General features: G+C 61.7%; 429 protein-coding genes, 14 tRNA genes and 6 pseudogenes (2 of these 449 cut by a window edge). 218 read left to right on the forward strand and 231 right to left on the reverse strand.

Annotated features, from left to right (window positions below):
• The 9 genes from ASD63_RS27130 to exoR form a co-directional block, all read left to right on the forward strand.
• Positions 1-634: the 3' end of a ComEC/Rec2 family competence protein gene (locus ASD63_RS27130; RefSeq protein WP_034796761.1), read on the forward strand. The gene continues 1,841 nt to the left of window position 1, outside the view; the window shows 634 of its 2,475 coding nt (coding positions 1,842-2,475); its start codon lies off the left edge, out of view; the stop codon is at positions 632-634.
• 183 nt (positions 635-817) lie between these two features.
• Entirely contained in the window at positions 818-1,900 is a 1,083-nt protein-coding gene (gene exbB, locus ASD63_RS27135; protein ID WP_034796759.1) for a tonB-system energizer ExbB, read from the forward strand.
• 3 nt (positions 1,901-1,903) lie between these two features.
• Positions 1,904-2,329 (forward strand): TonB system transport protein ExbD, encoded by a 426-nt coding sequence (gene exbD, locus ASD63_RS27140; RefSeq protein ID WP_034796684.1) that lies wholly within the window; start codon positions 1,904-1,906, stop codon positions 2,327-2,329.
• A 204-nt stretch (positions 2,330-2,533) separates the two neighbouring features.
• Positions 2,534-3,199 (forward strand): protein-L-isoaspartate O-methyltransferase, encoded by a 666-nt coding sequence (locus tag ASD63_RS27145; RefSeq protein ID WP_034796677.1) that lies wholly within the window; start codon positions 2,534-2,536, stop codon positions 3,197-3,199.
• Between the two features lie 288 nt (positions 3,200-3,487).
• Positions 3,488-4,855 carry a TolC family outer membrane protein gene (locus tag ASD63_RS27150; RefSeq protein ID WP_034796676.1) on the forward strand — a complete coding sequence of 456 codons (1,368 nt, stop codon included), beginning with the start codon at positions 3,488-3,490 and terminating at the stop codon, positions 4,853-4,855.
• A gap of 208 nt (positions 4,856-5,063) precedes the next feature.
• Positions 5,064-5,867 carry a PopZ family protein gene (locus ASD63_RS27155; protein WP_034796675.1) on the forward strand — a complete coding sequence of 268 codons (804 nt, stop codon included), beginning with the start codon at positions 5,064-5,066 and terminating at the stop codon, positions 5,865-5,867.
• A 121-nt stretch (positions 5,868-5,988) separates the two neighbouring features.
• Entirely contained in the window at positions 5,989-8,829 is a 2,841-nt protein-coding gene (locus tag ASD63_RS27160) for a valine--tRNA ligase (RefSeq protein ID WP_060530024.1), read from the forward strand.
• Between the two features lie 499 nt (positions 8,830-9,328).
• Positions 9,329-10,606, forward strand: coding sequence for an OmpP1/FadL family transporter (locus ASD63_RS27165; RefSeq protein ID WP_034796673.1), 1,278 nt, complete (start codon positions 9,329-9,331; stop codon positions 10,604-10,606).
• Positions 10,607-11,073: 467 nt separating this feature from the next.
• Positions 11,074-11,880 carry an exopolysaccharide production regulator ExoR gene (gene exoR, locus ASD63_RS27170; protein ID WP_034796672.1) on the forward strand — a complete coding sequence of 269 codons (807 nt, stop codon included), beginning with the start codon at positions 11,074-11,076 and terminating at the stop codon, positions 11,878-11,880.
• 70 nt (positions 11,881-11,950) lie between these two features.
• Here exoR and xth read toward each other — a convergent pair whose 3' ends face one another.
• Positions 11,951-12,742 carry an exodeoxyribonuclease III gene (xth, locus tag ASD63_RS27175; protein ID WP_034796671.1) on the reverse strand — a complete coding sequence of 264 codons (792 nt, stop codon included), beginning with the start codon at positions 12,740-12,742 and terminating at the stop codon, positions 11,951-11,953.
• A gap of 206 nt (positions 12,743-12,948) precedes the next feature.
• On the opposite strand from xth, the gene ASD63_RS27180 reads away from it, so the two are divergent.
• Positions 12,949-14,412 (forward strand): phosphatidylserine/phosphatidylglycerophosphate/cardiolipin synthase family protein, encoded by a 1,464-nt coding sequence (locus ASD63_RS27180; protein WP_034796670.1) that lies wholly within the window; start codon positions 12,949-12,951, stop codon positions 14,410-14,412.
• Between the two features lie 61 nt (positions 14,413-14,473).
• Here ASD63_RS27180 and erpA read toward each other — a convergent pair whose 3' ends face one another.
• Entirely contained in the window at positions 14,474-14,806 is a 333-nt protein-coding gene (erpA, locus tag ASD63_RS27185) for an iron-sulfur cluster insertion protein ErpA (protein WP_034796669.1), read from the reverse strand.
• 212 nt (positions 14,807-15,018) lie between these two features.
• Between erpA and ASD63_RS27190 the strand changes: the two genes are divergently transcribed.
• The 15 genes from ASD63_RS27190 (at position 15,019) to ASD63_RS27260 (ending at position 32,362) form a co-directional block, all read left to right on the forward strand.
• Entirely contained in the window at positions 15,019-16,236 is a 1,218-nt protein-coding gene (locus ASD63_RS27190; RefSeq protein ID WP_034796668.1) for a deoxyguanosinetriphosphate triphosphohydrolase, read from the forward strand.
• A gap of 96 nt (positions 16,237-16,332) precedes the next feature.
• Positions 16,333-18,093: an arginine--tRNA ligase gene (gene argS / locus ASD63_RS27195; RefSeq protein WP_034796661.1), complete on the forward strand. Its 1,761-nt coding sequence runs from the start codon at positions 16,333-16,335 to the stop codon at positions 18,091-18,093.
• 63 nt (positions 18,094-18,156) lie between these two features.
• Complete coding sequence (locus ASD63_RS27200) at positions 18,157-21,048, forward strand: SPOR domain-containing protein (RefSeq protein ID WP_034796649.1); 2,892 nt, start codon at positions 18,157-18,159, stop codon at positions 21,046-21,048.
• Positions 21,049-21,202: 154 nt separating this feature from the next.
• Positions 21,203-22,219 (forward strand): beta-N-acetylhexosaminidase, encoded by a 1,017-nt coding sequence (gene nagZ, locus ASD63_RS27205; RefSeq protein ID WP_034796757.1) that lies wholly within the window; start codon positions 21,203-21,205, stop codon positions 22,217-22,219.
• A gap of 53 nt (positions 22,220-22,272) precedes the next feature.
• Positions 22,273-23,139, forward strand: coding sequence for a ScpA family protein (locus ASD63_RS27210; protein WP_034796647.1), 867 nt, complete (start codon positions 22,273-22,275; stop codon positions 23,137-23,139).
• Positions 23,132-23,860, forward strand: a complete 729-nt coding sequence (scpB, locus tag ASD63_RS27215; protein WP_034796646.1) for an SMC-Scp complex subunit ScpB — start codon at positions 23,132-23,134, stop codon at positions 23,858-23,860. Before ASD63_RS27210 ends, scpB begins: the two co-directional genes overlap by 8 nt.
• Positions 23,861-23,942: 82 nt before the next feature.
• Entirely contained in the window at positions 23,943-25,055 is a 1,113-nt protein-coding gene (locus ASD63_RS27220) for an ABC transporter ATP-binding protein (RefSeq protein WP_034796644.1), read from the forward strand.
• Positions 25,056-25,146: 91 nt separating this feature from the next.
• Positions 25,147-25,353 (forward strand): twin-arginine translocase TatA/TatE family subunit, encoded by a 207-nt coding sequence (locus ASD63_RS27225; protein ID WP_034796642.1) that lies wholly within the window; start codon positions 25,147-25,149, stop codon positions 25,351-25,353.
• Positions 25,354-25,427: 74 nt separating this feature from the next.
• Complete coding sequence (tatB, locus tag ASD63_RS27230) at positions 25,428-26,144, forward strand: Sec-independent protein translocase protein TatB (RefSeq protein ID WP_034796640.1); 717 nt, start codon at positions 25,428-25,430, stop codon at positions 26,142-26,144.
• Positions 26,141-26,983, forward strand: a complete 843-nt coding sequence (gene tatC, locus ASD63_RS27235) for a twin-arginine translocase subunit TatC (protein ID WP_034796629.1) — start codon at positions 26,141-26,143, stop codon at positions 26,981-26,983. The genes tatB and tatC overlap by 4 nt, the downstream gene beginning before the upstream one ends.
• A gap of 46 nt (positions 26,984-27,029) precedes the next feature.
• Entirely contained in the window at positions 27,030-28,313 is a 1,284-nt protein-coding gene (gene serS / locus ASD63_RS27240; protein WP_034796627.1) for a serine--tRNA ligase, read from the forward strand.
• Between the two features lie 26 nt (positions 28,314-28,339).
• Positions 28,340-29,110 (forward strand): 5'/3'-nucleotidase SurE, encoded by a 771-nt coding sequence (gene surE, locus ASD63_RS27245; RefSeq protein WP_034796625.1) that lies wholly within the window; start codon positions 28,340-28,342, stop codon positions 29,108-29,110.
• Positions 29,107-29,760 carry a protein-L-isoaspartate(D-aspartate) O-methyltransferase gene (locus tag ASD63_RS27250; RefSeq protein ID WP_034796623.1) on the forward strand — a complete coding sequence of 218 codons (654 nt, stop codon included), beginning with the start codon at positions 29,107-29,109 and terminating at the stop codon, positions 29,758-29,760. Before surE ends, ASD63_RS27250 begins: the two co-directional genes overlap by 4 nt.
• A 216-nt stretch (positions 29,761-29,976) precedes the next feature.
• Entirely contained in the window at positions 29,977-30,621 is a 645-nt protein-coding gene (locus ASD63_RS27255; protein WP_034796617.1) for a hypothetical protein, read from the forward strand.
• A gap of 187 nt (positions 30,622-30,808) precedes the next feature.
• Positions 30,809-32,362, forward strand: coding sequence for a LysM peptidoglycan-binding domain-containing M23 family metallopeptidase (locus tag ASD63_RS27260; RefSeq protein ID WP_034796615.1), 1,554 nt, complete (start codon positions 30,809-30,811; stop codon positions 32,360-32,362).
• Between the two features lie 116 nt (positions 32,363-32,478).
• Here the strand turns inward: ASD63_RS27260 and ASD63_RS27265 are convergent, their stop codons facing one another.
• On the reverse strand, positions 32,479-33,348 hold the full coding sequence (locus tag ASD63_RS27265; protein WP_034796613.1) for an ATP-binding protein: 870 nt from the start codon (positions 33,346-33,348) through the stop codon (positions 32,479-32,481).
• 302 nt (positions 33,349-33,650) lie between these two features.
• On the opposite strand from ASD63_RS27265, the gene yajC reads away from it, so the two are divergent.
• The 5 genes from yajC (at position 33,651) to ASD63_RS27290 (ending at position 38,451) form a co-directional block, all read left to right on the forward strand.
• Entirely contained in the window at positions 33,651-33,986 is a 336-nt protein-coding gene (gene yajC / locus ASD63_RS27270) for a preprotein translocase subunit YajC (RefSeq protein ID WP_034796611.1), read from the forward strand.
• Positions 33,987-34,031: 45 nt separating this feature from the next.
• On the forward strand, positions 34,032-36,602 hold the full coding sequence (gene secDF / locus ASD63_RS27275) for a protein translocase subunit SecDF (RefSeq protein ID WP_034796609.1): 2,571 nt from the start codon (positions 34,032-34,034) through the stop codon (positions 36,600-36,602).
• A gap of 1 nt (position 36,603) precedes the next feature.
• A complete protein-coding gene (locus tag ASD63_RS27280) occupies positions 36,604-36,990 on the forward strand; it encodes an Mth938-like domain-containing protein (protein ID WP_034796607.1) in 387 nt (128 codons plus the stop codon).
• Between the two features lie 20 nt (positions 36,991-37,010).
• Positions 37,011-37,853 carry a phytoene/squalene synthase family protein gene (locus ASD63_RS27285; RefSeq protein ID WP_060530025.1) on the forward strand — a complete coding sequence of 281 codons (843 nt, stop codon included), beginning with the start codon at positions 37,011-37,013 and terminating at the stop codon, positions 37,851-37,853.
• A gap of 130 nt (positions 37,854-37,983) precedes the next feature.
• Complete coding sequence (locus ASD63_RS27290; RefSeq protein WP_034796603.1) at positions 37,984-38,451, forward strand: hypothetical protein; 468 nt, start codon at positions 37,984-37,986, stop codon at positions 38,449-38,451.
• Between the two features lie 86 nt (positions 38,452-38,537).
• Here the strand turns inward: ASD63_RS27290 and trmFO are convergent, their stop codons facing one another.
• From trmFO to ASD63_RS34565, 3 genes are all read right to left on the reverse strand, one after another.
• Entirely contained in the window at positions 38,538-39,956 is a 1,419-nt protein-coding gene (gene trmFO / locus ASD63_RS27295) for a methylenetetrahydrofolate--tRNA-(uracil(54)-C(5))-methyltransferase (FADH(2)-oxidizing) TrmFO (RefSeq protein ID WP_034796601.1), read from the reverse strand.
• A 100-nt stretch (positions 39,957-40,056) separates the two neighbouring features.
• A complete protein-coding gene (locus ASD63_RS36825; protein ID WP_064816989.1) occupies positions 40,057-40,200 on the reverse strand; it encodes a DUF1127 domain-containing protein in 144 nt (47 codons plus the stop codon).
• Between the two features lie 433 nt (positions 40,201-40,633).
• Positions 40,634-40,777, reverse strand: a complete 144-nt coding sequence (locus tag ASD63_RS34565; protein ID WP_064816990.1) for a DUF1127 domain-containing protein — start codon at positions 40,775-40,777, stop codon at positions 40,634-40,636.
• Between the two features lie 932 nt (positions 40,778-41,709).
• Here ASD63_RS34565 and ASD63_RS27300 point away from each other — a divergent pair.
• The 4 genes from ASD63_RS27300 (at position 41,710) to tig (ending at position 45,323) form a co-directional block, all read left to right on the forward strand.
• Positions 41,710-42,819: a DUF2157 domain-containing protein gene (locus ASD63_RS27300; protein WP_034796598.1), complete on the forward strand. Its 1,110-nt coding sequence runs from the start codon at positions 41,710-41,712 to the stop codon at positions 42,817-42,819.
• Positions 42,816-43,397, forward strand: a complete 582-nt coding sequence (locus ASD63_RS27305) for a GDYXXLXY domain-containing protein (protein ID WP_034796596.1) — start codon at positions 42,816-42,818, stop codon at positions 43,395-43,397. The genes ASD63_RS27300 and ASD63_RS27305 overlap by 4 nt, the downstream gene beginning before the upstream one ends.
• Before the next feature lie 183 nt (positions 43,398-43,580).
• A tRNA-Leu gene (locus ASD63_RS27310) sits at positions 43,581-43,665 on the forward strand.
• A gap of 179 nt (positions 43,666-43,844) precedes the next feature.
• Positions 43,845-45,323, forward strand: coding sequence for a trigger factor (gene tig, locus ASD63_RS27315; protein WP_034796594.1), 1,479 nt, complete (start codon positions 43,845-43,847; stop codon positions 45,321-45,323).
• Positions 45,324-45,475: 152 nt separating this feature from the next.
• On the opposite strand, the gene ASD63_RS27320 is transcribed toward tig, so the two are convergent.
• Positions 45,476-46,276 (reverse strand): endonuclease/exonuclease/phosphatase family protein, encoded by an 801-nt coding sequence (locus ASD63_RS27320; protein ID WP_060530026.1) that lies wholly within the window; start codon positions 46,274-46,276, stop codon positions 45,476-45,478.
• A gap of 190 nt (positions 46,277-46,466) precedes the next feature.
• Entirely contained in the window at positions 46,467-47,882 is a 1,416-nt protein-coding gene (gene sthA, locus ASD63_RS27325; protein WP_060530027.1) for a Si-specific NAD(P)(+) transhydrogenase, read from the reverse strand.
• Between the two features lie 257 nt (positions 47,883-48,139).
• Here sthA and ASD63_RS27330 point away from each other — a divergent pair, with 257 nt between their 5' ends.
• A complete protein-coding gene (locus ASD63_RS27330; RefSeq protein ID WP_226020709.1) occupies positions 48,140-49,129 on the forward strand; it encodes a magnesium and cobalt transport protein CorA in 990 nt (329 codons plus the stop codon).
• A 51-nt stretch (positions 49,130-49,180) separates the two neighbouring features.
• Entirely contained in the window at positions 49,181-50,359 is a 1,179-nt protein-coding gene (locus ASD63_RS27335) for a putative zinc-binding metallopeptidase (RefSeq protein ID WP_034796587.1), read from the forward strand.
• Positions 50,360-50,443: 84 nt separating this feature from the next.
• On the opposite strand, the gene radC is transcribed toward ASD63_RS27335, so the two are convergent.
• From radC to phaC, 4 genes are read right to left on the reverse strand one after another with little or no spacing between them, the layout of a single operon-like run.
• Positions 50,444-51,232: a DNA repair protein RadC gene (radC, locus tag ASD63_RS27340; protein ID WP_034796585.1), complete on the reverse strand. Its 789-nt coding sequence runs from the start codon at positions 51,230-51,232 to the stop codon at positions 50,444-50,446.
• Positions 51,229-52,068 (reverse strand): type I methionyl aminopeptidase, encoded by an 840-nt coding sequence (gene map, locus ASD63_RS27345; protein ID WP_034796583.1) that lies wholly within the window; start codon positions 52,066-52,068, stop codon positions 51,229-51,231. The genes radC and map overlap by 4 nt, the downstream gene beginning before the upstream one ends.
• 30 nt (positions 52,069-52,098) lie before the next feature.
• Entirely contained in the window at positions 52,099-52,818 is a 720-nt protein-coding gene (sfsA, locus tag ASD63_RS27350; protein WP_034796581.1) for a DNA/RNA nuclease SfsA, read from the reverse strand.
• A 19-nt stretch (positions 52,819-52,837) separates the two neighbouring features.
• Complete coding sequence (gene phaC, locus ASD63_RS27355; protein WP_034796579.1) at positions 52,838-54,676, reverse strand: poly(3-hydroxyalkanoate) polymerase subunit PhaC; 1,839 nt, start codon at positions 54,674-54,676, stop codon at positions 52,838-52,840.
• Positions 54,677-54,785: 109 nt separating this feature from the next.
• Here phaC and ASD63_RS27360 point away from each other — a divergent pair, with 109 nt between their 5' ends.
• The 4 genes from ASD63_RS27360 to recJ all read left to right on the forward strand — a co-directional run bounded on the left by ASD63_RS27360 (position 54,786) and on the right by recJ (position 59,885).
• Entirely contained in the window at positions 54,786-55,094 is a 309-nt protein-coding gene (locus ASD63_RS27360) for a hypothetical protein (protein ID WP_034796570.1), read from the forward strand.
• 126 nt (positions 55,095-55,220) lie between these two features.
• Positions 55,221-56,438 carry an LL-diaminopimelate aminotransferase gene (locus ASD63_RS27365; protein WP_034796568.1) on the forward strand — a complete coding sequence of 406 codons (1,218 nt, stop codon included), beginning with the start codon at positions 55,221-55,223 and terminating at the stop codon, positions 56,436-56,438.
• Between the two features lie 88 nt (positions 56,439-56,526).
• Positions 56,527-57,849, forward strand: a complete 1,323-nt coding sequence (locus ASD63_RS27370) for a homoserine dehydrogenase (RefSeq protein ID WP_034796566.1) — start codon at positions 56,527-56,529, stop codon at positions 57,847-57,849.
• A 233-nt stretch (positions 57,850-58,082) separates the two neighbouring features.
• Positions 58,083-59,885, forward strand: coding sequence for a single-stranded-DNA-specific exonuclease RecJ (gene recJ, locus ASD63_RS27375; protein ID WP_060530028.1), 1,803 nt, complete (start codon positions 58,083-58,085; stop codon positions 59,883-59,885).
• Between the two features lie 43 nt (positions 59,886-59,928).
• Here the strand turns inward: recJ and ASD63_RS27380 are convergent, their stop codons facing one another.
• From ASD63_RS27380 to ASD63_RS27425, 11 genes are all read right to left on the reverse strand, one after another.
• Complete coding sequence (locus tag ASD63_RS27380) at positions 59,929-60,255, reverse strand: hypothetical protein (RefSeq protein WP_034796549.1); 327 nt, start codon at positions 60,253-60,255, stop codon at positions 59,929-59,931.
• Positions 60,256-60,267: 12 nt separating this feature from the next.
• Entirely contained in the window at positions 60,268-60,708 is a 441-nt protein-coding gene (locus tag ASD63_RS35330) for a hypothetical protein (RefSeq protein WP_064816991.1), read from the reverse strand.
• A gap of 14 nt (positions 60,709-60,722) precedes the next feature.
• Positions 60,723-61,058: a hypothetical protein gene (locus ASD63_RS27385; protein ID WP_127889031.1), complete on the reverse strand. Its 336-nt coding sequence runs from the start codon at positions 61,056-61,058 to the stop codon at positions 60,723-60,725.
• A gap of 379 nt (positions 61,059-61,437) precedes the next feature.
• Positions 61,438-61,512 (reverse strand) — tRNA-Glu (locus tag ASD63_RS27390).
• Positions 61,513-61,650: 138 nt separating this feature from the next.
• Positions 61,651-61,725 (reverse strand) — tRNA-Glu (locus ASD63_RS27395).
• A gap of 49 nt (positions 61,726-61,774) precedes the next feature.
• Positions 61,775-61,849, reverse strand: a tRNA-Glu gene (locus ASD63_RS27400).
• Between the two features lie 199 nt (positions 61,850-62,048).
• Positions 62,049-62,123: transfer RNA gene (locus ASD63_RS27405), tRNA-Glu, on the reverse strand.
• A 274-nt stretch (positions 62,124-62,397) separates the two neighbouring features.
• A tRNA-Glu gene (locus ASD63_RS27410) sits at positions 62,398-62,472 on the reverse strand.
• Between the two features lie 25 nt (positions 62,473-62,497).
• A tRNA-Glu gene (locus ASD63_RS27415) sits at positions 62,498-62,572 on the reverse strand.
• 136 nt (positions 62,573-62,708) lie between these two features.
• Positions 62,709-64,052: a YcbK family protein gene (locus ASD63_RS27420; protein ID WP_034790899.1), complete on the reverse strand. Its 1,344-nt coding sequence runs from the start codon at positions 64,050-64,052 to the stop codon at positions 62,709-62,711.
• Positions 64,053-64,450: 398 nt separating this feature from the next.
• Complete coding sequence (locus ASD63_RS27425) at positions 64,451-64,891, reverse strand: VOC family protein (protein ID WP_034790901.1); 441 nt, start codon at positions 64,889-64,891, stop codon at positions 64,451-64,453.
• Positions 64,892-65,087: 196 nt separating this feature from the next.
• Here ASD63_RS27425 and ASD63_RS27430 point away from each other — a divergent pair, with 196 nt between their 5' ends.
• From ASD63_RS27430 to ASD63_RS27440, 3 genes are all read left to right on the forward strand, one after another.
• Positions 65,088-65,666, forward strand: coding sequence for a cold-shock protein (locus tag ASD63_RS27430; protein WP_034790903.1), 579 nt, complete (start codon positions 65,088-65,090; stop codon positions 65,664-65,666).
• The gene (locus tag ASD63_RS27435) at positions 65,666-66,151 is read left to right on the forward strand and encodes a DUF192 domain-containing protein (protein WP_034790906.1); all 486 of its coding nucleotides are present in this window, start codon (positions 65,666-65,668) and stop codon (positions 66,149-66,151) included. The genes ASD63_RS27430 and ASD63_RS27435 overlap by 1 nt, the downstream gene beginning before the upstream one ends.
• A gap of 163 nt (positions 66,152-66,314) precedes the next feature.
• Positions 66,315-66,968 (forward strand): outer membrane protein, encoded by a 654-nt coding sequence (locus tag ASD63_RS27440; protein WP_034790908.1) that lies wholly within the window; start codon positions 66,315-66,317, stop codon positions 66,966-66,968.
• A gap of 65 nt (positions 66,969-67,033) precedes the next feature.
• Here ASD63_RS27440 and ASD63_RS27445 read toward each other — a convergent pair whose 3' ends face one another.
• The 3 genes from ASD63_RS27445 to ASD63_RS27455 form a co-directional block, all read right to left on the reverse strand.
• Positions 67,034-67,546, reverse strand: coding sequence for a DUF1062 domain-containing protein (locus ASD63_RS27445; protein ID WP_234852466.1), 513 nt, complete (start codon positions 67,544-67,546; stop codon positions 67,034-67,036).
• 617 nt (positions 67,547-68,163) lie between these two features.
• On the reverse strand, positions 68,164-69,345 hold the full coding sequence (locus ASD63_RS27450) for a GGDEF domain-containing protein (protein WP_064816992.1): 1,182 nt from the start codon (positions 69,343-69,345) through the stop codon (positions 68,164-68,166).
• 235 nt (positions 69,346-69,580) lie between these two features.
• Positions 69,581-69,657: transfer RNA gene (locus ASD63_RS27455), tRNA-Pro, on the reverse strand.
• Positions 69,658-69,882: 225 nt separating this feature from the next.
• Here ASD63_RS27455 and ASD63_RS27460 point away from each other — a divergent pair.
• Entirely contained in the window at positions 69,883-70,188 is a 306-nt protein-coding gene (locus ASD63_RS27460; protein ID WP_034791376.1) for an ETC complex I subunit, read from the forward strand.
• A 37-nt stretch (positions 70,189-70,225) separates the two neighbouring features.
• A tRNA-Arg gene (locus ASD63_RS27465) sits at positions 70,226-70,302 on the forward strand.
• Between the two features lie 233 nt (positions 70,303-70,535).
• Here the strand turns inward: ASD63_RS27465 and ASD63_RS27470 are convergent.
• The 4 genes from ASD63_RS27470 to ASD63_RS35530 form a co-directional block, all read right to left on the reverse strand.
• Complete coding sequence (locus tag ASD63_RS27470) at positions 70,536-71,384, reverse strand: glycosyltransferase family 2 protein (RefSeq protein ID WP_034790936.1); 849 nt, start codon at positions 71,382-71,384, stop codon at positions 70,536-70,538.
• 75 nt (positions 71,385-71,459) lie between these two features.
• Positions 71,460-72,209 (reverse strand): FkbM family methyltransferase, encoded by a 750-nt coding sequence (locus tag ASD63_RS27475; RefSeq protein WP_034790938.1) that lies wholly within the window; start codon positions 72,207-72,209, stop codon positions 71,460-71,462.
• Between the two features lie 64 nt (positions 72,210-72,273).
• Complete coding sequence (locus tag ASD63_RS27480) at positions 72,274-72,978, reverse strand: hypothetical protein (protein ID WP_064816993.1); 705 nt, start codon at positions 72,976-72,978, stop codon at positions 72,274-72,276.
• A gap of 193 nt (positions 72,979-73,171) precedes the next feature.
• On the reverse strand, positions 73,172-73,438 hold the full coding sequence (locus tag ASD63_RS35530) for a hypothetical protein (RefSeq protein WP_162250998.1): 267 nt from the start codon (positions 73,436-73,438) through the stop codon (positions 73,172-73,174).
• Between ASD63_RS35530 and ASD63_RS27485 the strand changes: the two genes are divergently transcribed.
• Positions 73,368-74,348 carry a GlxA family transcriptional regulator gene (locus tag ASD63_RS27485; protein ID WP_034790940.1) on the forward strand — a complete coding sequence of 327 codons (981 nt, stop codon included), beginning with the start codon at positions 73,368-73,370 and terminating at the stop codon, positions 74,346-74,348. The two genes, ASD63_RS35530 and ASD63_RS27485, sit on opposite strands and share 71 nt — an antisense overlap.
• 217 nt (positions 74,349-74,565) lie before the next feature.
• Here the strand turns inward: ASD63_RS27485 and ASD63_RS27490 are convergent, their stop codons facing one another.
• From ASD63_RS27490 to ASD63_RS27500, 3 genes are all read right to left on the reverse strand, one after another.
• Positions 74,566-74,829: a hypothetical protein gene (locus tag ASD63_RS27490; RefSeq protein WP_060530029.1), complete on the reverse strand. Its 264-nt coding sequence runs from the start codon at positions 74,827-74,829 to the stop codon at positions 74,566-74,568.
• A gap of 155 nt (positions 74,830-74,984) precedes the next feature.
• Positions 74,985-75,239 (reverse strand): glycine zipper domain-containing protein, encoded by a 255-nt coding sequence (locus ASD63_RS27495; RefSeq protein ID WP_034790944.1) that lies wholly within the window; start codon positions 75,237-75,239, stop codon positions 74,985-74,987.
• Positions 75,240-75,462: 223 nt separating this feature from the next.
• Positions 75,463-75,538, reverse strand: a tRNA-Lys gene (locus ASD63_RS27500).
• Between the two features lie 191 nt (positions 75,539-75,729).
• On the opposite strand from ASD63_RS27500, the gene ASD63_RS27505 reads away from it, so the two are divergent.
• Together ASD63_RS27505 and ASD63_RS27510 are read left to right on the forward strand one after the other, a co-directional pair.
• Positions 75,730-76,476 carry a cytochrome c biogenesis CcdA family protein gene (locus ASD63_RS27505; RefSeq protein ID WP_034790946.1) on the forward strand — a complete coding sequence of 249 codons (747 nt, stop codon included), beginning with the start codon at positions 75,730-75,732 and terminating at the stop codon, positions 76,474-76,476.
• 116 nt (positions 76,477-76,592) lie between these two features.
• Positions 76,593-77,555, forward strand: coding sequence for an AEC family transporter (locus tag ASD63_RS27510; protein ID WP_060517046.1), 963 nt, complete (start codon positions 76,593-76,595; stop codon positions 77,553-77,555).
• On the opposite strand, the gene ASD63_RS27515 is transcribed toward ASD63_RS27510, so the two are convergent.
• Positions 77,523-78,734 (reverse strand): UbiH/UbiF family hydroxylase, encoded by a 1,212-nt coding sequence (locus tag ASD63_RS27515; protein ID WP_034790950.1) that lies wholly within the window; start codon positions 78,732-78,734, stop codon positions 77,523-77,525. The genes ASD63_RS27510 and ASD63_RS27515 overlap by 33 nt on opposite strands.
• Before the next feature lie 273 nt (positions 78,735-79,007).
• Here ASD63_RS27515 and pcsA point away from each other — a divergent pair, with 273 nt between their 5' ends.
• The 8 genes from pcsA (at position 79,008) to ASD63_RS27555 (ending at position 87,918) form a co-directional block, all read left to right on the forward strand.
• Positions 79,008-79,733 carry a phosphatidylcholine synthase gene (pcsA, locus tag ASD63_RS27520; protein ID WP_034790952.1) on the forward strand — a complete coding sequence of 242 codons (726 nt, stop codon included), beginning with the start codon at positions 79,008-79,010 and terminating at the stop codon, positions 79,731-79,733.
• Between the two features lie 9 nt (positions 79,734-79,742).
• Positions 79,743-80,714: a quinone oxidoreductase gene (locus tag ASD63_RS27525; RefSeq protein WP_034790985.1), complete on the forward strand. Its 972-nt coding sequence runs from the start codon at positions 79,743-79,745 to the stop codon at positions 80,712-80,714.
• Between the two features lie 48 nt (positions 80,715-80,762).
• Positions 80,763-82,337 (forward strand): ABC transporter ATP-binding protein, encoded by a 1,575-nt coding sequence (locus ASD63_RS27530; RefSeq protein ID WP_060530030.1) that lies wholly within the window; start codon positions 80,763-80,765, stop codon positions 82,335-82,337.
• The gene (locus ASD63_RS27535; protein WP_034790990.1) at positions 82,327-83,421 is read left to right on the forward strand and encodes an ABC transporter permease; all 1,095 of its coding nucleotides are present in this window, start codon (positions 82,327-82,329) and stop codon (positions 83,419-83,421) included. The genes ASD63_RS27530 and ASD63_RS27535 overlap by 11 nt, the downstream gene beginning before the upstream one ends.
• On the forward strand, positions 83,421-84,341 hold the full coding sequence (locus ASD63_RS27540; RefSeq protein ID WP_034790993.1) for an ABC transporter permease: 921 nt from the start codon (positions 83,421-83,423) through the stop codon (positions 84,339-84,341). The genes ASD63_RS27535 and ASD63_RS27540 overlap by 1 nt, the downstream gene beginning before the upstream one ends.
• 49 nt (positions 84,342-84,390) lie before the next feature.
• Positions 84,391-85,461: a BMP family ABC transporter substrate-binding protein gene (locus ASD63_RS27545; protein WP_034791380.1), complete on the forward strand. Its 1,071-nt coding sequence runs from the start codon at positions 84,391-84,393 to the stop codon at positions 85,459-85,461.
• A 218-nt stretch (positions 85,462-85,679) separates the two neighbouring features.
• Positions 85,680-86,459 (forward strand): FadR/GntR family transcriptional regulator, encoded by a 780-nt coding sequence (locus tag ASD63_RS27550; protein WP_051659212.1) that lies wholly within the window; start codon positions 85,680-85,682, stop codon positions 86,457-86,459.
• 166 nt (positions 86,460-86,625) lie between these two features.
• The gene (locus tag ASD63_RS27555; RefSeq protein WP_034790998.1) at positions 86,626-87,918 is read left to right on the forward strand and encodes a hemolysin family protein; all 1,293 of its coding nucleotides are present in this window, start codon (positions 86,626-86,628) and stop codon (positions 87,916-87,918) included.
• A 269-nt stretch (positions 87,919-88,187) separates the two neighbouring features.
• Here the strand turns inward: ASD63_RS27555 and glp are convergent, their stop codons facing one another.
• From glp to ASD63_RS27580, 5 genes are read right to left on the reverse strand one after another with little or no spacing between them, the layout of a single operon-like run.
• The gene (glp, locus tag ASD63_RS27560; protein ID WP_034790999.1) at positions 88,188-89,399 is read right to left on the reverse strand and encodes a gephyrin-like molybdotransferase Glp; all 1,212 of its coding nucleotides are present in this window, start codon (positions 89,397-89,399) and stop codon (positions 88,188-88,190) included.
• 4 nt (positions 89,400-89,403) lie between these two features.
• Positions 89,404-89,892: a cyclic pyranopterin monophosphate synthase MoaC gene (gene moaC / locus ASD63_RS27565; RefSeq protein WP_034791001.1), complete on the reverse strand. Its 489-nt coding sequence runs from the start codon at positions 89,890-89,892 to the stop codon at positions 89,404-89,406.
• Positions 89,892-90,707, reverse strand: a complete 816-nt coding sequence (trpC, locus tag ASD63_RS27570) for an indole-3-glycerol phosphate synthase TrpC (protein WP_034791003.1) — start codon at positions 90,705-90,707, stop codon at positions 89,892-89,894. The genes moaC and trpC overlap by 1 nt, the downstream gene beginning before the upstream one ends.
• A gap of 14 nt (positions 90,708-90,721) precedes the next feature.
• Positions 90,722-91,735, reverse strand: coding sequence for an anthranilate phosphoribosyltransferase (trpD, locus tag ASD63_RS27575; RefSeq protein WP_034791006.1), 1,014 nt, complete (start codon positions 91,733-91,735; stop codon positions 90,722-90,724).
• 17 nt (positions 91,736-91,752) lie between these two features.
• Positions 91,753-93,642, reverse strand: coding sequence for a SurA N-terminal domain-containing protein (locus ASD63_RS27580; protein ID WP_060530031.1), 1,890 nt, complete (start codon positions 93,640-93,642; stop codon positions 91,753-91,755).
• Between the two features lie 350 nt (positions 93,643-93,992).
• On the opposite strand from ASD63_RS27580, the gene ASD63_RS27585 reads away from it, so the two are divergent.
• Entirely contained in the window at positions 93,993-95,639 is a 1,647-nt protein-coding gene (locus tag ASD63_RS27585; protein ID WP_034791009.1) for a Na/Pi cotransporter family protein, read from the forward strand.
• An 11-nt stretch (positions 95,640-95,650) separates the two neighbouring features.
• Here ASD63_RS27585 and ASD63_RS27590 read toward each other — a convergent pair whose 3' ends face one another.
• Entirely contained in the window at positions 95,651-97,411 is a 1,761-nt protein-coding gene (locus ASD63_RS27590) for a hypothetical protein (protein WP_034791011.1), read from the reverse strand.
• 243 nt (positions 97,412-97,654) lie between these two features.
• Between ASD63_RS27590 and glmU the strand changes: the two genes are divergently transcribed.
• The 4 genes from glmU to ASD63_RS27610 all read left to right on the forward strand — a co-directional run bounded on the left by glmU (position 97,655) and on the right by ASD63_RS27610 (position 102,300).
• Positions 97,655-99,025 carry a bifunctional UDP-N-acetylglucosamine diphosphorylase/glucosamine-1-phosphate N-acetyltransferase GlmU gene (gene glmU / locus ASD63_RS27595; protein WP_034791013.1) on the forward strand — a complete coding sequence of 457 codons (1,371 nt, stop codon included), beginning with the start codon at positions 97,655-97,657 and terminating at the stop codon, positions 99,023-99,025.
• A 231-nt stretch (positions 99,026-99,256) separates the two neighbouring features.
• The gene (glmS, locus tag ASD63_RS27600; protein ID WP_034791015.1) at positions 99,257-101,083 is read left to right on the forward strand and encodes a glutamine--fructose-6-phosphate transaminase (isomerizing); all 1,827 of its coding nucleotides are present in this window, start codon (positions 99,257-99,259) and stop codon (positions 101,081-101,083) included.
• Positions 101,080-101,580: an N-acetyltransferase gene (locus tag ASD63_RS27605; RefSeq protein WP_090295570.1), complete on the forward strand. Its 501-nt coding sequence runs from the start codon at positions 101,080-101,082 to the stop codon at positions 101,578-101,580. The genes glmS and ASD63_RS27605 overlap by 4 nt, the downstream gene beginning before the upstream one ends.
• A gap of 18 nt (positions 101,581-101,598) precedes the next feature.
• Complete coding sequence (locus tag ASD63_RS27610; protein ID WP_034791018.1) at positions 101,599-102,300, forward strand: DUF502 domain-containing protein; 702 nt, start codon at positions 101,599-101,601, stop codon at positions 102,298-102,300.
• A 40-nt stretch (positions 102,301-102,340) separates the two neighbouring features.
• Here the strand turns inward: ASD63_RS27610 and recG are convergent, their stop codons facing one another.
• Positions 102,341-104,446, reverse strand: a complete 2,106-nt coding sequence (recG, locus tag ASD63_RS27615) for an ATP-dependent DNA helicase RecG (RefSeq protein WP_034791021.1) — start codon at positions 104,444-104,446, stop codon at positions 102,341-102,343.
• Between the two features lie 155 nt (positions 104,447-104,601).
• Here recG and ASD63_RS27620 point away from each other — a divergent pair, with 155 nt between their 5' ends.
• Entirely contained in the window at positions 104,602-104,907 is a 306-nt protein-coding gene (locus ASD63_RS27620) for a succinate dehydrogenase assembly factor 2 (protein WP_034791024.1), read from the forward strand.
• 7 nt (positions 104,908-104,914) lie between these two features.
• Entirely contained in the window at positions 104,915-108,418 is a 3,504-nt protein-coding gene (gene mfd, locus ASD63_RS27625; protein ID WP_034791384.1) for a transcription-repair coupling factor, read from the forward strand.
• Between the two features lie 77 nt (positions 108,419-108,495).
• Here mfd and ASD63_RS27630 read toward each other — a convergent pair whose 3' ends face one another.
• Both ASD63_RS27630 and ASD63_RS27635 read right to left on the reverse strand, forming a co-directional pair.
• Positions 108,496-109,158, reverse strand: coding sequence for a DsbA family protein (locus tag ASD63_RS27630; RefSeq protein WP_034791385.1), 663 nt, complete (start codon positions 109,156-109,158; stop codon positions 108,496-108,498).
• Between the two features lie 88 nt (positions 109,159-109,246).
• Entirely contained in the window at positions 109,247-111,061 is a 1,815-nt protein-coding gene (locus ASD63_RS27635; protein ID WP_082572999.1) for an extracellular solute-binding protein, read from the reverse strand.
• A gap of 272 nt (positions 111,062-111,333) precedes the next feature.
• Between ASD63_RS27635 and ASD63_RS27640 the strand changes: the two genes are divergently transcribed.
• Complete coding sequence (locus tag ASD63_RS27640; protein ID WP_034791027.1) at positions 111,334-111,963, forward strand: invasion associated locus B family protein; 630 nt, start codon at positions 111,334-111,336, stop codon at positions 111,961-111,963.
• Between the two features lie 79 nt (positions 111,964-112,042).
• Here ASD63_RS27640 and hspQ read toward each other — a convergent pair whose 3' ends face one another.
• The 3 genes from hspQ to ASD63_RS27655 form a co-directional block, all read right to left on the reverse strand.
• A complete protein-coding gene (gene hspQ / locus ASD63_RS27645; RefSeq protein ID WP_034791060.1) occupies positions 112,043-112,372 on the reverse strand; it encodes a heat shock protein HspQ in 330 nt (109 codons plus the stop codon).
• 283 nt (positions 112,373-112,655) lie between these two features.
• The gene (gene glnA, locus ASD63_RS27650; protein ID WP_034791062.1) at positions 112,656-114,065 is read right to left on the reverse strand and encodes a type I glutamate--ammonia ligase; all 1,410 of its coding nucleotides are present in this window, start codon (positions 114,063-114,065) and stop codon (positions 112,656-112,658) included.
• 65 nt (positions 114,066-114,130) lie between these two features.
• Positions 114,131-114,469, reverse strand: a complete 339-nt coding sequence (locus ASD63_RS27655; RefSeq protein ID WP_003528058.1) for a P-II family nitrogen regulator — start codon at positions 114,467-114,469, stop codon at positions 114,131-114,133.
• Positions 114,470-114,568: 99 nt separating this feature from the next.
• Here ASD63_RS27655 and ASD63_RS35335 point away from each other — a divergent pair, with 99 nt between their 5' ends.
• Both ASD63_RS35335 and ASD63_RS27660 read left to right on the forward strand, forming a co-directional pair.
• On the forward strand, positions 114,569-114,718 hold the full coding sequence (locus ASD63_RS35335; RefSeq protein WP_156552955.1) for a hypothetical protein: 150 nt from the start codon (positions 114,569-114,571) through the stop codon (positions 114,716-114,718).
• 94 nt (positions 114,719-114,812) lie between these two features.
• Positions 114,813-116,288, forward strand: coding sequence for an NAD(P)H-hydrate dehydratase (locus ASD63_RS27660; RefSeq protein WP_060530032.1), 1,476 nt, complete (start codon positions 114,813-114,815; stop codon positions 116,286-116,288).
• A gap of 68 nt (positions 116,289-116,356) precedes the next feature.
• On the opposite strand, the gene gpt is transcribed toward ASD63_RS27660, so the two are convergent.
• A complete protein-coding gene (gene gpt, locus ASD63_RS27665; RefSeq protein ID WP_034791068.1) occupies positions 116,357-116,854 on the reverse strand; it encodes a xanthine phosphoribosyltransferase in 498 nt (165 codons plus the stop codon).
• A 129-nt stretch (positions 116,855-116,983) separates the two neighbouring features.
• The gene (locus ASD63_RS27670) at positions 116,984-117,739 is read right to left on the reverse strand and encodes a competence/damage-inducible protein A (protein WP_034791070.1); all 756 of its coding nucleotides are present in this window, start codon (positions 117,737-117,739) and stop codon (positions 116,984-116,986) included.
• Positions 117,740-117,903: 164 nt separating this feature from the next.
• Between ASD63_RS27670 and wrbA the strand changes: the two genes are divergently transcribed.
• The 3 genes from wrbA to ASD63_RS27685 all read left to right on the forward strand — a co-directional run bounded on the left by wrbA (position 117,904) and on the right by ASD63_RS27685 (position 119,274).
• A complete protein-coding gene (wrbA, locus tag ASD63_RS27675; RefSeq protein ID WP_034791083.1) occupies positions 117,904-118,503 on the forward strand; it encodes an NAD(P)H:quinone oxidoreductase in 600 nt (199 codons plus the stop codon).
• A gap of 229 nt (positions 118,504-118,732) precedes the next feature.
• Positions 118,733-118,975, forward strand: a complete 243-nt coding sequence (locus tag ASD63_RS27680) for a DUF2188 domain-containing protein (protein WP_034791085.1) — start codon at positions 118,733-118,735, stop codon at positions 118,973-118,975.
• 80 nt (positions 118,976-119,055) lie between these two features.
• Positions 119,056-119,274, forward strand: coding sequence for a hypothetical protein (locus ASD63_RS27685; protein WP_034791089.1), 219 nt, complete (start codon positions 119,056-119,058; stop codon positions 119,272-119,274).
• A gap of 84 nt (positions 119,275-119,358) precedes the next feature.
• Here ASD63_RS27685 and ASD63_RS27690 read toward each other — a convergent pair.
• From ASD63_RS27690 to ASD63_RS27710, 5 genes are all read right to left on the reverse strand, one after another.
• Positions 119,359-119,443 (reverse strand) — tRNA-Leu (locus ASD63_RS27690).
• A gap of 96 nt (positions 119,444-119,539) precedes the next feature.
• A complete protein-coding gene (locus ASD63_RS27695) occupies positions 119,540-120,610 on the reverse strand; it encodes a tyrosine-type recombinase/integrase (protein WP_060530033.1) in 1,071 nt (356 codons plus the stop codon).
• Positions 120,579-120,839 (reverse strand): hypothetical protein, encoded by a 261-nt coding sequence (locus tag ASD63_RS27700; protein WP_060530034.1) that lies wholly within the window; start codon positions 120,837-120,839, stop codon positions 120,579-120,581. The genes ASD63_RS27695 and ASD63_RS27700 overlap by 32 nt, the downstream gene beginning before the upstream one ends.
• On the reverse strand, positions 120,836-121,222 hold the full coding sequence (locus ASD63_RS27705; RefSeq protein ID WP_060530035.1) for an HNH endonuclease: 387 nt from the start codon (positions 121,220-121,222) through the stop codon (positions 120,836-120,838). Before ASD63_RS27705 ends, ASD63_RS27700 begins: the two co-directional genes overlap by 4 nt.
• Entirely contained in the window at positions 121,215-121,778 is a 564-nt protein-coding gene (locus ASD63_RS27710; protein ID WP_060530036.1) for an HNH endonuclease, read from the reverse strand. The genes ASD63_RS27705 and ASD63_RS27710 overlap by 8 nt, the downstream gene beginning before the upstream one ends.
• Before the next feature lie 71 nt (positions 121,779-121,849).
• Between ASD63_RS27710 and ASD63_RS27715 the strand changes: the two genes are divergently transcribed.
• Positions 121,850-122,146, forward strand: coding sequence for a hypothetical protein (locus ASD63_RS27715; RefSeq protein ID WP_060530037.1), 297 nt, complete (start codon positions 121,850-121,852; stop codon positions 122,144-122,146).
• A gap of 20 nt (positions 122,147-122,166) precedes the next feature.
• On the opposite strand, the gene ASD63_RS27720 is transcribed toward ASD63_RS27715, so the two are convergent.
• From ASD63_RS27720 to ASD63_RS27765, 10 genes are all read right to left on the reverse strand, one after another.
• On the reverse strand, positions 122,167-122,529 hold the full coding sequence (locus ASD63_RS27720; RefSeq protein WP_060530038.1) for a hypothetical protein: 363 nt from the start codon (positions 122,527-122,529) through the stop codon (positions 122,167-122,169).
• Positions 122,526-122,966, reverse strand: a complete 441-nt coding sequence (locus tag ASD63_RS27725) for a hypothetical protein (protein WP_060530039.1) — start codon at positions 122,964-122,966, stop codon at positions 122,526-122,528. The genes ASD63_RS27720 and ASD63_RS27725 overlap by 4 nt, the downstream gene beginning before the upstream one ends.
• On the reverse strand, positions 122,963-123,376 hold the full coding sequence (locus ASD63_RS27730; RefSeq protein ID WP_060530040.1) for a recombination protein NinB: 414 nt from the start codon (positions 123,374-123,376) through the stop codon (positions 122,963-122,965). The genes ASD63_RS27725 and ASD63_RS27730 overlap by 4 nt, the downstream gene beginning before the upstream one ends.
• A 1-nt stretch (position 123,377) precedes the next feature.
• Positions 123,378-124,331 (reverse strand): hypothetical protein, encoded by a 954-nt coding sequence (locus ASD63_RS27735; RefSeq protein ID WP_060530041.1) that lies wholly within the window; start codon positions 124,329-124,331, stop codon positions 123,378-123,380.
• Entirely contained in the window at positions 124,328-124,576 is a 249-nt protein-coding gene (locus ASD63_RS27740) for a hypothetical protein (protein WP_060530042.1), read from the reverse strand. Before ASD63_RS27740 ends, ASD63_RS27735 begins: the two co-directional genes overlap by 4 nt.
• Entirely contained in the window at positions 124,576-125,553 is a 978-nt protein-coding gene (locus tag ASD63_RS27745) for a hypothetical protein (RefSeq protein WP_060530043.1), read from the reverse strand. Before ASD63_RS27745 ends, ASD63_RS27740 begins: the two co-directional genes overlap by 1 nt.
• Position 125,554: 1 nt before the next feature.
• Positions 125,555-125,791, reverse strand: a complete 237-nt coding sequence (locus ASD63_RS27750) for a hypothetical protein (RefSeq protein ID WP_060530044.1) — start codon at positions 125,789-125,791, stop codon at positions 125,555-125,557.
• Positions 125,791-126,027: a hypothetical protein gene (locus ASD63_RS27755; RefSeq protein ID WP_060530045.1), complete on the reverse strand. Its 237-nt coding sequence runs from the start codon at positions 126,025-126,027 to the stop codon at positions 125,791-125,793. The genes ASD63_RS27750 and ASD63_RS27755 overlap by 1 nt, the downstream gene beginning before the upstream one ends.
• A complete protein-coding gene (locus ASD63_RS27760) occupies positions 126,027-126,251 on the reverse strand; it encodes a hypothetical protein (protein ID WP_060530046.1) in 225 nt (74 codons plus the stop codon). The genes ASD63_RS27755 and ASD63_RS27760 overlap by 1 nt, the downstream gene beginning before the upstream one ends.
• Positions 126,252-126,672: 421 nt before the next feature.
• A complete protein-coding gene (locus ASD63_RS27765) occupies positions 126,673-127,365 on the reverse strand; it encodes an XRE family transcriptional regulator (protein ID WP_090427134.1) in 693 nt (230 codons plus the stop codon).
• Between the two features lie 83 nt (positions 127,366-127,448).
• Between ASD63_RS27765 and ASD63_RS27770 the strand changes: the two genes are divergently transcribed.
• The 7 genes from ASD63_RS27770 to ASD63_RS27800 all read left to right on the forward strand — a co-directional run bounded on the left by ASD63_RS27770 (position 127,449) and on the right by ASD63_RS27800 (position 132,074).
• Positions 127,449-127,667 carry a Cro/CI family transcriptional regulator gene (locus ASD63_RS27770; protein ID WP_060530048.1) on the forward strand — a complete coding sequence of 73 codons (219 nt, stop codon included), beginning with the start codon at positions 127,449-127,451 and terminating at the stop codon, positions 127,665-127,667.
• On the forward strand, positions 127,664-128,641 hold the full coding sequence (locus tag ASD63_RS27775; RefSeq protein WP_060530049.1) for a GapR family DNA-binding domain-containing protein: 978 nt from the start codon (positions 127,664-127,666) through the stop codon (positions 128,639-128,641). The genes ASD63_RS27770 and ASD63_RS27775 overlap by 4 nt, the downstream gene beginning before the upstream one ends.
• A complete protein-coding gene (locus ASD63_RS27780) occupies positions 128,638-128,964 on the forward strand; it encodes a hypothetical protein (protein WP_060530050.1) in 327 nt (108 codons plus the stop codon). Before ASD63_RS27775 ends, ASD63_RS27780 begins: the two co-directional genes overlap by 4 nt.
• Complete coding sequence (locus tag ASD63_RS27785) at positions 128,964-129,167, forward strand: hypothetical protein (protein ID WP_060530051.1); 204 nt, start codon at positions 128,964-128,966, stop codon at positions 129,165-129,167. Before ASD63_RS27780 ends, ASD63_RS27785 begins: the two co-directional genes overlap by 1 nt.
• A gap of 322 nt (positions 129,168-129,489) precedes the next feature.
• Positions 129,490-129,864 carry a hypothetical protein gene (locus tag ASD63_RS27790; protein ID WP_060530052.1) on the forward strand — a complete coding sequence of 125 codons (375 nt, stop codon included), beginning with the start codon at positions 129,490-129,492 and terminating at the stop codon, positions 129,862-129,864.
• Positions 129,865-129,903: 39 nt separating this feature from the next.
• Complete coding sequence (locus ASD63_RS27795; RefSeq protein ID WP_200953549.1) at positions 129,904-131,868, forward strand: DNA cytosine methyltransferase; 1,965 nt, start codon at positions 129,904-129,906, stop codon at positions 131,866-131,868.
• Positions 131,865-132,074: a hypothetical protein gene (locus tag ASD63_RS27800; RefSeq protein ID WP_060530054.1), complete on the forward strand. Its 210-nt coding sequence runs from the start codon at positions 131,865-131,867 to the stop codon at positions 132,072-132,074. Before ASD63_RS27795 ends, ASD63_RS27800 begins: the two co-directional genes overlap by 4 nt.
• 5 nt (positions 132,075-132,079) lie before the next feature.
• On the opposite strand, the gene ASD63_RS27805 is transcribed toward ASD63_RS27800, so the two are convergent.
• Entirely contained in the window at positions 132,080-132,325 is a 246-nt protein-coding gene (locus ASD63_RS27805; protein WP_060530055.1) for a DUF982 domain-containing protein, read from the reverse strand.
• 305 nt (positions 132,326-132,630) lie between these two features.
• Here ASD63_RS27805 and ASD63_RS27810 point away from each other — a divergent pair, with 305 nt between their 5' ends.
• Genes ASD63_RS27810 through ASD63_RS27835 form a run of 6 tightly spaced genes read left to right on the forward strand, consistent with a single transcriptional unit; the run spans position 132,631 to position 136,229 of the window.
• Positions 132,631-132,984, forward strand: a complete 354-nt coding sequence (locus tag ASD63_RS27810) for a RusA family crossover junction endodeoxyribonuclease (protein ID WP_060530056.1) — start codon at positions 132,631-132,633, stop codon at positions 132,982-132,984.
• Complete coding sequence (locus ASD63_RS27815) at positions 132,981-133,883, forward strand: hypothetical protein (protein ID WP_060530057.1); 903 nt, start codon at positions 132,981-132,983, stop codon at positions 133,881-133,883. The genes ASD63_RS27810 and ASD63_RS27815 overlap by 4 nt, the downstream gene beginning before the upstream one ends.
• Positions 133,880-134,683: a YdaU family protein gene (locus ASD63_RS27820; RefSeq protein WP_060530058.1), complete on the forward strand. Its 804-nt coding sequence runs from the start codon at positions 133,880-133,882 to the stop codon at positions 134,681-134,683. The genes ASD63_RS27815 and ASD63_RS27820 overlap by 4 nt, the downstream gene beginning before the upstream one ends.
• On the forward strand, positions 134,625-135,248 hold the full coding sequence (locus tag ASD63_RS27825) for a hypothetical protein (RefSeq protein ID WP_156624188.1): 624 nt from the start codon (positions 134,625-134,627) through the stop codon (positions 135,246-135,248). The genes ASD63_RS27820 and ASD63_RS27825 overlap by 59 nt, the downstream gene beginning before the upstream one ends.
• Positions 135,238-135,552, forward strand: a complete 315-nt coding sequence (locus ASD63_RS27830; RefSeq protein ID WP_060530060.1) for a helix-turn-helix domain-containing protein — start codon at positions 135,238-135,240, stop codon at positions 135,550-135,552. The genes ASD63_RS27825 and ASD63_RS27830 overlap by 11 nt, the downstream gene beginning before the upstream one ends.
• Complete coding sequence (locus ASD63_RS27835; protein ID WP_060530061.1) at positions 135,549-136,229, forward strand: transcription termination/antitermination NusG family protein; 681 nt, start codon at positions 135,549-135,551, stop codon at positions 136,227-136,229. The genes ASD63_RS27830 and ASD63_RS27835 overlap by 4 nt, the downstream gene beginning before the upstream one ends.
• Positions 136,230-137,035: 806 nt before the next feature.
• On the opposite strand, the gene ASD63_RS27840 is transcribed toward ASD63_RS27835, so the two are convergent.
• Together ASD63_RS27840 and ASD63_RS27845 are read right to left on the reverse strand one after the other, a co-directional pair.
• Positions 137,036-137,263: a hypothetical protein gene (locus ASD63_RS27840; protein WP_060530062.1), complete on the reverse strand. Its 228-nt coding sequence runs from the start codon at positions 137,261-137,263 to the stop codon at positions 137,036-137,038.
• A gap of 539 nt (positions 137,264-137,802) precedes the next feature.
• Complete coding sequence (locus tag ASD63_RS27845) at positions 137,803-138,087, reverse strand: hypothetical protein (RefSeq protein WP_060530063.1); 285 nt, start codon at positions 138,085-138,087, stop codon at positions 137,803-137,805.
• Positions 138,088-138,506: 419 nt separating this feature from the next.
• Here ASD63_RS27845 and ASD63_RS27855 point away from each other — a divergent pair, with 419 nt between their 5' ends.
• Positions 138,507-138,758: a hypothetical protein gene (locus ASD63_RS27855; protein WP_060530064.1), complete on the forward strand. Its 252-nt coding sequence runs from the start codon at positions 138,507-138,509 to the stop codon at positions 138,756-138,758.
• Positions 138,759-138,848: 90 nt separating this feature from the next.
• On the opposite strand, the gene ASD63_RS35340 is transcribed toward ASD63_RS27855, so the two are convergent.
• The gene (locus tag ASD63_RS35340; RefSeq protein WP_156624189.1) at positions 138,849-139,043 is read right to left on the reverse strand and encodes a hypothetical protein; all 195 of its coding nucleotides are present in this window, start codon (positions 139,041-139,043) and stop codon (positions 138,849-138,851) included.
• A gap of 67 nt (positions 139,044-139,110) precedes the next feature.
• Here ASD63_RS35340 and ASD63_RS27865 point away from each other — a divergent pair, with 67 nt between their 5' ends.
• Entirely contained in the window at positions 139,111-139,731 is a 621-nt protein-coding gene (locus tag ASD63_RS27865; protein WP_060530216.1) for a putative metallopeptidase, read from the forward strand.
• Between the two features lie 5 nt (positions 139,732-139,736).
• On the opposite strand, the gene ASD63_RS27870 is transcribed toward ASD63_RS27865, so the two are convergent.
• Positions 139,737-140,090: a hypothetical protein gene (locus tag ASD63_RS27870; RefSeq protein ID WP_060530066.1), complete on the reverse strand. Its 354-nt coding sequence runs from the start codon at positions 140,088-140,090 to the stop codon at positions 139,737-139,739.
• Positions 140,091-140,235: 145 nt separating this feature from the next.
• Between ASD63_RS27870 and ASD63_RS27875 the strand changes: the two genes are divergently transcribed.
• The 8 genes from ASD63_RS27875 to ASD63_RS27910 all read left to right on the forward strand — a co-directional run bounded on the left by ASD63_RS27875 (position 140,236) and on the right by ASD63_RS27910 (position 146,725).
• On the forward strand, positions 140,236-140,751 hold the full coding sequence (locus tag ASD63_RS27875; protein ID WP_060530067.1) for a DUF2280 domain-containing protein: 516 nt from the start codon (positions 140,236-140,238) through the stop codon (positions 140,749-140,751).
• Positions 140,696-142,162, forward strand: coding sequence for a phage terminase large subunit (gene terL, locus ASD63_RS27880; protein ID WP_244497282.1), 1,467 nt, complete (start codon positions 140,696-140,698; stop codon positions 142,160-142,162). Before ASD63_RS27875 ends, terL begins: the two co-directional genes overlap by 56 nt.
• Positions 142,162-143,514, forward strand: a complete 1,353-nt coding sequence (locus ASD63_RS36385; RefSeq protein ID WP_244497283.1) for a DUF4055 domain-containing protein — start codon at positions 142,162-142,164, stop codon at positions 143,512-143,514. The genes terL and ASD63_RS36385 overlap by 1 nt, the downstream gene beginning before the upstream one ends.
• 48 nt (positions 143,515-143,562) lie before the next feature.
• Complete coding sequence (locus ASD63_RS36390) at positions 143,563-144,279, forward strand: hypothetical protein (RefSeq protein ID WP_060530068.1); 717 nt, start codon at positions 143,563-143,565, stop codon at positions 144,277-144,279.
• A 121-nt stretch (positions 144,280-144,400) separates the two neighbouring features.
• Entirely contained in the window at positions 144,401-145,369 is a 969-nt protein-coding gene (locus ASD63_RS27895) for a major capsid protein (protein WP_060530069.1), read from the forward strand.
• A 59-nt stretch (positions 145,370-145,428) separates the two neighbouring features.
• Positions 145,429-145,854, forward strand: coding sequence for a hypothetical protein (locus tag ASD63_RS27900; RefSeq protein ID WP_060530070.1), 426 nt, complete (start codon positions 145,429-145,431; stop codon positions 145,852-145,854).
• Complete coding sequence (locus ASD63_RS27905) at positions 145,854-146,366, forward strand: DnaT-like ssDNA-binding protein (protein ID WP_060530071.1); 513 nt, start codon at positions 145,854-145,856, stop codon at positions 146,364-146,366. The genes ASD63_RS27900 and ASD63_RS27905 overlap by 1 nt, the downstream gene beginning before the upstream one ends.
• On the forward strand, positions 146,366-146,725 hold the full coding sequence (locus tag ASD63_RS27910; protein WP_060530072.1) for a hypothetical protein: 360 nt from the start codon (positions 146,366-146,368) through the stop codon (positions 146,723-146,725). Before ASD63_RS27905 ends, ASD63_RS27910 begins: the two co-directional genes overlap by 1 nt.
• Here ASD63_RS27910 and ASD63_RS27915 read toward each other — a convergent pair.
• Complete coding sequence (locus ASD63_RS27915) at positions 146,722-147,141, reverse strand: hypothetical protein (RefSeq protein ID WP_060530073.1); 420 nt, start codon at positions 147,139-147,141, stop codon at positions 146,722-146,724. The two genes, ASD63_RS27910 and ASD63_RS27915, sit on opposite strands and share 4 nt — an antisense overlap.
• Positions 147,142-147,222: 81 nt before the next feature.
• Here ASD63_RS27915 and ASD63_RS35795 point away from each other — a divergent pair, with 81 nt between their 5' ends.
• The 14 genes from ASD63_RS35795 (at position 147,223) to ASD63_RS27980 (ending at position 161,294) form a co-directional block, all read left to right on the forward strand.
• Complete coding sequence (locus ASD63_RS35795) at positions 147,223-147,387, forward strand: hypothetical protein (RefSeq protein ID WP_200953544.1); 165 nt, start codon at positions 147,223-147,225, stop codon at positions 147,385-147,387.
• On the forward strand, positions 147,384-147,665 hold the full coding sequence (locus ASD63_RS27920; protein WP_060530074.1) for a hypothetical protein: 282 nt from the start codon (positions 147,384-147,386) through the stop codon (positions 147,663-147,665). Before ASD63_RS35795 ends, ASD63_RS27920 begins: the two co-directional genes overlap by 4 nt.
• A gap of 57 nt (positions 147,666-147,722) precedes the next feature.
• The gene (locus ASD63_RS27925) at positions 147,723-148,721 is read left to right on the forward strand and encodes a phage minor head protein (protein WP_060530075.1); all 999 of its coding nucleotides are present in this window, start codon (positions 147,723-147,725) and stop codon (positions 148,719-148,721) included.
• Positions 148,721-149,203, forward strand: a complete 483-nt coding sequence (locus ASD63_RS27930) for a hypothetical protein (protein WP_060530076.1) — start codon at positions 148,721-148,723, stop codon at positions 149,201-149,203. Before ASD63_RS27925 ends, ASD63_RS27930 begins: the two co-directional genes overlap by 1 nt.
• Positions 149,204-149,374: 171 nt before the next feature.
• Positions 149,375-149,806 (forward strand): phage tail terminator-like protein, encoded by a 432-nt coding sequence (locus ASD63_RS27935; protein WP_060530077.1) that lies wholly within the window; start codon positions 149,375-149,377, stop codon positions 149,804-149,806.
• A 57-nt stretch (positions 149,807-149,863) separates the two neighbouring features.
• Positions 149,864-150,601: a hypothetical protein gene (locus tag ASD63_RS27940; RefSeq protein WP_060530078.1), complete on the forward strand. Its 738-nt coding sequence runs from the start codon at positions 149,864-149,866 to the stop codon at positions 150,599-150,601.
• Positions 150,601-151,017, forward strand: coding sequence for a hypothetical protein (locus ASD63_RS27945; protein WP_060530079.1), 417 nt, complete (start codon positions 150,601-150,603; stop codon positions 151,015-151,017). The genes ASD63_RS27940 and ASD63_RS27945 overlap by 1 nt, the downstream gene beginning before the upstream one ends.
• A gap of 53 nt (positions 151,018-151,070) precedes the next feature.
• Positions 151,071-151,367: a hypothetical protein gene (locus ASD63_RS27950; RefSeq protein WP_060530080.1), complete on the forward strand. Its 297-nt coding sequence runs from the start codon at positions 151,071-151,073 to the stop codon at positions 151,365-151,367.
• Between the two features lie 3 nt (positions 151,368-151,370).
• On the forward strand, positions 151,371-154,193 hold the full coding sequence (locus ASD63_RS27955; protein WP_060530081.1) for a phage tail length tape measure family protein: 2,823 nt from the start codon (positions 151,371-151,373) through the stop codon (positions 154,191-154,193).
• Between the two features lie 3 nt (positions 154,194-154,196).
• The gene (locus ASD63_RS27960; protein WP_060530082.1) at positions 154,197-154,931 is read left to right on the forward strand and encodes a hypothetical protein; all 735 of its coding nucleotides are present in this window, start codon (positions 154,197-154,199) and stop codon (positions 154,929-154,931) included.
• The gene (locus ASD63_RS27965) at positions 154,932-155,534 is read left to right on the forward strand and encodes a hypothetical protein (RefSeq protein WP_060530083.1); all 603 of its coding nucleotides are present in this window, start codon (positions 154,932-154,934) and stop codon (positions 155,532-155,534) included.
• A 5-nt stretch (positions 155,535-155,539) separates the two neighbouring features.
• A complete protein-coding gene (locus tag ASD63_RS27970) occupies positions 155,540-155,947 on the forward strand; it encodes a hypothetical protein (RefSeq protein WP_060530084.1) in 408 nt (135 codons plus the stop codon).
• A 23-nt stretch (positions 155,948-155,970) separates the two neighbouring features.
• Positions 155,971-158,562 carry a hypothetical protein gene (locus ASD63_RS27975; protein ID WP_060530218.1) on the forward strand — a complete coding sequence of 864 codons (2,592 nt, stop codon included), beginning with the start codon at positions 155,971-155,973 and terminating at the stop codon, positions 158,560-158,562.
• A gap of 62 nt (positions 158,563-158,624) precedes the next feature.
• On the forward strand, positions 158,625-161,294 hold the full coding sequence (locus tag ASD63_RS27980) for an SGNH/GDSL hydrolase family protein (RefSeq protein WP_060530085.1): 2,670 nt from the start codon (positions 158,625-158,627) through the stop codon (positions 161,292-161,294).
• Between the two features lie 41 nt (positions 161,295-161,335).
• Here ASD63_RS27980 and ASD63_RS27985 read toward each other — a convergent pair whose 3' ends face one another.
• From ASD63_RS27985 to ASD63_RS28000, 4 genes are all read right to left on the reverse strand, one after another.
• The gene (locus ASD63_RS27985; RefSeq protein WP_060530086.1) at positions 161,336-161,704 is read right to left on the reverse strand and encodes a hypothetical protein; all 369 of its coding nucleotides are present in this window, start codon (positions 161,702-161,704) and stop codon (positions 161,336-161,338) included.
• Entirely contained in the window at positions 161,701-163,377 is a 1,677-nt protein-coding gene (locus ASD63_RS27990; protein WP_082573005.1) for an alpha-2,3-sialyltransferase, read from the reverse strand. The genes ASD63_RS27985 and ASD63_RS27990 overlap by 4 nt, the downstream gene beginning before the upstream one ends.
• Positions 163,378-163,435: 58 nt before the next feature.
• The gene (locus ASD63_RS27995; RefSeq protein ID WP_082573006.1) at positions 163,436-165,391 is read right to left on the reverse strand and encodes a glycosyltransferase family 29 protein; all 1,956 of its coding nucleotides are present in this window, start codon (positions 165,389-165,391) and stop codon (positions 163,436-163,438) included.
• 94 nt (positions 165,392-165,485) lie between these two features.
• Positions 165,486-166,271: a hypothetical protein gene (locus ASD63_RS28000; protein WP_060530089.1), complete on the reverse strand. Its 786-nt coding sequence runs from the start codon at positions 166,269-166,271 to the stop codon at positions 165,486-165,488.
• 84 nt (positions 166,272-166,355) lie between these two features.
• Here ASD63_RS28000 and ASD63_RS28005 point away from each other — a divergent pair, with 84 nt between their 5' ends.
• Both ASD63_RS28005 and ASD63_RS28010 read left to right on the forward strand, forming a co-directional pair.
• Complete coding sequence (locus tag ASD63_RS28005; protein ID WP_090428278.1) at positions 166,356-166,754, forward strand: hypothetical protein; 399 nt, start codon at positions 166,356-166,358, stop codon at positions 166,752-166,754.
• 18 nt (positions 166,755-166,772) lie between these two features.
• Entirely contained in the window at positions 166,773-167,537 is a 765-nt protein-coding gene (locus ASD63_RS28010) for an ABC transporter permease (protein ID WP_060530091.1), read from the forward strand.
• A 389-nt stretch (positions 167,538-167,926) separates the two neighbouring features.
• Here the strand turns inward: ASD63_RS28010 and ASD63_RS28015 are convergent, their stop codons facing one another.
• The gene (locus tag ASD63_RS28015; RefSeq protein ID WP_060530092.1) at positions 167,927-168,262 is read right to left on the reverse strand and encodes a hypothetical protein; all 336 of its coding nucleotides are present in this window, start codon (positions 168,260-168,262) and stop codon (positions 167,927-167,929) included.
• A 124-nt stretch (positions 168,263-168,386) separates the two neighbouring features.
• Positions 168,387-168,851 carry a hypothetical protein gene (locus tag ASD63_RS28020; protein WP_060530093.1) on the reverse strand — a complete coding sequence of 155 codons (465 nt, stop codon included), beginning with the start codon at positions 168,849-168,851 and terminating at the stop codon, positions 168,387-168,389.
• A gap of 174 nt (positions 168,852-169,025) precedes the next feature.
• On the opposite strand from ASD63_RS28020, the gene ASD63_RS28025 reads away from it, so the two are divergent.
• The 5 genes from ASD63_RS28025 (at position 169,026) to ASD63_RS28040 (ending at position 171,564) form a co-directional block, all read left to right on the forward strand.
• The gene (locus ASD63_RS28025; protein WP_060530094.1) at positions 169,026-169,913 is read left to right on the forward strand and encodes a hypothetical protein; all 888 of its coding nucleotides are present in this window, start codon (positions 169,026-169,028) and stop codon (positions 169,911-169,913) included.
• 1 nt (position 169,914) lies between these two features.
• Positions 169,915-170,151, forward strand: a complete 237-nt coding sequence (locus ASD63_RS28030) for a hypothetical protein (protein ID WP_060530095.1) — start codon at positions 169,915-169,917, stop codon at positions 170,149-170,151.
• Positions 170,042-170,275, forward strand: a complete 234-nt coding sequence (locus tag ASD63_RS36395) for a hypothetical protein (RefSeq protein WP_244497288.1) — start codon at positions 170,042-170,044, stop codon at positions 170,273-170,275. The genes ASD63_RS28030 and ASD63_RS36395 overlap by 110 nt, the downstream gene beginning before the upstream one ends.
• A gap of 12 nt (positions 170,276-170,287) precedes the next feature.
• Positions 170,288-170,653, forward strand: a complete 366-nt coding sequence (locus ASD63_RS35350; RefSeq protein WP_244495246.1) for a DUF1515 family protein — start codon at positions 170,288-170,290, stop codon at positions 170,651-170,653.
• 617 nt (positions 170,654-171,270) lie between these two features.
• Positions 171,271-171,564, forward strand: a complete 294-nt coding sequence (locus tag ASD63_RS28040; RefSeq protein WP_060530097.1) for a hypothetical protein — start codon at positions 171,271-171,273, stop codon at positions 171,562-171,564.
• Position 171,565: 1 nt separating this feature from the next.
• Here the strand turns inward: ASD63_RS28040 and ASD63_RS28045 are convergent, their stop codons facing one another.
• On the reverse strand, positions 171,566-171,829 hold the full coding sequence (locus ASD63_RS28045; protein ID WP_060530098.1) for a hypothetical protein: 264 nt from the start codon (positions 171,827-171,829) through the stop codon (positions 171,566-171,568).
• A gap of 108 nt (positions 171,830-171,937) precedes the next feature.
• Between ASD63_RS28045 and ligD the strand changes: the two genes are divergently transcribed.
• Positions 171,938-172,864, forward strand: coding sequence for a non-homologous end-joining DNA ligase (gene ligD, locus ASD63_RS28050; protein WP_156624197.1), 927 nt, complete (start codon positions 171,938-171,940; stop codon positions 172,862-172,864).
• A gap of 365 nt (positions 172,865-173,229) precedes the next feature.
• A complete protein-coding gene (locus ASD63_RS28060; RefSeq protein WP_143106279.1) occupies positions 173,230-173,616 on the forward strand; it encodes a hypothetical protein in 387 nt (128 codons plus the stop codon).
• Positions 173,617-173,858: 242 nt separating this feature from the next.
• On the opposite strand, the gene ASD63_RS28065 is transcribed toward ASD63_RS28060, so the two are convergent.
• From ASD63_RS28065 to ASD63_RS28085, 5 genes are all read right to left on the reverse strand, one after another.
• Positions 173,859-174,509: a hypothetical protein gene (locus tag ASD63_RS28065; RefSeq protein WP_060530102.1), complete on the reverse strand. Its 651-nt coding sequence runs from the start codon at positions 174,507-174,509 to the stop codon at positions 173,859-173,861.
• Between the two features lie 326 nt (positions 174,510-174,835).
• Positions 174,836-175,048: a hypothetical protein gene (locus tag ASD63_RS28070; protein ID WP_127889037.1), complete on the reverse strand. Its 213-nt coding sequence runs from the start codon at positions 175,046-175,048 to the stop codon at positions 174,836-174,838.
• Between the two features lie 147 nt (positions 175,049-175,195).
• The gene (locus ASD63_RS28075) at positions 175,196-175,906 is read right to left on the reverse strand and encodes an HAD family hydrolase (RefSeq protein ID WP_034791095.1); all 711 of its coding nucleotides are present in this window, start codon (positions 175,904-175,906) and stop codon (positions 175,196-175,198) included.
• Between the two features lie 4 nt (positions 175,907-175,910).
• The gene (locus ASD63_RS28080) at positions 175,911-176,501 is read right to left on the reverse strand and encodes a hypothetical protein (RefSeq protein WP_034791097.1); all 591 of its coding nucleotides are present in this window, start codon (positions 176,499-176,501) and stop codon (positions 175,911-175,913) included.
• A gap of 81 nt (positions 176,502-176,582) precedes the next feature.
• Positions 176,583-178,037, reverse strand: coding sequence for a TrkH family potassium uptake protein (locus tag ASD63_RS28085; protein WP_034791099.1), 1,455 nt, complete (start codon positions 178,035-178,037; stop codon positions 176,583-176,585).
• Positions 178,038-178,192: 155 nt separating this feature from the next.
• On the opposite strand from ASD63_RS28085, the gene ilvA reads away from it, so the two are divergent.
• Both ilvA and ASD63_RS28095 read left to right on the forward strand, forming a co-directional pair.
• A complete protein-coding gene (ilvA, locus tag ASD63_RS28090; protein ID WP_034791101.1) occupies positions 178,193-179,440 on the forward strand; it encodes a threonine ammonia-lyase in 1,248 nt (415 codons plus the stop codon).
• 74 nt (positions 179,441-179,514) lie between these two features.
• Positions 179,515-179,835 carry an HlyU family transcriptional regulator gene (locus tag ASD63_RS28095; protein ID WP_034791108.1) on the forward strand — a complete coding sequence of 107 codons (321 nt, stop codon included), beginning with the start codon at positions 179,515-179,517 and terminating at the stop codon, positions 179,833-179,835.
• Positions 179,836-180,006: 171 nt separating this feature from the next.
• Here the strand turns inward: ASD63_RS28095 and ASD63_RS28100 are convergent, their stop codons facing one another.
• Positions 180,007-181,980, reverse strand: coding sequence for a bifunctional 2',3'-cyclic-nucleotide 2'-phosphodiesterase/3'-nucleotidase (locus tag ASD63_RS28100; protein ID WP_034791390.1), 1,974 nt, complete (start codon positions 181,978-181,980; stop codon positions 180,007-180,009).
• 42 nt (positions 181,981-182,022) lie between these two features.
• Here ASD63_RS28100 and ASD63_RS35355 point away from each other — a divergent pair, with 42 nt between their 5' ends.
• Both ASD63_RS35355 and ASD63_RS28105 read left to right on the forward strand, forming a co-directional pair.
• Positions 182,023-182,199, forward strand: coding sequence for a hypothetical protein (locus ASD63_RS35355; RefSeq protein WP_156552957.1), 177 nt, complete (start codon positions 182,023-182,025; stop codon positions 182,197-182,199).
• Between the two features lie 23 nt (positions 182,200-182,222).
• Positions 182,223-183,470 (forward strand): GGDEF domain-containing protein, encoded by a 1,248-nt coding sequence (locus ASD63_RS28105; RefSeq protein ID WP_060530103.1) that lies wholly within the window; start codon positions 182,223-182,225, stop codon positions 183,468-183,470.
• Between the two features lie 14 nt (positions 183,471-183,484).
• Here ASD63_RS28105 and ASD63_RS28110 read toward each other — a convergent pair whose 3' ends face one another.
• Positions 183,485-183,946, reverse strand: coding sequence for an Lrp/AsnC family transcriptional regulator (locus tag ASD63_RS28110; RefSeq protein ID WP_034791115.1), 462 nt, complete (start codon positions 183,944-183,946; stop codon positions 183,485-183,487).
• A 155-nt stretch (positions 183,947-184,101) separates the two neighbouring features.
• Between ASD63_RS28110 and ald the strand changes: the two genes are divergently transcribed.
• Positions 184,102-185,220 (forward strand): alanine dehydrogenase, encoded by a 1,119-nt coding sequence (gene ald, locus ASD63_RS28115; protein ID WP_034791117.1) that lies wholly within the window; start codon positions 184,102-184,104, stop codon positions 185,218-185,220.
• A gap of 53 nt (positions 185,221-185,273) precedes the next feature.
• Here ald and ASD63_RS28120 read toward each other — a convergent pair whose 3' ends face one another.
• The 5 genes from ASD63_RS28120 to ASD63_RS28140 all read right to left on the reverse strand — a co-directional run bounded on the left by ASD63_RS28120 (position 185,274) and on the right by ASD63_RS28140 (position 189,070).
• The gene (locus tag ASD63_RS28120; protein ID WP_034791118.1) at positions 185,274-185,741 is read right to left on the reverse strand and encodes a DUF1203 domain-containing protein; all 468 of its coding nucleotides are present in this window, start codon (positions 185,739-185,741) and stop codon (positions 185,274-185,276) included.
• A 92-nt stretch (positions 185,742-185,833) separates the two neighbouring features.
• On the reverse strand, positions 185,834-186,397 hold the full coding sequence (locus ASD63_RS36400; RefSeq protein WP_034791121.1) for a GNAT family N-acetyltransferase: 564 nt from the start codon (positions 186,395-186,397) through the stop codon (positions 185,834-185,836).
• 4 nt (positions 186,398-186,401) lie between these two features.
• On the reverse strand, positions 186,402-187,256 hold the full coding sequence (gene sseA, locus ASD63_RS36405) for a 3-mercaptopyruvate sulfurtransferase (protein WP_034791123.1): 855 nt from the start codon (positions 187,254-187,256) through the stop codon (positions 186,402-186,404).
• A 16-nt stretch (positions 187,257-187,272) separates the two neighbouring features.
• A complete protein-coding gene (locus ASD63_RS28135; protein WP_034791125.1) occupies positions 187,273-188,022 on the reverse strand; it encodes an alanyl-tRNA editing protein in 750 nt (249 codons plus the stop codon).
• A 7-nt stretch (positions 188,023-188,029) separates the two neighbouring features.
• Positions 188,030-189,070 carry a cysteine synthase A gene (locus ASD63_RS28140; protein ID WP_034791127.1) on the reverse strand — a complete coding sequence of 347 codons (1,041 nt, stop codon included), beginning with the start codon at positions 189,068-189,070 and terminating at the stop codon, positions 188,030-188,032.
• A gap of 304 nt (positions 189,071-189,374) precedes the next feature.
• Between ASD63_RS28140 and ASD63_RS28145 the strand changes: the two genes are divergently transcribed.
• On the forward strand, positions 189,375-190,217 hold the full coding sequence (locus ASD63_RS28145) for an SDR family NAD(P)-dependent oxidoreductase (protein WP_051659213.1): 843 nt from the start codon (positions 189,375-189,377) through the stop codon (positions 190,215-190,217).
• On the opposite strand, the gene ASD63_RS28150 is transcribed toward ASD63_RS28145, so the two are convergent.
• From ASD63_RS28150 to ASD63_RS28170, 5 genes are all read right to left on the reverse strand, one after another.
• The gene (locus tag ASD63_RS28150; RefSeq protein ID WP_034791131.1) at positions 190,205-190,531 is read right to left on the reverse strand and encodes an SMR family transporter; all 327 of its coding nucleotides are present in this window, start codon (positions 190,529-190,531) and stop codon (positions 190,205-190,207) included. The two genes, ASD63_RS28145 and ASD63_RS28150, sit on opposite strands and share 13 nt — an antisense overlap.
• A complete protein-coding gene (locus ASD63_RS28155) occupies positions 190,518-190,889 on the reverse strand; it encodes an SMR family transporter (protein ID WP_034791133.1) in 372 nt (123 codons plus the stop codon). Before ASD63_RS28155 ends, ASD63_RS28150 begins: the two co-directional genes overlap by 14 nt.
• Positions 190,890-190,967: 78 nt before the next feature.
• A complete protein-coding gene (locus ASD63_RS28160; protein ID WP_090428172.1) occupies positions 190,968-192,221 on the reverse strand; it encodes a cyclopropane-fatty-acyl-phospholipid synthase family protein in 1,254 nt (417 codons plus the stop codon).
• Positions 192,222-192,306: 85 nt separating this feature from the next.
• On the reverse strand, positions 192,307-193,770 hold the full coding sequence (locus ASD63_RS28165; RefSeq protein WP_034791171.1) for a deoxyribodipyrimidine photo-lyase: 1,464 nt from the start codon (positions 193,768-193,770) through the stop codon (positions 192,307-192,309).
• A 98-nt stretch (positions 193,771-193,868) separates the two neighbouring features.
• A tRNA-Asn gene (locus ASD63_RS28170) sits at positions 193,869-193,943 on the reverse strand.
• Positions 193,944-194,102: 159 nt separating this feature from the next.
• Between ASD63_RS28170 and ASD63_RS28175 the strand changes: the two genes are divergently transcribed.
• The 4 genes from ASD63_RS28175 to ASD63_RS28190 all read left to right on the forward strand — a co-directional run bounded on the left by ASD63_RS28175 (position 194,103) and on the right by ASD63_RS28190 (position 196,107).
• Positions 194,103-194,396: a hypothetical protein gene (locus tag ASD63_RS28175; RefSeq protein WP_034791391.1), complete on the forward strand. Its 294-nt coding sequence runs from the start codon at positions 194,103-194,105 to the stop codon at positions 194,394-194,396.
• A gap of 211 nt (positions 194,397-194,607) precedes the next feature.
• Entirely contained in the window at positions 194,608-195,342 is a 735-nt protein-coding gene (locus ASD63_RS28180; protein WP_034791192.1) for a thermonuclease family protein, read from the forward strand.
• Positions 195,343-195,494: 152 nt separating this feature from the next.
• A tRNA-Cys gene (locus ASD63_RS28185) sits at positions 195,495-195,568 on the forward strand.
• A 206-nt stretch (positions 195,569-195,774) separates the two neighbouring features.
• The gene (locus ASD63_RS28190; protein ID WP_089045904.1) at positions 195,775-196,107 is read left to right on the forward strand and encodes a hypothetical protein; all 333 of its coding nucleotides are present in this window, start codon (positions 195,775-195,777) and stop codon (positions 196,105-196,107) included.
• A gap of 88 nt (positions 196,108-196,195) precedes the next feature.
• Here ASD63_RS28190 and lexA read toward each other — a convergent pair whose 3' ends face one another.
• Both lexA and ASD63_RS28200 read right to left on the reverse strand, forming a co-directional pair.
• Complete coding sequence (gene lexA, locus ASD63_RS28195; protein WP_034791199.1) at positions 196,196-196,918, reverse strand: transcriptional repressor LexA; 723 nt, start codon at positions 196,916-196,918, stop codon at positions 196,196-196,198.
• Between the two features lie 236 nt (positions 196,919-197,154).
• Entirely contained in the window at positions 197,155-197,451 is a 297-nt protein-coding gene (locus ASD63_RS28200; RefSeq protein WP_034791202.1) for a hypothetical protein, read from the reverse strand.
• Between the two features lie 323 nt (positions 197,452-197,774).
• On the opposite strand from ASD63_RS28200, the gene ASD63_RS28205 reads away from it, so the two are divergent.
• Positions 197,775-198,407, forward strand: a complete 633-nt coding sequence (locus ASD63_RS28205) for a hypothetical protein (protein WP_127889042.1) — start codon at positions 197,775-197,777, stop codon at positions 198,405-198,407.
• 118 nt (positions 198,408-198,525) lie between these two features.
• Positions 198,526-199,128 (forward strand): hypothetical protein, encoded by a 603-nt coding sequence (locus ASD63_RS28210; RefSeq protein ID WP_127889043.1) that lies wholly within the window; start codon positions 198,526-198,528, stop codon positions 199,126-199,128.
• 153 nt (positions 199,129-199,281) lie between these two features.
• Here the strand turns inward: ASD63_RS28210 and ASD63_RS28215 are convergent.
• Positions 199,282-199,357, reverse strand: a tRNA-Ala gene (locus tag ASD63_RS28215).
• Between the two features lie 376 nt (positions 199,358-199,733).
• On the opposite strand from ASD63_RS28215, the gene adhP reads away from it, so the two are divergent.
• On the forward strand, positions 199,734-200,759 hold the full coding sequence (gene adhP / locus ASD63_RS28220) for an alcohol dehydrogenase AdhP (RefSeq protein WP_034791206.1): 1,026 nt from the start codon (positions 199,734-199,736) through the stop codon (positions 200,757-200,759).
• A 161-nt stretch (positions 200,760-200,920) separates the two neighbouring features.
• Complete coding sequence (gene eutB, locus ASD63_RS28225; RefSeq protein WP_034791208.1) at positions 200,921-203,269, forward strand: ethanolamine ammonia-lyase subunit EutB; 2,349 nt, start codon at positions 200,921-200,923, stop codon at positions 203,267-203,269.
• A 137-nt stretch (positions 203,270-203,406) separates the two neighbouring features.
• On the opposite strand, the gene ASD63_RS28230 is transcribed toward eutB, so the two are convergent.
• The 5 genes from ASD63_RS28230 to uvrA all read right to left on the reverse strand — a co-directional run bounded on the left by ASD63_RS28230 (position 203,407) and on the right by uvrA (position 212,818).
• Entirely contained in the window at positions 203,407-203,835 is a 429-nt protein-coding gene (locus ASD63_RS28230) for a GNAT family N-acetyltransferase (protein WP_034791210.1), read from the reverse strand.
• A 133-nt stretch (positions 203,836-203,968) separates the two neighbouring features.
• Positions 203,969-207,766, reverse strand: a complete 3,798-nt coding sequence (locus ASD63_RS28235; protein WP_034791212.1) for a vitamin B12-dependent ribonucleotide reductase — start codon at positions 207,764-207,766, stop codon at positions 203,969-203,971.
• Positions 207,767-208,553: 787 nt separating this feature from the next.
• Positions 208,554-209,357: a DUF72 domain-containing protein gene (locus tag ASD63_RS28240; protein WP_034791394.1), complete on the reverse strand. Its 804-nt coding sequence runs from the start codon at positions 209,355-209,357 to the stop codon at positions 208,554-208,556.
• A gap of 42 nt (positions 209,358-209,399) precedes the next feature.
• Positions 209,400-209,852, reverse strand: coding sequence for a GNAT family N-acetyltransferase (locus ASD63_RS28245; protein WP_051659220.1), 453 nt, complete (start codon positions 209,850-209,852; stop codon positions 209,400-209,402).
• Positions 209,853-209,896: 44 nt separating this feature from the next.
• On the reverse strand, positions 209,897-212,818 hold the full coding sequence (gene uvrA, locus ASD63_RS28250) for an excinuclease ABC subunit UvrA (protein ID WP_034791261.1): 2,922 nt from the start codon (positions 212,816-212,818) through the stop codon (positions 209,897-209,899).
• Positions 212,819-213,097: 279 nt separating this feature from the next.
• Between uvrA and ASD63_RS28255 the strand changes: the two genes are divergently transcribed.
• Positions 213,098-213,658 carry a single-stranded DNA-binding protein gene (locus ASD63_RS28255; protein ID WP_034791264.1) on the forward strand — a complete coding sequence of 187 codons (561 nt, stop codon included), beginning with the start codon at positions 213,098-213,100 and terminating at the stop codon, positions 213,656-213,658.
• Positions 213,659-213,770: 112 nt separating this feature from the next.
• Here ASD63_RS28255 and ASD63_RS28260 read toward each other — a convergent pair whose 3' ends face one another.
• Positions 213,771-214,400, reverse strand: a complete 630-nt coding sequence (locus tag ASD63_RS28260; RefSeq protein WP_034791266.1) for a MarC family protein — start codon at positions 214,398-214,400, stop codon at positions 213,771-213,773.
• A 421-nt stretch (positions 214,401-214,821) separates the two neighbouring features.
• Between ASD63_RS28260 and gyrA the strand changes: the two genes are divergently transcribed.
• Positions 214,822-217,602 (forward strand): DNA gyrase subunit A, encoded by a 2,781-nt coding sequence (gene gyrA / locus ASD63_RS28265; RefSeq protein ID WP_034791267.1) that lies wholly within the window; start codon positions 214,822-214,824, stop codon positions 217,600-217,602.
• Positions 217,603-217,703: 101 nt separating this feature from the next.
• Here the strand turns inward: gyrA and ASD63_RS28270 are convergent, their stop codons facing one another.
• Entirely contained in the window at positions 217,704-218,627 is a 924-nt protein-coding gene (locus ASD63_RS28270; protein ID WP_060517129.1) for a LysR family transcriptional regulator, read from the reverse strand.
• 92 nt (positions 218,628-218,719) lie between these two features.
• On the opposite strand from ASD63_RS28270, the gene ASD63_RS28275 reads away from it, so the two are divergent.
• Positions 218,720-219,727, forward strand: coding sequence for an NAD-dependent epimerase/dehydratase family protein (locus ASD63_RS28275; protein ID WP_060530104.1), 1,008 nt, complete (start codon positions 218,720-218,722; stop codon positions 219,725-219,727).
• Positions 219,728-219,772: 45 nt separating this feature from the next.
• On the opposite strand, the gene ASD63_RS28280 is transcribed toward ASD63_RS28275, so the two are convergent.
• Together ASD63_RS28280 and ASD63_RS28285 are read right to left on the reverse strand one after the other, a co-directional pair.
• On the reverse strand, positions 219,773-220,645 hold the full coding sequence (locus tag ASD63_RS28280; protein WP_082566343.1) for a lytic transglycosylase domain-containing protein: 873 nt from the start codon (positions 220,643-220,645) through the stop codon (positions 219,773-219,775).
• Between the two features lie 178 nt (positions 220,646-220,823).
• Positions 220,824-221,333 (reverse strand): GNAT family N-acetyltransferase, encoded by a 510-nt coding sequence (locus ASD63_RS28285; RefSeq protein WP_034791281.1) that lies wholly within the window; start codon positions 221,331-221,333, stop codon positions 220,824-220,826.
• A 37-nt stretch (positions 221,334-221,370) separates the two neighbouring features.
• Here ASD63_RS28285 and ASD63_RS28290 point away from each other — a divergent pair, with 37 nt between their 5' ends.
• Complete coding sequence (locus tag ASD63_RS28290) at positions 221,371-221,940, forward strand: XRE family transcriptional regulator (protein WP_034791283.1); 570 nt, start codon at positions 221,371-221,373, stop codon at positions 221,938-221,940.
• A 2-nt stretch (positions 221,941-221,942) separates the two neighbouring features.
• Here ASD63_RS28290 and ASD63_RS28295 read toward each other — a convergent pair whose 3' ends face one another.
• The 5 genes from ASD63_RS28295 to trxB all read right to left on the reverse strand — a co-directional run bounded on the left by ASD63_RS28295 (position 221,943) and on the right by trxB (position 226,868).
• Positions 221,943-222,746 carry an aminoglycoside phosphotransferase family protein gene (locus ASD63_RS28295; protein WP_034791415.1) on the reverse strand — a complete coding sequence of 268 codons (804 nt, stop codon included), beginning with the start codon at positions 222,744-222,746 and terminating at the stop codon, positions 221,943-221,945.
• 63 nt (positions 222,747-222,809) lie between these two features.
• The gene (locus tag ASD63_RS28300) at positions 222,810-223,931 is read right to left on the reverse strand and encodes an alkene reductase (RefSeq protein WP_034791286.1); all 1,122 of its coding nucleotides are present in this window, start codon (positions 223,929-223,931) and stop codon (positions 222,810-222,812) included.
• Positions 223,932-223,975: 44 nt separating this feature from the next.
• The gene (locus ASD63_RS28305; protein ID WP_034791288.1) at positions 223,976-224,266 is read right to left on the reverse strand and encodes a metalloregulator ArsR/SmtB family transcription factor; all 291 of its coding nucleotides are present in this window, start codon (positions 224,264-224,266) and stop codon (positions 223,976-223,978) included.
• 614 nt (positions 224,267-224,880) lie between these two features.
• Complete coding sequence (locus tag ASD63_RS28310; RefSeq protein WP_034791460.1) at positions 224,881-225,777, reverse strand: LysR family transcriptional regulator VtlR; 897 nt, start codon at positions 225,775-225,777, stop codon at positions 224,881-224,883.
• Between the two features lie 116 nt (positions 225,778-225,893).
• Positions 225,894-226,868, reverse strand: coding sequence for a thioredoxin-disulfide reductase (gene trxB / locus ASD63_RS28315; RefSeq protein ID WP_034791290.1), 975 nt, complete (start codon positions 226,866-226,868; stop codon positions 225,894-225,896).
• A 624-nt stretch (positions 226,869-227,492) separates the two neighbouring features.
• On the opposite strand from trxB, the gene ASD63_RS28320 reads away from it, so the two are divergent.
• From ASD63_RS28320 to ASD63_RS28330, 3 genes are read left to right on the forward strand one after another with little or no spacing between them, the layout of a single operon-like run.
• On the forward strand, positions 227,493-227,963 hold the full coding sequence (locus ASD63_RS28320; protein ID WP_034791292.1) for an Lrp/AsnC family transcriptional regulator: 471 nt from the start codon (positions 227,493-227,495) through the stop codon (positions 227,961-227,963).
• 9 nt (positions 227,964-227,972) lie between these two features.
• On the forward strand, positions 227,973-228,794 hold the full coding sequence (locus ASD63_RS28325; protein ID WP_034791294.1) for a glycosyltransferase family 2 protein: 822 nt from the start codon (positions 227,973-227,975) through the stop codon (positions 228,792-228,794).
• Positions 228,795-228,801: 7 nt separating this feature from the next.
• Positions 228,802-229,824 (forward strand): glycosyltransferase, encoded by a 1,023-nt coding sequence (locus ASD63_RS28330; RefSeq protein ID WP_034791296.1) that lies wholly within the window; start codon positions 228,802-228,804, stop codon positions 229,822-229,824.
• 38 nt (positions 229,825-229,862) lie between these two features.
• Here ASD63_RS28330 and ASD63_RS28335 read toward each other — a convergent pair whose 3' ends face one another.
• Together ASD63_RS28335 and greA are read right to left on the reverse strand one after the other, a co-directional pair.
• On the reverse strand, positions 229,863-230,921 hold the full coding sequence (locus tag ASD63_RS28335) for a glycosyltransferase family 4 protein (RefSeq protein ID WP_034791298.1): 1,059 nt from the start codon (positions 230,919-230,921) through the stop codon (positions 229,863-229,865).
• Between the two features lie 87 nt (positions 230,922-231,008).
• On the reverse strand, positions 231,009-231,485 hold the full coding sequence (greA, locus tag ASD63_RS28340; protein ID WP_034791305.1) for a transcription elongation factor GreA: 477 nt from the start codon (positions 231,483-231,485) through the stop codon (positions 231,009-231,011).
• Positions 231,486-231,778: 293 nt separating this feature from the next.
• On the opposite strand from greA, the gene ASD63_RS28345 reads away from it, so the two are divergent.
• Positions 231,779-233,272 carry an MFS transporter gene (locus ASD63_RS28345; RefSeq protein ID WP_051659216.1) on the forward strand — a complete coding sequence of 498 codons (1,494 nt, stop codon included), beginning with the start codon at positions 231,779-231,781 and terminating at the stop codon, positions 233,270-233,272.
• Positions 233,273-233,325: 53 nt separating this feature from the next.
• On the opposite strand, the gene ASD63_RS28350 is transcribed toward ASD63_RS28345, so the two are convergent.
• The 3 genes from ASD63_RS28350 to ASD63_RS28360 all read right to left on the reverse strand — a co-directional run bounded on the left by ASD63_RS28350 (position 233,326) and on the right by ASD63_RS28360 (position 238,534).
• A complete protein-coding gene (locus ASD63_RS28350; RefSeq protein WP_051659217.1) occupies positions 233,326-233,661 on the reverse strand; it encodes a hypothetical protein in 336 nt (111 codons plus the stop codon).
• Positions 233,662-233,795: 134 nt separating this feature from the next.
• Positions 233,796-237,287: a carbamoyl-phosphate synthase large subunit gene (gene carB, locus ASD63_RS28355; RefSeq protein ID WP_060530105.1), complete on the reverse strand. Its 3,492-nt coding sequence runs from the start codon at positions 237,285-237,287 to the stop codon at positions 233,796-233,798.
• A 218-nt stretch (positions 237,288-237,505) separates the two neighbouring features.
• The gene (locus ASD63_RS28360) at positions 237,506-238,534 is read right to left on the reverse strand and encodes a zinc-dependent alcohol dehydrogenase family protein (RefSeq protein WP_034791309.1); all 1,029 of its coding nucleotides are present in this window, start codon (positions 238,532-238,534) and stop codon (positions 237,506-237,508) included.
• Between the two features lie 263 nt (positions 238,535-238,797).
• Between ASD63_RS28360 and ASD63_RS28365 the strand changes: the two genes are divergently transcribed.
• Positions 238,798-239,736 carry a neutral zinc metallopeptidase gene (locus tag ASD63_RS28365; protein WP_034791344.1) on the forward strand — a complete coding sequence of 313 codons (939 nt, stop codon included), beginning with the start codon at positions 238,798-238,800 and terminating at the stop codon, positions 239,734-239,736.
• A 61-nt stretch (positions 239,737-239,797) separates the two neighbouring features.
• Here the strand turns inward: ASD63_RS28365 and ASD63_RS28370 are convergent, their stop codons facing one another.
• Positions 239,798-240,790, reverse strand: a complete 993-nt coding sequence (locus tag ASD63_RS28370; protein WP_034791351.1) for an aldo/keto reductase — start codon at positions 240,788-240,790, stop codon at positions 239,798-239,800.
• Between the two features lie 121 nt (positions 240,791-240,911).
• Here ASD63_RS28370 and ASD63_RS28375 point away from each other — a divergent pair, with 121 nt between their 5' ends.
• The 3 genes from ASD63_RS28375 (at position 240,912) to ASD63_RS28385 (ending at position 244,853) form a co-directional block, all read left to right on the forward strand.
• Positions 240,912-241,820 carry a LysR family transcriptional regulator gene (locus tag ASD63_RS28375; RefSeq protein WP_034791353.1) on the forward strand — a complete coding sequence of 303 codons (909 nt, stop codon included), beginning with the start codon at positions 240,912-240,914 and terminating at the stop codon, positions 241,818-241,820.
• A 166-nt stretch (positions 241,821-241,986) separates the two neighbouring features.
• Complete coding sequence (locus ASD63_RS28380; protein WP_082573008.1) at positions 241,987-243,300, forward strand: TCR/Tet family MFS transporter; 1,314 nt, start codon at positions 241,987-241,989, stop codon at positions 243,298-243,300.
• Positions 243,301-243,443: 143 nt separating this feature from the next.
• On the forward strand, positions 243,444-244,853 hold the full coding sequence (locus ASD63_RS28385) for an MATE family efflux transporter (protein WP_034791355.1): 1,410 nt from the start codon (positions 243,444-243,446) through the stop codon (positions 244,851-244,853).
• Between the two features lie 133 nt (positions 244,854-244,986).
• Here the strand turns inward: ASD63_RS28385 and ASD63_RS36680 are convergent, their stop codons facing one another.
• Positions 244,987-245,115 carry a hypothetical protein gene (locus ASD63_RS36680; RefSeq protein WP_255380878.1) on the reverse strand — a complete coding sequence of 43 codons (129 nt, stop codon included), beginning with the start codon at positions 245,113-245,115 and terminating at the stop codon, positions 244,987-244,989.
• 360 nt (positions 245,116-245,475) lie between these two features.
• On the opposite strand from ASD63_RS36680, the gene coaD reads away from it, so the two are divergent.
• The 5 genes from coaD (at position 245,476) to tgt (ending at position 249,397) form a co-directional block, all read left to right on the forward strand.
• Entirely contained in the window at positions 245,476-245,970 is a 495-nt protein-coding gene (coaD, locus tag ASD63_RS28390; RefSeq protein ID WP_034791358.1) for a pantetheine-phosphate adenylyltransferase, read from the forward strand.
• A gap of 35 nt (positions 245,971-246,005) precedes the next feature.
• Positions 246,006-246,578, forward strand: a complete 573-nt coding sequence (locus ASD63_RS28395; RefSeq protein ID WP_034791360.1) for a peptidylprolyl isomerase — start codon at positions 246,006-246,008, stop codon at positions 246,576-246,578.
• Between the two features lie 22 nt (positions 246,579-246,600).
• Entirely contained in the window at positions 246,601-247,110 is a 510-nt protein-coding gene (locus ASD63_RS28400) for a peptidylprolyl isomerase (RefSeq protein WP_034791362.1), read from the forward strand.
• A gap of 73 nt (positions 247,111-247,183) precedes the next feature.
• Positions 247,184-248,266, forward strand: coding sequence for a tRNA preQ1(34) S-adenosylmethionine ribosyltransferase-isomerase QueA (gene queA, locus ASD63_RS28405; RefSeq protein WP_034791364.1), 1,083 nt, complete (start codon positions 247,184-247,186; stop codon positions 248,264-248,266).
• Positions 248,267-249,397 (forward strand): tRNA guanosine(34) transglycosylase Tgt, encoded by a 1,131-nt coding sequence (tgt, locus tag ASD63_RS28410; RefSeq protein WP_034791366.1) that lies wholly within the window; start codon positions 248,267-248,269, stop codon positions 249,395-249,397.
• 22 nt (positions 249,398-249,419) lie between these two features.
• Here tgt and ASD63_RS28415 read toward each other — a convergent pair whose 3' ends face one another.
• The 5 genes from ASD63_RS28415 to ASD63_RS28435 all read right to left on the reverse strand — a co-directional run bounded on the left by ASD63_RS28415 (position 249,420) and on the right by ASD63_RS28435 (position 254,529).
• Entirely contained in the window at positions 249,420-249,842 is a 423-nt protein-coding gene (locus ASD63_RS28415; protein WP_034791369.1) for a DUF4864 domain-containing protein, read from the reverse strand.
• 209 nt (positions 249,843-250,051) lie between these two features.
• On the reverse strand, positions 250,052-250,849 hold the full coding sequence (locus ASD63_RS28420; protein ID WP_034791371.1) for an SRPBCC domain-containing protein: 798 nt from the start codon (positions 250,847-250,849) through the stop codon (positions 250,052-250,054).
• An 11-nt stretch (positions 250,850-250,860) separates the two neighbouring features.
• On the reverse strand, positions 250,861-251,481 hold the full coding sequence (locus tag ASD63_RS28425; RefSeq protein WP_034791373.1) for a helix-turn-helix domain-containing protein: 621 nt from the start codon (positions 251,479-251,481) through the stop codon (positions 250,861-250,863).
• A gap of 792 nt (positions 251,482-252,273) precedes the next feature.
• Positions 252,274-253,647 (reverse strand): ISNCY family transposase, encoded by a 1,374-nt coding sequence (locus ASD63_RS28430; protein WP_034805396.1) that lies wholly within the window; start codon positions 253,645-253,647, stop codon positions 252,274-252,276.
• Between the two features lie 309 nt (positions 253,648-253,956).
• On the reverse strand, positions 253,957-254,529 hold the full coding sequence (locus ASD63_RS28435) for an NADPH-dependent FMN reductase (protein ID WP_060530106.1): 573 nt from the start codon (positions 254,527-254,529) through the stop codon (positions 253,957-253,959).
• 230 nt (positions 254,530-254,759) lie between these two features.
• On the opposite strand from ASD63_RS28435, the gene ASD63_RS28440 reads away from it, so the two are divergent.
• Positions 254,760-255,269 carry a GNAT family N-acetyltransferase gene (locus tag ASD63_RS28440; RefSeq protein WP_060530107.1) on the forward strand — a complete coding sequence of 170 codons (510 nt, stop codon included), beginning with the start codon at positions 254,760-254,762 and terminating at the stop codon, positions 255,267-255,269.
• A gap of 32 nt (positions 255,270-255,301) precedes the next feature.
• Here the strand turns inward: ASD63_RS28440 and ASD63_RS28445 are convergent, their stop codons facing one another.
• The 6 genes from ASD63_RS28445 to ASD63_RS28465 all read right to left on the reverse strand — a co-directional run bounded on the left by ASD63_RS28445 (position 255,302) and on the right by ASD63_RS28465 (position 261,775).
• Complete coding sequence (locus ASD63_RS28445) at positions 255,302-256,498, reverse strand: MFS transporter (protein ID WP_034796380.1); 1,197 nt, start codon at positions 256,496-256,498, stop codon at positions 255,302-255,304.
• 158 nt (positions 256,499-256,656) lie between these two features.
• A complete protein-coding gene (locus tag ASD63_RS28450) occupies positions 256,657-257,226 on the reverse strand; it encodes a helix-turn-helix transcriptional regulator (protein WP_060517886.1) in 570 nt (189 codons plus the stop codon).
• A 535-nt stretch (positions 257,227-257,761) separates the two neighbouring features.
• A complete protein-coding gene (locus ASD63_RS35800) occupies positions 257,762-257,899 on the reverse strand; it encodes a hypothetical protein (RefSeq protein WP_167550732.1) in 138 nt (45 codons plus the stop codon).
• Between the two features lie 454 nt (positions 257,900-258,353).
• Positions 258,354-259,697: a hypothetical protein gene (locus ASD63_RS28455; RefSeq protein WP_051659348.1), complete on the reverse strand. Its 1,344-nt coding sequence runs from the start codon at positions 259,695-259,697 to the stop codon at positions 258,354-258,356.
• A 298-nt stretch (positions 259,698-259,995) separates the two neighbouring features.
• On the reverse strand, positions 259,996-261,315 hold the full coding sequence (locus ASD63_RS28460) for a hypothetical protein (RefSeq protein WP_156624190.1): 1,320 nt from the start codon (positions 261,313-261,315) through the stop codon (positions 259,996-259,998).
• Between the two features lie 37 nt (positions 261,316-261,352).
• The gene (locus ASD63_RS28465; protein WP_060530109.1) at positions 261,353-261,775 is read right to left on the reverse strand and encodes a hypothetical protein; all 423 of its coding nucleotides are present in this window, start codon (positions 261,773-261,775) and stop codon (positions 261,353-261,355) included.
• Positions 261,776-262,193: 418 nt separating this feature from the next.
• On the opposite strand from ASD63_RS28465, the gene ASD63_RS28470 reads away from it, so the two are divergent.
• From ASD63_RS28470 to ASD63_RS36410, 3 genes and pseudogenes are all read left to right on the forward strand, one after another.
• Entirely contained in the window at positions 262,194-264,092 is a 1,899-nt protein-coding gene (locus ASD63_RS28470) for a potassium transporter Kup (protein WP_034796384.1), read from the forward strand.
• 51 nt (positions 264,093-264,143) lie between these two features.
• Complete coding sequence (locus ASD63_RS28475; RefSeq protein ID WP_029742789.1) at positions 264,144-265,109, forward strand: magnesium and cobalt transport protein CorA; 966 nt, start codon at positions 264,144-264,146, stop codon at positions 265,107-265,109.
• Positions 265,110-265,354: 245 nt separating this feature from the next.
• Positions 265,355-265,435, forward strand: a pseudogene (locus ASD63_RS36410) (transcriptional regulator); the annotation flags it as partial.
• A 28-nt stretch (positions 265,436-265,463) separates the two neighbouring features.
• Here the strand turns inward: ASD63_RS36410 and ASD63_RS28480 are convergent.
• The 8 genes from ASD63_RS28480 to ASD63_RS28515 all read right to left on the reverse strand — a co-directional run bounded on the left by ASD63_RS28480 (position 265,464) and on the right by ASD63_RS28515 (position 275,326).
• Positions 265,464-266,084, reverse strand: a complete 621-nt coding sequence (locus ASD63_RS28480) for a pentapeptide repeat-containing protein (RefSeq protein WP_060530219.1) — start codon at positions 266,082-266,084, stop codon at positions 265,464-265,466.
• Between the two features lie 151 nt (positions 266,085-266,235).
• Positions 266,236-267,513: a pilus assembly protein TadG-related protein gene (locus ASD63_RS28485; protein ID WP_060530110.1), complete on the reverse strand. Its 1,278-nt coding sequence runs from the start codon at positions 267,511-267,513 to the stop codon at positions 266,236-266,238.
• A gap of 857 nt (positions 267,514-268,370) precedes the next feature.
• Complete coding sequence (locus ASD63_RS28490) at positions 268,371-269,003, reverse strand: dual specificity protein phosphatase (protein WP_029742786.1); 633 nt, start codon at positions 269,001-269,003, stop codon at positions 268,371-268,373.
• Between the two features lie 17 nt (positions 269,004-269,020).
• Complete coding sequence (locus ASD63_RS28495; RefSeq protein WP_060530111.1) at positions 269,021-269,914, reverse strand: inositol monophosphatase family protein; 894 nt, start codon at positions 269,912-269,914, stop codon at positions 269,021-269,023.
• A gap of 68 nt (positions 269,915-269,982) precedes the next feature.
• Positions 269,983-271,080: an ABC transporter substrate-binding protein gene (locus ASD63_RS28500; RefSeq protein WP_060530220.1), complete on the reverse strand. Its 1,098-nt coding sequence runs from the start codon at positions 271,078-271,080 to the stop codon at positions 269,983-269,985.
• A gap of 71 nt (positions 271,081-271,151) precedes the next feature.
• Positions 271,152-272,288 (reverse strand): ABC transporter substrate-binding protein, encoded by a 1,137-nt coding sequence (locus ASD63_RS28505; protein WP_034796395.1) that lies wholly within the window; start codon positions 272,286-272,288, stop codon positions 271,152-271,154.
• A 54-nt stretch (positions 272,289-272,342) separates the two neighbouring features.
• Positions 272,343-273,476 (reverse strand): ABC transporter ATP-binding protein, encoded by a 1,134-nt coding sequence (locus ASD63_RS28510; RefSeq protein WP_060530112.1) that lies wholly within the window; start codon positions 273,474-273,476, stop codon positions 272,343-272,345.
• A complete protein-coding gene (locus ASD63_RS28515; protein WP_060530113.1) occupies positions 273,476-275,326 on the reverse strand; it encodes an iron ABC transporter permease in 1,851 nt (616 codons plus the stop codon). Before ASD63_RS28515 ends, ASD63_RS28510 begins: the two co-directional genes overlap by 1 nt.
• Before the next feature lie 584 nt (positions 275,327-275,910).
• On the opposite strand from ASD63_RS28515, the gene ASD63_RS28520 reads away from it, so the two are divergent.
• Positions 275,911-276,900: a LacI family DNA-binding transcriptional regulator gene (locus ASD63_RS28520; RefSeq protein ID WP_060517897.1), complete on the forward strand. Its 990-nt coding sequence runs from the start codon at positions 275,911-275,913 to the stop codon at positions 276,898-276,900.
• A 10-nt stretch (positions 276,901-276,910) separates the two neighbouring features.
• Here the strand turns inward: ASD63_RS28520 and ASD63_RS28525 are convergent, their stop codons facing one another.
• Genes ASD63_RS28525 through ASD63_RS28545 form a run of 5 tightly spaced genes read right to left on the reverse strand, consistent with a single transcriptional unit; the run spans position 276,911 to position 282,080 of the window.
• Positions 276,911-278,557: a Na/Pi cotransporter family protein gene (locus ASD63_RS28525; RefSeq protein WP_060530114.1), complete on the reverse strand. Its 1,647-nt coding sequence runs from the start codon at positions 278,555-278,557 to the stop codon at positions 276,911-276,913.
• Positions 278,558-278,577: 20 nt separating this feature from the next.
• A complete protein-coding gene (locus ASD63_RS28530) occupies positions 278,578-278,868 on the reverse strand; it encodes a MurR/RpiR family transcriptional regulator (protein WP_060530115.1) in 291 nt (96 codons plus the stop codon).
• 2 nt (positions 278,869-278,870) lie between these two features.
• A complete protein-coding gene (locus ASD63_RS28535) occupies positions 278,871-280,571 on the reverse strand; it encodes a metallophosphoesterase (protein WP_060530116.1) in 1,701 nt (566 codons plus the stop codon).
• Complete coding sequence (locus ASD63_RS28540) at positions 280,564-281,184, reverse strand: dual specificity protein phosphatase (RefSeq protein WP_060530117.1); 621 nt, start codon at positions 281,182-281,184, stop codon at positions 280,564-280,566. Before ASD63_RS28540 ends, ASD63_RS28535 begins: the two co-directional genes overlap by 8 nt.
• 56 nt (positions 281,185-281,240) lie before the next feature.
• Positions 281,241-282,080 (reverse strand): inositol monophosphatase, encoded by an 840-nt coding sequence (locus ASD63_RS28545; RefSeq protein WP_034796402.1) that lies wholly within the window; start codon positions 282,078-282,080, stop codon positions 281,241-281,243.
• A gap of 202 nt (positions 282,081-282,282) precedes the next feature.
• Between ASD63_RS28545 and ASD63_RS28550 the strand changes: the two genes are divergently transcribed.
• The 3 genes from ASD63_RS28550 (at position 282,283) to ASD63_RS28560 (ending at position 286,421) form a co-directional block, all read left to right on the forward strand.
• Positions 282,283-283,596, forward strand: coding sequence for an MFS transporter (locus tag ASD63_RS28550; RefSeq protein ID WP_060530118.1), 1,314 nt, complete (start codon positions 282,283-282,285; stop codon positions 283,594-283,596).
• A gap of 641 nt (positions 283,597-284,237) precedes the next feature.
• Positions 284,238-285,821, forward strand: coding sequence for a Na+/H+ antiporter (locus tag ASD63_RS28555; protein ID WP_060530119.1), 1,584 nt, complete (start codon positions 284,238-284,240; stop codon positions 285,819-285,821).
• A 93-nt stretch (positions 285,822-285,914) separates the two neighbouring features.
• The gene (locus tag ASD63_RS28560) at positions 285,915-286,421 is read left to right on the forward strand and encodes an NUDIX hydrolase (protein WP_034796412.1); all 507 of its coding nucleotides are present in this window, start codon (positions 285,915-285,917) and stop codon (positions 286,419-286,421) included.
• A gap of 19 nt (positions 286,422-286,440) precedes the next feature.
• On the opposite strand, the gene ASD63_RS28565 is transcribed toward ASD63_RS28560, so the two are convergent.
• The 15 genes from ASD63_RS28565 to ASD63_RS28635 all read right to left on the reverse strand — a co-directional run bounded on the left by ASD63_RS28565 (position 286,441) and on the right by ASD63_RS28635 (position 300,159).
• Positions 286,441-286,689, reverse strand: a complete 249-nt coding sequence (locus ASD63_RS28565; protein ID WP_034796529.1) for a WGR domain-containing protein — start codon at positions 286,687-286,689, stop codon at positions 286,441-286,443.
• Positions 286,690-286,854: 165 nt separating this feature from the next.
• Positions 286,855-288,168, reverse strand: coding sequence for a TRAP transporter large permease (locus ASD63_RS28570; protein ID WP_060530120.1), 1,314 nt, complete (start codon positions 288,166-288,168; stop codon positions 286,855-286,857).
• A complete protein-coding gene (locus tag ASD63_RS28575; RefSeq protein WP_060518088.1) occupies positions 288,165-288,677 on the reverse strand; it encodes a TRAP transporter small permease in 513 nt (170 codons plus the stop codon). The genes ASD63_RS28570 and ASD63_RS28575 overlap by 4 nt, the downstream gene beginning before the upstream one ends.
• A 128-nt stretch (positions 288,678-288,805) precedes the next feature.
• On the reverse strand, positions 288,806-289,783 hold the full coding sequence (locus ASD63_RS28580) for a C4-dicarboxylate TRAP transporter substrate-binding protein (RefSeq protein WP_060530121.1): 978 nt from the start codon (positions 289,781-289,783) through the stop codon (positions 288,806-288,808).
• Positions 289,784-289,978: 195 nt separating this feature from the next.
• Positions 289,979-291,256, reverse strand: a complete 1,278-nt coding sequence (locus ASD63_RS28585) for an L-fuconate dehydratase (protein WP_060530122.1) — start codon at positions 291,254-291,256, stop codon at positions 289,979-289,981.
• A gap of 19 nt (positions 291,257-291,275) precedes the next feature.
• Positions 291,276-292,121, reverse strand: a complete 846-nt coding sequence (locus ASD63_RS28590; protein WP_034796416.1) for a fumarylacetoacetate hydrolase family protein — start codon at positions 292,119-292,121, stop codon at positions 291,276-291,278.
• A 25-nt stretch (positions 292,122-292,146) separates the two neighbouring features.
• The gene (locus ASD63_RS28595) at positions 292,147-292,881 is read right to left on the reverse strand and encodes an SDR family oxidoreductase (RefSeq protein WP_060530123.1); all 735 of its coding nucleotides are present in this window, start codon (positions 292,879-292,881) and stop codon (positions 292,147-292,149) included.
• A gap of 10 nt (positions 292,882-292,891) precedes the next feature.
• Positions 292,892-293,338: a MaoC/PaaZ C-terminal domain-containing protein gene (locus tag ASD63_RS28600; protein WP_034796420.1), complete on the reverse strand. Its 447-nt coding sequence runs from the start codon at positions 293,336-293,338 to the stop codon at positions 292,892-292,894.
• Between the two features lies 1 nt (position 293,339).
• Positions 293,340-294,419, reverse strand: a complete 1,080-nt coding sequence (locus ASD63_RS28605) for a Gfo/Idh/MocA family oxidoreductase (RefSeq protein WP_060530124.1) — start codon at positions 294,417-294,419, stop codon at positions 293,340-293,342.
• Positions 294,412-294,762, reverse strand: coding sequence for an L-rhamnose mutarotase (locus ASD63_RS28610; RefSeq protein ID WP_034796424.1), 351 nt, complete (start codon positions 294,760-294,762; stop codon positions 294,412-294,414). Before ASD63_RS28610 ends, ASD63_RS28605 begins: the two co-directional genes overlap by 8 nt.
• A gap of 15 nt (positions 294,763-294,777) precedes the next feature.
• On the reverse strand, positions 294,778-295,890 hold the full coding sequence (locus ASD63_RS28615) for a mandelate racemase/muconate lactonizing enzyme family protein (protein ID WP_060530125.1): 1,113 nt from the start codon (positions 295,888-295,890) through the stop codon (positions 294,778-294,780).
• A gap of 1 nt (position 295,891) precedes the next feature.
• The gene (gene ugpC, locus ASD63_RS28620) at positions 295,892-296,989 is read right to left on the reverse strand and encodes a sn-glycerol-3-phosphate ABC transporter ATP-binding protein UgpC (protein WP_060517928.1); all 1,098 of its coding nucleotides are present in this window, start codon (positions 296,987-296,989) and stop codon (positions 295,892-295,894) included.
• A 6-nt stretch (positions 296,990-296,995) separates the two neighbouring features.
• On the reverse strand, positions 296,996-297,862 hold the full coding sequence (locus ASD63_RS28625; protein WP_034796430.1) for a carbohydrate ABC transporter permease: 867 nt from the start codon (positions 297,860-297,862) through the stop codon (positions 296,996-296,998).
• A complete protein-coding gene (locus tag ASD63_RS28630; RefSeq protein WP_060530126.1) occupies positions 297,862-298,758 on the reverse strand; it encodes a sugar ABC transporter permease in 897 nt (298 codons plus the stop codon). The genes ASD63_RS28625 and ASD63_RS28630 overlap by 1 nt, the downstream gene beginning before the upstream one ends.
• An 81-nt stretch (positions 298,759-298,839) precedes the next feature.
• The gene (locus tag ASD63_RS28635) at positions 298,840-300,159 is read right to left on the reverse strand and encodes an extracellular solute-binding protein (RefSeq protein WP_034796434.1); all 1,320 of its coding nucleotides are present in this window, start codon (positions 300,157-300,159) and stop codon (positions 298,840-298,842) included.
• A 164-nt stretch (positions 300,160-300,323) separates the two neighbouring features.
• On the opposite strand from ASD63_RS28635, the gene ASD63_RS28640 reads away from it, so the two are divergent.
• The gene (locus tag ASD63_RS28640) at positions 300,324-301,112 is read left to right on the forward strand and encodes an IclR family transcriptional regulator (protein WP_034796531.1); all 789 of its coding nucleotides are present in this window, start codon (positions 300,324-300,326) and stop codon (positions 301,110-301,112) included.
• A 76-nt stretch (positions 301,113-301,188) separates the two neighbouring features.
• A complete protein-coding gene (locus tag ASD63_RS28645) occupies positions 301,189-302,025 on the forward strand; it encodes an amidohydrolase (RefSeq protein ID WP_060530127.1) in 837 nt (278 codons plus the stop codon).
• Positions 302,026-302,079: 54 nt separating this feature from the next.
• Here the strand turns inward: ASD63_RS28645 and ASD63_RS28650 are convergent, their stop codons facing one another.
• From ASD63_RS28650 to ASD63_RS28660, 3 genes are read right to left on the reverse strand one after another with little or no spacing between them, the layout of a single operon-like run.
• Complete coding sequence (locus ASD63_RS28650) at positions 302,080-303,216, reverse strand: extracellular solute-binding protein (RefSeq protein ID WP_090426782.1); 1,137 nt, start codon at positions 303,214-303,216, stop codon at positions 302,080-302,082.
• Complete coding sequence (locus ASD63_RS28655; protein WP_060530129.1) at positions 303,213-304,373, reverse strand: CaiB/BaiF CoA-transferase family protein; 1,161 nt, start codon at positions 304,371-304,373, stop codon at positions 303,213-303,215. The genes ASD63_RS28650 and ASD63_RS28655 overlap by 4 nt, the downstream gene beginning before the upstream one ends.
• A 7-nt stretch (positions 304,374-304,380) precedes the next feature.
• Positions 304,381-304,932 carry a MaoC family dehydratase gene (locus ASD63_RS28660; protein ID WP_060517935.1) on the reverse strand — a complete coding sequence of 184 codons (552 nt, stop codon included), beginning with the start codon at positions 304,930-304,932 and terminating at the stop codon, positions 304,381-304,383.
• 298 nt (positions 304,933-305,230) lie between these two features.
• Between ASD63_RS28660 and ASD63_RS28665 the strand changes: the two genes are divergently transcribed.
• The 3 genes from ASD63_RS28665 (at position 305,231) to ASD63_RS28675 (ending at position 308,618) form a co-directional block, all read left to right on the forward strand.
• The gene (locus tag ASD63_RS28665) at positions 305,231-306,211 is read left to right on the forward strand and encodes a sugar-binding transcriptional regulator (protein ID WP_034796445.1); all 981 of its coding nucleotides are present in this window, start codon (positions 305,231-305,233) and stop codon (positions 306,209-306,211) included.
• 57 nt (positions 306,212-306,268) lie between these two features.
• A complete protein-coding gene (locus ASD63_RS28670; RefSeq protein ID WP_060530130.1) occupies positions 306,269-308,323 on the forward strand; it encodes a bifunctional aldolase/short-chain dehydrogenase in 2,055 nt (684 codons plus the stop codon).
• A 70-nt stretch (positions 308,324-308,393) separates the two neighbouring features.
• Positions 308,394-308,618, forward strand: a complete 225-nt coding sequence (locus ASD63_RS28675; protein WP_034796449.1) for a hypothetical protein — start codon at positions 308,394-308,396, stop codon at positions 308,616-308,618.
• Between the two features lie 57 nt (positions 308,619-308,675).
• Here the strand turns inward: ASD63_RS28675 and ASD63_RS28680 are convergent, their stop codons facing one another.
• The 3 genes from ASD63_RS28680 to ASD63_RS28690 are packed head-to-tail and all read right to left on the reverse strand — an operon-like array spanning position 308,676 to position 312,334.
• Positions 308,676-309,719: a substrate-binding domain-containing protein gene (locus ASD63_RS28680; protein WP_060517939.1), complete on the reverse strand. Its 1,044-nt coding sequence runs from the start codon at positions 309,717-309,719 to the stop codon at positions 308,676-308,678.
• Between the two features lie 51 nt (positions 309,720-309,770).
• A complete protein-coding gene (locus tag ASD63_RS28685; protein WP_060530131.1) occupies positions 309,771-310,820 on the reverse strand; it encodes an ABC transporter permease in 1,050 nt (349 codons plus the stop codon).
• Positions 310,817-312,334, reverse strand: coding sequence for a sugar ABC transporter ATP-binding protein (locus tag ASD63_RS28690; protein WP_060530132.1), 1,518 nt, complete (start codon positions 312,332-312,334; stop codon positions 310,817-310,819). Before ASD63_RS28690 ends, ASD63_RS28685 begins: the two co-directional genes overlap by 4 nt.
• A gap of 147 nt (positions 312,335-312,481) precedes the next feature.
• On the opposite strand from ASD63_RS28690, the gene mtnK reads away from it, so the two are divergent.
• From mtnK to ASD63_RS28715, 5 genes are read left to right on the forward strand one after another with little or no spacing between them, the layout of a single operon-like run.
• The gene (gene mtnK, locus ASD63_RS28695; RefSeq protein ID WP_060530133.1) at positions 312,482-313,753 is read left to right on the forward strand and encodes an S-methyl-5-thioribose kinase; all 1,272 of its coding nucleotides are present in this window, start codon (positions 312,482-312,484) and stop codon (positions 313,751-313,753) included.
• A complete protein-coding gene (mtnA, locus tag ASD63_RS28700) occupies positions 313,750-314,844 on the forward strand; it encodes an S-methyl-5-thioribose-1-phosphate isomerase (RefSeq protein ID WP_034796457.1) in 1,095 nt (364 codons plus the stop codon). The genes mtnK and mtnA overlap by 4 nt, the downstream gene beginning before the upstream one ends.
• 4 nt (positions 314,845-314,848) lie before the next feature.
• Positions 314,849-315,784, forward strand: a complete 936-nt coding sequence (locus ASD63_RS28705; protein ID WP_060530134.1) for a hypothetical protein — start codon at positions 314,849-314,851, stop codon at positions 315,782-315,784.
• 2 nt (positions 315,785-315,786) lie between these two features.
• On the forward strand, positions 315,787-316,788 hold the full coding sequence (locus tag ASD63_RS28710; RefSeq protein WP_060530135.1) for a transketolase C-terminal domain-containing protein: 1,002 nt from the start codon (positions 315,787-315,789) through the stop codon (positions 316,786-316,788).
• Positions 316,788-317,906, forward strand: a complete 1,119-nt coding sequence (locus tag ASD63_RS28715; protein WP_060530136.1) for a RuBisCO large subunit C-terminal-like domain-containing protein — start codon at positions 316,788-316,790, stop codon at positions 317,904-317,906. The genes ASD63_RS28710 and ASD63_RS28715 overlap by 1 nt, the downstream gene beginning before the upstream one ends.
• Before the next feature lie 353 nt (positions 317,907-318,259).
• On the opposite strand, the gene ASD63_RS28720 is transcribed toward ASD63_RS28715, so the two are convergent.
• The 6 genes from ASD63_RS28720 to ASD63_RS28740 all read right to left on the reverse strand — a co-directional run bounded on the left by ASD63_RS28720 (position 318,260) and on the right by ASD63_RS28740 (position 324,284).
• On the reverse strand, positions 318,260-318,562 hold the full coding sequence (locus tag ASD63_RS28720) for an alkylphosphonate utilization protein (protein ID WP_034796466.1): 303 nt from the start codon (positions 318,560-318,562) through the stop codon (positions 318,260-318,262).
• 400 nt (positions 318,563-318,962) lie between these two features.
• Positions 318,963-320,870 carry a diguanylate cyclase gene (locus tag ASD63_RS28725; RefSeq protein ID WP_244497284.1) on the reverse strand — a complete coding sequence of 636 codons (1,908 nt, stop codon included), beginning with the start codon at positions 320,868-320,870 and terminating at the stop codon, positions 318,963-318,965.
• 102 nt (positions 320,871-320,972) lie between these two features.
• Complete coding sequence (locus tag ASD63_RS35805) at positions 320,973-321,149, reverse strand: hypothetical protein (protein ID WP_177235728.1); 177 nt, start codon at positions 321,147-321,149, stop codon at positions 320,973-320,975.
• Between the two features lie 778 nt (positions 321,150-321,927).
• Positions 321,928-322,734, reverse strand: a complete 807-nt coding sequence (locus ASD63_RS28730; protein ID WP_060530137.1) for an aspartate dehydrogenase — start codon at positions 322,732-322,734, stop codon at positions 321,928-321,930.
• A gap of 29 nt (positions 322,735-322,763) precedes the next feature.
• On the reverse strand, positions 322,764-323,306 hold the full coding sequence (locus ASD63_RS28735) for a 3-hydroxyanthranilate 3,4-dioxygenase (protein WP_060530138.1): 543 nt from the start codon (positions 323,304-323,306) through the stop codon (positions 322,764-322,766).
• A gap of 21 nt (positions 323,307-323,327) precedes the next feature.
• On the reverse strand, positions 323,328-324,284 hold the full coding sequence (locus ASD63_RS28740; protein WP_060530139.1) for a dihydrodipicolinate synthase family protein: 957 nt from the start codon (positions 324,282-324,284) through the stop codon (positions 323,328-323,330).
• A gap of 141 nt (positions 324,285-324,425) precedes the next feature.
• Here ASD63_RS28740 and ASD63_RS28745 point away from each other — a divergent pair, with 141 nt between their 5' ends.
• Positions 324,426-325,331, forward strand: a complete 906-nt coding sequence (locus tag ASD63_RS28745) for a LysR family transcriptional regulator (protein WP_060580828.1) — start codon at positions 324,426-324,428, stop codon at positions 325,329-325,331.
• 76 nt (positions 325,332-325,407) lie between these two features.
• Here the strand turns inward: ASD63_RS28745 and ASD63_RS28750 are convergent, their stop codons facing one another.
• The 5 genes from ASD63_RS28750 to ASD63_RS28770 all read right to left on the reverse strand — a co-directional run bounded on the left by ASD63_RS28750 (position 325,408) and on the right by ASD63_RS28770 (position 331,129).
• Positions 325,408-326,838, reverse strand: a complete 1,431-nt coding sequence (locus ASD63_RS28750; protein ID WP_034796477.1) for an NAD-dependent succinate-semialdehyde dehydrogenase — start codon at positions 326,836-326,838, stop codon at positions 325,408-325,410.
• 200 nt (positions 326,839-327,038) lie between these two features.
• Positions 327,039-328,280, reverse strand: a complete 1,242-nt coding sequence (kynU, locus tag ASD63_RS28755; protein WP_060517966.1) for a kynureninase — start codon at positions 328,278-328,280, stop codon at positions 327,039-327,041.
• 12 nt (positions 328,281-328,292) lie between these two features.
• Positions 328,293-329,216: an ABC transporter permease gene (locus ASD63_RS28760; RefSeq protein WP_034796480.1), complete on the reverse strand. Its 924-nt coding sequence runs from the start codon at positions 329,214-329,216 to the stop codon at positions 328,293-328,295.
• 7 nt (positions 329,217-329,223) lie between these two features.
• A complete protein-coding gene (locus ASD63_RS28765) occupies positions 329,224-330,003 on the reverse strand; it encodes an ABC transporter ATP-binding protein (protein WP_034796481.1) in 780 nt (259 codons plus the stop codon).
• Between the two features lie 139 nt (positions 330,004-330,142).
• Complete coding sequence (locus tag ASD63_RS28770; protein ID WP_060530140.1) at positions 330,143-331,129, reverse strand: ABC transporter substrate-binding protein; 987 nt, start codon at positions 331,127-331,129, stop codon at positions 330,143-330,145.
• A gap of 165 nt (positions 331,130-331,294) precedes the next feature.
• Between ASD63_RS28770 and ASD63_RS28775 the strand changes: the two genes are divergently transcribed.
• The 3 genes from ASD63_RS28775 to ASD63_RS28785 all read left to right on the forward strand — a co-directional run bounded on the left by ASD63_RS28775 (position 331,295) and on the right by ASD63_RS28785 (position 335,274).
• The gene (locus ASD63_RS28775) at positions 331,295-332,080 is read left to right on the forward strand and encodes a GntR family transcriptional regulator (protein WP_060530141.1); all 786 of its coding nucleotides are present in this window, start codon (positions 331,295-331,297) and stop codon (positions 332,078-332,080) included.
• A 235-nt stretch (positions 332,081-332,315) separates the two neighbouring features.
• The gene (locus tag ASD63_RS28780) at positions 332,316-334,052 is read left to right on the forward strand and encodes a hypothetical protein (RefSeq protein WP_060530222.1); all 1,737 of its coding nucleotides are present in this window, start codon (positions 332,316-332,318) and stop codon (positions 334,050-334,052) included.
• 148 nt (positions 334,053-334,200) lie between these two features.
• Positions 334,201-335,274 (forward strand): porin, encoded by a 1,074-nt coding sequence (locus ASD63_RS28785; RefSeq protein WP_060530142.1) that lies wholly within the window; start codon positions 334,201-334,203, stop codon positions 335,272-335,274.
• A gap of 332 nt (positions 335,275-335,606) precedes the next feature.
• Here ASD63_RS28785 and ASD63_RS28790 read toward each other — a convergent pair whose 3' ends face one another.
• From ASD63_RS28790 to ASD63_RS28810, 5 genes are all read right to left on the reverse strand, one after another.
• Positions 335,607-337,496 (reverse strand): sugar phosphate isomerase/epimerase and 4-hydroxyphenylpyruvate domain-containing protein, encoded by a 1,890-nt coding sequence (locus ASD63_RS28790; RefSeq protein WP_060530143.1) that lies wholly within the window; start codon positions 337,494-337,496, stop codon positions 335,607-335,609.
• 28 nt (positions 337,497-337,524) lie between these two features.
• Positions 337,525-338,385 carry a shikimate dehydrogenase gene (locus tag ASD63_RS28795; RefSeq protein ID WP_060530144.1) on the reverse strand — a complete coding sequence of 287 codons (861 nt, stop codon included), beginning with the start codon at positions 338,383-338,385 and terminating at the stop codon, positions 337,525-337,527.
• Between the two features lie 91 nt (positions 338,386-338,476).
• Positions 338,477-339,493 carry a TRAP transporter substrate-binding protein gene (locus tag ASD63_RS28800; RefSeq protein WP_060530145.1) on the reverse strand — a complete coding sequence of 339 codons (1,017 nt, stop codon included), beginning with the start codon at positions 339,491-339,493 and terminating at the stop codon, positions 338,477-338,479.
• 63 nt (positions 339,494-339,556) lie between these two features.
• Positions 339,557-340,837 carry a TRAP transporter large permease subunit gene (locus ASD63_RS28805; RefSeq protein WP_060517979.1) on the reverse strand — a complete coding sequence of 427 codons (1,281 nt, stop codon included), beginning with the start codon at positions 340,835-340,837 and terminating at the stop codon, positions 339,557-339,559.
• A 10-nt stretch (positions 340,838-340,847) separates the two neighbouring features.
• The gene (locus tag ASD63_RS28810; RefSeq protein ID WP_034796497.1) at positions 340,848-341,411 is read right to left on the reverse strand and encodes a TRAP transporter small permease; all 564 of its coding nucleotides are present in this window, start codon (positions 341,409-341,411) and stop codon (positions 340,848-340,850) included.
• A 278-nt stretch (positions 341,412-341,689) separates the two neighbouring features.
• On the opposite strand from ASD63_RS28810, the gene ASD63_RS28815 reads away from it, so the two are divergent.
• The 7 genes from ASD63_RS28815 (at position 341,690) to ASD63_RS28845 (ending at position 350,001) form a co-directional block, all read left to right on the forward strand.
• Positions 341,690-342,355 (forward strand): TetR/AcrR family transcriptional regulator, encoded by a 666-nt coding sequence (locus ASD63_RS28815; RefSeq protein WP_060530146.1) that lies wholly within the window; start codon positions 341,690-341,692, stop codon positions 342,353-342,355.
• Positions 342,356-342,548: 193 nt separating this feature from the next.
• Positions 342,549-344,420, forward strand: coding sequence for a sigma-54-dependent Fis family transcriptional regulator (locus ASD63_RS28820; protein WP_060530147.1), 1,872 nt, complete (start codon positions 342,549-342,551; stop codon positions 344,418-344,420).
• Between the two features lie 163 nt (positions 344,421-344,583).
• The gene (locus tag ASD63_RS28825) at positions 344,584-345,657 is read left to right on the forward strand and encodes a 2,3-butanediol dehydrogenase (protein ID WP_029742884.1); all 1,074 of its coding nucleotides are present in this window, start codon (positions 344,584-344,586) and stop codon (positions 345,655-345,657) included.
• Between the two features lie 67 nt (positions 345,658-345,724).
• The gene (locus ASD63_RS28830; RefSeq protein ID WP_034796504.1) at positions 345,725-347,524 is read left to right on the forward strand and encodes an NAD(P)/FAD-dependent oxidoreductase; all 1,800 of its coding nucleotides are present in this window, start codon (positions 345,725-345,727) and stop codon (positions 347,522-347,524) included.
• A 395-nt stretch (positions 347,525-347,919) separates the two neighbouring features.
• The gene (locus tag ASD63_RS28835) at positions 347,920-348,966 is read left to right on the forward strand and encodes a glutathione synthetase (protein ID WP_029742886.1); all 1,047 of its coding nucleotides are present in this window, start codon (positions 347,920-347,922) and stop codon (positions 348,964-348,966) included.
• Positions 348,967-349,095: 129 nt separating this feature from the next.
• Positions 349,096-349,344: a hypothetical protein gene (locus tag ASD63_RS28840; protein ID WP_034796515.1), complete on the forward strand. Its 249-nt coding sequence runs from the start codon at positions 349,096-349,098 to the stop codon at positions 349,342-349,344.
• 159 nt (positions 349,345-349,503) lie between these two features.
• Positions 349,504-350,001, forward strand: a complete 498-nt coding sequence (locus tag ASD63_RS28845) for a hypothetical protein (RefSeq protein WP_034796517.1) — start codon at positions 349,504-349,506, stop codon at positions 349,999-350,001.
• 82 nt (positions 350,002-350,083) lie between these two features.
• Here ASD63_RS28845 and ASD63_RS28850 read toward each other — a convergent pair whose 3' ends face one another.
• The 5 genes from ASD63_RS28850 to ASD63_RS28865 all read right to left on the reverse strand — a co-directional run bounded on the left by ASD63_RS28850 (position 350,084) and on the right by ASD63_RS28865 (position 356,748).
• Positions 350,084-351,376 carry a DUF763 domain-containing protein gene (locus ASD63_RS28850; RefSeq protein WP_060530148.1) on the reverse strand — a complete coding sequence of 431 codons (1,293 nt, stop codon included), beginning with the start codon at positions 351,374-351,376 and terminating at the stop codon, positions 350,084-350,086.
• A 282-nt stretch (positions 351,377-351,658) separates the two neighbouring features.
• Positions 351,659-352,549: a hypothetical protein gene (locus ASD63_RS34620; protein WP_200953546.1), complete on the reverse strand. Its 891-nt coding sequence runs from the start codon at positions 352,547-352,549 to the stop codon at positions 351,659-351,661.
• Between the two features lie 218 nt (positions 352,550-352,767).
• Complete coding sequence (locus tag ASD63_RS28855; RefSeq protein WP_162253366.1) at positions 352,768-353,559, reverse strand: phosphotransferase; 792 nt, start codon at positions 353,557-353,559, stop codon at positions 352,768-352,770.
• A 516-nt stretch (positions 353,560-354,075) separates the two neighbouring features.
• Positions 354,076-355,323: an MFS transporter gene (locus ASD63_RS28860; RefSeq protein ID WP_060530150.1), complete on the reverse strand. Its 1,248-nt coding sequence runs from the start codon at positions 355,321-355,323 to the stop codon at positions 354,076-354,078.
• A 15-nt stretch (positions 355,324-355,338) separates the two neighbouring features.
• The gene (locus tag ASD63_RS28865) at positions 355,339-356,748 is read right to left on the reverse strand and encodes an amidase (protein WP_060530151.1); all 1,410 of its coding nucleotides are present in this window, start codon (positions 356,746-356,748) and stop codon (positions 355,339-355,341) included.
• Positions 356,749-356,920: 172 nt separating this feature from the next.
• Between ASD63_RS28865 and gcvA the strand changes: the two genes are divergently transcribed.
• Positions 356,921-357,850: a transcriptional regulator GcvA gene (gcvA, locus tag ASD63_RS28870; protein WP_060530152.1), complete on the forward strand. Its 930-nt coding sequence runs from the start codon at positions 356,921-356,923 to the stop codon at positions 357,848-357,850.
• Between the two features lie 176 nt (positions 357,851-358,026).
• Here gcvA and ASD63_RS28875 read toward each other — a convergent pair whose 3' ends face one another.
• The 3 genes from ASD63_RS28875 to ASD63_RS35360 all read right to left on the reverse strand — a co-directional run bounded on the left by ASD63_RS28875 (position 358,027) and on the right by ASD63_RS35360 (position 360,790).
• Complete coding sequence (locus ASD63_RS28875) at positions 358,027-359,232, reverse strand: MFS transporter (protein ID WP_060530153.1); 1,206 nt, start codon at positions 359,230-359,232, stop codon at positions 358,027-358,029.
• A gap of 74 nt (positions 359,233-359,306) precedes the next feature.
• Positions 359,307-360,179, reverse strand: a complete 873-nt coding sequence (locus ASD63_RS28880; RefSeq protein ID WP_060530154.1) for a pyridoxamine 5'-phosphate oxidase family protein — start codon at positions 360,177-360,179, stop codon at positions 359,307-359,309.
• Positions 360,179-360,790: a TetR/AcrR family transcriptional regulator gene (locus tag ASD63_RS35360; protein ID WP_060530155.1), complete on the reverse strand. Its 612-nt coding sequence runs from the start codon at positions 360,788-360,790 to the stop codon at positions 360,179-360,181. The genes ASD63_RS28880 and ASD63_RS35360 overlap by 1 nt, the downstream gene beginning before the upstream one ends.
• Before the next feature lie 105 nt (positions 360,791-360,895).
• Between ASD63_RS35360 and ASD63_RS35365 the strand changes: the two genes are divergently transcribed.
• The gene (locus ASD63_RS35365) at positions 360,896-361,360 is read left to right on the forward strand and encodes a substrate-binding domain-containing protein (protein ID WP_034796317.1); all 465 of its coding nucleotides are present in this window, start codon (positions 360,896-360,898) and stop codon (positions 361,358-361,360) included.
• Positions 361,361-361,479: 119 nt separating this feature from the next.
• Here the strand turns inward: ASD63_RS35365 and ASD63_RS28895 are convergent, their stop codons facing one another.
• Complete coding sequence (locus tag ASD63_RS28895; RefSeq protein WP_060530156.1) at positions 361,480-362,376, reverse strand: LysR family transcriptional regulator; 897 nt, start codon at positions 362,374-362,376, stop codon at positions 361,480-361,482.
• Positions 362,377-362,537: 161 nt separating this feature from the next.
• Here ASD63_RS28895 and ASD63_RS28900 point away from each other — a divergent pair, with 161 nt between their 5' ends.
• The 7 genes from ASD63_RS28900 to ASD63_RS35370 all read left to right on the forward strand — a co-directional run bounded on the left by ASD63_RS28900 (position 362,538) and on the right by ASD63_RS35370 (position 368,832).
• Complete coding sequence (locus ASD63_RS28900) at positions 362,538-363,527, forward strand: aldo/keto reductase (protein WP_060530157.1); 990 nt, start codon at positions 362,538-362,540, stop codon at positions 363,525-363,527.
• A gap of 163 nt (positions 363,528-363,690) precedes the next feature.
• Positions 363,691-364,635 (forward strand): hypothetical protein, encoded by a 945-nt coding sequence (locus ASD63_RS28905; protein ID WP_156624193.1) that lies wholly within the window; start codon positions 363,691-363,693, stop codon positions 364,633-364,635.
• Positions 364,632-365,519, forward strand: a complete 888-nt coding sequence (locus ASD63_RS28910) for a ThiF family adenylyltransferase (protein WP_034796311.1) — start codon at positions 364,632-364,634, stop codon at positions 365,517-365,519. Before ASD63_RS28905 ends, ASD63_RS28910 begins: the two co-directional genes overlap by 4 nt.
• Positions 365,516-366,715, forward strand: coding sequence for a hypothetical protein (locus tag ASD63_RS28915; RefSeq protein WP_060530158.1), 1,200 nt, complete (start codon positions 365,516-365,518; stop codon positions 366,713-366,715). Before ASD63_RS28910 ends, ASD63_RS28915 begins: the two co-directional genes overlap by 4 nt.
• Positions 366,708-367,814 (forward strand): GNAT family N-acetyltransferase, encoded by a 1,107-nt coding sequence (locus ASD63_RS28920; RefSeq protein WP_060530159.1) that lies wholly within the window; start codon positions 366,708-366,710, stop codon positions 367,812-367,814. Before ASD63_RS28915 ends, ASD63_RS28920 begins: the two co-directional genes overlap by 8 nt.
• Complete coding sequence (locus ASD63_RS28925; protein ID WP_060530160.1) at positions 367,811-368,629, forward strand: hypothetical protein; 819 nt, start codon at positions 367,811-367,813, stop codon at positions 368,627-368,629. The genes ASD63_RS28920 and ASD63_RS28925 overlap by 4 nt, the downstream gene beginning before the upstream one ends.
• A gap of 32 nt (positions 368,630-368,661) precedes the next feature.
• The gene (locus ASD63_RS35370) at positions 368,662-368,832 is read left to right on the forward strand and encodes a hypothetical protein (RefSeq protein ID WP_156624194.1); all 171 of its coding nucleotides are present in this window, start codon (positions 368,662-368,664) and stop codon (positions 368,830-368,832) included.
• A 25-nt stretch (positions 368,833-368,857) separates the two neighbouring features.
• Here the strand turns inward: ASD63_RS35370 and ASD63_RS28930 are convergent, their stop codons facing one another.
• From ASD63_RS28930 to ASD63_RS28940, 3 genes are all read right to left on the reverse strand, one after another.
• Positions 368,858-372,256: an acyl-[ACP]--phospholipid O-acyltransferase gene (locus ASD63_RS28930; protein ID WP_060530161.1), complete on the reverse strand. Its 3,399-nt coding sequence runs from the start codon at positions 372,254-372,256 to the stop codon at positions 368,858-368,860.
• A 90-nt stretch (positions 372,257-372,346) separates the two neighbouring features.
• Complete coding sequence (locus ASD63_RS28935; RefSeq protein WP_034796305.1) at positions 372,347-372,625, reverse strand: YiaA/YiaB family inner membrane protein; 279 nt, start codon at positions 372,623-372,625, stop codon at positions 372,347-372,349.
• 28 nt (positions 372,626-372,653) lie between these two features.
• A complete protein-coding gene (locus ASD63_RS28940) occupies positions 372,654-373,340 on the reverse strand; it encodes a PspA/IM30 family protein (RefSeq protein WP_060530162.1) in 687 nt (228 codons plus the stop codon).
• A gap of 103 nt (positions 373,341-373,443) precedes the next feature.
• Here ASD63_RS28940 and ASD63_RS28945 point away from each other — a divergent pair, with 103 nt between their 5' ends.
• Positions 373,444-374,040, forward strand: a complete 597-nt coding sequence (locus tag ASD63_RS28945) for a TetR/AcrR family transcriptional regulator (protein WP_060530224.1) — start codon at positions 373,444-373,446, stop codon at positions 374,038-374,040.
• A 222-nt stretch (positions 374,041-374,262) separates the two neighbouring features.
• Here the strand turns inward: ASD63_RS28945 and ASD63_RS28950 are convergent, their stop codons facing one another.
• From ASD63_RS28950 to ASD63_RS28960, 3 genes are all read right to left on the reverse strand, one after another.
• Positions 374,263-374,688, reverse strand: a complete 426-nt coding sequence (locus ASD63_RS28950; protein WP_060530163.1) for a DUF4168 domain-containing protein — start codon at positions 374,686-374,688, stop codon at positions 374,263-374,265.
• 700 nt (positions 374,689-375,388) lie between these two features.
• Positions 375,389-375,841, reverse strand: coding sequence for a DUF2721 domain-containing protein (locus ASD63_RS28955; RefSeq protein WP_034796355.1), 453 nt, complete (start codon positions 375,839-375,841; stop codon positions 375,389-375,391).
• Between the two features lie 159 nt (positions 375,842-376,000).
• A complete protein-coding gene (locus ASD63_RS28960; RefSeq protein ID WP_060530164.1) occupies positions 376,001-376,834 on the reverse strand; it encodes an alpha/beta hydrolase in 834 nt (277 codons plus the stop codon).
• Between the two features lie 328 nt (positions 376,835-377,162).
• Here ASD63_RS28960 and ASD63_RS28965 point away from each other — a divergent pair, with 328 nt between their 5' ends.
• From ASD63_RS28965 to ASD63_RS28995, 7 genes are all read left to right on the forward strand, one after another.
• Complete coding sequence (locus ASD63_RS28965; RefSeq protein ID WP_034796293.1) at positions 377,163-378,782, forward strand: benzoate-CoA ligase family protein; 1,620 nt, start codon at positions 377,163-377,165, stop codon at positions 378,780-378,782.
• 4 nt (positions 378,783-378,786) lie between these two features.
• The gene (gene kynA / locus ASD63_RS28970; protein ID WP_060518000.1) at positions 378,787-379,623 is read left to right on the forward strand and encodes a tryptophan 2,3-dioxygenase; all 837 of its coding nucleotides are present in this window, start codon (positions 378,787-378,789) and stop codon (positions 379,621-379,623) included.
• A 42-nt stretch (positions 379,624-379,665) separates the two neighbouring features.
• Positions 379,666-380,805, forward strand: coding sequence for an ABC transporter substrate-binding protein (locus ASD63_RS28975; protein WP_060530165.1), 1,140 nt, complete (start codon positions 379,666-379,668; stop codon positions 380,803-380,805).
• A 95-nt stretch (positions 380,806-380,900) separates the two neighbouring features.
• A complete protein-coding gene (locus tag ASD63_RS28980) occupies positions 380,901-381,821 on the forward strand; it encodes a branched-chain amino acid ABC transporter permease (protein WP_060530166.1) in 921 nt (306 codons plus the stop codon).
• Positions 381,822-381,828: 7 nt separating this feature from the next.
• On the forward strand, positions 381,829-382,800 hold the full coding sequence (locus ASD63_RS28985; RefSeq protein WP_034796282.1) for a branched-chain amino acid ABC transporter permease: 972 nt from the start codon (positions 381,829-381,831) through the stop codon (positions 382,798-382,800).
• Positions 382,793-383,542 carry an ABC transporter ATP-binding protein gene (locus ASD63_RS28990; protein WP_034796279.1) on the forward strand — a complete coding sequence of 250 codons (750 nt, stop codon included), beginning with the start codon at positions 382,793-382,795 and terminating at the stop codon, positions 383,540-383,542. The genes ASD63_RS28985 and ASD63_RS28990 overlap by 8 nt, the downstream gene beginning before the upstream one ends.
• Positions 383,539-384,225 (forward strand): ABC transporter ATP-binding protein, encoded by a 687-nt coding sequence (locus tag ASD63_RS28995; RefSeq protein WP_060518009.1) that lies wholly within the window; start codon positions 383,539-383,541, stop codon positions 384,223-384,225. The genes ASD63_RS28990 and ASD63_RS28995 overlap by 4 nt, the downstream gene beginning before the upstream one ends.
• A gap of 8 nt (positions 384,226-384,233) precedes the next feature.
• Here ASD63_RS28995 and ASD63_RS29000 read toward each other — a convergent pair whose 3' ends face one another.
• The 5 genes from ASD63_RS29000 to ASD63_RS29020 form a co-directional block, all read right to left on the reverse strand.
• On the reverse strand, positions 384,234-385,202 hold the full coding sequence (locus tag ASD63_RS29000) for a pyridoxal-phosphate dependent enzyme (protein WP_060530167.1): 969 nt from the start codon (positions 385,200-385,202) through the stop codon (positions 384,234-384,236).
• A gap of 141 nt (positions 385,203-385,343) precedes the next feature.
• The gene (gene kynU, locus ASD63_RS29005) at positions 385,344-386,591 is read right to left on the reverse strand and encodes a kynureninase (protein ID WP_060530168.1); all 1,248 of its coding nucleotides are present in this window, start codon (positions 386,589-386,591) and stop codon (positions 385,344-385,346) included.
• A gap of 15 nt (positions 386,592-386,606) precedes the next feature.
• Positions 386,607-387,530, reverse strand: coding sequence for an ABC transporter permease (locus ASD63_RS29010; protein WP_034796270.1), 924 nt, complete (start codon positions 387,528-387,530; stop codon positions 386,607-386,609).
• A gap of 5 nt (positions 387,531-387,535) precedes the next feature.
• Positions 387,536-388,315, reverse strand: a complete 780-nt coding sequence (locus ASD63_RS29015; protein ID WP_060530169.1) for an ABC transporter ATP-binding protein — start codon at positions 388,313-388,315, stop codon at positions 387,536-387,538.
• A 66-nt stretch (positions 388,316-388,381) separates the two neighbouring features.
• Entirely contained in the window at positions 388,382-389,371 is a 990-nt protein-coding gene (locus ASD63_RS29020) for an ABC transporter substrate-binding protein (RefSeq protein ID WP_034796266.1), read from the reverse strand.
• Positions 389,372-389,532: 161 nt separating this feature from the next.
• On the opposite strand from ASD63_RS29020, the gene ASD63_RS29025 reads away from it, so the two are divergent.
• From ASD63_RS29025 to pcaF, 11 genes are all read left to right on the forward strand, one after another.
• Positions 389,533-390,306, forward strand: coding sequence for a GntR family transcriptional regulator (locus ASD63_RS29025; protein ID WP_060530170.1), 774 nt, complete (start codon positions 389,533-389,535; stop codon positions 390,304-390,306).
• A 100-nt stretch (positions 390,307-390,406) separates the two neighbouring features.
• Entirely contained in the window at positions 390,407-390,931 is a 525-nt protein-coding gene (locus ASD63_RS29030) for a MarR family transcriptional regulator (RefSeq protein WP_226020898.1), read from the forward strand.
• A 231-nt stretch (positions 390,932-391,162) separates the two neighbouring features.
• On the forward strand, positions 391,163-393,484 hold the full coding sequence (locus ASD63_RS29035; protein ID WP_060518017.1) for a bifunctional salicylyl-CoA 5-hydroxylase/oxidoreductase: 2,322 nt from the start codon (positions 391,163-391,165) through the stop codon (positions 393,482-393,484).
• Entirely contained in the window at positions 393,481-394,254 is a 774-nt protein-coding gene (locus tag ASD63_RS29040; RefSeq protein WP_060530171.1) for an SDR family NAD(P)-dependent oxidoreductase, read from the forward strand. Before ASD63_RS29035 ends, ASD63_RS29040 begins: the two co-directional genes overlap by 4 nt.
• A 2-nt stretch (positions 394,255-394,256) precedes the next feature.
• Positions 394,257-395,099 carry an enoyl-CoA hydratase family protein gene (locus ASD63_RS29045; protein WP_060530172.1) on the forward strand — a complete coding sequence of 281 codons (843 nt, stop codon included), beginning with the start codon at positions 394,257-394,259 and terminating at the stop codon, positions 395,097-395,099.
• A gap of 2 nt (positions 395,100-395,101) precedes the next feature.
• Positions 395,102-396,298 (forward strand): acyl-CoA dehydrogenase family protein, encoded by a 1,197-nt coding sequence (locus ASD63_RS29050; RefSeq protein ID WP_060530173.1) that lies wholly within the window; start codon positions 395,102-395,104, stop codon positions 396,296-396,298.
• 15 nt (positions 396,299-396,313) lie between these two features.
• Positions 396,314-397,501, forward strand: coding sequence for an acyl-CoA dehydrogenase (locus ASD63_RS29055; protein ID WP_060530174.1), 1,188 nt, complete (start codon positions 396,314-396,316; stop codon positions 397,499-397,501).
• Between the two features lie 11 nt (positions 397,502-397,512).
• The gene (locus tag ASD63_RS29060) at positions 397,513-397,941 is read left to right on the forward strand and encodes a thioesterase family protein (protein ID WP_060518023.1); all 429 of its coding nucleotides are present in this window, start codon (positions 397,513-397,515) and stop codon (positions 397,939-397,941) included.
• On the forward strand, positions 397,919-398,314 hold the full coding sequence (locus ASD63_RS29065) for a RidA family protein (protein WP_034796252.1): 396 nt from the start codon (positions 397,919-397,921) through the stop codon (positions 398,312-398,314). Before ASD63_RS29060 ends, ASD63_RS29065 begins: the two co-directional genes overlap by 23 nt.
• 11 nt (positions 398,315-398,325) lie before the next feature.
• Complete coding sequence (locus ASD63_RS29070) at positions 398,326-400,296, forward strand: 3-hydroxyacyl-CoA dehydrogenase NAD-binding domain-containing protein (protein ID WP_034796250.1); 1,971 nt, start codon at positions 398,326-398,328, stop codon at positions 400,294-400,296.
• A gap of 5 nt (positions 400,297-400,301) precedes the next feature.
• Entirely contained in the window at positions 400,302-401,504 is a 1,203-nt protein-coding gene (gene pcaF / locus ASD63_RS29075; protein ID WP_034796246.1) for a 3-oxoadipyl-CoA thiolase, read from the forward strand.
• 113 nt (positions 401,505-401,617) lie between these two features.
• Here the strand turns inward: pcaF and ASD63_RS29080 are convergent, their stop codons facing one another.
• The 6 genes from ASD63_RS29080 to ASD63_RS29105 form a co-directional block, all read right to left on the reverse strand.
• The gene (locus tag ASD63_RS29080) at positions 401,618-402,742 is read right to left on the reverse strand and encodes a substrate-binding domain-containing protein (protein ID WP_034796243.1); all 1,125 of its coding nucleotides are present in this window, start codon (positions 402,740-402,742) and stop codon (positions 401,618-401,620) included.
• Between the two features lie 91 nt (positions 402,743-402,833).
• Positions 402,834-403,835 carry an ABC transporter permease gene (locus tag ASD63_RS29085; protein WP_060530175.1) on the reverse strand — a complete coding sequence of 334 codons (1,002 nt, stop codon included), beginning with the start codon at positions 403,833-403,835 and terminating at the stop codon, positions 402,834-402,836.
• Positions 403,832-404,812: an ABC transporter permease gene (locus ASD63_RS29090; protein ID WP_082566303.1), complete on the reverse strand. Its 981-nt coding sequence runs from the start codon at positions 404,810-404,812 to the stop codon at positions 403,832-403,834. Before ASD63_RS29090 ends, ASD63_RS29085 begins: the two co-directional genes overlap by 4 nt.
• Positions 404,809-406,323 (reverse strand): sugar ABC transporter ATP-binding protein, encoded by a 1,515-nt coding sequence (locus ASD63_RS29095; RefSeq protein WP_060530176.1) that lies wholly within the window; start codon positions 406,321-406,323, stop codon positions 404,809-404,811. Before ASD63_RS29095 ends, ASD63_RS29090 begins: the two co-directional genes overlap by 4 nt.
• A complete protein-coding gene (locus ASD63_RS29100; protein WP_034796237.1) occupies positions 406,320-407,168 on the reverse strand; it encodes a sugar phosphate isomerase/epimerase family protein in 849 nt (282 codons plus the stop codon). The genes ASD63_RS29095 and ASD63_RS29100 overlap by 4 nt, the downstream gene beginning before the upstream one ends.
• 7 nt (positions 407,169-407,175) lie before the next feature.
• Complete coding sequence (locus ASD63_RS29105) at positions 407,176-408,042, reverse strand: sugar phosphate isomerase/epimerase (protein ID WP_060518038.1); 867 nt, start codon at positions 408,040-408,042, stop codon at positions 407,176-407,178.
• Positions 408,043-408,203: 161 nt separating this feature from the next.
• On the opposite strand from ASD63_RS29105, the gene ASD63_RS29110 reads away from it, so the two are divergent.
• From ASD63_RS29110 to ASD63_RS29120, 3 genes are all read left to right on the forward strand, one after another.
• On the forward strand, positions 408,204-409,238 hold the full coding sequence (locus ASD63_RS29110) for an AraC family transcriptional regulator (protein ID WP_060518040.1): 1,035 nt from the start codon (positions 408,204-408,206) through the stop codon (positions 409,236-409,238).
• 31 nt (positions 409,239-409,269) lie between these two features.
• Positions 409,270-409,893: a TetR/AcrR family transcriptional regulator gene (locus ASD63_RS29115; RefSeq protein WP_060530177.1), complete on the forward strand. Its 624-nt coding sequence runs from the start codon at positions 409,270-409,272 to the stop codon at positions 409,891-409,893.
• Between the two features lie 277 nt (positions 409,894-410,170).
• Positions 410,171-410,620 (forward strand): DUF2269 family protein, encoded by a 450-nt coding sequence (locus tag ASD63_RS29120; RefSeq protein ID WP_034796228.1) that lies wholly within the window; start codon positions 410,171-410,173, stop codon positions 410,618-410,620.
• A 92-nt stretch (positions 410,621-410,712) separates the two neighbouring features.
• Here the strand turns inward: ASD63_RS29120 and ASD63_RS29125 are convergent, their stop codons facing one another.
• The 6 genes from ASD63_RS29125 to ASD63_RS29150 all read right to left on the reverse strand — a co-directional run bounded on the left by ASD63_RS29125 (position 410,713) and on the right by ASD63_RS29150 (position 418,461).
• Positions 410,713-412,146, reverse strand: coding sequence for an NAD(P)(+) transhydrogenase (Re/Si-specific) subunit beta (locus ASD63_RS29125; RefSeq protein WP_034796222.1), 1,434 nt, complete (start codon positions 412,144-412,146; stop codon positions 410,713-410,715).
• 19 nt (positions 412,147-412,165) lie between these two features.
• The gene (locus ASD63_RS29130) at positions 412,166-413,752 is read right to left on the reverse strand and encodes a Re/Si-specific NAD(P)(+) transhydrogenase subunit alpha (protein WP_060530225.1); all 1,587 of its coding nucleotides are present in this window, start codon (positions 413,750-413,752) and stop codon (positions 412,166-412,168) included.
• 564 nt (positions 413,753-414,316) lie between these two features.
• Positions 414,317-415,069, reverse strand: coding sequence for an ABC transporter ATP-binding protein (locus tag ASD63_RS29135; protein WP_034796220.1), 753 nt, complete (start codon positions 415,067-415,069; stop codon positions 414,317-414,319).
• Complete coding sequence (locus ASD63_RS29140) at positions 415,063-416,130, reverse strand: iron ABC transporter permease (RefSeq protein ID WP_226020927.1); 1,068 nt, start codon at positions 416,128-416,130, stop codon at positions 415,063-415,065. The genes ASD63_RS29135 and ASD63_RS29140 overlap by 7 nt, the downstream gene beginning before the upstream one ends.
• Entirely contained in the window at positions 416,130-417,275 is a 1,146-nt protein-coding gene (locus ASD63_RS29145; RefSeq protein WP_060530178.1) for an ABC transporter substrate-binding protein, read from the reverse strand. The genes ASD63_RS29140 and ASD63_RS29145 overlap by 1 nt, the downstream gene beginning before the upstream one ends.
• A gap of 52 nt (positions 417,276-417,327) precedes the next feature.
• Complete coding sequence (locus tag ASD63_RS29150; RefSeq protein ID WP_060530179.1) at positions 417,328-418,461, reverse strand: ABC transporter substrate-binding protein; 1,134 nt, start codon at positions 418,459-418,461, stop codon at positions 417,328-417,330.
• Between the two features lie 104 nt (positions 418,462-418,565).
• Between ASD63_RS29150 and ASD63_RS29155 the strand changes: the two genes are divergently transcribed.
• Positions 418,566-419,369 (forward strand): class I SAM-dependent methyltransferase, encoded by an 804-nt coding sequence (locus tag ASD63_RS29155; protein WP_034796179.1) that lies wholly within the window; start codon positions 418,566-418,568, stop codon positions 419,367-419,369.
• 57 nt (positions 419,370-419,426) lie between these two features.
• Here the strand turns inward: ASD63_RS29155 and ASD63_RS29160 are convergent, their stop codons facing one another.
• Complete coding sequence (locus ASD63_RS29160; RefSeq protein ID WP_060530180.1) at positions 419,427-420,929, reverse strand: aspartate aminotransferase family protein; 1,503 nt, start codon at positions 420,927-420,929, stop codon at positions 419,427-419,429.
• Between the two features lie 11 nt (positions 420,930-420,940).
• Positions 420,941-422,029: a pyridoxal-phosphate dependent enzyme gene (locus ASD63_RS29165; protein WP_060518054.1), complete on the reverse strand. Its 1,089-nt coding sequence runs from the start codon at positions 422,027-422,029 to the stop codon at positions 420,941-420,943.
• A gap of 79 nt (positions 422,030-422,108) precedes the next feature.
• Here ASD63_RS29165 and ASD63_RS29170 point away from each other — a divergent pair, with 79 nt between their 5' ends.
• The gene (locus ASD63_RS29170) at positions 422,109-424,124 is read left to right on the forward strand and encodes a transcriptional regulator (protein WP_034796169.1); all 2,016 of its coding nucleotides are present in this window, start codon (positions 422,109-422,111) and stop codon (positions 424,122-424,124) included.
• 33 nt (positions 424,125-424,157) lie between these two features.
• Here the strand turns inward: ASD63_RS29170 and ASD63_RS29175 are convergent, their stop codons facing one another.
• The 6 genes from ASD63_RS29175 to ASD63_RS29200 form a co-directional block, all read right to left on the reverse strand.
• Positions 424,158-425,048 carry a dihydrodipicolinate synthase family protein gene (locus tag ASD63_RS29175; protein ID WP_060530181.1) on the reverse strand — a complete coding sequence of 297 codons (891 nt, stop codon included), beginning with the start codon at positions 425,046-425,048 and terminating at the stop codon, positions 424,158-424,160.
• Positions 425,049-425,076: 28 nt separating this feature from the next.
• Complete coding sequence (locus tag ASD63_RS29180) at positions 425,077-426,696, reverse strand: ABC transporter ATP-binding protein (RefSeq protein ID WP_060518061.1); 1,620 nt, start codon at positions 426,694-426,696, stop codon at positions 425,077-425,079.
• The gene (locus tag ASD63_RS29185) at positions 426,689-427,612 is read right to left on the reverse strand and encodes an ABC transporter permease (RefSeq protein ID WP_034796145.1); all 924 of its coding nucleotides are present in this window, start codon (positions 427,610-427,612) and stop codon (positions 426,689-426,691) included. The genes ASD63_RS29180 and ASD63_RS29185 overlap by 8 nt, the downstream gene beginning before the upstream one ends.
• Positions 427,613-427,622: 10 nt before the next feature.
• A complete protein-coding gene (locus tag ASD63_RS29190) occupies positions 427,623-428,537 on the reverse strand; it encodes an ABC transporter permease (protein WP_034796335.1) in 915 nt (304 codons plus the stop codon).
• An 87-nt stretch (positions 428,538-428,624) separates the two neighbouring features.
• Positions 428,625-430,124: an ABC transporter substrate-binding protein gene (locus ASD63_RS29195; protein ID WP_060518063.1), complete on the reverse strand. Its 1,500-nt coding sequence runs from the start codon at positions 430,122-430,124 to the stop codon at positions 428,625-428,627.
• A 26-nt stretch (positions 430,125-430,150) separates the two neighbouring features.
• Positions 430,151-431,020 (reverse strand): DMT family transporter, encoded by an 870-nt coding sequence (locus ASD63_RS29200; RefSeq protein ID WP_034796137.1) that lies wholly within the window; start codon positions 431,018-431,020, stop codon positions 430,151-430,153.
• 230 nt (positions 431,021-431,250) lie between these two features.
• Here ASD63_RS29200 and ASD63_RS29205 point away from each other — a divergent pair, with 230 nt between their 5' ends.
• The 3 genes from ASD63_RS29205 to ASD63_RS29215 are packed head-to-tail and all read left to right on the forward strand — an operon-like array spanning position 431,251 to position 434,523.
• Entirely contained in the window at positions 431,251-432,447 is a 1,197-nt protein-coding gene (locus tag ASD63_RS29205; RefSeq protein ID WP_060530182.1) for an exo-alpha-sialidase, read from the forward strand.
• Positions 432,444-433,400 carry a 4-hydroxythreonine-4-phosphate dehydrogenase PdxA gene (gene pdxA / locus ASD63_RS29210; RefSeq protein WP_034796131.1) on the forward strand — a complete coding sequence of 319 codons (957 nt, stop codon included), beginning with the start codon at positions 432,444-432,446 and terminating at the stop codon, positions 433,398-433,400. The genes ASD63_RS29205 and pdxA overlap by 4 nt, the downstream gene beginning before the upstream one ends.
• A gap of 4 nt (positions 433,401-433,404) precedes the next feature.
• Positions 433,405-434,523, forward strand: coding sequence for an iron-containing alcohol dehydrogenase (locus ASD63_RS29215; RefSeq protein WP_034796128.1), 1,119 nt, complete (start codon positions 433,405-433,407; stop codon positions 434,521-434,523).
• 58 nt (positions 434,524-434,581) lie between these two features.
• Here ASD63_RS29215 and ASD63_RS29220 read toward each other — a convergent pair whose 3' ends face one another.
• From ASD63_RS29220 to ASD63_RS29240, 5 genes are all read right to left on the reverse strand, one after another.
• The gene (locus ASD63_RS29220) at positions 434,582-435,283 is read right to left on the reverse strand and encodes a FadR/GntR family transcriptional regulator (RefSeq protein WP_034796126.1); all 702 of its coding nucleotides are present in this window, start codon (positions 435,281-435,283) and stop codon (positions 434,582-434,584) included.
• Positions 435,284-435,286: 3 nt separating this feature from the next.
• Entirely contained in the window at positions 435,287-436,315 is a 1,029-nt protein-coding gene (locus ASD63_RS29225) for a four-carbon acid sugar kinase family protein (protein ID WP_034796123.1), read from the reverse strand.
• Positions 436,316-436,647: 332 nt separating this feature from the next.
• Positions 436,648-438,774, reverse strand: coding sequence for an OmpA family protein (locus ASD63_RS29230; protein WP_060530183.1), 2,127 nt, complete (start codon positions 438,772-438,774; stop codon positions 436,648-436,650).
• Between the two features lie 772 nt (positions 438,775-439,546).
• Positions 439,547-440,464 (reverse strand): nucleotidyl transferase AbiEii/AbiGii toxin family protein, encoded by a 918-nt coding sequence (locus tag ASD63_RS29235; protein ID WP_060530184.1) that lies wholly within the window; start codon positions 440,462-440,464, stop codon positions 439,547-439,549.
• Entirely contained in the window at positions 440,454-441,308 is an 855-nt protein-coding gene (locus tag ASD63_RS29240) for a type IV toxin-antitoxin system AbiEi family antitoxin domain-containing protein (RefSeq protein ID WP_338130134.1), read from the reverse strand. Before ASD63_RS29240 ends, ASD63_RS29235 begins: the two co-directional genes overlap by 11 nt.
• A 455-nt stretch (positions 441,309-441,763) precedes the next feature.
• Here ASD63_RS29240 and fdxA point away from each other — a divergent pair, with 455 nt between their 5' ends.
• The gene (gene fdxA / locus ASD63_RS29245; RefSeq protein WP_034796100.1) at positions 441,764-442,102 is read left to right on the forward strand and encodes a ferredoxin; all 339 of its coding nucleotides are present in this window, start codon (positions 441,764-441,766) and stop codon (positions 442,100-442,102) included.
• Between the two features lie 56 nt (positions 442,103-442,158).
• Here the strand turns inward: fdxA and ASD63_RS29250 are convergent, their stop codons facing one another.
• From ASD63_RS29250 to ASD63_RS29285, 8 genes are all read right to left on the reverse strand, one after another.
• The gene (locus tag ASD63_RS29250) at positions 442,159-443,424 is read right to left on the reverse strand and encodes an amidohydrolase family protein (RefSeq protein ID WP_113080500.1); all 1,266 of its coding nucleotides are present in this window, start codon (positions 443,422-443,424) and stop codon (positions 442,159-442,161) included.
• Between the two features lie 128 nt (positions 443,425-443,552).
• Entirely contained in the window at positions 443,553-444,476 is a 924-nt protein-coding gene (locus tag ASD63_RS29255) for a LysR family transcriptional regulator (RefSeq protein ID WP_034796085.1), read from the reverse strand.
• Between the two features lie 43 nt (positions 444,477-444,519).
• Positions 444,520-445,293: an enoyl-CoA hydratase-related protein gene (locus tag ASD63_RS29260; RefSeq protein ID WP_060530185.1), complete on the reverse strand. Its 774-nt coding sequence runs from the start codon at positions 445,291-445,293 to the stop codon at positions 444,520-444,522.
• On the reverse strand, positions 445,290-446,447 hold the full coding sequence (locus ASD63_RS29265; protein WP_060518083.1) for a CoA transferase: 1,158 nt from the start codon (positions 446,445-446,447) through the stop codon (positions 445,290-445,292). The genes ASD63_RS29260 and ASD63_RS29265 overlap by 4 nt, the downstream gene beginning before the upstream one ends.
• A complete protein-coding gene (locus tag ASD63_RS29270) occupies positions 446,444-447,799 on the reverse strand; it encodes an FAD-dependent oxidoreductase (protein ID WP_034796075.1) in 1,356 nt (451 codons plus the stop codon). The genes ASD63_RS29265 and ASD63_RS29270 overlap by 4 nt, the downstream gene beginning before the upstream one ends.
• 113 nt (positions 447,800-447,912) lie before the next feature.
• Positions 447,913-448,749 carry an ABC transporter permease gene (locus ASD63_RS29275; RefSeq protein ID WP_034796058.1) on the reverse strand — a complete coding sequence of 279 codons (837 nt, stop codon included), beginning with the start codon at positions 448,747-448,749 and terminating at the stop codon, positions 447,913-447,915.
• A complete protein-coding gene (locus tag ASD63_RS29280) occupies positions 448,749-449,552 on the reverse strand; it encodes an ABC transporter ATP-binding protein (protein ID WP_034796056.1) in 804 nt (267 codons plus the stop codon). The genes ASD63_RS29275 and ASD63_RS29280 overlap by 1 nt, the downstream gene beginning before the upstream one ends.
• A gap of 4 nt (positions 449,553-449,556) precedes the next feature.
• On the reverse strand, positions 449,557-450,591 hold the full coding sequence (locus tag ASD63_RS29285) for an ABC transporter substrate-binding protein (RefSeq protein ID WP_060530186.1): 1,035 nt from the start codon (positions 450,589-450,591) through the stop codon (positions 449,557-449,559).
• A gap of 220 nt (positions 450,592-450,811) precedes the next feature.
• Between ASD63_RS29285 and ASD63_RS34630 the strand changes: the two are divergent.
• From ASD63_RS34630 to ASD63_RS29300, 5 pseudogenes are all read left to right on the forward strand, one after another.
• A pseudogene (locus tag ASD63_RS34630) lies at positions 450,812-451,342 on the forward strand (aldehyde dehydrogenase family protein); the annotation flags it as partial.
• 76 nt (positions 451,343-451,418) lie between these two features.
• Positions 451,419-451,994 (forward strand): annotated as a pseudogene (locus tag ASD63_RS29290) (aldehyde dehydrogenase family protein); the annotation flags it as partial.
• Between the two features lies 1 nt (position 451,995).
• Positions 451,996-452,688 (forward strand): annotated as a pseudogene (locus tag ASD63_RS29295) (aldehyde dehydrogenase family protein); the annotation flags it as partial.
• 1 nt (position 452,689) lies between these two features.
• Positions 452,690-453,035 (forward strand): annotated as a pseudogene (locus ASD63_RS34635) (aldehyde dehydrogenase family protein); the annotation flags it as partial.
• Between the two features lie 62 nt (positions 453,036-453,097).
• Positions 453,098-453,484: pseudogene (locus tag ASD63_RS29300) on the forward strand (aldehyde dehydrogenase family protein); its annotated part runs 129 nt beyond the window's last position; the annotation flags it as partial.

Genomic DNA, 453,484 nt, shown 5'->3' on the forward strand with positions numbered 1-453,484 from the left:
GCCCGACATCGTGATCGCCGAGGACGGACGCATTCTCGGTCTGGTCACGGATGATGCCATCGCAACGAACCGGCCGCGCCCGCCGGACTTCATATTTTCGCAATGGCAACGGGCGCTCGCCGTGGGGGAGCACGAGCGGCCGGTCATGCTCCCGCCTGCAGCCGATGATCTTTACCCGGCTATGGAACAGGCGGTCCGACGAGCGCCGCCGATCGATGGAGAGAAGGCTACGGCGATCCGTGCGGATTTTTCATCGGCCATCGAGGCAAGCCGGCCAGGTCGATTTGTCTGCCGCGACAAGCAATGGTGTGCGGCGCGCAGCGCCATCGGCTGGACGATCGTCACCCTCGAAAACCCGCGCCTCTTTCCCGCCCTGTGCGATCAGGCAGACCTGATCGTGGTCGCCGCGCGGGTCGATGTGGAAGCGTGCGCGCCGCGCCGAGCCCGCATCGTCGACGCACGGACGCTGCGCCGCACGGGCGCAATCGAAATTCGGGCGGAGCAGCAGGAAGGGCAGGGCTCACCCGTCATGCAAATCCGGCCGGCTTTCACGACGCTTGCCCGTCCCTGGGAGCGCCATCGCACCTATGATTGGCGCAGCGACACCTTCATCGAAGATCAGCCGACGCCCTGAAAACGCCTGTCCAGTTCCGGCTATGGGTGGTTGCGAAATTATTCTTGATTGATAAACTCCACAAATCCTTGTCATTCGGTTTTCCTTTGCTTAAAGAGCCCCGGAAGCGCGCAAGGGTAGCGGCGGATGACGGAAAACCCTTCGCCCTGACACGACGAAATGGACCAGTACGTGAGGAACGAGATGCCGAGACGAGCCCGATCGACGATCAATTTGTTGGCAGCCGCGATGCTGGTCCTGTCCTCCGCAGCTTCGCCAACGGCCGCCTTGGCCCAAGCGACGACGCAGGCACCCGCGGTTAATGGTACGCAAAGCGGCGCAACAGCGCCGTCCGAATCCGCGCCGACGGCAGAAAGTCAGGGCACGGCCGTAACCGTTCCGCCGGCGGAACCGGCGACACAGGCGCAGCCGACACTGCAAGCTCCTGCCGCTACGTCGGGCGAGGGGGCGCCGGTAGCCGTTGAAGGCGCCCCGGTGACGGCGGAAAGCACGCCTGGAACGGGCGAGGGTGCAGCAAGCCAAGTGTTGCCGCATGATCTTTCGCCGATTGGCATGTTCATGGCCGCCGACGTGGTGGTGAAGAGCGTGATGATTGGCCTTGCGCTGGCGTCCGTCGCCACCTGGGCGATCTTTGTGGTCAAGCTGCTGGAACTCTTTGGCGCCAAGGCGCGCCTGACGCGCGCAGTTCGCCTGCTGTCGGCTGCCAACGGCCTGGCAGACGTCAAGGGAGCCTTTGACGGCAAGTCGGGACCGGCGCCCGAAATGGTCGCCGCGGCGATCGACGAAATGGCCCGCTCGGAGGCGGTGATCGACCATGCGCCGACAGGCGGCCTGAAGGAGCGTGTTTCCTCGCTTCTGACCCGCATCGAGGTTCGCGCCGGTAAGCGCATGACAAGTGGCACCGGCATCCTGGCCTCGATCGGCTCCGTCGGCCCGTTCGTCGGCCTTTTCGGCACGGTCTGGGGGATCATGAATTCCTTCATCGGCATCAGCAAGGCACAGACGACCAATCTGGCGATCGTGGCGCCGGGCATCGCGGAGGCGCTTTTGGCGACCGCTATCGGCCTGGTGGCGGCGATCCCGGCCGTCGTCATCTACAACTATTTTGCCCGCTCGGTCGGTGGCTACAAGGTCATTCTCGCCGATGCTGCGGCGGCCGTGGAACGGCTCGTCAGCCGCGACCTCGACCATCGCCTGGCCCGCAAGGCGCAGCCGCGCCGCCAGGACTTCGGTCACACCGAGACGACCATCGCAAGGATCGGGTGACCTATGGCCGGAAAAATCAGCGACGGTGGCGGCGATCTCGATGAAAACGCCGAGATCAACGTCACCCCCTTCATCGACGTCATGCTGGTGCTGTTGATCATTTTCATGGTGGCGGCGCCGCTCGCCACCGTGGACATGAAGGTGGACCTGCCGCAATCGGCCGCAAAGCCGGCTCCGCGGGACGACAAGCCGGTCTTCGTGACTTTGAAGGCCGATCTGGCTCTGGCGATCGGCAACGATGAGACGGCGCGCGAGAGCTTTGCCGACGAGTTGAAGCGCCTGACCGAAGGCAATACAGAGACGCGCGTTCTGCTGCGCGCGGACAAAGCCGTCGACTACGGTGAGCTGATGACGGTGATGAACCTCATTCAGAACGCCGGCTACACCAAGATTGCCCTCGTTGGGCTGGAAGGCGCGCCGGGACGCTGATCCCGGCCGGCAATCGTGTTGCCTCCGCCATTCGCAGTGCAATTCCCTCCCGTTTTTCCGGCGCAGATTGCCGCTATCGCTTGAAACCGGCCGGGCGCCGATTTATGAGCTTACCTCAAAGGCTTTCCGACGGGAGCCAGAAGACGATCGTGCGTGCTTGCCCGAAAGCGGGCGCCGCGCCTATCCGGACACGAGGGCACTACCATGAATTTCGAAGCAGCGCGCACCAAGATGGTGGACAACCAGATCCGCACGACGGATGTCACGTCCCACTCGGTCCTGTCCGCGTTCCTGAGCGTGCCGCGCGAGGAGTTCGTGCCTGCCAAGATGAAAGAGCTTGCCTACATCGACACGGATATCTCGCTTGAGGTTACCAATGGCAACGCACCGCGTTTCCTGATGGAGCCGTCGCCGCTCGCCAAGCTTCTCCAGCTGGCCGAAATCGCCAAGTCCGATGTCGTCCTGGAGATCGGCTGCGGCACCGGCTACGCGTCCGCACTGCTGTCACAGGTTGCAGGTTCGGTCGTTGCGCTCGAAAGCGATGAAGGCCTCGCCGCCACCGCGACGGAAACGCTGTCTCGCCTCGGCTACGACAACATCGCCGTCGTGACCGGCGAACTCGAGAAGGGATATGCCGCCGAGGCACCCTATGACGTGATCTTCGTTCACGGCTCGGTCGAAGTCCTGCCGACCGCTTTGTTCGAGCAGCTGCGCGATGGCGGGCGGCTGGTCGTCGTTGAAGGATTTGGCAATGCTTCTCGCGCTAAACTCTATGTGCACGAGCACGGAAAGACGTCCGAGCGCCCCGATTTCAACACCGCGGTCAAGCCGCTTCCCGGCTTCCGTCGTGCACAGGAATTTGTTTTTTGAGGTCCCGCTTATTGAGGGATATCAACAATTAATTGCGTTGCTAAAATAACAATGTTGCCAATTCGCAACGCGGTACTTGTTTCTTTTTGAAATGGCTGCGCAGAGTATGGCTGCGCAGTTGTCGGAATGCTGATTCCGGGTTTCAAAGAGTGCAGTGGTAGTGATTTGCTCACCAGTGGGCGGTGTGAGCGCTTCATCGCCGTGTCTAGTTGGGGTCGCTTTTTGCACAAAGAGCGGCGCCGCGGAAATAGAGGGCAGGCTCTGCCGCCCCGATCGGAGAGAGAAGTAATGGTGTCGATTGTCCGCAAAGCGGCCCTCCTGGCCGCCGTTTCGACAAGCTTGCTGCTTGCACCGCACGCAGTACTGGCCGAAACGATCTTCGGCGCAATGGCCAAAGCCTACGCAAACAACCCTGACCTGAACGCCGCGCGGGCCGGCCTCAGGGCGACCGACGAGAGCGTGCCGATTGCCAAGTCCGGCTTTCGCCCCCAGGTGGCGGCATTCGCGTCCGGAACGCTTTCGACCATCGACAGAGAAAAGACCCTGAGCGAAGACCTCCACCAGGGACAGGTCGGCATCACCGTAAACCAGATGGTGTTTGACGGCTTTCAGACGCTGAACAATGTGCGCGCCGCTGAATCGAACGTCTTTGCGACCCGCGAATCGCTGCGCGCCAACGAGATATCGATTCTCCTTTCGGCCGCGACCATCTATTCCAACATCGCGCGCGACCAGCAGCTCGTATCGATCCGCAAGCAGAACATCGCCTTCCTTCAGGAGCAGGTTAACGCGGCGAAAGCCCGTCTCGATGTGGGCGAAGGCACCCGAACGGACGTGAGCCTCGCCGAAGCCTCGCTCGCCAACGCCCAGTCGCAGCTTATCGTCGCCGTCGCTCAGTTGAAGCAGAGCGAAGCGACCTATGTACAGATCGTCGGCGATGTGCCGCGCGGCATCAAGCAGGCTTCGCCGGCTTCGAAGGCCCTGCCGCGCACGCTCGATCAGGCCGTCGCGACAGGTCTGCGCGAAAGCCCGATCATTCTGTCGGCGCAGTACTCCGTTGATTCGGCCGGTTATCAGGTCAAGTCGGCGGAAGGCACGATGCTCCCCGGTGTGACGCTGCAGGGCCAGGTTGGCCGCACCACCGGCAATGCCAGCCAGTTCGATAGCAATGCATCGAGCATTACGGCTCGCCTCGAAGTTCCGATCTATCAGGGTGGCGCCGAGTACGGCCAGATCCGCCAGGCCAAGGAACGTCTCGGCCAGCAGCGCATCCTCGTCGATTCGGCGCGTGCGGCGGTACAGCAGACTATTGTCTCCGCCTATGCTCAGCTGGAAGCCGCGATTGCGCGCATCTCCGCCAACAAGGCGCAGATCTCCGCCGCCAAGCTGGCTCTCGATGGCGTGATCGAAGAGCGCAAGGTCGGCCAGCGTACAACACTCGACGTGCTTGATTCGCAGCAGGACGTGCTTCAGGCACAGGAACTTCTGGCCGTTGCCCAGCGCGACGCGGTCGTTGCGAGCTATTCGCTGCTTGCTGCCGCCGCGCGGCTGACCGTGAAGGATCAGGGCCTGCAGGTTGCCGAATACCGTGCCGAAGAGCACTACGAAGTGGTCAAGGACAAGTGGTTCGGTCTGCGAACCGTTGACGGTCGCTAAGGCGTCCGTTCGCATCATTGAGCACCTGCTAACGCCTCGGGTCTTCCCCGGGGCGTTTCTATTTTTTCCCCTGAAAACAAATCTGTGCAAGAATCCTAAGCGTTGATTCGTGGCGTATGTTTCGTTCGCGAACTCACTTAAGGTTTGTCGGAAATCGGCGCATGTCCAGTTTTGGGACACATGTCTGCCGCGTCAAACGAGGATGGAAATGGCACAGCTCAATGTCGCGCGTGAACCGTCGATGGATGAAATCCTGGCATCCATTCGCAAGATCATTGAGAGCAACGAACCCGGGCAAGCCGGATTTGCGCCGCAGGAGCAGTTCGAGGACGAGGGCAACGACGAGATCGAGCTGACCATCGACAGCGAGATCGAGACGATCGCCTTTGGCCGACGCGATGAGGCGCCCAAGGCCGCGTTTGTCGAACCGGTCGTGGACAGCCAGGCCGGGCTGTCGGAGCCGTCGCCGGTAGCGCAGCCGCCGCTTTCACTTGCCGATGTCGCAGCACGGGTTCGCGCCGCGTCCGAGCGTCATACGACGGGCTTTGCCGGACGTGAGGTGCCGCCTGCGCCGCAGGTCGTCGCCATTCAGGACAGTCCGGTCGTCACCTCGCGCATGGCGGCGGTTTCCGCGCCGAAAGCGCCGGTGATCGAGCCCGCTGCTGCTGTTGAGGCGCCGGCAGAGCCGGAAGTCGTAGCGCCGCCGCCAGTCGAACTCCCGGAAGTTCTAAGCGCGGTTCCGCCGGTGGCCGCCGTCGTTCCGCCGGAAGCGCCCGCGCCGGAGACGGCGCTTGCGGCGATCGTCTCGCCGGAGGTCGGCCGCAAGGTCGCTCAGTCGTTCGGCGATCTTGCCCACGCAGTGGATCAGGAATCGCGGCGTTCCTTTGATGAAATTGCCGAAGCGATGCTACGGCCGATGCTGCAGGAATGGCTCGATGACAATCTGCCGACGCTTGTCGAGCGGCTCGTCCGCGAGGAAATCGAACGCGTCGCGCGCGGCCCCCGCCGCTAAAAGCCGAATCCGAACACGAAAGAAGCCGCGCGATCGTCGCGGCTTTTTGCGTTCGTGTTGACTTGCACCGGCCGTTCCGGTTTACAAGACGCTGACATCAATCTCGTAAATTGGCTCCAAAATGCTTGATAAGACCTACGATTCCGCATCCGTCGACCCGCGTATCGCCAAGAAGTGGGACGAAGAAAACGCGTTTCGTGCAGGGGCGGGTGCCAAGCCCGGCGCCGACAGTTTCTGCATCGTGATCCCGCCGCCGAACGTGACGGGTTCGCTGCACATGGGCCACGCGCTCAACAACACGCTTCAGGACGTGCTCGTTCGTTTCGAACGCATGCGCGGGAAGGATGTGTTGTGGCAGCCGGGCATGGACCATGCAGGCATCGCCACCCAGATGGTCGTCGAGCGTAAGCTGATGGAGAGCCAGCAGCACCGCCGGCAGATGGGCCGCGAAGCCTTCATCGAAAAGGTCTGGGAATGGAAAGCCGAATCGGGCGGGCTCATCTTCAACCAATTGAAGCGTCTTGGCGCGTCCTGCGACTGGTCGCGCGAACGCTTCACCATGGACGAAGGGCTGTCCGAAGCCGTTCTCGAGGTCTTCGTTTCGCTCTACAAGGAAGGCCTGATCTACAAGGATAAGCGCCTGGTCAACTGGGACCCGAAGCTTCTGACCGCGATTTCGGATCTGGAGGTCGAGCAGCACGAGATCAACGGCAACCTCTGGCACCTGCGCTATCCGTTGGAGCCTGGCGTAACCTTCGATTACCCGGTCGCCTTCGATGAAGAGGGCAAGGCGACCGAGTGGGAAAAGCGCGATTACCTCGTCGTCGCCACGACGCGTCCTGAAACCATGCTCGGAGACAGCGGCATCGCGGTCAATCCGGAGGATGAGCGCTACAAGCCTTTGATCGGCAAGCACGTCATTCTGCCGATCGTCGGTCGCCGCATTCCTGTCGTTGCCGACGACTATGCGGATCCGACCGCCGGTACCGGTGCGGTGAAGATCACGCCTGCGCATGATTTCAACGACTTCGACGTCGGCAAGCGCGCCGGTCTGCGCGCGATCAACATCATGACGATCGAAGGCCGCATCACGATCAAGGACAACGAGGATTTCCTCGAAGGGCTCAGCGATCCGGCTGCCCTCCACGGTGCCTGGGACGAACTCGAAGGCAAGGACCGATTCGAAGCGCGCAAGATCATCGTTCGCATCTTCGAAGAGGCGGGCCTGCTCGACAAGATCGAGCCGCACAAGCACATGGTTCCCCATGGCGACCGTGGCGGCGTGCCGATCGAACCGCGTCTGACAGAGCAATGGTATGTTGACGCGAAGACGCTGGCCAAGTCCGCGATCGCCGCCGTCAAGGAAGGTCGGACCAACTTCGTTCCAAAGAACTGGGAGAAGACCTACTACGAGTGGATGGAAAACATTCAGCCCTGGTGCGTTTCGCGCCAGCTCTGGTGGGGGCACCAGATCCCGGCCTGGTACGGTCCGGACGGTCAGGTCTTCGTCGAAAAGACCGAGGAAGAGGCGCTGCACGCGGCGATCCAGCATTATCTGGCGCATGAAGGCCCGATGAAGGCCTATGTCGAGGATCTGCTCGAGAACTTCAAGCCGGGCGAAATCCTGACGCGTGACGAAGACGTTCTCGACACCTGGTTCTCCTCGGCGCTTTGGCCGTTCTCCACGCTCGGCTGGCCGAACGAGACGCCGGAACTGGAGAAGTACTATCAGACCGACGTGCTGGTCACCGGTTTCGACATCATCTTCTTCTGGGTCGCCCGGATGATGATGATGGGCCTGCACTTCATGAAGGATGCCGACGGCACTCCGGTCGAGCCTTTCCATACGGTCTATGTCCATGCGCTCGTTCGCGACAAGAACGGCCAGAAGATGTCGAAGTCGAAGGGCAACGTCATCGATCCGCTCGAACTGATCGACGAATACGGTGCTGACGCCTTGCGCTTCACGCTGGCGATCATGGCGGCCCAGGGGCGTGACGTGAAACTCGACCCGGCCCGCATCGCCGGCTACCGCAACTTCGGCACCAAGCTGTGGAACGCGACGCGTTTTGCCCAGATGAATGGCGTTACCAGCAGCGATGGTTTCATTCCCGAAACCTCATCGCTCACCGTCAACCGCTGGATCCTGACGGAGCTGTCGCGGACCATCCGCGACGTCACCGAGGCGCTCGATGCCTATCGCTTCAACGACGCGGCCGGCAGCCTCTACCGGTTCGTCTGGAACCAGTTCTGCGATTGGTACCTCGAACTGCTGAAACCGATCTTCAGTGGCGAGGACGAAGCGGCAAAACGCGAGTCGCAGGCCTGCGTCGCCTACGTTCTCGACGAGATCTACAAGCTGCTGCACCCGTTCATGCCGTTCATGACGGAAGAGCTCTGGGCGCAGACGGCAGGCGAGGGCCAGGAGCGTTCGACGTTGCTGTGCCACGCCGAATGGCCGGCGCCGTCCTATGCTGACGACACGGCGGCCGACGAGATCAACTGGCTGATCGATCTGGTTTCGGGCATTCGTTCGGTCCGTTCGGAGATGAACGTCCCGCCGGCGGCAACCGCGCCGCTGATCGTTGTCGGTGCCAACAACCTGACGCGCGAGCGCCTGCAGCAGCATGCGCAGGCCATCGGTCGTCTGGCGCGCGTCGAGCATATCGACCACGCCACTGTTGCGCCGCGCGGCAGCGCCCAGATCGTCGTTGGCGAGGCAACGGCCTGCCTGCCGCTCGGCAACCTGATCGACCTTTCCGCCGAGAAGGCCCGACTTGAGAAGGCGATCGCCAAGGTGGAAGCCGAGCGCGAGCGCATCCTCGGCAAGCTGGCCAATGAGAAGTTTGTCGCCAACGCAAAGCCGGAACTGGTCGAAGCGGAACGTGAACGCCTCGTAGAGCTCGATCTCCAGAAGGAATCGCTGAGCGTTGCGCTGACGCGCGTCGCCGAGGCCGGTTGAGGCCGTTAATCGACGGATTCAACGAGAGGGCGTTCAAGAGAATGCCTGACCGTCAGAAATCGAAATCCGCGGCAGAAATGCCGCGGATTTTTTATTTTAGAAATACAAGATAGACTTCAGCCTATCGAGATTTGGCATTGATTCGATCAGTTGAATCTGCTGCGCGGGTCATTAAGCGCGCGTGGCGTTTGAGCGGAACTTCAACGGAGTTTTTCGCTGTTCTACCGCAAAAAGCGATAATGTTGTTCAGGCGACACAGGTTTTCGATGGTTTGGAAATCCATTCTAATTCAGTGGATTTCATCCATGATTTTGAAAAAATGGTTCCGATCTGGCGCCATTGTGGCTAAATCATGAGAATCTTACGTAAATTCTGTGACCGATCGAGCCTGCTAACTGCTAGATCTCGCATTTGCGATTTCACGGGATCGTGAGAATACTTCGGCCCACACGACATGAGGTGGAATGTCGCAGTTTTGCAGTGCAGGGGGAGGAGCTGGATGGCTCACATGAATTTAAAGCGGGGTGTTCTGTCGGTAGCAGCGGGTTTGCTGTTTGCCTCCGCCGCGCACGCGGGCGGTCTTGAGCGCGGCGGTTACAACATCGATCTGCTGTTCGACCCGTCGGATTATGCGGGGGAAGCGTCGGCGACCTACGTCAATCCGCAGCGCGAATTGAAGAACGTCCGTGATACCGATACCGGGAACACCAACATCCTTACCGGGACTTTTGGTGGCGGCAATCTCAACAACAGACCGAATACTGCTGACGACACCGAGAGCTACTGGGTTCCGCGCGTCGGCGTTAAGGCAGCCTTTGGTGACAGCGTCGACTGTATGGCTGACTACTCCCAGCCCTGGGGTGCCCACACCAATCCGGGGCAGAACTGGGCCGGTGCCAACAGCAATATCGAAACCAAGGTAGAGAGCGACAACTACGCCGCGACCTGCTCCTACAAATGGGACATGGGGCCAGGCCAGTTCCGTGTGATCGGCGGCGTCTTCTATCAGGAAGTCAACGGCTTCAAGGAACGGCTGGTTCAGGATTATACAGGCACGCCGCTCGCTGGTGCCTTTACCGGCATTGGCAGGCTCGAGCTTGGAGGGCATGGCTGGGGCTGGCGCGCAGGTGCTGCCTACGAAATCCCCGAGTATGCCTTGCGAGCGAGCCTCGTGTACAACAGTGCTGTCGATCTGGATAACCTCTCGGGCTTCATCGACCTTCGCCAGTTGGGCTTCGTTGTACCGGGTGTGGGCCTTGTGACCGGTACGAAATACGACGTAAACGGTGCGGCTTCGATGCCGGACTCGCTGGAACTCAAGCTGCAGAGCGGCTTTGCACCCGGTTGGGCGGCATTTGGCTCGGTGAAGTGGACGGACTGGAGCCAGCTTCAGGTTCTGAAGTTCTGCCCCGCCACGGTCTCCCGTACTACGCCATGCACGAGCCTTGATCTTCTCTACCGTGACGGCTGGACGATCACCGGCGGTGTCGGCCACAAGTTCAATGATCAGTGGAGCGGCGCCGTCAGCCTGACCTGGGACCGCGGCACCAGCCACGGTTATGGAACGCAGACCGACACCTGGACGCTGGGAACCGGTGTTTCCTACACGCCGACCGAGAACCTTGAGTTCCGTCTTGCTGGTGCTGTCGGCATCATGACCGGCGGCAGTTCCGGTGCGGTGAAGTATGGTGACGACGTCATTGGTGACGACGTTTCCTACGATTTCGACGACGACTTTGTCGGTGCCATTTCGACATCGATCAAAGTGAAGTTCTGATCCTTCGTCATCTGATCCTGCAAGGCCCGGTTTTACCGGGCCTTTCTTATGTGTGGAGCCTCTTAACCACGCGTCCGCACTGTCCCGCAATGTGACGATTCAGCAACACTTTTAATGCTAGAGTTTGCTAGGATCAGACTCGTTCCGGCTATGTCCATTTCCCGCCACAAACAGGGAGCAGCGATATAGGGACAAGCCTGCAATGTGAGTGCGATACCTGCAGCGTTTGGGGTGAAATGAAACTTGGATCGATGACCGTCATGAGAAATGTGGCCTCCGGCACGCCAGTGCAAGTGGTCCATTAAAATGACTGCTTCGGGGACTATGTCGAAGTTTCATTGTGGAAAGGTTGCGCCGGCTTTGTCGGCGGAGTTGGTGCAGTTCCCGGCGGCGGGTCGTCCGGGCTTGTGTGTTTGCAGCGGTGATGGGTTCGGCGTGGCCGGCTGGAACGGAAGAATTAGACTGTGATGCTTGCGGGTGAACTAAAGTCACTAAAGGTTGCGATACTCGGCGTGTCGCTGGCGGTCTGTGGGACCTTCGCCATGCCGGCCTACGCTTTTGATCCCGGTGCGGGCGTCACCAAGGAATCAGGTCCGTTCGCGCTCTTCAAGTTCGGGTTTTCCGCCTACAAGAATGGCCGCAAGGACGAGGCCGTAGAAGCTTACAAATACGCGGCCGAGAAGGGCCACACCGGATCCCGCTGGGCCCTCGCCAACATGTACGCCTATGGCGACGGCGTCGCCGAGAACGACCTCGAAGCCTTCAAGATCTATAGCGAAATCGCCCAGGAGGGCGTGGAGCCGGGGTCGGAAGACACCGGTTACTTCGTCAACGCGTTGATCTCCCTTGCCGGCTACTATCGCCGCGGCATTCCCGACAGCCCGATCAAGTCCGACATGTCCCAGGCGCGCCAGCTTTATTTCCAGGCGGCATCGACCTTCGGCGTCGCCGAGGCGCAGTTCCAGCTCGCGCGCATGCTCTTGTCGGGCGAGGGCGGTAGCGTGAACGTTCAGCAGGCCAAGAAATGGCTCAATCGTGCGCGCAAGAGCGGTCACGCCGGCGCCATGGGCGTCTTTGGCAATGTGATTTTCCAGGAAGGCCAGACCGTTCGTGGTCTCGCGTTCATGACTGCGGCACTCGACCAGTGTTCGCCGAAGGATCGGCCCTGGATGCAGTCGATGCAGGAGCAGGCCTTCTCGCTTGCCAGCGAGGACGATCGACGCACGGCAATCGCACTGTCGCAGAACCTGCACATGCAGGGCGACGACGACTGATTGTCATCGTCGAGCGGTCCCCGAACCGCCGCCGGCCCAGGGACCATTCTCCACACTGGAAAAACGCGCCTTAAGCGGGCGCGAACGCAAACGTCCCGATGACGGGCACGTGGTCCGAAGGCTTCTCCCAGGCGCGGACATGCTTGTCGATGGATGTCGACACCAGCCGATCGGTCGCCTCCGGCGACAGCATCAAATGGTCGATGCGGATGCCGAAATTTTTCGGCCAGCAGCCGGCCTGATAATCCCAGAACGTATAGAGCGGCACAGTGTCCGACGTCGCGCGCACAGCGTCGGTGAAGCCGAGGTTGCGCAGCCGGCGAAATGCGGCGCGCGTTTCCGGCAGGAAGAGGGCATCGTTCTGCCAGACCTTGATATCCCAGCAGTCGTGTTCCTCGGGGATGACGTTGTAGTCGCCGGCAAGGATGAAGGGTTCTTCGAGCAACAGGCGCTGCTTCGCATAGGCCTCCAGCCGGCGCATCCAGGCGAGTTTGTAGGGATATTTCTCGCTGTCGACGGGGTTTCCGTTCGGAAGGTAGAGCGAGCAGACGCGGATCACGCCGCCTTCGACCGAGAAGACACCTTCGATGAAACGTGACTGTTCGTCCGTATCGTCACCAGGCAGGCCGCGATTGACCTCGTCCGGCCGCAGCTTGGAAAGCAGCGCGACGCCATTGAAGCCCTTCTGGCCGTGTGTTTCGACATGATAGCCAAGCGCCTCGATCTCGAGGCGCGGAAAGCCGTCGTCGACCGATTTGATCTCCTGCAGGCAGACGATATCCGGTCCGCTTTCCTTCAGCCAGGCCAGCAGGCTGTCGATTCGCGCCTTGACGCCATTGATGTTCCAGGTGGCAATCTTCATGGCTCGAAACGCCCTTCCATGTCGGTTAAGTCCTTGGCGGGGTCATTTCTAGCCGCTCCGGATTCTTTTGACAAATCCGTTACCTGCGGGTTTTCAACAGCGCGCGCGAGCAGCACCGACGCTTCCCATGAGGGGGCAGCGGTCGATACGGTATACGCTGCAGGCGTCGAATTGATTCCGCCCGTTGGCGGGCTATAGTCCCGCCCATGATCGATCTCGTGCAGAATTATTGGCCGCATATCCTGGCGCTTTTGTCCTTCGCGCTGGGCATTCCTGCCGCCATTCATGCCGCGATGACGAAGGACGACGTGCGCGCCGCGGCGGGCTGGGTCGGTGTCGTCCTGCTTTCGCCGATCGTCGGCGCGCTGATCTATGCCGTTGCCGGAATCAACCGTATCCGGCGCTCCTCGATCGGCTCGCAACGCGCTCTGTTGCGCGGGCAGGGGCCGGATCAGTTCGGCCGCTTCGACGTTTCGGATGCCGACATATCGGTGCAGTTCGGAGAACGATTTGCGGCGATGAAGATCCTCGGCGACCGCGTTTCACGCCATCGTATGTGCACGGGCAACCGTATTTCGGTGCTCGCCGGCGGCGATGCCGTCTATGCCGCGATGCTGGAAGCGATCGCCGGCGCCCGGCGCTCGATCCTGCTCGAAAGCTATATCTTCGATCGCGACGTCATCGGCCTGCGCTTTGCAGACGCCCTGATCGCGGCGGTGGCGCGGGGTGTCGAGGTGCGGGTGCTGATTGACGCCGTAGGCGCGCGCTACTCGGTGCCGAGCATTGTCGGTCATCTTGAGGCGGCGGGCGTTCCGACGGCGGTTTTCAACGGCAACATCATCATGGGGCTACGGCTGCCCTATGCCAACCTGCGCACGCACCGCAAGATCCTCGTGGTCGACGGTCAGGTTGCCTTTGCCGGCGGCATGAACATCCGGGTGGGCTTCACCAGCGAGATCGCCGGTCAGGCGCCGGCACAGGATACGCATTTCCGCATGGCCGGACCGGTGGTCGCCGATATCTTCCAGGTCTCGTCCGAAGATTGGCAATTCTCAAGTGGCGAGGTTCTGGCGGGCCCCGCATGGGCGATCGAAGAGGCACCGCTGCCGGCGGATGGGCCGTCGGTACTGATGCGCGCCGTGCCATCCGGACCTGACGCCACCAATGAGACCAATCACAAGATGCTCATGGGGGCGTTTTCGGTCGCGCAGAAGAATATCCGCGTGATGTCACCCTATTTCCTGCCGGACCGCGAACTGATCAGCGCGCTCGTCACCGCCGCGCGCCGCGGCGTCGAGGTGGATATCATCGTTCCCGCAGTCAACAATCTGCTGCTGGTCGACAGGGCGATGACTGCGCAGTTCGATCAGGTGCTGAAGGGCCATTGTCGTGTCTGGCGGGCGAAGGGCGCCTTCAACCACTCCAAGCTTTTGACCGTGGACGAGCGTTGGGCCTATGTCGGGTCTACCAATCTCGACCCACGCTCCCTGCGCCTCAACTTCGAATTCGACTTGGAGGTTCTCGACCGTGGTTTCGCCGAGGCGATCAATGGCACGATCTCCGACATTCTCGCCTCAGCCGAGCCCGTTACGCTCGAAAGGCTGCGCAAAAAGTCTTTCGCGGATCGATTGGCGAACCGCATTCTCTGGCTCGGATCGCCCTATCTCTGACGCAAACGGCTCCGTTCGTTGTTGAAACGGAGCCGGCTAAGAGAGACGTGGGGCGCTGGCGTCAGATGGAAAAACTCGTTCCGCATCCGCAGCTTGCAACCGCGTTCGGATTCTTGATCTGAAACGACTGGCCGAGCAGGTTGTCGACGAAGTCGATTTCCGAGCCGCCCATATAGACGAGCGACAGGCTGTCGATCAGGACCTTGGCTTCGTTCTTTTCCAGCACCAGGTCGTCGTCATTGCTGCTGTCGACCAGGTCGAACTTGTAGGAAAAGCCCGAGCAGCCGCCGCCCTCGACGGACACTCGCATGGCGTTGTTGTGGCTGTCTGAACGCAGGATCGTGGCGATCCGCTTCGCTGCAGCGTCCGAGAGGGTCACGGTTTCATGCGTCATATCTGCCTCCTGCCGGGGTCAAGAACCGGAGAGAATTGCCCTGTGTTAAAGCATGCGATCTGGTCGGTTTCGGGGCCTCTTTCAAGACCCGCGGCCAAGCCGTTGCTTCCGCTTGCGGAATCGGTCGATCTTGCATCACGCGTTTCCGTAGCTTTCACTATAGGTATGAAGGCTTGAATGTCCCGTCAATGGGACGACGAATTAGGTGGAAGATGACATTCGACAAAAATGCGCTCGGCTTCGGTTATGGTGAACATGCGCCGTTCGCGTCGAATCCCTGGATGACGCGCGGCAGGCTCTTTCCCGAAGCGACGAGCGCGACGCGCTCCGATTTTCAGCGCGACCGCGACCGCATCGTGCACACCACTGCGTTTCGCCGCCTGAAGCACAAGACGCAGGTCTTCATTGCCGCTGACGGCGATCACTACCGCACCCGTCTGACGCACACGATCGAGGTGGCGCAGATTGCCCGGGCTCTGGCGCGCGCGCTCAAGCTCGACGAAGATCTGGCCGAAGGCGTCGCTCTCGTGCATGATTTCGGCCACACGCCCTTTGGCCATACGGGCGAGGATGCCCTTCACGAGATGCTGAAGCCCTATGGCGGCTTCGATCACAATGCCCAGTCGCTGCGCATCGTCACCAAGCTCGAGCGGCGCTACGCCGAGTTCGACGGGTTGAACCTGACCTGGGAGAGCCTGGAAGGTCTGGTCAAGCACAACGGGCCGTTGCTGACCGCGGACGGTGAGGGCACGCGAGGGCCCGTGCCGCAGCCGATCCTCGACTATTGCGCGCTGCATGATCTGGAACTGGCGAGTTTTGCGAGCCTCGAAGCGCAGGTCGCGGCCATTGCTGATGATATCGCCTACAACACCCATGATATCGATGACGGTCTGCGGGCTGGCTATCTCACCTTCGAAATGCTCGAAGACGTGCCGTTTCTCGCGCGCCTGATGCGCGAGGTCCATGACCGCTATCCCGGTCTTGAAAGCAGCCGCTTCACGCATGAGATCATGCGGCGTCAGATTACCGCGATGGTCGAGGACGTCATCGGCGTCGCGCAGCAACGGATCGGCGAGATAAGGCCGCAAAGTGCTGCCGATGTGCGCCAGGCCGGCACCGTGATGGCAACCTTCTCTGAGGAGATGGGCGAGACGGACAAGCAGATCAAGCGCTTGCTGATGACCCGGATCTACCGGCACCCGGAAGTCATGCGCGTGCGCGAAAATGCAGCCTCGATCGTCTGCGATCTCTATCATGCCTTCATGGACGACCCGCAGCTGATGCGTGAGCACTATTGGATCGACCAGATTGCCGGCATGGCGGAGCCGGCGCGGGCGCGGCACGTCGGCGACTACCTCGCCGGCATGACCGACACTTTTGCGATCAGCGTGCACAAGCGCTTGTTTGACCATACGCCCGATTTGCGCTAGGGACCCCCCGCCCGGAGGCTTGCGGTTCGGCCGAACCGAGCCTCCTTTTTGAGTTTTGCGCCGGTCACTTGTGGCCGGGAAAAGCGGACGGATCAGATGAATCTCTTCACGGACTTCGAATCAAGAATTAAGGACATTCTCGAAACGCTTGAAAGCGTTCGAGAAAAGCGATCCGAGCTTGACTTCGGCCGTGTCAATGTCGAGCCGCCACGTGATCCGAGCCATGGTGATGTTGCGACCAATGCTGCGATGGTGCTGGCAAAGCCGCTCGGCATGAATCCTCGCGCGCTTGCCGAACTCATCGTCGAGAAGCTCAAGCAGGATCCGGAAGTCACCGACGTCTCCGTCGCCGGTCCGGGCTTCATCAACGTCCGCCTTTCTGTTTCCTACTGGCAGAAGCTGCTGTCGGGCATGGCGCGTGCGGGCGTCGACTACGGCCGTAGCGCTGTCGGTGGTGGCCGCAAGGTCAACGTCGAATACGTATCGGCCAACCCGACCGGCCCGATGCATGTCGGCCATTGCCGCGGAGCCGTTGTCGGCGACGCGCTGGCCAACCTTTTGGCCTTCTCCGGCTATGAGGTCACGAAGGAATACTACATCAACGATGCGGGGTCGCAGATCGACGTTCTCGCGCGGTCCGCATTCCTGCGTTATCGCCAGGCGCTGGGCGAAGAGATCGGCGAGATCCCGCCGGGCCTTTATCCGGGCGACTATCTCGTGCCGGTCGGCGAGGCGCTCGCCGACGAATTCGGCACGAGCCTCAGGCTGATGCCTGAAGACAAGTGGATGCCGCTCGTCAAGGACCGGACGATCGACGCGATGATGGCGATGATCCGCGAGGATCTCGCGGCGCTGAACGTCAATCACGACGTCTTCTTCTCCGAGCGCACGCTGCACGCGAACGGTGCTGCCGCCATCCGCACGGCGATCAACGACCTGACCTTCAAGGGCCACGTCTACAAGGGCACCCTGCCGCCGCCGAAGGGCCAGCTGCCGGAAGATTGGGAAGACCGCGAGCAGACGCTGTTCCGTTCGACCGAGGTCGGCGACGATATCGACCGGCCGCTGATCAAGTCGGACGGCAGCTATACCTACTTCGCCGCCGACGTTGCCTACTTCAAGGACAAGTTCGACCGCGGCTTCGACGAGATGATCTATGTGCTCGGTGCCGACCATGGCGGCTACGTCAAGCGCCTGGAAGCGCTGGCGCGCGCGGTCTCCGGCGGTTCGTCGAAGCTTACGGTTCTGTTGTGCCAGCTGGTCAAGCTCTTCCGCGACGGCGAGCCGGTGAAGATGTCGAAGCGCTCCGGCGACTTCGTCACGCTGCGCGATGTCGTCGATGAAGTCGGCCGCGATCCGGTGCGCTTCATGATGATCTACCGGAAGAACTCGGAACCGCTCGACTTCGACTTTGCTAAAGTAACAGAACAGTCGAAGGATAACCCGGTCTTCTATGTGCAGTATGCGCATGCGCGCTGCCGCTCGGTCTTCCGCCAGGCCGCGGACGCATTCCCGGATCTGAACCTCGAATCGGTCGATCTCGCCAGTGCCGTTCTGGGCCAGATCACGGATCCGACGGAGCTCCAGCTCGTCGCCAAGCTCGCAGAATATCCGCGAGTCATCGAGGCTGCGGCACTGGCTCAGGAGCCGCATCGCATCGCGTTTTACCTGTATGATCTTGCCGCCGCCTTCCACGCACATTGGAACAAAGGTAAAGAGAATCCGGAATTACGTTTTGTTAACGATAAAAATAGAGAATTAAGTACTGCCAGACTCGGGCTGGTGCATGCTGTCGCTTCGGTATTGAAATCCGGCCTGTCTATTACAGGCACCTCCGCACCGGAGGAAATGCGATAAGTATTGTCACCATTTTCCCACAATGCACTGGCACAGCGATACAGGCAATTGTGAGTGGAGAGCATGGCAGACAAACAATTCGCACGAAGCGGGCCGGCTGAATTCGATGTATTGGCAGACGATGATCCGTTGGCCGAACTCGCCCGGATCGTCGGTTACGATGCCCGGCCGGCCGTCCAGCAGTTGCAGGAACTGCAGCGACACCAGGAGGCGGTGCGTCAAGACCCCGCCTTCGATCTCGAAGACGAACTGCTTCGCGCGTTCGACAGCTACGACGCGCCGCGGTCCGCGCCGCAGCCGGCTCCAATCCAGCCGGCTCCGATCGAAGAGCCCCGGTTCGAGCCGGTAGCCGAACACGTCGTCGTTCACGAAGAGCCGGTGGCGGAGCCCGTCGCCGAGCTTGAAGAGCCGGTGTTCGTCCAGCCCGAACGCGTCGAAGCGGCGCCAGCCCCCGTCGCTGACGAGGACTATGCCGAGGTTCACGCCTTCTCCGTGGCGCCGCAGGTTGCCGAAGACGACAACGCCGAGGCCGTCGTCGACGAGCCGGCGTTCGATCTTGAGCGCGAACTCGAGTTGTCGCTTGGCGAAGCCGATCTGTTGTCGGACGACGTTGCCGAGGTTGCGGCGCACGTCGAACCGCAGGATATCGATCCGCGTGATCAGTTCGTCGATGCATGGCAGGCGCCGGCCGTCGAAGCCGCTCCGGTCTGGGCCGAGCCAGCTCCGGTTGCGGATGCATTTTCGGCCTATGAACAGCCGCGCTTCGATGTCGCGGCCGAAGAGCGTGAAATTGAGCCTTCCTATCAGGAAGACGTGGGCGCAGCTCAGGCAGTCGTCGAGCAGGATGCTGGCCGCGACGATCTTCTGGCGGACATAGAACGGTTCCCGGTTCCGCCGGTCTCAGCGATGGTTGCCGCTGCGGTCCAGTCGCATCCGGCTCTGCATGTGGAAACACAGCCCGTCGTGGCGCCGGTGGTCACGCCAGCGCTTGCCACTGCCGCTCCGATAAAGAAGAGCCCTTATCCCTTTACGCCCACCTTCAGCCGTGCGACGCCGGTTGCGTCCGCCTCGGGCGCCAGCCAGCAGCGTGCCTTTGCCGGCCCGTTGGTATCGTCTGTCGCAGCACCGGTGGCCGCTGTCGCAGCGCCGGTTGCTGCAGTGGCTGCTGCCCCCGTTCAGGTCGCGGAACCCTTGGTCGAGGTGGCCAAGCCAATTGCGCAGCCGGAGCACGAGCCGAGCTTCGACATCGAGAACTTCGAAATTGAGCTCTCCGACGAGGCGCTGAAGCTCGACTTCGCAGACGTCACCGTAGATGAGCCGGTCGTTGCTGCCGTCGTACCGCAAGCACCGGTGCAGCCGGTCGCGCAGGCGGCCGTTCCGCAGCGCGAGCCGGAGCGGTTCGTCGAGCCTTACGTCGCTCCCGCGCCGGTCGAGCGCCAGGAAGCACAGCCCGAGAGCACGCTGCCCTTCGATCCGTCGATGATTGCCGAAGCCGAGAACGGCGTCGCCCCGATCGCGGATATGGACGTGCCGCAGCTGCCGGTTATAGAGACCGAGAAGCCGGTCGCTTATCCGGCCGACTACGATCTCGACATCGACGCGGAAATGGCCCAGCTCTTCGGAACGCCGGCTCCGGTCAAGGAAAGCCGTCCGGCGGCCGTCGAAAAAGTGGAGCCGGCCCGTCCGGCACCGGCCGCTGCCGCTGCTCCGGCCTTCGGTCAGGGTTCGCTTGACGATTTCGACGAGTTTGAAAAGGCGATGGAAGAAGACTTCCGCCGCTCGATCGTCGAGCGTCCGGCGGTTGCCCGCGATGCCGAACGGCTTTCAGCGGCGCAGAGCCAGCAGGATGCCGGCGAATACCGCGAATATGGCACCGGCCGTCGCTCGCAGCGCACGATGTTGCTGGCAGCAAGCGTTGCCGGCGTCATCATCCTTGGTGGCGCTGCCGTCTACGCCTGGATGGGCGGTAGCGGCGCGGTCAGCTCGGCCGAAGGCCCGAAGATCATTCTGGCCGACAAGGCCCCGGTCAAGGTCGTGCCCGAGGAAAAGGGCGGCAAGACCGTGCCGAACCAGGACAAGGCGGTTTATGACCGCGTTGCCGGTGCTCAGGCTGGTGCCCCGCAGCAGGAAGCCCTGGTGTCTTCGACCGAGGAGCCGATGGATGTCGTCCAGAGGACGCTGACGCCGGAGACCCTGCCGCTCGAAGGCAGCAACGAGGCCGAAACTCTGCAGACGGCATTGCCCAACGAAGAGGACGGCGATCGCCTGCTGCCGGATGGTGCCAACGGCGAGACCGCTGCCCAGGAAGAAGACAAGACGCCGGCCGTCGCACCGAGGAAGGTGCGCACGATGATCGTCAAGCCGGATGGAACGCTGGTTGCTCGCGAAGAGCCGGTTGCAGCACCGGCGACCGATGTCGCTGGCACGACCCAGCCGCTGCCCGCAACGCCTTCGAATGAAGTTGCTGCTGCAGGCCAGGCTGCAGCCAACACCGACCAGGTTGCGCTTGCCGCAACGGGTAACGCCAACATCGAACAGGTTCCGGTGCGCAGCGTCACGACGACGGCTTCTGCCGGTGGCGACAAGGCGCCGACGCCGCAGACCCGTCCGGCCGCACAGCCTGCCGAAATCGCCCGTCCGGCGGAAGAGCAGGCCGCTCTCCCGGCTGAGACGCAGCCTGCGCAGCAGGTTGCCACGGCATCGGTTCCGGCCGGTGGCTACTTCATCCAGGTCGCATCTCTGCCGTCGGAAGCCGAGGCGCAGAAGTCCTACAACAGCCTTTCGAGCAAGTTCGGAAGCGTCATCGGCGGCCGCGGCGTCGACATCCGCAAGGCGGAGATCGCCGGCAAGGGTACCTACTACCGCGTCCGCATCCCGGCCGGTTCGAAGGACGAGGCCAATGCCCTTTGCTCCAAGTACAAGGGCGCCGGCGGAAGCTGCCTGGTTACCAAGTAAACGGGCATAATGATCGAATTGACGAAGGGCGCGGCCGAGAAGGCCGCGCCCTTCGCGTTTTCGGGCTTCCGATTGCCCCATGACCTTGTGCATGAGTGGGGGGGCGCTGTCTTTGTGGCTTCGCGCCGGGCAGCCCGCGCTCTATGCTTTTGGGATGAGCGAATCAAAAGCATTTATCTCCGGCTGCAAGGGCCTTTCCCTCACGAGCGACGAGCGCGATTTCTTTGCAGGAGAACGCCCCTGGGGCTTCATCCTCTTCGGTCGCAACATTGGCGAGGAGCAGCAGATCTCGGATCTGGTGGCAGCCCTTCGCGACAGCATCGGCAATCCCAATGCGCCCGTGCTCATCGACCAGGAAGGCGGACGCGTTCAGCGCATCCGCCCACCGCTCGTTCAGCAGTATCCGAATGGCGCGGCGATCGGCGAAATCTACCGCCGCGACGCGAAGCTCGGTCTGCGCGCCGCCTGGCTGATGGGACGCCTGCACGCCTTTGACCTGATGCGCTTCGGCATCACCGTCGATTGCCTGCCTGTGCTCGACGTGCCCGTGCCCGGCAGCCACGACGTCATTGGCAATCGCGCCTATGGGCACGATCCCGAGACCGTCACGGCTATCGGCCGTGCGATGGGCGAGGGGCTGAAGGCCGGCGGCATGCTGCCTGTAATGAAGCATATGCCGGGCCACGGACGCACCTTCGTCGACTCGCACCACAACCTGCCTGTCGTCAGCGCCACATTCGATGAGCTTGCCGCGAGCGACTTCCTGCCCTTCGTTGCGATGAAGGACGAGGTGATGGCGATGTCGGCGCACATGGTGTTCACCACGATCGACCCGGACAATCCGGCGACCACCTCTGCGAAGGTCGTGCGCGAGATCATTCGCGGCCATATCGGTTTCGACGGCCTGCTGATGTCGGATGACGTGTCAATGAACGCGCTTGCCGGCGACATGACGACCCGCGCGCGCAACATCATTGCTGCGGGACTTGATCTCGTCTTGCATTGTCATGGCATAATGGAGGAAATGAAGGCCGTCGCGGATGTCGTGCCGGTTCTGGCCGGCGAAAGCTTGCGCCGGGCGCGGGCCGCCGAAGCCGCGTTCCGGGCGCCTGACGGTGCGAGCGAAGTCGATCTGCGGGCGGAGTTCAATGCCCTGTTTGCAACCGTCTGAGGCAAACAGAGGCTGACGGCAAACAGGGACTGAAGGAAAGGATCGGGCTGCCAGTGAGCAATGCGGGCGAAAGACAAGGCAAGCCTGCGTCGAAGGCGCCGTTGGAGCCCTTGTGGCAGGATGAGACTGCCGAGCGCGGACTGCATGAGGAAGCGCTGGTGGTCGACATCGCCGGCTTCGAAGGTCCGCTCGACCTGCTGCTGCATCTCGCCCGAAGCCAACGCGTCGACCTTTCGCGCATTTCCGTCCTGGCGCTCGCCGAACAGTACATCGCCTTTATCGAACGCGCGCGCAGCATCCGCATCGAGCTTGCGGCCGATTACCTCGTCATGGCGGCGTGGCTCGCCTATCTGAAGTCGCGGCTGCTGATCCCGCAGCAGGCGAAGGATGACGGTCCTACCGGCGAGGAGATGGCCTCGGCGCTGGCCTTCCGGCTCAAGCGGCTGGAAGCGATGCGCGAGGCGGCGACGCGGCTCATCAACCGAAACCGGCTCGGCCGGGACGTTTTCGTCCGAGGCGCACCGGAGCATATCGTCACCGAGAGGAAATCCGGTTTCGACGCTTCGCTCTACGATCTGCTGAGCGCTTATGCGGGCCTGCGCCAACGACAGGCGATCACCCAGGTGACAATCGAGAAGCGCCACGTCTGGTCGCTGTCCGATGCGCGGCTGATCCTGGCCCGCATGATCGGTGGTCTCGACGACTGGACTGCGCTCGATCATTTTCTCGTGCGCTACATGACGACGCCGAAGGAGAGAGCGACGGCAATCGCCAGCTCCTTTGCCGCGTCGCTCGAAATGGTTCGTGAGGGCCGCCTGGAGATCCGCCAAGAGGAGGCCTTCGCGCCGATCTATCTCCGGCGCGGACCAAATCCGATCGATGCGGAGACTCTCGCCGAGATGGAGGCAGCCCGTGGCTGAAGCCCAGAAGTACCTGCCTGGCGTTCCCGACGAGGAGGACGAGATCGAAACGGCATCCCTCGACCCCCGGCTGGAGCAGGAAGCCGAGCGGATCGCCGAAGCCCTGGTGTTCGCTTCGGCGCAGCCGGTGTCCGAGGCCTATATCGATAGCCGGTTGCCGCGTGGCGCCGATGTCCGCACGATCATGCTGCGGCTTAAAGCCGTTTACGCGACGCGCGGCGTCAACCTCGTTCAGGTGGCCGACCATTGGGCCTTCCGCACGGCCGCCGATCTCTCTTTCGTCGTTCAGACCGACGAACAGGAGGTCCGCAAGCTTTCAAGGGCAGCCCTCGAGGTTCTGTCGATTATCGCCTACCATCAGCCGGTTACGCGCGCCGAGATCGAGGATATCCGCGGCGTGCAGACCTCGAAGGGTACGCTCGACGTGTTGATGGAGGCGGGCTGGGTCCGGTTCCGCGGGCGCCGGCGCACACCGGGGCGTCCGGTGACCTTCGGTACGACGCGCGACTTCCTCGATCACTTCGGGCTTGAGGAACTGCGCGACCTGCCGGGCATCGAGGAATTGAAGGGCGCCGGGCTGCTCTCCGGCCGCGTGCCTTCGAACCTCAACATCCCCGTTCCGACCGGCGACGACGAACTGGCCGAGAACGAGGATCCGATCACCCAGCTCGACCTGGAGGAACTGGGGCTCTTGACACCGAAGGGCGAAGAAGCCGATTAGAAAAACCTGATTATAGATATCGGCTTTCCATGGCGTCGGGGCCCGCTGACCCTGCGCCATTGGTGTCAAGGAATGCAAGAGCATGGTTTCAGATCCGCAGGACGCTCCCGTCATGACCACGCGACGGACAGCGGGCGTCTCCTTCGCGGCGAGCCTGACCTTCGAAGATATTCACCACAGCTATCACGCCAAGGAAACGATCAAGGGCGTCAGCCTCGCGGCAAAGGCCGGGGAGGTCCTTTGCCTGCTCGGGCCTTCGGGATCCGGCAAGACGACCCTGCTGCGTATCGCCGCGGGTATCGAGAGGCAGAGCGCTGGGCGTCTGATGCTCAATGGCCAGGAAATCTCCGGCCCCTCTGTCTTCCTGCCGCCGGAAAAGCGTGGCGTCGGGCTGATGTTTCAGGACTTTGCGCTTTTCCCGCACATGACGATCCGCGACAACGTCCGTTTCGGTCTGACGGCGATCCCCAAGAAGGAAGGTCTGATCCAGGCGGATGCGGCGCTCGAGCGTGTCGGCCTGTCGCACTATGCCGATCTGTATCCGCACGTGCTTTCCGGCGGCGAGCAGCAGCGCGTAGCGCTTGCCCGCGCGCTCGCGCCGCGCCCGGCGGTGCTGCTCATGGACGAACCATTTTCCGGCCTCGACTCGCGCCTGAAGGATTCGATCCGTGCCGATACGCTGGCGATCCTCAGGGAAACGCGGGCAACGGCTATCGTCGTCACGCATGACGCCGAAGAGGCGATGCGCATGGCGGATCGCATCGCGCTCCTGAAGGACGGGCGCCTCGTTCAGGTCGGAACGGCCGACGAACTCTACCGCGAGCCGAGGGACCTTTTTGCCGCCGGCTTCTTCTCGGAGATCAACGTCTTCGATGCGCAGGTTCGTGGCGGCCGCGTCGAAACGCCGGTCGGAAGCGTTGCAGCCGGCCCCCATCCGGAAGGCAAGCGCCTCTCGGTGGCCGTCAGGTTGTCTGGAGTGCGCGTCGGCGAAGAGGATGGCGACATTCCCGCCCGCATTCTCTCCCGTCGCTTCATCGGCGTGGTCGAGCTTCTGGAGCTCGCCGTGCCGCGTTGTGAGGAGGTGGTTCGGGCGCGCATCAGGGCGGACCGATTGCCGCATGGATTGCGTGATGTAATGCTTTCAGTTAACGAGCGGGATATATTACTGTTTGAAAAAAGCAGTTCGGCATCTTAGGTTCTGTCACAACGAGACGCGTGCTTGAGGCACGCCTGAAAATTGACATGTGATAGAGCCTAAATCGGGGAAGGCTCAGAGGAGTAAGAGCATGGGTTCGTTAAGCATTTGGCACTGGCTGATCGTTCTGGTCGTGGTGCTGCTCTTGTTCGGTCGCGGTAAGATCCCCGAACTGATGGGTGACGTTGCTAAGGGCATCAAGAGTTTCAAGAAGGGCATGTCCGACGATGAGGCGGCTGCTACCGACAAGACGCTCGACAGCAAGACCGTTGACCACAAGTCTGACGAAGTTCGCTAACAGTCTGGTGTCGGTGAAGCCTGTCCGGTGTCCATACCGGGCTGGCGGCATCAAGGGTTTGCAGGACATATCGCATGCTTGATATCGGCTGGACCGAGCTCGTCGTCATCGCAATCGTTCTGATCGTGGTTGTCGGGCCGAAAGACCTTCCGCCAATGTTGCGGGCTTTCGGCCGCATGACCTCGAAGATGCGCGGCATGGCATCGGAATTCCGTCAGCAGTTCGATGAAGCGCTGCGCGAAGCGGACCTTGACGAGGTTCGAAAGACCATCAGCGACGCGCAAAGTCTCAATCCGGCTAATGCGTTGCGCGATGCAATCAATCCGCTGCGCCAGATGGGCAACGATATCAAGGCGGACCTGCAGAAGGCGGCTACACCCGACCAGCCTGCGACACCGAACACCGTCGACACGGTTTCCGCCGTCGAACCGGCGGTTGCGCCGGCCGCGGTCGAAGCCAAGCCCGCAGATGCGGTTGCCGCTGCGGCAATCGGTTCGGCCAATCGCCAGATCGAGCGCGCAGAGGTCGCATCCGTACCGGCAGAAAAGCCGAAGCGTGCGACCAGGACGAAGGCCGATGCGACGCCGGCTGTAAAGAAGGCCGCGCCCAAGTCGACAACGGCAGCGCTCAAGACGGCAACAGCTGCATCCAAGTCGGCCACGGCAAAGTCTGCTGCCAAGGCGACCGCGAAGCCGGCCACTGAAAAGAAAAAAGTGACGCCGACGGTGGCGGAGCCTGCTGCCAAGACGTCAAAGCCGCGCACCAGCGCGCGCAAGAAAGGTGAAGCATGAGCGGCGATATCGAGGACCGGCCGCAGCCGCTGATCGAGCATCTGATCGAATTGCGCAGGCGCCTGATGTGGGCCATCGGCGCGTTCTTCGCTGCGTTCCTCGTCTGCTTCTACTTCGCCAAGGGCCTGTTCAACCTTCTGGTGCTGCCGTTCAAATGGGCCGTGAGCTGGGCGGGCCTCAACCATCGCAATGTCGAGCTCATCTACACGGCGCCGCAGGAGTTCTTCTTCACCCAGATTAAGGTGGCAATGTTCGGTGCGCTGGTCATCGCCTTTCCTGTAATCGCGGCACAGATCTACAAGTTCGTTGCACCGGGGCTCTATAAGAACGAGCGCGCGGCGTTTCTACCGTTCCTGGTCGCGTCACCGCTCCTGTTTCTGCTCGGCGGCGCGCTTGTCTATTTCTTCTTCACCCCGATGGTGATGTGGTTCTTCCTGGCCATGGAGCAGGGCGGTGGCGAAGGGCAGGTGGCCATTCAGCTCCTGCCGAAGGTCTCGGAGTATCTCAGCCTGATCATGTCGCTGGTCTTCGCCTTCGGCCTTGTCTTCCAGCTCCCGGTCATCACCACGCTTCTTGCCCGCGTCGGCTTCGTGAGCTCGCAGGGTCTTGCCGAGAAGCGCAAATACGCGATCGTAATCGCCTTCGTTGTCGCGGCCGTGCTCACGCCGCCGGACCCGATTTCCCAGATCGGCCTTGCGCTGCCAGCCATCCTTCTCTACGAAATTTCGATCTATACGGCGCGACTCGTCGAAAGGCAGCGGGCAGCGGACGCGCTCAAGAGCGAGGCTGCCGAGTCGCAGGAAGGATCTTCCGGAGAGGTCGGCCCCGCCAAGGGCTGAGCATTCGAGATTTCGCGCCGTGATCTGACCAACGCGTGGAACGAAAATGCTTGATATCAAATGGATCCGTGAGAATGCCGAGATGCTGGACGCCGCCCTGGCGAAGCGGGGCGCGGAGCCTTTGTCGGCATCTCTGATCGCGCTCGACGAACGCCGCCGTACGAACCTTCAGGCGCTGCAGGACATGCAGTCGCGCCGCAATGCGGCCTCGAAGGATATCGGCGCGGCCATGGCGCAGAAGAATGCCGAGCTCGCCGACAAGCTGAAGGCCGAGGTTGCCGACCTGAAGAACGCCATGCCGGCGCTCGAAGAGGACAGCCGCAGAATCGAGGCCGAGCTCAACGACGCCCTCTCGCGCATTCCGAACATCCCGCTGGACGATGTACCCGTCGGTGCCGACGAGACCGGCAACGTCGTCAAGAGCGTGGTTGGCAAGAAGCCCACCTGGAACCACCAGCCGCGCGAGCACTTTGAAATCGGCGAAGCGCTCGGGCTGATGGATTTCGAGGGTGCGGCCCGCATTTCCGGTTCGCGCTTCACGATCCTGAAGGGCCAATTGGCGCGGCTCGAGCGCGCGCTCGGCCAGTTCATGCTCGACCTGCACACCCAGGAACATGGTTACACCGAAGTGCAACCGCCGCTTCTGGTGCGCGACGATGCGATGTATGGCACCGGCCAGCTGCCGAAATTTGCCGAAGACCTCTTCCGCACCACGGATGGCCGTTGGCTGATTCCGACGGCGGAAGTGCCGCTGACCAACATCGTCCGGGAGCAGATCCTGGAAGGCGAAAAGCTGCCGCTGCGTTTCACCGCGCTGACGCCATCCTTCCGCTCGGAAGCAGGTTCGGCCGGTCGCGATACCCGCGGCATGCTGCGCCAGCACCAGTTCAACAAGGTGGAACTGGTCTCGATCACCGATGCCGAAACGTCCGTTGCCGAACACGAGCGCATGACCGCCTGCGCAGAGGAGGTGCTGAAGCGCCTCGGCCTGCACTACCGCGTCATGACCCTTTGCACCGGCGACATGGGCTTTGGCGCCCGCAAGACCTACGACCTCGAGGTCTGGCTGCCGGGTCAGGATACGTTCCGCGAGATTTCGTCCTGCTCGGTCTGCGGCGATTTCCAGGCGCGCCGCATGAACGCCCGCTACCGCACCAAAGAAGACAAGGGAACCCGCTTCGTTCACACGCTGAACGGTTCGGGCGTTGCCGTCGGCCGCGCGCTCATCGCCGTCATCGAGAACTATCTGAATGACGATGGTTCGATATCGGTGCCGGACGTGCTGGTCCCCTACATGGGCGGCCAGACGCGCATCGAAAAGGTAGCCTGAGCGAACGTCGAGGGGAGTGCGGCATCATGCGGATCCTGCTGACAAACGATGACGGCATTCACGCCGAGGGCCTGTCGGTACTTGAACGCGTCGCCCGGACGATTTCGGACGATGTGTGGGTCGTTGCGCCCGAAGCGGACCAGAGCGGCCTTGCCCATTCGCTGACCCTGTCGGAGCCATTGCGGCTGCGACAGATCGCGGAAAAGCGCTTCGCACTTCGCGGCACGCCGACCGATTGCGTCATCATGGCCGTCCGCAAGGTGCTCGATCGCAAGCCCGATCTCGTGCTGTCCGGCGTCAACATCGGCGCCAACATGGCCGACGACGTGACCTATTCCGGTACCGTCGCCGGCGCCATCGAAGGAACGTTGCAGGGCATCCGCTCGATCGCGCTGAGCCAGGCCTACAATCACGCCGTCGGAAAGACCGTTCCGTGGGATGTCGTCGAAACGCACGCGCCGGCCTTGGTCCGCAAGCTGATGAAGGTGGATCTGCCTGACGGCACGCTGCTCAACGTCAACTTCCCCAATTGCTCGGCGGACGCTATTGCCGGTACGGAGGTGACGTCGCAAGGCAAGCTCGACTTCGGCCTGTCGATCGACGAGCGAACCGATGGCCGCGGCTTTCCCTATTTCTGGCTGCGTTTCGGCGAACGCTTCGGCGATTTCCGCGCCGGAACCGACATTCACGCCCTGCGTGAAAACATGATCTCGGTCACGCCGCTCAAACTCGACCTTACCGACTACAGTGTCCAGGATCGCCTGGCGCGGGCGCTCAACGAGGGAGCCGTTGCTTGAGTGCGCGGGTGACCGAACAGGAAGGCTTTGCCAAGATGGTGCTGCGTCTGCGCGCCGAAGGCATCACCAACCATGATCTGTTGAAGGCGGTTGAGCAGACGCCGCGAAGCCATTTCGCGCCGCCGCAGTACCAGGCCGAAGCCCATTCGCAGCGGACGATCCCGCTCGATTGCGGTTCGTTCATGGAGGGATACGACTTTGCGGTCCGTCTGCTGCACAGTCTCAATCTGAAATCCGGCCAGCGTGTTCTCGAAGTCGGCACCGGCAGCGGCTTCACCGCCGCGGTCATGGGACGCGTTGCCGAGCGGGTGCTGACGATCGACCGCTATCAGACGCTCGTCGGCATGGCCCAGAAGAACCTCGAAAAAACAGGTGTTCGCAATGTCATCGTCCGGCATGCCGACGGCAGTGCCGGCGTGCCGGGTGAGGGCACCTTCGACCGGATCCTGATCACCGCCGCCTTCAACAGTCTGCCGCGCATGTTTTCGGATCACCTCGTTTCGGGCGGCACCCTGCTGGTTCCGATCATGATGAGCGAGACCCATTGCCGGGTCGTGCGCGTCAGCCGCACGGGCAGCCGCTTCGATCGCGAGGATCTGTTCGACGCGCCTTACCTTCCGATCGTGCAGCAGTTGGCGTCGTTTCTCTAAACGTTGAATTCTCGTCCGCGCGGGTTTGAATTCCCGTTCGCGCGGGTGAGCAGCGCCGGTCGCGCCTGCGTCGATTGTTAACGATCCCTTAACTTCCTCCAGCCTCGCGCAAGCTTCGGGCCATACGCCTGCCGTGCACGGACAGGGTTCCGCGTGCGAGTCGTCGCTTGCCTTGCGACGTCGGCGGACACCGGTCGCGAGGTACGGAGACGGCACATGCAGATCGCGAACAGGTTGACGGCGGCAGCATCCGGCGACGGGCTGAACAATCTTGCCGGGCGCAATGCCGGCCAGACGAATTCCGCGGGCAAGGATGAGCAGGCGGCGCAGGCGCTTGCCGCGACCTTCTTTGATCCGACGCCACGCATCTCGCTTTCGGCCGATGCCCTGCTTTATCTAGGCCAGACGAAGAAGGGATCCGACGGCCAGCCGGCGCTCACCCGCGAGGAATGGAACAACCGCCTGTCGCCGCAACTGGCCTCGCGCGAGTACCAGGCCTTCGGCAAGTTTCTCGATTCCGGCGATCACCAAGCCTATTACAAGAACTTCATCGACTACTACGACGGCCTTCGTCCGGAGGACCAGAACAGTTTGCGCTATTTCGGGACACGCGAGGCGGCGGTGGCCGGTCTGCGGTCGCTCGAATATGAAGAAGCAAGCGGTGCGGACGGAGACGCGGCGTTCCAGACTTTGGTGAGCGTCCTGCTCGACGAAGACAAGACGGCGCAGTCCGAAACCCTGGCGCAGCCGGCCGGTCGCCAGATTTTTGCCTGGGACCTGACGAGCATCAGCTACGAAGAGGACCAGACGGAGCGGCGATCCGTGTCCGAGATCGAGCGCCTCTATTCCGAACTGATCTAGCGCTAGGCTCCTCGTGCTCGGGCGGCAGCTGTGACGCTGCCTCTAGCATGCCCTTGACGGGCGACGGTCGACCTATGGTTAGCATTTGGTCAAATTAGTCCTTTGGTGGGGTCTGCCTTAACCACGCGGTAACTCTAATACGCTTTAATCAATCCACATCGAGTTGCGTTCGGAGTGGGTAAGCGTCATGCGTAAGTTTGTATCTCCCGGGGTTGGAAAGTCGACGATCCGCCTTTGCGTGGCGGTCCTGCTGGCAGGCGTCGCAACAGGCTGCAGTTCGGATGCAAGCCGGTTTGACGGCCTGTTCTCCCGGTCCGACAACATCACCACAAATTCCATCCCCCGAGACGCAACGCCGGTCCCGCGCGGCGATGTGTCCGTCGGTCAGATGGCGGCAGCGCCGGTTGATAACCGTGGTTCAGTCCTCGGTCAGCCCTATCCGGCGGCAGCTGGGCAGGGTGCCTACGATCCGGTAAACACGGCCTCCACGCCCGTATCCAACGCCCGCGTCGCCTCGACCCCGATCTCCGTTCAGCGCACCACTCTGGCTGACCCGAGCGCTGCTGGAAACCAGCGCGCTGAAGCCCAGCCGTTCCCGGCAGCACGCCAGCAGGCCGCACTCGCCACGCAGCAGACGCTTCCCGCAACGGTCAAGGAAACCGCAAGCAAGAGCGGCTGGACGACGCAGAACGCTCCGACGATCATGGTTCGCCCGGGTGACAATGTCGCCGTTCTCTCCAAGCGTTTTGGTGTCCCGGAAAAGGAAATCCTGAAGGCCAACGGTCTGCAGTCCGCGGCGCAGGTCGAGACCGGTCAGCGTCTCGTCATCCCGACCTTCGGCGTCGCAGGTAGCGCTGCCAAGGCGGCAGCCACGAACTCGATCGCCGATCTCGATGGCAACAGCCGCCAGCCGTCGCCGCTGCCGGTCAACCAGCGCGACGTTGCGATCCTGCCGGGTTCGGCCCAGTCCCGCGAAAAGGGTGAAGGCAAGTCTGACGTCGTTGCAGGCAAGCCGGCAACGAACGGCGAGGGCGCCGGCGGTGGATCCTACACCGTCAAGCCGGGCGACTCGCTCAACCGAATCGCCAAGACGACGGGCGTATCCGTTGCCGCCCTCAAGCAGGCAAACGGCCTGACGGCCGAATCGATCCGCGTCGGCCAGACGCTGCAGCTGCCGGGCGCAAATGGTGCCGCTCCGGATCAGCTCAAGACGGCCTCGGTTCCCAAGAAGGCCGAGCAGCCGCAGGTTGCCTCGCTCGACAAGAACAAGCCGGCTGAATACCAGGCGCCGGTTGCTAAGCAGAGCGTCAGCGAAGTCGCCAGCAAGACGACGGATATCGACGACGATTCTCCGAAGTCGACCGGCATCAGCAAGTACCGCTGGCCTGTGCGCGGCGCAGTCGTCGCCGGCTACGGCGCCAATGTCGACGGCAACCGCAACGACGGTATCAACATCTCGGTGCCCGAGGGCACGCCGATCAAGGCGGCTGAAAACGGTGTCGTTATTTATTCGGGCAGCAGCCTGAAGGAACTCGGCAACGCCGTCCTGGTGCGCCACGACGACGGCACGGTCACGGTTTATGGTAACGCTTCCGAACTCAAGGTTCAGCGCGGCCAGAAGGTTCAGCGCGGCCAGACGCTCGCTGCTTCGGGCATGACCGGCCGGGCAAGCCAGCCGCAGGTTCACTTCGAGGTGCGCAAGAACGCCACCGCGGTAAACCCGGCGACCTTCCTCGAATAGTCTCGATCGGTCGCAAAGCCGATCCGGATCCGGTGTTTGCACCGCTTGCCCTCTCGGGCAGGCGGTGCTTTCTATTTCAGGATGTCGGTAAGGCGTGCGGTTCGCGACGCGCCCGGTTACCCGTCGAGCCTGTGGCGCAGGCGGCCGGCGAGATCCTGGATGAACTGCCAGGCGACGCGGCCGGACCTTGCGCCACGGGTCGTTGCCCATTCCAGCGCTTCGGCGTGCAAGGTGTCGCGATCGAGCTTGAAGCCATAGTGCGCGGCATAGCCGTCGATCATCGCCAGATAGTCGTCCTGGCTGCACTTGTGGAAGCCGAGCCACAGGCCGAAACGGTCGGACAGCGAAACCTTCTCCTCGACCGCTTCCGACGGGTTGATCGCGGTCGACTGCTCGTTCTCCATCATATGCCGCGGCAGCAGGTGGCGCCGGTTCGAGGTGGCGTAAAGGAGCACGTTGGAAGGACGTCCCTCGACGCCGCCGTCGAGCACGGCCTTCAGCGACTTGTAGGACGTATCGTCGTGATCGAAGGACAGGTCATCGCAGAAGACGATAACCGGGACCGGTGCCGACTTCAGAATGTCCATCAGCGCCGGAAGTGTGGCAATATCTTCGCGATGCACCTCGACCAGCTTGACCGCAACACCGGTGTCGCGCGCAACCTGCGCATGAACCGATTTTACCAGCGAGGATTTGCCCATGCCGCGTGCGCCCCAGAGAAGCACGTTATTGGCCGTGTAGCCCTCGGCAAAACGCAGCGTGTTGTCGAGCAGGATGTCACGGACATGGTCGACCCCGGTGATCAGGGACAGTTCGATGCGGTTCGGCTTGGCGACCGGCTGCAGATGGTGTGTCGCCGGGGCCCAGACGAAGCACTCGGCAGCGGTCCAGTCGTTGGCTGCAGCGGCGGGTCCGGCCATGCGCTCGATCGCCGCGGAAAGCTTCTGCATTTCCCTGATGAGAACGTCGATCTTGGCTTCCGGCATATGTCTCTCTCCACTCGCTGAATCAGGTGTTTGGCCGTGCCGTCATGATTCGAGGCGGCGTGGCCCTGGTGTTTACCGTAACCGCGTCGCGGCCAGGTCCCACCAGAAACCCGGTAGCACGCAGGTTTACGCTGGAAAAGGTCACCGAGGCCCGCGCGAGGGGTTCTCCTCTTGTGTAAATTGTGTCAGAGGCACAGGAACGGGTACGGGTGCCCGCGGCTTTGCAGAGCGGCGGGGCGTCCCTATATTCCGGCCGATTTGGCGCGGAGGAACCGCCGATATTTGAACTCAAGGAGTGATCGATGTTCATTACCGAAGCTTTTGCGCAGACTGCCGGCGCCCCTTCCGCCGGCGGCGCGGACATTCTCATGTCCATCCTGCCGTTCCTGCTGATTTTCGTCGTTATGTATTTCCTGATCATCCGTCCGCAGCGCGCTCAGATGAAGCGCCGCGAGGAACTCCTGAAGAACATCCGTCGCGGTGACCAGGTCGTGACCGGTGGCGGCATCGTCGGCAAGGTCACCAAGGTCGTTGACGACAGCGAACTCGAAGTCGAAATCGCCGATGGCGTGAAGATCCGCGTCGTCCGCAGCGGCGTGTCGGAAGTTCGCGTCAAGGGCGAGCCTGTCAAGGAATAAGGCAGGAACAGCCACCACCAGCCGAGCAACTGGAGCGTTTGAGGCATGCGCAGATTACCGCCGTTGAAACGTATCCTCGTCTGGTTGGTGGCACTTGCCGGCATCGCCTTTGCGCTGCCGAACGTTCTAAGCCGGGAAGAGGCAGCCGAACTTCCGTCTTGGCTGCCCCATCGCCAGGTGGCGCTCGGGCTCGATCTCCAGGGTGGCTCCCATTTCATGCTGCGGGCGGCGCGCAGCGACATCGTCGCTGAACGGCTCGAGACGATCGCCAACGAGGTCGGCAAATCGCTGCGCGATGCCGACATCGCCTATATCGGCCTTTCCGGCGAAGGCCAGTCGATCGCCTTCCGCGTTCGCGACCGGTCGCAACTCTCTGCCGCTCGCGAGCGGCTGAGGCCGCTGACGGCGCCCGTCGATATCGGGGGGTTCGGCTCCGAGCCGATTTCCGAGGTCGTGTTCGACAGTGCAGAACCGGATGAACTGGTTCGCCTGCGCCTCACGGACGAAGGCATCGACTACCGGCTCTCGCTGGCCGTGGCGCAGTCCATCGACGTCGTGCGCCGCCGCGTCGCCGAAGTTGGCGCCATCGAGCCGCTGATCCAGCGCCGTGGCGATGACCGGCTGATCGTGCAGGTGCCTGGCCTCGGCGATCCGCAGCGGTTGAAGGATCTGCTCAGCCAAAGGGCCAACCTGGCCCTGCGGATGCTGGATACCTCCGTGCCCGTGCAACGCGCCGTGGAGGGCCAGCCTCCGTCCGGCACGGAAGTCCTATATTCCTTCGACGACCCGCCAGTGCCCTATCTCGTCGAAAAGGCACCGCTGCTTGCAGCGGCGAATTTTGTTGCAGCCCAGCCGGAACCTGATGCTTCCGGCGAAAGCGCGTCGGTCGCCATCAAGATCGATACCGCTTCGCAGCAGCGTGTTGCCGCCCTTGCGGCGCAGCAGCCGCCAAAGGATGCAGCGATCGTTCTCGATGGACAGGTCATCGCGACGCTCAAGCTGTCGGAGGCTGTCAACAGCGACACCTTGCGCATCTCCGCAGACCTGCCGACCGAAGGTGCGACCGACCTTGCCGCTCTCGTGCGCACAGGGCCGCTCGCGACGCCCCTGACCTTCGTCGAAGAGCGAACGGTCGGCCCCGGCGTCGGTGGCGACGCCATCGCAGACGGCCTGAAGGCGGGTCTGGTTGCGGCTGTCGCAGTCGCCGCATCGATGATCTTTTTCTACGGCGTCTTCGGCGTCTTTGCGGTCATTGCGCTCGCCCTGAACATTGTCCTGATTATCGCGGCGCTTTCCCTTTCGGGCGCGACGCTGACCCTTCCGGGCATTGCCGGCATCATTCTGACGATCGGCGTGGCCGTGGATTCGAACGTGCTGATCTACGAGCGCCTGCGTGAAGAGGTTCGCGGCGCCGAGCCGCTGCGGCGCACCATCAACAACGCCTTTTCGCGTGTCTTCAGCAGCATCTTCGATGCCAACCTGACGATGCTGATTGCGAGCGCCATCCTCTTTTATCTTGGCTCCGGATCGGTGCGCGGCTTTGCCGTTACGCTTGCGATCGGTAGCGTGACGACGCTCTTCACCGCTTACACGGTCACCCGCCTGATCGTGAAGCGCTGGCTGCGCCAATGGAAGTCGGAACGCTTGCCGAAGGGTATTCGGACCGGCCGCTTCAGCGACCTGGATATCCGCTTCATGCGGATCCGCAACCCGGTCTTCATCCTGATGGCGGCGCTGTCGCTCGCCTCCGTCCTGCTGCTTGCCGGCATCGGGCTCAATCTCGGCGTCGACTTCAAGGGCGGCTCGATCATCGAGCTGCATTCCAAAGGCGGACCGGTCGATGTCGCCGATCTTCGGGCGCGCCTCGACGAGCTGAATTTCGGCGAGGTCCAGGTGCAGCAGCTCGGCTCGGGCGAGGACGTTCTGGTGCGGGTACCGTCGCAGGAGGCGGGAGACAACGCCGAGCAGACGGCCGCCGGCGTCATCCGGTCGGAACTTTCGGACGAGTATGATTTCCGCCGCGTCGAGGTGGTCGGCCCCGTCGTATCCGGCGAACTCACACGCGCCGGCACTATCGGGCTTGCTGTTTCGTTCCTGGCTATCCTGCTCTATGTGTGGCTGCGCTTCGAGTGGCGCTTCGCCGTCGGCGCGATCATTGCCACGACGCACGACGTCCTGCTGACGATCGGTTTCCTCGTGCTGACCGGCATCGAGTTCAATCTCGGCAGCATTGCCGCGGTTCTGACGATCGTCGGCTACTCGCTGAACGACACGGTCGTCATCTACGATCGCATCCGCGAAAACCTTGCACGCTACAAGCGCATGCCGTTGTCGGTGCTGATCGATACGTCGATCAACCAGACACTGTCGCGCACCATCCTGACAGCGCTGACGACCGTTCTGGCACTGACAGCGCTTTATCTCTTCGGTGGCGGCCTTATCCGCGCCTTCAGTGTTACAATGCTGTTTGGCGTTATCGTCGGAACGATCTCGTCCATTTACATCGCCGGGCCGATCCTCATCCTCTTCAGAAAGCGCACCGACCACATTCCGGGGGACGAGAACGCCTCCGGCGCGGATACGGGTGCGGCGGGCGCGGCAAAGGGTGCTGTTTGAAATGCCAAAGGGAATTGAAATTCGCGAAGCCCATTTTCCGGGACGTGCGCCCATCGATGCCTACGGCAATGGTGGCTTTCGCTTCGCAGACATGTCGCATCGTGGCTCGATCCTGATGCTGCCCTCGGGCGTCTATGCATGGGACGTCGCGGAGGGCGATGCGCTGACGGTCGAGAAGTTCTACAAGGTCGTTGATGAGGCGAAGGACATTGAGGTGCTGCTGGTCGGCACCGGCAAGGACATTCGCCCGCTGCCGGCCGATGTGAAGACAGCTTTACGCGCCGCCAACATATCGTCGGATCCCATGAGCACCGGGGCCGCTGTCCGCACCTACAATGTGATGCTGGCCGAATCGCGCGCAGTCGCCGTCGCACTGATCGCGGTCTGATCGGGCTTGGGGAAGACGACGTGCACGACAATTCTGCCCAGATTCTGGCTGACCTGCGGGACACGGACCGCGACCGCTATCTCGCCTGCCTGCTTGCGCCTGCCGACAAGCAGCCCGCGCTTGCCGCACTCTATGCCTTCAGTGCGGAGATCGCCCGCATCCGCGATCTCGTGCACGAGCCGATCCCCGGTGAGATCCGCATGCAATGGTGGCGGGACCTCATCGGCAACGACGCGTCGACCGGAGAAGGGCATCCGCTCGCTGAAGCGCTCCTTGGCTGCATTCGCGCGCATCGGCTGCCGGTCTCCGTGTTCGAGAACATGATCGATGCCCGGATCTTCGATCTCTACGACGATCCGATGGAAGACCGTTCGGCGCTCGAGGGCTATGCCGGCGAGACCGCCTCGGCGCTGATCCAGCTCTCATCCCTGGTCCTTGATCCAGAGAATGCCGCGAAATCGGCCGAAGTCGCCGGTCACGGCGGTGTCGCGCAGACGGTCGCGGGCCTCCTCATGCTGTTGCCGCTGCATTTGCGCCGTGGCCAGGTCTACCTGCCGGCCGAACTGCTGCGCGCCACCGGTCTCGATCGCGAAACGCTGATCGCCGGCCAAGACAGCGCCGCGATCAGCCAGGCGATCCGGGCCTTCGCGGGCTTCGGGCGAGATCATCTCGCCAGGGCGCGTGCGCAGATGGCAGCGATCGCGCCGTCGAATTTCCCCGCCTTCATACCGCTTGCGCTTGTCGAGCCTATCCTCAACCGCGCGGAGGCTGCGGGCGCCGGGCTTCTGCAGAAGCCCATCCGCCCGGCCCAATGGCAACGGCAATGGTGGATGTGGCGTGCGGCACGGCGCCGCCGCTTCTGATACGTCAGAGGTTCGGTCTGCTCGGGGCTTTGGCGCGGACGCACACGCCGTGACGACAAATTGGCGCAAGCCTCGCAGCGTATAGAAGCGCTTTATCGGCGTCATGCCGAGCGAAGGGGAGCGCCCGCGGATGCTTTGGTTATTGCTCATCGCCGTCATCGTCTTGGTCGGCGCATTCTACATGTGGATGAACGCCCGCGCCGAGCGGGACTGGGACAATCCCGATGCCGGCTCTGCGATGGTGGAGTTCGGGCGTGCCTTTCCGGACGAGGCGATCCGGGCGCTGCACTCGACGGCGGACCGCACGGCGATCTTCCTGCGGCTGCATGACGGCAAGGCGGGCTTCATCCAGTCGCACGGCACCCACTATGTCTGCCACGTGATCCAGCCCGGAAAGGTTCGGGTCAATAGCTCCGAGACCGGCCGCGGCCTCATCGTGCATTTCCCCGATTTTGCTTATCTCGACAACGACTTCGAGTTTCAGAGCGCCGGCGAGGCGGCCGAGGTTTCGCTCTGGCTGCTCGGCAGCTTCAGTCCGAAATCGGAGTTCGAGCAGCCCGCCGCCGAGCCGCCGCATACGGCACAGGCGACCGAGTAGCTCTCACCGCGTTCTTCCATAAGAAAAGGCCCGCTTGCATCACTGCAGGCGGGCCTTTTGTCGTGGAACAAATGCGCGTCCGCCTGTCAGGCGGACTTGCCGAGCCAGGCGGCGCAATCAGCGAGCGCGCGCGACGCCGTCGCCTGCTTCTTGGCGACTGCCTTTTCCTTACCACGGAAGCGCTTGACGCCTTCCGGCTTGGTGATCGCGCCCGGATCGAGCGGCGGGAACAGGCCGAAATTGACGTTCATCGGCTGGAAAGAGCGCTTGCCCGGTTCATCGTCGGAAACGATGTGGCCGCCGGTGATGTGGTTGAGCAATGCGCCGAAGGCGGTGGTCGCCGGCGGGGTCGCCAAAGTCTCGCCCTTGCGTTCGGCAGCGGCGAAGCGGCCAGCGAGCAGGCCAATGCTGGCGCTTTCGACATAACCTTCGCAGCCGGTGATCTGTCCGGCAAAGCGCAGGCCCGGCCGCGACTTCAGCGTCAGCGTTCCGTCGAGCAGTGTCGGCGAGTTGATGTAGGTGTTGCGGTGCAGGCCGCCGAGACGGGCGAATTCGGCATTCTCGAGGCCGGGAATCATGCGGAAGACTTCGGCCTGAGCGCCATACTTCAGCTTCGTCTGGAAGCCGACCATGTTGTAGAGCGTGCCGAGCGCATTGTCCTGGCGCAGCTGTACGACGGCATAGGGCTTGACGGTGGGGTTATGGGCATTGGTGAGGCCCATCGGCTTCATAGGCCCGTGGCGCAGCGTCTCGCGGCCGCGTTCCGCCATCACCTCGATCGGCAGGCAGCCGTCGAAATAGGGCGTGCCTTCCCATTCCTTGAAGCCGGTCTTGTCGCCGGCGATCAACGCATCGACGAAGGCATTGTACTGCTCCTCGGTCATCGGGCAGTTGATATAGTCCTTACCGGTTCCGCCGGGGCCGACCTTGTCGTAGCGCGACTGAAACCAGCAGATGTCCATGTCGATCGTCTCGGTATAGACGATCGGCGCGATGGCGTCGAAGAAGGCGAGCGCATCGGCGCCCGTTTCCGCGCGGATCGCTTCGGCAAGACCGGGTGCGGTCAGCGGGCCGGTCGCGATGACGGCGAGATCCCAATCTTTCGGCGGCAGACCGGTGACTTCTTCGCGCACCACCGTGATCAGCGGATGAGCGGCGATCGCCGCGCTGACCGCGTCGGAGAAGCCGTCACGGTCGACCGCAAGCGCACCGCCCGCAGGCACCTGGTTGGCGTCGGCGGATTTCATGATCAGCGAGCCGGCAAGGCGCATTTCCGCATGCAGCACGCCAACCGCGTTGCTGGTCGCGTCATCCGAGCGGAAGGAATTGGAACAGACGAGTTCGGCAAGGCCGTCGGTCTTGTGCGCGTCAGTGCCGCGCACGCCGCGCATCTCATGCAGGATGACCGGTACGCCGGCTTCGGCGATCTGCCAGGCGGCTTCCGATCCGGCAAGGCCGCCGCCGATGACGTGGATGGGGGAGTGGGAAGAAGTGTCTTTGCTCATGGCCGGCTTCCTATCACGGCTCGGCCTTTCGTTCCAACGCCTATAAACGAAAACGGCGCCCTGAAGGCGCCGTCTTGGAAGTCCTGGTCGTTCGTTCCGATTAACGGAAGGAACGGGCCGCAATGTTGCGGATGTCGTAACGGGTGATGCCGATGTCATTGAGAGCGTGGTTCGACAGGTTGCCGAGCTCGCTGACGGTGCGGCGGTAGTTGATCCAGCTTTTTGCGATACGAATCGGGTTCATGGTCATTTCCTCAAAATCAGGTTGTCGCGACAGCCATCTGTCTGCGTCGTTGAGGTTCTTATACGCTTGTCTAATTAGAAGGTGGAGTGCAAAGAAAATGCAGCTGCTATGCATTTGTGCAGTGCATCGCCGCATAGATGGGCACCGCTTCAAAAGGCGGCATCGATTAATGATTGATTAAAATCTTAATTGCCCGTTGATAAGCGATTGTTTTCAAAGGGACTTACGAGCCGATGCTGAGCAAGGACGCAGCGTCTGTCGATGGACGCGGTTCGGCCGCATGGGCAGTCGCAGATGGCGAAGCATCCGGTGCCTCTCGCAAGTGCGAAGGCGTCACCTGGATCGTACTCGCTGCGACAAAAGAAAACGCCCCCCGGAATGAACCGGAGGGCGTCTTACTTGGAGGTCGGTTGCGCTTGACGCGCTGCCTGAATTACTTGATCGCCTGGCGAGCAACGTACGGGATGTCGCCACGGCCGATGCCGAGGTCAGACAGTTCGCGGTCGGTCATACGGCCGAGTTCGTTGCAGGTCTGACGATACTTGCGCCAATTGTTGAAAGAACGTGCGAGGTTCATGATCCTATCCTTTCTAGGGTCGTGTGCCAGCGCTCATCTCTCTTGCTGGCCGTCATCTGATGCTCTGAAATATAATCTTTTTGAGCAGAAGTTACAGAGACAATGCTGCATCGCACCCATGCAGGCCGTGCAAGCCTCTACGCGATGGCGTGTTCGCGGCTGGCGCCTAAAACGCGCGGCGCAATCGAGTTGTCGTGGCTGGAAAGCTGCCCGAAATGTGAGGGCCAAAAACAAACAACGCCCGCTGGGGGAGGAGATCCAGCGAGCGTCGCTTTGTTCCGATCGGCAACCGGGAGGAGGAGTGTCGCCGATCCAAATCGAGGGGCGCTGGGAGGAGGAGTGCGCCGCCCCGATCGATGAGTTGAAGATAGTACGCAGGCGGGTGGAAGGGTAGCGCTGTTCCAGAATGGCACCTATGCATCCAGTGCATGGCGCGGGGCGAGCGCAGCGAATTTATGCACGAATATTGTGCAGGTGCGCAGACGCAGGCTTCTTTGTGGAGAGGAGGCTGAAAAGAATAACGCCCGCTGGGGGAGGAGGTCCAGCGAGCGTCATTAGGGGTGATTGGCAACTGGGAGGAGGAGTGTTGCCAATCTGATCGGAAGAGCGCTGGGAGGAGGAGTGCGCTCGTCCGAATTCCGTCGGTTTTACCCGGGCCTTTCTCAGCAAACTGAGGCGGCTGGCCATTTCCGCTGGCGACCGTCTGGCTTCATGCCTTCGTTCGCCTTTGATGTTTTGAATATAGGACCTTTAAATCGATTTGTGCAGTGCAATATCTGCATGGAAGATATGCGCATTGCGCAAGCCGTTCGTTCGTCCTCATCGGTTTGGTGCGCAGTCGCGAGTGAGCGATTGTGTTTCCGCGCCGATACGTGATTAGTTGGGAGCTGAACCGGACCATTTCAAGCATCGGATTCTAGGCTGGGGGCAGGATGTACCGCGCGCGTCTCGAACGAGACTTCAAGCACTGGATGGATAAGGGGCTGCTGCAGGAGAATGCAGCACGCGCAATGCTGGCCGAATATGACGGTCGCGAGTCCACGTTCCGGGCAGGGCGCGTCCTGCTCATTCTCGCCGCACTCCTGTTGTCCGCCTCAATCCTGCTGCTTGTCGCCGCCAACTGGGAGGCGCTGCCACGCCTTGCGCGGGTGGCCGGCATCGTCGCTCTGGTCTGGGGCTTTCATTTCGCCGCTGCCTGGCTGACCCAGACCGGCCGCACGACGCTTGCCGCAGCGGCCCTCGTTCTGGGGGTGGCCGCCTTTGGGGGCGGCATCGCGCTGATCGGGCAGATGTATCACCTGTCGGGTGACGCGGCCGATGCCGCGTTGCTGTGGTTTGCCGGCGCCGTCCTCACTGCCCTGGCATTTCGCTCAGCAGCAATGACCGCAGTTGCGGGTGGGCTTGCCTGGTTCTATTTCGGAACGGTGCTGCAGGACAATGGGTTCGGCGCCACGCCGGACTGGCGCGTGTGGTCCGTTCCGGCGCTCGCGGTGATCGTCGTTCTGCTGGTGCGCTTCACGGCCGCCGACCGGGCCCGTCATCTCGCCTATCTGCTGGTCCTGTCGTGGCTGGCCTGGCTTTACCTCGACAACGCGTCGCTTGCCTTTGCAGGTGGCCTTGCGGCGTTCGGCCTCGTGGCCTTTCTGGCGGCGACGCTGCCAGGCTCTCCGCTTCGCGCCCTGGCGGTCGATGCCGGTTCGGCACCCGCTTTCTATTCCTTCGCGCTCGCCTTGCTCGGTTTTACCGCTCTTCAATTCGAAGCCGTCGGAGTGACAACGGAGGTCGCGACCGGGGCGGGCACGCTGCTGGTGGCCCTCCTTGGGATCGCGCTTGCCGGGGCGCAGAACGGCGCCGTGCGCTATCTCGGCTACGTCGCCTTTGCCGGTGAGCTTCTCTATCTCGCCTTCGAAACCCTCGGCTCCATGCTCGGCACCTCCGGTTTCTTCCTGATCTCCGGATTGGTGGTTGCCGGCATCGCCTGGCTCGTCATCCGCATCGAGGGGCACTTGGCGAATGCGCGCGGGACGGAGGCGCCACGATGACCACCGCAAAGACCCGTTGGTTGAACCCATTGCTGGCGGCCCTGCTGGTTGCGGGCGTACAGACGGCGGCACTTGGCTATATGATCGAGAGCAGGGCCTCGATCCTCAGAAGCGGCCGTGACGTGCTGTTGAAGACCGTGCCTGTCGATCCCCGCGATCTGCTTCGGGGCGACTACGTGATCTTGAGCTACGACATTTCAAGGCTCCAGCCGGAATTGTTCAAGGGCGATACACCGAAGCAGTCGGAAGAGGCTAAGGTCTACGTTCGGCTGGAAAGGCAGCTCGACGGCTTTTGGGCGGCGACCGAAGCGTCCTTCGCGCCGCTTAGCCCTGCCGGCGACAGCGTCGTCCTTCGCTCTCTGCCATTTACCTACTATCCCTCGTCTGCGCTCTCGTCCGTCAATGTAGAATACGGGATCGAGCGTTTCTATGTGCCGGAAGGCGAGGGGCGGACGCTGGAGGAGGCGCGCAACGCCGAGGCGCTCTCCGTCAATATCCGCGTGGACGCCAAGGGAAAGGCCCAGATCCGCGAGATCGCAGTCAATGGCAGCCCGGTCTACGAGGAGCCTCTCTATTGAGGCACGCCGTGCCAACCGGCTTGGTCGTGGAATTCCCGCATTTTCCCTTTGATCCCGCGAAAACGAGTGATATAGAGACGCCGCGCTCGGGAAAGCCCTGAACTTTCAGCATGCCCATTCTATCCGCGGTATTCCGCTGGTTGGTCTTGCGGGAATACGGTCAGGCGGTGCGATTGTCTGAACGCGGGTATGGTGAAATTGGTAGACACGCCAGATTTAGGTTCTGGTGCCGTAAGGCGTGGGAGTTCAAGTCTCTCTACCCGCACCAGATCAGCGATCGCGCCCAAAGTCCGGATTCTGCGAGGATGAGGGGGGCTGGAGTGCCATTTTGCTTGCAAAACGGTTGCAGAACTGCGTAAAGCCACTCCCGGCAAATGGATCGGCTCACGTGCTCGCCAGACCTTTCGAAGGGGAAGAGCACAGTCAACGTGAAATGAAGGTTTGAACATGCAGGTTATCGAAACGCTCGCTCAAGGGCTGAAGCGCGAACTCAAGGTCGTTATCCCGGCCAAGGACATGGAAGCTCGGATGAACGAGCGTCTGGCCGAAGTGAAGGACCGTGTGAAGATCAACGGCTTCCGTCCCGGCAAGGTGCCGGTTGCGCATCTGAAGAAGGTCTACGGCAAGTCGATCATGGCTGACCTGGTCAACGAGATCGTTCGCGACAAGCCGACCGAGATCCTGTCGGGCCGTGGCGAAAAGTCGGCCACCCAGCCGGAAATCGCGATGACCGAGGACGAGGCCGAAGCCGACAAGATCCTCAACGCTCAGGCCGACCTCGAGTTCACCGTTGCCTACGAAATCATCCCGGCGATCGAACTCAAGGACGTCAGCGGCATCAAGGTGACCCGCGAAGTCGTCGAGATCGCTGAAGACGAAGTCAACGAGCAGATCCTGAAGATCGCCGAAAGCGCCCGCAGCTACGAATCGAAGAAGGGCAAGGCCGCCAACGGCGACCGCGTCACCATCGATTACCTCGGCAAGGTCGACGGCGTCGCCTTCGACGGCGGCAAGGACGAGGACGCTGAGCTGGTTCTCGGTTCCAACCGTTTCATCCCGGGCTTCGAAGAGCAGCTCGTTGGCCTGAAGGCTGGCGACGAGAAGGTCATCACCGTGACTTTCCCGGCTGAATACCCGGCTGCAAACCTTGCTGGCAAGGAAGCCACCTTCGACATCACCGTCAAGGACGTGGCTGGCGCCCAGGACATCGAAATCAACGACGAACTGGCCACCAAGCTCGGCCTCGAATCGGCTGACAAGCTGAAGGAAATCGTCCGCGGCCAGATCGAAAGCCAGTACGGCAACCTGACCCGTCAGAAGGTCAAGCGTCAGATCCTCGACCAGCTCGACGAACTCTACCAGTTCGAAACGCCGGAGCGCCTCGTCGAGGCCGAATTCGAAAACATCTGGCGCCAGATCAACACCGACCTGCAGCAGGCCGGCAAGACCTTCGCTGACGAAGAAACCACCGAAGAAGAAGCCCGCGCTGAATACCGCAAGCTCGCTGAGCGTCGCGTTCGCCTCGGCCTCGTTCTCTCGGAAATCGGTGAAAAGGCCGGCGTTCAGGTCAGCGACGACGAACTGCAGCGTTCGCTGTTCGAACAGCTCCGCCAGTTCCCGGGCCAGGAGAAGCAGATCCTCGACTACTTCAAGAACACCCCCGGCGCTGCTGCTTCGCTGCGCGCTCCGCTGTTCGAAGAAAAGGTCGTCGACCACCTGCTCGGCGAAATCTCGGTAACCGACAAGACGGTTTCCAAGGAAGAGCTGACGGCTGACGACGAAGAGACTGAAGGCAAGGCTGCCAAGAAGGCTCCGGCCAAGAAGAAGGCCGCCGCCAAGGCTGAAGCCACGGAAGGCGAAGAAGCCGCTGCTCCGAAGAAGAAGGCTCCGGCCAAGAAGAAGGCCGCTGACGACAGCGCCGAGTAATCGGATCGAAGCCTTAGGAATCGAAAGGCCCTGCCGCTTGCGGCAGGGCCTTTTTCGTTGCGGGAGGCGAGCTCTTCGTCCAGCGCTGGCCGAGAGCATGCTGCTTGATTCAGCCAGAGCGGACTTCGTGGCTCAGTGAAACCCGCGGCGCGCTAAGCGTCGAGGAGGAGGGCGCGATGGTCGGAGACTTCGGGCTCTGCGACGACATCGAAGCGAGCGACGCTGACTGCACCGTTTGCCAGCATGTAATCGGCAAAGCGGCCGCTCTTTAGATAGTGCGACGTGCGCGTGTCCGTGTGGCCGCGGGAAACGACGAGGTCGACGAGCCCCAACTGGCCGAGCGTCTGAAACGTTTGGCTGTCGGGGAGCACATTGAAATCACCGCACACGACCAGCCGCTCGTCTCCGGGCCAGACCTGGTGGACGAGACCTACCAGCGCCTCCGCCTGCGCGCGGCGTGCTGGACTGTCGTTCTTGCCGCCGACCTCCCGCAGGCCGTGCATCTGCGCGATGGTGATGGGAGTGCCGGCGTCGTGATCGAACAGGCGAATGCAATGGGCGTTGCGCGCACGCGGATGCGGCCCCCAGCTGTCGGGCGAAAAACTGCCATGCACAAAACCGAGGGCCTGGCCGATGACGGAATAGCCCCGCCGAACGAATGTTGCCAGACCGAATTCCGATGCCACGGGCGTGTCTCCAGAAAAGAGCGTCCCTCGCGCGGTCGGGCAGAAGAATCCATCATGTCCCGGTAGTACTGCGGCGATCTCGTCGAAGAGGTTGGCGCGTTGCGGCAGTTCCACATCCGCATCGCGATAGCTCAGCCATTCGGCCTCGGTCGTCGGTGATCGTGCGACCTCCTGCAGGCACAGGACATCGGCGTCGACATCGGCGAGATATTTCATCAAGGGCGAATGGAGCTTGCCGCCCCAGGCATTGAGCGAAAGGATGCGCATGGTGTTCGGCTCTCTTGATCGGGAGAGGTGAAGCTAGCCGATTCGCCGGCGTCCTGCGCACTTCGGATGCGGTCTGCGGGATGGCAAACCCGGAGAGATCGGTTCGGCAACGCGGAACCAAAATCGTTGCCCTCCAGGCACGTGGCCGCCGCCGTCAGCGTTGACGGCGGTCAGCTCTGTCGCTGGATGCTTACGCTTTCGGCGCTTCCTGCTTGATCTCGCCCATACGGTTCCAGGCGTCGAGGCCGGCGATCTTGTAGGCCTCGGCCAGCGTCGGGTAGTTGAAGGTGTTTTCGACGAAGTACTCGACCGTGCCCTTGAGGTTCAGCACGGCCTGGCCGATATGCACTAGTTCTGTCGCGCCTTCGCCGATGATATGCACGCCGAGCAGGCGGCGGGTCTTCAGCGAGAAGATCATCTTCAACAGGCCGGAATCGAGCCCCATGATGTGGCCGCGCGAGGTCTCGCGGAAGCGGGCGATGCCGCATTCGTAGGGGATGCCGCGTTCCTTGACCTCTTCTTCCGAGAGACCGCAGGTGGAGATCTCAGGCACGGCGTAGATGCCGTAGGGGAAGTATTTCTGCGGCTCCATCGCGATCGCGCCGATGGCGACCCGGGCGGCGATGCGCCCCTGTTCCATCGAGGTTGAGGCGAGGCTCGGGAAGCCGACGACGTCGCCGGCGGCATAGATGTTGGGCACGGAGGTCTGGAACGTCTCGGGATTGACCTTGAGGCGCCCTCGGTTGTCGGCTTCGAGCCCGGCTGCGGGCAGGTTCAGCGTATAGGTGGCGCCCATGCGGCCCGCGGCAAAGAGCACCATGTCGGTTGTGATCTTGCGGCCGTTGTCGAGCGTCAGCAGCACCTTACCATCGTCGAGCCGCTCCACCGTGTCGGCCTTCTGCCCGAGGTGCAGTTTCATGTTGCGGTCGCGCAACTGGTAGATGAAGTCTTCGACGATTTCCTTGTCGATGAAATCGAGCATCGTCGTCTTCGGATCGATCACCGTCACCTGGGTGTCGAGCGCGCTGAAGATCGTCGCGTATTCGATGCCGACGACGCCGGCGCCGATCACCACCATGGAGCGCGGCAGGGTCTCGATATCGAGCAGTTCATCGCTGTCGAGCACAGTCTTGCCGTCGAACGGCATGTAATCCGGGCGGAAGGGCTTGGTACCGACGGCAAGCATGATGCTGGTGCCGGACACGAGCATGGTCTCGCCGTCGTCCTTGACGACTTCGAGCGTGGTCGGATTGACGAAGCTGGCTTTCCCGCGCATCTGCTGCACGCGGTTGCGCGCGAACTGATGTTCGAGAACCTCGACTTCATGATTGAGGGTGATGATCAGCCGCTGCCGGAGGTCATCGGCGCTGATCTCCTGCTTGACGCGATAGGAGCGCCCGTAAAAGCCGCGCTCGCGCCAGCCCGAAAGATTGAGCGCCGTTTCGCGCAGCGTCTTGGAGGGAATCGTACCGGTGTGAACCGAAACGCCGCCAACGCGTTTTCCCTGTTCGATGACGAGGACCTTCTTGCCGAGCTTGGCTGCCTGGATGGCGCCGCGGCGGCCGGCAGGTCCGCTTCCGACAACGATGAGATCGAACTGGTTCATAGGCGTTTCCGTTAGAAGGTGGAATCGTTGTGCGTTGCGAAAACTCTCGCTCGCAAGCCTCTATACCGTCAATGGCACGGTTTGATGAAGTGGTTTTCATAGCCGAAACAGTCGGATGAGAATATATAAGGGAGCGCGCGTATGCTTGGCTTCGTTACGACATGCGGAGCCCGTCGGTGTCGTATTTGCCTGGGAGGCTGACGATGGGATTGGAGCTGACGAACAGGGCTTTGCCACAGTCTGGCGCTGAGGGCGTCATGCCGCATTCGCAGCCGCAGCCGGGCGTCGTAGCGGCCGCGGTCTACGAGAACGGCGTGCGCGTCCGCGATATCCGCATCGAAGACGCAGGCAAGTGGCGCGATCGCCCGGGCACAGTGATCTGGATCGGCCTGCATGAGCCCGATGCCGAACTCTTGCGGCAGATCCAGCAGGAATTCGATCTGCATGACCTGGCGATCGAGGACGCCTGCAAGGCGCACCAGCGGCCGAAACTGGAGATCTATGGCGACTCGATCTTCGTCGTCGCCCGCACCGCGCATATGGTTGGCGACGAGATCGCCTTCGGCGAGACGCATCTGTTCGTTGGGCGCGGTTACGTCATCTCGGTCCGGCACGGCGCGTCGACCTCCTACATGGCCGTGCGCCAACGCTGCGAAGCATCTCCTGCAGCCTTGGCCCACGGCGAAAACTACATCCTCTATTCGATCCTCGATTTCATCGTCGACAACTACATGCCGGTGATCGAGGCGATCCACGAAGAGGTCGAGGAACTGGAAGACCGGCTGCTGCGCGAGCGGCTGGTCAAGGGCGACATCGAACGCCTCTATCTGCTGCGGCGCAATCTCTTGCGCCTGCGAAACGCGGTCGTGCCGCTGGTCGACGTCTGCCGACGGCATGAGCACATCGATCTACCGGGCATGGATGCAGCACTGCAGCCGCTCTTCCGCGACGTTACGGACCACGTGCGCCGCGTTCAGGAGGATATCGACGCTTTGCGTGAGGTTCTTGCCTTCACCTTCGAGGCGAGCCTGATGGTCGGTCAATCCGAGCAGACGGAAATCTCGCGCAAGCTCGCGTCCTGGGCCGCGATCCTCGCGGTGCCAACGGCGATCGCCGGCATTTACGGCATGAACTTCGACGACATGCCGGAACTGAAGTTCCGCTACGGCTACTTCGTCGTCCTGGCAGTGATCATCGGTCTTTGCGGCACGCTCTACCGGTTCTTCCGCCGCGCGAAATGGCTTTAGGCCGGAGCACTGACCGGCAGACCTTACCAATTCCCGAACTCGGAGGATGTGGTGGCAACCCTTCTGCAAACGCTCGGCGACCTGATCGGTACGAACTGGAAACACCGCGACGTACCCAAGCGGTACTCGCGCACCTTTGTGTGTCGCTGTGGCAGTCACGTGTTTTTCGGCAACATGTTTTGTAACAGCTGCCAGGCGCCACTCGGATATCTGCCAGGTGAAGATGCGCTGCTGCCGCTCGACCCCGGCCCACAGCCAGGTATCTGGGCCGCAGGCGAGGAACGGCCGTTGCTGAAGTATTGCGGCAACCGTGACACGCCGGCGCAGTGCAACTGGATGCTGATGGCCAGCGAGCCGGGGGAACTTTGCATCGCCTGCCGGCTGAACCGGACAATTCCGAATCTCGATCGCGAGGACAATGCCAGCTACTGGGGTCTGCTTGAGGTGGCGAAGCGACGGCTCGTGTCGCAGTTGCTGGCACTCGGCTTGCCCGTGAAGTCCAAGGTCGACGAGGACGAGAAACACGGTCTGATGTTCGATTTCCTGCGTTCGCCACCGAACGGGCCGCGCGTGCTGACCGGGCATGCCGACGGTTTGATTACGGTCAACATCGAGGAGGCGGATTCGGTCCAGCGTGAGAAGATGCGGCTCGAATTCTACGAGCCCTATCGGACGCTGCTGGGCCATCTTCGACATGAGGTCGGTCACTACTACTGGAACCGGCTCGTTTTCAACGGACCCTGGCTGGAGCCGTTTCGCACGCTGTTCGGCGATGAGCGGGCCGATTACGCGGCGGCATTGAAGGCGAACTATGACAATGGCGCACCCCCAGACTGGGCCGATCGGTACATCAGTTCCTATGCTTCCACACATCCCTGGGAAGACTGGGCCGAAACTTGGGCGCATTACCTGCATATGATCGATAGCCTGGGCACGGCACTCGGCTTTGGGCTCGATGCAGAGGATCTTGAAGCGATTGTCGAGCCATTCGAGCGCGACGCCTTGTATGCGCCCGACGACACCGGCGCCGACGGGTTTCTGTCGCTGTTGAACTCCTGGATCGAAATGACGATGGTGCTTAACGAGTTGGCGCGCAGCATGGGCCAGCCGGACTTCTACCCCTTCGTAATGTCGAAACCGTCAGTGGCGAAACTGCAGTTCGTGCATATGGTCGTCGAGGCTTCACGCTCGGCGGGGACGGAGTCTGTCGAAGCCGGCTTTTTGGGGTAAACGCCTTCGCCACTGTTTGCGGCAGGGCGGCGTCACCACCGGGCTGCTACCTCCGCCGCGCGAAACGGCTGGGTGCCAGCGCGCTCAGAACAGCCGCAGCCCTTTCAGGCTCACGTGGCCGTCCTTGCCGATGATGATGTGGTCGTGCACGGCGATCCCCAGCGGTTTCGCCGTTTCGACGATCAGCTTCGTCATGTCGATATCGGCGCGCGACGGGGTCGGATCGCCGGATGGATGGTTGTGGACCAGGATGATCGCGGTGGCCGAGAGTTCCAGCGCGCGCTTGACCACTTCACGCGGGTAGACCGGCGTGTGGTCGATCGTACCTTTCTGCTGCACCTCGTCGGCAATCAGCGTGTTGCGCTTGTCGAGGAACAGGATGCGGAACTGTTCCTTCGTCTCGTAGGCCATCGCCGCGTGGCAATAGTCGATGACGGCGCTCCAGGACGAGAGAAGCTGCTTCTGGCGAAGTTCGCTCTTCAGCGTGCGGTGACCAATTGTGGAGATCAGCTTGAGGTCGAGGGCGACGGCCTCGCCGATACCGCTCACCTCCTGCAACAGCGCGATCGGGGCGCCGAAGACACCGGCGAGCGTGCCGAAGCGCGCGAGCAGAGCCTTGGCGATCGGCTTGGTATCCTTGCGTGGGATCAGCCGAAACAGCAACATTTCCAGGATTTCGTAGTCGGCGAGTGCGGCATCGCCGCTTTCGCGGTAGCGCGCCCTGAGGCGATCGCGATGACCGTGATAGTGCGCCTCGAGTGCCGGCGCCTTCTTGGCGGCCGGCGAGTTATCTAACTGCAATTGCGGAAAAAACGTCCTCTCGTCCGCCGATGGCACAAAATCGCCGTCAGGGGAGATCGAGCGTTTCGTCATGCGGCGCCGAGCGTGCTGACGCCGGGCTTGAACAGCCCGGCGGGCGAAAGCGTGAAGATCTCGCAGCCATCGGCGGTGACGCCGACCGTGTGCTCGTATTGCGCCGACAGCGACCGGTCGCGGGTCACGGCGGTCCAGCCGTCCGAGAGCACCTTCACATGCGGGCGGCCGAGATTGATCATCGGCTCGATGGTGAAGATCATGCCCTCGCGCAGTTCCGGCCCTTCATTGGCGCGGCCGTAGTGCAGGATGTTCGGCGCGTCGTGGAAGAGCTTGCCGACGCCGTGGCCGCAGAAATCGCGCACGACGGAGCAGCGCTCCGCTTCGGCATAGACCTGGATCGCTTCACCGATGGCGCCGGTGCGGGCGCCGGGGCGCACGGCGGCTATGCCGCGCATCAGGCTCTCGTGGGTGACGTCGAGCAGTCGCTCGGCCGCGCGCTTGATCTCGCCGACCGGATACATCCGGCTCGAATCGCCATGCCAGCCATCGACGACGTAGGTGACGTCGATGTTGACGATATCGCCCTCGCGCAGCGGCTTGTCGTTCGGGATGCCGTGGCAGACGACGTGGTTGATCGAGGTGCAGGACGATTTCGTGTAGCCGCGATAGTTGAGCGTCGCCGGCAGCGCGCCATTGTCCATGCCGAACTCGAAGACGAACCGGTCGATCTCGTCGGTGGTGACGCCCGGCTGTACCCGCGAGACGAGCTCGTCCAGACAACGCGCAGTCACCTGGCAGGCCTTTCGCATGCCCTCGAAACCTTCCGGTCCATAGAGCCGGATTACGCCGGTGTTCTTGTAGGGCGCAGACCCTGCCTCGATGTAAGTCACCATTCCAAAGCTTTCAGTTGTTCCAGTCGGATTTCATAGAGCAGCGAGGGCCGCTTCGTCCACTGTCATCAATCCAGTTGGGCGGATTTGCGTTGGCGAAACCTGACATTTGACCGCATAGGCCTCAACCCCACGTGACATCGCGCGGTCGAATGCGCGCGCATAGGCGGGATCGAACTCGCGGCAGATCCTCAACCGGTCACAATCGTCGCGCTGCACGAGATAGATCATCACCGCGCGGTGACCGGCCTCAACCATATCACCGAGTTCGTCGAGATGTTTCGCCCCCCGCGTGGTCGGACTGTCAGGAAATTCGGAAAGACCGGGCGAGCGGCTGAAATGCACGTTCTTGACCTCGACATAGGCACGGCCGCGCTCGGGATCGCTGAGGAGAATGTCGATGCGCGAGTTGCGTCCGTATTTCTGCTCGCGTGCACTATGCTCATAGGTATGCAGGTCGGAAACGAGCCCCAGCCGGATGGCTTCTTCCGCAAGCCGGTTGGGCAGGCCGGTATTGATGCCGACCATCGTTCCGTCGGCTTCGACGATTTCCAGCATCTGGCGGTACTTCCGCGTCGGGCTGTCGTGTTCTGACATCCAGATGCGTGAACCGGGTGTCGTCAGCCCGCGCATCGATCCCGTGTTGGGGCAGGATCCGGTCATGGCCGTGCCATCAGGCAACAGGGCGTCGAAGAGAAAGCGCTTGTAGCGCTGCACAAGGGTTGCGGTCGTCAGCGGAGGATCGAAGATCAAGGCAGGTCCTGCGAATGATTCAGGCGCGGGCGCGTACGTAGGAGCCCGGCGCTTCCTCGAGCGAGTTCAGCGGACCGCCCGGCTTGCGGGGCGCAACGCGTCGCTTGTCGAGTTTCTCGATCCATTGGTGCCAATGCGGCCACCAGGATCCCGGTGTTTCCTTGGCGGCCTTGAACCAATCGTCGAAGTCACCCGTGGGGGCGCCTCCGGTCCAGAACTGATACTTGCCCTTGTCCGGCGGATTGACGACGCCAGCAATGTGGCCCGAACCCGAGAGAACATAGGTGACCTTGCCGCCGAACGAAGCGCTGCCGAGAAATACAGAGCGCGGCGGGGCGATGTGGTCTTCCTTGGTCGCGAGATTGTAGATCGGGATCTTCACGTCGCCGAGCGATACCTGCTTGCCGGCAAGAACCATCTCGCCCTTCGAAAGCTTGTTATCGAGGTAGCAGTTGCGCAGATAGAAGGAATGGTTGGCGGCCGGCATCCGCGTCGAATCGGAGTTCCAGTAGAGCAGGTCGAAGGGCAGGGGTTCCTGGCCCTTGAGGTAGTTGTTGACGAAGTAGGGCCAGATCAGCTCCGAGGCGCGCAGCATGTTGAAGGCGGTCGCCATCTTCGAGCCGTCGAGATAGCCGGTCACGCTCATGTTCTGTTCGATCTGGCTTATCTGGTCCTCGTCGACGAAGACCTTGAGGTCGCCAGCGTGAGTGAAATCGACCTGCGTCGTGAACAGTGTCGCCGAGCGGATGCGATCGTCGCCCTCGGCCGCATGCAATGCGAGCGTCGCGGCAAGCAGGGTGCCGCCGACGCAATAGCCGATGGCGTTGACTTCCCGCTCACCGGTGGCCTGCTCGACGATATCGAGCGCAAAGCCGATGCCTTCGCGGGCATAGGCTTCCCAGTCCTTGGTCGCGTGCCGTTCGTCCGGGTTCACCCAGGAGATGACGAAGACCGTGTGTCCCTGATCGACCGCCCATTTGATGAAGGATTTCTGCGGGTTGAGATCGAGCACGTAGAATTTGTTGATCCAGGGCGGGCAGATCAGCAACGGCCGCTTCAGCACGGTTTCCGTCGTCGCCTCATATTGCAGCACCTGGCAGACGTCGCTCTGGGCGATGACCTTGCCCGGCGTCATCGCGATATTCTCGCCGATCGCAAACTTGCTGGTGTCCGTCTGCCGGAGCTTGAGGTCGCCGCGACCGGCGGCGATGTCCTCGGCAAACATCTGCATGCCCTTGACCAGATTGGCGCCGCTTGAGGCAACCGTCTCGCGGTAGAGCTGCGGATTGGTGGTGACGAAGTTGGTCGGAGACAGCGCGCTGGAAACCTGGCGAACGTAGAAAGCAGCCTTGTGTTTCGTGTGGTCGTCGAGCCCCTCGGCGTCCTCGACCATGCGCTCGGCCCAGTCCGACGTTACGAAATAGGCCTGGCGAATGAAGTCGAAGAACGGGTTCTTCACCCAGTCCTCGTCGGTAAATCTCTTGTCGTTGCGCTGGAGGGCGGCCGGCTCCGCCGTCTCTTCGCCGGACATCCGGTGCAGCGTGCGCGACCAGATCTCGAAGAAGCTGCCCATCAGGTGAGTCTGCGCTTCGAGCGTGCGGCGCGGATCGGAAAGCCAGTACTCCGAGACCTTGGACAGCGTCTTAACCATGTCGGTGACGGGTTCGGCGAAGGTATCGGACTTCTGGCCCGATTCCCGCGGCGCCAGCCAGGCGGAAGCCGCTTTGCCAAGCTGTTCCATGGCGCGGGCGAGGTTGACTGCGAGGCTTTCCGGATCCTTGACGATATAAGGTTCGACGGATTTGGGATCGAAGCCTGCGTAGCCGTCCTTGCCTTCCGCATTCCTCTCTGCTGTCACCCGGCGTCCTCCACAGCATCTTGTTTGTTTTGTATTTTTACATTCTGCCCGAAAATGATTACAAGGGCTAGCGCATCGTCGCGCCATCAAAATAGAGGTCGTCTCCAGTATGCTTGCCGTCGGAAAACAGCGTTCCATCACCTGGGTTGCCGGGATCGTTCTGCTAGGCACGCTTGCAGGCTGCAACAGCCAGGGGACCAACTTCGAGAACTATCCGTCGGTTTACGGCCAGAAGCCGGCCGCAACGTCGCAGATGACCAACGATGAAGCTGCAAGCATGCAGGCGCGCCTGAGCTCTCTCGGCGCTGCACGCAAGTCCGGCGCGATCTCCGAAGCCGAGTATCAGCGTCGCCTGAAAGAAATGCGCGCGCTGGCCGAACAGCACGGCGCCGACGCGCTGAAAGAGATCCAGAATTAGCGCTTGCCTTTCCGGTGATTTGGACGCAAAGCGTTCAATGGCCGCATGGACGGCCGTTCACCACAGCGCACGGTTTCGCAAAGGCTTGAGCCGCTGGCGGGAGCGTGCGCCAAACGAGGTTTGGAGATGGAAGAGTTTCACAAAGTCCGGCGTTTGCCGCCCTATGTTTTCGAACAGGTCAACCGTTTGAAAGCAAGCGCGCGAGCGGCCGGTGCTGACATCATCGACCTCGGCATGGGCAATCCGGATCTACCCACACCACAGTCGATTGTCGACAAGCTCTGCGAGGCCGTTCAGGACCCGCGCACGCATCGTTATTCGTCGTCGAAGGGCATTCCCGGGCTGCGTCGTGCCCAGGCCGCCTATTACGCCCGCCGCTTCGGCGTCAAGCTCAACCCGGATACCCAGGTCGTCGCTACCCTTGGCTCCAAGGAAGGCTTCGCCAACATGGCGCAGGCGATCACCGCACCTGGCGACGTCATTCTGTGCCCGAACCCCACCTATCCGATCCACGCCTTCGGCTTCCTGATGGCCGGCGGCGTCATCCGCTCGATCTCGGTCGAGCCGGACGAAACCTTCTTCGGACCGCTGGAACGCGCCGTTCGCCATTCAATCCCCAAGCCACTGGCGCTGATCCTCAACTATCCGTCGAACCCGACGGCGCAGGTTGCGACGCTCGACTTCTATAAGGACGTGATCGCGTTTGCGAAAAAGCACGACATCATCGTGCTTTCGGACCTTGCCTATTCGGAGATCTACTTCAACGACGCGCCGCCGCCGTCGGTGCTGGAAGTTCCGGGCGCGATCGACTGCACGGTCGAGTTCACCTCGATGTCGAAGACCTTCTCAATGCCGGGCTGGCGCATGGGCTTTGCCGTCGGCAACGAGCGGCTGATCGCAGCCCTGACACGCGTGAAATCCTACCTCGACTATGGCGCCTTCACGCCGATCCAGGTGGCCGCCACCCAGGCGCTGAACGGCGACGGCAGCGACATCGCCGAAGTGCGCAATATCTACAAGCGCCGCCGCGACGTCATGGTCGACAGCTTCGGCAAGGCCGGCTTCGAAGTGCCGCCGCCGGCAGCGACGATGTTTGCCTGGGCAAAGATCCCGGAGAAGTTCCGTCATCTGGGCTCGCTCGAATTCTCCAAGCTCCTCGTCGAGAAGGCGGATGTCGCGGTCGCTCCGGGCATCGGCTTCGGCGAACAGGGCGACGACTATGTGCGCCTCGCTCTCGTCGAGAACGAGCACCGCATCCGCCAGGCGGCGCGCAACATCAAGAAATTCCTGTCGACCGCCGACGAGACGATGCACAACGTCATCTCGCTCAACGCTCATAGGTAAGAAGTCGGGAGGCGTGCTTGACGCGCGCCTCCTTCCACACTGGCCCCGCTGTTCTCGCGGCGCGCCCTCTACATGTTAGGAAATGGCTATGGCAGATGCCCTCAAAATCGGCATTGCGGGCTTGGGTACCGTCGGTGCCTCGCTCGTGCGAATCCTCCAGGATCGTCACGAGATGCTTGCGACAACGTGCGGACGGGCAATCGAGACCACGGCCGTAACGGCGCGCGACCGCAACAGGGACCGCGGCGTCGATCTTTCGAAGACCGCCTGGTTCGACGATGCCATTTCGCTTGCGCGTGACGCCGATATCGACGTTTTCGTCGAACTGATGGGCGGTGCCGGCGATCCCGCCTATTCGGCCGTCAAGGCGGCGCTGCAGCGCGGCATTCATGTGGTGACCGCCAACAAGGCGCTGCTGGCTGCCCATGGCATCGAACTTGCAAAGATCGCCGAGGAGAAGGGCGCGCTGCTCAACTACGAAGCGGCTGTTGCCGGCGGTATCCCCGTCATCAAGGCGCTGCGCGAATCCATGACCGGCAATACGATCTCGCGCGTCTATGGGATCATGAACGGCACCTGCAACTACATCCTGACGAAGATGGAGAAGGAACAGCTTTCCTTCGAAGCCTGCCTCAAGGAGGCGCAGCGCCTCGGCTATGCCGAAGCCGATCCGGCCTTCGACATTGAGGGCAACGACACGGCGCACAAGCTGTCGATCCTGACGAGCCTTGCATTCGGTACGGCGATCGCTGCCGACGACATCTACCTCGAAGGCATCACCAATATCTCGATCGACGACATTCATGCAGCCGCCGATCTCGGTTACCGCATCAAGCTCCTCGGTGTCGCCCAGCGCACCGAAAGCGGCATCGAGCAGCGCGTCCACCCGACGATGGTGCCTTACGATTCCGTCATCGCCCAGGTCGATGGCGTGACCAATGCCGTTGCGATCGAATCCGACATTCTCGGCGAGCTCCTGATGGTCGGCCCGGGTGCCGGCGGCAACGCGACGGCGTCGGCCGTGCTCGGCGATATCGCTGACATTGCCAAGAGCCGCCCGGGCGCCCAGCACGTTCCGGCCTTCGGCCGTCCGACCAATGCGCTGCTGCCCTATAAGCGCGCGCAGATCCAGAGCCACGAGGGCGGCTACTTCATCCGCCTGAAGGTCGTTGACCGCACCGGCGTCTTCGCCAGCATCGCGACCCGCATGGCCGACAACGGCATCTCGCTGGAATCGATCATGCAGCATTCGAAGCATCTGATGGACACGGGCGAGCCGCAGACGATCATCTTGGTCACGCACGCGACATCGGAGCACTCCGTTCGCGATGCGATCAAGGCGATCAAGGGCGAGGGCTACCTCGTCGGCGAGCCGCAGGTCATTCGCATCGAACGCCCGAAGGCAAACTGACGGCGAAGGACCTCGGGCCGTTCGGCATGACGGTGCGCAGTGCCGTTTGTCGCCAACAAATTAGAAGCCTCGCCGCGCAAGCAAGCCGGCGAGGCTTCTTTTTTGGGAATTGGGCGCCTGCGGCGGCCCAACCCCCTACGAAACGTGGATCTCTGTGTATGCCGTTCCAAAAACGGTCACGATTTCCAGGGTTATGCGCTAAGAGGAATGAAGCGCCAAGCGGATGGACGAGCATGGAAGAATTGGTGGATCCGGTACAGCGGGCCTTTCTGAATGTCGAGCAGTCGGTCAGCGGCCAGCGATGGGTGTCGCGCCTCGACCAGGCGGGCCAGAACCGCGCGCTCGCCATTAGCCAGGTTCACGGCTACTCCGATCTGCTCGGTCGCGTCCTTGCCGGCCGCGGCGTCGTACTCGACGATGCCGCAAGCTTCCTTGATCCGACGCTTCGCTCGCTTATGCCGGACCCGGACACGCTTACCGATTGCCGCAAGGCTGCAGAGCGTCTGGCGGCCGCCATCAAGCGCCGTGAAAAGACGGTGATCTTCGGTGACTATGACGTCGACGGTGCCGCGTCTTCGGCTTTGATGGCGCGTTTCCTGCGCCATTTCGGCGTCGACGCGGAAATCTACATTCCCGATCGGATCTTCGAGGGGTATGGCCCGAACCCGACGGCAATCGAGCAGCTGATCGACAAGGGCGCCGATCTCATCGTCACCGTCGACTGCGGCTCGACCAGCCATGAGGCGCTCGCCGTTGCCGATAAACGCGGCGTCGATGTCGTCGTCATCGACCACCATCAGGTCGGCTCGGCGCTGCCGCCCTGCCATGCGCTCGTCAATCCCAATCGGGAGGACGATCTTTCGGGGCAGGGGCATCTTTGTGCTGCCGGTGTCGTTTATCTGGTTCTCGTCAATACCTTGCGCGTTTTGCGCAACGCCGGCGACAGCCGCGTTTCTTCGTTCGACCTGCTGTCCCAGCTCGATCTGGTGGCTCTGGCGACGGTCTGTGACGTGGTGCCGCTCAAAGGGCTCAACCGCGCCTATGTCGTCAAGGGACTGATCGCGGCGCGTCACATGGGCAATGTCGGGCTTTCGGCACTGCTGCGGAAAGCTGCGATCGGCGGCCCGGTCACGCCCTATCACCTGGGCTTTCTCGTCGGCCCGAGAATCAATGCCGGCGGACGCATTGGCGATGCTGCGCTCGGCAGCCGCCTGCTGGCGATGGAGGATGCGGCCGAGGCAGAGAAGATCGCCGCGCAGCTCGATGAGCTCAATCGCGAGCGGCAGGCGATGGAAGCCATCATGCTGGCCGAGGCGGAGGCTGAGGTTCTGGCCGAATACGGCACGGGCGAGGGCGCTTCGGTGATCGTTACCGCGCGCGAAAACTGGCACCCGGGCATCGTCGGACTGCTCGCCGCCCGCATCAAGGAAAAATTCCGCCGACCGACTTTTGCCATCGCTTTCGATCCGAACGGCCGCGGCACCGGCTCCGGCCGCTCGATCAACGGCTTCGACATGGGCAAGATGGTTCGGGCCGCCGTCGATGGTGGCCTGCTGGTAAAGGGTGGCGGCCATGCCATGGCTGCCGGTCTCACCGTCGAGCGCGCGAAACTCGGCAAGCTCAGGCAGTTTTTCGAGGGACGCGCGGAAGCGGCGGTGCGCGAACTCGTCGCCATCCAGACGCTCAAGGTCGACGGCGCGCTTGCAGCCTCTGGCGCGACCCTGGAACTCATCGATCTCCTGGAGCAGGCCGGCCCCTACGGCTCGGCCCACCCGCAACCGGTCTTCGCCTTCCCGCAGCATCGCCTGCGCGATAGCAGGCAGGTCGGCGCCAACCACATCAAGGTGACGCTGGAGGGGCAGGACGGCAGCCGCCTTGACGGTATTGCTTTCCGGGCGACCGAGACACCGCTCGGCGACTTCCTGCTGTCGAGCCGCGGAACATCCATCCACGTCGCGGGATCGGTGTCCGCCGATCTGTGGCAGGGCCAGCGACGGGTACAGCTGCGCGTCACGGACGCGGCAAAGGCGCTGTAGCACCCGTCGCGAAGTGTGCTGACAGATATTTCGCTGGGCCGTGTTATGGCTGACCGTACCGCACACGCTTCAAAACATCTCGAGGATTCACAGCGAGGATGGTGTTGAACAACGTCGTTTCGACGACGGTGTCGCCATCGGCTTGCAGGCGAAAATGCACGCTCTTGTTGCCGCCACAGTTCGTTGCGTCGATCATCGCGATAACTCTTTCGACCTCGTCGGGCGTCTTTTCGTCCAGCCTGACAAGGGCAGGATAAAGGGGGGCGCAACTTGCACCGCCGTCGCGAACAAGTTCTCCTTGTCGATCAAATAGATAGCTGAGGGGTGCGAACTCTCCCTTGTGCGAGCCGCGATGGGCGCTGCCCCACATGGCACTTAGGTACTAAACCACAGCGCTCAAAGATCCGAGATCATTGAACGGTCGCAAGGCTTCAACATTGTAAACCACGGAGTAGAGGCGACTGCCGCTGAGTGGTGAATTCAGTGTGAGCGAGTAGGTACGACGGAAACCCTGCTGCTGGTCCAGTCGGGTAATGTGTATGCGCTGCAGATAGCGTGCTTTGGCATAAGCTGGGAGCTTCGGGTCTTTGCGATTGTTCAGGCTTCGCGTCGTTTCGGAGCGTTCCCAGTCTTTGAAATCCCGCGCGAGCAACGTTTCTAACTCTTCAATTGGCATCCCCAGCTTGAACACCGGACTCGGTACCAAGTCTGCAGGCGTCAGCGTCTGCTCGCCAGAAATCACGTTGGAACGAGCGGCCGCAGGCGATCCGGGATAGGACGAAATTGTGATTGCGGCGAGCCCCGCAGCAATGACGCGAAACAAAACTAGATTCCCGTTCAACTGATTCGAGGAACGCCCGACTTGCGATCGGAGCGTGTTTCCCCAGCGATCAAACGATCAAGAATCAGGTCGAAATCGTCGGCGCGTTGAAGTTGCTCCTGAAGAGCAGGAAGATATTTCGCACGGCTTCGGATGGCGTCGCCAGCAGATCGAAGGCTGAGCAGAATCTGTTTAGAGATTGCGTATTCGCTCTGCAGTCCTTCTGCCTTTTGCCAGATATGGTCTTCCAGAGCGTCAAATGCCGACGCATCGAAGGTATCGGACTTGAGAAGCCGGCCGACTGCTTGATCCGTCAGTCTCTCCAATACGACGTCAAACTGATTTTCCGACACCCGAGTGCGCCTCATTCTGTTGAGCTGTAAACTCAAAGCAGAACTGCAATATTTCGTCGAGTCCGGGTTTTGACATCTGTAGCCGCATCAGAAATCAGGCGGTGAAGGCTGCCGCGCGTGGTCGAGAACGCGAGTCGCCACCGATGCAACAGAACGGCCCCTGCGACCGCGCCGTTGCAGGAGTCCCTGCTTTGGAAAGCTACGCACATACCCCTGGTGTGCGGAAACCGGCCACGATCCTGTTGCCGCTCACGTCGCTGTCTCTTCCAAAGGATATCTGCGAAACACCAGTATGCGCTTGGGAATTACGTGAGACGTGCATCAGTGTGGGCACCCGCATTCGCCAGCAATAGCAATCGGGAATTTGCCGAACCGGCCTTGGCACGCCCAACGGGAATCGAACCCGTGTTGCCGCCGTGAGAGGGCGGCGTCCTGACCGCTAGACGATGGGCGCATCTCTATTCGATTGAGCGCAAGCGGTTGCTGCGCAACGCGCTATCCTAGTCCTGTTCGACGAAAACGACGAGAAGAATCGAAGGCGATCCGTCAGCCGATGGAACAAGGCTTTCGATGTAGGGGAGGTTCAACACAGTGGCACGCCCTAGGGGAGTCGAACCCCTCTTCCCAGAATGAAAATCTGGTGTCCTAACCGATAGACGAAGGGCGCACTCGCTGTGTGGGCGCCTTATAGCCAGCGACTCTGGNGGTCAACACAGTGGCACGCCCTAGGGGAGTCGAACCCCTCTTCCCAGAATGAAAATCTGGTGTCCTAACCGATAGACGAAGGGCGCACTCGCTGTGTGGGCGCCTTATAGCCAGCGACTCTGAATAGAGCAAGCGCCAATCTCAGGAATGTTGTGATTTTCCTGTTCAAAATACCAAGAAAGATTCATGGCGGCACGAGGCGGAAATTTAGGTGTCGAAACGCGCGGTAAATCGCTGTTCCAACAACAGAAAATCGATTTTCATTTGGGGAGAAGATCAACACAGTGGCACGCCCTAGGGGAGTCGAACCCCTCTTCCCAGAATGAAAATCTGGTGTCCTAACCGATAGACGAAGGGCGCACTCGCTGTGTGGGGAGTCGAACCCCTCTTCCCAGAATGAAAATCTGGTGTCCTAACCGATAGACGAAGGGCGCACTCGCTGTGTGGGCGCCTTATAGCCAGCGACTCTGGATACCGCAAGCGCCAATCTCAGTTTTTTTGTGCTTTCCCTGTTAAAATCGGTGAGAAAAATTCGGCGGTCAAAGAGCTGGAATCGGAGATGCGTACGGTGCAGCGGAGTTGCTGCTTCAGATGCTTAAAACGTCGATTTTTCGGGAGAAGGAGATCAACACAGTGGCACGCCCTAGGGGAGTCGAACCCCTCTTCCCAGAATGAAAATCTGGTGTCCTAACCGATAGACGAAGGGCGCACTCGCTGTGTGGGCNTCAACACAGTGGCACGCCCTAGGGGAGTCGAACCCCTCTTCCCAGAATGAAAATCTGGTGTCCTAACCGATAGACGAAGGGCGCACTCGCTGTGTGGGCGCCTTATAGCCAGAGGATTTCAGAACCGCAAGCGGCAATCTTCATATTTCTGTAAAAATTCCACAGGCCGGAAGCAAAGGAGGCTTCTCGTCGAATCCTCCATGGAAACAAATGCTTGCCTTCAGCCCTTGGCGCGCCGGCAGCGCCAGTTCCAGTCCCGCTGTGCGCCGATATCGATATGGACCGACTCCGTGTGGCAATAGGTGCCGACGCCGCCGCGGCCGGGGACGCTACGCAGGAATTCGGCGAGATCCCACTTGCTGACGCCCTGAACCTGAATGTCAGCCGCCTCGCAGCGTGTATGCAGCGATTGCTTGGCGCGGTTGACCTTGATCGGCCTGAGGCCCGAGGTCACCATGACCTGCTTGCCGTAATGCGTTTCCACCTTCTTCAGCATCTGCATGAGCTCGGGCTTGAAACAGCCGGCATCGACTTTCTCGGTCTGCAGAATGAGCCCGCTCGGCGCCAGTCGAGCGAGCCCCGAGAGCGAGGCGACCTGAACCGGTGCGCCGTCGTCGTCATCGCCGAGGTGCTCTTCGTGCTCGTAGTTGTAGAGCGAGTTCAGTTTGACGCCCGGAAGCGTGTAGGCGAGGGAGGCCGTTTGCGGCTGGCTCGCATTGCTGGTGGTAATCGTCTTCTTTTCCGCCGGCGGAGCCGAGCGAAGTGCCGCCTGCTGCGGCTTCTCCTTGCGCTTGCCGGCAAAAAGGGCCGCGAGCGTCCAGGTTTTGGACGTGTCCTTGTTATCGTCTGCTGGCGTGGCTTCTGGTGCTGCCTGCTGCGCGGCGGCGACCTCGGTCGCTGCTGGTGTGGCGTCGGCATTGGCCACCGCCTGTGGCGTCGAAGAGGTCTGGCCGCTGGCGGCAGCCTCGGCGCTCAGCGGCACCGGAACGGCAACAGGAAGGGTGGCGTCCTGCGCGGGAGAGGGAGCATAGGCGGCGACAGCGGCGTCCGTCACGACGTCGTTGGCCGTGTTGGCGGCCCCCTGTTGCGGCGCTATTACCGGCAGCGGCTGTCGCTGGGTGCCGCTGAAAAGACTGTTGTTGGTTGCGTTCATGCCGGGCTGGCCGGCGGGGAGCGGAACAGTTCCCGTCGTCTGCGGCTGGACGGTCGTCGTTGCCTGTGCGGCAGGTGCCTGGCCATAGATGCTTGAGGAGGCGGCGCGCAGGCCGGTGCCCTGCATCGTCAGCGATTGCGGCTGTCCGCCATCGTGGGGAACTGTGGCATTGCCGGCTGCCTGTTGCGCCTGCGGATTGCTGCCGAGCGCGACCACCTGTCCATCCTGGACTGTGGCCTCCGATTCGGCGGTTTGCACAGGGGCTGCCTGCCCCTCGGCCTTCAGCGCGGTCGCGGCATCGTTTTCCCCGACCGCCGACATGCAGCCGCTCAAGGCCAGCAGCGATACGGATAACGCTGCCGCCCGCGCTATGGTGACGAGCACCGCGCCCTTCGTGTCCGGATGTTGCAACGTCCTATCCCCGCTCTCCGTGCATGACCGACGAAGCCTCGCCTTGTCATGCATTAAGTCTCAGTTCCGAAACATCGCTCAGAACAAACAAACTCATGCTTCTCGCGGCGATCGGAATGAGCGTCACGGGAAAAGATCAGGCCAAGTACAAAAGGGGGTCGCCGCCACGAGACATCGCGGATAGGACCCGGCATCAACGTTTCGCGCGAAAAAGTACTCAACGATACGCGATTTGTAAACCGGCGCTAACCTTGAGCCCGCATGTTTCCAACATGCAAAGGCCCGGATAGACCGGGCCCTGGATCATTCATAGCTGCTGCTGATCGACGGCTCGGCCATGCCCGCCGGATTTCACCGACAGCACGGGGCCATCTTCGTTGGCGAGAATTGTGCGGAGCTTACCAGACGCCCGTATTGGCCATCGACGCCCAAGGTTCCTGCGGCGGCCGGTTTTCGCCTTTCTGCAGGATCTCGATCGAAATGCCGTCGGGAGAGCGCACGAACGCCATGTGGCCGTCGCGCGGCGGCCGGTTGATGGTCACGCCGTTCTCCATCAGGTGCTGGCAGAAACCGTAGATGTCGTCGACTTCGTAGGCGAGGTGCCCGAAGTTGCGCCCGCCCGTATAATCTTCCGTATCCCAGTTGTAGGTGAGCTCGAGGCAGGGAGAGAGTTCGCCGCGGGCGCGATCGATGTCGCCGGGAGCGGCCAGAAACACCAGCGTGAACCGGCCCTTTTCATTTTCGTAGCGGCGGATCTCCGTCAGGCCGAAAATCTTGCCGTAGAAGTTCAAGGCCTCGTCCAGATTCTTGACGCGAACCATCGTGTGCAGATAGCGCATTGCAATGTCCCTGTTTTGCAGAAGATGGCGTATACTGGTCCGTCAGCAAGCCAGAGGCAAGGCTGCGTCCCCATATTAGTTCTCGGCCAAAATATGCCGAGGGTCTTGCGTATCCGCGGCGGGACGATGTTATTCTGGTCAATAAGAATCAGTTAACCGTATCGGTAGTCGCGCGTAAACGAGGGGCTGGGAGAGAATGGCGGATAGGACATCTTCAAAAGACGTCATGCATGGTGACGACTTTGGCAGCGACGCTCTCGACCTCATCGAAATCACCGGCGTGATCAAGTGGTTCGACGTCGCCAAGGGCTTCGGCTTCATCGTTCCCGACAACGGCATGCAGGATGTGCTGGTGCACGTGACCTGCCTGCGCCGCGACGGCTACCAGACGGTTCTTGAGGGTGCGCGGGTCGTTGCTCTCATCCAGAAGCGGGACCGCGGTTACCAGGCGTTCCGTATCCTATCGATGGACCAATCCACGGCGGTGCATCCGTCGCAGCTGCCGCCGGTCCGAACCCACGTGCAGGTAACGCCGACCAGCGGCCTTGAGCGCGTTCTCGTCAAGTGGTTTAACCGCACCAAGGGCTTCGGCTTCCTGACCCGCGGCGAGGGAACCGAAGATATCTTCGTCCATATGGAAACGCTCAGGCGTTTCGGCCTGACGGAACTGCGGCCAGGCCAGGTGGTGCTCGTCCGGTTCGGCGATGGCGAAAAGGGCCTGATGGCCGCTGAGATACATCCGGATGGACCGTCGCCGACGAGCCGGGCGCACTGATGGTCGCGGCTCGAAACCTTGTCGGAAAAAGCGCCTTCCTGGCGCTTTTTTTGTTGCTTGCCCTGACGGTATCGTCTTTCGCCGACGTTCAGTTCACAACGGACAAGATGCGCCTGGTCACCGCGGACAAGGCTGTGCACGAACTGACGGTCGAACTGGCCCTCGATCCGGCCCAGCGTGAGCAGGGCCTGATGTTTCGTACCTCCATGGCGCCGGATCACGGCATGCTGTTCGATTTTGGCGAGACACGCCGCGTGATGATGTGGATGAAGAACACCCATTTGTCGCTCGATATGCTGTTCATCGACAACAAGGGCGTTGTGCGCACGATCCATGAAGGCGCCGTGCCTTTTTCGGAAGCGATCATTGATTCGAAAGAACCGGTGGCTTTCGTGCTTGAGCTCAATGCCGGCGCGGTCAAGCGGCTGAATATCCGGCCCGGAGACCGGCTGGAAGGTGCCCGCATGCCGTCTTCGAAGCCGTAGACGCCGGGGCCACTTCGCGGTCCGCCTTGTCCTTGCCCGATCATTTCCTAAATTATGTGTCTGAACCCCACGGGTTTCATGGTTGAGATCATGGAGCCTTTCGGGCAGACTGCGCGTTAACGAGTTGCTAATATTCTTCTGGCGACAACAGGAGGCAGCCGTGATGATCCGGAGTGTGCTTGTTGCAATGGTAGCGGCCTGCGCCGTTGCGCAAACAGCGATGGCAGCGGACTTGGCAGCCGATCTGAGCCAGCCGCCGGCACCGGTCGCGCAACCATCGCCGGGATTCGTCTGGACCGGCGGTTATGTCGGCCTCCAGGGCGGCGGCGGGTGGCTCAATGGCGATTTCAGTGCGCCTGGCGGCAGCGCTTCAGAAGACTTCAATGGCGGATTGCTCGGCGCCTTTGCCGGTTTCAACTTTCAGCAGGGCGACTGGGTTTACGGCATCGAGGGTGACGTCAACTACAATTGGAACGACAAGACGTTCGACGTCGGCGGAACCTCGACCGAAGTTGGTACCGACGTTTCCGGCGCAATACGCGGCCGGGTCGGCTACCTGCTGAATGACAAGGCGCTGCTCTATGGCGCCGGCGGCTGGGCGGTGACCCGCGGCTTCGTCGATGTGCCCGGCGCATCGAAGGAAAAGGAAACCTTCAACGGTTGGACGATCGGTGCCGGTGTCGACTATTCGTTCACCGACAGCGTCTTCGGCCGCGCCGAGTACCGCTACAACGACTACGGCGACAAGGACTTCGGCGGCGTCAATGTCGATCTCGACCAGCACCAGTTCACCGTTGGTGTCGGCGTAAAGTTCTGACCAGCAACCATTGGCATCGCGGAGCGCGCCGGCATGCTGCCGGACGCTCCGCGGTATCCTTTCAACTACGGGCCGCCGCGGGCACGCCGGGCAATCTCGGCCCGGTCATCTTCCGCCGTAAGATCGAGGACGATGCGGCTGCCGTCTCTGATCGGGCGTTGCAGGGCCTTCCGCGACTCGGGCAGAAGCGTGAGTCGCCCTTTGGTTTCGAGCTTGCTCAGTCTGGCGCGTGAAAGCGCGAGTTCCGCCGATAGCAGGCGGTCGACGCGCAGGCTGCTTGCCTGGCGCACGACAAGGACAATCTCAAGCCGTGCGCAACCCGCACTCCCACCCAATACGTGCCGTTCCACGTTAGAATCGGCCAAATCCTCGATCCGGTCCGTGCATTGGCGAAGACCTTCGATGTCGAACGCCGCCTGTCGGACCCAGACGGGATCGTTGCTTTGAAGCGCTGCGAGCACATCCGGGGCGACGCTGGCGACATTCCGCCGCTCGAAGATCGGACGGTTCCAGGTGTCTTCGCAGACGGCGCAGCGATAGATCAGCCAGGCGTCGAGCCGCCGCCCGTTGGCGTTCAACCGTGTCTTGCCGCTGCATACGAAGGGGCGGTGGCCGCCGCAGCGGTTGCAGGCAAGCCAGGGGCGGGGGGCGGATTGGGGTTCGATGGTCCACTGGACCGTCAATGTATGAGACATCTCGTCTGGTTCTTCCAATTGGAAGTCCATCGAGACGACGGTTTGAGTACCCGTTCCGGGGACGCGGTCTGGCAGCTGTTGGACGTGATGGTTCCGCCTGACGAAGTTACGTCGGGCTTGAGATCGGCAATGCCATTCCGGTCTCGAACCGCCACCTCAACGAACGCATGAGAATTCTATCCGACAGCTGGAGTGCTATCGGGCGTACGGGGTGAAACTAGCGAGACCGGATTTTACAAAGGCAAAGCGAAACTCCAGGAGAGCCAGCGCAATAGTGGCTGCCTGAACGTCCTACACGCTTGCGCGGATGGCGAAAAGTGCAACGCTGCCACAGGCTCGCGTCAAGGTGGCGTGCGATGGCGCGCTAGGCGAAATTTGGCCACAAGCGAATTCGGCGCATTGCGGTAAAATACGCCTTACACCTCCAATCTGAAGCGGATCGGAAATGCTTGGATCCGCTTCTCTTTTTTGAAGGTGGTCTGCGGCGAAGCATCGCCTGATTAGCCGGCGCGGTGAAGGCTCACCGCAAGCGGCTTCGAATCCGCAAGCTCCGCATCGGACGCGACACGGTTACGCCCGCCTCGTTTGGCCGCGTAGAGCGCCGCATCTGCCCTATTGAACAATTCCTCCCAGGAACGCTCCGTGCCGCTGGCGGTGGCAACCCCGATGCTGATGCTGACTGCTACGCTTTGCCCGTTGCTCACGACCCGCAGTTCTTCCACGGCGCGGCGTAGCCTTTCGGCGATTGCAAACGCCTGTGTCTCGCTTGTCCGCGGGAGATAGAGCCCGAATTCCTCGCCTCCGAGACGCGCGAAGCTGTCGCCCCTGCGCAGGTTCTTCCTGACCAGATCGGCGAAGGCGACGAGCACCTGATCACCCGTATGATGACCGTAGCGGTCGTTGATACGCTTGAAATGGTCCAGGTCCATGACGAGGAGGCAATCGCCCTGCCAGCTCGCCTGAGGCAGTTGCGCCAGAAACCAGCGCCGGTTGCCGACGCCGGTCAGCGCATCGGTATCGGCAGACCGGCGCAGCTCCGCTTCCGCCCGCTCCTTGACGAGCACGAGGGCGAAGAGTGCGATGGCGAAATGGCAGATGATCGAGAGAAAGAAGGGGTAGGTCGTGGTGATCGGCACGATGCCGGGCTTGAGGAGGCCAATGACCACCGCAAGGCAAAGGCCGGCCCCGACGGCCATGGCGGCCGCCAGCATGGCGCGTGCCGGCAGCGACTCGTTCGAGCGATCGGCGATGACGGCGACAGCCGAAGCCGCGAGGAAAAGAAAGGCGGCGGCGTTGAAGACGCTGGCCCTGACGACGTTGACGACATGGAAATCCGTGGCGAGACCGATGAGCGCGCCGGCAAGCGGCACAAGTAGCGCCAGCCAGTCCGCCAGACGGCGCCGGCCGCCGCTGAGGCGGCGCACGCCGATCCAGAACAGGGCATATCCGCCGATCCCGAGCGTGAAGCTGGAAAGCCTCCACAGAGTGGGCGGCAACAGCTTTTGCTCGCCATAGCCCGCGAGCGTCGAGGCGAGCGCCAGGAAGAGGAAGCCGCTCGCCAGGATACCAAGCCCTTCGTCCCGCGGCGATTGCCAGCGCGCATAGAGGAAGCAGAAGGCGCCGATCAGGAAAGACGACTTGTGAAGCAACAGAACGGTGGCAAGGTCGAGTTGGGCAGTCATTGGATCGCTCGGGCGGGCTTGGGGGCGCGCAGGGCACGAAAGCGCGCCGGTTCGCTCTATCCACAATGGATTTAGCGATTCCTAAATTCGTATGACAAATAGGCATTCTTGTCCCAACTCGGGACGATTCGATCGTTTGCCAACGCAATCGAGTGATCTACGGCGATGTTAGCCTGCAGATCTGCGATCACGAACAGATTGAAAAAAAGGAGAATGACGCTTCCGCCTCAATGAATGGTCGGAGTGGAGAGATTCGAACTCCCGACCCTCTGGTCCCAAACCAGATGCGCTACCAGACTGCGCTACACTCCGTGCCAACGGCGCCGGAGATACACGCTTCGCAGCAGGGCTGCAACAGCAAAATTTCCCAATGCCTCATCTTAGACTGGGACAAACCCACAAGTTCGCTCATCTCCTACTGAAAGCCAAATTTATCCGGCCAAAAGTCATTCCGTTTTAAATCATTCTGCGTTATGGGAAGACGGAATGCTGGCGCCCGTGAATGTTGCCAGCGAAAGTATGGAGCCGTTCGAAACCATGTCCGCAAAGATCTATCGTCCAGCAAAGACCGCCATGCAGTCTGGCAAGGCCAAGACGAATCTGTGGGTGCTGGAGTTCGATCAGGAAAAGCCGCGCACCATCGACCCGATCATGGGCTACACCAGCTCGGGCGACATGAAGCAGCAGCTGCGGCTGACCTTCGAAAACGCCGAGCAGGCGATCGCATACGCCGAGCGAAACGGCATCGAATACCGCGTCATCGCGCCGAAGGAAGCGACCCGCAAGAGCGTGTCCTATCCGGACAACTTCCGTTTCAACCGGATGCAGCCCTGGACCCACTAAGGTCCTTCAGCCGCATTCGACGGGCACAGCCCGGGACGGCCCCTTAGCTCAGTTGGATAGAGCACCTGCCTTCTAAGCAGGTTGTCGCAGGTTCGAATCCTGCAGGGGTCGCCAATAATTTCAAGAACTTAGCAGCTGTTTTGGGGGCTTGAAAGAAGCTCGATTACAGCTTCCCTTTGCCGACAGCAGAATTCGTCGGCCAGGTGATCTCTCCATCCGCGAAACGGCGCCGTCGCTGGCCCATTGTCTCCCGGTAGATCTGTTCGTCCGCCATGAGCGGCAGATCTCTAGTACGCCACCACTCGGCGGATAAGTCCGGCGATTCGCGCCGCACCACTCGAGGAAAGCTACGCTCGTTTCCGGAAGCAGGAAAGAAGCGCGGTAACAGGCTTGAACAAGAGCCTGTGGCCCTTGGTGAACATGCGGCCCGGACGATGGATCGTCAGTGCGTAGAGATACGAGCGCTTTCCTTGCAGGTAGGACCGGAATTTCTGCACCACTTGACGTCGTGCATCGTTCTGTCGAGCCCGCTTTGCGTCTGTGAGACTGAGATGTTGCGTGACCAGGCTTTCTTCGCAACCAACGATCAGTCCGCCTTCCAAGGCAAAGCGAATAGCCCATTCGCGATCGACGGCCCTGCGGAAATCCTCGTCGAAGGCGAACTTGCGCAAGGTCGACACGCGGGTGAGCATGGTGCAGGTGCCGACCCTTCCGTCGCCGGGGAGGGGATCGTCGCAGAGGAGATGGAGCGCGACCGCGTCGCCACCCACTGGCTGCGCGGTGCCCATGGCGCTGAGGCTCCTCGTCTTGCCGTCGGAGATCACGCGCCTCCTGCAATAGACCGAGATAGGAGCCGCATGCCGTTCTTCCGCCGCAAGCAGCTTTGCGATCTGGACCTTCAAACGCTCTGGTGCATTTTCGTCGTCCGAATCGAGGAACGCTAGGATTTCGCCGGTTGCTTCGCGTGCGAGCGTATTGCGCGCGCCAGCGTTGCCCTTGTTGTTACTATGGCTAACCAGTCTTACCCGCGAATCCTGCTGGCTGACGGTCTGCACGATGGCAGCGGAGCGATCGGTGGAGAGGTCGTCACAGACCAGGATCTCCAGGTCATCCCAGTCCAGTTGCCTGGCGGATAAGAGCGTCCGCTCGATCGTCTCTTCGGCGTTGTAGCAACATATCGCAAGTGTTACGCGCATCGATGCCTGTTCCTATTGCGATCTGTGCTGGTTCAGCGGCAGTCCCGTCATCGCCGGCATGTTTCCGGATGAAGGCTAACTCTGATTGTTTGTTTTGCCCGACGAACCGACCATGCGGACAGGAACGGCATTCGGTTCCAGATATGAACTGTCTGAGCGCACGAAGAGCACGTCGACAAGGCGATTGTGCGATCGGTGGGGGATGACATCGGCGACTTCGAAGCCTTGCTCTGCCATGTATGCGACAAGTTCCGAAAACCGATAGCTACCTTCAAACCGGCGACGAAGGCTTGCCTCTGTGAAGACGAACTGCGTCTCCCGAAGCGTTTTCTCGGCTCCCTTCAGAACATCAAGGTCAAAGCCTTCGGTGTCCACCTTCAATCCGAATGGGCCTTTGTAGCCCTTGTTTTCCAGAAGTTCGTCGAGGGGTGAAATCTGTATCTCGACCGTCTTTTCCGGCTGCCGCTTCCAGTCCCTGCGTTTCATCAGGCTTGAGGAGGGGCCTTCCAGGGAAAGGGTTGCTACGCCCTTGGCAGAGCCTGCGCCCGATTGAATGTAGTCAAAATTCAGGCCCTTTACGCTGTCTGCGGCCTTCTCCATCGTATCTGGCTGCGGATCGACCAGGACGAACTTTTTGTCCTTGAACAGTTCGTAGAACACCGGGCTGCCTTGATAAACGCCGACGTCGATGAATGTATTGATATCGAACCCGTAGCGCTTCAGGTATGCAGCAGAGTAACGCTCCTCGGAAACATGGAAACCTTGTCGCGTTAGCATCGAGGCGGCTGAGCGAAGCACCCGATTGAACAGCTTTCCCTTGGTCATAGTCCCCTCGGCAATTGCAATTTTCTCCAGACGAAACGCCTGGCCAAGTTGATGTCGTACTGGCTTAGATTTTGAGGCAGTTGTCCGGCATGTAGAACACGGACGTCCGCCATGGCCGGCCGTTCACCGGTCCGAAGCCGTCGAAGTCGAGGCGGCGATAGCCGTTGTTGATCAGCAGGTCGTATCCCTCCTGGTACCTCTCGCGTTCGCTGTTGTCCCAGATGATTGCGGACGGCCTCTGCTTCAGGTTCATCGTCGCCTTGGCACAATTCACGCGATCGCGGCCGTCTATGACAACAACGTCGAACGCGGTGTCCTGGTGGCGCGTCACCTCGGTGGAGTAGTCGCCCCCCTCTACCAATTCGCGATAGTTGTAAGTTACATTGGCCGGCGATTGCTTGGAGATCAGCTCGAACCAGTCGCGGTCATGTTCGACGCTGACCACCGACTTCGCCTTGCGGCTCCACCAAAGCGTGGAGTTGCCGCTGCCATACTCGAAAACGCGTAAGTCAGTCAGTTGCCGGGTGCCGAGAAAATGCAACATCGGGTAGGTGTACCAGGGGCATGGTTCTCCGTCGGCGGTCATCGGCTTGTGCTGTTTTGCACTCTCCAACCAGCCCATCTGCCTCGCGCTTTCGACGAACTTCGGGAAGAAGTCGCGCGGGATATCCGGAGTTTCCCAAAGAAGCAGGTCGAGTTTCTGCTCGATCTTTGGAATGCGGCCGATGAGCTTTGTCGCTTTTACGAAGTTCTTCATCGCGCCCAGCATCATAGTCTCCCTCAGTTGCGGACATGCTTAATGGCTTATATGTTTTGTTAGCGCAAGCGGTTGAAACGCGGATCCGGCGAGCGTCGAAGTTCGGCAGGCGCACAGCCTGAGCTGCAGGTGTAACGCCGTTTCCTCCCGAGCAACGCGTCCCTTCGTCGGCTTGCCGAAGCGCTAGACGCCGGGGCAGTGGCGCTTACGATTCCGCAAAATCACATAAAAAAACGGGCCGGCGGATGGTTTCCGACCGGCCCGTTCCGGCAAAAGGCGGAAAGGGGAACGTCTCTGCGCGGGGCTGCAGCGCCGCGCGTAGGGAGATCGATACGGTCTGATAATGCCCGAAAGGCAGCATTGGAATTGACATTTCCCGCTTGAAATTTGACATTTCCCGCATGCCTTCCGATGGACGTCTACAATCTGTGATCGAAGTTTCCGTCGTTATCCTGCCGGAGTCGTCGATCATGTCGCTTGCCTCCGTGCTGGACCCGATGCGCGCCGCAAACCGTATCTCGGGGCGCGAGGTGTTTCGTTGGCGGCTGCTCTCGGCCGATGGCAAGCCGGTGGTCCTGACCTGCGGCGTGCCGATTGCGGTCGAGGGCACGCTTCGCCCGCCGCTTGCCGGCGACGCGCTGCTGGTGATCGGCGGCTTCAACCTTGATCGTCACGCCGGCAAGAAATTCATCGGTGCATTGCAGGAGTGCTCGCGCCATTTCGATATCGTCGCCGGCATCGAATCGGGCTGCTGGTTGCTCGGCCGCAGCGGTCTGCTCAATGGCCGCAAGGCGACAGCGCATTGGGAGGAGCTTGAGGATTTCAGCCAGGCCTTTCCGGAGTTGACGGTGCTTGGCGACCGGTTCGTCATCGACGGCAAGTTCTGGACCTCGGGCGGCGCTTCGCCGACCTTCGACATGATGCTGCACTGGATCACCCAGCGGCTAGGGTCTGCACTGGCGCTCGATGTCGCCAGCATCTTCGTCTACGACCAGACGCATAGTGCAGCCGACGTGCAGCCCTATGTTTCGCTCGGGAGGATCGAGACGCGCGACCCGAAGCTCGCCGAGGCCATCCGCCTGATGGAACGCACGCTGGAGCGTCCCTTGACGATCGCCGCGTTGACGAAGCGGCTGTCGATCTCGCAGCGCAAGCTGGAGTTGCTGTTTGTGCGCGGACTATCGACGAGTCCCGGCGCCTATTACCTACGCCTGCGTCTTCAGTTCGCCCATCGGCTGGTGCGCGACTCCGCTAGCCCGATCCGCGAGATTGCCCTTCGATGCGGTTTCGACAGCCTGTCTGCATTTTCGCGCGCCTATAGCCGCGAGTATGGAATGAGCCCGCTGAAGATGCGACTGGCCCGCAGAGGAGCGGAAGCATAGGCAGCGCCGTCAGGCACGCGACTATTGGGAAGGCCGGGGTGAGGGGCCCGCGAATTGCTCACGGCATAGCCGATCCGGATTGTTCGCGTGTTTTGAGGCAACCGCGCAGACGGCACCCGCTGATGCGTCCCCATCATGCATGGAGTGCGACGTCGTTCCGCACGCCCGGCGTCGCCGGGCCGCATCCGGCCGGGCGCAGTCGCGGGGTCATTATGCCCTAATGAACCGTTTGTGGCGGCTCGTCGGTAAAGGCTTGGATGCCGTCGCGCTGGACCGTTGCGATAAACTCCTCGAAAGCTTCCCTGTCGGTCGGGAAGGGCTCCTCCCATGTCGTAGAGAAGCCCTCCTCGTCAATGACCTCGAGGGTCCAGTCGCGATTCGTGCCCGCCTCCCGGTAGATCCGCAATTCCACGACGACGCCATCCTCACTGAATTGGCCGGATAATTCCGAAAACTCGTAGTTCTGTTCTTCGTCAGTCATGTCTGAAGTGTAACACGCTTGCTTGAGGACGTCCTGCCATGTTCGGCCTCGACGATATTGCTCGCAGCTTCAGCCGGGCACACAGGCGCATTCGCCGGCCTCCACGAAGGTTTGGACCGGGGATGCGCCTGTCACCTTGGCCAATGGTCTTGCTGTTACCGGCAGCGGGCTTCGTAGCGGCGGCCATAGCGGTCGCGATAGATGCAATAGCCCTGGCGCTCCTGGGAGCGTCCGATCAGGTTGCCGATAACGCCACCGGCGACCGCGCCGATTGCCGCGCCGCCCCAGCTGTCGCTGACCGCGCCACCAATGATCGCACCGGTGCCGGCGCCGATCGCCGTGCCTTTCTCGGTCTGCGTGCAGGAAGCAAGCGTACCAATCATCAAAACCGCAATGACAAGCTTTCTCATGCCTTCACCCCTTTGCTCGATACCAAACTGGGCAGTTCACCGCCTTGCATCCTCAGCGTGAGCCTCAGCATCTACTCAACGCGTCGAATTGTCGATAGCACGGAATGCAACAGGCGAAGATACGGCGGGGTTCGCTCCAAAAAGTGTAGAGAATGGGCTCGCATGGCGATGCATTTTGATGTCCAAGGACACCAGCAAGCGATTGATTTCAATGGGGTTTGCGTGGTGAGCGCGCAGGGATTCGAACCCTGGACCTACTGATTAAAAGTCAGTTGCTCTACCGGCTGAGCTACGCGCTCCCTGGCCGCGGCGGTGAAGCCCGGCGGAAGTGGCCGGACATATGCACGCGTGTTTCCCCCCGGTCAACCGAAAAATTGCGGGTTTTGTGAAGAAACGGTGCATGGCGCAATGATCGCCAAAAGGTGATTGGTATCATCATGATCCTGCGGCTAAGGAATGGCCCAAATGCCGCGTGCCGGAGTTGTTGCCGTTGTCGATCGCCGATATTTCCATCTGGACCGCCGTCCTTGCCGGCGCCCTTTCGTTCCTTTCTCCCTGCGTTCTGCCGCTCGTACCGCCCTATCTCTGCTATATGGCGGGCGTCTCGGTCGATCAGTTCCGCAGCGGTGATGCGGCGACCATCGGCAGCACGAGACGCGCTGTCTTGCCGGCAGCCCTGTTGTTCACGCTCGGTTTTGCCACCGTCTTCGTGGCGCTCGGGGCGGGGGCCTCGTCGATCGGCATGCTGCTTCGGCAGCATATGGACCTGCTGTCGCGCGTCGGCGGCGTGATCATCATCATCATGGGCCTGCATTTCCTTGGCGTGTTCAAGATCGGGCTGCTCGCGCGGGAAGCGCGATTCCAGGGCGGCGGCAAGCCGGCGACGCTCTCGGGCGCCTACATCATGGGTCTTGCCTTTGCCTTCGGCTGGACGCCCTGCATCGGCCCGGTACTCGGCACGATCCTCGGCGTTGCTGCCGCACGTGACACCGTGTCCGACGGCGCAATGTTGCTGGCGATCTATTCGCTGGGCCTTGCCGTGCCGTTCTGGATCGCGGCTGCGTTTTCCGGCTCCTTCATGCGCTTCCTCTTCCGCTTCCGTCGCCATCTCGGTCTGGTCGAGAAGCTGATGGGCGGCCTTCTGGTGCTGGCGGGCCTGGCTTTTCTCTTCGGCTTCATCAGTTCCGTCGCCATCTGGTTCCAGACGACCTTCCCGATCCTGATGAAAATCGGCTAGGGCATACCCTCGTATTTTAGAATCACTTTTCGGCTTAACCGGCCTAATCGTCAGGCCGGTTCGTGCGCTAGGCGTGCGGGCGTCGGCGCGGGAAGGTGAAGGATGCGAGGGACAAGATGACGGAAATCGCGGGCCTGGTGCTGCCGTTCTTCGGCCTGATCTTCCTCGGTTATCTGACGGCGCGCTTCGTCCACCATCCGGGCGAGGCGATGGGGTGGCTGAACACCTTCATCATCTACCTCGCGCTGCCGGCGCTGTTCTTCAAGCTCGTCTCGCGCACGCCGATTGAACAGCTGGCGCGTGCCGACTTCATCCTGACCACCGTCGGTGCGACCTACATCGTCTTTTCGCTGATCTTCCTCATCGGGGTCTATGTCAGGCGCAACTCCATTGCCGAGGCGACGATCCAGGGTTTTGGCGCTGCTTATGGCAATATCGGCTACATGGGGCCTGGCCTTGCGCTCCTGGCGTTGGGCGATGCCGCTGCCGTACCGGTGGCGCTGATCTTCAGCTTCGAAAACGCCGCGCATTTCGCGGTCGCACCGGCGATGATGGCGATATCAGGCGGCCGGCAGGAAAAGCCGCTGGCGCTTGCAGCCAGCGTCGCGCGCAAGATCATTCTGCACCCGTTCATCCTGGCCACACTTGCCGGTGTGGTCGCCGCCTTTTTCGCCGTGCAGCCGCCAGTTCCGGTTCAGCGGCTGATCGATTATCTCGCCCAGTGTGCGGCGCCCTGCGCGCTCTTTGCCATGGGGGTGACGCTGGCGCTGCGCCCAATCAAGCGCATTCCCGTCGAGATCGGCTACATCGTCCCGGCGAAACTGCTCTTGCATCCGCTCGTCATGTTCACGGCAATGAGCCTGACGGGGAACTATGATCCGGTCTGGGTGCAGACGGCGGTACTGCTCGCAGCGCTTCCGACGGCGACGAACGTTTTCGTTATCGGCCATCAATATGGTGTGTGGCAGGAGCGAGCCTCGGCCACGATCCTCATCACTACGACACTGTCAGTCGCAACGGTGACCGGCCTGCTTTACCTGATCCGTTCAGGCGCTCTTCCGCCCGATCTTTTCCCTTAAGCCTTCCTTGAAGGCATTGAGCGCGCTGCCGGGGTGCACGCCTTCGCGCATCAGCAGGCTGCGGAGCGGCCCAACGGCGGAAAGTACGTGCAGCCCCAGTGCGCGCAGCGCCTGCACTGGCAGGAAGCCGGAGAGCAGCGAGCGGTTGAGCAGATCCACACTTGCCGTGCGGCTGATGATGTCCGGCCGGCGGCGGCTGTCGAAGCGGTCACCGATATCGCCGGCAAGCGGCTCGCCGCTGGATACGCCGATGATATCGACGAGCGTCATCACATCGCGGAGGCTAAGGTTGAGCCCCTGAGCGCCGATCGGCGGGAAGGCGTGCGCTGCTTCGCCGAGGAGCACGACGCGGCCCTTGCCGAAGCGCTGGGCGGTCATGCCCGAGAGCGGGAAGGATTGCGGCGTGCCCTCGACGGTTACCTTGCCGAGGATTGATTGCATCCGGTCTTCGACGGCGCGGGAGAGTGCCGCAAGATCCAGCGTCAGCGTTTGTGCGGCATCCTCGGGTTTGCGGACCCAGACCAGGCTGGAGCGGTTGCCCGGCAGGGGCACTTGCGTGAAGGGACCGCTTTCGGTGTGGAATTCGGTCGAGATGTTCTGGTGCGGCAGCTCGTGCGCAAAGTTCAAGACGACCGCCGTCTGCGGATAGGACCAGGTGCTGACGGAGATCTTCGCCGCTTCGCGCACCGGCGACCGACGACCATCGGCGCCGACGAGGAGATAGGCGCTGCATTGGCTGCCGTTTGCAAGCTCGATCGTTGCGACAGCGTCCGAAAGTTCAAAGCCGATCGCCGACGTGGTGATGCGTGTCAGCGTCGGGCTCTCTTCGGCGCGGTGGCAGAGAATATCGATGAAGGGCGCGTTGGGGATATTGTAGCCGAAGGCGTCGAGCCCGACTTCCGAGGCACGGAAGTTGACCGGTGGCGCCCGCAGCAACCGGTTGGTGCCGTCGAGGATACGCATGGTCGAAAGCGGAGCCGTCAGCGGCTCGACCTTTTCCCAAAGGTTGAGCGTCTTCAGATACTCGATCGATTGGTCCATCAGCGCGGTGGTGCGTCCGTCGGCAACCGCCGGCTCCGGTCCGATCAAGGCCACGCGGTAGCCCGCATCGGCAAGCGCGATGGCCGCAAGCGATCCGGCAAGGCCCGCACCGATAATGGCGATGTCGAAGTGGTCCATGATGCAAAAGCCCTTTCGCGCAAGCTGTGAGGCGTCTTGGCCCAGCCTCGATCATACCTCTAGTCGCCGGCGCATGCGAAATAAATGGGTAGAATCAGCGCAGAAGCAATTTGCAGGTGTCCACAGGACAATGGGGCGAGGGGAGGCTGTAATACTTGAATTTTAGTGGCGATGCGTTGCAAAGGGTGCATATTACGGGCAACGCGCCGCACAGCGGTCGAGGCGGGTCAAGGCCCGCACGGGGAAAACAGCAGGGGTGGGCGGCATCCGCAGATGAAGTTCTTTAACTATAGACGAGTTCCCTACGCCGAGATTCGCGCCTTTTCCGTGCATATCTTGACCGCCTCGGGGTCGTTTCTCGCCTTCCTGGGTGTCGTGGCTGCGGCCGAGCATCGCTTCGTCGACATGTTCTGGTGGCTGGGGCTGGCGCTGCTCGTCGACGGCATCGACGGGCCGATCGCGCGCAAGGTGCGCGTCAAGGAAGTGCTGCCCAACTGGTCGGGCGATACGCTCGACAACGTCATCGACTATGTGACCTATGTGCTGTTGCCTGCCTTTGCGCTCTACCAGAGCGGCATGATCGGCGAGCCCTGGTCCTTCGTGGCGGCCGGCGCGATCGTGGTTTCGAGCGCGATCTACTATGCCGATATGGGCATGAAGACGGACGAATACTTTTTCTCCGGTTTCCCCGTCGTCTGGAACATGGTCGTCTTCACATTGTTCGTCATTCAGGCGAGCGAGCTGACCGCGTCGATCGTCGTTTTCGTGTCGGTGGTCTTGACCTTCCTGCCGATCAACTTCCTTCATCCGGTTCGCGTCCAGCGCTTGCGACCGCTGAACCTCGGCATCTTCCTCTTGTGGTCGGCGCTCGGCATCTATGCGCTGCTCCTGCATTTTGCGACGCCGGCATGGGTCGTGACCGGCTTCGTCGTCACAGGCATCTATCTCTACGTGATTGGCTTCGTGCTGCAGATTTTCCCAAGTCTCGGCCGGAAATAGGAGCAGGCAATGGCACAGGCGATTGTGGTACGCGAACTCGGAGGACCGGAGGTCCTGAAGCTCGAAGGCGTGACACTCTCGCCGCCGGGGCCGGGTGAGGTACAGATCCGGCAGGTGGCCGTCGGCCTCAATTTCATCGACGTCTACTTCCGCACCGGCCTCTACAAGTCGGCTTTGCCCTTCGTGCCGGGCAAGGAAGGTGCCGGCATCGTCACTGCGGTTGGCGACGGAGTCAGCCTGTTTTCCGTCGGTGATCGCGTCGCCTATGCCTCGGCCGATGGTGCCTATGCGAGCGAGCGCAACGTCGATGCTGCGCAGTTGGTGAAGGTGCCCGACGGCATCAGCCTCGAGACTGCGGCTGCGATGATGCTGAAAGGCATGACGGCACAATACTTGCTCAACCAGACCTATCAGGTCGGTCCGGGCACGACGATTCTCTTCCATGCCGCAGCCGGCGGCGTCGGGCTGATTGCCGGCCAATGGGCGAAGGCGCTTGGCGCGACCGTTATTGGCACAGCGGGCTCGCAGGACAAGATGGATCTGGCGCTGGCGCATGGCTACGACCACGTGATCAACTACCGCAGCGACAATTTCGTCGCGCGGGTCAAGGAATTGACCGACGGCCGGGGCGTTGATGTCGTCTACGATTCCGTCGGGCGCGACACCTATCCGGCGTCGTTGGATTGCATCAAGCCGCGCGGCCTCTGGGTCAGCTTCGGCAATTCGTCCGGTCCAGTGGAGGCTTTTAGCATCGGCATCCTGGCGCAGAAGGGGTCGCTGTTTGCGACGCGTCCGACACTCTTTGGTTACGTTGCCACGCGGCCTGCGCTGGAAGCGTGTGCAAATTCCCTGTTTGATATTGTGCAAAGCAACAAAGTGCGTATCAATATAAATCAGACTTATCCGCTTGCCGATGCGGGGCGAGCGCATACGGATCTCGAGACAAGAAAAACAAGTGGAACAACACTGCTGATTCCGTGATCGAAGCCTTAAGGCGGACGCGGATCAACAGAGGGGAAAGAGGGCAGCGTGCCTGTTGAGGGAGTAGCGGCGAACGGTCATCTATTGGCTGTGAGCAACCTGACGAAATTGTTTGGCAGCTTCGCGGCCTGCAATGGGATCAATCTGCAGATTGAACCGGGCGAAATTCACGCCCTTCTCGGCGAAAACGGCGCCGGAAAATCGACCTTGGTGAAGATGCTGTTCGGCGTATTGGCGCCGACGGCCGGCGAGATCCTCTGGCAGGGCCAGAGCGTGCGCATCGCCAATCCCGCGGCTGCACGCAGGCTCGGCATCGGCATGGTTTTCCAGCATTTTTCGCTGTTCGAGGCGCTGACGGTCGCCGAGAACATCGCGCTTTCCATGGATGCGAACATCTCGCTGGCGAGGGTAGCGGAAGAGGCGTCGCGCCTGTCGCATGCGTACGGCCTTCCGCTCGACCCCAAGGCGCATGTGGCGGATCTCTCGGTCGGCGAGCGCCAGCGCATCGAGATCGTGCGCGCGCTCTTGCAGAACCCGCGCCTCATCATCCTCGACGAGCCGACCTCGGTGTTGATGCCGCAGGAAGCCGACCGCCTGTTCGAAACGCTCTACAAGTTGAAGGCGGAGGGGCGCTCGGTTCTCTATATCAGCCACCGACTGGAAGAGGTGCAGCGCATCTGCGACCGCGCCACGGTGTTGCGTCACGGCAAGGTAACGGGCGCCTGCGACCCGAAGGCGGAAACCCCGTCGTCGCTGGCGCGCATGATGGTTGGCGGTGACGTCGCGGCGGTGACGGCCGAAGGCACCAGCGCCAAGGGCCAGGTGCATCTGGAAGCGCGGCACTTGACCGTGCCGGCGCGCACGCCCTTTGCCGTTTCGCTGAAGAACATCTGTCTCAAGGTGCATGCCGGCGAGGTGCTGGCGATTGCCGGTGTTGCCGGCAACGGCCAGGGCGAACTGTTCGATGCGCTCTCGGGCGAGTACCCGGTTGCCGACGATAATGCGGTGCAGATCCGCCAGAAGCCGGTCGGCAACCGCAACATCAATGCGCGCCGCCTGATGGGCGCGGGCTTCGTTCCCGAGGAGCGCCACGGCCATGCCGCGGTATCGGCGTTGCCGCTTTCGGACAATCTCGTGCTTGCCCGCAGCCGCTCGGACGCCAAGGCGTTTCTCGGCGGCGGTTTCCTCAAGATCATCCGTCGCGATGCGGTGACGAGCGCCACGAAGCGCATCTCCGAGGCGATGGACGTGCGCAAGAGTGGTGAGGATCCGCCGGCCGGCTCGCTTTCCGGCGGCAACCTGCAGAAGTTCATCGTCGGGCGTGAGCTCGACCGTCAGCCGAGCGTGCTCGTCGTCAATCAGCCCACTTGGGGCGTCGATGCGGGTGCTGCGAGCCGCATCCGCCAGGCGCTCGTCGACCTCGCCAAGGCCGGCTCTGCCGTTCTCGTCATCAGCCAGGACCTCGACGAAATCTTCGAAGTGGCGACGGAGATCGCCGTCATCAGCGACGGAAAGCTATCCGATCCCTATCCGGCAAAAGAGCTTTCACGCGAAAAGATCGGCCTGCTGATGGGCGGCATGTACGGCAAGACGGAAGGCACGGAGGCCGCACATGCGCATTGAACTGGAAAAGCGCGCCAAGGTCTCGACGCTGTTTTCGATCCTGTCGCCGTTCATCGCCTTCCTGCTGACGATCGTCTTCGGCGGCATCATGTTTGCGCTTCTCGGCAAGAATCCGGTCATGGCGCTCTACAGCTTTTTCGTCGAGCCCTTGAGCGAGGTCTGGTCGCTGCACGAGCTGGCAATCAAGGCAGCGCCCCTGATCCTGATTGCCGTCGGGCTTTCGGTCTGTTTCCGCTCCAACAACTGGAACATCGGCGCCGAGGGCCAGTTTATCATGGGCGCGATCGCCGGCTCGATCCTGCCGGTGGTCTGTTATGACTGGCAGTCGCCGCTGGTGCTGCCGCTAATGATGCTGATGGGCATGCTCGGTGGTGCGCTGTTTGCCGCCATCCCCGCCTTCCTAAAGGCGCATATGAACACCAACGAGATCCTGACGAGCCTGATGCTGGTCTATGTCGCCCAGCTCTTCCTCGATTGGCTGGTGCGTGGACCCTGGCGCAATCCAGGCGGCATGAACTTTCCGGAGACGCGCACCTTCGCCGTCGATGCGATCCTGCCGGAAATGCTTGCCTCGGGACGCACCCACTGGGGCTTCGCCTTCGCCATCATAGCGGCGATCCTCGTCTGGTTCATGATGCGTTACACGCTGAAGGGCTTCGAGATTTCCGTGCTTGGCCAATCGGAGCGGGCAGGGCGCTTCGCCGGTTTCTCCTCGCGCAAGATGATCTGGTTTTCGATGCTGCTTTCGGGCGCTTTTGCCGGTCTGGCCGGCATCTCCGAAGTCAGTGGCGCGATCCAGCAGCTGCGCCCGGTCATCTCGCCCGGCTACGGCTTCACCGCCATCATCGTTGCGTTCCTCGGCCGCCTCAATCCGCTTGGCATCGTCGCCGCCGGCCTGGTGCTGGCGCTCACCTATCTCGGCGGTGAGGCGGCGCAGCTGTCGATCGGCGTTTCCGAGAAGGTGACGCGCGTCTTCCAGGGTCTCCTGCTCTTCTTCGTGCTCTCCTGTGACACGCTCATCCACTATCGCATCAAGCTGGTCTTCGACCGGTTGACCGCGACCAATAGCGAGGGGAGCCGCTGATGGGTATCGTCGAAGCGATCCTTCTGAGCGTCATCACTGCCGCAACGCCCCTGGTGTTGGCCGCGATCGGCGAACTGGTGACCGAACGGTCCGGCGTGCTGAACCTCGGCGTCGAGGGCATGATGATCATGGGGTCGGTCTCCGCCTTCGCGATTACCCAGATTACCGGTTCGCCCTATCTGGGCATGCTTGCCGGCATCGCCTGCGGCGCACTGTTCTCGCAGCTCTTTGCCTTCCTCACGCTGAGCCTGGTAGCAAACCAGGTGGCGACGGGCCTGGCTTTGACCCTGCTCGGCATCGGCGTCTCCGGCATGATGGGCGAGAGTTTCCTCGGCATGCAGGGCGTCAAGCTGCAGCCGATCGCGATACCGCTTCTCGCGGATATCCCCTATATCGGGCCGCTGCTCTTTCGGCAGGATATCATTTTCTATCTTTCGATCGCGATCGTCGCGGGCGTGCATTGGTTCCTGTTCAAGAGCCGTGCTGGCCTCAAGCTTCGCGCCGTCGGCGATAGCCACGCCTCCGCGCACGCGCTTGGCGTCAACGTCATTCGCACCCGCTATCTCGCCGTGATGTTCGGCGGCGCCTGTGCCGGGCTTGCCGGCGCGCAGCTGTCGCTCGTCTACACGCCGCAATGGGTGGAAAACATGTCGGCCGGTCGCGGCTGGATCGCACTGGCGCTGGTGGTCTTTTCGTCCTGGCGCCCCTGGCGGCTGGTGGCCGGTGGCTATCTCTTCGGTGCCGTATCGATCAGCCAGTTGCATGCGCAGGCCTTCGGCCTCGGCATTCCCTCGCAGCTCCTTTCGTCGCTCCCCTATGTCGCGACGATCGTCGTCCTCATTCTCATTTCGCATAACCGGCGCATGACCCTGATCAATACGCCGGCATCGCTCGGCAAACCGTTTGTGCCGGACCGATGATTGCAAGCATTTCATACTGACGTTTCTCAAACCGACAGAGGTCAAGAAAATGAAAAAACTACTGCTCGTTCTCGCAAGCTCCGCGGCAGCGATCGGCTTTGCCACCGGTGCAAGCGCCCAGGAGAAGGCCAAGGTCTGCTTCGTCTACGTCGGTGCCAAGACCGACGGCGGCTGGACCCAGGCGCACGACATCGGCCGCCAGGAGCTGGAAAAGGCGCTCGGCGACAAGATCGAGACGCAGTATCTCGAAAGCGTGCCGGAGGGCCCGGATGCCGAGCGCGCGATCGAGCGTCTCGCACGCTCGGGCTGCGGCCTGATCTTCACGACGTCCTTCGGCTTCATGGACGCGACGATCAAGATCGCGCAGAAGTTCCCGGACGTGAAGTTCGAGCATGCGACCGGCTACAAGACCGCGCCGAACGTCGCGACCTACAACAGCCGCTTCTATGAAGGCCGCTACATCCAGGGCGTGATCGCCGCCAAGATGTCGCAAAAGGGCGTCGCCGGCTACATCGCCTCCTTCCCGATCCCGGAAGTGGTGATGGGCATCAACTCCTTCATCATCGGCGCGCGCTCGGTCAACCCGGACTTCAAGATCAAGGTCGTTTGGGCAAACACCTGGTTCGACCCCGGCAAGGAAGCCGATGCTGCCAAGGCATTGGTCGACCAGGGCGTCGATATCCTGACGCAGCACACCGACACGACGGCACCGATGCAGGTTGCCGCCGAGCGTGGCATCAAGGCCTTCGGCCAGGCCTCCGACATGATCAAGGCCGGCCCGGAAACGCAGCTGACGGCGATCGTCGATACCTGGGGCGCCTACTACATCAAGCGCACGCAGGCCTTCCTCGATGGCAAGTGGGAAACGACGTCGAGCTGGGACGGCCTGAAGGACGGCATCTTGACGATGGCGCCCTACACCAACATGCCTGACGACGTGAAGAAGCTCGCTGAGGACGCCGAAGCCAAGATCAAGTCGGGCGAACTGAAGCCCTTCACCGGCCCGCTGAAAAAGCAGGACGGCAGCGAGTGGCTTGCTGCAGGGGCGACGTCTGACGACGGCACGCTGCTTGGCATGAACTTCTACGTCGAAGGTGTCGACGACCAGCTGCCGAAGTAAGCAGGAGCCTACGAAACAGAATGCAAACCCCGCCATTTCGGCGGGGTTTGTCGTTTGGAAAACGCGTAAGGGTTGTTTCATCGTTCGGCGGTGCGCGGTTTACGGTTTTGCGGCCACCCTGGGGCTTTTCGGAATCGACTGTTCAAACTACATTCATTTGCGCAGGTTTAGGGGGCCCCCCGTGCTCCGCACGAAGGCCTTGTGGCGCGTCGCGCCGTATGAAATCAGGCAGGGGAGTGCCTGGAGGAGATGGATTGAACAGGAGTTTGCTGGAAACCGTCGTGTCCGGCTCGCGCAAGCGCACGAGCCACGCACATGTTGTCGATCAACTAGGCAAGGCAATCATATCCGGCGAATTTCCGGTCGGCTCCATTCTTCCGGGTGATCCGGAACTTGCGGCACGCTTCAAGGTATCCCGAACTGTTCTGCGCGAAGCCATGAAGACGCTGGCCGCCAAGGGGCTGGTCGTGCCGCGTGCCCGCATCGGCACCCGCGTGACGCCGCGCAACGACTGGAACCTGTTCGACAACGACATCCTGACTTGGCACTTCGAATGCGGTGTCGACGAGGACTTCCTCTATCACCTCAGCGAAGTGCGCCTGGCCTTCGAGCCGCATGCGGCAGCACTTGCGGCGCGAAACGCGTCGGAGGCCGAAATCAGCCGCATGATGCGGCTCGCGGTTGCGATGGGCGAGGAGGGGCATAGCGCCGAGAGCCTCGCAAGCGCCGACCTGAAGTTCCACCTGGCTGTCGCCGAGGCCTCCGGCAACCCATTCATGCGCACGGTCGGCGGGCTGATCGAAGCGGCGCTGGTCGGTGTCTTCAAGCTGAGCTCTCCGGTCGCCGAAAAGGGCGGCATAGACGAGGTTGCCCGCAACCACATCCGTATCGTTGAGGAGATCGGCAGGCGCGACGAGGTCGGCGCACGTCTTGCCATGGAAAACGTGATCAAGATCGGGCGCGAGCGCGTTCGCAGCGCGCTGCAAAGTCGCAGTTGAGGCTGCCACCGGTCGAGATTGTTCAACAAAACAGCGCTCGGCCCTTCCAATGTTCAGAAGATTGCAGCGATTTCATTGCTTGTGCTTGCTCGGATCGCGCGCTGGCCTTATTTGGTGAGGGCTCGCTCCTTGTGGAGCGGCTTTCGTCAACGGTGATCTGGAGACCATGTCCGAGTTTTTTGTCATTTTCGTCCTGCTTTTGATCAATGCATTTTTTGCTCTCTCGGAAATGGCAATCGTCTCGGCAAGCAAGCCAATGCTTCGCCAGATGGCAAAACAGGGAAATGCCCGCGCCGAAGTGGCGCTGAGGCTCGCTGAAGATCCCGGCAAGTTTCTTTCCACCGTACAGGTCGGCATCACGCTCGTCGGCACCTTAGCCGGCGCATACGGTGGCGCGACAATCGCTGCGAAATTTGCACCGCTGCTCGATGAGGTCGCTTGGATCAATCCTTACGGCAACACGGTTGCCCTCGTACTCGTCGTTACCCTCATCACCTTCCTGTCCGTGGTTATCGGCGAGCTCATTCCGAAGCAGCTGGCGCTGAAAAATTCCGAGGCGCTGGCGATGTTCGTCGCGCGCCCGATGCACTTCTTGTCGCGGATCACCGCGCCGGTCGTCTATCTCTTCGAGACCGCGGCGTCGCTTGCCATGCGTCTCCTCGGCATCCGTCCTGACGATCCTGATCATGTGACGGAAGAGGAAGTCCACGCGATCATGGCCGAAGGCGTCGAAAGCGGCGCCATCGAAAAGTCCGAGCACGAGATGCTTCGGCGAATCATCCGCCTCGGCGACCGCAACGTGAAGTCGATCATGACCCACAGGACCGAGGTGAGCTTCATCGACGTCAATGACAGCCTGGAAACGGTCGGTCGTAAGATCGATCAGTTCGGCCATTCCCGCTATCCGGTGGTCGATGGCCCGAGCGGCGACGTTCTCGGCGCGGTTCTCGCCAAGGAAATCCTGAACGCGCCGACCTCCGGTCCGTTCGACGTGCGTAGATACATCAAGGAAATCCACACCTTGCCGGAGACGGCGTCGTGCCTAAAGGCACTGGAAGCCTTCAAGTCGTCAAGCATCAACATGGCGATGATCGTCGACGAATATGGAAGCACTGAGGGCATTATCACCATCGCCGACATTCTCGAGGCGATCGTCGGCGTGCTGCCGTCGAACTACGACGACATCGAGCATGCGTTGATCCGCCAGCGCGAAGACGGAAGCTACCTTGTCGACGGCCGCACGCCGATCGACGAAATCCACCTGACGATCGGCATCGAGGGAATCGACGCCGACGGCAACTTCGAGACCATCGCCGGCTTCCTGGTGCAGCAGTTGCGCAAGACGCCGGAGGAGGGCGATGTCGCGATTGCCCATGGCTACCGCTTCGAAGTGGTCGACATGGACGCACGCCGCATCGACAAGATCCTCGTCAGCCGCTCGGACGAGACGGGCAACTGATCCATGCGCGGCCAGGTGCGCACCCCGGCCTGATGCGGCAAGAGCGGTGACTGCGCATGCGGCCGCTTACATCGTCACAAAGTGCTTCGTCACAAAACTTGAGGGTCCGTGTCACGGCGCCGAATTGGTGGCGCTCTATGACGAGGCCACGTGATCATCGCTGAGGTCGCCCGACTACGGATTATCGAGAGGCCCCGCCATGAACGGGAAAAAGGTCGGGTTCTGCCCGGCCTGCTTTTGCGCTCGAAGGTGGCTCGCGCTTGGTTCGTTCAGCGAAGCCTGAGAATGTGGCAGGTTGTGCCCGCGGGGGCTTCGGCCGCGTGCGGCGGCCGCACGATCAGGCAATCCGACTGCGCGAAAACCTTCATCATCGACGAATCCTGCCGCGAGAAGGGATGGGCGACCAACGTGCCGTCGCTGTCCCGCGTAAGGCGCGCGCGCACATAGTCCTGCCTGACGTCGTTGCCCGGAAGCTGGCCTGCAAGCCGCGCGGTCGTTATGCGGTCGCGCGATGGTAAGCGGGCGAGCTTACGGGTCAGCGGCTCGAGGAAGAGCAGGGCGCAGACGAGGCTGGAGACCGGATTGCCCGGCAGGCCCAGCACCGTGGCCGTTCCGAGCTGGCCCACCATGAGCGGCTTTCCCGGCCGCATGGCGATGCGCCAGAAGTCGAGCGTCATGCCGCAGGCAATGAGCGTCGATTGCACCAGGTCATGGTCACCGACCGAAGCGCCGCCGAGCGTGACGATCACGTCGACATCGGCGCCCTGCGCCCGTCTGACCTCGGCACTGATGGCGTCCCGATCGTCGCGGACGATGCCGAGATCGATGACCTCGGCGCCGTTGTCGCGCGCGATCGCCGCGACGCCGAAGCTGTTGGAGGCGATGATCTGATCGTCGCCCGGCTTGTTGCCCGGAGCCACCAGCTCGTCGCCCGTGGCGAGGATTGCGATCCGCGGGCGCTTGAAGACCGGCAGGCTCGCATGGTTCATCCCCGCAGCGAGCGTCAAGCGTCCGGCGTCGAGCACGTCGCCCGCCGAAAGTGCCGCTTCGCCGGCGATAAAATCCTGGCCGGCTGTTCGAATATGCCGCCCCTTGCCGGGCACGAATTTGGTGCGGATCCGGTTGCCCGGCAACCGCTCGGTATCCTCCTGGATGATCACCGTATCGGCGCCCAATGGCACCGGCGCACCGGTGAAGATGCGCACGGCTTCGCCCGCTTTCATCTCGCCCTTGAAGCCATGGCCCGCAGCCGACTGGCCGATCACGGTCAGTTCGGCGCCGATGGTCTCAATGTCCCGGTGGCGCACAGCGTAGCCATCCATCGCCGAATTGTCGAAGGCCGGATGGGTGACGCGAGCCGGAATATCCTGAGACAGCACGCGGCCGGGCCCGTCATGGAGACCGACGAGCTCTGTCAATTGCGGTGGCGTGGCGCCATATAGGATCCGCTCGAGCGCGTCTTCGACGGACAGCAACGCCATGGCCTCAGTTCCCTTCGCGTCGATAGTCGCCGGATCGCCCGCCGGACTTGCTGACCAGCTGGATGCCACCGATTTCCATCTCGCGATCGGCCGCCTTCGCCATGTCGTAGATCGTAAGGCAGGCGACGCTCACGGCCGTCAGCGCCTCCATCTCGACGCCGGTGCGTCCCGTCAGCTTGGCAAGCGCCTCGACCCGGAGGCCGGGAAGCGCCGGGTCCGGCGTGATATCGACGGTTACCTTGGTCAGCATCAACGGGTGGCAGAGTGGAATGAGGTTGGCCGTCTGCTTGGCGGCCATGATGCCGGCAAGCCGCGCCGTACCGATGACATCGCCCTTCTTGGCGTCGCCTTCGAGAATGAGTGTCAGCGTTTCGGCCTTCATGCGCACATGGCCTTCGGCGACAGCGATGCGTATCGTCTCGGCCTTGTCGCCGACATCCACCATGTTCGCTTCGCCGCTGCCACCGATATGCGTGAGCGTCGGCTTGCTCATCACTCGGCCGCCAGCGTGGTCGTAGCGCCGGTCAGGAGCGTGCGCGTTGCCGATTCGACGTCGCTCTTGCGCATCAGGCTCTCGCCGACGAGGAAGGTGGTGATGCCGCTCTTTTCCAGCCGCTGGCAATCCGCATGCGTGAAGATGCCGCTTTCGCCGACGAGCAGACGGTCGGCAGGCACCATTCCCGCAAGCTGCTCGGAAACCGAGAGATCAACCTCGAAGGTCCTGAGGTTGCGGTTGTTGATGCCGACGAGCGGCGAGGTGAGCTTCAGTGCCCGTTCCATCTCTTCGGCGTCGTGCACCTCGATCAGCACGTCCATGCCAAGCTCGAGGGATGCGTCTTCGAGTCGGCGGGCGTCGTCGTCGCTGAGCGAAGCCATGATGAGAAGGATGCAGTCGGCGCCCCAGGCGCGCGCCTCGAACACCTGGTAGGTGTCGAACATGAAGTCCTTGCGCAGCGCCGGCAGGGCGCAGGCCGCACGCGCCGCTTCGAGAAAGGCAGGCGCACCCTGAAAGCTCGGGGCGTCCGTCAGCACCGACAGACAGGCCGCTCCACCGGCTTCATAGGCCTTGGCGAGCGCCGGCGGATCGAAATCCGGGCGGATCAGTCCCTTCGACGGGCTTGCCTTCTTGATTTCGGCGATCAGTCCGAACGTGCCGGCGGCCTTGCGTGCGGCGAGCGCCGCATGAAAGCCGCGCGGGGTGGCCAGATCAGCGATACGCGCCTTGAGTTCGTCGAGCGAAACGTTCGACTTGGCAGCGGCGATCTCGTCGCGCTTGTAGGCTTCGATCTTGCGCAGGATATCCGTCATGTGCTGATCCTTCCTCAGGCCGCGTTCGATACGCTGATCAGGCGCTGCAGCGCGGTCTTGGCGCTGCCGCTTGAAAGCGACTGGCGCCCAAGCGCCATGCCTTCGGTGAGGTCCTTTGCCCGTCCGGCTATCATCAGCGATGCGGCCGCATTGGCAAGGGAAATGTCCCGGTAGGGGTTCTCGGCACCATCGAGCACTGCCTGGAGCGCGACCGCATTGTACGCGCCGTCGCCGCCCTTGAGCGCATCGATCGTCACCGTCTGAAGGCCGAAATCGGCGGGCGTCAGGGTGAAGGTGGAAATCTTGCCGTCCTTGAGTGCTGCGACCTCGGTCGTGCCGGTCGTCGTGATCTCGTCGAGGCCATCGCCGTGAACGACCCAGACATTGTCCGAGCCGAGATCACGCAGCACTTCGGCCAGCGGCTGCACCCATTGCGGCGCGTAGACGCCGACGAGCTGGCGCTTGACGCCTGCGGGGTTGGAAAGCGGACCGAGCAGGTTGAAGATCGTGCGCGTTCCGAGCTCCACCCGCGTCGGGCCGACATGGCGCATGGCGGAATGGTGCTGCTGGGCGAACATGAAGCCGACACCGGCCTCGCGGATGCATTTCGATATGGCGTCCGGACCGATGTCGAGCTTGACGCCGAGGCAGGAGAGCGCGTCGGCCGTGCCTGACTTCGAGCTCAGCGCGCGGTTGCCGTGCTTGGCAACAGGCACGCCGGCGCCGGCGACGATCAGCGAGGCAAGAGTCGAGATGTTGTAGGTGCCGGCGCCGTCGCCACCGGTTCCAACGATATCGACCGCATCCGCTGGCGCATCGACCGGCAGCATGCGGGCACGCATCGCGCCCACCGCGCCGACGATTTCATCGACGGTTTCGCCGCGCACCCGCAATGCCATCAGGAAGCCGCCGATCTGCGACGGCGTTGCGGCACCCGACATGATGATTTCGAAGGCGGCACGTGCGTCTTCGCGGTTCAGCGCCTCGCGGGCGGCGACCTTGGCGACGAATGGCTTCAGATCACTCATCGATGGTTTCCTTGGGCCTATCGTTGCGCAATGGCGGTTTCAGCGAGCGTCTGGTTGATCGAAACGCCGTAGGCGGCCTGCAGCGTGGCGACCATCTGGTCCAGGATGTCCTCGCCGCTGACACGGGCGAGGGCCTCGATCTGGCGGCTGTCGTCCTGCAGCACGTCTGCCGGGCCGGCGGTGTCAACCGAGGTGACCTGCAGGAGGATCTGCCCTTCGCCGCCGATTCCGGGAGCGTTGGTGACGTGGCCGTTCGCGCCGGAGAAGGCGGCAGCGACGGCTGCCGGGCTAAGGGCAGCATCTGCGGTCGCGCGCGTCAGGCCGGCCTTGGTTTCGACGACGAGGCCAAGTTCTGTCGCGACGTCGGCAAGCTTTGCGCCCTGCTCGACGCGCTGCTTCAGTTCGCCGGCCTTCGTGGCAAGTGCTGCGCGCTGCTGCTCAGCCATCCAGTCGGCGCCGATTTCGTCGCGGGCTTCGTCCAGCGTGCGATCGCGCGCCGGGATGACTTCATCGAGGTCGAACCAGACATAGCCTTCACGGCCGACGTTCACCGGCAGGGTTTCAGCACCGACGTCGGCCTTGAAGACTTCCTGGAGAAGGGCTGCCTGTTCCGGCAGGCCGGCGACGTCATCGCCGTTCTTGTCCTTGCCGGTCGCGTCCACCGCATCGACGGTTACGAGCTTCAGCTTGAGCTGGTCGGCGACTTCCTTGATCGGCGCGCCGGAAGCGCGCTCGTCTTCGATCTTGTCGTGCAGGCGCATGACTTCTTCGCCCGCTGTGGAAAGGGCGATGTCCTTGCGCAGTTCTTCCTTCACTTCGTCGAGGCTGCGGACGGTTTCCGGGCGGATGTTCGTCACGCGCAGGATGACCGGCCCGAAGGCACCGTCGACAACCGGCGTCACGCCGTCGGCCTGAAGTGCGAATGCTGCTTCGCCGATCTTGGCGTCGGGAACGCGATCCCTCGTGAACTCGCCGAGAAGTACGTCGGCAGAAGACTTGCCTTCGGCCTTTACGAGATCGTCGAAGCTGGTGCCGGCAGCAAGCTTTGCCGACGCAGCGTCAGCCGCTTCACGCGACGTGAAGGAGAGCTGTTCGATTGTCCGCGCAGCAGCGCTGCGGAAGCTTTCCTTGCGGCGTTCGTATTCGGCGCGGATTTCGTCGTCGGTGACAACGGTCGGGTCTGCAACGTCAGTCGGCTCGAGCTTCACATAGGTGACCTTGCGATATTCCGGCGCACGGTAGTTTGCCTTGCGGCTGTCGTACCAGGGAGAAAGCACGTCGTCGCCCGGCACCTTGACCGGATCGATATTGGCGTTCGAGAGCAGCAGGTAATCGATCGTGCGCTTCTCGTGCCGGTAGGCGCCGATCGCGTCGGTGAGAACCTTCGGAGCGACATAGCCATCAGACAGCGCGTCGACGATCTGCGAGCGGATCGCCGTCTGGCTCTGGCTGTTGATGTAATCCTGTTCGCGCAGGCCCGCATTGCGCAGCACGCTCGAGAACGTCAGTCGGTCGAACTGGCCGTTGACGCTGTGGAATGCCGGATCGTCGGCGATCAGTTTTGCGAGCCGATCCTGCGACAGGCCGAGATTCATGTCGTTGGCGAGCTGGTCGAGAGCCGCGCCGGCGACGATCTGCGAGTAGACCCGCTGCTCGATGCCGAAGGCGCGCGCCTGCTGCGGCGTCAGCCGCGTGCCGAGCTGGCGGGAAGCCTGTGCCAGCATCGTCTCGTAGGCGAGCCGGAATTCCGGTGGCTTGACCTTGACGTCACCGACGACCACCACCGCATCCGACTGGTTCGTCATCGTCAACGATGAGCCGCCCCACACCATGAACGACAGAACGAGAACGATTAGCAGGCCTTTGACGACCCAGGTCTGGGCGGCGCTTCTCAGAAATTCGAGCATGGGGGCAGAAACCTCGTTGCAATGCGGTGGCCATCGGCCAAACGAATTCGTTCCTTAAAACAAACGAAACAGGAAATGAAGGGTTGTTTGCCGCAAATTGCGCCCATGCAACGGGATCGACCGCCCGGAGCAACCGTCTGGTTTTCAATGGCTGCCGCGACAGCTGCGCGAGCTGCCTGGATGAGGCGGGCGGCGTCCGTCGATCGGACCGGCGCGGGTGATCAACTCGATGTCGGATTCGTTAGCCGGCAACCGAAAATTATCTGTCACATTGGCTCGAACATGCCGCGGTTCTGTGGTTCTGTTGCAGGGGCGGAGCGATTCTTTGGAGCTTCCGCGGGAAAGATTCCATGCAGTCGACAATCGTGATGGTAAACCTGTTTGGAGCAGTGGCACTGCTTCTCTTCGGCCTGTCCCTCGTCAAGGACGGGGTGACCCGTGCCTTCGGGGCTCGGCTGCGCGCCGGCCTTGCCCAGGGAACCGACGGCTCTCTCCGCTCCTTCGTGACCGGACTTGTCGCGACGCTTGCGCTGCAAAGTTCCACGGCCACCGCATTGATGACCGCATCCTTCGTGGAAAAGGGGCTCATCCGCTCGCGCATGGCGCAGATCGTGCTGCTTGGCGCCAATCTCGGCACGGCGATGACGGCCTGGATCGTGGCGACCGGAATAGAATGGCTGTCGCCGCTCGTCATTCTCATCGGCGTGGTCTTGCACCGCGCAAGCCGGTCGAACGCGCGCCAGGGTCTGGGTGCTGCTTTCGTTGGCATCGGCCTCATGCTCCTGTCGTTACATCTTTTGGGCGCGGCGACGGAGCCGATGCGTGACAGTCCGGCCCTTGGGGCCTTCCTCTCGATGCTCGACAGCGCCTGGCCCGTAGCGCTTCTCATTGCCGCGGGACTTGCCTTTGCGTCGTCGTCCAGTCTGGCTGTGGTGATGCTGGTGCTGTCACTCTCGACGACGGGCATCCTCAGCGTCGGGTTGACGGTGGCACTCGTGCTTGGCGCCAATCTCGGTGGCGCCGTTCCGCCTGTCATGGCAACGCTCGGTTCCGCCCCGTCGGCGCGCCGCGTCACCATAGGCAACCTTGTCGTTCGCGCCATTGGCTGCCTGATCGCGCTTCCGCTGACAGGCATGAGCGTGGAGTTTCTGCAGAGCCTGCCGCTGCCGCGCCAGAACCTGCCGGTCGACATTCATCTGGCCTTCAACCTCGCGGTCGCCATTCTTGCCTGGCCCTTTGCCGGTTTGCTGTCGCAGCTGATGGCCCGGTTCATTCCGGATGGAGAGGCCGAGGAGACCGGCCCGCGTTATCTCGATGAGACGACGCTGAATACGCCGGTCATGGCGCTTTCGGGAGCCACCCGCGAGGTCTTGCGCGTCGGCGATCTGGTCGAGGCGATGCTGATGCGTGCCGCGAACGCCTTCAACAACAATGACCTCTCGGATATTCGCGATATCGGCAAGTTCGAAAAACAGGTCGATCAGCTGCAGCAGGAGGTCAAGATCTTCCTGTCGCGCTTGGGCCGCGATGGCCTGAGCGCCGAAGACGGCCGCCGCTCGATCGTCATCATCGACTACGCCATCAATCTCGAGCATATGGGCGACATCATCGAGAAGGGGCTGTGCGAGCAGATCACCAAGAAGGTCAGTAACGGCCTGAAGTTCTCGGAGGAGGGCTATCAGGAGCTCAAGAGCCTCTTCAACCTGACGATCGACAATCTGCGAGTCGCCCAGACCATCTTCGTCACCCGCAATGCCGATCTCGCCAAGCAGCTCATCGAGGTGAAGGTCAACGTGCGTCACATGGAGAAACGCTCGGCGGAGCGCCATATCGAGCGGCTGCGCGACGGGCTGGTCCAGAGCCTGCAGACGAGCTCCCTGCATCTCGACATGCTCCGGGATCTGAAGCGCGTCAACGCGCATATCGCTTCCGTCGCCTATCCCATCCTTGAGGAAAATGGGCTGTTGAGCGAGAGCCGCTTGCGGCCGGGCGCCTAGCGTCGCGTCGATCAGCCGCCGGTGTTGGCAGCGGGCTTCAGGCTGTTTCGGACAAAGGCGTCGTAGCAGCTTGTCAGCGTGATCCGGCTGTGAGCCGTTTCAAGGCTCGGCAGATAAAGCGACAGCAGCGTCTGGTTGACATTGGTCACCGGGCAGGTCGGCACCAGCGCGACGTCGACCGCATCGAGGGCGGCGCGAACATTTTCATCCGGCGGCGGAATGGCGCGGAAGGGATCTGCGCCGATCGCGACATGCAGCGGGGCGCTGCGGTCCATCAGCCACGGAAAGGGATTGGTGAAGTCGACGTTGAAGATCGTCCGGAAGCGTACGCCGCTCGAAGCCTCGTAGGCCGTCAACGCGTCGATCGCTTCGTCGACATTCATCAGCCATCCCGTCTGAAAATCGAAGTCGCTGTAGAGCAGGAACGACGGCAACTCGCCAGTTTTGGCGAAGGCGTCGAATGCGGGACGCTCGGTCGCGTAGAGGATGCGCAGACGCTCGGCGCGCAGTGCCAGGATGGGCCGTACATTGACGGCGCCCATGGTTTTGAGGTTGCGGCTTTCCAACGGCACGTTGTTGACAGCCCCGATCCATGCGCGGGTGCTTTTTTGCACGACGGCTGTGGCCGGCGGCAGGGCTGCCGCGAGGGCGAGAACAGCGACGGCAACTGCGACAGGCCGTGTTTTGGCGGCTGCGACCTCATCGATCGCGAGCTTGAAGAGCAGCGGCAGCAGGAAGATGAACGCCTGACTGCCGGTGTTCTGGCTCTCAAAGACGATACCGGCAAGAACGAAGGCTGCAAGCCAGAAAAACGGCTGGTCGAAACTTCGGCAGAGAGCCGCCATTGACGGGCCTTTTCCAAGCTGGCGCAGCGACTGGGCGAAGGGCGCAAGCTGCGTGCCGAGGAGCACCAGGCACAGCAATCCCGCCGGGATCAGCAGACCGGCATTGAGGGAGGCGGCCTGCAGCAGCCGCGGCAGCAAGCTGCCGTCATTGACGGAAAGCAGCGCCAGGATATCGGCAAGATAGGCAGAGACGCCGCCGCGGGCGAGTTCGACGCTCGCAAGGATGGCGATGACCACGAGCCCCGCCATGATAGCCGACCGGAACGGCAGGCGCCCCGCAGCAAAGGCCATGAGGCACATGAGCGTGCCGGCAACCGCGCCGGTGATCTTGACGAAGAACAGTGCCGCCATGGCGCCGGCGACCGTCGCGACGAGCAGCCGACGATCGCGTACGTGGACAAGTGCGGCTGCGAGTACATAGAGAAGCTGGCAGACCTGGCGGTTGTAGATGCCGAAACCGTCGGACCCGGGATAGGGGTAGAAGTCGCCGGTGTTGAACGGCAGCACCGAAAACACCAGGAACGGCAGCAGGATCGCATAGGCGACTGCCGTCGAACGCTTCTGGACATCGGTGACCACCAGCGCGATCAGCGGCCCACTGACGAGAAGCAGGCACCAGCTCGCCAGGAGCAGCGGCTGGCCGTTCGGAAAGATGCCCTGCAGGGCGGCGAAGAGATAGTAGCCGAGGGCGCCGACGGGGGTGAAGAAATCGACCGACGGGATCTGGCCGTCGCGGATACGATTGGCGGCATCGAGATAGAGATAGTGGTCCCAGAACATCGGACCGATCGGCTGCGGGATCGTGAAGCTGAGCAGAACCGCGAGCACACCGAGCACAAGGGCAAGCAACAGAAGCGGAGATCGCGCGAGAGGAATGACCGCGCCGGTAGACTTTGCCGGTGTGTCGATGTCAGTGCGGCTGTGCATTGCGGCTTGATCCCCCGAAGGAGCGATGCACCCGCACGGTTTTGCTGACACAGGCTCCGCGCCTTCTTATGCCATCATCCGGTTTTAAGCCGGTTAATGCGACGTGATTGTGAGAATTATGCTTCTCGCAATATGTTGCTGCTAGCACCGCGCCGAATCGAAAGGCGATTTTGTACTTGAGCCGATTCCGATCTAAGGAATTGTGCAGTGGGCGTGAGCCTGGAAGAGACCAAGGAGAGATATATGGAACGGACGTGCCTGGCCATCGTTTTGGCTGCGGGTGAAAGCACGCGGATGAAATCGTCCATGTCGAAGGTGCTGCATCCGGTGGCGGGCCGGCCGATGATCGCCCACGTCGTCGAGGCGCTCTCAAACGCTTCCATCTCGGATATCGCTCTCGTCGTCGGCCGCGACGCCGACGCGGTCTCGGCTGCCGCCGACATCGGCGGCGTGTCGGTTTCGTCCTATCTGCAGAAGGAACGGCTCGGCACCGGCCATGCGGTGCTTGCTGCCCGCGACGCCATCGCAAAGGGGTTCGACGACATTCTCGTCGTTTTCGGCGACACGCCGCTGATCCAGCCTGAACCACTTCGGGCCGCTCGCGAGGGACTTGCGGCCGGCAACGATGTGGTGGTGATCGGCTTCGAGGCGGCAGACCCGTCGGGCTACGGCCGCCTGATCGTAAAGGACGGCGCGCTGCTCGCCATTCGCGAGCACAAGGACGCAACGGAAGAAGAGCGCCGCATCACCTATTGCAACGGCGGCCTGATGGCGATCGACGGTCGCAAGGCACTCGATCTTCTCGGCCGCATCGGTAACGCCAACGTCAAGGGCGAGTATTACCTGACCGACCTCGTGGAGATCGTCCGCGAGATCGGTGGGCAGGCGATTGCCGTCGAGGCCCCCGAAGAAGAACTGACTGGCTGCAACACGCGCGCCGAGCTCGCCTTCATCGAGCGGCTTTGGCAGCAGCGCCGCCGCCACGAGCTGATGCTGTCGGGCGTATCGATGATCGCGCCGGAAACCGTGTTTCTCGCCTGGGATACCGCGCTGGAGCAGGATGTCCTGGTCGAGCCGAATGTCGTCTTCGGCCCGGGCGTGCGCGTCGAGAGCGGCGCGATCATTCATGCCTTCTCGCATGTCGAGGGTGCGACGGTGCGCGCCGGCGCGACGGTCGGTCCGTACGCACGCCTGCGCCCGGGTGCCGATCTCGGCGAAAACTCCAAGGTCGGCAATTTCTGCGAGGTCAAGAAGGCTGAGATCGGCGCCGGCGCCAAGGTCAATCACCTGACGTATATCGGCGATGCGTTCGTCGGCGCAGGCACCAACATCGGCGCCGGCACGATCACCTGCAATTACGATGGTGTGAACAAGCACGAGACGCGGATCGGCGAAAATGCCTTTATCGGCTCGAACTCGTCTCTGGTTGCGCCGGTGACGATCGGCAACGGCGCCCTGGTCGCCTCCGGCAGCGTCATCACCGAGGATGTGCCGGCCGACGCCGTCGCCTTTGGCCGCGCACGCCAGGAGATCAAGCCTGGCCGGGCACGGCTGCTGCGCGAGCGGTACGAGGCGGTGAAGGCAGCCAAGAAGGCGGCGAAGGCTGCCGGTTAGGCCCGTGGTGCCCGCGTGTCCGCGGGTTCGCCTCGGATTTGCTGCATGTCGCTTGATTCCGCTAGGATTCGCGGGAACATGCGGCGGCGTTAAACATTGAAATCGAAAGTGAAATCGGGGCGGATTGCCTCGACCTGCAAATGCTTTACCAAGACAGCGCGCCGGGCGGCATTTCCGCCCTCGTTGAACAGGGGCGCCGATCGCGGCGCGGGGACGAATTCGGAGACGACTATGTGCGGTATTGTAGGCATCGTTGGCAACCAGCCGGTATCGGAACGACTGGTCGATGCGCTGAAGCGCTTGGAATACCGCGGTTATGATTCCGCCGGTGTCGCCACCGTCATTGGCGGCAAGCTGGAGCGGCGGCGCGCCGAGGGCAAGCTCGTCAATCTGGAGATCAGGCTGCGCGAAGAGCCGCTCGCCGGCACGATCGGCATTGCCCACACGCGCTGGGCAACCCATGGCGCGCCGACCGAACGCAACGCCCACCCGCATTTCACCGACGGGGTCGCCGTCGTCCACAACGGCATCATTGAGAACTTCGCCGAGCTGAAGGACGAACTGATCGCCAGTGGCGCAAAGTTCGAGACCGACACCGACACCGAGGTTGTGGCCCATCTGCTCTCCAAGTTCCGTCGCGAAGGCCTCGGCCGGCGCGAAGCCATGCACGCGATGCTGAAGCGCGTCACCGGTGCCTATGCGCTGGCGGTGCTCTTCCAGGACGATCCTTCGACGATCATGGCGGCGCGTAACGGCCCGCCGCTTGCGATCGGTCACGGCCGCGGCGAAATGTTCCTCGGCTCCGACGCGATCGCGCTTGCGCCCTTCACCAACGAGATCACCTATCTGATCGATGGCGACTGGGCGGTGATCGGGGCGAACGGCGTGCATATCTTCGACCTCGACGGTAACGTCGTCGACCGGCCGAAGCAGCTGTCTACGGCCGCCGCCTACATGATCGACAAGGGCAACCACCGGCACTTCATGGAGAAGGAGATCTATGAGCAGCCGGAGGTGATCGCGCACGCGCTCAGCCACTACATCGATTTTGCCGGCAACCGCATCAAGGCGCTCTCAGGCACGATCGATTTCGCCAAGATTCCGAGCCTTGCGATTTCCGCCTGCGGCACCGCCTATCTCGCAGGCCTCGTCGGCAAGTACTGGTTTGAGCGTTACGCGCGCCTGCCGGTGGAAATCGACGTCGCGTCCGAGTTCCGCTACCGCGAGATCCCGCTGCCTTCCGAGGCGGCCGCGTTGTTCATCTCTCAATCCGGCGAAACCGCTGATACGCTGGCGTCGCTGCGCTATTGCAAGGAACTTGGCCTGAAGATCGGTGCCGTGGTCAACACGCGTGAATCGACCATCGCGCGTGAATCCGATGCGGTCTTTCCGATCCTTGCCGGCCCGGAAATCGGTGTCGCCTCGACCAAGGCCTTCACCTGCCAGCTCGCAGTGCTGGCGTCGCTCGCGATCGGTGCCGGTCGCGCCCGCGGCACGGTGAGTGCTGAGGAAGAGCAGGTCTTGGTTCGCTATCTCGCGGAAATGCCGCGCATCATGGGGCAGGTGCTGAACGCCGTTCAGCCGAAGATCGAGCTTCTTTCGCGCGAGCTGTCGAAGTGCCGCGACGTTCTCTACCTCGGCCGCGGCACCAGCTTCCCGCTGGCGATGGAGGGGGCGCTCAAGCTCAAGGAGATCTCCTATATCCATGCGGAAGGTTATGCCGCCGGCGAACTGAAGCATGGACCGATCGCGCTGATTGACGAGAACATGCCGGTTATCGTCATCGCGCCGCACGACCGCTTCTACGAGAAGACCGTTTCCAACATGCAGGAAGTCGCGGCCCGCGGCGGCCGGATCATTCTCATCACCGACGAGAAGGGCGCCGCCGCCTCGAAGCTCGAGACCATGGCGACGATCGTGTTGCCTGATGTCGATGAGGTCATCGCGCCGATGATCTTCTCGCTGCCGATCCAGCTCCTTGCCTATCACACGGCGGTGTTCATGGGCACCGACGTCGACCAGCCCCGCAACCTCGCCAAATCGGTGACCGTCGAATGATCTATGTCCGGCACGAGCGCCCCGGCGACGAAGCGGTGATACATGCCGTGACCGCGGCCGCCTTCGAAGGGCATCCGCACAGCGACCAGAGCGAACCCTTCATCATCGAGCGACTGCGTGAGTCCGGTGCGCTGAGTGTGTCGCTGGTCGCCGAGATGAACGAGGAAGTCGTCGGGCACATCGCCTTTTCGCCCGTCACTCTGACGCCGGAAGAGCCCGGCTGGTTCGGGCTTGGGCCGGTCTCGGTCAAGCCGGACGTTCAGGCCCAGGGCATCGGCCGGCAGCTGATCCTCGAGGGGCTCGAATGGCTGCGGGCGGAAGGGGCCGCCGGCTGCGTTGTCGTCGGTGATCCGGCCTTGTATCAAAAGTTCGGTTTCCGTAACGAATCGGCTCTTGTATTCCCCGGTTGTGCGCCGCAATATTTCATGGCGCTGGCTCTCTCCGGCGCGATGGCGGCCGGTACGGTCGCCTATCATCCGGCCTTCGGCGTCGAGTGAGGTTGAGACGGAAGAAGCATGACGGAACATTCGAAACGCGGCTATATCGGCACCCGGCTGCGCAACTACTTCCTGACGGGTTTGATCATCTGCGCACCGGTCGCGATCACCGTCTGGCTCGTGCGCACCTTCATCGACTGGGCCGACGGTTGGGTGAAGCCCTACCTGCCGAACTTCTATAATCCGGACACCTATTCGCCCGTGGCCATTCCCGGCTTCGGTCTGCTCGTCGCCATTTTCGTGATCACCTTCGTCGGTTTCATGACCGCAAACCTCGTCGGTCGGTCGATCGTGAATTTCGCCGAGTCGCTCCTCAATCGGACGCCTCTCGTCCGCACGATCTACAAGTCCACCAAGCAGATATTCCAGACGGTGCTGCAGGAACAGTCCTCCTCCTTCAAGAAGGCCGGGCTGATCGAGTATCCGAGCCCGGGCATCTGGTCGCTGGTGTTCATCGCAACGGATGTGAAAGGCGAGATCGCCTCGAAATTCAAGGAACGCGGCATGGACATGGTCGCGGTCTTCCTGCCGCCGACCCCGATCCCGACGGCGGGGTTCCTGCTGTTCATCCCGCGCGACAAGATCATCCCGCTTGACATGAGCGCGGAGGACGCGGCGAAGCTCCTGATCTCGGGGGGCCTCGTGACGCCCGACCAGAAGCCGCTCGCCAATGCACCTTTGAAAATCGGTCAGCAGAAGACTGAGATTCCCGTATCTTGATGCCGGGCCGCCGTGATCGTCGGTTTGGCAGGGTGGTCGGTCAGCCGGCGCGCAGGAAGCGGATCGCCTCATCGCGGCGGTAGAGATAGAGCAGCGTACGGAGCGCTTCGCCGCGCTCCGAAGTGAGGTCCGGATCGCGCTCGATCACGTAGGCGGCGTCCTTCCGCGCGATTTCGAGCAGATCGCCGTGGGCCTCCAGGCTGGCGATGCGAAAACCGGGCGTGCCTGACTGGCGCGTGCCGAGCAACTCGCCTTCGCCGCGCAGCTTCAGGTCTTCCTCGGCGATCAGGAAGCCGTCCTCGCTGTCGCGCAGGATCGAGAGCCGCGCGCGGCCGGTTTCGCCGAGCGGTCCCTTGTAGAGCAGGATGCACGTCGATGCCTCGTCGCCACGGCCGACGCGGCCGCGCAACTGGTGAAGCTGGGCAAGGCCGAAGCGTTCCGCATGCTCGATCACCATGATTGTTGCGTCGGGCACGTCGACGCCGACTTCCACGACTGTTGTCGCAACCAGCAGGCGGACCTCGCCGTTCTTGAAGGCGAGCATGACGGCGTCCTTCTCCGCCCCGTTCATACGGCCGTGTACCAGGCCGACATTGTTGCCGAAGCGCTTGGCGAGGCCTTCGTATCGTTCTTCGGCCGACATGACGTCGACGGCTTCGGACTCTTCCACGAGCGGGCAGATCCAATAGGCCTTCTTGCCTTCGCGAAGGGCAGCGTCGAGCCGATCGACGATGTCGCCAACGCGCTCCGTCGGGATCGTCACCGTCTGGATCGGCTTGCGTCCGGCGGGCTTTTCCGTGAGCTTCGAAACGTCCATGTCGCCGAAGGCGGCAAGCACCAGCGTGCGCGGGATCGGCGTTGCCGTCATGACCAGCATATGCGGCGAGATGCCCTTGGCGGTCAGGCGCAGGCGCTGGTGAACGCCGAAGCGATGCTGTTCGTCCACCACCGCCAGTGTCAGCTCCTTGTAGCTCACCGTGTCCTGGAAAAGCGCATGCGTGCCGATCACCATGCGCGTTTCTCCGGACGCGATGCGCTCGAGAATGGCGTCGCGCTCCTTGCCCTTGGTGCGGCCGGTCAAAACGTCGATGGCGATGCCCGCGGATGCGGCCATCCTTGCAAGCGTCGCATGGTGCTGGCGGGCGAGAATTTCGGTCGGCGCCATCAGCACCGCCTGACCGCCGGATTCGACGGCGGCGAGCATCGCCATCAGCGCCACCATCGTCTTGCCGGAGCCGACATCGCCTTGCAGCAGCCGGAGCATACGCTCGGTGCCGGCCATGTCCTTCAGGATGTCGGCGATCGCCGTCGACTGACTGGCTGTCAAGGAAAAGGGAAGGGCGTCGATGACCGGACGGGAAAGCACACCGGTCGCGTGAACCGGTACTCCCGCGACCTTGCGCAGGCGCTGGCGAACGAGAGCCAGGGACAATTGCCCGGCGAGAAACTCGTCATAGGCGAGGCGGCGGCGGGCAGGTGCCTGCGGATCAAGGTCGGTCGCGTCGCGGGGATCATGCAGCGCGCGGAAACTTTCGGCTGCGGTGCTGAAACCTTGTCGCGTCAGCAGCGCGTCGTCCATCCATTCGGGCATGTCCGGAACGCGGGCGACGGCGGCCTCGATCGACTTGCGCAATATCCTTGGTGAAAGTCCCGCTGTCAGCCCGTAGACCGGCTCGACCAGCGGCAGGTTTTCCGCCTCGCTTGCCCGGACCGCATAGTCAGGGTGAACCATGGAGGGGCGGCCGTTGAACCAGTCGACCTTGCCGCTGACGATGACTGTCTCATCGACCGGCAGCGATTTTTCCAACCAGTTGCCCTTGACGCGGAAGTAGGTGAGCGCCAGCTCCCCGGTCTCGTCATGCAGGAAGACGCGATAGGGCAGGTTGGGCTTTCCGCGCGGGGGCGGCTGGTGGCGATCGACCCGACCGGTGATGGTGACGATAACCCCTTGAGGCGCGTGGGCGATGCCAGGCTGTTGGCGCCGGTCGATCAACGAATGCGGCGCGTGAAAAACGAGATCGACCACGCGGCAGTCTTCGATCGTCTCGCGACCGAGCAAACGGGCATAGAGTTCGCCGATCTTCGGGCCGATGCCTGGAAGCGTGTCGAGCGGGGAGAAGAGCGGATCTAGCAGGGCGGGGCGCATGGCGATGAAATTGCGATGATAATTCGGGCTTTGGCAAGGCTGACAATCGGCTATTCAGAGTTTATAGAGCCGTTGACGACAAACCGTACCCCAAAGGCCTCGCGCGTTCGTCCGAGCGTGCAGGCGTCATCGCGGGCGGCAGGAAGGAATTTCCCATGACCGGCATCTCTCGCACCAGCGCCGATCTCGATCCGCGTCGACGGCGGATCCTGTTTCGCGCCTGGCATCGCGGCATTCGCGAGATGGATTTGATCCTCGGGCAATTTGCAGAGGCTGAGCTCTCGACGCTTTCTGAAGCACAACTCGATGAACTCGAGACGATCATGGGCGAGGAAGACAACGATCTCGTCAAGTGGATCATCGGCGAACAGCCGGTGCCGGCTTGCTATCAGACGCAGATGTTTCAGCGCATCGCTGCCTATCGTCCGGATTTCGACAAGCTTCCCGAAGGGATGAAATAGACCGATGATGCTGGCTGGCCTTGATCCGAAGAAGATTGTCGAAGCACAGCGAGAGATCACGATCGGGCCGGTGCCCTCCGGGGCCGAGGCGCTGATCCTTGCTGAGCTCGCCCGCGCCGGCCAGCCGGTCGCCTACATTCTATCGGACGGCCAGCGGATCGCCGATCTTGAGCAGGTCCTCTCATTCGTCGCGCCCGACATTCCGGTGCTGACGCTTCCCGGCTGGGACTGCCTTCCCTATGACCGCGTCTCGCCGAGCGCCGACACGTCGGCACGGCGGCTGGCGGCGCTGAGCGCCTTGATTGCGCACAAGAAGAAGCCGCATGCGGCGATCGTGCTGGTGACGGTCAACGCCGCCCTCCAGAAGATCTCGCCGCAGGACGTGATCCAGAGCCTGGCGTTTTCGGCCCGTCCGGGCAATCAGGTGCGTATGGACGACATCGCGATGCGGCTGGAGCGCAACGGCTTCGAGCGTGTCGCGACCGTGCGTGAGGTTGGCGAATACGCAGTGCGCGGCGGCATCCTCGATGTCTTCGTGCCGGGGAGCGGCGAGCCGCTGCGCCTTGATTTCTTCGGCGATACGCTCGAAACAATCCGCTCGTTCGATCCTGCAAGTCAGCGCACGACCGGTCAGGTCCGCTCCCTCGATCTCAATCCGATGAGCGAGGTGTCGCTGACGCCCGAAACGATTAGCCACTTCCGCAAGCACTACCTGTCGCTGTTCGGCGCGACGACCCGCGACGACGCGCTTTACCAGGCTGTCTCCGAAGGCCGGCGCTATGCCGGCATGGAGCATTGGCTGCCGCTGTTCTATGACGGGCTGGAGACAGTCTTCGACTATCTCGACGGCTTCCGTATCGTCACCGATCATCTGGCGCGCGAAGCTGCGGCTGAGCGCTCGAAGCTCATTCTCGACTATTACGACGCCCGTTTGGCCTCGGCGTCTCCGGGCAAGGCGCAGGCCACCCAGGGTACGCCCTACAAGCCGGTTCCGCCGGAGCTGCTCTATCTGAGCTCGCAGGGCTTCAACGCCGGCCTGAGTTCACGCGACGCCATTCGCCTGTCGCCCTTCAACGAGCACGAGGGCGAGGCCCGCCAGGTCATCTCGGTCGATGCGCGCCAGGGCATGCGTTGGGCGAAGTCGGCGGGTGAGGGCGAAGCCCAAGACGAACGCGTCAACGTCTTCGATCAGGCGGTCAAGTACATCGCCGAGCGGCGCTCGAAGGGCGCCAAGGTGGTGATTTCAGGCTGGAGCGAAGGATCGCTCGATCGCCTGCTCCAGGTTCTCGCCGAACACGGTCTCGGCAACGTCAAGCCCATCAAGGCACTCGCCGAGATCAAGTCGCTGAAGCCGGGCGAGGCGGCCTCGGCCGTGCTCAGCATCGAAGCCGGTTTCGAGACGGGCGATCTCGTCATCATCGGCGAACAGGATATTCTGGGCGACCGCATGGTCCGCCGCTCGAAGCGGCGCAAGCGCGGTGCCGACTTCATCGCCGAGGTGGCTGGTCTCGACGAGGGCAGCTATGTCGTGCACGCCGAACACGGCATCGGCCGTTTCGTCGGCCTGCGCACCATCGAGGCGGTCGGCGCCCCGCATGATTGCCTCGAGCTCGTCTATGCCGACGATGCCAAGCTTTTCCTGCCGGTCGAAAACATCGAGCTTCTGTCGCGCTACGGTTCAGAAGGCACCGATGCGATCCTCGACAAGCTCGGCGGCGTCGCCTGGCAGGCGCGCAAGGCCAAGCTCAAGAAGCGGCTGCTCGATATGGCGGGCGGCCTCATTCGCATCGCCGCCGAACGCCATACGCGCCGGGCGCCGGTGCTCGCCGCACAGGACGGCGTCTATGATGAGTTTGCCGCCCGCTTCCCCTATGACGAGACCGAAGACCAGCTGAACTCGATCGAGGCGGTGCGGGAAGATCTCGGCAGCGGCCGTCCGATGGACCGCCTCGTCTGCGGCGACGTCGGCTTCGGCAAGACGGAAGTGGCGCTTCGTGCCGCCTTCATCGCTGCCATGAACGGCGTACAGGTCGCGGTCGTCGTGCCGACGACGCTGCTTGCCCGCCAGCACTTCAAGACCTTTTCCGAACGGTTCCGTGGGCTGCCGATCCGCATCCAGCAGGCGTCGCGCCTCGTCGGTTCCAAGGAACTGGCGCTGACGAAGAAGGAAGTGGCCGATGGCAAGACCGATGTCGTCGTCGGTACGCATGCGCTGCTCGGCACGTCGGTCAACTTTGCCAATCTCGGCCTCTTGATCATCGACGAAGAGCAGCACTTCGGCGTCAAGCACAAGGAGCGGCTGAAGGAGCTGAAGTCCGACGTGCACGTGTTGACGCTTTCGGCGACGCCGATCCCGCGCACGCTGCAGCTTGCCCTGACCGGGGTGCGTGAACTGTCGCTGATCACGACGCCGCCGGTCGACCGCATGGCGGTGCGCACCTTCATCTCGCCCTTCGATGCGCTGGTGATCCGGGAAACGCTGATGCGCGAGCACTACCGCGGCGGCCAGAGCTTCTATGTCTGCCCGCGTCTGAGCGACTTGTCGGAGATCCATGATTTCCTGAAATCGGACGTTCCGGAGCTGAAGGTAGCCGTCGCCCACGGCCAGATGCCGGCAACCGAGCTCGAAGACATCATGAACGCCTTCTATGACGGCCGTTACGATGTACTGCTGTCGACGACGATCGTCGAATCCGGTCTCGACGTACCGACGGCCAACACGCTGATCGTGCACCGCGCCGACATGTTCGGTCTCGCCCAGCTCTACCAGCTTCGCGGCCGCGTCGGCCGCTCGAAGGTGCGCGCCTTTGCGCTGTTCACGCTGCCGGTCAACAAGACGCTGACGGGCATGGCCGAACGCCGGCTGAAGGTGCTGCAGTCGCTCGACACGCTCGGCGCCGGTTTCCAGCTCGCAAGTCACGACCTCGATATCCGCGGCGCTGGCAACCTGCTCGGCGAAGAGCAGTCGGGCCATATCAAGGAGGTTGGCTTCGAGCTTTACCAGCAGATGCTCGAGGAAGCGGTCGCCGAACTCAAGGGTGAGGAAGAAATCCACGACACCGGCTGGTCGCCGCAGATTTCGGTCGGAACGCCCGTCATGATCCCGGAACACTACGTTCCGGATCTGCATCTGAGGCTCGGCCTTTATCGTCGTCTCGGCGAACTGACGGACTTGAAGGAGATCGACGGCTTCGGCGCCGAGATGATCGACCGCTTCGGTCCGCTGCCGATCGAGGTCCAGCATCTCTTGAAGATCGTCTACATCAAGTCGCTCTGCCGCACGGCGAATGTCGAGAAGCTCGATGCCGGGCCGAAGGGCGTCGTCGTGCAGTTCCGCAACAAGGAATTCCCGAACCCTGCGGCACTGGTGGGTTACATCGCCAAGCAAGGCACGCTTTCGAAGATCCGGCCCGACCAGAGCATCTTCTTCCAGCGCGAACTGGCGACGCCGGAAAAGCGCCTGTCCGGTGCAGCAATGGTGATGACGCAGCTCGCCGGCCTGGCGAAGTAAGAAAAAACCGTACTGCCGCGTGGTGCGGCAGTACGGTCAAGGTCTGTCGAGCAAGTCTGTTTCAGGTCGTGCCGAGATCAGTTCGGCTTGCCGCTCGCCTTCATCTCGGCGATTTCGCGCAGCGCATTCGTCAATACATCGACCGATTGCGCGCCCATCACGGCATATTGTCCTTCGAGGATGAAGCAGGGAACGCCGGTTACGCCCATCTCGCGGGCCATGCCAACCTCTTCCTTGACCGCATCCTTGTCGGCATCGGAGCCAAGCAGAGCCGCAACGACGGGGCGATCGAGGCCTGCTTGCTCGGCGATATCGAGCAGGACCGCGTGATCACCGACATTGCGGCCTTCTTCGAAATTGGCCTTGAACAGCAAGCCGACGACGGCGGACTGCGCCTGCTCGCCGTTGGTCGCGGCCCAGCGGACAAGCCGATGAGCGTCAAGCGTGTTCGGGCTGATCTTCACCGCTTCGAAGTCGAAGGCGATGCCGTCGGCATTGCCGAGTTCGCGCAGCGTGTCGTGGGCGCGATCGACGGCCGCCTGGCCGCCGAGCTTCTCGGCAAGATGCCGCTTGTGATCGATCCCCTCGGGCGGCAGGTCGGGATTGAGCTGGTAGGGGCGCCAGTTGACCGTGACCAGCACGTCCGGAAGATTGGCAATCGCCTGGTCGAGCCGCGCCTTGCCGAGATAACACCAGGGACAAACAACGTCCGAGACAATATCGATGCTGACGGTTTGCATGGTGTGGGCGCCTTTCCTTGTTCGGTTGAAGGCGAGATAAGCCGGTTTCATCCGGCTTTCAATGCGTTACCAAAAGGGAACCAACCCTCTATTGTGCGTTTTGATCCCACCAGGTCGGAAGCTGGTAGCCGTAAAGCGGCATGGTATCGGGCCGGCCGATATGCTTGCGTCGCGCCACCCACTGTGCGTCGAGGTGATAGAGCGGCACCAGATAGGAATTGTTGACGAGCAACCGGTCATGCGCACGCACCGCCGCCGTGAAGTCTTCGCTCGTGCGGGCCTGCAGGATGTTATTGACCATCCGGTCGACGTCCTTGTCGGCGACGCCGGCGAAGTTGTCGCTACCCTGCCGGTCGCGCGCCTGTGAGGTCCAGCGCCCGGCCTGCTCAATGCCGGGTGACAGCGTCGAGGGGAAGGATTTGATGATCACGTCGTAGTCGAAAGACTGGCTGCGCTGCTGGTACTGCGAATCGTCGACGGTGCGCACGGACGCCTGGATGCCGAGAGGTGCGAGAAATCGCTGGTAGGCGAGGGCGATTTTTTCCTGGCCGGCATTCTGGCTCATGATCTCGAACGCGAGCGGTTTGCCCTGCGGGTCGACCATCTTGCCGTCCTTGATCTGATAGCCGGCCTCGCGCATCAGCGAGACAGCAACACGCAGCACGTTGCGATCGCGCCCGGACGCGTCGGTCACCGGCAGGCGATAGGTGCCGTCGAGGATCGCCGGGTTGATTCGATCGCGGGCGTCGCCGATCAGGCCGAGTTCGCGGTCGTCGGCCGGTGCGCCGAGAAAACTCAGCGCCGAGTTCTGCCAGTAGCTCTGCGTGCGCGTATAGGCGCTGTCGAAGAGGTTCTTGTTGACCCACTCGAAGTCGAAGACCAGCGCCAGGCCCTGGCGGAGCTTCAAGTTGTCGAACATTGGCCTGCGGGTATTGAAGACGATGCCGAGCATGCCGGACGGCGTCTTCGGCGTGAAGGTTTCCTTGACGACCTCGCCGGAACGAACCGCCGGGAAATCGTAGCCGCGCGCCCACTTGGTGGCGCTGCCTTCCGGATAGATGTCGATCTCGCCCTTCTTGAAGGCTTCGAACAGCGAGTTCTCCTGGAGGAAATACTCCACGGAGATCTCGTCGTAATTGTCCTGGCCGACCTTCGAGGGCAGGTCCTTGGCCCAATAGTCCGGGTTTCGCTTGTAGACGATGCGCTCGCCCGGTTTCACCTCTGCGACGCGGTAGGGGCCGGAGCCGAGCGGCGGCTTCAGCGTGGTCTGGTCGAAGGTCGCAAGGTCGATGGCATGTTTCGGCAGCACCGGCGACAGGCCGAGCAGGAGCGGCAGCTCGCGGTCGGCATCCTCGGTGAAGGTAAAGCGCACGCTGCGCTCCCCGACCTTTTCGAGCTTCGCCACCTTGGCCATGCGGTTGCTGAAGGGGACACGCCCCTTGTCACGCAGCAGCTCGAAGCTGAAGATCACGTCCTCGGCGGTAACAGGTTGCCCGTCGGCCCAGCGGGCCTTCGGGTTGAGATTGAACTGGATGAAGGTCCGGTCGTCATCCCACTCCACTGTTTCGGCGAGCAGGCCATACATGGTGAAGGCCTCGTCGCGCGAACGCTGCATCAGCGATTCGTAGACGAGGTTGCCGTATTCCGGATCCCACATGCCGCGCGCGGTGGTGCGCATGCTCTTCAGGATGAAGGGATTGAGGCTGTCGAAGCTGCCGACGACGCCATAGGAGATCTTTCCACCCTTTTTTACGTCCGGATTGACGTAGGGAAAGTTCTTGAAATCGGCAGGCAGCGCCGGCTCTCCGTGCATGGCAATCGCATGCACGGGAGCGGCTGCCGCAGCAGTGCCGAATGAAGTGGCGGTCAGGATCAGCGCCAGACCGGAAAGAATTGCACGCAAGGTCACCTCCCGTGAGGGGTATCAACAGGCCGATTCCCCGAACGTTACCAATGCCGACGGATGAATCCAACCGATCCGCGGTCCAAATTCCGCCTAGTATGAAGTCAAAAAATGACAGGAAACACTGGATAATCGAAGCGAGCCAATGTAACAGGTGTTTCCGGAAACGGGGTCATGCATTTGCCTTATTTGGCCAACAGGACAACGGCGGCTGACGATACTCACCTGCGGAACAACTGTTCCGTTACCGGATTTCAGGAGACGGAATCACAATGATCTTCAAGTCGAATATTGCAAAACGTTCGGGCATGGCAGCGCTGGCGCTCACTGTAGCTGCTGCGGGCGTTCCGAGCGTTGCGTCTGCACAGCAGGCTGGCGGCAAGCCGCCGCAGGGCTGGTTCAAGGTTTGCACCAAGCAGGAAGACAACGATGTCTGCATCGTTCAGAACCTGCTGACCGCCAACAACGGCCAGCTCGTGACCGCTGTCGGCCTCATCACCGTCTCCGGCAAGGTCAACCGCAAGATCATGCAGGTTTCCGTACCGTCCGCGCGCCTCATTCCGACCGGCGTTCAGATGCAGATCGACGGCGGCAAGCCGGTCAAGCTCGACTACGCCATCTGCATGCCCGACAAGTGCGTTGCAGAAGCGCCGCTTTCCGACCAGCTGATCGCCAGCCTGAAGAAGGGCAATGAGGTCGTCTTCACCTCGGTCAACTTCCAGCGCGCTCCGAACCCGATCAAGATGGCCCTGACGGGCTTCACCGGTGTGTTCGACGGCGAGCCGATCGAGCAGTCGCAGCTCGAAGAGCGTCAGCGCCTGCTGCAGGAAGAGATGCAGAAGAAGGCCGAGGACGCGCGCAAGAAGCTTGAAGAAGCCCAGAAGGCTGCCAAGCAGAACTAAGCGGTCCTCCGCAAACTCATAAAGAAACGCCCGGACCTCGCGGTCCGGGCGTTTTCATTTGTTCGAGAGCGCAGTTGCCTTAGTGCCGGAACGTCGCCTTGGGCCTGTAGTGGCCGACGCCATCCTTGTCGAACAGGGCATCGACTTGCGCGTGGCGCATCGGCCGGTCGCTGTCGTCGAATTCCAGGTTCTGCTCGGAGACGTAGGCGACATACTCGCTGTCGTCGTTCTCGGCGAACAGGTGATAGAAGGGCTGATCCTTGCTCGGGCGGATCTCCTGCGGAATGGCGTTCCACCACTCCTCGGTGTTGGCGTATTCCGGGTCGACGTCGAAAATGACGCCGCGGAACGGGAAAACCCGATGGCGAACCACCTGTCCGATCTCGAATTTGGCGTTTCTCTGTTTCATGACGCAACACATCCTTTCAGGAGATTATCTGGGTTGGCGAACCCAAAACATCAATAGGGAATTCCCTACACCCTCCATTGATCGATCTCGCCGCGCGTGTCCCGCGGACGCGCAAAAGTTGTTGGCAACATAATATCACACAATTCGACGGTTTCGTGCCGCTCCTTGTTCAGGGCGCTCGCAATCGTGCGCGCCAAAGAAAAGGCCGGCGGCTCCGTTTGAGGAGCCGCCGGCCCTTGAGCACGGCTTGAACCGGTTGCCGATGCCGCCGGTTCCAATGGTTTTAGACCGAGTAGTACATGTCGTACTCGACCGGATGCGGGGTCATTTCGAAGCGCATGACTTCCTGCATCTTAAGTTCGATGAAGGAATCGATCTGGTCGTCGTCGAAGACGCCGCCGGCCGTCAGGTACTTGCGGTCCTTGTCGAGGCTTTCCAGCGCTTCGCGCAGCGAGCCGCAAACGGTCGGGATCTTCTTCAGTTCCTTCGGCGGCAGGTCATAAAGGTCCTTGTCCATGGCCTTGCCGGGGTGCAGCTTGTTCTTGATGCCGTCGAGGCCGGCCATCAGCATGGCTGCGAAGGCGAGGTAGGGGTTGGCGGTCGGGTCCGGGAAGCGGACTTCGACGCGCTTGGCCTTCGGGTTGGTGCCGAACGGAATGCGGCACGAAGCCGAACGGTTGCGTGCCGAATAGGCGAGCAGAACCGGTGCTTCATAGCCCGGGACGAGACGCTTGTAGGAGTTCGTCGACGGGTTGGTGAAGGCGTTCAGCGACTTGGCATGCTTGATGATGCCGCCGATGAAGTAGAGGCAGGATTCCGACAGGCCGGCATATTCATCGCCGGCGAAGGTCGGCTTGCCGTCCTTCCAGATCGACAGGTGTACGTGCATGCCCGAGCCGTTGTCGCCGAAGATCGGCTTCGGCATGAAGGTTGCCGTCTTGCCATAGGCATTGGCGACCTGGTGCACGACGTACTTGTAGATCTGCATCTTGTCGGCGTTGCGCACCAGCGCGTCGAACTTGACGCCGAGCTCGTGCTGGGCGGCGGCCACTTCGTGGTGATGCTTTTCGACGGTGACGCCCATTTCGGACAGGACCGTCAGCATTTCAGAGCGCATGTCCTGGCAGCTGTCGATCGGCGGAACCGGGAAGTAGCCGCCCTTGACGCGCGGGCGGTGGCCGAGGTTGCCGGTCTCATAATCGGTGTCGTCGTTCGACGGCAGTTCCGAGGAGTCGAGCTTGAAGCCGGTGTTGTACGGGTCGGCCTTGTACTTGACGTCGTCGAAGACGAAGAATTCTGCTTCCGGGCCAACGAAGACGGTGTCGCCGATGCCGGATGCCTTGAGGTAGGCTTCAGCCTTCTTGGCCGTGCCGCGCGGGTCGCGGTTGTAGGATTCGCCCGAAACCGGATCGAGAATGTCGCAGATGATGACCATCGTCGACTGCGCGAAGAACGGGTCCATATGCGCTGTTTCCGGATCGGGCATCAGCACCATGTCGGACTCGTTGATGGCCTTCCAGCCGCCAATCGAGGAACCGTCGAACATGACGCCATCGGCGAACATGTCTTCGTCGACGCAGACCACATCCATCGTTACGTGCTGCAGCTTGCCCTTCGGATCGGTAAAGCGCAGGTCGACGAACTTGACGTCGTTGTCCTTGATTTGCTTCAGAATATCGCTTGCAGTCGTCATTTGCCGTTATTCCCTGTGTGAGATGACGAGGATTTGAAAAGAACCGGGCCGAACGGCCCGTGATGTCAGATGGCGTCGAGGCCGGTTTCGCCCGTGCGAATTCGGATGACTTCTTCCACATTGGAAACGAAAATCTTTCCGTCACCAATGCGGCCGGTTTGCGCGGCGTTGCGGATCGCCTCGATGACGGCCTCCGCGTTTTCATCCGCCAGCACGACTTCGACCTTTACCTTCGGCAGGAAGTCCACCACGTATTCGGCGCCGCGATACAGCTCCGTGTGACCCTTCTGCCGCCCGAAGCCCTTGGCTTCCGTGACGGTGATACCCTGCAGACCGACTTCCTGAAGGGCTTCCTTCACTTCGTCGAGCTTGAAGGGCTTAATGATCGCTTCGATCTTTTTCATGAGAAAATGTCTCTCCGCTTCTCCCTTGAAAGCAGGATCATGCCCGCTCGCCCTGAATATGCACGTTGCATGCCAGTTTTTCTGCGAAAATCTGTCAGAATGACAAAAAATCTGCTGTCGGCGCGCCGATTGCGGGATTTCCATACCTTCGGCGGGCGCGATCTGCCTATTTTTTATGATTTCCGATCGAAAGATGCCCGCTTCTTGCGGCGTCTCCGCGTCATTGCTGACGCAAAGCTTGTTATTTGAGCAACAATTATGTGCAAGTGCATGATTTTAAGGCAATCGTGGTGGCGGCGCTGAGGCCTTGCTTCACGCGCGTGGGCATGGATAAGTCTGGCGTATGCGCTCCGACCTTCAGCACCTGTTGATCACGCCCGCCGAAATGACGGCAATCGACCGGGCGGCAGCCCAATCCGGCATCGATAGTTTTACGCTGATGCGCAACGCCGGACTGGCGGTGACGGCGGCGGCCCTGCGACATTTTCCGGATGCCCGCCGCTTCGTCGTGCTCTGCGGTCCAGGCAACAATGGCGGTGACGGGTACATCGCAGCCCGCGGCCTTGCCGAAAGCGGGGCGGATGTCGCGGTGTTCGTCCTCGGCGATCCCGCCAGGCTTCAAGGAGATGCAGCGCGGGCCTGGTCCGACTGGAGTGGTCCTGCTGCGCCAATCTCTGCATTCGAACCACAGGCTGGCGATGTCGTCATCGATGCGCTCTTTGGGGCGGGCTTGTCACGCGACCTCCCTGACGACGTCGTTCACCTTATAGAACGGGTCAATGCCAGCGGCGTTCCGGTCGTTGCCATCGATCTGCCGAGCGGCATCGACGGCCGGACGGGCGAGATCCGGGGCGCCGCCTTTGCCACTCGCCACACTGTCACGTTCATGGCGCCCAAGCCCGGTCATTGGCTTCTGCCCGGGCGATCCCTCTGCGGCACACTCAAGGTGTTCGATATCGGCATTCCCGCGCGCATTGTGCGTGCCGGCGCAGGTTCGCTGCGCCTCAACGCGCCGTTCCTCTGGGCGGGCTGGGGAGGTGACCTGGCGGCCTCGACGCACAAGTTCAAGCGCGGGCATCTGGTCGTTTTCTCAGGCGACCGCCAGGCAACGGGCGCGGCGCGACTTTCGGCGGCAGCGGGCCTTGCGGCTGGCGCTGGCCTCGTTACCGTCGCCACCGGCAAGGCCGCGCTCGGCATCAATGCGTCTCATCTGACGGCGGTGATGGTGAAGGAGATCGACGGAAGCCGGGAGCTTACCAAATGGCTGCAGGACCAGCGCCTGGGCAGCTTCGTGCTTGGGCCGGGTTTTGGCATCGGCAAGAAGGCGAGGGACTTTGCGCTTGCGCTCTGCGATCGCTCTCTGGTGCTCGACGCCGATGGCATCACCTCGTTCCAGACGAACCCCGGCGAACTGTTCGCGGCGCTGGCGAAAGGTGGCGGGCAAATGGTGATGACGCCGCATGATGGCGAGTTCGCTCGCCTCTTTCCGGAGATCGCCGGTGACGACGGGCTTTCGAAGATCGAGAAGGCGCAGGCCGCGGCGCGGGCGAGCCATGCCGTGATCGTCTACAAGGGCGCCGACACCGTCGTTGCCGCGCCGGACGGGCGGGCCGTCGTCAACAACAATGCGCCGCCGTGGCTGGCAACCGCCGGATCGGGGGACGTACTTGCCGGCATCGTCGGCGCACATCTGGCGAAAGGAATGCCGGCCTTCGAAGCGGCGATCGCAGCGGTCTGGCGCCATGGCGCAGCCGGGGCCAAGGCAGGGCCAGGCTTGACCGCTGAAACGCTGATCGGCGCGATACCGCCGATCAGTTGATCGTGAGCGCACAGGCGACAAACCACCTCTTGAGAGGCGACGTTCGCGGTGTCCGCCCAGATGCGCTATCAGCCGCGCGTGCCCTTGGCGATCGGCTCCTGGTAGGTGAAGCCCAAGTCCCAGGGGAAATAGATCCAGGTGTCCTGGCTGACTTCGGTCACGAAGGTATCGACGAGCGGCCGGCCCTTCGGCTTGGCGTAGACGGCAGCGAAATGCGCCTTCGGCAGCATTGCCCGTACTTCGGCCGCGGTCTTGCCGGTGTCCGTCAGGTCGTCGACGATCAGCACGCCTTCACCGCCGTCCTTGGTGATTTCAGGCGTGATGCCCTTCAGCACTTTCATCTGCCCCTGCGTGTCGTAGTCATGGTAGGAGGCGACGCAGACGGTTTCGATCATCCGGATATTGAGTTCGCGCGAAATGATCGCAGCCGGAACCAGGCCGCCACGGGTGATGCAAACCATGGCACGCCATTCCTGGCCGTTGTCGGCCAGCCGCCAGGCAAGCGCCCGGGCATCGCGGTGGAACTGGTCCCAGGAAACGGGAAAGGCTTTATCGGGCAGCGACATGGGTGGGCTCCGGCTTGTCTGAACGAGGGTAAGGCGAAGCGTCCGGCAGATCGGGCAGGCGGGAACGCGTCATCCTGATTTGCCGACATGCAATAACGGCATTGAGGCCTTGAGTGCAAGGGCTTCGCGCTATCCCTTTGCCCGCGCGTCGGCGATTGCCTGGATCATCGCCTGGACATCAGCCTCCGCTGCAGCAAGCGCTTCCGGATCGCGGGCCCGCACGACGATATCCGTCGAGAAGGTCTTGCCGTCAAATTTCGGGTAGGAGCCGATGCTCGTCTCCGGATGGTTCTTCTGCACTTCGGTCAGCGGGCTGCCGATATCGCCCTCGCCGAAGGGCGAGCGTACGGTGCGGGAGAGGAGGGGCGAGCCGACGTTCAGGCCGGGCAGCAGCGCGTCGAGCATGGCCTGGAAGACCTGCGGCACGCCGGCCATGACATGCACGTTGCCGATGGCGAAGCCAGGCGCTGTCGATACCGGGTTGGGGATATGGCGTGCACCGAGTGGCATGCGCGCCATGCGCTTGCGCGCGTCGGTAAACTCCATGTTGCGGCGTTCGTACATGGCGCCGAGCAGCGCCATCGCCTCGGACTCGTAGATGCATTCGACGCCGAAGGCGCGAGACACGGCGTCGGCCGTGATGTCGTCATGCGTCGGGCCGATGCCGCCGGATGTGAAGACGTAATCGTAGCGGCTGCGCACCGCATTGATCGCCTCGACGATCGCCGCCTCGTCGTCGGCGACGATGCGCACTTCTTTCAGGTCGATGCCGACCATGGTCATCATGTCGGCGAGGTGACCGATGTTCTTGTCCTTGGTTCGCCCCGACAAAAGTTCGTCGCCGATGGCGACCATGGCGGCAGTGACGACTTTTATGCTGCTCATCGGGTGATCCTGTTTGTTTAGTCAGTCATTTAACAGTGAATTATTATTGTTCACATTGCGAGAACAGTCTGTTTCCCGGACGGCTCCTGGCATGCGGCTGCATTTTGATAAATCTTCCGCGCAGCAGTGATCAAGTGGGATCGCTTGTATCCAAAGGAGCAATTATGGCCAAGGTTCTCGTTCTCTACTATTCGGCATACGGACACGTCGAAACCATGGCTTACGCCGTGGCCGAAGGCGCCAAGTCTGCCGGCGCCGAAGTCGACGTCAAGCGCGTTCCGGAACTGGTGCCGGACGAGATCGCCAAGGCCTCTCATTTCAAACTCGACCAGGCCGCGCCGATCGCCCATGTCGAGGAGCTTGCCCAATACGACGCGATCATCTTCGGCGCCGGGACGCGCTTCGGCACCGTTGCTTCGCAGATGCGCAACTTCATCGATCAGACGGGCAGCCTGTGGGCGTCTGGCAAGCTGGTCGGCAAGGTCGGCTCGGTCTTCACGTCCTCGGCCACCCAGCATGGCGGTCAGGAATCCACGATCCTCGGCTTCATTCCGACGCTGATGCATCACGGCATGGTCGTCGCTGGTCTTCCCTATGCCTTCCAGGGCCAGATGGGCCTCGACGAAATCAAGGGCGGCTCGCCCTATGGCGCCTCGACGATCACCGATGCCGACGGCTCGCGCCAGCCGTCCGAGGTCGAACTCCAGGCGGCCCGCTTCCAGGGCGCACACGTCGCCAAGATCGCTGCGAAGCTTTCGGCCTGATCATTTCGACGCAATCGTTTCAAGAGCTTAGGCGGCGCCGCAAGGGGCCGCCTTTTTGTTTTGCGGCTAGCCTTTCCGGGTGATTCGCGAATGTGGCAATTCGTACCACACTTGTGCTAATATCCGCGGCGTTCGGCATTGAGTATGCCTTTGACGAGGAGGAATGCAGGGCCGTGCGGCAACGGCCCGCCGAAGACGGAAACGTCTTTCGGATTATCGGGAGGGAAGTATGGCGCGAATTACGTACACCATCGTTCCTCATGACGGCGGATGGGCCTATAAGGCCGCCGACGCCTTTTCGGAACCCTTTCCCAACCGCGAAACGGCGCTTGCCGCCGCCAAGGCCGCCGCCGCCGAACAGCAAGTCGGCGGCGACGACGAGGAGATCAGCTTCCAGGACGAAGAGGGCCACTGGCACTTCGAACACACGGATGGCGGCGATCGGCCTGAAGCGACCGTCGAAGACGGCTGAAACGGTCAAGGCGACCGGCTCATTGCGAACACATAGCGTTTAGTATTGCGTGCACACCATCTCTCCACGGAGGATATTCGATGCACTACAGCGTTCAGATCTTCACCTGGACCCCGCGGCAGGGTGTCCACCAGGTCGGATCGGCAATCGAGGTGGACGCCCCCAATTCCAAGGCGGCAGCGGTCTCGCTTCTCGGCCTCAGGCTGGAAAACCAGGGATGCGCAACGAAACTCGCCGTCCGCGTCTGGCACGACGACGCCTACCAGGCGGAATGCGATTGTTATTACTACAACAACTGAGCGGCCAGTCTCGCCGGCGCAACGTCTCGCTCTCCTGAGAGCGTCGGATGCGCCTATCCTGTTGATCCTTGAAAACCGATTGCCTGGTGCGGGCGGCGGGGATCGAACCCGCACAGCCAAGGCCGAGGGATTTTAAGTCCCTTGCGTCTACCAGTTTCGCCACGCCCGCATGCAGCCTAAATCAGATACTTAGGCCCTTTCGTCAAGGGAATGTTTTGCAGGTTTTCCTTCGCGTTTTGCAAAATACGTTCGCGAGGCGTTCCCGTCACTTCTTCGTTTTGCCCTTGAATGCCCTGATAACCTTGGCCTCATTCTCAACGTGGCGGGTGTAGTGAGCGCCCATGCGCTCCGATTTGTCGCCCAATGCGGCGGCAACGTCTCCAGTCTCAGCACCTGACCTCTTCAGATCGGCGGCATATGTCGTCCGAAGGCCGTGCAGGGTAGTTCCTTCCCCGATATGACCCTTCTCCTCAAGGTCACGCAGGTAGTGGCTGACAGCCGTCTGCATCTGCACCTCCGATTCCCACGGCGTTCCGTCCTGGCGCGTGCAAATCTCCAATGCCGTGCGGTCTAGCCCGTCGAGATGATCCTGAAGCTCGACAACAGCCGGAACCATCACCAGCTCTTTGTTCTTGTTCGCCACCTTCTGGAAGCATTTCCAGCCATAGACAGGATGCGCCCCATAATCCTTCCATCGTAGCTTGACGATGGTCTGCCCCCGGTAGCCGGCATAGCGCGCGATGATCATCGGGCTGAGGAGATATCGCGGCGCGTTGGCGGCGACATAATCCCATTCGTGCGCCTGCCATTCGCGGTTCGCGTTCGGGTCTGACTTGTGGCACTTGTCGATACCGAGGGCTGGGTTGCCCTGCATCTTCTTCCGCTTCACAGCCTGGGTGAACATCGAGGAGAGCGCCGAAATCATTTTGTCGGCGAAGCGCGGCCATTTCTCTTTCGCGCACCGGTCGCGCAGGTCGTAGAGATCGGCCTGATTGATGTCGGCGAGCGCGAAATCGAACTCTGGTCGCAGATAACGGAAGGCGGCGGTGTAGTCGTCTTTCGTCGCTTGGGCGAGGGTCTGATACTTCGGGCAGTCGTTTTCGAACCACTCGACGAGAGAACCAAGGGTGCCTTCGGGGTACACCCGCTTCATATTGCGCAGCCGCGGCGCATTGTAGGCCGCCATGAAGTCGGGCATTTCCATGCGCTTGTACAGATCGTCTTTGGTGCCGACGAAGCCGCCGAGGAGCTTTTCCTTCGTGTCGCGGACGTAGACGTACCATTTCCCCCGCGCCTGGACGATGTTAAGCCCTTCCAGCTTCACCGTGACCACCATAGATCCGCTCCCCGAATTTCCGTCTTGGCGCGGTATTCTGCTTGTTTGGATCAAGCATGGCTAGCCAGTCGTCGATGCTCGACCGCAAATAGCGCTCGCCTCGGGCCGATTGGGTGAATTGTAGCGGCTTGACCGGACAGACCTTCTTGAAGGTATCAGCGCAGAGGCCGCAGTAGGCTGCAGCTGTTTTCAGATCCATCGCTGCCGGCCAGTAGGGAAGAGCGCTCATCGAACGACTTCTCCCGTTCTGCGGTCAACGACCGTGCCGTCCATGCAGCGCTTGAAGCGCGGGTGGGACAGGCTGGATTTCGGCTTAGCGATGCGCAGGTGCTTCTTGCGGGTGCGGGCGATCTTGGATTTGACCTTCATCTCGACCGCTGTCTTCCGGCGGTGAGGCTCACGCTTGGCCGGGAATAGGTTGGTCTCGCGGTGCTCGCCGCCGAGGATCAGAGCGACACGATGGTCAAAGTCATATTCGTCTCGAAGGGTATCGATCTTCTGCCCTGTCAAATGGCAGGTGAAGTTTTCGCGCTCTAGGATGCGGAGCTTCACCCGGTCGGGGATCTTCTGATTGTCATGGCGAGCGATCCATTCCGGAACGGTTCTAGACATGGGAGAGCCTCACAGGAGATGACGGGTTGAACGTGTGGTGTACCGACTTCGCCGTCAGATAGGCGGCATAAGCCTCTGACGCATCGTCGAAACGGCCCAAGTGGATTTGCTGTCCATCAACGCGAATTTTCGCTCTCCACCGACTGGTCTGCTTGCAAAACGACACGCCTGGGAGGCCCGACGTGTTGTTTGACCGCACTGATTGGTTCTGCATATTCTCTCCGCGCGAGCATGGGCGAAGGTTCGCGAACCGGTTGTCCGACCTATTGCGGTTCGCGTGATCAAGATCGGCGTCCGGCCATCCGCCAGTCACATAGAGCCATGCCAGGCGGTGCGCCTTGTAGAGGACGCCATCGACGGCGATCAGGCGATATCCGTGCCCATCGATGCAGCCAGCTTCCTTACCAGCCCACTTTGTGTTCCAAGACGAAGGTAAGTCGTGGCGAGCCTTCCACGTGAAGACTCCCGACAGCCGGTCGTAGTGCAAGGCCTCCAGCAAACGAGCTTGAGTGAGCGGCGGAACCTGCTTGCCGATCCATTCGGGGAGGCTGAGCATCAGAATGCCTCCCCGTACGGAACTTTACCGACAGCATCCAGTTCGTCTTCTAGATGGAAAGGAGCCGAAACATGAAAGCCGCCAAGGTCAACGAGACCGAAACGAACAAGACGATGCCGGAGCCCATTGCAAGGCCACGCCCGCCGGAGATGGATCTTGAGCCGATTCCGTTGCCAGACCGATCTGGAGCGGATGCCAGCGAACGGCAAGCCGATCAGGGCCGGGTACCGCCGGTTCCGAGCCGCGATGAAGCCAACTTGGAACCGGATGAGGCCTTGCCGGAAGATGGCGAAGAGGACATCCTCGACGACGACCCGGGGCGAGAAAAGACCCGCTTCGACGAAGAGGTTCCCAAGAGCAGCCGATAGACGTTGCTGTCGGTTTGACATCAAGCATCCTCCCTGACGATTTTCTGGACGCGCTTGATCGTCTTCCCCTTGAGGCGAACCACGCGCAGGACGCGGGCCCTGTCGCAAGCGAACGATAGGCCATCGACGCGGGCGTCCGGATCGGGTTTCAGTTCACCGACGGGCTCGACCTCATAGAGCTTGCCACGGCCAGAAAAATGCATCGCGGCGTAGATCATGGCCCCGCCAGCGTCGGTGGAGACATAGACCTTGCTGGGGTCGCAGACGCCGGCCGCGCCGAACCGAGCCGTTGAGGGCGCGCGGGTCTTGGCTGGTGGCAACACGAACTGGCCGACCGAGAGGCCGCCGTAGCCGCCGTGGAAGTAGCGAACGGGTCCGGTCATGCTGCCACCGCCTTCTCGGTGAGGCGGACCGATGCGGTGCGAGCGAATTTCGCGAAAGTCAGATCGCAGAAGCAATCCGAGATATCCAGCCAAAGGCTGTACTTCGCCTTTGCCGCAGACACCGCGACCACTGCCTGCGTCTGCCCCTCATAGGTCACGTCATAGAGGCGGTGCTTGTCGCCGATCTGTTTGAGGTGCGCGGCGAGCGCCTTCCGACCGGCGTCGGTGACCGAGAAGTAGGCCATGCCTCGCACAAGCCCATCAAGCTGCCAGTTCTCGGACGCGCCGAAGGCTTTGGCCTCCTGACTGTCCACGCCGGTCGTAAAATGGTTGCGGTAGGTCTCGCCCATCGGGTCGACCGGGCGGCCGAGCGCATGGTCGATGTGATCGAAAGCCTTGTCTTCGAGATAGCGGTTGACGCTCGGGTTGCTGGTCATGCTGCTGCCTTCGATTTCGGTTCGGACCAAATGACGTGGTGACGGGCTCCGAAGGCGAAGATGATCTCGATGAGATCGGTCATCTCGTCCTTGGACAGGTCGGATGAAGACGTGCCGAGCGGGACAAAACCGGTCCCGTCGGTATTCGGCACGAGGCGAAGCTGGTCGTGTTTCTCGCGGCGCAGCGCGTCCAGCATGACCAGTTTCCAATCCTCGGGGGTGAGTTGCTGGCCGTGCCAGGCAAGTTGCAGCGACAGGTCGGTGAGCATCGCCCACATGCGATCGTTCTGCGGCGTCGTGCGCTTCGGTCCCTTGAACTCGACGCGCGTGTCGACTGGCGCACGCATGATCCAGTCGATTGCCTTGCGGCGGAACGTTTCGTTCGCCAGAACCAGAAGCGCGCGGCCCATCTCAGCCCCCGTTCAACGGTGCGAGTTGAGCGAGGCGACGATCGCGGATGGCGAAGGCCGTATCGATCATGTCGGCGTGGCCGTTCGTTTCGAGCACGGCCGGCGCGTCGAAGTCGTTCCAGATCTCCTCGACCTCAACGTCGTCCTTCGCGCCGGCAAGGCCGGTTTCGATCTGCTCGAGGAAGTCGCCAAGGTTGAATTCGAGTTCGGTCGACTCGGTGACCGGAGCGACTTCGACCGTCTCTGCAGCCTTGGCTGGCGGGGCAGGAGGGGCCGGGGGCTTCGGCGGCAAAGCCGGCTTCTCTGGCGTGATATCCCGCATCGTCTCGACTTCGTCGATCTCGCGAACTTCGAACTCGTCACGGATGCCGCCGAGGACATCGCCGAACAGTTCGCGCAGGCAGTAGCCAGCGGCGCGCCATGCCAGCATGCGCTGAGGGAAGCGATACCACGGGCTATCGTTCGGCTTCTGCTCGTTCTTCTTGTCCCACTTGTTCCACTTGGTGACGATGGCCTCGGTCTGCCAAAGGCCGGCACGCTCCGCGTCTACCTGTGAGAACTCCACTCGCTTGTCTTCGCTGGTGTCGAGACGCTTAGCCTCGCAGAAGCCAACCATCTTGCCATTCCGTTCCTCCCATCCGGTTCGGAGATAGGCGACCTTGCCGGACATACGGACGACGTTGATCAGGCCGTCGCCGTAAAGCGCCGGCTTGCCGTTGATGACGGTGAAGCTGCGAAGGCTGACCATGGGCTTCAGGCCGAGCTCGGCGCCCGACATGATGGCGACCGCGACGGCTGCCGCCGCATCATCGCCGGTGAGCTTGCCGACCAGCGCCGACGGCGCCAATCCGGAAGCGACGACAGCGCGCGCGACGCGCAACGTCTCCTCGAAGGTCTGGGGGACGATAGCCATGACCTGGCCGCCGGCGGTGAGGGCTGGGATATGGGCGTTCATGCGCCTTCTCCTTCAACAGCTTCCGGCTCGACGACGCGGACGATCTTCTTCTGCGCCAGCTCGGATTCCGGCTTGATCGCCATGACCTCGACGGTGGTTTCGCCGCGGGCCGTCTCGACGACGACCTTGTCGCCGACGTTGACCACTAGGCCCTCGGGGATGAAGTAGTCGTAGGTCTTCTCGTCCTTCTGCCACTTGAACTTCACGGCAGCGACGGCGAGCGAAATGGTGGTTGCGTCGGTCATTAGGCAGCCCTTTGCTCTTCGAAGCGCTCAACACCATCAAGCTCGACGCCGGCGCGGATCGCGCGGTTGGCGAGCGTCTCGACGAGCGCTTTCATTTCGGGATGGTTGCTCAAGGCTTTGATGGCCTTGTCGTAGTCGACGATGCGAGCCGAGACGAAGGTCCGGAGCGAGACGCGGGCGCCAGTGCGGCCGGCCTGCGCCTTCTGGGCCTGAGCCGCCTGTTCCTGCTGGTTGGCTTCTTGCTGCAGGCGTTCTGCCTCGGCCTGCGCGGCGGTGTCGCTGACGTCTGCCTGGGCGGCGAGTGCTTCAGCCTCGCGACGCTTGCGTTCGGCTTCGTCGCGCTCGCGCTGCTGGCGCTCGTATTCAAGGCGCTGCTGCTCCTGCAGGAACGGCGTGACGTGCGCCTTCAGCTTCTTGGCGAGCGTGTCCGGATCTTCCTTGAGAGAGCGCCACTTGTTGTCGACCGAGCGGCCAGCGTCGAGGTGCGGTTGCTTCTCGACCTTGTGCAGGCTCTCGGCCTTCGTTTTGATGGCGGTCAGCCGCTTCGACCAGATCGCCGCCTTGTCGGCTTGGTCCTGGGTCTTGATCGGCGTCTTCATGAACGCCTCGGCTTGCTCTTTTTCGGACAGAAATTCGAGCTTCAGTGCTTCGAACGGATCAGCCGGAAGATTGTGGCCGGCGGCGGGCGCCGGCGGCTCGTCATCCCAGCCGGCGCCCTCGATCGCCTTTTGATAGGCTTCGTAGCTGACCGGGTGCGTGCGGCAGAAGTTCCAAGCGTCGCCAGCGTCGACCATGCGCTCGCCGCGCATCGCCAGCCAGGAGCCGGCCTCGTCGAGCCAGATCGCCACCGGTTCCCACTGGCCGCCCTTGAAGCGCGTGCGGTAGTAGCCCTGTTCAGGCTGGCCCTCGTGCATCGGGCCGACGTTGCCCGCCAGCGCGTTCTGCCACCAAGTCCAAATGCTTGTTTCTGCGGTCATGTTAGACGGCCCTTTCAGCTACGATTTTGCGGTGGATCTCCTCGGTGTTCGCAAAGCCGATCGCCATGAAGGCGAGGAGGGCGGCGAGGAGGATGATGAAGGTGGCGGCGCCAAAGCTGGCGCGGTTGAACTCGGCAAGCTCGTCCAGGTCGATGCTGCGGGCTGGCTCGATGCGGCAGTGACCGCACTCGCAGTACCGCTCGGCGGGCGAGCACGCGTATTGGACAGGGCGGTTCATTACAGAGAAGCCCCGATCGTCGGCGCGAACTCGCGCGCAGCCAGGCGTCCGCGGTTCTCGTATTCACGCTGGTCGATGTAGAAGCCTTCGCCGAAGCCGGAGGCCCGCAGGATCGACAGAACATCGTCGACGGCGCGGTTGTAGACTTCGTCCTCGGACGTGTGCGAGGCGCCGCCAAGGGCTTCGACCTCGCGGTACAGTTCGTGCAGCTTCACGCGGCGGGGCTTGAAGGACATTACGCGGCCTCCTTCTCGATCGAGGGCGTTGCGGTGAAATCGGGATGATTGGCGACGCGCTGATAGGTCTCGACCGTGCAGCCGGGGTAAGCGGCCAACTCTTCGTAGGCCTCGTCTTCATCCCTGAACTCGACTGCATCGGCGTCGTCGTAAGAGAAGAAGCCGTCGATCGTCAGGAACCGGCCAACCTCGTCTTGGATGCTGTATCGGGTGACCATCGCCATTTGCTTCGTTCCTCATCCAGCGCCTTGCTGTAATGAGATATAAGCATAGCTAGAAAATGCATTCAAGCAAAACTTTAAAGCAAAACTAGAAAACGCCTCTCGACTCTTTCATGAAAAGAATCAATGTTTGAGAACGAATAGTGAACATAGGAGAAGGGAATGGGGCTGCCGACGCGCGAGCCACTCTTGGGAGAAGTGGCGTCCGTATCTGTTGAGTGTTCAGATTGTGGGAGGTCGCGCTGGTGGCAAGCCGGGCAGTTGATGCGCTTCCCTGGGGTCTTCCCAGGCACGCCATTGGCGAAGCTGTCAGCCCGGCTTACTTGCTCGGCGTGTCAGGAAGACGGGCTGCCGGGCAAGAGCATTTCCGTTCAGGCCTTATTTGTGAGCGAGAGCGCGCGCGTTCGGGCAGAGGCTCACGTCCTCAATAGCCGAGAAGTTCTGCCAGAGGTATCACGCGCCATAGCGCCTTTACGGCGTACCGGTTGAACGTCAGTTCCTTCGGTGGGTTGTACTGGCTGACGATGACTTCTGAGGCCGTCCGTCGAACGAAGTACTTGATGTAGGATTTACCGACGTCGCCCTCATTCTCAGGGAAAAGTTCGATCACGATGTGATCGCCAGGCACTGGTTCCCGGCCGCCGACGTAGATGAGCTCGCCGGGGAAGTAGCGCGGGATCATGCTGTCGCTGATCGTATGAAGCGCGAAAGCCTTGGCGACGCCTGTCAGGCCAGGCGGTCGGCGAACGAAACCTTGGCGTTCGCCATTGAACCTGAAATCGCCATCGTCGCCACCGGCAGTGGTGCCCAGGACCTCAATATCCATTGGGCCAGTAGGCGGCGGGGCAGGGTCGGTCACGCGCTCGGCGTCGGCGAGTGGCTCATCTGTTAGGCTGACCACTTCGCCATGGCTAAGGGCGCCCTGATCGACGCGAAGGAAATCGGAAAGCGCAATGAGATTCTCGGTCGATGGCAGGTTTTTGCCGCTCTCGTAATTCCCGATCGCCGCCACATGCACGCCGAGGTGCTCGGCAAGCTGTCGCATTACAAGCCCGCGCTGCTTTCGCGCCTGCTTGATTGCTGCTCCCACGATCTTGGCTTTTTCCTTCGTATCCATGGCCAGCATGTGAGTGATCAAGCCTCATATCGTCTATAAAAGTTTTGCTTGAAGAGATTTTCTAGTTGTGCTTATAATTCGGCATGAGCACAGAACCTCTCCCACTCACACTGGTTTTCAAGCAGGCAGGCAGCGCCAGCGAACTGGCGCGTCGGCTTAAGATCACGCCTTCCGCTGTGTTGCAGTGGGACAAGGTCCCCCCGACACGGGTTCTGGAAGTGGAAAGGATCACGGGAGTTTCGCGGCATTTGCTGCGGCCCGACATCTTCGGCGCGCGCCCTATCGAAGGGGTGACGGCATGAGCGCCGAAGGTCAGATCAAAGCGTTCATCGACCGCATTCTGCGCCTCAAGGAAGAGCAGGACGTCATCGGCGACGATATCCGCGACATCTACGCGGAAGCCAAAGGCATGGGCTTCGATAAGACGGCCATGGGCAACGTCGTCGCTCATCTGCGCAAAGTCGCGAAGAAGGGTTCCGAGACGGTCGCTGAGCAGGGCGCCATTTTCGACATCTATCTCGCAGCTTACGAGGGTCATGCGCCTGCGCCCGCCCGCGTACGAGAAAACATTGAGAAATTTGACCCGCTGACCGGCGAGTTCCTCGATGACAACGTCGACCCGAAGCTGGCACACACCATCGTCACCGGCTTGCAGACCGAGATCGGTCGCGCCGCGCTGACCACTGCCATCGACATCATGATCGCCCGCGAAGAGGCGGAAGAAGATCCCGTAGCGAACGTCGGGGAGGGGGCAACCGGCACGACAGCTGCTGCTTCCGGCGATCCGGCTAGTAGGGCCGATGATGAGAGTGAGCGTCAGCACTCCTCGACGGTCGGCTTTGCTGACGATTGCCGAACCGGAGGCAAGGAGCAGTCGGATGCGTCCGCTGCACCGGTAGGGGATGCCGCCGCTTATGCACATGGCATCCCCGCTCTTTCCGAGAAAGCCACCGTCGCCGCTCAAGGCGAAGCGACGGGATCCCACAGCGACCAGCGCGAGACCGACCGCGAGGCGGCGGCAACTGGCGTCGGCGCCAACGAAGGAGGCGAAAATGTAGAGAGCAGCGGATTGCCCGCAGGTCTCGAAGGAGGCCCCGTCAACCTTGAACCCACTGGCCCGGTGGCTGAATGGGCAACCTCTCTCACCGCCAAGCCACCATCCCCGTTGAGGCCGCATTGCCGGCAGCCGGAGGCATGCGGCGGCTACGGCCGGAACCACTGCCACACATGCGCGAAAGCAATGCGCGAACGCGAACCTGCGGAGGAATTGGCATGATCGGATCGAAGTCATCGTGGTGGTCCCGCGCTTCCAAGGACCAGAAGCTCGCCCAGATCGACGGCGGGATTGATTGCGGCATCAGCGCCAAGCACATCGCAATGAACGTCGGCACCAGCGTGAGTGCTGTGCACGAGTTCGGTCGGCGGCATGGCCGCAGGTTCATCGGGAAGCCGACGCCGTCTCATCTCCGGATCGCCGGTAGCATCGCAGGTCTCACCGCCGCTCGTCGGCGCGGCAAGCCTGACTGCGAGATCGTCACGGCCTTTTCCATCTTCGGCGACGAGGCCAACGAGCAACCGATGTTCGATGAGGTGGCGTGATGAGCACATTTCTTGTCCTCGCCGGATTTGGCGGTCTCGCAATCATTGGCGCCGCCATTTGGCGTGACGGATGCGACGACATCGCGCGGCTCATCTCTGAACGGCGCGATCTCAAAGCCGAAAATGAATTCCTGAAACTGACCGATGACGAGCTGGCGGAACTGATCATCTCCGATCTTCGCCGCGCAATCATCCTGAATTGATCGCGTTCTCCTCCTCCCTCGCGATCAACGAGAGCCCCAGTCTTCCTCCTCCCGGCTGGGGCTCTCAACCCGAATTCGGATCCTCTTGTTCGCCAGGCGCATGACCACGGCTTGAACAGCAGACCCCAATGGAATGGCCGGTGACGAGGCGGGTTCGTCACCGGCGGCAGAGCCAAGTTGCGGCGGGGCTCTGCGGAACTGAATGACCTGGGAGGGACCGGCTGCCGTTGGCGCGGCGCCGTCCTCTCCATCGGATGAAATGCCTGTGTGCATCACGTGGTCTCCATCAACAGGACCAGTGATCTCACAGGGAGTTTCGGAAATGCCCGAAAAAGCTTCGGAGAAAAAAGAAATGTCAGTTGCGGCTTTTTGTCAGGACGCGTTGCAGAACGAGATTGCACCGACATCGCTTGGAAGAGTCCAGGCCCGGATAGTGATCGCGGCTCGCGCGCTAGGCTGGTCATACACGCGCACCAAGGACGTTTGGTACGCCGATCCCAAGATTTCAATCAGAGGTCACGAGCTTCGTCGCGTCGAAGACGTGAGCGGGCTTGTCTACGAGGCACGCCAGGAGGTGCAGAGAAATGATGACGCTATCGACAAGGCCACCGCTCTCCTGGGCGGCGAGGATGCGCATCTCGTTCGCTCGATCGTTGCTGCGTTTCGCTCGGTCCTTGGCTTTCGCCATAGCGCCTGAGCTCCGCGAAGAAGTGACCACGAACGGCGAGGGCCAATGATGCAGAACAGCGTGCCTCTTATCGTTGACAGTTTCGCCGGCGGCGGTGGTGCCTCTACCGGCATCGAGATGGCTCTCGGCCGCTCGCCCGATATCGCGATCAACCACAACGCCGACGCGCTGGCGCTGCACGCTGCCAATCACCCGGAAACCCTGCACCTGTCCGAGAACATCTTCAAGGTGGACCCGCTCGACTACGTGGCAGGGAAGCATGTCGGCCTGGCGTGGTTTTCGCCGGACTGCAAGCACTTCTCGAAGGCCAAGGGCGGTAAGCCGGTTGAGCGCAACATCCGCGACCTGGCGTGGGTGATCGTGCTCTGGGCCGAGCGTGCGAAGCCCGACGTCATCATCATGGAGAACGTCGAAGAGTGGAAGGAGTGGGGCCCGCTCATCGAGACCGACCGCGGGCTGATGCCTTGCCCCGACAACCGCGGCAAGACCTTCCAGAAATGGTGCAAGGCCATGAAGCGGGCCGGTTACAAGCTGCAGCATCGCGAGCTTCGCGCCTGCGACTATGGCGCGCCGACCATCCGCAAGCGCCTTTTCGTCATCGCACGCCGGGACGGTCAACCGATTGTCTGGCCCGAACCGACGCACGGCGCGCCGACGGATCGCGATGTCATCGCCGGCAAGAAGCTGCCGTGGCGTACCGCTGCCGAGATCATTGACTGGTCGCTTCCGTGCCCGTCCATCTTCGACACCTCCGACGAGATCATGGCGAAGTTCGGCCTGCGCGCGATCCGCCCGCTCGCCGATGCCACCATGGCCCGCGTGGCCCGAGGCACGAAGCGCTACGTTCTGGACGCCGCGCGCCCCTTTCTCGTTCAGACCGGTTACGGCGAGCGCAAGGGGCAGGAGCCGCGTTGCATGGACGGCGACGCGCCGCTCGGCACGGTCGTCGCCGGCGGCGTGAAGCATGCCGTCGTTTCGCCCTCCCTGACCCGGTTCAATACCGGCGCGACAGGCAGCGCCATGAACGAACCTGTCTCGACGATCACCGCCAACAGCTACATAAAGAAGCCCGGCGGTGCTGCGCCGCTTGGAATGATCACTCCGCACCTGATGACTGGCCTGTCCATTGTTGCCCCTGTCCTGACCTATGCCCAGCAAGGCGGTGCTAACCGCTCAGTCGAAGATCCGCACCACACCATCACCGCCAGCAAGAAAGACCAGAACGCAGTCATCATCCCGACGCTGGTCGGCTGCGGCGGTCGCGCCGGTCAAAGCCGGCCGCGCGGCGGCGATGAGCCGCTGGCAACGGTGACTGCGAAAGCCGACGTGTGCACAGCGGCCGTGTTCGTAGCCCAGCACAACAACGACAGCCGCCGCATCGGTGGCGTGAACCCCGGCCGCGAGGCGTCGGAGCCAGTTTCGACCGTCACATCGACCGGAGCACAGCAGGGCGTCGTCTCGGCTTTCGTATCCCGTCAGTTCGGGACATCGACGGGCCATGCCGCAGAAGCTCCGCTCGGCACAATCACGGCCGACGGTGGCGGCAAGTCTCTCCTCGTCGCGCCTCACCTTCATGCCTACTATGGCTCCGACCAGGACACGCCCGAGAACGAGCCGTTCCACACCATCACGACCAAGCCGCGCTTCAGCCATGTTGAGGCCGCCATCAGCGCGCCGCCGTTCACGGAAGACCAGCACGCCAGAGCCCGAGAGGTTGCGGCATTCCTTCGCTCCTACGGTTTCTGGGATGAGCGCGAATTCGTCACGCTGACCATCGGAGAAGCCGAATTCGTCATCGTCGACATCGGCATGCGGATGCTCACGCCGCGCGAGCTTTACTCGGCGCAAGGCTTCCCGACCGACTACCGGATCGACGCTGACGCGAACGGCCGCCCGTTCCCGAAGAACGTCCAGGTCTCGTGCGTGGGCAACTCCGTTTCCCCGCCGGTGGCAGCCGCCATCGTCGCAGCGAACTGCCAGCACCTCGTCGAGTATCGCGAGGCGGCCGAATGACCGACCCCGCCGAAATGATCGCTTGGCTCGATCGCCGCATCGCTAGCGCCATGACCTGGCTCGACGATCACGGCCACGGCTCGAAGAAGCCTCGCCCCGAAAACGAGATCACCACCAAGGAATACGACATCGCCCGGTTCGAGGAGATCAAGGCCGCGTACCTGAAGGCGCTTGCGCGGAGAAATCAGGAAGGGGCGGCAGCGTGAGCACGTCAGTGCAACTTCGTTACCTTAGCCTCGGCAATGGCCTCCAGAAACGCGTCGCGAGCTGGTTCCCAAGCATAGGTGCCAAGCATCGCGTCTGTGCACTTGTTGAGGGCATCCGAGTAGGCGACGCCATAATCGACAGGCCAACTCTCGCTGAGCAGGGTGGCCGCCCGGCCGGGCGTCCAAACGATCTGCACTCCGTCGAGCTCCGGAAGTTGGATGATCACGCAATCGTTCCAATTCTCGATCATCGCCGGCCTCCTTTCGTTCCGCTCGTTCAGCTGGCGTTAGGCTCTCAGTTTCGGCGGCTTGTCATTCTCGTCTGGGTTCTGGTTGGGAACCTCATCCGGAAGGATGTCGGGCTCTCTGTCCGGTGGTTTGGGCACGTCTGGCGGAACATCCGGCGGCAGGTCCGGCGTGAAATCTGGGTCTGGGATGTCCGGTATCGGGGTCCTTGGCATGGAGGCCTCCTCTTTGGTGGTGCAACCGCGACCGAGCGGTGTTTGTTCCAGGAGTTCGGCCCGTTCGCTGCTCGCCGTGAGCGGGGAGGTCGCGCGTGATCAAGCTGCACCTCCCATACCCGCCCTCAGGCTGGGACCTATACGACGGCTGGGGCGCGAAGCGCCGGCTGTCGCCGACCTACAAGAAATGGCGGACTGACGCGGGCTACTTCATCAAGGCGCCTGCTGCACCGATCGACAAGCCGTTCGCGCTCTACGTCGCGTTGCGCCGGCAGAACATGCGCCAGGACCTCGATAACCGGTCCAAGGCAATCCTCGACTGCCTTCAGCACTACGGCGTCATCAAGAACGACAATCTCTGCGAGCGGCTGACTATGTGCTGGGACAGTGAGCTTCCGGCTGAGTGCGTCGTCATCGTCCAGGTATGCGAAGAGGGGATGGCGGCGTGAATTCAAGATCTACGCCTAAGCCCGGTTGGATCGGTGGTCTAGCCGAATGGACGGATGGCGATACCGCCTATTTGTCGATCGCGTTCACTTGGAAACTGAACGACGCATATCAGCGGGCCATCTACTATCGAGCGCTCGGCTACAAAGTGCGTGCCGGAGGCCCCGGCATCTTTACGCGCAAGCACTTCCTAGCTGACGTGGCGGAGATCGGCGGCGATATCCCGGACGCGGTGGTGCACCATAACCCGTTGGCGACGATTGCAAGCCGGGGCTGCCCAGTTGGCTGCTGGTTTTGCATCGTGCCGAAAATGGAGGGCAGAGAGTTCACGCTTCTGCCCGAATTCCCAGTGCGGCCTATCCTTTGTGACAACAACCTGTCAGGTCTCCCGGCTGACTATCAGGATTACATCGTCGATCGATACTTGGCCGAGTGTGTTCCTCTCATGGACGCGAACTCCGGTTTCGAGCCGCGCACCTTCGACCAGGATGTTTTCGTCAGGTGGTCCAAAATAAATCGCGGCCCATGGCGGTTTGCATATGACGACCAACAGGAGCGTCATTATGTCGAGCGTGTCATGTGCATGTTGCGCGAAGTATCAGCTCGAAAGAAGCGCGTGTACGTCCTGATTGGCAACGAGCCTGTCGAGTCCTGCATGGAGCGCATTCGGCAGGTGATAGACTGGGGCGGCGAACCGCACGTCCAGCCATACGTGAAGCTCAACGCTCTTGAGCGCACTCCATTTCCTCGCTTCGACTGGAACAAGCAGTTGCTTCGAGACGTCGCCCGATGGGCCAACTCCCCGCAGATATGGAGGAAGACGAGGTTTGAAGATTACCGGAGGTCGGTGAAGAGCCGGGCGCCAGAGCGCTATGACGAGCAGCAGGGGCTATTCCTATGAGCAAGATGCCATGGATCCGCTTCTTCCCGTCTGACTGGCTCGCCGGCACGCGCGGTATGAGCGCAGTTGAGACCGGTGTCTACATCACGTTGATCGCGACGATGTACGAGCGCGGAGAGCCGATCCCGGAAGATCATGCCCGCCTGGCGAGGCTCTGCGGAGCTTCGAATTCTGCCTTCGCAAAAGCGATCGAGACCCTCGTCGACGAAGGAAAGATCGTTCGCGTCGACGGCGGCCTTTGGAATGATCGCGTCGAAAAAGAGCAAGTCTACCTCTCGGAAAAGTCAGAGGTAGGATCGCGAGCCGCACGCGCGCGTTGGAGCAAAAAAGGGAATGAAAACAATGCATCCATTGATGCGGTTGCATTGCCAACGCAAAGCCAGGGCAATGCTAACCAGAAGCCAGAAGCCAGAGTAGTAAAAGAAGAACCTACCGGTTCTTCGAAAAAGCGCGGTTCACGGCTTCCTGTCGCCTGGACACCGGACATCGCCTTTGCCGTCTCGATCGGCCTTTCCCAAGCCCAAGCTATGACTGAGGCGGAGAAGTTCCGCGAGTGGTGGCCGGCGCAGCCGGGCCAGAAGGGCGTCAAGCTGGATTGGGACCTCACCTGGAAAACTTGGTGCCGGAAGGCCGCCGAGCGGTTGCCCCGTGCCCAGGCGCCGCCTCGGCCGATGAGCCCTCACATGCAGCGCCAACACGACATCCGCCAGAAACTTGAACGAGACCTCTACGGTGAACCAGATGACCAATATGCCGGCCAGACTGTCGACCTTGCAGAGCGAGATTTCCGCTCTCACTGAGAAGCTTTCGCCGTGCGGCGTTGACGAGGTTGGCAAGTGCATCGCCTCGCTGATGGACGCCGGCCTGATGATCCCCGCATCGATCCAGTCCGCAGATCCGATCGAGGAGTACCGGGTCGCACTCAAGGGCGTTCCGCTCCATGGCCTGCGCACCGTCTTCGTCCGCCTGAAGCGTGGCGAATACGACTTGCCGAACCGGTCCTTCCTGCCGATCCCGTCCGAAATGGCGGCGATGGCCAACCTCGAATGCCGAAGCCTTCGCGAAGAGCGCCTGCGCGCCTCGGAGATGATCAAGGCTGGCCGCGAAAATGCCGCGCTCGGCGGCCCTCGCATGTCGCGCTACGGGCTCAAGGACCTGCGGATCACCCAGGAGGAGAGGGCGCGCGAGCTCGCCGCTGAGGGCTTCGCCTTCGTCGCCGAATGCCAATCTCACGACGAGTTTGCCAACGGCTGCAAGAAGCGGCGGTGGCCCCTCGGCGCAACGCATCTTTGGGCGATCAATCAGGTGTGGGCACCCGGCGTCGTAAAGCAGTCCGCGCAGGGGAAGCAGGCCGATGCTGCGTAAACTCCGCCCCCGCCCAGACGCCAACGACCACGTGATCGCCTACCGCGTCCACCAGCTGCGCACGTTCGGTCATCTAACGCCCACCGACTACGTCCGGCTTCGGGCTCTCGAACTCCGGATCCCGTCAAAAGTCATGCTCGGCCCGTCTCAGCGCCGCGCCATCACCAGACACCGCCACCGGATCATGTGGGAGCTACGCCAGCAGAGGCGGATGTCGTTGCACGCCATCGCCCGGGTCTTCTCGCGGGACCACACGACCGTCGCCTACGCCTTGAACAAGATCGACATGGAGAACGCCCAATGAACGACGCCATCAACACGAAAACGGCCTGGTACGCGGTTCGGTCGGTTCCCGGCGCCCAGCGGATGGCGACCGTGCTTGAACCCGCAAACGATGAGACCGAAGCGGAGAAGCAGGAGCGCGAGCGCCGCAAGGGCGAAAGCATCCTGGAACGCAGCCTCCGCGCCGAAGGCATCGAGGTCTACATGCCGTCATTCTGGGACATCACCCAGCACCAGCGGACGAACAAGATGATCGAGCGCCGGTTCCCGCTCCTCGTCGGTTACGCCTTCGTCAACATCGAACAGGGCGATTTCGAGCGCGTCCGCAACGTCGACGGCGTTCTCTCGTTCGTTCGCCCGTCGTTCGATCGCGGCCCCATCGTCTTCCGCGACACCGATATCGGCAGCCTCATGTTCGCCGACTTCCAAGCTCGGCAGCAGTGGGAGCGCGAGCGTGAGCAGCGGCTCACCTTGTCGCACACCCACCGTCGGAACGCGCTCAACAAGCGCCTCGGTCTAATCTTCCCGAAAGGCCGCCGCAAGAAGGTTCCGGTGCGGATGCTTGCCGAGGCCGCCATCGACGAGCTCGCCCCCGCCAGTCGTCAACATGTTTTGTCGATTCTCAATGAATTGAAGGCGATGGATGAAGAAATGGACGCTTGCCGAGCGCGCTCAAGCCATTTATATTCGGCGGCGTGATTTGGGTGTACTGTCGGACCTTGCTTACTGCAACGGGAATACTCGACGGCCCAGCCGGGAGCCATCCGCCTCCTGCCCAAAGGAAAAATGCATCCAAAATTCAGGCCGCCTCCGGGCGGCTTTTCGATTCCTGATTGCCCGGTAGTGCTGCTGGAAAATGCAGATAGACCCCGACTGGGCAAGCGCGACCACCCGAGGACCGCAGTCTATGCGATAGGGTGGTCGCGTGACTTAAAGATCTATTGAGCAGGCGCTGTAGTCGAAGGTTGGGTCGTAGAAGGCTGTGTCGACGGGGTCGTTGTTGACGGCTCAGTAGTGGACGGAGCTGTCGTCGACGGGGCCGTTGTTGATGGCTGGCTAGTAGCCGGCTCAGTTGTCGATGGCGTGGTTGTGGTCGTCGACGGTTGAGATGTCGTTGGTTCGGTCGTCGTTGCTGGCGGCGTCGCAGTTTCCGTAGGCGCTTCCTTCTTTGGCATTAGAAGGACCACCAGGATGATGACCACCACGGCGAGAATTATTCCGAGGACGGTATTTCGGCTCATGCTTCACTCCTCTTGGATGCATCCGACTCGCGAATTGTATCACGGCAACCAAAATCGGAGATGAACGGGCAAGCCAGCCGCCCGTCTATGCGCAGGGCGATCGCCTTCATTTCGAGGCTAAGGCCTCAACGAGGTGGTGACCACAAAGTGATGTGGTGAGTAACGGCGACGCGGAGAAGGCCATATCAAGCTGCTACGCTGAGAAACGGAGTGGCCTATCCCCCGCCACGGCCCAACGACTAACCGGGAGGATAGCGCGGCAAATTAGGGCCGGCCGTATCCCGCTCCAGCAACCGGACCAGATGGGTTGTTCTTCTCGTTGCGGTCAAGAACGCCCGCCATGAAGCGCAGTAGCACCGAGCGGGATTGTTCTGCCAAAGGGCCGACGAGGGGCTTCATTCGGCTTGTGACATATCCGGCCTTGTGAAGCATTTGGTTGAGGATGCGATTGCTCGCCGGATTAAAGTCCGCATTGCAGATCATGGCAGACATCGTGTCATTCTTTCGTAAGAGCGGGTCCAGCCCGAATTTTAGGGTGGAGCGTCGAGCGTCGCGCCACATGCGTGCGGTCGGCAGCGGCAGTTAGATTGCGCTTTGAGGCCTCGCGACTGCTTTTCGGCTGACCAGGCTTACGCCTACCAAAGCCAGCCATCCGCAAGGACGTAGACGATCATCACTATGCTTGTAGCCACAGCGATTTGTGACGCTGTCGTAGCAATGAGATATCGATTTTGAAGAAGAGTGAAGGCGGAAGACATATTGTCCTCCTCTCGTTTGGGGCCAGGGTAGCAAGCCCTCAAACAGCAGCGCCCGTATCGTTGGCTACTGGAAGATCCACCATGCGCGCTTGTGGTGAACATAGCAAGGGATGAAATAAGTCATATGGAGCCCGCCCCGGTTTGTCGCCCGGCGGCGGGGTTTTCGTCGTCACTGACCGTAGTCTATGCGGAGGGGGCGCCTTCATCTTCGTCACTTACTCCGGCAGAGGCTCAAAACGCCCTGCGCGCGCAACGAGTGGCGGATGCGTCACATCAATGGTCGGCGAAGGCCTGAAGCGCCACACCGATGCCGGCGACGACCACGGTAACGCCGACGGCGATTGCCGATATCTTCGTCCAGTAGGCAGTTTTCACTGTTGCGTCTGCGGCCCGTATTTGAGATTCAGCCGCTGCTATTTGGCTTTCAGAAGCCAGTTTCTGCATAATGAAAAGGCGACGCTTTATCTGAATGTCCCGCCAGTAGGATGCTTGAGATCCTATCTGCTCATGCGGGTTTTCGAAGACTTCCTCGTCGGTCTTTTCGTCCCATGCTTCCATTCACGTCTCCTTTCTCTCGTTGGGTCGGCGAAGAAACGATGAAGGACCATGAGTCGCAAGCGCGATCAAGTTGCACCCGTAATTCACAAGTCGGAGTAGAGCAGTCAGGTAGCTCGCGTGGCTCATAACCACGAGGTCGCAGGTTCGAATCCTGTCTCCGCAACCAGTTCCCAAGAGGGCCCGTAACGAACACGCCGGGGAGCCCGGCCGCTGTCGCAGCGATGGCGAAATAGGTTCGGGGCCCGCCCACCAGAAGCCGTTCGCCGGTTAGGCTGCGTAGCCGGAAGGAAGACAAGCGGGAAGCCAACCGCACGTCGAGGCACCAGGAGCACCCAGCCCGCTGTAAGCTCTCGGGGCGCAAACGAGAGGCGGAGGTCTGCAAGCCTCCATAACCATCCCAACGACAAGGAGAAGACGCCATGAGCGTACAGGCAATGTTCTACGTGAAGGAAATCAATCATCGCGCCACCAACCAGCCAGGTGACGTGAACGTGGAGATCAAGCTCGCTGCTGCGTTCGGCGGCTATCTCAAGGGTTTGCCGGAGGGCAACGGCGATTGGTCGAAGTGGACGCCACAAGGCGAACTTTCGATGACCGTCACCAACCCGGCCGCCATCGAGCAGTTCGAGATCGGTGCCGTTTATCGGCTGACGTTCGACAAGGCAGAGTAGCCAGATCCAAGGGAGCCGGACCCCAGGCCCGGTTCCCCGATGTCTCAATTTGTGCCCTCAGGAGAGGGTAGAGGTTGGAACATGCCCACCTTACTCACGCCATAATAAACCTCGCGCCCGGAATACCGTCCTCAATTGCTCGAGTATTTCCTTCTCGGAACGGTGTTGGAAAAGATGAGACAGCACTGCAGCTATCGCCGGCAAATCTACCTCTCGCGGTTTAGCCTGTTCCGCGTAGCCAGCGTGAGCTTCGATTTGAGCAAGCAGCAGTTCGTCGTCGTTCATCTTAGTTCCCCTGTCGCCCGAGGGCTCAGGTTGGGCGATCAGTCGGTCTATAGCAAGTGGTGATTTGATGCGCCCGCAACCGCCTCCGGCAATGTTTGACGACATCACCTCGCCAGCCTTCGCACCGGCCGAAGACCTGCCAGACTGGGTAGACGCGATGTTCCTGGACCCGGCGTCGCCGGTCCACAATGTGGATCATCTCCACCTCAGCTTTGCCGACATAGGCTACCTCTGGACCGCAGTCGGCAACAGCAAGAAGGGCCGCCGTGTCATCGGCCAGTGCGAGACAGGATCTCCGCAGGGCACGATGGGCAAGTGGTCACGCGCTCGAGCAGAGATGCAGGTCAAGCAGTGGTTCGGCCACGTCCCGGATTTCATCATCACGCTGGACGCTGAATACTGCCGAGAGTGCGGAGATGCCGAGTTCATGGCGCTGGTCGAGCACGAGCTCTATCACGCCGCCCAGGACGTCGATGCTTTCGGCGCCCCTAAGTTCAGCAAGGCGACCGGCCGCCCGGTGTTCGTCATCCGCGGTCACGACGTCGAAGAGTTCGTCGGAGTGGTCAGACGCTATGGGGCGGACGCTGCCGGCGTCCGGGCGATGGTCGATGCAGCCAACCAGAAACCCGAGATCGCCAGAGTGCAGATCGCACACGCATGCGGCACCTGCCAGCTTAGGGTGGCGTAGCTGCGCTAGCTGCTGTCAGGTGGGGCAAAGAAACAGTTCATGTAGTCTTCCGTCGGATGCAGGCAGATATGATATCGCCCATCGCCCGATGGAAGTTCATCGCCGTAGGGGATGAAGAACAGATGCGGCTTTGTGGCCAGGTGGTGGTCACCCGCCTGCAAGAGGACGGAAAAGCCGCGCGCGCCGCGCATAACGTCGGGAGCCGGGATAGCTGCACAATCTCCACCCAAGTCGTGAGCCTTGCAGCACGCCGGGGGATAGCTCCAGCCGGTCATAGCCTGGTGAGCGTCGGTCCGAACGACGCCGACTGACATTGCTGCAAGAGTAAGCAGGCACACGGTTGATGGCGCGAATTTCATTGCACACCTCCTTGGAGGCAGCCCTTCGAAAAACGCCGAGAGGTTGCTTGCTGCTGATTGCAAGAACGAACTGTCTGTTGCCAGCATACTCCTCGCTGATTGGCGGGGAACCTGAATTATGAACTGACCGGAGCCTGACAGACTAATGGCCAAGGGAACTCTGAAGGACGAGGTCAAAACCTTCATCGTCCAAAGCCTCGCCTGCTTCGACACGCCTTCTGTCGTCGTCGAGGCAGTCAGGAAGGAATTCGGCGCCACCATCACGCGTCAGTCGGTCGAAGGCTATGACCCGACGAAGAAGGCCGGCAGCAAACTCGCAGAGAAGTGGCGGATGCTCTTCGAGGAGACCCGAAAGACCTTCCTTGAGGACACCGCCTCGATCGCGATCAGCCATCGCGCCGTTCGTCTCCGCGCTCTTCAGCGGATGGCAGACAAGGCAGAGACCCAGGGCAACATGGTGCTGGCGGCCGACCTATTGGAGCAGGCCGCAAAAGAGGTCGGCGACAGTTACACCAACCGCCAGAAGCACGATCACACCTCAAGCGATGGGAGCATGAGCCCGAAGCCGGCATCCTTCGATCTTGCCACAATGACGGACGAAGAGCTTGAAGCGTATCGAACTCTCGCTGCCGCCGCTGACCGAAATCGAAAGGGAGATTGAGCGGAGAGCCTGCGCGCGGTCACTCGCCGAATTCGCCAGACGGGCGTGGCATATCCTTGAGCCAGCAACCCCGCTGAAGTGGGGGTGGGCGCTGGACGCGATCTGCGCCCACCTGGAAGCAGTCAGCCGAGGGGAGGTCAAGCTCCTCCTCATGAACGTGCCTCCTGGCACTATGAAGTCGCTCTTGACCGGCGTCATTTGGCCGGCGTGGGAGTGGGGCCCACTTGGTCAGCCTGAAAAGCGCTTCCTCTCGACGGCGCATAAGCAGGATCTGGCGATCCGCGACAACCTGAAATGCCGTCGGCTCATCCAGTCGGAATGGTATCAGGATCGTTGGCCGATCGCCCTGACCACCGACCAGAACGCCAAGACGAAGTTCGAGAACGATCGGACAGGCTTTCGCGAGGCGATGGCCTTCCAGAGCATGACCGGCTCTCGCGGCGATCGAGTGATCCTCGACGATCCGCTCTCGGCTGATGATGCGAATAGTGATGCCGAATTGCTCGCGGCGGAGCGGACATTCCTTGAAGCGCTGCCAACGCGCGTCAACAACGACGAATCCGCGATCGTCGTCATCATGCAGCGGTTACATGAGCGGGATACCTCCGGTCTCATCGTCTCGAAGGGGCTGCCGTACATCCACCTCATGCTACCGATGAGGTTCGAGCCCGATCGGCGATGCGTCACACCATACTTCGCTGACCCGCGAACGAAGGCGGGGGAATTGCTGTTCCCCGAGCGTTTCCCGAAAGAGCAGGTTGATCTGCTCGAGCGGACACTCGGCAGTTACGCATCTGCCGGCCAGTTGCAGCAGCGCCCGGTCCCGCGTGGCGGCGGCCTGTTCAAGCGCTCGTGGTTCGGAACGGTAAAGGCGCTCCCGACCGGCTGTCGTTTCGTCCGCGGTTGGGACTTGGCGGCAACGGAAGATGAGGAAGCCGCAGCCACCGCCGGCTGCTTGATGGCGCTGGCGCCGGATGGGCGGTTCATCATCGCCAACATGGTGCGCGAGCAAGTCGGACCGATGGCGGTCGAGAAGCTTCTCCGCAATACCGCAGACCAAGACAGGGCAGAGCACGGCCAGGTGCGCGGCTCGATCCCTCAGGACCCAGGACAAGCGGGTAAGGCACAAGCACAGCACATGCTGCGTCACGTCCTCGTCGGGCATGACTACCACGCCAGCCCGGAGACGGGTGACAAGGAAACTCGTGCTCTTCCGCTCGCGGCACAAGCCGAGGCGGGGAATGTCTTCCTTTTGCAGGGAGCATGGAATGAGGCGTTTTTGACTGAGGCAGAGAGCTTCCCGACCGGGAAATGGAAAGACCAGATTGACGCGGCCTCTCGCGCGTTCACCGAACTGACGACGAAGCGTCAGCCGAGCAGCACCACAACGGCGGTCCAGGGGCTTTTCTGATGCAAGATGTGAAGACCACGCACCCGGACATAACGCCGGATCGGATCGCCGACTGGTGCCTTATGCGGGACACGATGCAGGGGCAGCGCACGGTTAAGCGTGCCGGAGTTCGCTACCTGCCCATGCCTTCCGGCTTTAAGTCCATGCCCGATGGTGGGGAAGAGGCGTACAACAAGGCCTACAAGCTGCGTGCGATCGTGCCGGAACTGCTGGCGCCCTCGGTCGCTGCGATGATCGGCATCATCCACGCCAAGGAAACACAGATCACAGTCCCTGACGGGCTGTCGTCGATCTGGGAGAATGCGGACGGCGAGGGGATGAGCCTTGAGGCCTTCCACCGTCGGATCACCCGATATCTGCTGTGGCTTGGTCGCTATGGCGTGCTGACGACAGCCCCTGTGGACGGTGGCGAACCATTCCTTGCCGGATACGCCGGCGACAGCATCATCAATTGGGACCGGGATTTCTTCGTCCTGGACGAGAGCGGCAAGAAGCGTTCCGGCTTCGAATGGAAGGACAATCCGAAGTTTCGCGTTCTTGAACTGGTCGACGGCCAGTATGTCTCGACGGTCTACGAGGGCGAGAGCTTGGACATGGTCACGATCAGCGAGCCGGTCGCCCTCGGCGGCCAGCGTCTCGATTTCGTTCCGTTCTATGTAGGCAATGCGCGTGATGTCGTTCCGGCTGTTGAAACGCCGCCGTTGATCGGGATCGCGAACGCTATCATCAACGCCTACCAGCTTTCCGCTGACTGGCGCTGGCAGCTTTTCATGTCCGGACAGGAGACCCTTGTCGCGATCAACGGTGAGGCACCGAAGACCGTCGGCGCCGGCGTCGTGCACCAGATGATGGGCAACGATACCGTCACCCCGGACCTGAAATACGTGTCGCCGACGTGCTCGGGCATCGAGGCGCATGAAGCCGCGATCGAGAAGCAGGTCGAAGCCGCCGTGATGGCCGGCGCTCGCATGTTCGAGCAGGAGAAGTCCACGCAGGAGAGCGGCGAGGCAAGGCGGCTCCGGTTTGCTAGCGAGACGGCCAACCTTCAGAGCATATCGCAGGTATCGGCGGCTCTTCTCGAGCGCGGTCTCAAGGCCGCGGCGCGAATGAAGGGGCTCGATGACAGCGACATCGTCGTCACCCCTCCCAAGGATCTGCTCGACAGCACCATGTCGGCGGCAGATTTCGCGCAGCTGTTCACTGTCTACACCCAGGGCGGCATGTCCTGGGAGACCTTCTACGAACGCGGCCAGGCGGGCGGGATCTTCTCGCCGGAGCGGGACGCGGACGAAGAATACGCCCTCATCGATCCCGAGGGCACCGAAGACGAGCGGCGCGCTGCCCTCGTCTAGTTCAGGCCGGAACCCGGCCACAATCACCACACACAGGAGATAAGGCCAATGGCCCTGAAACTCGTTCTGGACTCGCTCGACACTGTCGACGAGGCCCTGAAGACACTTTATGTCGAGCATTCCGATGGCAAGTTCCATCTCGATACCGACGCCGACAGCGTCCGCGGTCACCGCGACGTTCTTCCCCTCGCCAATGCCTATGAGCGCACGAAAACCGATCTTGCCACCGTCAAGGGCGAACTCGCCGACGCGAAGAAAAAGGCAGCGCCTGACGATTTCGACACGGAAACGTGGAAGAAGCTGAAGGACGGCAAGACTGACGACGCCGCGCATCAACGCCAGCTCGTTGAACTGCGCAAAACCCTTGAGGGCGAGCGCGACGACTGGAAGGGCAAGTACGAAGGCGAAGTCACCAAGGGCAAGAAGGCGAAGATCAACGCCGAGCTGACGGATGCGCTGTCCTCATCCGGGATCACCAATCCGTCCTTCGTCAAAGCCGCTCGCGCGCTCCTGGAGCCGCGTGTCGCCATGGACACCGACGAAGCATCGATGGACATCGGGCTCGGCCCCATGGGCATCGCCGAAGCGGTCAAGCGCTGGGCGGCCGGCGACGAGGGCAAATCCTTCGTGGCGCCTGCCAAGGGCGACAACGCGAAGGGCAACGATGGCGGCCACCAGCAGCAGACGACCAAGGGCGATTTCGGCGGCGATACCAAGGCACGCACCGCGGCAATCGCGGCGAAGTTCCCGGAGCTTGAGGCTTAACCTCTCCTGACCAATTCGCGCCATTCCGGCGCAAACCCGTGATCTCAACGAGGTGACGGGCATCTGGGCAATGCCCGCATCCACCTCCCAACCAAATCACGGAAACAGAAAGGATCAGGCCATGTCTCTCGCGCAGATGCAGGTCTTCAATAAGTACTTCATGCCCGCCACCATCGAGACGCTCGCGCAGATGGTCGAAAAGTTCAACGCGGCTTCCGGCGGCGCGATCCGCCTGACCACGGAAGGCTTCGAAGGCGACTTCCTTCAGGAATCGTTCTACGCCGCCATCCACTCGGCACAGCGCCGCGTCGATCGCTACGCTGCCCAGGCCAGCGCCTCGGCCACCGACCTGACGCAGCTCAAGCATTCGTCCGTCAAGGTGGCCGGCGGCTTTGGCCCGGTTCGCTACGAGCCGTCGCAGATGACCTGGCTCGACAAGCCGACGGCCGAGGGCATCGAGGTTGCGTCCCGCAACTTCGCCGAAGCGCTGCTTCGCGACCAGCTCAACACCGCTGTTTCGGCTCTTGTAGCCGCGATCAGCAACCAGGCCGGTGCCACCAATGACGTGTCGGCCACCCTCGGTGTCAGCTACGTCACCATGAACGACGGTCACGCAAAGTTCGGCGACCATTCCGGCAACCTCATCACGCAGGTGATGAACGGCACGGCCTATCACAAGCTGATCGGTCTCAACCTCGGCAACGCCCAGCAGCTTTTCCAGGCTGCCAACGTTCGCGTCGTCGACATCCTCGGCAAGATGGTCGTCGTTACCGACGCACCGGCTCTGTACGAGGCTGGCACGCCGAACAAGCTCAAGGTGCTCTCGCTGGTGGCCAACGCCGCCACTGTTTCGGACAGCCGCGACATCATCTCGAACATCGAGACGAAGAACGGCCAGACCCGCATCGAGACCACCCTGCAGGTCGACTATTCGTTCGGCCTCGGTCTCAAGGGCTACACCTGGGACGAAGGCAACGGCGGCAAGTCGCCGACCGACGCGGAACTCGCCACCGGCTCGAACTGGGACAAGGTCGCGACCGACATCAAGCACACCGCTGGTGTCATCACCATCGGCGACGCGACCAAGTAACCGAAGCGGGGCGGGCTACAGGCCCGCTTCGTCTCCATTCTCCGTTGAGGAACAGAGACATGACGAAACAACGTGAAATCGTTTATGAGCCACACCCCGTCTCGATCGAGCGCAAGCGCGAACTGCTCGCCTCCGGCTTCAAGATCATTGACGCCCGCTTCGATCCGGATCGGCAAGAGGCGGCGGCTGACAAGGCCGAGGGCATCAAGGACGGCGGCTCCAAGCCGGCTGACGGCGACGACCTTAGCACCGCCCGCGCCCGATACCTCGAAGTCGTCGGCAAGCGTCCGTTCAACGGCTGGGATCTCGAAACGCTGAACTCGAAGATCGCCGAAGCCATCTCGGAAGAAAAGGCTGCCAATGGCCTGGCCCGTCGCGAGATCGCTGCTGACCTCGAAGCGATGCAGGTCGAGTTCGAGCCGAACGACGGCATCGAACACCTCGCCGCACTGCGTGACCTGGCCCGCGAAGAGCGGAACAAGTGATGTTCTACGGCACCTTGGCCGGCGCGCTGGCTTATCATGAGGGCCGGGGCAACGCGGCGTGGTCTGCTGGCACGGTCACCGACCCGCAGCGCGAGGCCGCGCTTCTACGGGCATCGGAGGCCTTGGATGGCATCTACGGCCCGCGCTTCCCCGGCAAGAAGGCGAACCGCACGCAGGATCGCGCATGGCCTCGCGTTGGTGCGGTCGATCACTGCGCTGATGAACCGATCCCGGAAAATGAAACGCCGCCCCACGTCGAGGCGGCGGCCTATGCGCTCGGGCTCGCCGAACTGCTGTCCCCTGGCTCCTCGACGCCGACGCTCACGCTCGGCAAGTCGGTCAAGCGGCAGAAGATCGGGAACATCGAGCGCGAGTTCTTCAGCCCGGAAGAGGGCGTGCCGATCACACTTGAGAGCCTTCGCCCGGTGCTGACGGCGGTTGAGGATGCGCTTCGCTGCATTCTCACGCCCGATACCAGCAAGGGCGGCACCTTCACGCTGGATCGTTTCTGATGACGTTCTACACCGAAATGCAGGCCATGGCTCACGAGCTCATCGAGGAGTTCGGTCAGGCCGGCGCGGTGAAGCGCTTGACGCCGCCCGACCCGGTCCTCGGCGGCGAGCCCGTGACTTCGCCATACCCGGCAACGCTGGTCCCGATGGCCTACGAGGCCCGCTACATCGACGGCACCACGATCGAGACCGGCGACATGCAGATCTACATCTCGTCCGTCGGGCTGGCGATCGAGCCGACCGTCGGCGACGTCGTCACTGCCAACGGTACCGATTACGCCATCGTGAATGGCTACCCGAATAAATACGACGGCATCACCGCTGTCGTCTTCATCGTGCAGGGCAGGATAGCTAGTTAGATTCTGACAAGTGGCAACAGATCACCGAAGCCCCAAACGAAAGTTCCTGCAGAAGCGGCGGCGAGGTGATCGAGGGTGAAGCGACGTTGAATGCCGGCCCGCAAGCCTGCCAATAATTGGGGCGCCCGATCTTCCTTTCCGATCTCCTTGGCGAGCTCCATAGCAATCGGCTCCGCAGCGAGCTCAAACATCGTGATGTATCGAAACTGCACGAAGGCGTGCCAGAGCGTTAGCAGCGTGACTAGTGCGCCGTAACGGGGAAGGGCGGTGACACTGGTCGTCAACGATCCGTGGCAGTAGCCTACGAGAAACAGCACGCCGCAGCCCACGAAGAGTTTCCTGCGATGACGCTTTGTAACGTCCATTGCCAGGCGCTTGATCTGCGCAACGTTCCTGGGCGGCAACCCTAGTTCCATAAGCGTCTCTTCCTCGAGCTCTCGTCAATCGAATTTCGTTGTCGGGCTGCCAAACGTCAATCTCAACAACAGGATAGCAACATGAAAATCCGCTTCGTGAAGGCATACACCCATTTCGAGGTTGGCGACGTAATCGACGAGACCGAAGTCGGTTCGTCGTTCGCCAAGGGCCTGATCAATCTTGGCATCGCCGAAGAGATGCCCGAGGAGAAGCCGGCGAAGGCCGAAAAGGGAGCAAAGGAATGAACCGGCGCTCATTTCTCGGCTTTGCCGTTGGTGGTGCCGTGGCCGCTCCCGCGGCTATCCTCGTGGGCGAGCGATCCGAAGGCTTCCCGAAGCCTGCCGGCATGCCTGCGACCGACGTCGTTATCGGCCAAGCCCAGCAGGTCACCGTGACGGTCACCGGCGTAGACGGCGACGCGCATATCCGCCGGCTTGTTGAGAAGGAGGTCAATCGAGCAATGACCGAGTTCCAACGATCCAGCTTTGCATTGACCCGCCGCGATCAGTTGATGCGAGGCTGATCGGTGGCATCTATCCGCCAACAACTCGAAGCTCTCATCGACGGGCTTTCCCCGAACATGGAGAAGGCTTTCCGCGAGGCAATCGACGAAATCAAGTCCGAGATCGTGCTCAAGGAAGTCGTCGAGCGCTTGGAGCGTCAGGACATCGAGGGCGCCATCGCGGCGCTGCACATCGATCCGGCTGCCTTCCGGCCCCTGTCGGAGGCGATCCGCGAGGCTTTCAGTGCCGGTGGCCTTCTGGTCACCCAGAACATGCCGCGCCTCTCCGATCCGTCCGGCGCGCGCGTCGTCGTCCGTTGGGACGTCAGCAACCAGCGCGCCGAGCAGATCATTCGAGAACAGTCATCGAAGCTGATCACGCACATCACCGAAGATACGAAACAGATGGCCCGAGAGGCGATCCACGCGGGCTATGCCCAAGGGCAGGGGCCGCGCACGATTGCGCTGGATCTCGCCGGCCGCGTCAACCGGGTCACCCAGCGCCGAGAGGGCGGTTTGATTGGGCTGACGTCGCAGCTGGCCCGCACCGTCGAGAATGCCCGCGCTGCGCTGCTGTCGGGAGAGGTCGTGGGCATGAAGCACTACCTGACGCTGACGCGCCGGGATAAGCGGTTCGATCGGCAGGTCGCCAAGGCGATCCGAGAGGGCAAGCCACTTCCGGCCGACGTCGTCGCGAAGATCACCGGGCGGCTCGCTGACCGCTATGTCCAGTTCCGTGGCGAGACCATCGCGCGGACCGAAACGCAGTCATCGGTCCATGCCGCCAAGCATGAGGCCTATCAACAGGGGCTGGACCGGTCGGGCAGGGATGCCATGCTGGTCACCCGCCGCTGGCGCTCTGTCGGCGACCGCCACGTCCGCCACACGCACCAGGTCCTGAATGGAGAGGAAGTGACCGGCATGGATGTGCCGTTTCAGTCGCCGTCGGGCGCGCTGATGCGATTTCCGGGCGATACCAGCCTCGGCGCTGGCCCGGGTGAGATCATCGCTTGCCGCTGCCACGTCGAATACAACTTCGACTTCGCCGAGGAATACGCCCGCTCACGAGGTCGTTGATGGCCACCGAGAACCTTTCCTTTGCGGCTCAGGTCTCAGAATGGGTGAAGCAGGAGCAGGCGCGCGAGGCAGCCGTCTTACGCACCGCCGCGCAGATGGTCGCCAATGACGTCCGGATCACCACGGCGCAAGGCGGCCGGATGCCATTCGATACAGGCAACCTGAAGAACTCGCTGATGGCCTCGACCACGGCTATGCCGACGGTCGACCAGGGCGAGAAGCAGTATCCGGACAACACCGGATCGATCGAGCTCATGATTGCCGACCTATCGATCGGTGAGACGCTCTATCTCGGCTTTCAGGCCGCCTACGGCCCACGCATGGAACATGGCTTCGTCGGGGCTGACAGCCTCGGTCGCGTCTTCAATCAGCAGGGCTTCGGGTTCGTAGAAGCAGCCGCCCAGGACTGGCCGCAGACAGTCAAGCGGGCGGAGGAGCAGGTTCGCGGTCGTTTTGAAGCGGGTCGGAGCCCTCGGTCATGATGATCAGGGCCTTCTGAAGGATATCCAGATCTCGGATCGCAGCCGCGAGCACCTGACGCCCTGTCTCGGTGCGCACGGTTTTGTTGCTCATGAGCAGGATCGCTTCATGCAGCAATTCATGCACATCGATGTCTGACAGGACTTTGTCGGCCATACGGGAAGAGGTAACAGATGGCCGACACGGTGGAAATGAAAATCTATCAAGCGCTCGCGCAGCGTGCGCAGGCGTTTGTCCCGCCAGCCGGCGTCACGGTAGTCCTGCCGGGGCAGAGCTTCGCACCAACGGCGACCAGCAAGTTCGTCGTCTGCGAGATGCATTTCAATCGCTCGATCGAGACCGACCTATCCCTGGTCATGGACCCGATCCGGCAAGGCTTCTTCCGAACCAACGTCATGTGGCCGAAGAGCCTGGCAATCGTGAACGGCTACGACCTCGCCGGCCAGCTGCGCGAGCACTTCCGCCGCGGTACCAAGCTCTTCCGGACCGACACGCAGGTCCGCATCGACGAGGATCCGGAAATCGGCGTCCTCGTCACCGGTGACACCCACCACACCATCCCCATCACCACACGGTGGCGTTGCTACCCGCAAGTTCCGGCCTGATTGGCCCGCCGTCTCCCGCCCCTTCGGCAAGGGCCCCACTGAAAAGAGGAAACGACCATGGGTCAGCTCTATCCGGTCGCCGGCGCCAAAATCTATATGGGACCAGCCGTCACCACCGTGCCCGATGACGCAGACATCAACGAGGCGTTGTTTTCGTCCACCGTCTTCACCGAGATCAAAGGCTGGCAGACCATGGGCGCAATCGGCGACGCCGCCGCACTCATTACCGAATCGATCATCTCTTCCGGTCGCGACTGGAAGGGCAAGGGCACCCGCAACGCCGGCTCGATGCAGAACAACTTCGTTATCTTGCCGGAAGACCTCGGCCAGATCGCGCTGATCGCCGCCGAAAAGACCGACTACAACTACCCCTTCAAGCTTGCGTTCGATGATGCACCGCCAGCGAAGACCGCCACGGTCACGATGACCATCGCGGCGCCGGGCGTCATCTCTTGGAATGCTCACGGCCTCGCTGCCGGCGTCGGCGTCAAATTCACCACGACCGGTGCGCTACCGACGGGCCTCGTCGCTGGCACCACCTATTACGTGGTCAACCCGAGCGCCAACGACTTCCAGGTCGCGGCGACGAAGGGTGGTCCTGCCATCACCACGACCGGCACCCAGAACGGCGTCCACACCGCAACCTCTGTCCCGACCGGTACCTTCAAGTACTTCTATGCGATCGTCATGACTGCGCAAGAGAACGGCGGCGGCGCCAACACGGCACGCCTGCTTCAGGGCAATGTCGAGGTCAACAGCGCCGTTCTCACGGTCAATCCGGTTGGTGGTGCATAATGGCTGATGCTGAGTTCGTAGACCTTTCTGGCCTCGAAGCCCTCGTCCAATCTCAGGAAGCGGGCATCGAGATCATCGTCGTTAACGAGAAGGGCGAGCCGATCGGTTTGAAGATCGGCGTCGTCGGCCCGGACAGCGAGCGCATGCAGAAGGCCATGCGCGACGTAGCCGCAGAGTTCGCCAAGGCTGCGGCTGAGCGCGAGAACCTCGGCGAGGCGCCGGCCGACGAAGCGGATGCTCGCCTGATCGCCATCCTGGCGAAGGCAACAACGCATTGGAGCCCGGATCCGAAGATCGGCGGCAGGGTCGTTCCCTTCTCGGAAGAGAACGTCCGGAACCTCTACACCCGGTTCAAGATCATCCGTGACCAGGTGGAGGCGAAGGCCGCGCGCCGTAGCTCTTTTACAAAAGGCTGATCGACCGGCTCTGCCAACTCATCGTCGATCAGCATGAGGGCAAGAAGCTGGTAGTGCCTGCCGCCGGCCAGCAAGTCTGGTTCTGGTTTCAGGAACTCGACGCGCAGCGCACCGGCAACGGATATGGGCCCAACGCCCTCGGCTTTGTGGCAATCGCAGAATGGGCGAGGCTTCGCGGCCTCGTCCTCAAACAGTGGCAACTCGACGCGATCCTCGCTCTCGATATCAAGCGCCGCGAAGTCATGGCGCCTAAGGTTGAAGAGCAGGCTGAGCCCGAGAAGCCCAAAGTCTCCGAGCGACCCCTTACGGCGCGCCTCTTCGACGCGCTTTTCCCGAACAAGAGTAGATAGCCCGTGACCGAAGCGACCCTTGGTTTCAAGATCGACAGCACGCCGGCGGCGTCCGCCGCCGCTGATCTCGACAAGTTGACGGCCTCGGCCATCCGCACCGGGCAGGCTGTCGATAATCTTGAAGCGGAAGCTTCGGGTCTCGGAACCGTGCTGAAACGAGCAGGAGAAGATGCCCGCAGCGCGTTGCCTCCGGTCGAAAGCCTCGGCCGCTCCTTCGGCTCACAAGACGATCACGTCCGCGCGTTCCGGATGGAGGTCGAGCGCCTCACGCTCAAGTTCCGCCCACTCGCCCAGGCAACGCAGCAGTACGAGGCGACCGTCGGCGAGATCCAGCGGGCGCATAAACTCGGTGCCATCACCGCACAGGAGATGACGGCTGCTCTCGATCGGGAGCGCCAGGCATTCGAGCGGTTGAAGACGTCGGCCACCGCCGCTGGCTCTGCCGTCATGGCGGCCAACAGCAATCGAGGCGGCGCCCAGAGCTTCAATTCGGCCAATGCTGCCTTCCAGTTTCAGGACATCGCCGTCACCGCGGCCATGGGCATGAACCCGCTCATGATCGGCCTGCAGCAGGGCACGCAGCTTGCGTCGGTCGTCGGATCGATGGAGCGGCCGGTCTCCGGATTGGCTGCCGCATTCACGTCGCTCCTCAGCCCGGTATCGCTGATCACGATCGGTTTGACCGCAGGCACGGCTGCGCTGATCCAGTACTTCACGACCGCCGAGAGCGGGACCGAGAAGACGAGCAAGCTGTTCGAAGAACAGAACGACGTCATCCGACGTGCCGCCACCCTATGGGGTGATGCGGTACCGCAGCTTCGTGCCTACGTCGACGAGCTCGATCGCGCCGACAAGATCACGCAGGGGAAGGAAGCGTCTGAGATCCTCGCCGGCCGCGAGCTTGATGGTCTCGGCGAGAAGCTGCAAGGCATCGGGCGGCAGTTCTCGGAAGCGCGGCGTGAACTAACCAGCATCGGCGCCGATCCGGCCTTTATTCGGGATTTCTCGCAGGCCTTTGGCGATTTGCGCGAGCGGCTTGACGATGGCACCGCATCAGTTGCCGACTACAATCGTGCGCAGATGGTCCTCTCCGAGGCCATTGACCGCTACGGCGAGAAGTCGGTTTTGAAATTCCGCGACGCATTCGACCTCATTACGCAGTCGATCCGGAAGAGCATCGAGGCATCGCGCGAGGCGCGCCTCGCATGGATTGCAGGCATCGCGGGAGGGACCAACGTCCAGGACATTGTCGGCGGCTCTACCTTCACAGAAGGCGGCAAGACTTTCCGTTCTGCCGACTTCGTGCCGTTCAACGCTCCGACGCCAGGTCGTCGCCCGAACATCGAGCTTAGCGGCGACCCGGATCCGGATCGCATCCTCAATTCCGATGGCCGCCTGACGGATATCCCGGTACCGGGTCGCCGCCCCAACTTCTTCGAGCTCGAAGAGCAGAAAGAGAAGATCGACGACGTCACCAAGGCATACCGCCAGGCGCAGGACGCAAAGGCCGACTTCTGGCTCGACATGTCGTTTCAGGAGCGCCAGGGCGAGCGCAGTGCGATGGACCGACAGGTCGCGAGCACGCTCACCCGTTACGGCTTCGATGAGAACCTCAATTCGCCTGAGGCGAACGCCATCCGTGGTCAGCTGCGGCGAGAGCAGAACAAGGAATTCATCGGTGGCTTCATCACCGATCTACGAGACGGCCTGCTGTCCAGCGGCGGTGATATCGGCGAGGCCCTAGGCGATGCGATCAAGAACGCGCTGATCAACGCTTTGGCGAAGGCCAGCGATCAAGCGATCGAGCGCCTCACCAACTCGCTCGTAAACGCTATGTTCGGCGGCACGTCGCTTTCTTCGTCGTCTGGGTTGGCCACGTCCGGCGTCTCCGGTGCAACGACCACGCTCGGGTCGCTTCTCGGCTATAGCGGCGCTGCGAACGACAATCGCTCTGCGGGCGGCATCTCCGCCTATGCCAAGGCGATCCAGTCGATCGAGAGCAGCGGCAACTATGGCGCCCTCGGCCCGGTCACGCGCAACGGTGATCGTGCCTATGGCGCGTATCAGGTCATGGGCAACAACATCAGGCCCTGGTCGCAAGCTGCGCTCGGACGCACGATGTCCGCTTCGGAGTTCCTGACCGACAAAGGCGCGCAGGATGCGATCTTCAACCATCGCTTCGGCGGCTATGTCGACAAGTACGGTGCGTCCGGCGCTGCGCAGGCGTGGTTCGGTGGACCGGGCTCGGTGGGCAAGGGTGGGATGGGTGCTGATGTCCTCGGCACGACAGGAAACGCCTACGTCTCCAAGTTCAACGGCGCCCTTGAGAAGGCCAGCGGCAACCTCAGCCAGTTCGGCAACGGTTTGGGCCAGCTGGGCACCACGCTCGCCTCAGGCGCAGGCGGTGGCGGCGGCGGGCTGCTGTCGTCGCTGTCTGGCATCGGCCGCAGCATCTTCGCTTCGTCGGGGCAGTTCGCCAGCGCTTGGATGAGTGGCGGCATCGGCCTCTACGCCAACGGCACGAACAACGCGCCCGGCGGCCTCTCGATCGTCGGCGAGCGCGGGCCAGAACTGCTGAACCTGCCGCAAGGCTCGGGTGTCATGAGCAACCACAAGCTCATGCAGGCGCTGAACGACAATGGGCGGCAGTCAGGCCCGTCAGGGGCAGGGACGCTCAACGTCCACATCATCGGCGCCAACGGCGATGATCATGTCCGTTCGCTCGTACAGCAGGGCGTGAGCCAAGGTCTGTCGCAGTATGACGAGCAGCAGCGCCGCGTCGGCTTCGGCAACACACAGCGACGCTACACCTCGCAGAAAGGTTGATCGATGGCAGTCTACACCGGTCAGCCCACAGCGCCGATCATGTATCTCCGGCCAACGGCGGCCAGCTTCGATGTTCCGGGCGCCGGCCTGGATGGTGGCGTCAACGGTCTCGGGGGATCCATCAGCATCGATACCAGCGGCGGTGGCATGGTCACGTGCACCTATGACCGTTGCGTATTGCAGGCGGACGATCCGGAGCGGCACGAGGTCATTAATTGGCTTGGGGCCCGGCTGAACGGCTCGTTCCGCTTCATCAACGTTCCAATCATCAACGACGGGATCGGGCCATTTCCCATTATCGACGGCAAGCGCCGGCCGATCATTACCGGCATCCCGCATTCCGACGGGGCGTTGTTTTCGGATGGTTCCGGCTACAGCCAGGCTACCGTCTACGGGGAGATCACTGAGGCGGCCAGTCTTGGCGCGGGCATCATCAAAATGCGCATCTACGGCGCGGCGAGACCGCTGCGTTGGTCGGATTGGTTTTCGATCTACCACCCAACGAAAGGCTGGCGCGCTTATCGCTACTGGGACGTCATCAACAAGACCGAGGAGGAAAACCCGGTCTACACGCTTGGGATTGCGCCGCCCCTGCGAGAAGCGGTGACCGTAGGCACCCGGGTCGAGCTTGCTCGGCCGATGTGCGTCATGAAGTTCCCACGCGGGTTCACCTTGCCTTGGCAGTACGAAGGCAACTACCAAGCGCGGCCGACGCTGCAGTTTGTGGAGGCGTTCTGAATGGACTTCGTCCCCGCAAGTATCGTCGAAGAGATGCGGGGCAGTCATCAACTCGGCATCTTCCTCCGGATCGACACAGATCCAGGCCTGCATATCTGGTTCGGGATCAACGATATCCCGGCCAACTTCGACAGCATCGACCCGACCGGAACTGTCTACCTTGGGGGTGGCCGCCTGATCGGCGTCCCCACGCTCGAGGTGTTGGTCAACGGTACCGCCGATAGCGTCGAGTTCACGCTTTCTGGGATCGATCCAGGGACAGCGGCACGGACTATCGACAGCCTGCCGCCAGTGCGCGGCGCTGACGTCCACATGGGCCTTACGACGCTCGATCGGTACTTCCAGCCGATGAGCGCGATCATCCCGATCTGGCACGGTACCGCCTCGCATACGGGCGAAATCAGCCCGCCGGTCGAGGAAGGGCAGAGCCCGACCGTGACGCTGTCGCTGTCCGTCGTTTCCGGCGAGGCAACCCGATCGCGCGCTGCGCGGTCGCTCTGGTCGTCGGCCCATCAGAAGGCGATATCGCCCACCGATAAATTTTGCGACGAGACCGCGCGTCTCGCCCGCGGCGTCCAACCCACTTGGACCTTGGGATACTGACATCGATGGAAATTCACGAGTTTCTAGCCTGCCAGCACCGTTTCAGGTGGGGCGGGGTGGATGGCGACGACTGCACGACCTTCTGCGCGTCTTGGGTGGCGGCACGCCTTGGCATCGACCCGGCTGAGGAGCTTCGCGGCTCGTATCGGGACGCCGACAGCGCGCACGCGATCATCGAGCGGGAAGGCGGGCTTGTGGCGCTCTTCGGTGGGCGCCTCGAAGCGCTCGGCTTTGTACCCGTCAACGAGGCGCATGACGGAGACATTGGCGTCGTTGTCGCGCCGTCTGGCATCGACGGTTCTCTCGTCGAGGTCGGCGCTATAGCCTTCGGCCCTCTCTGGGCAACGCTCGCGCCGTCTGGCGTCACGGCGAAGAAGCTTGAAGCCGTTGCGATTTGGAGAATGCCGGCATGATCCTTCGCCACCGCTACGAAGACATGCCGTCGGCTGAGATCGTCCGGCGCGTCGAGCAGATCGCGCGGCACAGCTGCACTTCGCTCTACACGCCGCCGGTCTGCCATGATCCGATCTTCACGCCGCTTTTTACCTCGCTGTTCACCAGCATCGGCTTCAGCGCGGGCGCGGCGTCGTTCGCGGCCTCGGTCGCCACCGCAATCACGACGACGGCGCTGACGATCGGCCTTCAGATGTTGATGGCGCCCAAGCCTCCGAAGCCCGAGGCCCTTAAGGTGCCGCTTGCGCAGCCGATCCCCTATAGGATCTGGGCCGTCGGCCGTACCCGGCTCGCTGGGGCTTACATGCTCTGGGAGTCGAAGGGGCATCGTCTCTTCGCGGTGCAGGCCATCGCTGGGCATCGTATCAAGTCGTTCAATCGCTATTGGCTTCATGACGACGAGGTCACGATCAACGGAAGTGGCTTTGTCGCATCCCCAGGCGGCGGCCGTTATGCGAACAATAGCGTCAAGATCCAGTCCCGCCTGGGCTTGCCTACCGAAACGCCTTATGCCGATGCCGTCGCCGAGTTCTCGTCAGAGGGCTTGTGGACGAACGATCATCGCGGCGACGGCCAGGCCTCGGTTTGCCTGTTCGCGGGCGCGACCCGACAGAAGGACCAGAACAAGCGGTTTCCGTATGGTGTCCCGCAACTCTCTGTCGAGATTGACGGCGCGCTGTGTTGGGACTTCCGCGATCCGGCGCAAGATCCGGCTAACCCGGCCACTTGGCTGTGGACCCGCAACAGCGCACTCATCTGCGCCTGGCACCTCTGCTTCAACGAATTCGGTTTCGGCCTCGACTATCAAAAGGCACTACTCCCAGTCATCGACCTCTGGAAGGAAGAGGCTGACATCTGCGACGAGGACGTTCCTCTCGCTGGCGGCGGCACAGAGAAGCGCTACCAGTGCAATGGCACGGACACGACCGAGAACGGCCCGAAAGCCGGGTTGAATGCCATCCTAGCCACCTGCGACGGACACCTGGTTAGCCGGGGCGACGGTGCCCGTATTCTGACGGTCGGCAAGTTCCGTGAAAGCCGGTGCGCGACACTGACCGATGGCGACATCGTCGGTCACAATGTGCAGTACGGTCAGCTTTTCGAGGACGAGATCAATCGTCTCATCCCGAAGTTCACCTATCCGGCGACGGACTACTCGACGTCAGATACCGACTACTTCGAGGACACAGCGGCGCAGCTTACGGCGGGGCGAGTGCTGGCCGACGAAGCAGAGTACCAGTGGGTGCATCAGTGGCGCCAGGCTCGACGGCTCGGGAAGCGAGACTGGCTGCGCCTTCGAGAAAAGGCCAGAGGCTCGATCGACGTTCGCCTCTCGGGCATCAACTCAGTCTACGCGCGCTGGGTGCGATTGGAGACACCGAGGCGGCTGCCTTCGCTCAATGGCAAGCTAGTGGAAAACCGGAGGTCCATCCTCGCGCTGTCGAAGGCGGCCGGCTTCACGATGGATATCGTCGGTCACCCTGAAAACATCGATGCATGGACACCAGCTACAGACGAGGGCGCCCAGCCTCCTGTTCCATCGGCGCCGAACGCGGCGGGGATCCCGACGCCGGTTATCAACTTGGTCCAGGCGAAGCCGAAGAACGGAACGGTGTACATCCGCGTCGTCATCATCGACCCTGAAAATGCAAGCTTGACGCCGCACGTCCGCTATCGCGTGAAGGACATCGATGGTCTGGGTACACATGGTGCCTGGGTCGAGCAGGCATTCCCAGACGCTGACCCTTCCGTGGGCTACATCAACCTGAACACCAACGTCGTGCCTTCTGATCAACTGTTAGAAGTGCAGGTAGCATTTACGACCGCTCGCGGAGCTTACTCCGACTGGTCGATCACGGAGGAAGTCGTATCCACGGCTGATCCGACGCCGCCAGTCGCACTGTCGTCATTCACGCTCACGGGCTCCGCACCCAGACTTGGTAATGCGGCATTTTCGTTTGCGGTCGGGAACGACACTCACGTTAAGACGGTACAGCTCTATCGCGTACCTACCGGTAATATCTTCGACCCAGATACCGCTACCGCTGTCGGCGCGCCGATCGCGGTAACGTCGTCAAATTCCTACGCCTACACCGATGGCGATACGAGTCGGACCAACATGCTCGCCAATCCGGGCTTCGACACCGATACGGTATGGGGCAAGGGAACAGGGTGGACCATCTCTGGTGGGAAGGCTCACCACGCCGCCGGGACATCGGCCGGCGTATCACAGGCACTGAGTTTTACCGCGGGGATTGTCTACCGTAGTGCCTACACGATCAGCGCCCGCACCGGAGGATCTTTCCGTGCGCAGTTGCTGAGTTCACCGAATGTCCAGGGCACTATCCGATCTGCGAACGGAACGTGGCTGGACAAGCTGACGGCCATCGCCTCGAGCACAGCCTATAACCTTCTCGCCACATCTGATGGCGTGGGCGACCTCGACGACACTGTACTCTTCGCTGAAACCGTCTCGTGCGCCCCACAAGGCGTTTGGGACTACTACGCCGTCCCCGTCAATGGCTCCGGCATTAGGGGACCGTCGAGCGGTCCGGCCGTCGTCACCATCATCTAACATCGACCAGAAGCGCCGCGTCTTCGAGCTATCGAAGCGCGGTCTATGCGTGAGGAATCTGCATGGGTACCGAAATTATCGCCGCCTTCAACTCTGTCTATTCCGATGGTCCGGCAAGCAATCCGGATGAGCCATCCAAGTCTTTGATCAAGGGCGTGATCGGCCCGACGATCCAAAGCTCTATAGACGGTGCAAAGGCGCAGATTGAGGAGCTCGACAATCGAGTTGCGCAAGTCGAGAGCTCTCAAGGTGCGGATGCCATTGCTGCGGCCACCAAGACCGCTTTGGATTCGTTGGCGGCAACCCTTGGGCTAGGGGCGGGTGACCAGGGCAAGATCGGTCGCGTCTATCAAGACGCGACCGCTGCAAACAACGGAGACTACACATGGACGGGTTCCGCCTGGACGTACGTCGGCCTTGATCGTTTGGGGAAGGTTGAGGCTGCCGTTTCGGCTCCGATCAGCAGCTTCGACGGCGACCTTATTTATGATGAAAATGGTGTCCTGGGCATTGCTAAGACACTCTATGTTCCTCGTGCGCTCTATGCCCGCGTCGGGGCCGCCGTTCTGCAAGGCTCGTACGGGACAGCATCCGTTGCTATTCCGACGCATGTGGCGCTGACGGCGACGAACAACTCGCTCGCGACGGTCTATATCGACCTCGACGATACGACGAATCCGGTGAAGGTCTCGAATTTCAGCGATCTACCTACGACGGGGAAGCCGAACAAGATTATAATTGTCGCCGAGATCCGGACGGGACGGGTGAAGAGCCCTCATCAGGTTCTGAAGCTGGATGAGAACATCCGTGACCGCATCATGCTTCGCTTCCCGCTGGTCGTGGACGGCGACAAGCTTCTCGTACCGGCCTTCTATCACTATCGTAGAAGCTCGAACTTCACGCTGTACGCGCCGGCAGACGGTTCGCTCTATTGGGAGTTTGATCTCTCGACTGTACCCAACAGCGAGACGCGCTATTACTTCGATAGGCTTGCTGCTGAAGCTGGGAGCGTCCCGGTAAAGGCTGTAGCGGCGCTAGCATTCCCGACGTTCCCGGAAAATGAGATGATGGCGCTGATCGCCTCGTCTCTCAATCGGGTGGTTAAAACGGATCACCCGATTGCGGGGGCCGCGGCGGGCGGAGTCCTGCCGAACCTGTTCGAGCGCGGGAACGATCCTGACCGTGCATCCCTGTTCGCCGGCGATACCAGTGTGGCCAACATCACCAATCCGGATCTCATCGCTCTTGGGATCACCCGAGGTGTGACCGGCACGCAGGCATATTACGGCGCGAAGCTACCTGACGACGTTCCAGCCGATGGTTTCTTTTTCGCCCGCCTCTACATCGAGGCGAGCGTCGCGAACAATTTCCAGTCGCCCAGGTTGTTCTTCCTCGATGAGAACGGGACGGCGATTGTCACTTCGACGCTCATTCTGGAAAAGAAGATTTCCACTACGGCGGCAATCTATGGGCTTATGGGGCGCTACACCTTCTCGCAACGGCCGGTCTCGTTCAATGTTGGTACCGCTCAGGCCTCTGCTTTCGTGAAGGTCGCGGGTGCGCAGGTCTACCTTGGGAGGGAATTCTACGGCTGGATTCCCCGCGGCGAATATCCGCTCGCGCGCGATGGGGACATCCTTTATGGCCCGCGCCACTTCTCTGTGGCAGGACGTGAAATCCCCTTCTTCCTCGACGGGCTCATCGCCGAGCGAGAAGATCGTGAGCAGTTTCGGCTGGTCGTTTCCAAGGATGCTGCGAGCGCCGCAACTCTGCCGTATGTCGCGAGCGGCGAGGATATGGTGTCTCTGGACTACAGCAAGGCGACCGGCTCAGTCTCCCTGTCAGTGGAAGGGGAGCGCAGCAACCGGAGCCGACGCTACCAGCGTAGCGTCACCGTCCAGCGGGCCACAGCGCCGGTCGCCGGCACGGTGAACGTGCTCGCCCTGGGAGACAGCATCACCAACCGATCCTTCCTTGACAAGGTTAGCGCCAAGCTGGCGGCGATCGGCTTGACGCCGACCTTCTTGGGAACGATCAACAATTCTGGCCTCAATGGTGAGGGGCGAGAATCGTGGGAATGGTCGGATTACATCTATTCGGAAACCCAGTTTGCTCCGGTGGCGCCTGGTGCCGAGGCTGCTTACCTTGCGCGCTCGAATGACGGAAACACCCAGCTTGCTACCGACCGCTGGAACTTCAACCCCTTCATCAAGGCAGCGGCTGCGGGGGCGGGGGTGTATAACGGCTACACTTTCGATCTGGACTTGTATCTTGATCGATTTTCGCTGGCTGATCCTGACTTCGTGCTGATCAATCTCGGCACCAATGACATCCGTGAGGAGGAAGCCGAGACAGCCCTGCTGCAAATCCAGCAGGGTCTTGAGGTCGTCATCCCGAATATCCGCGCGACCCGTCCCTCCGCTCGCATCGGCATCGGCCTTCCGACTGTTCCGAGGGCCAACATATCCGACGCGAAATGGCGATTTGAGCAGGTTCCGGCGATCAAGTTGATTTTGTCGTACGTCGCCGGCCTCGTAGATGCCAACATCGACATCCTGCCTTATTGGGCCCACATGTCGACGAATGTCGGCTGGTCCACGACGGCGGTTTCGAGCGAGGCGGGACAGGCGTTGGCCAAGATATCCGATGAATTCCATCCGCAGGAGATCAATCGCCATTACATGGCGGAGGTAGCGGCACAGTGGATAGCGTGCAAAAAGGCGGGGCTCTAGCGCCCCGGCGAGCTAGTTCTTACGGCAAGGGTGGCAGCGCGCTAAGCGTCTCGATATTCTGGAGGGCAGTGAATATCGACTTCGCCTCCGAATAGCGGCGGGCGTTTCTCTCCCTCTTTCCGGAACTTGGCCTGCAGCTCATTCAAGGCTGCCTCCCGCCGCTCGATTTCCTCCTCTCGAGCGGCAACAGCCTTCTCCCATTGCTCGGCGGATTGCATCATTTGACGATACTCATCGCTTTCTGATGCTGGCTTCCGGCGGAACAGAAACCACTCGAAGAAGATAAATGCTCCGAGGGATGCAGCGATCACGACCGCGCCGCCTAGCTCGCGACCGGTGAGGACCATAGCGATACCTAGCAGCCCAGTGAACGCGGCCGCGTCGGTGGAGGTAATAAAGCGGCTAATCAAAGTATGCCAAACCTTTTCAACATACGGTCTATAGGCGTAGAGACCGCGTCAGGAAGTAGACGATCGCCCCATTTAACTACCAACCGTCGCGCTGGTCCATAGCCGTTGAGACGCTCTTGGAATTTGAGCGCCTTCTCTTCCTTCGTTGGCTTCCGCTTCGGCTTAGGCCATTTACTGGCGGTGATTGCCTTGACCATCCAGAATGCATGTTCCCAGTCGGGTTTCTCCAAAAATCCGACCCACATTTTTTCCAACGTAACAAACTGGGACTGCATATGCTGGAACTCCCACGGCTTATTGCCAGCGAAATGCAGTACTTTCACGTCATTGATGTTGATCAGGTTGGGATGATGGACCGGTAACCGTTTGAGCGTGTTGTACTCCGGAGGAATTATCTTAACTTCCGAGGCGAGGACAAAATTCAGGAAGCCCTGATCGCCGCCGTCGTCGCTTTCGCTGTTGGGAATCGCTGCGAAAACTCTGTCTCGCAACCCCTCGGAAGGCGTGAAGCTGAATAGGCCACTATTGAACTCGGGTTTAATCTCGATGCCCCAGTCCGGCGCGGCCAGAAATTCATTGCCTTCGAACAGAATGTCGATGTCCTGGAGAACAACGCAATCGGCATCTACAAAAGTAATCCGGTCGTACTCCAGGAGCTCAAACACTCGCAGTTTTGAGAAAGTGCCAGAAAATCTCTCTTGTCCGTGAGCGTGGGGATTGTTGATGGGATCAATCTGACGGGTCCGAACGTTCGGCAAGTGGCGAAGTGCTCTTGGGGTATAGGGGTCTGTATGCAAGACGAGAAGTGGTACGTCGGTCAGCCGCGCCAGAGACCGTGCAAGAGCCATCGCGCCAAGTACGTACTGCCCATCTGCGAGTGTAACATACGTATGCTTCGCCGCGTTGGGTTGGCTGCTGGGGTCCCCACTGCACAGTCTCCGCTCGGACCGGGTAAGAAGGGGGGCCAGAACCGACATCTGCGATAAGCCAATTAGGCTCACCTCATACTGGTGCAGAATAGTTCGCAAGAAGTGCAGATCGAGATCGATGCTATGCTTGTCTTCGTAGCCGCCAGTGTAGTCCTTCTCCTTCAGATGGGCCTTCACATCGTCAGGTACAGTCCACGCATATCGGCTGGCGGTGTTTTGATAGAGATCGATCCCCGCCACATGAATTTCTTTGAAGCCGAGTATTGCGGCGAAAGCTATCATCTGCATCCCTTGTGTAGGGAGCGGCCTGCCCATCATAAACCTGGCAAGCGTAGGATCGGAAGCTATAACGGCCCAATGGTCGAAATTCGGCTGGAACGAGACCGCGCTCTGGGTAACCGCGGTGTCGCGTGAATCGGACGGTTGGAAAGGCTGAAAGAATGCCTCGATGCTGTATTGATCTAGCCGTTGGATTTCTTGGATGCGATCACGCAGACCTGCATTGTCGACAGACCAGAAAAACCCATCGACACGCTCGCCAAATCGCTTCTCTTCTTCAAGAAAAAACCAGTTAGCCCGGAAGATGACGAAGTTGTCTCTTTCTTGCTGGGTAAGACGGACTTGTGAGCAGGAAGGGCCGTTGCCTACGACCAAACAGGGTCGCTTCAGCTTGTCGCCAAAATGACTTCTTATCCGTTGAAGCTCTTTATCAACGGAGAGGGAATTTTTTGGAAAAGCTGGCATACGATCCCTGCTTGGCAATGGTGGGCGATGATTTGTTGTCGGCCCCGATGGGAGGCTGTCACAGCCTGCTTACGAGCTTCTTTTGGATTAGGGAGTTCAGGTACGCCTTCTCTCGATCGAAATCGTGCTTCCCGTCGGACTTCGTAGTGACCCCAAAGTAGCGCGACAGGGTCGTTCTGTTGTCAGAATAAAAGTCGAAGCCGTGAACGTATACGTCTGCGGCTTTGCCATGTCGATCCCGGGCCCATTGGACAGCAATGATGCCTGTCGACGGCCACTGATCCTTAGCCAGGTCGAAATCCATTTCGATGCGCATTCCGTCGACGTAGATCGATGACTTCAGTACGTTTTCCTGCGGAGGGAGGACTTTGCATCCTCGATTCTCATCCATGAGGCGCTTTGAGATCTTGTCGTAGTCGTCGCGGAGATTGCTCCCGGAAACAAAAACCTTGGACGGGTCAAGGGCCCGTAGTTCTGCACTTTCCATGCAAGCTGGCGAGATAAGTGCATAGTCTGTTTTCGACCCGACGAACTTTTCGTAGCCACCAGTCCGGAAATTATTGACCCGAATAACCACGTCAAATTTGTCGATCTTATCCCCAATCTCTCTCTCGAGTAGAGTTGGGGCATTACCAACGACGAGGACCTTGATTGCTTTTTCCTGACCGGCCAGCCGCTTAACCCATGGGACAGACCTGCGGGCTGTCCGCCGCGCTTCGCGATAGTGCTCAATCTTGAGATCACCCGCTAAACGCTTTGCTATCTGCTTCGCTTGATCTAGTTCTTTCAGCACATGATCAAGGCGCAGCCCGCGAGCGTCGGTATTCACCCTCTGACGCTGAGCCACCCTCATCAGTTTCAAGATGTTTGTTTGGACGCCTTGCAGTTTGCTGATTTTTTCGTCGAGCGTTTCAGCGGACATTTCCTGATAGAGGTCGACCATCTCATGTGTGAAGTCAGGCAAGTTCTTCACGATCGAATGGGTTCGTCGGAAAGCGCGGTCTTTAAAGTTCTGCACGCTGTAGCCTTCAGCGATCGCCCTATACTTACTAGGATTCGGCTGAAAATCGGAAGCCAGGCTAGCCACGCGTCGGCACATATCGTCGGGATCGAGAGCGACGTATTCCCGTGGAAGCATTTCATTAAAGCCGGTGGTCGCGAATGCGAACGCGGGGTGGCCGCTTGCCAAAGCTTCGAAAACGACCAGCGGAGAGGGGTCGTCACGGCTGGACAGAATGAAAATGTCTACTTCTTTCAGGGCATCATGGAAATTCTTGCTATGCCCCATCCATTTGATTTCTTTTGGATAGGGTATGTCGTCGTTGTCTTCTCGGGTTTCCGAGGCTGCGTACCATCGGAATTCGAGAGGCCGGTCAACAAGAGTTGGAACCGTTTTCGCGATGTAGGAGAAGATATCTATCCCCTTACGATCGTCCGGGATGCCGGCTCCAGCGATCACGAGCGGAGCGCCGGCCGCCTTCGGGGCGGCTTCAACGTTCACCTTAAACTTGGTAAGATCGACGACCTCATAAACAATACGGAACGTATCAAGCGAGAACCCCAACATGGTGGCGACACTGTGCAGGCATTGCGAGGTCGGTACCCAATTCTCGACTATCAGGCACTGAAGAAGCTCCCGTGCCTTCTGAAAATTACCTGCTCTGCGTTGTGCAAGCTGGCGCAAGTTCCAAGCGGTCTCGTGCCAATAGATGGTGACAGGGATGCCATTTGTGACTGCGGTTGCTAGCGCGCTGAGGCTGTTCGGGAGCAGTAACGACTGAAATCCGTTGAACAGGAAGTGTGGGGTAGCCTGACCCTTCATCTCATCTTGAAGGGCAGTTTTGAATTTTTCGGGGTCTTGATCAAGGTGAACATATCCGCCGAGGTCTGCGATCCGGTCTTCACCGATGAATGCCTGATAGACGGATGTGCACGGGGAGGTATGCCGATCTCTCGGGTGATGTGACAAAAAGACAAAACTAGGTATTGTTACAGAGGAAATGACACTATTCATCGTAGCAACTCTTAGGTGTTGGTCTTGGGGGACTGTCCTAATAGTCCATGATCATTGTGCTGTGCAACAGATACGTTGGCCCTGGGACGATCACTCACTTCACTAACGCTAGGACCTGCTCGATCACCTTCTGGTTGCCGAAGATCGGTTCGTCACGAGAGGTTGGTATATAGCTTCTATCGCCGTGTTTGAAATTATTGAGAATTGCCGTTGCTGAAGTTCGGGATCTTTCTTCGTATTGACGCGTGATGTTCTCGAAGAGCGATGCATCGTCAACCTCACTGAGGGCCGTATCAATGAACAATTCCATCAGGTTCAAATCATGCAGGGCAAAGCCGGAGGGATGCCCAGAAAATTTTAGCGGCCACAACTGCGCCCCGGCCGCCTCACGAATCAGCGCTGCATGAGAGGCATCCTGCCGGTGATAAGGATCGAACAAAACGTGTGTTATCGAGGAGGATCGGTCGATCCGCAATCCATGCTTAGCGATCTCAGCTATGTCTTCGGCCCACCGAGTCTCAAAGGGGGTCTTGGTTCGATCGGAAGAAAACTGGGGTGAAATCGCGACGCAACGGGTAGCGCCAATAGCAGGCGCCAGCGCAATTGCGGCAAATCCCCCCATACTGGAGCCAAGGGTAACGATGCGTTCGAAGCGCAATGTCGCGTCGCCTATCAGCTTGGCGGCTGACAGGGCTCCCTCGCATTGGTACCAGTGATTTCGCTTGGCGACTACGTGGAAGGCTGCGAACTTCGACGTCTCATCCGTCCAAAGAGGCTTTGGCTCTACGCGTGTCCAGTTTGAAAAGGTGATCGCGGCTGCATTTCCGTTAGAATCTCTAAAATACACGTCAATATCGATGTCCGCGTATATGAGTTTCATTATGTTGCCACCCTCTTTAAAAAGGGATCCCTTCAACCTTGTTTTTACGCGCGACTCAAGTAGGGGGGAAAAGAAGAAGTGTTGATGAACATCGGTATCACAATTGAACGTATTCAAACTGCTGACCAGCCCGGGCGCGAATTGGACCTGGAAATAGCCTTGCTCATGGGTTGGAAAAAGGCAGACGGGAATGAGAACGCGACCGGATTAGAAATGATAGGCCCCACTGGAGAGGCGGGACCGCTCCCACCGTTTACGTCATCAATGACGACGGCGGTCGAGTTGGTCCATAAAGTTTCGCCAGGTGATGCATGGGGGGCGGTTTTCGAGGGCGGAATAGGTAGCGCCTCGATCGGTAACGGCCCTCCTAGCAGGGCGGTTACGCCAGCTATGGCCCTTTGTCTTGCCGCGCTTCGGCTGAAAGAGTTCCGTGATCGGAAGCGCAAAGCAGCACAAGCGAGCGCGGCTAATAAAAATGTATAGACTGCGAGAGGGCGAGCAATGCTCAGCAACCACATGCGCGTCACATGCGCATTGATGATCCGAGAAATTTCTACCCGATACGGCGGCAAGCCTGGCGGATATCTGTGGGCGCTTTTGGACCCCGTTGCACACATCGTTATCATGACGGTTATCTTCGGCGCGATCGCCAAAATACCCGCTCTGGGGTCAAGCTTTTCCCTGTTCTTTGCGACAGGCTACCTGCCGTTCATGTTTTTTCAGACAATGCAGACGTACGTCTCGGGTGCCATAAAGGCGAATAAGGGCCTGTTGAGCTACCCCGTGGTGTCGCCATTTGATGCCGTGACCGCAAGGTACTTAGTGCAAGCCTTTACCTCGTTCGCAATCGCCATTGCTGTCTTCGAAGTTATTGTACTCGAAGACGGGATAACCCTTGATATCAACTATGGGGCCCTTGTTGGGTCGTGCTTGCTTGCCTCATTTTTAGGGCTCGGGATCGGACTCATCAACATTTTCATGTATGCCCGCTATCCGATATACGAGCAATTATTTAGCCTGGTAATCAGGCCCATGTCCCTGATCTCAGGAATGTTCTTCCTGCCGGATAGCATGCCGCATCCCTACCAAGACTACATACTGTACAATCCGCTCTGCCACATCATTATATTGTTCCGAGAGTCGGTATATCGAGAATATAGGGGTACCGGGCTCGATATGAATTACCTTCTGTTGATCACGAGTGGGTGCATTTTGGTTGGATATTTGCTTTTCACCTTCGGATCCAGAACGATCAGGGAGAATTAAGAGCCACTTTCAGGCGCGCCACGGGTGCTTGGCTCGGGAAACTTTTTCCGTCCTGGGCCGTTCGATCACCGCGCTAAAATTTCCCTGACGACGTCGCTGTTTTCACCGCAGCGTTCGGGGGAAAATTTCCAAACACCGTTGCCTCTCCAGGGCAATAGCCGCGGCGACCATCTTAACAGGGTCGCGTTGCCCGCGCGGAAGGTGACGAGCCGAAAGGCTCCATGCTGCCCTAGCAATTTCGACGGTGATCATGAAACACCTCGGTTGATCGTTAACTGAGCGTTATGTGCTCTCGCTTTCCCGAAGCGTGCCACGTTAGGGAAAGCCCCAACCAGATTGTAGCGCCGCCGATGAAGATCAGTGGGCCCCGGCCAAGAATGCCGCGAGAGCTAGGAGCCGCGGCCTTTTTGTTTGCGAGCTATCAAAAGTAGCAAAGCGAATACTACCAGCGCGACTGGCCAGAAATCTGTGGCCTGATCCCAATTCCAGAGCCAGAAATTATAGGCTTCGAGGTGAGGTGGAGGCATGTGCACGCTAATTTCATAGTCGCGCTTCTCGCGGCCATGAAAGTGGCCGGCGCCGAAAGCGAGCGCGATGATGACCGCGTCGCGGCGTGAGTAGAAGAGCATGCCGGGAACGGCAACGACAGCGGCAATGCACAGCGCCTCAACGATATGGCCAAGCCAGTCAAAGTTCTCGTGAATGTAGTGCCAAGGGATTTCCATGCAACGCTGCTCCTACAGGGCTTTCGTTACAACCTGAGTAGCAGCGGATATCAAGAAGGCCGCCAGCGCGACGGCCGTTCCGATCCTCGCAATCTTCATGCGGCGCTTGCGTGCGCCCTTCCAGTCATAGCTCATCGTGAGACCTGCGCCGGCGTCGGCTGCGACCCAGGCGAAGTTCCACCATCATCCGCACCAGCCATCCCCTGACGTCCGACGTGTCAACGAATTCGGACATGTGATCGATCGCATATTCAAGTGTTCGTTCGGTGAGAGTTGTGGCTCCCTCCGGCGATCCCGTCAGACTCCGTGCCCATGACACCAACTCCGGCAGCAGATCCACGACCTGGGTGCTGCCGGCGTGATGCGAGGAGTGATCAAAGGCGTGCCGACAGGCATTTCTCAGGCCTAGTTCAAGCGCCCGCTCGTCGCGGGTTCCACTCATGTAAAGGCTGACGGCCCGACGAGCGAGACAATCTGCCTCGTCGCTGTGGCGACCGAGGTTGCGATCGTTGACGACCTTTTCGAAGGCCGCGGCGATGACAGTAAAACCTTCAGGAAGAATGTATCCGGATTGCGTTTGATCGAGCATAGCGCAACTCCTCCACTCAGGGCGAAAGCGCTTATGATCTCTCAGTCGCAGGAGCCCGTTTTAGTGTCCCGCGATGGGCGGAGTATGCGCTGCTAAGGCGCACTTGACGAATCTTTTTCCGCATCCTGCCGCATTTGGCCGATGCGCTTTTCCCAGAAGCAAAGGAAATATCCTATGAATAGAACGACGTTCCTCGCCTATGCGAGGCGCGCGCCTTTTGGCGGCCGCCTGATGCAATCCCAGATCGACGGCATGAATGCCATCCTCGACGAGTGGGATCGGCGCCAGTCGACCGGCAAGGTGATCGACAATCGGTGGCTCGCTTACATGCTGGCGACCGTCTTTCACGAGACCGGCGGCACCATGCAGCCGGTGACCGAGAACCTCAATTACTCGGCCGCGCGCCTGACCGAGGTCTGGCCGTCACGGTTTCCGACGATCGCCAGCGCCAAGCCCTTCGCCCGCAATCCGCGGAAGCTGGCCAACAAGGTCTATGGCGGCCGCATGGGCAACAGCGCTCCTGACGACGGCTGGCTCTATCGTGGCCGGGGCCTGCCGCAGATCACGGGCAAAGAGAACTATGACAAGTTCGGCCTCGCCAAGACGCCGGAGAAGGCGGCCGAGATGGGAACCGCCATCCGTATCCTGTTTGATGGCATGATCGGCGGCCTCTTCACCGGCATGAAGCTCGCCGACTATTTCAACCAGGTCGACAATCATCCGGTCGGCGCGCGCAAGATCGTCAACGGAACCGACAAGGCGAAGCTGATCGCTGGCTATTTTGGCAACTTCCTCGACGCGCTCGAGGCGTCGCGAATGCCGGCCGAACTGCCCGACGTAAAGCCCGAAGCGGCGAAGGCCGACGATATGCCGGCCGAGAGGAGTGGTACGGCGGTCACGACTGTTGGCGGGCTCTTCGGCGGCGCTGGCCTTTCGGCCGTGCTCGGCGTCAACAATCCCTATGCCTTCGGCATTGCCGCGCTGCTGATCGTTATCGGCTCGCTCGCGGCATTCATGTTCCTCACCGGCCGCTGGTCGGTGAACCGCGCCCCGGCACGCTGACATGTGGGCGCGTATCATCGCCGGCGGGCTCGCGCTCGCCGGTCTCATCTGGCTGGTTGCCGAGATCCGCGAGGACGGCGCCCGGTCGGTCATCACTAAGATTGAAAGGCAGAACGATGCGAGCGGTGATGCAGCGAGCAATGCTCGCAGTGATTTTGACCTATGCCTCGATCGGGGCGGCGTGTGGGACTACGGCGCCGGCAAGTGTCGACGGTCTGCGGCGCGTGATTGGCACTGATCTGATCGGCGCGCGAGGGGCGACGACCGAAGATCAGCGGAAAATTGACCGGACCGCCGTCGGCATCTGCGCCGCGGCGATCTGGACGAAGGCGGAATGCGAGCGACACGGGGAAGGGCGCTAGGGTATGGCACCAATGGAAATTGATGCGGCGGTTCACCGCCAGCTTGGGGAATTGGTGGCGGGCATGCGGGGCCTGCAGGAATCTATCCGGCGATTGGAGGAGGGGTCGGTGCGGGCAGAGGATAAGGCAGCGACGAGCCGGGCTGCCGTGCATCAACGCATGGATCAGCTCGTCGACCGCGTCGGCGACCTGGAGGCATCGGTATCAACCATCGATTCGAACGTTGCCGAGATGAAGCCTGTGACCGACGACGTGAAGCGGTGGAAGCTGATGGGCATCGGCGCGCTCGGCGTCACGGGGATAGCCGCGATGGCGCTGGGCGTGAGCTTCGCTGAGGCCATCAGGCGAATTGTGTTCGTGATTATCGGGAAGGGATAGCGGCGCTGGGCTGCTAGCTAGAGCGAGGGGTTCCGACACGATGAAAGTGCTCGCTGGATTTGGCGCCAGACAAAAGAATGGCCCCGATGGGGCGTCGGGGCCAAGGAGATGTGCGTCATCATCACTGAGAGGCTTTACGCGGGAAACTGACTTCCCTGTAAAGCCCGGCTATGATCCCGGGGAGGATCATTGCATTGGGGGTTCAGGGGTGCCACAAGTCAGAAAACGCGGGCCGTATTATTGAGTTCCGCCTCTGCAAAAAAAATGGCCCCAAAGTGCAACCAACGGGGCCAAGAGAGTTCACTGTCCAACGAGCCCTTGCAGGGGTGGATAGCTTGGGCTCGTTCTGTAAACCCGCCATCCAGGTGACTGGTTCCGCGCTGGCGAATCCTACAAATTGCGCGGCGTGCAGAAGCCTGCTTTTATACGGGCATGACCACGAAGCTTTCAGACTTGAACTTACCCCTTTTTGTTCTGCATGAACTCAATATCCGCGGATATGAGACTGCGGAGGAGTTGAGGAACATACCTTGCGCCGAACTGCTCACGATCCCCAATCTGGGCGGAATCGTTTGGCGACGGATTTGCAAAGCAGCCGGGCGTGAACGGTTTAATCCGTGACCGACCCCTATCAGCCGAAATACCAGTGGCGCCGCACCGAGCTGGACGCCAATGACCCGCCGACCGATTTCGATTGGCTGGGGTTTGATGGCATCGGCTACATAGGCCGCATCAGGAAAGAGACCGGCGGGCCGACGGCTGGCCGCTGGAACTGGGCCGGGTCCGTCCCTCGGACGTTCAAAGGGTCCCCGCCGACGCCGAACCAAGGCTATTGCGATACTGCGCGAGAGGCCACCGAGATGGTCGAGACCTATTGGGATTGGTGCCTGCGACGGATGCAGAGCGAATAGGTCAATTGAGCAGGGGTGCCTTCGGCTTTCGAAGGATCACGCCGACGGCATCTTCGAACATCGTATCTTTGGCGTCGACCGCGAGCCAATGGTTATGCGCGAGTTCGATTAGGGCGTCGCAGACTTCTCGCTCAGACCAGCCGGCGTCCTCAGCTTCCTCGACTACCGCGTGGAAGATTTCCTCAAGCGCTAATTGGCAATCCAAATCCCGATCGGGGTACAAGTCTTTCCTCTTCGGCGACGCAAAAATCGATGGCTTCGGCATTATTTTCCTCCGGTGCTCCAGCTTAGACGTTTTCGCTGTTTCATGCGTTAATTCGTCATGGCTAAAACGCTCAGAAAGAAATCTGTTCCCGCGGCACTTCCCGAACCGATGCCGCGCCGCGTCGATCCATGTGTCGCAACCCTGGTCGATAAGCCGCCGAAAGGCCCGGAGTGGGCCTTTGAGGTGAAGTGGGACGGGTACCGCCTCGCTGTCCATGTCGAGCCCGGCGAGGTGAGGGCAATCACGCGCGGCGGTTATGACTGGACGAAGAAGTTCGGTTCGATCGTCGCCGAAGCGCGCGAGCTCGGGAACGCCTCCATGATCCTCGATGGGGAGGCGGTCGTTCTCGACGACCAGGGCCGATCAGATTTCGGACTGCTGCAGCGCGCGGTCGGGAAAAGACCAAGCCTGCACGAGCCGAGCGAGATTATCTTCTTCGCCTTCGATCTCCTCTATCTAGATGGCCAAGACCTTCGAATGCATCCGCTGTCCGAGCGTCGGCGACTGCTCGAACCGATCGTCGCCGGCCGGACTGGCGCGATCCGCTTCTCGGAGGAGGTGCACGCCGACGGCGCCGAGTTCTTCCAGGTAGCGTGCGAGATGGGACTCGAAGGCATCGTCGCGAAGCGGCGGGACAAGCCCTATCGGTCGGGCCGCCGGCCGGAGTGGCTCAAGATCAAGTGCGCGCGGCGCGATACCTTTGCGATCGTCGGATACGAGCCGTCGACGGTGTCCGGCGCGATCGGCAGGCTGCTGCTGGCGGCGAGGAAGGGCGTCGATCTCGTCTATGTCGGAGGGTGCGGCACAGGGTGGAGCAATCAGGAATCGATGGCGCTACGGGAGCTACTCAATGCGATCCCTGCCGATCGGCCAGCCGTTGCGCTGAAGCGAAAGGGTGCTGTCTTCGTGCGGCCGATGCTGGTCGCCGACATCGAGTACCGAGCTTGGACACAAGACGGGAAGCTTCGGCACCCATCGTTCAAGGGCGTGCGCGAGATGGAAGGGGCAACTGAAGTGTATGAAATGAAGCTCTAGCGTAAGCGGTGTTTTTCTCGCACATTGACCAAGCGCGATAGGCCATTCCGAAGATTACCGCTGCGACATTGATGGGAAGAATGTGCCAATTGCGGTCATTGCGCGAAAGCGCAATTGCCCCTCGTCAGCTCAGCAGAAGTGAAAAAAAGACGCCTACAAAAACCAGGACTGACGCGATGTACGCAGATTTCCAATTTGGAAGATAGGGAAACCAAAACGGATAGACAAAGCGGTTCAGCAACAATGCGCCGGATGCCATAGAGGCGATAAAAAAGCATCCGATGATATCATGCAGGTCGACCATTTTCTCCATCTCGCTAGCGTAACGTGAAAATATCTATTGCTGCATAGCCATGGAGACTTCAATGGATATGACTACCCCCAGCGGGCGGCTTTTTGGTCTGTCCTTCTTGGTGTTGTGGGTCTTGCTGGCGATCCTGCTCTTCAGCGGCGTGCGTCAGGGGTTGAGTGCAGGGCCAAAGGACGATGATCGGTCCAGCGCGCCGGATCGTTCTCTTGGGCGCATAGCTCGGTATCTGTTGGAAGGCGACAGAGAGCGTCGAGCCATGGGGCTGGCTGCCGAGGCCGAAGCCAGGGCCTATTTCGCGCGCCGCATTGGTAAAATCCATCTGGCAGCGCTAGCTTTCTTCGCGGTGACGACATTGCTTCTGACGATCTGGAATCTGCATGAGGCCAAGATGCACCGGGCATCTCATGTCCAAGCCACACCGCCGTCGCGGCAGGTTAAATGAGCGATCTGGTGGTAGTTGCTACTAAATCCCAAGAAATGTCCCCAAGGCGCTGCGAATCGCTTCGATAGCGGTGGTGATCAGCGCCATTCTGATAACCGACTGTTTCAGCATAGATCTAACGTTTTCATTGTTTGCAGTCGCGCATGGACGCAAGGTGGTAAGCTGCGGCACCCTTCGTTCAAGGGCGTGCGAGAGATGGAAGGGACTTCTGAGATTTATGAGATCAAAAGCAGCGAACGAACCTAGCGATCCACACCGCTCGGCTGCCGAGCAAGCAGCGCCTCTGCGAACTGTTCAAACTCGTCGCTCTGACGATCACTTGCCTCCACGAGTGCATTTCTCCCCTTCGATATCCAGTAGCTCAGCCTTTGAGGCTCAAGGAAATATGCCAGTGCAATAATTCTCTCCCACCGCTTTACGCGTAAGGGTGAGTTGAGCTCGGACATCCGATCGTCTCGCTGCAGCATCACGTAAGCAGACTCGGGTGTGCTGTATTTTTCAAAGTATGGCAGGGCCACGCTGTGAAAAATCGCGGTAATTTTTGAGATGGCCTCGTCGACGTCTTTCTCTCCTGCCACACCCCAACGTAGTTGCGAGCCTTGGGTTAGGTTCCCAACTTCAACCCCCATCGTCCACGTGTCGAACTTGAGGTCATCGCGTAGCGGATGTGGTGGCATCAGCCCCCAAGCCAACTTCTCGACATCCAAATACCTGACGCCGAGGTCCGCGACGATATCAAAGTCATGCTGATGTCGGACGACGGAAAGATGGAATGAGAATTGGGTGTTCCCAACCTTCTTTCTGAAGGATCGCGTCGCAGAGTTGTATCTGAAACCCAACTCCGATGTGTTTCGTTTGATACCAAGAAGAAGTTCGTCGTGAAGTTTTTTCATTCGCCTCTGCTCCGCGAGCGAATGGAGCAAAACTCGGCAAGGTTGTCGAGGTCTAAAGATAATGGACGAACAAGATCATCAGTGCGGGAGAGGGGGAACTGATGCCTTTAAAGTGCCAGGAAATGTTTTGCAAATCTCATTTTGTTCCGTCGTTTTCGGTCACCTGACGGGGGTGTGTTTGCAGGGAATATGCAGTTAAATCAAATTCATGTAGGGATTTTAAGTCCCTTGCGTCTACCAGTTTCGCCACGCCCGCATACAGCCTAGATCAAACACTCAGGTCAAACAGTCAAGGGTGATCGGGGGTTTCGGGGTGGACAACGCGCTTAGGCGCGCTGTTCTCTCGTCTTCATGAAAGTGAAGACGGCCGCGGCAATCAGCGCCCCAAGGCCGTAGACGATAAGCGCGTCGACAAACGGCCAGCCCGAATTGAACGAGTAGATGGCGGGTGCGGGAAACAACAGAACCGCCAAACCCGCGAGGCGCGAGGAAAAGACGCTCAAAGCCGAAACCTTCCTCAGCAGCCATCCAATGAGCATGCCCACCACCACCATCGATATCGCTGAAAACAAGCGCCAACATTGGTTCCCCTCATCTAAGCCACCATGGGGACGATAAGCTGACTCGTGTACCATCGATACGGATCATCTTATAGTTGCAATCGACTTGGCGCTTGCGGACGACAGTCAAGCCTTCAGTGTCAAGCGCTCAAGGACCGTGCCCAACCCGCCGAGATCCGCAATCTCGCGAAAACGCGGATGGTCCTCCGGCTTATCGTGGTGTTCGAACGACCAGGTAAGCGCGTGCGGGACATAGACACCCCAGCTTCCGGCACCGAGTGCAGGCACAATATCCGACTTCAGCGAATTGCCGACCATCATGCTTTTCAGCGCTCCATCGCCGTGACGTTTGAAGATGCGCTCGTAGGTGGCGACGGTCTTGTCGCTGACGATCTCGACGGCGTTGAAATAGTCGCCAAGGCCGGAGGCGGCGAGCTTGCGCTCCTGGTCGAAGAGATCGCCCTTGGTGATCATGACAAGTCGAAAATGGCCGTGAAGCGCCTCGAGGGTTTCCTTGACATGCGGCAGCGGCTCGACCGGGTGCACGAGCATGTCGCGCCCAACGGCGAGGATTTCTGCGATGACCGAGGAGGGGACTTTGCCACCGGTAACGTCAACGGCGGTTTCGACCATGGAGAGCACGAAGCCCTTGATGCCGAAGCCGTAGAGCCCAAGGTTGCGCTTCTCTGCGGCAAGCAGCCGGTCGGAGAGATGTTCGGTGTCGGTGTGCGGCCTCAGAAGCTCGGCGAAGCGCGCTTCCGTCAGCCGGAAGAACTGCTCGTTCTGCCAGAGTGTATCGTCGGCATCGAAGCCGACGGTCGTTACAGTATGGGGCATAATATTACGGTCCGGCAATCTTGAAGGGTTGGTCGACGCTGGCACTTTTGCCGCTGTTGACGTCATTGAAGTGGAAGCGCAGCACATAGTCGCCGGCAGGCGCGCCGGAAACGTCGATGGTCAGCGTCGAATAGATTTCCTGGTTTCTGAGGTGGCCGGTGAAGGTGAAATCGCCGAACGCCTTCTGGCCGGCGAGCACGTCGCCCTTCGGATTGAGAATATCGAAATCAACGGTGAAGTGGCTTTCGAGTTGGCCTTTCGTTGCCGAATCCTTCCAGGTGAGGCCGATCGGCTCGATATAGGAGATCAGCGACTCTCCCTCCTTGAAGACTGCGCCCTCGCGCGGATCGTACATGGCGTAGCCAGTCGGCGCCTTGGTCACGAAAACCGCCTTGCCGATCGCCAGCGGCAACGTTTGCGAAAAGTCGCTCATCGCCTGGCGGAGCAGGTCATGGGCTTTCGCCGCGTCGCCGGAAGCCGCGAGCTTTTCGGCCTGCACCGCCGCGTCGGCAAGCGGGCCGGCATGGGCCGCGAGACCAGCCGAAAGCGTCACGGCGGCGGTCAGCATCGCCAGACGACGTATATGTTTCACCATGACGTTCCCCCATCGCCGGTTTCGACCGACTTTCGGCATCTGCTGCACCGAGTCAAGACGATAGGGCCGCCAGGCGAATGGTCAATGCTTCCAGAAGACCGGCGTCAGGATTACCAGCACGGTCAGCACTTCGAGACGACCGAGCAGCATCATCAGCGACAGCAGATAGAGTTCGGGATCGCCGAGCGTCGAGAAGTTGCCGGCCGGCCCGATGATCGGACCAAGGCCCGGGCCGACATTGGAAAGGCAGGTAATGACGGCCGAGGTGGCGGTGACCAGATCGTAGCCGAGCGCTCCCATGGCGAGACTGCCGAGCACCCAGAGCAGCATATAGGTGATGAAGAACAGGAAGATGGAGCGTTGCGTGTCCGCGTCGACGGTGTTGCCGCCATAGCGCACCGCATAGATCGCATTGGGATAGACGATCTTGTTCAGACCCGACCGGATCGCATTGAAGAGCACGATGAAGCGATAGGCCTTGATGCCACCGGCGGTCGAGCCGGAGCAACCGCCCATGAAGGTGGCGATGAAGGCTGCGATGACGACGAAGGGCCCCCAGAGGCTGTAGTCCTGGCTGGCATAGCCGCTGGTCGAGAGGATAGAGGTGATGTTGAAGAAGGAGTGTGCCAGCGCCAGATGGAATTCCACGCCATTGGCGAGCCGATGATAGACGGCAACGGCAATCGAGAAGGCCGAGAGATAGCCGAGGAACACGATGATCTGCGGGTCGCGCAGCGCATCCAGCCTGCCACGGGCGACGAGCACGATCAGGATCGAGAAGGGTAGGCTGCAAAGCGCCATGAAGAAGGTGGCGGTCCAGAGCAGCGGAATGCTGCCGAAATAGGCGAAGGATGCATCATGGGTGGAAAAGCCACCCGTCGCCACCGTCGACATCGCGTGGTTGATCGCATCGAAGCGGTTCATGCCCGTCAGGAAATAGCCGATCGTGCAGAGAAGCGTGATGACGACATAGATCGCGAGGAAAGCGCGGCTGAAGCTCGCGAGCCGGGCAAAGGGTTTGTCGCCGGTGTCGGAGGATTCCATCTTGAAGAACGACATGCCGCCGACCCTGAGATAGGGGATGATGAACAGGCCGAGCACGACGATGCCGATGCCGCCGAGCCAGCACAAAAGTGACCGCCAGAGGAGGAGCCCGGGCGGCGCATCGTCCAGACCGACGATCACTGTCGCACCGGTCGTCGTGATGGCCGAGACGGATTCGAACAGTGCCTGGGCAAAATCGAGCTTCATCGATGACAGCCAGAGCGGGATCGCGCCGACAACCGAGAACACGGCCCACAGCATATTGACGAGAACAAAGCCGAACTTCTTGGAGAAGGGCGGCGGGCCCATGCGCGTCGCCATGAAGGTCGCAAGCGAAAGGCCGCCGACCATGAACGCCGAAGCGGCAAAGATCTGCCAATCCGAATGGCCGTAATAGAGATCGACCATCGCCGGCACCAACATGGCGCAGGCAAGATATATGCCGAGGATCGCCGAAATGTGCACGGCATGCCGGATCAGGGTTGCGTTCAAGCGTTTATTTCCCGGAAGAACAATGTGGCCGTGCCGGTGGAACGGTCAGTGCGTCATTTTCAACGTCGGCCCGATTCGAGTCAAAGCCATGGCTTCGGGCGTTGCGATGTGCAATAGCGACGGCCAGCGACCAACTCAACGGAAGACCGCACGTGATGAAGCAGGATGTCGAAACCGCAACCGAAGCCTTGCGGGAGATCTTCCCGCCGACGCCGCTGCAGCTCAACGAACATTTGAGCGCACGCTACGGTGCGAATATTTACCTGAAGCGCGAGGATCTTTCGCCGGTTCGCTCCTATAAGATCAGGGGCGCCTTCAACTTCTTCCGCAAGGCGATCGGTGCCGGCGCCTCGGGTAAGACCTTCGTCTGCGCCTCGGCCGGCAACCATGCCCAGGGCTTCGCCTTCGTCTGCCGCCATTTCGGCGTTCCGGGTGTCGTGTTCATGCCGGTGACGACGCCGCAGCAGAAGATCGACAAGACCAGGATGTTCGGCGGCGAGTTCATCACCATCAAGCTGGTCGGCGATATCTTCGACCAGTGCTACAAGGCTGCCCGCGACCACGTGGAGGCGATCGGTGGCGTCATGGTGCCGCCTTTCGACCACGCCGACATCATCGAGGGACAGGCAAGCGTCGCGGCGGAAATTGCCTGGCAACTGCCGGAAGAGGTGGTTCCGGATCTCGTCGTGCTGCCGGTTGGCGGTGGCGGTCTTGCCGCCGGCGTCACCGGCTACCTCAAGGATAAGGTTGCAGCCGATCACTTCATCTTCTGCGAGCCGTCGGGTGCGCCGAGCCTGCGCGAAAGCCTGGAAACCGGCAGCGTCGTGACCCTCGATCAGGTCGACAACTTCGTCGACGGTGCCGCGGTTGGGCGCATCGGCGACCTCAATTTCGCGGCACTTCGGCGTTTCTCGCCTGACCAGGTCATGTTGCTGTCGGAGAACGCGATCTGCCAGACGATCATCGACATGCTGAATGTCGAAGGCGTCGTGCTTGAGCCGGCTGGCGCTCTTTCGATCTCGGCGCTGGAAGCGCTGGGACCGGAGACGCTTGCGGGCAAGACGGTGGTCGCGGTCGTTTCCGGCGGCAACTTTGATTTCGAGCGCCTGCCTGACGTCAAGGAGCGGGCGATGCGCCACGCCGGCCTCAAGAAGTACTTCATCCTGCGCATGGCGCAGCGGCCGGGCGCGCTCCGCGACTTCCTCAACCTGCTCGGCGACGAGGACGACATCTCGCGCTTCGAATATCTGAAGAAGTCAGCGCGCAACTTCGGTTCCATCCTGATCGGCATCGAGACAAAACATGCCGAGAATTTCCCGGTGCTGAAGGCTCGCTTCGACGCCGCGGGGCTGCGCTACCAGGACATTACCGAGAACGAGATCCTTTCCAACCTCATCATCTGACGGGAGTGGGCGTCGCGGTCAATTATCGGCACTTAGGCTTTGACAGTGTTGGCCGCGGCGTCTAAGTCTTGGGCATGGCATCGTTTTTCTCGAAATTGTTCGGCCGTTCCGGCAACTCCGAAGACCAGGCGCAGGCAGCACCGGGGAAATCCGAGGCCTATGCGGATTGCACCATCCGTGCGACGCCGATGCGCGAGGGCTCGCAGTTCCGTCTGGCGGGCAACATCGAGAAGGTCTCGGCCGAAGGCGGCGCCAAGGTTCGCAGCTTCATCCGTGCCGATCTCTTCGCGTCCGAGCAGGACGCGATCGACGCGGCGCTGCGCAAGGGGCGCCAGATCATCGACCAGACCGGCCCGTCGCTGTTTTCCGACGACGCCTCGTCGCGCCAGGTCTGAGCCGGCTTGTCTCTTCAAGATAATCTAATGTAAACATAAGCTTGCCTGTCGAAACTCATGTTTTTCGGTAGGAGTGCCGTTGGCTTGTGTCGGCGGTTCAGCCAGCTGGTCGACTGCGCGCCAAGTGCGTGGGCCGCCGCAAGCGACAGCCCACACTGATCGGTTGGGGGCTCAGAGCTTGATGCGGAAGCGCGCAAAACCCTCGGCGGCGTCGCCAGCGTCCTCGATCGTCACGCCCTTCACCTGTGCCAGGAACTGCCGTGCCTTCGGTCCACTGTCGAATGTCACGCTCGTCCCGGCGAGCGGAGCGAAGGTCCAGTTGGCGTCGGCCGACGGATTGATCGTGCCCTGGTCGATGATGTAGCGCACCACCACATCGCGGTTGGTGTCGGGAGCCACGAACACCACCTTGTCGGCGGTGATGTCGGGGAAGTTGCCGCCGCCGCCGGCCCGGTAGTTGTTGGTGGCGACGACGAATTTCTGCGCCGGATCAATCGCTTGTCCATTGAACTGCAGGTTCTTGATGCGGTTCGATGCGGCGTTGATCGTGTTGCCGTCCTTGTCGAACTTCGGCGGTACGGAAAGGTCGATCTGATAGGTGACCCCGTCGATGACGTCGAAATTGTAGGACGGGAAGCCGCCGTTGATCAGCGGCGCGTCGGAAGCCCCCGGCTTGACCTCGTTGAAGATGCCGGCCGACATTTCCAGCCAGTTGCGCACCTGTTCGCCTGTTATGACCACGGCCTGCACCGTGTTCGGATAAAGGTAGAGATCGGCGACGTTCTTGATCGCGATGTCGCCGGCCGGAACGTCGGTGTAGTAATCGGCGCCGCCGCGGCCGCCGGCCTTGAAGGGGGCCGCGGCTGAAAGCACCGGCAGGTCGCGGTGCTCGGTGTCCTTCAGCATGTCCTTGATGTACCAGGTCTGCGCCTGGCTGACGATCTGGACCGACGGGTCGTCGGCAACCAGGGCGAAGTAGGAATAGAGCGGCGCGCTGGTCTTGCCGACGGGCGTGCGCACATAGGCAAGCGTCGCCTCGTGGTCCTTTTGTGCGGCGGCCAGAACGTCTTGTCGATCGGCGACTTCAGCCACGACTTTCTTTTCAACGCGGCGATAGATTGGCCGCGCTTCGCTTGTCGAGCTGACGACGCGCCAAGCTCCACCCTCACGCTCGATCAAGAGGTCGATCAGGCCGAGATGCGAACCCCAGAAGCCGCCCATGACGCCGGGCTTGCCGGAGATCAGGCCCTTCTTGTTGTCGACGCCGCCAACGCCGTCGAACTTCGGCCCAGGAAAATCGAGATGGCTGTGACCGGTGACGATCGCATCGATACCTTCGATCGCGGCGAGCGGAACGGATGCGTTCTCGAGGTTCTCCGCATAGGCTTCCTGGCCAATGCCGGAGTGGGAGAGCGCCACGACGATGTCGGCGCCTTCCTCGCGCATCTGCGGCACCCAGGCTTCCGCCGCCTTGACGATGTCGCGGGCATCGGCCTTGCCCTCCAGGTGCTTGGCGTCCCAGGTCATGATCTGCGGCGGTACGAAGCCGATGAGACCGATGCGGATCTGATGCTCCTGGCCGGAACCGTCCTTCACCTTGCGGTCGAGGATGACATAGGGCTTCAGGAACAGCTCGTCCTCCCGCGCATTGGCGGCAAGCGCTCCCTTCGTCAGGTTGGCGCAGACGAGCGGGAAGTTCGCCCCGTTCAGCACCTTGAACATGAAGTCCAGGCCATAGTTGAATTCGTGGTTGCCGAGCGTGCCACAGTCATAGCCGAGCACGTTCATGGCCGCGACCACCGGGTGGAGATCGCCGTCCTTCATGCCACGCTGGTAGGCGATGTAGTCGCCCATCGGGTTACCCTGCAGGAAGTCGCCGTTATCCACGAGGATGGAGTTGGTCGCTTCGGCGCGGATGGCGTCGATGATGGAGGCGGTGCGCGCAAGGCCGACCGTGTCGTTCGGCTTGTCGCCGTAATAGTCGTAGGGGAAGACGTGGACGTGCAGGTCCGTCGTTTCCATGATCCTGAGATGCGCCTGGTTGGCGGCAGCGCGAACCGAGAATGGATGCAACATGACGAGTGCCGAGGACGCTGCGGCCCCCGCAAGAAGCGAGCGGCGCGTGAGGTTAAGCGGGGAAGTCATCGATGTCATGCGGTCCTCCATTGATCAAGAATGCGGGTCTTCATGGAAAAGGAATACAATTGGGGGTTTTGTTCGCTGGCGGGCGAACGACGGTGGGTTGGCGCTGAATATGCCGGAAAGCTGGCGTTTCCGAAAGCGGCAGATTTTCGCACTGAAAGGTCGAGCAACAGCGGACACCCGGTAAAGTTTTCTTCAAGTTTCCTGGTTAACGGTGCTTGAGGAAACGGAACCTTCTCAAGCACATGCCAAACGCCAACCTTATTCTCTTCGTCGGCGAGGCACTGGTCTACGTCACGGCGATGATCGGGCTTTTGCACCTTCGTGCCCGGTTGGGTCTCGGGGGCTTTGTCGCGGCCCTCGGCGTCATGCACTTCATCGAGACCTATCTTGCCGCGGTCTTTTATGTGCAACTGCCGTTCGGCGTGATTTCGCCCGGATCGGCCGTGCTGTTCTCCGGTAAGCTGATGATGATCCTCCTCCTCTATGTGAAGGAGGACGCAGCAACGGTGCGCCAGCCGATCTATGGTCTGCTCGCCGGCAATTTCCTGACGGTGGCGCTCAGCCTTCTGTTGCGGCAGCACGATACGGTGTCGATCGTCGCGGAGCGCTCCGCCGACCTCGCCTTCATCGACGAGATGGGGTGGCTGATGGTCTGGGGAACGACGATCCTCTACTTCGATGCGCTGATGATCATCCTGCTCTACGAGCGCCTCGGGCGGTGGTTGCGTCACTTCGTGACCGTCCGTTTCCTCATCTGCGGTTTCGTGGTGCTCACCTTCGATCAGGCCGCCTTCTATGCGGCGCTGCGTTGGTGGAACGGCGCGCCGGCCGAGGTCTTCTGGGGCGGCTGGATGGCGAAAATGCTGGCAGCACCCTTCTATGCCATTGCCGTCGGCCTTTATCTCAACCTCTCGCGCCACCCGTCGCTTGCCATGTCGGACCGGCCGCTTGGCGACATCTTCAACACGCTGACCTTCCGTGAGCGCTACGAGGACCTCTTGTCGCGCTCCGGGCAGGACACGCTGACGGGCTCGCTCGACCGCAGCCGGTTCGAGGCCGAGGCACCGGCAATGCTGCGCGCCGCGAGCGCCGAAAACGCAGCCGTGACGCTGATGATCATCGACGTCGACCACTTCAAGGGTGTGAACGATCGATTTGGCCACCTGGAAGGGGACCGTGTGTTGCAGCGTCTGGTGGAAACGGTGAAGTCGAAATTGCGCCCGGTCGACCGGCTGTTTCGCTATGGCGGCGAGGAATTCGTGATCCTGTGTCCGGCAATGATGCATGCCGATGCGCTGCGCCGCGCCGAGGAGATCCGGATTGCGATCTCAGATCAGATTGCGACGCCGGACGGTCGCTCGGTTACGGCGAGTATCGGGCCTTCTTCGACGCCTGCCGATGGGGTCTCTGTCGAGGATTTACTGGCGCAGGCCGATCTGAGGCTCTACGCCGCCAAGGGACGCGGCCGCAATTGCGTCGTCGGCCGATAGGTTTTCGGCCGCTTTCAGATGCCGACATTCGGCCGATCGATGATTTCGCGCAGCGAGAAGCTGGAATTGATCTTCACCACATGGGGCAAGGCCGAAAGCCAGTCACGGTGAATGCGTTCGTAGTCTTGCAGATCCTTGGCCGCGACCCGCAGGATGTAGTCATATTCTCCCGACATCAGGTAGCAGACAAGCACGTTCGGACAGAGCTTTACCGCTGCCTCGAATTCGGCGAGCGTCTTTGCGAACTGCCCCGAGAGCGAAATATGCACGATGACCATGATCTGGTAGTCGAGCGCCTTATGGGCGATCCGCGCATGATAGCCGGCGATCGTTCCCGATTTTTCCAGGATGTCGACGCGCCGAGAACAGGCGGACGGAGAGAGTCCGACCTTCGCTGCGAGGTCGGCATTCGAGATCCGGCCGTTCTGCTGAAGAATGCGCAGAATCGCATGATCGATGGCATCAAGTTCGCTCATTCGTGATTTCCCTCAATCCTGCGCCTATTGTCGCAACATTCTTCGAAATCAATGCGCGCTGGCTTTCGTCTTTGCAAGGACATTCGATTGTCGGCGTGTTTTGCTGATTGCCTCGTCAAAAGCGGCGCAAAGCCCAACAGGAGAGGAACGCAAGGATGCGTGTCGGTTGCCCGAAGGAAATCAAAAACCATGAATATCGTGTCGGCCTGACGCCCGGCTCGGTGCGTGAATATGTTGCCCATGGCCACGAGGTAATCGTGGAGACCAAGGCCGGGGCAGGGATCGGCGCGGACGACGATGCGTACCGTGCCGCTGGCGCGAAAATCGTCGCGACGGCGAAGGACGTGTTCGAAAAGTCGGACATGATCGTCAAGGTCAAGGAGCCGCAGCCCTCCGAATGGGCGCAACTGCGCGAAGGCCAAATTCTCTATACCTATCTGCATCTTGCGCCCGATCCGGAACAGACCAAGGGCCTGTTGAATTCCGGCGTCACGGCGATTGCCTATGAAACCGTCACCGACGATCGCGGCGGCCTTCCGCTGCTTGCGCCGATGTCGGAAGTTGCCGGGCGCTTGGCGATCCAGGCCGGTGCGACCTCGCTGCAAAAGGCCAATGGCGGCCGCGGCATCCTGCTCGGCGGCGTGCCGGGCGTGCTGCCGGCCAAGGTGACCGTCATCGGCGGCGGTGTCGTCGGCCTGCATGCCGCCCGCATGGCGGCGGGTCTTGGCGCTGACGTCAGCATCATCGATCGCTCGATCCCGCGTCTGCGCCAGCTCGACGATCTCTTTGCCGGCCGCGTGCACACGCGCTATTCGACCATTGACGCGCTGGAAGAGGAAGTGTTTTCAGCCGATCTTGTCATCGGCGCCGTGCTCATCCCGGGGGCAGCAGCACCAAAGCTTGTGACCCGCGAAATGCTGACCGGCATGAAGAAGGGGGCTGTCATCGTCGATGTCGCCATCGACCAGGGCGGCTGCTTCGAAACCTCGCATGCCACGACCCATTCCGATCCGACCTATGAAGTCGACGGCATCGTGCATTACTGCGTTGCGAACATGCCGGGTGCCGTGCCGGTGACCTCGGCGCATGCGCTCAACAACGCGACACTGCATTATGGTCTGCAACTCGCCGACAAGGGCCTGAAAGCGATTGCCGAAGACCGGCATCTGCGCGCCGGCCTCAACGTGCACCGCGGTCGCGTCACAAACGCACCCGTCGCTGAAGCACTCGGCTATGATGCCTATGCGCCGGAAGCGGTGCTGAACGTCGCCTGACGGAATTGATCCAGCGGCCCGGCAGCGATGCCGGGCCGGTTGCCACGAAGGCGTCAGGCGGTGACGATCCGGCACTGGTAGCAGCTGTACTTGGTCGAGCGCACATGGACGGCTGAAATGTCGGATCGTGCCAGCAGTTCATTCGCTCGAGTTTCAAGCTGTTCCCTGGTGATGACGTCACCGGTCCCATAGACGATCCGTTCGTCGGGGCCGTAGCCGCGCAGGAGATAGCTGTCACGCGAGCTCAGGATCGGCGGCAGGGTTTCGCCATCATGCGCCGGGCACGCCTCGGCGTGCATGAACACCGGGCCGGTTTCCGCATAAGGCTGCAATGAGGAAAACGGTCGAAGCGCGAAAACCAAATAGGGCGCGCCGGCTTCGACATAATCCAGGCAATGACGGCACGGTACGCCGTCGCCATCGGAGATCTGTCGCTCCGGCGCATTGCCATACGCGTCCAGCCCGCCCTCTCTCATCCGGCGGGCTTCCGCGTCAGACATCGGAATATAGCGCAGCGACATCGTGTATCTCCTTGATCGGCTTGAATTGTTCGATCAGGAGAGTGCACCGGCCGCAGCCATCGGGACACCCGGAACTTGCCGGATGGTGTTCGTCAGAGGTTTTTCACCAGGCTCAGAAGCTCGGCATCGGTCAAAGGCTCGACCGTGGCCTCGCGGGTCGCGACTGGCGAGAAGCCGAATTGCTGATAGAGCTGCAGCGCGCGGGGATGGTCGAGGTTGTTGGTGGTCACCTTCAGCTTGCTCGGATTCAGCGCCCAGGCGGCAAACAGCGTCTGCAGCAGGAACCATTTGCCGAGCCCGAGGCCGAGTGCGTGTTCCATCAGCCCGAAATGCACAAGTTCGACCACATCGTCGTCGCCCTGATGCAGTTCGAAGAATCCGGCCGGCGCGCCGTTGACGTAAAGAACCGTCACGCTCCTCCGCTTGTCGCCAAGCAGTGCTGCCAGATCCTCGTCGCTCATCCGCAGCCGTTCGGTCCAGTGCCAGCGACGTCCGACGCGCAGATAGAGAAACCGATAGTAGCCGAGCGGAATGTCGGAGACGCGCAGGATCGCCGTCTGGATATTGACCGGCATCGGCAGGCTCTGCTTCGGCGGAGCGGTCATTTCGAGTTCGGTGACGTGCGCCGTCAGTGAGGCGAGCTTCGGAGGGCGCATGGCGTCACTCGCGACCTGTGACGACGGCGGTGTCGGTGCGGCCACCCCATTCCGACCAGGATCCGTCATAGAGCGTGTTGTCGGTGTGGCCGAGCGACTGTAGCGCCAGGGTGATGATGGCGGCAGTTACGCCCGATCCGCAGGTCGTGACCACGGGCTTCGAAAGATCGACGCCGGCCGCTGCGAAGGTCTGGCGGAGGCTCTCAAGATCCTTGAGCTTCCCGTTTTCCGAAAAGACGCCTGAAGGAAGGCTGTGGGCGCCGGGCATGTGACCGGAACGAAGGCCGGCACGCGGCTCGGCTTCCTCGCCATAAAAACGCGGGGCGCCACGGGCATCGGCGATCTGGATCGCGCCGTCGGCGACGATCTGCTTCATTCCGGCCAAGGAGGTAACGGCGCTGGGCGTAAAGCTCGGCTTGAACGTGGCCGGCTTGGGCGAGGGCACATCCGTGCTGACGGGTCGGCCTTCCCGGTTCCAGCCGTCCATGCCGCCATCGAGCACATAGACATTCTTGGCACCCATGATGCGCAGTTCCCACCAGACGCGCGGCGCCGTCATGATGCCCGGGCCGTCATAGACGACGATCGTATCCGTCTCGCTGACGCCAAGCGTACCGACGGCTTCAGCAAAGGCTTCCGGCGAAGGCAGCGTATGCGGCAGGCCGCTCGTATGGTCGGCAATGGCATCCTGGTCGAAGAAGACAGCACCGGGAATGTGGCCGGCGTCGTATTCCACCTTCGGGTTGCGTTTCTGTGCCGGCAGGTACCACGACGCGTCGAGGATCCGGATCGAGGGATCGCCGAGGCGCTCCTGCAGCCAATCGGCGGAAACGACAAAGGCGCTCTTGTTGTTGGTCACGATCGCAACTCCTTACTCAAACTGATGCGCGGTCTTCGGCGGTGCCGAAGCGGATACGGAACCGGCGGTTCTCCTTACCCTTTTTCTCGATCTTGGCGATGTGGATGGCGCCGACTTCCTGCGTCTCCGACACATGCGTACCGCCGCAGGGCTGGCTGTCGACCGCCGAGTTCTCGCCGATGCAGACAAGGCTGACGCGCCCCAGGCCGATCGGCGGGCGAACATTCTTCGACTTGACGATGCCGGGGTTGGCGGCCAACTCGTCGTCGGTAATCCACTGAACGTAAACGGGGTGGTTTTCGTCGACGAGCTTCATCAGCGCTGTTGTGACCTCGTCCCGGTCGATCGTCTCGTTCATGTCGAAATCGACACGGCTCTCGTCCTCGCCGACCGACGCTCCGGTGATCGGGAAGGGGCAGACGACCGAAAGCAGATGGCAGGCCGTGTGCATGCGCATCAGCCGGTAGCGGCGCGGCCAGTCGATGTGCAGAACCAGCTTCTCGCCGATCTCGGGCGCCGGCTGGCCCTCGGCCGGCACATGGATGATGATATCCTTGGTCTCCCCATGGCGGGCGACCGCGATGTCGATGCGGCTGCCATCGGCGCGCTCCAGAAAACCCGTGTCGCCAGGCTGGCCGCCGGAGGTGGCATAGAAGCAGGTCTGATCAAGCTCGATCCCGCCATCTTCGAGGATTCCGGTGACGCTGGCCTCACATGTCGAGAGGTAGAAGTCGTCACGGAAGAGGGCAGTCACGGTCCTGGTCATCGCATTCCTATCCAACTGATTCGTATGGCACTGCAATGTTGGAAGCCGTCTTCAACCACGTCGGCACCGGCAGCCCCTTGGAGGCGAGGAAGTCCGGGTTGAAGAGCTTCGACTGATAGCGGTTACCATAGTCGCACAGGATCGTCACGATCGTATGTCCCGGCCCGAGGTCCTTGGCGAGCCGCACGGCCCCGGCGATGTTGATGCCCGTCGAGCCACCCACGCAAATGCCTTCCCGCTCGATCAGGTCGAAGACGTAAGGCACGGCTTCCGAATCGGGAATCTGGTACGAGAAGTCGGGAGTGAAGCCTTCCAGATTGGCGGTGATTCGGCCCTGGCCGATGCCCTCGGTGATCGAGCTTCCTTCGGATTTCAGTTCGCCATTGGCGTAGAAATTGTAGAGGGCCGCCCCTTGCGGGTCCGCCAGGCCGATCTTGACCGAGGGGTTTTTCGCTCTGAGGCCCTGGGCGACGCCGGCCAGCGTGCCGCCGGAGCCGACAGCGCAGATGAAGCCGTCGACCTTGCCGTCCGTGTCGCGCCAGATCTCGGGCGCCGTGGACTCCACATGGGCGTCACGGTTGGCGACGTTGTCGAACTGGTTGGCCCAGATCGCCCCGTTTGGCTCGGTCTTGGCCAGTTGCTCGGCGAGGCGGCCGGAGATCTTCACGTAGTTGTTGGGGTTCTTGTAGGGAACGGCCGGCACTTCGACCAGCTCGGCGCCGAGCAGCCGCAGGGCGTCCTTCTTTTCCTGGCTCTGGGTTTCCGGAATGACGATGACGGTGCGGTAGCCGAGCGCCTGGCCGACCAGCGCCAGGCCGATGCCGGTATTGCCGGCCGTGCCTTCGACGATGACACCGCCCGGCCGCAACTGGCCGGTGCGCTCCGCATGGCGAATGATCCAGAGCGCCGCGCGGTCCTTCACCGATTGTCCGGGGTTCAGAAACTCGGCCTTGCCGAGGATCGTGCAGCCTGTCGCGTCGGATACGGATTTCAGCCGGATCAGAGGCGTGTTTCCGATTGCTTCGAGCACGGACGGGAAAATGGCCATTTTCAGAACCTCGTGTTTGAGGACAGGCACCGCGGTAAGGCGGCACGTACCAGGTAAAAGCGAACGGCGGCCAGCGAATATCGACAACGTTCCGGGACCGCCGAAATGTTGGCGTGTTTTCGGCTCAGCCTGCACTTCAGGCAAGAAATAGCGTTTCGCCGTCGCTCTGTCCCGAACAAAAATCGTCTCCAGGGACTGCGAGAGCCGGCGGCAAGGAGCGCTGCCGCGAAGAAGGGCCGGGCAAGTCATTTTTCGCCCACAGAAGGAGATGCGTACGTGTTTCCCGGCGCGTGCCGAGGAGTGAGTGATGAGTATTCAATCTACGAAATCGGAACAGAAACTGGCTTGGGTGACGGGCGCAAGCTCGGGAACCGGGCGGGCACTGGCGCTCGCGCTGGTGCGGGAAGGCTATTCCGTCGTCGTGACGGCGAGAAACCACGACAGGCTCGTGGACCTGCAGCATGAAGCAGCAAGCGAAGGGCGGATCACCGTGCTCGACGGCGATGTCACTGACCCTGCCGACATGGAGCGGGTGATGGCGGCGATCGAATATGATCACGGGCACCTTTCGCTCGTGGTGCTGAACGCCGGGGTCGCGCTGCCGGTGCGCGGAGACGAGCTTCACCGCGAGGCCTTCGAGAAGAGCTTTGCCGTCAACCTCAACGGCGTCGTCAACTGTCTCTTGCCGGCGGTGGACCACATGAAGACGCAGGGGTACGGACACATCGCCATCGTCTCGTCGGTGGCCGGCTACGGCGGACTGCCGACCAGTGCCGCCTATGGCGCCACCAAGGCCGCGCTGATCAATATGGCGGAAAGCCTGAAGTTCGATCTCGACCGGCTCGGCGTCCGGCTGCAGATCATCAGCCCCGGCTTCGTCGATACGCCCGGGACCGCGCGCATTCGCTTTCTGCGACCGGCGCCGGTGAACAGTGAAGAGGCGGCAAGGCGCATCGTTGCCGGCCTGAAGTCGCGAAGGTTCGAAATTGCCTTCCCACGCCGGTTTGCCTACGCGGTGAAGCTCATGGACCTGCTGCCCTACAGCCTCTATTTCCGCCTGCTGAACTGGCTGACCCGCGGCAAGGCGGAGGCCATGGAAGGACAGAAGCGCGCCGGACCCGGCGGCCGCCCGCGTCAGGCGGTGTGAAGCACTAGCACCGCGCCGAAGATGAGCGCCAGTCCGACCCAGCCGATCGGCTTCAGCTTCTGACCGAACAGGAAGCGGCCGCAGATGGCCGTCCCGAAGATCCCGGTTGCGCCAAGCACCGCATAGGCGATGGCGAGCTCCATGCCCTTGATGGCTTCCGCTAGGAAGGCAAAGGCGGCGAGCACTAGCAGAATCGAAAGGATGCCCCAGCCGCGGCGGGCGAACCCTTCCGATTTCGTCGAGGCGAGGTTGGCCGCAATATCGAGGATGCCGGCCACGACCGCGAGGACGAAGTAGATGCTAGGCGCGCTCATCGGTGGCTCCTTCACGCGCTGCCTCGTCCTCGTCATGATACTCGCCGGCATTGACGAGCAGGATGCCGACGATCGCCATCGAAAGCCCGAGCATTTCGCGTCCGGTCAGCACATGGCCGAAGACGAAAACCGAAACCAGGGTGATGATGGCGACGCCCGAACCTTCCCAGATCGCATAGGCGACGCCGACCGATATCGTCTTCACCGCCTTTGCCAGGAAGACGTAGGAGAGTGCGATCGAGACATACATGACGATGTGGCCGAGATAGGAGCCGCTTTCGGAAGCGGCCTTCATCACCGTCAGGCCCACCACTTCGGTCGCGATGGCGAGCGCGAGGAAAAACCATGCAAGACGCATGCTGTACCTTTGAACAGAAACTTGGATCGACCGCCTCTTAAGCGCTACGGGTGACGCGGTAAAGACGCGCCGTGCGCTTCACTCGAAGACGATCTGCCGGACGTCGATGTTGCGGGCACGGAACCCGGCCTCGCAGTAGTAGAAGTAGAACTCCCACAACCGCTTGAAGCGCAGGTCGAAGCCGAGCGGCTCGATCCTGTTCCAGACCGCCCAGAACCGCTCCCGCCATTCGCCGAGTGTGCGGGCATAGTCGACGCCAAAGCCGAAGTCGTTGATCATCCGCAGGCCGACATTGCGGCCAAGCTCGACCAGATGCTCGCGCGTTGGCAGCATGCCGCCCGGGAAGACGTATTTCTGGATGAAATCCGGATTGGAACGATACTCCTCGTAGGATTCGGGCTTGATCGTGATGATCTGCAGTCCGGCCTTGCCCCCGGGTTTCAGGCACCGCTTCAGCTGCGAGAAATAGGTTGCCCAGAATTTTTCGCCGACGGCCTCGAACATCTCGATCGAGACGATGCGGTCATAGGTACCCTTTTCTTCACGATAGTCCTGGAACTTCAATTCGACCCGGTCGGCAAGGCCCGCACGCTGCATGCGTTCGCGTGCGAAGGCCAGTTGCTCGCGGCTGATCGTCAGCCCCGTGACCTTGCAGCCGATTTCCGTTGCCGCGAACTCGGCAAAGCCGCCCCAGCCGCAGCCGATCTCAAGCACATGATCGCCGGTGCGCAGGTTCGTCGCTTCCGCGAGCGCGCGGTATTTGGCTTTCTGCGCTGAGCGAAGATCATTGGCGCCCGTTGCATAAAGCGCAGACGAATAGGTCATGCTCGGATCCAGCCATTCGCTGTAGAAGGCGTTGCCGAGGTCGTAATGGGCCGAGATGTTGCGGCGCGCGCCGGAGTGGGTGTTGGCATTGCGCCAGTGCAGGAACTTGTCGAAAAGGCGAAGGAGCCCGCGCGCACGGTTCGGAAAATTCCTGCCGATTTCGGCGTTGACGAGGAACAGTTCGAGAAAGGCGCCGACATCGGGACTGTCCCAGTCGCCGTCGATGTAGCTTTCCGCAGCCCCGATGGTGCCGCCCGAGATAGCACGCTGCGGCAGGTTCCAGTTGTTGAGGTTGAGGATGGCGCTGGGGCCGGCCCTGGCGCCTTTGATCACCAGCCTGCGGCCGTCTGGCGTGGCGAGCATCAACGTTCCCACCTGAAGGTGCACCAGGGCGCCAAGCACCATGCGCGCCTTGAGCGGGAAATCCCGCACGGCCGTCGCCAGATTTTCGGAAGATAGCTCCACCGCACCGGCAAATGCAGCAAAATCGGCTTCCAGGTTACGCATACACCACCCCCTCAGCTGTTGCATCCGTAACGTGAGCCTAGCCGCAATCGGGCGAGACGCCAACTGAGGAATTCTACCGGAGGCTCTACGTCTCCTCGGAGAGTCCCGCTGCGCTTGTGATCTGCCGGAAGGCTGCCAGTGCCCGATCGCGGGCAAGGGCATGGTCGACGATCGGTTTCGGGTAGGTCGTGCCGAGTTCGATGCCGGCTTCGGCAAGGGTCGTGGCGGGCGCTGCAAAGGGGCGATGGACATAGCGCGGGTGGAGGCGCTCCAGCTCCGGCACGAAGCGCTTCACATAGAGACCGTCGGGATCGAATTTCTCCCCTTGCAGGACCGGGTTGAAGATGCGGAAGAACGGTGCGGCGTCCGCGCCCGATCCGGCGACCCATTGCCAGCTTGCGGCATTGTTGGCCGGATCCGCGTCGACCAGCGTGTCACGGAACCAGGCTTCTCCCTTGCGCCAGTCGACGAGCAGGTCCTTGATGAGAAAGGAGGCGACAATCATGCGAACGCGATTGTGCATGTAGCCGTGGCGCCATAGCTGGCGCATGCCGGCATCGACGATCGGGTATCCGGTGAGCCCTCTGGTCCATCGAGTAAAATCGTCCTCGTCGTTCAGCCAGTGGAAGCGGTCGAATCGACGGTCGAGGTTGCGGCGGCCAAGCTCCGGATAATGAAACAGCAGATGATAGGAGAATTCGCGCCAGGCGAGTTCCTTGCGGAAGGTGGCCGCCCCTTCGCCGCTATCGGCCTGGGGCCCAGCTGCCGCATGCCAGGCCTGCGCCGGCGAAATTTCGCCAAAGGCGAGATGAGGCGAGAGCAGGGATGTGCCATCCGCGTCGGGAATGTCGCGGCAGCGTTTGTAGGCGTCGAGCTTCTCATCGACGAATTCTTCGAGACGGGTGGCCGCACCGTCTTCGCCCGGCGTCCAGACCTCGCTGAATGTCGCCGCCCAGTCCGGTTTCGTCGGCAGCAGCGACCAGTCGTCAAGGCGTTCCGATCGCGGCCATGCTCCCGGGGCTGCGATATGGTGCGGCCGGTCGATCGGCGGTGCCAGCTCGTTTTTCAGTTCGAGCGCGCGCCAGAACGGCGTGAACACGCGGTAGGGGCCGCCCGTCGTCGTCAGCAGCCGCATGGGCTCATGCAGCAATTGTCCTGCAAAGCTCTCCGTGATGATTCCCCGCTCGGCCAGCGCCTTCTTGAGCGCGGTATCCGTGGCGATGCCGTTCGGGTCGTAGCGCCGGTTCCAGTAGATGCGCTCCGCACCGCTTGCGCGCGCAATCTCGACAATCACGTCAAGCGGCGCGCCTGATCGAAGAACGAGGCGAGAAGCGTGCCGCGCGAGACTTGCGCCCAAGGCCTCGAGCGAATGGTGCAGCCACCACGCCTGCGCCGCCCCGAGCGCACCGTTGCCGCTGTCGGCGGGTTCGCGAATATAGAGGGGAATGACGGCTGCCTCGCCGGCGGCAGCCGAGAGGGCGCGATTGTCGGCCAGGCGGAGATCCTTGCGGAACCAGACGATGATGGGCGGCGCCGCGGCCTTTGTCATGAAGAACCATCGGGAGGTTGGGGATTGATCACCTGGAGAACATAGGTGCAAAATGAAAAAGAGCCATTCGCATCGCTGCAAATGGCTCTTTTAGAAAGTGGCTCCCCGGGCCGGATTCGAACCGGCGACCTGTCGATTAACAGTCGAATGCTCTACCGCTGAGCTACCAGGGATCATCCGCGCCGCTGTTGTGCTGTGCGCTTCAGAAGTGAGGCTGCTAATACGCATGCTTTTCTGATTTGCCAAGCGCTTTTTTCAAAAAAAATGACAAGTTCCGTTGCGAGGCTGTGGAGAAGTCCCCAATTGTGGGAAAACACGCCGGATAGGGAATGATGAATAAAAACAGGAAGCAGACGCATTTCGGCATTGATCCGCAAACACGACAGATCGTGCTGGGAAAATGGCGTATCGCGTTGCCCGACTCGCCCCTGCTGCGCATCCTGCTGGGTTCGCTGCTGGTGTTTTGTGGTTTTCTCGGTTTCTTGCCCGTGCTGGGCTTCTGGATGATACCGTTGGGCCTGATCGTGCTTTCCCACGACATTCCCTCGGTTCGCCGCCGCCGTCGTCGTCTGGCCGTCTGGTGGGCGCGCTGGCGCGGGAAGGCCAACTCGTCGAACGGCTCCTGAGGCGGACGCCGATTTAACGATCTTGTTGTCGAGGGCAGGGCGGTCGGCAGTTTTGGCCGTCCCGTAGCAATTCCGAATCTCTCAACAAGGGCCGTGGCCGCGCAGGCGAATGACCGGTTCCTGGCGGTCTTCCCCTCTGTTGGGGTGCCCTCGAAAACTTTTCGGCAACCCATCAAACGCATAATGCGGTCTCGAATCAGGATGGGGACCGATGGCCAAAGCCACTACGAAACGTCGACGCCGCAGTTCGGGCCGAAGCACCAGCAAACAGGGCGGCATGGCGCCGTGGTATCTGGCCGCAGCGCTCACCCTTGGCGGCGTCATGGCCTACGACCATCGCGCCGAGTTGCGGCACTGGCCGGTGGTTTCCGATGTCATGGCCTTTGCATCGCGATCGGAAACGAAGCCGAAGCCTCAGCGCGCGGTTCCTGAAGCGCAGGAGCGCGTTGCCCAGCAGGCGGATAGGCACAAACCGAATCCGAAGCCCAACCCGGCGACGAAGGTTGCCCTGGCCGCCCCGGTGCCGTCGGTGAATGTCGGCGTCACGCCGCCAACCCCTCTCGTGCGGCCGAATGAAGAGGTGAAGACGGCATCCATCCGTACCGATCAGTTCTATTTTTGCGGCATTCGCAACGACAACTGCGTGATCGATGGCGCGACCTTCGTCTTCCATGGCGAGACGATCCGCGTCGCCGATGTCGATGCGCCGCGAATCCGCCAGGCAAGCTGCGACAAGGAGCGTTCGCGCGGCTTCTACGCCAAGCAGCGCCTGCGCGAATTGCTGAATGCAGGCGACTTCAGGCTGATCTCGGCGGGAGGGCGATCAGATGCCAAGGCCGGCGAGAAACTGCGCCTGGTCACCCGCGGTGACCAATCTCTTGGACGTGTACTCGTTTCCGAGGGGCTCGTGCGGCCGTGGGAAGGGCGCCCGACGCCCTGGTGCTGAGATCAGCTGGGAGACGATCGGCGGACATCGTCGATCGTTCTGTGGAAAGTATCCGTCCTGCAAATCGACGGCGCGTTTTTCAGAAAATGCCTCTTGCGGTTTTTCTGCAATCATTCTAAATCCGCGCCAACGCTTGGTTATCCGAGCTGTGAGGCCTCGTGGCGGAGTGGTGACGCAGAGGACTGCAAATCCTTGTACCCCGGTTCAATTCCGGGCGAGGCCTCCAATAATCTCACCTCGTTAAATTTGGTTTGGCGTTCTGCCTTAGGGCAGCGCGGTAAAATTCGCGACACGTCCGCGCAAGCCACGTCGCCTATGCCTCCGTCGGATCTTATCGCTTCGGTGAATTCGGTAGAGGGGGAACGATGACTCCGCTGAGATCAACCGTATCGGTAGCGTCCGTCAACATTAAGAACGGAGGCAATGGCATCAATGAAAAAGAGACTGATCCTGACGGCGTTGGCGTGTTTTGCGGCGACCGCTATGGAGGCGCGCGCGGACGACCTGGTTTTCCAGCTGAAGAACAACACCGGCGCGGTACTGACGAATTTCTATACGTCGCCGGTCGGCGTCAATGAATGGGAAGACGATGTTTTCGGTCGGCAGGTCCTGAACCCCGGCGAGAGCATGGAGATCACCATTGCCGACGGGCGGGACGTCTGCAAATACGACATGCGATTCGAATTCGAGGAAGGCTCGGCCCTCGATACGACCGAGGACACGCAGGATCTCTGCGAACTCGGCGAATACACGATCCACGAATAAGCGATCTGGATTTCAGGTCGCCTTAAACGGAAAGAGCCTCGCCACTTTCAGTGGCGAGGCTCTTTTGATTCGGCGTTCTGCCTGGAATTCAATGGTAGCGGCGGATCAGCCCGACGAGCTTGCCCTGGATCTTCACGCGATCCGGTCCGAAAATGCGCGTCTCGTAGGCGGGGTTGGCCGCTTCGAGCGCAATCGACGCGCCCTTGCGACGGAAGCGCTTCAGCGTCGCTTCCTCGTCGTCCACGAGCGCCACGATGATGTCGCCGGGATTGGCCGAGTTGCCGTTGCGGATGATCACCGTGTCGCCATCGAAGATGCCGGCCTCGATCATCGAATCGCCCTTTACTTCGAGGGCGTAATGCTCGCCGCTGCCGATCATGTCGAGCGGAACGGTAATGTCATGGGTGTTGTTCTGGATCGCCGAGATCGGCACGCCGGCAGCGATGCGCCCCATCACCGGGACGGAAACAGACGTGCTTTCGGCGACCGGCGCCGGCTTCGGCGTGGCAGGAGCGGCGGCCGGCGGCTTTCCGAGGCTGCCCTCGATCACGCTCGGCGAGAAGCCCCTGCGCGGCTGTTGCTGGCCGGCGGCGTAGGCTTCCGGAAGCTTGATGACTTCGAGCGCGCGCGCCCGGTTCGGCAACCGGCGAATGAACCCGCGTTCTTCGAGCGCCGTGATCAAACGGTGAATGCCGGACTTCGACGCAAGGTCGAGCGCATCCTTCATTTCATCGAAAGACGGCGGTACGCCCGACTCCTTCATGCGTTCGTGGATGAACAGAAGCAATTCCTGTTGCTTGCGGGTCAGCATGGCACGTCGCTCCAGAGGCGTGAAACAAATCAAGAACAGACACTATCTGTTCCATATGTGTTCCGCAAGTGCCTAAAATTCCGTGAATTCAGGCAATTGGCTGCTTCTGTGGGGGGCGATTGGTCACTTTTGCGGGAGCGGGGCGGTTTTCGGCGACGGTTGCGTCCCAAAACAGCGCCGGGCAGGTCAATCGCGCGCGTGATTCGAACGAATCGCGGCTCTCTTCGCGGAGAGACTTAAGTCGCTTGCGAGGCCGAGCAGGCGTCTTCGAACTCCTTCACCGTTTCGGCGCTGTTGTCTTCCGGAAGCACTGCGTCGGCCGCATCGGTCGCAACGGGCGTATCGCCGTCATAAACGAAGGACTGGATGTAGAAGGCGAGCGCGCCCTTCCAAACATTGCGTCCATCGATCTGATGGCACGGCACGGCCCGTTCGAAATCGGTCTGGAGTTCATCCACCGTCGCGGCACTGAGCTTGACGTCAGGCATATTGGGCGATGCGACTATCGAAGCGAGAAGCAGGGCGGCAAGCACGGTGATCGTCCACTTGATGAAGGGGTGGGACTACGGGTTGGTAAACGATGTGAACCGCGCTTTCGTTCCGAAGTCCAGCAAGCATGGCGATCACTCTGCCATGTTCAACAGCTCTTTGCCCGCAGGCTGTGGCTGATTTGCGCCAGCCGCTCGATCTCAACCTCGTCTCGGCCGTTCTTCATGGACCGGCGCGGAGAATGCATCGGAGCTGCCAGCTTTCGCATCGGGCCTGGGGCGCGCAAAAATCCCTGCGGGGAAGGGCCTTCACCGTCTCGACAGGCCTCTAAAAAAAGATAACTTTGCGTGGAAAGTGGGGTGGTTGCATGCATAGATTGTCGTTGGTGGTGCTCGGCCTGTTGCTCACGGCTGGAGCGGCGTCTGCCGAAGAAGGGCGTTCGAATATCTGGAAACGGATCAACGCCTGGACGGTGGGATCCGATCGCTCCCTGGGCGGCTCGTGTTACGCGGCGACGAGCTATGACGCCGGCGCTATCCTTCGTATCGGCTTTTATCCGCGGGGATCGACGAACCTGGCGTTTCTTTCGATCGGCAATGCCGAATGGAAGTCCATCGAGCCGCAGCGGGAATACGATGTTGCCTTGCAGCTCGACCGTGGTCGTCAGTGGCCGGCCGTTGCGTTCGGTGTTGATCTGACCGGCGCCAGGGCCCTTGTCGTCAACTTTTCCAACACCGACTTCTTTACCGAATTCGTTCGCAAGAACACCTTGGCGCTGGCCTTCGAGGGGCGCGTCGTCGCGAGCCTCAGCCTGCGTGATTCGATGAAGGCGGTAAGCGAGATGTTCAAGTGCCAGGAGGCGGTGAGCGCCTTGATCCCGAATGGCGGTCAGGGAGCGGCGAACGATCCCTTTGCGGGTGCCGGTGGCAATGCGCCGAACAACGATCCCTTTGCCGGCGGCGGCCAGACCAAGTCGTCGAAAGATCCTTTCGCCATGTGATGGGCGCGTCCGCTTGCCGCAGAGAGGTGAATATTCCTAAAATATTGCCTGGGATCGGCTAGGTACCCTCGACAGTGACGGGGGGACCTATCAAAATGCGGGCAAACGGGGGTTTTGCATGCGTAGATTGCTGGTCGGATTGGTAAGCTGTCTGATCGCCGCGGGATCGGCCGCGGCTGAGGAGTCCGAAATCATCAAGTGGAAGGATGTCGACGGCTGGACCGTTGCTTCCGACACCTCGATGGAGGGCTCCTGCTTCATCTCATCGGTATTCGACGGCGGGGTCACCTTGCGCCTTGGGTTCTATCCCAAGGGCTCCGAGTCGCCGCTCTATATGAGCTTCGCCAGCGACGACTGGAGGTCGCTCGAGGTCGGCAAAGAGTACGACCTGACCTTCCGCTTCGACAAGACCGATCCCTGGAGCGCTTCGGCGACCGCTGCCGGTGATGCGAGCGGAAAGTTTCTGTTCGTGAACGTCACCGACGCCGAGTTCCTGACGGGCTTCGTGCGCAAGCGGGCCTTGGCCATCGCGTTTGAAGATCGCGTCATCGCAAATCTCAGCCTGCGCGGCACCGGCCCGGCGGCCGACGAGCTGATGAAGTGCCAGCGGGCGGTCGACGAGATTATCGCCGACGAGGGCCGCAAGTCCAAGGAGAAGAAAGCCGACCCGTTCAATGCACCGAGCGAGAAGCGCTCGGCGCGGGATCCGTTCAGCCTCTGAAAGCAGGTGGCCACGGGATCGGGCAGCGTTTCGCGAAGGCCGGACGGTGGCTTAGCATGGCGGTGTCCCCAGAGAGACTCGAACTGGCGATCTGCTGATGACAAATCAGCCGCTGTTCCGATACCTCGGCAACCGGGCACCTTCTGATCGTTTTGGTGGAGCCGAAGGGAGTCGAACCCTCGACCTCCGCAGTGCGATTGCGGCGCTCTCCCAACTGAGCTACGGCCCCGTAGCATTCAGTCAACACGACCGGCGCCGATCCTGTCAATACGCGCGCCAGCGCGCCCGCTCGAACGCCGTTGCACGATATGCGTTGTTCGATCCGGCCGGGCGCCGAAGGCGGTCGGTCTCTGAACCGCTTCTGCACTCCACCCATTGTCGAACTCTGCCGGCGGGTTTACGCTGCAACCTGACGATGGCGCTACGTGAACCGCGTTGAAGTGTTGGCGGTATACGCCAAGCAGGAAATGACGTCCGGGCACTGGCTGTGAGCGCCATGATGCTCGAGCCAATTACACGATTTTCGTATGTGAGATAGGCCCCTGCCGGCCCACTGTTCCCAAAGAAACCTCTCCGTGGCCCGGCGATTGGAGGAGGATTGGCAAATGGCTCAGGCGATGAAGGCAGCCGTCGTTCGGCAATTCGGCGCGCCCCTGACGATCGAGGAAGTGGCAGTGCCCACGCCGCAGCCGGGACAGATCCTGGTGAAATACGAAGCAACGGGCGTTTGCCATACCGATCTCCATGCTGCAAATGGCGACTGGCCGGTGAAGCCCAGCCCACCGTTCATTCCCGGGCACGAGGGGGTCGGCTATGTCTCGGCGGTCGGCGCCGGTGTCAAAAGAGTGAAAGAGGGCGACAGGGTCGGCGTTCCCTGGCTTCACAGCGCCTGCGGCTACTGTCCGCATTGCCGCACCGGTTGGGAGACGCTGTGTGCGGCCCAGTCGAACACGGGATACTCGGTCAACGGGACGTTCGCCGAATATGGCCTGGCGGATCCTGATTTCGTCGGCAGCCTGCCCAATGGGCTGGAGTTCGGTCCTGCCGCGCCGGTTCTGTGTGCCGGGGTCACCGTTTACAAGGGGTTGAAGGAAACGGAAGTCCGTCCCGGTGAATGGGTTGCCATCTCCGGCATCGGGGGGCTTGGCCACATGGCCGTGCAGTACGCAAAGGCGATGGGCATGCATGTCGTCGCGGCGGACATCTTCGACGACAAGCTGGCACTTGCAAAGCAATTGGGCGCCGACCTGACAGTCAACGGCAAGGCCAAGGATGCGGTCGAGCAGGTGATCAAGGCCACCGGCGGCGTGCATGGAGCGCTTGTGACTGCAGTCTCGCCCGCTGCGATGGAACAGGCGTTCGGTTTCCTGCGTTCGCGCGGCACCATGGCGCTCGTCGGCCTGCCCCCAGGTATGATCTCGGTGCCGGTCTTTGAGACTGTTCTTAAGCGCATCACCGTGCGTGGATCGATCGTCGGCACCCGCCAGGACCTGGAAGAGTCGCTCCAGTTCGCCGCTGAAGGCAAAGTCGCGCCGCATTTTTCGTGGGATAGCCTCGAGAATATCAATGAGATCTTCCGCCGCATGGAAGCCGGGAAGATCGACGGTCGCATCGTGATGAGCCTGCAGTAATCGACTTTGACAGGCCCGGCTGGTCGAGGCTCGCCGGGTCCGTGTCGATGCCCAAGGGACACGTGTCGAGCATTTACTCTTATGCGCCTTCCTTAGATCGCCGGTCACCAGAGGGCCGTCGGGCGAGATGCCGATAGACCTTTTGCAGAAAGGAAATGGCAATGAGCAAAGGCATGTTCTCAGACCAGCATGCACTGTCCAGGCGCGATCTCCTGCTGGTGGCGGGAACTGCGGCGGCCACGCTTACAGCCTACAGTCATGCTGCCCGTGCCGCGCCAGGCCCAAGCAACCTCGTGATCGACGACGTGAAGCAGGATGAGGACATCTTTGCCTATATCAGCAGGATCAAGGGCGGCTTTGACGAGACGACCTATCGGCAAGTTCTGGGATGCGCGAATGCGTTCAAGGAAGGAGACCAGACGATCGCTGTGGCTGCGGAAAATGATACGTCCCGAACGAACGCCCGAGCCCTCCTGGCAAGAACGAAGATCGCAGACCTCGATCAGCACCCGCTGTTTGAGGACGATCTGCAACGACTGATTTGGCAGACCACCGACAGGGCTCAACAAGAAAAGCTGAAAGACTGGACGATGGGCCAGCTGAAGGAATTTCTTCTGACCAAATCGGAAGATGAGATCAAAGGCGTCATGCATGGCCTGACCAGCGATACCATCGGCTGCGTGCCGAAGCTGATGAGCAATGAAGAGTTGATCGCCGTCAGCCAGAAGATTTTCAATGTCATGCCCGGCACCAAGTTGGGGGCCAAGGGATACATGGGCGCACGTATCCAGCCGAATTCGCCGACCGACCACCCCGACGACATCATGTGGCAGGTCTTCGATGCGTTTTCCTATGCGACCGGCGACATCGTCATCGGCACCAACCCGGTGGACAGCACCGTCGACAGCGTCGTCACGGTGGAGCGGGCGCTCAAGGACATCGCGGATACGTTCAAGCTGGTCGACGTCATTCCGTGGTGCGTGCTCGCTCACATCGACGTCCAAGGTGAGGTAAGCGAAGACTTCCCCGGCACAGTTTCCACCGTGTTCCAGAGCCTTGCCGGTACGGATGATTGCAACAAGATCTTCGACATCACCAATGAGAAGATCCTGAAATATGCGCGCGCCAAGGCAGGGGAGCGGTACGGCCTTTACTTCGAAACCGGACAGGGCTCGGAATTCACCAACGGCGCGGCAAACGGCGTCGACATGATGGTGCTTGAGTCCCGGAAGTACGGGTTCAGCCGGGCTGTCGGCATGGAGCTTGCGAAAGTGCAGCCGAAAGGCGCATGGCTGCATGTCAACGACGTCGCCGGCTTCATTGGGCCGGAGGTCTTCAAGAGCCGAGAACAACTCGTTCGGTGCTGCCTCGAGGACATGGTCATGGGCAAGCTCCATGGGCTGACCATCGGTCTCGATATATGCACGACCCTGCACATGACCGTCAGCCTGGACGATCTGGATTGGTGCCAGGATCAGATCATGCCGGCCAATCCGGCCTATCTGATTGCTCTGCCGACCAAGAACGACCCGATGTTGAGCTATCTCACGACCGCATTCCAGGACCACGTACGCGTGAGGGATAAGTTCGGCTTCAAGGTCAACGATGCGATGTGGGATTTCTACAAACGCCTTGGAATTGTCGGCAAGGACAACAGCTACACGTCAAAATACGGCGATCCTCTTTGGGTCTATTATCAGTACCGCCTCGCCAAGGGGGACAAGCGCTCCAAGGACGCCGTTTACGCCGAGGGCAGGCGGATGATGACGGAGGTCGAGGCAAGAGGCGTCGACCTGGCCACGGGCCACGGTGAGAAGATATGGGATCTCAACCCGTCGCTCGCGACGAAAGTGAGGGGTCTTTATGACGACGCCAAACTCTCTCTTTGGGCCGAGCTTACGCCGGAGTTCATAGCGGCAGTGCCCAGCGTCGTTCCGGTTCGCACCCTGTCCAAGGACCGGAACGACTACATCGCGCATCCGACGACCGGTGAAACGCTGAGCCCGGACTCAATCAGGGCGATTGACGCGATCAGGACGTCCTGGAAAGGCGATATGCCCAAGGGCCAGATTGTCATCTCAGATGGTCTGAACGCCAAGGCCATCATGGATGACGGCCATCTTTCGCCCTACCTGGAGGAGATGCGCAGGCTGCTCGGCGATGCCGGCGTGTCGGTGAGCGACAAGAATATCCTGGTCACCAGCGGCAGAGTGCGGGCCGGCTACCGGATTGGCGAGATGCTGTTTGCCGACGCCGATCCCAACACGTTTCGCGGAATTCTCCACATCATCGGCGAGCGGCCCGGAACCATGCACCACGCCTACTCGGTCTACATCACGGTTGCGAAGGGCAAGCGTTGGGCTGAGAAGGATATCGATCACGATATGACGAAGCTGGTCAGCAACGTCGCCGATACCGCACTCGCACCCAGGGAGGCGGCGAAGGAAACCCTGACCATTATCCGGGAGATCATCGGCAAGGACGTAAACGGCAGCCGGCGATTCGGGTGACCACAAACGCGCTACAGGGCAACAAGGGCGTCCGTCCGGAATAAGCGTCGGGCCGTGTATACCGTTGGGGCAGCCGCATACTCTCGCTTTCGGGCCCCCAAAGCGCGGTTGCTTCTTCGGATCGTGGCTTTCCGGCGTCAGAATCGCTTCTTTAGAAAGTAGCGCGCAATCGCCCCATCACCACCTTCAAGCTCGCCGAAAACTTCGAAGCCGAGTTTTTCATAAAAGGGCCTGGCCTGGAATTCGAAGGTGTCGAGCCAAAGGCCGACATAGCCGCGCTGGCGCGCGATCTTCTCCGCTTCTTCGACAAGGCGCCGGCCAAGGCCCTGGCCGCGGTACTCATCCGGGACCGCGAGGTAACGGATAAAGCCCCAGCCATAGCCATCCGTCGCATAGAGCCCACCCGTCGCGACTTTCGTCTCCGGATCGCGAAGCACGATGGCAAAACCGGGCAGGTCGACCATGCCGCTATGGGCATCGTTATAGGCATCCAGCGGCGCAACGATGCCGCTGAGGTCATCCCGATTGGGGTCTTCGAGAAGGATGTCTATGATCGGGGTGAGCATGATGGGAACTTGGTCGAATGGTGGTTCGGTCTATAAATTCTCGTTTTGTTCTCTAGAGAAATCCAACCCGAGGAAAACCTCGGGTTGGCAATGATGGTGATCGTCGTCGTCATCAACGACGACGACGGGCCGCTTAGCTGCAGCCGCTCGTCGCGCCGCAGGTGTCGCACTTCTCGCAGGTACCGTTGCGCACCATCGTGAAGTTTTGGCATTCGGTGCACATGTTGCCGGTGTAGCCCTGCATGATCGAGCGGGCGCGGCGCTCAGCTTCCACCTTCTTGGCGTCCGACTTGGCCGATGCCGCTTCGGCGGCCGCCTTGTCGGAGAAGAGGGCGGTTACTTCCTGCTCGACTTCGTCGGCGATCTCTTCTGCCAGTTCAGCAGCGCGCTCTTCATAGTCGCGCTTGAAGGCGACGATTTCGGAGGTTGCGATCGCCGTCGTCGTCTCGATCTTGCGCACCGTGTTTCCGGCGATCGCCGTTACGGTTGCGCCAGAGGAGGCGCGGGCAGGGGCTGCCGTCGACGAGCCCTTCGGCTCGCTGGAGGCCCGGTCACCGGTGCCGCCGACGATCGTCGGCTTGTAGCCGCGGGTCCAGCCGGTCGAGATCAGGTTGGTCTTGCCTTCCTGAATGCCCTTGCCGAGCGCGGTGTTGCCGAAGTCTGACGTGTCGACATGGGCGAGGTCGTGACGGCCGAGATAGGAAACCGCCAGTTCGCGGAAGACGTAGTCGAGGATCGACGTCGCGTTCTTGATCGCGTCGTTGCCCTGGACCATGCCGGCCGGCTCGAACTTGGTGAAGGTGAAGGCCTCCACATATTCTTCGAGCGGCACGCCGTACTGCAGGCCGAGCGAGATGGCGATGGCAAAGTTGTTCATCATCGCACGGAAGGCGGCCCCTTCCTTGTGCATGTCGATGAAGATCTCGCCGAGGCGGCCGTCACCGAATTCGCCGGTGCGCAGATACACCTTGTGACCACCGACGACGGCCTTCTGGGTGTAGCCCTGGCGGCGGTTCGGCAGCTTTTCGCGGGCGCGGATCACCTTCTCGATGACGCGCTCGACGATCTTCTCGGTGATGGTGACGGCCTGGGCGGCGGCGGGCGCCTGGATCAGATCCTCCAGTGCATCCTCGTCCTTGTCGTCCTCGATCAGCGAGGCATTCAGCGGCTGCGACAGCTTGGAGCCGTCACGGTAGAGCGCGTTTGCCTTCAGCGCCAGCTTCCACGAAAGCATATAGGCGTTCTTGCAGTCCTCGACGGTCGCCTCGTTCGGCATGTTGATCGTCTTGGAGATCGCGCCCGAGATGAACGGCTGGGCGGCCGCCATCATGCGGATGTGGCTTTCGACCGAGAGATAACGCTTGCCGATCTTGCCGCAGGGGTTGGCGCAATCGAAGACGGGCAGGTGCTCGTTCTTCAGGAACGGTGCACCTTCGAGTGTCATCGCGCCGCAGACGTGAATGTTCGCCGCTTCGATGTCCTTCTTGGAGAAGCCCATGTGGTCGAGCAGGTTGAAGTCCATCGCAGCGAGCTGTTCGTCGGAGACCTTCAGCGTGCCCTTGAGGAAGTCGGCGCCGAGCGTCCACTGGTTGAAGACGAACTTGATGTCGAAAGCGGACTTCAGCGCGGCGTTGACGGCTTCCGCCTTCTCGTCGGTGAAGCCCTTGGCCTTCAGCGTCGACGGGTTGATCGCCGGAGCCTGGTTCAGGTTGCCGTGACCGACTGCGTAAGCTTCGATTTCGGCGATCTGGCTTTCGCTGTAGCCGAGAGAGCGCAGCGCTTCCGGAACGGCGCGGTTGATGATCTTGAAGTAGCCGCCGCCGGCGAGCTTCTTGAACTTGACCAGCGCGAAGTCAGGCTCGATGCCGGTCGTGTCGCAGTCCATGACGAGGCCGATCGTGCCGGTCGGCGCGATAACCGTTGCCTGGGCGTTGCGATAGCCGTGCTTTTCGCCGAGTTCCAGTGCCTTGTCCCAGGCGCTCATGGCGTGGATGACGAGGTCCTGGTCCGGATTGTCGGCATGGATGAGCGCGACCGGGTTGACCGAAAGCGCTTCGTAACCGGTCGTCTCGCCATAGGCGGCGCGGCGATGGTTGCGGATGACGCGCAGCATGTTGTCGCGGTTTGGCGCAAAGCCCGGGAACGGACCGAGCTTTTCGGCCATCTCGGCCGAGGTGGCATAGGAGACACCGGTCATGATCGCCGTCAGCGCACCGGCGATGGCGCGGCCTTCGGTCGAGTCATAGGGAATGCCCGAGGACATCAAGAGGCCGCCGATGTTGGCGTAGCCAAGGCCGAGCGTGCGGTATTCGTAGGAAAGCTCGGCAATCTCGCGGGACGGGAACTGCGCCATCATGACCGAGACTTCGAGAACGATCGTCCACAGGCGGACGGCGTGCTCGTAGTCTGCAATGTTGATGCGCTTGGTCGCCGCGTCCTTGAACATCATCAGGTTCAGGGAGGCGAGGTTGCAGGCGGTGTCGTCGAGGAACATGTACTCCGAGCACGGGTTCGATGCGCGGATCGGGCCGGCAGCGGGGCTCGTGTGCCAGTCGTTCATGGTCGTGTTGAAGTGCAGGCCCGGATCGGCCGACGCCCAGGCGGCGTAGGAAATCGATTCCCAGAGGTCGCGTGCCTTCAGCGTCTTCATGACGCGGCCGTCCTTGCGGGCGGTCAGGTGCCAGTCGCCATCGGCTTCGACGGCGCGCAGGAAGTCGTCCTTGATCGAGACCGAGTTGTTGGAGTTCTGGCCCGAAACCGTGAGGTAGGCTTCCGAATCCCAGTCGGTGTCGTAGGTCTTGAACTCAAGGTCCTTGTAGCCTTGCTTCGCGAACTGGATAACGCGCTGGACGTAGTTTTCCGGAACCAGCGCCTGCTTGGCCGCGCGGATCTCGCGCTTCAGCGCCGGGTTCTGCTTCGGGTCATAGCAGGCGTCGTCGGTGCCTTCGCAGTTGACGCAGGCCTTCATGATCGCCTTCAGATGCTTGGCGACGACCTTGGAACCGGTGACGAGGGCGGCAACCTTCTGCTCTTCCTTGACCTTCCAGTTGATGTATTCCTCGATATCCGGATGGTCGATGTCGACGACGACCATCTTGGCGGCGCGGCGGGTGGTGCCGCCCGACTTGATGGCACCGGCAGCACGGTCGCCGATCTTCAGGAACGACATCAGGCCGGAGGATTTGCCGCCGCCCGAGAGCTTTTCGCCTTCGCTGCGCAGATAAGAGAAGTTGGAGCCGGTGCCAGAACCGTACTTGAACAGGCGCGCTTCACGCACCCACAGATCCATGATGCCGCCTTCGTTGACGAGATCGTCACCGACCGACTGGATGAAGCAAGCATGCGGTTGCGGATGCTCATAGGCTGACTTGGACTTGGTCAGCTTGCCGGTAAAGGGGTCGACATAGAAGTGGCCCTGGCCGGGGCCGTCGATGCCATAGGCCCAGTGGAGGCCGGTGTTGAACCATTGCGGCGAGTTCGGCGCGACGCGCTGGGTGGCGAGCATGTAGGCAAGTTCGTCCTGGAAGGCCGAAGCGTCTTCCTCGGTGTCGAAGTAGCCGCCCTTCCAGCCCCAATAGGCCCAGGTGCCGGCCAGGCGATCGAAGACCTGACGGGCATCGGTTTCGGAACCGTACTGCTCATCCTTCGGCAGCGCCTTCAGCGCATCCGTGTCGGGAACCGCGCGCCAGAGGAAGGAGGGGACATCGTTCTCCTCGACGCGCTTCATCTTGGCGGGAACGCCGGCCTTGCGGAAATACTTCTGGGCGAGAATGTCGGCGGCAACCTGGCTGAACTGAGCCGGCACGTCGATATCGGCAAGGCGGAAAACGATCGAACCATCGGGGTTCTTGATTTCACTCGTAGCCTTGCGGAATTCGATCTCCGCATAAGCGGATTGCCCGGCTTTTGTGAAACGACGTTCGATCTTCATTGTCCCTGGTCCTTCGTGTTGCCTAGCGCCCGCCACAGGCGCAATTGTCCCCGCCCGGCCGCGAGGGGCATCCCGCAGCCAGTCTCAGCTTCCGTCCTTGGAGAGAAACCCATAACTGGGTGACCCTGTATCTTGTGAGATAGGCTGTCTGCAAATACTAAATATAGTATCAACAACTTCTTCATGCCAGCCAAATATTGCCCCGGTGGACCCGAAAAATCGCACAGAAATCCTCAGGGCGACCCCATGGTGAAATCCATGACTGCCGCCTTTCAGAACCGCCGATTTGGGGAGAGGAACCGGGACTTGAACAATCCGGTCCGCCGCCGTTGCAACGTGAAATCCATTAACCGTGAATCGTCCGGAGGCGTCAAGGGGTGGTTTGTGACGGAAGTTTGAGCCCTAGATGTTGTGTGGACCGGCTGTGGAAAACGGGGACATCGGTCAACGCCATGAAAATCAGGCACTTCCGGAGGTTGCCTGTGAGACTGACGCAACGGTCGGCACGCAATCGAAATTTTGACGGGTAAAAACCCGCATAAAAAGTGTCCCTTACGGCAGGCTCGGTTGCATCGGTGAAAGCGATATGGGGTGGGGCAGTGATTCGTTTTTTGGCGGTCCCGTAAGCACCGGCATTTGGTTCGCAGCCGACGTCGGCGCGGCCTCGGCACGCCTGAACATCAACGCCTTGCGACAGGCACGAGACTCCAAGCGTGGTGGGGCTCTCGGGCGCGGATGCGCCCTAGGCGGGCCAGACGCGTCTGCGCGCGGTCTGGCCCTGCTGATCTCAATCGACGCGCTTTTGCAGCTCGCGTGCGCCGTTCGGCGCATTCACCTTGCCCTCGGTGATGAAGTAGGCAAACACGTCACGCGGCTCCTTCTTGGCCGTGCGATCAGGCGCGCTTTTTTCAAGCCCACTCGGCTCGTCGCCCGCCGCAAACGCCTTGGCGCGTTCGGCCCAGAGGTCGAGCTTGTCGGCAGCATAGCAAGTCTTGATGTCGTCGCTGCCCTTTTGCAGGCGCAGATAGACAAAATCGGCAGTGACATCGGCGATCATCGGATAGTCCGCATGCTCGGCGAGCACCACGGCGACGCCGTATTTCTCCAACAGGGAGACAAAATCCGGAGACTGAAAGGTCGGGTTGCGGACCTCGACCACATGGCGCAGCGGCAAGCCGTCCTGCTTATCCGGCAGAAGCTTCAAAAAGCCTTCGAAATCGTCGGGCTCGAACTTCTTCGTCGGCGCGAACTGCCAGAGGATGGGGCCGAGATGAGGCCCAAGCTCGGTCAGTCCCTGCGTCAGGAATCGCTCCATGGATTCACCGGCTTCCGAGAGAACCTTGCGGTTGGTGACGAAGCGGCTCGCCTTCAGGGAGAAGATGAAATCGTCGGGCACTTCCGACGCCCACTTGGCGAAGGTCTCCGGCTTCTGCGACGAATAGTAGGTGCCGTTCACCTCGATTGCCCGCAACTGCTTGCCGGCATATTCGAGCTGCCGCTTCTTTGCCAGCGTGTCGGGATAGAAGGTGCCTTCCCAGGGCTCGAAGGTCCAGCCGCCGATACCAACGCGGATCTTTCCGGATTTTGCCATGCCATCCTCCTCAACAACGGCCATCGCTTGACCGCGTGCTTTTCAGTCTTTGATCGATTTCGTCATGTCCACGAGTGCCCACCCTGGACGATAGGGATTGGGTCGGCGACCCGTTTCTTGAAATCCATAGGCGCGATAGAGCGCGATGTTTCGCTCCATGCGTGACTTGGTGTAGAGCCGCACCTCCGGCAAGCCCCACTCGGCCGCTTTGGCATCCACGAAGCGCAGCAATTCGATGCCGAACCCCTGGCGCTGATAGGCCGGGGCAACCGCAAGGCTGAAGATCATAAGGTGATCGGCGTGCCGTTCGAAAACGGCAAGTGCCGAGACAACCTCATCTCGCTCCCGAAGCCAGACCTCGTCGCGAAGGATGCGAGGCGCGTAGTCCTCGGTGACCGGGAGCGGCGGCCCACCAAAGAGCGCCCGATAGGGCTCATAGGCCGCCTCCGTCACGCTTTGAACGGCGGCCAGATCTTCCAGACGAGCAGGCCGCATCATGCCGTGATCGCTCCTAAAGCGCGCCGACCAGATCGGCAGACTTACTCTGCTGCTTCGACCTTCTTCATCGGCCGGCGCTCCAGCAGCTCCTTCAGGAACTGGCCGGTATAGGACCGCTTTTCCTTGACCACGTCTTCCGGCGTGCCCTTGGCGATGACTTCGCCGCCGCCGTCGCCGCCTTCAGGGCCGAAGTCGATCACCCAGTCGGCAGTCTTGATGACTTCGAGATTGTGCTCGATGACGACGACCGAATTGCCCTGGTTGACGAGCTCATGCAGAACTTCAAGAAGCTTGGCGACATCGTGGAAATGCAAGCCGGTGGTCGGCTCGTCGAGAATGTAGAGCGTGCGACCGGTCGAGCGCTTCGACAGTTCCTTGGCGAGCTTGACGCGCTGGGCCTCACCGCCCGAGAGCGTGTTGGCCTGCTGGCCGACCTTGATATAGCCGAGGCCGACCTGGTTGAGCGTGACGAGCTTGTCGCGCACCGAGGGAACGGCGGCGAAAAAGTCGACGCCTTCCTCGACGGTCATGTCGAGCACGTCGGCGATCGACTTGCCCTTGAAATGCACGTCGAGCGTTTCGCGGTTGTAGCGCTTGCCGTGGCAGACGTCGCAGGTGACGTAGACATCCGGCAGGAAGTGCATCTCGATTTTGATGACGCCGTCGCCTTGGCAGGCCTCGCAGCGGCCGCCCTTGACGTTGAAGGAGAACCGGCCCGGCTGATATCCACGTGCCTTGGCTTCCGGCAGGCCGGCGAACCAGTCACGGATCGGCGTGAAGGCGCCGGTATAGGTTGCCGGGTTCGAGCGCGGGGTACGACCGATCGGCGACTGGTCGATGTCGATCACCTTGTCGATATGCTCGAAGCCATCGATGCGGTCGTGCTCGGCCGGGTTTTCGCGCGCGCCCATGATGCGGCGGGCGGCGGCCTTGTAGAGCGTCTCGATCAGGAAGGTCGACTTGCCGCCGCCGGAGACACCGGTAACGGCGGTGAAGACGCCGAGCGGGATCGAGGCGGTGACGTTCTTCAGGTTGTTGGCGCGGGCGCCGACGACGGTGATTTCCTTTTTCTTCTTCGGCTTGCGGCGTTCGGAGGGAACGGCAACCGAAAGCTCGCCGGACAGATACTTGCCGGTCAGCGATTTCGGATTGGCCATGATGTCCGACGGCGACCCTTGCGCGATGACTTCGCCGCCATGGATGCCGGCAGCCGGGCCGATATCGACGACATAGTCGGACGTCAGGATCGCGTCTTCGTCATGTTCGACGACGATCACCGTGTTGCCGATGTCGCGCAGATGCCGAAGCGTGTCCAGCAGGCGGGCGTTGTCGCGCTGGTGCAGGCCGATCGACGGCTCGTCGAGCACGTAGAGAACGCCGGTGAGGCCGGAGCCGATCTGCGAGGCCAGCCGAATGCGCTGGCTTTCACCGCCTGAGAGCGTTCCGGAATTGCGCGACAGGCTCAGATATTCGAGACCGACGTCGTTGAGGAAGCGCAGTCGGTCACGGATTTCCTTCAGGATGCGGACGGCGATTTCGTTCTGCTTGGCATTCAGATGCTCCGGCAGGACCTCGAACCAGTCGCGTGCAACGCGGATCGACATTTCGGTCACCTGACCGATATGCAGCTTGTCGATCTTGACCGCCAGCGCTTCCGGCTTCAGGCGGAAACCGGCGCAAGCCGGGCAGGGCGCAGCCGACATGTAGCGCTCGATCTCCTCGCGCGCCCAGGCGCTGTCGGTTTCCTTCCAGCGGCGCTCGAGGTTGGGCACGATGCCCTCGAAGTTCTTGGTGGTGTTGTAGGAGCGGGCACCGTCCTCGTAATGGAAGACGATCTTCTCTTCCGTTCCGTGCAGGATCGCGTTCTGCGCCGCAGTCGACAGCTCGTTCCAGCGGCTGCCGAGTTTGAAGCCGAAGACCTTGCCGAGCGCTTCCAGCGTCTGGTTGTAGTAGGGAGAGGAGGATTTCGCCCAGGGCGCAATTGCGCCGTCGCGCAGCGTCCGGTGCTCTTCCGGCACGATCAGCGCCGTGTCGATCTTCTGCTGGCTGCCGAGACCGTCGCAGGTCGGGCACGCGCCGAAGGGGTTGTTGAACGAGAACAGCCGCGGCTCGATCTCGGAAATGGTGAAGCCGGAAACCGGGCAGGCGAACTTTTCCGAAAACAGCACGCGCTCGTGGGTTTCGTTCAGCGACTTGTTGGCCGAGCCGCCGGCAGCGGTCTCCTCGGGTGGCAGCGGCTTGTCGGCGAATTCGGCGACTGCGAGGCCATCGGCGAGCGTCAGGCAGGTCTCAAGGCTGTCGGCAAGGCGCGAGGCGAGGTCGGGCCGCACGACCACGCGGTCGACCACGACGTCGATGTCATGCTTGTACTTCTTGTCGAGTGCGGGCACCTCGGCGATCTCGTAGAAGGTGCCGTCGACCTTGACGCGTTGAAAGCCCTTCTTCATCAGTTCGGCGAGTTCTTTCTTGTACTCGCCCTTGCGGCCGCGCACGAGCGGCGCAAGAATATAGAGGCGCGTGCCTTCACCGAATTCGAGCACCCGGTCGACCATCTGGCTCACCGTCTGGCTTTCGATCGGCAGACCCGTCGCCGGCGAATAGGGGACCCCGACGCGCGCAAAGAGCAGGCGCATATAGTCGTAGATTTCGGTGACGGTACCGACCGTCGAGCGCGGATTGCGCGACGTCGTCTTCTGCTCGATCGAGATCGCCGGAGACAGGCCGTCGATCTGGTCGACGTCCGGCTTCTGCATCATTTCGAGGAACTGGCGCGCATAGGCCGAAAGGCTTTCGACATAGCGGCGCTGGCCTTCGGCATAGATCGTATCGAAAGCAAGCGAGGACTTGCCCGAGCCGGAAAGGCCGGTCATCACGATCAGCTTGTTGCGCGGCAGATCGAGGTCGATGCCTTTCAGATTGTGCTCGCGCGCACCACGAATGGAGATGGTCTTGAGTTCACTCATCGGAAGCCAGCTTTTGCATGTCGGTTGAAAGCCCCCTATGTAATGACGCCAACGCCCATGTCGAGGCGCAATCGGCAAAACAGGCGGCCAATTCGAGTCGGTTGACAGGATCATAGCCAAATACTAGAACAAATAAAGAACAAATCGCCCATAAAACGACCAAAACTGTTGTGGATTATGTGCGAGGCGGGGCGTATCGGCGGCATCAGGCCGCTAAGATGCGCGCTCTTGAAATTCCAAGCCGGGTCCATGGCCCGGTGAAACCACGGGAAAAGCAACATGGCTGGAAGCGTCAACAAGGTGATCTTGATCGGAAATGTCGGGGCAGACCCGGAAATCCGGCGCACGCAGGACGGCCGGCCGATCGCCAACCTGCGCATTGCAACGTCGGAGACCTGGCGCGACCGCAACAGCGGTGAGCGCAAGGAAAAGACCGAATGGCACACGGTCGTGGTCTTCAACGAAGGCCTCTGCAAGGTTGTCGAGCAATATGTGAAGAAGGGCGCCAAGCTCTACATCGAGGGCGCGCTGCAGACCCGCAAGTGGCAGGACCAGAACGGCAACGACCGTTACTCGACCGAAGTCGTGCTGCAGGGCTTCAACTCGACGCTGACCATGCTTGACGGCCGCGGCGAAGGCGGCGGCTCCGGTGTCAGCCGTGGCGGCGGCGGTGGAGCGGGTGACTTCGGCGGCGGCGGCAACTATGGCGGCGGCGGTTACGACGATTACGACCAGCCGCGCCAGTCCTCTGGCGGCGGTCGCTCGGGCGGTGGCCAGGGCGGTCAAGGCGGCCAGGGCGGCGGCTTCTCGCGCGACATGGACGACGATATTCCGTTCTGATCGCAAGCGGATCCTATTTACAGAAAAAACGCCACGTCCTCGGGACGTGGCGTTTTTCGTTTCCGGTCTTCTTCGACTGCATCGGGCGAAGGATGCGCCCAGCCATCCGACCTCAGGTCGTCATCGCGGATTTGACGCCGTCGACGACGAACTGCACCGCGAGTGCTGCCAGGATTACGCCGAGCAGTCGGGTGAGGATGGCGCGGCCGGTGACGCCGAGAAAGCGATCGACGCGTTCAGCGATGACCAGCGCCAGAAACAGGCTGAGCATCGACAGCGCGATGACGATCAGGAGCTGAGTGCGCTCGACAGCGGTCGGGAACGAGCCGGCAAGCAGGATCGTTGCCGAAATCGCGCCTGGCCCGGCAATGAGCGGCAGGGCCAGCGGGAAGACCGCGATGTTGTGAATGTGGTCCTTGACTGTCGCATTCTCGCCGGTCTTTTCCTTGCGCTCCTGGCGCTTCTCGAAAATCATCTCGAAGGCGATCCAGAAGAGCAGCAGGCCGCCGGCGATACGGAAGGCGCCGATCGAGATGCCGAGCAGGCCGAGGATGCTGTTTCCGAAGAGCGCAAAGGCCGCCAGGATGAAGAAGGCGATCAGCGAGCCACGGGTGGCCACCTGAAAGCGCTCCTGCCGGCTGAGGCCGACCGTGAGGCTCAGGAAGATCGGCGCGAGGCCAGGCGGATCGAGCGTGACGAGAAGCGTCGTCAGCGCATTGACCAGGAGGTCGACATTGAACATCCGTTTCCCCTTCCGGATTTTGCCCCGGGTTTTCCCGGTGGCATGTCTACATTGTTAGGCAAGCGGCCGGGCATTGGGAAGGGGCAGACAAACAAAGTCTCAGCAATGACTTAATCAGCAATCGCTGCGAGCGTAGAGGCTGGAAATCCGCGGCGAGTCGGGCTTTGACGGACAGGGTCTTCCGATTTCCGGCGCGATGCCCTAGAAAAGCCTGCTCCGGCGGCAAAAGACTGTTCACAACTGCTGTGCGGCTCATCGATCCCGATCGGGATAACTGGGTGAATCGTACAGCGAATCAAGGCATTACAAGGACATCTTCACAGTCCGGGGGGCAAGTGGCGCCAAAGGCCGCAAATTGGCGCTTCCGATGGCAATCCGCTATAAATATCCGACTGATTCTGAACAAAGATCGTGATCACCATTGACTGAGCAAAGCACCCCCGGCGGCGGAAAAACTCCGCCAGGCATCGAGCCGATTTCCATCATCGAGGAAATGCAGCGGTCCTATCTCGATTACGCGATGAGCGTTATCGTCAGCCGCGCGCTTCCCGACGTGCGTGACGGTCTGAAACCCGTGCACCGCCGCATCCTCTACGGGATGAGCGAGCTCGGCATCGACTGGAACAAGAAATACGTCAAATGCGCCCGTGTGACCGGGGACGTGATGGGTAAGTACCACCCGCACGGCAACGCCGCGATCTACGACGCGCTGGCGCGCATGGCGCAGGACTGGTCGCTCCGCCTGCCGCTGATCGACGGCCAGGGCAACTTCGGTTCGGTCGACGGCGACCCGCCGGCGGCCGAGCGCTACACCGAATGCCGCCTGCAGAAGGCCGCGCATTCGCTGCTCGACGATCTCGACAAGGAAACGGTCGACTTCCGCGACAACTATGACGGCACCCTGCAGGAGCCGGCGGTCGTTCCCGCGAAGTTCCCGAACCTGCTCGTCAACGGCGCCGGCGGTATTGCCGTCGGCATGGCGACGAACATTCCGCCGCACAACCTGGTCGAAGTCATCAACGGCTGCATGGCGCTGATCGACAATCCGGCGATCGAACTGCCGGAACTGATGGAAATCATCCCCGGCCCGGATTTCCCGACTGGCGCGCTGATCCTTGGCCGCTCGGGCATCCGCTCGGCCTATGAGACCGGCCGCGGCTCCGTCATCATGCGCGGCCGCGCCCATATCGAGCCGATGCGCGGCGACCGCGAGCAGATCATCATCACCGAGATCCCGTTCCAGGTGAACAAGGCGACGATGATCGAGAAGATGGCCGAGCTGGTCCGCGAGAAGCGTATCGAAGGCATCTCGGACCTGCGTGACGAATCGGACCGCCAGGGCTACCGCGTCGTCATCGAACTGAAGCGCGATGCCAATGCCGATGTCATCCTGAACCAGCTTTACCGCTACACGCCGCTGCAGACCTCGTTTGGCTGCAACATGGTGGCACTGAACGGCGGCAAGCCCGAGCACATGACGCTGCTCGACATGCTGCGTGCCTTTGTCTCGTTCCGCGAGGAAGTTGTTAGCCGGCGTACGAAGTACCTGCTGCGCAAGGCGCGCGACCGTGCCCATGTGCTCGTCGGTCTTGCCATCGCGGTTGCCAACATCGACGAAATCATCAAGCTCATCCGCCATGCGCCCGACCCGCAGACGGCGCGCGAGCAGTTGATGGAGCGCCGCTGGCCGGCCCATGACGTCGAGAGCCTCATCCGCCTCATCGACGACCCGCGCCACCGCATCAACGAGGACGGCACCTACAACCTCTCGGAAGAGCAGGCCCGCGCCATCCTCGACCTGCGCCTGCAGCGCCTGACAGCGCTCGGCCGCGACGAAATCGGCGACGAACTCAACAAGATCGGCGAGGAAATCAAGGATTACCTCGACATCCTGTCGTCGCGCCTGCGTATCATGAGCATCGTCAAGGACGAACTCGTCGCCATCCGCGACGAGTTCGGCACCCCGCGCCGGTCCGAGATCATGGAAGGCGGCCCCGACATGGACGATGAGGATCTCATCGCCCGTGAAGACATGGTCGTGACCGTCTCGCATCTCGGCTATATCAAACGCGTGCCGCTGACGACCTACCGCGCGCAGCGCCGTGGTGGCAAGGGCCGTTCGGGCATGGCGACCCGGGACGAGGATTTCGTTACCCGGCTATTCGTTGCCAATACCCATACGCCGGTTCTGTTCTTCTCCTCGCGTGGCATCGTCTACAAGGAGAAGGTCTGGCGCCTGCCGATAGGCACGCCGCAATCGCGCGGCAAGGCGCTGATCAACATGCTGCCGCTGGAACCCGGCGAACGCATCACGACAATCATGCCGCTGCCCGAGGATGAGGCAACCTGGGAAAACCTCGACGTCATGTTCTCGACGACCCGCGGCACGGTTCGCCGCAACAAGCTGTCGGACTTCGTTCAGGTCAACCGCAACGGAAAGATCGCGATGAAGCTCGAGGAAGAGGGCGACGAGATCCTTTCCGTCGACACCTGTACGGAGCATGACGACGTCATGCTGACGACAGCGCTCGGCCAGTGCATCCGCTTCCCGGTCGACGACGTGCGCGTCTTTGCCGGCCGCAACTCGATCGGCGTTCGTGGCATCAATCTCGGCGACGGCGACCGCATCATCTCGATGGCGATCCTTGGCCATGTCGAGGCCGAACCGTGGGAGCGTGCCGCCTATCTCAAGCGCGCTGCAGCGGAACGTCGGGCGACGAACGGCGACGAGGAAGAAATCGCTCTGGTCGGCGAGGAAGTCGCTGACGGCGGAGAACTGTCGAACGAACGCTTCGAGGAACTGAAGGCACGCGAACAGTTCGTGCTGACGGTCTCGGAGAAGGGCTTCGGCAAGCGCTCGTCGTCCTACGATTTCCGGACTTCGGGCCGTGGCGGCAAGGGCATCCGTGCCACCGACACGTCGAAGACGACGGAAATTGGCGTGCTCGTCGCGGCCTTCCCGATCGAAGACAACGACCAGATCATGCTTGTATCCGACGGTGGCCAATTGATCCGCGTGCCGATCAATGGCGTCCGGCTTGCGAGCCGCGCGACCAAGGGCGTTACCATCTTCTCGACCGCCAAGGACGAGAAGGTCGTTTCGGTCGAGCGCATCAGCGAACCGGAAAGCGACGAAGAGGAAGGCGAAGAGGCGGCCGTCGAGAACGGCGCAGCGGAAACGCCAGCCGAATCCGAGGATTAAGCGCTAGACTTGAAGTGCCAAGGAAACTGAAAGCCCGCCATTTTGGCGGGCTTTTTCGTGCGTAGGACTAGTATTGAGCAGCAGCGGGAGGTGTCTGAAAGTCAGATTTCGGTATTCGCGTCTGCATGCGCAGTGCCACGAATATAGGCCCGCAGTCCCGCGGCAAGTGCGTCGAACGTGACGCGACAGCGGGGAGCCGTCTTCAGGTTCTCATGCATCACCAGCCAGGTATCGAGCTTCATCTCGAACAAGCCGGGCAGCACTGGGAGCAGGTCGGGGTCGCGTGCCGCAAGTCCGCTCTGGCAGATTCCGACGCCGAAGCCGGCGCGGATTGCGGCCAATTGGGCAAGATTGCTGTCGGCCCTCAGCGCAAAGCGTGTGGCCGGCAGTTCGGGCGAGCGGGCGATGATCGCCCGGATCGCCGCAGTCTCTCGGTCGTAACCGATCAGGCTGTGATTGCTAAGGTCTGCCAGTGTCTGCGGCATGCCGCGTCGCTCAATGTAGCGGCGATGGGCGTGAAAGCCTAAGGGAACCGCGCCGAGATGTCGGGCGATTAGCGCATCCTGTGCGGGCGCCACCATGCGCACCGCGATATCGGCCTCCTGGCGCAAGAGGTCCTCGACCGTGTCCGAGGCGGAAAGCTCGATCGTCAATGCAGGATAGGCGGCGTGCAGTTCTGAAAGGATCGGCGGCAGGACCTCGATGCCGATGACTTCGCTAGCGCTGATACGCACAGTGCCGCTGACCGTATCGCGCCGGCCCGACGCCGCGCGCAAGAGCGCAGCCGATGTCGCGGCGAGCGTCTCGGCATAGGGCTTGAGTGCCAGCGCGGCGTCGGTCGGCAACAGACCGTGCGGCGAGCGCACGAACAGCGGATAGCCGAGTGTCGCTTCCATGGCGTCCACGTGCCGGCCAACGGTCGGTTGCGTCAGGCCAAGCTCGCGGGCGGCGGCTGACAACGATCCCTCCTTAAGCACGGCGAGGAATGTTCGGTAGAAATCCCAGCTCAAATCCATCTTGCTCATGGATTTCAGTATAGCTACGCAAGATTTTTCGGCAATTCCGTTTAGCTCGTGAATGCGTGATCCTGCCTTCATCGAAACGGATGGAGTGTGACATGACCGAGATGCAGCAGAGAACAAGACGTGTGCTGGTGCTCGGCGCGACGGGCGGTATCGGCAGCGCCGTCGCCCGTGGGCTCCGCAGGCGCGGCTGGCAGGTGCGTGCCTTGAACCGAAACGCCGCGACGACGGCGCAGGCCGAGCCGGCGTTCGACTGGCGGCAAGGCGATGCCATGAACGCGGACGACGTTCGCACTGCTGCCGAAGGGGTGGATCTGATCGTGCACGCGGTCAATCCGTCGGGTTACCGCAATTGGGGCACCTTGGTGCTGCCGATGCTGGACAATACGATCGCCGCGGCCAAGTCCACCGGTGCACGCATCCTCTTACCGGGAACGATCTACAATTTCGGCCGCGACGCCTTTCCCGTCCTAACGGAGGACGCGCCGCAGAACCCGGATACCGACAAGGGTCTGATCCGCAGGGAGATGGAGCGCCGTCTGAACGACGCTTCGGAGGCAGGTGTCGGCGTCATCATCGTGAGGGCAGGCGACTTCTTCGGTCCCGGTGCGGCCAATAACTGGTTTTCGCAAGGGCTGGTAAAGCCGGGCAGAGCGTTGGGCGCGATTTCCTACCCGGGCCGCGAGGGGATCGGCCACCAATGGGCCTATCTGCCCGATGTCGCCGAAACCATGATCCGCCTCGTCGAGCGCGCCGAGGACCTGCCGCCTTTCGCCGTTTACCACATGCGCGGCTTCCTCGACCGCAATGGAACCGAGATGATCGCGGCGATCCGCCGGGTTGTCGGCAAGCCGGCGCTTCCCGTCCGGGCCTTCCCGTGGTGGCTGATCGACTTGGCTTCGCCCTTCGTTCCGCTCTTCAGGGAGTTGCGCAAGATGCGCTATCTCTGGCGCGAACCGTTGAGAATGCCGAACGAGCGGCTGCTTGCCGTGCTCGGCGAAGAGCCGCACACGCCGATCGACGAGGCGGTTGCAACGACGCTCGTCGGACTTGGTTGCCTGAACGCCCCGCGGGCGCTTCCGCAAGGGATTGCCGCAGGCTAGCGCGCGCGCATGTCAGGATCAATTTCGGGCAGGCCTCGATAGCAGTCAGTTCCGGAAGACGAGGCAAGCGCCGCCGCTCTTGCGGATGGTGGCGCAAAGCTTGTTCGCGTCCGCCTGGGTCTCGCGGCCGATGCGTGCGGCGTAGCGGATTCGCAGGCCGAAGCTGGCATTGCGCTCGCGCAGGAGAAGCGCCTTCTCGCTGCGGATCGGCTCCGGCAGGCGCTTGACGGCGCTGACGAACAGTCGCTGCGCCACTGATTTCTGGAAATGCGCGGCAAGCTGTACGCCCCAGGGCGCCCATTCGGCTTCGTCGATCACCTCGATGTCGCGGAGGTTGCGGGTGCTGGCGAGCGCCACACAGCCGTCGATGAAGCTCTTGTTCTTGTCGAGCGTCAGGTCGAGGATCTTCGGCGGATTGTCGCGCCAGTCCTCGACGCTGTAGGCGGTGATCGCGAGCACGTAGTTGCGCGTTTCCGCCGGCAGCCAATCGACCTCGAGAAAACGCTCCAGCCCGTTCTCGCCGGCATTGTAGGCGGCAGCCGCATAGCCGAGATTGCCGTAGCGCGACTTCAGTTCGTTCAGATACTCTGCCGACTTGCCGAGCGCCTCGACGACATCGAAGCTGTTGTTGAGCCCTCGCATCTTCGCCGTTCCCGGCATGAATTGCGCGATGCCTTCGGCACCCTTGGGGCTGACGGCATTGGGCCGGAACAGGCTTTCGCGCCAGATGAGCCGGGCGAAGAAGGCCGCGGGCAGGTCGTTGACCGTCGCATAGTGGTCGATCACGCCGCAGATATCGCGGGCGAAGTTTTCCTTGCTGATGCAGAGCGACTTGGCGGAGTCGGTGGCCGACGGGCCGGAATAGACGCACTTGGGCTGCGCGGCGAAGTCGTCGATACGAGCCTCTGCCTCGGTCATGTTTAATGCAGGAATGCTGGCAGCCAACGCCAGTGCCGCTCTCGCGACACGTGCCCAGGCGCCCGATCTGACCTTCCGCCGAAGACCCACGTCAAAATATTTCCAGAAACAGTCCTTGAAGGTTCATAGCATCTCCCGCCGCCTCGACAAACGGCCATTGTCGAGGCGCCGCCGCGGGTTAGCGCGGCGAGCCCGTCGGAAGCACCAGTTGCATGAATGTCAGATCAAGCCAGCGGCCGAACTTCGTGCCGACCTCACGCAGCCGGCCGGTATCCTCGAAACCCAGTTGGGCATGAAGGCGGATCGAGGCTGCGTTCTCCGATTCGATGCCGGCGATCATCACATGTTTGCCAAGCCGTTCGGCCTCGGCGATCAACGCGACCATGAGTTTCCGGCCGATGCCGCCACCGCGCCGATCCTTGTGAACATAGACGGAGTGCTCGACCGTATGGCGATAGCCATCGAAGGCGCGCCAATCGCCGAAGGACGCATAGCCGATGACATCGCCTTCCTCGCAGACCGCCACCAGCACAGGATAGCCCACGTCCGTGCGCGCCTTCAGCCAGGCCACGCGATTGGCGACATCGACCAGGGTCTCGTTCCAGATCGCCGTCGTGTTCGCCACGGCGTCGTTGTAGATCTCGCAGATGACTGGCATATCGTCTTGGATGGCCGCCCGGATCAGCATGCTTGCTCCTCGCATTCGTTCACTATATGACTACGATATGAATACTAAAGTAGACAGTCTGGATCAACGGCTCAGTGAACGAATTCGTCTGGAAAGAGAGGCGCGCGGCTGGTCACTGAGCGAGCTTTCGGAGCGATCAGGCGTCTCGCGCGCAATGATCCACAAGGTAGAGCGCGGCGATAGCAGCCCGACGGCGACGCTGCTGGCAAAGCTCGCCGGCGCTTTCGGGCTCACCATGTCCACTCTGATCGCTCGTGCGGAGATGAGCCAGGGCAGGCTGTCGCGGCGCCAGGATCAGGCGGTGTGGCGCGATCCGCAGACCGGATATCTTCGGCGCCATGTCTCGCCGATGTCGGACCTGCCGCTCGAGCTTGTCGAGGTTGAACTTCCGGCCGGCGCCGAGGTGCCGATCCCGGCATCCGCCTATGCGCTCCATCGCCGGTGGATATGGGTGACTGCGGGGCGCCTGACCTTCGTGGAAGGGCTGGAGACCCATACGCTCGGCATCGGGGATTGCCTGGAACTCGGCCCGCCGGAGGATTGCGTCTTCCGCAATGTCGGCGGAGAGACCTGTATCTACGCCGTCGTCCTGTTGCGGACGGGTTGAGCCTAGATGCCGAGCTCGGCGATGGCGATTCGCGCCATCGTAAGGTCATTCTCGACGCCGGAATCGTCATTGTCTTCCAGGAACCAGGCTGCGGAAAGCCCGGCATAGGCAAGCACCCAGTTGAGAATGCGCTGCGGGTGAAGCCCGGTCTCCTTCGCGACGATCGGCAGATGCCGCTGCAGCCGGCCCGGAGCGGTGACCAGGGGCAGTTCTGGATTGCAGAACAGGTTGGCGTAGTCGTAGCCGCGATCGCCGAGGACGCGTTTCGGATCGATCGCCAGCCAGCCGCGGTCGCCAAAATCGAGGATGTTGGCGTGGTGGACGTCGGCATGCAGCACGACCGGCGGTTCGGGATCTGCAAACAGGCTTTTCGCCGCCTCGAGCGCGCGGGCAAAGAGACCGCCTTGAGCGGGAGCAGCCGTCTCCAGGGAAGCGAACCATTTGTCGAGTGGCACGAGATCGCCGGGAACCGGTGTCGAGCGCGGCGCATGGAGCTCGGCGACGGTGCGGCAGATGATGCGCGTCACTTCCTCGTCGCTTCCGGTCATCGCCATGTGGAAGAGGTTGCGCTGGCTGTCCGTGCGCTCCATCAGCACCGCGTCGCCATCGGCTTCATAGACCTTTGCAGCGCCATGCCCGTTCCAGTAGAGCAGGGGCAGGCGACCATACTTCTCTTCCGGGTCCTCGGCGACCTTGAGCATCGCCTGCTGGCCGCGATAGCGGACGGGGTAAAGACGGCTGGAGGGGGTTACGATGACGTCGCCGTCAGGATGCAATGACCATTTTTCTGAATATAGCGAAAACATAAGCTCTTCATTCCCAAAGACAAATGCCCCGCCGAAGAGGCGGAGCATTGCCATGTGGGAGTGTCAGGCGACCTGTTCAAGGGCCGGATAGTCGGTATAGCCCTTGGCGCCACCACCGTAGAAGGTTGCCTGATCCGGCGTGTTGAGCGGCGCATCGCGCTTCAACCGTTCGACGAGATCCGGGTTGGCGATGAACGGCTTGCCGAAAGCGACGAGGTCGGCTTCGCCGTCCTTGACCGTCTTTACCGCGAGTGCCCTGTCATAGCCATTATTGGTCATCCAGGCAGCCTTGCCGCCGGCAGCGACATAGGTCGAACGCAGGGCGTCGTAGTCGAATGGCTGGTCGCCCTGCTGGTGGTCGCGCGGGCCGCCGGTCGCGCCTTCAATGATGTGGATATAGGCGAGGGGGTAGCGGGCGAGGTTCTTGACCACATGGCCGAACACCTCCTGCGGTTGCGGATCAAAGGCATCGTTGGCGGGAGTGACGGGCGAAAGGCGGATACCGACCCGGCCGGCGCCGATTTCATTCGTCACGGCATCCATGACCTCGAACAGGAAGCGGGCGCGGTTTTCGATCGAACCGCCGTAGGTATCCGTGCGGTGGTTCGAACCCGAACGCAGGAACTGGTCGATGAGATAGCCGTTGGCCGCATGGATCTCGATGCCATCGAAGCCGGCGTCGATCGCGGCGCGCGCAGCCTTGCGATAGTCCTCGACGATCGCTTCGATCTCGGCGGTCTCCAGTGCATGCGGCTCGGAGGTTTCGGCAAAGGAGCCAGTACCGTCCGAATTGACCAGATAGGTCTTCGACTTAGCGCGAACGGCCGACGGTGCAACAGGCTTGCCGCCACCCGGCTGCAGAGAATCATGCGAAATGCGGCCGACATGCCACATCTGGACGACGATCCGGCCGCCCTTGGCGTGCACTGCGTCCGTCACCTTGCGCCAGCCTTCAAGCGCTTCCGGCGTATAGAGGCCCGGAACGTCGGCATAGCCCTGGCCCTGCTGGGTGATCGCCGTTCCCTCCGAGATCAGCAGGCCTGCCGTCGCGCGCTGCTCGTAGTAGGTCACATTCAGGGTGTTCGGAACGGCGCCCGGGGATCGGTTGCGGGTCAGCGGCGCCATCACGATGCGGTTTTTCAGCGCGATGTCACCAATGGTGATGGGGTCGAAAAGCGAGGCCATGGGAGGTCCTTTCAGGGGGGGCTGCTTGGGAGAAGGTGGTTGATTCAGAGATCGCCGATGCTCTCGAGGAAGGCGGCGATCGTCTCTTCATCGCGGCGGTAGAAGATCCATTGGCCAACCTTGCGGGTTGTCACGAGGCCGGCGCGCTGAAGCACAGCGAGATGCGAGGAAACGGTCGACTGCGACAGGCCGCAGCGTTCGAACTGGCCGGCACATACGCCGAGATCGAGCGGATGCTCTTGGGTCGGAAAATGGCGCTGCGGCTCCTTCAGCCAGGCGAGGATGTTCACCCGCACGGGATGGGCAAGCGCCTTGAGGATTTCGTCTCGGTCCATGGTATATCGCCATATCGTGTTTTAACGATAGATGTATCGCTAAAACACGATATTCAAATCACAAGACCGTGAGCGTGCTGCAGGCAAAAAAAGAGGGCCTCAAGAAAACTTGGGCCCTTGTAGTTGTGAAGGTAATAAGAACCTCCAGAGGGGAACAGCTAATGCGGTGGCGGGGAGGAGAAGCCACCAAGAATGCATCAGCTGCATTTTAATATGGGAAGCGAAGTATCGGCTTTCAATAGCCGGCTGTGATTTTCGTCACGTTTCGCCTGTATCTAACAGTAGACAAAAAAAGAGGGCCACAAGATGACTTGGGCCCTTATAAGTTGTGAAGGTAATTAAACCTCCAGAGGGGAACAGCTGCTGCGGTGGCACTGGGAGGAGAAGCCACCAAAGATGCATCAGCTGAGTTTGGTATGCTGCTTTTTTGGGCGCGCAACAATCATTTTCTGTGCATGACAGCCATGTCATGCGCGCATCCCTGCCTATTTCTGCGGCGAACAATAAAAATGCGCCGCACAATATAGACGGCGCATCCGTAATATCGATGTAAAAACAGATGGTTGGCGGCCTCTTGGGGAAATGCTCGGAAAATGAGCATTCGTCGAAGCGTCTTAAAAGTTCCAGTTGCGGGCCTTGGCGACGATGTAGTCGCGGAAGACCTTGAGCTTCGCGGCGTTCTTCATCTCGTCCGGATAGCAGAAATAGGTATCGAAGGACGGGATGTCGGCGCTGATCGGCAGCTGGATGAGGCCAGGATCGCGGCCGACGATATAGTCGGGCAGCATGGCGACGCCGATGCCGAGCAGGCAGGCGCGCTTGATCGAGGTCTGGCTGTTGATCTGCAGGTGCGACACGCGTGGATTGTCGGAATCGCGGCCGGCGATCTCGAGCCAGTTCACGTCGAGCAGATAGTTCGGCGCCGGCTCGCCGAATGTGATGATGCGGTGGTTGTCGAGGTCCTCGACCGACTGCGGCTCGCCATACTTGTTGATGTAGGAGGGGGCGGCGTAAACGTGCATGTGCACGGTGAAGAGCTTGCGCTGGATGAGGTCCGACTGCTGCGGCTGACGCAGGCGGATGGCACAGTCCGCGTGGCGCATGTTCACGTCCAGCTCCTCATTGTCGAGGATGAGCTGAACCTGCACGTCCGGGTGCAGCGACATGAACTCCTGGATCTTGTCGGTGAGCCAGCCCTGGCCGAGCCCGACCGTGGTGGTGATGCGCAGCTTGCCGCTCGGCTTGTCCGTGGTTTCGCTCAGTTGGACCTTGACACTCTCGAGCTTCATCAGCACTTCATGCGCGGTGCGATAGAGGATCTCGCCCTGTTCGGTGAGGATCAGGCCGCGCGCATGGCGGTGGAACAGCTTGATGCCGACATCCTGCTCCAGCGAACTCACCTGCCGGCTGATTGCGGACTGCGAAAGATGAAGCTTGTCTGCCGCATGGGTGAACGACCCAGCCTCGGCCGCCGCGTGAAAAATGCGCAGTTTGTCCCAGTCCAGCGACATGTAGTCCCCCATAAGAAACCACTCCGGAAGACGGGGTCCTGTCTTCCGGGCGTGGCTGATGCATCTGTTCCCACACGGGCGAGGTGCCTCAGCGGCACCACCCCGATTCGCAGCTTCTATTCGGCTGCAATTGCGACGGGCATATGACCCGCCAGGTATTTCTCGGCCTCAAGCGCTGCCATGCAGCCCATGCCGGCCGCCGTAACCGCTTGACGGTAAATGTCGTCCGTCACGTCGCCTGCGGCAAAAACGCCGGGCACGTCGGTCGCCGTCGAATCGGCCGCGGTCCAAAGATAGCCGTTGGACTTCTGCCGAAGCTTGCCTTTGAAAAGTTCGACTGCCGGCGCGTGGCCGATCGCGACGAACACGCCGTCGGTGACCATGTCGGAGGTTTCGCCGGTCTTGGTGTTGCGCAGCTTCACGCCGTTGACGGAAGCGGGCATCGGCGGCTTGGCCGGCGCACCCAGGTATTCCGTGACCTCGTGATCCCAGATCACCTTGACGTTCGGCTTGGCGAACAGGCGCTCTTGCAGGATCTTCTCGGCGCGGAAGCTATCACGGCGGTGAACGACAGTGACCGTCTTGGCGAGATTCGAGAGATAGAGCGCTTCCTCAACGGCCGAGTTGCCGCCGCCGACGACGATCACGTCCTTGTTGCGATAGAAGAAGCCGTCACAGGTGGCGCAGGCCGAGACGCCGAAGCCCATGAAGGTCGGTTCGGTCTCGATGCCGAGCCACTTGGCCTTGGCGCCGGTTGCGATGATCAGCGCGTCCGCCGTCCAGTCGTTACCGCTGTCGGTCTTGATGCGGAACGGGCGCACCGACAGGTCGACATCGGTCACGAGATCGTTGACGATCTCGGCGCCGACATGGGTCGCCTGCTTCAGCATCTGTTCCATCATCCACGGGCCTTGGACCGGATCGGCATAGCCCGGGTAGTTTTCGACGTCAGTCGTGATCATCAACTGGCCGCCCTGTTCCATACCGGCGATCAGTACGGGCTCGAGCATGGCGCGCGCCGTATAGATGGCGGCGGTATAGCCAGCCGGGCCGGAGCCGATGATCAGCACTTTCACGTGACGGGCAGTCATAATCTTGTCCTTCGCTCATCGGAGAGGATTGCCTCCACATCCGATTCCATTGCGTCAATGGGAAATCGTCCCATACTTTAGGTATTCCCCACCATGACTTTCAAGAGTGCGCAGCCTGATACACACAAGTGCTTGAGCCTCAAGCCCGCTTTTGCCACCAGATGACGCGCTTAGGGCACAGGCGTCGGCCCGGCATCGATCCGCGCCGCACCCCGACAATGGAGCGCTCCTTGCGTCGCTCCTGAAGATGTCCACCTCTATTTGCGCATCTACCGGCATCGCCAACGCCATTTTCCCGCGAATAGTCGGCCGGGCTGCTTGTTGTCCAGCGGGTTTGACGATATTTCACGCGGATTCACTTTGCTGGAGAAGCATATGGGGTTGAATGCCGGCCGTGCATGGTTGCACTGCGAAAGCGCTGCGCTCGGCCACGCACCGACTCGAGACGACCTTGCCCTTGACGAGCGCGCCTTGCTGAAAATCTCGACCGAGATGATCGCGGCAGCGCCGGGATAGGCGGACATCAGTCGACGTCGCCCGCCATCGGGGCAACCTCACCATCGGCAGACACAAGTTTTCGACTTTGCCTCGCGCTCAAAGTCACCACGAAAAGGACGAACGTTCATGACGAAACAAGTCGAGCTCGACGCTATCGATCTCAAGATCCTTCGCGAGCTCCAGCGTGATGGCCGGATGACCAATGTCGATCTCGCGCAAAGGGTCGGCATCTCCGCGCCGCCCTGCCTCCGGCGCGTGCGCAAGCTCGAAGAGACCGGCGTCATCAAGGGCTATCACGCACTGCTGAACGCACCGGCGCTCGGCTTCGATCTCGTCGCTTTCTGCATGGTCGGCCTGAAGCGTCAGTCGGAGGCCGACCTCAAGGCGTTCTCGGCCGCTACTGCAGAATGGCAGATCGTCCGGCAGGCCTGGACGGTTTCCGGCGAAAGCGACTTCCTGCTGCATTGTGTCGCCGAAAACCTCACGACTTTCCAGGATTTCGTCATCGAAGTGCTGACGGCCAATGAACGGGTCGACACGGTGCGCACGATGCTGACCATTCGCCAGGTCAAGGATATCGGCCTCGTCCAGATCTAAGGCCCGCCCATGAACAAGCTTCCGCTGTCCGCCTTCATCATCTGCCAGAACGAAGAAGCCTATCTCGGCAATTGCATCGAGAGCCTCGAGCAATGCTCAGAAATCGTCATCGTCGATTCCGGCTCGACCGACGGAACGGCAGCACTCGTGCAGTCCTACATCGACAAGGGTTGGCCGATCCGTTTCCTGCATGAGCCGTGGCGGGGCTATGCCGGCCAGAAGCAGTTCGCGCTCGACCAATGTACGCAGCCCTGGTGCTTCAACATCGATTCCGACGAACGCCTGGACGAACCGCTGAAGGCACTGCTGCCCTCGCTGCTCGATGCGCCGCCGGAGACGGTCGGCTGGCGCGTCGCGCGCAGGCCCTACCTCATCGGCTACGGCTACACGCCGGAGCGGGCGCACGAGCGGCGAAACCTGCGTCTGATCCGCCAGGGCAGGGGACGATACGATCTCAATCAGAAAGTCCACGAGGGGATCGTGCCGGATGGCGCGGTCGGCGCCGCTGCCAAGGGCAGCCTGCTGCACTATCGGCCGCTGATCATCGACGAGCAGATCCTCAAGGAAAACAAGTATTCGACGCTGAAGGCCGATCAGCAGTTCGCCGCCGGTAAGTCGGCGCGCCCTTACAAAATGCTGTTCAGCCCGCCACTCTATTTCCTTAGGCTTTATTTCCGCAACGGCCTGTGGCGCTGCGGTTTTCCAGGCTTCATTGAGGCGATGACGGGAGCGGTGTACGCTTTCCTGACCGCCGCCAAGATCTATCAGAGGCACGCGCTCAAGCGGCATCCGAACCATGACGACATGGATCGGCGCGCCAGCAAGCGGTGAGGTTTTCATGAAAGTCATGCATTTTCACTTCGGCAAGGATGGCGGCGCTGAGCGTTTCTTCGTCCACCTGGTCAACGCGCTCGCCGAGCGTGGCGTCGAGCAGACCTCGGTCATCCGCCATGGTCGTATCTGGAAGAAGGACATCGAGGGTGCGACGCGCATCATCGAAAGCAACTTCCGTAACCTGTCGCTCGACCGGATCCTCCTGCCGATGAAGGTCAGCAGCATGGCACGCCGCGAAAAGCCGGATGCGCTGTTTGCCTGGATGCCGCGCGCCAGCCGCCTGATGCCCAACTACAAGGGCTGCATCAAGATCTCGCGTCTCGGCGACTATCCGCTGCGGCTCGACTATTTCCGCAACACCGATTGCCTCGTCTGCAACACGCCGGGCATTGCCGAGCATGTGCGCAAGATCGGCTGGAAGCGCGACGTCGAAGTCATCTCCAACTTCACCGGAACCGAGCCGGTCGCGCCCATCAGCCGCGCCACGCTCGACACGCCTGAGAACGTGCCTGTGGTCATGTCAATGGGGCGCTTCGTTCCGCGCAAGGGCTTCCACACGCTGATCCAGGCGATCGCCAAGGTGCCGGATGCCTATCTGTGGCTCGTCGGCGATGGCGAAGAACGTGCAAATCTGGAGAAACTGGCCGCCGACCTCGGCGTGGCAAAGCGCGTGCGTTTCGCCGGCTGGCAGAAGGACACGCGGCCTTTCCTTGCCGCTTCCGACATCTTCGTGATGGCATCGAGCCACGAGCCGCTCGGCAACGTAATCCTCGAATCCTGGGCGCAAGGGACACCGGTTGTTTCCAGCCGTTCAGAAGGGCCGCAATGGTTCATGCGCGATGGCGAAAACGGCTTGATGGTCGATATCGGTGACGCTGACGGCTTTGCCCAGGCAATCGACCGCATCGCGGGCGATACGTCGCTCGGTGAACGGCTTGCCGAACGTGGGCACGAGACCCTGATGAACCAGTTCTCGAAGCAGGCGATTACCGACGCCTATCTGAAGCTCTTCGCTTCGAAGCGCTGAGAGAGTCTAGTGCGAGGCTGCCACGCGGTGGCAGCCTGTCAGGGACGCATCAGGCGTTCATAGACCGCGTTGATCGCGCGGGCCTCGCCCTCGATCGCAAAGGATGCGCGGGTCAGCCCCAGACCGTTCGCGCCAGCCAAGGTCCGGCGATGATCATCGTCCATGAAGCCAGCCGTTGCCTCGACCATTGCCTGTAGATCGTTGGCGGCGATCACGGCGCCGGTTTCCTGCTCTCCGACGACGACCAGTTCCGAAAACGCGCCGACGTCGGTTGCGATAACGGGCACGCCTGTCGCCATCGCTTCGAGCGGCGTCAGCCCGAAACCTTCCCAGCGCTGCGGCGCGATGAAGAGATCGAGCCCACGATACCAGTCCGGAATGTTGGTGTGTTCGCCAACGAAACGGATGCGGTCGGTGAGCCCGGCCTTTGCGACCCGCTCTTTCAATTCGTTCTCGAAGGCGACGTGCGGGCCGGTGGCGCGACCGGCGACGATGGCACTCCAGCCGGGCCGGCACGGCAGAAGCCCAATCATGCTGTCGACGAAGAGATCCGTGCCCTTCTGCTTACGCACCCGCCCGAAGCAGCCGACATATTTTTGGTTGGGGTCGAGCCCGAGCGCAGCTTTGGCTGCCGCTGTGTCAACCGGCGGCTGGAAGCGCTTGGTATCGATGCCGTGCAGGATCACCGTGTTCGGCACCTGCAGATAGGCGGCGGTCTTGCCGCTGGTCGCGATTACCGCGTCCATGCGCGAAATCAGAAACTTGCTCCAGCCGGTGTGGCGGCGCTGCGACGCAGAGGTGAAGACGATCCTCAGCTTCATGCCGAGAAGGTCGCGCAGCACGATCGCCGGCAGCATTTCGACATTGCGGCGCGCATGCCAGACCCGGCAGGGCCGTCCGTCCGGTGCGCTCCACAGGCGCAGGAGATCGCGGAAGCGGATCGAGGGCAGGGTGTCAGGCAAACCCGGGCCAAGCACGGCGATCTTTTCGCCGAGCGCGCGCTGGATCGGAATCAACTGGATGATGGTGGACGTCACGCCCGAGAGGCGGCGCTTGAAATTGGGAGCGATGACCTCGACGTTCCGGATATCGGCCACGAAAGCGCACTCCTTGCGCGAGCAACGATCGTCTTTTGAAAAGGAGAAACGGGGCGAAGGCAGGCTTCGCCCCTTGGCTAGGGCAGATCAGCCCCAGTTGACGGCGAGAATTTCGTAGGCCTTGGAACCGCCAGGCGCGTTCACTTCGATGGAATCGCCGACTTCCTTGCCGATGAGCGCGCGCGCGATCGGCGACGAGATCGAAATGCGGCCAGCCTTCACGTCGGCTTCCTGGTCGCCAACGATCTGGTAGGTCTTTTCTTCTTCAGTGTCTTCGTCGACGAGTTTGACCTTGGCGCCGAACTTGATCTTGGAGCCGGACATCTTCGAGAGATCAATGACTTCCGCGCGGGCGATCAAGTCTTCGAGCTCGGTGATCCGGCCCTCGTTGTGGCTCTGCGCTTCCTTGGCCGCGTGGTACTCGGCATTTTCCGACAGGTCGCCATGTGCACGGGCTTCGGCAATCGCCTCGATGATTCGCGGTCGTTCTTCCTGCTGGCGCCAGCGCAGCTCCTCCTGCAGGTTGACGAATCCGCCCTGTGTCATCGGCACTTTTTCGACCATTTCAATGTCCTTCATCAAGCACGAGGCGCCGCCCTTAGGGCGGCGCCAACGCAAAAGAAAACGGTCTCCGGCGCGTAAACGCCGGAACCGTCCGAAACTTCGAACCTTGGTTATAGCAGAAACGGAAGCGCGAAAGCCAGATATTTCGCCATCATCCACCGAACCCTGAAAGGCCACTGCAACTTGTGGGGGAAGCGATGGGGTGGCAAGCTACGCAGAAAGCGCTTTACCTCAACCGCGGTTGAGGTCGTAACAAAGGTGTTCCTAAGAGATAGCAGCGAGGAACGTTGGGCATGGTTCTGGCGAGGGACGAAACCAAGGCAGGCGAAGGCAATACCGCACTTCAGGAGGACGGCCGCTGGAGCGAACTGTTGCGGCCGGACTATCTGGCGACGACGGCTGCCCTTTGCCTCGGGGTCGCGTTGTTCGCATTCAACGAGTTTTTCGTAGCGACCGCGCTGCCCACAGCCGTCGAAGAGATCGGCGGCGCTACGCTGTTGTCCTGGGCCGTCACGCTCTATCTCGTCTTTGCCATTCTCGGCGGCGCTGTTGCCGCCACGCTCAAGTCAAGGTTCGGCGCACGAGGGACGCTGATTACGGCCGCGCTCATCTTTGTCGTCGGCACCCTCATCGCGACCGCCGCCGGCAGCATGCCGCAGGTCCTCGCCGGTCGCGTGTTTCAGGGATTCGGCGAGGGGATCATTGCTGCGGTCTGCTACGCGCTGATTCCCGAACTCTTCCCGCCGCGCCTGGTCCCAAAGGTATTCGGAGCCGAGGCCATCGTCTGGGCAACGGCGGCCTTTGGCGGGCCACTCGTGTCCGGATTCCTGACGGAACACTGGTCATGGCGGGCGGCTTTCGCCGTCAACGTTCCCGCAACCGTCATCTTCGTTGCGCTCGTTCTGCTGATCGTACCGGCACGCAAGGTGCCATCGACCGACACGCCTCGTCCAATCCCGCTGCTGCGGCTGACCGTGGTCGGTTCCGGCATATTGCTGATATCGGTCTCAAATACGGCGAGCAGCGTCCCCTTGATGGCGGCGGCGCTGGCGACGGCGCTGACCATCCTCTGGGCGGCCGTCGCAACCGACCGTCGGTCGGAGCATCCGATCCTGCCCGCGGGCGCCTTTCAGCTCACAAAACCGCTCGGCACCGGACTTTGGGTCGTGCTGCTGATGCCCCTCGCTCAAGCGTCCGGCTCGGTGTACCTCATTTATGGCCTGCAACATGTCTGGAATTTCAGCCCCACGGCCGCCGGTTTTTCGGCGGCATTGATGGCGATCTCCTGGAGTGTGACCGCTATCGCCGTCGCAAGCCTGCACTCGCACGCTCTGCGCGTGAAGCTCATCCCTGCGGGACCTGCGCTTCTCAGCCTCGGGCTTGCCGGTCTGATGATCGCCTTCGCGATCGACGATTACCGGCTGGTCTTCCCGAGCCAGATCGCGGTCGGGGCCGGGTTCGGCATGTCGTGGGGCACGCTCAGCCAGCTGATGATGGACGTCTCCTTGCGAGGAGAGCGGGACAAGACCTCAGCGTTTCTGCCGACGTTGCAGTCGGCCGGTTATGCGATCGGCGCGGCGATCTGCGGGCTGACGGCCAATCTTCGCGGTTTCGACGAGAAGGCGAACGTTGCCACGATGCACGCCGCCTTGTTCACGGTTTTCGTCGTCGCGTTCCTGATCTCCACGGCTTCTCTGTATCTGGGCGTCAGAACCGTGCGGCTCGCAGCGAGCCACGCGCGTCGTGATCGGGGCAGAACTGCTGCCGAGGCCCTGGCGGCAGACTAACAGTGTGATCAAGCGCAGGATGGATGTTCCTGCGCTTTGCTCGTGGCGCTGCTTCAGGCTGCAGCGTAGAGAGAGGCGCCGACCTGGCGGCGGGCAAGCAGAGCCCGCTGTTCGGCGCCGCGGCCGATGGAGGGCACGATTGTTGCCAGCAGCCTGCGGTTGCTGGAACGGACCTGGACCTTCAGCGAACCATAATCGGCATCGCGGCCGATCTTGTCTGCGATCCGCTGGCCGTAATAGAGGGCCGATCCCTCGTCGAAATGGCTGATACCGTCTTCATCGACGAAGTGCTCGTCGCCCCACAGCAAATCAAAGAAATAGAGTTGCACGATCTTGCCCCATGTCGCGCCCACCGGCGAAGCCGCCGATCTCTCAGTGCGCAGGGTCATAGAAACATGTGCCGGGGGAATGCAGGCTGAACCGGTCGTTCATGCGGCGTTCAGCGGAGGGGCGGGCTGTTGAAGCGCATCACACCCTCGGGGATGGCGGCGGCGCGCGAGGGTTTCGCGCGCCGCGGTCTTTCTTAGGCCTTGAAGTAGCTCTGCAGCGGGCGCACTTCGAGGCTGCCTGCCTTCAGAGCCTTGATTGCGTGCGCAGCCGCTTCAGCACCGGACATGGTGGTGTAGTAGGGCACCTTTTGCATCAGCGTGGCGCGGCGCAGCGACTTGGAGTCCGAGATCGCCTTGTTGCCGTCCGTCGTGTTGATGACGAGCTGAACGTGACGGTTGCGGATCGCATCCTCGACGTGCGGACGACCTTCCTGAACCTTGTTGATCTTGGTGGCGGCAATGCCGTGTTCACCGAGGAATCGAGCCGTGCCGCTGGTCGCCATGACCTTGAAGCCGATGTCGACGAGGATGCGGATTGCCGGCAACACCCGGGTCTTGTCCTCGTCGCGCACCGAAACGAACACTGTTCCATCGCGCGGCAGGTCGACGCCGGCGCCGAGCTGCGACTTGGCAAAGGCCAGTGCATAGTCGGTGTCGAGACCGATGACTTCGCCGGTCGAGCGCATTTCCGGGCCAAGCAGCGTATCGACGCCGGGGAAACGTGCGAACGGGAAGACTGCTTCCTTGACCGCGATGTGCTTGAGGTTGCGCGGATCCGGCTTTTCGCCATAGGCGGCGATCGCGACATCGAGCGCTTCGCCGGTCATGACGCGGGCCGCGATCTTCGCGATCGGCGCACCGATCGTCTTGGCGACGAAGGGTACGGTGCGCGAAGCGCGCGGGTTGACTTCGAGCACGTAGATCGTGCCGTCCTTGATCGCGAACTGCACGTTCATCAGGCCGCCGACATTGAGCGCCTTGGCAAGGGCTGCCGTCTGGCGTTCGAGTTCGTCGACCATGTCCTTGTCGAGCGTGTGCACCGGCAGCGAGCAGGCGCTGTCGCCCGAGTGGATGCCGGCTTCCTCGATGTGCTCCATGATGCCCGAGACGAAGACATCCTTGCCGTCGCACAGGCAGTCGACGTCGACTTCCGTCGCGTTGGTCAGGTAGCTGTCGAACAGCAGCGGATTCTTGCCGAGCAGCGTGTTGATCTGGCCGGTCTTGTCGTTCGGATAGCGCTGCTTGATGTCCTCAGGAACGAGGCCCGGAACCGTGTCGAGCAGGTAGCTCTGCAGCATGCTTTCCGAATGGATGATCTGCATGGCGCGGCCGCCGAGAACGTAGGACGGGCGCACGACCAGCGGGAAGCCGATTTCGGCAGCGACGAGGCGGGCCTGCTCGACCGAGTAGGCAATGCCATTGTTAGGCTGGTTGAGGTCGAGCTTCATCAGAAGCTTCTGGAAGCGGTCGCGGTCTTCGGCAAGGTCGATCGCGTCGGGTGCCGTGCCGAGGATCGGGATGCCGTTCTTTTCCAGCGCTTCGGCGAGCTTCAGCGGCGTCTGGCCACCGAACTGGACGATGACGCCGACGAGTTCGCCCTTTTCCTGCTCGGCGCGCATGATCTCGATCACGTCCTCGGCCGTCAGCGGTTCGAAGTAGAGGCGGTCGGAGGTGTCGTAGTCGGTCGAGACCGTTTCCGGGTTGCAGTTGATCATGATCGCTTCGTAGCCGGCATCCTTCAGCGCGAAGGCGGCGTGGCAGCAGCAATAGTCGAACTCGATGCCCTGACCGATGCGGTTCGGACCGCCGCCGAGAATGACGACCTTCTTGCGGTCAGACACTTCAGCTTCCGAGCGGGCGGCACCGACGAAAGGCGTTTCGTAGGTCGAGTACATGTAGGCGGTCGGCGAGGCGAATTCGGCAGCGGAGGTGTCGATGCGCTTGTAGACCGGGCGGACATTAAGCGCATTGCGCAGTTCCGCCACTTCCTTCGGGCGCTTGCCGCCGAGCGTTGCGAGGCGGGCGTCGGAGAAGCCCATCGCCTTCAGCATGCGCAGGTTCTCGGCATCGGCAGGCAGGCCGTGCTCGCGGATGCGCGCTTCCATGTCGACGATCGCCTTGAACTGGGCGATGAACCACGGGTCGATCTTGCTCGCCTCGTGAACCTCGGCTTCGCTCATGCCAAAGCGCAGCGCCTGCGCAACCATGCGCAGTCGGTCCGGCGTCGGCGTGCCGATCGCCGCACGAATGGCGTTACGGCCATCGCCGTTCTCGTCCATGTCGGGGATTTCGATTTCGTCGAGGCCGGTAAGGCCGGTCTCGAGGCCGCGCAGCGCCTTCTGCAGCGATTCGGCAAAGGTACGGCCGATCGCCATGACTTCGCCGACCGACTTCATGGCGGTGGTCAGAACCGGCGATGCGCCCGGGAATTTTTCAAAGGCGAAGCGCGGGATCTTGGTGACGACGTAGTCGATCGACGGTTCGAACGAGGCCGGGGTCGCGCCGCCGGTGATGTCGTTGTCGAGTTCGTCGAGGGTGTAACCGATCGCAAGCTTCGCCGCGATCTTGGCGATCGGGAAGCCGGTCGCCTTGGAGGCGAGGGCCGACGAGCGCGACACGCGCGGGTTCATTTCGATGACGACGAGACGGCCGTCCTTCGGATTGACGGCGAACTGCACGTTCGAGCCGCCGGTCTCGACGCCGATCTCGCGCAGAACCGCGATCGAGGCGTTGCGCATGATCTGATATTCTTTATCGGTCAGCGTCAGCGCCGGCGCAACGGTGATCGAATCACCGGTGTGCACGCCCATGGGGTCGATGTTTTCGATCGAGCAGATGATGATGCAGTTGTCCGCCGTGTCGCGGACCACTTCCATCTCGTACTCCTTCCAGCCGAGCACCGATTCTTCGATCAGCACTTCGGTGGTCGGCGACGCATCGAGACCGCTGCCGACGATGTCGAAGAATTCCGTGCGGTTATAGGCAATGCCGCCGCCGGTACCGCCGAGCGTGAAGGACGGACGGATGATGGCGGGCAGGCCGACATCGTCAAGCGCCTGCGCGGCAATCGCCATCGCGTGGTTCATGTAGCGCTGCTTGCGGTCGCCTTCGCCAAGGTTCCACTGGTTCTCGAGGTCATCGAGCGCCTTGTCGAGCTCGGCGCCGGAAAGCCGGCTCTTCAGTTCGGCGCGCTCGGCCTCGTGCGTCTTGCGGTCATGGTCCTTGATGTCGGTGGCATTCGCCAGCCGCGACTTCGGCGTTTCGAGGCCGATCTTCGCCATGGCTTCGCGGAAGAGGGCGCGGTCTTCGGCCTTGTCGATGGCGTCCGGCTTGGCGCCGATCATCTCGACATTGTAGCGGTCGAGAACGCCCATGCGGCGCAGCGAGAGCGCCGTGTTGAGCGCAGTCTGGCCGCCCATGGTCGGCAGCAGCGCGTCCGGGCGCTCCTTGGCGATGATCTTGGCGACGACTTCCGGGGTGATCGGCTCGACATAGGTTGCGTCCGCCAGACCCGGATCGGTCATGATCGTCGCCGGGTTGGAGTTGACGAGGATGACGCGGTAGCCTTCCTCCTTCAGCGCCTTACAGGCCTGGGTGCCGGAATAGTCGAATTCGCAAGCCTGACCGATGACGATCGGCCCCGCGCCGATGATAAGAATGGACTTGATATCTTGGCGCTTCGGCATGGTCGATCATCCGTTTCTAGCTGCGCGAAAAACCGGCCGAGGTGGGAGGTCACCGGCCGGGCACGCATTGATGGGTCTTTTCAGGCTAGAAGCGGCTTATAGGCAAATGTTTCTGCAAGCGAAACCCCGAAAATTCCGGAATCGACAGGAACCAGCCATATTTGCGCACCTCCGGCCATGCAGAGCGCTTCGCGCACGGCGAAACAGCGCCGGAAATGTCAGGGGCGGCCGGGGATGACGAGAACCTTGACCTCTCCGGCCGCCGGCGGATGCGCAATGACGTTGGCTGCTTCGCCGAGCGTCACCCGCCGCGAAATCAGCTTGTCGATCTCGATGGCGCCTGAGGCGACGAGGTCTGCTGCACGGCGGTGGACGAAGGGGTTGATGAAGGATCCGAGCACCCGCAGTTCGCGAAAGAGAATGTCGAACGGTTCGATTTCCACGGTCTCGCCCTTCGGCATGACGCCGAGGATCACGACGGTGCCACCGGACCTGGCAAGGCGAGTCGACTGCATGACGGTTTCGGCAACGCCGGCGCATTCGATGACGACATCGACCCCGCCGGGAACGAGCCCGGTGTCACCGGCGATCTGTTCGATGATATCGGTAGAGGAAGGATCGACCGTCGCCGTTGCGCCGACCTCTTCGGCAAGGCGGCGCTTTGCCGCCTGTCGTGTGGAAAGAATGACCGTCGTTGCGCCGGCGAGGCGGACGAGCTGCACGACCAGTAGGCCGATCACACCGCCGCCAAGGACGACGACGGAGGAGCCGGCGCGAATGCCCGCCATATCCACGCCATGCAGGCAGCAGGCGAGCGGCTCGCAGAAGGCGCCATGAACGGGGGCGAGGCTCAGTGGTATGTCATGGGCCTGCTTGCGGGGCATAACCACGTACTCGGCAAAACCACCGTCACGATGGATGCCGATCGCCCGGAGATTGCGGCAGAGATTGATGCGCCCGGCGGTACATTGCGGACAGGTACCGCAAGCGATGTTGGGGTCGCCGGTGATTCTCGCGCCGATTGCGATATCGGAGACCCTGCTTCCCACCGCCTCGACGATGCCGCAGAATTCGTGGCCGAGCGTCACCGGCGGGGTCGAGGGGAATTCGCCGTGCAGCAGATGCCGGTCCGTGCCGCAGATGCCGCAGGCTTCGACCCGCACCAGCAGATCGTCCGGGCCGGGTAGGGGCTTTGGCACTTCTGCGACCCGCAGCTGACCGATACCTTTGAGCCGCAATGCCTTCATCGCCCTGCCTCCTCGCCCTGTCCGCATGGGCATAGGAGCCGCAAAGCAGGTTTGCGTCAAGGCGAGCGCGGCTGTTCAAGAGAGGGCGGCCGGTCGGGCCGGCGGCCCGGCTGCCGGCAGCGCCTTGGCGAAGTGGTCGCCTTGTCAAAAAGATTGGTGAGATCGCGAACTTACGGGGCGCGATTGCGTTTTACAACGACGTTAGGGCCGTCTTATAAAAGAGCAGACCGACAACGCCTTTCAGAGGCCGGGGAGGACAGATCATGGAATGGAAGGGCCGCCGCCAATCCGACAATATCGAAGACCAGCGCGGCGCGAGCCCCGGTGGCGGCAACCCGTTTGGGCGCGGGGGCGGTTTTCGCATGCCAGGCGGTGGCGGCGGCATGCGGCGCGCCGGAGGCGGTATGAGCTTCGGTACGATTATCTTCCTCGTCGTGCTCTATTTCATCCTCAAGGCCATGGGCATCGACATGCTGCAGGTGCTGGAAGGCGGCGGCGGCCAGGTGCAGATGCCGGGCTTCGAGCAGAGCGATGGTTCGCCGGCACCGCGCGGATCCGCCCAGGAAGAGGAAATGAAGCAGTTCATGGCGACGGTGCTCGCCGAGACTGAAGACACCTGGAACGGCATTTTCCAGGCAAACGGCCAGCAGTATGAAGAGCCGAAGATGGTGCTTTTCCGTGGCCAGGTGCGTTCCGCCTGCGGCTTTGCTTCGGCTGCCTCCGGGCCGTTCTATTGCCCGGGCGACCGCAAGGTCTATCTTGACATGAGCTTCTTCGACGAACTCGCGCAGAAGTTCGATGCGGCCGGCGATTTCGCCCAGGCCTATGTCGTCGCGCATGAGGTCGGCCATCATGTCCAGAACCTGATCGGCGTTCTGCCGAAGTTCAACCAGATGCGCCAGTCGATGAGCGAGACCGAAGCCAACCAGATGTCGGTGCGCGTCGAACTGCAGGCCGATTGCTTCGCCGGTGTCTGGGGCAAGTATACCCAGCAGAAGGGCCTGCTCGAACAGGGCGACCTTGAAGAGGCGCTGAACGCGGCCACCCAGATCGGCGATGATACGCTGCAGAAGCGCATGCAGGGCTATGTCGTTCCCGAGAGCTTCAATCACGGGACCTCCGAGCAGCGCATGCGCTGGTTCAAGCGCGGCTTCGACAGCGGCAAGATGACGGCCTGTGATACTTTCTCGGGCGCGGCCTGATTTCTTTGAACCAGAATCATTCGAAAGGGCCGGCTTGTCTGCCGGCCCTTTCGTTTGTGGCTTAGCGCTCGCTATCCATGTGGGCGAGCTGGGCTTCTGGATACCGCGCGCCGGCTGCCGCATTCTTCGGCACTGACTGTTCGATCACCGCCAGATCGTCTGCGCTGAGATGGACGTCGCGCGACGACAGGGCCTCTGCCAGTCGATCGCGCCGCCGCGCGCCGACGAGCGGTACGATGTCCTTGCCCTTGGCCGCAACCCAAGCGATCGCGATCTGTGCCACCGACACGCCCTTGCCTTCGGCGATTCGTCTCAAAGCCTCGACGAGGGCGAGGTTTCGATCGATGTTGCCTTCCTGAAACCGCGGGCTCATGGCGCGGAAATCGCCCTTGCCGGCCGCGCCTTTCTGCCAATGGCCGCTGATCAGCCCGCGTGAAAGGACGCCGTAGGCGGTGATGCCGATACCGAGTTCGCGGCAGGTCGGCAGGATCTCATCCTCGATGCCGCGCGAAATCAGCGAATACTCGATCTGCAGGTCGACGATCGGATGCACGGCCGCCGCACGCCGGATGGTTTCTGATCCGACTTCCGAGAGGCCGACATGCCTGACGTAACCCGCCTTCACCAGATCGGCAATTGCGCCAATGGTGTCCTCGATCGGCACATCCGGGTCGAGCCGGGCGGGACGATAGATGTCGATATGGTCGACGCCGAGCCTCTGCAGCGTGTAGGCGAGAAAATTGCGAACGGCCTTGGGCCGGCAATCGTAGCCCAACCAGTTGCCGGCGGCATCGCGCAGGGCGCCGAACTTCACGCTCAGCAGCGCCCTGTCGCGCCTTCCGCCCTTCAACGCTTCGCCGATCAGCATCTCGTTGTGACCCATGCCGTAGAAATCGCCGGTGTCGAGCAGCGTGATGCCGGCTTCCAGCGCTGCATGGATCGTGGCGATGCTTTCGGCCCGGTCCGCAGGGCCGTACATGCCGGACATGCCCATGCAACCGAGGCCGAGCGCCGAAACCGAGGGACCGGACTTTCCGAGTGAAACGTAATCCATCTTCGTTCTCCTTCGACAAGGCCGAAAACCAGCCGGCCGTTTGCTCGGTCTCCTGTTTACTTCGTCCGATGCCGTGCGATAATCCGATCTCAATCGAACGACTTGTACGAAATTCCGCACAATGGACGACTTGCCGCTTGCTGATCTCGATGCCTTCACCGCAGTGGCCGCGGCGCGGAGCTTCCGCGCGGCTGCGAAGAAGCGCGGCGTTTCCGCGTCGGCGCTGAGCGAGGCGCTCCGCCGCCTTGAAGCGAAGCTGCAGGTGCGCCTGCTCAACCGCACGACCCGCAGCGTCACCCTGACGGAGGCGGGCACGCGGCTGCTCGATCGGCTGACGCCGGCCCTCGGCGAGATCGCCGGTGCGCTCGATCAGGTCAACGAGATGCGCGACAGTCCGGCGGGAACGCTAAAACTGAACGTTCCGACCATCGTCGCGCGCGAAATTCTACCACCGATCATCGGCCGGTTCTTGCGCGAGCACCCGGCAATTTCCCTGGAGGTGACGGCGGAGGACGGTTTCGTCGATGTCCTCGCTGCCGGTTTCGATGCGGGCGTCCGCTACGAGGAACGCGTCGAGCGCGACATGATCGCGATCCCGATCGGGCCGAGCCGCCAGCGTTATGTCACAGCCGCGGCGCCGGATTATCTCGAAAGGCGCGGCGTGCCCGGCCATCCGCGCGACCTGCTTGAACACGCCTGCATTCGCCACCGCTTCGCCAGCGGCTTCTCGCTTCCCTGGGAGTTCGGCGAGGGCGAGGCGGCGCTGACGATCGCGCCGCCAGCCGTCGTCACCGCCAACACGATCGATCTCGAACTCGGGGCGGCCATCGACGGCCTTGGCGTGATCCGGACCTTCGAGGAATTCATCGCGCCCGCGGTCGCCGCAGGGCGTCTGGTGCTCATCCTTGAGGCGTGGACGACGAGCTTCTCCGGTCCGCTTCTCTATTATGCAAGCCGCAAGCATATGCCAGCGGCGTTGCGTGCCTTCGTGGACTTCCTGAAGCGCGAACAGCGGCGGGACCACCGCTGAGGCATGGGCTGTAAGCGGCCCGACCTATCAACCATTGCGATAGTCCCATCAGAAAATTTGGGACGTTCACGGATTGTTTCGTGCGAAATGATCCGTTACACCTAAATTGGTAGCGTTGTTCACGTTCTGTCTCTTTTCCCGGGGCAGGCCGCCGGGGAGGGATCGCATGCGCGACGAGAAATTTGTGCGACGCGGCCTGTTCCTCGTCTTCCTCATCCTGTTTCTCGATATCATTGGCATCGCAATCATCGTGCCGGTGCTGCCGGCCTATCTCGAGGAATTGACCGGCGCCAATGTCAGCGAGGCGGCGATCGATGGTGGATGGCTGCTGCTCGTCTATGCGGCGATGCAGTTTCTCTTTGCGCCGCTGATCGGCAATCTCAGCGATCGATTCGGCCGCCGACCGGTGCTGCTCGCATCCGTCTTCACTTTCGCGCTCGACAACCTGATCTGCGCGCTCGCCACCAGCTACTGGATGCTGTTCATCGGTCGTGTACTCGCCGGCGTCAGCGGCGCCAGCTTCGGCACGGCATCGGCCTACATCGCCGACATCAGTCATGACGGGAACCGAGCCAAGAATTTCGGGCTGATCGGCATTGCCTTTGGTACCGGCTTCGCGCTCGGGCCGGTGCTTGGCGGTCTGCTTGGCGAACTCGGCCCGCGGGTCCCGTTCTACGGCGCGGCAGCGCTGTCCTTCGTCAACTTTATCCTTGGCGTATTCCTGCTGCCCGAGACACTCGACAGCGCCAACCGCCGCCGGTTCGAGTGGAAACGCGCCAACCCGCTCGGCGCCCTCAAGCAGATGTGCAATTACCCCGGCATCGGCTGGGTGGGGCTGGTGTTCTTTCTCTTTTGGCTTGCCCATTCGGTCTATCCGGCCGTCTGGTCCTTCGTTTCCAGCTACCGCTACGGCTGGAGCGAGGGGCAGATCGGACTTTCGCTCGGGATCTTCGGTATCGGCGGTGCCTTCGTCATGGCCGTCATCCTGCCGCGTGTGGTGCCGCGGCTTGGGGAGTGGCGCACGGCCGTGCTCGGCCTGACCTTCACCACGCTCGGAGCCATCGGCTATGCCGGCGCCTGGCAGGGGTGGATGATCTATGCGGTGATCATCGCGACCGCGCTCGAAAGCCTCGCCGATCCGCCGCTGCGCAGTATCGCCGCGGCCCACGTGCCGTCGTCGGCACAAGGCGAGCTTCAGGGCGCGCTGACCAGCATCGGCAGCATCACCACGATCATCGGTCCGTTGATCTTCACCCAGGCCTTCGGTTATTTCACCAGCCCTGCCGCGCCCGTCGCCTTTGCCGGCGCGCCCTATGCACTCGCCAGTTCCTTCCTCGTCGGCGCGCTTATCGTGTTCTTCCTGAAGATACCGAGAAGCAGGGCGGTCGGACCGGAAGGCGCGGAGAATGCCGGGCCGGCCGACGCCGTAGCGCCGGACGAGCCAGAGGCGATGGAGCGGCCACGATTGCACGGAAATTGATCAATTTTCGTGATCTATCGATGAAACTTTGAGCAACCTCGCCCTTGCGTCTGGCTCTTTGCCCGACGGTATTCTATTTCCGGATTCCTCCCCCCCGATCTTCGGTTGCGGCCCGGAGCCGCATTGACTGCCAGGAATCTGCCATGCTGACCGCGAATGCGAGCCCGATACCGTTGACGACCGACAATTCCTGGCGGACGCACTATCGCGCGAGCTTCTATCTGGGCGTGCCGTTCATCGGTGCGCAGCTTGCGCAGCTCGCGATCAACACGACGGACGTCCTGATGGTCGGTAAGCTCGGCGCCACCGAGCTCGCGGCGATCATCCTCGCGACCCAGATGTATTTCACCGTCTATGTTTTCGGCAACGGATTTGCCAATGCGGTGGTGCCGATGGCAGCACAGGCCGTCGGCCGTGGCGACAAGGTTTCGGTGCGCCGCTCGGTGCGCATGGGCATGTGGGTGGTGATGCTCTACGGCCTGTTGACCGCGCCGATCCTCTGGATGGCCGAGCCGATCCTGCTATTTGCCGGCCAACAGCCCAAGGTCGCAGCCCTTGCAGGAGAATATGTCCGCATCGCGCAATGGGCGATCTTCCCCGGTCTCATCTTCATGGTGCTGAGGGCCTTCCTAAGTGGCCTGGAGAGGGCAGGGATCATTCTCTATGTCACGCTGGCGACGCTCGTGCTCAATGCCGCGCTCTGCTACGTGCTGATCTTCGGCCACTTCGGCTTCCCGAAACTCGGAATCTTCGGTGCGGCGGTCGCAGCGCTTGGCGTTGCCGTGCTCGGCGCGGCGTTGACGATCGGCTATATCAAGAGCAAGCCGGAGCTCAACCAGTACGAACTCTTCGTCCGCTTCTGGCGGCCCGACTGGGTCGCCTTCCGCGAAGTCGTTTTTCTCGGAATTCCGATTTCGCTGACGATCCTTGCCGAGGTCAGCCTGTTCACCGTCGCCTCGCTGCTGATGGGCACGATCGGCACGGTCGAGCTTGCGGCGCACGGCATCGCGCTGCAATTCGCCTCGATGGCCTTCATGATCCCGCTCGGGCTTGCGCAGGCCGCCACGGTGCGGGTCGGGCTTGCCTATGGCCGCGGTGACCTCCTGGGCGTTCGGCGCGCGGCGATCGCTTCGCTGGTGCTCGGCGCCGGCTTTGCCATTGTCGGCAGCGCCATCTTCGCATTCTTCCCCAGCCAACTGGCTGCCCTTTATCTCGACACAGCCCGTCCGGACGCTGCGGCGGTGCTTGCCTTCGCGGCTCCGCTCATTGTCATTGCCGGTGCGTTTCAGCTCGTCGATGGCATGCAGGCGATCGCCGCCGGCATGCTGCGCGGCCTGAAGGACACCAAGGTGCCGATGCTGCTGGCGATGGTTTCTTATTGGCCGATCGGCTTCGTCTGCGCCTGGCTCTTTGCCTTTCCCTTCAATTTCGGCGGGATCGGCGTGTGGTTCGGCTTCGTCCTCGGGCTTGCAGCCGCCGCGGTGCTGTTGAACTGGCGCTTCTTCCGGATGCTCGGCGAGATAACGGCGAAGGCTGCCGCCAAGGGCGCCTGACTTGGGGCGAAGAAGAGCAAAGAAAAAGCCGGACGGGCAGGGGATGCCGTCCGGCTTACAATGGCGGTCGCCTCAGGGGAAGGGAACGACGGCCGCTTACTACCACGCTTCGTTTTACGAAGCTTTGGAACTGCTAGACGTTAAAGCCGTCGAGCCGTTCCGAACCCTGGCGATCGCGCTGGAGGTCGCGTATCGTCCGGGCAAAGTCGATCAAGAATACGAGACTGATGACCGCTGCCGCGATCATGAATAGGGTGGCCATAGTGCCCTCCATCAACGGAAGATTTTCTGTGTCGCGTAGCGGTCGCGCCGGTCACGGGACTCGTTGCGCAGTCCATGTATCGTCGCAAAGATCATCGCGAAAAACATCGCCATCGAAAACAGAGCAAGTCCCATAGCCGTAATCCTTTCGCATCCTAAACGGCAGTACGTTCAAAAAAGTTCCGTTGTTACTGGCACTACACTTAACGTCTTTGCTGTGAAGCACCGTTGAACATGGCATTCATCTAGCATTCATTCTTTCTGTCCCGCTGTTTCCCAGGGAACAGGGTCAACCGCCGTACAACTCTTGCGATCTGTCGCCGTCCGTGACAAAAGGCTTCACCAAACGGAAACAGGTGCGATGACCACGGCATTTTATCCCGGCTCCTTCGATCCGATGACGAACGGGCATCTCGATGTGCTCGTGCAGGCGCTGAACGTGGCGGCGAAAGTCATTGTCGCGATCGGCATCCACCCCGGCAAAGCACCTCTCTTCTCCTTCGACGAACGCGCCGAGCTCATCCGCCGCTCGCTCCACGAATTTCTGCCGGACAGGGCAGGCGACATCGATGTCGTTTCCTTCGACAATCTGGTCGTCGACGCGGCGCGAGAGCGCGGCGCAAAGCTGCTTGTGCGCGGCCTTCGCGATGGCACCGACCTCGACTACGAGATGCAGATGGCCGGGATGAACCGGCAGATGGCGCCGGATATCCAGACCTTGTTCTTGCCGGCGGGCACGGCATCACGGCCCATTACGGCCACATTGGTCCGCCAGATCGCGGCCATGGGCGGCGACGTCAGTGCCTTCGTGCCCAAGTCCGTCTACGAAGCACTGCAGGCCAAACGCCGTACCTGACGGGCGGCCCCAAATTCACCACGCAGGGAGAAACCATGAAAATCCTCCACCTCGCATTTGCCGGCGCCATCGCGCTTGCCTCCTTCACGGGCACGGCGCTTGCGCAAGCGGCCGACAACTTCATCACCATCACGCTCAAGGATGGTCCGGTCGTCGTCGAACTCAGGCCTGACATCGCGCCGAAGCATGTCGAGCAGATCAAGGCGCTGGCCGCGGCCGGTGAATACGACAACGTCGCTTTCCATCGCGTGATCAAGGGCTTCATGGCGCAGACCGGCGACGTGCAGTATGGCGACATGGAAAACGGCTACCAGCCGCAGGCTGCCGGCACCGGCGGTTCGTCGCGTCCGGACGTCCCGGCAGAGTTCTCCGACGTCCCGTTTGAACGCGGCACGGTCGGCATGGCCCGCTCGCAGGACCCGAACAGCGCGAATTCGCAGTTCTTCATCATGTTCGCCCCGGGCGACTTCCTCAACGGCCAGTACACGGTCGTCGGCAAGGTCGTCTCCGGCATGGAGAATGTCGACAAGATCAAGCTCGGCGACGACGCCAACAACGGCTCCGTCACCGATCCCGACCGCATGATCAGCGTCAAGGTCGGCAAGTAAAATCAACAGAAGGAGAAAACCCATGGCCGAGATCAAGGATCCGGAAAACACGATCATCCTGGAGACCACCAAGGGCAAAGTCGTCATCGAGCTTCTGCCCGACGTCGCTCCGGGGCATGTCGCTCGCATCAAGGAACTGGCCCGCGAAGGCGCCTATGACGGCGTGGTATTCCACCGCGTGATCGAGGACTTCATGGCCCAGACCGGCGACGTGCAGTACGGCAAGACCGGCGGCGAGCACTTCAACCCGGCCCGCGCCGGCATGGGCGGGTCCTCAAAGCCGGACCTGAAGGCCGAATTCTCGAACGTCAGCCACGTTCGCGGCACGTGCTCGATGGCCCGTAGCCAGATGCCGAACTCGGCCAACTCGCAGTTCTTCATCTGCTTCACCGACGCGCCGTGGCTCAACAAGCAGTACTCTGTCTGGGGCCAGGTCATCGAAGGCATGGACAACATCGACAAGATCAAGCGCGGCGAGCCGGTGCGCGATCCCGATACGATCGTCACGATGCGGGTTGCCGCAGACGCCTGATTTGCGCTAATGCACGAACCCGCCCCGGTCGCCAACTGCGCCGGGGCGGGTTTGCTTTTGTCTGAAGATAACAATGCGCGTAGAGCTGTTCGACTTCGACCTCCCGGAAACTTCGATTGCGCTTCGGCCCGCAAGCCCGCGCGACAGCGCCCGTATGCTCGTGGTGCGCCCCGATGGCGCCGACGTTCTTGCGGACAGGGGCGTGCTCGACCTGCCGTCGTTCCTGAGGGAAGGCGACGCGCTTGTCTTCAACGACACCAAGGTGATCCCGGCGCAGCTCGAAGGCATCCGCCGCCGCGGCGAGGAGATCGCGACGCAAGTTTCGCTGACGCTGCATATGCGGGTCGCACCCGACCGCTGGAAGGCTTTCGCCCGCCCGGCACGACGCCTCAAGGTCGGCGACCGCATTGCCTTCGGCCACGGTGGCTCAAGCTGCTTTCTCGGAACGCTCGACGCGACCGTCGAGGAAAAGGGCGATGCCGGCGAAGTGACGCTGCGCTTCGATCTCTCGGGTCCCTCGCTTGACGAGGCGATCATGGCGGTCGGCCACATTCCCTTGCCGCCTTACATCGCCTCCAAGCGCGCCGAGGATGCGCAGGACCGCGCCGACTACCAGACCATGTATGCCCGAGAGGAGGGCGCCGTTGCGGCGCCGACCGCCGGTCTGCATTTCACCGACCGTCTTTTCGCCAAGCTCGACGAGGCCGGCATCGAGCGCCACTTCGTGACGTTGCATGTGGGTGCGGGCACGTTCCTGCCGGTCAAGGCTGATGATACCGACGACCACGTGATGCACCAGGAGATCGGCCACGTCGATGCCCGGACCGCCGAGAGGCTGAACGCCGTCAAGGCGAGGGGCGGGCGCATCGTCTGCGTCGGCACGACCTCGCTGCGGTTGATCGAAAGCGCCACCTCGGAAGACGGCACGGTCAAGTCCTGGTCCGGTCCGACGGGTATCTTCATCACGCCCGGCTACCGCTTCCGCGCGGTGGACATGCTGATGACCAATTTCCATCTGCCGAAATCAACGCTGTTCATGCTGGTTTCGGCCTTCAGCGGCCTGGACACGATGCGCGCGGCCTACGCGCATGCGATCGAAACCGGCTACCGCTTCTATTCCTATGGCGACGCCAGCCTGCTTTTCCGGAAAGACTAAATGACCGAGACCTTCCAGTTCAAGCTACACAAGACCGACGGCAAGGCCCGTCGCGGCGAAGTGTCCATGCCGCGCGGCACCATCCGCACACCGGCCTTCATGCCCGTCGGTACCGTCGGCACGGTCAAGGCGATGTATCTCGACCAGGTGAAGGATCTTGGCGCCGACATCATTCTCGGCAATACCTACCACCTGATGCTGCGCCCAGGCGCCGAACGCGTTGCGCGGCTCGGCGGTCTGCATGGCCTGATCCGCTGGCAGGGCCCGATCCTGACGGATTCGGGCGGCTTCCAGGTCATGTCGCTGGCGGGCCTTCGCAAGCTCGACGAGCAGGGCGTCACCTTCAAGAGCCACGTCGATGGCGCGCTCTTCCATATGTCGCCGGAGCGCTCGATCGAGATTCAAGGCTTGCTCGACAGCGACATCCAGATGCAGCTCGACGAATGCGTGGCGCTGCCGGCCGAGCCAAAGGAAATCGAGCGCGCGATGGAAATGTCGCTGCGTTGGGCCGAGCGCTGCAAGGTCGCCTTCGGCGACCAGCCGGGCAAGGCGATGTTCGGCATCGTGCAGGGCGGCGATATCCCGAAGCTGCGCGAACGCTCGGCTGAAGCACTGAAGGGCCTCGATCTCAAGGGCTATGCGGTGGGCGGTCTCGCCGTCGGCGAGCCGCAGGAGGTGATGCTGCGCATGCTCGACATTACCTGCCCGATCATGCCGGTGGACAAGCCCCGTTACCTGATGGGCGTCGGCACGCCAGACGACATCCTGCGGTCGGTCGCCGAGGGCATCGACATGTTCGACTGCGTGATGCCGACTCGCTCGGGACGCCACGGCCTCGCGTTCACGCGCCACGGCCGCATCAACCTGCGCAATGCCCGCCACGCCGAAGACATGCGTCCGCTCGACGAGCAATCCTCTTGCCCTGCGACGCGCGACTATTCGCGTGCCTATCTGCACCATCTGATCCGCTCGAACGAATCGCTCGGCGGCATGCTGCTCAGCTGGAACAATCTGGCCTACTATCAGGAACTGATGGCCGGAATTCGCCTGGCGATCGAAGAAGGTCGCTTCGCTGATTTCATGGCCGAAACGCAGGAAACCTGGCGGCGAGGGGACCTTCCCCCGGTCTGATGGCCGCCAGCGGACCGGTGTCTCAGATGGCCGGTCCCGACGCCGACTGCAAAATCATCACGCCGTTGATCTTGTAGCTGCCATCCGGCTGTTTCACGAGTTCGTAAACTGCGGTCCAGTCCTTGCCGTCTGGCGCCGAGATCAGAACTTCCTGCAGCACCTGGTCGCCAACCACCTTCGATCGACCAAAAGCAAAGTTGCCGGGCCGGTAGACGGGCTGGTAGCCGCGCTTCACCATCTCGAAGAAGCTTGCCTTGTCGGGAAACTTGCTGCGGATCGCGGGTGAAGCGAAGGAGTAGGCGGTCTCGGCATCATCCTGCAGAAAGGCAGTGATCTGTTCCCGTATGATCGTTCGCGCCGTATCGACGGGTTCCTCCGCACAAGCGGCAGTCGCGGCTGCCAGTTGTGCCACCATACCGAGGGCAATCGCAAAGCTCCTGAACATCGTCGATCTCCATAGCCGCAATGAAAGACCATAGGACAGTCGCGGCTTTTGGAAACAGGAGCTTTGGTGACAGCTTCAGATAATGGCTCAGATCTGTCTATGTAAATCGTGTTAATTCAATTTGTTGTCTGGTGATATGAAAGCCAGATCTCAGATATCATAAGTTGGTGATGTCCGCGTAATGGCGTGCTCAGACTGGCGGCGGCGATCTAGTTGAACGTTGTCGCCATCCATTCCTGCCATTTCGGCTCGCTGTCTTTCGCGCGCGCCTTGGCACCGTCTCCATAGTGATAGAGCGCGATGCTGGCATTGGTGCCTTCGCCGGTCGAGTAGCTTCCGAAGAGCGCGATGCCGGCGCCGGGTTCCTTCAGGCGCAGCAGCAGATAGCGTTGCTTGGTGTCCTGCTGTACCCGTTCGACGATGCCGGCAAGGCGTTCGGGCCGTGGTGGCGTGCTGCGCTCCTCGCCGACATTGGCGCCGAGAAGTCCCAGCGCTTCGGTCAGGCGTTCCCAGACTCTTGCCTGCGGTTCCCCGGTTGAAACCATGGCGAAGCTGCTGACCGCCTTCTCGCCGGCGAAATGTACGAGATAGATCTTCAGGATCTCGAAGAACGCCGGCCATCCGCCCTCGAAGCCTTCCAACTGGTCGTCCCAGTCGTCATTCGCTGTGAACAGCGAATGCACCATGCGCAGCACGCAGCGATCGCCGGAACGCGCCGTGACGGTGATTTCGGTTGCGACCGGCGGCGCGCCCTCGCTCCACTCGCGTTCCACATAGGCAAAGCGGGCAGGCGGCTCCCAATGCGTCACCTCGCCGGTCGAGCTGCCGTTCGGACCGAAGTCGAAGGCGATCTTGCCTCCGACCCGCTCATCGATTTCCGTCTTGGTGAACCAGGCATTGTTGCCGCTGCCGGTTGCGATCGCCTGCCAGACCTCTTCGGGCGAGCCGGGCAAGATCAGTTCCATTTCAACCCAGCGCTTTCCGCTGCCATCCTTCTTGATCGGCATGGGATATCCTTTCAGGAGTTGGTGTCGTCGGGTTCGCCCTTGGCTGCGCTCTCGTCGCTCGGCGCAGGGTAGGAGGCGATGATGAGCCGGTGCGGCCGGGCGTCCGGCGCGCCTTCGTCGTGGTAGCGCGCGGCGAGCGCGCTCACCGCCTGGGCGAGATCGGCGGTAAAGGCGGCGCGCTCCGCAGGCGAACGAAAGTTGATCACGGTGTCGATCGACAGCGTCGCCAGGCGCTTGTCCTGCGTACGGGCGCTGCGCAGCAGTCCGCCGACCTCACGGACCATGCGAGCCGCCAGTGCGACCAGATAGCTCGCAGACAGGCGATCGCTGCTCCGCCCGGGGTCGGCAGCAATCGGCCCCAGCGCCGCCGGCGAAACTACATAGGACGTGGCGGTTGCGACCATCAGGCGCTCGGTCAACCCGCCCCAGCGGCGTTGCTCTGCCGGTTCTATCAGTTTGTGCTCTTCGAGCGCACGCAGATGGTAGTTGACCTTCTGGCGCGTCAGCCCCACCCGCACAGCCAGCGCGGCAGCCGATGCGGGCGCGGCAAGTTCCGCCAGCAAACGGGCCTTGATCGGCTCCAGGGCAAGTGCGGCGGCGGCCGGCGCGTCTATGACATCGAGATCGAGCATGGTGCAATCATCGCCTTGACAGATTTTTTTGTCAAGGCGATGATTGCACCTAATGCGGGTAGGGGAATGCCGAGTGCCCGCTGGCATGCGCGACCTCAGCTTTGCGGAGCCTTCCAACCATTCAGGCTCGCCCAATGGAGCCAGCTATGCGGAAAGGCGCTGAGCCGGGTTAGGTTCCCGGTTGAGCTTCTCCACGCGACGCGACGCTAACGTTTGCCGACCGCTTGGCAGGTCGTCGTTTTTCTCTGAATGTCACCACCCAAGGTAGCGGGAGGCAATGTATCGATGGAAGCGCGCCGATGAATGCCGGAACGATCGATGATGAAAGACGAACCTGATCCATTGGCCTACATGGAAGAGCGTGCCGCGTTTGGGACGGCTTGAGCGCCAGGGGCGTGCTGCAAGTGACGAGCGCGCGCCTTGCGCAAACGTTGGAAAGAGGGTCGCATGTCATCCTTGAACCCGCCCGACCACATGCAATGTGGCAGCCAAGTTGAACTGTCCGCTTTGGCGCAAAGTTAAAATGTCAATTTGGGCGGCGCGTCGTCAGCCATTTAGACATGCGACACTCGACATCTCNTGTGGCAGCCAAGTTGAACTGTCCGCTTTGGCGCAAAGTTAAAATGTCAATTTGGGCGGCGCGTCGTCAGCCATTTAGACATGCGACACTCGACATCTCCGTTGGCGCTGAGGCAAGCCCCCGACCGAACCGGCTGGACCGGGTTGCAAGGGAAGGGAGGGGGCGGATGAGACGCACCCATCGGCTTTAGCTTGGACAGTTGAAGCAGCCGGTCATTCCGCCGCATCGAGGTCAGAGAGCGCCTGTCGCCGCCGGGCAATGACCGCAGGATCGTTCATGAAATCCTTCCGACGTCCCGGGCCGCGCGCGCGTCGAACGTAGCCGTTCTTCTCGCTGTTCGTCTTCACGGCGGGCTTCGTCTGCTGCTCCTGACGTTCCTTGATGTAGGTCAGGAGTTCACCGAGCCGCTTGTTCTCGGTGATCGCCGCATGCGTCACCCGCTGGTCCTTGTCGAACACCCGGTAGGGTAGGGAATGCCCCTTCCAACGCACATCCAGCCTGCCGTCGGCAAGCGCGTAGGTCTCGACATAGCGACCGACCAGCCCGCGCGTCACCTCGGTCTCTTCCAGCATGATCCGCTGGCGCTCGTACGAAAACGTCAACTGGGCACCGACATAACGCTGCTCACGTTTGCATAGCACGTCGCGCAGCCGATCCGGGGCAAGGTTCAGCGGCCGATGCAGATCATCAGATCGGGCAGGGGTAATGGCAAACTGGCGGTTATAGCGCTCCATGAACCGAGGCAGGAAAGCGTTGCCGTCGTCCATGCCGCAGACGCCCTCCAGACGCAGATCCTTAATCAACCGGTCCTGTAGCGTCCGGTTCATCCGCTCGACCCGGCCCTTGGCTTGACTCGAGTTTGCGCAAAGAATCTCGATGTTTAACTCGCAAAGTGCACGCCCGAACTGGGTCATGCCTTGGCCGCCCTTGGCATCCTTCTTCGCAACCCGGAACACCGAATGCTTGTCGGAATAGAAGGCGACGGGAGCACCATGCGCCTTCAGATAGAGTTCCAGCGCCTCGAAATAGCTGAACGCACTTTCCGAGCGCACAAACCGCAACTGCATCAGCTTGCCGGTCGCATCATCGATGAACACCAGCAATGAACATGGATCGCCGCGATCTTCGAACCAGCGATGCTCGGAACCGTCGATCTGAACCAACTCGCCGTAGGCCTCGCGCCGCAGCCGCGGCTGATGGAACGTCCGTCGCTGCTTGCGCGACAGCCACAAGCCGGCCTCCGACATCCATTGGCGCAAGGTCTCGCGCGACACCGTCAGACCATCACGCTCCGCAAGCTTCTCGGCCGCCAGCGTCGGACCAAAGTCGGCATAACGCTCGTGCACGATCGTCATGGCGTAATCGCGTACGCCGTCGCAGATCCGGTTGTTCGATGGCCGGCCGATCGCCTGGTGCCGGATCGACGCCGCACCGCCAGTGCTGATCCGCTCCAGCAACCGGCGAACCTGGCGGGTGCTCAGCTCAAGCACATGTGCCGCCGACACCAACGTCATGCGTCCGGCGATCACCTTCGACAAAACCTCAATCCGCTGCAGATCGCGCTCGCTCATCGCAATCAATCCCATCCGCAATCTCCCAGGTCATCAAAACCCGGGGAGAGTGACATTCCAACTTTGCAGGATCAGGACACTTTAACTTTGCGGCTACAGGTTCAGATCGCATAATCTGAATTATGGAACTGAATGTGATGTATCAAATATGCCATCTAACGCATTGATCAAAATTCACTTCCTCGCGATAGCTGGTTGAATCGATTTCGACCGCAGCCTCGATGTGGCCATGGCAGAACCCATCGTGAGGACGCCTGAGCCACTTCGAGCGTTGTTCGACGCCCTTGCATACGGCTTGAGGAGACGCGAGTGGCAGCCGCTTGTTCAAGCGTTGCGAGGCAGGACAGAGAGCACGCGCGCAATGAAGGCTGCAAACTCTTCCATGTAGCCACGGAGAAACTGCTCGGTCGTTTGCACCGTCACTTCTCCGTCGTCGGAAATCAGCCCCGGAGTGAATTGAATGTAGGCTTCTGGGGCGTTCATCTGCGGTGAATTGCAAAAGCTAAGAACACTGCGCAGTCCTTGTTGCGCTACCGCGGTTCCGATCGAGCCCGGCGATGTCCCGATGACAGCCGAAGGCTTGCGTGTGAAGGAGTTCTTTCCGTAGGGGCGACTCGCCCAGTCAATGGCGTTTTTTAGGCCACCCGGGATTGAACGGTTGTATTCCGGGGTTACAAAGAGAATGGCGTCGACCCCAGCCAACTCTTCTTTGAAAGCTCTCGCGACCGGCGGAAAATCGGCATCATAGTCATGGCTATAGAGCGGGAGCTCCCTGAACGATATTTCTGTCATTTCAAGCTGTGCAGGAGCCAACCTCACCAGTGCACGGGCGAGCTTGCGATTTATGGAGTCTTTGGCGAGACTACCAATCAAGTATCCGACCTTATGCGTTTGCATAATAATTCTCCCGATACCGTGACCTGTGGCGTGGACTGCAACGACAATGTAGCGCGTCGCGCCGTGACTGTCATGTTTCCAAGTCGCTGCAAACCCGATCTCAGAACTCTCTTAACCCGCCAGTATGCCGGCAGAACTGCAGCTTTCATCCGGGGCCGGTCGCCGCGGCGATCGGCATGGTATCCGGCGGATGCGGAAGGAAGAATGGCTACCTTTGAAAGAAGAACATCGTGCAAACTATAGCAACTGAACGACTGATATTGCGCCAATGGCGCGAGGACAATTTTGAGGCCTTCGCTCGATTCTGGGGGGACCCCGTCACCACCGCCTTCGTCGGGGGTCCGATTAATCGTGAGGATGCCTGGCGAAGGATGTTGTCGTTCATCGGTCATTGGCACTTGCGCGACTTTGGCTTTTTCGTTGTCGAGGATAGTAAAACAGGTGAAATGGCGGGCTACTGCGGAGCGCAGCTTCCTTTGGACAAGCTTGAACCTGAATTGGGATGGGGCATTTACCCCCAGTTCCAGGGGCAAGGCTATGCTACCGAGGCGATGCTTGCCGTTCTCGACTTCGCAGCCAGCAAACTTGGCTGGAGGACGGCAATAAGCCTGATCACTGATGACAATTTGGCTTCCCAAGCGGTCGCGAGAAAACTTGGAGGCGCGCTTGAGCGACACGTGGATATCAGTGGCATGCGCTACGGCGTATACCGGCACGTCTTTGGAGATTCGTCGATTTAGCCGTTCAAGGGATCCTCATCTGGTTCGGATACCTACAGCGTGGGTACGCCGGCAGCATCGCGCGTTGGCTCCGGCATTGCCGGAAGCAGGAGCAGGAGGGCCACCGACAGGAGGTGGATAGCACAGGCGACGAACGCGAGCGCCGCGAGCCCGGCTGCGATGATTGGCGCGGCGATGACGGTTCCAAGCGTGGTGATCATGAAGATGAAAAAGACGATCAGCGCCGATCCGCGCGCATTATTGGCACCCGAAGCAAGAATGCCGCGATAGAAGCCAATGGGGCCGCGAAGACCCAGGCCAATCGCCATGGGCGTAAACAATAGAGGCAACATCAGCGTGTTGGTACCGCCCATGAGACCGTAGGCGAACAGCGCAAGGGCACTCAAGGCAGCCATGACGGTGCCGGTCAGGATGACGTTTTCAGCGCCAAAACGTTCGGCAATCCGGGCGGTCAGATTGGCGACGATGATGAACCCGGAAATGTTGATGACCTGCATGATGATGAAGTCGTTCAGAGAGCCGCCCATCGACGCGACGATGACTGTCGGCGCGCCGAAGACGAAGGTGAGCAGTCCGCCGAGCGTCAGGGCCTGGCTGAGCGCGTATCGCATGAAGACGCGATCCGTGAGCAGTTGCCCATAACTACCGAGCGTGTCGGAGGGTTCTTCCTCACGGGGCAGCCCAAGCACGAGTATGAGGACCGCAGCGAGCATCGTCAAAACACCCAGCAGCTCGAATGACGATTGCCATCCGAAATGCGAAAGCAGCAGCACGCCGAAGATCGGCGCAAGCGCCGGCACCAGCGATTCCACGCTGCCGAGAAACCCGATGGCGCGCACCGCCGCCTTGTCGCTGAACAGCTGCCGGATCAACCCTGGGCCAAAGACCGGAGCCGCCGCAGACGCCACGCCTTGAACGAACCTCAGCGCGATAAGTGCCGTGATATTTGGCGAGAAGGCACAGGCGAGCGAGGCGGCTGCAAATCCGGCGAGCGAAGAGAAAAGCAGCGCCTTGCGCGAAAAGTGGTCCGCCAGGCGCCCATAAAGAAGCAGGCCGAGACCGCCGCCGCCGACATAGGCGGCAAGCACCAGCTGCGCGGTCGCCCGGTCAGTGCCGAAGATTTCAGGCAATTGCGGAACGGCCGGCAAGACGAGGTCGGTCCCTGCCAGCGATAGCGTTGCACAGATGATGAGAAGTGAAAACGTGATGGCGCGACGCGAATTTGTCATTGTCCGGAGTGCTCTTGGCGGATCTATCGTGACCGATGGGATGTGAGCGCAGACGCCCTGCCCGCCGAATTTTTTGGTAGGCGGTTTCGGGGCAACTGGCGGTCATGGCAGGCTAGCAGGGGCAGAACAGCTCGGACAACGAATGAAATATTCGCGTCTCAGATGGGATCGATACTGGTTACCAGGCGGCCGACGCGCCCGTCGGAAATGCCTATTCGTTCCCATCGGATGATGCTCGGGGGGATCGGCATATCGGGGTCGTCGCTGCCGCCGGTCGTGAACTGGACGGCTCCCGACCAGACCTCTTCAAACCAGCCAAGTTCTTGCAGTTGAAGCTCTCTCTCGATGATTTCCGCCGTCGCGTATCGCCATAGCGAGACGCCGAAAAAGGACGCGGCAGAGATCCGCCACTGGGCTTGCCTGGCCGGTGAGACGCTCAAAAGCGCATGGGTGTCGTCGCAAACAAGGTGAACCGGAAACGGCGCCGTTTCGATGAGCCGACGCAATGTCAAGTCTATCCCGACGCTCTCATGCCGCTCGAGCAGCGTCTCGACCCGGGCCCGGGCCTTTGCTGAAGGCTCATGCTGGCCGGCTTCCCATCGCGATAGCAGACCCTGCGACACGCCAAGATCCGCCGCCAACGTTTCCTGCTTGATCTGCCTGAGCCTGCGGAAGCGTCGAAGCCGGCATCCGAGCGGCAAAGCGCAAACCTTCAGATCAAGCTCCATACCTTCCTCGCGACAATAGCCCTCCCCCGTCGAATAGCAGGGACGCTTGGTCGGTTGTCAACAGACACCCGACGCCAGCGTCTAGCTCGATGTTGGGACGGTGGCATCTTCGACGCTCACTTTCGCCTGACGTCGAGGCCCAACGCATCGGCGATGATGATCGCGTCCTTGAGACGGACGCTTTCCGGAGCAATGGGCGATGACGTCATCCGGCTGTCGGGAATGAAAGCGGTTGGTCGGCACGTTGCTCCAGGGGAGATCACGGCGTTACGGGCCGCGCCATTGTCAAAGCGCAAGCCCTTGCAATCCGAACAATCGGACAGAGCTTGGACCTGAAGGGCAGAGAGTTGGCTTGGGAGAGCTTTCTCGACGAGGGTCCATAGCCAACATTCTCGTGGCGGCTTGGCGACGTTCGGCGCCACTACGGCCGAAGATCAGGCGATGGGCCCCTCATGCTTGTCAAAATCGCCTGAGCCGGCCCACCCCCTGCAGAGTTCGCTGTCGGCAGTGCAGTTACAGCGCCGCCGGAGCGGCTTCAGCGCGGTGCAACCGCGCCCGCATAAAAACCGCCGTCGCCACCATAGTAATCCTGTCTGACACTGGTCGCACCGCCGCCGGTCTGGGAGCATCCGGCAAGCGCGGAGAGTACGAGCAAGAATGTGGCAATACGCATTGAGTTTGATCCTTTCTTGGCTGTCACACACATAGTCACAGGCAAACGCCCAGACAACCCGGCGACGACACGACTTTCAACCAAACCCTGTATCCGAACGATCACGATACTGAAACAAAGGCGCACATCCTCTCTCTCGGCGCGCCCTACGCCGGCAAACTTCTTGAGCTACAAGATTTAAGAGAGAAACGATCGCAGCCGACACCACGATCGCCGAAGCGCTCGCGCAAATGGATTGGCTGGCACGCAAGACGCTGTTTGCCGAGGACGCCGAGGGCCACCCCAAGAGGTCGGCCGAGCGGGTGCAATCGTCACGCGTCGTCTGGTTCAACTAACGACCAGTACCGCCAAGACTGCTTGACGTCACGGTCATCGACCTCGCGTGCGCGTCTGATCAGACGCGCAATCGGAGGCGACTCAAGGAGACAGGCAGTAGCCGCCTGCGTCGTCGCGCTTAGGCCGCTTCGAGAGCGTTGCGGGCTGACCCTTTCGTCTCGATCAGCGTGCGCGCGACGATGTCGTGGTTGAGCCACAGGACAGGGCCCGATGGCGCCGAGCTCTCACCAAAGATGAGCTGCCCAACTGCTTCGACCACCAGCCGGCTCAAGAGGTCGGAGATCAGCGCCTTGCCGTCCCGGTGCATCGCCGTGATTTCGCTCGATGTACCGATCGTCAGGTCGGACTGTCCCGGATTATTCGGCATTGGCCAGGACGAAAAGTCGTAGAACGGCCGCATCACTTCGCTCGTCTGCATATCGGAAATCTTCCGCAAGACGTCATCGACAGTGAAGCCATCTGCCAACAAATCCTGGCAGGCCTGCCATTGCTGCGCGACCCATTCGCCACCGCCCTCTTTTTTCAGCGCGAGCAGAAGCGGAATGAGGGGCAGCTCGATGCCGGCGAACACGTCGGACGAATTGGTGCGGATCTCAGGGCAATTGTAGACCGTCGCCTTAATGCCCTTGTTCCAGGCTTCCTCAGCGATGCGCTCCAGGCGCATCTTGGCGTAGCCCTGCGTGTAATTGGTATAGGTCTGCCAGCGGTACTCGTTAGCAACGAGAATGCCCGTACCGTGGTAGCCAAACGCCGAATAACGAACCTGGCCACCGGAAGCTTCGATGCGCGCCCGGATGGCTGTGCTCAGATCGATCAGGTGTCGGAACGTGTTGGCCGAAACCTCGTCGAAATTCTGAAGAATGAGCTTGCCCAAATCGCTGTCGAGCAGCGTTTGCGACGACATGTGGCGCGCGCCACGTCCCTTGTAGACGCGATTGGCGATGACCATGAACACCTTGGCCTTCGGGATGCCACCGGCCATGGTGTGCGCGAAGAAGACATTCCTGCCATCAGCGATCATGCCATCGAGGATCCCCATGACTTCAGAAAGGGCATTCTTGAACCGTTCGACGCCGACGTTTCGGCATTTCTCGATGTGCGACCAGTCGAGCTTCTCGTCTTGCCACGTCTCGAGCGTCATCTTCGCGAGAAGGTCGGTCGGAGTGGGCTCGCCTTCAGGCGCGTCAAGATCGAAACCGGCCATGATCGGCACGTTGATGATCTTGCCTCCGAGCCGGGCTTCAGCCGCCGCAAGTTCCTCGTCGTTCAGTGGCCGCAGAACATTGGCTTCGTCTCGTCTGCCAACCGTGATCCCGACAATTTCCATGCCGGCCTTCTTGGCTTGGTCGACCAGATGGGTGGCATAGCCCCGATCGAACAGCTCACCAAACAGAACGAAAACATCGCCTGGACGGAAAATGTTCGTCCGCGGGAAGTGCGTCAGAGGGTTCGGTTTCTTCATACTGCCGGTTCTCTCAAAGCTGGTCGCGGAGCAACCAAACAAACAACGTGATGAACCACTGCACTGATTGGCGGCAAGTGGGAAGTGACAATAAGTATCGTTACAATTCAAACCGTGAGCGGAACGGAACGGCAGTGGCGTCCATTCCAGCCCCGCAGCGATCCGGAATGGTGAACTTTCCCCGTGACCGTTCACCGCTTCGACTCACCGCTTCGACGTGATTTCTGCCGGCCCCGGATCCTGTCGTGGCCCGGCTGAACGTGGCCTGCGAAACCAAACATATACTCCTGGGCGCACGCTACTTTTCAATCCGCAGGACGATGAGGTCAGACTGTTTGACTGATGATACGGGATGAAGGCCCGGCCCAGCGCTGCCTGTCATGATGGCATCGAACAACGGCATCTTCTCGCTTCCCACGAGCCCTAACGGCGCCCGACAAACGGCCAGGTAGTCGAACCCGGCTAAAAGAGCATTCCGCTCATTGTTGCTACTCGACATAAAGGCCCGAAGAACCCGTCCGATGGCTGGCGCGGCCCGGTGAAAGGGAACGCTCGACACCGTAAGGCTGTCCTGCGACCTACGGGCGATCTCAAGCCCCAGTGCCGGCGGCGTCATCACTTGTCCAGGTGGAAGGGTAGCAAGCAGCGAGAAATCCGCCCCCTTGCAATCATTCCAGAGCAGGTGGTCAAAAGCATCCGTAGTCTTACGCTCAAAAGGCACGACGAAGTAGAATGAGGTGGCCATCACAACAGCCATCCCGCCAAACGCAGCCAACCGCCTAACCGCCACCTGGCTGTCTTCGCGAGTTACCGACGCCGCAGCCGGCAGCAACAACGGAACGACGGCAGCAGAGAAGCGCAAATACCGGTTGGAGACCAACGCGGTCAGGAGGAGCGCTGCGGCGACAGCATAGATGATAGCGAATTGCGGATTTGCCGTTCGGGGGGCGTTCAACGCGCGCTGCAAGCTAACAGCCAGGACGCAGCTGAAAATACCCAGTAGAGCAAGTGAGCTGTAGTCCCCTGTTCGGAAAAACTCCAGGGCACTCTTTTCCTGGTCGATGCGATCAAACCAATATATCCGGGCCAGATCGTCGATGGCTGCATATGGGCCGGCCAAAAGCTGTGGATAGGCGAACAACAGCACAGCCGATAGCATCGAACCGGCGGTAGCCAAAAGTCCAAACTTGAACGCCGCGCTCGAAGCCTCGGGCACCAGCCATAAGGTCACGGTTGCGATCGCTCCAAAGCCAAGCAGTGCGAATGCAAATGGTGAGGAGAAAGCATCGTTCTCCACACGCCAGAACCCGGAAGGACCGATTACCAAAAAGGTCAGGATGGGTACCGCAACCAGGCATGTGATGGCGGTTGAGGCAAGCATCGTTCGGGTGCCGTCCAAACCCGCGGCCCACGCTAGTGCCAAGGCTCCCAACACCAGCGCGATAACAGGCAACGTCTCCAGGCCTACCAAGAGCGAGATCGTCGCTGAAATCGCGACGACCGCCCCGCCTATGCGATCGAACCTAGCAATCCCGTATATCAACGTGAGCAACAGCACCATCTGCAAGTTATGGTGGTCAATGCGGCCAGGACTAAATTCCCAGATCGCGAAGGCCATAAGGACGAGGACGGCGCATAGCATTCCGGGCGAAAGCTCACCTTTTCGTGGCGCTATCCGGCTCAAAACCCCAACAACCCCAATGGTGAAAAAGGACTGCCATTACGGCTGGCCAAACCTGGAAGGCCACCGCGAGCGCGTCTTCCGCTCCCAAGGCGGACTGAAGAGAGAAAGCTATGAGCATGTAGGGAAGGTCAACTATTCGCGACCAAGGGGAAATATACGGCTCGGGCATCAGGATCCGCGGTATTGCCGGCCTAAGCCACCCGCCATCCTCAAGGAATGCCTTGATTTGCAGACCCCGCAAACTGTCGTCGATGTCAGCGTTGTGAATACGCTCACCGGACAAATCGAACCCGATGAGTAGGCCGACGATAAAGATGCAGATCAGCCAATACCCCGTTGCCGACCAGCGTTCATCAACTCGCGCGACACTTGTCTCGCCGACAACTAAACTCATGGCAGATGAAACTCGTGTGAAGCGCCCAAACTCACACGAGATTGCCTACATCTACTCTCTTAATAAGTGTGTAATCTTAGGTTGCGTGCGAAACTCTGCCTCAAGGGCAACCTTGCTTAACTCGGTCTGCGATGGGGGGGCCCAGAGACTTCACAATCGACATTCACTGCTTCGGTCATCGTTCTGTATTCTCGAAGAGAAAAGCGCAATTGGTTCGCCTCAGCAATGCGGAACACTGATCTCAGCCGATGCGGGTGGGAACGCAAACCATTCCCTGATGTTTTCGCGAGTTAGGTTTGTCCAACGGCCGATTATTCACACTCGACATTCTCGAGAGGTTCCTGTGAGAATTGCCTGGACTTTCGCAATGCAGCATATATCTGCCATCGCTAATGCCGACGGTGTTTCAGGAGACCTTATGCCCAATGCTCACAGCGAAGCTGTCGGACCTCGATCGGGAACGCAGAGCTTTCTCGTTCTACTGCTTGGATGCATCGGCGTTGTCTATGGCGATATCGGAACAAGTCCGCTCTACGCTTTTCGGGAGGCCCTTCGTCCCTTCTTGAACGACGGGGCGCAGCCTGACGAAGTCATCGGTCTCATTTCCCTGATGGTTTGGACGTTGACGTGTATCGTGACGTTCAAATACGTGCTTTTCCTCCTACGCGCCGACAATGACGGTGAAGGTGGAACATTGTCGCTTCTCGCGCTCTTGATGAAGAAGACCGGCAGTTTCATGCCCGTGTTGTTTTTCGCGGGCCTAATCGGGGCGGCCCTGTTTATCGGGGATGCCATGATCACCCCTGCCCTCTCGGTCATGTCGGCGCTCGAAGGCATGAAACTCGTCACACCAGCCTTTTCGGACTACGTGCTTCCCCTTGCTGCGGTCATTATGGTTGCATTGTTTGCCGTGCAGTCCAAGGGTACGGAAGCGGTCGCAAGGTTTTTCGGGCCAATCACGGTTGTGTGGTTCCTCGCGATGGCGTGGGGCGGTCTCATCCACATCGGCGACGACTGGACCATCCTGCAGGCTCTGAACCCGATCAACGCCCTGTGGTTCATCACGCATGCAGGCTGGGCAGGTCTGATCGTGCTTGGCGCCGTCTTCCTGACGGTCACGGGAGCCGAGGCCCTTTATGCAGATCTCGGCCACTTCGGGAGGAAACCGATCAGCACGGCATGGTTTATCCTTGTATTCCCCGCATTGGCGCTGAACTACCTCGGCCAAGGCGCGCTCGTGCTGAGCCACCCAGACGCGGTCAACAACCCATTCTATCTTCTCTATCCAGACTGGGCGCTGCTGCCGATGGTCATTCTCGCGACCATGGCGACAATCATCGCTAGCCAAGCTGTCATCACGGGAGCGTTTTCCCTCGCTCGCCAGGCGGTCCATTTGGGCTTTCTTCCTCGACTGCTGATCAAATTTACGTCCGAGACCAACACCGGCCAGATCTATGTCCCTGCCGTAAATGCGCTGCTGTTCGTCGGGGTCATCGTGCTGATTTTCTCGTTCGGGGACTCAGAGTCTCTCGCGACCGCGTATGGAATCTCGGTCACAGGCGCGATGGTTGTGACAACAGTGATGGCGTTCCAGTTTCTCCGCTCCGTCTGGGGATACTCAACCGTTCTGGCTGCACTGCTTCTAGCGCCATTGCTCGTCATCGAGAGCGTCTTCTTGCTTGCCAATCTGTTCAAGATTCATGATGGCGGCTGGGTGCCGGTGGCATTGGCACTGACAATCATGGTGGTGATGTGGACTTGGACGCGGGGATCCGCAATGCTGCGCGAAAAGACCGCGCGCAACGATATCCCGCTGGAAACATTCATCCGCTCGATAGAGAAGTCCACCCATGCGCCCCAGACCGTTCGAGGGACGGCAATCTTTCTAACCAGCGTCGGCGATAAGACACCCGCCGTTCTCCTCCACAACATCAAACACAATCATGTCCTGCACGAACGCAATGTTATTTTGACGGTTCGCACATCCGAGCATCCGTATGTCGCGCAGGAAGACCGCGTCTCAATGACTGAACTGTCAGACAGGTTTACAAGGCTCGAGCTTTGCTTCGGCTTCATGGACGAACCGAACGTCTCGAAGGCGCTGTCACTGTGCAAGAAGGCAGGTTTCAAGTTCGAAATCATGCAGACCTCTTTCTACCTCGGGCGCAGGACCCTTATTGGTGACCCGAACTCAGGTCTGCCCGGCTGGCAAGACAAGCTCTACATTGCACTTGCAGGTCTCGGCATCGATCCATCGTCCTATTTCAAGCTGCCAGCCAATCGCGTGGTCGAGATTGGCGAGCAAGTCACGATCTAACCTTAGGTCAGATGCTTCACGCTGCGATATCAACTCCCGGAACTTCAAAAAATGCCAGTCGTCGCCTCCTACATGTATCGTTCGGGCAAGCGCGCCGAAGAAATCCCGCTTGCCGCCAAACCATTCGAAGCATCAGGTAGCGACTTCGCCTGGATCGGTTTGACTGAACCGACAAAGCAGGAAATGGCCGACCTTCAGGCCATGTTCGCTCTTCACCCACTTGCCGTCGAAGACGCCCTCAACGGCAATCAGGTGCCGAAGGTGGACATCTACGGCGACCAGTTGTTCGTGATCGTCAAGACGGCCCACCTTGAGGGTGACAAGATCACCTACGGCGAAACCTGCATTTTCGTGGGGAAGCACCACCTGATTTCTGTTCGCCACGGATCTGCCCGCTCCCACAAGGAACTGCGCCAACACCTGGAACAGTCGCCCCAGCTTCTTGAGCACGGACCGGACTATGTCCTGCACGGCATCATCGACTTCGTTGTCGACGGCTATTTGCCGGTGGTCGAAACGCTTGAGGACAAAGTTCTGGAGCTCGAGAAACACGTACTTGTGTCCTTCCTGCAGCCCGAGCAGATCAGGCGCATCTTCCGGATGCGCCGTCACGTCATTCGCTTCCAGCGGGTGCTCGGGCCGATGGGAGAGGTGGCGGGTAAGCTAACTCATCTCGAGCTGCCCTGCATCGACGACAATGCCAAGCCATTCTTCAAAGACGTTCTTGACCATGTCAGACGTGTGGAAGGCCTGGTAGGCGGCCTTCGCGAGATAATGACGTCCGTGTTCGAGGCCTCCAATCTCCTGGAGCAGCAACGACAGGGCACCATCACACGGCAGCTTGCAGCCTGGGCCGCAATTCTTGCCGTACCGACAGCCATTGCCGGAATCTACGGGATGAACTTCGAACACATGCCTGAACTGGCAACCCGTTACGGCTACTTTGCCGTCCTCGGTGTCATTGCGACGCTCTGCTCTATTCTCTACTGGCGGTTCAAAAGGTCCGGATGGCTGTAGCCAGCGGAAATATCTTTCCGTGGGTTTCGTTTGGTGTCGACACCGCGGCATTGCAGCATGCTATCGGGTAAAAGCTCTGTGTGATGGTATCTCCTGGTGCTCTCGGGCAATCCGGCCTTACCTCCGGCCCGCCTCCCCCATCTTCCGGCAAGTGACCTTCGGCCTTCCGGAAGTTCGCCAAACTCTAGCGGCGCAGGCCGAGCTTGACGCGGAAATCGGGACCGGTGCCCTCTAGGAGACTTGCAATGGCGACCAAGCGCAAGTTCAAGAGCGATGCCTTTGAGGCGATCCATAGCGCCGTCGAAGACATGTCCGCGGCAGGCACCCGTTGGGTCCTATACGTCGCCGGCAGCGTCACTTTCGCCTGACGTCGAGACCCAGAGCCTCGGCGATGATGATCGACTGGTCGATCGTGATGATCGCGTCCTTGAGGCGAAGGTTCTCCGGATCGAAGGCGGTGAGGTCGCTGCCCCTGAGGTCGCAGGTGGTAAAATCTGCCCCATGCAGCCAGGCACCGGAAAGATCGACGTCCCTGAGCGAGCCGCCTTTGCAGGAGGCGCCGGTCAGATCCGCTTCCCGCATTCGCGTTTCCTTGAAGGATGCGCGGCCGAGAGCCGCGCCTGGCAATCTGGTAAAGGACCAGTCGCCGCCCGTCACCTGCATCTGGTCGAACTCGCAAGCGTCGAACATGCTTCCGACGAACTTGCACTCCTTGAAGCGGCTATCGAAGAACTTACAGGAAACGAACGTGCAGTTGACGAAGGCGCTCGCCTGGTGTGACGATGCATTGAACCGGGCTCGCCGGAAGGTGCATTCGTGAAAGACCACGCCGACGGTCTGCGCCTCGGTCAGGTCGAGATCGACGAACAGCGTGTTGTCGTATCGCTCGCGCTCGATCTGGCGACCGTACCAGTCGGCGCTTGCAATCGTGCTGTCGGTCTTGGGCGGCGCTTCGCCGTATCGTCGTTCAGCCATATCCATCCATCTGCGGCCCCGCACCAAGCGCAATGCCTTTTGTTGCTTCGCCGCTCAGCATTTCCATCTTCGCGATGATTGGCAATGCCGAAAAGTCGAGCGCACGAGCGAAGCCACCGTGGCACGCAATTACGGCGGGCTGGTTTCGACGCTATTCCACCAGCCGCACGCCGCCTCCCCTGCCGAAGCCGTTAGGCACGAAATCTTTGCCCTCTTCCCCCGGCTTCTTGAAGAAGGCCGTTCCGGACACGTAGAGGTTCAAAACCCTGGTAATCAGTGCGGTAAACTTTGATTCCGAATTGAGGCTTCCGCTGACGTTCCAGTCGACCACCGCATAGGGCAAATAGATCGCCCCATTGTAGAAGCTTCCAGCAGACGTGTTGATGCGGAACTGGACGCTGCTGTCCTTCGCCTGCCGGCCCTGGAACATCAGGATGCCGGCATGCGCGCCGCTGGTGGGCGCCGATACCTGCAGGATTGCCGCACCGTTCAAAAACAGCGGCGATTGCGCGTCCTCGAAATAGAAAAGCACGTCCTTGCCTATGACCTTGGCCGATGTGTTCAAGGTCAACGCGCCGCGGCGGAACGCGTAAATTCCGGGCTTCAGCGTTAACTCGTCCGTGGCATTCACGGTCAGCCCGCCGCAATAGATCCCGGGCTCGAGCGACGACTTGCCCTGGCTGTTGATCGTCTTCAGGCTTTGGGAGGTACAGGCGTCGTTCGGCGACACCGGTTCGGGCATGCCGGCCATGGGGTCGGGCACGACAGGAGATCCGTCGACCGGCGGCGGCGAAATCAGGCGGCCGGAAAGCTTCGACTGGCCGGTGACGGCGATCAGCGGTGCTGCGAACTTCCCCTGGTTTTCGGCGTAGAACGCACGTTGCGAATGGGACGAGTTCACCTGGAAGCCGCATTCGCTGGTGACCGAGTTCGAATTGATGATCTTCAGCGCATCGGCCCTGCCCGGATCAAGGATCAGGATGCAGGCCGAGCTGCCGGCCCCTCGGGCGGCTTTCGCGATGACTGAGATCGGAACCGTCCGGAAGCCGAACATATGCATGATGGCTGTTTCGTAGTCCTCATTGACAACCACCGCTACCGTATCCCGCTCGACCGTGACCTGATGGTTCCAGCTGGGGGGCCCTTTCAGATCTTGCGTGTCGTTGCTGCCAAGATGGGCGCCGAGAAAACCCACGGCGATCTTCTGCTCCGAACCGACACCTGCTGCAGCTCCCGCCAGTGCCGCAGCATCGGCCGCGCTTTGCATAGCGGCCTTTCGGTTGACCGCGGCTGCGAAATCGATCGCAACGCCAAGAGCGGCAATGAGGGGGATCGCGACAAGCGCTGCCAAGAGGCCGAAGTTCCCGGACCGGCATTTCAGCAGGGCCGAGGCGCAATGCCTGATCAGTGGCAGGGTCAGTATGTTCATGGCAGTTTCTTTGCAACCAGATGGAGAGTAGTCGCCTCTTCGTGCAGGGAGCCTTGCCAATCCTTTAATTTCGGGCCCATTTAACGGTATGCACTCTTTCAGACGCTCTTCAGAGCTCTGACACAGGCGCGAAACGAGGTTATTTGAAGATATTTTGCGCTAAACGCGCGTCACTTCGGCACAACCGGCCAGCTGCCACGCTCGCCGGTTGGAAGCGATTTTGGCGTGCCCGAGAGGCGGATTCTGGGTCTTCTTCACTCAGAGGTTGCTGGACTGCTGAGGCAGTGCGGCGACTAACCCCTTTTGCTCATTGCCTAATCCTTGACTGCACCGTGCGCTGTGCGACGCTTTCGACTTCATGGTTGTACTGCGTAAGGGGCGGACGATGAAATTCACAAAGGCAAAGAGGAAACATCCCGGTAAGGCATTCAAAATAGGCGGGGCCGATAGAAGCGCATATGACGGCTTCGTCGGGACGGCGCGCGCAGCACCCGGCTTTTCCTATCGGGGACGATGGACCAGCGAAGGGTGCCCCGGCACCTTCGAAACATGGCTCGTAAACAAGGGCATATTGCCCAAACAATAGGGCCTTTCATTCTACTCAATCACGATCCTGCCGGCGTCAAGGGTGGCGCCGGCCGCGCGCGTCAAGGCGCTCCGCCTAATAAAGCGATTTCGATTCCGCTTGGGCGTTCGAACGCGTTGGCATGCGCGAAAGAACCGGCTTGTCGCGACCGGAGGGGCGGCCGAGAATGCGTCGACGGCTGGCTGACGTCGAGACGTCGGCATCCCTGGCGGTACTGAGAGCAGGTTTCCGTGGCCCATGCTGCAGACGGTCTCTGAACTGCGTTCTCGGGTCAGGCCTTCCCGCTCTCAATCGCACGTGCCCATCCCGCGGCTCGCTCGGCCGAGGCCGCCAGAACCGGTTTGGGCGCCTTGTACCACTCGTCCTTTGGGATCTCGCGCTTCTCGCGGACGAAGTCGATGGCGCGCTCCAATGTTTCGAATTGATCAGGCAGCGTCAAATGCAGGAACAGCGACACGACGACGACCGAGCGCGATCGGCCACCGCGGCAGTTGACGAGCACACCGCCACGTTCGCGCCTGGGATAGGACGGCTTTTCGGGTAGGACCTGCTCCAGGGCCGCTCGCAGGATGTAGTGCGCAGCCAGCATTTGCGTGTCCGGGTTCCCATCCCCGTCGATAAGCCCGATCTTGTAGTAGCGGATTTCGCCCGGTCCATGGATGCTGTTGCGGTGATCCGAGACGAGCTTCGGCTGGTCGACGAAATTGAAGTCCAGATTGACCGCGCAATTGACGACCGTCGTGATCCCGCTCTTGCGCAGGAGTTCGAGGTCGCTCGCACCTTCCTTGCCGGAAATGAAGATGTCGACGCCATAGGTCGGATGCTTCGGATACACGAGACTGAGCCTTGGCAATTCGCTGCTGGTCTTTTCCGTGGTTGAGGCATCGCTAAGATTGTCGAGCATGGTTTCCTCATGGGCTTTCATGGCGACGGCGCCTTCGCGCTGCGCCCGGCAGAGATTGCGGCGGCGACACGGTTCAGGGTTGGATAGTCGCCACCCCGGCCATAGGCGAGATACCCCGGGCAAAGGTAGTCGGCGGATCCTTCCGGCACTTTGCCAAGCGACAACGGCGCATAACGGCCGCCTGCGTTCTTCAGGATCAGCGTCGCTGCGGCCACATCCCAGGCGTTGACGCCAAAGCCCGCGGCCGCATCGACAAAACCCGCCGCCACATGGGCGATGCTCAAAGCTGCACTTCCAGGGCGACGCACGGTCGAGAAGGTTTCGACCAGATCACCGAGGCGGGCAAGTGCCTCGTTGCGGCCATCCAGGCGAAAGTCGCGCGAGACCGGGTAGCCGGTGATCAGCGTTGCCCGGCTTTCGTCACCGATGGCTTTGGAGGCAATGACCTTTCCATTGAGATAGGCACGCTCGACGTCGCTCGAAAACAGGAGATCGGCCACCGGGTCATAGACGACCCCGGCCACAACCGATCCGCCTTCAACCGCCGCAATCGATATGCACCAGAAGGCAAGTCCTCGTGCGAAGTTCGCGGTCCCGTCGATCGGATCGACATACCATTGGATGTCGCCCTCACCGACCTGCCCGCCCTCTTCGCCAAGCATCGCCGAATTCGGCTCGTGCGCGAAGATGTAGTCGCGGATGGATGCCTCGGCTTGCCTGTCGTAGACCGTCACGACGTCGTGGAGATCGCGCTTGTAGTCGACGACCATTTCCGAGCGAAACGCAGCGAGCAAGGGGCCGGCGGCCGAGCGGGCCGCACCTTCGGCGATCGTCATCAGTCGCCGCGAGTAGTCGCGCTTGGCGTCTCTATCGGATTGGCTACGGCTCGTGGCGAGATTGGCGTCGGTCATGCTCTCTTCCTGTTCATCCTGGAACGGCCGGCGCGACCTGTCCTCGTGAGGCCGCGCCGGCCGGGATTTTACTTGCTGTAGTTCATGCGCCAGAAATCCTGCCACTCCTCGCGCCGGTCGAAATCGTCAAGCCCAGTGGCCGCGTCATAGGGAAAGAGGCGGTCCGCTACCTCCATGATCCCCGAGGGTTCGTCTTGAGGCATCTTGATGTCGACATTGGTCGGCAGCTTACCGTCCTTCATCTGGGGCGCGATGCCCTCTTCCGTCAGCACGTAGTGGATGAAGAGCTTCGCGGCATTCGGGCTCGCGGATTTCGAGGCGATCAGGCCGAGCTTGGTGTAGGTCCAGCCGACCCAGGGGGTCAGCTCCGTGCAGAGCCCGAGTTTGTAGCCTTTGCCTTCGTTATCACGGAACTTGGCGGAGCTCAGGAGCCCGAAAAAGGGCTCCTTCTGGCCGGCGGCGCCGACGGCTTCGGCAACCGGATCGTCGCCGTCCGTTACCAGCGGGCCGTTTTGTGCCAGGGCCTTGATCCAGGCGGCCGCTGCACTTTTTTCAGCGGTTTCGAGATCCTTGCCGAAGTGGACCTTGTAGGCCTCCTTCACGGCGTTGTCGGCATGCTTTTCCAACTGGTTGAACCAGTCGGTATAGGTGCTCTTGGTCAGGGGATCGACCAGCGCGATCTTGCCTTTCCATTTTGCCTCGGTCAGCTCCCAGATATTGCCGACCGGGCATTTGTCATAGGCCTCGGTGTTATAGGCCCAGACATTGGCATTGGTCGAAATCGCCAGCGGGTTCTGGAAGGCCGCCGGTATCTTCTCCTTCATGTCGCCGGGCAGATAGCTTTCGACGAAGCCCTGCGGCAGAAGCTGGGCGAGCGCTGCCGGCGCGTCGGTGATCAGGGCGACATCGCCCTGGACGTTGCCGGCCTGGGCTTCGCGGATGATCATCTCCAGCTGGCTGTTGGCCGAGACTTTGACGCCGGTCGCCTTCACCCCGTATTTGGCGGTGAAGGCCTCGGCCATCTCGACGATCTTGCCGGTGCTGTCATAGACATTGATCGGCTTTTCTTTCTTCGCCGCCTCCACCAGCGCATTGAGATCAAACGCCTCCTCGGCGTTTGCCTCGACGGCCAATGCGGCCGCAAGGGCGGCAAATACCGCCCCCATGATCATAACCCTGTTCTTACCTTTGCTCATGGTTTCCCCTCCCAAGGAGACCGTTTCACATGTTCAGGCGATTACTTCTGGTAGCTGAGCCGCCACAGGTCCTGCCAGGTCTCGCGCGCGTCCCAGTCGTCGAGGCTCGTTGCCATCTGGTAGGGCATGACCTGATCAAGAACGGCGCCGATGCCCGACGGCTCGTCTGCGGGCAGCGAAACGTCCTTGTTGGTCGACATTTTTCCGTCTTCTGCCTGCGGCGCGATGCCTTCGGCGGTCATCACGTAGTGGATGAAGAGCTTTGAGGCGTTCGGGCTGTTGGTGCCCTTGGTGATCAGCCCGACGCCCGGATACATCCAGCCGAGCCAGGGTTTCAGGTCCTTGCAAAGGCCGAGCTTCATGCCCTTTTCGGCATTGTCGCGGAACTTTGCCGAGCTCATCAGCCCCATGAAGGGTTGCGACTGACCCGGCGCGCCGACGGCATCAGCAGCGGCCGCATCGGCGTCCGTCAGCAAGGGAGCGTTGGCAGCGAGCGCCTTGACCCAGGCGGCCGTCGCACTGCCGTCGTCGGTTTCGAGATCCTTCCCGTAAAGCTCTTTATAGGCGGCCGCCACTTTGTCGTCGCCGTGCTTGGCCATCTGGTTGAACCAGTCGACATAGGATGGCTTGCCGAGCGGATCCTGCATGGCGACCTTGCCTTTCCACTCAGGTCCCGTCAGCTGCCAGATGTTGCTGACCGGGCACTTGTCGAAGAGCTCGGTGTTGTAGGCCCAGACATTGGCGCTGGTAACGACGGTCAGCGGGTCCTGATACTCAGTGGGGATGTTGGCTGCGAGATCCGGCGGCAGCCAGCTTTCGGCAAAGCCCTGCGGGATGAGTTGCGCCATCGCGGCCGGTGCGTCGCTGATGATCGAGACATCGCCCTGGATGTTGTTGGCACGGGCCTCGCGAATGATCATCTCAAGCTGGGCCGTCGCCTTGACCTTGGAGCCCTCGGCGCCGACGCCATATTTCTCGGCAAAGGCCTTGGCCATTTCGACGATTTTGCCGGTGCTGTCATAAACCGTAATCGGCGGCTCCTTGCGCGCGGCCTCGATCAGCGCGTTCAGGTCGAACGGCTCTTGTGCCAGCGCCGGTCCGGCGAAGGCGACGATGGTCGTTGCCAGCAGCGCGCGCCTGATTGCACGGTGCGTCCTTTCAGTCCTTAGAAATTGCATCGTCTGTTCCTCCCTCAGATTATGTTTCGGTTTGTCGTTCGGCACTGAAGCGCCTTAGTTCAGCGTGGACTTGCGCAGCAGCGCGTCCGCTTCGGCGATCCGCTGGCCGTCCTTGTTAAAGACGTGCAGCGCCTCAGGCGGCGCAAAGAACGAAACCCTCGTTCCGGTCTCGACGCGCGGCAGGGCATTGGTCGTCAAGAACAGCGTGTCGCTGCCGTTCCTGAGCTCCAGGATCCAGCTGCCGCCGGTCGGCAGGACGCCTGTCACCGTCATTTCGCCGGAGAAGCTGCCGGCCGGCACATCGTCGGTTTTGACCGAATAGCCGATCGCTTCCGGTCGGATGCCGATCGAGCCAATGCCGCGCAGCGACGGGTGGCGCGTGCCAAGATAGGCCTCGGCTGCGCGCGACAGCTCAGAGGCGGCGGCCGATCCGAAGTTCAGGATGTTGATCGGCGGGCTACCGACGAATTCCGCGACGAAGCGATTGGCCGGGCGATCATAGATATCGTTGGGCGTGCCCATCTGCTGCAGCGTGCCCTCGTTCATGACGGCGATCGTCGTTGCCAGCGTCATTGCCTCCCACTGGTCGTGGGTGACGAAGACGATGGTCGTCTTGAACTCCTTGTGGATGCGTTTGAGCTCGGCGCGCATCTCGAGCCGGAGCCGGGCGTCGAGGTTCGACAGCGGTTCGTCGAGCAACAGAACGCCTGGATTGACCGCCAGCATGCGGGCGAGCGCCACGCGCTGCTGCTGGCCGCCCGAGAGCTGCGACGGGTAGCGGTCGCGGTACTTGGCGATGTCGAGCGCCTGCATCACTTTCTCGACGCGCATTTCACGCTCTTCCTTCGGCAGTTTGCGCAGCCTCAGACCGAAGTCGGTGTTGCGTTCGATTGTCAGGTGCGGCCAGAGCGCGTAACTCTGGAACACCAGCCCCATCTCACGCTTTTCCGGCGGGATGAACACGCCTGCCCTGACCGAGTCGACCACCCGCTCTCCGATGCGGATCTCGCCGTCCGAGAGGTTTTCGAGGCCGGCGATCATGCGCAGCGTCGTGGTCTTGCCGCAGCCAGAGGGTCCAAGAAGGCACATGAACTCGCCGTCGCGGATTTCGAGATCGAGGTTCGAGACGGCATTGGCGGAATTGACGCCGTAGTTCTTCTGGGCGCCGCTGAGATTGATGGTGGGCATCAGCTTCCGAGTCCTTCTGCGAGATTGGTCTTGGTCAGCTTCTGGGCTGCCAGGGTTCCGAGATAGGCGATCGCCGCGATGATCAGCACGACGGCATTGGCGGCTTGCGTGTAGTGGTAGTCGACGAGCCGGAGCGAATAGGTGGTCAGAACATCGGTGCTCGGCACGGCGAGGATGACGAAGAGGCTCAGGCCCTTGATGCCCGAGATGAAGGGCAGCAGCACGCCTGTTACCAGCGAGCCCTTCTGGATCGGAATGACGATCAACATCATCCGCCGGAACCAGCCGGCGCCGGAAATCTGGGCCGCCTCTTCCGGATCCTTGCCAAGCTGGGTCATGGCCGAGATACCGGCGCGCGAGGCGTAAGGCATCTGGTCGGCGATCAGCGCCAGGACCAGGATGGTGACGGTACCATAGAGGGCCGGCATCGGTCCGCGTGGCACGGCGAAGAGCGACAGATAGGCGGCGGCAAAGGCGATACCCGGCACCAGATAGGGCAAGAAGGTGACCTGCCGCAGATAGACCGACAGGACCTTCACCGGCGTGCGGATGACCACATAGCCAACAAGAAGTCCGAGAATGCCCGAGGTCAAGGACGCAAGGCCGACGATGACGAGCGTGTTTTTTGCAGCCGCCCATAGATCGGGGCTTAAGAGGACCCCGGTCTGCAGTGCCACCGTGTGGAGATCACGGCCGATCCAGTAGTCGAGCGTGAAATTGTCGAGCGTGAACTGCGCCGGCAGCTTCATGATGGTGGAGAGGAACAGGGTCAGAAGCGGCAGTCCGACGCTCAAGAGAAAGATAAGTGCGGCAAAACCGGTCGCCGGCAGGCGGTACTTGCCGAGCCGGCTCTGGCGGTTCATCGAACCCTTCGAGCCAACAGTAACGAAGCGCCGGGCTTCACGAACAAGACGCGCATCGATCATCAGGGTGACGATGCCGATCAGCATGATCGAGGCCGCGACGACACCGGCAACGCCGGTCTGGCGCGACGCGATGCTGCGAAAGAGCGAGGTGGAAAGCACTTCGAACTTGACCGGCAGGCCGAGCACATAGGGCACGCCAAACTCGCCGAGGCACTTGGCGAAGATCAGCACCATCGAGGACAGAAGTGCGGGACGCATCAGCGGCAGGATGATCTGCATCGCCACCTGGTAGCGCTTGGCTCCAAGGATACGGGCGGAATCTTCGAGCTGGGAATCGAAGCGACGAAGGGCAGAGCCAAACAGCAGGATGACGAAAGGCGTATAATGTAGCGTCAGGATCACGATGATCGGGAAGCGCCCATAGGCGACCCAGTCGGGCGGCGTCAGCCCCATGGCCTCGAACCAGCCCGGCTGGCCGCCGACGGTGCGGTTCTTGAAGAGCGTTGTCCAGGCAAGCGCAAAGGTCCAGGCCGGCAGCATGTAGGGCACGATCAGCGCTGTTGCGAACCAGCGCCGTCCGAACATGTCTGTCCGGCTGATCAACCAGGCGAGCACCGTACCGATCAACAAAGACAGGCTGATCGCTCCGAGCGCGACCGATAGCGTGTTGAAGAGCGGCCGCCAGAAAAGATCGACCGAGACCGGCGACAGGAAGGCTCGATCAAGGTAGTAGAGCGTAAGCTCACCAAAGTCCTTGCCGAGCCGCCGCTCGTGGCCGAATTGGACACGCACGGAATCGAGCACGATCGAGATGATCGGCACGACGATGAGATAGGTAAAGAGAAGTGCCGTCAGGACGCCGATCAGCGTCGTCGGCTCCCGCGACGCGACCTTCATCCGATAGCGCCAGCGCTGCCATGCCGTCGGCGCCATTGCGCTGCCGGGCAATGTTGCCGCTTTGGCTGTCTCACTCAATAAGGCCATGCTCTTCCCCTTGGAACTCAACATGCGCTGCCTGCCCCGGCGATCGATGCCGGCGGAACTTTCAAAGTGCCAACGGGGAATAGAAATCAGTCGCCAGGGCGTGGCGCTGACCTACGCAAGAAGCCGCTCAATGACGCAAAAGGCGCGGCTGTCGGTTACTCAATCCTCCCCGTTCGCAGGGCAGGCGCAAGCGCTTGCCAGATGTCGGCGCAAGCTCCTCAACCGCGCCGCCATCACCACGAACATAGACAGAACAAAAATTCCAATCCAGCTCTGTCTATGGAACGTATGATCCAATGGTGAGGCGCCATTGTCAACAAAAAAATGCACACGTGCGCAATGATATAAGCTATTGTTTTTGATGACTCTTTTGTGACACTGTTGTATTGTTTTTGGAACACGTGATCATTGAGATTGGGCGAATGACTTCAGCGGGAAGAAACAGCCGATATAGATGGAGCGATGGTGACCGTTCACCGGCATCATCGGCTGGTTCACCGAGCGGGTAGGCTCGAACTTTTTCGTTGGAATGGGCCTGCTTTTGTGGCCCTGATGAAAAGCATCTGATTCTGCAGGAGAAAGGCATGGCGAGGGGCTTTGTGACGGCCGAAGAGGTTGCAAAACGCGCGGGCGTCTCACGCTCGGCGGTCTCGCGAACCTTTACGCCCGGAGCCAGCGTATCCCAGGCTGTGCGGCGCAAGGTTCTCAAAGCCGCCCGGGAGCTCGGTTACCGGGTCAACCGGCTGGCGCAAGGACTGAACAACGACCGCTCCAATCTCATCGGGGTCGTCGGTGCCAATCTCAGCGCACCCTTCCATGCAAAACAGCTCGATCTCTTGAGCATCGGCCTGTTGCGTCGCGGTCTGCAATGCCTGTTGCTCAATGCCGCGGATGCGCGAAAGGATATCGCGCCGCTGATCGAGCTACTGTTCGAGTTCCGGGCGCAAGCGATCATCGTTCTTTCCGGAGAGCCGCCGGAATCGATCGTCGACCAGTGCATTGCCAACGGCGTGCGCCTGATCCTGATCAACCAGAAAATCGATCGCACCGATACCAGCATGGTGCTGAGCGACGATTCCCGCGGTGCGGACCTTGCAGCACTGCGCCTGATCGAGGCGCGCTGCAAGAAGGTTGCGGTGATCTCGAGTGGCAGCCAAACCCCTGCTCAGGTGCGCCGCACCACTGCGTTCAAAAAGAAAATGGCGACCGCCGGGGTCGAGGTGGTCGCCTGGTCGGGCGGTACCACGAGTTATGAAAGCGGTTACCAGGCTGGCTGCGAGGTGCTCGTCGACGAGGCGATCGACGGCGCGTTTTGCGTTACCGATCTCTTGGCTCTCGGCTTTCTCGACGCTGCCCGCACCGAAATGCACCGCCGCGTGCCGGCCGATCTTTCCGTCGTCGGCTTCGACGATATTCCGCAGGCAGGGTGGAAGAGCTACGAACTCACCACCGTTGCGCAGTCCTTCTCCGCTCTGACGGAGCATGTTCTCGAAGCGCTGGAAGCCGACGAGATGGAAACGCGACTTCAGGTCGTTCCCGTCACGATGGTCGAGCGCAAGACCGCCCGACGCTAGACCGGAATGCTCAAGTGGCCGCCGGCCGGATACGGCTGTCGATCAACAACCCGCTCTGATCAAGGATGGGGTGCGCGACAGTTGCGATGTGTGCATTGATGCGTTTGAGATCGCGCAGCATGTCGAGATGGAGCGAGCTGGTTTCGATGCTTTCGGCGCGACCATCGCGCAGGCGCTGCAGATGCCGCTCAGCCGACTGCCGCTCCAGCCTGCGGACATCTTCCTTGGCTTCTACCAGGCGCCGCGCCATCGCGTTGTCACGCGTGGCAAACACGGCCTGGGCCATGCGCAGATTGTCGATCGTGATGGCGAAGAGACGCGACAGTTCCTCGTGGCCATCGGAGGAGAAAGCCAGGCCGCGGGCGATCTTCTTTGCAAGTTCGGCAAGGAGCCCCTTCTCGATGATGTCGCCGATATGCTCGAGGTTGATGGCATAGTCGACGATATCCATGGCGTGGCGGCGCTGTTCCTCGGCGATTTCGGACTGGCCGACGCGCGAGACGTACACCTTGATCTCGTGTTGCACGCGATCCACGCGCCCTTCAAGCGTGCTGATCGCAGCAAGCCTGGAAGGGTCCGTCTGCTGCAGGGCATCGTTTGCTTCGACCAGCATGCGCTCGACCAGGTCGCCGACGCCGAGCACTTCCCGACTTGCGCCGGCAAGCGCTGCGACCGGCGTGCCGAGATCGTTCTGTTCAAGGAAAAGCGGGCCGTCCGTCGCCTTTGGCTCGTCCGGCAACAGGCGCATGGTCAGGCGGGATAGAGGCCGAGCGAGGGGAGCCGCCAGAAGCGCCAGTGCGAGATTGAAGGCGAGATGCACATCAACCGGCAGATTGCCGCGTGAGACAGGCGGCCAGTCGATATGCGGGGCGATGTACCCGGCGAGCGCCAGAGCGGCCAGGCAGCCGACGGCACGCACGATCAGGTTGCCAAGGGCAACCCGCCTGGCGCTCGCCGCAGCCTTGAATGTGGCTAGAACCGGAGGCACAGCACCGCCGAGATTGGCTCCCAGAACGAGGGCGATGAGCGGGCCGGTCGAAAGGCTGGCGGATGTTGCAAGAGACAGGATCAGCACAACGACTGCCAGGCTCGATGACGCGAGCGCTGCGAGTCCTGCCGAGATGACGAGCGCCACCGGCCAGGCATTGTCGAGCATCCCGAAGAAAGCCGAAAGGGCGGCAGAGGTCCGCAGCGGTTCGGTCGCACCGCCAATCAGATGCAGCGACAGCAACATCAGCCCGATGCCGACGAGCGCTGCGCCTGATCCCTTGCGCGTGCTCGAGCTGCCGCGCCCGACAACGAAACCGCAAAGCAGCAAGAGCGGTGAGAGCCAGCCGAGCCCCAAAGCCACGATCCAGGCCGTCATCGCCGTGCCGACGTTGGCGCCGAGCAGCACGATCTGCGCCATGCGCGGCACGATGAGATCACGCTCGACGAAGGACGCGACCATGAGAGCGGTGGCGGTGGAGCTCTGAAGGGCGATGGTTGCGACGAGGCCACTGAAAAACGAACGAAGACCGTCACGCGTCCCGGCCGCCAGTCCGGCTTTCAGACGGGCACCAAAAGCGCGTTGCATGCCGTCGCGCACCTGACCAAGGCCGAACAGGAGGAGCGCCACCGCGCCGAAGAGGTTGATGCTGACGATCGCAGTGCTCATGGCCCCCTCCCCAATGCTGCTTATTGCCGGCCGCGCAGCAACTCCGCTCGAAAGAGTTGCTGAAAGGATGCATAGGTCTCAAAGCCGAGGTCGCTGACGAGCCGTATGACTGTCGTCGTCGAGACACCGCTGCGCACGGCCACTTCCCGTGCGCTCGCAAAGGCGACGTCGTACGGATGGGCAAGCACGAACTTGGCCACTTCCAGGCGCCCACCCTTCAGATGACGTCGGCCCAGACGGCAAGATTCCCGCAACTCGATGAAAGTCGCCGGCGGCGCGGAGGAAGAGGCCGTGGAGAGCAACTGGTCCATGGTCAGGCAGCCTCTTCCGTGTCGGAGGTGCTCTCGATGCGGATGTGCAGGCTTCCCGCTTCGGCACGATCGAGGAAGGCGTCGAAGGCCCCGAAGAAGATCGCCAGGAAGCCTGATGTCGATCCGTCCCAGCCGGTCCCGGGCGGACGGCCGAAGTGTTTGGCGAGCAGGCGATAAAGCGCGCGGCGCCGCTCAGGTATCTTGTCAAGAGCAAGGACGCCGGCCTGGCGCAGGCAATACCAATCGGCGATCACCTCGATCATGTCGAGGCTGGCGGCGTCCTCAGAGATGGCGATCGCTCCTTGCCCGGAAGCGCTCGTCATGGCGCCGGCGTCGGGCATCAACTTGCAGACCGCAGCGATCGAAAGCCCGGATATTTCGTTGACGATATCTCCGGGCCATTCCTTCGGAAAATAGCGATGCTGGACCAGGGCACGCTTGTGTGCCTTCAGGAAGGAACCGTAATCCGCCGCGGCAAAGGCTGGGTCCGGATATTCGCCGGCTCGCGCCGCTTCGCGACGATAGGCGCGCAGCACGCGTGGATCGACGGCCATCGCGGACAGTTCGACGGTTTCGATGGACGACGCCGATTGAGACGGTTCGACGATCTTGAAGGCCGGCGGAAAGGCCACGAGCGACGGCACGGCGACATTGATCAGCGAGCGGCAGCCGCGCGCGCGGCGCGTAACGCCTTCGACATGCAGGTGCCCGCTAAAATGCAGCGTCATGCCGGCGGTCATCAGTGCATCTGCGACCGCCTGCTGTGGTGTCCTGCGGGCAATATTGGTCTCGCCGAAGAGAACGCTTTCGGCTCCCGTTGCGCCATCGAAGGGATCGAGCACCGGATAATGCGAGAATGCGAGCAGCGTTTTTCCGAGTTTCGTTGCGCGCGCGGACACGTCGGCAATCCAGTCGACGATGAACGGTTTCAGCCTGATAAGCGCGTTCCAGCCCGCGCCGGTGCTGTCGACGAAAGCGGCTTCATCGCCCTCCTCAAACAGGCCGTCGCGTGGTTCGAAGACGTTGGCATCGATCATCAGCAGCCAGAGACCCGGCTCGGGCTCGACCAGATAGGAGGCATCCATCAGCCGGTAACCATTCCGGCCGTCCGGAGACGAGACCGGGTAGAGCCGATCCTCGACGCGGTCAGACGCCCCGAACGGGGTTTCCCAATGAAGATAGTCCGGCCGTCGGAAGTACCCATGGGTAGCCACAGGGGCAAGGCCCGTCGGATATCCCTCGCAATACATGCGCGGCGTTGCGTGGCTGCCGGGGGCTGCCTTTCCTACGTCGCTCGTGACGAGGACCCTCACGTCGTTCCGATCAAGAAATTGTTTGGTGTGGTGTCGCCCCTTGGGCCCGAAGATGTCGTGGTTGCCCGGAAGCGCATAAAAGCGCGTGCCATGGGTGCTCTCGTGCCCATCAAGAATGGTGCGCAGGCGCGCCGTTGTCTGTCTTTGCCCGTCGTCCGTGTAGTCGCCCAAAAGGACGACGTGACGGATGCCGCGGCGCGCGATCTCCGCCAAGGCCTCGTCCAGCGCTTTGGCACTTTCGTTGAAGACGCGGGTGGATTCGCGCGTGTCGGTCCAGCTTCTGACGGCCAGTTTTTCGCCGTCGATCTCTATCCGCGGGAACTCGAAATCGCCTTCAAGATCATGGAAATGGGCGTCGGCGATGATGGCGATCCGAGGCAAATCAGACATCGGCCTTCACCTCCAGACGGGAGGCCTCGACGAGGTCGATCCAGGCCGAAGCGCGGCGCGCTGCCTCATAGAGCATGGGCTTCGGCGTCTCGAACCATTCATCCGGCCGCAGTTCGCGATGCTCGCGGATGTGGGCGACGGCCGCGTCGAGTGTGGGAAACAGATGCGGCTGCTGCTTGTGCAGGAACAGCGCCACCAGCGACACCGAGCGGCTGCGTCCGCCGCGGCAATTGACGAGGATGTTGCCGCCATCGGCGAAGGGGTAGGTTTCGCGCTTCGGCATCGTCTGGCGTAGCGCACCGTCGAGAATGTAGTAGGCACCGAGCATCATCGTGTCGGGGCTGCCATCACCGTCGATCATGCCGAGCTTGTAATATCGGACGGCCGCATAGCCGCTTGCACAAAGATCATCATTGATGCTGACTTCTTCTTCGCGCACGAGGTTGATGTCCAGGTTGATCGCGCAATTGACGACAATGGAGATCCCGTGACGTTTGAGCAGGTCCAGGTCACGCGCGCCGTCACTGCCGCCGATATAGAGATCGGCGCTGTGGGGCCCGAGTTCTCTGGCGATCAGACTGATAGCGGGCCGGGTGTAGACCGGTGCGTCCATTGGATTTCCCCTTGTGTATGCGAACGGGTGGCATGCGTGTTCAGGTTACCGCGGTTTCAGGCCAGCTGGAGCCTGGCGGCTTGCTCCCTTTTTTGGACCGGGATGCCTGAAGCCACACTTACGCCGCCGGCAATCGCCGGCGTCGATGCGAGCACCGGCCCGCCGTCGAGCAGGCTGCCTATTTCCATGAAGGGACACACGGCGCCGCCCGCCTCGGCAACGAGCAACAGTCCGGCAAGGCAATCCCACGAGTTCATGTGCAGCTCGACATAGGCGTCCGAGCGCCCATCGGCGACGTAAGCGAGCGCAAGTGCCCCCGAAGCGCCGCGCCGCACATTGGCGCCCTTCTCCAGCATCTGCCGCATCGTCTCCAGATAGGTCTCGTCCGGCACCCGCCGCGACCAGCCCATTTCGACCGACGCGGCATCGAAGGTAGCCGTCGACGAGACCGTGATGACCTTGCCGTTGAGCGTTGCACCTTCTCCCCGGCGGCAGAAATAAAGTTCGTCGTGGGCCGGATTGTAGATTGCGCCGATCTCTGCGTGTCCGTGTTCGACATAGGTTATGGAGATGCAGAAGTGCGGGATTCCGCGCGCGAAGTTTGCCGTGCCGTCGACGGGATCGACGACCCAGACGCGATCGGCAACGGTCCCGCCGCCCTCCTCGCCCAGGAACGCATCGGCCGGAAAATGGGTGGCAATTGCGTCGCGAATATGGGCCTCGGAGGCCGCATCGGTTTCCGTCAGAAAATCCTGCGGGCCCTTTAGGGAAAAGCCACGCTCGGCACTCGCCTTGAAGCCGTCGAGCACCAGAGCGCCGGCAGAGCGAATGACATCCCGACACAACAGGGCCCGCCCCGAAAGGTCGTTCGAATAGCGCGGCTTGTGATCGTTCATCGGCGAAACTCCATTGCACACGCGTGCATATTTGCACGCGTGTGCATGTCGCGCAAGTCGAAATTGCCGGTCCGTGCCAGGTGCCTGGAAGATTGGTCGATCCTCGCGGCCGCACTCAGCCGGACATCTGCGGCATTTCTGCAATATCCAAGCAGGCGCGGTCGACGTAGTGTCCACACGTCGAATCTCAAGGTAGGGTCGAATGACGACGATCACGATACAGGAAGCGCTCGACCGGGCGGGCACGGGCCCCTATCAGCGGCGCCTGATGGGCATATTTGGCCTGGTTTGGACGGCCGACGCCATGCAGGTGCTCGCCGTCGGGTTCACCGCCGCCTCCATTGCCGCAACATTCGGGCTGACGGTTCCCCAAGCGTTGCAGACGGGCACGTTGTTTTTCCTGGGTATGCTGATCGGCGCCGTCGGCTTCGGCAGGCTTGCCGATCGGATCGGCCGGCGCCGGGTCCTGCTGGTAACCGTTGCCTGCGACGCGGTCTTCGGCATTCTGTCGATCTTCGCTCCGAATTTCGTGGTCCTGCTTGTCCTGCGCTTCCTCACCGGCGCTGCGGTCGGCGGCACACTTCCCGTCGATTATGCGATGATGTCGGAATTCCTGCCGGCGCGCAGCCGCGGGCGATGGCTGGTCATGCTCGAAGGCTTCTGGGCCGTGGGCACGCTGATCGTGGCACTGGCGGCATGGCTCATCGCTCTTGCCGGCCTTACGGACGGATGGCGCTACATCTTTGCCGTCACGGCCATTCCGGCAGTCATTGGCGTCGGACTACGCTTCCTCGTGCCGGAATCGCCGCTTTACCTGTTGCGCGCGGGCAAGGCGGAGGCGGCCAAGGCGATCGTCGATCGAATGCTGGCAGCCAACGCTCGACCGCAACTCGAGCCGACCGTATCGATCGCCCTGCCTGTACCGACGGCCGATCTCAGTATCTTTTCGAAGGACTTGCGTCGCCGCAGCCTTCTGATCCTTTCGGTCTGGTTCCTCGTCTCGGTCTCCTACTATGGCGTCTTTACCTGGATGCCGCCGCGGCTTGCGGGAGAAGGCTTCGGCTTCGTGCGTGGCTATGGGTTCCTCGTTCTCATCGCTCTGGCGCAGATCCCGGGCTATGCGCTTGCCGCCTACGGCGTCGAGAAGTGGGGACGGCGCCCGACGCTGGTCGGTTTCTGCCTGCTCTCCGCCCTCAGTTGCCTGTTGTTCGTCGTGGCGGATGCGGCCTTGGTCGTTGCCGCTGCGCTCCTGATCATGAGCTTTGCACTGCTCGGCACATGGGGCGCACTCTATGCCTATACGCCGGAACTCTATCCGACCGCCTCGCGCGCGACCGGCATGGGGGCGGCCGGCGGCATGGCTCGGCTCGGTGGCCTGCTTGCGCCTTCGCTCATCGGATTGCTGGTGGCGAAGGGCTTCGGCCTGGCGATCGGCACCTTTGCAGGCTTGCTGCTTGTGGCGGCGATCGCCGCTGCGTTGATCGATGCGGAAACCCGCAAGGTATCGCTGACCTGATACGGTGCATTCTTTTCAGGGGCAGTAGCTCACAGTTTGGAAAACTGAACTGCGTTTCAACGCGTTAGCGCCTCCTTTCCCTGTGAACAACCTGTGGACCGGCTGCGGACAAGGCCGGAAGTCGGGTTGCCGGCTGTTCGATCGTAAAAGCGCTCGTAAAATGGCTGTGCGGTCAAGCTCACGACCGTTAGTGTAGCAACTATCTCATCGGGGCCGGCACGTGTGCCGGTCCCGATTGTATGCCGGGGCGGCTGTCCTTGGCGACGTCCCCCTCCTCCCGACGTACGCTCATTTTGGCACCGTTTGGCAGTTCCGGCCGACGACCGCGGCGCACGTCTTGCGTTTATGCATAGCTGCATTGCACAATAAATGTTTTCCAGCTGGTCAAAAATCAGGCATAAAGCACACAGCTGATGCACATGGCGGGTCTCCTCCCAGTCCGCCGCAGCAGCTGTTCCCCTCTGGAGGTTTTTGACCTTCACACCTTTATGGGCCGCGGTCTTCCGCTGGCCCTTTTTTCTTTTCTGCGACCCTTCACCTTCGGCAAGGCTCCACGCCACTGTTGCTGCACGCGCAATTGCGTTTCGAAAAAACGTGTTCTGTAATGGGCCGCGTCATTGAGCGATGGAGGCGGGAGACCGGTGGAGCCGATACATCTGTTCGAACTGGTGATCGGCATGTTTGTCGCGATCATCGCGCTGCACTACGTCGCGCATCGGCTCGGCCTGCCGCCGTCGGTGGCGCTTCTTAGCGGTGGCGCGATGCTCGCCTTCATGCCGGGGCTGCCGGCCATCGCGGTCGACCCGGAGCTGGTGCTCGTCATCTTCTTGCCGCCGCTGCTCCTCGATGGCGCCTGGACGATCGCGGTCGGCCGCCTGCGCCGTCACCTGATCGGCATCGCCTCGCTTGCGATCGGCGCAGTGTTTTTTACCGCGGCCGTCGTTGCCGTCGTGACGCACTTCATCTTCCCGTCCCTGCCTTGGGCCGCATGCGCCGCGCTCGGGGCGATCGTCTCGCCGCCCGACGCCGTCTCGGCACGGGCCGTGCTGCAGCGCGTACAGTTGCCGCGACGGCTGCAGATCCTGCTCGAAGGCGAAAGCCTGCTCAACGACGCAAGCGGACTGGTATTGTTCCGCTTCGCTATCGCCGCCGGCGTCACCGGGGCTTTCAGCGCCGGCGAGGCGGTCGGCAACTTCTTCCTGCTGGCGATCGGCGGTGCCCTTGTCGGCCTCGCCATCGGTACGGCGTGGGTGCTGCTTGCCCGCCGCCTCGGAGATGAGTACCTGATCATCGCCGCGACGGCCCTTTTGTCCTGGACGTCCTACCTCCTCGGCGAGTTCCTGCATGTTTCCGGCGTGATCGCGACAGTTACCACCGGCCTCGTCGCCAGTTGGCACCAGCACACCGTGCTCTCGGCCGCCACCCGTATGCGCGGCTCCGCCTTCTGGACCGTCATCGTCTTCCTGATGGAGGCCGCGGTTTTCATCCTGATCGGCCTGTCGCTTCGCGGCGTGGTCGAGCGCGGCGGCGGGTTCGAGACCGTTGCAGCGACCTTGGGATGGCCGATCCTCATGGTGCTCTTCGCGCTCACCGTCGCCCGCTTCTTCTGGGTGTTCGGTTCCGACTTCGCAATCTGGCTTGGCAACAGGCTGGGGCTCAAGCGCTACACGCCGGTCGGCGCGCGTGGTGCGACCGTGCTTTCCTGGGCCGGCGTTCGCGGCGTGGTAACCCTCGCGCTTGCGCTGAGCGTGCCCGAAGGCTTCCCTGGCCGGGACTTCATCCTGGTAACCTCCTTTGCCGTGATCCTTGGAACGGTGCTAATCCAGGGAACGACGCTCGGGCGGGTGATCGCCTGGGCGAGGCTCGTCGAGCCTTCGTCTGAAAAGGCGCCCCTCACCCTAAGCCAGGCCGAGGCGGCGATGGCCCAGGCGCAGCTCATCACCATTCAAAGCCGCGCCTATGACACGGCGGGCAATCTCATCCATCCGCAATTGCTGGACCGCTATCAGCGCCGAGCGGTTTCGATCGTCGACTATGCCGCGCGCACGGAGCATTACACGCCGATCCTCCACGCCCATTTCGACGTCGTGCTCGAAGCGGTCGCGACCGGGCGGCGCGAACTCATCCGGCTTCATCGCGCCGGCGAAATCGACGATGAAACGCTGCATGAACTGGAGCGCGATCTCGACCTTGAGGAATTGAGCGCAATATCTGCCAAGGCGTGAGCCTCTTGCCGGAACGTTTCTTTCCATTTTCTCCTTTGACATGAGGGGCGGATGTCCTAGATGTCCGCAAATTGGCGCCAAGTATCGAGGAGCTTGAGAGCGATCAAGAAGTCAAAGGCGCCGAAACCACCAAAACCGAAGACGCTGTTGCAGAAGCTGGCTGCCTCGCCCGAGAAACTGTTTTCGGGTTCGTTTCGCCAGCAATGTGCAGCACTTTGCTATCGTTACGTGCCTGACGGCGCGATCGAGATCCTTGTGGTGACGTCGCGCGACAGCGGCCGCTGGCTCATTCCAAAAGGCTGGCCGATGAAACAGAAGGAACCGCACGAGGCCGCGGCGATCGAAGCCTTGCAGGAGGCCGGTGTTCGCGGGAAAGTTCGCAAGAAGCCGATTGGCAGCTACACCTACTTAAAGATGCTCGATGACGGCGACGTGGTGCCCTGTATCGTTGACATCTTCCAGATCGAAGTCACCAAGCTGGCGGAAAAATACAAGGAGAAAGGCGAGCGTTTGGTCGCCTGGGTCAGCCCCGATGAAGCGGCGCGGCGCGTCCGCGAAATCGAGCTCAAATCGCTTCTGGTCGACTTCAAGCCGCGGTGAAGTCGCGCACCTTTCCGGATCACATCCTCGGACGATAGCCGCGCTGACGTTTGCTACGCGTTAGCTCGAGGAAGAGTTTGACCGCCTCCTCCTCCCGCGCGAAGTGGTGCACCATCATCTGGCCGTGACTTCCGATCCGTCCCCAGCGCCGCGTCAGGCACGCCTCGCCCAATAGGGACATGGAGATCTGCATGGAGTAGTAGCGCGCCATGTTTCTGGCCGCGTCCCTTCGCTCGACATAGATCTGGTAGGGCTGAACGATCGTCATGCGCGAAGATTCGGCGATCGGCGCGCATAGGTCCAACGAGAGTTTTGAATCGATCCGGGGTGATCGATTCATTTTCGTGATCTGTCGCAACGGTGGGTCGGAGCGACGTGCCAGGGCTTAGTCCGGCGCCCAAGTCAAAGGCCGCCGGAGCCGCTCTGGATCGCGCTACTGAACCGCCGCGGTTCCGTAGACGAGGTTCGGCAGCCACAGCGAGAGCTGCGGAAACATGCTGAGCATCACCACCAGCACCATCATCATTGCGAGATAAGGCAGGACCTCCCGCGCATAGGCCATCATCGGTACCTTCAACACCATCGACGAGATGTACATCAGGCCGCCGACCGGCGGCGTGATGCCGGCGATCGTCAGGTTGGTGATGAAGACGACGCCGAAATGCACCCGGTCGATACCGACGCCGTCGATGATCGGGATCAGCATCGGGGTGAGGATGATGAGCGCCGCCGAGCCTTCGATCGCCGTGCCGATGACGATGAGGAGAACGTTGATCAGGAGCAGCATGAGGAGCGGGTTGTCTGTCGCGCCACCTAGCCAGCCGGACATGGCCTGGGGCACCTGTTCCCAGGCGAGATAAAAGCCGAAGGAGGCGGCCGCGCAGATCATGATCATCACCACGGCGGAATCGCGCACCGCTTCTGCCAGGACCTCCGGGATTTGCCGGAAGGTGAACTCGCGGTATCCGAAGATGGCGACGAAGAGCACGTAGACGACGACAACCGCCCCGGCCTCGGTGGTGGTGAAGATGCCGTAGCGCGTGCCGGCGAAGATGACGACCGGGATCGACAGCGCCCAAAGGCCGTCGATCAGCGCCCGGCTCGCCTCCGCCCTGCTGGCGCGTTCCTTGCGGAGCGGCTTGTAGCCACGCTTGCGGGCGATGAAATAGGTGGTGACCATCAGACCTGCCGCAAGCACGAGGCCGGGAACGACGCCTGCAGCAAACAGTCGGCCGATCGAGGTTTCGGCGAGGAAGCCGTAGACGATGAGACCGATCGAAGGCGGGATCAGGCTGGTAATGATCGCCGCCGACGAGGTGATGACCGCGGCGAAGGCACGGCTATAGCCCCGTTCCGACATCTCGACGCCGAGCGTCTTTGCGAGCATCGCAGCGTCGGCGTTGGCAGACGCTGTCAGGCCGCCGAGAAGCGTGCCGAGCACCGTACACATCTGCGCCAGTGCGCCGGTCATGTGGCCGACCAGCACGTCGGCGAGCGTCAGCAGGCGCCGGGTGATGCCCGATGCATTCATGATGCAGCCGGCAAGCACGAAGAGCGGCAATGCCAGCAGTGACACGGACTGGCTGCCCTCGGCCATCTCCTGTGCGAAGTTGGCAAGCGGGATCATGTCCATGTTGATGAAGAAGAAGGCAAGCGCCCCGATCGCCATCGCCCAGGTGATCGGCGTCGACAGGAGGAAGAGGACGACGACCAGCAGCGAGGGGCCGGCAAGATGAAAAAGGGTCATATCAGCGATTCCACATTGCGGTGCAGGCGAACGGTCCATGGCCTTTCGACGATCAGGTGCTGGACGAACATGCCGGCCGAAGCCAGCGCCAGCGGCCCGTAGGAAAGGCTGCGAGACAGATCCATCGCGATCGTGTGAACGTGCCGCGAAGTCCAGGCCTGCCAGCCGAAGAGAACGGTCATGACGATGAAGAATAGCGCCAGCAGCAGGTAGTTGAACCAGGCGATCGCCTGCTGCCAGCCGTTGGGTAGCGCCGCGACGAGGACATCGATCGCCGCATGCGTGCCGAGACGAACACCGGCGACGGCGCCGAAGAACACGAGGTAGGCAAAAGCCATGATCGCCAGCTCGTAGGTCCAGGCAGCCGGCTGCGGGAAGATGTAGCGGCTGACGACACCCCAGAGGATCGAAAAGACGATGACGAGAAGGGCGGCAACGCCGACCGCTTCATCGGCGCGCCGCAGGCTGAAGAGAGGAGCGGTCTCTTCCGGCGAAGGTGAGGTTTCCATGATGGCCCCAATCATTTTGAAAGGCGGAACAGGGCCGGCGCTTGGGCCGGCCTGATGGTTTTCTGTCGCGGCATCCTGAACGCGCCCGACGCCAGCACGACGCGGCGCCGCGTCGTGCAATTGCCTGCTTACTGCGCCATCGCCCTTTGCACCTGGTCGTACACGCCAGGCGTGATGTTTGGCACTTTCTCGTAGGCAGCGCGCGAGGCTTCGATAAAGGCCGGGATGTCGATGTCGGTGACGATCTCGACGCCGGAAGCCGCAAGCTGCTTGGCGTAGGCGTCATCCGTTTCGAGCGTCATTTCGGTCAGCTCCTTGGCGATCGTCTGGCCTTCCTCGAGCAGGATTTTCTGCAGGTCTTCCGGCAGGCCGTTGAAGAATTGGCTCGATGCCACCCAGGCGGTGAACATGATCTGGTGGCCGGTTTTGGAGATGACCTTGCGGGTTTCGTTCAGCTTGGCGCCGGCGATCGAACCGAAGGGGCCTTCGGCCGCATCGACGACGCCGGTCTGAAGCGCGTTGTAGACGTCGCCCCAGGGCAGTTCGGTCGGCCGTGCGCCATAATTGCCGAAGGTCGCCATCATGATCGGCGACGAAGGCACGCGGATGGTGACGCCGGCGAGATCGGCCGGCGAGCGAACCGGCTTGTTGGCGATGATGTGGCGATAACCGAAGAGGCCGTTCGGCATGATGATTTTGATGCCCTGCGCCTCAAGCTTGCCCGAGAGCTCCTTGTAGAGGTCCGACGCGAAGAGACGGTCGGTCGCCGCCAGATCGGGGTAGACATAGGGGCCGGCCAGAATGGAGAGATCCGGGACGAACTGGCCGAGCTGGCCATAGTCGGTGGCGCTGAGCAGACTTGCGCCGCTCATGACCATCTCGTTGACCTTCTTCTGCGCGCCGAGCTGGTCGCCGGTCATGACCGTGATGGCGATGCGGCCACCCGAACGTTCGCCGACACGCTCGGCATAGGTCTTCATGGCTTTGACGATCGGCTCGTTCGGATTCACCTGCGAGGTCGAGAACCTCAGGCTGTATTCCTGCGCGTTGGCGACGGCGCAAAAGGACGGCGCAGCCACGGCTGCAGCCAGAACAAAGGTCTTCATCAATTTCCTCCTCTTCCCGGACTCCCCTCCGGGATTCACAATGAATGAATAGATCATTCATAAATGAACGCATGACGTCAAGGGCTGGGCGCCGAAATTGACCGAGGATCGGACGAAACAACAAAGCCGGAGCGGCTTTATATCGCTCCGGCTTTTGAATATTGAAGACGTTATTCTTATATAAAACCTTCTGCGTTAACCGCCGAACCTGTAGTCGGCGATCGACTGCGGCTTCATCTCGATCGAGAACCCGGGCCGCTGTGGCGGCATATAGGCGGCGTTCGCGATCACGCAGGGGTCGAGGAAGTGTTCGTGCAGATGGTCGACATATTCGATGACGCGACCATCCTTCGTTCCGGATACGGCAATATAATCGATCATCGACAGGTGTTGGACATATTCGCAAAGGCCGACGCCGCCGGCATGCGGCCAGACCGGCAGTCCGTATTTGGCGGCAACGAGCAGCACCGCCAGCACCTCGTTGAGGCCGCCCATGCGGCAACTGTCGATCTGGACGATATCGATCGCGCCTTCGGCGATGAACTGCTTGAACATGATGCGGTTCTGGCACATCTCCCCGGTCGCGACCTTCACCGGACCGATCGCCTCGCGGATCTTGCGATGGCCGGCAACATCGTCGGGGCTCGTCGGCTCTTCGATGAAGAACGGCTTGGCAAAGGCAAGCTGCTTGACCCAGTCGATCGCCTCGCCAACCTCCCAGACCTGGTTGGCGTCGATCATCAAGTAGCGGTCCGGGCCGATCACCTCGCGCGCGATTGTCAGTCGCCTGATGTCGTCGGCAAGGTCGCGGCCGACCTTCATCTTGATGTGGTTGAAACCTTCGTCGATCGCCTCCTGGGCGAGACGCCGGAGCTTATCGTCGTCATAACCGAGCCAGCCGGCCGATGTCGTGTAGCAGGCATAACCTTCATTCTCGAGCGTCGCGATGCGCTGAGCCTTGCCGGGTTCGGCCTTCTTGAGGATTGCGACCGCCTCGTCACGCGTCAGCACGTCCGTCATGTAGCGGTAGTCGACGATGTCGGCGATCTCTTCCGGCGACATGTCGGCGACCAGCCGCCAGACGGGCTTGCCCGCCTCTTTGGCAAGCAGGTCCCAGACGGCGTTGACGACGGCGCCGGTCGCCAGATGCATCGCACCTTTCTCCGGACCGATCCAGCGCAGCTGGCTGTCGCTGGTCAGGTGCCGCCAGAACCGGCCGGGATGGGCGAGAATGTCTGATGTCTCCTGGCCGACGATCAGATGCCGCATGGCCTTGATCGCCATGCAGCAAATGTCGTTGCCGCGGCCGATGGTGAAGGTGAGACCATGGCCCGCAAGTCCCTCCCGATCGGTGTCGAGGATGACATAGGCCGCGGAATAGTCCGGGTCCGGGTTCATCGCGTCGGAACCGTCGAGGCTCTGCGAGGTCGGAAAGCGCAGGTCGAAGACGCGCAGATCAGTGATGCGGGTCATGGTCACTCCAGTCTTATGATCAATCGTCCGCGCGCACGGACTGCTTCTGGCTGCCGAGGCCCTCGATGCCGAGTTCGACGACGTCGCCGGCCTTAAGGTAACGCGGCGGCTTCATGCCCATGCCGACGCCGGGCGGCGTGCCGGTCGAGATGATGTCGCCCGGCTGCAGCGACATGAACTGCGACAGGTAGGAGACGAGGTAGGCAACGCCATAGACCATGGTCTTCGACGAGCCGTTCTGCATGGTTTCGCCGTTGACCTTCAGCCACATCGGCAGGTTCTGCGGGTCCGCCACTTCGTCCTTGGTCACCAGCCACGGGCCTGTCGGACCAAAGGTGTCGCAGGACTTGCCCTTGGTCCACTGTCCCTGGCGCTCGATCTGGAAGGCGCGTTCGGAGACGTCATGCACGGTGCAGTAGCCGGCGACATAGTCGAGTGCTTCCGCCTCGGTGACGTACTTGGCCTTGCGGCCGATGACGACGCCGAGTTCCACTTCCCAGTCGGTCTTCTCCGAGCCGCGCGGAATGATCAGGTCGTCATTCGGGCCAACGATCGCCGACGTCGCCTTCATGAAGATGATCGGTTCGGAGGGAACCGTGGCGCCCGTCTCGGCGGCATGGTCGGAGTAGTTGAGGCCGATGCAGATGAACTTGCCGGTACCGGCCACGCAAGGGCCGAGCCGCTGGTTGCCGTCGACAGCCGGAAGGCCGGCGAGATCGAGTGCCTCGAGTTCGGCGAGTTTGTCCGGGTCGAGCGCCGCACCTGAGAAATCGGCGACGTGGCCGGAAAGATCACGCAAGGTGCCGTTCGCATCGAGGATGCCCGGCTTTTCCTGGCCCGGGAGGCCGTAACGAAGAAGTTTCATATCTCTGCTTCCTGCTTGTCTGTTGTCAGATGGTCCAGCCGCCATCGATGGCATAGGCCTGGCCGGTCGTATAGGTGGCGCCCGCGAGATGGACGGCAAGGTCGGCGATCTCTTCCGGGGTGCCGAGCCGTCCCATTGGCTGGCGGGCGATAAAGGTGGCACGCGCAGTTTCATAGTCTCCCTGGGCGCGCATGCGGTCCTGCAGCGACGGGCTTTCGACGGTGCCCGGGCAAATGGCGTTGCAGCGAATGCCCTCAGACACGTAATCGGCTGCGACGGCCTTTGTGAGACCGATGACGGCGGCCTTGGTGACGCCGTAGGCAAACCGGTTGGGTACGCCCTTGATGCTGGAAGCGACCGAAGCCATGTTGATGATCGCGCCGTCCTTGCGGACAAGCATGCCCGGAAGGACCGCACGAATGGTGCGGATCATCGCCTTGACGTTGAGGTCGAGCGCGAACTCCAGATCGCTATCCTTCATCTCCAGGATCGAACCGGCATGCACGAAACCGGCGCAGTTGAAGAGGACGTCGACGGCGCCGATCTCTGCCACGAGCGCTTCGACCGCTTGCGTGTCGAGAACGTCGAGCCGGTGCGTTTCGACGTCGGCTTCCTTTGCAAGTGCCGCAAGCGCATCGGTATTGATATCGGTCGCGTGCACCTTTGCGCCGGCCTTCACAAAGGCCAAAGCCGAAGCGCGGCCGATGCCTTGAGCCGCAGCCGTAATCAGGACGACCTTGCCTTTAAGATCCGCTGTCATTCTCGATCCCTCATGCTTTGCGTTCAACGACCAGGATATGGTCGGCGGCGAGAACGACCTCGCCACGCTGGTTGATGACTTCTAACCGTTCGACGATGCGTCCCGCCTTCGGCCGCTTCGGATCGTCCTCCTTGGCGGCGATCGTCACGCGGGTACGGATCGTATCGCCGATATGAACCGGGCGCACGAAGCGCAGACGATCATAGCCGTAGGAAAACGCAACCGGATTGATCAAAGATGCGGTCAGCCCGACCCCGATCGAAAAGATCATGGTGCCGTGGGCGATGCGCTGGCCGCCCGGCAGGGTCTTGGCGAACTCCGCATCCATGTGGTGCGGAAAGAAATCGCCAGTGTGGCCGGCATGAACGACGAAATCGGTCTCGGTAATCGTCCGGCCTGTCGTCAGGCGCTCATGGCCGAGCTCGTAGTCTTCGAAATGGATGATCTGTTCCGACATCTCAACGTCCCGGAAGTGGCGCGATCGCCGTGGCCGGCGCGGCACTCGATTGATAGGCGGCCTCGACCAGGGCCATTGTCTGCCAGGCGTCTTCCACCGAGCCGATCAGCTCCGGGTCTTCGCCGGAGGCGAAACGCTGCAGATTGGCCATTCGGTTGGCGAAGGCGTCGGGGAACCAGGCGCCTTCAAGCGGAACCGACACCCACTCGACAGCCCCGGTTGGCCGGATCCAGAGCTCGTCGGGCTCGCCCTTGGGATAGTCGAGGTTGACACCGAGTTTTACATAAGCAGCACCCGACGTGCCCGAAACGCGGAACTCGCAGGCCTGGAACTTGCGGCCGAAATCATGGTCGTGATTGACCGAAAGTACGCAGCGCACGCGGTCGCCATAGTCGAGGATCGCAGCCGTCCGTGTCTGGGCGACCTCATGGTTCGGATGGCCGATCGTCTTCGCATGGACGCCCAAGGGATTGCCAAGCAGGCCGCGCACGAGATCCAGATAGTGGATCGAGTGCATGGCGATCTCGATGCGCGGCAGGCCCTTCAAGAAGGGCCACAGACCCCAGGGCGTAGCAAGTGCAAGCCAGGCGTCGAAATCGACGACCTCGCCGAGGTATCCCTTGGCGATCGCGTCTTTCAGCGCCAGCATCATCGGCGCGAAGCGGAGCTGGAAATTGACCGCTGCCTTCAGTTTGCGCGTCCGGCAGGTCTCGAGAATGGCGGTTGCGGCTTCGAGGTCCGAGCCCATCGGCTTCTGGATGAGGGCAGCGGCGCCGATTGGAAGCTTCGCCAGGATGGCGGCATGGGCCGCCGGCGGGGTCGCCAGATCAAAGATTGCATCAGCGACCGCAAGCGCATCCTCTTCCCGTTCGAAGGCGGGAATGCACCAGGCGTCGGCAAGCTTCGCGGCCTTCTCCCGGTCTGGATCATAAAGGCCCGCGACTGGGAAGCCGGCCTGGCGATAGGCCCGCAGATGTGCGTCGCCGACGATGCTGCCGGCGCCGAAGATCACGATCGGCCGGGGCTTTGCCGGTTTCGGCCACCACTGCCTGAGCGCGCCCGGATCGAAATTTTCAGCCATTGTGGGAGACCTTGCCGTCGTGATGGAAGACCTCTTCCATCATCGCCCACCACTCACCTTCCTGGCGCGTCTCAAGCGGCTTCTGGCAGGGCATGCAGACCGACCACCATTCCTGGTTCTTCGGATGTGCGGCCATCTTGGCCATGTCCGCCTCAAAATCAGAGCCGACATACTCCCAGTAGCCGAAGAGCAGGTTTTCCGGCTCCTTGAGGAAGATCGAGTAGTTGGTGACGTTGCACTCGGAAATCAGCGCGAGGATCTCCGGCCAGACGGCGGCGTGCAACGCCTTGTATTCGGCGACCTTGGACGCCTCCAGACCGATCACCATTCCCATTCGCTGCATGATGACCTCCCTATCCTAGCCCCGAAACTCGCGGGTAAACTCGTCGATCGAGCGGGCGCGCACGGCATCCCAGTCCCAGGAAATTCCGATGCCAGGCTCGGACGGCGCCAATGCGCGACCGTTCCGGATCTCCATGCCCTTGGTCGTGAGATCATCGAGCTGCGGAATGTACTCAACATATTTGCCATTCGGCACGGCGCAGACGAGACTGACATGCAGCTCCATCAGGAAGTGCGGGCAGACCGGAATGTCGAAGGCTTCCGCCGCATGCGCGACTTTCAACCACGGCGTGATGCCGCCGATACGGGCAACGTCGACCTGGACGATCGAGCAGGCGCCCTTCTGCATGTATTCGCGGAAATGACGGATCGAGTACATGGATTCACCAACCGCAATCGGCGTGGGCGTCGAGCGCGTCAACCGGATATGACCGTCGAGATCGTCGGCCGGCAGCGGCTCCTCGATCCAGGCAAGGTCGAGCTCCTTCAGCCTGGACGCGCGGCGGATCGCCTCGTCGACGGTGAAACCCTGGTTGCAGTCGGTCATGATCTCGAAGCCGTCGCCGAGCGCCTTGCGCATTGCCGACAGGCGATCGTAATCCTCCGAGCCGTGCGGCTTGCCGATCTTCACCTTCGAACCTGAAAAGCCCTTGGCTTTGGCGGCAAGCGCATCCTCGATCAGCGCTTCCTTTTCGATGTGCAGCCAGCCGCCCTCGGTGGTATAGAGGGGGCAGCTTTCCTTGGCGCCGCCGGCAAGCTTCCAGAGCGGCAGCTTCTGCTTTTTGGCGCGCAGGTCCCAAAGTGCTGTGTCAACTGCCGCCAGCGCCAGCGCCGTTATCGGGCCGATCGTCGTCGCGTGGGTCGCAAATTCTAGTCTGTGCCAGATCGCCTCGATGCAATCGGCATCCTCGCCGATCAGGATCGGCACCAGGTGGTCGGAGAGGAGCCGCATCACCGACGAACCGCCGGTACCGATCGTATAGCTGTAGCCGGTGCCCGTCGCGCCATCGCTGTCGGTGATGGTGACGATCGGGGTTTCCTGGCTGACGAAGCTCTGGATCGCATCGGTCCGCTTCACCTTCGGCGGCAAGTCGACCATGCGCAGTTCAATTTTCTCGATTCTTGCCATGTCAGCCTTCCAGAGCCTTGCCGGTATCGATGTCGAAGAGATGGGCGCGCGAGAGGTCGAAGCTCATGCGCACCTTCTCGCCCGGGCCAAGCGGGCGCGGATTGAGCATGCGCGAAACCCAGTCTCGACCGTTGAACTGGATGAAGACCAGCGTTTCGTTGCCCAGCGGTTCGGTGATCGACACCGGTAGCTCGACCTCGTGCACGGCGGCCGGGTCGCCGGCATGCAGACCATGGCCGCTCGGATAGATGTCGTCAGGCCTCAGACCGAAGGTGACCTTCTGTCCCGGACGGAGCGCGTTCACAAACCGCGGCGGGATCGGCAGCCGCATGCCGCTTACAAAGACGAGCGTACCGTTGTCGACGATCGCCTCGTCCATGTTCATCGGCGGCGAGCCGATGAAGCCGGCCACGAACTTTGTGGCCGGGCGCTGGAACACTTCTTCCGGCGTGCCTACTTGTTCGATATAGCCGTCACGCATGATGACGATGCGGTCTGACAAGGTCATCGCCTCGACCTGGTCGTGGGTGACGTAGATCATCGTCGCCTGCATGCGGGCATGCAGCTTCTTGATCTCGGTTCGCACCTGGGTGCGCAGCTTCGCATCCAGGTTCGACAGAGGTTCGTCGAACAGGAAGACATCCGGCTGGCGCACGATCGCGCGGCCCATGGCGACGCGCTGGCGCTGGCCGCCGGAAAGCTGCGACGGGCGGCGCTCCAGGAGATGGCTAAGATCGAGGATGGCAGCGGCTTCATCGACCCGCGTCTTGATCTCGTCTGCCGAGCGTCCGGCGATCTTCAGCGAAAAACCCATGTTTTCGGCGACCGTCATATGCGGATAGAGCGCATAGGACTGGAAGACCATGGAGATATTGCGCGCCCGAGGCGGCAGGTCGTTGACCTTCTTTCCGCCGATTTCGATCGCGCCATCGCTGACGTCTTCGAGGCCTGCGATCATGCGCAGCGTTGTCGACTTGCCGCAGCCCGACGGGCCGACGAGCGCGATGAACTCGCGGTCCTTCACTTCGAGGTCGATGCCGTGGACGACCTCGAGCGCGCCGTAGCGCTTGACCAGTTTCCTGAGGGTGACAGGAGCCATGAACGATTATCCTTTCACCGCGCCGAAGGTGAGGCCCGAAACGAGGTGCTTCTGAATGATGAAGGTAAGGGTCAGCGCCGGGATGATCATCACGACGGCGAGCGCACACATGCCGCGCCAGTCGATGGTGAATTCGGCGGTGTAGTCGAGAAGCCCGACCGGCAAGGTCTTGGAATTGACCGAGCGGGTGATCTGCGAGGCAAGCGCATACTCGTTCCAGGACGTCAGGAACGCAAAGATGCCGGCGGATGCGATGCCGGGACCGGCAAGCGGAAACTCCACCTGCCAGAAGGCCTGCCACGGCGTGCAGCCGTCTATCTGGGCGGCCTCGGCGAGATCCTTCGGCACCTGGCGGAAGAAGCCGTCGATCAGCCAGATGGTGAAGGGCACGTTGAGCGCGACATAGGTCAGGATCAGCGAAAAATGCGTGTCGATGATACCGGTGCGGGCGTAGAGCATGAAGAGCGGCAGCGAGAGCGCGATGCCAGGCACGGCGCGCGTCAGCATGAAGCCGAGGAAGATCGCCGACTTCGCCTTGAAACGATAGCGGGCAAAGGCGTAGCCGCCGGCCATGCCGATCGCCAGTGCAATCACCGTCGAGGTCACCGAGATGATCAGCGAATTGCGAAAATAGTCCCAGACGGGAACGCCACCCTGCCCGGCGCCCGCAAACATTGCGCGATAGGCATCGAGCGAAATGCTCTCGGGGATCCAAACCGGTGGTTTCGCCATGATTTCGACGGTCGGGCGCAGCGACGACAGCACGATCCAGAGGCCGGGAAGGCAGATCACGGCCATTGCGAGAAACAGGCCGATCAGGTGCACCGTCTTCAACAGGCGGCGGCGCAGGCGGTGCGAAGCGTTGATATCCATTACCACTCGGCTCCGATCTGCTGGCGCGCCGCGGCGAGCTTGCGGAAGAAATAGACGGTGAAGACGATCGACAGGAGGATCGCGACATAGGCCATGGCGTTGGCGAGCCCCATGCGGGCATCGGCATAGGCCGTGCGGCCGACGAGCGTCCAGAGTAGCTCCGTGCGCTTGGCCGGGCCGCCATCGGTCATGATCTTGACGATGTCATAGGCGCGCGCGACGTCGAGAGAGCGGATCGTCATGGCGATGAAGGCGAACGGCATCAGATAGGGCCAGGTGACATAGCGGAAGGTCTGCCAGGGTGTGCAGCCGTCGACATGGGCAGCCTCGACCGGATCCTTCGGCATGGCGAGCAGGCCGGCCAGAATCAGGATCGCAAAGACTGCGGTCGAGGACCAGACTTCGGCGATGATGATCGAGAGCAGTGCGAGATTGCCGTCGATCAACCAGGGAATTGCCTGATCCGTCAGTCCCAGCGACTGCAGCGCATTGTTGACGAAGCCGATATTGTCGTTGAAGAGGAACTTGAACTGGAAGCCGACGAGCACCGGCGAAAACATCATCGGAAACATCATCATGGTGCGCAGCAGGCGCTGGCCGTGGGTCGCCTTGTTGACAAGCAAAGCCAGGCCGAGACCGAGCAGCATCTCAGCGTTCAGAGCCACAGTCAGCAACAGCACGGTGCGGCCAAACGCGACCCAGAATTCGGCGTTGCCAAGTACGGTCGCGTAGTTGCGCAGGCCTATAAAGACCCACAGCGTCTCCGGTTTGGTCAAGCGGAACGGCGTGAAGCTCGAATAGAAGGAAAAAAGGAGCGGCAACACGATCACCGCCGCGAGCACGACAAAGGCCGGAAGCAGAAGCAGGGCCGGTGCTGACAATTTCTTGAGCTTCATCGGGCAGTCCTGAGGATTGCATGAAATGGCTGAGGCGGCGCCGGCGCCTTCAAGGCATCGGCGCCGCCTCATGGGTAACGATCAGAGCTTGCCCGCGTCTTCGAGAATGCCGGTCGCTTTCTGAGCGGCGGCATCAAGCGCTTCCTTCGAGGTCTTGTCGCCGAGGATGGCGGCCTGGAGTTCCGGATAGACGGCGTTGGAGATTTCGATCCACTCGGCCGTCTTCGGAACCGGGAAGGCATGCTTTGCGGCTTCCTGGAAAGCCTGCAGCACTTCCGTCTTGTAGGCGTCGCCCTCGGCTTGCTTGATGTTGTATTCCCAGACGGCAGTCCGGGTCGGCAACGGGCCGGCAGCCGATTCCAGCTTCTGGCTGTCCTCGTTGGTCAGCCACCAGACGAGCGAAGCGGCCGCTTCCTTGTTGGCGCAATCTTCGGTGACCGAGAAGCCATGATGGCCCGACCAGCCGGTGCGCTTGCCGGAAGAACCGGCCGGCTGCACCTTCACGCCGACATTGCCGGCGACCTTGGAGGACTTCGGGTCGTTGAAGAAGCTCGCCCAGCCAGGCCAGTCGAGATTGAGGGCGATCGAGCCCGAGGCAAAACCCTGGCCGAGGTCGTCCCAAAGATAGTTGGTCGTGCCCGGCGGTACGGCCTTGTCCTTGTAGAGCTTGACGAACCAGTCAAGCGCATGGACACCGGCTTCCGAGTTGAAGGCGGGGCGCCCGTCCTTGTCGAGATATTCGCCACCTTCGGCGACCAGCATTTCATAGAAGCGACCGTTGATTGCCTCTTCCTTACCGGCAAACTGCGTGCCGTAGAAATTCGGCGGGGCGGCGAAGAACTCGGCCTGATCGCTGACCTGGGCCCAGGTGTCCGGCGGCGCGAGGTCGTAACCGTATTTCGCCTTGAAGGCGGTCTTCTTGGCTTCGTCCTGGTAGAGGCTCTTCTGGTAGTAGAGCGCCGACACGTCGAACTGGGCGCGCGGCAACATCACCAGCTTGCCGTCGAGCGTCGAAGCGTCGATCAGCGCCGGCACGAATTTGGCGATCTCCTCCGGCGGCAGGAGCGCCAGGAGATCAGTGTAGATGTCGGGGTATTGCGGCGCGAAGGAGGAATGGTTCGAGCCGACGCACCAGCTGACGCCGCCAGTCGCGATGTCCGACTTGATCTCCTTGTCGAGTTCGAAGTGGTTCTTCTTCGACAGGATGTTGACCTTGGCGCCGGTCGCCTTCTCCCATTCGCCGATCCGCTCGTAGAGCTTTTCGTATTGCTGTCCGCCGATCAGCTTGGCGTCGATCGTGACGCCCTCGAACTTGCCGGGCAGTTCTGCGGCATTCGCCGCTCCCCCTGCACAGGCAAGCATAACGACGCCGGCGGAGACGCCGGCAAGCAGCCTTTTCATATCCACTCCTCCCATGTTCACGCCCTCTTCCTGACGTGACGTTCTCATTTGTGAGAAACTAATTCATATACAAACAACATTTTTATGAGGCGTCAAGGGAGAACTTTCCTTTGTGGGCGCCTTCGTCTGCGTATATGGATATGAATATTCACCAAGGAGGCTTCATGGACACCGAAGAGTCAGATCGCTACCGCGCACCGGCCCTTGATAAGGGGCTCGACATTCTCGAGCTGCTTGCCAGCGTCGACGGCGGACTGACGCAGGCCGAGATTTCCAAGCGCCTGAACCGGAGTCCGAACGAGTTCTACCGCATGCTCGATCGGCTGGTGCGGCGCGGCTATGTCACGCGCATCGACGGAGATCGCTATTCGCTGACATTGAAGCTCTTCGGGTTGTCGCAACTGCATGCGCCGGTCCGCAGGCTTGCCTCCTACGCCACGCCCTTGATGCGGGATCTGGCCCAGCGCTCGAAGCAGGCAAACCACCTCGCCGTCTTCGATCGCGGCTCCGCCGTCGTCATCGCCCAGCAGGAAGCGCCTGATTATTGGGGCATTTCAATCCGGGTCGGGTCGCATATCAGCCTCTTCGACACGGGTTCCGGCCATATCCTGCTTGCCTTCCGCTCGGCCGAAGAGCGCGAAATGATGATCGCGGAACATGCCAGGAGCAAAGACGAGGTCCCGCGCGGGCCTGAGTTCTACGCGCGCCTCGATCAGATCCGCGAGCGCGGCTATGAAATGATGGCGAGCGCGCAGACAGCCGGCGTCTATAACCTCTCGGCGCCGATCCTGGGGCCTGATGGCCGCGGCATCGCGGCGCTGACCGTTCCCTATATCGCGCTCGTTAACGCGCCCTCGGCGCCAGACATCACTGAAAGCATCGCCCTTTTGCTGAAAACCGCCGAGCAACTGTCGACGTTGGCCGGTTCGGACGTGGCCTCCACAACAGATTGACGGCACTTGGGAACGGTCGTACTTCTTATATGAATAGATCATTCTTATGTGAGAAGCCGTTCGGAGGAGGCGCGCCTTGATCATCGACACCCATCTTCACCTCATCGACAGGTCGAGGCTCGCCTATCCCTGGCTCGCCGGTGTGCCTGCCCTCGACCAGGACTTTCTCTACACCACCTACGAGCGCGAAGCGCGGCGGCTCGGCATTACCGCCAGCCTGCACATGGAGGTCGATGTCGATCCTTTAGAGATGGAGAAGGAGACATCCGAGGTCGCGCGGCTCGCAGGCCAGGCGGATAGCCTGCTGAAGGGCGCTATTGCCGCCTGCCGACCTGAAGAGGATGGCTTTTCGGCCTATCTGGAACGCCAGGAAGCAAACGGCCTCGTCAAGGGCTTCCGCCGCGTGCTGCATGTGATGCCGGATGATCTCTCCGAAGGACCGACTTTTCGCGACAATATCCGCCGGCTCGGCGGCCGTCGCTTCACCTTCGACCTCTGCGTCCTGCCGCACCAGATCGAAAAGGCGATTGCGCTTGCCGATCTGGCGCCCGACGTTCCGTTTATTCTCGACCATTGCGGCGTGCCCGACATTCGCGCCGGCGCCGACCATCCCTGGCGCGAGCACATGAGCGAGATCGCCCAGCGTGCGAACGTCACGGCAAAAATCTCCGGCGTCGTCGCCTATGCAGACGAGGCCTGGCAGGTCGAGACGCTGCGCCCCTATGTCGAGCACACGATCGACGTCTTTGGTTGGGATCGGGTGGTCTGGGGAAGCGATTGGCCGGTCTGCACGCTCGGCGGCAATCTTTCGACCTGGGTCGGCGCCACCCACGCGGTTCTGGAAGGCTGCAGCGCGGAGGAAAAGCGCAAGCTGCTTGCCGACAACGCGCGCCGGATCTGGAATCTCGCCTAGCAAGCCCTGCCCTAAATCCGTTCCGGGACGCCTGGGCATCCCGGAACTCAGAAATCAGGCTGTAGCAAAACTCTCTGCAAACAGCCGATTGAGATCGTCGACGACCTTTCGCGCCGCCTCTTTGCCCGTGAGGCCGTCGTTGATGCGATCGGATGCCGCCTGCTGGAACGCCATGTAGCCATCGTGCCGTGGGCGAACCCAGGCGCTCTCCAGCGTCTTGCGCGTCGCACGATAGAAATCGGATGTCGCGGCATTGACGGCGTCGTCATCCCAGGCGGCCGCGTGGCCGGGCTGCCCGCCTCCTGAGGCATAAGGACCGCGCTGGACGGCGCTGCTCGCAACGAAATAGGCGAAATCGATCGCCGCTTCCCGCGCCTGTGAGAAAGCCGAGACCGCAATCCCCGTTCCGCCGAGGGCCGAGCCTGCCGGACCATTGGTTCCGGCAACCGGAACATCGCCGAACGTCACGAGCGACGGCCGGAAGCCCGGCATCGCGTAGCTGACATAGCCGTAGATCAGAGGTGCACAGACAACTTTCGACGCCGGATCGCTCATTGCCTCCAGCACGGCGATCGGGTCCATGGAAAAGCAGGAGGGATCGATCAGGTCTGTCAGTTCACGCAGGCGCTCGAAGGCGTTGATGCCCGCATCCGGATCGATCAGCGGCCCGGTAGCGTCACTGCGGCAGGGGGAACCGAGATTGCCGGCGAGCGTGTAGAAGCTCATCAGGGAATGCGGTGGGCGCATCGGCAGCGCCACCCTTGCCTGTCGCGCGAGCGCCAGCATGTCGGTCCAGCTTTCCATGCGGTCCGTCAGGTCCGGGCGCCACGCCTGGACCTGGGTCGCCGCATCGATCGGAAAGGCCCATTGCCGGCCCTGCCAGGTATAGCTCGGATAGGAGCGCCCGACGCTCGCATCCTCAAGCGCCTTCCTCTCGGCTTGGCGGCCTTCCACATCGAGCGGCGCCAGGCACTTCTCCTTGGTGATTTGGCCGACATGCGGATGATCGATGACGATAAGATCATAGGCCCGCGCCAATTCCTCGACCGGATAGGTCTCAAAATCCTGTAGCGAGCGCTTGTCCCATTCTACCGTTATGCCGGTGCGTTCCTGCCAAAGCCGCGAACAGGCGATCATCGGATCGTAGCCGCGCGGGTGGCTCCAGGTCATGCCCTTCAATGTGACGCTCACAGGCCGAACTCCTTGCGGATCGAGGTGCTATGCTCGCCGATGCGTGGTGCTGCGCGGTCCACCTGCGCACGCTTACCGTTGACCCTGAGCGGCGAACGCGTCGTCAGGATCGAAACGTCGTCTTCGCGCACCACCGTCTGCAGCATGTCGAGCACGCGGAAGCCTTCGCTTTCGAGCAGTTCGTTCCAGTTTAGAACCCGGGCGCACCAGATGTCCGCAGGCTCAAGCACGCCAAGCCAATGGTCGATGGTGTTTTCGGCGATCCGCTTGGCGATCAGCGCCTTGATTTCGTCCCGTTCGGAGAACCAGGAAGCCGGATCGTCGCGATAGGCGTCGAGTTGTGGCATTTGCAAGAGATCGGCAAGCTTCGGGATGGGCGTCATGGCGATGGCGAGATAGCCATCCTTGGCCGGATAGACCCCATAGGGCGCCGACAGATAGGCATGGGCGCTGCGAAAACCCGACCGGGTCGGCAGCCGGCGGCCGTCATTCAAGTGCGTCGTCAGCACTTCGAACTGGAAGTCGACGAGGGCCTCGAGCAAGCTCGTCTCGATCAGGCTGCCCTTGCCGGAAATGCCACGACGGACGAGGGCTGCAAGGATACCTTGCGCTGCTGCGGCGCCCGCAAGCATGTCGCCGATCGCGAGGCCAAAGGGCACCGGCCCTTGGCCCTCATCGCCGTTCAGCCACATGACGCCGGAGCGCGATTGCGCGAGCAGATCCTGCCCCGGCCGCTTCACCCAGGGGCCTTCCTCGCCATAGCCGCTGATCGAGGCATAAACGATCTTCGGGTTGATCGCCTTGACCGCCTCGTAGTCGAGCCCGAGCCGCTGGATGACGCCGGGACGGAAATTCTGGATCAGCACGTCGGCCTTGGCGAGCAACGTCTTCAAGGCTTTGAGATCGGCCTCGTTCTTGAGGTCGATCGCGAGGCTTTCCTTGGCGCGGTTGATGGCATGAAAGATCGTCGAATCGCCGCCGATCTCGGTGTCGCTCAGATAAAGCCGGCGCGACAGGTCGCCACCGTCGGGGCGCTCGATCTTGATGACGCGCGCCCCGAGATCCATGAGGCGCAAGGAGCAGTAGGGGCCTGAGAGAAACTGGCTCATGTCGACGACGACAAGGCCAGAGAGCGGCAGTTCGTTGGTTTCGGTCATCGGTATCTTACTTCTCGGTCTTGCCGACGAAGTCGGCGGGGTTTTTGTATTTCACGGTCTGCAGGTGCTCACAGTAGAGCACCAGCTCCCCCTCGCCCTTGAAGACCTGGTAGCTGGCCCGGATAAGCCCGAGCTCCCTGTAGCGGGGCGTTTTGTCCATGTTGGTACGGATCGTGTAGATCGTTTCGCCGATGAAGACCGGCTTGATGAAGCGCAGCTTGTCATAGCCGTAGGAAAAGGCGTTGACGCAGTTGGTGGCGACCAGCCCGAGGCCTGCGGAAAAGACGAAGGCGCCGGCAACGAGACGCCTGCCGAAGATGCCCTCGCGCTCGGCAAACATCTGATCCTGCACGTAAGGATGGATATCGACGACGAGCGTATTGAAGAGGTGGCTGTCGCTCTCGGCGATCGTGCGACGCAAGGACCTTATACGCTGGCCGACTGGCCAGTCCTCATAGAACCAGTTTTCCGCGTTCCACACGGGAAGCGCGGCGTGCTCCTCCGGCATGTCCCCGGGATGGGTCGAGGACACCCCGACAGTGGGCATGAAGTCATCCATTGGTCAGTCCCTGATGCAATAGGTCGGCAACTGCGGGTCCGTTCGACGGTTCCCGAGGGCAATGCCGCTCGATCTCCATTCGGATCCTTATATGAATAGTATGTTCACATATGGATTCCGTTTGCAACCGGCTGTGGACTGCAAGCGCGTTCGCGGCGAGAAGCGACGCCGTAAAGACCATCACTCAAATAGAGGTTCAGCTTCTGCAGTGCGCGCGAGGTGGCGACATTCGTCAACGACGTTGACTTTTGTCAGTATAGATGAAATATGTCAGATCCATCTTGCGAAGGTTCCGCCAATGCCCATCCGAGCCACAGACCAGATCATTCACAAGGCCGCCTGGCTCTATTATACGCACGGCCTGCGCCAGGACGAAGTGGCGCAGCGGCTGGAGATATCCCGCGCCTCGATCGCCATGTATCTGCGCAAGGCCCGCGAGATGGGCATCGTCACGATCACCACGTCGACAGAACTGTTTTCGCAGGACGTGCTTGCCCGCGAGCTCGAAGACGCCACCGGGCTTACGACTGCATGGCTCGTGCCGGAAGATCGGCAGGCGATGGACCCGGCCGCCGAAATGCCCGTCGTCGCGGCCTCCGTTTTTCTCGAACTGATCAACAAGGGCGACCGGATCGGTGTTGCCTGGGGCCGCACCGTCTATCATATCGCCGACGTCATGCCCTTTGCGGACCTGCGCGGCGTCACGGTCGTGCAACTTTGCGGCAACCTCGGCGCGCCCTATTCCTACCGCCCGGATCAATGCACGACGGAAATCGCCCGCCGCCTCAATGCCGAAGGGATTAATTTTTATGCGCCGCTCGTGCTTTCCTCCGAGCGGCTCGCCGAAGAACTGCGCGGCGAACCCGTCATCAAGGAGCAGCTCGCGACCATCTCCGACTGCGGTCTGGCGCTCTATTCGGTCGGCGGCATCGAGGATGACAGCCACCTCGTCAAATGCGGCGCGCTCTCGGCTGCAGACATGCATGCGATGGGCGAAAAGGGCGCGGCCGGCGTCATTGCCGGACAGCTCATCGATCGCGACGGCCAATGGATGGATTGCGAGCACAATCGCCGCTGCATTTCGGCCGATCTCGGCTCCATCCGCACGATCAAGAAGCGCATGCTGGTCGTGCAGGAGGACAGCAAGTTCGAACCGCTGATGGCGGCCTTGAAGGGCGGCTTCGCCTCGCATCTCGTCATCACCGAGTCGATGGCACGCAAAGTCCTCGATCGCTGGAACCGCGAAGGGCTTGGCAGAAGCGGCTCAGGCGCCCCCTGAGCCTCGAATTTGGGTCCGCCGATACCGGCCGGGCCGGTTTATCGGGAGGCTGAACTTATGGATAATCTCTGGCGCGACGACGAGGCGGAGAAGGTCGTTGCGGGTTATCAGGCCAAGGGCACCGGCCGCGATCTGGCGCTGCGGACCTATACGACGCGACTGCTTGGCGGCGAGCCGCGGCTCGTGCTGCATGGCGGCGGCAACACCTCGGTGAAAACCGAAATCACAGACCTCGTCGGGGACACGCATGCCGTGCTCTGCGTCAAGGGCAGTGGCTGGGACATGGGCACGATCGAGCCCCCCGGCCTGCCAGCCGTCAAGATCGCCCCCCTGCTCAAGAGCCGCAAGCTCGAAAGGCTTTCGGACGAGGACATGGTGACGCTGTTGCGCGCCAACCTCATCGACCCGGCCTCGCCGAACCCGTCCGTGGAGGCGCTGCTGCACGCCTTCCTGCCACACAAGTTCGTCGACCACACCCATTCGACCGCCATTCTTGCCATCGCCGATCAGGCCAAGAGCCGGGAGATGTGCGCCGAGCTTTTCGGCAGGAAGATGGGCTTCGTGCCCTACATCATGCCGGGCTTCGCGCTGGCGAAGGCTGCGGCGGACGTGTTCGATCAGGATCCGACAGTCGAGGGGCTGATCCTCGACAAGCACGGAATCTTCACCTTCGCCGACACGGCGAAGGAAGCCTATGATCGGATGATCCACTATGTCACGCTTGCCGAAGAGCATGTGAAAGCGAAGGGGCACAATCCGTTTACGCCCGCCGCCCTGCCCGCAGTGCTTGCAAGCCCTGCCGATATCGCGCCAATGCTGCGCGGCGCCGTTGCCGTCGACAAGGGCGAAGGCCGTTTTGACCGCATGGTCAGTGTGTTCCGCACCTCGCCCGATATCCTCGACTTCGTCAATGCGCAGCAGGTTGAGGAGATGGCAGCCAGGGGCGTTTCGACGCCCGATCTTTCCATCCGCATCAAGACCGGCCCGATGGTGCTTCCGGCGCCGGCTAAAGATGATCTCTTGGGCTACCGGGCCGTGACCGACGCGCGGGTCACCGCCTTTGCCGCCGACTACACCGGGTATTTCCACAGCAACGACGCACGAGACGACGTCAAGCGCATCATGCTCGATCCCATGCCGCGCCTGACGCTGGTGCCCGGGCTCGGCATGTTCGGCCATGGCCGCACCTACAAGGACGCGATGATCGCCGTCGACGTCGGCGAGATGTGGATCGAGGCTGCGCGCGACGCAGAATCCGTTGGCCGCTTCGAGCCGGTCAGCCGGCCGGATCTCTTCGATCTCGAATACTGGTCGCTGGAACAGGCGAAACTCGCAGGCGCCAAGCCGAAGCCGTTTACCGGCCAGGTCGCGCTCGTCACCGGCGGCGCCGGCGCCATCGGCGCTGCCATCGTCAAGGCTTTCGTCGCCGAGGGCGCGCATGCCGTCGTGCTCGATCTCGACGGCGACAAGGCTGCGGTCGTGGCAAAGGCGGCCGGCAACAACTCGATTGGCATCGCCTGCGACATCACGGATCCCGCTTCGGTGCGCGCCGCCTTCGACCGGGTGGTCGCGACCTTCGGCGGCGTCGATATCGTCGTCTCCAATGCGGGCGCCGCCTGGGAAAGCCCGATTGCGACGATGGACGACGCCCTGCTGCGCCGTAGCTTCGAGCTGAATTTCTTCGCGCATCAGACGGTCGCGCAGAATGCCGTGCGCATCATGAAGGAACAAAAGACCGGCGGCGTGCTGCTCTTCAACGCCTCCAAGCAGGCAGTCAACCCGGGCGCGAAGTTCGGCGCCTACGGATTGCCGAAAGCGGCGACGCTGTTTCTGTCGCGGCAATATGCGCTTGAGCATGGTGCCGACCATATCCGCGTCAATGCCGTCAACGCCGATCGCATCCGCTCGGGCCTGCTCAATGACGAGATGATCGCCAATCGTGCAGCCGCCCGCGGCCTTTCGGTCAAGGACTACATGGGCGGAAACCTGCTCGGTCTCGAAGTGACGGCCGAGGACGTAGCGCGCGCCTTCGTGCACCACGCGCTCGCAGAACGAACCACCGCGGATGTGACGACTGTGGATGGCGGCAATATCGCAGCGGCGATGCGCTGAGCGCTTTCGTCTAAGCGTAAAAACGTGCCCCACTGCAGTCTCCCGCCAGAGTTGTTCGGATGGAGACGAAATGGTCGATCGATGGCCCGCAGATGCCGCGTTTCAAATGGGTGACTATGCCGCCAAGAAAGGCCGCGCCTCATGGCGCGGCAAGATCGTCGGCTGGTATCGCACAGACCTGACCAGCCTCGGCTACGCGATCGAAAGCCATTTCGAGCCGGGCTCCGTGCAGATCTATCCCGAGACGGCGATCGAAGCCTGGGTGCCGCCAAAGGCGGAAAGCGAATTAGAGTAATAAGGACAAAAAAAGGGGCGGTCTGATCGACCGCCCCTTTCGTTTCGCCTTGGGAGATTAAGGCTTCGGCATCCATGCGGGCATGGCAACATCTGCATGGGCGAACTGCGGCAGCTTCACGCCGAGCTCTTCCATGTTCTTGATGTCCTGATCGTTCAGGTCCTTCTGGGTGATCAGCGTCGGCGGTACGACCACCTGGCGGCCCGGGTCTTCGCCGGCAAGCAGCATGGCGAGCGAGCGGACCGAGACCTGGCCGACGACGGCGGGGTTGGTGGCGGCCGTCGCCGTCCAGGCCGAGCCCGTTTCGCGCATGGCGGCGATGTCGGACGTCGAAATGTCGGCCGAGTAGATCTTGACGCTGGAAGACAGGCCCGCTTCGTCGACGGCGATCTTCACGCCCTTGGCGAACTCGTCATAGGGCGCGAACATCACGGTGATGTCGGGCTTGGCCGAAATCACCGCGCGGGCCTGGTTGGCTACCGAGTTGGCGATCGGGTTGTCCATCGTTCCGAATTGTGCGGCTTCCTCGATGCCGGAATACTTCGCCTTGAATTCCTTCCAGGTCTCGTCGCGGCGGTCGAGCGGCGCGATGCCGGCGACATAGACGTAGCCTGCCTTGAAGCTTTCGCCATTGTCCTTGACGGCCTGCTCGAGCGCGAGGCGGGCCAGGTCGCGGTCGGACTGCTCGATCTGCGGGATCTTCTCGTTCTCGACGTTTACGTCGAAGGCGACGACCTTGATGCCGGCGTCAACCGCGCGCTGGGCAGCTTCCTTCATCGATTCGGTCAGGCCGTGCTGGATGATGATGCCCTGCACGCCAAGCGCGATCGCCTGGTCGACCATGTCGGCCTGGAGCGCTGCATCCTGGCGGCTGTCGAAGACCTGAAGCTGCACGCCGAGCGCCTTGGACTGCGCCTCGACGCCTGCGAGATAGGACTGGAAGAAGTCGCCGGTCGAAAGGTAGCGCACAAGCGCGATCTTGACATCGCCGGCCTTGTCGAACGGCTTTGGCATGTCGGCTGCAAAGGACGGCACGCCGAAGGCGGCTGCCCCCATCAACCCAAGCGTCAAGCGGCCCAGGCTTCTGCGAGTCATGTTCATGTCAGTCTCCTCCACTGGTGAACTTTTTGTTTTCCGCTGAAGGGCACCCCTTCAGCGTTTGCCTCTTTTCGAGAGCGCAAAGGTGAAGATCAAGGCAGCGACGAGCACGGCGCCCTTGATGAAATCCTGGGTGTAATAGGGCGCGTTCATCATCGTCAGGCCCTGCAACAGGATGCCGACGAAGAGCGCGCCGATCGCCGTGCCGAAAGCGTTCGGCTTGGCGGCGCCGAGCACGGCAAAACCGATCAGCGCTGCGGCAACCGCATCGAGCAGCAGGTTGTTGCCCGACGCGATGTCTCCGCGACCAAGACGGGCGGCAAGCAGGATGCCGCCGATCGAGGCGAAGACGCCGGAAATGATATAGGCCGAAATCTTGTAGGCATTGACCGGCGCACCGGCGAGGCCGGCTGCCCGCTCGTTGGAGCCGACGGCATACATCATGCGGCCGAAGCGGGTGTATTCGAGGAAGAACCAGATGACGATCGCCAGCACGATCAGCACCACGACCGAAACCGGCACGAGGTTGGGCAGGACGAAATCGAAGCGGTGGCGGCCGAGTGCCAGGAAGGCCGGGCTGAAAGTGCCGCCGGCGACCGAGCCGTCGGGAAGCGTCATGCCTGTGGCAATCGACCGACCCTCCGTCGGGATGCGCTGGAGGCCGAGCAAGAGGAACATCATGCCGAGTGTCGCCAGCAGATCAGGCACGCGCATGTAGACGATAATGACGCCGTTGACGAAACCGACCAGGACACCGATGGCAAGGCACACGAGCGTCGCCGTCAGTGCGTCGCCGCCCATCACCACCATCACATAGGACGAGGCCATCATCGCCGTCGTCGCGACCGAGCCGATCGAAAGATCGAAGCCGCCGACGACAAGCGTGGCTGTCACGCCCAGCGCCAGGATGCCGGTAATCGACACCGACTGCAGGATGAAGACCGCACTCTGCGGTGAGGCGAAGCCGCCGGTCATGAGCGAGAAATAGAGGACCATCCCGGCGAGAAGCACGAGGAAGCCGTATTTGATGGAAGCCTCGCGAATTCCCGATGCGCTCGAAGGGACCGCAACCGGTGCTGCGGAATTGCTCTGTTCACTGCTCATGACGCATGGACCTGTTGATAGAATTGACCGGCGATTTCCGACAGGAGCCGCTCGACATCGATGTCGGCATTGCGGTGCTCGCCGACGATGGTCTGTTCCGACATCACGAGGATGCGGTCGGCGACTTCGAAGGCTTCGTCGAGTTCGGTCACGAAGAGGATCGTGGCGCGGCCCGCGGCCGAGGCGCGCAGCTTCTCGCCGATGTCGCGGCGTGCGGCGATGTCGACGCCCTGGAACGGTTCGTCGAGGATAAGCAGGCGCGACGGCTCGGAAAGCCAGCGCGCGACCATCACCTTCTGTTGGTTCCCGCCCGAAAGCGTCTGCAACTCGTCGCGCTCGCTGCGGCAGACGACACCGAGGGCGGCGATCTGCTGGCGTGCCTTGGTCTTTTCCGCCCGCCGGCTCGATATGCCGAAGCGCGAGAGCCGGCTCAGGAACGGCAGGCTGATATTTTCGTAGATGTTGAAGTCGGGCACGATGCCGCTTTCGGCGCGGTCCTTGGCGACGAGGAAGACGCCGCGGGCGATAGCCCTTCCGGTGCTTGCCGGCGCGTAACGCGCGCCGTCGAGCGTCATCTCACCGGCAAACGGAGCGCGCGCGCCAAACAGAGTTTCGGCAAGCGCGGTCTTGCCGACGCCGACGAGCCCGGTGACGGCGACGATTTCCCCGTCACGGAGCGTGAAATCGAAGGGGCGCGCCTGTTCCGACAACTTCAGGCCGCTGACCGCAAAGACCGGAGCGCCGCCGTTGCGCAGATCAACGGCGCCAGCCAAGACCTTGCGACCGAGCATGGCGTTGACCGCACCCTCATAGTCCAGTTCCGGCCCTTCGAAGCGGCCACTGATGCGGCCATCACGCAGCGCTACGATGCTATCGGCCAGCCGGCGAATATCCGACATGCGATGGGAGATATAGAGAATGGCGACGCCGCGCGCCTTCAGCCGATCGACGAGATCGAAAAGCCGGTCGGCCTCCGCGCTCGACAGCGACGAGGTCGGTTCGTCAAGGATCAGCACCTTCGGCTCATGCGCCATGGCACGGGCGATCGCCACCATCTGCCGGTCGGCAAGCGTCAGGTCGTTGATATTGGCGGCAAGATCGATCGCAAGCCCCATGCGCGAGGCGACCGCGGCGGCCTCTCGGCGCACCCGACGCGGGTTGAAGAACAGCCGCGCACCGCGCCCGTTCAAGCGGTCGAGCGTTAGATTGGTGGCGACGTCGAGATCGGCGACCACCCCGTCATTGATGTTCTGATGCACGGTGACAACGCCGGCGCGGATCGCCTCGGCCGGGGCCGTCGGCTCGAAGGGCATGCCGGCGAGCGTGATCGTGCCGGCGTCGCGCGTGTAAACGCCGCTCAGGATCCGCACGAGCGTGGATTTGCCGGCGCCATTGGCGCCCATCAGAACGGTAACCGCCCCAGCCTTGAGATCGAGATCCACCCCTCGAAGAACCGGTACCGGCCCGAAGGATTTGCGCACGCCCTCAATGCGAAACACTGCCTGTTCGCTCATTCTCTCCTCCCGATGAAGGCAGGTTAGGATAGGCTTCCGTCAAATGTCAAGGCCATTGACATTTGCTAGCATGCCGCCTTAGTTGTGACCACACACGGTATGGCTGCGAGCGGTGGAGGCCCGCGCCATGCGTTGGAGGAGAACGATATGGACAAGCAGGTCTTCGAGGCGCTGAGCGCTGCGACGTTGCCGGAAAAACTCGGCGGCAACACCGTCCTGAGAGAAAAAATCGGGCCGGACTTTTCGCGCTGGAGCGTTAAGGAAGTCGGCGACGGCAACCTCAATCTGGTCTTCATCGTCTCCGGCGACAGGGGCGCTGCCATCGTCAAGCAGGCGCTGCCCTATGTGCGCCTTGTCGGCGAAAGCTGGCCGCTGCCGCTGAAGCGCTCCTATTTCGAATATCATGCCCTGAAGCGCCAGGCAGCGCGTGACCCCGGTCTGGTGCCGGAGATCTATTTCTTCGACGAATCCCAGGCGCTCATCGTCATGGAATTCCTGACGCCGCACGTCATTTTGAGGCGCGCGCTGATCGACGGGCGGCAACTACCGAAAATCGGGCGTGACCTCGGCCTCTTCGTCGCCCGCACGCTCTTTCGCGGCTCCGACCTCTCCATGGCCACGCGAGAAAAGAAGACGGACCTTGCGCTTTTCGCCGACAATATCGAGCTTTGCGACATCACCGAAAACCTGGTGTTTTCCGATCCCTATTTCGAGGCCGAGCTCAATCGTCATACCACGCCCCAGCTCGATCCGATCGTGGCCGAGCTTCGCGCCGACCGCGACCTCAAGGTCGAAGCACAGCGGCTGAAACATCTGTTCTCGGCAAAAGCCGAAACGCTCTGCCATGGCGATCTGCATACCGGTTCTGTTATGGTGACCGACGACGAGACCCGCGTCATCGACCCGGAGTTCGCGTTCTACGGACCGATCAGCTTCGACGTCGGCATGCTGCTTGCCAATTTCTGGATGAGCTATTTTTCGCAGAGCGGACACGAAAACGCGCCCAGTGCCCGAGATGGCATGCGCACCTATCTGCTCGATACGGTCGAAGTCATCTGGGAAACCTTCCGCACCGAATTCGCCCATCTCTGGCGCACGGAGCGTAACGGCATTCTCTATCAGGCAAGCCTCTTTGAGGCGCGCAACGATCCGTTCGGCGCCGAACAGGCGCTCGATATCGTCATCGACGAGATCTGGCGCGAGATGTTGGGCTTTGCCGGCGTCGAGATGCACCGCCGCATCCTGGGGCTCGCCCACAACGCCGACTTCGAAACCATTGTCGACCCCGATCGCCGTGCTGCCTGCGAAACCAGGGCGCTGAAGCTCGGGCGTCACCTCGCCGTAAACCGGCATCATATCCACAGCCTCAAGGACATCCGCGCACTCGCGGAGCGCCTTCAGAAGGAGACATCAGCGTGAAAGTCGGAGAACGCCACTACCATACGATCTGGCTCAACGAGGACGGACGCTCCGTCGATATCATCGACCAACGCTGGTTGCCGCACGAGTTCCGCGTCGTGACGCTGAAAACGGTCGCCGATGTCGCCGTCGCCATCCGCGACATGTGGGTGCGCGGCGCACCGCTGATCGGCGTCACGGCCGCCTACGGTGTTGCGATTGCGATGGCCAAGGACCCGTCGAACGCCCATCTCGACGCCGTCTGGGAGGAACTCAACGAAACACGCCCGACCGCCATCAATCTGCGCTGGGCGCTGAACGCCATGCGCGACCATCTGCGCCCCTTGCCGGAAGGCGGGCGTGCCAAGGCGGCCTATGATCGTGCCGCCGAGATCGCGGCCGAAGATGTCGAACTCAATCGCGCCATTGGCGCAAACGGCCTGAAGGTCATCCGCGAGATTGCTGCGAAGAAGGCGCCGGGTGAACCCGTGCGCATCCTCACCCATTGCAACGCCGGCTGGCTTGCGACCGTAGACTATGGCACTGCGACTGCACCCATCTACATGGCTGTCGAGGAAGGCATTCCGGTGCATGTCTATGTCGACGAAACACGCCCGCGCAATCAGGGCGCCTATCTCACCGCCTGGGAAATGAACGGCCACGGTGTGCCGCACACGCTGATCGTCGACAATGCCGGCGGGCACCTGATGCAGCACGGCGATGTCGATATGGTCATTGTCGGCACGGACCGGACGACGGCCAATGGCGATGTCTGCAACAAGATCGGCACCTATCTGAAGGCGCTAGCTGCGCGCGACAATGGCGTCCCCTTCTATGTCGCCCTCCCCTCGCCGACGATCGACTGGACGGTCCGCGACGGGATCAAGGAAATCCCGATCGAGGAGCGAACCGCCGACGAGGTGAGCTTCGTCCAGGGGCGCGCCAGCGACGGCTCGATTGCCAGCGTGCGCATTTCGCCGGAGGGCAGCCCTGCCGCCAATCCGGCCTTCGACGTCACGCCCGCCCGGCTCATCACCGGCCTGATCACCGAGCGCGGCATCGCAACACCATCGCCCGAAGGCCTCAAGGCGCTTTTCCCAGAACGGAGCTGAGACGATGACACTCACGAACCGGGTTTCAACGGAAGAGATCGCGCTCGGCATCCGCCGACGGGTGTTCTTCCACACGATGAAGAACAATGGCGGTTACCTCAGCCAGGCCTGCTCGGCTGCCGAAAGCCTTGCGCTGCTCTATAACGAGCTTCTGACGCTCGGCGAGCCGACGTTGCCGAAGGTGCCGCTGCCGTTTCGCGGTGTTCCTTCGGCGCACAATCCGGACGCCTTTACCGGCGCCGGCTATCACGGACCGGTTGGGCCGGCGTTCGACCGTTTCTTCATCTCGCCCGCCCACTATGCGCTCGTCATCTATTCGGCGCTGATCCAGATGGGGCGCATGGACGAGCACGCGCTCGATCACTTCAACAAGGACGGCGGTTCGGTCGAGATGATCGGCGCCGAGCACAGCCCCGGCATGGAAGTGACCACGGGCTCGCTGGCGCAGGGTCTGTCCATGGCCTCGGGCGTCGCCTGGGCGCGGCTGCAGAAGAAGGAGCCGGGCAAGGTCTGGGTCTACATGTCGGACGGCGAGTTCCAGGAAGGCCAAACCTGGGAGTGCCTTGCGGCGCTGAGCTACCACGGCATCGACAACATTCGCGTCGTCGTCGACGTGAACCGCCAGCAGTGCGACGGTGCCATGTCTTCGGTGCTTGACCTTGGCGATCTCGCCGCCCGGGTGAGCGCCTTCGGCGTCACCTGCCGCTCGGTCGACGGGCACGACCTGGAAGCGCTCAGGGCCGCGGCCGGAAGCACCGAGCCCGGCAAGCCGCTGGTCATCCTCGCCAACACCTCGCCCTACCAGGGCATGGACTTCCTTAAGAAACGTTTCCCGCGGCTTCATTACGTTCGCTTCAAGAGCCAGGAAGAGCGGCTTGAAATGCAGGCCGCACTTGCGGCCGAACTCGGCATCGACGCCGACGCAATGAAAGGGGCCTGAACATGGTCGAGATCGTCAATCGTCCCTACGCCAAGGCATTCGAGACCTTCGCGACCGCGCGACCCGAAGTCCTCTGCCTTTCCGCCGACCTGACCTCGTCCTGTGAGGTCGACGGCTTCCGCGACCGGCATCCGCAGCAGTTCCTCTCGCTCGGCATGGCCGAGCAGAACATGTTGTCCTTTGCCGGCGGGCTGGCGATGGAAGGCTACCGGCCGTTCATTCATACCTTCTCGGTTTTCCTCTATCGCCGCCCCTATGATCAGCTGATCAACTCCATCGCGTATTCCAATCGCAAGGTGCGGCTGATGGGCTTCCTGCCCGGTATCACCACGCCCGGCGGCATCACCCATCAGGCGATCGAGGACGTTGCCGTTCTGCGCGCCGTACCGAACATGACGATCCTCGAGACCGGTGATGCGACCGAGGTGGAGACCGTGCTTGAAGTGGCCGACAGCATCGATGGCCCCGTCTATGTGCGCGTGCTTCGCGGCGAGGTCCCGCGTCTCTTCTCCACGCCTTTCGCGTTCAACAAGCTGCGGGTTCTGTCCGAGGGCGACGACATTCTCGTCGTTTCCTCAGGCGTCTGCACCGAGGAAGCACTGCGCGCCACCCAACCGCTTCAGGCACGCGGCATCGGCATCACCCATCTGCACGCCTCGACCCTGAAACCCTTCGATCGCGAAGGCCTTTTGAAGGCCGCGCGGGGCAAGAAGGGGATCGTCACGCTGGAAAACCACACCATCGTCGGTGGCCTCGGCTCGCTCGTTGCGGAAATTCTGGCCGAAGAAGGTCTTGGCGTCCGCCTGAAGCGGCTGGGCCTCAATGACACCTTCGCCCATGGTGCGTCCAAGCCCTACCTCATGAAAAAGTATGGCCTCGACGCCGGCGCGCTCGTTGGCGCCATCAGCGAGTTGGTCGGCAAGCCGCTGGAGATTGGCGAGGACGAATTGACGGAGGTCCGCATCGACCACGTGCATTCGGCTCAGAAGGCGGAGGCGCTCTAGTGGCTCCGCGTTTCACCGTCACCTACTACGTGCAGGCCGCTGACGCCGACGAGGCTAAGGCGCGCGCACTCGATATCGCTCTGGAGCAGACCGTCGAAATTCCGCGCAGCGCCGTTCCCAAGGGCTACGTCGAGGATGAAATCCTCGGCAAGCTGGAAGACCTGAAGCCGGATCCGGTCGGCCGGCCGGGTTTTCTCGCCTCGATCTCCTATTCCGACGACGATGTCGGCGGCGACTTTCTGCAGCTCTTGAACGTCATCTTCGGCAACAGCTCCATCAAGCCCGGCCTGAAGGTCGAGGATATCGGTCTTTCGCCGGGTATCCTTGGGCTTTGCACAGGACCCCGCCACGGCATTGCCGGGCTTCGCGCCCGCGCCGGCGTGGGCGAAAGCCCTCTTTTGATGTCGGCGATCAAGCCCGTCGGGCTTTCGACATCCGAACTTGCGAGCCGCGCCCATGATTTCGCGCTTGGCGGCATGCACTTCGTCAAGGACGACCATGGTCTCGTCGATCAGGTGACGTCGCCATTTAATGAACGCCTGAAGGCCTGCATCGAGGCCGTCGGCGAGGCCAATGCCAAAACCGGCGGCAGGACAAGCTTCGTGCCGAATGTCACCGGGCCGGCTTCGGCCGTGCTTGACCGGGCGAAGGAAGCGCAGGCCGCCGGTGCGGGCGCCGTGATGCTGGCCCCGGCATTGACCGGCTATGATGTCGTGCGCACACTTGCGGCCGATCCCGACTTCAGCTTGCCGATCGTTTCGCACCCGGCCTTCTCCGGCGCAAATGTGGTTTCTGCCGATTGCGGCTTCTCGCACCGTTCGTTCTTCGGCACGCTCCATCGCCTGATGGGCGCGGATGCGGTGATCTACCCGAACTTCGGAGGCCGCTTCGGTTTCACGCGAGAGGAATGCCTGTCGATTGCTCGGGCCTGCGCGGCCGACATGAGCGGGCCGAAGGCGATCGTCGCTGCACCCGGTGGCGGCATGACCTTCGAGCGCGTTCCCGAGATGCGTGAGGCCTACGGCAACGACGTCATGTATCTGATCGGCGGCGCCCTGCTTCAGCAACCGAACCTCGTGGACGCCTGCCGCCGCCTGGTCGCCGCGGTCCATAGCTAGACGCACTCGCCATGGGTCGAGCCGGAAGGGTCGAGCCGGGATGGTGCAGCCCTCGTATTCCCGTAGGCGAAAGGGCGGCCCTCCCGTTGCGCGACAAGAGAAGCAGCTAGCAGATGGCCGCAGCCTGGGACCAGGCTGCCATCCAGCGCGACTGCGAGCTCATGGGCCGCAATCCGCTTAGTCGCGCTCCGTTGTCGCTATGCGTTGGAAGTGCGAGTCGGCACTACAACGGCCGAGAACGCCGACCAAACCGCTGGGCTAAGCGGCGACAACTCCTCGGCCCTCAAGCTGGTGGCTTCCGAAGACGTCGGCGCCGCTTCAGGACTGCCGATCACCTGTTACGCTTCGAACGTCTAGCGTTTGCGAACAAACTCAGTGCGTAGAACAAGACCTTTGATCGCCTCATGGCGGCAATCGATTTCTTCAGGATTATCAGTTAGCCGGATCGACTTGATCACCGTTCCCTGCTTCAGCGTTTGCCCGGCACCCTTCACCTTGAGATCCTTGATCAAAACGACTGAGTCGCCATCTGCAAGGACGGTCCCTGACGCATCGCGAACCTCGGCGGCTCTTGCTTTCTCGGCAGCAAGTTCGGAGGCTGGCCGCCACTCACCCGTTACATCGTCGTACACGTAGTCGTCGTTCTGGTCGCTCATGGTCTGCCTTGCATGGTTTTTCGGATCTTGCAGTGGTCGCGGCCGCGATCGCTGCAATAGGGGTGCACCCCTACCTTCTCTGCGGTGCTGACGCAAATGTCACGGCTCGTCCTTCGGTTTTGCTGCGGTCTAAAACGTCGGTCGTCCGCTATAAGGCCGCATTTGCGCCGCGTGGGGGCCGGCATCCGTCGCCGCGCGCGGAGCGGACCCGCTTGCCTTTCGCAGGGCACTGCCTCGTATGCCCGCAGATCGTCTCCGCTTGTCCGGCCGAGCGCGAACATTGAAGCGGCCGTCTTCCGCCGGTTCGGCACTGGGCCGGAACCACTTCGGCCCGAAAGAAAGAGACATGGCCAAGCCCGCAACCAACCTCGGCCCCCGTTCATTCAGCACTGTGAGTGCTCTAGTTGGCGAAGGCCTGTTCTTTCACAAAGATTTCCAGATCCGTCTCTGCCTTGATGGTGCTCCGAGTTCGATTTCGGCCCGCGCTCTTTGCTTCGTAGAGGAGCTTGTCGGCCCGTTCATAGAGTTTCTCAAAACCTTCATCGCCGAAGGTATCCGCCACTCCCATGCTGGCGGTTACAGGTCGCTCGAGACCCGGAACGGTACTGGCGACAATTACCGGAATTGCCTGTCGCCGGCGTTCGGCCAGGGTGGCGGCATCATTGCCGCGCAAGAGAAGTACAAATTCTTCACCGCCAAGACGGTATGCCCGCACGTCCGGCCCTGTCTGGAAAGCATTGGCTACAGCTTTGAGCACGGCATCTCCAACGGCATGTCCGTTTACGTCATTGATTGATTTGAAATGATCAAGGTCAATGACCGCCAATGTTGCAAAGCCATCAGCTCGAAGCTGCGCGAACTGTCCCTCAATCGCTCGACGATTGAGCAATCCCGTCAATGGGTCCGTTTCGGAAAGCCGTTCAAGCAGATCGGCTTCGATGCGTGCGCGATCTCGCTCCCGCTTCATGGTCACGAAGCGATCAGCTACGCCGAGCGTGGTAAAGAGGGCTTCGAATAGACAGCCAGCATAAAACGCGAGCGTGGCGTCGATGCTGTCGAACCAGGGTACGACGCCCGTCACCAGACGGATCAAGCCGACCGCGATCATTGGCGTGTATCCGACTGCCTGAAATTTTGCCGCGCGGCTCCCGCGGCGCAATGCGTCGACCATCGACAGTATGAAAATGATGAGGATCGGTGCAAACGCAGCCGTGTACGCGGTCGATTGTATTGGCCGCGCAACGAACGGGAATGCCGCGTGAAACGCACTCAGGAACAATGCCGATGCCGCACAATAGGGTAGCAGACGCCGTAGTGCAGGATGCATCAGTCCAGGTTCGATGAAGCTGTACGTAAACATCGCTCCTGATGCGACCGTCATCCCGAAGAGCAAGGTGGTCATCCAGCTCAAAGTCATGGCCGGCGGGTCGAAAAATACGACTGACAAACTTGATGAGGTCATAATGGTCATCAGCAACGACAGCGTCAAAGCCGAGTGCCAGAGAACAAAAGGTTCGCGCAGGATCCGATAGAACGCCGCATTGAAGATCAGAAGCATGGCGAGCATGCCAGCTAGGCCTGCGACGAACGTCAGGAGTTGCATATCGTCGATGCTATCGACTGCGACATCCACTGGTGCAAGATATGCTCGCTCCAGTGTCATCCGATGGCTGGGCAAATCCATTGCGACGACGACTTGCCGCGTCGCATCTGTCACTACAGGCAGGGGAGCCTTGAAATACCCACCGGCCATTGAGCTGGGCAACGCTGCTGCAGAAACGGAGGCTTGCCGCACCGCGCCGTCCTGGTCGATTGCAAGGAGATGCACCGCCTCAAGTGCGCTCCGCCTGGAGAGAAAGTATCGAGGAGGGCTATCGCCCGGCCTGAGATCGAAGCGAAGCAGCACTCGCTCGGAATCAATCGAGAATTTCCGGTCATCACAGGACCACCGCTCGGCTGCCAAAGCTATGGTGATCACGTTCTCTGAGATGCGGCCGGATGCCCAGCAGGAATTGCGAATGTTGCTGGAATCACCAGCGTGGGTCGATCCAACGCCCAAGTGCGTCAGCATCAACAGAAGCAGAAATACTGCCAAAGCACGACTTCGAAACCCACCCCCAAGCATAGGGCTTCGATACAGCCAGAAGCTTTCGATACCATTAAGCGCCGCAAAAACGCGCCTGTTATCGGCTCGGCGAAAGGCGCCGACCTTGCTATAGCGCCTGAACGCGAACCGCGGCCCGCTCACACTTCCTGTCTTCAATTCTGGCGCAAGGCGCTGGACGACGACAAGCGGGCAATCATCCATGCGGCCGCTCCAGAAGAGCGCGCGACCGCCTCTCTTCATGAACTGTAACCGGACACGACGGATGTTTGAGATGGCTCTTTGAGGGTTTGCGCCGATCGCGCGCTAGAGCCGGTCGGCGCTTTCGATGGCGGCCGGTGCCTCTACTGGGTTCTCGGATGCCACGTGCTCTTCGGCAACGCTCAAATCCAGTTTCCCCCAGATCGATAGTTTTTCGCCGTTGGGTTTAAGCTTTCGGGACTGCTTGATCTCAACGATAAACGGCTTTGTCTGCTGACGCATCTTTCCTCCAGGCGACGAATCGCAGAGCAACTCTATCGCAACGCATTCGTCTCGCAAGCGGACCTTGCCCGAAGGTCGTGCGAGAAACGGGCGTGTTTTCACTGTGGGTGTGGCAGTGTGCTGCAGCGCGCTGCGTCCCTTCGGGTAGGGGCGCGATTGCGCTGATGCCACTGTCAGATCTCTTCCCTTCGGCCGTTGCTCCAAGTGCGGGCTCGATGAGGCAGGTCTGACCGTAGAACGGCTGCGCTTCGCTCTTGTTCCCGAAACGAACTTCACAAAGACAGGCATCGAGCCACTCGCAGGCTTACGTCGCTCGCCGGCCATCGTTACTTCCTCTGCGGCATCAACCCGCGTTCTAGACGTTTTGCCGGGGTTCGAACTTCGCGGTGACCATCTCGCTCTCCTTCGAGACGAGCCTGGCGGGCAAGAAGTTGATCCAGCCTTCGTTCGGCAGCAGGCACATTGGCGCGCATCACTGTATCGCGTAGCTTTCGCGCAATGCGATTCTGTCCCGCTTATCCCCCGTTGACAGCAGGAAAAACCACCTCCTACCTCTCCTGGATCGGCCGACGGCTTGCTAGGAAGAGCGTGAAAACCCGCGTCGGAGCGACTGCCCCCGCAACGTCTGGGCGTTCAAGCACCACCGCACGCGTGTTTCACCGACGATGCCAAAGGTGGTTTCGATAGAGCCAACGGATAAAGCGGCGCATGCGGTTGCCGGCAGCACAAAGATCTGCCCGGAACGGCAATGGCCGAGCAGTCGAGCGGCAGCTACCGACTAAAGGACAAGCGCGCTTGTCCTGTTCTCGATCAGGCGAACGAGGTTCAGTGCCGTCATCTCCGAGGATTTCGGATTGGTTGCGAGCGGGCGGTTCTGAAGGCGGATTTCGAGTGTGCCGAAGGCGCCCCGGGCGATAATGCTGTGCGTGTTTTCCACTGCTTTGGGATCGGCGACGAGCTGCACACGCGTATGTTCCATACCGATGCCGGCAAGGGAGATGGTCGCCGCCACATTGGCATTTTGCGGAAAGGCCGTCGCCGCCTCAGCGGCCGATCCTGCAAAGAAAGCTTCCGCTTCCTGAAGTTCGCCTAGGCGACAGCACTCTTCGGCGGGCGTCCCAAACCAGGCCCTCGCGGGCTTGGTGATGATGTGCTCCACGCTGTCCAGACCCAACCGTGAGGCCGCCGAGAGCGCATCGATGCCGCCGAGCGCGCCCGGCGGTATGATAAGCTTGCAACCGTTCCGCCGCGCAAGTTCCACGAGTTCGTCGAGCACGGTGGCATCCACCAGGGCCGAGGTCGAGGACACCGCGAAATCCATGCCCGCCGCCAATGCCGCCCGGGCGAAGGGCTGGACGCTTTCGCGGCTCGCCGCCTCGACGACCAACGTCGCGCCGGTCGCCGTCAGCGCTTCTGGACCGGCAACATGAACCGCCCCTTCCGGCATGGTCGCTTCGATTTCCCTGGGATCGCGCACGGCGATCCCGACAATCCGGGCGTTCGCGCCCCGCGCCTTAAGAAGTGCTGCCACCCGGTGTCCGATGGCGCCCCAGCCCACGAGGCAGATGGCTTCGACTTTCGACATGACGATCCTTTGCTGGTTTGCTGCCGGGTTCAGAGCGTCACCCAGCCCTCGGGCGGGGTCTTGCCGGGGTGCACGGTTCCGCATTTCGGGCACGTGCGCAGCTTTTCGTCCGCGTAGAAGGCCTGATAGATCGGCGGCAGATCGTCGACGATGGATTCGAGGTCTACCTCCGCGCGGTGCACAAGCTCCGTGCATTCGAAGCAGTACCATTCAACAGCGTCGAGCAGGCCTTCAGGCCGCGTGGGCTCGATCACAAGGCCGATCGATCCCTCCATCGGCCGCTGCGGCGAATGGCGCACATGCGGCGGCAGCAGGAAGATGTCGCCCTCCCGGATCGGCACGTCGTAGAATTCCTTGCCGTCATAGAGCTTCAGCACCATGTCGCCCTTTAGCTGGTAGAAGAACTCCTCGACGGGATCGTCGTGATAGTCGGTGCGCTTGTTGGGGCCACCGACTATCGTCACCATGAGGTCGGCGTCTTTCCAGATCTGTTGGTTGCCGACCGGCGGCTTCAGCAGGTGCTTGTGCTCGTCGATCCACTTTTGCAGATTGAACGCCTTGAGCTTCGTCATCGATATTCCTCCCTGTCCCGTTCAGCGCAGTTTCAGGCCGCATTCCTCGAAGGCGGCTCTGGTCAGTCTCTTTTCCTCATCCGTCAGCTCCAGCAGTGGCTGGCGGACGGCTCCCCCCACTTGGCCAAGCAGTTCCTGCCAATACTTCTGGTGCGCATGGGGCTTTTCCGCGGGCTTGGACTTGCGGAAGGCGTCACGCACCCCTTGCAGGCTCGCGCTGACGGCGCGGGCCTCCTCGGCCTTTCCGGCAAAGGCGAGTGCTGTGTACTCGGCCATGCGCCGGTCGGCCTTGGTCTGGAGCGTGTAGGGTGGCGACGAGCAGAGATAAAGCTGCCAACCGAGTTCCAAGACGTTATCCAGCCATTCCTCTTCCGAAGCGGTCGAGACGAGGATGCGGTCGCCGGCGAGCGCCGTCAGCGCCTTGTACATGGCGCGCGGCACCGAATACTTGATCGCTACCACCGTCTCGATGTCGGCAAGCCGGTTGCACAGTTCCGGGCTCATCAGATAGCCGCTGTCGGGATGCGACCACAGCGCCATGCCGATATCCACCTTTGAGGCGATGGCCTCATAGTAGCGCAGCAGCGTTTCGTCCTGCTGCTTGAAGAAATGCAGGATCGGCGCATGCACGACGATGTAGTCGGCGCCGCAGGCCTGCGCATGACGGGCAAGATCGATCACCACATCCATGTTCTGGTCGGAGCAGGACATGATCGTCTGCGCCCGTCCTCCGGCCGCTTCCACCGATAGATCGAACATCCGCTTGCGCTCGTCGACCGACATGGAGAAGAACTCACCCTGCTTGCCGGCAATGAAGAGGCCGTCGATACCGAGATCGGAAATCCAATGCTCGACATTGCGGCGGTAGCCCTCTTCGTCGATGGCGCCATCGACTGTGAACGGCGTGTTCGCCGCCGCCCAGATGCGGCGCATCGTGGCACGGGAATGGGCCTTTGCATCTTTACGCTGGTATTTCATGACGCTCCCTGTCGCATGTCCGTCCGGTGGCGCGTGAAGCAACCGCTCCGGTCTCTCTCGGCGCATTTAGCGCAGGATTTTTTTATTCATTAAGACACATAGTCTGTATATATTCATGCCGAAATCAGTATGGATCCCGCGATGCTCAATCTCCGTCAGATCAAGTGTTTTCAGGCCGTGGTCGAACTCGGCAACTTCTCCCGCGCCGCCGAACGCTTGCGCACCAGCCAGGCCGGCATCTCGCATGCGATCCGCGACCTCGAGGCGCTGCTCGGCGCGCGGCTCTTCGACCGCACGACCCGACGCGTCGAACTGACCGAGGCCGGTCGGGTCTTTGCGGCGGCCGCGCTGCCCGGCCTTGCGGAAATCGAGCGCGCCGTCGATGCGGTGCACGATCTCGGGCAACTGAGAACGGGCCTGGTGCGCATCGCCGCCCCGCCCTTCCTTGGCGCAACCGTGCTGCCGCGCCTGCTGCAGGAAGTCGCTCAAAGCCATCCGAACCTCAAACTCAGGATCGAGGACGTCGTGACGGACATGATCGCGCCCCGGGTGCGCAGTGGCCTCTGCGACCTCGGCGTCGGCACCTTTGCCAGCGACGAGGACGGCCTTGAGATCCAACGCGTGCTGCGCGACCAGCTGATGGTTTTTGCGCCCGAGGGCCACGCCATCTGCACGAAGGCCGAAGTGGCCTGGTCCGCGCTTTCCGACCAGCCGATCATCACGCTGACGCGCGAAAGCAATATCCGTCTTCTGACCGAGGTCGGCTTCGAAAGCGCCGGCGTGCCACTGCGCCCTTCTCTCGAAGTGCACCAGATCAACACCGCCCTTTCGCTCGTCGAGCGGGAGGCGGGGGTTGCCATCCTGCCGACCTATGCCTTTACCGGCCTCAACGGTCGGAAGATCTCAGCCCGCCCGTTGGTCGAGCCGTCGATTGCCCGCGATGTCTCTGTCATCACGGCGCGCGAACGCACGCCCTCCCCCGCGACGCTCGCGGTGCGCACACTGCTGCGCAAGGTGCTGCGCGACATGGTCCCGGTTGTCGGCTGATGGAACGCAAGAAGGCCGAAACCACCCAGACAGCGGTTTCGGCCTGATCATCCATTCATTGCGGCGCGCGATGCCGTCAGGCGGTGCGCAGCGAGACGTTCTTGACGACGGTGTAGTGATGCAGGCCCTCCGCGCCACCCTCGCGGCCAAGGCCGCTTTCCTTGACGCCACCGAAGGGCGTTTCGGCGACGGAGGCCTCGAGCGTGTTGATCGAAAGATTGCCGGCCTCGATGCCCTGCATCAGGCGGTCGATGTTGGCGGCCGAGTTGGTGAAGCCATAGGCGGCAAGACCAAACGGAAGCGCATTCGCTTTCGTAAGCGCTTCGTCGATCGAGGCAACCGGATTGATCAGCGCGAGCGGGCCGAAGGGCTCTTCGCTGAGCGCGCGGGCATCATCCGGCAGATCGGCAATCGCGGTCGGCGCGAAGAAGTAGCCCTTGCCGTCCAGACGTCCGCCGCCGCACAGGATGCGGGCGCCCTTTGCGCGCGCATCGTCGACAAGCTCCTGGAGGGCAGCGATGCGGCGATCGTTGGCCACCGGGCCCATCTGCGTCCCTGCGTCGAGGCCGTCACCGACCTTGATCGAACGCGCCTTCTCCACGAAGGCGTCGGTGAAGCGCCTGTAGAGCGTTTCGTGCACGAAGAAGCGCGTCGGCGAGGTGCAGACCTGGCCGGAATTGCGATACTTGCGGGTGGCGCAGGCAATGCCGGCCGCAACCGGATCGGCATCCTCGCAGACGATGACGGGCGCGTGGCCGCCAAGTTCCATCAGCGCCGGTTTCATCACTTGCGAAGCGAGCGTCGTCAGGTGCTTTCCGATGACGGTCGAGCCGGTGAAGGCGACCATGCGGATCCGGTCCTGAGGGATGAGATAGCCTGAGATTTCGGCGGGGTGGCCGAAGACGAGGTTGAGCACACCGGCAGGAAGGCCTGCATCGTGGAACGCCCGCGCTATGTGCACGACGCCGGTTGGCGTCTCCTCGGACGCCTTCATGATGATGGAGCAGCCGGCCGCAAGTGCGCCGCCGATCTTGCGAGCGGGCTGGCTCATCGGGAAGTTCCAGGGCGAGAACGCCGCGACTGGGCCGATCGGTTCCTGCAGCACGATGTAGCGGATGCCCGGCGCGCTCGGGATAACCCGGCCGTAGAGACGCACGCATTCGCCGGCGTCCCATTCGAAGAATTCGCAACCGCGAATGACCTCGGACCGCGCCTCGGAAAGCGGCTTGCCGTTTTCGAGCGTGATCGAACGCGCGATCTCCTCTGAGCGCTCGCGCATAAGCTGGGCCGCCTTCAGGATGATCGCCGCGCGGGCAGCCGGCGATGTCCGGCTCCAGGCCTGAAAGCCCTGCCAGGCAGCGTCCGTTGCGTCGGCGAGATCCGTCTCGCGGGCGACCGCCACCTTGCCGATGACATCCTCATTGGCGGGGTTGATGACGGCGAGCGTCTCAGAGGTCGCCCTCCATTTTCCGCCGATATAGAGCTGAGCATGCGTATCCTGAGCCATGAGATTGCCTTTTCGCCATTCCTTCAGAGGCTGCGCCTTCCTGTTCCGGTAATGGATGCAATCAGCGGTCTAATATAACAATCCACATAGGTTGAATGAATTGATATCGAGATGTGATAAGTCTCGAGCCAGCCCAAACGAAAAAAAAGCGCCTTCCCGGACAGGGAAAGCGCTTTTCCATTTTTCACAAGCGATCGCGATCAGGTCACGGCGCTACGGACAGCAAAGCGGGCGTCGCGCCAAGCGCCAGTCTCCATCACGTCATGCAGCACGTCCACGGCGTTCCACACATCCTTAAAACTCGTATAGAGCGGTGTGAAACCGAAACGGATGGTGGCCGGGGCGCGGAAGTCACCGATGACGCCCCGCTCGATCAGAGCCTGCATGATTTCATAGGCCCCCTCGTGCTCGAAGGAGACCTGGCTGCCGCGCACCGTGCCGTCCCTTGGACCGACCAGCTTCAGGCCATGCGCGCCGCAACGCGCTTCGACGAGCTTTATGAAGAGGTCGGTGAGTGCGATGCTCTTCCGGCGGATGGCCGTCATGTCCACTTCATCCCAAAGATCGAGCGCGGCCGAAAGCGTGCGCAGCGACAAGATTGGCTGCGTGCCGGAGAGGAAGCGCAAGATGCCCGCGCCGCCGTCGTAATTGCGCTCGAAAGCGAATGGACGGGCGTGGCCCCACCAGCCACTGAGCGGTTGGCTGGCCTTTTCCTGATGGCGCCTGGCAACATAGATAAAGGCTGGCGCACCGGGGCCACCATTCAGATACTTGTAGGTGCAACCGACGGCGAAATCGACGTTGCAGCGATCGAGTTCCACCGGCAGCGCACCGGCCGAATGGCAGAGATCCCAGACGACGAGCGCACCCACATCGTGCGCGCGCTTGGTCAGCGCCGCCATATCGCGCAGAGCGCCGGTCTTGTAGTTGACGTGATTGACGAGCACCACGGCGACGCTCTCGTCGATCAGGCCTTCGATCCGCGGGCCATCGACGCCCTCAAGCCGCAGGACGGTACCGGGCCGCGTCGCAATCACGCCCTCAGCCATGTAAAGATCGGTCGGGAAGCTCTCGCTTTCCGCGACAATGACCTTGCGCTCCGCATTGAGGCCGAGTGCGGCGTGCAGCGCCTTGTAGACATTGGCCGAGGTGTGGTCGGTCACGGCCGTCTGGCCGGGTGCTGCGCCAATGAGGCGGCCGACGCGGTCGCCGAGCGTCAGCGGCAGGGCGAACCAGCCAGCCGTGTTCCAGCTGCGAATGAGGTCGCGGCCCCATTCGAGTTTCGCGGCCTTCTCGATTTCGGCGTAGGAGGCAAAGAGCGCCGCGCCGAGCGAATTGCCGTCGAGATAGGTGACGCCTTCGGGCAAATCAAAGCGCTTCTTGAAGGCCGCGAGCGGGTCGTCGCGATCGAGCGCCTCGACAGCATGGATATCGATGTTCATGGGGCAGTCCTTCTATTCACGGACGGTTTCGCGGGCCGGCATGGGGCCGCGGGCGCGCTTGAGGGTTGGGAGCGCCAGCATGGCGAGCACGAAGAGGCCGGTGGCAAGTTTCAGGTCGGTCGGCGGCATGCCGGCGGCAAGGCAGAGCGAGACAAGCTGGTAGTAGACGATGGCTCCGACGAAGGGTGCCGCAAGCTGGCGCCGGATCGTCTGCTTGCCGACAATGGCTTCGCCGATCATCAGCGCCGCAAGGCCGTTGATCAGCGTACCGATGCCCATGTTGACGTCCGCAAACCCCTGCGACTGCACCATGAGCGCGCCGCTGGTGGCCGAGAAGGCACCGGCTAGACCGACCCCGCCGATGGTGAAGGCCCAGATGCTGATCCCCTGCGCTTCCGCCATATCCGGGTTGGAGCCGACGGCGCGCATGGCCGTTCCGCGTTCGGTCCGGAAATAGAGGTTCAAAAGGCAATAGACGGCAATGCCGAGCAGTCCTGCAACGACGATCTTCGCGACCGGGAAACCCGGCTCGGCAAAGGGTACGCCATCGAAAATGGTTGGCGTGCCGTACACCGAGAGGTTAGACTTGCCCATCAGCCGCAGATTGATCGAGTAGAGCATCGTCATCATCAGAATGCCGGCAAGCAGCGTGTGGATGCGGAAGCGCAGATGCACGAAGGCCGTGCAGCTACCCGCCAGGAAGCCTGCGGCCATCGCAACGAGGATCGCCAGCCAACCGGGTGCGCCACCGGCGAGCGACAGCGCGCAGACGCAGCCGCCGAGCGGGAATGCGCCCTCGCTCGTCAGGTCCGGAAAATTCAGTGTTCGGAATGGCAGCATGATGCCGAGAACGATGAAGGAAAGGATGAGGCTCTGCGCCAGCGTGACCGGGACGAGCGTGATGAAGTTCGAAAATATCATAGAAACCGTTTCCATGTCCGTCTCAGCTTGCGAGCAGCATCCGGTCGGTCTTCATGCCGAAGTGACCAATGAGTTTCGGGATCGTGACCTCGGCCTTTTCCGCGCCGGTGATCTCGAGCCGGATCTGGCCGGCATCGAGCATCACCACGCTATGGCCGAAATCGACGGCGTGCTGCATGTTGTGCGTCACCATCAGCGTGGTGAGATTGAAGGCTTCGACCGCGCGTACCGTCGCCTGCATGACGATGTCAGCCGTGCGGGGATCGAGGGCTGCGGTATGCTCGTCGAGGAGCAGCAGATCCGGCTGGTCGCACGTCGCCATGATCAGCGAAAGCGATTGCCGCTGGCCGCCTGAAAGCAGTTCGACGCGCGTGTCCAGTCGGTTTTCGAGCCCGAGGTTCAGCGCAGCGAGGCGTTCGCGGTAGCTTGCGAGCCGCCTGGCATTGAGGCCACGGCCAAGGCCAAGTTTCTTGCCGCGCAATTCGGCAAGCAGCATGTTTTCCGCAACCGTCATCGAGGCGGCGGTGCCTTTCATCGGATCCTGGAAGACCCGGGCCACCCGTGTCGCACGTTTGTGCACGGGCAGTGCCGTCACATCGTCGCCGTTGATGAGGATCTTGCCTGAATCGAGCATGAGCGCGCCGGAAATGGCATTGAGCATGCTGCTCTTGCCGGCGCCGTTCGATCCGATGACGATGGCGAAGTTGCCGGTCGGAAGCGTCAGGCTGAGATCGTTGAGGGCGATCTTCTCGTCGGGCTGCCCCTTGTAGAAGACCTTTCGTGCAGATCGGATTTCGAGCATCCGTTCCTCCTCTGAGCAATTCCGTAGAGGCCGCCTCCGCAGCCTTGCTTCCGGAATTCATGTAAATACGAATGGACAGGGCGCGCGCGGCGCGCTCATGGACGGCGGCGTCGTGGCCGCCGCCGTAGCTGGCGTCGGATTACTCGACGATGCAGTTGCAGTCGGCGAGCGAAGCCGGGATCTCGACGCCGAAGGCGGCCATCGCCTTCTTCGAGATCAGTGCCTGGTGGTCCTCATAGGCAGGGAAAACAGGAGCAATGGACTTCGGGTCCTTGCCCTTCAAGACTTCAGCCGCAATCTTGCCGGCATTCTTGCCGACCTGCTCGTAGTTGACGGCAAAGCTTGCCGGCACGAAATCCTCCTGTACGGCAGTATCGACGGCATTGACGACCGGGATGCCCGCCTGGCGCGCCGCCGACGCGACCGCCGCGATCGCCGGCTGGATCATGTTGGAGGTCGGGCCATAGATGACGTCGACCTTACCGGAGAGCGAGGTGATGCGCTGCTGGATGTCGTTGAGGTTGTCGACGCCGACTTCGACGACTTCAAAGCCCTGCTCAGGCGCAATTTTGCGCACAGCTTCGAGCAGCGCGACGTCGTTGGCCTCGCCCGGATTGTAAGGCAGACCGAGCCGCTTGGCGTTCGGCAGGAGCTTCCTGGTGAAGTCGAGCACCGCCGCCATGTCCTGGCTGTCGGTCGCACCGGTGATGCCGTCATCACCGCTTTCGCGGGAAGGCACGAGCTTGGCCGCGACCGGATCGGTCACGGCCGTGAAGATCACCGGGATGCCGGAGCCTGCGAGCGCCTTCTTGGCGATCTGCGAAACCGGGGTGGTGACGGTGTAGACGAGCTTTGGCTGTTCGGCCTGCAGCTTGGCGATCATCTGCGGCACCAGCGAGGCGTCGAAATTGGTGTGGCTCTCCGTGTAGACGACGTCCTTGCCCTCGACGAAGCCGTTTTCGGCGAGCGCCGCCTTGAAGCCGGCGATGGCGGCGTTGAGCGGTGGGTGTTCGCCGAAATTGGCGATGCCGATGCGGATCGGATCGGCAGCCGCCGAACCGATGCCGGCAAGCACCAGACCGGCTGCCATCAGGCCCGTGATGAGTTTCGATTTTGTCGTGGCCATGTGTTCCTCCTCCAGCTGTCGCAGTGACAGCACGAGGGATGAGGAAGCGCAGCCCAACGACAAAGTCAACGATATAGTATACAATTATAGCAATTAGCGATTATCATATATTATTCTCGCATATATGATCACCGAACATTTGGGCGGTGAATTTTGGAGGTGCCTTTGGTCGACGAGCAGGAAAACAGCACAAAAACAGAGGCCGCCTACAGGATTTTGCGAACCGAGATCCTCATGGCCCGTCTGCAACCGGGGGCGCCGTTGCGGCCCGACCTTCTGAGCAAAACCTATGATGTCGGGCGGACGCCTCTTCGAGAGGCGCTGTCGCGGCTGGAGGCCGAGCGGCTGGTAGTGGCGATCTCCAACCGCGGCTTCACCGTCGCACCCGTGTCGCGCAAGGGGCTGGAGGATCTGACAAAAGCCCGCGCAGTCGTCGAAATCCCTCTGTTGCTGGAAGCCATGGAGCGCGGCGGCTCGGAATGGGAATCGGCGATCGTCACGGCGCACTACCGTATGTCTCGCTGCAAGACGATCGTCGAGGATTCTTCCGACCTTGCCGTGGATACCTGGATGGAACGGCACGAGGCATTTCACGCCGCCCTCTTGAGCGCTGCGCAATCGAGTTGGCTGATGCACTTCCGCTCGACCATCTCCGACCAGCTCCAACGCCACTACCGGTTCCTCGCCTTCGCCCCTGTTCTGCGCGCGGCGCACGGAGAGACGACCGGCTACGCGGAGGCCATGGCCGCGCTGCATAAGGCGCAATCCATCGGTCCGCACACCGAGCTGATGGAGGCCGTACTCGACCGCAACGCCGAACGCGCTCGGATCCTGATGGACGAGCATTTCGGCTATCCGCTCGAAGTCTACGCCGTCGAGGAAGGGGAAGTTGCGTCATCTGGATCCCGCAAACCATCAACACGCCCGGGAACTCATAAGAAATCCGCATGAATTAATGCTGATTAAGGCGATTGTTATGGGGAAAGCGACCCTGTTTCATGGCGCCTAAGCAAACGGAAGCGGCGTGATTTGCGCGGGCATGAGGAGGCCTGCGCGATCAACTGACACGACGAAAGAAGAATTCGGAACGCGACACAGGGGTGTGTTCGCCGCCGAGCTGTCGTTTGCTTGCGCCGCTGCCAGCCTTGGACGCGTCCGTTCACCGATATTCCAGGAGGAGACCAACATGCCGAGAAGGCTGATCATCACGTGTTCAATTTTGTGTCTGGCCGCGGGCACTGCGCTTGCCGCGGGTTGGGAAAAGGAAGTACCGACGGAAATCAACATCCAGGATCCCCACCTCAAGCGCTGGTCGGAACTGACCTACGACAAGCAGCCGCCGGCGCTGACGCCGGGCAAGGACTACGGCATGGATCCGGCGACGGGCAAGTTCAACGCGCCGCGCGCCACAGCACTCGGCGCATCGCCGAACTTCCCCGGCCAGCTCACCCATTGGGACGACAAAACCTACAAGAGCAACGTCGAGGAAATCGCCTTCTACCCGCACATCACGTCGCCCTGGCATGCCTGGCCCGACGTCGCGGATTTTGACGGCAAGCGCTACATGTACCTGCATGACCGCGACTACATGCGCGTGCTCGACATCACCGACCCGGCCAAGGCCAAGGTCGTCTATTCCAAGGGCGGCGTCTGGGGACAGGACGGTTCAAGCGAAGACTGGGACGCCAAGACGGTCCAGGACTATTTCGGCGGTATGACGATTGCCTGGAGTGAAAAGCTCCAGAAAAACGTCGTCGTCGCCTCCTACGAGATCGGCCGCTTCGGCATTCTCGACAACAAGCGCACCCAGCCCGACATCGTCGAGACGCTACGCCACTACAATTCGCTCAAGGGCTTCAAGGTCTACGAGATGAACGGGCCGCTGCCGAGTGACTGGACGCTGATCGCCACCCGCACGACCGACATCAACAACCCGGACGCGCCCATCGGCAAGCAGCAGGGCTCCGGTTCGCTCGACGCACCCGCCTGGTTTGGCGGCAAGTACATGTACCTCTCGTCGGCGCCCGACGACAGCTACGCATTGACCGAGTATCCGGACTACCTGCATTCGCCGGGCTACCAGGCTTGGGACATGACGGACCCGGCCAATCCTCTTTTCGTCAGCCAGGTCACCGTTCCCGGACAGGTCGTCGGCGACAAGGCAAGCGAGGACGCCTACCTGATGAACCCGCGCGCCGGCAACCGCACGTCTTGGATGGGCTCGCGCATGCCGCTGTTCCTGCCGAAGCCGGTGGAAAAAGGTGGCAAGATCGGCTTCGGCGCGATGGGCGGCCTCGGCTTCTACACCTTCGATCTCACCAATCCCGGCACGCCGGAAATAATGGGCCATCTGAGCATTCCGCCAAGCTTTGCCGGTACCGAATTCGACAATGCCGATACCAGCCAGTACGAGCGCACCGGCTATGTCTTTGCCAACGGCTACCCGATGAACTCCAACTGCTACGAGCCCTACAAGGACGTGCTGGTCATCGACGCCAAGGATCCGAAGGACCCGAAGGTCGTCGCCACCTTCCCGCGTCCGACACCCCCGGCAGAGGCCGAATTCACCGACTATTGCCAGCGGCGCGGCAGCTTCGGTCCGAAGCGTTCCGGCACGACCCACCAGCCGGGTCACAGCCGCGACGGCATCCTGCCCTATGCCTTCTACAATGCCGGCCTGCAGATCTTCGACGTCAAGGACCCGAAGGATCCGAAGATCGCCGGCTACTACGTGCCGCGCTTCCCCAAGCCTGAGGAAATGCCCGAATACACCTATGAAAACGCCAGCTTCGCGGTCTTTACCGAATACGACCGCAACATCATCTGGCTGATCAGCATCGACGGCATCCGCGCCCTGAAGACGCCGCTTCTCGGTGAACCGAAAACCGGCCTTGCCGGCGAAGTCTGGCCGCCGCGCGGGTAACCCCGACTGGCCGGTATCGCAAACGATACCGGCCCTTTTTCCTCTCATTCCATACAGACCCGCTCAGCACCCGCTTGTCCCGCACGCCACGGACGGAGCCGGCGAAGCTTTGCCAATTTTCAAGAACCGACAAGGGAACGAACTCGATATGTACAAACCAACCAGTGCTACGGCACTTCTCCTCCTGAAAGGTGCCGCAGCGGCGCTCTGCCTGATGGCCGCCACCCAAGCGGCAACGGCTGCAGACGCGGAACCGGTCGAATATGTCCGCGTCTGCGATGCCTATGGCAACGGTTTCTTCTATGTTCCGGGCACCGAAACCTGCCTGAAGATCAGCGGCTACCTGCGCCACGAGGTTGCGGCCGGCGACGATGTCTACTGGGGCGGCTCGCTCGATGGCTTGCCCGGCAAGGCGCGGGCGACACTGCGCTTCGACGCTCGCAATGAAACCGAGTTCGGTACGCTGCGCTCCTATCTGGAGACGCGCTTCGAGCACAAGGCATCTGGCGAGCGCATCTACATTTCAGAAGCGCTTATCGAGCTTGCCGGCTTCTCGGTCGGCATCGCCGATTCGCTCTTTGCCAACTGGACCTGGGGTGCCGGCAACGTCATCTACGACGACGTCATTTACTACTCGGGCGACCGCACGATGCAGGCGAGCTATACCCACGACTTCGGCAACGGCTTTTCCGCCATGGTGGGCGCAGAGGAAGGCAATGGCTCCTGGGAACTGGAGGCGGTCGACGCGTCCGGCGTGGCAAGCCGCGAGTGGTTTGACCTACGGGCCGTCAGCATTCCCCACCTCCTCGGCGGGGTGAAATACGAAGCGGACCGGATGAAGCTTTTTGGCATGGCGGCCTATGACACGCGCTATGATGCCTGGGCCTTCAAGGCGCGCGTCAACCTCGACGTCACCGACACGCTCTCATTGTTCGTCATGGCTGCCTACCAGTCCGACCCGAGCCGGCCGAACTACTACGGCAGCTGGTACGGCGACTGGGCAATGTGGGGCGGTGCTTCCGTGAAGGTCAGCGAAAAGGCAACCATCAACAGCCAGATCGACTTCGAGGAGGATGGCACCTGGAACGCAGCCCTCAATGTTGCCTATGAGATCGCGCCGGGCTTCAAGATCACGCCGGAGCTCGACTACACCGCTTTTCGCGGGTTTCGCGGACACGAGGACGCCTTCGGTGGTGTCGTGCGCTTCCAAAGAAACTTTTAAGCTTCGCGTTGAGGAACCGGCGGCGACCTTGCTGCCGGTTTTTATCCGGCTGCAGCAACGATGCGGGCTGCCCTTGCCAGAGAAACCTTCGCGCTGTGCAACTCCCTGAACGGAATCGAACCCCGCCACCAGTTGTTTCAAAGCTTACGAGTATCTCACCACTCCAAGATGAGCATTCCAGGCGGCGACTGCTCGCGGCCAGGGTCCGTTCGCACGCGGCTTGACCGGTTGAAGGGTCGTGCGCCAAAGGATTTCAGCATAGGGCATGCCATCGGCCGGGAACCGGGCGCGAACTTTCCCTAGCAACGGAAAGAATTACCATCGCTAGGCTGTCAGCCTTTTGGCAGCCCCTCTGGCCTCAGGTACTTTCGTAGCGCTGCAATGCGAAAAATCGCGTTGGCGGCTCCGTAGCCGCGATAGCTCCGTCTTTCGACGATCTCGAAGAAGAAACCTTCGCCAAAGGTCGGGCTGTAGAGCTGGTAATACTCGCCGTCCTCGTCGCGGTCATAGAGGATGTTTTCGGACTTCAGCCTTTCGACGAGTTGAACGTCGAGACCGAAGCGCGCTTCAACGTCATCGTAGTAGTTCGGCGAAATCGGTAGCGCCTTGAAACCATTGGCGCGCAATGCCTGCGCAGTCGAAAAAATGTCATTGGTGGCAAAGGCCAGATGCTGGACGCCGGAACCGAAGGTTTCGGCGATGAACCGGCCGGCCAGCGTGTTGCGATTTTCCGCGCCGTTCAGTGTCAGGCGCAACGTGCCGGCGTCATTTTCCACGACCTGGCTGCGAACGATGCCTGCTGGATCGACGATGTCGATCATCGGCGTCTTATGAGCATCGAGTAGCGATGTGTAGAAGAGCAGCCAGGTTAGCATTTCCTCATATTTTACGGTCTGAGCGATGTGATCGATGGAGCATAATCCGGCCGCGATGACAGAGCCGCCGTCGCGCACTGGCTCAAACTCGATCTCCCAGATCTTGGAGAGCTCGGATTTGTCGTCCAGAAAATAGATGAGCCCTCCGCCCACTCCGTGGATCGCCGGAACCACGAGCTCGCCTGGACCAACCGGCTGCTCGAATGGTTCTGCCCCAAGCACCCGTGCCCTTTCTACCGTCGCCGCAGCATCATCCACCATGAGGCCGAAGGCATAGGCGGACGTGCCGTGAACGAGATAGGAAGCGCTGGCAAAGCCTTCGCGCTCGGTGTTGACCACCAAGTTGATGGCGCCCTGGCGATAAACCACCACTTGTTTCGTCCGATGCTGTGCTGTTTTCGTGAATCCGATTGAAACGAGCAACGCTTCGAGTTCGCTTGCTTCCTCTTCCGAGGCACTGAACTCCACGAACGCTACACCTCTCACGTCGGCGCGGGGGGGCATTATGGGGACCGGCAAACGAGTATCCGGTTCGGCGCGCCTAACCTGATCCCCGAGATAGATCAGCGAGCGATATCCGTCGACAGCGATCGCATTGGCATTGCCTCCACGAAATTGGTCGTTGAAGATTTCGAGCGATAGATAGCCGTCATATCCAGTTGCCGCCACCGCGCGGGTAAAGTCTGTCACTGGGAGATCGCCCTCGCCCGGCATATTGCGGAAGTGCCGGCTCCAATACAGCAGATCCATGTCGATCAGTGGGGCATCGGCCAACTGGACTATGAAGATCTTCTCCTTCGGGATGGAGCGGATCGAGTTGATCTCGATCTTGCGCGACAGCGTATGAAAGCTGTCAAGGATCAGCCCGATACTCGGGTGATCGACGCGTCGGACGATTTCCCAGGCGTCTCGATGATCGCTGATATGACGTCCCCAGGCGAGCGCTTCGTAACCGACGCGCAAGCCCCGCTTTGCGGCCCTTTCGCCGAGTTCGCTAAAGTCCGCGGCCGCCCTGTCAATGCCACCAACGGCAGCCGGCGAGACATTGGAACAGACAAGGACGAGGTCCGTGCCAAGCTCCTCCATCAAGTCGAACTTGCGCTCGGCACGGTCGAACGTTCGGGCTCTCAACGGCTCCGGCATGCCCTCAAAATCCCGGAACGGCTGGAACAGACTGATCTCCAAACCGAAATCTCGCACCATGCGGCCGACCTGACGCGGGCTCTCGTCAAAGGCGAGGAAATCGTTCTCGAAGATTTCGACACCGGCAAAGCCCGCCTTGGCGATGGCACGCAGCTTGTCCTTGAGGTCGCCGCTGAGCGAAACCGTTGCTATCGAGGTCTTCATCACTTGCTCCTCGCTGGATTTTCAGGAATCAGCCGGTCATTGCCTTGAAATGGGCAAGCATCCGCTTTGTGTCGGGCTCAAGACCTGTAAACAGGCGAAAAGCGCCAACTGCCTGGAATACCGCCATTCCCCCACCGTCGAGCGTGCGGCATCCGCGTCGCCTCGCTTCTGAAAGCAGCGGCGTTTCGAGCGGGAAATAGACGATCTCGGCGACCCAGTGCCGCGGATCGAGAAGTTCGGCGTCAAGCGGCATCCCGGGATAGTTCGCCATGCCGGTCGGCGTGGCGTGAATCAACCCGGATGCCGATCGCATCGCAACAGAAAGGTCCGTACCGGCGGTGATGTCGGCTTCTGGAAACAAGGCGGTCAGCATCGCGGCAAGCAATCGCGCCCGTTCCGGCTCGCGATCGAAAACGATGAGACGCTTCAGGCCAAACGAAAGCGCGGCATAGGCTGTTGCGACGCCCGCACCTCCTGCTCCCAGTTGCACGCCCGAGGAAAGATCTGCATCGGGCAATCCGCGCCTGAAGCCTTCGGCAAAGCCCCACCAATCGGTGTTGTGGCCATATCGTCGCCCTCCCGTGAGCACGACCGTGTTGACGGCACCAAGCCTGTGTGCGTCTGGCGAGAGTTCATCGAGATGGGCAATGACCGCCTGCTTGCACGGATGGGTTATGTTGAGGCCGGCAAACCCCTGCCTCTCAGCGTCGGCGAGCAGCCGCGGCAGATCATTTTCCGTCGCACCAATTTCGGAAAGATCGATAAGCTCATAAGCATAGCGGAGTCCCTGAGCTGCACCTTCGGCCATGTGCATGGCGGGCGTCAACGAGGCCTGGATGCCTGCACCGATCAGGCCCGCCTTCAAGGGTCTTACAAGCGTTTCGGACATTGTTTCCGTTTCCATCTTCTGAGCCCGTTGCAAAGGGCAGCCAGCCTTCGGCCCGCCGCGACTTTGCGGGCGGGCCGAAGTATTCGCGCGGTTACTGGCCCCGCGCGGCACCTATCTCCTTGAACAACAACTGCACGGTGTCAGCGCCGATCTCGGCGCTAAACTTCTCGATCACCGGCTTGACGGCGTCGCGCAGCTTCTGCGTCTCCTCGGGACTGAATTCGCTGACCTCCATGCCTGTCTTGCGGATTTCCTCAAGGGCTGCGGTATCCGCCTCGCGCGAGACCTTGCGCTGATAGTCGCGGGCCTCGGTCGCGGCCGCCTGCAGCACGGTCTTTTCCTCGTCGTTCAGGCCGTCCCAGAACTTCTTGCTGACGAGCACGATCTGCGGATTGTACTGGTGACGGGTCAGCGTCATGTATTTCTGCACTTCGTAGAACTTGGCGTTCAGGATGTTTGCGGCGGGGTTTTCCTGGCCATCGACCGTTCCGGTCTCGAGCGCTGTATAGAGTTCGGTGTAGGGCAGCGGCACGGCGTTGGCCCCGAGCGTGTTGAAGAGCTCGATCGGGATCGGGGACTGGATCGTGCGGATCTTAAGGCCCTTGATGTCTTCAAGCTTGGTCACTGCATGGCGATTGTTCGTGAGATTGCGGAAGCCGAGTTCCCAGTATCCAAGTCCGACTAGGCCGGTATCGGGCAAAAGCTTGCTGAGGCTCTCGCCAAAGGGGCCATCCATCACCTTGTCCGCCTCCTCGCCACTATTGAAGAGGAAAGGAAGGTCGACGGCACCGAATTGCTTGGCGTTGTTGGCAAGAATACCGGCGTTCAACACGGTCATCTCGATAACGCCGCCCTGGAGGGCGGAGACGGTCTGCACGTCACCACCAAGCGTGCCGCCGGGGAACAGCTTCACCTCGATCTTGCCGCCACTCTTTTCATTCACGAGCTCGGCGAACTTCTCCATGCCCGTCACTTGGGGGTGACCCTTGTTGTTGGCTGACGCGAACTTGATGGTCTGGTCGCGTATCTCTGCAAGCGTTGGCGCTGCTGCAAACAAAACGATCGGCAGGGCGACGCCCAGTGCCATTTTTGTCAATCGGTTCAACATGTTATCCTCCCAGATTGAGCCGGTAATCCCGCCGGCCTGTTGAAGCGCAATAAAAAGTTGCCGTCAGTGCCCAAACCAGGAGACCGGTACGGTCACCAGTTCTGGGAACAGGACGAGCAGGAAAAGGACGATCAGTTCGGCAATGAGGAAGGGCCACACGCCCTTCATCAGGTCCTCCATCGTCAGTTTCGAGACGCCGCAGATAACGTTGAGAACGGTGCCCACTGGCGGGGTGATCAGGCCGATCGAATTGTTGATGATGAACAGCACGCCGAAATAGACCGGGTCGATCCCCGCTTGCTTGATGATCGGCATCAGAACCGGCGTCATGACGAGGATCGTCGGCGTCATGTCCATCGCTGTCCCGACGACGACGATCAGGACCATGATTGCGATGAGCAAAAGGGTCTGGTTGTCCATCAGCGGTTCGACAAGCGCGGCAAGCGCACCGGGGACGTCTGCAACCGTAATCAGCCAGGCGGAAACGGCAGCGCAGGCAACCAGGAACATCACGACGGATGTAATTTTCGCGGCCGCTACGAAGACATGGAAGAGCTGGCCTGGCGTCAATTCGCGGTAGATGACCATCGAGACGAACAGGGCGTAGACCGCCGCAACAACGCCGGCTTCGGTTGGCGTGAAAACACCAAACTTCAGACCAACGATGATGATCACCGGCAACAGAAGCGCCCAGACACTGTCGAGCAGCGCTCCAAGCCGCACGCGGGCGCTTTGTCTTGGCGGGAGCTCGAACTGCTCCTTGCGAGCGACGATAAGCCAAGTGATGCAAAGGGCCGCGGCGATCATCAAACCCGGGAAAATGCCCGCAAGAAAGAGTTTGGTGATCGAGACGCCGCCAACCACACCATAGAGGATGAAGCCGATCGACGGCGGAATGATAGGCCCGATGATCGATGCAGAGGCAAGCAGCCCTCCGGCGCGCGCCGGATCATGACCGCTCTTCAGCATCATCGGCAGAAGCAGCGCGCCAAGGGCCGCCGCGTCGGCGACAGCTGAACCAGAGAGGCTGGAAAGAATGCAGGCGGCAAAGATCGCCACGAAGCCGAGGCCGCCGCGGATGTGACCGACCATGGCCATCGCCAGGGCGACGATGCGGCGGGAAAGCCCGCCGGTGTTCATGACCTCGCCTGCAAGCAGGAAGAAGGGCACGGCCATCAACGGAAAGCTGTCGGCGCCGTTCAAGACATTTTGGGCGACGATCTGTGCATCGAAGAGCCCGAGAAAGAGCATCAGGGCGACGCCGCTGATGATCAGCGCAAATGCAATCGGCACGCCGAGCGCCATGGGGCCGAGAAGTGCGCCAAGGAAGATGGTGACCGTCATCGGCTCGTCCTCAGCGTTTGACGGGCAGCGGCCCGAGCGTGGCCGTGGGGTGTGGGTCAAGCGCCACTTCGTCTTCGCTGTCGCGCACCAGTTCCGCCGTCGTCACGTCGATGCGTCCGGTCGCGATGGCGAAAGCGTCGGCAAGCAGGATGAGGAATGCGGGTACCCCAAAGGCGAGACCGGCCCCGTAGAAGAAGCCCATGGAAAGCCCAGTCGCAGGCGCGCCGACATGCAGGTTGATGAGCGTCTGCGTCCAGCTGCCGCTGATCATCAGCCAGGTAGCGTAGAGCATCAACACATGGCCAAGAAGCACCGCGACCTTCGCGGCGGCCGGCGGCAGTCGTTTGATGAGCGTATCAACGCCGAGATGCCCGTGTTCGCGCAAGGCAACCACGGCGCCAAGAAACGTGAGCCAGACGAAGAAGATGCGTGATAGCTCCTCCGAGACCGTGATGCCCTGATTGAACGCATAGCGCAAAACGACGTTGCCGAAGACGAGGACGACCATGCCGGCAAGCAGCAAGGCAATCGCCACCTTCAGCGCGAAGAAATAGAAATCGATAATGCGGATCATGCGCTCCTCCCAAAGCGGAGTGCCGTCTTGGCGCCCGCGCATCACATTGGCGTCACGGGGCGGCGTTAGGGCACCGGTGCGAACACATCCTCCTCAAGTCGTCTTCGCCACTACAAAATGTACGAACTAGTACGTATGTCAAGCAGACTCTCTTGAAAGACCCCCGTAACCTCAATATGAATCTCACGGGAGGCGGTGTGGCGAGCCTCTGCGCTCGCCCGTTTCGATTTGGTTTCATTGGAAAATTTCGGCGAGTGCCGGGGGAGTGATCAAAAAGAATGGCGGGGCGGGTTGAGGCAAGTCGGAAGAACGATCCGGAACGCACCAAGGAAGACATCCTTGTCGTCGCCACGGAAGAGTTCTCCACACACGGCCTTGCGGGCGGACGCGTTGACGCGATCGCAGAACGGACCCGAACCTCCAAGCGCATGATCTATTACTATTTCGGGGGCAAGGAGGGACTTTACCTGTCCGTGCTTGAGCGCGCCTATCGCAAGATCCGCACGCTCGAGGAGGACCTGAAGCTTTCAAGCCTTGCCCCGGAAGAGGCGTTGCGTACGCTAATTTCCAGCACATTCGACCACGACGAGGCCAATCCCGACTTTGTGCGATTGGTCAGCATCGAAAACATCCACCACGCAGCGCATATGCTGCGGTCGGAAGCGATCCGTGATCTGAATGTCTCGGTCATCGAAACGATCGCGGGCATTCTGGAACGCGGTATCGCTGAGGGTGCATTCAAGCGAAAGGCCGACCCGATAGATGTGCATATGCTGATCAGTGCCTTCTGCTTCTTCCGGGTTTCGAACCGATATACATTCGGAACTATCTTTCGCAGGGATCTTTCCGAATCGGCCACGATCGGCCGCCATCGCCGAATGATCGCCGACGCCGTGATCAGCTACCTCCAGACGGAGGAAGGGGCAGAGAACCCCATATCCTAGGGCTATCGCGCATGGGATGGGAAGCACTCAGGCAATGGGGTGTTAATGCCAGAACGCTGCCGATCTCAACGACGTGCAGCCCAGACCTCGATAGGCCTCGTCGGCAAGCGCTTGGCTGACGCACGTCACCGCCCACCGTTGGCTTGACGTTGTCGATGAGAGTGTGTCAGCTTTCCCGTCAGGAGGGCGCTCGATGTCGACGTCGCTGTCGCATATTCGTGAGATAGAACGAGTCGCCTCCGGGGCCGCGAGCCCACGCGACGAGCCCGTCGTCCAATCCTGGCTTCGCTGCCTCAATGATTACAAGCTGGATCCGACGATCGCGCAGGAAGCCTATATCGTTCCGGGATCGAAGCTGCGCGAGCATCGCGAACAGGCGGAAGAACTGATCCGCATCGGGCGTTCCGGGCTTGAAGGGCTGTTCAACCAAGTCGCCGAACAGAACTATGTCCTGCTGCTGTCCGATGCCCGCGGCGTCACCGTCGATTTCATGGGGGATCCGACCTTCGACAATCAGCTGCGCAAGGCGGGCCTCTATCTCGGCTCGGAGTGGTCTGAGAGCCGGGCGGGCACCTGTGCCGTCGGGGCGTGCATCGTCTCCGGCCAGCCGGTCATCATCCATCAGGACGACCATTTCGACGCGAGCCATATCGGGCTGACCTGTACGGCGGCGCCGGTCTTCGACACGCTTGGCGATCTGACCGCCGTGCTCGACATCTCCCAGCTCCGGTCGCCCACTGCCAAGGCAAGCCAGCAGCTGGCGCTGCATCTGGTATCCGCCACTGCGCGGCGGATCGAGCTTGCCAACCTCATGACCCGCACCCGCAACGACTGGGTCCTGCGGCTTGCCCGCTCCCCGGAATTCCTGGATGTCGACCCGGACGCCGCCATCGCCCTCGACGGCAGCGGCCGCATCACCGGCATGACCCATGGTGGCTTCGGCGCACTCGCCCGCTCGATGAACATCCGCGGCCTCCAGACACGCAATTTCCTCGGCCTTCCGCTCTCGGAGGTGTTCGATATCGACGTGGACGATTTGCCCAACTTCATGCGCGGTCGTCCGAACGGCGAACGCTTGCTGAGAGCCAAGAGCGGCCTAGTCCTATTCGCCAGCGCCATCGCGCCCGTCGTCAGCCTGCGCACGCCCGCCGCGCCCGAAGCGCGCCTCCCCCGAGCCCTGCGCGATCTCAGCCAGGGCGACGCGACAATGGAACGGGTGCAGACCCGCGCGGCAAAATTGGCCACACGCCGCATCCCAATTCTCATTCAAGGGGAGACGGGCAGCGGCAAGGAGTATCTTGCTCGCGCGATCCATGACAGCTGCGGCGACAATGGCAACTTCGTCGCCGTAAATTGCGCAGCCATTCCCGAACATCTCATCGAATCCGAACTGTTCGGCTACGCACCCGGTGCCTTCACGGGCGCCAGCCAGAAAGGTAAGCGCGGCCTGATCGAGGATGCGGACGGTGGCACCCTGTTCCTCGACGAGATCGGCGACATGCCGTTCACGCTGCAAAGCCGGCTGTTGCGCGTGCTCTCGGAAAATGAGATTCAGCCGATTGGGGCGCTGAAGGCCCGGCCAATCCGCCTGCGCGTCGTCTCCGCCTCCCACCGCGATCTGGCGGAACTGGTTAAGCAGGGCCGTTTCCGGGAAGACCTCTATTACCGCCTGAACGCAGCAACGCTCTCGCTCCCCGCCTTGCGAGAGCGTCAGGATCTTAGCTGGCTGATCGACCAATTACGCGCTCGTGTCGAGAAGGAGAACCACGAGTCCTACCGCATCGACAAGACGGCTCGGGCGGCCTTGCTCGCGCATGAATGGCCCGGAAATCTGCGTGAGCTTTCCAATGTTCTGCGCGTGGCCGCGGCCCTTTCCGAAAATGGTCTCATCGATAGCGAGTGCCTGCCGGAACATCTCTTCTCCGAAGCCATCCACTCGTTGCCCGGCGAGGATGATGCGTTACGCCAGGCACTCAGGGACTGCGGCGACAACGTTTCGGCGCTTGCGAGAAAGCTCGGCGTCAACCGTTCCACGATCCACCGCCGTCTGAAGCGGCTCAACTGACGCAACGCCTGCAACACCTGTTGCACCCGGACTGTTGCATTTTCGGTGACTTTCGCTCCCGTCACGTTTCAAGCCTTTGATATCACAAACAAAATAGACGCAGTTGCGATCTGGCATGCTGCTTGCTGCCTCTCCTGTGCAAGAACAAACAGGAGGAAACACAATGAAAGCTCTGCGCTTTCACGCCGCCAAGGACCTACGCATTGACGATGTCGACGCTCCGCCTGCCCCTGGCCCCGGTGAGGTACTGGTGGAAAATCGTTTCTGCGGCATCTGCGGGACCGATCTGCACGAATACGCCTATGGCCCGATCTTCATCCCGAAGGAACCGCATCCCTTCACGGGTGCTCATGGACCGCAGATCCTCGGCCATGAATTCGGCGGCGTCGTGAAGGCGATCGGCGAAGGGGTTAGCCATGTGAAGCCGGGCGACAGGGTCTCCGTCCAGCCGCTGATCATGCCGCGCCGCGGAGACTATTATGCCGATCGTGGTCTGTTTCACCTGAGCGCCAACCTGGCACTGGCCGGCCTATCCTGGCACTCCGGCGGAATGGCGGAAGCGGCGCTGCTCAACGACTACAATGTCCAGCCCATTCCCGATGCGCTATCCGACGAAGAAGCCGCGCTGATAGAGCCGACCGCAGTCGCCGTATATGCGTGCGATCGCGGCAGCGTCACCGCCGGCAACAGCGTGCTGGTCACGGGCGCAGGACCGATCGGCATTCTCGTTGCCATGGCAGCGCGGGCGGCCGGCGCGTCGAAGATTTTTCTCTCCGATCTCAACGAGACGCGGCTTTCACTGGCGAAGGAAGCACTCCGCGAGGTCCGCACCATCAATCCCAAGATCGAAAAGGTCAGCGATGTTGTCCAGGCCGAAACCGAGGGCGGCGTTGGCTGCGATGTCGCCATCGAATGCGTCGGCAACGAACATGCGCTCAAGAACTGCGCGAGCGCGGTGCGCAAGCAGGGCGTCGTCGTGCAGACCGGCCTTCATCCAGGCGAGAACCCGCTGAACTGGTTCGACGTGACCTTCAAGGACATCGATATCCGCGGTTCCTGGGCCTATCCGACCCACTACTGGCCGCGCGTGGCGCGCCTGATCGCGAGCGGCCAAATACCGGCTCGCCGCATCGTCACCAAACATGTCTCACTGAGCGAAGCTGTTTCGGCAGGGTTCGACCAGTTGCTCGATCCCGCCGGTACGCACCTGAAAATACTGATCGACCTCAAGCGTTAGGCCGGTCCCCATTGCGGGACGGTTGAGGAGCCGTTCCGTTTGTCATCACAGAGCAGGAGGATAAAGGATGCTCGAGAAGACCCCCACCACCCGCGTTCAGGCACAGCTTGATGCCCTTGGCGCTGCACTCGAAACCGGCCGTATCGACGATGCGGTCAACCTCTTTGCAGAGGAATGCTACTGGCGCGACCTCGTCGCCTTCACCTGGAACCTCAAGACTGTCGAAGGCCGGGACGAGGTGCGCGACATGCTTCAGGCACAGCTTGCCTCTGCAAAACCCTCCAACTGGCGCGTCGCCGCCGGCGAAGAAGCAACCGAGGCGGATGGCGTGCTTGAAAGCTGGATCTCGTTCGAGACTGCGACGGGACGCGGCTACGGCCTCGTGCGCATCAAGAACGGCCTGATCTGGACGCTGCTGACGGCACTGGCCGAACTCAAGGGCCACGAGGAGAAATCCGGCTTTACCCGGCCGCTTGGCGCCAAGCACGGCCAGAATGTCGGCGCGAAAACCTGGAAGGAGGAGCGCGAGCACGAGGAGCGCACGCTCGGCTATGAGACGCAACCCTATGTCGTGATCATCGGCGGCGGACAGGGCGGCATTGCGCTCGGGGCCCGGCTTCGCCAACTTGGCGTGCCCACCATCATCCTCGAAAAGAACGACCGGCCAGGCGACAGCTGGCGCAAGCGCTACAAGTCGCTCTGCCTGCATGACCCCGTCTGGTACGACCACCTGCCCTACATCGATTTCCCGAAGAACTGGCCGGTCTTCGCACCGAAGGACAAGATTGGCGACTGGCTGGAATTCTATACCAAGGTGATGGAGCTGAACTACTGGACACGCTCCACCGCCAAATCGGCAAAATGGGACGAAGCCGCGAAGGAATGGACCATCGTCGTTGACCGCGACGGTGAGGAAGTGGTGTTGCGGCCAAAGCAGCTCGTCTTTGCGACCGGCATGTCCGGCAAGGCCAACATTCCGAATTTCAACGGCCGTGAGCGCTTTGTTGGTGACCAGCATCATTCCTCGCAGCACCCGGGGCCGGATGGCTACAAGGGCAAGAAGGTCGTTGTGATCGGCTCAAACAATTCGGCCCACGACATCTGTGCCGCGCTGTACGAGGCGGGCGTCGACGTCACGATGATCCAGCGCTCGACGACCCATATCGTCAAGTCCGACACGCTGATGGATATCGGCCTCGGTGGGCTTTATTCGGAACAGGCGCTGGCCAACGGCGTAACGACGGGCAAGGCGGATCTCATCTTCGCGTCGCTTCCCTACCGGATCATGCACGAGTTCCAGATCCCGCTTTACGACAAGATGCGCGAGCGCGACGCCGATTTCTACGCGGCACTGGAAAAGGCCGGCTTCCAACTCGATTGGGGCGCGGATGGCTCAGGTCTCTTCATGAAGTACCTGCGCCGCGGGTCCGGATACTACATCGATATCGGCGCGTCGCAGCTGATCATCGATGGCAAGGTGAAGCTTGCCGCAGGACAGGTGGAAGAGATCACCGAAACCTCGATAAAACTGGCTGACGGCAAGGAGATCCCGGCCGACGTCATCGTCTATGCGACGGGCTACGGCTCGATGAATGGCTGGGTCGCCGATCTCATCGACCAGGAGACAGCCGACAGGGTCGGCAAGGTCTGGGGACTTGGCTCCGATACGCCGAAGGACCCCGGCCCCTGGGAGGGCGAGCAGCGCAACATGTGGAAGCCCACGCAACAGGATGCCCTGTGGTTCCATGGTGGTAACTTGCACCAATCGCGCCATTATTCGCAGTACCTGTCACTGCAACTGAAGGCACGATTGGAGGGTATTCAGACGCCGGTTTACGGTCTGCAAAGCGTCCATCACAAGCGCTGAACCATTTAAGAGGCAGAGGGAGCTTGAGCGCCCTCTGCCTGTCGGTGTGTCCGCGTGCAGGCACCCCAGTGCGGCTGTGTGCCATGCGGACATAGCCAGGAGATTGACGCTGAGCCCGCACTTAATCCTCGTCCGAGACTTGCCAGACCTTCCGGTCCGAACCTTAGAGACATCACCTAGCGGAACCCTGGCCATCGGGTTAGGGCGCGTCTGCGGAGACAATCAAGACTGACAGGAACCAGTAGCAGCGAGGAGCGTTAATGCAACGGATCCTTCATGTCGTCTTCAGGTTGGGTCCAACGCGAGCCCCACACGCTTCGGGCCCCTAAAGTCGCCTTCGGGGCCATTGTACCGGGTGTGGCCGGTTGCACCCTTGTCTTAAGCCAGGAGCTCCCATGCGCATCGCCTTCCTTGTCAACGCGATCGAAACCGAAAGGCCATCCTATACGACAACATCCTTGGCGCTTGCTGCGCTTGCTCGTGGCCATGAGGTCCTCTACATCACGCCGGGTGATTTCATACTTGGGCCCGACGACGCATTGATGATCCGGGCGGCACATCTTGGCGACGCACGCCCCAAGAAGTCCGAAACACTGCTACGCGCTTTGATCGCGCCCGAACAGCAAAGAGCCCTTGTCAATGTTGAGGAGGTGGACGTTCTGTTCTTACGGAACGATCCGTCGCTGGATGCCGATACTCGCCCCTGGGCCGCGCATGCGGGTGCAAATTTTGGTCGGCTTGCCGCAGAAAGAGGCACGATCGTCGTCAACGACCCATGTGGTCTGGCCTTGGCGCAAGACAAGCTTTACTTCCAGGATTTCCCGGCCATCGTTCGTCCGACCACTTTGATTTCCAAGGACATCGAGGAGATCAGGGCGTTTATCGACGATCATTCAGACGGCGTAATCATCAAACCGCTACAGGGATCTGGCGGCAAGAACGTTTTTCGGGTCGGAAGCAGCACCGAATCCAACCTAAATCAAATCATCGATGCGGTGGGTGAGGTCGGCTATCTCATTGCGCAATGTTACCTTCCGAAGGCGTCGGAAGGAGATACCAGATTGTTTCTCATGAACGGGCGACCTTTGCAGCGCGGCGACGTCTACGCTGCGTTCAGGCGCGTTCCCGCGAAGGGAGACGTGCGCTCCAATATTCACGCGCGTGGGACGCCAAAACGGGCGCATGTGACAAAGGAAATGCTGGCGATCGCCGAGACCTTACGCCCGAAGCTTGTCGAAGATGGCATGTTCCTGGTCGGCCTCGACATCGTCGGCGACAAGCTGCTTGAGATAAACGTGTTCACGCCCGGTGGTCTCCAGACCATTCGTGAACTCTACGACGTCGACTTCTGCGAGGACATCCTCGAGTCGCTGGAGAACAAAATTGCGACCAGGAAGACGTATCAGGGAGCGTTGAACAACCGGATCTTGTCGACCCACTAGGACTTTGCCGAAGAACTCTGGGCACAAGGTCGCTAGCAAATTGGTGCTTTAAAAAAGATCTTTCCAAGGATTCGGAACCGATGGCGCTGTCCTCGGTTTCTCCTGCATACGCGATAGGAGAAGAAGGCGATGGCCAAAGACGACGATCTAAAAGCCGGCTTTACCGGCACACCCGAAGAACCTCTCGCTGGCGTTCGCAAAGCTGCGCAGACAGCCACCGAAGCAGTGAAGAGAGAGACGAGCGCTGTCGCGACTGCCGCAGCAGATCATCCTCACACCGCGACCACTCTCGGATTGCTGATCGGCGCTCTCGCCTTTACCATCGGCTACGTCGTGGGACGGTCATCGGTCGATACCGGGCGGGGATACTGGCGATAGATCCGCCAGCCGGCGAAGCTGATGTTCGCCGGCGCCTCTCAAATCATGATAACTCCCTCGTTACCATGAATTTAGGCGGCGCTAATATCGATTGACTACAGCGTGCACTATGCAAGTCTGAAAGCTCTTGATTGTGTCGTGACGCTGTAGGGTTTCTTCATGTTCTTGGTCCGCACCGATCTCGATGTCGCCATCACACGATGGCGCGAGATCATCTTGACTTCCTTGCCGTGGGACCAACTTGGCGGCTACGTTGCGTTGCGCAAGCATGATTTGACAATCGAACTTCACAACCTCGATGAGGATAGCGATCTGCTCGTCTTTGCCACCGATGGCGAAGTTCTGGCCAGCCGGTTCCGTTCAGCTTATCCCTTTGTGGTGACATACGGGAGGAATCCCGGCTACCCGCTGGAATACCTGGTCTGGCTTTCATTCCACATGCAAGCGAACTTCGATCGGTTGGGTGTCCTGGAAATGAGCGCGACTTACGAGGACGAGGAGGGCGACATCGAAAGCATGTCTGCCATGGCGATGGGCTTCTCGCGTCAGGCCGACCTTGACGACTTTATAGCGCGGTTCGACGGCAAGGACCTGAGCCAGGATTTGTTGTTCGGCTATGATGCTTATCTATTGGAGGTGGGAGAGAAGATCGGCTAAGGCATCCTTCCCCAAGGAATATCTCGCTCCTGCCCCTCGGCTGAAGCTCACCTCGCTGAACCAGCGCCGGCCACTCGATTTTCTAGCGTGCCTGACGGTGAGCGTTCGACGGCGTCGGTTCCAGCGACTTCTGCTCGGCCGATCCGCCAGTCTCCTCCCATCCAAACACACTGCGACCGCCCCATTCGGGCGAGTGGCGAAACTCTCCGGCAACAATTTCCTTAAGGTCCGGGCCGGTGGCGTATCTTTCAAGCTGCCGTGCCTGGTCGTCAAGACGCTTCAGCGCCTCCAGTTCCTCGCCAAGTCCGAGCCGCGCTTTCGTCACGGCCGATCGCATGACGGCGATCGTGTGGTCGTACACCTTGAGGGGCACGGGAAACGGATGGCGGTCCTTGCCACCGTGCGCAAGCGAAAACCGCGCCGGATCGGCGAAACGGCAAGGCGCGCCATGAACGACTTCAGCCACCATCGCGAGCGCGTTGACCGTACGGGCACCGACGCCCGGAACCATCAAAAGCTGCTCGAAATCTTCCGGCCCGCGATCGGCAGCCGCAGAAAGTGTCGCATGCAGCCGTCGCATGTTGACGTTTTCCTCCCGTACGTCGTGATGTGCCGGCATCACGAGATGTGGGAGCAACGGCTGATCGGCCTCCTTCGGTTTAACCTTTGGATCCAGAGCGACGACTTCCCGGACAATTCGGTCAGGCCCAAGCGATGCCAAAAGCTCAAGCTGCCCGTGGCGTGATGCGGCAGCCCGTCTGTCTGCGAGATTGACGATTTCCCCCTGACCTTTTCCCTCGATCGCCGCATGGGGAGAGTCGACGAAGCTGGAAACGCCCTCCGACAACCAATGATAGCGCCGGGCCTGGCGTTTATCGCCGTTCATGCCTTGCTGTACCACCACCCATTTGCCATCGTCAGCGACGATGAAACCGTGCAGGTAGAGGTCGAAGCCGTCCTGGACCGCGGCACTATCGACCTTTGCAACAAGCCGGCTGGTGGCCGCAAGGCCGGCACCATCGATGCCGACGCGGTTGCCGATGGCGATCAGTTCGTCTGGCGTCTGCCGCGAATGTCGTCCGCGACCGCCGCAGACGCTTATCCCGAGATCCCGCGAACGAGGAGCGAGACCGCGCTTGAGAGCGCCGATGACGCTGGTGGTGATGCCGGATGAGTGCCAATCCATGCCCATGACGCAGCCGAAGGACTGGAACCAGAAAGGATGGGCCAGACGGCGCAGAAACTCGTCACGGCCGTATTCGATGACGATGGCTTCGGCGATGATCGTCCCGAGCTTCGTCATGCGATCGCCGAGCCACGGGGGAACCCTGCCGCCATGAAGAGGGAGATCTGCACTTCCAGCTCGCTGAACCATTCGTGTCTTATAGGCCGCTTACAGGCATTGTGACAGGGGAAAGTTCTTCAAACGTTCCTACCGCCGGGAACAAGTCGCAACCCGTGCTATTTTGTGGTTGGAAGGCGCCGTTGCGTGGCGATCGACAAGAGGGGTAGTCTTCTGGTTCCCGACGATTTCGGCAATATCGTGTGGCGTGTCAGCGGAGAATGGCCTTCTGCCTGCTCTCCATCTCCCATGGATCGTGCACCCTCTGCTGCGTCTTGCCTCCCGCAATTGTAGATGACGCAGCTTCAAAAGCGATCAATGTGCCTTTGGTCGTCCCGCGTCGGCAATCGCCCGATGGGAGCTGGATGCCGCGCGCCGGCGCTCTCGAGTTCGGGCGTGCTTCCTGGAAACCCGCAGTTCCTCCAGATCTGGAAGCCACCAGCCGCTTCGATGATCGGGACCGGTGCGTGCCGGCCATACAGAGACCAATTCCGACAGTGTTGCGGGCCGCCAGGAGGCCCAGACAAACTCCATCAGGCTATTGTTCATGAATGGATACGAGCAGGAGAAAGTTCGAGGGACAATCTCCTGTGAAACCCCGATGAATATTATGACGCCGTAAGTTTCAGTGGAGACGGCACGCCCGAGCCGCGGTGGAAAAGCCGCAGGAACAGGGTATCGTCGTCTTCTTCGTTCGACGCTGCGACTTCTCGCTTCCAGTTCCTCGGCGGACCCCCGCGACGCAAGTCGACGTTGCTTTCGTGCATCCGGTTCATTGCGGCGGGCGGCCGCTTCGATCACAGGCCACCGTTTCCGCAATTCCTCGTAGGAGCGGAACGGAACATGCCACGTCCTGGAATTGTCATCCCAATGCGCCCACGGCACCTGTCGCAATTCCTCAACGATGGTGCGGGAGAAAGGTGTTAGCAGGCAAAGGTCATCGCCTGCCTCCAGATACGGGCTGCCGATGGGATCGAAGTCGTAAGCGTCCCTGCCCTTTGCTTCACCGAACGGATCCCGTTCCGACAATTGGCCGTCCATCCATCTGGTAAACCGGCGGTCGGCAGTCTTGCCCGGAATAAACCAATTGCGCCTATCGTCGCTCCATCTGGCCGGGGGAAAAGCACGCCGAAACTCTCCCAGCATGGTTCGGTCGTAGGGAAACGAAATATACGCACCGGGGCGATTTGATGGCTCACCCGACATCGCTTCGCGAACCCCTCCTCGTTCCGACACATTTTCCCGTCTCATTCAACGAATAGGCTTGGCCCGCTGTTCCCCGATTGCGCAAAAAAACGAGAGCCGAACGGCTTTTTTCGATGCTGTCAACCGAGGCGCGAAGTCCACATCGCGCCCAATGGCGGACATCGAACCGCGTTCGGATGAGGTGGGCCGAAGCAAATCCCGGTGAGAGGATGATCGGACTACGCCGCAAAGGCGTGCACGCCCGCGCGGACTGTCTCCGGGTCGCGGTTTTCGACGCCGTACAGAATGTCGAGAAGCGGAAAGGTCATTCGATAGAAACCCATACGATCCCTTGCCGCCGTGTCTGGGGAAAAGTGCGCGAGCACCAGGTCGACGAACGGGTCACCAAGCCCTGCCGCGAGGCTCGCAAAATCGTAAGCTGGGTCGCCGAGGCCGCAGCCGGAGAAATCGATGACGCCTGAAAGTCTGCCGCGATCGACGAGAATGTTTCCGGTCCCAAAATCCCCGTGAATAAGGCACTGCGGAAGCGCGTCGCAGGTCGCTAAAAAGTCGGAAAAGCGCTTCCGCAGAGCGGTGACGACATCAGGCGAAAGCAGAGGAAAGGCCACTGCTTCGCATTGCGCCAAAAGGCCATTCCACTCGGATGAAGACGCCTCGGCAGGCTCGGCCTCCACGCTGTCGATGGGGAGCGAATGCAGAGCCTTTAGAAAGGCGGCAAGATCCGCGGCCAAAACCCTCTGTGCGCCTATCCTCAAGCCGGTCAGGTCCGAAAGCGGTTCGCCCAAGATCTTGGCGTGCAGCGAGACGAATTGGCCGTCGATGCGGCGCACCTTAAGATCAGGTACCGGCACCGGGAGAAGCGGCCGCACCGCGCGAAGCGCCGCGGCTTCGCGCACCAGGTCGCGTTCAGCGCCGCAATGACGCGGTAATCGAAGGATCCTGCCGTCAAGCTCGTAGGCCACCGAGTTCTGCCCCGAGCCGATCAGGAGAGCCGGAGGCTCGGATGGCAAGCCAAGTTCCGCAACGATCCTCTGAAGGGGCATCGCATCGGTACCGCCACGAGTGGCGTCGACTTCCCTCTCAACGGAGGCGGTCGCGATTGGCTCTAGGGATAGATCCTTCACTGCGTTCGTCCTTTGCAATCCCACCCGGCAGGCCCTGGCCGCACGTCTGATTCTGTAGCCGCTATTCTTCGCGATGACGGCCCGGATAAGACCGACACCGAGACGAAGTCCATGGCCGACGGGCTGGCTGAAATACTACGCCCGCTAAAGGGGGGTGTTGGGCTCGTGCTCCTGGCACCTGCGCAACCGCCCCCTCACAAAGTATCGAGGCCCATTCTTCGGCCGGCTTCGATTGGGGCCATGCGTGACGGCAAGCGAAACGCGCAAGGGATGGAACGGCATTCGTTCCCTCACCCTCGACCATATCTCATTGGTTGTATCGTTAGCAATTTATCGCAAGCAATGCGAACGCATGGCAGCGATATGCAATTGCGAAACGGACGAAAAAACTGCACCGCCAGTTCAAAGCCCTTCCGCAGCCGTACTTGATTTGAGACCGATGGTCACGATCGCCACAAGCGCGGCCACCGCGTTGGCGCCTCCGCTGATCGCAATGGCCGGGAAGTAACTGTGGCTGGCGTCGTAGATAAAGCCGGCGAGGCTCGGGCCGATCAGCGTGCCGATTGCGACGCTCGTGTAAAGAAGCCCGATGATCCCGCCCACATTGCGGCGGCCGAAATGATCGGCAACCACGGCCGGCAGCACCGCGACCCAGCCACCGTAGAACAATCCGAACAACAGAGCAAAGGCAACAAGGGCCAAAAGCCCGGTCGCAAAGGCCCAAACCGCAAGCGACACGGCGATGCCCGCGTACATTGCCGCCAGGAAAGTGTCGCGACCCAAACGATCGGCAAGCCCCCCAAGGCAGAAGCGCCCCGCCGTGCTCCCAACACCGATCGCGCTCAGGAGGAGAACGGCGACCGTCGGAGCGATCTGGTGATCGACTGCAAACGGGACGAGATGAACAAAGGGAACGAACACGCCGACTGCACTCAACAGGCATGCGACATACATGCCGACAAATTGCCGAGTCCGTATCGCATCCTTGACCGAAACGCCCTCCTTTGCTGCCGAATTCACGACGCCCGGTTCGACGAAGACTCCGTCCGGCCGAAGACCACGTCGCCCCGGATCGTTTTCGAGCAGCAATGCGGCGCCTATGCCGAAGGCCGCGGCCGCTCCACCGAGCACCAGATAGGCCTCTCTCCAGCCCAAAGCGGCGATCAACCAAGTCGCCAGCGGCGGCATGACAAGCGTGCCCAAGCCGATACCGCTGACCGCAAGACCCGATGCCAGGCCACGTCGCGCGACGAACCAGCGCTGAACGGCCCCAAGGGCCGGCACATAGGCACATCCCACGCCCAGACCTATTCCGAGCCCATAGGCGGCATAGACCTCGGCGATGGTGCGCGCCTGGCCCGCCAAGGCAAGGCCGAAGCCGACAAGGACCATGCCGACAAGGCAAAGCGATCTTGCTCCGAACCGATCCGCAAGGGGACCGGAAATCACGCCCAGGGCGAAGTACAAAAACCCTGCCAAAGAAAAAACAAGCGAAACGGAGCCACGCGATGCCCCGAGATCCTCCTGCAATACCTCGATGAAGGCGCTGAAGGTATAGGCGCTACCAAAACCTACGAATGTCAGCGTAAACGTCGCGGCGACGACGACCCATCCGTAGAAGATGCCTTGGCGCTGGCGGTGAGCGTTCATGATCGTTCGTCTCCGTCACCCTTTTCCCGGGTGTCTCTGGTGCCAAGCCGTATGCCCCTGGAATGCCGCTCCGGCGCGCACAAGGGTCAGTTCCTGGAACTGACCAGCCAGCAATTGAAGGCCGATCGGCATCTCGTCCTTTGCGACACCTGCAGGGAAAGTCAGTGCCGGATGGCCGCTCATATCGAGGGGGCAGGTATAGCGCTGCAGCCTAGCGATCAGATCCGGCTGCTCACCAAGTGTCGCGATGGCAGCGAGTGTCAGGGGAGCGAACGGCTGAACCGGGGTCAAAATCAGGTCGACGGATGCAAACAAGGCTTCGACGTCACGGCGGAAAATCGCGCGTCGCAGAAGGATCTGCTGATACTCCGCCTCCGAGACGGCTTTGCCCTTTTCAATGACGCCGGCAAGGATAGGCCCGTACAAGTCTTTGTTCGCAGCAAAGTCTCGCGCGTGAACGGCTGCCGCCTCCACGGCGCAGTTCGGCACCCAATCGGCAACGGCCTGGCTCACGTCCGGGAACCTGATCTCGACCATGTGCGCGCCAAGATCGGAAAAAACGTCCGAGGCAGCGGCGAGTGCGGCCTGTGTCTGAGGCTCCACGTCCTCGCTGTTCCACCCTGGATCAAAGCCTATCCGCAGACCGCCGACCCCGCTTCGCGAAGCGGAAGCGAAATCCGGCACCGGTTGCGCTGCCGCCGTTGGGTCCTTCGGATCACTTCCCGCGATGGCGGCAAGAATGATCCCCGCATCCATGGCGCTTCGCGCAATCGTACCGAGGTGGTCGAGGGAGGGAGCGAGATCGAAAACGCCGTGCCGGCTGACGCGCCCCCATGTCGGTTTGAGGCCCGTGACACCATTTGCGGCCGCCGGCCAGCGGATCGAGCCGCCGGTGTCGGACGCGATCGCACCGAAACAAAGGCCCGCTGCCGCCGCGACAGCTGAACCGCTCGAGGAAATCCCGGTCCAGTAGTCCGCGCTCCACGGATTGACAGACGGGGTTATTGCCGGATGGTAGTCCGAATACGCTCCCTCGGTCATTTGCGTCTTGCCGATAATGATCGCGCCTGCTTGCCTGAGGCGTCTGACGACAGTGGCGTCTTCGTCCGGAACAAAATTGCCATGGACGAGTGTGCCAGCCCTGGTTGGCACGCCTTCGATCCAGCACAGGTCTTTGACGGCGATCGGAACGCCGTGCAGCGGGCCGCGATGGCGTCCAGCGGCGATTTCCTCATCCGCCACCTTCGCCTGTTCCAGCGCGCTTGTGTCCATCACCTGCGCATAGGCGTGGAGGTCCGGTTCCAGTCGCGCGATGCGCCGAAGCTGCGCCTCGGTGATCGCCAGCGAGGAAATGCTCCCTCTTTTGATTCTGTCTCCGATCTCCGTGAGGCTGAGCAAAGTGAAATCATCCGAAACTATCGTCATTCAATTTTTCCCGACTGCGGTGAGCGAAATACATTAGAAAATCTATCTACCTTCAATCGCGCCTCTTGTTCCTCGTGAGGAGCGAGACAAGCACAGTTTAATGTGATAAAGCACATCATACTCGGCCGACAAACCAGATTTAATCATCCCTATAACTTAGAAAATCTAAATCATGAGCCGCCACCTTCCCCCGCTCAATGCCCTGAAGGCTTTCGAGGCCGCCGCCCGCCATCTCTCGGTCAAGATGGCGGCCGACGAGCTTTGCGTCACTCCGGGCGCGGTCAGCCAGATGTTGAAATCGCTCGAGACACATCTTGGCGTGAAGCTGTTCGAACGAGTGACACGCGGCATCTATTTGACCGATGCGGGCCGGGACTACCTGCCAGCGGTCCGCAATGCCTTTCGCCAGATTGCCGAAGCCTCGCGACGCGTCATGGCCTCCAACGACAGCGGCATGCTGACAGTCAGCGTCACGCCATTCTTCGCATCGGCATGGCTCTTGCCGCGCATGCACTCCTTCCAGGAGATCAGCCCCGAAATCGATCTCCAAATCGTCGCAAGCAGCACCCTTGCCGATTTCTCTCGCGGCAGCGTCGATGTCGCGGTGCGTCATGGTGCCGGCCGTTATCCGGGCTTGCGCAGCGACCGCGTCGTAACCGTCGAGATGGTCGCCGTGGCAGCCCCTGATCTCGTCGATCGCCTCGGCGTCCCTCGATGCGCGGACGATCTCATCCGCTGGCCGCATGTCCATGATGCCGACCGCAAGGGATGGAGCCTTTGGTTCCAGGCAAATGGCGTGGAAGAGTTCCGTTCTCCCCGCGGTCCGTCGTTTGACGATAGCAGCCTTATTTTGAAGGCGATCCTGTCTGGCCATGGCGCAGGGTTGCTGCCCGCTGCAATGATTGCAGCGGAACTCGCCAGCGGTGAGTTGGTGAAGCTCATGGACGCGGCTTTGATAGACGAGTTTGCCTATTACCTGGTGTGTCCCGAGCACGCCCAGGACAATCCAAAGATTGCGACCTTCCGGGATTGGATACTCAATGTGGAGAAGACGCCGTTGGCCAAAACGTCCACGGCTCAGAACAGCCTCCGTCCTGGCTAATGCGCTCCCGACCGTGGCACGGTCAGCGTCCGGATCGATGGCGATGCCTCGGCACCGGACGTCACCATGGCAGTTCTCTTGATTGCCTGGCTCTATCCTGCACGGCGGCACGGCGGATAGTCCGGGAGGGCAAGCCGGGCACGAGGTGCCCGAACACCCGGCGGGTTGCCTGCCTGTCAGCTCCGATCGGCACTCGATCTCATCGACGCCGATAACAGCAATGCCGCCGCTGCCAGCGCTGCCGCCACCAAGCCGAGATTGCCAGCACCTGCCCACTCTATTCCAAGCCCACCGATCGAACCGGATAGCGCAATGGCAAGGTAGAGAATGGCCTGATTGAGCGAGACCAGCACGCCGGCGGCCTCCGGTTTCAGCGAGATCAGCCGGTGTTGCTGCGGCGTCGTGATCGCAAAGGCGGCGATCCCGTAGAATGCGATGATCGCGAAGGCCGATGCCAGTGTCTCGGTGGTCAGCGGCAGGATCAGCATGCTGACGATGAGCCAAAGCAAGGCGATTGCCACAACCTTCTGACCGCCAACCCTATCGGCAAGCATGCCGGCACCCAGGTTGCCGATCGTGCCGATCACGCCGAGCGTCGCCATCAGGCCGGCCAGATAGACGCTGTTTCCTTGCGTGGCGGTCGCAAAGATGATGCCCATATACGTGTAGGGCAGATAGACCGCGGTGAAGGCGGGGAGCGTTACTCCGAGGACCGCCAGGATTTGCGGGTTACGCAGCAGCCGCAACTGCTGCAGCAAGCCCGTCGTCGTTGCGATCCTGATCGACTTCGGAATGAAGACGGCGACGCCGACGACGCCGAGGGCTGCCAGCCCGGTTGCAAGCCACATGGTCGATCGCCAGCCGAACACGCCGCCGAAAGCCGTGCCCAGCGGCGCGCCAAGCGCAGTGGCCGCCGTAAAGCCGCTGACGACCAGAGCCATCGCCCTGCCCCGATGTGCCCGCAGGACCATGGCGGCGGCGGTGACAGTGGCGGTCGGCACGAACAGCCCGACGCCAAGAGCCGCCACGACCTGACCGATCAGAACCTGCGCATAGCTTGGCGCAAGCGCGGTCCAGACACTGCCGAAGAGATAGACAAGGGCTGCGACGAGGAGAACGGTTCGGCGTTCCCAGCCGCCAGTCACGCCCACGAGAACCGGACCCGCGATCGCGCACGTCAAAGCGAAAATCGTAATGACCTGCCCTGCAACGGATGGCGCGATGTCGAGCGAACTGCTGAGAAGCGGCAACAGGCCCGCCAGAACGAACTCACCTGTCCCGACAACGAAGACGCCGAAGGCGAGCATCGACACCGAAAGCCATGGATTGGTCGCCTGCGGCTGATCGGCCTCATGCGGGGTTTCGAGCGTGGCATTGACCATGGCAAGACCTTTCCGGCACGGCCATGTTACGACCGGTGCCAAGATGCGAATGACAAAACTGGAATAGGATCGAACTACGGGCGCGCCAGCGCAGTGCGGCTCATCAGGAGGTCAGGCTTGAAGCGAACCAGCCCGTTCATCGGCATGCCCTCATGCGAGCGCCTCAGGCGGCCGTCGAAGCCGTCGAGCACGGCGTGTCCGGTCATGACCACCATCTCGCCCGTGCCAAAATCAGGAAACAGCAGACAGCAGGCAGGATCGACGAGCAGGTTGCCGAGGGTGTTGAAATAGTAGTTGCCGCGATATTCCGGCCAGATCAGGCAGTCGCCGTCCCACCGCACGAAACCGGCCGGACCGCCGCGATGGGAAACATCCATATCGCCGCCGGCATCGGAGGCGGCGCGGGTCGCAACGAAAAACGTATCGGCACCAGCAACGACACGTCGAGCCAAACTTGTATCGGCCGAGATCAGAAGCGGCTCTCCACTTGCGCCGACCGCCTGTTTAACGTCCCTCGGACGAATGTATTGCGGACAGTTTCCAAAGGCCTGCTGCACGTCGATGACAAAATCGCTTTGACCCACCCGACCTACGCTACCGTTGACGCGGATGCGCCGCCGGGTCGAAAGATCGATCGCAAGGATCGCGATCGGAGTTCCCTCGACAATGCCACGAGCCACTGGATCTGCGGCGTCAGGGCGTGCTGCGACACGCACACGCATGGCATCTGGTGCGCTCAGAAAGCCGGGCCGACCGAAGACCATGGTGACCCAGATCCGCCCCTCCCGGTCAGGCACGGCAAGAACGACATAGTGCAGTTCCGCAAGGAAACCCGCAAAGCCGGGTGGCAGGCTCGCCTGTATCGCGCGCGACCCGGCCAGTTGCTCACGGACGGCAAAGAGGCTCTGGAGTTGCTGCTCTCCGGCGTGAAAGGGGTCGTTGTCCATCACACACCCCGTGCCGCGGCAAGGCGCTCCCTGGACGCACGGCGTGCCAGCTCGAACTGCTCAGGCTCCCCCATGAGCGCTGCCACATTGGCCGATGCCTGGTAGGATGTCAGTTCGAAGGCCAGCACGCCAACATCAATGCCGCCTTGAAGCTCGCCTGCGTTGATCGCCGCGTTTGCCAGATCGACGATACGATGTCTCGCCTCGGCCCGGTGATGCTCGACACGGTCGCGGATCTCTCCCGGCCGGGTGCGATACTCGCTGCTGAGCGCATGCACCAGGCAGCCGCCGGGCAGCGTTCGCTGCTCAACGAATGTGTACCATCCCTCAATCAGAGCGATCAGGCGCTCCACCGCTGTCGGGAGTGCCATCGCGGGGCCAACCACCGTTTCGGCATAAAGTGCCACGCCGTTCTCGATCGTCGCCAACTGCAAGGCTTCCCGGTCGCCAAAGAGAACCTGAACGTTGCCTCTCGCCACACCGGCATCGGCCGCCACCCGTCCGAACGTCAATCCCTCCAGCCCCTCCACCGACGCGATCTGCGTCGCGTGATGAAGAATGTTCGCCCGGGCGCGATCGCCGCGCTCCTTCCGCTTGTCGTTCGCCTTCATGCCGTCTCCTGGTCGCCGTTCCGCAATTCAGATCATAACTATACATACGTATGTATATTGTCAATTGGAATGACGGCACGAACGCAATCCCGGTCCGGACGAAATGTGGGCCAAGCTTCGGGTCAACGGGTTCAAGAGCACCATCGAAGCCGATTTCCCGAGATCAAGATCGTCGCCGAAAAGGCCGGCGGCACCAAGGATGCGGGCATGGCGGCGACCGACTGGACCAAGAGCCACCCGGACATTCACGGCATCTTCACCGCGGCCGACACCATGGCGATAGAGTCGATCAAGTCGCTGACACAGGCTGGGGCGACCGACAAGATCAAGGTCTCGACCTCGAACCTCAACGACGCCGCGCGCGCCGCCCTTGAAAGGGGCACGCTCACCTGCGCGTCGCTTCAGCCGGCAGTGTCGATGGGACGCGATGCGATGCGCGAGGCGGCCGCCGCGATCGAAGGCGGCAAGGTGCTGGGCCGCATTGAAGCCCCCGCTTTGCTGGTGACGCGCGAAAAGGTCGCCTCCTACGATTTCAGCAAGATCATCGCCCCTGCCGACTACCAGCCCTGATATCGCTACGGACCAACGGGGAGCCGAGCCCTGCCCGGCTCCCTCGCCCCTTGGCGGTCGCTAAAACGAGCGCAGTTCCACATCATCGATAGTGCTCGTCCACGGCCCGTCGCGGCACGCTAGGCACCGCGAAAGCGCAATGCCTCGACCAGCAATGCAAACGCGGGCGACGCCAGCCGCCGGCTTGGATAGTAGAGATGGAATCCGGGAAAAGGCGGGCACCAATCTTCCAGCACGGGCACCAGCCGTCCCGATTTGACGAGCGGTCCCAAGTGATCGTCGGGAAGACAGGCAAGGCCCAGGCCGCCTAAAGCCGCGTCGATGATGATCGGCACATCATTAGAGACGAATTGCCCTTCGACGCGGACATTGAGCGGGCGACCGTCGCGTTCGAACTCCCACGCGTATAGTCCGCCAAGCGTGGGCAGGCGCAGATTGATGCAATTGTGCCCCGTCAGATCATGAGGTGTCTGAGGCCTGGGGTAGCGTGCAAAATAGTCCGGCGACCCCGCCACCACCATTCTGAGATCCGGACCTATGCGGACGGCGATCATGTCCTTTTCGATGCTTTCGCCCAGCCGCACACCCGCATCATAGCGCTCAGTGACCAAATCGACGAAGCGCTGGTCGATCGAGATCTCGACGCTGATCTCTCGGTACTCGGCCATCAGCCTTTTCACGGCGGGCATGAGGATCGTCTCGGCCGCGTGGCGGCTGGAGGTTATGCGGATGGTGCCGCCCGGCTGCTGGCGCATCGCGCTCAGCGCGTCGAGCCGGCTGCGAATGTCGTTGAAGGCCGGGCGCAGCGTCTCCATCAGTTGTTCCCCTGCGTCCGTCGGCACGACATTGCGCGTCGTCCGGGTCAAGAGGCGCACGCCCATGCGCTCCTCAAGCCGTCGCACCGTATGGCTGAGCGACGACTGGGACGTGCCGAGGCGGGCGGCCGCTCGGGTGAAGCTACGTTCCTCGCCAACCGTCAGGAACGCGACAAGATCACCCAGTTCATCTCGCTTCATTCATGAATCCACAATATAGGTTCATTCTTGATTTATCATCTAACCGAATTTCTCCGCGAGATCTAGATTGAGGCCAGGACGCGTTGAACCGGCGTGCCCTCTTGAAGAGAGCGCCGGCTGGTCTCGTGCGCGCTCGCCGCTATCACGAACGGAGCAAAGACATGAAGAAGCGAATTCTCGGAAGAGCGGGTCTAGAAGTCTCAGCCCTCGGCTTTGGCTGCATGGGCCTGGATTTCGGCTATGCCAGCAAGGTCAGCAGGCAGGAGGGCGTTACGCTGATCCGCCAGGCGGTCGATCGCGGCGTGACCGTCTTCGATACCGCGGAGGTCTACGGCCCCTTCACCAACGAGGAGATGGTCGGCGAGGCCCTGAAGCCCGTACGCGACCGCGTGGTCATCGCCACCAAGTTCGGCTTCAACATCGTTGACGGCAAGCAGTCGGGCTTGAGCAGTCGGCCGGAGCACATCCGCTCGGTCTGCGACGCATCGCTGAAACGCCTCGGGGTCGATGTCATCGACCTCTTCTATCAGCATCGCGTCGATCCAAACGTGCCGATCGAGGACGTCGCAGGCGCTGTGAAGGATCTCATCGCTGCCGGCAAGGTTCGGCACTTCGGCCTGTCCGAGCCCGGGGCTCAAACCGTGCGGCGGGCGCATGCAGTCCAGCCGGTCACCACGCTCCAGAACGAGTATTCGCTCTGGACCCGCGGCCCGGAGACGAACGGCATCCTTGAAGCCTGCGAAGAGCTCGGCATTGGCCTTGTGCCCTATAGCCCGCTCGGAAAGGGCTTTCTTACCGGTGCGATGAGCAAGGATACCAGGCTCGGCGAGGGCGACTTCCGCAAGATCCTGCCGCGCTTCACGCCCGAGGCAATGGAAAAGAACCAGGCGCTCGTCGATCTCCTAAAGAGGATCGCGGACGACAGGGGCGCCACGCCTGCGCAAATCGCGCTCGCCTGGTTGCTGGCACAAAAGCCATGGATCGTCCCGATCCCCGGCACGACCAAGCTTCATCGCCTGGAAGAGAACCTCGCCTCGGTCAATGTCGCGCTGACGGATGCCGATCTCGCAGAAATCGAAACAGCGGCCGCGGCAATCCCGATCGAGGGAGAGCGCTACCCAGAACAGTTGCTGAAGACGACCGGCCTCTAAGGCCGCGTCAGACATCCAGGCACAACCAGTGGGGCGGGAGCATGATTGCGCTCGCCCCGGCATCTCTTCCAGGAATTAAACCAAATGTTTGTCCTCTTCCGCAAGGATGCGACCGAAGCTTGCAGAAGCTCCACCCCAGAATTGAAGCTGCGGACGCGGGACATTGTACAATCTGATATCGGTCGTTCTGAAGAAGCGCCTCGATCTTTCATTCAAGACATCGCCAGACTTCCGCGCAAGGATCGTGGAAGCTCCCGGGCTATGGATGAACGAGCGCGAGGTCGCCAGGCTAAGGCAGGACCTGCGAAAAGTCGTGCAACGGTCGGTTCCCGATGGGGAGCTCGGGTACGGCATCTTCTCCGAGCGTGAAGATGCGCTCGCCCGAACGATCGTCACGGTCGTCTACCGGGTTTCCGACGGTGAGCCGGTTGCCTTCAACGCGCTGCCTGTCCTCCAGGTCTCTCTTTCCGGCAAACCGGTCGAAGTCCTCCATCTGGGGCTCGTGATGATCGACCCGGCGGTTCGCAGCCAGGGGCTTTCCTGGATCCTCTACGGCCTCACCTGTTTCCTTCTCTTTTTGCGCAACCAGCTTCGCCCGCTCTGGATTTCGAATGTCACCCAGGTGCCGGCCGTTGCCGGCATGGTGGCCGAGACCTTCAGCGGCGTCTTTCCCGCACCCACCCGTGGCGCACGCAGATCCCTGCGCCAGCAACTGATCGCCACGGCCATCATGGAATCACATCGCCATGTCTTCGGGGTCGGCCCTGACGCCGGCTTCGATGCCGATCGTTTCGTCATCACCAATTCCTATACCGGCGGTTCCGACAACCTGAAGAAGACGTTCGAGGCGGCCCCGAAGCACCGCAAGGCGGAGTATAACGACTTCTGCGCCGCCGAACTCGACTACGATCGCGGTGACGACCTCCTGCAAATCGGACAGTTGGATCTCAATGCGGCTCAGCGCTACCTCATGGAAAGCGTGCCGCGCAACGCGCTTGGTCGCCTTGCCGTTGCAAGTAGTGTCATCCTCGTACAAAGGCTCGTGCTGCCCGCGTTGCATTGGGCTGACAGCCGCCGGCAGTGGGGCGTGTTGAGGCCCAGCCGATGAGCAGCCAATTTTCCTACGAGACCTTCACCACACGCAACATCGGCTTCGTCACCGAAGCGGAACAACGGCGCCTGAGCCAGGCGACCGTTTTCGTCTGTGGAACCGGCGGCATGGGTGGCGCCTGTATCCAGTCGCTCGCGCGCGCCGGGATTGGTCGCCTGGTTCTTGCCGATATCGATGATTTCGAGCTTTCGAACCTCAACCGGCAGGTCTTCTGCTTCGCCGACACGATCGGCATGCCGAAGGCGCAGGCAACCCGCGAGCTTTGCCTCAAGATCAATCCCGGCCTGGACGTGACCGTCTACGGGCCCGAATGGACCGACCATGCCGATGCGATCATTGCCGCAGCCGATGTCGTCATCAACGGAACCGACGATCTCGGCGCCAGCCTGCTGCTCTATCGCACGTCGCGAGATCACGGCCAGACGGTGATCGACGCCTACGCCTCGCCGCTGCCCTCCGTCTATGTGACACGCCCGCAGGATTCGATGCCCGAGGAGCGGCTCGGTTATCCGACTGTCGGCACGGCCTGGAACGCGTTGACGCCGGACCAGCGGGCCGAGGCGTTCCTGCGCGAGGCGGAATATGTGATGGTGCATTCGTCGTCCCGTCACCATGTCGACCTGTCGCTCGCCGGTGAAGTGATCGCCGGCACCCGCAGCCGCATGTCTTTCGCGCCGATGGTGATCTCAACGGGCACATTGATGGCCTATGAGGCGATCCATGCAATCCTCGGCCGCCCACAGTCCGCCGATTGCCGCGGCTGGTTCTTCAACCCGCATGCCGGACGCGTCGAGCGACCCCGCAATGCGCTCGTTGCGGCACTGCTGCGACCGCTGGTAAGGCGCTACCTGACCCGACTTGCAGCTCCGGCGACGCCATGAACACCTCGCTTATTGCCGATAGTTTCGTTTCGCTGGCGGCACTGGGTGGTCTGCTCGTGCTCATCGGGGTGATCCGCAGTTTCGACGCCAAGAGCCCGTTGAACCGTCGGTTCCTCTTCGGTCTGCAGGTGCTGGCGGCCTTGATGGCGAGCCGGGTGCTCGCCTGGTGGACGGACCTTTTCATCTTCAAGGCCGCGACGATCATAACCGCGGGGCTCGTCCCGCTCTCGACCGTTCTGCTTGCCGAGGGCCTGTTGCGGCGACACGCGCCGAGAAACACGAAGTGGATCGCGGCCGGCGGCGCGGCCACCTTCTTCGTCCTCGCATTCCTGCCGGTATCGCTCGCCGAACCCTGGCGGGTCGCACTGCTGTTCCTCTACCAACTGGTCACCTTCGCCCTTGCCGGTCACATGACAGTGACGCGCGATCGGACGAGCCTGTCGAAGGCGGAAAACCAGGCCGTCGACCGCATTGCTCTCTCGCTGCTTTTGATCCTTCCGCTGCTCGTGACGGACTTTCGCTCCGTCTACATCGACCAGCCAGTGCGGCTCGGCGGGGTCGCCATCCTGTTCCTGTGCTGGCTGCTCATCAGCCTTGGCCAGCGCGCCGTCGGGCACCGTGACACGGTGGTCTCCTTCGTCATCCTGCTTTCCGTTGCGCTCCTTGCAGCCCTCGTCATCGGCGTCGAAAACAGCCTCGAACCAGCCGCGCTGGTGCGAGCGGCAAGCGTCATCCTCAGTGCCGCCCTGCTCGGCGTGATCTGGAAGGACAGCATCAGCCTGCGCATGGAGCAACGGCGGCAAAGCCTGATCCGGCATCTGGCGGAGGACAGCATCGACGACACGCTGGGCTTTCTCGAGGAGCTGCAGAACCATCCATTGGTCGACGGCGCACTTCTGCTTGGCGAGGACGAACTCTCCGACCTCGACTTGCCCACGGTCAAGGCGCTGTTTGCGACCCGCCCACTGCTGCGCATTGCCGAGACGGGAGGCCTTCCTCAAGAGGATGCGGAGCAGATGTCCTGGCTGCTTGAAAAATACGAGGCAACCCACGTCATGCTTGTGTCCAACCGGCCGTTCCGACTGATTGCGCTCAACATGCCTTCCGTCTCTGCCACGCCGGGTGCAGAAACCGAATTGAAGGTCCTCCAGCGCATGGCCATGCTGATCTCCGAAAGAGACCCGCTTCATGATTGATATCCGTACCGGCGATATCGACGCCTTCTTCTCAGCGCCCTTTCAGATCTACGGTGCGCGGAAACCCTATGTCTCGCCGATGCTGAGCGACCTCAAGCGCTTCCTTTCCGCCGAGACGAATCCACTCTTCGACACGGCTGCCGACTATGCCTGCTTCACGGCCCATGAGGGTGGTGCCGTGCGCGGGCGCATAACGGCGCATGTGCATCGCGCATCGAACGCGCAGTTCGCACTTGATCGCGGCTATTTCGGTTACTTCGACTGCGCCGAGGATGAACGGGTCGCAGCCGCCCTCCTGGAGCGAGCAGAGGATTGGGCGCGCGCGAAGGGCTTTCGGGAGATCCTTGGAAACTTCAACCTGACGGCCATGCAGCAGGTGGGCGTCATGACCGGTGGTTTCGAGAACGCGCCCTATACCGACCAGATCTGGGGACCGCCTTATCTGCCTCGCTTGTTGGAAAACCGGGGCTATGCGCCCTGTTTCCCGATGACCACTTTCGAAATCGACATTCGCACCGTGGAGATCGACGGATTGCTTGCCAGCGCGCAGATGCGCGCTCTTTTCGACGACGGTTTCCGCTTTTCGCCAATCCGGCGATCGACGCTCGAACAAAGGCTGGAAGACTCCCGATTGATCCTCTACGAGAGCTTCGCAGACAATCCGATGTTCGTGCCCGTCAGCCGTGCGGAGTTCGAGTTTCAGTCCAAGGAGATGAAGTGGATCATGGATCCACGCATTTCGGCGGTCGCGGAAAAGGACGGCACGCCTGCCGGCGCGGTGATCGCCATTCCTGATGTCAATCCGATGCTGAAGGCGATGGGCTCACGGCTGGGGCTGACTGCGCCCTGGCACCTGCTCAAGCATCGCCTGAAGCGCCGCCGCGCCGTGATCATATTCCAGGGTGTGAAGCCGGAACACCAGGGACGCGGGCTCAACCCGCTGCTGCTTGCCCATGTGCTGGGCGAGATGCGCCGTGCCGGCTATGACACCGCCGGTGGCACCTGGATTGCAGACGTCAACGCGGCGAGCCTGAGACAGGCGGAGAAGGCGGGCGCAAGGCCGCTTCATCGCCTGCATCTCTTCGGAAAGACGCTATGAAGCGCGTTGATGCCGCCATGCTCGCCGTTCTCGCGGCGGAGGCCAACCTCGCCCCTTCCGTCCACAACACCCAGCCCGCGCGCTGGGCGCTCGACGAGGAGGGACGCGTCCTGCTTGCCGCCGACCTCTCCCGGCATCTGAGCGTCGGCGATCCGACCAGCCGCGATATGGGGCTTTCCTGTGGGGCGGCACTTGAGGGCATGGCGATGGCGCTCGCAGCCCGCGGGATCGGTGTGACGATCGATGATCTCTGGACGCACAATCTACTCGATTGGAGACCCGGCTATCGGTTGGCCGCACGGCTACAGCTTACCGGCGAGGACGCGGTGCCGCCGGCGCTTTCTGAGTGGACCGCCAGGCGGTTCACATGGCGGGCGCGTTTCTCGCCAACCTCCCCTGAGCAGATTAAGAAGCTCGAACACTGGGCCGTTCAGGCGGTCGATGTGAGGCTTGCCTACGGCCGCGAGGACCTTGCCTTCCTTGCGTCGCTCAACGACCGGTCAAGCCTCGCAATCATGCGAGAACGCGCATTCCGCGATGAACTCGTAAGATGGATGCGACTGTCACCCCGGCATCCGGCCTATTCCACTGACGGCCTCAACCTCGCAGCCTTGCAGATGGGACGACTGGAAGGTGCACTGGCGGGACATCTTCTGGCCTCACCGCTTTTCGACATTGCCGACCGCCTGGGGCTTGGCCAAGCTCTCGTCGCGGAGTTGGAAAAGACGATGACGGCAGCCGCCTGTCTCCTGTTTCACCGCCGGAGAATGAGAGCCCGATCGTCTCCGGACAAGCCTTCTACCGTTTCTGGCTGAGCTTCACCCGCTTTGGTTTTGCCGGTTGGCCGATGGCGGTGCTTGCCGACCTGCCATCCGCTGCGCAGGCGTTGCGAGAGCGCTTCGCGCTGCCACCCGGACACCGGCTGATCAACGTGCTGCGCGTCGGGCCGGCACCGTCGACCGTTCCGAAGTATCGCCTTCCGGCAGGCGATCTCGTGCTGGACGGGAAGCCGGCCTGAAGGGCCGGCTTCCTTTTCGACATCCTCAGGCGGCGTTCTCGGCCTTTGCCGTCTCGGCGAGAAGCCTCTGGGCGCTGACGAAGTCCACCTTGCCGGTACCGAGCACCGGTACGGCACCTACCCTCACCTCGGAGGGAACCATCATGTCCATGGCACCCTTGTCTTTGGCGAAGCGGAGGAAGGCGGCGCGTGTCGCACCCGGAGCGTCGGTGAGCATGACCAGGCGCTCACCTTTCTTGGGATCAGGCAGCGACACGACGACCGTCAACTGGCCGGGCCACATCTCGCCCGCCAGCGCCTCCACGGCGCTGAGCGAAACCATCTCGCCGCCGACCTTGGCGAACCGTTTGGCCCGCCCGCGGATGACGATGAAGCCATCTTCATCAACCGTGACGATGTCGCCGGTGTCATGCCAGCCGTCGGGTGTCGGTTCGATCACGCCGGGCGCTTCCACGCGAAGATATCCGGCCATGACGTTGGCGCCGCGGATGAAGAGCCGTCCGCCCTCGGTGACACCCGGCACGGCATCGAGCCTGTACTCCATGCCCGGCATGATCTTGCCGACGCTGCCGGCCTTGTTGAACATCGGTGTGTTCAGCGCGATCACCGGCGCGGCCTCGGTCACACCATAGCCTTCGAGGATGCGGACGCCGAACTTTTCCATGTAGAGCGCACGGGTGGCTGTCCGGACCGGCTCGGCGCCGGCGAAGCAGTATCGGATCGAGCGGAAGTCATAGGGGTGCGCCGTTCGTGCATAGCCGTTCAGGAAGGTGTCGGTCCCAAAGATGATCGTCGCGTTGGACGCATAGATCAACTCCGGGATGATGCGGTAGTGCAGCGGTGACGGATAGAAATAGACCGGCACGCCGGAGATGAGCGGCAGGACCGTTCCGGCCGTGAGACCGAAGGAATGGAACACCGGCAGGATGTTGAACACCTTGTCGCCCGAGTGGAAATCGATGCGCGAAGCAGCCTGGGCCGCGTTGGAGAGGATGTTGCGGTGTGTCAGCACCACGCCCTTCGGCGTACCCTCGGATCCCGAAGTGTAGAGAATGACCGCCGGCTCGTCGGCCGTGCGCCGGACGAGCGGCCGCCCCTTTCGCAAAAGACCACGCAGCTTGTCGGCAAGACCGATCGTCTGGCGCAGATCATCGAGCCAGACGATCTCCACCGTCTTCGCCAATTCCTCGACGACGGGCCCGAGTTTCGCCTGGGCGACGAAGGCACGCGACGTCAGCACATGACGGACCTCGGCTGCCTTGCAGGCCGAGATGATGTTGGCTGCACCGGCGGTGAAGTTGAGCATGGCCGGTACCTTACCGGCGGACATCACGCCGAGGATGGTGGCAACCGCACCGTTGGCGTTGGGCAGGAGAACGCCAAGCGCCTTTTCGTTCGGGAAGAGCGACTGGAACTTCGCGCCGAGCACGGCCGCACCGGTCAATAGCTTGCCATAGGTGAGCGAACCGGTGACCGGGTCCTGCACGGCGAGCCTGTTGAACCCGCGCTCCCTGGCCGTCTTGATTACCTTCTCGATCACGGTGGTGTCCGTGTCGGTGGTGCGGAACATCAGCATCGACATGACCTGGTAGAGCGCAGCACCCGCGGCCATGCGGCGCTTGCGGCCCTTCAGTTCTTCCGGAACGGACAGGCGAACCGGCTCCAGAATGGTGACCTTCACCTTCGGGAACAGGCGACGGCGAACGTGCATGGAACTGAGGCGTGAGAAGTAGCTCTTCTCCAGCCCATCGATACGCACCGGCACGACCATGGAGCCGGTCTTGTCGGCCACCATCGCGGCGCCGTCATAGACCTTCATCAGCGCACCGGTTACCGTGATGCGGCCCTCAGGGAAGATCACCAACGGCTCACCATTGTTGACTGTCTTGATGAGCGTGCGCGTTGCCATTGGCTTTGACGGATCCAGAGGCAGGAAGTTGCACATCTTCAGGAACGGCCTGACCCACCAGGCCTTGGCGATCGTGTAGTCGACCGCGAAAGTCGGTTCCTCCTCGGTGAGTGCCAGCGCCAGCGCACCATCGAGGAAGGACACGTGGTTGAGCGCAATGATCGGTGCGCGACCGGCCTTCTTCAGATTGTCGAGGCCTTCGACTTCCAACCGCAGGAAGGCGCGGAAGAGGATGGAGACGAAATCGCGGAATGCGTTGGTCGGCAGCGTGCGCAGCATAACCCAGGCCGCAACGGCATTGGCAAGGGCAAGGCCAGCAAAGAGCACCGGTGTCGACATGCCCAATGCCTGCAGGATCGCGACAAGGCCGCCGCCAACGGTGATGAAGGCTGCAGACAGCACGTTCGACGCACCGATGACGCGCGAACGCTGGTCCTCTTGCGCCCAGGCCTGAAGCGCTGCGAGCGTGGGTACGGCGAGGAATGCCCCGGCAATCGCCATGCCGGCAAGATCGATGGCGATCCGTACCGTGTAGGGACCGGCGAAGAAGGCAGGGAGCGTCTCCGTCGGGGCGACCGCACCGGCATGCCCGACGCACCAGGCGAGATCGAGGCCGAAGAGCGCCATGATCAGCGTGCCGGCTGGTGCCGGCAGCAGCACGATACGGCCCGCAGACATCCAGGCCGCGATTGCGGAGCCGACACCGATGGCCACGGCAAAGACAGCGAGATAGGCGGTAATTGCGGTTTCGTCGCCGCCGAGATGATTCTTCACCATCGGCGGCAGCAGCGACAGCACGATAGCGCCTGCCAGCCAGAACCAGGCGGCCATCAGCGCGGTGCGCCAAAGCCGCCTGTCGCCGCGCAGCGACGCAACGAGCCGGCCGGTGGAGCGCAAGACGTTGCGATCGGCGACAAGGTCCGGCGCCTTGGCGCCAAGACGCGGAATGTAGCGGCTCGAAAGCCAGCAGGCGAGCGCCAGGCCGAGCATCATGGGACCAAACAGCCAGGGATTGACGCCGTCGGCTGCGGCAATCCCTGCGATGACAGTGCCGCTGAGAATGGCGATGAACGTCGCACCCTCGATCCAGGCGTTGGCGCGCGGTAGTTCCTTGCGCTCCAGGTGGTCGGGAAGGATACCGTATTTGACCGGCCCGAAGAGCGCGGAGATGGCGCCGAACAGGAAGAGCGCAACCAGCAGCACCGCGATGGAGGAGAACGCGATCCCGACAACCGCAACGCCTGCGGCAGCAAGCTCCCAGCGCTTCAGTCGCTCGGCAACGATCGCCTTGTCGAACTTGTCGGCGAGTTCGCCGCCGAGTGCGGAAAAGACTAGGAACGGCGCCATGAAGACGGCGCCGGCCAGCGTGACCAGCGATCCCGCATCATCGGCCGCCACGGTTGCGAGGATGAGGAAGACGAGCGTATTCTTAAGAAAATTGTCGTTGAACGCGGATAGAAACTGCGTCCAGAAGAGCGGCGCAAAGCGCCGGGATGTCATGAGATTGGTTTTCACGGAACGTCTCCCTTTTTTGAGCGTTCTAGATGAAAATAGTTACGCACTCGTCCACAGGTTGTTCGCCATGGCGACAAGGCTGATGAGCGATTAGACTTCGTCGGCCTTAATGCCGAGCAGCAATTTCTCGGTCTTGGCATCATCGATCCTGCGGATGAGCTTTTCTGCCTCCAGATTGTCGCGCAGCGTCTTGGTGACGTTCACGGCCGTCTGCAGCAGCATCAGGATGCCCATGGCCAGGTACCCTTTGCCCCAGAGGTCGATCGGCATCATGTAAAGGCCAATCACCACCATGAAAGCGGCCACCCCGAAGCTAACATAAGAGAAGGAGGTCCAGGCCGGGGAGTGTTTCATCAGGCTGTCGTTCATCGTCGTTGTCCTTTGAGAAACAGAGGTTCTAAAGCGTAAGGTTCATCTTGGCGCGCAAGCGCTCGAGCACGTCGTCGGCGCTTGTCACGAGAGGGCGTCCGCAACCGGCCGCAGCCAGTTTCTGCGCAAGTGCTGCCGGATCCGGCCGCTCTTCCAGCTCGATCAGCGCCTCGGCGGTCAATTCGGCCTCGCGCTGAAGCGTTTCGAGCCGCGTGAGCGTTGCCTCGGCGTCGCTGAGTGTCGCGAGATCATTGCCGGGCACCTCTTTGGAAAGGCGCTGCGTCCGGTCACGTGCGGCGGCCAGGCGTTCGCCGCGGCGCAGCGCCTCCAGGCGCGTTTCGCTCTGCCGCACCGCTTGCCTCAGCCGATCTATTCCGTCTGCAAATTCCGCCTGAACCTGGCGCGCATTCTGCAGTTCGGTTTCCAGCCGCGCGATCGAGGCTGCGGCTTCCGCGGCCAGATCCTCTCGCCCCTTTTCAAGGGCTGCAATGGCGCGGATTTCGAGCTCCTCGATGTGAGCGGAAAGCCTCTCGGCGTTTTCCTTTTCCAGGCGATTTTGCGCTATGGCCACAGCGACGGCCCGTCGCGCGCTTTCGACACCGCGGGCAGCGTCGCGTATCTGCTGAGCAAGAATGGGCAGCGCATGCCGATCGGCGAAGGCCTCCTCCGCCATATGAGCGCGACCGCGCAAGAGCGTTACGATTTGTTTGAACATCTCCTCACCTCCATGTATGAACAATGTTCAATAATGTTCTCTCACAAAAATGAACGTTGTTCAATATTGAAAATGAACATCGTTCAACAAAATGAGGTGGCCAGTGGCCGGAAAGCGTGAAGCGAAGAAGGAAGATCTGAGATCGAGGCTTATTGCCGCCGGCACGGAGCTGATCCGGGAGCAAGGATTAAAGCACCTGCGCGCCCGCGATATAGCCGAGCGTGCAGGTGCAGCACTCGGCGCGCTCTACACCGTCTTCGATGATCTCGACGGACTGATCCTGCATATCAACTCGGGTACATTGAAGCGCCTGGAAGCCGCCCTCAACGCTGCGGTCCAACCGGCGGCAGATGTTCAGGAGGCCTTCCTGAGCCTGTCGCTCGCCTACCTCCGTTTTGCGCTCGCAGAGCGAAATCTATGGTCGGCGCTATTTGAACACAGAATGCCCGAGGGTGCCCCGGTCCCCGAGTGGCATCTTGCCGAACACGGCTTTCTGATCGGTCTCATCGCAGCACCGCTTGCGCAGCAGTTTCCGGAGGCTGCTCAGGAGGACGTGGCAGTTCGTGCCCGCACGTTCTTCGCGGCCGTTCATGGGGTAATCTCTCTCAGCCTGGAAGGACGGTTCATCGGAATAACGCCCGAAGTGCTCGAGCGCGAGATTACAGCACTCGCCGGACTTCTTGCCAGGCGCCCGAACTGACGCGCTCATTGCCGGATTGCGGGTTTCAGCGCGAGAGATCGCGAACTGGGGCTTAAGCGATCGTCAAAGGACAACAGGAAAGCGGAAGAGGCTAACCAGGCGATATTGAAGCGGCTGGACCTTGGCCCGGCAGATCGGTGAAGGTCCATTTCGTAGCGGGTAGCCCGCACCTGGTGCGGGCTACCCATTTGTCGCTGTCCAACTGGTTGCGTCCGAGCCCGGCTATTGCTGTGCCGGAGCGGTGTCTTGGAGTTTTGCCTGAACCTTCTTGGCGACTGCGGGATCGCTCTGTGCAGCCGTAAGGATTGCCGAATACTCTTCGATCGAAATGGCCGGTGAGGCTTGGACGGCCTCGACCATTTTCTTGCTGGCTTCGGTCTCCAGGTCCTTCTTCGCCGTTGCATCCGACGTTGCTTCTATCTTGGCGGAATATTCCTGCCTCACCTTGTCGACCTGAAGATAGGCAACCGCGAAGGCCTCGATTTTCTGGTCGCTGATCGCAGCGTCCGGGCCCTTGCTGCCAGCCTGGCCCTGCGTCGGCTGGGTCGTTTCGGCCTGAGCGATCTCAAGGGCGGATGCGGGACTGACGACCATGAAGCTAAAGACTGCCGCCGCGAGCGACGCGACGGGTTTGTAACCGGTGATCATATTCATTCCTCTCTGATGCGCATGACGTGATTAGGAGCGATACTGAGTTTCAATCGCCCCTAAGGTCGGCCGGATACCGAATGCGCCGCGACGATGGAACGTTGGAATGGGCTCGATGCGGCCGTATCGGGGCCATTTGCTGACCATTCCACGGCAGCTTTACGGCTCACCCGACGCCTCCGGTCCCACACTTTCTCCCGGTCCCGGACCGACTACTTCTTCCCCACCCGTTCGCGCCGGACCCGGCGCGTCAGATTGAACGCGTCATGGCCGGCACCGGAAACGATGTCGCGATGGGAGAGTTGGCACCCTCTTTGCGCTTGCTCTAACGGCCGCGATCAAATCGCGATCGAAAGCGATCACCGGCGAGTGCCAGGTTAGACGCCCCTGAAGATCGATCGCGCCATGGCAACGCCGCCGACATCGAGGTCGCCTGCGATATCGCGGCCACGCGGTTTCGATAGGATGTCTGGTCGCGCATTCCGCTTCGGCGGCGGACAGACGTCCTCATCCGTTTTTCCGAATTGATCGCCGAGAGCCGTGACATCCTGGCGGTGCTCGATACGATGGAGATGGGCAAGCCGATCGCCAAAATGTGTGCGAAGAACCGGGACCGATGCCGGTCGCCAAGATCGAGTACGTAGTCAACGAGGCGCAGGCGACGGTTGAATTCGCCTGAAAGCTGACGGCGGCACCGGCATCAGTCGCCGCCCGACGCTGCCTGATCCATGCGCATCTGGCGCAGCATGTTCCGCCCGGCGATCAGCATCTCGAACAGGAAGGCCAACAGCGACCCGATGAGCGAGACGATCGCGCCGCCGAAAAACCAGAAAAGGTTCTCCTCGCGAAACCCGAAGGCAAGCGCGCCGGCGAGCAGATTGAGAATGGCGCACCCCGTGCAGATCGCCGCGAAAGTCCCCAGCGCAACGGCGATCTCGAGCGCCAGCGTCCGCCGGCGCAGATAGTCAAGCTGCATCCGCCGCGCGTCGTTCTGCTCGTATTTCTCCCCGATCTCGTTGACGCGATCGGACACCCTGCCAAGCCGGGAGGCATAGACACTGACAAAGCCGGCAGTGCCGGCGAGAAGAAAGACGGGCGCCAGCGAGGTTTGGACGATCGAAGCGAGATCGATGACGGTCGACGGCGTCTCCATGCTTGCCTTCATTTTGCGTCGCTCGCTTCCGGCGAGACCGGGAGGAGCACTCTAGTCAGTTTTGACGGATATAGTAGCGATACAAACACCGAGATATGGCGCAGTTAGAAGCGCTTCATACCCTTATCAAGGGAATACGGGAGCGACCCAGCCCGACGTTCACACGCCCAACAGTAACGTCCGCACCAGGGGATGCTTGGCGTCGGCAAGGCCGTCGACGACGTTGAAGTGGTGCCGGTCCGGCTCCGCGACAGCAGCCGTCGTTGCACCCAATCCGGTCCAGATATTGGCAAGAAGCGCGTTCTGACGCAGGAACTCCGCACGCTCGCCGCCTCCGACCCAGCAGGTGATGCGGGCGTCTGGCATCGGCCGCAGCAGTGCCGGGCTCTGTGAAAGTGCCTCGGCCTCGTCGATCGCGAGCTTCTCGTTCATGGCCGTCGACATGATCGGGCGCAGGTCATGCACGCCGGAGATCGAGACGACGTTGCGGATCCGGCCCTGGACATCAGGCGAAAGCGGCGCGGTCGTCGTGATCATTCGGCTGACGAGGTGGCCGCCGGCCGAATGGCCGGTCAGCATCAAGGGACCCTCGACGCGTTTCGATGCCTCGCTTATAGCGGCGGCGACCTCTTCGACGATCCCGGCAATGCGAATCTTTGGGCAGAGCGTGTAGGACGGCATCGCGACGGCATAGCCGCGCTCCACTGCTCCGGCCGCCAGGTGCGACCAGAAGCTCTTGTCGAGCTGTAGCCAGTACCCGCCGTGGACGAAGACCACCAGGCCCTTGGGCGAACCGTCGGGAAGAAAGAGATCCATGCGGTTCCTCGGCCGATCGCCATAGGCCAGGTCGAGTTTGGCGCGTCCGGCGCTCAAGAGGGCGTTGCGGAACGCCTCGGCCGGTTTGACCCAGGCTTCCGGCCAGCGATCGCCGCGCGCGATGTTCGAGCCGTTCGCATAGGCGTCGTCCCAGTCGGAAATGCGGTGTTCCAGCATCGATTTCATCCTCCCTTTGATGTCTCCTCACAGATAGCAATCGCCTGCCCCACCGGGAAAGGCAATGCCGGCAATCGAAAAAACTTTAGGCTTGAAATAATTTTGGACTGGTGCGATGCTGCCCCATGTTCAGCCGAGAAGTGGAGGTCTCGCTGTGCCTGTCGCCATAACTGGAGTCGCGCCGGCGACGGCCCGTGTCACTTTGAATAGTGCCGCGACGCTTGCCGCTTGTCCGCAGACCAGGGCTTTGAACCACCGCAAGACTTTCCGCCGGCTTTGAACAATGCCTGGGCAACAGGCACGAACGAAATTAGGGAACAGCCGCCACATGCTTGGACCGACTTCGCACGTCGATACGTTCACCCGCGACCATCTTCCGCCACAGGAAGAATGGCCGGAGTTTCTTCTCGAAGGTTTTGACTACCCGGATCACCTCAACGCTGCCGTCGAATTGACGGACGCCATGGTTGCCAAGGGTTTCGGCGATCATACCGCGTTGATCGGCAATGGCCGCCGCCGGACTTACAAGGAACTGTCCGATTGGACCAACCGTCTCGCCCACGCGCTGGTTGAAAATTACGGTGTGAAGCCCGGGCACCGCGTGCTCATCCGCTCCGCCAACAATCCGGCCATGGTCGCCTGCTGGCTGGCGGCCACCAAGGCCGGCGCCGTCGTCGTCAACACCATGCCGATGCTCCGGGCCGGGGAACTCGCCAAGATCGTCGACAAGGCCGAAGTCAGCCTGGCACTTTGCGACACGCGACTGATGGAAGAAATGATCGTCTGCGCCAAGGACAGCCGCTTCCTGAAGCAGGTCGTGAGTTTCGACGGGACCGCGAACCACGACGCCGAACTCGACCGCATTGCGCTCGATAAATCAGTGGTCTTCGAGGCGGTGCATACCGGTCGCGACGATGTGGCGTTGCTCGGTTTCACCTCTGGCACGACGGGGATTCCGAAGGCGACCATGCACTTTCACCGCGATCTCCTGGCGATCGCCGACGGCTATGCCCGCGAAGTGCTCGGGGTCACGCCCGACGATATCTTCGTCGGCTCGCCGCCGCTCGCATTCACCTTTGGCCTTGGCGGCCTTGCGATCTTCCCCTTGCGCTTTGGAGCCGCAGCGACACTGCTCGAGCATGCGACGCCGGCCAACATGGTGGAGATCATCGAGAAGTACAAAGCGACGATCTCGTTTACCGCGCCCACCGCCTATCGGGCGATGATGAAGGCGATGGATAACGGCGCCGATCTTTCATCACTGCGCGTCGCGATCTCGGCGGGCGAGACCCTGCCCGGTCCGGTCTTCGAGGAGTGGACGGCCAAGACCGGCAAGCCGATCCTCGACGGGATCGGCGCGACCGAGATGCTGCATATCTTCATTTCCAACCGCTTCGAGGACCGCAAGCCCGCCTCGACCGGAAAGCCGGTCGGCGGCTACGAAGCGCGGATCGTCAATGACGACATGCAGGAAGTCCCCCGCGGCACGATCGGCAGGCTTGCGGTGCGTGGCCCGACCGGCTGCCGCTACATGGCCGACAGCCGACAGCGCGACTATGTGCGCGACGGCTGGAACCTGACCGGCGACGCCTTCTATCAGGACGAGGACGGCTTCTTCCATTTCGCCGCCCGTTCGGACGACATGATCATCACCGCCGGCTACAACATCGCCGGCCCCGAGGTCGAAGCCGCCCTGATTTCCCACCCGGAGGTCGCAGAATGCGCCGTCGTCGGTGCGCCCGATCAGGAACGCGGCCAGATTGTCGAAGCCTATGTCGTTCTGATATCTGGCGTGTCGGCAGACGACGCAACGATCAAGCGTCTGCAGGATCATGTGAAGGCGACGATCGCGCCTTACAAATATCCGCGATCGGTAAAGTTCCTGGACAACCTGCCGAAAACAGCCACGGGCAAGATCCAGCGGTTCCGATTGCGGTCGGAGAACTGAAAACATGAGCAAATCATACGACCCTTCGAAAGAAGGCGCCCAGATGTCGTTCGAGGGACGCATGTCCTATAGCGACTACCTGATGCTGGAAAAGGTACTGGATGCGCAGGAGCCGCTTTCCAAAGCCCATGACGAGATGCTGTTCATAATCCAGCATCAGACGTCCGAGCTCTGGATGAAGCTCGCGCTGCACGAGATCAACGCGGCGGTCCGCTCGATCCGCGACGACCGGCTGGAGCCCGCATTCAAGATGCTGACGCGCGTCGCCCGCATCTTCGAGCAGCTGAACAGCGCCTGGGATGTGCTGCGAACGATGACCCCCAGCGAATACACCACGTTCCGTGAATCGCTCGGCCAATCCTCCGGCTTCCAGTCCTGGCAGTACCGGGCGATCGAGTTCCTCGCCGGCAACCGCAATGTCGCGATGCTCGGGCCGCATGCGCACCGCCCCGACATCATGGAAAAGCTGGAAGCGATCCTGGCAGCGCCGTCGCTCTACGACGAGGCGATCCGGCTTCTTTCGCGCAACGGTTTCGATGTCGGCGCGGAAGCGGACAAGAGCGATTGGCGCGAGACGCGCACGGAAAGCGAAAAGGTCTTCGCCGCCTGGCAGATCGTCTACCGCGATCCCGAGCGCTATTGGATGCTCTACGAGCTCGCCGAGAAACTGGTCGATTTCGAGGACTACTTCCGTCGCTGGCGCTTCAACCACGTCACGACCGTCGAGCGCATCATCGGCATGAAACGCGGAACCGGGGGCACATCCGGCGCGTCCTATCTGAAAAAGATGCTCGAAGTGGAACTTTTCCCCGAGCTCTGGCACGTGCGCACGGGTCTCTGATAGAACACAACCCAAAAGGGAACCAACAAAGAGGAGAACAGCATGAACCGCATTCTGGCAGCAGGCCTTCTTGGCCTTTCACTTGCAACGTCAAGCCTTGCCCATGCCGAGCCGGTGAAGATCGGCGTCATCACCACGCTGTCGGGCGGCGGCGCCGGCCTCGGCATCGATATGCGCGACGCCTTCACGCTGGCGATCAAGCAGTCGGGCAACAAGGACGTCGAGCTGGTGATCGAGGACGATGCCCAGAAGCCGGAACTTGCGGTGCAGATCGCCGAGAAGATGATCCAGGGCGACAAGGTCGACCTGATGACGGGCATCATCTGGTCGAACCTTGCGATGGCCGTCGTGCCGAACACGGTGGCGCAGGACGTGATCTATCTGTCGCCGAACGCCGGTCCCTCGGCACTTGCCGGTGCGAACTGCAATGCGAACTATTTCAACGTCGCCTACCAGAACGACAATTTCCATGAGGCGATGGGCCAATACGCCAACAAGGATTACAAGAACGCCTTCATCCTCGCCCCCAACTACCCGGCCGGCAAGGACGCGCTGACCGGCTTCAAGCGCTATTACAAGGGCGCGCTTGCCGGCGAGATCTACACGCAGGTCGGGCAGACGGACTACGCCGCCGAAATCGCCCAGATCCGCGCCTCGGGTGCCGACACCGTCTACTTCTTCCTGCCCGGCGGCATGGGCATCGCCTTCATGAAGCAATATGCCCAGTCGGGCGTGAACATCCCCGTCATGGGCCCGGGCTTCTCCTTTAGCCAGGACGTCCTGCCGGCGATCGGCGACGCGGCGCTTGGCGTCAAGAACTCGGCGACCTGGTCGAAGGACCTCGACAACGAGGCCAACAAGAAGTTCGTCGAAGCCTTCAAGGCCGAGTACAAGCGCCTGCCCTCGATCTACGCGGCGCAGAGCTGGGATACCGCAAACCTGATCCTCGGCGCGCTGTCCAAGGCAAGCGTCAACGACAAGGACGCCTTCCGCGCGGCACTTAAGGCAGCAGACTTCCAGTCGGTGCGCGGCAAATTCGTCTTCAACAACAACAACCACCCGATCCAGAACATCTACGTCCGCGAGGTGGTGAAGGAAGCCGACGGCGTGCTCACCAACAAGATTATCGCCACCGCCTTCGAAGACCACAAGGACGCCTACGCCGAGAAGTGCAGCATGTAGTGCCCTGCACCTGTCGTTTGCCCGGGTGCGCGGCCTTGATGCCGCCATCCGGTCGAAGATCCATGTCCTCCTGACATCAAGCTTGGACCGGTCTCTTGTTCACCGCACTTCTGATCGAACAACTGCTCAACGGGCTCCAGCTCGGTGTGATGCTGTTTCTGATGGCCGCCGGCCTGACCCTGATTTTCGGGGTCATGGGCCTCATCAACCTGGCGCACGGCTCACTGTATATGATCGGCGCGTTTGCCTGCGCCACGGTCGCAGCCGCCACCGGCTCCTTCTGGATCGGCCTCATCGCCAGCCTTGCAGCTGCAGCTGGTGTCGGCGCGATCATCGAGGTTGCCGTCATCCGCAGGCTCTACGACCGCGATCATCTCGATCAGGTCCTTGCGACCTTCGCCCTGATTCTGATCCTGTCGGAAGGCGCCCGCTGGCTCTTCGGCTCCTTCCCGCTCTATCTCGACATTCCGCCCTCGCTCCAGGGTGCCGTACCGCTGCCGGGCGGCGGCCAGTACCAGCTCTACCGCCTGGCGATCATCGGCGTCGGCATTGCCGTTGCGATCGGCCTCTATCTGTTGATCTCCAGAACCCGGCTCGGCATGCGCATCCGGGCGGGCGAGTCCGATCGAGAGATGATCGGAGCGCTCGGTGTCGACATCGGCACGCTCTATACGGTCGTCTTCGCACTCGGTGCAGCGCTTGCCGGGCTTGCCGGCGCGTTGGTGGGCGCATTGCAATCGGTGCAGGTCGGCATGGGCGAACCGGTCCTCATCCTCGCCTTCGTCGTCATCGTCATTGGCGGTATCGGCTCGATCAAGGGGGCACTGGTCGGCGCTGTCATCGTCGGTGTCGTCGACACGATGGGCCGTTTCCTGCTCCCATCGCTTCTGGCACTCACCATGCCCGCATCGCAGGCGACCACGATCGGGGCGGCGCTCGCCTCGATGCTGATCTACGTCGTCATGGCCCTTATCCTCGCCTTCAGGCCGAGTGGCCTGTTTTCGGCACAGTCGTGAGGCCAAGATGACCCGCGAAACCACAATCAACCTGCTGCTCGCCCTGCTGCTTCTCGGTGCGCCGATACTGGCTGCAAGCTTGGGCGAACCCTTCTATGTGACGCTCGCAACCCGCATCGTCGTGCTGGCGCTTGCCGCCGTCGGCCTCAACATGGCGCTCGGGCTTGGTGGGCTGCTCTCTTTCGGGCATGCGGCCTTTTTCGGCCTCGGCGGTTATGTCGCCGGCATCCTCGCCACGCACGCCTTCAATGCCGAGCCGCTCTTTGCCGGCATTCCGGCGACGACATCCATGCCGCTGATCTGGGTCGTCGCCGTCGCAGTCGCCGGGCTCATCGCGTTGCCGATCGGTGCGATCAGCCTGCGCACCTCAGGCGTCTATTTCATCATGATCACGCTCGCCTTCGCGCAGATGATCTACTACTTCGCGATCTCCTGGCCGGCCTATGGCGGCGAGGACGGCCTGTCGCTGTCGATGCGCAACGCCTTTCCCGGCGTCAACACGGCCAAGCCCCTGCCCTATTTCCTGATCTGCTACGCGGCACTGATGGCGGCGCTGCTTCTGTTTCGCGTGGTCGAGGGTTCACGCTTCGGCAGCGCCCTGCAGGCGGCGAGACAGAACGGTACCCGCCTTGCCGCAGTCGGCATCGCACCTTTCAACATCCGCCTCGTCGCCTTCGCCGTCTCCGCGATGATCACCGGGTTTGCCGGCGCGCTCTATGCCGACCTCAATCGCTTCGTCGGTCCCTCTATGCTCTCCTGGCACATGTCGGGTGAACTGATCGTGCTGATCATCCTCGGCGGCAAAGGCCGACTGTTCGGCCCGGTTGCCGGCGCGATGATCTTCGTCTTCTTCGAATATGTGCTCGGCGGCATCACCGAGCGCTGGCAGTTCTTCCTCGGCCTCATCCTGCTCGGCATCGTGCTGTTTGCCCGCGGCGGTCTGCTGGGTCTCCTCTCCGGAAAGCCGCGCCATGTCTGAGCCCGTTCTCGAAATCCGCGACCTCAGAAAATCCTTCGGCGCCCTTAAAGCGACTGATGGCGTCAGCCTCGAGCTTCACCCGGGGCAGATCCATGCGCTGATCGGCCCGAACGGCGCCGGCAAGAGCACGCTGATCCACCAGATCGCCGGATCGCTCAGGGCCGACAGCGGCACGATCCGTTTTCTCGGCCAGGATATCGGCGGCCTCGATATGGCCGCCCGCGCAAGGCTCGGCCTTGCCCGTAGCTTCCAGATCTCCTCGCTGGCGCAGGAATTCTCGGCTCTTCGCAACGTCATGCTGGCGGTGCAGGCGCGCCACGGCAGCAGCTTCCACTTCTTTCGCCAGGTCAGCAACGACAAGGAACTGACCGAACCGGCGATGGCGATGCTGGAGCGCGTCGATCTTGCTGCGCGTGCCCACGTGCCGGCGGCCGAACTCTCGCACGGCGAACGCCGGCAACTCGAAATCGCCATCGCGCTGGCGCTGTCGCCGAAAGTCTTTCTGTTCGACGAGCCCATGGCCGGCATGGGACCGGAGGGCTCCAAGCGGCTGACTTCGTTCCTTGATGGGCTGCGTCACGAAGCGCCAATGCTCTTGGTGGAGCACGACATGGATGCGGTCTTTGCGCTGGCGGATCGCATCTCCGTGCTGGTCTACGGCCGCATCATCGCGTCAGGCACAGTCGATGAAATCCGCAGCGATCCGGATGTGCGCCGGGCCTATCTGGGAGAAGCCGCGTGAGCCTGCTCGAACTCAAAGGTCTCGAAACCTTCTACGGCGCATCCCAAGCGCTCTTCGGCGTCAACCTCGATGTGCGCGAGGGCGAGGTCGTCGCGCTCATGGGCCGCAACGGCATGGGCAAGACGACGACGATCAACTCAATCCTCGGGCTCGTGCGCCCGCGTTCAGGCGCCATCTCCTTTGCCGGCAAGACCATCTCCGGCCTGCGCCCGCACAGGATTGCAAGGCTCGGTCTCGGTCTCGTTCCTGAAGGACGGCGCTGCTTTCCCAATCTCACCGTCATGGAGAACCTCGTCGCCACGGCTCGCGGCAACGAATGGACCTTCGAGAAAGTGACCGCGCTCTTCCCTCGCCTCGGCGAGCGGCGCGATCAGTATGCCAACACGCTTTCGGGCGGGGAGCAGCAGATGCTTGCGATCGGCCGGGCCTTGATGACCAATCCCAGCCTGCTCATTCTCGACGAGGCAACGGAAGGGCTGGCGCCGGTCATTCGCCAGGATATCTGGTCGGCGATCCGCACTCTGAAGGCGGCAGGGCAGTCGATCCTCGTCGTCGACAAGACGCTTTCGGAACTCCTGCCCGTTGCCGACCGCTGCTTCGTCCTGGAAAAGGGCGCGACCGTATTCGAGGGAGCGCCGCTTGCGCTGACGCCAGAACTCCAGGATCGCTATCTCGGCGTTTGATCGGTCGCTCAGGCCGAGGGAATGCCACCGCCGAGCACTGTGGAATAGGCAGCCGCGTCGATGTTTCCGCCCGAGACCACGCAGACGATGTTTCCCTTGAGATCCGGTCGCGCGATTGCGGCGGCAAGCGAGGCAGCACCCGCGCCTTCGGCAACGATCTTCGCCTTCTTGAAGAGAATCCGCATCGCTTCGGTCACCTGCCCCGGGCTGACCGCAATCGCCCCATCGATCAGGTCACCGACCACCGGCCAGATCTGAGGCACCAGCGACGGTGCGCCGATGCTCTTGATAAAGGAGGGGCGGGTTTCGATCGTCACGATTTGGCCAGCGGCCAGGGCCGCCGAAACAGGGGCGGCGCTGTCATCTTCAACCGCAAAGACACGGCAGCGGTCGGAAGCGGCCTTGATAGCGCTGGCCACCCCGGTGGTCATGCTGCCGCCGCCATACGGGGTAAGCACGACGTCGACATCGGGCAGATCCTCGATGATCTCCACACCGATGGAGCCGTTCCCGGCCAGCACCGCCTGATCGGTCACCGGATTGATCAGCAGTTCCAGCGCATCCGGATGATCGGCGCCAGTGATGTAGTCCCACCAGGTCTCGGCACTGACGAACCGTACTTCTCCGCCGAGCGCACGCACACCGTCGATCTTGGTCTGGGGTGCGCCGCGATACATGTAGGCAACCATCGGCACACCGATGAGGCGTGCCGCCCAGGCCATGCCATAGGCCATATTGCCGGAACTGGTGACTGCGACGCCGCTTTCGAGTTCGGCCGGATCGCGCGACAACACAGCGTTCAAGGCGGGACGGAGCTTGAACGCGCCAATTGGCGACAGCGTCTCCAGTTTCAGGAATATCTGACGGTCCGGAAACCCAAGATCGAGCCTGACGAGCGGTGTGCGCGCGAAATGCGGCGCGATGCGTTTACGAGCATCGGCGATTTCCTCCGGGGCCGGGCGGTGTGGCGCGATCATTGCTTAAGTCCCCCGTTAGCCGTCCTCTCGCCTCCAGGCACAATGGCTCTGAACGAATCCGCTGCGGGGCGGCAGCCTCGGTATGTGTCTGAACAAGAGGCAACGGGCGAAATACCGCCCGCTGCTCTTTGGTGCCATCAATCAGGTTACGGCCGCACGGACCGCGAAGCGCGCATCCTGCCATGCACCGGTCTTGAGGATGTCCTCCAGGATTTCGACCGCCTGCCAGACGTCGGCATAGCTCACATAGAGCGGCGTGAAGCCGAAGCGCATCGTCGTCGGCGCGCGGAAATCACCGATAACGCCACGGGCAATCAGCGCCTGCATGATTTCGTAAGCGTGCGGTTGTTTGAACGACACCTGGCTTCCGCGCTTGGTTCCGTCGCGCGGGCTTTCGAGCGCCAGACCGTGGGCACCGCATTTCGCCTCAACGAGCGCGATGAAGAGATCCGTGAGCTGGATGCTCTTTTCGCGCAGCGCTTTCATGTCGACCTCGTCCCAGACGTCGAGCGCGCCCTTTAGCGCGCGCAGCGACAGGATCGGCTGTGTTCCGCAGAGGAAACGGCGGATGCCCTCACCGGCAGCATAGTGCTTCTCGAAGGCGAAGGGACGGGCGTGTCCCCACCAGCCGGTGAGCGGCTGGCGGATATCGCCGTGGTGACGGGTGGCTGCATAGATGAAGGCGGGGGCTCCGGGGCCACCGTTCAGGTACTTGTAGGTGCAGCCGACCGCGAAATCGACATTGGCGCCGTCAAGATCGACTGGCAACGCGCCGGCCGTATGGCAGAGGTCCCAGATGACCAGTGCGCCATGTTCGTGCGCCTTGCGGGTCAGGGCCGCCATATCGCGCAGCTCGCCGGACTTGTAGTTGACGTGGTTGACCAGAACGACGGCGACGCTGCCATCGATCAGATCCTCGATCTCGGGCGCATCGACCCCTTCGAGCCTGAGCGAGGCGCCCGGACGCGTCGAGACCACGCCTTCGGCCATGTAGAGATCGGTCGGGAAACTGCCGCCTTCGCTGACGATCACCGACCGATCGGACCGCAAGGCCATGGCCGCATGGAGGGCCTTGTAGATGTTGATCGACGTGGTGTCGCAGACGACGGTCTGGCCGGCGGCCGCCCCGATCAGCCGCCCGACCCGGTCGCCGAGCGTCAGCGGCATCTCGAACCAGCCGGCCGTATTCCAGCTGCGGATGAGGTCCTGCCCCCATTCTTCGGTCGCGGCCTTGCGAAGCTCGTCGAAGGCGGCGGTCGAGGCAACGCCGAGCGAGTTGCCGTCGAGATAGATGAGACCCGGCGGCAGGATGAAACGCTCGCGCATCGGGCTGAGCACATCGGCCACATCCATGGCCTTTATCGCGGCAAGATCAGGAACTGCATTCATGAAGGTGGTCCTCATTTATTCGCGAACGGTTTCGCGGGCGGGCGCAGGGCCGCGGCTTCGCTTGAGGCTCGGAAGAGCCAGCATGGCCAGAACGAAGAGGCCGGTCGCAAGTTTCAGGTCCGGCGGTGGCATGCCGGCGGCCAGGCAGAAGGAGACGAGCTGGTAGTAGACGATCGCACCTACGAACGGCGCAGCGAGCTGGCGCGCCACGCTCTGCTTGCCGACGATCGCCTCGCCGATCATCAGCGCCGCAAGGCCGTTGATCAGGATGCCGAGGCCCATGTTGACGTCAGCAAAGCCCTGTGACTGCACCATCAGCGCGCCGCCTGCCGCCGAAAACGCACCCGCAAGCCCAACGCCACCGATCGTCGCCATCCAGACATTGATCCCTTGAGCTTCAGCCATATCGGGATTGGCGCCGACGGCGCGAACGGCCGTGCCTTTCTCCGTGCGGAAGAAGTGGTAGAGCAGGACGAAGACAATGAGTGCGATCAGGCCCGCGACGACGATCTTGCTTGCGGGGAAGCCCGGCTGCAGCCCCGGCGCCCAGTCGAACACCGTTGGCGCACCGAAGACCGAGAGGTTCGAGCGACCCATGATCCTGAGGTTGATCGAATAAAGCATCGTCATCATCAGGATGCCGGCGAGCAGCGTGTGGATCCGGAACCGCAGATGGATGAAGGCCGTGCAGCAGCCGGCAACGAATCCGGCGAGAAGTGCGATAGCGATCGCGGCGAGCGGCGACATGCCCGCCGCCATCAGCACGCCGCAGACGCAGCCGCCGAGCGGAAACGCACCCTCGCTGGTCAGATCCGGGAAGCTCAACATGCGGAACGGGATCATGATCCCGAGCACGACGAAGGCGAGGATCAGGCTCTGCGCGAGCGTGACGGGAACGAGCGAGACGAAGCTCGCGAAGGTATTTTGAAGAATATCCATGATCGTCAGCTCGCCAGGAACATGCGGTCGGTTTTGACGGAGAAGTGGCCGATCAGATCCGGCACGGTCGTCTGCGCCTTTTCCTTGCCGTCGATTTCGAGACGGACGCGCCCGGCGTCGAGCATGATGACCTTGTGACCGAAATCCACCGCGTGCTGCATGTTGTGCGTCACCATCAGCGTTGTCAGCTTCAGGGCTTCGACCGCGCGGATCGTCGCCTGCATGACGATATCGGCAGTGCGCGGATCAAGCGCTGCGGTGTGTTCGTCGAGCAGCAGCAGTTCCGGCTCGCCGCCGACCGCCATGATCAAGGACAGCGATTGCCGCTGGCCGCCGGAAAGCAGCTCCACCCGTGTGTCGAGGCGGTTTTCAAGGCCGAGCCCGAGCAGCGACAGGCGTTGCCTGTAGGTGGCGAGCCGCGTCGCGTTCAGGCCGCGCCGCAGGGTGCGTTTGTTGCTGCGCAATTCGGCAAGCAGCATGTTTTCGGCCACCGTCATCGAGGCAGCGGTGCCGCGCATCGGGTCCTGGAACACGCGGGCAAGCCGCATCGCGCGCTTGTGTACGGGCGTTGCGGTCACGTCGTCGCCATTGATGACGATCTGGCCGCTATCGAGCACCAATGCACCCGAAATGGCGTTGAGCATGCTGCTCTTGCCGGCGCCGTTGGAACCGATGACGACGCCAAATTCGCCCGTGGCAAGGCTGAGATTGAGGCCGTCGAGCGCGACTTTTTCGTCCGCCTGCCCCTTGTAGAAAACTTTGCGGGCCGATCTGATTTCCAGCATTGGCTCCCCCTTAACTTATGAGATGACGGCGCTCGGGGCGCCGTCACTGAAGAGACAAGACGGAGATCAATCGACCACGCAGTTGCATTCGGTCGCGAGCGCTGCCGGCACTTCGATGCCGAAGGCAGCGGCAGCCTTCTTCGAGATCAGCGGCGCGTGATCCTCATAGGCCGGGCGCGACGGCGCGATCGTCTTCGGGTCTGCACCTTTGAGGATCTGAGCAGCGATCTTGCCGGCATTGACGCCGACCTGCTCATAGTTGACCGCAAAGCTTGCCGGTACGACGCCGTCACGCACTGCACCGTCGTCGGAGTTTACGATCGGGATCTGCGCCTGGCGCGCGGCTGCCGACACAGCACCGATCGCCGGCTGCAGCAGGTTCGATGCGGGCGTATAGATCACGTCGGCCTTGCCGGCGAAGGAGGCGATGCGCTGCTGGATGTCGTTGACATTGTCGACGCCGACCTCCACGACCTCGAAGCCTGCGTCAGGCGCTGCTTCCTTGATCTTGTCGAGCAGGGCCTGGTCGTTCGCCTCACCCGGATTATAGGGCACGCCAAAGCGCTTCGCGTTCGGCAGCAGCTTGTGGGTGAAGGCCATGACGGCGGCCACGTCCTGAAGGTCGGTCGCACCGGTCATGCCGTCGTCACCGGCCTCCCAAGACGGAACGAGCTTGGCGGCCACCGGATCGGTAACGGCGGAGAAGACGACCGGAATGCCGGAGCCGGCGAGCGCCTTCTTGGCGATCTGCGAGACGGGCGTGGTGATCGTGTAGACCAGTTTCGGCTGTTCGGCCTGCAGCTTGGCGATCATCTGCGGCACCAGCGAGGCGTCGAAATTGGTGTGGCTCTCGGTGTAGACGACGTCCTTGCCTTCGACGAAGCCGTTTTCGGCCAGCGCCTTCTTGAAGCCGGCGATCGATGCGTTCAATTGCGGATGCTCGCCAAAATTGGCGATGCCGATGCGGATCGGATCCGCCGCCGCTGCTCCCAGTCCCCATGCCATTGCACCGGCGACAACCAATCCCGAAAGCCACGTGCTCTTAAGCCTGCTCATACATCCCTCCCAGAATTTGACGAGCGTTACCGCCCTCCTCGGCGGCTTGCGCGGATCATGGAACCGCTCCGGCCTCTTGTCAAATTAATATATATATTTTCACATGAGGCGCAGAACTATATATATTTGTATCGACCCGGTGTGGGCGCTAAGGGAACCTGATGCAAGACCACGAACAGTCGACCAAAACGGAATCGGCATACCGGTTGCTGCGCCGCGACATTCTCGCGACGCGGCTGAAGCCGGGCGCGCCGATGAAGCTGAGCACGCTGCGCGAAAGCTACGGGATCGGCTGGACACCGCTACGCGAGGCTCTGTCGCGGCTGGAGGCGGAAGGGCTGGTGACCGCCATCAGTAATCGCGGCTTTGCTGTTGCTCCGGTGTCACGCGAGGAACTCGACGACCTCACCCGCGCCCGCCTTGCCGTCGAAATGCCGCTGCTCATCGAGTCGATCGAGAACGGCGACAGCGCCTGGGAATCCGCCGTCGTCACGGCACACTACCGGCTGTCGCGCTGCAAGGTTTCCGTCGAGCGTTTCTCCGAGAGCGAAGTCGACGAGTGGGACGAGAAGCATGCCGGGTTTCATACGGCTTTGATCAGTGCTGCGAGGTCGCGCTGGCTCACGCGCTTTCAGGCGACGATCTCCGACCAGCTTCGCCGTCACCACCGCTTCCTAAGTCTGGCGCCGACGATTAGGGCCGCCGCCGGTATGAGCGCAGGCTACGAGGAGGCCGTTTCGGCGCTTGAGGACGCGATGGCGATCGAGCACCATACCGAGCTGATGGAGGCAGCACTCGATCGCGATATCGAGCGTGCCCGCACCCTGATGGCCGAGCACATCGGCTTTACCGTCAACGTCTATGTCCAGTCCGAGGATGGCGGTCGCGCGTCGCCGCTGCTCGCCCAGTCGGCACCTGGGCTTGCGTCCAAATGACGGCCCGTGACAACCTGTCCAAGACCTGCTTACCTCTCTAAAAGCAGAAAAACGAAAGAGCCGCTGATTTGCGGCCAAGGGTTGGAAGCGGACGTTGGGAATGATGGGTGAAGACAAGTTCGACACCTCGCCGGAATGGGTCGATGGCGAGACCAAGGCGCTCGAGGCTCCGGGCGATCACCGTGCAGAGCTCAGGCTATGGCTGCGTCTCTTGACCTGTTCGACACTTGTCGAAAGCGAAATCCGTCGGCGGTTGCGGGAAGAATTCGATTCGACCTTGCCGCGTTTCGACCTGATGGCCCAGCTCGAGCGTGCGCCTGACGGCATGGTGCTTGGCGAAGTCTCCAAGCGCATGATGGTCTCCCCCGGCAACATCACGGTGCTGGTGGAACGGCTGACCGAGAGCGGCCACATCAGCCGCACGACGCTTCCGACCGACCGGCGTGTCCAGATCATCGCGCTTACCCCCTTCGGCCGCGCCGAATTCGAGAAGATGGCAGCAAGCCATGCCGACTGGATCTCGGATCTGTTTGCCGGCCTTCCGGCCAAGGAAGGCGGCGTGCTGATGGATGAGCTTGCCACACTCAAGCGGTCGATCATCGCCTCGCTCGCGCGAAATTCCTGAGTTCACGGCGCTTCTGCCTACAACTGCCTTACTTTCTGCCGCACCGGCCTCGAAGCGATGCGACGCCGCTTGGCGGCGCTGCGAGCGCCCGGCGTCGGCTTCCCATCTGCCCAAAACAATTTTAAGCTTGAAATTTCTCCTGAACGAGTCCACCCTGCTTGCAACAGTCCAGCATGGCCACTTGTGCCAGCTCGACGGTGACGCGCAGCCGGAACTCGGGAGGAGAACGACATGCGGATCGTCTGTATCGGTGGCGGGCCTGCCGGCCTTTATTTTGCGCTGCTGATGAAGCGGCAGCATCCGGAGCATCACGTCACCGTCGTCGAACGGAACCGCCCCTTTGACACATTCGGCTGGGGCGTCGTCTTTTCGGACGCGACCATGCAGTCGATGCGGCAATGGGACCCGGAGACCGCCGAGGCGATCGAGGTTTCCTTCAACCATTGGGACGACATCGAGCTGGTCTTCAAGGGCCGCAAGATCCGCACGACCGGCCACGGCTTCGTTGGCATCGGCCGCAAGAAGATGCTCAACATCCTCCAGGAACGCTGCCTCGAACTCGGCGTCGAACTGCTGTTCGAGCAGGACGTGGAAAGCGACGAGCAGTTCGCCGACGCCGATCTGATCATCGCCTCCGACGGCGTCAACTCAAGGATCCGCAACAAATACGCCGACATCTTCAAGCCGGACATGGTGATCCGGCCGAACCGCTATGTCTGGCTCGGCACGGACAAGAAGTTCGACGCCTTCACCTTCGACTTCCAGCGCACCGAGCATGGCTGGTTCCAGGCGCATATCTACCGCTTCGACGAGAACACCTCGACCTTCATCGTTGAGACCACCGACGACGTCTTCCGCGCCCATGGCCTCGACCAGATGGACCAGGACCAGTCGATCGCGTTCTGCGAAAAGCTCTTTGAAGGCACGCTCGACGGCCACAAGCTGATGACCAATGCGCGGCACTTGCGCGGCTCCGCCTGGCTGAACTTCGGCCGGCTGATCTGCGAAAAGTGGAGCCATTTCAACGGCCACAGCCATGTCGTGTTGATGGGCGACAGCGCCCACACGGCCCATTTCGCCATCGGCTCGGGCACCAAGCTTGCGATCGATGACGCGATCGAGCTCACCCGCCAGTTCGATATTCTGGGCCACGACAAGGCAAACATTCCCGCCGTGCTGTCGGCTTACGAAGAGGTGCGCCGCGTCGATGTCGCCCGCATCCAGAATGCGGCCCGCAATGCGATGGAATGGTTCGAAGTGGTCGGCACGCGCTATGCCGACACGCTGGAGCCCGAACAGTTCATGTATTCGATGCTGACCCGCTCGCAGCGCATCAGCCACGAGAACCTTCGCCTGCGCGACAAGGACTGGCTCGAAGGCTTCGAGCGCTGGTTTGCCGAACGCGCCGGTGTGGCGCCGGCGGCGAACGGGGCGGTTCCGCCGCCGATGTTTACGCCGTTCAAGCTCCGCGGCCTGACGCTGAAGAACCGCATCGTGGTTTCGCCGATGGCGATGTATTCGGCAGCCGACGGCGTGCCGAACGATTTTCATCTCGTTCATCTCGGCGCGCGCGCCATGGGCGGTGCGGCGCTCGTCTTCCCGGAAATGACCTGTGTGTCGGCCGATGCCCGCATCACGCCCGGATGTCTGGGGCTCTGGAGCGACGAGCAGGCCCAGGCCTTCAAGCGCATCGTCGATTTCGTACACCAGCAGACCCCCGCCAAGATCGGCATCCAGCTCGGCCATGCCGGCCGCAAGGGCGCGACAAAGGTCGCCTGGGAGGGGATCGATCAGCCCTTGGCCGAAGGCGGCTGGCCACTCATCTCCGCGTCCGCCCTGCCCTACCTCAAGCATTCGGACATGCCGCGCGAAATGACGCGGGAGGATATGGACCGGGTCGTCACCGATTTCGTGCGGGCCACCGAACGGGCCCGTGACCTCGGTTTCGATATCCTCGAACTGCACGTCGCGCACGGCTACCTGCTGTCGAGCTTCCTGTCGCCGCTTACCAATCTGCGCACCGACGACTATGGCGGCGATCACGCCGCCCGCGCCCGCTTCCCGCTCGAAGTGTTCCACGCAGTGCGTAAAGTCTGGCCCGAGGACCGGCCGATGTCGGTTCGCCTCTCAACCCATGACTGGCACGAGGGCGGCAACACGCCCGAGGACGCGGCAATTTTCGCCCGCCTGTTCAAGGAGGCGGGCGCCGACATGATCGACTGCTCGTCCGGCCAGGTGGTGAAAGAAGAAAAACCGGTCTATGGCCGCCTGTTCCAGACGCCATTTTCCGATAAGATCCGCAACGAGATCCAGGTTCCGACCATTGCGGTCGGGGCGATTTCCGAGGCCGACCACGCCAATTCGATCATCGCAGCCGGTCGAGCCGATCTCTGCGCGATTGCCCGCCCGCATCTGGCCGATCCGTCCTTCGTGATGCACGAAGCGGCAAAGATTGGCTATGACGGTGAGCCCTGGCCGAAACAGTACCATTCGGCTCGGGCCCAGTACGTGAACAACCTGGCGCGCGCCGCAACGACGGCAGGCAAGCCATGATAAGGCACGCCCTCGTCACAGGCGCCGGCAGCGGTATCGGCAAGGCGATTGCCCTTGGGCTCGCCGCCGACGGCCACATCGTCAGCCTCGCCGGTCGGCGCGCAGCACCGCTTGAAGCGGTACGGGGCGACATCCTTGCTGCCGGCGGACAGGCCTTTGTCCGTGACGGCTTCGATGTGACCAACCCGCAGGCCGTCGAGCAAGGTATCACGGCTGCGATCGCTGAAGCCGGAGAGATTGCCGTTCTCGTCAACTGCGCCGGCGAAGCGCCCTCGGCGCCGTTCGAAAAGACCGACTTCGCGCTTTGGCAGCGGGTGCTTTCCATCAACCTGACCGGCGTCTATCTGGTGACGCAGGCAGCGCTTGCCTCCGTGCGGCGGGCCGGCAACGGCCGGATCGTCAACGTTGCGAGCACCGCGGGCCTGACCGGCTATGCTTATGTTTCGGCCTATTGCGCGTCGAAGCACGGCGTCATCGGCCTGACGAGGGCACTGGCGCTTGAGCTTGCGCGCACCGACGTCACCGTCAATGCCGTCTGCCCCGGCTTCACCGACACGCCGCTGATCGACGGCGCGCTCGATACGATCAGCGAAAAGACCGGCCGTTCGCGCGAGGAAGCGCGCGCCAGCCTTGCTCGCTCCAACCCGCAGGGACGCCTGGTGACGCCGGAAGAAGTCGCCCACACGGTCTCCTGGCTCGTGTCGGAGAAGGCGACGGCAATCACTGGTCAGGCGATCGCTGTCGCCGGCGGCGAAGTTCTCGGAGGATAGAGATGACAAACCCGATGCAGGCCAAGAAGCGCGCCTTCAAAGACCACAAGGCCAAGCACTTCCTGTTCGAAACGGATGCCGACGGACGCGTCGCCACGATCACCCTCAACCGCCCGGAAAAGAAGAACCCGCTGACCTTCGAAAGTTACGAGGAACTTTGCGATCTTTTCCGCTCGCTTGCCCGCGCCAGCGACGTGCGCGCGGTCGTGCTGGCCGGCGCCGGTGACAACTTTTCATCCGGTGGCGACGTGTTCGAGATCATCGAGCCGCTGACGCGTATGCCGATGCCCGATCTTCTGGATTTTACCCGCATGACCGGCGAACTGGTCCGCCAGATCCGCGCCTGCCCGCAGCCGGTCATAGCAGCCGTCGACGGCATCTGCGCCGGCGCCGGTGCCATTTTGGCCATGGCCTCGGACTTCCGTGTGGCAACGCCCGAGGCGAAGACGGCCTTTCTCTTTACCCGCGTCGGGCTGGCCGGCGCCGACATGGGCGCCTGCGGCATTCTTCCCCGCATCATCGGCCAGGGCCGCGCCGCCGAACTGCTCTTCACCGGCCGCGTCATGACCGCGACGGAAGGCCACGCCTGGGGCTTCTACAATGCTCTGCACGAGCGTCCGTCGCTTCTTGCCGAAGCCCAGAAGTTCGCACGCAGTATCGCCGACGGCCCCTGGTTTGCCCATGCGATGACCAAGAAGATGCTCGACCAGGAATGGGCGATGGGTATCGACCAACTGATCGAATCGGAAGCCCAGGCGCAAGCGATCTGCATGGCGACCGGCGACTTCCGCCGCGCCTTCGAGGCCTTTGCCGCCAAGGCGAAGCCTGAATTCAAGGGGAACTGAGCATGAGTTCCCATGGCACGACCTTGCGCCCACCTTCCCGCGATCATCTCGACTGGCCGTTCTACGATGACAGCCACCGTGCGCTCGCTGCGGAACTCGACGCCTTCGTGGCTCGTGGCGGCCTCGGCGAGATCGATCACGCTGATGTCGATGCCGCCTGCAAGCAGCTGGTCGCGGCACTCGGTACTGCAGGCGTGCTTCGCCATTGCGTGCCAAAGGCGTTCGGCGGTGTTAGCGACGAGATCGACAGCCGGTCGCTCTGCCTCATCCGCGAAACGCTCGCCTACACAGACGGGCTTGCCGACTTTGCCTTCGCCATGCAGGGCCTCGGGACGGGTGCGATCAGCCTGTCCGGCTCCGAGGCGTTGAAACACGCCGTCCTGCCCAAGGTCGCCCGCGGCGAATGGATCTCCGCCTTTGCGCTTTCCGAACCCGAGGCCGGCTCGGATGTCGCGGCGATGGCGTGCGCTGCGCGCCGGGATGGCGATCATTTCGTACTCGACGGCGAAAAGACCTGGATCTCGAACGGCGGCATCGCCGACGTCTACACCGTCTTTGCCCGCACAGGCGAGGCGCCGGGTACGCGCGGCATTTCCGCCTTCGTGGTCTTCCCCGATACGCCGGGCTTTACCATCCCCGAGCGCATCGAGACGATTGCGCCGCATCCGCTCGCCCGCCTTCGTTTCGACAATTGCCGCATCCCGGCGTCGCAACTTCTGGGCGCGTCTGGCGAAGGCTTCAAGATGGCCATGCGCACCCTCGACATTTTCCGCCCGTCCGTGGCAGCCGCCGCGATCGGATTTGCCCGGCGCGCGCTTGACGAGGCGGTGGCCCACGCGAAGAGGCGCAGGATGTTCGGCGCGACCCTTGGCGATCTGCCGACGGCGCAAAGCACGCTTGGCGAGATGGCGACCGCTATCGACGCGGCAGCACTCCTGACCGGCCGCACGGCGTGGCAACGCGACGTGCAGAAACGACCAACGACGCGCGAAGCGGCGATGGCCAAGATGACCGCGACCGAGAACGCGCAATGGGTCATCGACCAGGCGCTGCAGCTCTTTGGCGGCCGCGGCGTGCGCGTCGGCGAGATCACCGAGCGGCTCTATCGCGAGATCCGCGCGCTCAGAATCTACGAGGGCGCGACCGAGGTTCAAAAGCTCATCATCGGCCGCGAGCTGATGAAGGGCACGGGACGATAACAAGGGGTGTCGAACATGCATGGTTCGAAGGCGTCATTCGACTGGCAGGACCCGTTCAACCTGGATCAGCAGTTGAGCGAAGAAGAACGCATGGTGCGCCAGACCGCTGCGCGCTATGCCGAAGACCGTCTGGCTCCGCGCGTCCAGGAGGCATTCCGCCACGAGAAAACCGATCCGTCGATCTTTGCCGAGATGGGCGAACTCGGCCTGCTCGGTCCGATGGTGTCGGAGGAATACGGGGGCGCCGGCCTCAACTACGTTTCCTACGGCCTGATCGCCCGTGAGGTCGAACGCATCGACAGCGGCTACCGCTCGATGATGAGCGTGCAGTCTTCGCTCGTCATCGTGCCGATCTATACCTTCGGCAGTGAAGCGCAGAAGCGCAAATACCTGCCAGGACTGATTGCCGGCACCAAGATCGGCTGCTTTGGCCTGACCGAGCCAGACCACGGTTCTGATCCCGGATCGATGATCACCAAGGCCGCCAAGGTCGATGGCGGCTATCTGCTGTCCGGTTCAAAGACATGGATCTCCAATGCGCCGATCGCCGACGTGTTCGTCGTCTGGGCAAAGACATCAGATGGCGCCATCCGCGGCTTCATCCTCGAAAAGGGGTGGAAGGGTCTCAGCGCGCCGGCGATCCACGGCAAGGTGGGCTTAAGGGCATCGATCACCGGCCAGATCGTCATGGACGAGGTCTTCGTGCCGGACGAAAACATGCTGCCCGAGGTGACAGGACTGAAGGGCCCCTTCACCTGCCTCAACTCCGCGCGCTTCGGCATCGCCTGGGGCGCCCTTGGTGCAGCCGAGTCCTGCTATGACACGGCGCGGCAATACGTGATCGACCGCAAGCAGTTCGGCCGGCCGCTTGCCGCCAACCAGCTCATCCAGAAGAAGCTCGCGGACATGGCAACCGAAATCGCCCTTGGCCTGCAGGGCTGCCTGCGCCTCGGGCGCATGAAGGATGAAGGCAATCCGCCGGTCGAACTGACCTCGATCCTCAAGCGCAACTCCTGCGGAAAAGCGTTGGAAATCGCCAGAACTGCGCGCGACATGCTCGGCGGCAACGGCATTTCGGACGAATTTCCGGTGGCCCGCCACCTCGTCAATCTGGAAGTGGTCAACACCTATGAGGGTACCCACGACATCCATGCGCTGATCCTCGGCCGTGCCATCACCGGCATTGCCGCCTTTGCGAACTGAGGTCGGCATCGATGTTCAGGACCACGAGACCACTGCGGTTCGGAGACTGCGACCCCTCGGGGATCGCCTACTTCCCGTCCTATCTCAATATTCTTGTCGGGGTGACGGAGGACTTCTTCGCCTCGCTCGGCTTTCCCTGGAAAGCCATGAACGACGAGCGGCGGATCGGCGTGCCGACGGTGCGCCTCGATCTCACCTTCTCTCGACCGGGCTTCCAGGGCGACGATCTGGATTTCGCGCTGGCGGTGCGCGGCATTGGCCGCTCGTCGCTCGACATGGAGCACACGGTCTCGGCGAGAGGCACCGTGCTCTGGACAGCAAAACAGCGGGTCGTTGCCACCTCGCTCGACAATCACGCTTCTTGTGCCTGGCCGGACGATATCCGCGCCGCGCTGACACAACATCTGGAGACGACCGATGCACACCATCCTGCAACCTGAAGGCTGGGCTAAGCCCATCGGCTATGCCAACGGCGTCTCGGCCAAAGGCCGCACCGTCTTCATCGGCGGCCAAATCGGCTGGAACGCGCAGTCCGAGTTCGAGACCGATGATTTCGTCGAGCAGGTGCGCCAGACGCTGAAGAACGTGGTCGCAGTGCTTGCGGCCGGCGGCGCCGAGCCGCAGCACATCACCACCATGACCTGGTACTTCACTGACAAGCAGGAATATGTCGGCAATCTGCGCGGCATCGGTCAGGCCTATCGCGACATCATCGGCCGGCATTTCCCGGCCATGGCTGCGATGCAGGTCGTCTCGCTCGTCGAAGACCGCGCCAAGATCGAGATCCAGGCAACGGCCGTCGTCCCCGATTGAGGTTTGGCAGCATGGCCGAGATCCGATTTTCCGAAAGCGTTTCCGCCCGACTTGAAGGTGGCGTTCTCCTCGTTACCATCGACAACGCGCCCGTCAACGCGCTCTCCGCGGATGTCCGTTCCGGCCTGATGGCGGCGCTTGACCATGTTGCCGAACGGTCGACGATTGCGGGTCTCGTCATCACCGGCGCCGGCAATACCTTCATCGGCGGCGCGGATATCAGGGAGTTTGGCAAGCCGCCGGTCGACCCGCTGCTTCCCGAAGTGATCGAGCGCATCGAGACCTTCGACAAGCCGGTTGCCGCAGCCGTCAACGGCCCCGCCCTTGGCGGCGGCTGCGAAGTGGCGCTTGCCTGCCACGGCCGGATTGCCGGCGAGAAGGTGTCGTTCGGCCTGCCCGAGGTAAAGCTCGGGCTTGTCCCGGGTGCTGGCGGGACGCAGCGCTTGCCACGCCTGATCGGCACGGTCATGGCGATCGATCTCATCGGAACCGGTCGTGCCGTGAAGGCCGCCGAAGCTGTGGCGCTTGGGCTTGCCGACAGCATTGCCGCCGATCCTGTCGCTGTCGCTCTGGCTTTCGTTCAAGAGCAAGCTGGCAAGCCGCTCCGTCGGACCGGCATGATCGCCGTCCCGCCTGCGCACGCCAAAGCCGTCGGCGCGGTGGAAGCGAAGGTTCTGGCAAAGGCCCGCGGCCAGGCTGCCCCCGCCGAGGCAATCCGCCTCGTTAAGGCAGCCGGTGAACTCGACCTGAAGCAAGGACTGGCTGAGGAACGCGCGACTTTCCGGCGTCTGCGGGATTCGGTCGAGTCAGCGGCCCTCAGGCATGTGTTTTTTGCGGAGCGCGCCGCCGGCAAGGTCGAAGGGCTCGACAAGGTTTCGCCTCGGCCGATCGCGATCGTCGGTGTCGTCGGCACCGGGCTGATGGGGTCCGGCATCGCGGTCTCCGCCTTGATCTCCGGCTACCGCGTGGTCGCCTTGGAGCAGACGGAAGAAGCCGCAGCCGGCGGACGGGCACGCATTGCCGAGACGCTCGACAAGACCGTGCGGGCTGGACGATTGACTGCTGACGGACGCGACGAATGCCTCGCGCGGCTGCAGACCACCGCAGAAGCCGTTGAGCTCGCGAAAGCTGACCTCGTCATCGAAGCGGTGTTCGACGACCTCCAGGTCAAGACGGAGTTGTTTCAGAAGCTCGACGGCATCGTCGCACCGGGCGCCATCCTCGCGACCAACACCAGTTATCTCGACCCCGATACGATCGCGGCGGCGACGGTCGATCCATCACGGGTGGTGGGCCTGCATTTCTTTTCGCCCGCCAACGTGATGCGGCTCGTCGAAGTCGTTGATTGCGCCAAGACCGCGCCGGACGTCCTGGCGACGGCGCTTGCCTTCGTCAAACGCCTCGGCAAGCTGCCGGTCGTAACCGGGGTCACCGAAGGCTTCATCGGCAACCGCATTTTCTCGGCCTATCGCCGCGAGGCGGAGTTCATGCTGGAAGATGGAGCACTGCCGCAGGAGATCGACGCCGCGCTCGAGGCCTATGGCTTTCCGATGGGCATCTTCGCCGTCAACGACATGGCCGGACTGGAGATTGCCTGGGCACGACGCAAGCGACAGGCGGCAACACGCGATCCTGCCGCACGCTATGTCGAAATCGCCGACAGGCTCTGCGAGGCCGGCCGTCTCGGCCGCAAGAGTGGCCGCGGCTGGTACGCCTATCCCGATGGTGAGCGCACCGTTGATCCCGACGTCACGGCGGTGATCGAAACGGCGCGGGCAGCCAAGCGCATCACGCCGCGCGCCTTTAAATCCGATGAGATCATGAACCGGCTTCTGAACGCCATGTGCGACGAAGGCAAGGCGCTGCTCGCCGAAGGCATCGCCGCGCGTCCCGGCGACATCGATCTCGTGATGATCAACGGCTACGGATTTCCCGCGCACAAGGGAGGGCCGATGTTTGCAGCCGGGCAAAGCAAAGGATAAATCTCATGGCTGAAGCCTACATCGTCGGCGGCGTGCGCACCCCCATCGGCCGCTACGGCGGGGCACTCTCGAGCGCCCGCCCGGACGATCTTGCGGCCCATGTGATCCGCGAGGCGCTGGCGCGTGTTTCGTCCATTCTGGCCGAAGCGATCGACGAGGTCGTACTTGGCTGCGCCAACCAGGCGGGTGAGGACAATCGCAACGTCGCCCGCATGGCCGCCTTGCTCGCCGGGCTACCGGAGACGGTCGCCGGAACGACGATCAACCGGCTGTGCGGTTCCGGTCTGGACGCGGTCGGTTATGCCGCTCGCGCGATCCGGCTGGGAGAGGCCGAAATCGTGGTCGCCGGCGGCGTCGAAAGCATGTCGCGTGCGCCCTTCGTCATGCCGAAGGCCGAAAGCCCGTTCCAGCGCAGCACCGAGATCCACGACACGACGATCGGCTGGCGCTTCATCAACACGGCCATGAAAGACCGATACGGCATCGACTCGATGCCGGAGACCGCCGAAAACGTCGCCGCCGAATTTTCCATCTCCCGCAAAGATCAGGACGCCTTTGCACTGCGCAGCCAGGCGCGCGCGGCAGTTGCGCAAAAGAGCGGGCGTCTCGCCCGCGAGATCGCCGCCTACGCGATCAAGGGACGCAAGGGCGAGACGACCCACGTCGAACACGACGAACATCCGCGCGAGACGACGCTCGAAAAGCTTGCGAGCCTGCCGACGCCGTTCCGCGCCAATGGCACGGTAACCGCGGGCAACGCATCGGGCGTCAACGACGGCGCGGCCGCGCTCATTCTCGCCTCAGCCGGCGCGGTCGAGCGCTACGGACTTCAGCCCTTGGCCCGCGTCGACGGCATGGCAACGGCCGGTGTTGCCCCACGCATCATGGGCATCGGACCGGTCTTTTCCACGCACAAGCTCCTGGAACGTTTTGGTCTCGGCATCGGCGACATCGATGTCGTCGAGTTGAACGAGGCCTTTGCAGCGCAGGCGCTCGCCTGCATGCGGCAACTGGGGCTTGCCGACGATGCGCCCCGTGTCAATCCGAACGGCGGCGCCATCGCGCTCGGCCATCCGCTCGGCATGTCCGGTGCACGCCTGGCGTTGACCGCCGCGTTGGAGCTCGAAGCGCAGGGTGCCAAGCGTGCGATCGCCACCATGTGCATCGGCGTCGGACAGGGCATCTCGATGCTGTTGACACGGCCGTAGCGGCTGCACGCTTCGTGCCGTCAGCCGAAGGCTGCTCAAGACAATGAGAAAGCTGGGCTTGCTACTCAGCTGATGGGACTGAGACCGAGCCGCAAGCGGCTCGGTCTTCAAGCTTATTTTCCACCCCAGGCGGCGGGATAGTCCGGCAGCTTCTCGCAGCCGCACATGGCGTGATGCAGCGGGGGCATCTTGGCGTCGACATATTGATCGAGCGTTTCTGCCGTGATCGCCGGCTGCGGCATTACCCATTCCGGACCCGGCACCGCCTCGCCCTGCAGCACCTTCACTGCCGCGATGATTGGCGTGCGCCATTGGTAGGTCGGATAGGTCGGGGCTATCGCCTTGAAGCCTTCCGACTTCCACTTGACCAGGAAGTCCTGCTGGTCCTCGCCGGTAATGATCGGGGGCGGCAGGCCCGCATCCTCGAAGGCTTCGAGGGCTGCAACTGCTGTGGCACCAGCGTCCATCCAGATCGCGTCGATTTTGCCGCGTTGCAGGTAGTCTTCGACGATCGACTTGGTCTTGGCATTGTCGCCCTCGGTGAATTCCTCGCCGACGACGTTCAGCCCTGTCTCCTTGAAAATGCGCTTGGCCGCGGACGCGCGGGTCTCGAGCACATCGACACCCGGTACGATGCGCAGCATCAGGACGTCGGCGCCCGCGGGTGCCGTGGCCGCCACGAACTCGCCTGCCTGGATACCGAAGCCGTAACCACCCACCGGATGGATGAAGGTGACCGGGCATTTGGTGTTGACGCCGCGGTCAAAGACGATCACCGGCAGCTTGGCACAAGCCTTCTCGACTGCAGGCGTCAGGGCTGCCGTCGTATTCGGCGAGACAATCAGGGCCGAACATTTGCCGCCGTTGATGAGGTCGTCGATGTCAGCGATCTGCTTGTCGTCGGACCCTTCGGCATCGACGTGAATGAGCTCCTTGATTTCCGGATGGAGCTTTACTTCGGCCTGCATGTTCGTCCAGCCGGTTACCCGCCAGGCATTGTTCACGCCGGCGTTCGAAAAGCAGATCGTGTAGGGACCTGGCTTCTTGTGCTTTGCGGTGTCGGCCATCTGGTCGCCGTAGTACTGCTCCCAAGGCTCCCCGTCGGGACCATTGGCCTTGGCCGTCAGCAGCGTCCGCTGTCTGTCGAACTCGGCAGTATCGTCGAAGTTCAGCTGTTGGCTATGCGCCGTGCCGGCGACGAGCGCAGCCGAAAGTGCGGCGGTCAGCAATTTTTTCATGTCTCACTCCCATTGATCATGATTTTTCAGTTCCTCCCGATGGCCTGGAGCGGAATGCGGAAAGTGCCCGCAACCGCTCTGACCCTCGAAATCAGGTCCCGCCGGCGCGGTTGCGCCGGTAGGTTGCAAGCACGACTGCGGCGATCAGGATCAAGCCCTGGACGACATCGCGCGTCGGCTTCGGCAGTCCGATGAAGTTGAGCAGCGTGAAGATGGCGGTCAGCGTCAGCGCGCCTGCAATCGAGGCGGGCACGGAGCCGCGGCCGCCGAGAAGCTGCGCTCCGCCGATCACGCAGGCGGTGATCGCCTGCAGCTCGTAGCCGACGCCGACATCGGTTGATACGCCCGCAAATCCACCGAGCAGGATGCCGGCCGTCACCGCGCTCAGCGACGAGGCGACAAAGGCGATGATGCGCACCCTCTCGATCGGCACACCCGACATTTGCGCCGCGCGCGGATTGTCGCCGAGCGCATGCAGCATGCGCCCGAGATTGGTGCGATGCATGAGCCAGAAGAAGACGAAGCCGACGACCAACAGCACCAGCAATGCCACCGGCAGGAACTGGATCAATGGAATGCCCTGAAGGCTGGCGCGCCCGAAGAAGCGGAACGTCTCCGGCAGGTAGCCGCGCGGTGATCCGCTCGACCACATGAAGGCAGCACCATTGAGCGTGATCATCATGCCGAGCGTGGCGATCAATGACGGCACCCGCAGATAGGAAACGACCAGGCCGTTCACCACGCCGACGGCGAACCCCGCCGCATACATGACCGCAATCACCCACCAGGTCGCATCGGCACTGTTGTCGAGCAGCATCGACGAGCCGACGACCGTCAGCGTGATGAGCGAGCCTGCCGAAAGGTCAAAACCGCCGGAGACGATGACGTAGATTTGGCCGGCCGCAAGGATTGCAAGAGGAGCGGCTCGCTTCAGGAAATTCATGTAGCCCGTGGGCTCGATGAAGTTCGGGTTCGAAAACGTGATGGCAACGAGAAGGGCTGCCAGCACGAAGAAGACGGGATTGATCTTCGGCAGCCGCCCAATGCTTGCCACGCCGCGCGTCTTTGCGGAGCCGACGGTTTCCTGGATCATGCCACTATCCTCTTTGAACGGACTGCGTAAAAGGCGACGGCGGCGACGATGATGATGCCGCGCATTACCTGCTTGGCGAAGGCGTCAATGCCGGCGAGATTGAAGATGGAATCGATCAGCGAGAAAATGATCACGCCGGCAACAGTGCCCCAGATCCCACCCTTGCCGCCGGAGAGGATTGTGCCGCCGATGACGACGACGGCGATCGATTCCAGATCATATGCGCCCTCCGTGCCGATCCAGGGCGAACCGGATTTCAGGCGGCTGGCCAAATAGAGGCCGGCGAGCGCCGCGCAAAGGCTGCAGATGATATGGCTCGCCATGACGACCCGCGTCGTGTTGATGCCGGCCGCGCGCGCCGTGTCGCGGTTGCCTCCAACCGAGTAGATGTTGGAGCCAAAGCGCGTGAAGCGCAGGACGATCCATGCGCCAAGGACCAGCAGCGCCAGAACGACTAGGCTGACCGGCAGCCCGAGCACCTCGCCATAGGCGAAATACTGGAACGCATCCGGTACCGAGCCGCCGAACCGGCCATGAAAGGAGGCAAGACAGCCCTGAATGATCAGCGCCATGCCGAGCGTCGCGATAAGCGGGTTGACATCGAGGCGGGTGATCAGGAGCCCGTTGAGCGTTCCGACAACCGTCCCCATGACAAGCACCGCAGCAACGGCCGGCACCATCATCGCCGGGTCGCCGTTCATGATCGCAGAGGACACCACGGCCGAGGCCGAGATGAGATGGGCCACCGACAGGTCGATCGAGCCGACGAGGATGGTGAAAGTCTGTCCAACGGCGGTGATGCCGAGCGCGATGGATCGGTTAAGGATGGAGACGGTCGCCTCCGGTGTCAGGAAGCGTGTCAGGCCGAGGCTGAGCGCAATCGCCGCATAGATCAGGACGGCCAGACCGAGCAGAAGCGCCGGCGCGTAGTGTTCCATGCGCCAGGCGGGACGCCGAGTGAGAGTTGCCTTGTTCATGCTGCCACCGCCTCCTCGCCAGTTGCCGCCAACATCACATCGGCTTCAGAGGCCCCGCGCGAAAACGCCGCGACGAGTTCGCCGTTCCGCATCACAAGGACGCGGTCGGATGCGCCGAGAACCTCCGGGAGATCGGACGAGACCATCATGATGGCCGTGCCCTTGCGCGCGAGATCGCGCATCAGGTGGTAGATCCCGGCCTTGGCATTGACGTCGATGCCGCGTGTCGGCTCGATGAAGATCAACAGCCGAGGCGCCAGCGCCAGCCAGCGCGCAACGATGGCTTTCTGCTGGTTGCCGCCCGACAGCGCCTTGATGTCCTGGGCAAAGCTGCCGGCGCGCACGTCGAGTTCGCGCAGCAGCTTTTCCATCGCTTCCGCCGAAACGAAAGGCGTCGCATTGGCATTGCCGGAAAGGCCGGAGAGTGCGCGAGACGTAAGCATGCCGTTGTCGACGACCGATTGCATCAACACCAGCGCTTCGGCCTTGCGATCGCCCGGCAGCAACCCGACCCCGGCGCTGATCGCCTCGCGCGGACTGGTGAACCGCGCCGGCTTGCCGGAAAGGGTGATCTCACCCTTGGTGAAGGGAGAAAGGCCGAATATCGCCTGCGCGAGCGCGACGCGCCCTGCCCCTTGCAAGCCCGAAAAACCGACGATCTCGCCTGCGCGCAGTTCGAAGGACACGTTTTTCAGCCGTTCGTTGCCGGCGTTGCGGACTGAGAGCACGACGCCGCCGATCTCCTGCGGTGCTGCCGGTTCCGCATAGAAATCGCCAGGGTCGCGGCCCACCATGGCTCGTACGATCGCCTCGGGCTCAGGCACATGGTCGAAGCGAACCGCCACCTCGCCATCCTTGAGCACGGTAACACGATCGGCCAGCCGCGTGATTTCGGGCATGCGGTGGGTGATGTAGACGATCGCCACACCGCTTTTCTTCAAGGTGTCGACGAGACCGTAGAGCACCTCGCATTCGGCCTCGTTCAGCGCTGCCGTCGGCTCGTCCATCACGATCACCTTTGCCTCTAGCGACACCGCCTTGGCGATCTCCACCAGTTGCTGGCTGGCGACGTCGAGGTCAGCGACAACGGTGCTCGGCTCGATCCGGTGCGCCGAGCCGAAGAGCGCAAGCACGCGCCGCGCTTCGTCGTTCATCGCCCTGTGGTCGATTAGACCGCGGCGCGTCGGCTCGCGGCCGAGGAAGATGTTCTGTGCGACGGTTCGCTCGGGCAGTAGGGAGAATTCCTGATAGATGACGGCAATGCCCGCGCGGATCGCCGCAAGCGGATGCGTGAAATGCCGTTCCTCACCGTTTACGACAACCGCGCCTGCGTCCGGCCGATAGATGCCGGAGAGGATCTTCATGAGCGTCGACTTGCCGGCACCGTTTTCTCCCGCCAGCGCATGGACCTCACCGCAATGCGCGGAGAAGCTGACGTTTTTCAACGCCTTGACACCGGGGAAACTCTTGGCGATGCCGCGCATCTCGATAGCGGGGTGTTTCGTGTTCATGCAGCAGCCCATGTCTTGCGGATGAATGTCGCGCTCTCGGAAAAGAGCGTATCGAAGTCGGGAAACAGCGGCCGCCAGACGCGGGTCGCCGTCGCGATCGCCGGCAGCCCGGCGCCGAATGCCTCAAGCGTCAGCCAACCGTCATAGCCGAGCTCCTTCAACACCGTGAACATCGCGCCAAATTCGATATGCCCCCGCCCGGGAATGCCACGATCGTTCTCGGAGACATGGAAGACCCCGATATCCTGGCCAATCAGGCGGATCGCCGCCTCCGGCCGACGCTCCTCCACATTGGCATGGAACGTGTCGTACATGATCTTGAAGGCAGGATGCGCCACGCGATCCACATAGGCACGCGCCTGCTCCATCGTGTTGAGAAAATAAGTCTCGAAGCGATTGAGCGGCTCGAGGCTCAAATGCATGCCGTTGGCCGCCGCCCGCTCCGCCAGCGCATGGTGCGCGTCTGCCCCATACTTCAACTCGTCTTCGCTGGCGCCCCTGCCGGTAAAGAAGCCGATCGGGGCATGAAACGGCCCGCCCATGCTTTCAGCACCAAGCGCTATTGCGCAATCCAGCGCCCAGTCGAGATGGGAAAGCCCGCGCGCCCGCACTTCGGCATCGCAACTGACGGGGTTTGCCTCAGGCGTTGGCACGATCGATGTGGTGGATCGGCCAAGGCCGAGCCCGTCCAGTTCGCGGCCCAGGCGTTCGTAGTGACTGACCTTGCCCGACAGAACCGGCACTTCGACGCCATCATAGCCGAGATCGCGCAACCGGCCGATATTGTCGAGATGCCTCTCCTCGACGAAATCGGTCAGGCAAAGGAGATTGATACCAAGCTTCATGACGCGCTCACTTCAGCGAAATGCCGAGATCGCGACACGTCGCGCGGATCCAGGCCAGTGACGTTTCGATCATCGGGCCGGCGGCGCCTTCGCATTCGAGGCTGAGTACGCCGTCGTAGCCGTGGTCGCGAAGCATGGCGAGACAGGTCTTGATATTCTCGGCATTGACGCCATCGCCGAGCGCACAATGGCTGACCGCGATCCCGGTCTGTCCGCCACGGGCAGCCGCTGCCAGCGACGGTGACACGTCCTTAAGATGGACATGAGACACCCTGTCGATGAACCGCGACAGAAACTGCGGCGGTTCCTGGCCGGCGATGAAGGTGTTGCCGGTGTCCATGTTCATGCGCAGCCACTTGCTGTCTGCGAAGGCGAGCATGCGCTCCATGAATTCCGGACGCGTCGTGAAATGACCATGAGGCTCGATGTTGACGACGATCTCGTGCGCTTCGGCGACTTCGACGATCTTTTCGTAGCTGCGCTTCATCAGCGCCATCGAGTCTTCTTCGGTAAGTCCGGGCGGCATGTGGAGCCCGTCGGTCGTGTCGACGCAGGGACTGCCGGCCTGCGCGGCCCAGGCAATCGACTTCAGCACATAGGGCACACCTCTGAGCGGTCCGTCCTCGCCAGACAGCGGATAGGCCGCATCGACCTGGGAAAAGCGCACGCCGTAACGCTCCATCTTGCGACGCAAGAGGACCGGGTCCTCGTAGAGCGCGACATGCGGTTGATAGCCCAGTCCGTGGATCCAGCTCACGCCGTCGATCAGACCACACTCGATGAAGTGCAAATCGTTGTCGCTCGCCCATTCCAGGCATTTTTCAAACGACCAGTAGGCCGAGTTGAACGCGTCCGTGTGGAAGCCTATCCGCACCGGCAAAATCCTCCCAATTTCCCCCATGCCATTGAGTTTCAACGGCAAATCACCAGCGCCTCCAAAATGCCGCTTGATGATGTCCAAGCATTGCGCAATAAATCGCTGCCTGCGTTCGAAATAGACGACTGGTAAATTTTATACATCTGCGGGGGAGCGGGATGACGAAGAGCAGCAACGAACGGGCGGTCAATCGGCCCGCGGTCTTCCGCGAGCCGGGCGCCCTGCTCTATGCCGGCAATTGCCAGGACCTGATGAAGGCCTCGCTTGCGGGCCAGGTGTCGCTCAATGCCTGGACGCGACGCGGCTATCCCGGCATCGACCTCGGCGCGGCGCTGCCGCAGGTCTGTTCCGTTGGCGGATGGGATGCGACGACCCCGCAGGACTGGGGCCTGCGCGAACATTGCAACGAGGGGGTCAAGATCGCCTATCTGGCGCGCGGCTCATTGACGATCACCATGGATGGCCGCAGGACGACGATCAATGAAGGCCAGATGTTCGTCGTGCGGCCCTGGCAGTTGCACGCGCTCGGCGATCCCAATGTCGGTGCCAGCCACATCATCTGGGTGCTCATGGATATGGGCGTGCGCCGACCACACGAAACCTGGCTGTGGCCCGACTGGATCGGCTGGCCCGAGCGCGACCGAAAGCGCCTGAGCGAACTTCTGTCGAAGAACGAACAGATTTCCTACAACGCCTCCCGCGAAGTTACCCGCACCTTCCTCGACATCCACGAGGTGGTGGCAGGCGGCGATATCGACGGTGGAGAGGCGCACCTGCGCCTCTTGATTTCGATGATGCTGCTGCAATTCCGCCAGATGCTGGAAAGCCAGGCACCGGTTCTCGATCTTGCTCTTGCAAGCTCGAAGCGCACGGTCGAGATCTTCCTGAAGCGGCTGCGTCATGCGCTCGACGAGGACTGGACGCTCGAGAACATGGCGGCGGAGTGCAATCTTTCCCGCACGCAATTTTCGCAGCATTGCCAGGTGCTGACCAACATGACGCCTGTCCGCTACCTCCAGACGCTCCGACTCAACGCCGCACGGCTGCTTCTTGAAAGCGGCGCGCAATCGGTCACCAACATCGCCTTTGATTGCGGCTTCTCATCGAGCCAATACTTTGCCACCTGTTACAAGAAGCGCTTCGGGTTTTCGCCAATGGAAACGCCGCGTCAGTCGCTATCGATCGCCAACTGAAAGTGGGCCGCCGCGACCGGATCAAAGCCGAATGGACAAGAAAGCTCTCCTGACGCCACGAAAGGTCGCTTCGCAGCAACGCTCGCGAGCGATGATCGAGGCCTTGGTCGAAGCGACTGCGCGTGCATTGATCAAAGAAGGATTTGAACGCGCCAACACAAACCGGATTGCCGAAGAGGCCGGCGTCAGCATCGGCTCTCTCTATCAGTATTTTCCGGGCAAGGAAGCGCTCGTCGTTGCCGTCATCGAACGCCACAAGAGCGAGATGGTGGATGTCATGCGGGGTACGCTGGCCAAAGTGGCGACGCTGCCGCTCGACAGTGCCGTGCGCGAACTGGTCAAGACGATGATCGATGCTCATCGTGTGAACCCGGACCTTCATCGGGTGTTGGTCGAGGAAACGCCACGTGCAGGGCGGATCGGTACGATCGACGGTTTTGACAGAGAGTTCTACGGGTTGATCAGGGCTTATCTCGAATTGCACAAGGAAGAACTGCGGCCGATGGATCTGGATCTGGCCGCTTACATTTGCGTCAGCTGCAAGGAGGCGCTGACGCACGGCGCGGTGGTCGACAGTCCAGAGAAGCTAAACGATGGGAACGTCGACGCCTTCATCAACGAAGTGACGACGCTGATCACGCGCTACCTGAAGTAACGGCCTTCGGGTAGCAGACATCCAAGATGCGAGCTGGGTCTTGGCGACTTGATGTCGCTCCGTGAACGCCGGCGTCCAACTGCGCGAACTACCGGGGGAATATGAACCGGGAGCGCTCGCAGAGACAGCTTCTCGAACGCGAGTAGATTTTTGCGAGTGATCGCTCACAATTGAGGCTGCACGCGGCCAATCCGACAGCCAACCTCGTGTCGAAATCAAATGCAGCACGAGCGGTCGAGCGACCGCTTCTCGAAGCTCCATACCAAGGTAACAAGAGATGTACGCACACGTCGTGATGATTCATGCCGCGGCCATGGGCACGGCATTTCTGCTGCTTGCAGCAAGGGAGCTCCTTTTCATTTCTGCCCGGCGAGGGCAAATCGGGGCTGCAAAGTTGGCCCTGACCGCAAACAGGATTGCAGGTCTGCTCACCGGCATAGGGATTGCCGGAGGCATTGGCCTCATCGTTTTGGGTGGGTGGCCGCTATCGACACCCTGGCTACTGATGTCATTCACCCTGATCGCCGCCTTGATGATTGTCGAAAGCAGGGTCGTGCGGCCATGGGAGGCACAGGTGCATCCAGCCCTTGAAGGCACGATCGACAAAATGGAAGTCCGAACGCTTCTTAGAAACAAGCGCGCTTTGGGCGGCCTTCTGGCATCGATCTCGCTTTTTGCTCTGATAATAGCTCTGATGGTCGTCAAACCCGACCTACTCGGCGCCTAGGGCGACGCCATCGGACGCATCGGTCGCTCATCAACGGAGTTGAACTCACCGCCCCTATATGCGGAGCGATGAGTTGTCTTTTCAGGGCGTCATCACGCCAGCGCGGGCAGCAGCTGGTCGATGCTCTTCTTGGCGTCGCCGTAGAACATGCGGGTGTTGTCCTTGTAGAACAGCGGGTTCTCGATGCCGGAGTAACCGGTTCCCTGGCCACGCTTGGAGACGAACACCTGTTTGGCCTTCCAGACTTCGAGCACCGGCATGCCGGCGATCGGTGAGTTCGGATCCTCCTGGGCGGCCGGATTGACGATGTCGTTCGAGCCGATGACGATGACGACATCGGTTTCGTGGAAGTCTTCGTTGATCTCGTCCATCTCGAGCACGATGTCGTAGGGAACCTTCGCTTCGGCCAAAAGCACGTTCATGTGGCCCGGCAAACGGCCGGCGACCGGATGAATGGCAAAGCGCACGTTCTTGCCGGCCGCCCGCAGCTTGCGGGTGAGCTCGGAGACCGATTGCTGCGCCTGCGCCACCGCCATGCCGTAGCCCGGCACGATGATGACGCTGTCGGCGTCGTTAAGGGCTGCGGCCACGCCATCGGCATCAATGGCGATCTGCTCGCCGGTGATTTCCATTGCCGGCCCCGTGGTTGCCCCGAAGCCGCCGAGGATGACCGACAGGAACGAGCGGTTCATCGCCTTGCACATGATGTAGGAGAGGATCGCGCCCGAGGAGCCGACCAGGGCGCCGGTGACGATCAACAGGTCGTTGCCGAGCGTGAAGCCGATGGCCGCGGCCGCCCAGCCGGAATAGCTGTTCAGCATCGACACCACCACCGGCATGTCGGCGCCGCCGATGCCCATGATCAGGTGATAGCCGATGAAGAAAGCGGCGAGCGTCATGACAAGCAGCGTCCAGGTGCCGGCACCATTGACGTAGAGCACCAGCAGCACGAGCGAGAGAAGGGCAGCACCGGCATTGAGCAGGTGACCGCCCGGCAGCTTCTTGGCCTTGCCGTCGACCTTGCCGGCAAGCTTGCCGAAGGCGATGACGGAGCCGGTGAAGGTGACGGCGCCGATGAAGACGCCGAGGAAGACCTCGACCTTCATGATCGACAGTTCCACCGGTTCCTTGTGGGCAAGGATCGCGGCAAAGCCGGTCAATGCAGAGCGGGCCGCCGCATCGAGGCCGGCGACATCAGCCGCCTCGATATGGGCGTTGAAGCCGATGAAGACTGCGGCAAGACCGACGAAGGAATGGAGTGCTGCAACGAGTTGCGGCATCTCGGTCATCTGGACGCGGGAGGCGACGAAGTGGCCGAGCAGGGCGCCGCCCGCGATCATCAGCGCGATGATGAACCAGTTGCCGACATCAGGTCCGAAGACCGTGGCGACAATGGCAAGCGCCATGCCCGTCATGCCGTACCAGACGGCGCGCTTGGCGCTTTCCTGGCCCGAAAGCCCGCCGAGCGAGAGGATGAAGAGGACGGCTGCCGCAATATAGGCGGCCGATACGATACCGATCATCATAATGTTTACCCCTGCCCGATCAGGATTTCTGGAACATGGCGAGCATGCGCCGCGTGACGAGGAAGCCGCCGACGATGTTGATCGTGGCGATCAGCACCGACAGCGCCGCAAGCAGCACCACCAGCCAGTTGCCAGACCCGATCTGCAGCAGCGCCCCGAGAATGACGATGCCGGAAACCGCGTTGGTGACGGCCATCAGCGGGGTGTGCAACGAATGCGAGACGTTCCAGATGACCTGGAAGCCGACGAAGCAGGCGAGCACGAAGACGACGAAGTGGCTCATGAAGGCAGGCGGAGCAAAGGCGCCGACCAAAAGCAGCAGCGCCGTGCCGACGGCGAGAAGCGTCAGCTGGCTCTTCGTCTGGGCCTTGAAGGCTGCGGCCTCGGTCGCACGCTTTTCCTCCGGCGTCGGCTCCTTCACTTTCTCCTTTGGTTTCTGCGCCGCGATCGCGGCGATCTTCGGCGGTGGCGGCGGATAGGTGATCGCACCCTGGAAGGTGACGGTCGCGCCACGGATGACGTCGTCCTCCATGTTGTGGACGAGTTTGCCATCCTTGCCCGGCGTCAGGTCGGTCAGCATATGGCGGATATTGGTGGCATAGAGCGTGGACGCCTGCGCGGCCATGCGGCTCGGGAAATCGGTATAGCCGATGATGACGACGCCGTTGTCGGAGACGACCCGCTGATCGGCAACGGTCAGGTCGCAGTTGCCGCCACGCTCGGCCGCAAGATCGACCACCACCGATCCCGGCTTCATCGCGGCGACCATGTCGGCAAGCCAGAGTTTCGGTGCATCACGGCCCGGGATCAGCGCCGTGGTGATGACGATATCGATCTGGGGCGCAAGCTCGCGGAACTTGGCAAGCTGCTTCTCGCGGAACTCCGGCGAAGAGGGAGCCGCATAACCGCCGGTGGCAGCGCCATCCTGCTGACCGCCCCCCTCACCATCGGCAAAATCGAGATAGACGAACTCGGCTCCCATGCTCTCGATCTGCTCGGCGACTTCCGGCCGCACGTCAAAGGCGTAGGTCTGAGCGCCAAGCGAGGTGGCGACCCCGATCGCCGCAAGACCGGCGACGCCCGCACCGATCACCAGGACCTTGGCCGGCGGCACCTTGCCGGCGGCCGTCACCTGGCCGGTGAAGAAGCGACCGAAATTGTTGCCGGCCTCGATCACCGCGCGATAGCCGGCGATATTGGCCATCGACGACAGCGCATCCATCTTCTGGGCGCGCGAAATGCGCGGGACCATGTCCATGGCGATGACGTTGACGCCCTTTTCCCTGGCGAGCTCCAGAAGTTCGGCATTCTGGCCCGGATAGAAGAACGAGATCAGCGTCTTGTCCGCAGACAGATAAGCGACCTCGCTCGGCTCGGGCGGCCGTACCTTGGCGACCACATTTGCCGAAGCCCACAGCGCCTCTGCCGACGGGGCCACCTCGACGCCCACGGCCCGATAGGCATCATCGGAAAAACCGGCCGCAACGCCCGCGCCCGTCTCAATGATGCTGCTATAGCCAAGTTTCGCAAGTTGCACCGCGCTGTCAGGTGTCAGCGCCACGCGCGCCTCGCTTGCGGTTACCTCCCGCGGCGCGCCAATTTTAATCGCCATGCTTGTCTGTCCTCTCCTGCCGACTAGGCAATGCCTTGTCCCTCAACAATGCGACAGCAGAACAAGCAAACCTTGAGAGTACTGTCCAGTACGCTTTGCCGCGAATCCGTCCATTCTTGTCGCTTTTTAGTTTTCACTAATCGTTTTTATCGGCCAAGCACTCCAGCCGACGGGCCGCTCGGGCACCAATGGCCAACAAAAAGGGGCGGCGACGCCCCCACGAAGAGGGTGCTGCATCGGCTCCAGGGGGCCGCCGATTGCGTATGTGAAGCGACGCTTCACCAGAGAGGGGTCCCGACCTGCGCGCGTTTCATGAAACGATCGTGCCGAGCCGCGACTGACAATCCGGCGCCTGGCGTCGACACGCTACGGGGCCGCTGCTGCAAGCCCTCCTTCGGAAGTTTTTATTTCAATGCCCTCGGCACGGCACGGCGACGCGGTCTCGCCGCGTGCCGCGCCGTGCGGCCCCTTGGGAGGATGTTCTAGTTGCGGCTTTCGTAGCTGCTCAGATTTGCAGGGGTGACGAGCTCGAACGTGAACGACCCGCGCGTCCACGCATCAAAGGGATTCGTCGACAATGACGACCGGTCGCCCCAGGGAGCAGGCCTCCACCCGCGCCTCGACGCGATAAACCGAGCGCAGCATATCCGCGGTGATGACGTCGTGGGTGGGGCCGCTCGCCAGCACCGACCCGCCGCTGATGACGATCGTGTCGTCGCAATAGCGCAGCGCATGGTTCAGGTCGTGCAGCGCGATCAACACCGCCATACCCGACTGCGCCGACAAACGCTTCATGAAGCCAAGGACCTCGATCTGGCGAAAGAGATCGAGCGCCGAGGTCGGTTCGTCCATCAACAGCACTTCGGGCTTACGCACGAGAGCTTGCGCGATGGAGACGAGCTGGCGCTGGCCGCCTGAGAGCTCACCAAGGCCACGAAAGGCGAGATCGGCGATCCGGAGTTCGCCCAGCACTCGGTCGATCTCGGCGAGTTCGGCGTCCTTCACCTTCCAGCCTGAGCCTTGCTTGGCCGACAACAGCACCGACTCGTAGACGGTCAGCACGGCATTGGCGCCGGTATCCTGCGGCATGTAGCAGATGCCTTCGGACCCCTTGGCCGTATCGGACAGGTGGACAGTGCCGGGACCGGAGGTCAGGTTTGCTATGCGCTTGAACAGCGTCGACTTGCCGGCCGCATTCGGACCAATCACCGCCGTCAGGCCACCGCCGCGCAAGACACCGGTGTTGACATCTAAGAGCACCGTGCGCCGGCCATAATTCGCGCCGACCTTTTCCAGCGACAGGCTTACCATGCGCGCCTCCTGTTGGTGAAAATCAGCACGAAGAAGAAGGGCACGCCAACGAGCGCGGTGATGACTCCAATCGGCAGGACGGCGCCCGGAATAATCATCTTGCTCACGACCGAAGTGACCGAAAGAAGGAGCGCGCCGCACAACACAGAAGCTGGCAGGAAGAAGCGCTGATCCTCGCCGACCAGCATGCGTGCGATGTGCGGAGCGACGAGACCAACAAAGCCGATCGTGCCAACGAAAGAGACCGGGATCGCCGCAAGCAGGCTGACCGTCATCATTGCTTCGAGCCGGAGCCTTCGAACATTGATACCGAAGCTCGCAGCCTTATCGTCACCAAGCCGAAGCGCGGTCAGCGCCCAGGCGTGCCGTGCAAACAGCGGCAAGGCGAACAGCAGCACGGCGCCGGTGATCCAGACCTTTGGCCAGGTTGCCTTGGTGAGACTGCCCATCGTCCAGAAGACGACGGCGGCCAGCGCCTGTTCGGAGGCGAGATATTCGAGCAAAGACAGCGCGGCATTGAAGGTGAAGACGAGCGCAATGCCGAGCAGAACGATTGTTTCGACCGTAACGCCGCGCATGGTGGAGGCGAAATGGATGAAGAGCGCCGCCAACATCGCCATAAGGAAGGCGTTGATTGGCACCATGTATTGGACGGCGACGGGAAAAACCGCCACGCCGGCAACGAGACCGAGGGCCGCACCGAAGCCGGCAGCGGCGGAAATGCCGAGCGTGAATGGACTTGCCAGTGGATTGGCAAGGATCGTCTGCATCTGCGCGCCTGCGACCGACAATGAGGCACCCACTGTCACGGCCATCAGGGCGATCGGCATGCGAATGTCCCAGATCACCACCCGGAGCTGGTCGCTTACAGTTTCCGGTCGAAAGAGCGCGGTCAGCACATCCGCGAGTGGATAGTTCGCAGGCCCGAGAGCCATGTCGACTGCAACCGACGCAAAGAGCGCGACGATGAGGCAGAAGATCAACACCAAGCGGCGCAAAACGAGAGAGCGGTAGCGCCCTCGCCCTTCAACGCCGGATACTTGTTCGGTCATGGCAACCATCATTCACCACTCTTTGGAAGCGAGGCGAAGTAACCCGCGCGGTAGGTCACCGGCAGAAACTTCTCATGGAACTCGCGGAAAGTCCGGTCCGGGTCTATGTCGGCAAAGAGCTCCGGATGGAACCACTTGGCAAACTGCTGGATCGGAATGAACTCGTAAGGGGCGCCGTAGAACTGGTGCCAGACGGCATGCACATTGCCCTCCTTCACCGCCTTCAGGCCGGGAAAGCCCGGGCGCTGCATAAGGCCGCGCAGGCGATCTTCTGCCGCCGCCGCATCGGCGCCGCGTCCGACGCTAACGAACTGGTTGAGATCGGATTCCGCCGACCAGTTACTGCCGGTGATAATGACATGATCCGGATCGCTGACGATCAGCTGCTCAGGATTGAGGTCGCCGAAGGTCCCCTTGATGACGTCAGAACCGATATTGTGGCCGCCGGCCTCTTCCACCATTTTGCCGAAGTTGGCCGGACCGAAGGTGCGGCAGCAGACAACGTCGCCGGTGATGCCGGGAGAGCGCTCGATGAAGACTTTCGGCCGCGCAATTTCCCCCGCCTTCTTGAGGCGGTCCGTCACCAGCGCGATTTGAGCATTGCGATAGTCGATGAATTCGCGGGCCTTCGCTTCGGCACCGAAGAGCTGGCCGAGGATTTCGACCGATTTTTCGCTATTGGCGGCAGGATCCACGCGGAAATCGAGATAGACGACGGCAATGCCGGCGGCAGCGGCCTTTTCGATGAAGCCCGATTCTTCGACCGCCTGCTGCGCTTCGAGATTGAGCGTCAGAACGTCAGGCTTGAGCGCAATCGCTGCCTCGAGGCTGAAATCGCCTGAAGGGATATAGCCGAACCGCGGCAGTTTCTCGATTTCGGGGAAGCGCTCCACATAGGCAGCGTAGGAGTCCGGATCCTTCTTCAAAAGATCATCGCGCCAACCGACGATCGTGTCGAAGACATGCTCGCCTTTCAGCGCTGCGGCCACGTGGATCTGCCGTGCCTCGCCCAACAGGACGCGCTTGGCCGGGAGCGCAATTTCGACCCGACGGCCGGTGACGTCGACAATTTCAGCCGCACTGGCGGGCAAAGCCGCCAATACCAGGGCTGCGACCATCGCCGACGCGATTTTCCCGAAGATCGACATTCTCATTCCTTTTTAGTTGCGACGCCGGAGTCCTCCCCTCCTCCAGCTGTCGAACCGCTTACTTGGCTGACGTCAGCGAGACGAAGTAGCCGCTCTTGTAGGGAAGCGGCAGGAAGCGCTCATGCAACTCCTTGAACGTCGCCTCCGGGTCGAGGTCCGCGAAGAGATCCGGGTGCAGCCACTTGGCGATCTGCTGGATGGCCACGAACTGGTAGGGATTGTTGTAGAACTGGTGCCAGATGGCGTGAACCTGGCCGTCTTTCACGGCTTCAACGCCGGTGAAAGCCGGGCGCTTGGTCAGGTTTTCGAGCTTGCGGGCCGCTTCCTTCTCATCGGCGCCATAGCCGACGCCAACCCAGGCACCACCCGGCACATAACCCTGCCAGTTGCCGCCGGTGATGATGATCTGATCGGGATTGGCAGCGATGATCTGCTCCGGATTGACCACGCCGAAGGTGCCGGGAATGATGTCCTTTGCCATGTTTACGCCGCCGGCGAACTCGACCATCTTGCCGAAGTTCTCGTTACCGAAAGACATGCAGCAATCGTCGGAGTAACCACCGGCGCGTTCGACAAAAACGAGCGGCTTCTTCGGATTGGCCTTCGCCAAAACGTTTGTCACCTTGGCGATGCTCTCGGCGCGAAACTTGATGAACTCCTCGGCCTTCTCTTCCTTTCCCAAAAGCTTGCCCATCACGCGCATGCTCGGCTGGGTGTTTTCCATCGGCTTCTCGCGGAAATCGACGTAGACGAGCGGGATACCGACCTTGGCGAGCTTCTCGATGTAGCCAGCCTCCTCCGTCGCCGTCTTGGCGTCGACGTTCATCAGAACGACATCGGGTTTCAAGGCAACCGCCTGCTCGATGTCGAAGGTGCCATCCTTCATGCCGCCGAAGGTCGGCAGCTTGGCAATGCCAGGGTACTTTGCGAGATAGGCGGCATAGCTTTCAGGGTCTGCCTTTGCCAGATCATCGCGCCAGCCGACGACGCGCTTGAACGGCTCGTCGCGGTCGAGCGCGCCGAGGAAATAGATCTGCCGCCCTTCGCCGAGAATCACGTGCTCGACGGGTACGTTGACCTCGACATCTCGGCCCGTGACATCCTTCAACGTCACGACATCAGCGAAGGCTGCCGTAGAAAAAAGCACGCAAAGGCTTGCGGCGGCCGCAGCCACCCTGTTGAAAAACCGCATTGTTTTAGCTCCGCTGGAAAATTCAGGCGATCTAATGTTTCATGACTTTATTAGTCAACATTTATCTTTTAGAACGCCTCCAAACAGGAACGAGCGGTATCGACATGAGCGATGTGACGGAGCGGCAGAACTACAACCTGCGCGATGAAATCAAGGCCTACTGGTCGGACCGCGCGGCTACCTTCGATCTGTCCCCGGGCCACGAGATCTTCTCGGAGGAAGAACGCGCGGCCTGGCATCAACTGTTTCTCCGTCACCTTGGGCCGGGCGCAGGGCGTGCCGCGCTCGATCTTGCGAGCGGCACCGGCGTCATCTCGCATCTTCTCGATGAACTCGACTTCAAGGTGCAGGGCCTCGACTGGGCCGAGCCGATGCTCGAACGCGCCAGGGATAAGGCGCGCAAGCGCGGGCGAGCGATCCGCTTCGCCCTCGGCGACGCCGAAAATACCATGGAGCCCGACAACCACTACGATGTAATCGTCAACCGGCATCTGGTCTGGACGCTCGTGGACCCGGCCGCAGCCTTTGGCGAATGGCTACGGGTCCTGAAGCCCGGCGGCATGTTGCTGATCGTCGATGGCGACTTCGTCAATACAACCGCGCTCGAGCGGCTGTTCTCCAAGCTCAGCACATGGGGACAGCGCCTCGGCCTGTTCAAGGCTGAGACGCCAACCGGTTCGCCGCAGATGACGGCGACGCACCGCAGCATCCTCTCCCGCGTGCATTTCGCACAAGGCGCCCGCGCCGAGGCCGTCGTCGCGCTGTTGCGCGAGGCCGGCTTCACCGAGATTACGATCGACAGGGACCTTCGCGAAATCCATCGCACCCAGGCCGCGAATTGGAACCTTTTCAAGGGCTTGGCGCGACAGTCGCAGCATCGCTACGCCATTCGCGCGACGAAACCTTAGGGTCGAGGCAAACCCTACGCAGTCAGTGACTGTTTTCATGCGCAAAAACGACCAGGCTCACGACTGCGCAATCTCCCTGCCAATCCGCAGGACCTCCGAGATTAAAAGGTTCAGGTCGTCCGGGCGGGTGCGATGATTGCAGATCGCCGCGCGCAGGCAATGCTTGCCCCGGATCGTCGTGTCGGAAAGCGCCGCCACGCCGGTTTCCTGCAGGCGCAGCATGATCTCGAGGTTGGTCTCCTTCAGTCGCTCCTCATTTAGACCTTCGGGCGCATAGCGGAAGCAGACGATGTTGATCTCCGGTTCAACGATGAGTTCCAGAGGCGGATTCGAACGGACGAGATCGGCGAGGAAGGCGGCCTGCGCGACGTTCTGGTCGATCAGCCGGCCGAACTTGGCGATGCCGTGCTCCATCAGCGCCATCCAGACCTTCAGCGCCGCAAAGCCGCGGCTGGTCTGAAAGCCGAATTCGTGAAGCCACTGACCGGAGGCGATGCCACGCGGCATGCCCTGCAGAAACTCCGGCGACACCGCAAAGGTTTCCCGGTGCTTTGCCCGGTCCCGGACAAGCGCGCAACCGACCTCAAAGGGGGCATGCAGCCATTTGTGCGGGTCGAGCGCGACGGAATCCGCCCGCTCGATGCCCTTGACGCGCCAGGCGTTCTCGGGCGCGATCGAAAGCAGCGCTCCGATACACCCGTCTACGTGGAACCACAGGTTCTCCTCCGCGGCGATCCCGGCCAAGGCGGTGAGATCGTCTACTGCACCGGAATTGACCGTACCGGCAGTACCAATGACGCAGGCAGGCCTGAAGCCCCGCGCGCGATCCTCGGCGATCGCCGCGCGAAGCGCCTCAAGGTCGATGCGGTAACGGGAATCGGTCGGGATCCGTCTAAGTGCCTTGTTGCCGAGGCCGAGCGTCTCGACCGCCTTGCGATGGCAGGAATGAACCTGATCCGAGGCGTAGAAGCGCATGGGTTCCGTGAGGGCCGCAACGCCCTCTTCGCGCAGATCGATGCCCGCCATGGCGTTGCGGGCAACCGTCAGCCCGACGAGGTTGGCCACCGAACCGCCGCTGACCAGCGTGCCGCTCGCTGCCTCGGGAAAGCCGATCATGTCGCGCAGCCATCCGACGACCTGCTGGTCGACGAGGGCAGCGGCATGGCGTCCGCCCCCGAGATTGGAACCCTGGATCGCTGCGAGAAAATCGCCGAGCGCCCCGGTGAAGTTGCCGGAGCCCATGTACCAGGACCAGAACCGTGGATGGATGTTGCCCATTGGATAGGCGAGCACCGTGTCCTTGACCTGTCGGTACACGTCCTCGAGGGGCGTCGGCCGATCCGGGACCGGCGCCTGGTACAGCGCTTCGATCTCCTCCGGCAGCGGTTGCCAGACCGGACGCTCGCGCACGCGGCCGAGATGGCCGACGGCATCGTCGATGATCCGGTGGGCGAGCGCCGAGACGGACGACCAATCGGGTGGGTCGAGGGTCTCGAGCGTAGCCAGGAGTTCCGGTTGCGTGAAGGCTCCCACGCTTTGCCTCGGTGATCGCGCTCCCATCGTTCCTCTCCCTATTCGGCGGCGAGCTGGAAGCCGGGCGTGGATCGCGACAGCTCCATCTCCTCGTCATCCATGTCCGCCGGGATCGTTTCGAACAGCGGCGTCGACAGATAGCGCTCCCCTGTGTCAGGCAGCATGCACAGGATCACCGAGCCGGCCGGCGCGTGCTCCGCGATCTGGCGCGCAACGCCGAAGGTCGCGCCGCCCGAAACGCCAGTGAAGATGCCCTCTTTCTGTGCGAGCGCCTTGGCCCATTCCATCGCCTTCGGACCGGCAATGGGGACGAGTTCGTCATAGTAGCGGTTGTCAATCGCCTCCTGCAGGACGTCGGGTATGAAGTCCGGTGTCCAGCCCTGGATCGGATGCGGCTCGAAGGCGGGATGGCTGGCGGCCGGCGCACCGCCCGTTCCGCGCTGTTGCGCATGACCGCTGCCGAGCAACTGCGCGTTGGCGGGCTCGGCAAGCACGATCTTCGTCTCCGGACGCTCACGCCGCAAAACCCGGGAGACGCCAACCACCGTGCCGCCGGTGCCGTAGCCTGTGACGAAGTAATCAAGACGGGAGCCGGCAAAGTCGTTGACGATTTCCCGGCCGGTCGTCGCCTCGTGGATCGCGGCGTTGGCTGTGGTCTCGAACTGCCGGGCGAGGAACCATCCGTTCTTCTCTGCGAGTTCGATCGCCTTGCGATACATGCCCAGGCCCTTCTCGGCGCGCGGCGTCAGAACGACCTTGGCGCCCAGCATGCGCATCAGCCGGCGGCGCTCGACGGAGAAGCTATCGGCCATGGTGACAACCAGCGGATAGCCTTTTTGCGCACAGACCATCGCCAGTCCGATGCCGGTGTTACCGCTGGTGGCCTCGACTACGGTCTGTCCGGGCTTCAGCTTGCCTGTGCGCTCGGCCTCCTCGATGATCGCAATCGCCAGCCTGTCCTTCACCGACGAAGCCGGATTGAAGAACTCCGCCTTGACATAGATGGTCGCGTTGCCGACGCCGAGATTGTTGACGCGGATCGCCGGCGTGTCGCCGATCGTCTCCAGCACGCTGTCGAAAAGCCGCCCGCGGCCGCTCGTGGTTCTCAGTCCAGAATTGTTTGGCATGGGTCCTCTCACTCTTCCGGATGCTAGGTTCGGCGAGGGATGCTAAAGTGCTGGCGTGGGAGCCGGCGTGGGAGTGCGCATGGAAACGGATGGCCCGGACGTGGTTTTTTCGGCAAAGGAGCTGGAACTGCGGCTGCTCGGGCCGATGAAACTCATGCGCCGCGGGGTGGCCGTGCCGTTACCGCCGTCGCGCAAGGTGCGCGCGCTGCTCGCTTATCTGGCCCTGACGCCAGGTTCGGTTCCTCGGGAACGGCTCTGCCATCTGCTCTGGCAAGTGCCGAGCGATCCGCGCGGTGAATTGCGCTGGAGCCTGAGCAAAATCCGCTTGCTCATGGACACGGATGGCCGCAAGCGCGTGATCACGGCTAACGACCGGATTTCACTCGATCTCGAAGACTGTGACATCGACGCACGCCACATCCAGGAAGCAAGGCGGCGCGGTATCGGAAACCTCGATCTGGAGGCGTTGCGGCCGATTGCTGGACGATGCGGAGGCGATCTGCTCGAAGGGGTCGAGATCGACAACAGCCCTGCCTTCGAGCACTGGCTGACATCGGTGCGGAGCGAGTTTCGCCTATACGCGCTGGAGATCGCGGCAGAAATCGGCAAGAAAACACCCGTCGGCGGTGAGGACGGCTTGCCGGCAGCCCGGCAATGGCTCGACCTCGCGCCGCTCGACGCAGACGCAAATCTCCGCTTCCTGGCGGAACTGTCCCGCAGGCGGATGGGCGACGCCTGCAACCGGCATCTCGATGCGGCAGCGCGCCTCTTTGCCGATGAGGGCGAGGACTTCGCGCCGATCCGAGAGGCATGGGAACGCCTCAGGCCCCTGTCCCGACAACCGGCGGTCGTCGTCGTTTCTGACGGTGTTGGCAGACCTTCCGAGCCCATCCACGTGACGGTCGCGCGCCGCGCCTCGATTGCCGTCATGCCGTTCCGCGAACTTGTCGCGGGCGGGGCGGGCCGGAACGATCTCGGCAGCGCGGTCGCGCATGACGTCATCAGCAAGCTGGCGCGCCTGCGCAGTCTCTTCGTTATTGCCCGAGGCTCTGTTTTTGCCATCGCTGGCGAAGGGCTCGAACTGCCGGAAATCGGCCGCCGGCTCGGCGTCGACTATGTCGCCACCGGCTTCCTGGAACAGCACGAACTCGGGATCGCCGTGAACGTGGAGGTCGCAGAGGCGGCCACCGCGCATATCGTCTGGACTGAGCGATTCGAGGCGCGCGCGGCCGAGCACTTTGCCGTCGTCGACGAGATCAGCAACAGCATCGTGTCGTCGATCGCCGCTGAAATCGAGAACGAAGAGCGCAACCGCGCGATCCTGAAGCCTCCGGATTCGCTCGACGCCTGGGAGGCCTATCATCGCGGCCTCTGGCACATGTTTCGCTTCACCGCCGAGGAAAACGAGCGCGCCGCCGAGTTCTTCCGCCTTTCGACACGCCTCGATCCAACCTTCTCACGCGCCCATGCAGGGCTGTCCTTCACCCACTGGCAAAGGGCATTCCAGCGCTGGGGCGACCGCGACGGCGAGACCCGGGACGCGCTCAAGGCCGCCGGGCAGAGCCTCTTGGTTGACGATCAGAACCCCGCCGCGCACTGGTCGATGGGGCGTGCCCTCTGGCTGACCGGAGACCACGACCAGGCGGTGCGCGCACTGGAGCACTCGGTCCTTCTCAGCCCCAATTTCGCCCTCGGGCACTATGCGCTCTCCTTCGTGCACGCGCAGTCCGGCGACCCCGCAGCGGCGATCACCGCATCTGATTACTCGCGGCTTTTAAGCCCCTACGACCCGCTGCTGTTCGGCATGCTCGGCACCCGCGCGATTGCCCTCATCCGGCTGGACGCCTTCGAGGAGGCTGCAGACTGGGCGATCAAGGCGGCAGCCCGTCCGAACGCGCATGTGCACATCCTCGCGATCGCAGCCCATTGTCTTGCGCTCGCCGGACGCCTCAGTGAGGCTCGCAGCTACGCGGCCCGCATCCGCCTGCAGAAGCCGGATTACCGGACGGACAATTTCCTCGACGCCTTCCACTTCACACCCGACGTCATCGCCCGATATCGCCAAGTGGCGGCCTTGATCGGGCTGGCGACCTGAGTGATCGGTGCCGGCCAAATTCGCCTGCGTGTCTTAGAGCCGCTGGAGAAGGCGGTAGCGTTCAAGGATTTCAGCGATCTGTTCGTCCTGTGCCTTGTTTGGCAGAAGTGCTGGCTGTCGGCTTGCGCCGACAGATGCATCCTGCAGGTAGAGGGCGCGCTTGACCATCGCCGGGGCAAAGCCGAGTGCATAGAGGTCGGTCCGAAAGGCAGCAAAGGTTGCCTGCTGCTTCTGCGCTTCGACAATGTCGCCGGCATTGAAGGCCTTCAAGATACCTGCAAGCACATCCGGCATGGCGTTGCCGAGGCCCGAGATGCAGCCAGCCGCACCATTCTGCAGTGCCCAGAGCACGAGATGATCGGGGCCGGAGTAGACTTCGAAACCATCGACCTCGTTGGCAATCTGCAGATAGGCTTCCAAAGTTTCTTTCGCGCCGCCGGAATCCTTGATGCCGGCAATGTTGCCGTGGCCGGCAAGGGCGCGCGCCGTGTCGGGCTCGATATGGTTCTGCGTGCGGGCGGGTATGTCATAGAGGTAGACTGGCGTCTTCACGGCATCGGCGACGGTCGAGAAATGACGGACAAGGCCATCCTGGGTGCAGGCAATGAAGAACGGCGTGATCACTGCGATCCCGTCGACGCCGATCCGGTCGAATTCTCGGGCGAGCTTTACCGTCTCGAAGGTGGCCGGCATGCCGGCATTGACGATCACCTTGACGCGGCCGCCGACCTCGTCGACCACCTCCTCCGTGAGGCGCACCTTTTCCTCGTATGTCAGCGCGGTGAAGTCACCGTTGGTTCCGGCGCACATGATGTTGTTGCCGGATGCGACCTGTCGGCGGACCTGGGCGCGCGTCGCCTGGTAGTTAATGGTCTCGTCCTCGTTGAAGCAGGTCACGAGGGCGACGAAGGCTTGCTTGGTCATGCGGATTTTCCTCTCAATGGACGGCGCCTCAGGACGCGCGCTGAAGACGGGCGGCGCGATGAGCGGCCTGGACGTCGGGATCGGGGTCGAGGCCGGCTGCAAGCAGCGCACGCGTATAGTCTTGCTGCGGCGCGTCGAACACCTCGCGCACCGTGCCAAGCTCGACGATGTTGCCCTTCTGCATAACCATGACGTGGTCGGCAAAGTCGCGCACCACCGGCAGATCGTGGGCGATGAAGATAAAGGCGATGCCCATTTCCTTGCGCAGCCGGTCGAGCAGCGCGATCACCTGCGCCTGCACCGAAACGTCAAGCGCCGAGACCGCCTCGTCGCAGATGATCAGCTGCGGCTCGAGTGCGAGTGCGCGGGCAATTGCGATGCGTTGGCGCTGGCCGCCGGAAAACTGATGTGGGTAGCGGCCCATGTGCTCCGGGCCGAGACCGACCTGCACAAGAAGATCAGCCACCCGCTCGCGCCATTTCGCCTTGGGCAAGATATCCGAATGAATGACCCAGGCCTCGGAAATGAGCTGGTAAACGGTCATACGCGGATTGAGCGACTGCGTCGGGTCCTGGAAGACCATCTGCAGGTCGCGGCGCAGCTTGTAGAGTTCCGTGGGCGACATCGTGAAGAGGTCGCGGCCCTTCCACAAGGCGCTGCCACTATCCGGTTCGTCGAGGCGAAGCAGGATGCGCGCCAGCGTCGACTTGCCTGACCCGCTCTCGCCGACGACGGCCATGGTCTCGCCGGGCATGAGGTCGAAGGACAGGCCCTTCAGCGCCTCGAAGGAGCCATAGCGTTTGCGCACGTCGCGAACTGAAAGAACGGGTTCGGCGCGAGCGGCTGGCACATGCATCTCGCCCTTGCCTGGGGCGGCGGCAATCAGCTTCTTGGTATAGGGATGCTGCGGGTTCTTGTAGACCTCGCGCACCGTGCCGGCTTCGACCAGGACGCCTTTTTCCATCACCACCACGCGATCGGCGATCTCCGCGACCACGCCGAGGTCGTGGGTGATGATGAGGACCGCCATGCCGGTCTCTCGCTGCAATTCCTCAAGCAGCGCGAGCACTTCGGCCTGCACGGTGACGTCGAGCGCCGTCGTCGGCTCATCGGCGATCAGGAGATCTGGCCTGAGTGCCAATGCCATCGCAATCATGACGCGCTGGCGCTGGCCGCCGGAGAATTCGTGCGGATATTTGTCGAGCGAGCGCTCCGGGTCGGGGATGCCGACCCGGGTCAACAGCCGCAACGCCTCGGAAGCGGCTTTCGCGGCGTCGGTCCCGTGGGTGGTGAGCGCCTCGCGGATCTGCCAGCCCACGGTATAGACCGGGTTGAGATGGCTCAGCGGGTCCTGGAAGATCATGGCGATACGGCGCCCGTTGACCTTTCGCCTTTCCTGCGCCGGCATTGTCAGCAGGTCGACGCCGTCGAGCAGGATCTCGCCCGAGCTGATGCGTCCCGGCGGCATGTCGATCAGGTTCATGATCGCCGAGGAGGAGACCGACTTGCCGGATCCGCTCTCGCCAAGGATTGCGAGCGTCTCGCCACGGTCGAGATGGTAGGAGATATTGCGGACCGCTTTCACGACGCCGACTGCGGTGTGGAATTCGACCGACAGGTCGCGAACTTCAAGGAGATGGTCAGCCATTCTTGCGACCTTTCATTTCAAGACGCCAGCGCTGCACTGGGTCGAGCGCGATGCGCAGCCAGTTCGACAAGAGGTTTAGCGACATGGTGGTAAGGATGATCGCAAGGCCGGGCCAGAACGAAAGCCACCATGCGTTGGTGAGGTACTGACGTCCCTGCGAGATCATCAGGCCCCAGGTGATTTCCGGCGGCTGGATGCCGATACCGAGGAACGAAAGCGCGCTTTCGGCCAGCATCACATAGGCGAAGTCGAGCGTCGCAAGCGTCGTCAGCGTCGGCAACACGACAGGCAGAATGTGGCGGAACAGGATGCGCTTGCTTGATGCGCCCATCACGCGCGCGGCCTGCACGAACATGCGTTCACGGATTTCCAGCACTTCGGCGCGTGTGGTTCGCAGGTAAACCGGGATGCGTGTGATCGCCAGCACCAGCATGAGGTTCAGGATCGACGAGCCGAGAATATAGAGAACGATGACCGCGATCAGCAGCGACGGAAAGGACATGATCACGTCCGCGAGCCGCATGATGATCTGATTGACGCGCGGCGAGGAAAAGCCGGCGACAAGGCCGAGGAAGGTGCCGACGGTTGCTGAAAGCGCGACGGCACCGGCGGCCACCATCAGCGTGTTCTGGGTGGCAACGATGATGCGGGCAAGCAGCGGCCGCCCGAGGGCATCGGCCCCCATCCACCAGACCCAGCCTCGCTCCCAGTCGAAAGGCACGGCGTTGCGGCCTCTAAGGTTCTGTTTGGTCGCGAGATCGCCGAGCCAGGTCGGCCCGATGATTGCGATGATGAGAACGAAAAGCAGGAAGATCGCGGCGCAAAGCGCGAATTTGTCGGCAAGCAGCATGCGGAACATGCGGGTCGCAAAGCGCGGTTCTTCGGTAACAACGGTATCGGCGGTCTGCAGGGTCATGGTCCCCTCCTCAGTGCCGGATGCGCGGATCGAGCAGCGCGTAGGCCAGATCGATCAGCAGGTTCATGAGGAAGATCGCCAGCGCCGTGACGAGGATGGCGGCGAGCACGACGTTGAAATCGCGCTGCAAGATGGAATCGATCATCAGCTTGCCGACGCCCGGAAACCCGAAGATCGTCTCGACGATGACCGCGCCGTTCAAAAGGCTCGCGGCCTGGTCGCCAATGACGGTGATGACCGGCAGCATGGCGTTGCGCAGCGCATGCACGAAGATGATCGGCCCGGATTTGACGCCCTTGGCGCGCGCCGTCTTCACATAGGCCGAAGAAAGCGCCCCGATCATCGAGCCGCGCACCACTTGGACGATGATGCCGAAAGGCCGGATGAACAGAACCGAGATCGGCAGGATCCAATGAAGCAGCGACCCCGTGCCCGAAGTCGGCAGCCAGGCGAGGTTTACCGAAAAGACGACGATCGCGACGATGGCGATCCAGAAATCGGGAACGGAAGCGCCGACCAGCGAGATCAGCGAGGAGAGCCGATCGAAGAAGCCTCCAGCGCGGAAGGCGGCAAGCGAACCGACGACGATCGCAGCACCAGCGACCAGCGTCATGGTGATGACTGCGAGCCAGAGCGTCCAGGTGAAGGCCTCAAGCACCACGTCCAGAGCAGGACGCGCCTTGCGCAGGGATTCGCCAAAATCGCCGGTGACGACGTCGCCGACATAGCGTCCGAACTGCACCAGCATTGGATCGTTCAAGCCATGCAGCTCGCGGAATTGCGCCTTCATCTCTGCGGAGGCTTCGACCGGCAGGAACAAGGCGGCCGGATCACCTGTCAACCGCGACAGGAAGAAGACCATGACGAGCAGCCCGACGAGCGAGATCAGACTGGCCACGGCGCGTTTTCGAACGAATTTCAGCATGGCGCCCTCGAAGAAATCCGGCGGCGGGATCATCCCACCGCCTTGATTGCTGTTGTGACTGGCGAACCTGTCGTTCGCCAGGGCAGATTACTTGATCTTGATCTCCGAGAGCTGCAGCGTCCCGTTGGTCGCCATCGTCGGCTTGAATTCGAGCCGCTCGGAAACGCGGGAGAAGCCTACCATGTGGAAGAGCAGGACGTCGGCAACGACATCGTCATGCACATAGGCGATCAGTTCCGACCAGAGCTTGGCACGCTCGTCGCCGACGGCAGCCGACGCGCGCTTGATCAGGTCGTCGACCTTCGGATCGGAGAAGCCGGACTGGGTGCCTTCGGTTGCGTATTTGAAGAACATCGAGAACGACGGATCGCCCTTGGAATTGTCGTGCATGGCGGCAACGATCTGCGGGCCGCGACCTTCCTTGAAGGGCTTGGAATAGTACTGCTCGTGCTCGGCGACCTCGACGAATTTCAGCTCGACCTTGAAGCCGACTTCCTCAAGCTGCGCCTGAATGGCCTCCATGATCTCGGTCACGTTCGGAAAGTTTGCAGAACGGGCGATGATGGTGATGGGCGTGTCGACTTTGACGCCATCGGCCTTGGCTTCCTCAAGCAGCTTCTTTGCGCCTTCCGGATCGTAGGGGAAGACCTTTACGTCGGGGTTCCAGCCAAGCGTCGGTGGCGGCACGATCGCGGTGGCGAGCAATGCACTTTCGGGAACCAGGGTACCGAGGAAGGCCTGGCGGTCGATGGCGACGTTGAGCGCGCGGCGGACACGAACGTCGTTCAGCGGTTCGATGTTGTGATCGATGCGCAGGTAGACGGTTTCGCTGTCGAGGTAGGAAAAGTCCGTTGCCGGGTTCGTGGCATCGAGCTGCGAGATCGACGGCGAAAGGTCGGCTTCGCCGGTCTGCACCATGGCTGCGCGCACCGACGGGTCGGCGCGGAACAGATAGGTGGCTTCCGTCACTTCGGGCTTTGCGCCCCAATAGTCGTCACGGCTGGTCAGCACGATCTGCTGGCCCGGCGTCCAGTTGGTCAGCTTGTACGGACCGGTGCCGACCGGTTCGCGCACGAACTCAAGCGGCGTTTCCTCCGGCACGATCGTGACGAGAGACATCAGCAGCGGCAGGATCGGCTGAACCGGATCGGCCTTGAAATCGATGGTGTAGTCGTCGACGACCGTCGGGGTCACCGTGATGCCGCCGAAGTAGCGGCGCGATTCACAGGTGTTCTTGTCGCTCATGATGCGATCGAAGCTGTGCTTGACGTCCTTGGCGTCAAAGGTCGTGCCGTCGGAGAACTTGACGCCCTTGCGCAGGTGGAAGCGCCAGCTGCTGTCTTCGTTCTGCTCCCATTTTTCGGCCAGGCGCGGCATGACGCCCTTGTCACTGCGAACGTCGAGTTCGGTCAGCGTTTCGCTGACGTTCTGCATGATGACGCGGCCGATGTTCGAGCGCGTGGCCATGCAGGGCTCCAGCAGGTCGGCCTCCTCGGCCAGCACGATCTTAATGGGGCCGGACCCGGCGAATGCGGGCGACAGGGCCGAACTCAACATGAGTGCACTCAAGACAAATAATTTCTTCACGGCATTTCCTCCCTAGTGAAATTCGTTCAGCTGGATGTTGCTTTTCCGGATCGCGCGGCAATTAGCGCCGCGCAACCGATGAGCCCGCCGCCGCAAAGGGTGGTGAGGGCGATCTGTTCGCCAAAAAGCGCGAAGCCGCCGAGCGCCACGAGCGGCAAGCGCAAAAAATCGACCGGCGCGACGATCGTGGCGGGCGCGAGTGAAAAAGCATGGGTCATCATACCCATGCAGGCAGTTCCCACGAAACCCTGCAGCGCCAGAAGCGTCATCTCCCTCGCCCCAGGCATGGTCCAGAACGGCAAGGCGAAAAGAAGCGCGATCGGAACGGTCAAAAGGAGATTCCAGACGACCAGCGTTGAGGTCTTATCGCCCTTCGACATGGACTTCAGGATCAACTGAATGGTCGACTGGAGCATCGCGCCAGTGAGGGCGAGAAGGATGGCGAGACTGAAGCCGGTTCCCGAGGGGCCGATGATCAGCATCGCGCCGCCAAAACCGAGCACCACCGCACCGATCATAGCCGGGCCAGGCCTTTCGCCCAGCGCCAGTGCGGCACCGTGCAAAAGGAAGATCGGCGACATGAAAGCGATGGCCGTCACGTCAGCAAGCGGCCCCCAGCTGAAGGCAGCGAAGAAGGCGACCATGGCGAGCAGCTTGAAGCCGGCACGGACCGCATGCTGACGCAAGGGGTGGCTCGACTTGAGCACCGATGGGCGCAGGGCAACAAAAGGCAGAAGGATGAGCGCGCCGAAGAAAGCGCGGAAGAAGCCGATGACGAAAGGATGCACGGCGCCGTTCAGCGCCCGCACGATCACCGCGTCGGCGGCAGCAAGGATCGCTGCACCAACCGCGAACATGACCGCCATCTTAGCCCCCTTCGGGCTGGCTTCCAGCATCAGACCTCCTCCCGGCATCCTCTTGCCGGCTTGTTCAGACCATCCACCTTTCACCAAAGTTTGTCAAATTAATTCGCGATGTAAATTTTGTATCGAAATAATCACAATAAATATTTCAGTAAAATCAGTGCGTTATGCGTCATAGTAAACGGGCACATGTCTATTTGTAACTTTATCAAACTTGACAACTTTGAAAATTGGGTGATTTTCGAAGCATACAGGAGGAACTCATGGACCCTGAAGAAATCGCCCGCAGCATGAATGGCCTGCTTCAAACCGTGTCGCCCGAGCGTATGGAAGCGCTGTTGCCGTCGCCGATGATCCAGAACCATGCAGCCTTCCTGCATCTGCTTTCAGACGGCGCGCTCGCCTGTGCCTGGTTCGGCGGCACGCTCGAGGGCAAATCGGACATTTCCATCTTTGCTTCGGTGCTGCCCAAGGGGGCGACGCAATGGGGACCGCCGCAGCGCCTGAGCTTCGATGCCGCGCATTCGGAGCAAAACCCGGTGCTCTTCACTGCGCCCGATGGCAGGCTGTGGCTCTTTCACACCTCCCAACCCTCAGGCAATCAGGACGAGTGCCGGATCCGGATGGCTGAGGTCCGCCGCGATGCTTCCGATCCGCTGGTACTAGCGACCGGCGAAGGCCGTTACCTGGACCTTCCCCGTGGCTGCTTCATCCGCGCGCCGCTCGTGGTGCGCGGTGACGGCGCGTGGCTGCTGCCGATCTTTCGCTGCGTTCAGCGCCCCGGGCAGAAGTGGAACGGCAGCCATGATACGGCAGCCGTCGGCATTTCGCTTAATCAGGGCGAGACCTGGCAACTGGAAGAACTGGATCAGTCCATTGGCTGCGTGCACATGTCGCCGGTGTCGCTTGGCGAAGGCCGTCTTGCTGCCTTTTTCCGCCGGCGGCAGGCCGACTGGGTCTACAGGACCGAGAGCCTCGATGAGGGCCGCTCCTGGTCCAGGCCCGAGGCCAGTGACATCCCGAACAACAATTCCTCGATCGCCGCTCTCAGTCTGAAAGACGGCCGGATCGCGATGATCTGCAACCCCGTAAGCGCGGCCGACACCGCCGAACGACGCACGTCGCTTTATGACGAGCTCGGCGAGGACGACAACCGCCCGGACGCCGACCCCACGGGCGGTTGCGTTCCGATCTGGGGTGTCCGGCGCGCGCCAGTCTCTCTTTGCCTCTCTCAAGATGGCGGCAAGACATTTCCCGTGCGCCTGCTGATCGAGGACGGCCCCGGGACATGCCTTTCCAATGACTCGACCGACGGCCGCAACAAGGAGATGTCCTATCCCTGGCTGCTGGAGGGGCCGGACGGCGCCATGCACCTTGCCTACACCTACCACCGGCGCGCCATCAAATATGTCCGCCTGGCCCCTGGCTGGGACCACGCTGACCAACGGAGACCTTCATGAGCAATATCATCGGCATAACCATGGGCGACCCGTGCGGCGTCGGCCCCGAGATTTCGGTGCGCGCGCTGGCCGACATGTCGCCGCAAGAACGCGATACGGTCCGGATCTACGGCAATCTCGCGACGCTCGAAGCGGCCCGCGCCGCTCTCGGCCTTGAGGTTGATCTCACCGGACATGTCGTCGATCTGCCGATTGAAGGTGCGCCGCTTGCCTGGGGACAGCTGAGCCCTGTCGCCGGCGACGCGGCCTTTCGCTTCATCGAAAAGGCAGTGCGCGATGCAGAAGCCGGTGTGATCGGTTGCATCGTCACGGCGCCCATCAACAAGGAAGCGCTAAACCTTGCTGGTCATCACTATGACGGCCACACCGGAATGCTGCGCAGCCTCACGGGCTCCAAGGCTGCCTACATGCTGCTTGCCTCCGAGCGCCTCAAGGTTATCCACGTTTCCACCCACGTGGCGCTGCAGGAGGCGATCCGACGCTCGACGACGGAACGGGTGCTCGCCACGATCCGCGCCGGCGACGCTCACTTGAAGCGTATCGGCTACGTAGCGCCCAAAATCGCGGTCGCCGGCATCAATCCCCACTGTGGCGAAAATGGCCTGTTCGGCACCGAGGATGACGACCAGATCGTGCCGGCCGTTGCGCAAGCACGCGCGGAAGGCATCGATGCCTATGGACCGATTTCAGCAGATACGGTGTTCTATCGCGCCTATTCGGGCGCCTTCGACCTCGTGGTCGCGCAGTATCACGACCAAGGGCACATCCCCGTGAAGCTTGTCGCCTTCGACACCGCCGTGAACGTCTCGGTGGACCTGCCGATCGACCGAACCTCGGTCGATCACGGCACGGCCTTCGACATCGCCGGCAAGGGGATCGCCAACCACGGCAACATGAACTCCGCCATCGCCTATGCCCGCAAGTTGGTGGCAGGCGACGCCAAGCGAGGATGACACCATGACCATCGCTCCCATCACCCTTTATCAGCCGCGCCGCCTCGCCGTCGGCGCCGGCACAATCGCAGAGGTCGGCGCCTGGGCGGCCGATGCCCGTTCAGTGCTCGTCATCGCCACGCCGATCACCGCAGGCTTCGTCGACCGCCTGAAGCTTTCCGGCCGCGTTACGGTGTTCGACGCCATCCCGGGCGAACCCGATGTCGACACGCTCGATGCCGCACTCGACTTCGCGCGCCAAAACAGCCCGGACCTCATCGTCGGCCTTGGGGGCGGATCGGTGCTCGACGTCGCCAAGCTTGTCGCCGTGCTTTGGGACTCCGAGCAGACGCTTGCCGATGTCGCCGGGCCAAACCGCGTACTCGGCCGCAACACCCGCCTGGCTCAGGTCGCAACGACCGCCGGCACCGGCTCGGAAGCCGGGATCCGCTCGCTCATCACCGACCCGGCCAAGGGAAACAAGATCGCGGTCGAAAGCGCGCACATGATTGCCGACCTGGCTGTTCTCGATCCGGAACTCACCTATTCCGTGCCGCCGGCGGTAACCGCCGCCACCGGCGTCGACGCCATGGCCCATTGCGTGGAAGCCTTCACCAATCGCCGCGCCCATCCGATGATCGACGGCTTTGCCCGAATGGGCTTCAAGCTCGTGGGCAAACATCTCGCCCGCGCAGTCAGGGATGGAGCCGATACCGAGGCGCGAGAAGGGATGATGCTTGCTTCCTACTACGGCGGCATCTGCCTTGGGCCGGTCAATACCGCGGCTGGCCATGCCATCGCCTATCCGCTCGGAACGCGGCTTCGCCTGCCCCACGGATTGGCAAACGCCATCATCTTTCCGCATGTGCTCGCCTTCAACCAACCGGTTGCCGCGGCCAAGACGGCAGAAGTCGCAAGGGCGCTCGGTCTCGGCGAAGATCTCTCCTCCCAGGAACTCCTGGGCGCTGCCCGTGGCTTCTGCCGTGATCTCGGCATCGAGATGTCGCTTGCCGCTCACGGCGCAAGTGCCGACGACTTGCCGCTTTATGCAAGCGAGGCCCATGCCAACCGAAGGCTCATGGACAACAACCCGAGCGATATGAGTGTGGAGGACGTGCTTGCCGTCTACAAGGCAGCCTTTTGATCCATAGACCATGCAAAAAACAAAACCCCGGCGTCTGCCGGGGTTTTTGCTTTGTCGATTACTTGGTCGCTTGGAACAGACGTTCGCGGGATCCGGAAAGGTGGTCATGCATGAGTTGTCTCGCCTTTACGCCTTCACGCGCGGCAATCGCTTCCGCGATCGCTTCGTGCTCCCCGAAAACGCGCGTCAGCCCGGTCGTCTCCCGTTTGACCGAGGCGCCATGAAACCGCATCCCGACCGCGATGTGATCCTTGAGCGCTTCCATTGCCGTGAAAAAATAGCTGTTCTGGGCCGCACGTGCGATCGCAAGATGAAACTGGAAGTCCGCATCCTCCCGGTGCGATTGCCGGTTGGTGGCGTCCCGCATCAGTTCCAACGCCTGGCGGATGGCGGACAAGCTGGCCGCGTCATGCCGCTCGGCAGCAGCCTGCGCGGCAGCCGGCTCGACCGTCAATCGGAACTCGTAGCAGTTCAGAAGATCGGCGACGTTTTCCAGTTGTCCGAAGCCCAGCGGCTCACGCATGCCGACGGCACGAACGAAACTGCCGGCGCCGCGGCGTGAATAGATGAAACCCTGCTCGCGCAGCCGGCGCAACGCCTCTCGAATGATCGGACGCGAAACCTCGAATTCACTTGCCAGTTCGTGCTCGGTCGGCAAGCGCTCGTCCGGCTTGTAGGCGCCGGACTTGATCGCACGGTGCATGCGCTCAAAGACGAGATCGCCGAGGCTCTTGCGTGCTGTTCCGTTCTCCAGTCCCATCCGTCATCCCATCTTGCGAAGGACAGCCTCCGCGATTTCCTTAAGCGTATCCGGCGCGCCGAATCCGCCGGACTTGGCAATGATGCAACGTCCATCGACCTCAGCCAAGCCCAGGCCGGGCAGGCACTCGCCCAGCAGGCGAAAACGCTGGATGCCCATTTTCCTCAAAACTGCCTCTCCAGTTGCGCCGCCGGACAGAAGCAGCGTCCCTGCCCGTTCGACAAGGCCCGGACAGACGCTCTCGGCAAGCGCCTCGGAAACGGCCTCCGGCGTCACCTCCCCTTCACCCGGCACCGCCTGAACGAGCGTGATTGCGCCGCCGGTGTCGTCTGCGGCCGAAAGCCGCCCGTTGGGCGCGGGCAAATAGGATAAGGCAAGGTCGTTGCGAAGCGTGTCGATCTGGGCAAGGGTAATCGGGTCTCGGGACCCAATGACGAACAAAGCCCTACCGGCAATCACCTGGGCAGCCCGCGGTTGTTGACCGCCACTCATCCGTTCGGCAAGCGCCTCGGCCAGACCGCGCGCTCCAATCAGCAGATCCGTACCACTTCTTTCCGCATTCTCAAGCAAGGCGCGCATCTCGGCTTCAGTGGATACGTCCGGGATGATGGCCTTGGCCGCATGCCGGCCGAGCTTCTCGGCAACGGAGATGGGCACATCTACTCCGAAGCCTTGCACGCTGCCGGACATGACAACCCGACCGAAGGCCGGGATGGCGGGCGCCACGAGCGCCGATCCGAAAGACATTGCGTCGAGTTCGGCGACGATGTTGCCCTTAAGACGGGAGTCGACCTTCTTGAAGATGCGCGAACCCGAAGGCAGCGCAGCGAGCGTGGCAACTGTTCGTTGCCGGGCGGATGCGGGGCTGCGTTCTCGCGATCCGAGATTGACCGAAACCACGTCCGGCCCCGTTTTCAGGACATCATCGATCGCTTCGGGCGCCAAAGCGACTTCGACATAAAAGCCCCTCGCGGCAAAGGGCGCCGCGGCATCCAGAGCGCCGGTCAGATCATCAGCGACAATGACGAGCATCTCAAAATCCAGACGATTTGTTGTTATCTTTAATTGTCCATTTTATATTGAAATGTCAATATTTTTTGGAAAGAAATTACAAATTAGGCGCACTCTGCCGCGACCGATGTTAGGCATCGGTTCTCGTCCTTGGGCTTCCGTGCGCCGATTTTCAGGAAGCGCTCGCAATAGGATGGCAACGGCAGGTTTCAGGCCGCGATGCCATAAGCCTCGATCACGAGGACTGCGACGGTTTTCGCCGCTCTCGTCTAAGGGCGCCACGTCATCGGACCGAACAACACTGAGCTTCCCGGGCGCCGTCGCGAACGCATGGTGGCTGGACGTCGCGAGCGTTATCGCTGTGCGACTGGGCGTACCAGTGGCGTCACGCGTCGGATGGTCACGCGGCGGTTATCTTCCGCCGGCTCGGGCGTACTGATCTTGAGGAAACGCTCGCCGTAGCCTTGCGTCACCAGGTTCTCCGCCGGGATGCCGTAGACTTCCGTCAGGAGGACCGCGACGGACTCGGCACGCTCGTCGGAGAGGACGAGGTTCGACCGGTCGGAACCGACAGCGTCCGTGTGCCCCTCGATGAAGAAGGTTTCACCGGGATCCTTGCCGAGCACCTTCTGCATGGCGTCGGCGACCGTTCGCAGCGTCTTTGCCTGTGACATCGACACTTCGGCGCTGCCGGTTTCGAAATGGATCGTGTCGAGATCGATGCGCCGGACCTTGTCACGGAGACGGGCGGAATTGCGGACTTCATCGATGGAATAGACACGCTCCACGCGCTCGACCGGCGGTTCGGACAGAAACGCGTAGTAATCTCGATCCGGCTCCTGCGAATAGTCGACGATGTAGTCATCGACCGGGATCGTCAGGCGCATCGGCGGCAGGTCATAACCGACGTCGACGATCGCCGGGCGCCTTTCGTCCTGATAGTCCGGCGCGTACATCAACACATACTCGTTGCCATCGCTGTCGACGCGCGAGCGCTGCAAGACGTCACCGTAACGGTCATAGACGGTGACGATCCGGTAGCCGCCCGGGCGCACGATCGTTTCACGCACGCGGCCGCGCGGAAGCTCGTCGTAGTACGCCTCCCGCGCGCCGTGGCGCAGGCGCGGACGATCGTCGCCACGCACGAAGATCTGGTCGCCGACGCCAAGGACGACACGATCGTCGAGCCTCTCGACGACGCGCACCTTGGTCACATCATTGTTCGTCGTGCTGTTGACAGTCCTGTTGTTGATGACGGTATTGTTGACGATGTTCGTCGTGTCCGGCACCGCGAATGCTGGCACCGCGTCAACGCGTCGACCTTCCTCCTTGATCCCGGCCTCGATCCTCTGCGCGGCCGTCTGCCGCACGTCGGCCGGGATTTCAGCCTGGGCCGCGGCGTCATCCGTCGGTGGCGCTATGTTCCCCTGGACGCGCAATTCTTCGCGCTGCTTGCGCCGAGCCTCGCGCCCCTGGTTGCCGCCGGACTTGTCGGCGTCCTTGTCACTGTCGAGCACGGCCGCGCCGTTATCGACCGGAAGCACAATGGTTTCGTCGGTCGCTGCCGGATCCTGGGCGATCTTTCGCTTGTCTGCCTTCGTGCGCTTGTCGACGACAACAGGTGCAGGCTTGGCCTGAGGCTCCTCACTCTGGCGCTGTTCGGCCGTCACGGGCTGTTCAGACCCTGGAACGGGCTGCGGCTCACTCTCACCGGTCTGTGGCGCCAGCTTTTGCTCTTCCGGCTGCTGACGTTCAGTTTGCTGCTTGCGCTTCTTGGGCACCGGTACCTGCGCTTCCCCAGCGTTCTGCGGAGTGCTCTCATCTATAGCGGGTTGCTGTCCTTCTGCCTGCTCTTTGCGCTTCTTGCGTTCAGGTGCTTGTTGTTCCTCAGCCTGCCGCGGAGCGCCTTCCTCTATGGCGGGTTGCTGTTCTTCTGCCTGCTGCTTGCGCTTCTTGCGTTCGGGAGCCTGTTGTTCTTCAGCCTTCCGTGGCGCGCTTTCCTCGGTACCGGGCTGCTGTTCTTCAGCCTGTTGCTTGCGCTTCTTGCGCTGAGGCGCCTGTTGCTCTTCAGCCTGCCGCGGAGCGCCTTTCTCGATGGCGGGTTGCTGTTCTTCTGCCTGCTGCTTGCGCTTCTTGCGTTCGGGCGCCTGCTGTTCTTCAGCCTTCCGTGGCGCGCTTTCCTCGGTACCGGGCTGCTGTTCCTCAGCCTGTTGCTTGCGCTTCTTGCGAGACGGCTCTTCTGCCTGGCGCTGCGGCTCCTCGGCCTGCGGTTGCTGCTGTTCTACCTGCCCTTCCCCCCCGTCCTGCTGCTTCTTGCGCTTCTTGAGCAGCAGTAAATCCTCGGGCGACTGCTGGTCGACGCCTTCCTGAGCGACCTGGAACGGCACCCTCAGGTTCTCGGCCAGCGCCGGCTGTATCACGAATGATGCGGCGAAGACTGGAAGGGCCACCGTTGCGAAAAGTTTGGAAGGCATCGACATGATTTTCACTCCTGTTACTGGGAGACCCCAGCGCCCGTTGGCGCTGTACGAACGGCGCGCCTTACGACGCGGCACAAGCGGGGCCATCACCCGAGCCTCCGACTTTTGTGGCAGTCAAAGGCTAGTCCCAACGCAGCAGCGAACAAACGGTTCCGCCCAGCAGACCCTATTGCGAAACTGCCAACTGCAGGGTCGGGCGGCCGGTCCCGGGAAACGGAAAGGCAAAAATGAGGAGTATCGGCCAGGTGTACGAGCAGCCGTGATCACTAAGATGGCTGTCGGTCGTGGCGATCCACTTGAGCGGCCGCCAGCCGCGACGCTGGCCGATCCGGATTGCCGTTCAGTAGAGGCGCGAGGCGGCATTGGGCATGCTGGGGTTCGATCGCCCCATCGGCGGAGCAGACGTCCGTCCTGTTGATCCTGGATGAAGTGGTATCGGCAAAAAACTCTCTCCGCCGCCACCATTGCTCGCGGGGCTCTCCGGCACGCCGGAAGGCCGCCAGGTGCTGGAAGAGGCCAAGGCCCTGGCCCGCGCTCTTGAGCGACGTCTTGGCAGTTCGGATCCGGGAAGTTTCAATTAGGAGCTCGATCGTCTGGGGTTGAAAGATCCGGCTGTAGTCGATCGCATCAAGGACGTCGCCAGCCTTGTCAATAGGACACCGGGCGGAGTTGAGCCGGGCCTATGAACTCACGTGTGGGCTGAAGAAGGGACTGGGCTTGGGCATGTGAGGCATGTCGGCGATGTGAGGTACCCAGAACCGCTGGGCCAGATTTAAGAAAGAATGCCCAGTATTTCACGGCGCTGTTTAAGGTGTTTCGCGGGGTTCTGTTCCTTCAGCTTTACGAGGTTGAGGACCTTCCAGCGGACAGCCGGAAGATCCGCTGCCTGTGGAAGGCCGATCGCGTCGAAATCGGGCTCGCCGTCATGGAGCGTTAGAAGGAACCGCATGGCCTTTTCATCCAGCCTTGCGAGAATATCGCCGGTCAATCGGTTCCTCACCCCTTCCAACTCGTTAAGGCTGACTGCTTCCGATGTCATGCCCTCGAACTCTTTTACGAAAGCCTCGTCGAGCTTCACGAGCGAGGGACGCACCAATTCGTGCGGCGGTCGGCCGGAGCTTGCGACATAAACGAGGAACGTGTGAAACAACGCATCTGTCAGACCTTCATTCTCATACAGCAGCTTCACGTCGAACAAGTCACGTGGATGCTGGCGGTCGACAGCTGCATGCAGCTTGCCGCCGAAAAGGTCCTCGAACGAAACGACCTTCATTTCCGCAAAGCCGAATTCGTCTTCGACCGCTTCGCTCACGCGTCGTAGTTCAGGCGGGTGGACCGTCCCTCTGGCGACCGGCGAGGTCTCGATCTTGATTTCGGCGCCTCCTTGCCGGACGAGGACGCGCGTGTCGTTGTTGCCTCCGCCGGCTATCCTCTGCACCGTGACACCCCGGAGGTTTCGCAGTAGATCGTCGCGGATTTGCTCGAGTGTGGTGTCGATACCTTTCAGCGTCGTCTCGCGATCCTCGATCGGGAGATAGGTCAGATCAATATCGACTGATAGTCGTGGCATGTCGCGGTAGAAGAGGTTGATCGCCGTGCCACCTTTAAGGGCGAAGGTTTCCTGACGTGCAATGAAAGGAAGGGTCTTCACCAGGAGTTCCACTTGCCGCATATATTGCTCACGCGCCACGGGGCGTCTCCTTTGGCATCAGCTCGTCTGGAATGGTGATTCGGTAAGCCGGGTGAAGCCGACCACCTGGGGTGAGTGCTCGGTCGCCCGTGCCGAGATCGATCGCCGACATGTCGATGTGCCTGCGCCAAGCGTGCCCGTGCTTGTCTGCATAAACGAAGAAGAGGCGCTTGGTCTTTACACTTCGGCACTCCGCCAGAAGTCTTGTCAGCAGCTTCGGGCGCAGATTGGCCAGGCTCTCGAACGCCATGTCGACGGTGTGGAAGCTTTCGCTCTTTGGCAGCTCATCGAGCATTTCGATGATCGCGCGTTCAGGAGACGACATCGGGATCGGCCAGCGCCACGGGCTCAGGGCGAGCTCGCCGTCGGCATCGTCCGATAGATTGAAATCAGAATGTTCAACGCCGAGGGCCGCGTCTCCAAACAAATTGGCGCTTCTGGTTAGGATCCGCGCATCGGTATGCATTTTCGACAGCCACAACGGAATGTCGGAGCCGTAGAGGCAAAGAACGAACTCGCCGCTGAGCGAGAGATAGTGACTATGGCCCCGCAGGGAGAGAGCACTTGCCCCGCCAACGTGGAATTTGTGCCGCATCAGCCATATGGCCGAAAGCAAAGGGATCTTCCATCCCGTAACGGCATCCGGGTTCGTGTCTGGCGAAAATGGACGTCGATAGAGGCCCGTCAATGCTGGTTCCAACCAACCGCGTTTGACGTAGCCCGAAACCGATTGTCGCGAGATGGCGTGACGAGCCATCCACGCAGTGTCCACCAGGAATCCAGGTGGGACTGCTTGGAGAAGCTGCTTTAGCTTTGTCTCGCTTTGTCCACTCATGTTTGACATTGTAGCGCGTCTGTAAAGTTATCGCCACTGCTACTTTAATGAAAGCTGCAAATGTCAATTGAAAATTGACAAAAATCGCCTCATCCAAAGTGGGTCGTCCGTTTTTTCTCTCGGTTTTTGATAGCTGCAATCAACGCGCCCGGGAATCGTTGGCCTGTTGTCTTCTCGTCCCGTTGCCACCACGAGATCGGATCGCGATAACTGTCGCAGCGATCACCGACGCCTCTCAACCGAGCTCGCATTCGGGATTGCCGGCTCTCTCTACGTTCGGGCGGTCACGCGCGCTCCACGGCTCGCGCTTGTGCAGCACTTCGCCATGGCGACAGGCCCAACCACGAGAGAACGGGCCCCGGACGTTGCCTTTTTGGCAATCGACCTTGCGAATATCTGTGCTTCTTCGGCAAGGGAAACTCTGAATAATTGGCCGTGCAAACAACTCTTCAGAGATCCGCAAGATGGCCTATGTCATTACCGAACCCTGCATCGACGTGAAGGATGGCGACTGCACCGCCGCCTGCCCTGTGGACTGCATTTACGAGGGTGGCCGCACCTTCTACATCCACCCCGACGAATGCATAAATTGCGGGCTCTGTCTTTCGATCTGTCCCGTCGATGCCATTGCCTGGGATCAGGAGATACCAAACAACCAGCGCCACTTCATCGCTGTGAACAAGGAGTTCTTCGGGTCCGATGTCACGGGGATGGGGTCGCCCGGCGGCTGGAGCAAGGAGTGCTCCACGACGCAGGACCATCCTTTCGTTGCCGCCTTCGAGAAGGCAGCCGCGATCGCTTAGCAAGTCCGCCCCCTATAGGAGACCAGAGGGTGACGCCTACCGCCTTGTCGCCGCGCTCACCAGCTGGCGTAATAGGCCCTTGTTGCCGCGGCCAGTTTGGTCACGCGTCCCCGCTCGGCGGTCAGCCGCGGAAGGTCAGCGCGCGCCTGCTGCAGGAGTTCGGCCCGGGCAGCCTCGAAATCGACCCGGGTCAACCGTCCATCGCACAGGATCTCCTGTCCGCCGACATAGAGCGCCTTTGCATGCGCGGCCGTCATCCGGGTAAGCAGCACCTCCGCTTCATCCAGGTCGTCCATCAGGCTGTCGGCAACCAGCGCAGCATAGTCCACGAGCACCAGGTCTTCGTTCGCCGGGGCGTTCACCACCTTGGCGCCGACATGGATCGCGGCATCGAAGACACGTCCCGCCGTAAAGGTTCGCGTCAGGTCGCGGCCGCCATGCAGCAGATGGGCAAGGCGCAATTCGCGCCAGAGATCCTGGTCATCGTCAAAGCCCGTTCCGTCGAGGCCGAACGCGAAAGCGGGGCCGCTTGGCGGAATGGTGGCGACCGGCGCCACGCCTGATCGCAGGCGCAAATTCGCCGACGGGTTCGAAACGAGCTGCACGCCGCGCGCAGCCAGCAGCTCCAACTCGTCCGGTCGCAGCTGGACGCCGTGGGCGACGGCGAGGCGGGGCGACAGGAAGCCGATCTCGTCGAGGTATCGGACAACCCCTTGCGGAAAGCGCCGATCCAGCCATTGCCTCTGCCTCGGGCTTTCAAGGAGATGCATGTGAATGCGCCGGCCGGTTGCGTGAGAGGCCTCGGCGATCGCTTCGAGCAGTGCATTGGAACACCATTGCGGCCCGATCGGACCATACTGCACATCGATCAACGGACTTGTGTTGGCCGCAGCGACCGCGTCGGCTGCCGAGATCTGCACCGATGGCGGCGCATAGCTCGGGATCGAGCCGCTGAGATCGTCCCAGTCTGCCGGATCAAGATATGGCCGCAATCGCTGAGGCCCGCCGTCATAGGCCCACGGATCGTAGTCGAGAAGCGGGCAGGAAAGCGCAAGCCTTATGCCTGCGTCGCACGCCGCGCGCATGACCGCGCCTGCCTCGTCGACGAGACGGTCGATGTTCAAAGAATTATGGCAATGCATGGTCGCGCCGACGCCCGTTTGCGCCAACCTTGAGAAGGCCACCAGCGCTTCCAGATAGGGCTCGGTTCGCGGTCGAAGCCGAAGTCCCGGGATCCACACTTCCAGGGCATCGTCCGCGTTGCCAAAATCGAGCGTGCGGATGCCATAACCATGGTCATGGGCGTTGACGGGCGGCGGCATAAGCAGAGCACCGGCCGGGATCGTCGTCCATGAGGCGCCCTCAGGCAAATGATCCAACAGATTTTGCGTGCGCCCTGCGGCCTCGTGGCCCGGTCGCAAGAGAAGTCGCCCGGGAACGGATGCTGTATTCACGGATGGATCGCTTCCATGATCTGGTCGCTGAACCTCTGCAGTTCCGCGCCGACAAATTCGATGACGGCTTCCGCCGCATGCGTGCGCTGCCGGCGTCGCTGCACCAGAATCCCGACATGCAGGTTCTGAAGGCGCGAGCCGGAAAGCGGTATGGCGACGAGATCGCCCGACCTGATCTCGGCGAGGAAACCGATCGGCGTGAAGAAAGCCACGCCCTGCCCGGACAGGATGAAAGGTTTGAGCATCATCTGGCTGTTCGAGAGAACAAAAGGCCGCCCGGTCCGCTCGAAGACCGAGAGTTCGATTTCGATGAGCGAGCGGATCGGTTGCGTGTCGAGTTGCAGGAGAAGGTCGTACTGGGCGCATTCGGCAAGCGAAACCTGCCGCTGTTTGGCCAGCGGATGTTCCCGTCCGACGAAGGCCATCAGCGGCATCGGCACGCGAAAGAGCATCTCGGTATCGTCAGGCCGGGCCAGATCGAAGGTCAGGCCCATATCGACATCGCCCTCGGCGACCAGGCTGCTGATATTGCCGTGGCCGGCGGTGTGGATGTGAAAGCTCACGCCGGGATGGATACTGTGGAATGCGTTGACCATGTCCGGCAGGAATTGGATCGCCAGGCTATCGAGGCAGGACATCTGCACCCGACCGGTCTTTTTCCCCTGCAGGGCGCCGAGGTCGCTGCGCAGCAGTTCGAAATTTTCCAGCGTCACCCGGGCGTGGCGCAGCACGTTTTCCCCGGCAACAGTCAGCCTCAGACCATTCGAGAGCCGCTCGAAGAGCGCGATCCCAAGCTCGTCCTCCAGTTTCTTGATCTGCCGGCTGACCGCCGAGGATGCGACATGAAGCTCCTCGGAGGCCTTGCGAATGGACCCGGACCGAGCGACCGAGACGAAGTATTTCAGGATGCTGGCGTGCATTCGATTGGACCCCTCCTCCCCTAGGCCCCGACCTATAACACGCTCACCGTCCCCTCCAAACGGGCGCGCGCTTCTCCTGAAAAGCGCGCACACCTTCCAGCGCATCCTCGCTGTTCAGCGCCTTCACAAGCGCGGGCGTGCGTAATCCCTGGGCTTCCGCCGGAGAGAGGTGTGCGGTGCGATTGACCGTCTGCTTGATGGCGCGCAGCGAAAGCGGCGCACAGGCGACGATTTCCTTCACCCAGCGGAAGACGGCCGCGTCGAGCTCGTCCGGTTCGGCAAGTTCGTTGACGATACCAAAGGCGTGCATCTCGGCGGCCGAGAACCGCCGACCGGTCAACAGCACACCCATGGCAAGGTTGTGCGGGATCCTGCGCTGAAGAAGCACCATGCCGCCATCGAGCGGCAGGCGCCCGACGCGAGCCTCGGGCAGGCCGAAGGCCGCCTCCGTCGAAGCTATGACAATATCGCAGCCTAGAACCATCTCGAATCCACCACCGAGCGCATAGCCATTGACCCTCGCGATGACAGGAACATCCAGAGAGCGGCGAAAGGCCAGTCCTCCAAAGCCGTTCGGCCGGCTTTCGGTCCAGTAATCAAGGCCGGTCTTTTCAGCCCCCTTCAGATCCGCCCCGGCGCAGAACGCCCGTTCGCCGGCGCCCGTCAAGACGACGCAGCTGATATCGTCGCGTGCTTCGATCTCCTCCCAGATCGCATCCAGTTCGCGCTCGGTCGCGGCATCCACCGCGTTCATCCGCTCGGGACGGTTGAGAGTGACGCTTGCGACGCGATCCTCTACCACGAAAGTGACGCTCATGCCGCATCTCCCTGACGAACCGAAAGCCCCGAAAGGATCTCGTCATTGTGCTCGCCGAGCGTCGGCGGCGCGATGCGAACCGTCACGGTCGCCGCCGACATGTCGATCGGCGAACCAACCAGCCGGATCGGACCGGCCTTCGTCTCTCCCGCGTCCAGGATCATGCCGTTGATCGTCGTCTGTTCGTCGTTAAGGGCTTCGGGAAGCGAGCGTACCGGTGCGCAGAGAATGTCCACCTGTTCCAAGCGGCCGAGCCAATGGGCGCTGCTGTTTTTTGCGAACGCCTCGCGGAAGATTTGCTGCAAATCCGGACGGCGCTGCATCTGCGCGTCGAAATCGACAAATTGCGGCTGGAGGGACAGGTCCTCGATCTCAAGGGCATTGCAGATGTCGCGCAGCGGATTCTGCTTGAAGGCACCGACCATGACGATGGCGCCGTCGGTCGTCTCGAACACGCCCGTCAGCGGGAAGGCGCCCCAGTTCAGGTCCTTTTCCCGCATCATGTGCGTGGTGCCTTCCTGCATCTGCATGGCGAGCATCGAACTGTAGAGGCTGACCGCCACTTGCTGGCCGTGCCCGGTCTTTTCGCGATGCAGCAAGGCAAGCAGAATGCCCTGCACCAGGTGCATGCCGGCCGAGTAGTCGGCGAGCGGCGTCGCGTAGATCGACAGCGGATGGCTCGCGTCGGACTTGCGCCGCATGACGCCCGAAAGCGCCTGCGCCAGGATGTCCTGCCCGCCCTTGTGCCGGTAGGGCCCTTCAAGGCCGAAGCCCGTGCCGACGGCGTAGATCAGCCGTGGGTTTGTCCGCTTCAGCTCTTCATAGCCGAAACCCATGCGCTCCATGACGTCAGGACGGAAATTGTTGACGACCACGTCGGCAGTATCGATCAGCGCGCGGACGGCTGCCCGCGCCTCGTCCTGCTTGAGGTCGAGTGCAAGGCTCTTCTTGTTGCGGTTGAGCGAGGAGAAAACCGGATTGTTGAGGCCATCCGGGTCGGAGCCCAGCGACCAGCGCGAGAGGTCGCCGATCTTGGCCTTTTCGACCTTGATGACCTCGGCACCGTAGTCGGCCAGCATCTGCGTGCAGCACGGGCCAAGCATGACCTGGGTAAAATCGACGACGCGGATACCGTCGAGGGGAAGAGACGTCATTCTGCGGCCTCCAGATAGGTTGCATTTTCGGATGGTACGTCGCCGGGATCGGCGCCCTGCGCCCGCAGCTGCTTCTGGATCGCCTTGACGTCGGCGTCTCGCACCTTGACGCCGGCATTGAGCGCGACGGTGGCGGCAACACCGGCCGCCTCGCCCATCGCCATGCAGGGCGGGATCTCGCGGCTCGATTTTTGCGCCTGAATGGTCGCGGAATAATGCCGGCCTGCGACGATCAACTGATCGACCTCCTTGGGCAGCATGGCCCTATAGGGCGTGTAGTAGTCGCGGCCACGGCACACTGTGTCGGTGAAGTGCTGGCGGTTCATCACGTCGTCCTTGGTGACGACATATTCGCCCTGGAGCAGTCGCGACTGGCGCACGCCCGTCTGCGGCGCAAAGTCGATCACATGGGCATTTTCGAAGCCCGGCAGGTTGGCGCGAGCGAAGTCGAGCAGGCGGGCAATGCGGCCACGGCCCTCGAGTTCCGCATAGGTTAAGTCTTCGACACGGAGGCCAGAGAGCTTCGGCATGTGCGGGCAGTTGAGCCAGATGACGCCCGGCAGCGGGGTCTTCAGCCACCAGAACGACCAGCAACCGCCAATCAGACGCTTGGCCTCGTGGTCGATTGCCTTGAACTTTTCGGGTTCCTCGAATTCGAAGCGCTCGGCGGCTTCAGTGTCGATGCCCCCCCAGCGGGAAACCGTCGTCAGGATGAAATTGCCATCCGTATGCTGGGCGCCGGCATCGGCCGCGACGTCGAGGTCGCCCGAGGCGTCGATGACGACGTCGCCCATGATGGCCTCGCGGCCGGATTTCGTCTGGCAAACCACACCCTTGATCGTGCCGTTCTCGACGATCGCCGAGGAGAACCAGCTATGGGTCCTCAGCTTCACGCCGGATTCGCGCAGGATGTCGTAGGAGACGCGCTTGAAGGCGTCCGGATCGAAGGCGGCCGCATAGCAGATCGGGTGCGGCGCAGACGGCGTGTGGAAGTCGAACAGGCCCCAGCGCGCCCATCTTTGCCAGGCTTCCGGCGTATCGCGAATATCGAGCTGGCGGTCGCCATCCGTCGGCGTGACGCAAAGGCCGAGCGTCTTCATCCGTTCGATCATTTCCATGCAGATGCCACGCACGGTGATTTCGACGCCGTTGACCATGTCGTCGAGCACCAGAACCATACCGCCTGCGGCAAGGCCACCGACATAGGGATAGCGTTCGATAAGAGTGACGCTGGCTCCGGTGCGTGCCGCCGAAACCGCGGCGGAGATCCCAGCCGGTCCACCGCCGACGACGACGACGTCCGAGCGATCGACGATCCGGGCATTGCGCAGGGGTTCTCTGATTGTTTCCATGGTCGTTTCCTCCATAGGGGACGTGTCCGGCGAAATGTGAGGAGCTCACAGCCAGTGACTTCGTCGGTTGACCGGACCCGGTTATCCAGGTCCGGCAGCAAAGGGTTTGGGGGTCAGTGGTCTGTCGTCGGTTTCCAGCGGACGATCTTCGATTCCGCGTAGGAGACGGCAAAGAAGAGAACCACGGCAAGCGAGGCCGCAATCACCACCGTCGCGTAAAGCAGCGGCGAGCGGAAATTGTAGGTCGCCTCGATGATCAGCGCACCGAGACCGTAGCTGGAGCCGATCCATTCGGCGACGATCGCGCCCATCACGCTGCTGGTTGCCGCAATCTTCAGCGCGGCGAACAGAAAGGGCAGCGAGCCCGGCAGGCGAACCTTCCAGAAGATTTCGGAATTGCTGGCAGACAGGATGCGCATCAGGTCGAGCATTGCGGGGCTCGCCGACTTCAGTCCCTGCACCATGTTGACCAGCGTCGGGAAGAAGCAGATCAGGCCGGCGATGATGATCTTCGGCGCGATGCCGTTGCCGACAAGCAGCACCAGGATCGGGGCAAGCGCGATGATCGGGATCGACTTGATGATGACGGCGATCGGATAGAAGGCGCGTTCCGCGAGCGGGCTATAGACGAACCAGACCGCCAGAAGGACGGCGATGACATTGCCGAAGATAAAACCGAGAACGGCCTCCATGAGCGTCGGCCAGAAGTTCGTCCAGAGCACGCCGGCGTTTTCGCCGAAGGCCTTGATGACGTCGACCGGTCCGGGCGCCATGAAGGTCGGCACCGAAAAACCCCAGACGACGAGTTGCCACAAAAGGATGCAGCCAAGGATCGCGAGTGTCGCCGGAAGATGTCGCAGGATCGCAGCGGCAAGACCATCGAGTATCCGGAACCGGTTGCCGTCGGTCAAAGCGCGGCCTTCCGCCTGTGAAGGAAGGGCATTCGCCATCAGCATTCTCCCAAAAGTTTGCGCAGGTGGGCGGTCACCTGGATGAACTCGACCGTGTCGCGCATCGCGAGAGTTCGCGGATAGGGCAAGTCGACTTTCATGAACTCTTTGACGCGGCCGGGATGGGCGGCGAGCATCAGCACATGTTGACCGAGGAAGACGGCCTCGGGGATCGAATGGGTGACGAAGAGGATCGTCGTGCCGGTTTCCTGCCAGAGGCGCAGCAGTTCTTCGTTCAGCTTGTCGCGCGTGATCTCGTCGAGCGCGCCGAAAGGCTCGTCCATCAAGAGAATACGCGGGCGGGTCACCAGTGCCCGGGCGATCGCCACGCGCTGGCGCTGGCCGCCCGACAATTCGTGCGGCATCGCCTTCTCGCGCCCCTTCAAGCCCACGAGGGCGAGAAGCTCTTCCGGATCGGCATAGGTCGCGCCCGGTTCGCGTTTTCCCACCAGCAGCGGGAGACGTACATTGTCGATCACATTGCGCCACGGCAGCAGCGTCGCTTCCTGGAAGACGAAGGCGAAATCGCGCCCCTCGCGCGCCTTGCGCGGTGTCTGGCCATGGACGGACACCGAACCGTCGGTGATGTGCACGAGATCCGCGACGGTACGCAGCAAAGTCGACTTGCCGCAGCCGGATGGGCCGAGCATGGTCACGAGCGAGCCGGCCGGTATCTCGACCGAGACATCGGAGAGTGCGGTGAAGCCTGAATCATCCGCGCCAAAGCGAATGTGAAGGTTCTTCACCGACACCGCGGCGTTGCCGAGCGAAGCCTGGCCGGGTCTGATAAGCGTTTCCAACATCGCCTTATCCTACGCTCTTGCGGACATCGGCCGTCGCATCCAGGATTGCCATTGTGTAGACGTCATCGACGTTGGGAACCGGACCTGTGAACTGGCCGAGGTCCGCATATGTCTTGATTTGCTCCGCCCAGTTTGCCTCGTCCATGCCTCCCCAACCCTCGCTCGCGGTGGTTTCGTTGAACACGAACTTCATCAGCGGTCCGATGGCCTCCAGCTCGCTCGCCTTGTCGAGGTTGGGGTAGGATTCAAGCAGGATGTCGACGGCCTCTTCCTGATGGTCGCGGGCATAACCCCACCCGCGCGCCGAACCGGATACGAAGGCTGCGAGCTGGTCCGCGTGATTTTGCAACTGGTCGTCGGTGGTATAGTAGACGTTGGCATAAAGCCGGATACCGCCATCCCAGAGCGTCAGATCGACCCGGTCATCCCCAAGCACTTTCAGGGCGTTGACGTTCGTCAGCCAGCCACAGACCGCATCGGCCTGGCCGGTCACGAGCTGGTTCATGTCCGAGCCCATGTTGACGATCTTGACCTGGTCTTCCGATATGCCGTTCTTGGCGAGAAGCGCGCGCAGAAGAATGACCGAGGTCGGGATCGCGGCGATCGTCTTGCCAATCATGTCCTGAGGCTTGGCGATCGGATTTGCCTTGCGAGAGAAATAGGCGAAGGGATGTTTTTGGTAGCCGGCGGCGAATGCCTTGATCGGTGCGCCGGCCGAACGAGCCAGCATGACTGACGGGCTGGAGGAAATCTGACCGATGGTCGACTGGCCAACGGCAACACCCGCAACACCATCGACATTCGGTCCGCCGGGCACGATTTCGAGCTCTATGCTCTTCTCGGCGTAGTAACCCTTCTTGCGGGCCACGAGCTCTCCGAGAAGCCCGTTCGATGGCAGCCAACCGAGCTGCATGCGTATCGTCGCGGAATCGGCCGCAAGGCCTGGTGAAACATTGATGAGGCTATGAGTTGCGGCAATCGCGCCCATTGCGGCCGCATTCGAAAGGAAACCTCGGCGGTTCATCATAAAACGAGACATATCGTTCCCCTTGCTTGTTATGGGAGCGATGATGATGGAATTTGGCATCTCATAAAGCACAATTTTTAGCGGTTGGCATTGCCGATACGGCAACGCTCGGGTCGGAATTTAGGTTTGCCGTTTTGGCAATGACGGGGTCGAAAGATTGTTCTTTCTGCCGGATCCATCGCATCCGATAAGCAGAGACATGATCAAAGTGTGAGCGCCGCGGAGGATAGATATGGTGCAGAAAAACCTGATCGATGGGGAATGGATCGCCGGTAGCGAAGCGTTCCGCAACATCAACCCGTCCGATACCAACGACGTGGTCGGCGAATACGCCCGCGCGTCAGCCGAGGATGCGCGCGCAGCGATCGCTGCCGCCAAGGCGGCGTTTCCGGCCTGGTCGCGCTCCGGTATTCTCGAGCGCCACGCGATCCTCAGGAAGACCGCCGACGAGATCCTTGCCCGCAAGGACGAACTCGGAAAGCTCTTGTCGCGTGAGGAAGGCAAGACCTTGGCCGAAGGCATCGGCGAGACGGTGCGCGCCGGCCAGATCTTCGACTTCTTCGCCGGCGAGTGCCTGCGGTTGGCGGGCGAAGTGCTGCCGTCGGCAAGACCCAATATCGGCGTCGAGATCCCCCGCGAGCCGRTCGGTGTCGTCGGCATCATCACGCCCTGGAACTTCCCGATCGCCATTCCCGCCTGGAAGATCGCGCCGGCRCTTTGCTACGGCAACACCGTCGTCTTCAAGCCGGCCGAACTGGTGCCCGGCAGTTCCTGCCTTCCAGCTTTCTTCAAGCTTCACTGCCGTTTCCATTGCACGTCCGCTCCATGTCAGGGCATCNGAGGAAGGCAAGACCTTGGCCGAAGGCATCGGCGAGACGGTGCGCGCCGGCCAGATCTTCGACTTCTTCGCCGGCGAGTGCCTGCGGTTGGCGGGCGAAGTGCTGCCGTCGGCAAGACCCAATATCGGCGTCGAGATCACCCGCGAGCCGATCGGTGTCGTCGGCATCATCACGCCCTGGAACTTCCCGATCGCCATTCCCGCCTGGAAGATCGCGCCGGCGCTTTGCTACGGCAACACCGTCGTCTTCAAGCCGGCCGAACTGGTGCCCGGCAGTTCCTGGGCGATCGTCGACATTCTTCACCGTGCCGGCCTGCCGAAGGGCGTCTTGAACCTCGTGATGGGCAAGGGCTCGGTCGTCGGCCAGGCGATGCTCGACAGCCCGGACATTCACGCCATCACCTTCACCGGCTCGACCGGCACGGGCAAACGCGTGGCGCTCGCCTCGGTCGAACACAATCGCAAGTACCAGCTGGAAATGGGCGGCAAGAACCCCTTCGTCGTGCTCGATGACGCCGACCTCAATGTTGCAGTGGAAGCCGCGGTCAACTCCGCCTTCTTCTCGACCGGCCAGCGTNGAGGAAGGCAAGACCTTGGCCGAAGGCATCGGCGAGACGGTGCGCGCCGGCCAGATCTTCGACTTCTTCGCCGGCGAGTGCCTGCGGTTGGCGGGCGAGGTGCTGCCGTCGGCAAGACCCAATATCGGCGTCGAGATCACCCGCGAGCCGGTCGGTGTCGTCGGCATCATCACGCCCTGGAACTTCCCGATCGCCATTCCCGCCTGGAAGATCGCGCCGGCRCTYTGCTACGGCAACACCGTCGTCTTCAAGCCGGCCGAACTGGTGCCCGGCAGTTCCTGGGCCATCGTCGACATTCTTAACCGCGCCGGCCTGCCGAAGGGCGTCTTGAACCTCGTCATGGGCAAGGGCTCGGTCGTCGGCCAGGCGATGCTCGACAGCCCSGACATTCACGCCATCACCTTCACCGGCTCGACCGGCACGGGCAAACGCGTGGCGCTCGCCTCCGTCGAACACAATCGCAAATACCAGCTGGAGATGGGCGGCAAGAACCCCTTCGTCGTGCTCGATGACGCCGACCTCAATGTTGCAGTGGAAGCCGCGGTCAACTCCGCCTTCTTCTCGACCGGCCAGCGTTGCACCGCATCTTCCCGGCTCATCGTCACCGAGGGCATTCATGATCGCTTCGTGGCGGCCATGGGCGAACGGATGAAGGGGCTTGTGATCGACGACGCCTTGAAGGCCGGCACCCAGNGATGGTGTCGTCTGAGGAGGCGGCGTTTCAGGGAGGCGAGGAACACAATCGCAAGTACCAGCTGGARATGGGCGGCAAGAACCCCTTCGTCGTGCTCGATGACGCCGACCTCAATGTTGCAGTGGAAGCCGCGGTCAACTCCGCCTTCTTCTCGACCGGCCAGCGTTGCACGGCATCTTCGCGCCTCATCGTCACCGAGGGCATTCATGATCGCTTCGTGGCGGCCATGGGCGAACGGATGAAGGGGCTTGTGATCGACGACGCCTTGAAGGCCGGCACCCAGATCGGTCCGGTGGTCGATGAGAGCCAGCTCAACCAGGACACCGACTATATCGCCATCGGCCGAGTCCGCATTTTCAGCAGGGCACCCTTGAAGGCATCTCCCTGCTTGCCCCTGCGCTTTCGATNCTTGTGATCGACGACGCCTTGAAGGCCGGCACCCAGATCGGTCCGGTGGTCGATGAGAGCCAGCTCAACCAGGACACCGACTATATCGCCATCGGCCGMCAGGAAGGCGCCAAGCTTGCCTTCGGCGGCGAGCTTCTGAAGCGCGACACGCCCGGCTTCTACCTGCAGCCGGCGCTGTTTACCGAAGCGACGAACGCGATGCGCATTTCTCGGGAAGAGATCTTCGGCCCGGTCGCATCCGTCATCCGCGTCAAGGACTACGATGAGGCGCTCACTGTCGCCAACGACACGCCCTTCGGTCTGTCCTCGGGGATTGCCACCACCAGCCTCAAGCACGCGACCCATTTCAAGCGCAATGCCGACGCCGGCATGGTGATGGTCAACCTG

The sequence above is a fragment of the Ensifer sp. Root558 genome (genome assembly GCF_001427045.1).
GTDB classification, from domain to species: domain Bacteria; phylum Pseudomonadota; class Alphaproteobacteria; order Rhizobiales; family Rhizobiaceae; genus Ensifer; species Ensifer adhaerens.

Excerpts from the sequence above, each read along its gene's own strand:
- erpA (WP_034796669.1), bottom strand. The coding sequence starts at position 14,806 with ATGACGCATGAAACCGTGACCCTCTCGGACGCTGCAGCGAAGCGGATC.
- ASD63_RS28180 (WP_034791192.1), top strand. The coding sequence starts at position 194,608 with ATGGCCAAAGCCACTACGAAACGTCGACGCCGCAGTTCGGGCCGAAGC.
- ASD63_RS28045 (WP_060530098.1), bottom strand. The coding sequence starts at position 171,829 with ATGCCGAAGCCATCGATTTTTGCGTCGCCGAAGAGGAAAGACTTGTAC.
- ASD63_RS28950 (WP_060530163.1), bottom strand. The coding sequence starts at position 374,688 with ATGATCACCGGTTACAAACCCGTCGCGTCGCTCGCGGCGGCAGTCTTT.
- ASD63_RS28780 (WP_060530222.1), top strand. The coding sequence starts at position 332,316 with ATGCCGAGAAGGCTGATCATCACGTGTTCAATTTTGTGTCTGGCCGCG.
- ASD63_RS27895 (WP_060530069.1), top strand. The coding sequence starts at position 144,401 with ATGTCTCTCGCGCAGATGCAGGTCTTCAATAAGTACTTCATGCCCGCC.
- ASD63_RS28850 (WP_060530148.1), bottom strand. The coding sequence starts at position 351,376 with ATGGTTCAGCGAGCTGGAAGTGCAGATCTCCCTCTTCATGGCGGCAGG.
- ASD63_RS35340 (WP_156624189.1), bottom strand. The coding sequence starts at position 139,043 with ATGAACGACGACGAACTGCTGCTTGCTCAAATCGAAGCTCACGCTGGC.
- ASD63_RS28470 (WP_034796384.1), top strand. The coding sequence starts at position 262,194 with ATGCCCAATGCTCACAGCGAAGCTGTCGGACCTCGATCGGGAACGCAG.
- eutB (WP_034791208.1), top strand. The coding sequence starts at position 200,921 with ATGAGCAAAGGCATGTTCTCAGACCAGCATGCACTGTCCAGGCGCGAT.
- ASD63_RS27535 (WP_034790990.1), top strand. The coding sequence starts at position 82,327 with ATGCGCATTGAACTGGAAAAGCGCGCCAAGGTCTCGACGCTGTTTTCG.
- ASD63_RS28605 (WP_060530124.1), bottom strand. The coding sequence starts at position 294,419 with ATGGCTGAAAATTTCGATCCGGGCGCGCTCAGGCAGTGGTGGCCGAAA.
- ilvA (WP_034791101.1), top strand. The coding sequence starts at position 178,193 with ATGAAGCAGGATGTCGAAACCGCAACCGAAGCCTTGCGGGAGATCTTC.
- ald (WP_034791117.1), top strand. The coding sequence starts at position 184,102 with ATGCGTGTCGGTTGCCCGAAGGAAATCAAAAACCATGAATATCGTGTC.
- ASD63_RS27300 (WP_034796598.1), top strand. The coding sequence starts at position 41,710 with ATGTACCGCGCGCGTCTCGAACGAGACTTCAAGCACTGGATGGATAAG.
- ASD63_RS28105 (WP_060530103.1), top strand. The coding sequence starts at position 182,223 with ATGCCAAACGCCAACCTTATTCTCTTCGTCGGCGAGGCACTGGTCTAC.
- ASD63_RS27945 (WP_060530079.1), top strand. The coding sequence starts at position 150,601 with ATGGCTGATGCTGAGTTCGTAGACCTTTCTGGCCTCGAAGCCCTCGTC.
- ASD63_RS28730 (WP_060530137.1), bottom strand. The coding sequence starts at position 322,734 with ATGTCGAAAGTCGAAGCCATCTGCCTCGTGGGCTGGGGCGCCATCGGA.
- ASD63_RS28550 (WP_060530118.1), top strand. The coding sequence starts at position 282,283 with ATGACGACGATCACGATACAGGAAGCGCTCGACCGGGCGGGCACGGGC.
- ASD63_RS28360 (WP_034791309.1), bottom strand. The coding sequence starts at position 238,534 with ATGAAGGCATTGCGGCTCAAAGGTATCGGTCAGCTGCGGGTCGCAGAA.
- ASD63_RS28825 (WP_029742884.1), top strand. The coding sequence starts at position 344,584 with ATGAAAGCTCTGCGCTTTCACGCCGCCAAGGACCTACGCATTGACGAT.
- recJ (WP_060530028.1), top strand. The coding sequence starts at position 58,083 with ATGGAAGAATTGGTGGATCCGGTACAGCGGGCCTTTCTGAATGTCGAG.
- ASD63_RS28015 (WP_060530092.1), bottom strand. The coding sequence starts at position 168,262 with ATGGAAATCCCTTGGCACTACATTCACGAGAACTTTGACTGGCTTGGC.
- ASD63_RS28020 (WP_060530093.1), bottom strand. The coding sequence starts at position 168,851 with ATGCTCGATCAAACGCAATCCGGATACATTCTTCCTGAAGGTTTTACT.
- ASD63_RS27630 (WP_034791385.1), bottom strand. The coding sequence starts at position 109,158 with ATGCAAACCGTCAGCATCGATATTGTCTCGGACGTTGTTTGTCCCTGG.
- ASD63_RS28245 (WP_051659220.1), bottom strand. The coding sequence starts at position 209,852 with ATGCGGCCTGCTCGTCTGGAAGATCTGGCCGCCGTTCAAAGCGTGACG.
- ASD63_RS27730 (WP_060530040.1), bottom strand. The coding sequence starts at position 123,376 with ATGGGCCGCGCGCTTCTGGTTCTGGCGAACGAAACGTTCCGCCGCAAG.
- ASD63_RS27330 (WP_226020709.1), top strand. The coding sequence starts at position 48,140 with ATGCCGCATTCGCAGCCGCAGCCGGGCGTCGTAGCGGCCGCGGTCTAC.
- ASD63_RS28520 (WP_060517897.1), top strand. The coding sequence starts at position 275,911 with ATGGCGAGGGGCTTTGTGACGGCCGAAGAGGTTGCAAAACGCGCGGGC.
- ASD63_RS29275 (WP_034796058.1), bottom strand. The coding sequence starts at position 448,749 with ATGGCGAATGCCCTTCCTTCACAGGCGGAAGGCCGCGCTTTGACCGAC.
- ASD63_RS28415 (WP_034791369.1), bottom strand. The coding sequence starts at position 249,842 with ATGTTCAGGAGCTTTGCGATTGCCCTCGGTATGGTGGCACAACTGGCA.
- exoR (WP_034796672.1), top strand. The coding sequence starts at position 11,074 with ATGCTTGCGGGTGAACTAAAGTCACTAAAGGTTGCGATACTCGGCGTG.
- ASD63_RS28445 (WP_034796380.1), bottom strand. The coding sequence starts at position 256,498 with ATGACAAATTCGCGTCGCGCCATCACGTTTTCACTTCTCATCATCTGT.
- ASD63_RS28480 (WP_060530219.1), bottom strand. The coding sequence starts at position 266,084 with ATGGCTGAACGACGATACGGCGAAGCGCCGCCCAAGACCGACAGCACG.
- ASD63_RS28610 (WP_034796424.1), bottom strand. The coding sequence starts at position 294,762 with ATGCAGCGAATGGGAATGGTGATCGGTCTGGAGGCGTCCAAGGTCGCC.
- ASD63_RS28545 (WP_034796402.1), bottom strand. The coding sequence starts at position 282,080 with ATGAACGATCACAAGCCGCGCTATTCGAACGACCTTTCGGGGCGGGCC.
- ASD63_RS29085 (WP_060530175.1), bottom strand. The coding sequence starts at position 403,835 with ATGATCCAGGAAACCGTCGGCTCCGCAAAGACGCGCGGCGTGGCAAGC.
- ASD63_RS28490 (WP_029742786.1), bottom strand. The coding sequence starts at position 269,003 with ATGCTCGACAATCTTAGCGATGCCTCAACCACGGAAAAGACCAGCAGC.
- ASD63_RS29035 (WP_060518017.1), top strand. The coding sequence starts at position 391,163 with ATGCGGATCGTCTGTATCGGTGGCGGGCCTGCCGGCCTTTATTTTGCG.
- ASD63_RS34620 (WP_200953546.1), bottom strand. The coding sequence starts at position 352,549 with ATGTCGGGTGAGCCATCAAATCGCCCCGGTGCGTATATTTCGTTTCCC.
- ASD63_RS28160 (WP_090428172.1), bottom strand. The coding sequence starts at position 192,221 with ATGCGTAACCTGGAAGCCGATTTTGCTGCATTTGCCGGTGCGGTGGAG.
- ASD63_RS28570 (WP_060530120.1), bottom strand. The coding sequence starts at position 288,168 with ATGACCCTTTTTCATCTTGCCGGCCCCTCGCTGCTGGTCGTCGTCCTC.
- ASD63_RS28600 (WP_034796420.1), bottom strand. The coding sequence starts at position 293,338 with ATGTCGGAACAGATCATCCATTTCGAAGACTACGAGCTCGGCCATGAG.
- ASD63_RS27910 (WP_060530072.1), top strand. The coding sequence starts at position 146,366 with ATGACGTTCTACACCGAAATGCAGGCCATGGCTCACGAGCTCATCGAG.
- ASD63_RS28590 (WP_034796416.1), bottom strand. The coding sequence starts at position 292,121 with ATGAAACTTCTTCGTTACGGCCTCCCGGGCCAGGAAAAGCCGGGCATC.
- ASD63_RS29010 (WP_034796270.1), bottom strand. The coding sequence starts at position 387,530 with ATGGATATTCTTCAAAATACCTTCGCGAGCTTCGTCTCGCTCGTTCCC.
- ASD63_RS28685 (WP_060530131.1), bottom strand. The coding sequence starts at position 310,820 with ATGAGCAGTGAACAGAGCAATTCCGCAGCACCGGTTGCGGTCCCTTCG.
- ASD63_RS28510 (WP_060530112.1), bottom strand. The coding sequence starts at position 273,476 with ATGCCCACCATCAATCTCAGCGGCGCCCAGAAGAACTACGGCGTCAAT.
- ASD63_RS27365 (WP_034796568.1), top strand. The coding sequence starts at position 55,221 with ATGGAAGAGTTTCACAAAGTCCGGCGTTTGCCGCCCTATGTTTTCGAA.
- ASD63_RS27920 (WP_060530074.1), top strand. The coding sequence starts at position 147,384 with ATGAACCGGCGCTCATTTCTCGGCTTTGCCGTTGGTGGTGCCGTGGCC.
- ASD63_RS27610 (WP_034791018.1), top strand. The coding sequence starts at position 101,599 with ATGACGGAACATTCGAAACGCGGCTATATCGGCACCCGGCTGCGCAAC.
- ASD63_RS27145 (WP_034796677.1), top strand. The coding sequence starts at position 2,534 with ATGAATTTCGAAGCAGCGCGCACCAAGATGGTGGACAACCAGATCCGC.
- ASD63_RS28310 (WP_034791460.1), bottom strand. The coding sequence starts at position 225,777 with ATGTCGCTGGACTGGGACAAACTGCGCATTTTTCACGCGGCGGCCGAG.
- moaC (WP_034791001.1), bottom strand. The coding sequence starts at position 89,892 with ATGAGCAAGCCGACGCTCACGCATATCGGTGGCAGCGGCGAAGCGAAC.
- ASD63_RS36400 (WP_034791121.1), bottom strand. The coding sequence starts at position 186,397 with ATGCGCCCTCCGAAGCTCGCCTCACTGACGGCGCACGTCACCGAACTC.
- ASD63_RS27485 (WP_034790940.1), top strand. The coding sequence starts at position 73,368 with ATGCCTTCCGATGGACGTCTACAATCTGTGATCGAAGTTTCCGTCGTT.
- ASD63_RS27750 (WP_060530044.1), bottom strand. The coding sequence starts at position 125,791 with ATGAACCGCCCTGTCCAATACGCGTGCTCGCCCGCCGAGCGGTACTGC.
- ASD63_RS28660 (WP_060517935.1), bottom strand. The coding sequence starts at position 304,932 with ATGGATGACTTCATGCCCACTGTCGGGGTGTCCTCGACCCATCCCGGG.
- ASD63_RS28810 (WP_034796497.1), bottom strand. The coding sequence starts at position 341,411 with ATGATCCGCATTATCGATTTCTATTTCTTCGCGCTGAAGGTGGCGATT.
- ASD63_RS27540 (WP_034790993.1), top strand. The coding sequence starts at position 83,421 with ATGGGTATCGTCGAAGCGATCCTTCTGAGCGTCATCACTGCCGCAACG.
- ASD63_RS28475 (WP_029742789.1), top strand. The coding sequence starts at position 264,144 with ATGCCAGTCGTCGCCTCCTACATGTATCGTTCGGGCAAGCGCGCCGAA.
- ASD63_RS27930 (WP_060530076.1), top strand. The coding sequence starts at position 148,721 with ATGGCCACCGAGAACCTTTCCTTTGCGGCTCAGGTCTCAGAATGGGTG.
- ASD63_RS28070 (WP_127889037.1), bottom strand. The coding sequence starts at position 175,048 with ATGCTCATTGGATGGCTGCTGAGGAAGGTTTCGGCTTTGAGCGTCTTT.
- ASD63_RS27660 (WP_060530032.1), top strand. The coding sequence starts at position 114,813 with ATGCGCTCCGACCTTCAGCACCTGTTGATCACGCCCGCCGAAATGACG.
- mtnK (WP_060530133.1), top strand. The coding sequence starts at position 312,482 with ATGGACAAGCAGGTCTTCGAGGCGCTGAGCGCTGCGACGTTGCCGGAA.
- ASD63_RS28565 (WP_034796529.1), bottom strand. The coding sequence starts at position 286,689 with ATGACGATCGTTCAGCCCTACCAGATCTATGTCGAGCGAAGGGACGCG.
- ASD63_RS28030 (WP_060530095.1), top strand. The coding sequence starts at position 169,915 with ATGTGGGCGCGTATCATCGCCGGCGGGCTCGCGCTCGCCGGTCTCATC.
- ASD63_RS27840 (WP_060530062.1), bottom strand. The coding sequence starts at position 137,263 with ATGTCTGCCATGATCTGCAATGCGGACTTTAATCCGGCGAGCAATCGC.
- ASD63_RS29170 (WP_034796169.1), top strand. The coding sequence starts at position 422,109 with ATGGAAACGGATGGCCCGGACGTGGTTTTTTCGGCAAAGGAGCTGGAA.
- ASD63_RS27190 (WP_034796668.1), top strand. The coding sequence starts at position 15,019 with ATGACATTCGACAAAAATGCGCTCGGCTTCGGTTATGGTGAACATGCG.
- ASD63_RS28735 (WP_060530138.1), bottom strand. The coding sequence starts at position 323,306 with ATGACGAAGCTCAAGGCGTTCAATCTGCAAAAGTGGATCGACGAGCAC.
- ASD63_RS29115 (WP_060530177.1), top strand. The coding sequence starts at position 409,270 with ATGGACAAGAAAGCTCTCCTGACGCCACGAAAGGTCGCTTCGCAGCAA.
- ASD63_RS36680 (WP_255380878.1), bottom strand. The coding sequence starts at position 245,115 with ATGGCCACCCTATTCATGATCGCGGCAGCGGTCATCAGTCTCGTATTC.
- ASD63_RS28515 (WP_060530113.1), bottom strand. The coding sequence starts at position 275,326 with ATGGCCTTATTGAGTGAGACAGCCAAAGCGGCAACATTGCCCGGCAGC.
- ASD63_RS27655 (WP_003528058.1), bottom strand. The coding sequence starts at position 114,469 with ATGAAAAAGATCGAAGCGATCATTAAGCCCTTCAAGCTCGACGAAGTG.
- ASD63_RS29025 (WP_060530170.1), top strand. The coding sequence starts at position 389,533 with ATGCAAGACCACGAACAGTCGACCAAAACGGAATCGGCATACCGGTTG.
- ASD63_RS27995 (WP_082573006.1), bottom strand. The coding sequence starts at position 165,391 with ATGAATAGTGTCATTTCCTCTGTAACAATACCTAGTTTTGTCTTTTTG.
- ASD63_RS28915 (WP_060530158.1), top strand. The coding sequence starts at position 365,516 with ATGAACACCTCGCTTATTGCCGATAGTTTCGTTTCGCTGGCGGCACTG.
- ASD63_RS28120 (WP_034791118.1), bottom strand. The coding sequence starts at position 185,741 with ATGTCGCTGCGCTATATTCCGATGTCTGACGCGGAAGCCCGCCGGATG.
- ASD63_RS28000 (WP_060530089.1), bottom strand. The coding sequence starts at position 166,271 with ATGAAACTCATATACGCGGACATCGATATTGACGTGTATTTTAGAGAT.
- ASD63_RS28655 (WP_060530129.1), bottom strand. The coding sequence starts at position 304,373 with ATGACCGAAACCAACGAACTGCCGCTCTCTGGCCTTGTCGTCGTCGAC.
- ASD63_RS36390 (WP_060530068.1), top strand. The coding sequence starts at position 143,563 with ATGGCCCTGAAACTCGTTCTGGACTCGCTCGACACTGTCGACGAGGCC.
- nagZ (WP_034796757.1), top strand. The coding sequence starts at position 21,203 with ATGAGCGAATCAAAAGCATTTATCTCCGGCTGCAAGGGCCTTTCCCTC.
- ASD63_RS27900 (WP_060530070.1), top strand. The coding sequence starts at position 145,429 with ATGACGAAACAACGTGAAATCGTTTATGAGCCACACCCCGTCTCGATC.
- ASD63_RS27515 (WP_034790950.1), bottom strand. The coding sequence starts at position 78,734 with ATGGACCACTTCGACATCGCCATTATCGGTGCGGGCCTTGCCGGATCG.
- ASD63_RS27580 (WP_060530031.1), bottom strand. The coding sequence starts at position 93,642 with ATGCTCGAATTTCTGAGAAGCGCCGCCCAGACCTGGGTCGTCAAAGGC.
- ASD63_RS28290 (WP_034791283.1), top strand. The coding sequence starts at position 221,371 with ATGAATACTAAAGTAGACAGTCTGGATCAACGGCTCAGTGAACGAATT.
- pcaF (WP_034796246.1), top strand. The coding sequence starts at position 400,302 with ATGGCTGAAGCCTACATCGTCGGCGGCGTGCGCACCCCCATCGGCCGC.
- ASD63_RS29040 (WP_060530171.1), top strand. The coding sequence starts at position 393,481 with ATGATAAGGCACGCCCTCGTCACAGGCGCCGGCAGCGGTATCGGCAAG.
- uvrA (WP_034791261.1), bottom strand. The coding sequence starts at position 212,818 with ATGAGTGAACTCAAGACCATCTCCATTCGTGGTGCGCGCGAGCACAAT.
- ASD63_RS35530 (WP_162250998.1), bottom strand. The coding sequence starts at position 73,438 with ATGATCGACGACTCCGGCAGGATAACGACGGAAACTTCGATCACAGAT.
- ASD63_RS28270 (WP_060517129.1), bottom strand. The coding sequence starts at position 218,627 with ATGAGCAAGATGGATTTGAGCTGGGATTTCTACCGAACATTCCTCGCC.
- ASD63_RS28485 (WP_060530110.1), bottom strand. The coding sequence starts at position 267,513 with ATGAACATACTGACCCTGCCACTGATCAGGCATTGCGCCTCGGCCCTG.
- tgt (WP_034791366.1), top strand. The coding sequence starts at position 248,267 with ATGACCGAGACCTTCCAGTTCAAGCTACACAAGACCGACGGCAAGGCC.
- tatC (WP_034796629.1), top strand. The coding sequence starts at position 26,141 with ATGAGCGGCGATATCGAGGACCGGCCGCAGCCGCTGATCGAGCATCTG.
- ASD63_RS27785 (WP_060530051.1), top strand. The coding sequence starts at position 128,964 with ATGAGCACATTTCTTGTCCTCGCCGGATTTGGCGGTCTCGCAATCATT.
- ASD63_RS36825 (WP_064816989.1), bottom strand. The coding sequence starts at position 40,200 with ATGAACCCGATTCGTATCGCAAAAAGCTGGATCAACTACCGCCGCACC.
- ASD63_RS29015 (WP_060530169.1), bottom strand. The coding sequence starts at position 388,315 with ATGCTGGAAATCAGATCGGCCCGCAAAGTTTTCTACAAGGGGCAGGCG.
- ASD63_RS27680 (WP_034791085.1), top strand. The coding sequence starts at position 118,733 with ATGGCGCGAATTACGTACACCATCGTTCCTCATGACGGCGGATGGGCC.
- ASD63_RS27925 (WP_060530075.1), top strand. The coding sequence starts at position 147,723 with ATGGAGAAGGCTTTCCGCGAGGCAATCGACGAAATCAAGTCCGAGATC.
- ASD63_RS27495 (WP_034790944.1), bottom strand. The coding sequence starts at position 75,239 with ATGAGAAAGCTTGTCATTGCGGTTTTGATGATTGGTACGCTTGCTTCC.
- glp (WP_034790999.1), bottom strand. The coding sequence starts at position 89,399 with ATGGCGTTGCTGTCCGTCGAAGACGCGCTCGAGCGGATCCTATATGGC.
- ASD63_RS27865 (WP_060530216.1), top strand. The coding sequence starts at position 139,111 with ATGCGCCCGCAACCGCCTCCGGCAATGTTTGACGACATCACCTCGCCA.
- ASD63_RS28580 (WP_060530121.1), bottom strand. The coding sequence starts at position 289,783 with ATGAAGACCTTTGTTCTGGCTGCAGCCGTGGCTGCGCCGTCCTTTTGC.
- ASD63_RS35350 (WP_244495246.1), top strand. The coding sequence starts at position 170,288 with ATGGAAATTGATGCGGCGGTTCACCGCCAGCTTGGGGAATTGGTGGCG.
- ASD63_RS28940 (WP_060530162.1), bottom strand. The coding sequence starts at position 373,340 with ATGTTCAAACAAATCGTAACGCTCTTGCGCGGTCGCGCTCATATGGCG.
- ASD63_RS28305 (WP_034791288.1), bottom strand. The coding sequence starts at position 224,266 with ATGGACCGAGACGAAATCCTCAAGGCGCTTGCCCATCCCGTGCGGGTG.
- ASD63_RS27940 (WP_060530078.1), top strand. The coding sequence starts at position 149,864 with ATGGGTCAGCTCTATCCGGTCGCCGGCGCCAAAATCTATATGGGACCA.
- ASD63_RS27510 (WP_060517046.1), top strand. The coding sequence starts at position 76,593 with ATGACGGAAATCGCGGGCCTGGTGCTGCCGTTCTTCGGCCTGATCTTC.
- ASD63_RS28835 (WP_029742886.1), top strand. The coding sequence starts at position 347,920 with ATGCGCATCGCCTTCCTTGTCAACGCGATCGAAACCGAAAGGCCATCC.
- ASD63_RS28425 (WP_034791373.1), bottom strand. The coding sequence starts at position 251,481 with ATGCTCGATCTCGATGTCATAGACGCGCCGGCCGCCGCCGCACTTGCC.
- ASD63_RS28690 (WP_060530132.1), bottom strand. The coding sequence starts at position 312,334 with ATGAGCGAACAGGCAGTGTTTCGCATTGAGGGCGTGCGCAAATCCTTC.
- ASD63_RS28965 (WP_034796293.1), top strand. The coding sequence starts at position 377,163 with ATGCTTGGACCGACTTCGCACGTCGATACGTTCACCCGCGACCATCTT.
- ASD63_RS28080 (WP_034791097.1), bottom strand. The coding sequence starts at position 176,501 with ATGGTGAAACATATACGTCGTCTGGCGATGCTGACCGCCGCCGTGACG.
- ASD63_RS29200 (WP_034796137.1), bottom strand. The coding sequence starts at position 431,020 with ATGCTGGAAGCCAGCCCGAAGGGGGCTAAGATGGCGGTCATGTTCGCG.
- ASD63_RS27825 (WP_156624188.1), top strand. The coding sequence starts at position 134,625 with ATGACCAATATGCCGGCCAGACTGTCGACCTTGCAGAGCGAGATTTCC.
- ASD63_RS28330 (WP_034791296.1), top strand. The coding sequence starts at position 228,802 with ATGAAAGTCATGCATTTTCACTTCGGCAAGGATGGCGGCGCTGAGCGT.
- ASD63_RS28985 (WP_034796282.1), top strand. The coding sequence starts at position 381,829 with ATGACCCGCGAAACCACAATCAACCTGCTGCTCGCCCTGCTGCTTCTC.
- ASD63_RS29135 (WP_034796220.1), bottom strand. The coding sequence starts at position 415,069 with ATGGTAAGCCTGTCGCTGGAAAAGGTCGGCGCGAATTATGGCCGGCGC.
- wrbA (WP_034791083.1), top strand. The coding sequence starts at position 117,904 with ATGGCCAAGGTTCTCGTTCTCTACTATTCGGCATACGGACACGTCGAA.
- ASD63_RS27905 (WP_060530071.1), top strand. The coding sequence starts at position 145,854 with ATGTTCTACGGCACCTTGGCCGGCGCGCTGGCTTATCATGAGGGCCGG.
- ASD63_RS28595 (WP_060530123.1), bottom strand. The coding sequence starts at position 292,881 with ATGACAGCGGATCTTAAAGGCAAGGTCGTCCTGATTACGGCTGCGGCT.
- ASD63_RS28745 (WP_060580828.1), top strand. The coding sequence starts at position 324,426 with ATGCTCAATCTCCGTCAGATCAAGTGTTTTCAGGCCGTGGTCGAACTC.
- ASD63_RS28740 (WP_060530139.1), bottom strand. The coding sequence starts at position 324,284 with ATGAAATACCAGCGTAAAGATGCAAAGGCCCATTCCCGTGCCACGATG.
- ASD63_RS28880 (WP_060530154.1), bottom strand. The coding sequence starts at position 360,179 with ATGGACAACGACCCCTTTCACGCCGGAGAGCAGCAACTCCAGAGCCTC.
- ASD63_RS27790 (WP_060530052.1), top strand. The coding sequence starts at position 129,490 with ATGCCCGAAAAAGCTTCGGAGAAAAAAGAAATGTCAGTTGCGGCTTTT.
- ASD63_RS28815 (WP_060530146.1), top strand. The coding sequence starts at position 341,690 with ATGGCGGGGCGGGTTGAGGCAAGTCGGAAGAACGATCCGGAACGCACC.
- ASD63_RS29160 (WP_060530180.1), bottom strand. The coding sequence starts at position 420,929 with ATGGGAGCGCGATCACCGAGGCAAAGCGTGGGAGCCTTCACGCAACCG.
- ASD63_RS27830 (WP_060530060.1), top strand. The coding sequence starts at position 135,238 with ATGCTGCGTAAACTCCGCCCCCGCCCAGACGCCAACGACCACGTGATC.
- ASD63_RS28925 (WP_060530160.1), top strand. The coding sequence starts at position 367,811 with ATGAAGCGCGTTGATGCCGCCATGCTCGCCGTTCTCGCGGCGGAGGCC.
- tig (WP_034796594.1), top strand. The coding sequence starts at position 43,845 with ATGCAGGTTATCGAAACGCTCGCTCAAGGGCTGAAGCGCGAACTCAAG.
- ASD63_RS27960 (WP_060530082.1), top strand. The coding sequence starts at position 154,197 with ATGGCAGTCTACACCGGTCAGCCCACAGCGCCGATCATGTATCTCCGG.
- ASD63_RS28960 (WP_060530164.1), bottom strand. The coding sequence starts at position 376,834 with ATGCTGGAACACCGCATTTCCGACTGGGACGACGCCTATGCGAACGGC.
- ASD63_RS29140 (WP_226020927.1), bottom strand. The coding sequence starts at position 416,130 with ATGGTTGCCATGACCGAACAAGTATCCGGCGTTGAAGGGCGAGGGCGC.
- ASD63_RS29020 (WP_034796266.1), bottom strand. The coding sequence starts at position 389,371 with ATGAGCAGGCTTAAGAGCACGTGGCTTTCGGGATTGGTTGTCGCCGGT.
- pdxA (WP_034796131.1), top strand. The coding sequence starts at position 432,444 with ATGAGCAATATCATCGGCATAACCATGGGCGACCCGTGCGGCGTCGGC.
- ASD63_RS27715 (WP_060530037.1), top strand. The coding sequence starts at position 121,850 with ATGAAAGCCGCCAAGGTCAACGAGACCGAAACGAACAAGACGATGCCG.
- ASD63_RS27980 (WP_060530085.1), top strand. The coding sequence starts at position 158,625 with ATGGGTACCGAAATTATCGCCGCCTTCAACTCTGTCTATTCCGATGGT.
- ASD63_RS29095 (WP_060530176.1), bottom strand. The coding sequence starts at position 406,323 with ATGAACACGAAACACCCCGCTATCGAGATGCGCGGCATCGCCAAGAGT.
- ASD63_RS29120 (WP_034796228.1), top strand. The coding sequence starts at position 410,171 with ATGTACGCACACGTCGTGATGATTCATGCCGCGGCCATGGGCACGGCA.
- ASD63_RS27545 (WP_034791380.1), top strand. The coding sequence starts at position 84,391 with ATGAAAAAACTACTGCTCGTTCTCGCAAGCTCCGCGGCAGCGATCGGC.
- ASD63_RS28325 (WP_034791294.1), top strand. The coding sequence starts at position 227,973 with ATGAACAAGCTTCCGCTGTCCGCCTTCATCATCTGCCAGAACGAAGAA.
- ASD63_RS28720 (WP_034796466.1), bottom strand. The coding sequence starts at position 318,562 with ATGAGCGACCAGAACGACGACTACGTGTACGACGATGTAACGGGTGAG.
- ASD63_RS27475 (WP_034790938.1), bottom strand. The coding sequence starts at position 72,209 with ATGACCAAGGGAAAGCTGTTCAATCGGGTGCTTCGCTCAGCCGCCTCG.
- ASD63_RS28060 (WP_143106279.1), top strand. The coding sequence starts at position 173,230 with ATGGATATGACTACCCCCAGCGGGCGGCTTTTTGGTCTGTCCTTCTTG.
- ASD63_RS27435 (WP_034790906.1), top strand. The coding sequence starts at position 65,666 with ATGGTCGCGGCTCGAAACCTTGTCGGAAAAAGCGCCTTCCTGGCGCTT.
- ASD63_RS29270 (WP_034796075.1), bottom strand. The coding sequence starts at position 447,799 with ATGGAAACAATCAGAGAACCCCTGCGCAATGCCCGGATCGTCGATCGC.
- ASD63_RS27290 (WP_034796603.1), top strand. The coding sequence starts at position 37,984 with ATGCTTTGGTTATTGCTCATCGCCGTCATCGTCTTGGTCGGCGCATTC.
- ASD63_RS29065 (WP_034796252.1), top strand. The coding sequence starts at position 397,919 with ATGCACACCATCCTGCAACCTGAAGGCTGGGCTAAGCCCATCGGCTAT.
- ASD63_RS28230 (WP_034791210.1), bottom strand. The coding sequence starts at position 203,835 with ATGCTCACCCCGATCATAGACATCCTTCTCGAAGACCCCAATCGGGAT.
- ASD63_RS29255 (WP_034796085.1), bottom strand. The coding sequence starts at position 444,476 with ATGCACGCCAGCATCCTGAAATACTTCGTCTCGGTCGCTCGGTCCGGG.
- ASD63_RS28635 (WP_034796434.1), bottom strand. The coding sequence starts at position 300,159 with ATGAAAAGGCTGCTTGCCGGCGTCTCCGCCGGCGTCGTTATGCTTGCC.
- ASD63_RS28435 (WP_060530106.1), bottom strand. The coding sequence starts at position 254,529 with ATGCAAACGCATAAGGTCGGATACTTGATTGGTAGTCTCGCCAAAGAC.
- ASD63_RS28010 (WP_060530091.1), top strand. The coding sequence starts at position 166,773 with ATGCTCAGCAACCACATGCGCGTCACATGCGCATTGATGATCCGAGAA.
- ASD63_RS28680 (WP_060517939.1), bottom strand. The coding sequence starts at position 309,719 with ATGAACATGACTCGCAGAAGCCTGGGCCGCTTGACGCTTGGGTTGATG.
- ASD63_RS27855 (WP_060530064.1), top strand. The coding sequence starts at position 138,507 with ATGAGCGTACAGGCAATGTTCTACGTGAAGGAAATCAATCATCGCGCC.
- ASD63_RS29145 (WP_060530178.1), bottom strand. The coding sequence starts at position 417,275 with ATGAGAATGTCGATCTTCGGGAAAATCGCGTCGGCGATGGTCGCAGCC.
- ASD63_RS28975 (WP_060530165.1), top strand. The coding sequence starts at position 379,666 with ATGAACCGCATTCTGGCAGCAGGCCTTCTTGGCCTTTCACTTGCAACG.
- ASD63_RS29100 (WP_034796237.1), bottom strand. The coding sequence starts at position 407,168 with ATGAAGCTTGGTATCAATCTCCTTTGCCTGACCGATTTCGTCGAGGAG.
- ASD63_RS27820 (WP_060530058.1), top strand. The coding sequence starts at position 133,880 with ATGAGCAAGATGCCATGGATCCGCTTCTTCCCGTCTGACTGGCTCGCC.
- ASD63_RS28190 (WP_089045904.1), top strand. The coding sequence starts at position 195,775 with ATGAAAAAGAGACTGATCCTGACGGCGTTGGCGTGTTTTGCGGCGACC.
- ASD63_RS27975 (WP_060530218.1), top strand. The coding sequence starts at position 155,971 with ATGCCGTCGGCTGAGATCGTCCGGCGCGTCGAGCAGATCGCGCGGCAC.
- ASD63_RS27360 (WP_034796570.1), top strand. The coding sequence starts at position 54,786 with ATGCTTGCCGTCGGAAAACAGCGTTCCATCACCTGGGTTGCCGGGATC.
- ugpC (WP_060517928.1), bottom strand. The coding sequence starts at position 296,989 with ATGGCTCCTGTCACCCTCAGGAAACTGGTCAAGCGCTACGGCGCGCTC.
- ASD63_RS27770 (WP_060530048.1), top strand. The coding sequence starts at position 127,449 with ATGAGCACAGAACCTCTCCCACTCACACTGGTTTTCAAGCAGGCAGGC.
- ASD63_RS29260 (WP_060530185.1), bottom strand. The coding sequence starts at position 445,293 with ATGAGCGTCACTTTCGTGGTAGAGGATCGCGTCGCAAGCGTCACTCTC.
- ASD63_RS29240 (WP_338130134.1), bottom strand. The coding sequence starts at position 441,308 with ATGTCAAACATGAGTGGACAAAGCGAGACAAAGCTAAAGCAGCTTCTC.
- ASD63_RS28800 (WP_060530145.1), bottom strand. The coding sequence starts at position 339,493 with ATGTTGAACCGATTGACAAAAATGGCACTGGGCGTCGCCCTGCCGATC.
- ASD63_RS28900 (WP_060530157.1), top strand. The coding sequence starts at position 362,538 with ATGAAGAAGCGAATTCTCGGAAGAGCGGGTCTAGAAGTCTCAGCCCTC.
- ASD63_RS27835 (WP_060530061.1), top strand. The coding sequence starts at position 135,549 with ATGAACGACGCCATCAACACGAAAACGGCCTGGTACGCGGTTCGGTCG.
- gpt (WP_034791068.1), bottom strand. The coding sequence starts at position 116,854 with ATGTCGCTGCCCGATAAAGCCTTTCCCGTTTCCTGGGACCAGTTCCAC.
- ASD63_RS27370 (WP_034796566.1), top strand. The coding sequence starts at position 56,527 with ATGGCAGATGCCCTCAAAATCGGCATTGCGGGCTTGGGTACCGTCGGT.
- ASD63_RS27180 (WP_034796670.1), top strand. The coding sequence starts at position 12,949 with ATGATCGATCTCGTGCAGAATTATTGGCCGCATATCCTGGCGCTTTTG.
- ASD63_RS27970 (WP_060530084.1), top strand. The coding sequence starts at position 155,540 with ATGGAAATTCACGAGTTTCTAGCCTGCCAGCACCGTTTCAGGTGGGGC.
- hspQ (WP_034791060.1), bottom strand. The coding sequence starts at position 112,372 with ATGAAACAGAGAAACGCCAAATTCGAGATCGGACAGGTGGTTCGCCAT.
- glmS (WP_034791015.1), top strand. The coding sequence starts at position 99,257 with ATGTGCGGTATTGTAGGCATCGTTGGCAACCAGCCGGTATCGGAACGA.
- ASD63_RS27800 (WP_060530054.1), top strand. The coding sequence starts at position 131,865 with ATGACCGACCCCGCCGAAATGATCGCTTGGCTCGATCGCCGCATCGCT.
- tatB (WP_034796640.1), top strand. The coding sequence starts at position 25,428 with ATGCTTGATATCGGCTGGACCGAGCTCGTCGTCATCGCAATCGTTCTG.
- ASD63_RS28920 (WP_060530159.1), top strand. The coding sequence starts at position 366,708 with ATGATTGATATCCGTACCGGCGATATCGACGCCTTCTTCTCAGCGCCC.
- ASD63_RS28525 (WP_060530114.1), bottom strand. The coding sequence starts at position 278,557 with ATGAGCACTGCGATCGTCAGCATCAACCTCTTCGGCGCGGTGGCGCTC.
- trpD (WP_034791006.1), bottom strand. The coding sequence starts at position 91,735 with ATGAGTGATCTGAAGCCATTCGTCGCCAAGGTCGCCGCCCGCGAGGCG.
- adhP (WP_034791206.1), top strand. The coding sequence starts at position 199,734 with ATGGCTCAGGCGATGAAGGCAGCCGTCGTTCGGCAATTCGGCGCGCCC.
- ASD63_RS27670 (WP_034791070.1), bottom strand. The coding sequence starts at position 117,739 with ATGAGCAGCATAAAAGTCGTCACTGCCGCCATGGTCGCCATCGGCGAC.
- ASD63_RS29155 (WP_034796179.1), top strand. The coding sequence starts at position 418,566 with ATGAGCGATGTGACGGAGCGGCAGAACTACAACCTGCGCGATGAAATC.
- ASD63_RS35370 (WP_156624194.1), top strand. The coding sequence starts at position 368,662 with ATGGCGGTGCTTGCCGACCTGCCATCCGCTGCGCAGGCGTTGCGAGAG.
- ASD63_RS28795 (WP_060530144.1), bottom strand. The coding sequence starts at position 338,385 with ATGTCCGAAACGCTTGTAAGACCCTTGAAGGCGGGCCTGATCGGTGCA.
- ASD63_RS28465 (WP_060530109.1), bottom strand. The coding sequence starts at position 261,775 with ATGAGTTTAGTTGTCGGCGAGACAAGTGTCGCGCGAGTTGATGAACGC.
- ASD63_RS28420 (WP_034791371.1), bottom strand. The coding sequence starts at position 250,849 with ATGCCGATCAAGAAGGATGGCAGCGGAAAGCGCTGGGTTGAAATGGAA.
- ASD63_RS27585 (WP_034791009.1), top strand. The coding sequence starts at position 93,993 with ATGCAGTCGACAATCGTGATGGTAAACCTGTTTGGAGCAGTGGCACTG.
- ASD63_RS29185 (WP_034796145.1), bottom strand. The coding sequence starts at position 427,612 with ATGACCCTGCAGACCGCCGATACCGTTGTTACCGAAGAACCGCGCTTT.
- ASD63_RS27765 (WP_090427134.1), bottom strand. The coding sequence starts at position 127,365 with ATGGATACGAAGGAAAAAGCCAAGATCGTGGGAGCAGCAATCAAGCAG.
- ASD63_RS35355 (WP_156552957.1), top strand. The coding sequence starts at position 182,023 with ATGGAAAAGGAATACAATTGGGGGTTTTGTTCGCTGGCGGGCGAACGA.
- ASD63_RS35805 (WP_177235728.1), bottom strand. The coding sequence starts at position 321,149 with ATGCGTCAGCAGACAAAGCCGTTTATCGTTGAGATCAAGCAGTCCCGA.
- ASD63_RS27460 (WP_034791376.1), top strand. The coding sequence starts at position 69,883 with ATGTCCGCAAAGATCTATCGTCCAGCAAAGACCGCCATGCAGTCTGGC.
- recG (WP_034791021.1), bottom strand. The coding sequence starts at position 104,446 with ATGCGCCCCGCCCTGCTAGATCCGCTCTTCTCCCCGCTCGACACGCTT.
- serS (WP_034796627.1), top strand. The coding sequence starts at position 27,030 with ATGCTTGATATCAAATGGATCCGTGAGAATGCCGAGATGCTGGACGCC.
- ASD63_RS29175 (WP_060530181.1), bottom strand. The coding sequence starts at position 425,048 with ATGACCAAGCAAGCCTTCGTCGCCCTCGTGACCTGCTTCAACGAGGAC.
- ASD63_RS28895 (WP_060530156.1), bottom strand. The coding sequence starts at position 362,376 with ATGAAGCGAGATGAACTGGGTGATCTTGTCGCGTTCCTGACGGTTGGC.
- ASD63_RS36385 (WP_244497283.1), top strand. The coding sequence starts at position 142,162 with ATGCAAGATGTGAAGACCACGCACCCGGACATAACGCCGGATCGGATC.
- exbD (WP_034796684.1), top strand. The coding sequence starts at position 1,904 with ATGGCCGGAAAAATCAGCGACGGTGGCGGCGATCTCGATGAAAACGCC.
- ASD63_RS27320 (WP_060530026.1), bottom strand. The coding sequence starts at position 46,276 with ATGCGCATCCTTTCGCTCAATGCCTGGGGCGGCAAGCTCCATTCGCCC.
- ASD63_RS27255 (WP_034796617.1), top strand. The coding sequence starts at position 29,977 with ATGCAGATCGCGAACAGGTTGACGGCGGCAGCATCCGGCGACGGGCTG.
- ASD63_RS27965 (WP_060530083.1), top strand. The coding sequence starts at position 154,932 with ATGGACTTCGTCCCCGCAAGTATCGTCGAAGAGATGCGGGGCAGTCAT.
- ASD63_RS28380 (WP_082573008.1), top strand. The coding sequence starts at position 241,987 with ATGCGCGACGAGAAATTTGTGCGACGCGGCCTGTTCCTCGTCTTCCTC.
- ASD63_RS28385 (WP_034791355.1), top strand. The coding sequence starts at position 243,444 with ATGCTGACCGCGAATGCGAGCCCGATACCGTTGACGACCGACAATTCC.
- ASD63_RS27160 (WP_060530024.1), top strand. The coding sequence starts at position 5,989 with ATGCTTGATAAGACCTACGATTCCGCATCCGTCGACCCGCGTATCGCC.
- ASD63_RS27780 (WP_060530050.1), top strand. The coding sequence starts at position 128,638 with ATGATCGGATCGAAGTCATCGTGGTGGTCCCGCGCTTCCAAGGACCAG.
- ASD63_RS27735 (WP_060530041.1), bottom strand. The coding sequence starts at position 124,331 with ATGAACGCCCATATCCCAGCCCTCACCGCCGGCGGCCAGGTCATGGCT.
- ASD63_RS27225 (WP_034796642.1), top strand. The coding sequence starts at position 25,147 with ATGGGTTCGTTAAGCATTTGGCACTGGCTGATCGTTCTGGTCGTGGTG.
- ASD63_RS28705 (WP_060530134.1), top strand. The coding sequence starts at position 314,849 with ATGACACTCACGAACCGGGTTTCAACGGAAGAGATCGCGCTCGGCATC.
- ASD63_RS27605 (WP_090295570.1), top strand. The coding sequence starts at position 101,080 with ATGATCTATGTCCGGCACGAGCGCCCCGGCGACGAAGCGGTGATACAT.
- ASD63_RS27550 (WP_051659212.1), top strand. The coding sequence starts at position 85,680 with ATGAAATCAGGCAGGGGAGTGCCTGGAGGAGATGGATTGAACAGGAGT.
- radC (WP_034796585.1), bottom strand. The coding sequence starts at position 51,232 with ATGACGAAACGCTCGATCTCCCCTGACGGCGATTTTGTGCCATCGGCG.
- ASD63_RS28450 (WP_060517886.1), bottom strand. The coding sequence starts at position 257,226 with ATGGAGCTTGATCTGAAGGTTTGCGCTTTGCCGCTCGGATGCCGGCTT.
- coaD (WP_034791358.1), top strand. The coding sequence starts at position 245,476 with ATGACCACGGCATTTTATCCCGGCTCCTTCGATCCGATGACGAACGGG.
- ASD63_RS28625 (WP_034796430.1), bottom strand. The coding sequence starts at position 297,862 with ATGGATATCAACGCTTCGCACCGCCTGCGCCGCCGCCTGTTGAAGACG.
- ASD63_RS28365 (WP_034791344.1), top strand. The coding sequence starts at position 238,798 with ATGGAATGGAAGGGCCGCCGCCAATCCGACAATATCGAAGACCAGCGC.
- ASD63_RS29220 (WP_034796126.1), bottom strand. The coding sequence starts at position 435,283 with ATGGGACTGGAGAACGGAACAGCACGCAAGAGCCTCGGCGATCTCGTC.
- ASD63_RS27165 (WP_034796673.1), top strand. The coding sequence starts at position 9,329 with ATGGCTCACATGAATTTAAAGCGGGGTGTTCTGTCGGTAGCAGCGGGT.
- ASD63_RS29080 (WP_034796243.1), bottom strand. The coding sequence starts at position 402,742 with ATGAAAAAATTGCTGACCGCCGCACTTTCGGCTGCGCTCGTCGCCGGC.
- ASD63_RS28540 (WP_060530117.1), bottom strand. The coding sequence starts at position 281,184 with ATGGACGCACCGGTCTACACCCGGCCCGCTATCAGTCTGATCGCCAGA.
- ASD63_RS28165 (WP_034791171.1), bottom strand. The coding sequence starts at position 193,770 with ATGACAAAGGCCGCGGCGCCGCCCATCATCGTCTGGTTCCGCAAGGAT.
- map (WP_034796583.1), bottom strand. The coding sequence starts at position 52,068 with ATGGTGACTTACATCGAGGCAGGGTCTGCGCCCTACAAGAACACCGGC.
- ASD63_RS28875 (WP_060530153.1), bottom strand. The coding sequence starts at position 359,232 with ATGGTCAATGCCACGCTCGAAACCCCGCATGAGGCCGATCAGCCGCAG.
- pcsA (WP_034790952.1), top strand. The coding sequence starts at position 79,008 with ATGAAGTTCTTTAACTATAGACGAGTTCCCTACGCCGAGATTCGCGCC.
- ASD63_RS28865 (WP_060530151.1), bottom strand. The coding sequence starts at position 356,748 with ATGACGATAGTTTCGGATGATTTCACTTTGCTCAGCCTCACGGAGATC.
- ASD63_RS28665 (WP_034796445.1), top strand. The coding sequence starts at position 305,231 with ATGCCCATCCGAGCCACAGACCAGATCATTCACAAGGCCGCCTGGCTC.
- lexA (WP_034791199.1), bottom strand. The coding sequence starts at position 196,918 with ATGCTGACCCGCAAGCAACAGGAATTGCTTCTGTTCATCCACGAACGC.
- ASD63_RS28910 (WP_034796311.1), top strand. The coding sequence starts at position 364,632 with ATGAGCAGCCAATTTTCCTACGAGACCTTCACCACACGCAACATCGGC.
- kynU (WP_060530168.1), bottom strand. The coding sequence starts at position 386,591 with ATGAATGCAGTTCCTGATCTTGCCGCGATAAAGGCCATGGATGTGGCC.
- ASD63_RS28175 (WP_034791391.1), top strand. The coding sequence starts at position 194,103 with ATGAATAAAAACAGGAAGCAGACGCATTTCGGCATTGATCCGCAAACA.
- ASD63_RS29060 (WP_060518023.1), top strand. The coding sequence starts at position 397,513 with ATGTTCAGGACCACGAGACCACTGCGGTTCGGAGACTGCGACCCCTCG.
- ASD63_RS28095 (WP_034791108.1), top strand. The coding sequence starts at position 179,515 with ATGGCATCGTTTTTCTCGAAATTGTTCGGCCGTTCCGGCAACTCCGAA.
- ASD63_RS27620 (WP_034791024.1), top strand. The coding sequence starts at position 104,602 with ATGACCGGCATCTCTCGCACCAGCGCCGATCTCGATCCGCGTCGACGG.
- ASD63_RS27220 (WP_034796644.1), top strand. The coding sequence starts at position 23,943 with ATGGTTTCAGATCCGCAGGACGCTCCCGTCATGACCACGCGACGGACA.
- ASD63_RS27720 (WP_060530038.1), bottom strand. The coding sequence starts at position 122,529 with ATGACCGGACCCGTTCGCTACTTCCACGGCGGCTACGGCGGCCTCTCG.
- ASD63_RS28630 (WP_060530126.1), bottom strand. The coding sequence starts at position 298,758 with ATGAAGCTCAAGAAATTGTCAGCACCGGCCCTGCTTCTGCTTCCGGCC.
- ASD63_RS27430 (WP_034790903.1), top strand. The coding sequence starts at position 65,088 with ATGGCGGATAGGACATCTTCAAAAGACGTCATGCATGGTGACGACTTT.
- ASD63_RS28455 (WP_051659348.1), bottom strand. The coding sequence starts at position 259,697 with ATGAAGAAACCGAACCCTCTGACGCACTTCCCGCGGACGAACATTTTC.
- ASD63_RS27305 (WP_034796596.1), top strand. The coding sequence starts at position 42,816 with ATGACCACCGCAAAGACCCGTTGGTTGAACCCATTGCTGGCGGCCCTG.
- ASD63_RS29230 (WP_060530183.1), bottom strand. The coding sequence starts at position 438,774 with ATGTCGATGCCTTCCAAACTTTTCGCAACGGTGGCCCTTCCAGTCTTC.
- ligD (WP_156624197.1), top strand. The coding sequence starts at position 171,938 with ATGCCGCGCCGCGTCGATCCATGTGTCGCAACCCTGGTCGATAAGCCG.
- carB (WP_060530105.1), bottom strand. The coding sequence starts at position 237,287 with ATGCCGAAGCGCCAAGATATCAAGTCCATTCTTATCATCGGCGCGGGG.
- ASD63_RS27685 (WP_034791089.1), top strand. The coding sequence starts at position 119,056 with ATGCACTACAGCGTTCAGATCTTCACCTGGACCCCGCGGCAGGGTGTC.
- greA (WP_034791305.1), bottom strand. The coding sequence starts at position 231,485 with ATGGTCGAAAAAGTGCCGATGACACAGGGCGGATTCGTCAACCTGCAG.
- ASD63_RS28760 (WP_034796480.1), bottom strand. The coding sequence starts at position 329,216 with ATGGAAACGGTTTCTATGATATTTTCGAACTTCATCACGCTCGTCCCG.
- ASD63_RS27640 (WP_034791027.1), top strand. The coding sequence starts at position 111,334 with ATGATCTTCAAGTCGAATATTGCAAAACGTTCGGGCATGGCAGCGCTG.
- ASD63_RS29250 (WP_113080500.1), bottom strand. The coding sequence starts at position 443,424 with ATGCCGCCGCCCGTCAACGCCCATGACCATGGTTATGGCATCCGCACG.
- ASD63_RS28295 (WP_034791415.1), bottom strand. The coding sequence starts at position 222,746 with ATGTTTTCGCTATATTCAGAAAAATGGTCATTGCATCCTGACGGCGAC.
- ASD63_RS29180 (WP_060518061.1), bottom strand. The coding sequence starts at position 426,696 with ATGGCTGACCATCTCCTTGAAGTTCGCGACCTGTCGGTCGAATTCCAC.
- ASD63_RS27155 (WP_034796675.1), top strand. The coding sequence starts at position 5,064 with ATGGCACAGCTCAATGTCGCGCGTGAACCGTCGATGGATGAAATCCTG.
- ASD63_RS27755 (WP_060530045.1), bottom strand. The coding sequence starts at position 126,027 with ATGTCCTTCAAGCCCCGCCGCGTGAAGCTGCACGAACTGTACCGCGAG.
- ASD63_RS28845 (WP_034796517.1), top strand. The coding sequence starts at position 349,504 with ATGTTCTTGGTCCGCACCGATCTCGATGTCGCCATCACACGATGGCGC.
- ASD63_RS28840 (WP_034796515.1), top strand. The coding sequence starts at position 349,096 with ATGGCCAAAGACGACGATCTAAAAGCCGGCTTTACCGGCACACCCGAA.
- ASD63_RS28955 (WP_034796355.1), bottom strand. The coding sequence starts at position 375,841 with ATGGAGACGCCGTCGACCGTCATCGATCTCGCTTCGATCGTCCAAACC.
- ASD63_RS28585 (WP_060530122.1), bottom strand. The coding sequence starts at position 291,256 with ATGACCCGCATCACTGATCTGCGCGTCTTCGACCTGCGCTTTCCGACC.
- ASD63_RS28025 (WP_060530094.1), top strand. The coding sequence starts at position 169,026 with ATGAATAGAACGACGTTCCTCGCCTATGCGAGGCGCGCGCCTTTTGGC.
- ASD63_RS29165 (WP_060518054.1), bottom strand. The coding sequence starts at position 422,029 with ATGCCAAACAATTCTGGACTGAGAACCACGAGCGGCCGCGGGCGGCTT.
- ASD63_RS27265 (WP_034796613.1), bottom strand. The coding sequence starts at position 33,348 with ATGCCGGAAGCCAAGATCGACGTTCTCATCAGGGAAATGCAGAAGCTT.
- fdxA (WP_034796100.1), top strand. The coding sequence starts at position 441,764 with ATGGCCTATGTCATTACCGAACCCTGCATCGACGTGAAGGATGGCGAC.
- ASD63_RS28280 (WP_082566343.1), bottom strand. The coding sequence starts at position 220,645 with ATGACCGAGGCAGAGGCTCGTATCGACGACTTCGCCGCGCAGCCCAAG.
- ASD63_RS27200 (WP_034796649.1), top strand. The coding sequence starts at position 18,157 with ATGGCAGACAAACAATTCGCACGAAGCGGGCCGGCTGAATTCGATGTA.
- ASD63_RS27745 (WP_060530043.1), bottom strand. The coding sequence starts at position 125,553 with ATGACCGCAGAAACAAGCATTTGGACTTGGTGGCAGAACGCGCTGGCG.
- ASD63_RS27870 (WP_060530066.1), bottom strand. The coding sequence starts at position 140,090 with ATGAAATTCGCGCCATCAACCGTGTGCCTGCTTACTCTTGCAGCAATG.
- ASD63_RS28785 (WP_060530142.1), top strand. The coding sequence starts at position 334,201 with ATGTACAAACCAACCAGTGCTACGGCACTTCTCCTCCTGAAAGGTGCC.
- ASD63_RS28615 (WP_060530125.1), bottom strand. The coding sequence starts at position 295,890 with ATGGCAAGAATCGAGAAAATTGAACTGCGCATGGTCGACTTGCCGCCG.
- ASD63_RS35360 (WP_060530155.1), bottom strand. The coding sequence starts at position 360,790 with ATGAAGGCGAACGACAAGCGGAAGGAGCGCGGCGATCGCGCCCGGGCG.
- ASD63_RS27280 (WP_034796607.1), top strand. The coding sequence starts at position 36,604 with ATGCCAAAGGGAATTGAAATTCGCGAAGCCCATTTTCCGGGACGTGCG.
- ASD63_RS29045 (WP_060530172.1), top strand. The coding sequence starts at position 394,257 with ATGACAAACCCGATGCAGGCCAAGAAGCGCGCCTTCAAAGACCACAAG.
- ASD63_RS28750 (WP_034796477.1), bottom strand. The coding sequence starts at position 326,838 with ATGGCTCAGGATACGCATGCTCAGCTCTATATCGGCGGAAAATGGAGG.
- ASD63_RS35335 (WP_156552955.1), top strand. The coding sequence starts at position 114,569 with ATGACAAAAAATCTGCTGTCGGCGCGCCGATTGCGGGATTTCCATACC.
- ASD63_RS27705 (WP_060530035.1), bottom strand. The coding sequence starts at position 121,222 with ATGTCTAGAACCGTTCCGGAATGGATCGCTCGCCATGACAATCAGAAG.
- ASD63_RS27380 (WP_034796549.1), bottom strand. The coding sequence starts at position 60,255 with ATGTGGGGCAGCGCCCATCGCGGCTCGCACAAGGGAGAGTTCGCACCC.
- ASD63_RS28990 (WP_034796279.1), top strand. The coding sequence starts at position 382,793 with ATGTCTGAGCCCGTTCTCGAAATCCGCGACCTCAGAAAATCCTTCGGC.
- secDF (WP_034796609.1), top strand. The coding sequence starts at position 34,032 with ATGCGCAGATTACCGCCGTTGAAACGTATCCTCGTCTGGTTGGTGGCA.
- ASD63_RS28240 (WP_034791394.1), bottom strand. The coding sequence starts at position 209,357 with ATGGCAAAATCCGGAAAGATCCGCGTTGGTATCGGCGGCTGGACCTTC.
- queA (WP_034791364.1), top strand. The coding sequence starts at position 247,184 with ATGCGCGTAGAGCTGTTCGACTTCGACCTCCCGGAAACTTCGATTGCG.
- trxB (WP_034791290.1), bottom strand. The coding sequence starts at position 226,868 with ATGACTGCCCGTCACGTGAAAGTGCTGATCATCGGCTCCGGCCCGGCT.
- ASD63_RS28135 (WP_034791125.1), bottom strand. The coding sequence starts at position 188,022 with ATGACCAGGACCGTGACTGCCCTCTTCCGTGACGACTTCTACCTCTCG.
- ASD63_RS28065 (WP_060530102.1), bottom strand. The coding sequence starts at position 174,509 with ATGAAAAAACTTCACGACGAACTTCTTCTTGGTATCAAACGAAACACA.
- ASD63_RS28710 (WP_060530135.1), top strand. The coding sequence starts at position 315,787 with ATGGTCGAGATCGTCAATCGTCCCTACGCCAAGGCATTCGAGACCTTC.
- ASD63_RS28205 (WP_127889042.1), top strand. The coding sequence starts at position 197,775 with ATGCATAGATTGTCGTTGGTGGTGCTCGGCCTGTTGCTCACGGCTGGA.
- ASD63_RS28530 (WP_060530115.1), bottom strand. The coding sequence starts at position 278,868 with ATGGACCAGTTGCTCTCCACGGCCTCTTCCTCCGCGCCGCCGGCGACT.
- trmFO (WP_034796601.1), bottom strand. The coding sequence starts at position 39,956 with ATGAGCAAAGACACTTCTTCCCACTCCCCCATCCACGTCATCGGCGGC.
- ASD63_RS36395 (WP_244497288.1), top strand. The coding sequence starts at position 170,042 with ATGCAGCGAGCAATGCTCGCAGTGATTTTGACCTATGCCTCGATCGGG.
- ASD63_RS28285 (WP_034791281.1), bottom strand. The coding sequence starts at position 221,333 with ATGCTGATCCGGGCGGCCATCCAAGACGATATGCCAGTCATCTGCGAG.
- ASD63_RS27525 (WP_034790985.1), top strand. The coding sequence starts at position 79,743 with ATGGCACAGGCGATTGTGGTACGCGAACTCGGAGGACCGGAGGTCCTG.
- kynA (WP_060518000.1), top strand. The coding sequence starts at position 378,787 with ATGAGCAAATCATACGACCCTTCGAAAGAAGGCGCCCAGATGTCGTTC.
- ASD63_RS28820 (WP_060530147.1), top strand. The coding sequence starts at position 342,549 with ATGTCGACGTCGCTGTCGCATATTCGTGAGATAGAACGAGTCGCCTCC.
- ASD63_RS28395 (WP_034791360.1), top strand. The coding sequence starts at position 246,006 with ATGAAAATCCTCCACCTCGCATTTGCCGGCGCCATCGCGCTTGCCTCC.
- ASD63_RS28765 (WP_034796481.1), bottom strand. The coding sequence starts at position 330,003 with ATGCTCGAAATCCGATCTGCACGAAAGGTCTTCTACAAGGGGCAGCCC.
- ASD63_RS27875 (WP_060530067.1), top strand. The coding sequence starts at position 140,236 with ATGGCCAAGGGAACTCTGAAGGACGAGGTCAAAACCTTCATCGTCCAA.
- ASD63_RS28575 (WP_060518088.1), bottom strand. The coding sequence starts at position 288,677 with ATGGAAACCTCACCTTCGCCGGAAGAGACCGCTCCTCTCTTCAGCCTG.
- ASD63_RS27260 (WP_034796615.1), top strand. The coding sequence starts at position 30,809 with ATGCGTAAGTTTGTATCTCCCGGGGTTGGAAAGTCGACGATCCGCCTT.
- ASD63_RS27990 (WP_082573005.1), bottom strand. The coding sequence starts at position 163,377 with ATGCCAGCTTTTCCAAAAAATTCCCTCTCCGTTGATAAAGAGCTTCAA.
- ASD63_RS28495 (WP_060530111.1), bottom strand. The coding sequence starts at position 269,914 with ATGACCGACGCCAATCTCGCCACGAGCCGTAGCCAATCCGATAGAGAC.
- ASD63_RS29150 (WP_060530179.1), bottom strand. The coding sequence starts at position 418,461 with ATGCGGTTTTTCAACAGGGTGGCTGCGGCCGCCGCAAGCCTTTGCGTG.
- ASD63_RS27775 (WP_060530049.1), top strand. The coding sequence starts at position 127,664 with ATGAGCGCCGAAGGTCAGATCAAAGCGTTCATCGACCGCATTCTGCGC.
- ASD63_RS28260 (WP_034791266.1), bottom strand. The coding sequence starts at position 214,400 with ATGTTCAATGTCGACCTCCTGGTCAATGCGCTGACGACGCTTCTCGTC.
- ASD63_RS27470 (WP_034790936.1), bottom strand. The coding sequence starts at position 71,384 with ATGCGCGTAACACTTGCGATATGTTGCTACAACGCCGAAGAGACGATC.
- ASD63_RS28235 (WP_034791212.1), bottom strand. The coding sequence starts at position 207,766 with ATGAAGATCGAACGTCGTTTCACAAAAGCCGGGCAATCCGCTTATGCG.
- ASD63_RS28100 (WP_034791390.1), bottom strand. The coding sequence starts at position 181,980 with ATGACTTCCCCGCTTAACCTCACGCGCCGCTCGCTTCTTGCGGGGGCC.
- ASD63_RS29090 (WP_082566303.1), bottom strand. The coding sequence starts at position 404,812 with ATGAACAAGGCAACTCTCACTCGGCGTCCCGCCTGGCGCATGGAACAC.
- ASD63_RS28675 (WP_034796449.1), top strand. The coding sequence starts at position 308,394 with ATGGTCGATCGATGGCCCGCAGATGCCGCGTTTCAAATGGGTGACTAT.
- ASD63_RS28500 (WP_060530220.1), bottom strand. The coding sequence starts at position 271,080 with ATGGGGGCGGTATTTGCCGCCCTTGCGGCCGCATTGGCCGTCGAGGCA.
- exbB (WP_034796759.1), top strand. The coding sequence starts at position 818 with ATGCCGAGACGAGCCCGATCGACGATCAATTTGTTGGCAGCCGCGATG.
- ASD63_RS28535 (WP_060530116.1), bottom strand. The coding sequence starts at position 280,571 with ATGTCTGATTTGCCTCGGATCGCCATCATCGCCGACGCCCATTTCCAT.
- kynU (WP_060517966.1), bottom strand. The coding sequence starts at position 328,280 with ATGAACATCGATATCCATGCTGTCGAGGCGCTCGATCGCGACGACCCG.
- ASD63_RS27425 (WP_034790901.1), bottom strand. The coding sequence starts at position 64,891 with ATGCGCTATCTGCACACGATGGTTCGCGTCAAGAATCTGGACGAGGCC.
- ASD63_RS35795 (WP_200953544.1), top strand. The coding sequence starts at position 147,223 with ATGAAAATCCGCTTCGTGAAGGCATACACCCATTTCGAGGTTGGCGAC.
- ASD63_RS27935 (WP_060530077.1), top strand. The coding sequence starts at position 149,375 with ATGGCCGACACGGTGGAAATGAAAATCTATCAAGCGCTCGCGCAGCGT.
- ASD63_RS27805 (WP_060530055.1), bottom strand. The coding sequence starts at position 132,325 with ATGATCGAGAATTGGAACGATTGCGTGATCATCCAACTTCCGGAGCTC.
- ASD63_RS28770 (WP_060530140.1), bottom strand. The coding sequence starts at position 331,129 with ATGGCCACGACAAAATCGAAACTCATCACGGGCCTGATGGCAGCCGGT.
- ASD63_RS35800 (WP_167550732.1), bottom strand. The coding sequence starts at position 257,899 with ATGCGTATTGCCACATTCTTGCTCGTACTCTCCGCGCTTGCCGGATGC.
- ASD63_RS28400 (WP_034791362.1), top strand. The coding sequence starts at position 246,601 with ATGGCCGAGATCAAGGATCCGGAAAACACGATCATCCTGGAGACCACC.
- yajC (WP_034796611.1), top strand. The coding sequence starts at position 33,651 with ATGTTCATTACCGAAGCTTTTGCGCAGACTGCCGGCGCCCCTTCCGCC.
- ASD63_RS29285 (WP_060530186.1), bottom strand. The coding sequence starts at position 450,591 with ATGTCTCGTTTTATGATGAACCGCCGAGGTTTCCTTTCGAATGCGGCC.
- glmU (WP_034791013.1), top strand. The coding sequence starts at position 97,655 with ATGGAACGGACGTGCCTGGCCATCGTTTTGGCTGCGGGTGAAAGCACG.
- ASD63_RS28505 (WP_034796395.1), bottom strand. The coding sequence starts at position 272,288 with ATGCAATTTCTAAGGACTGAAAGGACGCACCGTGCAATCAGGCGCGCG.
- ASD63_RS29070 (WP_034796250.1), top strand. The coding sequence starts at position 398,326 with ATGGCCGAGATCCGATTTTCCGAAAGCGTTTCCGCCCGACTTGAAGGT.
- ASD63_RS27440 (WP_034790908.1), top strand. The coding sequence starts at position 66,315 with ATGATCCGGAGTGTGCTTGTTGCAATGGTAGCGGCCTGCGCCGTTGCG.
- ASD63_RS28110 (WP_034791115.1), bottom strand. The coding sequence starts at position 183,946 with ATGAGCGAACTTGATGCCATCGATCATGCGATTCTGCGCATTCTTCAG.
- ASD63_RS28370 (WP_034791351.1), bottom strand. The coding sequence starts at position 240,790 with ATGGATTACGTTTCACTCGGAAAGTCCGGTCCCTCGGTTTCGGCGCTC.
- ASD63_RS28155 (WP_034791133.1), bottom strand. The coding sequence starts at position 190,889 with ATGCGTCTTGCATGGTTTTTCCTCGCGCTCGCCATCGCGACCGAAGTG.
- ASD63_RS27915 (WP_060530073.1), bottom strand. The coding sequence starts at position 147,141 with ATGGAACTAGGGTTGCCGCCCAGGAACGTTGCGCAGATCAAGCGCCTG.
- ASD63_RS28345 (WP_051659216.1), top strand. The coding sequence starts at position 231,779 with ATGGTTCTGGCGAGGGACGAAACCAAGGCAGGCGAAGGCAATACCGCA.
- ASD63_RS28300 (WP_034791286.1), bottom strand. The coding sequence starts at position 223,931 with ATGGCCTCGCTTTTCGACCCCATCACCATTGGTGACATCGCGCTGAAA.
- ASD63_RS27450 (WP_064816992.1), bottom strand. The coding sequence starts at position 69,345 with ATGACTGCCCAACTCGACCTTGCCACCGTTCTGTTGCTTCACAAGTCG.
- ASD63_RS29000 (WP_060530167.1), bottom strand. The coding sequence starts at position 385,202 with ATGATCGCGCCACACCGCCCGGCCCCGGAGGAAATCGCCGATGCTCGT.
- ASD63_RS27760 (WP_060530046.1), bottom strand. The coding sequence starts at position 126,251 with ATGGCGATGGTCACCCGATACAGCATCCAAGACGAGGTTGGCCGGTTC.
- ASD63_RS27795 (WP_200953549.1), top strand. The coding sequence starts at position 129,904 with ATGCAGAACAGCGTGCCTCTTATCGTTGACAGTTTCGCCGGCGGCGGT.
- ASD63_RS29050 (WP_060530173.1), top strand. The coding sequence starts at position 395,102 with ATGAGTTCCCATGGCACGACCTTGCGCCCACCTTCCCGCGATCATCTC.
- ASD63_RS28350 (WP_051659217.1), bottom strand. The coding sequence starts at position 233,661 with ATGACCCTGCGCACTGAGAGATCGGCGGCTTCGCCGGTGGGCGCGACA.
- ASD63_RS28670 (WP_060530130.1), top strand. The coding sequence starts at position 306,269 with ATGGATAATCTCTGGCGCGACGACGAGGCGGAGAAGGTCGTTGCGGGT.
- ASD63_RS29125 (WP_034796222.1), bottom strand. The coding sequence starts at position 412,146 with ATGATGATCGGTATCGTATCGGCCGCCTATATTGCGGCAGCCGTCCTC.
- ASD63_RS29205 (WP_060530182.1), top strand. The coding sequence starts at position 431,251 with ATGGACCCTGAAGAAATCGCCCGCAGCATGAATGGCCTGCTTCAAACC.
- ASD63_RS27555 (WP_034790998.1), top strand. The coding sequence starts at position 86,626 with ATGTCCGAGTTTTTTGTCATTTTCGTCCTGCTTTTGATCAATGCATTT.
- ASD63_RS28275 (WP_060530104.1), top strand. The coding sequence starts at position 218,720 with ATGACCGAGATGCAGCAGAGAACAAGACGTGTGCTGGTGCTCGGCGCG.
- ASD63_RS28830 (WP_034796504.1), top strand. The coding sequence starts at position 345,725 with ATGCTCGAGAAGACCCCCACCACCCGCGTTCAGGCACAGCTTGATGCC.
- ASD63_RS28860 (WP_060530150.1), bottom strand. The coding sequence starts at position 355,323 with ATGAACGCTCACCGCCAGCGCCAAGGCATCTTCTACGGATGGGTCGTC.
- ASD63_RS29225 (WP_034796123.1), bottom strand. The coding sequence starts at position 436,315 with ATGCTCGTCATTGTCGCTGATGATCTGACCGGCGCTCTGGATGCCGCG.
- ASD63_RS29190 (WP_034796335.1), bottom strand. The coding sequence starts at position 428,537 with ATGCTGAAATTCGTTCGAAAACGCGCCGTGGCCAGTCTGATCTCGCTC.
- ASD63_RS27845 (WP_060530063.1), bottom strand. The coding sequence starts at position 138,087 with ATGGAAGCATGGGACGAAAAGACCGACGAGGAAGTCTTCGAAAACCCG.
- ASD63_RS28640 (WP_034796531.1), top strand. The coding sequence starts at position 300,324 with ATGGACACCGAAGAGTCAGATCGCTACCGCGCACCGGCCCTTGATAAG.
- ASD63_RS28255 (WP_034791264.1), top strand. The coding sequence starts at position 213,098 with ATGGCTGGAAGCGTCAACAAGGTGATCTTGATCGGAAATGTCGGGGCA.
- ASD63_RS28075 (WP_034791095.1), bottom strand. The coding sequence starts at position 175,906 with ATGCCCCATACTGTAACGACCGTCGGCTTCGATGCCGACGATACACTC.
- ASD63_RS34565 (WP_064816990.1), bottom strand. The coding sequence starts at position 40,777 with ATGAACCTCGCACGTTCTTTCAACAATTGGCGCAAGTATCGTCAGACC.
- ASD63_RS28805 (WP_060517979.1), bottom strand. The coding sequence starts at position 340,837 with ATGACGGTCACCATCTTCCTTGGCGCACTTCTCGGCCCCATGGCGCTC.
- ASD63_RS29110 (WP_060518040.1), top strand. The coding sequence starts at position 408,204 with ATGACGAAGAGCAGCAACGAACGGGCGGTCAATCGGCCCGCGGTCTTC.
- xth (WP_034796671.1), bottom strand. The coding sequence starts at position 12,742 with ATGAAGATTGCCACCTGGAACATCAATGGCGTCAAGGCGCGAATCGAC.
- ASD63_RS29055 (WP_060530174.1), top strand. The coding sequence starts at position 396,314 with ATGCATGGTTCGAAGGCGTCATTCGACTGGCAGGACCCGTTCAACCTG.
- surE (WP_034796625.1), top strand. The coding sequence starts at position 28,340 with ATGCGGATCCTGCTGACAAACGATGACGGCATTCACGCCGAGGGCCTG.
- glnA (WP_034791062.1), bottom strand. The coding sequence starts at position 114,065 with ATGACGACTGCAAGCGATATTCTGAAGCAAATCAAGGACAACGACGTC.
- ASD63_RS28210 (WP_127889043.1), top strand. The coding sequence starts at position 198,526 with ATGCGTAGATTGCTGGTCGGATTGGTAAGCTGTCTGATCGCCGCGGGA.
- ASD63_RS28460 (WP_156624190.1), bottom strand. The coding sequence starts at position 261,315 with ATGGCCTTCGCGATCTGGGAATTTAGTCCTGGCCGCATTGACCACCAT.
- ASD63_RS27490 (WP_060530029.1), bottom strand. The coding sequence starts at position 74,829 with ATGACTGACGAAGAACAGAACTACGAGTTTTCGGAATTATCCGGCCAA.
- ASD63_RS27480 (WP_064816993.1), bottom strand. The coding sequence starts at position 72,978 with ATGCTGGGCGCGATGAAGAACTTCGTAAAAGCGACAAAGCTCATCGGC.
- mfd (WP_034791384.1), top strand. The coding sequence starts at position 104,915 with ATGCTGGCTGGCCTTGATCCGAAGAAGATTGTCGAAGCACAGCGAGAG.
- sthA (WP_060530027.1), bottom strand. The coding sequence starts at position 47,882 with ATGAACCAGTTCGATCTCATCGTTGTCGGAAGCGGACCTGCCGGCCGC.
- ASD63_RS28140 (WP_034791127.1), bottom strand. The coding sequence starts at position 189,070 with ATGGCCATTTTCCCGTCCGTGCTCGAAGCAATCGGAAACACGCCTCTG.
- ASD63_RS28375 (WP_034791353.1), top strand. The coding sequence starts at position 240,912 with ATGGACGACTTGCCGCTTGCTGATCTCGATGCCTTCACCGCAGTGGCC.
- ASD63_RS29265 (WP_060518083.1), bottom strand. The coding sequence starts at position 446,447 with ATGACGTCTCTTCCCCTCGACGGTATCCGCGTCGTCGATTTTACCCAG.
- ASD63_RS29030 (WP_226020898.1), top strand. The coding sequence starts at position 390,407 with ATGATGGGTGAAGACAAGTTCGACACCTCGCCGGAATGGGTCGATGGC.
- ASD63_RS27700 (WP_060530034.1), bottom strand. The coding sequence starts at position 120,839 with ATGAGCGCTCTTCCCTACTGGCCGGCAGCGATGGATCTGAAAACAGCT.
- ASD63_RS27725 (WP_060530039.1), bottom strand. The coding sequence starts at position 122,966 with ATGACCAGCAACCCGAGCGTCAACCGCTATCTCGAAGACAAGGCTTTC.
- gcvA (WP_060530152.1), top strand. The coding sequence starts at position 356,921 with ATGAGCCGCCACCTTCCCCCGCTCAATGCCCTGAAGGCTTTCGAGGCC.
- ASD63_RS28005 (WP_090428278.1), top strand. The coding sequence starts at position 166,356 with ATGAACATCGGTATCACAATTGAACGTATTCAAACTGCTGACCAGCCC.
- ASD63_RS28935 (WP_034796305.1), bottom strand. The coding sequence starts at position 372,625 with ATGAACGACAGCCTGATGAAACACTCCCCGGCCTGGACCTCCTTCTCT.
- ASD63_RS27590 (WP_034791011.1), bottom strand. The coding sequence starts at position 97,411 with ATGCACAGCCGCACTGACATCGACACACCGGCAAAGTCTACCGGCGCG.
- ASD63_RS27150 (WP_034796676.1), top strand. The coding sequence starts at position 3,488 with ATGGTGTCGATTGTCCGCAAAGCGGCCCTCCTGGCCGCCGTTTCGACA.
- ASD63_RS27695 (WP_060530033.1), bottom strand. The coding sequence starts at position 120,610 with ATGGTGGTCACGGTGAAGCTGGAAGGGCTTAACATCGTCCAGGCGCGG.
- ASD63_RS28150 (WP_034791131.1), bottom strand. The coding sequence starts at position 190,531 with ATGAGCGCGCCTAGCATCTACTTCGTCCTCGCGGTCGTGGCCGGCATC.
- ASD63_RS27710 (WP_060530036.1), bottom strand. The coding sequence starts at position 121,778 with ATGCTCAGCCTCCCCGAATGGATCGGCAAGCAGGTTCCGCCGCTCACT.
- ASD63_RS27740 (WP_060530042.1), bottom strand. The coding sequence starts at position 124,576 with ATGACCGACGCAACCACCATTTCGCTCGCCGTCGCTGCCGTGAAGTTC.
- ASD63_RS29280 (WP_034796056.1), bottom strand. The coding sequence starts at position 449,552 with ATGTTGGAAACGCTTATCAGACCCGGCCAGGCTTCGCTCGGCAACGCC.
- ASD63_RS28725 (WP_244497284.1), bottom strand. The coding sequence starts at position 320,870 with ATGGATGATTGCCCGCTTGTCGTCGTCCAGCGCCTTGCGCCAGAATTG.
- ASD63_RS29215 (WP_034796128.1), top strand. The coding sequence starts at position 433,405 with ATGACCATCGCTCCCATCACCCTTTATCAGCCGCGCCGCCTCGCCGTC.
- trpC (WP_034791003.1), bottom strand. The coding sequence starts at position 90,707 with ATGACGGATATCCTGCGCAAGATCGAAGCCTACAAGCGCGACGAGATC.
- ASD63_RS28430 (WP_034805396.1), bottom strand. The coding sequence starts at position 253,647 with ATGGGATTGATTGCGATGAGCGAGCGCGATCTGCAGCGGATTGAGGTT.
- argS (WP_034796661.1), top strand. The coding sequence starts at position 16,333 with ATGAATCTCTTCACGGACTTCGAATCAAGAATTAAGGACATTCTCGAA.
- ASD63_RS28320 (WP_034791292.1), top strand. The coding sequence starts at position 227,493 with ATGACGAAACAAGTCGAGCTCGACGCTATCGATCTCAAGATCCTTCGC.
- ASD63_RS28790 (WP_060530143.1), bottom strand. The coding sequence starts at position 337,496 with ATGAAGACCTCGATAGCAACGGTTTCGCTCAGCGGCGACCTCAAGGAC.